Annotated in this window: 439 protein-coding genes, 4 tRNA genes, 8 pseudogenes and 1 riboswitch (1 of these 452 cut by a window edge); of the genes and pseudogenes, 176 read left to right on the forward strand and 275 right to left on the reverse strand. The window is 71.6% G+C overall.

Features of this window, described 5'->3' with window-relative positions; all coding sequences use genetic code 11:
* Positions 1-145: the start of a biotin--[acetyl-CoA-carboxylase] ligase gene (locus OG867_RS10965; protein WP_406284642.1), read on the reverse strand. It extends 719 nt beyond the left edge of the window; the window shows 145 of its 864 coding nt (coding positions 1-145); its start codon is at positions 143-145; the stop codon falls past the left edge of the window.
* A gap of 133 nt (positions 146-278) precedes the next feature.
* Here OG867_RS10965 and OG867_RS10970 point away from each other — a divergent pair, with 133 nt between their 5' ends.
* From OG867_RS10970 to OG867_RS10985, 4 genes are all read left to right on the forward strand, one after another.
* Entirely contained in the window at positions 279-1862 is a 1584-nt protein-coding gene (locus OG867_RS10970; protein WP_328901943.1) for an acyl-CoA carboxylase subunit beta, read from the forward strand.
* A 14-nt stretch (positions 1863-1876) separates the two neighbouring features.
* Positions 1877-2083: an acyl-CoA carboxylase subunit epsilon gene (locus tag OG867_RS10975; RefSeq protein ID WP_328901942.1), complete on the forward strand. Its 207-nt coding sequence runs from the start codon at positions 1877-1879 to the stop codon at positions 2081-2083.
* 67 nt (positions 2084-2150) lie between these two features.
* The gene (gene mmpB, locus OG867_RS10980; protein ID WP_018101029.1) at positions 2151-2279 is read left to right on the forward strand and encodes a morphogenic membrane protein MmpB; all 129 of its coding nucleotides are present in this window, start codon (positions 2151-2153) and stop codon (positions 2277-2279) included.
* Positions 2280-2355: 76 nt separating this feature from the next.
* The gene (locus tag OG867_RS10985) at positions 2356-2967 is read left to right on the forward strand and encodes a nucleoside triphosphate pyrophosphatase (protein ID WP_328901941.1); all 612 of its coding nucleotides are present in this window, start codon (positions 2356-2358) and stop codon (positions 2965-2967) included.
* Positions 2968-2974: 7 nt separating this feature from the next.
* On the opposite strand, the gene OG867_RS10990 is transcribed toward OG867_RS10985, so the two are convergent.
* Positions 2975-3442, reverse strand: coding sequence for a hypothetical protein (locus OG867_RS10990; RefSeq protein ID WP_406284645.1), 468 nt, complete (start codon positions 3440-3442; stop codon positions 2975-2977).
* Between the two features lie 372 nt (positions 3443-3814).
* Here OG867_RS10990 and OG867_RS10995 point away from each other — a divergent pair, with 372 nt between their 5' ends.
* Both OG867_RS10995 and OG867_RS11000 read left to right on the forward strand, forming a co-directional pair.
* On the forward strand, positions 3815-5569 hold the full coding sequence (locus OG867_RS10995; RefSeq protein WP_406284647.1) for an acetyl/propionyl/methylcrotonyl-CoA carboxylase subunit alpha: 1755 nt from the start codon (positions 3815-3817) through the stop codon (positions 5567-5569).
* A gap of 126 nt (positions 5570-5695) precedes the next feature.
* Positions 5696-6295, forward strand: a complete 600-nt coding sequence (locus OG867_RS11000; RefSeq protein ID WP_406284649.1) for a TetR/AcrR family transcriptional regulator — start codon at positions 5696-5698, stop codon at positions 6293-6295.
* A 31-nt stretch (positions 6296-6326) separates the two neighbouring features.
* Here the strand turns inward: OG867_RS11000 and OG867_RS11005 are convergent, their stop codons facing one another.
* Together OG867_RS11005 and OG867_RS11010 are read right to left on the reverse strand one after the other, a co-directional pair.
* Positions 6327-7271 (reverse strand): DeoR/GlpR family DNA-binding transcription regulator, encoded by a 945-nt coding sequence (locus OG867_RS11005; RefSeq protein ID WP_406284651.1) that lies wholly within the window; start codon positions 7269-7271, stop codon positions 6327-6329.
* 129 nt (positions 7272-7400) lie between these two features.
* Entirely contained in the window at positions 7401-8840 is a 1440-nt protein-coding gene (locus OG867_RS11010) for an NAD(P)H-quinone dehydrogenase (RefSeq protein ID WP_328901936.1), read from the reverse strand.
* 261 nt (positions 8841-9101) lie between these two features.
* Here OG867_RS11010 and OG867_RS11015 point away from each other — a divergent pair, with 261 nt between their 5' ends.
* The 3 genes from OG867_RS11015 (at position 9102) to OG867_RS11025 (ending at position 12306) form a co-directional block, all read left to right on the forward strand.
* Positions 9102-9539, forward strand: a complete 438-nt coding sequence (locus OG867_RS11015; RefSeq protein WP_328904439.1) for a gamma-glutamylcyclotransferase — start codon at positions 9102-9104, stop codon at positions 9537-9539.
* A gap of 105 nt (positions 9540-9644) precedes the next feature.
* Positions 9645-10469 carry a purine-nucleoside phosphorylase gene (locus OG867_RS11020; RefSeq protein WP_328901935.1) on the forward strand — a complete coding sequence of 275 codons (825 nt, stop codon included), beginning with the start codon at positions 9645-9647 and terminating at the stop codon, positions 10467-10469.
* 190 nt (positions 10470-10659) lie between these two features.
* A complete protein-coding gene (locus tag OG867_RS11025; protein WP_406284654.1) occupies positions 10660-12306 on the forward strand; it encodes a phospho-sugar mutase in 1647 nt (548 codons plus the stop codon).
* Positions 12307-12343: 37 nt separating this feature from the next.
* On the opposite strand, the pseudogene OG867_RS11030 reads toward OG867_RS11025, so the two are convergent.
* Positions 12344-13291, reverse strand: a pseudogene (locus OG867_RS11030) (M24B family metallopeptidase); the annotation flags it as partial.
* Between OG867_RS11030 and OG867_RS11035 the strand changes: the two are divergent.
* Positions 13231-13434, forward strand: a pseudogene (locus OG867_RS11035) (LuxR family transcriptional regulator); the annotation flags it as partial. The pseudogenes OG867_RS11030 and OG867_RS11035 sit on opposite strands and share 61 nt — an antisense overlap.
* Before the next feature lie 21 nt (positions 13435-13455).
* Here OG867_RS11035 and OG867_RS11040 read toward each other — a convergent pair.
* A complete protein-coding gene (locus tag OG867_RS11040; RefSeq protein WP_328901931.1) occupies positions 13456-14094 on the reverse strand; it encodes a PH domain-containing protein in 639 nt (212 codons plus the stop codon).
* A 135-nt stretch (positions 14095-14229) separates the two neighbouring features.
* Between OG867_RS11040 and deoC the strand changes: the two genes are divergently transcribed.
* Genes deoC through OG867_RS11055 form a run of 3 tightly spaced genes read left to right on the forward strand, consistent with a single transcriptional unit; the run spans position 14230 to position 17556 of the window.
* Positions 14230-15177, forward strand: a complete 948-nt coding sequence (gene deoC / locus OG867_RS11045) for a deoxyribose-phosphate aldolase (protein WP_406290888.1) — start codon at positions 14230-14232, stop codon at positions 15175-15177.
* Positions 15178-15182: 5 nt separating this feature from the next.
* Positions 15183-16622: an aldehyde dehydrogenase family protein gene (locus tag OG867_RS11050; RefSeq protein WP_406284656.1), complete on the forward strand. Its 1440-nt coding sequence runs from the start codon at positions 15183-15185 to the stop codon at positions 16620-16622.
* On the forward strand, positions 16612-17556 hold the full coding sequence (locus OG867_RS11055) for an aldehyde dehydrogenase family protein (protein WP_406284658.1): 945 nt from the start codon (positions 16612-16614) through the stop codon (positions 17554-17556). The genes OG867_RS11050 and OG867_RS11055 overlap by 11 nt, the downstream gene beginning before the upstream one ends.
* Positions 17557-17639: 83 nt before the next feature.
* Here OG867_RS11055 and OG867_RS11060 read toward each other — a convergent pair whose 3' ends face one another.
* On the reverse strand, positions 17640-18056 hold the full coding sequence (locus OG867_RS11060; RefSeq protein WP_328901928.1) for a hypothetical protein: 417 nt from the start codon (positions 18054-18056) through the stop codon (positions 17640-17642).
* Between the two features lie 177 nt (positions 18057-18233).
* Here OG867_RS11060 and OG867_RS11065 point away from each other — a divergent pair, with 177 nt between their 5' ends.
* Positions 18234-18848, forward strand: a complete 615-nt coding sequence (locus OG867_RS11065; RefSeq protein WP_406290890.1) for an ATP-binding protein — start codon at positions 18234-18236, stop codon at positions 18846-18848.
* Between the two features lie 163 nt (positions 18849-19011).
* Here OG867_RS11065 and OG867_RS11070 read toward each other — a convergent pair whose 3' ends face one another.
* Positions 19012-19758 carry a SigE family RNA polymerase sigma factor gene (locus OG867_RS11070; RefSeq protein ID WP_328901927.1) on the reverse strand — a complete coding sequence of 249 codons (747 nt, stop codon included), beginning with the start codon at positions 19756-19758 and terminating at the stop codon, positions 19012-19014.
* A 212-nt stretch (positions 19759-19970) separates the two neighbouring features.
* On the opposite strand from OG867_RS11070, the gene afsQ1 reads away from it, so the two are divergent.
* From afsQ1 to OG867_RS11095, 5 genes are all read left to right on the forward strand, one after another.
* The gene (afsQ1, locus tag OG867_RS11075; protein ID WP_026171255.1) at positions 19971-20648 is read left to right on the forward strand and encodes a two-component system response regulator AfsQ1; all 678 of its coding nucleotides are present in this window, start codon (positions 19971-19973) and stop codon (positions 20646-20648) included.
* A complete protein-coding gene (locus OG867_RS11080; protein ID WP_328901926.1) occupies positions 20645-22186 on the forward strand; it encodes a HAMP domain-containing sensor histidine kinase in 1542 nt (513 codons plus the stop codon). The genes afsQ1 and OG867_RS11080 overlap by 4 nt, the downstream gene beginning before the upstream one ends.
* The gene (locus tag OG867_RS11085) at positions 22183-22794 is read left to right on the forward strand and encodes a hypothetical protein (protein WP_328901925.1); all 612 of its coding nucleotides are present in this window, start codon (positions 22183-22185) and stop codon (positions 22792-22794) included. The genes OG867_RS11080 and OG867_RS11085 overlap by 4 nt, the downstream gene beginning before the upstream one ends.
* Before the next feature lie 88 nt (positions 22795-22882).
* Entirely contained in the window at positions 22883-23434 is a 552-nt protein-coding gene (locus tag OG867_RS11090; RefSeq protein ID WP_406284662.1) for a VanZ family protein, read from the forward strand.
* Between the two features lie 90 nt (positions 23435-23524).
* On the forward strand, positions 23525-23728 hold the full coding sequence (locus OG867_RS11095; protein WP_328901923.1) for a PspC domain-containing protein: 204 nt from the start codon (positions 23525-23527) through the stop codon (positions 23726-23728).
* A gap of 72 nt (positions 23729-23800) precedes the next feature.
* Here OG867_RS11095 and OG867_RS11100 read toward each other — a convergent pair whose 3' ends face one another.
* Positions 23801-24115 (reverse strand): hypothetical protein, encoded by a 315-nt coding sequence (locus OG867_RS11100; RefSeq protein ID WP_328901922.1) that lies wholly within the window; start codon positions 24113-24115, stop codon positions 23801-23803.
* A 134-nt stretch (positions 24116-24249) separates the two neighbouring features.
* Positions 24250-25404, reverse strand: a complete 1155-nt coding sequence (locus OG867_RS11105) for an adenosine deaminase (protein ID WP_406284665.1) — start codon at positions 25402-25404, stop codon at positions 24250-24252.
* 222 nt (positions 25405-25626) lie between these two features.
* Between OG867_RS11105 and OG867_RS11110 the strand changes: the two genes are divergently transcribed.
* Positions 25627-26307: an alpha/beta hydrolase gene (locus OG867_RS11110; protein ID WP_406290893.1), complete on the forward strand. Its 681-nt coding sequence runs from the start codon at positions 25627-25629 to the stop codon at positions 26305-26307.
* On the opposite strand, the gene OG867_RS11115 is transcribed toward OG867_RS11110, so the two are convergent.
* The gene (locus OG867_RS11115; protein ID WP_406284667.1) at positions 26300-29491 is read right to left on the reverse strand and encodes a hypothetical protein; all 3192 of its coding nucleotides are present in this window, start codon (positions 29489-29491) and stop codon (positions 26300-26302) included. The two genes, OG867_RS11110 and OG867_RS11115, sit on opposite strands and share 8 nt — an antisense overlap.
* Before the next feature lie 695 nt (positions 29492-30186).
* Here OG867_RS11115 and OG867_RS11120 point away from each other — a divergent pair.
* On the forward strand, positions 30187-30369 hold the full coding sequence (locus OG867_RS11120; protein ID WP_406284669.1) for a hypothetical protein: 183 nt from the start codon (positions 30187-30189) through the stop codon (positions 30367-30369).
* Positions 30370-30507: 138 nt separating this feature from the next.
* Here the strand turns inward: OG867_RS11120 and OG867_RS11125 are convergent, their stop codons facing one another.
* From OG867_RS11125 to OG867_RS11150, 6 genes are all read right to left on the reverse strand, one after another.
* Complete coding sequence (locus OG867_RS11125; RefSeq protein WP_406284671.1) at positions 30508-31230, reverse strand: type I-E CRISPR-associated protein Cas6/Cse3/CasE; 723 nt, start codon at positions 31228-31230, stop codon at positions 30508-30510.
* A complete protein-coding gene (gene cas5e, locus OG867_RS11130) occupies positions 31227-32075 on the reverse strand; it encodes a type I-E CRISPR-associated protein Cas5/CasD (protein ID WP_406284674.1) in 849 nt (282 codons plus the stop codon). Before cas5e ends, OG867_RS11125 begins: the two co-directional genes overlap by 4 nt.
* Positions 32072-33430: a type I-E CRISPR-associated protein Cas7/Cse4/CasC gene (locus OG867_RS11135; RefSeq protein ID WP_406284675.1), complete on the reverse strand. Its 1359-nt coding sequence runs from the start codon at positions 33428-33430 to the stop codon at positions 32072-32074. Before OG867_RS11135 ends, cas5e begins: the two co-directional genes overlap by 4 nt.
* Positions 33427-33996 (reverse strand): type I-E CRISPR-associated protein Cse2/CasB, encoded by a 570-nt coding sequence (casB, locus tag OG867_RS11140; RefSeq protein ID WP_406284677.1) that lies wholly within the window; start codon positions 33994-33996, stop codon positions 33427-33429. Before casB ends, OG867_RS11135 begins: the two co-directional genes overlap by 4 nt.
* The gene (locus OG867_RS11145) at positions 33993-35612 is read right to left on the reverse strand and encodes a type I-E CRISPR-associated protein Cse1/CasA (RefSeq protein ID WP_406284679.1); all 1620 of its coding nucleotides are present in this window, start codon (positions 35610-35612) and stop codon (positions 33993-33995) included. The genes casB and OG867_RS11145 overlap by 4 nt, the downstream gene beginning before the upstream one ends.
* Before the next feature lie 283 nt (positions 35613-35895).
* A complete protein-coding gene (locus OG867_RS11150) occupies positions 35896-36870 on the reverse strand; it encodes a LysR family transcriptional regulator (protein WP_406284681.1) in 975 nt (324 codons plus the stop codon).
* Between the two features lie 63 nt (positions 36871-36933).
* Here OG867_RS11150 and OG867_RS11155 point away from each other — a divergent pair, with 63 nt between their 5' ends.
* From OG867_RS11155 to OG867_RS11165, 3 genes are all read left to right on the forward strand, one after another.
* Complete coding sequence (locus OG867_RS11155; RefSeq protein WP_406284683.1) at positions 36934-38232, forward strand: MFS transporter; 1299 nt, start codon at positions 36934-36936, stop codon at positions 38230-38232.
* 103 nt (positions 38233-38335) lie between these two features.
* The gene (locus OG867_RS11160; protein WP_406284685.1) at positions 38336-39046 is read left to right on the forward strand and encodes a L,D-transpeptidase; all 711 of its coding nucleotides are present in this window, start codon (positions 38336-38338) and stop codon (positions 39044-39046) included.
* Between the two features lie 98 nt (positions 39047-39144).
* On the forward strand, positions 39145-40155 hold the full coding sequence (locus tag OG867_RS11165) for a sigma-70 family RNA polymerase sigma factor (protein ID WP_406284687.1): 1011 nt from the start codon (positions 39145-39147) through the stop codon (positions 40153-40155).
* A gap of 99 nt (positions 40156-40254) precedes the next feature.
* Here the strand turns inward: OG867_RS11165 and OG867_RS11170 are convergent.
* The 13 genes and pseudogenes from OG867_RS11170 to OG867_RS11230 all read right to left on the reverse strand — a co-directional run.
* Positions 40255-40653 (reverse strand): annotated as a pseudogene (locus OG867_RS11170) (Uma2 family endonuclease); the annotation flags it as partial.
* A 48-nt stretch (positions 40654-40701) separates the two neighbouring features.
* Positions 40702-41979, reverse strand: a complete 1278-nt coding sequence (locus OG867_RS11175; RefSeq protein WP_406284690.1) for a thymidine phosphorylase — start codon at positions 41977-41979, stop codon at positions 40702-40704.
* A 118-nt stretch (positions 41980-42097) separates the two neighbouring features.
* Positions 42098-42502, reverse strand: a complete 405-nt coding sequence (locus tag OG867_RS11180; RefSeq protein ID WP_406284693.1) for a cytidine deaminase — start codon at positions 42500-42502, stop codon at positions 42098-42100.
* Entirely contained in the window at positions 42499-43788 is a 1290-nt protein-coding gene (locus tag OG867_RS11185) for an ABC transporter permease (RefSeq protein WP_406284696.1), read from the reverse strand. Before OG867_RS11185 ends, OG867_RS11180 begins: the two co-directional genes overlap by 4 nt.
* Positions 43785-44900, reverse strand: a complete 1116-nt coding sequence (locus tag OG867_RS11190; RefSeq protein WP_406284699.1) for an ABC transporter permease — start codon at positions 44898-44900, stop codon at positions 43785-43787. Before OG867_RS11190 ends, OG867_RS11185 begins: the two co-directional genes overlap by 4 nt.
* A complete protein-coding gene (locus tag OG867_RS11195; RefSeq protein ID WP_328901913.1) occupies positions 44897-46486 on the reverse strand; it encodes an ABC transporter ATP-binding protein in 1590 nt (529 codons plus the stop codon). The genes OG867_RS11190 and OG867_RS11195 overlap by 4 nt, the downstream gene beginning before the upstream one ends.
* Positions 46487-46735: 249 nt before the next feature.
* Positions 46736-47776: a BMP family protein gene (locus OG867_RS11200; RefSeq protein WP_406284702.1), complete on the reverse strand. Its 1041-nt coding sequence runs from the start codon at positions 47774-47776 to the stop codon at positions 46736-46738.
* Between the two features lie 149 nt (positions 47777-47925).
* Complete coding sequence (locus OG867_RS11205; RefSeq protein ID WP_406290896.1) at positions 47926-49155, reverse strand: amidohydrolase; 1230 nt, start codon at positions 49153-49155, stop codon at positions 47926-47928.
* A gap of 161 nt (positions 49156-49316) precedes the next feature.
* Entirely contained in the window at positions 49317-49925 is a 609-nt protein-coding gene (locus tag OG867_RS11210; RefSeq protein ID WP_328901911.1) for a hypothetical protein, read from the reverse strand.
* Positions 49926-50070: 145 nt separating this feature from the next.
* The gene (locus OG867_RS11215; protein ID WP_406284704.1) at positions 50071-51129 is read right to left on the reverse strand and encodes a hypothetical protein; all 1059 of its coding nucleotides are present in this window, start codon (positions 51127-51129) and stop codon (positions 50071-50073) included.
* A gap of 11 nt (positions 51130-51140) precedes the next feature.
* A complete protein-coding gene (locus tag OG867_RS11220; RefSeq protein WP_406284707.1) occupies positions 51141-52076 on the reverse strand; it encodes an N-acetylneuraminate synthase family protein in 936 nt (311 codons plus the stop codon).
* A gap of 11 nt (positions 52077-52087) precedes the next feature.
* Entirely contained in the window at positions 52088-53497 is a 1410-nt protein-coding gene (locus tag OG867_RS11225; protein WP_406284709.1) for a cytidylyltransferase domain-containing protein, read from the reverse strand.
* Positions 53498-53553: 56 nt separating this feature from the next.
* The gene (locus OG867_RS11230) at positions 53554-54903 is read right to left on the reverse strand and encodes a DUF6716 putative glycosyltransferase (protein WP_406284711.1); all 1350 of its coding nucleotides are present in this window, start codon (positions 54901-54903) and stop codon (positions 53554-53556) included.
* Positions 54904-55112: 209 nt separating this feature from the next.
* Between OG867_RS11230 and OG867_RS11235 the strand changes: the two genes are divergently transcribed.
* The 4 genes from OG867_RS11235 (at position 55113) to OG867_RS11250 (ending at position 60932) form a co-directional block, all read left to right on the forward strand.
* Entirely contained in the window at positions 55113-56090 is a 978-nt protein-coding gene (locus tag OG867_RS11235; protein ID WP_406284713.1) for a glycosyltransferase family 2 protein, read from the forward strand.
* A complete protein-coding gene (locus OG867_RS11240) occupies positions 56090-57439 on the forward strand; it encodes a polysialyltransferase family glycosyltransferase (protein WP_406284715.1) in 1350 nt (449 codons plus the stop codon). Before OG867_RS11235 ends, OG867_RS11240 begins: the two co-directional genes overlap by 1 nt.
* A gap of 3 nt (positions 57440-57442) precedes the next feature.
* Positions 57443-59926 carry a YfhO family protein gene (locus OG867_RS11245; protein ID WP_406284718.1) on the forward strand — a complete coding sequence of 828 codons (2484 nt, stop codon included), beginning with the start codon at positions 57443-57445 and terminating at the stop codon, positions 59924-59926.
* 79 nt (positions 59927-60005) lie between these two features.
* A complete protein-coding gene (locus OG867_RS11250; protein WP_406284720.1) occupies positions 60006-60932 on the forward strand; it encodes a class I SAM-dependent methyltransferase in 927 nt (308 codons plus the stop codon).
* Positions 60933-60947: 15 nt separating this feature from the next.
* On the opposite strand, the gene leuE is transcribed toward OG867_RS11250, so the two are convergent.
* Positions 60948-61616, reverse strand: coding sequence for a leucine efflux protein LeuE (gene leuE / locus OG867_RS11255; RefSeq protein ID WP_018101084.1), 669 nt, complete (start codon positions 61614-61616; stop codon positions 60948-60950).
* Positions 61617-61819: 203 nt separating this feature from the next.
* Here leuE and OG867_RS11260 point away from each other — a divergent pair, with 203 nt between their 5' ends.
* Positions 61820-62731, forward strand: a complete 912-nt coding sequence (locus OG867_RS11260; protein WP_406284722.1) for a L,D-transpeptidase family protein — start codon at positions 61820-61822, stop codon at positions 62729-62731.
* Between the two features lie 177 nt (positions 62732-62908).
* Here OG867_RS11260 and OG867_RS11265 read toward each other — a convergent pair whose 3' ends face one another.
* A complete protein-coding gene (locus OG867_RS11265) occupies positions 62909-64018 on the reverse strand; it encodes a hypothetical protein (protein WP_406284724.1) in 1110 nt (369 codons plus the stop codon).
* Entirely contained in the window at positions 64018-64836 is an 819-nt protein-coding gene (locus OG867_RS11270) for an RNA polymerase sigma factor (protein WP_328904434.1), read from the reverse strand. The genes OG867_RS11265 and OG867_RS11270 overlap by 1 nt, the downstream gene beginning before the upstream one ends.
* A gap of 295 nt (positions 64837-65131) precedes the next feature.
* On the opposite strand from OG867_RS11270, the gene OG867_RS11275 reads away from it, so the two are divergent.
* Positions 65132-65641, forward strand: coding sequence for an NUDIX domain-containing protein (locus OG867_RS11275; protein WP_406284727.1), 510 nt, complete (start codon positions 65132-65134; stop codon positions 65639-65641).
* 11 nt (positions 65642-65652) lie between these two features.
* On the opposite strand, the gene OG867_RS11280 is transcribed toward OG867_RS11275, so the two are convergent.
* The 3 genes from OG867_RS11280 to OG867_RS11290 form a co-directional block, all read right to left on the reverse strand.
* Entirely contained in the window at positions 65653-66222 is a 570-nt protein-coding gene (locus OG867_RS11280; protein ID WP_406284730.1) for a hypothetical protein, read from the reverse strand.
* A gap of 143 nt (positions 66223-66365) precedes the next feature.
* Positions 66366-66662, reverse strand: a complete 297-nt coding sequence (locus OG867_RS11285) for a hypothetical protein (RefSeq protein ID WP_406284732.1) — start codon at positions 66660-66662, stop codon at positions 66366-66368.
* A 22-nt stretch (positions 66663-66684) separates the two neighbouring features.
* Positions 66685-68280, reverse strand: coding sequence for a beta-N-acetylhexosaminidase (locus OG867_RS11290; RefSeq protein ID WP_406284734.1), 1596 nt, complete (start codon positions 68278-68280; stop codon positions 66685-66687).
* Positions 68281-68623: 343 nt separating this feature from the next.
* Between OG867_RS11290 and OG867_RS11295 the strand changes: the two genes are divergently transcribed.
* The 6 genes from OG867_RS11295 to OG867_RS11320 all read left to right on the forward strand — a co-directional run bounded on the left by OG867_RS11295 (position 68624) and on the right by OG867_RS11320 (position 73529).
* Positions 68624-69133, forward strand: coding sequence for a 2-oxo-4-hydroxy-4-carboxy-5-ureidoimidazoline decarboxylase (locus OG867_RS11295; protein WP_406284736.1), 510 nt, complete (start codon positions 68624-68626; stop codon positions 69131-69133).
* Between the two features lie 243 nt (positions 69134-69376).
* Positions 69377-69757: a succinate dehydrogenase, cytochrome b556 subunit gene (gene sdhC, locus OG867_RS11300; protein ID WP_026171265.1), complete on the forward strand. Its 381-nt coding sequence runs from the start codon at positions 69377-69379 to the stop codon at positions 69755-69757.
* Positions 69758-69762: 5 nt separating this feature from the next.
* Positions 69763-70236, forward strand: coding sequence for a succinate dehydrogenase hydrophobic membrane anchor subunit (locus tag OG867_RS11305; protein ID WP_073964328.1), 474 nt, complete (start codon positions 69763-69765; stop codon positions 70234-70236).
* Between the two features lie 30 nt (positions 70237-70266).
* Entirely contained in the window at positions 70267-72021 is a 1755-nt protein-coding gene (gene sdhA, locus OG867_RS11310) for a succinate dehydrogenase flavoprotein subunit (RefSeq protein WP_406284739.1), read from the forward strand.
* The gene (locus OG867_RS11315; protein WP_018101096.1) at positions 72021-72797 is read left to right on the forward strand and encodes a succinate dehydrogenase iron-sulfur subunit; all 777 of its coding nucleotides are present in this window, start codon (positions 72021-72023) and stop codon (positions 72795-72797) included. The genes sdhA and OG867_RS11315 overlap by 1 nt, the downstream gene beginning before the upstream one ends.
* A gap of 153 nt (positions 72798-72950) precedes the next feature.
* Positions 72951-73529 carry a hypothetical protein gene (locus OG867_RS11320; protein ID WP_406284743.1) on the forward strand — a complete coding sequence of 193 codons (579 nt, stop codon included), beginning with the start codon at positions 72951-72953 and terminating at the stop codon, positions 73527-73529.
* Positions 73530-73562: 33 nt separating this feature from the next.
* Here OG867_RS11320 and OG867_RS11325 read toward each other — a convergent pair whose 3' ends face one another.
* Positions 73563-74072: a MarR family transcriptional regulator gene (locus OG867_RS11325; protein ID WP_328901891.1), complete on the reverse strand. Its 510-nt coding sequence runs from the start codon at positions 74070-74072 to the stop codon at positions 73563-73565.
* A gap of 96 nt (positions 74073-74168) precedes the next feature.
* Between OG867_RS11325 and OG867_RS11330 the strand changes: the two genes are divergently transcribed.
* Complete coding sequence (locus OG867_RS11330; protein WP_406284746.1) at positions 74169-75440, forward strand: MFS transporter; 1272 nt, start codon at positions 74169-74171, stop codon at positions 75438-75440.
* A gap of 28 nt (positions 75441-75468) precedes the next feature.
* Positions 75469-76194 (forward strand): TetR/AcrR family transcriptional regulator, encoded by a 726-nt coding sequence (locus OG867_RS11335; protein ID WP_406284748.1) that lies wholly within the window; start codon positions 75469-75471, stop codon positions 76192-76194.
* 22 nt (positions 76195-76216) lie between these two features.
* Here the strand turns inward: OG867_RS11335 and OG867_RS11340 are convergent, their stop codons facing one another.
* The 3 genes from OG867_RS11340 to OG867_RS11350 all read right to left on the reverse strand — a co-directional run bounded on the left by OG867_RS11340 (position 76217) and on the right by OG867_RS11350 (position 79568).
* Positions 76217-77770, reverse strand: coding sequence for an ABC transporter substrate-binding protein (locus OG867_RS11340; RefSeq protein ID WP_328901888.1), 1554 nt, complete (start codon positions 77768-77770; stop codon positions 76217-76219).
* A 220-nt stretch (positions 77771-77990) separates the two neighbouring features.
* Positions 77991-79259: a metallophosphoesterase gene (locus OG867_RS11345; RefSeq protein ID WP_406284751.1), complete on the reverse strand. Its 1269-nt coding sequence runs from the start codon at positions 79257-79259 to the stop codon at positions 77991-77993.
* A gap of 63 nt (positions 79260-79322) precedes the next feature.
* On the reverse strand, positions 79323-79568 hold the full coding sequence (locus tag OG867_RS11350) for an SCO4848 family membrane protein (RefSeq protein ID WP_202542706.1): 246 nt from the start codon (positions 79566-79568) through the stop codon (positions 79323-79325).
* A 121-nt stretch (positions 79569-79689) separates the two neighbouring features.
* Between OG867_RS11350 and OG867_RS11355 the strand changes: the two genes are divergently transcribed.
* Positions 79690-80955: a D-alanyl-D-alanine carboxypeptidase gene (locus OG867_RS11355; RefSeq protein ID WP_328901886.1), complete on the forward strand. Its 1266-nt coding sequence runs from the start codon at positions 79690-79692 to the stop codon at positions 80953-80955.
* Here OG867_RS11355 and OG867_RS11360 read toward each other — a convergent pair.
* Complete coding sequence (locus tag OG867_RS11360) at positions 80903-81871, reverse strand: YihY/virulence factor BrkB family protein (protein ID WP_406284753.1); 969 nt, start codon at positions 81869-81871, stop codon at positions 80903-80905. The two genes, OG867_RS11355 and OG867_RS11360, sit on opposite strands and share 53 nt — an antisense overlap.
* A gap of 140 nt (positions 81872-82011) precedes the next feature.
* On the opposite strand from OG867_RS11360, the gene OG867_RS11365 reads away from it, so the two are divergent.
* Positions 82012-83358: an FAD-binding oxidoreductase gene (locus OG867_RS11365; protein ID WP_406284755.1), complete on the forward strand. Its 1347-nt coding sequence runs from the start codon at positions 82012-82014 to the stop codon at positions 83356-83358.
* Between the two features lie 30 nt (positions 83359-83388).
* Entirely contained in the window at positions 83389-84177 is a 789-nt protein-coding gene (locus OG867_RS11370; RefSeq protein ID WP_406284757.1) for a decaprenylphospho-beta-D-erythro-pentofuranosid-2-ulose 2-reductase, read from the forward strand.
* A gap of 4 nt (positions 84178-84181) precedes the next feature.
* Here the strand turns inward: OG867_RS11370 and OG867_RS11375 are convergent, their stop codons facing one another.
* Together OG867_RS11375 and trpS are read right to left on the reverse strand one after the other, a co-directional pair.
* Positions 84182-84775: a 2'-5' RNA ligase family protein gene (locus tag OG867_RS11375; protein WP_328901882.1), complete on the reverse strand. Its 594-nt coding sequence runs from the start codon at positions 84773-84775 to the stop codon at positions 84182-84184.
* A gap of 106 nt (positions 84776-84881) precedes the next feature.
* Entirely contained in the window at positions 84882-85895 is a 1014-nt protein-coding gene (gene trpS, locus OG867_RS11380; protein ID WP_328901881.1) for a tryptophan--tRNA ligase, read from the reverse strand.
* A 179-nt stretch (positions 85896-86074) separates the two neighbouring features.
* Between trpS and rocD the strand changes: the two genes are divergently transcribed.
* Complete coding sequence (gene rocD, locus OG867_RS11385; protein ID WP_406284760.1) at positions 86075-87280, forward strand: ornithine--oxo-acid transaminase; 1206 nt, start codon at positions 86075-86077, stop codon at positions 87278-87280.
* A gap of 45 nt (positions 87281-87325) precedes the next feature.
* Here rocD and OG867_RS11390 read toward each other — a convergent pair whose 3' ends face one another.
* Positions 87326-88732 (reverse strand): PLP-dependent aminotransferase family protein, encoded by a 1407-nt coding sequence (locus tag OG867_RS11390; RefSeq protein ID WP_406284763.1) that lies wholly within the window; start codon positions 88730-88732, stop codon positions 87326-87328.
* A 47-nt stretch (positions 88733-88779) separates the two neighbouring features.
* Between OG867_RS11390 and OG867_RS11395 the strand changes: the two genes are divergently transcribed.
* Positions 88780-89289 (forward strand): carboxymuconolactone decarboxylase family protein, encoded by a 510-nt coding sequence (locus OG867_RS11395; protein WP_328901878.1) that lies wholly within the window; start codon positions 88780-88782, stop codon positions 89287-89289.
* Between the two features lie 8 nt (positions 89290-89297).
* Positions 89298-90020 (forward strand): isocitrate lyase/phosphoenolpyruvate mutase family protein, encoded by a 723-nt coding sequence (locus OG867_RS11400; RefSeq protein WP_328901877.1) that lies wholly within the window; start codon positions 89298-89300, stop codon positions 90018-90020.
* Positions 90021-90081: 61 nt separating this feature from the next.
* Here OG867_RS11400 and OG867_RS11405 read toward each other — a convergent pair whose 3' ends face one another.
* The 3 genes from OG867_RS11405 to OG867_RS11415 form a co-directional block, all read right to left on the reverse strand.
* Positions 90082-91071 carry a malate dehydrogenase gene (locus OG867_RS11405; RefSeq protein ID WP_406284766.1) on the reverse strand — a complete coding sequence of 330 codons (990 nt, stop codon included), beginning with the start codon at positions 91069-91071 and terminating at the stop codon, positions 90082-90084.
* 353 nt (positions 91072-91424) lie between these two features.
* On the reverse strand, positions 91425-91913 hold the full coding sequence (locus OG867_RS11410) for a DUF3017 domain-containing protein (protein ID WP_406290898.1): 489 nt from the start codon (positions 91911-91913) through the stop codon (positions 91425-91427).
* Entirely contained in the window at positions 91894-92763 is an 870-nt protein-coding gene (locus OG867_RS11415) for a bifunctional methylenetetrahydrofolate dehydrogenase/methenyltetrahydrofolate cyclohydrolase (RefSeq protein WP_406284768.1), read from the reverse strand. Before OG867_RS11415 ends, OG867_RS11410 begins: the two co-directional genes overlap by 20 nt.
* A 228-nt stretch (positions 92764-92991) precedes the next feature.
* Here OG867_RS11415 and OG867_RS11420 point away from each other — a divergent pair, with 228 nt between their 5' ends.
* On the forward strand, positions 92992-93576 hold the full coding sequence (locus OG867_RS11420) for an RDD family protein (protein ID WP_406284770.1): 585 nt from the start codon (positions 92992-92994) through the stop codon (positions 93574-93576).
* A gap of 85 nt (positions 93577-93661) precedes the next feature.
* Here OG867_RS11420 and purH read toward each other — a convergent pair whose 3' ends face one another.
* Together purH and purN are read right to left on the reverse strand one after the other, a co-directional pair.
* Entirely contained in the window at positions 93662-95215 is a 1554-nt protein-coding gene (gene purH / locus OG867_RS11425) for a bifunctional phosphoribosylaminoimidazolecarboxamide formyltransferase/IMP cyclohydrolase (RefSeq protein ID WP_406284772.1), read from the reverse strand.
* Positions 95202-95858, reverse strand: a complete 657-nt coding sequence (gene purN / locus OG867_RS11430; RefSeq protein WP_328901872.1) for a phosphoribosylglycinamide formyltransferase — start codon at positions 95856-95858, stop codon at positions 95202-95204. Before purN ends, purH begins: the two co-directional genes overlap by 14 nt.
* 296 nt (positions 95859-96154) lie before the next feature.
* Between purN and OG867_RS11435 the strand changes: the two genes are divergently transcribed.
* A complete protein-coding gene (locus OG867_RS11435; protein ID WP_406284774.1) occupies positions 96155-96991 on the forward strand; it encodes a hypothetical protein in 837 nt (278 codons plus the stop codon).
* On the opposite strand, the gene OG867_RS11440 is transcribed toward OG867_RS11435, so the two are convergent.
* Positions 96988-98511, reverse strand: a complete 1524-nt coding sequence (locus tag OG867_RS11440; RefSeq protein ID WP_406290900.1) for a DUF6350 family protein — start codon at positions 98509-98511, stop codon at positions 96988-96990. The genes OG867_RS11435 and OG867_RS11440 overlap by 4 nt on opposite strands.
* A 125-nt stretch (positions 98512-98636) precedes the next feature.
* On the opposite strand from OG867_RS11440, the gene OG867_RS11445 reads away from it, so the two are divergent.
* Entirely contained in the window at positions 98637-99821 is a 1185-nt protein-coding gene (locus OG867_RS11445; protein WP_406284777.1) for a helix-turn-helix domain-containing protein, read from the forward strand.
* Positions 99822-99924: 103 nt separating this feature from the next.
* Here the strand turns inward: OG867_RS11445 and sucD are convergent, their stop codons facing one another.
* The 5 genes from sucD to OG867_RS11470 all read right to left on the reverse strand — a co-directional run bounded on the left by sucD (position 99925) and on the right by OG867_RS11470 (position 106888).
* Entirely contained in the window at positions 99925-100809 is an 885-nt protein-coding gene (sucD, locus tag OG867_RS11450) for a succinate--CoA ligase subunit alpha (RefSeq protein ID WP_328901869.1), read from the reverse strand.
* Between the two features lie 21 nt (positions 100810-100830).
* Positions 100831-102012, reverse strand: coding sequence for an ADP-forming succinate--CoA ligase subunit beta (sucC, locus tag OG867_RS11455; RefSeq protein WP_328901868.1), 1182 nt, complete (start codon positions 102010-102012; stop codon positions 100831-100833).
* Between the two features lie 189 nt (positions 102013-102201).
* On the reverse strand, positions 102202-103407 hold the full coding sequence (locus OG867_RS11460; protein WP_406284779.1) for a VWA domain-containing protein: 1206 nt from the start codon (positions 103405-103407) through the stop codon (positions 102202-102204).
* Positions 103404-105779, reverse strand: coding sequence for a DUF5682 family protein (locus OG867_RS11465; RefSeq protein WP_406284781.1), 2376 nt, complete (start codon positions 105777-105779; stop codon positions 103404-103406). The genes OG867_RS11460 and OG867_RS11465 overlap by 4 nt, the downstream gene beginning before the upstream one ends.
* The gene (locus OG867_RS11470; protein ID WP_328901865.1) at positions 105776-106888 is read right to left on the reverse strand and encodes an AAA family ATPase; all 1113 of its coding nucleotides are present in this window, start codon (positions 106886-106888) and stop codon (positions 105776-105778) included. Before OG867_RS11470 ends, OG867_RS11465 begins: the two co-directional genes overlap by 4 nt.
* 127 nt (positions 106889-107015) lie before the next feature.
* Here OG867_RS11470 and OG867_RS11475 point away from each other — a divergent pair, with 127 nt between their 5' ends.
* Positions 107016-108407 carry an SWIM zinc finger family protein gene (locus OG867_RS11475; protein ID WP_406284784.1) on the forward strand — a complete coding sequence of 464 codons (1392 nt, stop codon included), beginning with the start codon at positions 107016-107018 and terminating at the stop codon, positions 108405-108407.
* 29 nt (positions 108408-108436) lie between these two features.
* On the forward strand, positions 108437-110101 hold the full coding sequence (locus OG867_RS11480) for a DUF5691 domain-containing protein (RefSeq protein WP_406284786.1): 1665 nt from the start codon (positions 108437-108439) through the stop codon (positions 110099-110101).
* Positions 110102-110212: 111 nt separating this feature from the next.
* On the opposite strand, the gene OG867_RS11485 is transcribed toward OG867_RS11480, so the two are convergent.
* Entirely contained in the window at positions 110213-110626 is a 414-nt protein-coding gene (locus OG867_RS11485) for a cobalamin B12-binding domain-containing protein (protein WP_073862686.1), read from the reverse strand.
* 325 nt (positions 110627-110951) lie between these two features.
* On the opposite strand from OG867_RS11485, the gene OG867_RS11490 reads away from it, so the two are divergent.
* Both OG867_RS11490 and OG867_RS11495 read left to right on the forward strand, forming a co-directional pair.
* Complete coding sequence (locus OG867_RS11490; protein ID WP_406284789.1) at positions 110952-111803, forward strand: esterase/lipase family protein; 852 nt, start codon at positions 110952-110954, stop codon at positions 111801-111803.
* Positions 111804-112002: 199 nt separating this feature from the next.
* Positions 112003-113376, forward strand: coding sequence for a M23 family metallopeptidase (locus OG867_RS11495; RefSeq protein WP_406284791.1), 1374 nt, complete (start codon positions 112003-112005; stop codon positions 113374-113376).
* A 55-nt stretch (positions 113377-113431) separates the two neighbouring features.
* Here OG867_RS11495 and pcrA read toward each other — a convergent pair whose 3' ends face one another.
* Positions 113432-115870, reverse strand: coding sequence for a DNA helicase PcrA (pcrA, locus tag OG867_RS11500; RefSeq protein WP_406284793.1), 2439 nt, complete (start codon positions 115868-115870; stop codon positions 113432-113434).
* Positions 115871-116031: 161 nt separating this feature from the next.
* Positions 116032-116182: riboswitch (cyclic di-AMP (ydaO/yuaA leader) on the forward strand.
* Here pcrA and OG867_RS11505 point away from each other — a divergent pair.
* The 3 genes from OG867_RS11505 to OG867_RS11515 all read left to right on the forward strand — a co-directional run bounded on the left by OG867_RS11505 (position 116181) and on the right by OG867_RS11515 (position 119610).
* Positions 116181-117335: an NlpC/P60 family protein gene (locus OG867_RS11505; RefSeq protein ID WP_406284796.1), complete on the forward strand. Its 1155-nt coding sequence runs from the start codon at positions 116181-116183 to the stop codon at positions 117333-117335. It overlaps the preceding riboswitch by 2 nt.
* Positions 117336-117753: 418 nt before the next feature.
* The gene (locus tag OG867_RS11510; RefSeq protein ID WP_406284799.1) at positions 117754-118800 is read left to right on the forward strand and encodes an NlpC/P60 family protein; all 1047 of its coding nucleotides are present in this window, start codon (positions 117754-117756) and stop codon (positions 118798-118800) included.
* A gap of 42 nt (positions 118801-118842) precedes the next feature.
* Complete coding sequence (locus tag OG867_RS11515; protein WP_406284801.1) at positions 118843-119610, forward strand: GNAT family N-acetyltransferase; 768 nt, start codon at positions 118843-118845, stop codon at positions 119608-119610.
* Between the two features lie 11 nt (positions 119611-119621).
* Here the strand turns inward: OG867_RS11515 and OG867_RS11520 are convergent, their stop codons facing one another.
* Together OG867_RS11520 and OG867_RS11525 are read right to left on the reverse strand one after the other, a co-directional pair.
* Entirely contained in the window at positions 119622-120326 is a 705-nt protein-coding gene (locus OG867_RS11520) for a response regulator transcription factor (protein WP_328901856.1), read from the reverse strand.
* Positions 120310-121608 carry a PspC domain-containing protein gene (locus OG867_RS11525; protein WP_328901855.1) on the reverse strand — a complete coding sequence of 433 codons (1299 nt, stop codon included), beginning with the start codon at positions 121606-121608 and terminating at the stop codon, positions 120310-120312. Before OG867_RS11525 ends, OG867_RS11520 begins: the two co-directional genes overlap by 17 nt.
* A 197-nt stretch (positions 121609-121805) precedes the next feature.
* On the opposite strand from OG867_RS11525, the gene OG867_RS11530 reads away from it, so the two are divergent.
* Positions 121806-123116, forward strand: coding sequence for a PspC domain-containing protein (locus tag OG867_RS11530; RefSeq protein WP_328901854.1), 1311 nt, complete (start codon positions 121806-121808; stop codon positions 123114-123116).
* Positions 123103-123366 carry a hypothetical protein gene (locus tag OG867_RS11535; protein ID WP_328901853.1) on the forward strand — a complete coding sequence of 88 codons (264 nt, stop codon included), beginning with the start codon at positions 123103-123105 and terminating at the stop codon, positions 123364-123366. Before OG867_RS11530 ends, OG867_RS11535 begins: the two co-directional genes overlap by 14 nt.
* Here OG867_RS11535 and OG867_RS11540 read toward each other — a convergent pair.
* The 4 genes from OG867_RS11540 to guaA all read right to left on the reverse strand — a co-directional run bounded on the left by OG867_RS11540 (position 123273) and on the right by guaA (position 127976).
* Positions 123273-123794 carry a DoxX family protein gene (locus OG867_RS11540; protein WP_328901852.1) on the reverse strand — a complete coding sequence of 174 codons (522 nt, stop codon included), beginning with the start codon at positions 123792-123794 and terminating at the stop codon, positions 123273-123275. The genes OG867_RS11535 and OG867_RS11540 overlap by 94 nt on opposite strands.
* Positions 123795-123937: 143 nt before the next feature.
* On the reverse strand, positions 123938-125203 hold the full coding sequence (locus OG867_RS11545) for a hypothetical protein (protein ID WP_406284805.1): 1266 nt from the start codon (positions 125201-125203) through the stop codon (positions 123938-123940).
* Between the two features lie 146 nt (positions 125204-125349).
* The gene (locus OG867_RS11550) at positions 125350-126105 is read right to left on the reverse strand and encodes an SAM-dependent methyltransferase (RefSeq protein ID WP_406284808.1); all 756 of its coding nucleotides are present in this window, start codon (positions 126103-126105) and stop codon (positions 125350-125352) included.
* A gap of 284 nt (positions 126106-126389) precedes the next feature.
* Positions 126390-127976: a glutamine-hydrolyzing GMP synthase gene (gene guaA, locus OG867_RS11555; RefSeq protein ID WP_328901849.1), complete on the reverse strand. Its 1587-nt coding sequence runs from the start codon at positions 127974-127976 to the stop codon at positions 126390-126392.
* Positions 127977-128308: 332 nt separating this feature from the next.
* Between guaA and OG867_RS11560 the strand changes: the two genes are divergently transcribed.
* Positions 128309-128602: a chorismate mutase gene (locus OG867_RS11560; protein WP_328901848.1), complete on the forward strand. Its 294-nt coding sequence runs from the start codon at positions 128309-128311 to the stop codon at positions 128600-128602.
* Between the two features lie 303 nt (positions 128603-128905).
* Here OG867_RS11560 and OG867_RS11565 read toward each other — a convergent pair whose 3' ends face one another.
* From OG867_RS11565 to OG867_RS11590, 6 genes are all read right to left on the reverse strand, one after another.
* Positions 128906-130597, reverse strand: coding sequence for a peptidase (locus OG867_RS11565; protein ID WP_406290903.1), 1692 nt, complete (start codon positions 130595-130597; stop codon positions 128906-128908).
* A 344-nt stretch (positions 130598-130941) separates the two neighbouring features.
* Positions 130942-132765: a GMC family oxidoreductase gene (locus OG867_RS11570; protein ID WP_328901847.1), complete on the reverse strand. Its 1824-nt coding sequence runs from the start codon at positions 132763-132765 to the stop codon at positions 130942-130944.
* A 50-nt stretch (positions 132766-132815) separates the two neighbouring features.
* Positions 132816-134444 (reverse strand): succinic semialdehyde dehydrogenase, encoded by a 1629-nt coding sequence (locus OG867_RS11575; RefSeq protein WP_406284812.1) that lies wholly within the window; start codon positions 134442-134444, stop codon positions 132816-132818.
* Positions 134445-134592: 148 nt separating this feature from the next.
* Positions 134593-136230 carry a serine/threonine-protein kinase gene (locus tag OG867_RS11580; RefSeq protein ID WP_328901845.1) on the reverse strand — a complete coding sequence of 546 codons (1638 nt, stop codon included), beginning with the start codon at positions 136228-136230 and terminating at the stop codon, positions 134593-134595.
* Between the two features lie 106 nt (positions 136231-136336).
* Positions 136337-139189 carry a protein kinase gene (locus OG867_RS11585; protein ID WP_406284815.1) on the reverse strand — a complete coding sequence of 951 codons (2853 nt, stop codon included), beginning with the start codon at positions 139187-139189 and terminating at the stop codon, positions 136337-136339.
* Positions 139190-139385: 196 nt separating this feature from the next.
* Complete coding sequence (locus OG867_RS11590) at positions 139386-141326, reverse strand: serine/threonine-protein kinase (protein WP_406284818.1); 1941 nt, start codon at positions 141324-141326, stop codon at positions 139386-139388.
* Between the two features lie 143 nt (positions 141327-141469).
* Here OG867_RS11590 and OG867_RS11595 point away from each other — a divergent pair.
* Positions 141470-142534: pseudogene (locus OG867_RS11595) on the forward strand (serine hydrolase domain-containing protein); the annotation flags it as partial.
* A gap of 16 nt (positions 142535-142550) precedes the next feature.
* Here OG867_RS11595 and OG867_RS11600 read toward each other — a convergent pair.
* The gene (locus OG867_RS11600; protein ID WP_406284820.1) at positions 142551-144260 is read right to left on the reverse strand and encodes a glycerol-3-phosphate dehydrogenase/oxidase; all 1710 of its coding nucleotides are present in this window, start codon (positions 144258-144260) and stop codon (positions 142551-142553) included.
* Between the two features lie 247 nt (positions 144261-144507).
* On the opposite strand from OG867_RS11600, the gene OG867_RS11605 reads away from it, so the two are divergent.
* Together OG867_RS11605 and OG867_RS11610 are read left to right on the forward strand one after the other, a co-directional pair.
* Entirely contained in the window at positions 144508-145770 is a 1263-nt protein-coding gene (locus OG867_RS11605; protein ID WP_406284822.1) for a nucleotide sugar dehydrogenase, read from the forward strand.
* Positions 145771-145892: 122 nt separating this feature from the next.
* Positions 145893-146420, forward strand: coding sequence for a hypothetical protein (locus OG867_RS11610; protein WP_328901839.1), 528 nt, complete (start codon positions 145893-145895; stop codon positions 146418-146420).
* A gap of 65 nt (positions 146421-146485) precedes the next feature.
* On the opposite strand, the gene OG867_RS11615 is transcribed toward OG867_RS11610, so the two are convergent.
* From OG867_RS11615 to OG867_RS11630, 4 genes are all read right to left on the reverse strand, one after another.
* The gene (locus tag OG867_RS11615) at positions 146486-147610 is read right to left on the reverse strand and encodes a GuaB3 family IMP dehydrogenase-related protein (protein WP_328901838.1); all 1125 of its coding nucleotides are present in this window, start codon (positions 147608-147610) and stop codon (positions 146486-146488) included.
* Between the two features lie 266 nt (positions 147611-147876).
* Entirely contained in the window at positions 147877-149379 is a 1503-nt protein-coding gene (gene guaB / locus OG867_RS11620) for an IMP dehydrogenase (protein WP_328901837.1), read from the reverse strand.
* 162 nt (positions 149380-149541) lie between these two features.
* On the reverse strand, positions 149542-150117 hold the full coding sequence (locus OG867_RS11625; protein WP_018101160.1) for a sigma-70 family RNA polymerase sigma factor: 576 nt from the start codon (positions 150115-150117) through the stop codon (positions 149542-149544).
* A 262-nt stretch (positions 150118-150379) separates the two neighbouring features.
* Positions 150380-150991 (reverse strand): response regulator transcription factor, encoded by a 612-nt coding sequence (locus tag OG867_RS11630; protein WP_003948568.1) that lies wholly within the window; start codon positions 150989-150991, stop codon positions 150380-150382.
* 425 nt (positions 150992-151416) lie between these two features.
* On the opposite strand from OG867_RS11630, the gene OG867_RS11635 reads away from it, so the two are divergent.
* Positions 151417-151743, forward strand: a complete 327-nt coding sequence (locus OG867_RS11635) for a WhiB family transcriptional regulator (protein WP_406284825.1) — start codon at positions 151417-151419, stop codon at positions 151741-151743.
* An 87-nt stretch (positions 151744-151830) separates the two neighbouring features.
* Here the strand turns inward: OG867_RS11635 and OG867_RS11640 are convergent, their stop codons facing one another.
* Positions 151831-152760, reverse strand: coding sequence for a LysR family transcriptional regulator (locus OG867_RS11640; RefSeq protein ID WP_328901836.1), 930 nt, complete (start codon positions 152758-152760; stop codon positions 151831-151833).
* Positions 152761-152849: 89 nt separating this feature from the next.
* On the opposite strand from OG867_RS11640, the gene OG867_RS11645 reads away from it, so the two are divergent.
* Together OG867_RS11645 and OG867_RS11650 are read left to right on the forward strand one after the other, a co-directional pair.
* Complete coding sequence (locus OG867_RS11645; protein WP_406290906.1) at positions 152850-153521, forward strand: MOSC domain-containing protein; 672 nt, start codon at positions 152850-152852, stop codon at positions 153519-153521.
* 52 nt (positions 153522-153573) lie between these two features.
* Positions 153574-154347 (forward strand): SDR family oxidoreductase, encoded by a 774-nt coding sequence (locus OG867_RS11650; protein WP_328901835.1) that lies wholly within the window; start codon positions 153574-153576, stop codon positions 154345-154347.
* 4 nt (positions 154348-154351) lie between these two features.
* On the opposite strand, the gene OG867_RS11655 is transcribed toward OG867_RS11650, so the two are convergent.
* Entirely contained in the window at positions 154352-155881 is a 1530-nt protein-coding gene (locus OG867_RS11655) for a right-handed parallel beta-helix repeat-containing protein (protein ID WP_328901834.1), read from the reverse strand.
* On the reverse strand, positions 155878-157647 hold the full coding sequence (locus tag OG867_RS11660) for a DUF2264 domain-containing protein (RefSeq protein ID WP_328901833.1): 1770 nt from the start codon (positions 157645-157647) through the stop codon (positions 155878-155880). The genes OG867_RS11655 and OG867_RS11660 overlap by 4 nt, the downstream gene beginning before the upstream one ends.
* Positions 157648-157818: 171 nt before the next feature.
* On the opposite strand from OG867_RS11660, the gene OG867_RS11665 reads away from it, so the two are divergent.
* The 5 genes from OG867_RS11665 (at position 157819) to OG867_RS11685 (ending at position 163197) form a co-directional block, all read left to right on the forward strand.
* Positions 157819-158961 (forward strand): substrate-binding domain-containing protein, encoded by a 1143-nt coding sequence (locus OG867_RS11665; RefSeq protein ID WP_406284829.1) that lies wholly within the window; start codon positions 157819-157821, stop codon positions 158959-158961.
* Between the two features lie 107 nt (positions 158962-159068).
* The gene (locus tag OG867_RS11670) at positions 159069-160397 is read left to right on the forward strand and encodes an ABC transporter substrate-binding protein (protein ID WP_406284831.1); all 1329 of its coding nucleotides are present in this window, start codon (positions 159069-159071) and stop codon (positions 160395-160397) included.
* A gap of 4 nt (positions 160398-160401) precedes the next feature.
* Positions 160402-161289, forward strand: coding sequence for a sugar ABC transporter permease (locus tag OG867_RS11675; protein WP_328901830.1), 888 nt, complete (start codon positions 160402-160404; stop codon positions 161287-161289).
* The gene (locus OG867_RS11680) at positions 161286-162140 is read left to right on the forward strand and encodes a carbohydrate ABC transporter permease (protein WP_328901829.1); all 855 of its coding nucleotides are present in this window, start codon (positions 161286-161288) and stop codon (positions 162138-162140) included. The genes OG867_RS11675 and OG867_RS11680 overlap by 4 nt, the downstream gene beginning before the upstream one ends.
* Positions 162141-162168: 28 nt before the next feature.
* The gene (locus tag OG867_RS11685; protein ID WP_328901828.1) at positions 162169-163197 is read left to right on the forward strand and encodes a hydroxyacid dehydrogenase; all 1029 of its coding nucleotides are present in this window, start codon (positions 162169-162171) and stop codon (positions 163195-163197) included.
* 21 nt (positions 163198-163218) lie between these two features.
* On the opposite strand, the gene OG867_RS11690 is transcribed toward OG867_RS11685, so the two are convergent.
* From OG867_RS11690 to tsaB, 12 genes are all read right to left on the reverse strand, one after another.
* Positions 163219-163701, reverse strand: coding sequence for a hypothetical protein (locus tag OG867_RS11690; protein ID WP_328901827.1), 483 nt, complete (start codon positions 163699-163701; stop codon positions 163219-163221).
* 12 nt (positions 163702-163713) lie between these two features.
* Positions 163714-164073, reverse strand: a complete 360-nt coding sequence (locus OG867_RS11695; protein WP_406284834.1) for an ArsR/SmtB family transcription factor — start codon at positions 164071-164073, stop codon at positions 163714-163716.
* Entirely contained in the window at positions 164070-164516 is a 447-nt protein-coding gene (locus OG867_RS11700; RefSeq protein WP_406284837.1) for an SRPBCC domain-containing protein, read from the reverse strand. Before OG867_RS11700 ends, OG867_RS11695 begins: the two co-directional genes overlap by 4 nt.
* A gap of 148 nt (positions 164517-164664) precedes the next feature.
* Positions 164665-166290, reverse strand: a complete 1626-nt coding sequence (gene groL / locus OG867_RS11705; protein WP_406284839.1) for a chaperonin GroEL — start codon at positions 166288-166290, stop codon at positions 164665-164667.
* Positions 166291-166393: 103 nt separating this feature from the next.
* Positions 166394-166702, reverse strand: coding sequence for a co-chaperone GroES (gene groES, locus OG867_RS11710; protein WP_328904430.1), 309 nt, complete (start codon positions 166700-166702; stop codon positions 166394-166396).
* Positions 166703-167004: 302 nt separating this feature from the next.
* Positions 167005-168012: a polysaccharide deacetylase family protein gene (locus OG867_RS11715; RefSeq protein WP_406284842.1), complete on the reverse strand. Its 1008-nt coding sequence runs from the start codon at positions 168010-168012 to the stop codon at positions 167005-167007.
* A 101-nt stretch (positions 168013-168113) separates the two neighbouring features.
* The gene (locus OG867_RS11720) at positions 168114-168779 is read right to left on the reverse strand and encodes a hypothetical protein (protein ID WP_406284844.1); all 666 of its coding nucleotides are present in this window, start codon (positions 168777-168779) and stop codon (positions 168114-168116) included.
* Between the two features lie 47 nt (positions 168780-168826).
* On the reverse strand, positions 168827-169297 hold the full coding sequence (locus OG867_RS11725; RefSeq protein WP_328901821.1) for a VOC family protein: 471 nt from the start codon (positions 169295-169297) through the stop codon (positions 168827-168829).
* A 63-nt stretch (positions 169298-169360) separates the two neighbouring features.
* The gene (locus OG867_RS11730; protein ID WP_328901820.1) at positions 169361-169642 is read right to left on the reverse strand and encodes a hypothetical protein; all 282 of its coding nucleotides are present in this window, start codon (positions 169640-169642) and stop codon (positions 169361-169363) included.
* Positions 169639-170739, reverse strand: a complete 1101-nt coding sequence (gene tsaD / locus OG867_RS11735; RefSeq protein WP_406284847.1) for a tRNA (adenosine(37)-N6)-threonylcarbamoyltransferase complex transferase subunit TsaD — start codon at positions 170737-170739, stop codon at positions 169639-169641. Before tsaD ends, OG867_RS11730 begins: the two co-directional genes overlap by 4 nt.
* Positions 170739-171242: a ribosomal protein S18-alanine N-acetyltransferase gene (rimI, locus tag OG867_RS11740; RefSeq protein WP_328901818.1), complete on the reverse strand. Its 504-nt coding sequence runs from the start codon at positions 171240-171242 to the stop codon at positions 170739-170741. The genes tsaD and rimI overlap by 1 nt, the downstream gene beginning before the upstream one ends.
* A complete protein-coding gene (gene tsaB / locus OG867_RS11745; RefSeq protein WP_406290908.1) occupies positions 171239-171877 on the reverse strand; it encodes a tRNA (adenosine(37)-N6)-threonylcarbamoyltransferase complex dimerization subunit type 1 TsaB in 639 nt (212 codons plus the stop codon). The genes rimI and tsaB overlap by 4 nt, the downstream gene beginning before the upstream one ends.
* Positions 171878-172069: 192 nt before the next feature.
* On the opposite strand from tsaB, the gene OG867_RS11750 reads away from it, so the two are divergent.
* Positions 172070-172615, forward strand: coding sequence for a hypothetical protein (locus OG867_RS11750; protein WP_406290911.1), 546 nt, complete (start codon positions 172070-172072; stop codon positions 172613-172615).
* Between the two features lie 373 nt (positions 172616-172988).
* Here the strand turns inward: OG867_RS11750 and tsaE are convergent, their stop codons facing one another.
* The 8 genes from tsaE to OG867_RS11790 form a co-directional block, all read right to left on the reverse strand.
* A complete protein-coding gene (tsaE, locus tag OG867_RS11755) occupies positions 172989-173540 on the reverse strand; it encodes a tRNA (adenosine(37)-N6)-threonylcarbamoyltransferase complex ATPase subunit type 1 TsaE (protein ID WP_406284849.1) in 552 nt (183 codons plus the stop codon).
* Positions 173509-174747, reverse strand: a complete 1239-nt coding sequence (locus tag OG867_RS11760; RefSeq protein WP_406284851.1) for an alpha/beta fold hydrolase — start codon at positions 174745-174747, stop codon at positions 173509-173511. Before OG867_RS11760 ends, tsaE begins: the two co-directional genes overlap by 32 nt.
* A 26-nt stretch (positions 174748-174773) precedes the next feature.
* Complete coding sequence (gene alr, locus OG867_RS11765) at positions 174774-175922, reverse strand: alanine racemase (protein WP_406284853.1); 1149 nt, start codon at positions 175920-175922, stop codon at positions 174774-174776.
* A 52-nt stretch (positions 175923-175974) separates the two neighbouring features.
* Positions 175975-176361, reverse strand: coding sequence for a DUF488 domain-containing protein (locus OG867_RS11770; RefSeq protein ID WP_406284855.1), 387 nt, complete (start codon positions 176359-176361; stop codon positions 175975-175977).
* A gap of 44 nt (positions 176362-176405) precedes the next feature.
* Complete coding sequence (locus OG867_RS11775) at positions 176406-177872, reverse strand: NAD(P)H-hydrate dehydratase (RefSeq protein ID WP_406284857.1); 1467 nt, start codon at positions 177870-177872, stop codon at positions 176406-176408.
* A 120-nt stretch (positions 177873-177992) separates the two neighbouring features.
* Positions 177993-178361 (reverse strand): holo-ACP synthase, encoded by a 369-nt coding sequence (locus tag OG867_RS11780; RefSeq protein ID WP_328901812.1) that lies wholly within the window; start codon positions 178359-178361, stop codon positions 177993-177995.
* 22 nt (positions 178362-178383) lie between these two features.
* The gene (glmS, locus tag OG867_RS11785; protein WP_406284860.1) at positions 178384-180231 is read right to left on the reverse strand and encodes a glutamine--fructose-6-phosphate transaminase (isomerizing); all 1848 of its coding nucleotides are present in this window, start codon (positions 180229-180231) and stop codon (positions 178384-178386) included.
* Positions 180232-180324: 93 nt separating this feature from the next.
* Complete coding sequence (locus OG867_RS11790) at positions 180325-181812, reverse strand: MFS transporter (RefSeq protein WP_406284862.1); 1488 nt, start codon at positions 181810-181812, stop codon at positions 180325-180327.
* A gap of 132 nt (positions 181813-181944) precedes the next feature.
* Between OG867_RS11790 and OG867_RS11795 the strand changes: the two genes are divergently transcribed.
* Complete coding sequence (locus OG867_RS11795; RefSeq protein ID WP_406284864.1) at positions 181945-182928, forward strand: Lrp/AsnC family transcriptional regulator; 984 nt, start codon at positions 181945-181947, stop codon at positions 182926-182928.
* 64 nt (positions 182929-182992) lie between these two features.
* Positions 182993-184447: an ATP-binding protein gene (locus OG867_RS11800; protein WP_406284866.1), complete on the forward strand. Its 1455-nt coding sequence runs from the start codon at positions 182993-182995 to the stop codon at positions 184445-184447.
* Between the two features lie 12 nt (positions 184448-184459).
* Here the strand turns inward: OG867_RS11800 and OG867_RS11805 are convergent, their stop codons facing one another.
* Positions 184460-185377 carry a LysR family transcriptional regulator gene (locus tag OG867_RS11805; RefSeq protein ID WP_406284868.1) on the reverse strand — a complete coding sequence of 306 codons (918 nt, stop codon included), beginning with the start codon at positions 185375-185377 and terminating at the stop codon, positions 184460-184462.
* Between the two features lie 123 nt (positions 185378-185500).
* Between OG867_RS11805 and OG867_RS11810 the strand changes: the two genes are divergently transcribed.
* The 4 genes from OG867_RS11810 to argG all read left to right on the forward strand — a co-directional run bounded on the left by OG867_RS11810 (position 185501) and on the right by argG (position 189133).
* Positions 185501-185899 carry a nuclear transport factor 2 family protein gene (locus OG867_RS11810; RefSeq protein WP_406284870.1) on the forward strand — a complete coding sequence of 133 codons (399 nt, stop codon included), beginning with the start codon at positions 185501-185503 and terminating at the stop codon, positions 185897-185899.
* A 26-nt stretch (positions 185900-185925) separates the two neighbouring features.
* A complete protein-coding gene (locus OG867_RS11815; RefSeq protein ID WP_406284873.1) occupies positions 185926-186858 on the forward strand; it encodes a zinc-binding dehydrogenase in 933 nt (310 codons plus the stop codon).
* An 87-nt stretch (positions 186859-186945) separates the two neighbouring features.
* On the forward strand, positions 186946-187590 hold the full coding sequence (locus OG867_RS11820) for a dihydrofolate reductase family protein (RefSeq protein WP_328901805.1): 645 nt from the start codon (positions 186946-186948) through the stop codon (positions 187588-187590).
* A gap of 97 nt (positions 187591-187687) precedes the next feature.
* Positions 187688-189133 carry an argininosuccinate synthase gene (gene argG / locus OG867_RS11825; RefSeq protein WP_328901804.1) on the forward strand — a complete coding sequence of 482 codons (1446 nt, stop codon included), beginning with the start codon at positions 187688-187690 and terminating at the stop codon, positions 189131-189133.
* A gap of 89 nt (positions 189134-189222) precedes the next feature.
* On the opposite strand, the gene OG867_RS11830 is transcribed toward argG, so the two are convergent.
* On the reverse strand, positions 189223-189993 hold the full coding sequence (locus OG867_RS11830) for a DUF6008 family protein (protein WP_406284875.1): 771 nt from the start codon (positions 189991-189993) through the stop codon (positions 189223-189225).
* Positions 189994-190154: 161 nt separating this feature from the next.
* On the reverse strand, positions 190155-191000 hold the full coding sequence (locus tag OG867_RS11835) for a hypothetical protein (RefSeq protein ID WP_406284877.1): 846 nt from the start codon (positions 190998-191000) through the stop codon (positions 190155-190157).
* 140 nt (positions 191001-191140) lie between these two features.
* Here OG867_RS11835 and coaA point away from each other — a divergent pair, with 140 nt between their 5' ends.
* The 3 genes from coaA (at position 191141) to OG867_RS11850 (ending at position 194753) form a co-directional block, all read left to right on the forward strand.
* The gene (coaA, locus tag OG867_RS11840; RefSeq protein ID WP_161211383.1) at positions 191141-192133 is read left to right on the forward strand and encodes a type I pantothenate kinase; all 993 of its coding nucleotides are present in this window, start codon (positions 191141-191143) and stop codon (positions 192131-192133) included.
* 18 nt (positions 192134-192151) lie between these two features.
* Complete coding sequence (locus OG867_RS11845; protein ID WP_328901800.1) at positions 192152-193138, forward strand: DUF389 domain-containing protein; 987 nt, start codon at positions 192152-192154, stop codon at positions 193136-193138.
* A gap of 64 nt (positions 193139-193202) precedes the next feature.
* Entirely contained in the window at positions 193203-194753 is a 1551-nt protein-coding gene (locus OG867_RS11850) for a PH domain-containing protein (RefSeq protein WP_406284880.1), read from the forward strand.
* A gap of 88 nt (positions 194754-194841) precedes the next feature.
* Here the strand turns inward: OG867_RS11850 and glmM are convergent, their stop codons facing one another.
* The 4 genes from glmM to OG867_RS11870 form a co-directional block, all read right to left on the reverse strand.
* Positions 194842-196200 (reverse strand): phosphoglucosamine mutase, encoded by a 1359-nt coding sequence (gene glmM / locus OG867_RS11855; RefSeq protein WP_406284882.1) that lies wholly within the window; start codon positions 196198-196200, stop codon positions 194842-194844.
* A 163-nt stretch (positions 196201-196363) separates the two neighbouring features.
* The gene (rpsI, locus tag OG867_RS11860) at positions 196364-196888 is read right to left on the reverse strand and encodes a 30S ribosomal protein S9 (RefSeq protein WP_018101205.1); all 525 of its coding nucleotides are present in this window, start codon (positions 196886-196888) and stop codon (positions 196364-196366) included.
* A 45-nt stretch (positions 196889-196933) separates the two neighbouring features.
* On the reverse strand, positions 196934-197377 hold the full coding sequence (gene rplM / locus OG867_RS11865; protein WP_328901797.1) for a 50S ribosomal protein L13: 444 nt from the start codon (positions 197375-197377) through the stop codon (positions 196934-196936).
* Positions 197378-197606: 229 nt separating this feature from the next.
* Positions 197607-199235 (reverse strand): ABC-F family ATP-binding cassette domain-containing protein, encoded by a 1629-nt coding sequence (locus tag OG867_RS11870; protein WP_406290914.1) that lies wholly within the window; start codon positions 199233-199235, stop codon positions 197607-197609.
* Between the two features lie 58 nt (positions 199236-199293).
* On the opposite strand from OG867_RS11870, the gene OG867_RS11875 reads away from it, so the two are divergent.
* Positions 199294-200127 (forward strand): hypothetical protein, encoded by an 834-nt coding sequence (locus OG867_RS11875; protein ID WP_406284885.1) that lies wholly within the window; start codon positions 199294-199296, stop codon positions 200125-200127.
* A gap of 158 nt (positions 200128-200285) precedes the next feature.
* On the opposite strand, the gene truA is transcribed toward OG867_RS11875, so the two are convergent.
* The 31 genes from truA to rpsJ form a co-directional block, all read right to left on the reverse strand.
* Positions 200286-201140 (reverse strand): tRNA pseudouridine(38-40) synthase TruA, encoded by an 855-nt coding sequence (truA, locus tag OG867_RS11880; protein ID WP_328901795.1) that lies wholly within the window; start codon positions 201138-201140, stop codon positions 200286-200288.
* An 88-nt stretch (positions 201141-201228) separates the two neighbouring features.
* Entirely contained in the window at positions 201229-201705 is a 477-nt protein-coding gene (gene rplQ, locus OG867_RS11885; protein ID WP_328901794.1) for a 50S ribosomal protein L17, read from the reverse strand.
* A gap of 200 nt (positions 201706-201905) precedes the next feature.
* A complete protein-coding gene (locus OG867_RS11890) occupies positions 201906-202928 on the reverse strand; it encodes a DNA-directed RNA polymerase subunit alpha (protein WP_019526960.1) in 1023 nt (340 codons plus the stop codon).
* 138 nt (positions 202929-203066) lie between these two features.
* On the reverse strand, positions 203067-203471 hold the full coding sequence (gene rpsK / locus OG867_RS11895; protein ID WP_003948617.1) for a 30S ribosomal protein S11: 405 nt from the start codon (positions 203469-203471) through the stop codon (positions 203067-203069).
* A 104-nt stretch (positions 203472-203575) separates the two neighbouring features.
* Positions 203576-203956, reverse strand: coding sequence for a 30S ribosomal protein S13 (gene rpsM / locus OG867_RS11900; RefSeq protein WP_328901793.1), 381 nt, complete (start codon positions 203954-203956; stop codon positions 203576-203578).
* 191 nt (positions 203957-204147) lie between these two features.
* Positions 204148-204261, reverse strand: coding sequence for a 50S ribosomal protein L36 (gene rpmJ / locus OG867_RS11905; RefSeq protein WP_003956441.1), 114 nt, complete (start codon positions 204259-204261; stop codon positions 204148-204150).
* 60 nt (positions 204262-204321) lie between these two features.
* Positions 204322-204543, reverse strand: coding sequence for a translation initiation factor IF-1 (gene infA, locus OG867_RS11910; RefSeq protein ID WP_014047798.1), 222 nt, complete (start codon positions 204541-204543; stop codon positions 204322-204324).
* A gap of 164 nt (positions 204544-204707) precedes the next feature.
* Positions 204708-205544 carry a type I methionyl aminopeptidase gene (map, locus tag OG867_RS11915; RefSeq protein WP_328901792.1) on the reverse strand — a complete coding sequence of 279 codons (837 nt, stop codon included), beginning with the start codon at positions 205542-205544 and terminating at the stop codon, positions 204708-204710.
* 131 nt (positions 205545-205675) lie between these two features.
* Positions 205676-206335: an adenylate kinase gene (locus tag OG867_RS11920; RefSeq protein ID WP_018101213.1), complete on the reverse strand. Its 660-nt coding sequence runs from the start codon at positions 206333-206335 to the stop codon at positions 205676-205678.
* Entirely contained in the window at positions 206335-207654 is a 1320-nt protein-coding gene (secY, locus tag OG867_RS11925) for a preprotein translocase subunit SecY (protein ID WP_406290916.1), read from the reverse strand. The genes OG867_RS11920 and secY overlap by 1 nt, the downstream gene beginning before the upstream one ends.
* A 223-nt stretch (positions 207655-207877) precedes the next feature.
* A complete protein-coding gene (gene rplO, locus OG867_RS11930; protein ID WP_018101215.1) occupies positions 207878-208333 on the reverse strand; it encodes a 50S ribosomal protein L15 in 456 nt (151 codons plus the stop codon).
* A 1-nt stretch (position 208334) separates the two neighbouring features.
* Positions 208335-208517, reverse strand: a complete 183-nt coding sequence (gene rpmD, locus OG867_RS11935; RefSeq protein ID WP_018550611.1) for a 50S ribosomal protein L30 — start codon at positions 208515-208517, stop codon at positions 208335-208337.
* Entirely contained in the window at positions 208517-209122 is a 606-nt protein-coding gene (gene rpsE / locus OG867_RS11940) for a 30S ribosomal protein S5 (protein ID WP_328901791.1), read from the reverse strand. Before rpsE ends, rpmD begins: the two co-directional genes overlap by 1 nt.
* A gap of 46 nt (positions 209123-209168) precedes the next feature.
* On the reverse strand, positions 209169-209552 hold the full coding sequence (gene rplR, locus OG867_RS11945) for a 50S ribosomal protein L18 (protein WP_328901790.1): 384 nt from the start codon (positions 209550-209552) through the stop codon (positions 209169-209171).
* A gap of 2 nt (positions 209553-209554) precedes the next feature.
* A complete protein-coding gene (rplF, locus tag OG867_RS11950) occupies positions 209555-210094 on the reverse strand; it encodes a 50S ribosomal protein L6 (protein WP_328901789.1) in 540 nt (179 codons plus the stop codon).
* A gap of 21 nt (positions 210095-210115) precedes the next feature.
* The gene (rpsH, locus tag OG867_RS11955; RefSeq protein ID WP_328901788.1) at positions 210116-210514 is read right to left on the reverse strand and encodes a 30S ribosomal protein S8; all 399 of its coding nucleotides are present in this window, start codon (positions 210512-210514) and stop codon (positions 210116-210118) included.
* A 224-nt stretch (positions 210515-210738) separates the two neighbouring features.
* On the reverse strand, positions 210739-210924 hold the full coding sequence (locus OG867_RS11960; protein ID WP_003948630.1) for a type Z 30S ribosomal protein S14: 186 nt from the start codon (positions 210922-210924) through the stop codon (positions 210739-210741).
* Between the two features lie 2 nt (positions 210925-210926).
* Positions 210927-211484, reverse strand: a complete 558-nt coding sequence (rplE, locus tag OG867_RS11965) for a 50S ribosomal protein L5 (protein ID WP_018101220.1) — start codon at positions 211482-211484, stop codon at positions 210927-210929.
* Entirely contained in the window at positions 211484-211807 is a 324-nt protein-coding gene (rplX, locus tag OG867_RS11970; protein WP_003966949.1) for a 50S ribosomal protein L24, read from the reverse strand. The genes rplE and rplX overlap by 1 nt, the downstream gene beginning before the upstream one ends.
* Positions 211808-211809: 2 nt before the next feature.
* Positions 211810-212178: a 50S ribosomal protein L14 gene (gene rplN, locus OG867_RS11975; protein WP_003966950.1), complete on the reverse strand. Its 369-nt coding sequence runs from the start codon at positions 212176-212178 to the stop codon at positions 211810-211812.
* Positions 212179-212278: 100 nt separating this feature from the next.
* Positions 212279-212563 (reverse strand): 30S ribosomal protein S17, encoded by a 285-nt coding sequence (rpsQ, locus tag OG867_RS11980; protein WP_328901787.1) that lies wholly within the window; start codon positions 212561-212563, stop codon positions 212279-212281.
* Positions 212563-212787 carry a 50S ribosomal protein L29 gene (gene rpmC / locus OG867_RS11985; RefSeq protein ID WP_014047786.1) on the reverse strand — a complete coding sequence of 75 codons (225 nt, stop codon included), beginning with the start codon at positions 212785-212787 and terminating at the stop codon, positions 212563-212565. The genes rpsQ and rpmC overlap by 1 nt, the downstream gene beginning before the upstream one ends.
* Entirely contained in the window at positions 212787-213206 is a 420-nt protein-coding gene (rplP, locus tag OG867_RS11990; protein WP_018101222.1) for a 50S ribosomal protein L16, read from the reverse strand. Before rplP ends, rpmC begins: the two co-directional genes overlap by 1 nt.
* 5 nt (positions 213207-213211) lie before the next feature.
* The gene (gene rpsC / locus OG867_RS11995) at positions 213212-214051 is read right to left on the reverse strand and encodes a 30S ribosomal protein S3 (protein ID WP_328901786.1); all 840 of its coding nucleotides are present in this window, start codon (positions 214049-214051) and stop codon (positions 213212-213214) included.
* Positions 214051-214398: a 50S ribosomal protein L22 gene (gene rplV, locus OG867_RS12000; protein ID WP_161308667.1), complete on the reverse strand. Its 348-nt coding sequence runs from the start codon at positions 214396-214398 to the stop codon at positions 214051-214053. The genes rpsC and rplV overlap by 1 nt, the downstream gene beginning before the upstream one ends.
* Positions 214399-214438: 40 nt before the next feature.
* Positions 214439-214720 carry a 30S ribosomal protein S19 gene (rpsS, locus tag OG867_RS12005; RefSeq protein WP_018101224.1) on the reverse strand — a complete coding sequence of 94 codons (282 nt, stop codon included), beginning with the start codon at positions 214718-214720 and terminating at the stop codon, positions 214439-214441.
* A 12-nt stretch (positions 214721-214732) separates the two neighbouring features.
* The gene (gene rplB, locus OG867_RS12010) at positions 214733-215569 is read right to left on the reverse strand and encodes a 50S ribosomal protein L2 (protein ID WP_018519294.1); all 837 of its coding nucleotides are present in this window, start codon (positions 215567-215569) and stop codon (positions 214733-214735) included.
* A 38-nt stretch (positions 215570-215607) separates the two neighbouring features.
* Positions 215608-215931, reverse strand: a complete 324-nt coding sequence (rplW, locus tag OG867_RS12015) for a 50S ribosomal protein L23 (RefSeq protein ID WP_018101226.1) — start codon at positions 215929-215931, stop codon at positions 215608-215610.
* On the reverse strand, positions 215931-216581 hold the full coding sequence (gene rplD / locus OG867_RS12020) for a 50S ribosomal protein L4 (protein WP_328901785.1): 651 nt from the start codon (positions 216579-216581) through the stop codon (positions 215931-215933). Before rplD ends, rplW begins: the two co-directional genes overlap by 1 nt.
* A 4-nt stretch (positions 216582-216585) precedes the next feature.
* Positions 216586-217230, reverse strand: a complete 645-nt coding sequence (gene rplC / locus OG867_RS12025; protein ID WP_014154591.1) for a 50S ribosomal protein L3 — start codon at positions 217228-217230, stop codon at positions 216586-216588.
* 14 nt (positions 217231-217244) lie between these two features.
* A complete protein-coding gene (gene rpsJ, locus OG867_RS12030; RefSeq protein WP_003948644.1) occupies positions 217245-217553 on the reverse strand; it encodes a 30S ribosomal protein S10 in 309 nt (102 codons plus the stop codon).
* 650 nt (positions 217554-218203) lie between these two features.
* Here rpsJ and OG867_RS12035 point away from each other — a divergent pair.
* Together OG867_RS12035 and OG867_RS12040 are read left to right on the forward strand one after the other, a co-directional pair.
* Positions 218204-219886: pseudogene (locus OG867_RS12035) on the forward strand (RNA ligase family protein).
* The gene (locus OG867_RS12040) at positions 219886-222009 is read left to right on the forward strand and encodes an RNA repair domain-containing protein (RefSeq protein ID WP_406284896.1); all 2124 of its coding nucleotides are present in this window, start codon (positions 219886-219888) and stop codon (positions 222007-222009) included. Before OG867_RS12035 ends, OG867_RS12040 begins: the two are co-directional and overlap by 1 nt.
* Positions 222010-222018: 9 nt before the next feature.
* On the opposite strand, the gene OG867_RS12045 is transcribed toward OG867_RS12040, so the two are convergent.
* The gene (locus OG867_RS12045; protein WP_406284898.1) at positions 222019-223281 is read right to left on the reverse strand and encodes an alpha/beta hydrolase family protein; all 1263 of its coding nucleotides are present in this window, start codon (positions 223279-223281) and stop codon (positions 222019-222021) included.
* A gap of 35 nt (positions 223282-223316) precedes the next feature.
* Here OG867_RS12045 and OG867_RS12050 point away from each other — a divergent pair, with 35 nt between their 5' ends.
* From OG867_RS12050 to OG867_RS12075, 6 genes are all read left to right on the forward strand, one after another.
* The gene (locus OG867_RS12050) at positions 223317-223865 is read left to right on the forward strand and encodes a helix-turn-helix domain-containing protein (protein ID WP_406284900.1); all 549 of its coding nucleotides are present in this window, start codon (positions 223317-223319) and stop codon (positions 223863-223865) included.
* A gap of 120 nt (positions 223866-223985) precedes the next feature.
* The gene (locus OG867_RS12055; RefSeq protein WP_406284902.1) at positions 223986-224609 is read left to right on the forward strand and encodes an RNA polymerase sigma factor; all 624 of its coding nucleotides are present in this window, start codon (positions 223986-223988) and stop codon (positions 224607-224609) included.
* Positions 224606-225238, forward strand: a complete 633-nt coding sequence (locus tag OG867_RS12060) for a hypothetical protein (RefSeq protein ID WP_406284903.1) — start codon at positions 224606-224608, stop codon at positions 225236-225238. Before OG867_RS12055 ends, OG867_RS12060 begins: the two co-directional genes overlap by 4 nt.
* Before the next feature lie 57 nt (positions 225239-225295).
* The gene (locus OG867_RS12065) at positions 225296-226177 is read left to right on the forward strand and encodes a M20 family metallopeptidase (RefSeq protein WP_406284905.1); all 882 of its coding nucleotides are present in this window, start codon (positions 225296-225298) and stop codon (positions 226175-226177) included.
* The gene (locus tag OG867_RS12070; protein ID WP_406284908.1) at positions 226174-226464 is read left to right on the forward strand and encodes a hypothetical protein; all 291 of its coding nucleotides are present in this window, start codon (positions 226174-226176) and stop codon (positions 226462-226464) included. Before OG867_RS12065 ends, OG867_RS12070 begins: the two co-directional genes overlap by 4 nt.
* 48 nt (positions 226465-226512) lie before the next feature.
* Entirely contained in the window at positions 226513-226920 is a 408-nt protein-coding gene (locus OG867_RS12075; protein ID WP_406284910.1) for a hypothetical protein, read from the forward strand.
* 114 nt (positions 226921-227034) lie between these two features.
* On the opposite strand, the gene OG867_RS12080 is transcribed toward OG867_RS12075, so the two are convergent.
* From OG867_RS12080 to OG867_RS12090, 3 genes are all read right to left on the reverse strand, one after another.
* Positions 227035-227670, reverse strand: coding sequence for an alpha/beta hydrolase (locus OG867_RS12080; protein WP_406284911.1), 636 nt, complete (start codon positions 227668-227670; stop codon positions 227035-227037).
* 201 nt (positions 227671-227871) lie between these two features.
* Positions 227872-228078 carry a DUF397 domain-containing protein gene (locus OG867_RS12085; RefSeq protein ID WP_406284913.1) on the reverse strand — a complete coding sequence of 69 codons (207 nt, stop codon included), beginning with the start codon at positions 228076-228078 and terminating at the stop codon, positions 227872-227874.
* Entirely contained in the window at positions 228075-228956 is an 882-nt protein-coding gene (locus OG867_RS12090; protein ID WP_406284915.1) for a helix-turn-helix domain-containing protein, read from the reverse strand. Before OG867_RS12090 ends, OG867_RS12085 begins: the two co-directional genes overlap by 4 nt.
* Before the next feature lie 160 nt (positions 228957-229116).
* On the opposite strand from OG867_RS12090, the gene OG867_RS12095 reads away from it, so the two are divergent.
* The 3 genes from OG867_RS12095 to OG867_RS12105 all read left to right on the forward strand — a co-directional run bounded on the left by OG867_RS12095 (position 229117) and on the right by OG867_RS12105 (position 231466).
* Positions 229117-229542 carry an ATP-binding protein gene (locus OG867_RS12095; protein WP_406284917.1) on the forward strand — a complete coding sequence of 142 codons (426 nt, stop codon included), beginning with the start codon at positions 229117-229119 and terminating at the stop codon, positions 229540-229542.
* Between the two features lie 269 nt (positions 229543-229811).
* Positions 229812-230633 carry a helix-turn-helix domain-containing protein gene (locus tag OG867_RS12100; protein ID WP_406284919.1) on the forward strand — a complete coding sequence of 274 codons (822 nt, stop codon included), beginning with the start codon at positions 229812-229814 and terminating at the stop codon, positions 230631-230633.
* Positions 230634-230716: 83 nt separating this feature from the next.
* Entirely contained in the window at positions 230717-231466 is a 750-nt protein-coding gene (locus OG867_RS12105; protein WP_406284922.1) for a class I SAM-dependent methyltransferase, read from the forward strand.
* 133 nt (positions 231467-231599) lie between these two features.
* Here OG867_RS12105 and OG867_RS12110 read toward each other — a convergent pair whose 3' ends face one another.
* Positions 231600-232640: a GDSL-type esterase/lipase family protein gene (locus tag OG867_RS12110; protein WP_406284924.1), complete on the reverse strand. Its 1041-nt coding sequence runs from the start codon at positions 232638-232640 to the stop codon at positions 231600-231602.
* Between the two features lie 237 nt (positions 232641-232877).
* On the opposite strand from OG867_RS12110, the gene OG867_RS12115 reads away from it, so the two are divergent.
* Positions 232878-233228: a hypothetical protein gene (locus OG867_RS12115; protein WP_406284926.1), complete on the forward strand. Its 351-nt coding sequence runs from the start codon at positions 232878-232880 to the stop codon at positions 233226-233228.
* Here the strand turns inward: OG867_RS12115 and OG867_RS12120 are convergent.
* The 6 genes from OG867_RS12120 to OG867_RS12145 all read right to left on the reverse strand — a co-directional run bounded on the left by OG867_RS12120 (position 233225) and on the right by OG867_RS12145 (position 239423).
* On the reverse strand, positions 233225-234943 hold the full coding sequence (locus OG867_RS12120) for a SulP family inorganic anion transporter (RefSeq protein WP_406284928.1): 1719 nt from the start codon (positions 234941-234943) through the stop codon (positions 233225-233227). The genes OG867_RS12115 and OG867_RS12120 overlap by 4 nt on opposite strands.
* On the reverse strand, positions 234940-235608 hold the full coding sequence (locus tag OG867_RS12125) for a GAP family protein (protein WP_406284930.1): 669 nt from the start codon (positions 235606-235608) through the stop codon (positions 234940-234942). Before OG867_RS12125 ends, OG867_RS12120 begins: the two co-directional genes overlap by 4 nt.
* A gap of 101 nt (positions 235609-235709) precedes the next feature.
* Positions 235710-236162: a hemerythrin domain-containing protein gene (locus OG867_RS12130; protein WP_406284932.1), complete on the reverse strand. Its 453-nt coding sequence runs from the start codon at positions 236160-236162 to the stop codon at positions 235710-235712.
* A gap of 32 nt (positions 236163-236194) precedes the next feature.
* Positions 236195-236968, reverse strand: coding sequence for an ABC transporter permease (locus OG867_RS12135; RefSeq protein ID WP_406284934.1), 774 nt, complete (start codon positions 236966-236968; stop codon positions 236195-236197).
* The gene (locus OG867_RS12140; RefSeq protein ID WP_406284936.1) at positions 236965-238479 is read right to left on the reverse strand and encodes an ABC transporter permease subunit; all 1515 of its coding nucleotides are present in this window, start codon (positions 238477-238479) and stop codon (positions 236965-236967) included. The genes OG867_RS12135 and OG867_RS12140 overlap by 4 nt, the downstream gene beginning before the upstream one ends.
* Entirely contained in the window at positions 238476-239423 is a 948-nt protein-coding gene (locus tag OG867_RS12145; RefSeq protein WP_406284938.1) for an ATP-binding cassette domain-containing protein, read from the reverse strand. The genes OG867_RS12140 and OG867_RS12145 overlap by 4 nt, the downstream gene beginning before the upstream one ends.
* A 115-nt stretch (positions 239424-239538) precedes the next feature.
* On the opposite strand from OG867_RS12145, the gene OG867_RS12150 reads away from it, so the two are divergent.
* The 3 genes from OG867_RS12150 to OG867_RS12160 are packed head-to-tail and all read left to right on the forward strand — an operon-like array spanning position 239539 to position 241871.
* Positions 239539-240726 (forward strand): sensor histidine kinase, encoded by a 1188-nt coding sequence (locus tag OG867_RS12150; protein ID WP_406284940.1) that lies wholly within the window; start codon positions 239539-239541, stop codon positions 240724-240726.
* Complete coding sequence (locus OG867_RS12155; protein WP_406284943.1) at positions 240723-241394, forward strand: response regulator transcription factor; 672 nt, start codon at positions 240723-240725, stop codon at positions 241392-241394. The genes OG867_RS12150 and OG867_RS12155 overlap by 4 nt, the downstream gene beginning before the upstream one ends.
* Before the next feature lie 12 nt (positions 241395-241406).
* Positions 241407-241871 carry a GNAT family N-acetyltransferase gene (locus OG867_RS12160; RefSeq protein ID WP_406284945.1) on the forward strand — a complete coding sequence of 155 codons (465 nt, stop codon included), beginning with the start codon at positions 241407-241409 and terminating at the stop codon, positions 241869-241871.
* A 101-nt stretch (positions 241872-241972) separates the two neighbouring features.
* Here the strand turns inward: OG867_RS12160 and tuf are convergent, their stop codons facing one another.
* The 14 genes from tuf to OG867_RS12230 all read right to left on the reverse strand — a co-directional run bounded on the left by tuf (position 241973) and on the right by OG867_RS12230 (position 260054).
* Positions 241973-243166 carry an elongation factor Tu gene (tuf, locus tag OG867_RS12165; protein WP_328901760.1) on the reverse strand — a complete coding sequence of 398 codons (1194 nt, stop codon included), beginning with the start codon at positions 243164-243166 and terminating at the stop codon, positions 241973-241975.
* Positions 243167-243324: 158 nt separating this feature from the next.
* The gene (gene fusA, locus OG867_RS12170; RefSeq protein ID WP_406284947.1) at positions 243325-245454 is read right to left on the reverse strand and encodes an elongation factor G; all 2130 of its coding nucleotides are present in this window, start codon (positions 245452-245454) and stop codon (positions 243325-243327) included.
* A gap of 38 nt (positions 245455-245492) precedes the next feature.
* The gene (gene rpsG / locus OG867_RS12175; RefSeq protein WP_018101248.1) at positions 245493-245963 is read right to left on the reverse strand and encodes a 30S ribosomal protein S7; all 471 of its coding nucleotides are present in this window, start codon (positions 245961-245963) and stop codon (positions 245493-245495) included.
* 2 nt (positions 245964-245965) lie between these two features.
* Entirely contained in the window at positions 245966-246337 is a 372-nt protein-coding gene (gene rpsL / locus OG867_RS12180) for a 30S ribosomal protein S12 (RefSeq protein ID WP_003948652.1), read from the reverse strand.
* A gap of 447 nt (positions 246338-246784) precedes the next feature.
* The gene (locus tag OG867_RS12185) at positions 246785-250684 is read right to left on the reverse strand and encodes a DNA-directed RNA polymerase subunit beta' (protein ID WP_328901758.1); all 3900 of its coding nucleotides are present in this window, start codon (positions 250682-250684) and stop codon (positions 246785-246787) included.
* 130 nt (positions 250685-250814) lie between these two features.
* The gene (gene rpoB / locus OG867_RS12190) at positions 250815-254300 is read right to left on the reverse strand and encodes a DNA-directed RNA polymerase subunit beta (RefSeq protein WP_328901757.1); all 3486 of its coding nucleotides are present in this window, start codon (positions 254298-254300) and stop codon (positions 250815-250817) included.
* 562 nt (positions 254301-254862) lie between these two features.
* Entirely contained in the window at positions 254863-255246 is a 384-nt protein-coding gene (gene rplL / locus OG867_RS12195) for a 50S ribosomal protein L7/L12 (RefSeq protein ID WP_328901756.1), read from the reverse strand.
* A gap of 84 nt (positions 255247-255330) precedes the next feature.
* Positions 255331-255888, reverse strand: coding sequence for a 50S ribosomal protein L10 (gene rplJ / locus OG867_RS12200; RefSeq protein WP_018101258.1), 558 nt, complete (start codon positions 255886-255888; stop codon positions 255331-255333).
* Between the two features lie 292 nt (positions 255889-256180).
* Positions 256181-257104, reverse strand: a complete 924-nt coding sequence (locus tag OG867_RS12205) for a hypothetical protein (protein WP_406284951.1) — start codon at positions 257102-257104, stop codon at positions 256181-256183.
* A gap of 159 nt (positions 257105-257263) precedes the next feature.
* Complete coding sequence (gene rplA / locus OG867_RS12210; RefSeq protein WP_328901754.1) at positions 257264-257986, reverse strand: 50S ribosomal protein L1; 723 nt, start codon at positions 257984-257986, stop codon at positions 257264-257266.
* Positions 257987-258066: 80 nt separating this feature from the next.
* Positions 258067-258501, reverse strand: a complete 435-nt coding sequence (rplK, locus tag OG867_RS12215) for a 50S ribosomal protein L11 (RefSeq protein WP_018101261.1) — start codon at positions 258499-258501, stop codon at positions 258067-258069.
* A gap of 175 nt (positions 258502-258676) precedes the next feature.
* The gene (gene nusG, locus OG867_RS12220; RefSeq protein ID WP_328901753.1) at positions 258677-259519 is read right to left on the reverse strand and encodes a transcription termination/antitermination protein NusG; all 843 of its coding nucleotides are present in this window, start codon (positions 259517-259519) and stop codon (positions 258677-258679) included.
* 71 nt (positions 259520-259590) lie between these two features.
* Positions 259591-259875, reverse strand: coding sequence for a preprotein translocase subunit SecE (gene secE, locus OG867_RS12225; protein ID WP_164398884.1), 285 nt, complete (start codon positions 259873-259875; stop codon positions 259591-259593).
* Between the two features lie 106 nt (positions 259876-259981).
* Positions 259982-260054, reverse strand: a tRNA-Trp gene (locus OG867_RS12230).
* A gap of 225 nt (positions 260055-260279) precedes the next feature.
* On the opposite strand from OG867_RS12230, the gene OG867_RS12235 reads away from it, so the two are divergent.
* The gene (locus OG867_RS12235; RefSeq protein WP_328901751.1) at positions 260280-261506 is read left to right on the forward strand and encodes a pyridoxal phosphate-dependent aminotransferase; all 1227 of its coding nucleotides are present in this window, start codon (positions 260280-260282) and stop codon (positions 261504-261506) included.
* Positions 261507-261631: 125 nt separating this feature from the next.
* Positions 261632-262654 (forward strand): adenosine deaminase, encoded by a 1023-nt coding sequence (locus tag OG867_RS12240; protein WP_328901750.1) that lies wholly within the window; start codon positions 261632-261634, stop codon positions 262652-262654.
* Between the two features lie 3 nt (positions 262655-262657).
* On the opposite strand, the gene OG867_RS12245 is transcribed toward OG867_RS12240, so the two are convergent.
* Positions 262658-263257, reverse strand: a complete 600-nt coding sequence (locus tag OG867_RS12245; protein WP_406284956.1) for a TetR/AcrR family transcriptional regulator — start codon at positions 263255-263257, stop codon at positions 262658-262660.
* 87 nt (positions 263258-263344) lie between these two features.
* On the opposite strand from OG867_RS12245, the gene OG867_RS12250 reads away from it, so the two are divergent.
* The gene (locus OG867_RS12250) at positions 263345-263980 is read left to right on the forward strand and encodes an NAD(P)-dependent oxidoreductase (protein WP_406284958.1); all 636 of its coding nucleotides are present in this window, start codon (positions 263345-263347) and stop codon (positions 263978-263980) included.
* Positions 263981-264011: 31 nt separating this feature from the next.
* Here OG867_RS12250 and OG867_RS12255 read toward each other — a convergent pair whose 3' ends face one another.
* The 8 genes from OG867_RS12255 to OG867_RS12290 form a co-directional block, all read right to left on the reverse strand.
* Positions 264012-265067 (reverse strand): UDP-N-acetylmuramate dehydrogenase, encoded by a 1056-nt coding sequence (locus OG867_RS12255; protein ID WP_328901747.1) that lies wholly within the window; start codon positions 265065-265067, stop codon positions 264012-264014.
* Positions 265068-265139: 72 nt separating this feature from the next.
* Positions 265140-266594 (reverse strand): MFS transporter, encoded by a 1455-nt coding sequence (locus OG867_RS12260; protein WP_406284960.1) that lies wholly within the window; start codon positions 266592-266594, stop codon positions 265140-265142.
* A gap of 77 nt (positions 266595-266671) precedes the next feature.
* Positions 266672-267220 carry a TetR/AcrR family transcriptional regulator gene (locus tag OG867_RS12265; protein WP_328904423.1) on the reverse strand — a complete coding sequence of 183 codons (549 nt, stop codon included), beginning with the start codon at positions 267218-267220 and terminating at the stop codon, positions 266672-266674.
* A gap of 140 nt (positions 267221-267360) precedes the next feature.
* Entirely contained in the window at positions 267361-267789 is a 429-nt protein-coding gene (locus tag OG867_RS12270) for a MaoC family dehydratase (RefSeq protein WP_406284963.1), read from the reverse strand.
* Positions 267786-268241 carry a MaoC family dehydratase N-terminal domain-containing protein gene (locus tag OG867_RS12275; RefSeq protein WP_406284965.1) on the reverse strand — a complete coding sequence of 152 codons (456 nt, stop codon included), beginning with the start codon at positions 268239-268241 and terminating at the stop codon, positions 267786-267788. The genes OG867_RS12270 and OG867_RS12275 overlap by 4 nt, the downstream gene beginning before the upstream one ends.
* Before the next feature lie 133 nt (positions 268242-268374).
* Positions 268375-268539 carry a 50S ribosomal protein L33 gene (gene rpmG, locus OG867_RS12280; protein WP_003956487.1) on the reverse strand — a complete coding sequence of 55 codons (165 nt, stop codon included), beginning with the start codon at positions 268537-268539 and terminating at the stop codon, positions 268375-268377.
* 89 nt (positions 268540-268628) lie between these two features.
* Positions 268629-268701 (reverse strand) — tRNA-Met (locus tag OG867_RS12285).
* A 44-nt stretch (positions 268702-268745) separates the two neighbouring features.
* A tRNA-Thr gene (locus OG867_RS12290) sits at positions 268746-268818 on the reverse strand.
* Between the two features lie 214 nt (positions 268819-269032).
* On the opposite strand from OG867_RS12290, the gene OG867_RS12295 reads away from it, so the two are divergent.
* Entirely contained in the window at positions 269033-270292 is a 1260-nt protein-coding gene (locus OG867_RS12295; RefSeq protein ID WP_406284967.1) for an amidohydrolase family protein, read from the forward strand.
* A 34-nt stretch (positions 270293-270326) separates the two neighbouring features.
* The gene (locus OG867_RS12300; RefSeq protein ID WP_406284970.1) at positions 270327-270983 is read left to right on the forward strand and encodes an SDR family oxidoreductase; all 657 of its coding nucleotides are present in this window, start codon (positions 270327-270329) and stop codon (positions 270981-270983) included.
* 181 nt (positions 270984-271164) lie between these two features.
* Here OG867_RS12300 and OG867_RS12305 read toward each other — a convergent pair whose 3' ends face one another.
* Complete coding sequence (locus tag OG867_RS12305; RefSeq protein ID WP_406284972.1) at positions 271165-271539, reverse strand: DUF6009 family protein; 375 nt, start codon at positions 271537-271539, stop codon at positions 271165-271167.
* A gap of 218 nt (positions 271540-271757) precedes the next feature.
* Between OG867_RS12305 and OG867_RS12310 the strand changes: the two genes are divergently transcribed.
* The 17 genes from OG867_RS12310 (at position 271758) to OG867_RS12390 (ending at position 284544) form a co-directional block, all read left to right on the forward strand.
* The gene (locus OG867_RS12310; RefSeq protein WP_406284974.1) at positions 271758-272495 is read left to right on the forward strand and encodes a GntR family transcriptional regulator; all 738 of its coding nucleotides are present in this window, start codon (positions 271758-271760) and stop codon (positions 272493-272495) included.
* A 753-nt stretch (positions 272496-273248) separates the two neighbouring features.
* Positions 273249-273407: a hypothetical protein gene (locus tag OG867_RS12315; protein WP_406284977.1), complete on the forward strand. Its 159-nt coding sequence runs from the start codon at positions 273249-273251 to the stop codon at positions 273405-273407.
* Positions 273408-273564: 157 nt separating this feature from the next.
* On the forward strand, positions 273565-273831 hold the full coding sequence (locus OG867_RS12320) for a DUF6284 family protein (RefSeq protein ID WP_406284979.1): 267 nt from the start codon (positions 273565-273567) through the stop codon (positions 273829-273831).
* Positions 273828-274016, forward strand: coding sequence for a hypothetical protein (locus tag OG867_RS12325; RefSeq protein ID WP_406284981.1), 189 nt, complete (start codon positions 273828-273830; stop codon positions 274014-274016). The genes OG867_RS12320 and OG867_RS12325 overlap by 4 nt, the downstream gene beginning before the upstream one ends.
* Complete coding sequence (locus OG867_RS12330) at positions 274016-274276, forward strand: hypothetical protein (RefSeq protein WP_406284983.1); 261 nt, start codon at positions 274016-274018, stop codon at positions 274274-274276. The genes OG867_RS12325 and OG867_RS12330 overlap by 1 nt, the downstream gene beginning before the upstream one ends.
* Positions 274273-275577: a hypothetical protein gene (locus tag OG867_RS12335; protein ID WP_406284986.1), complete on the forward strand. Its 1305-nt coding sequence runs from the start codon at positions 274273-274275 to the stop codon at positions 275575-275577. Before OG867_RS12330 ends, OG867_RS12335 begins: the two co-directional genes overlap by 4 nt.
* Complete coding sequence (locus OG867_RS12340; RefSeq protein ID WP_406284989.1) at positions 275577-276314, forward strand: DNA methylase; 738 nt, start codon at positions 275577-275579, stop codon at positions 276312-276314. The genes OG867_RS12335 and OG867_RS12340 overlap by 1 nt, the downstream gene beginning before the upstream one ends.
* Positions 276314-276649, forward strand: a complete 336-nt coding sequence (locus OG867_RS12345) for an RRQRL motif-containing zinc-binding protein (protein WP_406284991.1) — start codon at positions 276314-276316, stop codon at positions 276647-276649. Before OG867_RS12340 ends, OG867_RS12345 begins: the two co-directional genes overlap by 1 nt.
* Before the next feature lie 15 nt (positions 276650-276664).
* Positions 276665-277048, forward strand: a complete 384-nt coding sequence (locus tag OG867_RS12350; RefSeq protein WP_406284993.1) for a DUF6251 family protein — start codon at positions 276665-276667, stop codon at positions 277046-277048.
* A gap of 79 nt (positions 277049-277127) precedes the next feature.
* Positions 277128-277448, forward strand: a complete 321-nt coding sequence (locus OG867_RS12355) for a hypothetical protein (RefSeq protein WP_406284995.1) — start codon at positions 277128-277130, stop codon at positions 277446-277448.
* A gap of 89 nt (positions 277449-277537) precedes the next feature.
* The gene (locus OG867_RS12360) at positions 277538-279688 is read left to right on the forward strand and encodes an FtsK/SpoIIIE domain-containing protein (RefSeq protein WP_406284998.1); all 2151 of its coding nucleotides are present in this window, start codon (positions 277538-277540) and stop codon (positions 279686-279688) included.
* A 238-nt stretch (positions 279689-279926) separates the two neighbouring features.
* The gene (locus tag OG867_RS12365) at positions 279927-280208 is read left to right on the forward strand and encodes a hypothetical protein (protein ID WP_406285000.1); all 282 of its coding nucleotides are present in this window, start codon (positions 279927-279929) and stop codon (positions 280206-280208) included.
* Between the two features lie 86 nt (positions 280209-280294).
* Positions 280295-281200, forward strand: coding sequence for a bifunctional DNA primase/polymerase (locus OG867_RS12370; RefSeq protein ID WP_406285003.1), 906 nt, complete (start codon positions 280295-280297; stop codon positions 281198-281200).
* Positions 281197-281550, forward strand: a complete 354-nt coding sequence (locus tag OG867_RS12375; protein WP_406285005.1) for a hypothetical protein — start codon at positions 281197-281199, stop codon at positions 281548-281550. Before OG867_RS12370 ends, OG867_RS12375 begins: the two co-directional genes overlap by 4 nt.
* Positions 281547-282704, forward strand: a complete 1158-nt coding sequence (locus tag OG867_RS12380; RefSeq protein ID WP_406285007.1) for a DUF3631 domain-containing protein — start codon at positions 281547-281549, stop codon at positions 282702-282704. Before OG867_RS12375 ends, OG867_RS12380 begins: the two co-directional genes overlap by 4 nt.
* Before the next feature lie 205 nt (positions 282705-282909).
* On the forward strand, positions 282910-283098 hold the full coding sequence (locus tag OG867_RS12385; RefSeq protein ID WP_406285009.1) for a helix-turn-helix transcriptional regulator: 189 nt from the start codon (positions 282910-282912) through the stop codon (positions 283096-283098).
* A 66-nt stretch (positions 283099-283164) separates the two neighbouring features.
* Positions 283165-284544, forward strand: a complete 1380-nt coding sequence (locus tag OG867_RS12390) for a tyrosine-type recombinase/integrase (protein WP_406285011.1) — start codon at positions 283165-283167, stop codon at positions 284542-284544.
* Positions 284545-284718: 174 nt separating this feature from the next.
* On the opposite strand, the gene OG867_RS12395 is transcribed toward OG867_RS12390, so the two are convergent.
* Positions 284719-284800: transfer RNA gene (locus OG867_RS12395), tRNA-Tyr, on the reverse strand.
* Positions 284801-284991: 191 nt separating this feature from the next.
* On the opposite strand from OG867_RS12395, the gene OG867_RS12400 reads away from it, so the two are divergent.
* From OG867_RS12400 to OG867_RS12410, 3 genes are all read left to right on the forward strand, one after another.
* Positions 284992-285480: a YajQ family cyclic di-GMP-binding protein gene (locus OG867_RS12400; protein WP_328901742.1), complete on the forward strand. Its 489-nt coding sequence runs from the start codon at positions 284992-284994 to the stop codon at positions 285478-285480.
* A gap of 144 nt (positions 285481-285624) precedes the next feature.
* Complete coding sequence (locus OG867_RS12405; protein ID WP_406285013.1) at positions 285625-286131, forward strand: methylated-DNA--[protein]-cysteine S-methyltransferase; 507 nt, start codon at positions 285625-285627, stop codon at positions 286129-286131.
* Between the two features lie 13 nt (positions 286132-286144).
* On the forward strand, positions 286145-286804 hold the full coding sequence (locus OG867_RS12410; protein WP_406285015.1) for an alpha-ketoglutarate-dependent dioxygenase AlkB family protein: 660 nt from the start codon (positions 286145-286147) through the stop codon (positions 286802-286804).
* A gap of 2 nt (positions 286805-286806) precedes the next feature.
* On the opposite strand, the gene OG867_RS12415 is transcribed toward OG867_RS12410, so the two are convergent.
* From OG867_RS12415 to OG867_RS12480, 14 genes are all read right to left on the reverse strand, one after another.
* A complete protein-coding gene (locus OG867_RS12415) occupies positions 286807-287079 on the reverse strand; it encodes a GlsB/YeaQ/YmgE family stress response membrane protein (protein ID WP_328901739.1) in 273 nt (90 codons plus the stop codon).
* Between the two features lie 89 nt (positions 287080-287168).
* The gene (locus OG867_RS12420) at positions 287169-287561 is read right to left on the reverse strand and encodes a YccF domain-containing protein (protein WP_328901738.1); all 393 of its coding nucleotides are present in this window, start codon (positions 287559-287561) and stop codon (positions 287169-287171) included.
* Positions 287558-288418: a zinc metalloprotease HtpX gene (gene htpX, locus OG867_RS12425; RefSeq protein WP_406285018.1), complete on the reverse strand. Its 861-nt coding sequence runs from the start codon at positions 288416-288418 to the stop codon at positions 287558-287560. The genes OG867_RS12420 and htpX (OG867_RS12425) overlap by 4 nt, the downstream gene beginning before the upstream one ends.
* A 196-nt stretch (positions 288419-288614) precedes the next feature.
* Positions 288615-289079, reverse strand: coding sequence for an MscL family protein (locus OG867_RS12430; RefSeq protein WP_406285020.1), 465 nt, complete (start codon positions 289077-289079; stop codon positions 288615-288617).
* 116 nt (positions 289080-289195) lie between these two features.
* Complete coding sequence (locus OG867_RS12435) at positions 289196-290713, reverse strand: NADH-quinone oxidoreductase subunit N (protein ID WP_406285022.1); 1518 nt, start codon at positions 290711-290713, stop codon at positions 289196-289198.
* Positions 290710-292260, reverse strand: a complete 1551-nt coding sequence (locus tag OG867_RS12440; protein ID WP_406290920.1) for a NuoM family protein — start codon at positions 292258-292260, stop codon at positions 290710-290712. The genes OG867_RS12435 and OG867_RS12440 overlap by 4 nt, the downstream gene beginning before the upstream one ends.
* Before the next feature lie 27 nt (positions 292261-292287).
* Positions 292288-294288 (reverse strand): NADH-quinone oxidoreductase subunit L, encoded by a 2001-nt coding sequence (locus tag OG867_RS12445; RefSeq protein ID WP_406285025.1) that lies wholly within the window; start codon positions 294286-294288, stop codon positions 292288-292290.
* Positions 294285-294704: an NADH-quinone oxidoreductase subunit NuoK gene (gene nuoK, locus OG867_RS12450; protein ID WP_328901733.1), complete on the reverse strand. Its 420-nt coding sequence runs from the start codon at positions 294702-294704 to the stop codon at positions 294285-294287. Before nuoK (OG867_RS12450) ends, OG867_RS12445 begins: the two co-directional genes overlap by 4 nt.
* On the reverse strand, positions 294704-295303 hold the full coding sequence (locus OG867_RS12455) for an NADH-quinone oxidoreductase subunit J (protein ID WP_406285027.1): 600 nt from the start codon (positions 295301-295303) through the stop codon (positions 294704-294706). The genes nuoK (OG867_RS12450) and OG867_RS12455 overlap by 1 nt, the downstream gene beginning before the upstream one ends.
* A complete protein-coding gene (locus tag OG867_RS12460; protein ID WP_328901731.1) occupies positions 295300-295887 on the reverse strand; it encodes an NADH-quinone oxidoreductase subunit I in 588 nt (195 codons plus the stop codon). The genes OG867_RS12455 and OG867_RS12460 overlap by 4 nt, the downstream gene beginning before the upstream one ends.
* The gene (locus OG867_RS12465) at positions 295887-296855 is read right to left on the reverse strand and encodes an NADH-quinone oxidoreductase subunit H (protein WP_406285031.1); all 969 of its coding nucleotides are present in this window, start codon (positions 296853-296855) and stop codon (positions 295887-295889) included. Before OG867_RS12465 ends, OG867_RS12460 begins: the two co-directional genes overlap by 1 nt.
* On the reverse strand, positions 296852-297670 hold the full coding sequence (locus tag OG867_RS12470; RefSeq protein ID WP_406285033.1) for an NADH-quinone oxidoreductase subunit C: 819 nt from the start codon (positions 297668-297670) through the stop codon (positions 296852-296854). The genes OG867_RS12465 and OG867_RS12470 overlap by 4 nt, the downstream gene beginning before the upstream one ends.
* Positions 297667-298302: an NADH-quinone oxidoreductase subunit B family protein gene (locus tag OG867_RS12475; RefSeq protein WP_328901728.1), complete on the reverse strand. Its 636-nt coding sequence runs from the start codon at positions 298300-298302 to the stop codon at positions 297667-297669. The genes OG867_RS12470 and OG867_RS12475 overlap by 4 nt, the downstream gene beginning before the upstream one ends.
* A complete protein-coding gene (locus OG867_RS12480) occupies positions 298293-298715 on the reverse strand; it encodes an NADH-quinone oxidoreductase subunit A (RefSeq protein WP_376455720.1) in 423 nt (140 codons plus the stop codon). The genes OG867_RS12475 and OG867_RS12480 overlap by 10 nt, the downstream gene beginning before the upstream one ends.
* 222 nt (positions 298716-298937) lie before the next feature.
* On the opposite strand from OG867_RS12480, the gene OG867_RS12485 reads away from it, so the two are divergent.
* From OG867_RS12485 to OG867_RS12520, 8 genes are all read left to right on the forward strand, one after another.
* Entirely contained in the window at positions 298938-300134 is a 1197-nt protein-coding gene (locus OG867_RS12485) for a sensor histidine kinase (protein ID WP_406285036.1), read from the forward strand.
* A 172-nt stretch (positions 300135-300306) separates the two neighbouring features.
* Positions 300307-301662: a sensor histidine kinase gene (locus OG867_RS12490; RefSeq protein ID WP_406285039.1), complete on the forward strand. Its 1356-nt coding sequence runs from the start codon at positions 300307-300309 to the stop codon at positions 301660-301662.
* 144 nt (positions 301663-301806) lie between these two features.
* Positions 301807-302466 carry a response regulator transcription factor gene (locus tag OG867_RS12495; protein WP_026242587.1) on the forward strand — a complete coding sequence of 220 codons (660 nt, stop codon included), beginning with the start codon at positions 301807-301809 and terminating at the stop codon, positions 302464-302466.
* 225 nt (positions 302467-302691) lie between these two features.
* On the forward strand, positions 302692-304647 hold the full coding sequence (locus OG867_RS12500) for a 2-oxoacid:acceptor oxidoreductase subunit alpha (protein ID WP_328901725.1): 1956 nt from the start codon (positions 302692-302694) through the stop codon (positions 304645-304647).
* Positions 304640-305698 (forward strand): 2-oxoacid:ferredoxin oxidoreductase subunit beta, encoded by a 1059-nt coding sequence (locus tag OG867_RS12505; protein ID WP_406285042.1) that lies wholly within the window; start codon positions 304640-304642, stop codon positions 305696-305698. The genes OG867_RS12500 and OG867_RS12505 overlap by 8 nt, the downstream gene beginning before the upstream one ends.
* Positions 305699-305852: 154 nt before the next feature.
* Positions 305853-306704, forward strand: a complete 852-nt coding sequence (locus tag OG867_RS12510) for an SDR family oxidoreductase (RefSeq protein ID WP_406285044.1) — start codon at positions 305853-305855, stop codon at positions 306702-306704.
* Positions 306705-306822: 118 nt separating this feature from the next.
* Positions 306823-307812, forward strand: a complete 990-nt coding sequence (gene rarD, locus OG867_RS12515; RefSeq protein ID WP_328901722.1) for an EamA family transporter RarD — start codon at positions 306823-306825, stop codon at positions 307810-307812.
* Entirely contained in the window at positions 307800-308258 is a 459-nt protein-coding gene (locus OG867_RS12520; protein WP_328901721.1) for a VOC family protein, read from the forward strand. Before rarD ends, OG867_RS12520 begins: the two co-directional genes overlap by 13 nt.
* Here the strand turns inward: OG867_RS12520 and OG867_RS12525 are convergent.
* The 8 genes from OG867_RS12525 to OG867_RS12560 form a co-directional block, all read right to left on the reverse strand.
* On the reverse strand, positions 308221-308505 hold the full coding sequence (locus OG867_RS12525; protein ID WP_328901720.1) for a hypothetical protein: 285 nt from the start codon (positions 308503-308505) through the stop codon (positions 308221-308223). The two genes, OG867_RS12520 and OG867_RS12525, sit on opposite strands and share 38 nt — an antisense overlap.
* A gap of 88 nt (positions 308506-308593) precedes the next feature.
* On the reverse strand, positions 308594-309736 hold the full coding sequence (gene tgmC / locus OG867_RS12530; protein ID WP_328901719.1) for an ATP-grasp peptide maturase system methyltransferase: 1143 nt from the start codon (positions 309734-309736) through the stop codon (positions 308594-308596).
* Complete coding sequence (tgmB, locus tag OG867_RS12535; RefSeq protein WP_406285048.1) at positions 309733-310695, reverse strand: ATP-grasp ribosomal peptide maturase; 963 nt, start codon at positions 310693-310695, stop codon at positions 309733-309735. The genes tgmC and tgmB overlap by 4 nt, the downstream gene beginning before the upstream one ends.
* The gene (tgmA, locus tag OG867_RS12540) at positions 310695-310967 is read right to left on the reverse strand and encodes a putative ATP-grasp-modified RiPP (RefSeq protein WP_328901717.1); all 273 of its coding nucleotides are present in this window, start codon (positions 310965-310967) and stop codon (positions 310695-310697) included. Before tgmA ends, tgmB begins: the two co-directional genes overlap by 1 nt.
* A gap of 92 nt (positions 310968-311059) precedes the next feature.
* Positions 311060-311902, reverse strand: a complete 843-nt coding sequence (locus tag OG867_RS12545) for a helix-turn-helix transcriptional regulator (protein ID WP_328901716.1) — start codon at positions 311900-311902, stop codon at positions 311060-311062.
* Positions 311892-312416 (reverse strand): DUF6879 family protein, encoded by a 525-nt coding sequence (locus OG867_RS12550; protein ID WP_328901715.1) that lies wholly within the window; start codon positions 312414-312416, stop codon positions 311892-311894. The genes OG867_RS12545 and OG867_RS12550 overlap by 11 nt, the downstream gene beginning before the upstream one ends.
* On the reverse strand, positions 312400-312612 hold the full coding sequence (locus OG867_RS12555) for a hypothetical protein (protein ID WP_328901714.1): 213 nt from the start codon (positions 312610-312612) through the stop codon (positions 312400-312402). The genes OG867_RS12550 and OG867_RS12555 overlap by 17 nt, the downstream gene beginning before the upstream one ends.
* A gap of 128 nt (positions 312613-312740) precedes the next feature.
* Positions 312741-313592: a sigma-70 family RNA polymerase sigma factor gene (locus OG867_RS12560; RefSeq protein WP_406285053.1), complete on the reverse strand. Its 852-nt coding sequence runs from the start codon at positions 313590-313592 to the stop codon at positions 312741-312743.
* A gap of 84 nt (positions 313593-313676) precedes the next feature.
* Between OG867_RS12560 and OG867_RS12565 the strand changes: the two genes are divergently transcribed.
* Positions 313677-314135, forward strand: coding sequence for a carboxymuconolactone decarboxylase family protein (locus tag OG867_RS12565; protein WP_406285056.1), 459 nt, complete (start codon positions 313677-313679; stop codon positions 314133-314135).
* 144 nt (positions 314136-314279) lie between these two features.
* On the opposite strand, the gene OG867_RS12570 is transcribed toward OG867_RS12565, so the two are convergent.
* Positions 314280-314519: a hypothetical protein gene (locus tag OG867_RS12570; protein ID WP_406285059.1), complete on the reverse strand. Its 240-nt coding sequence runs from the start codon at positions 314517-314519 to the stop codon at positions 314280-314282.
* A 105-nt stretch (positions 314520-314624) separates the two neighbouring features.
* Between OG867_RS12570 and OG867_RS12575 the strand changes: the two genes are divergently transcribed.
* Genes OG867_RS12575 through OG867_RS12585 form a run of 3 tightly spaced genes read left to right on the forward strand, consistent with a single transcriptional unit; the run spans position 314625 to position 315901 of the window.
* Entirely contained in the window at positions 314625-315461 is an 837-nt protein-coding gene (locus tag OG867_RS12575; RefSeq protein WP_406285061.1) for a helix-turn-helix domain-containing protein, read from the forward strand.
* A complete protein-coding gene (locus tag OG867_RS12580) occupies positions 315458-315667 on the forward strand; it encodes a DUF397 domain-containing protein (RefSeq protein WP_406285064.1) in 210 nt (69 codons plus the stop codon). The genes OG867_RS12575 and OG867_RS12580 overlap by 4 nt, the downstream gene beginning before the upstream one ends.
* A 24-nt stretch (positions 315668-315691) precedes the next feature.
* Positions 315692-315901 carry a DUF397 domain-containing protein gene (locus tag OG867_RS12585; RefSeq protein WP_406285066.1) on the forward strand — a complete coding sequence of 70 codons (210 nt, stop codon included), beginning with the start codon at positions 315692-315694 and terminating at the stop codon, positions 315899-315901.
* On the opposite strand, the gene OG867_RS12590 is transcribed toward OG867_RS12585, so the two are convergent.
* Positions 315898-316362, reverse strand: coding sequence for a MarR family winged helix-turn-helix transcriptional regulator (locus tag OG867_RS12590; protein WP_406285068.1), 465 nt, complete (start codon positions 316360-316362; stop codon positions 315898-315900). The genes OG867_RS12585 and OG867_RS12590 overlap by 4 nt on opposite strands.
* A gap of 87 nt (positions 316363-316449) precedes the next feature.
* On the opposite strand from OG867_RS12590, the gene OG867_RS12595 reads away from it, so the two are divergent.
* Both OG867_RS12595 and OG867_RS12600 read left to right on the forward strand, forming a co-directional pair.
* The gene (locus OG867_RS12595; RefSeq protein ID WP_406285071.1) at positions 316450-317376 is read left to right on the forward strand and encodes a zinc-binding alcohol dehydrogenase family protein; all 927 of its coding nucleotides are present in this window, start codon (positions 316450-316452) and stop codon (positions 317374-317376) included.
* A 73-nt stretch (positions 317377-317449) separates the two neighbouring features.
* Positions 317450-318256, forward strand: coding sequence for an HAD family hydrolase (locus OG867_RS12600; protein ID WP_406285073.1), 807 nt, complete (start codon positions 317450-317452; stop codon positions 318254-318256).
* Between the two features lie 7 nt (positions 318257-318263).
* Here the strand turns inward: OG867_RS12600 and OG867_RS12605 are convergent, their stop codons facing one another.
* The 10 genes from OG867_RS12605 to OG867_RS12650 form a co-directional block, all read right to left on the reverse strand.
* Entirely contained in the window at positions 318264-318857 is a 594-nt protein-coding gene (locus OG867_RS12605; RefSeq protein ID WP_406285075.1) for a TetR/AcrR family transcriptional regulator, read from the reverse strand.
* A gap of 205 nt (positions 318858-319062) precedes the next feature.
* Entirely contained in the window at positions 319063-320571 is a 1509-nt protein-coding gene (locus tag OG867_RS12610; RefSeq protein ID WP_406285078.1) for an MFS transporter, read from the reverse strand.
* A gap of 52 nt (positions 320572-320623) precedes the next feature.
* Positions 320624-321919, reverse strand: coding sequence for an NAD(P)/FAD-dependent oxidoreductase (locus tag OG867_RS12615; RefSeq protein WP_406285080.1), 1296 nt, complete (start codon positions 321917-321919; stop codon positions 320624-320626).
* Positions 321919-323403, reverse strand: a complete 1485-nt coding sequence (locus tag OG867_RS12620; RefSeq protein ID WP_406285082.1) for a phytoene desaturase family protein — start codon at positions 323401-323403, stop codon at positions 321919-321921. Before OG867_RS12620 ends, OG867_RS12615 begins: the two co-directional genes overlap by 1 nt.
* Complete coding sequence (locus OG867_RS12625; RefSeq protein ID WP_406285084.1) at positions 323400-325082, reverse strand: ABC transporter ATP-binding protein; 1683 nt, start codon at positions 325080-325082, stop codon at positions 323400-323402. The genes OG867_RS12620 and OG867_RS12625 overlap by 4 nt, the downstream gene beginning before the upstream one ends.
* Positions 325083-325238: 156 nt before the next feature.
* Positions 325239-325805, reverse strand: coding sequence for a hypothetical protein (locus tag OG867_RS12630; protein WP_406285087.1), 567 nt, complete (start codon positions 325803-325805; stop codon positions 325239-325241).
* Positions 325802-327682: an alpha/beta fold hydrolase gene (locus OG867_RS12635; protein ID WP_406285089.1), complete on the reverse strand. Its 1881-nt coding sequence runs from the start codon at positions 327680-327682 to the stop codon at positions 325802-325804. The genes OG867_RS12630 and OG867_RS12635 overlap by 4 nt, the downstream gene beginning before the upstream one ends.
* A gap of 102 nt (positions 327683-327784) precedes the next feature.
* The gene (locus OG867_RS12640; protein WP_406285092.1) at positions 327785-327967 is read right to left on the reverse strand and encodes a hypothetical protein; all 183 of its coding nucleotides are present in this window, start codon (positions 327965-327967) and stop codon (positions 327785-327787) included.
* Positions 327968-328015: 48 nt separating this feature from the next.
* The gene (locus OG867_RS12645) at positions 328016-328192 is read right to left on the reverse strand and encodes a hypothetical protein (RefSeq protein ID WP_406285094.1); all 177 of its coding nucleotides are present in this window, start codon (positions 328190-328192) and stop codon (positions 328016-328018) included.
* A gap of 48 nt (positions 328193-328240) precedes the next feature.
* Positions 328241-328405 carry a hypothetical protein gene (locus OG867_RS12650; protein ID WP_406285096.1) on the reverse strand — a complete coding sequence of 55 codons (165 nt, stop codon included), beginning with the start codon at positions 328403-328405 and terminating at the stop codon, positions 328241-328243.
* A 340-nt stretch (positions 328406-328745) separates the two neighbouring features.
* Between OG867_RS12650 and OG867_RS12655 the strand changes: the two genes are divergently transcribed.
* Genes OG867_RS12655 through OG867_RS12670 form a run of 4 tightly spaced genes read left to right on the forward strand, consistent with a single transcriptional unit; the run spans position 328746 to position 332221 of the window.
* Entirely contained in the window at positions 328746-329699 is a 954-nt protein-coding gene (locus OG867_RS12655; RefSeq protein ID WP_406290922.1) for an ABC transporter ATP-binding protein, read from the forward strand.
* Positions 329696-330457, forward strand: coding sequence for an ABC transporter permease (locus OG867_RS12660; protein WP_406285098.1), 762 nt, complete (start codon positions 329696-329698; stop codon positions 330455-330457). Before OG867_RS12655 ends, OG867_RS12660 begins: the two co-directional genes overlap by 4 nt.
* Positions 330454-331611, forward strand: a complete 1158-nt coding sequence (locus OG867_RS12665) for a sensor histidine kinase (RefSeq protein ID WP_406285100.1) — start codon at positions 330454-330456, stop codon at positions 331609-331611. The genes OG867_RS12660 and OG867_RS12665 overlap by 4 nt, the downstream gene beginning before the upstream one ends.
* Before the next feature lie 4 nt (positions 331612-331615).
* The gene (locus OG867_RS12670; protein ID WP_406285103.1) at positions 331616-332221 is read left to right on the forward strand and encodes a response regulator; all 606 of its coding nucleotides are present in this window, start codon (positions 331616-331618) and stop codon (positions 332219-332221) included.
* A gap of 37 nt (positions 332222-332258) precedes the next feature.
* Here the strand turns inward: OG867_RS12670 and OG867_RS12675 are convergent, their stop codons facing one another.
* From OG867_RS12675 to OG867_RS12690, 4 genes are all read right to left on the reverse strand, one after another.
* Complete coding sequence (locus OG867_RS12675) at positions 332259-333146, reverse strand: ABC transporter permease (protein WP_406285106.1); 888 nt, start codon at positions 333144-333146, stop codon at positions 332259-332261.
* Positions 333133-334113 (reverse strand): ATP-binding cassette domain-containing protein, encoded by a 981-nt coding sequence (locus tag OG867_RS12680; protein WP_406285109.1) that lies wholly within the window; start codon positions 334111-334113, stop codon positions 333133-333135. The genes OG867_RS12675 and OG867_RS12680 overlap by 14 nt, the downstream gene beginning before the upstream one ends.
* A gap of 74 nt (positions 334114-334187) precedes the next feature.
* Complete coding sequence (locus OG867_RS12685; protein ID WP_406285111.1) at positions 334188-335426, reverse strand: LolA family protein; 1239 nt, start codon at positions 335424-335426, stop codon at positions 334188-334190.
* Between the two features lie 237 nt (positions 335427-335663).
* Positions 335664-336674 (reverse strand): polyprenyl synthetase family protein, encoded by a 1011-nt coding sequence (locus OG867_RS12690; RefSeq protein ID WP_406285113.1) that lies wholly within the window; start codon positions 336672-336674, stop codon positions 335664-335666.
* A gap of 156 nt (positions 336675-336830) precedes the next feature.
* Between OG867_RS12690 and OG867_RS12695 the strand changes: the two genes are divergently transcribed.
* The 3 genes from OG867_RS12695 (at position 336831) to fahA (ending at position 341727) form a co-directional block, all read left to right on the forward strand.
* A complete protein-coding gene (locus tag OG867_RS12695) occupies positions 336831-338330 on the forward strand; it encodes a peptide MFS transporter (RefSeq protein WP_328901699.1) in 1500 nt (499 codons plus the stop codon).
* 9 nt (positions 338331-338339) lie between these two features.
* Entirely contained in the window at positions 338340-340334 is a 1995-nt protein-coding gene (locus tag OG867_RS12700) for a CocE/NonD family hydrolase (RefSeq protein WP_406285116.1), read from the forward strand.
* 160 nt (positions 340335-340494) lie between these two features.
* Positions 340495-341727, forward strand: a complete 1233-nt coding sequence (gene fahA, locus OG867_RS12705) for a fumarylacetoacetase (RefSeq protein ID WP_406285118.1) — start codon at positions 340495-340497, stop codon at positions 341725-341727.
* 34 nt (positions 341728-341761) lie between these two features.
* Here fahA and recQ read toward each other — a convergent pair whose 3' ends face one another.
* From recQ to OG867_RS12780, 15 genes are all read right to left on the reverse strand, one after another.
* Positions 341762-343825, reverse strand: coding sequence for a DNA helicase RecQ (gene recQ, locus OG867_RS12710; RefSeq protein WP_406285119.1), 2064 nt, complete (start codon positions 343823-343825; stop codon positions 341762-341764).
* A 140-nt stretch (positions 343826-343965) separates the two neighbouring features.
* On the reverse strand, positions 343966-345630 hold the full coding sequence (gene nuoN, locus OG867_RS12715) for an NADH-quinone oxidoreductase subunit NuoN (RefSeq protein WP_406285121.1): 1665 nt from the start codon (positions 345628-345630) through the stop codon (positions 343966-343968).
* Complete coding sequence (locus tag OG867_RS12720; protein ID WP_328901690.1) at positions 345627-347198, reverse strand: NADH-quinone oxidoreductase subunit M; 1572 nt, start codon at positions 347196-347198, stop codon at positions 345627-345629. Before OG867_RS12720 ends, nuoN begins: the two co-directional genes overlap by 4 nt.
* Before the next feature lie 4 nt (positions 347199-347202).
* A complete protein-coding gene (gene nuoL, locus OG867_RS12725; protein ID WP_328901689.1) occupies positions 347203-349098 on the reverse strand; it encodes an NADH-quinone oxidoreductase subunit L in 1896 nt (631 codons plus the stop codon).
* Between the two features lie 14 nt (positions 349099-349112).
* On the reverse strand, positions 349113-349412 hold the full coding sequence (gene nuoK, locus OG867_RS12730) for an NADH-quinone oxidoreductase subunit NuoK (RefSeq protein ID WP_018101339.1): 300 nt from the start codon (positions 349410-349412) through the stop codon (positions 349113-349115).
* Complete coding sequence (locus tag OG867_RS12735) at positions 349409-350236, reverse strand: NADH-quinone oxidoreductase subunit J (protein ID WP_328901688.1); 828 nt, start codon at positions 350234-350236, stop codon at positions 349409-349411. The genes nuoK (OG867_RS12730) and OG867_RS12735 overlap by 4 nt, the downstream gene beginning before the upstream one ends.
* Positions 350233-350928: an NADH-quinone oxidoreductase subunit NuoI gene (nuoI, locus tag OG867_RS12740; RefSeq protein ID WP_328901687.1), complete on the reverse strand. Its 696-nt coding sequence runs from the start codon at positions 350926-350928 to the stop codon at positions 350233-350235. The genes OG867_RS12735 and nuoI overlap by 4 nt, the downstream gene beginning before the upstream one ends.
* Positions 350921-352324 carry an NADH-quinone oxidoreductase subunit NuoH gene (nuoH, locus tag OG867_RS12745; RefSeq protein WP_406285126.1) on the reverse strand — a complete coding sequence of 468 codons (1404 nt, stop codon included), beginning with the start codon at positions 352322-352324 and terminating at the stop codon, positions 350921-350923. The genes nuoI and nuoH overlap by 8 nt, the downstream gene beginning before the upstream one ends.
* Complete coding sequence (locus OG867_RS12750; protein WP_406285129.1) at positions 352321-354828, reverse strand: NADH-quinone oxidoreductase subunit G; 2508 nt, start codon at positions 354826-354828, stop codon at positions 352321-352323. Before OG867_RS12750 ends, nuoH begins: the two co-directional genes overlap by 4 nt.
* Positions 354825-356189 carry an NADH-quinone oxidoreductase subunit NuoF gene (nuoF, locus tag OG867_RS12755; protein WP_406285132.1) on the reverse strand — a complete coding sequence of 455 codons (1365 nt, stop codon included), beginning with the start codon at positions 356187-356189 and terminating at the stop codon, positions 354825-354827. The genes OG867_RS12750 and nuoF overlap by 4 nt, the downstream gene beginning before the upstream one ends.
* Positions 356189-357004 (reverse strand): NADH-quinone oxidoreductase subunit NuoE, encoded by an 816-nt coding sequence (nuoE, locus tag OG867_RS12760; RefSeq protein WP_406290925.1) that lies wholly within the window; start codon positions 357002-357004, stop codon positions 356189-356191. The genes nuoF and nuoE overlap by 1 nt, the downstream gene beginning before the upstream one ends.
* 29 nt (positions 357005-357033) lie before the next feature.
* Entirely contained in the window at positions 357034-358356 is a 1323-nt protein-coding gene (locus OG867_RS12765) for an NADH-quinone oxidoreductase subunit D (protein WP_328901683.1), read from the reverse strand.
* Positions 358356-359066 carry an NADH-quinone oxidoreductase subunit C gene (locus OG867_RS12770; protein WP_328901682.1) on the reverse strand — a complete coding sequence of 237 codons (711 nt, stop codon included), beginning with the start codon at positions 359064-359066 and terminating at the stop codon, positions 358356-358358. Before OG867_RS12770 ends, OG867_RS12765 begins: the two co-directional genes overlap by 1 nt.
* Entirely contained in the window at positions 359063-359617 is a 555-nt protein-coding gene (locus tag OG867_RS12775) for an NADH-quinone oxidoreductase subunit B family protein (RefSeq protein ID WP_018101348.1), read from the reverse strand. The genes OG867_RS12770 and OG867_RS12775 overlap by 4 nt, the downstream gene beginning before the upstream one ends.
* A gap of 18 nt (positions 359618-359635) precedes the next feature.
* On the reverse strand, positions 359636-359995 hold the full coding sequence (locus OG867_RS12780; RefSeq protein WP_328901681.1) for an NADH-quinone oxidoreductase subunit A: 360 nt from the start codon (positions 359993-359995) through the stop codon (positions 359636-359638).
* A gap of 758 nt (positions 359996-360753) precedes the next feature.
* Between OG867_RS12780 and OG867_RS12785 the strand changes: the two genes are divergently transcribed.
* On the forward strand, positions 360754-361587 hold the full coding sequence (locus OG867_RS12785; protein WP_328901680.1) for a C40 family peptidase: 834 nt from the start codon (positions 360754-360756) through the stop codon (positions 361585-361587).
* A 108-nt stretch (positions 361588-361695) separates the two neighbouring features.
* On the opposite strand, the gene OG867_RS12790 is transcribed toward OG867_RS12785, so the two are convergent.
* Complete coding sequence (locus OG867_RS12790) at positions 361696-362979, reverse strand: geranylgeranyl reductase family protein (protein WP_328901679.1); 1284 nt, start codon at positions 362977-362979, stop codon at positions 361696-361698.
* Positions 362980-363076: 97 nt separating this feature from the next.
* On the opposite strand from OG867_RS12790, the gene OG867_RS12795 reads away from it, so the two are divergent.
* Positions 363077-363598 carry a GNAT family N-acetyltransferase gene (locus OG867_RS12795; protein ID WP_406285137.1) on the forward strand — a complete coding sequence of 174 codons (522 nt, stop codon included), beginning with the start codon at positions 363077-363079 and terminating at the stop codon, positions 363596-363598.
* A gap of 9 nt (positions 363599-363607) precedes the next feature.
* Here the strand turns inward: OG867_RS12795 and OG867_RS12800 are convergent, their stop codons facing one another.
* Complete coding sequence (locus OG867_RS12800) at positions 363608-366058, reverse strand: zinc ribbon domain-containing protein (protein WP_406285140.1); 2451 nt, start codon at positions 366056-366058, stop codon at positions 363608-363610.
* A gap of 171 nt (positions 366059-366229) precedes the next feature.
* Entirely contained in the window at positions 366230-366922 is a 693-nt protein-coding gene (locus OG867_RS12805) for a demethylmenaquinone methyltransferase (RefSeq protein ID WP_328901676.1), read from the reverse strand.
* 132 nt (positions 366923-367054) lie between these two features.
* On the opposite strand from OG867_RS12805, the gene OG867_RS12810 reads away from it, so the two are divergent.
* The 4 genes and pseudogenes from OG867_RS12810 to OG867_RS12825 all read left to right on the forward strand — a co-directional run bounded on the left by OG867_RS12810 (position 367055) and on the right by OG867_RS12825 (position 370102).
* Entirely contained in the window at positions 367055-367564 is a 510-nt protein-coding gene (locus OG867_RS12810; protein WP_328901675.1) for a SigE family RNA polymerase sigma factor, read from the forward strand.
* Between the two features lie 11 nt (positions 367565-367575).
* Entirely contained in the window at positions 367576-368463 is an 888-nt protein-coding gene (locus OG867_RS12815) for a hypothetical protein (protein ID WP_406285143.1), read from the forward strand.
* A 112-nt stretch (positions 368464-368575) separates the two neighbouring features.
* Positions 368576-369303 (forward strand): annotated as a pseudogene (locus OG867_RS12820) (DUF3152 domain-containing protein).
* A gap of 124 nt (positions 369304-369427) precedes the next feature.
* Positions 369428-370102 (forward strand): DUF3152 domain-containing protein, encoded by a 675-nt coding sequence (locus tag OG867_RS12825; protein ID WP_406285145.1) that lies wholly within the window; start codon positions 369428-369430, stop codon positions 370100-370102.
* 3 nt (positions 370103-370105) lie between these two features.
* Here the strand turns inward: OG867_RS12825 and OG867_RS12830 are convergent, their stop codons facing one another.
* The 4 genes from OG867_RS12830 to OG867_RS12845 form a co-directional block, all read right to left on the reverse strand.
* Positions 370106-370750, reverse strand: a complete 645-nt coding sequence (locus tag OG867_RS12830; RefSeq protein WP_406285147.1) for a hypothetical protein — start codon at positions 370748-370750, stop codon at positions 370106-370108.
* Positions 370751-370757: 7 nt separating this feature from the next.
* The gene (gene mqnC / locus OG867_RS12835) at positions 370758-371957 is read right to left on the reverse strand and encodes a cyclic dehypoxanthinyl futalosine synthase (protein WP_403989680.1); all 1200 of its coding nucleotides are present in this window, start codon (positions 371955-371957) and stop codon (positions 370758-370760) included.
* 71 nt (positions 371958-372028) lie between these two features.
* Complete coding sequence (locus OG867_RS12840; protein WP_406285149.1) at positions 372029-373777, reverse strand: serine/threonine-protein kinase; 1749 nt, start codon at positions 373775-373777, stop codon at positions 372029-372031.
* Between the two features lie 243 nt (positions 373778-374020).
* Positions 374021-374899, reverse strand: coding sequence for a menaquinone biosynthetic enzyme MqnA/MqnD family protein (locus tag OG867_RS12845; protein ID WP_406285152.1), 879 nt, complete (start codon positions 374897-374899; stop codon positions 374021-374023).
* A 284-nt stretch (positions 374900-375183) separates the two neighbouring features.
* On the opposite strand from OG867_RS12845, the gene OG867_RS12850 reads away from it, so the two are divergent.
* The 4 genes and pseudogenes from OG867_RS12850 (at position 375184) to OG867_RS12865 (ending at position 379735) form a co-directional block, all read left to right on the forward strand.
* Positions 375184-375387: a cold-shock protein gene (locus tag OG867_RS12850; protein ID WP_132902898.1), complete on the forward strand. Its 204-nt coding sequence runs from the start codon at positions 375184-375186 to the stop codon at positions 375385-375387.
* Positions 375388-375542: 155 nt separating this feature from the next.
* Positions 375543-376155: pseudogene (locus OG867_RS12855) on the forward strand (MerR family transcriptional regulator).
* Between the two features lie 238 nt (positions 376156-376393).
* Positions 376394-379360: a BTAD domain-containing putative transcriptional regulator gene (locus OG867_RS12860; protein WP_406285154.1), complete on the forward strand. Its 2967-nt coding sequence runs from the start codon at positions 376394-376396 to the stop codon at positions 379358-379360.
* Positions 379361-379555: 195 nt separating this feature from the next.
* Positions 379556-379735 carry a hypothetical protein gene (locus OG867_RS12865; RefSeq protein WP_406285159.1) on the forward strand — a complete coding sequence of 60 codons (180 nt, stop codon included), beginning with the start codon at positions 379556-379558 and terminating at the stop codon, positions 379733-379735.
* A 90-nt stretch (positions 379736-379825) separates the two neighbouring features.
* On the opposite strand, the gene OG867_RS12870 is transcribed toward OG867_RS12865, so the two are convergent.
* Complete coding sequence (locus tag OG867_RS12870; RefSeq protein ID WP_328901666.1) at positions 379826-380365, reverse strand: hypothetical protein; 540 nt, start codon at positions 380363-380365, stop codon at positions 379826-379828.
* Between the two features lie 194 nt (positions 380366-380559).
* On the opposite strand from OG867_RS12870, the gene OG867_RS12875 reads away from it, so the two are divergent.
* The gene (locus OG867_RS12875) at positions 380560-380823 is read left to right on the forward strand and encodes a hypothetical protein (protein ID WP_406285162.1); all 264 of its coding nucleotides are present in this window, start codon (positions 380560-380562) and stop codon (positions 380821-380823) included.
* Positions 380824-380879: 56 nt separating this feature from the next.
* Here OG867_RS12875 and OG867_RS12880 read toward each other — a convergent pair whose 3' ends face one another.
* Together OG867_RS12880 and OG867_RS12885 are read right to left on the reverse strand one after the other, a co-directional pair.
* The gene (locus tag OG867_RS12880; protein ID WP_406285164.1) at positions 380880-383267 is read right to left on the reverse strand and encodes a PQQ-binding-like beta-propeller repeat protein; all 2388 of its coding nucleotides are present in this window, start codon (positions 383265-383267) and stop codon (positions 380880-380882) included.
* 174 nt (positions 383268-383441) lie between these two features.
* On the reverse strand, positions 383442-384242 hold the full coding sequence (locus OG867_RS12885) for a VOC family protein (protein ID WP_328901664.1): 801 nt from the start codon (positions 384240-384242) through the stop codon (positions 383442-383444).
* A gap of 240 nt (positions 384243-384482) precedes the next feature.
* On the opposite strand from OG867_RS12885, the gene OG867_RS12890 reads away from it, so the two are divergent.
* On the forward strand, positions 384483-385130 hold the full coding sequence (locus OG867_RS12890; RefSeq protein ID WP_365678810.1) for a TetR family transcriptional regulator: 648 nt from the start codon (positions 384483-384485) through the stop codon (positions 385128-385130).
* A gap of 144 nt (positions 385131-385274) precedes the next feature.
* Here OG867_RS12890 and OG867_RS12895 read toward each other — a convergent pair whose 3' ends face one another.
* Positions 385275-385478 (reverse strand): ferredoxin, encoded by a 204-nt coding sequence (locus OG867_RS12895; RefSeq protein ID WP_406285166.1) that lies wholly within the window; start codon positions 385476-385478, stop codon positions 385275-385277.
* A 14-nt stretch (positions 385479-385492) separates the two neighbouring features.
* Positions 385493-386698 (reverse strand): cytochrome P450, encoded by a 1206-nt coding sequence (locus OG867_RS12900; RefSeq protein ID WP_406285168.1) that lies wholly within the window; start codon positions 386696-386698, stop codon positions 385493-385495.
* Positions 386699-386869: 171 nt separating this feature from the next.
* Here OG867_RS12900 and htpX (OG867_RS12905) point away from each other — a divergent pair, with 171 nt between their 5' ends.
* Both htpX (OG867_RS12905) and OG867_RS12910 read left to right on the forward strand, forming a co-directional pair.
* Complete coding sequence (htpX, locus tag OG867_RS12905) at positions 386870-387781, forward strand: zinc metalloprotease HtpX (RefSeq protein WP_328901658.1); 912 nt, start codon at positions 386870-386872, stop codon at positions 387779-387781.
* Positions 387782-387819: 38 nt separating this feature from the next.
* A complete protein-coding gene (locus OG867_RS12910; protein WP_406285170.1) occupies positions 387820-388404 on the forward strand; it encodes a hypothetical protein in 585 nt (194 codons plus the stop codon).
* Between the two features lie 9 nt (positions 388405-388413).
* On the opposite strand, the gene OG867_RS12915 is transcribed toward OG867_RS12910, so the two are convergent.
* Positions 388414-388740 carry a thioredoxin family protein gene (locus OG867_RS12915; RefSeq protein WP_406285172.1) on the reverse strand — a complete coding sequence of 109 codons (327 nt, stop codon included), beginning with the start codon at positions 388738-388740 and terminating at the stop codon, positions 388414-388416.
* 181 nt (positions 388741-388921) lie between these two features.
* Here OG867_RS12915 and OG867_RS12920 point away from each other — a divergent pair, with 181 nt between their 5' ends.
* On the forward strand, positions 388922-389335 hold the full coding sequence (locus tag OG867_RS12920) for a GNAT family N-acetyltransferase (RefSeq protein WP_406285175.1): 414 nt from the start codon (positions 388922-388924) through the stop codon (positions 389333-389335).
* A gap of 17 nt (positions 389336-389352) precedes the next feature.
* Here the strand turns inward: OG867_RS12920 and OG867_RS12925 are convergent, their stop codons facing one another.
* From OG867_RS12925 to OG867_RS12935, 3 genes are all read right to left on the reverse strand, one after another.
* Entirely contained in the window at positions 389353-389670 is a 318-nt protein-coding gene (locus tag OG867_RS12925; RefSeq protein ID WP_406285177.1) for a type II toxin-antitoxin system PemK/MazF family toxin, read from the reverse strand.
* Positions 389667-389981, reverse strand: coding sequence for a hypothetical protein (locus OG867_RS12930; RefSeq protein ID WP_406285179.1), 315 nt, complete (start codon positions 389979-389981; stop codon positions 389667-389669). Before OG867_RS12930 ends, OG867_RS12925 begins: the two co-directional genes overlap by 4 nt.
* A 62-nt stretch (positions 389982-390043) precedes the next feature.
* A complete protein-coding gene (locus OG867_RS12935) occupies positions 390044-390880 on the reverse strand; it encodes a hypothetical protein (protein ID WP_406285181.1) in 837 nt (278 codons plus the stop codon).
* Between the two features lie 181 nt (positions 390881-391061).
* Here OG867_RS12935 and OG867_RS12940 point away from each other — a divergent pair, with 181 nt between their 5' ends.
* On the forward strand, positions 391062-391586 hold the full coding sequence (locus OG867_RS12940; RefSeq protein ID WP_406285183.1) for a hypothetical protein: 525 nt from the start codon (positions 391062-391064) through the stop codon (positions 391584-391586).
* A gap of 18 nt (positions 391587-391604) precedes the next feature.
* Here OG867_RS12940 and OG867_RS12945 read toward each other — a convergent pair whose 3' ends face one another.
* Together OG867_RS12945 and OG867_RS12950 are read right to left on the reverse strand one after the other, a co-directional pair.
* Entirely contained in the window at positions 391605-391856 is a 252-nt protein-coding gene (locus tag OG867_RS12945) for a DUF397 domain-containing protein (protein ID WP_406285185.1), read from the reverse strand.
* On the reverse strand, positions 391853-392629 hold the full coding sequence (locus tag OG867_RS12950) for a Scr1 family TA system antitoxin-like transcriptional regulator (protein ID WP_406285187.1): 777 nt from the start codon (positions 392627-392629) through the stop codon (positions 391853-391855). Before OG867_RS12950 ends, OG867_RS12945 begins: the two co-directional genes overlap by 4 nt.
* A gap of 122 nt (positions 392630-392751) precedes the next feature.
* Between OG867_RS12950 and OG867_RS12955 the strand changes: the two genes are divergently transcribed.
* A complete protein-coding gene (locus OG867_RS12955; protein ID WP_406285189.1) occupies positions 392752-393156 on the forward strand; it encodes a hypothetical protein in 405 nt (134 codons plus the stop codon).
* 7 nt (positions 393157-393163) lie between these two features.
* Here the strand turns inward: OG867_RS12955 and OG867_RS12960 are convergent, their stop codons facing one another.
* The 14 genes from OG867_RS12960 to OG867_RS13025 form a co-directional block, all read right to left on the reverse strand.
* The gene (locus OG867_RS12960) at positions 393164-394222 is read right to left on the reverse strand and encodes a zinc ribbon domain-containing protein (RefSeq protein ID WP_406285191.1); all 1059 of its coding nucleotides are present in this window, start codon (positions 394220-394222) and stop codon (positions 393164-393166) included.
* Positions 394219-394761 (reverse strand): phage tail protein, encoded by a 543-nt coding sequence (locus OG867_RS12965; protein WP_406285193.1) that lies wholly within the window; start codon positions 394759-394761, stop codon positions 394219-394221. The genes OG867_RS12960 and OG867_RS12965 overlap by 4 nt, the downstream gene beginning before the upstream one ends.
* A gap of 90 nt (positions 394762-394851) precedes the next feature.
* On the reverse strand, positions 394852-396807 hold the full coding sequence (locus tag OG867_RS12970) for a putative baseplate assembly protein (protein ID WP_406285196.1): 1956 nt from the start codon (positions 396805-396807) through the stop codon (positions 394852-394854).
* Positions 396807-397214, reverse strand: a complete 408-nt coding sequence (locus tag OG867_RS12975; RefSeq protein ID WP_406285198.1) for a GPW/gp25 family protein — start codon at positions 397212-397214, stop codon at positions 396807-396809. The genes OG867_RS12970 and OG867_RS12975 overlap by 1 nt, the downstream gene beginning before the upstream one ends.
* Positions 397211-397528: a PAAR domain-containing protein gene (locus OG867_RS12980; RefSeq protein ID WP_328901645.1), complete on the reverse strand. Its 318-nt coding sequence runs from the start codon at positions 397526-397528 to the stop codon at positions 397211-397213. Before OG867_RS12980 ends, OG867_RS12975 begins: the two co-directional genes overlap by 4 nt.
* Positions 397529-397555: 27 nt before the next feature.
* Entirely contained in the window at positions 397556-399325 is a 1770-nt protein-coding gene (locus OG867_RS12985) for a VgrG-related protein (protein ID WP_406285201.1), read from the reverse strand.
* On the reverse strand, positions 399322-400011 hold the full coding sequence (locus OG867_RS12990; RefSeq protein WP_073862527.1) for a LysM peptidoglycan-binding domain-containing protein: 690 nt from the start codon (positions 400009-400011) through the stop codon (positions 399322-399324). The genes OG867_RS12985 and OG867_RS12990 overlap by 4 nt, the downstream gene beginning before the upstream one ends.
* 85 nt (positions 400012-400096) lie before the next feature.
* On the reverse strand, positions 400097-400522 hold the full coding sequence (locus OG867_RS12995; protein ID WP_018101390.1) for a phage tail protein: 426 nt from the start codon (positions 400520-400522) through the stop codon (positions 400097-400099).
* Positions 400523-400537: 15 nt separating this feature from the next.
* Positions 400538-403453: a hypothetical protein gene (locus OG867_RS13000; RefSeq protein ID WP_406285203.1), complete on the reverse strand. Its 2916-nt coding sequence runs from the start codon at positions 403451-403453 to the stop codon at positions 400538-400540.
* A gap of 40 nt (positions 403454-403493) precedes the next feature.
* A complete protein-coding gene (locus tag OG867_RS13005) occupies positions 403494-403652 on the reverse strand; it encodes a DUF6760 family protein (protein WP_018101391.1) in 159 nt (52 codons plus the stop codon).
* On the reverse strand, positions 403649-404143 hold the full coding sequence (locus OG867_RS13010; RefSeq protein ID WP_406285205.1) for a hypothetical protein: 495 nt from the start codon (positions 404141-404143) through the stop codon (positions 403649-403651). Before OG867_RS13010 ends, OG867_RS13005 begins: the two co-directional genes overlap by 4 nt.
* Complete coding sequence (locus OG867_RS13015; protein ID WP_018101393.1) at positions 404140-404580, reverse strand: phage tail protein; 441 nt, start codon at positions 404578-404580, stop codon at positions 404140-404142. The genes OG867_RS13010 and OG867_RS13015 overlap by 4 nt, the downstream gene beginning before the upstream one ends.
* A 63-nt stretch (positions 404581-404643) precedes the next feature.
* Positions 404644-406170, reverse strand: coding sequence for a phage tail sheath family protein (locus OG867_RS13020; protein WP_406285207.1), 1527 nt, complete (start codon positions 406168-406170; stop codon positions 404644-404646).
* A 470-nt stretch (positions 406171-406640) separates the two neighbouring features.
* Positions 406641-407942, reverse strand: a complete 1302-nt coding sequence (locus OG867_RS13025; protein WP_406290927.1) for a hydrolytic protein — start codon at positions 407940-407942, stop codon at positions 406641-406643.
* A 225-nt stretch (positions 407943-408167) separates the two neighbouring features.
* Between OG867_RS13025 and OG867_RS13030 the strand changes: the two genes are divergently transcribed.
* The 6 genes from OG867_RS13030 to OG867_RS13055 all read left to right on the forward strand — a co-directional run bounded on the left by OG867_RS13030 (position 408168) and on the right by OG867_RS13055 (position 417160).
* Complete coding sequence (locus OG867_RS13030) at positions 408168-408890, forward strand: response regulator transcription factor (protein WP_406285209.1); 723 nt, start codon at positions 408168-408170, stop codon at positions 408888-408890.
* A 162-nt stretch (positions 408891-409052) separates the two neighbouring features.
* The gene (locus OG867_RS13035) at positions 409053-410438 is read left to right on the forward strand and encodes a DUF4157 domain-containing protein (protein WP_406285212.1); all 1386 of its coding nucleotides are present in this window, start codon (positions 409053-409055) and stop codon (positions 410436-410438) included.
* A 184-nt stretch (positions 410439-410622) separates the two neighbouring features.
* The gene (locus tag OG867_RS13040) at positions 410623-413748 is read left to right on the forward strand and encodes a hypothetical protein (protein WP_406290929.1); all 3126 of its coding nucleotides are present in this window, start codon (positions 410623-410625) and stop codon (positions 413746-413748) included.
* Positions 413745-414455, forward strand: coding sequence for a DUF4255 domain-containing protein (locus tag OG867_RS13045; protein ID WP_406285214.1), 711 nt, complete (start codon positions 413745-413747; stop codon positions 414453-414455). Before OG867_RS13040 ends, OG867_RS13045 begins: the two co-directional genes overlap by 4 nt.
* Positions 414452-416548 (forward strand): ATP-binding protein, encoded by a 2097-nt coding sequence (locus OG867_RS13050; RefSeq protein ID WP_406285216.1) that lies wholly within the window; start codon positions 414452-414454, stop codon positions 416546-416548. The genes OG867_RS13045 and OG867_RS13050 overlap by 4 nt, the downstream gene beginning before the upstream one ends.
* Before the next feature lie 30 nt (positions 416549-416578).
* The gene (locus OG867_RS13055; protein WP_406285219.1) at positions 416579-417160 is read left to right on the forward strand and encodes a DUF1707 domain-containing protein; all 582 of its coding nucleotides are present in this window, start codon (positions 416579-416581) and stop codon (positions 417158-417160) included.
* Positions 417161-417166: 6 nt separating this feature from the next.
* Here OG867_RS13055 and OG867_RS13060 read toward each other — a convergent pair whose 3' ends face one another.
* Positions 417167-417949, reverse strand: a complete 783-nt coding sequence (locus tag OG867_RS13060; protein ID WP_406285221.1) for a thioesterase family protein — start codon at positions 417947-417949, stop codon at positions 417167-417169.
* Between the two features lie 173 nt (positions 417950-418122).
* Between OG867_RS13060 and OG867_RS13065 the strand changes: the two genes are divergently transcribed.
* Positions 418123-419313 carry a flavin-containing monooxygenase gene (locus OG867_RS13065; RefSeq protein WP_406285223.1) on the forward strand — a complete coding sequence of 397 codons (1191 nt, stop codon included), beginning with the start codon at positions 418123-418125 and terminating at the stop codon, positions 419311-419313.
* A 3-nt stretch (positions 419314-419316) separates the two neighbouring features.
* Here the strand turns inward: OG867_RS13065 and OG867_RS13070 are convergent, their stop codons facing one another.
* From OG867_RS13070 to OG867_RS13080, 3 genes are all read right to left on the reverse strand, one after another.
* A complete protein-coding gene (locus OG867_RS13070) occupies positions 419317-419679 on the reverse strand; it encodes a hypothetical protein (protein WP_406285225.1) in 363 nt (120 codons plus the stop codon).
* A gap of 15 nt (positions 419680-419694) precedes the next feature.
* Positions 419695-420204: a hypothetical protein gene (locus OG867_RS13075; protein ID WP_406285227.1), complete on the reverse strand. Its 510-nt coding sequence runs from the start codon at positions 420202-420204 to the stop codon at positions 419695-419697.
* A gap of 122 nt (positions 420205-420326) precedes the next feature.
* Positions 420327-421640, reverse strand: a complete 1314-nt coding sequence (locus OG867_RS13080) for an MFS transporter (protein WP_406285229.1) — start codon at positions 421638-421640, stop codon at positions 420327-420329.
* A 144-nt stretch (positions 421641-421784) separates the two neighbouring features.
* Between OG867_RS13080 and OG867_RS13085 the strand changes: the two genes are divergently transcribed.
* Positions 421785-422117, forward strand: coding sequence for a hypothetical protein (locus tag OG867_RS13085; protein WP_406285231.1), 333 nt, complete (start codon positions 421785-421787; stop codon positions 422115-422117).
* 18 nt (positions 422118-422135) lie between these two features.
* On the opposite strand, the gene OG867_RS13090 is transcribed toward OG867_RS13085, so the two are convergent.
* Positions 422136-423416 carry an MFS transporter gene (locus OG867_RS13090; protein ID WP_406285233.1) on the reverse strand — a complete coding sequence of 427 codons (1281 nt, stop codon included), beginning with the start codon at positions 423414-423416 and terminating at the stop codon, positions 422136-422138.
* Between the two features lie 102 nt (positions 423417-423518).
* Here OG867_RS13090 and OG867_RS13095 point away from each other — a divergent pair, with 102 nt between their 5' ends.
* Positions 423519-424511 carry a GlxA family transcriptional regulator gene (locus tag OG867_RS13095; protein ID WP_406285235.1) on the forward strand — a complete coding sequence of 331 codons (993 nt, stop codon included), beginning with the start codon at positions 423519-423521 and terminating at the stop codon, positions 424509-424511.
* On the opposite strand, the gene OG867_RS13100 is transcribed toward OG867_RS13095, so the two are convergent.
* The 3 genes from OG867_RS13100 to OG867_RS13110 all read right to left on the reverse strand — a co-directional run bounded on the left by OG867_RS13100 (position 424508) and on the right by OG867_RS13110 (position 426349).
* Entirely contained in the window at positions 424508-424975 is a 468-nt protein-coding gene (locus OG867_RS13100; RefSeq protein WP_328901628.1) for an ATP-binding protein, read from the reverse strand. The two genes, OG867_RS13095 and OG867_RS13100, sit on opposite strands and share 4 nt — an antisense overlap.
* Before the next feature lie 384 nt (positions 424976-425359).
* Positions 425360-425881 carry an EF-hand domain-containing protein gene (locus OG867_RS13105; protein ID WP_328901627.1) on the reverse strand — a complete coding sequence of 174 codons (522 nt, stop codon included), beginning with the start codon at positions 425879-425881 and terminating at the stop codon, positions 425360-425362.
* Between the two features lie 93 nt (positions 425882-425974).
* A complete protein-coding gene (locus tag OG867_RS13110; protein ID WP_018101410.1) occupies positions 425975-426349 on the reverse strand; it encodes an STAS domain-containing protein in 375 nt (124 codons plus the stop codon).
* A gap of 400 nt (positions 426350-426749) precedes the next feature.
* On the opposite strand from OG867_RS13110, the gene OG867_RS13115 reads away from it, so the two are divergent.
* Complete coding sequence (locus OG867_RS13115; protein ID WP_406285239.1) at positions 426750-427322, forward strand: RNA polymerase sigma factor; 573 nt, start codon at positions 426750-426752, stop codon at positions 427320-427322.
* The gene (locus OG867_RS13120; RefSeq protein ID WP_406285241.1) at positions 427319-428599 is read left to right on the forward strand and encodes a zf-HC2 domain-containing protein; all 1281 of its coding nucleotides are present in this window, start codon (positions 427319-427321) and stop codon (positions 428597-428599) included. The genes OG867_RS13115 and OG867_RS13120 overlap by 4 nt, the downstream gene beginning before the upstream one ends.
* A gap of 18 nt (positions 428600-428617) precedes the next feature.
* On the opposite strand, the gene purU is transcribed toward OG867_RS13120, so the two are convergent.
* Positions 428618-429487, reverse strand: coding sequence for a formyltetrahydrofolate deformylase (purU, locus tag OG867_RS13125; RefSeq protein ID WP_406285243.1), 870 nt, complete (start codon positions 429485-429487; stop codon positions 428618-428620).
* A 28-nt stretch (positions 429488-429515) separates the two neighbouring features.
* Positions 429516-429962 (reverse strand): SCO4402 family protein, encoded by a 447-nt coding sequence (locus OG867_RS13130; RefSeq protein WP_328904413.1) that lies wholly within the window; start codon positions 429960-429962, stop codon positions 429516-429518.
* A 174-nt stretch (positions 429963-430136) separates the two neighbouring features.
* On the opposite strand from OG867_RS13130, the gene OG867_RS13135 reads away from it, so the two are divergent.
* A complete protein-coding gene (locus OG867_RS13135; protein ID WP_406285245.1) occupies positions 430137-431417 on the forward strand; it encodes an ABC transporter substrate-binding protein in 1281 nt (426 codons plus the stop codon).
* A 34-nt stretch (positions 431418-431451) separates the two neighbouring features.
* Here the strand turns inward: OG867_RS13135 and OG867_RS13140 are convergent, their stop codons facing one another.
* Both OG867_RS13140 and OG867_RS13145 read right to left on the reverse strand, forming a co-directional pair.
* A complete protein-coding gene (locus tag OG867_RS13140; protein WP_406290931.1) occupies positions 431452-432846 on the reverse strand; it encodes a hypothetical protein in 1395 nt (464 codons plus the stop codon).
* A gap of 223 nt (positions 432847-433069) precedes the next feature.
* Positions 433070-434452, reverse strand: coding sequence for a transcriptional regulator (locus tag OG867_RS13145; protein ID WP_406285247.1), 1383 nt, complete (start codon positions 434450-434452; stop codon positions 433070-433072).
* A 312-nt stretch (positions 434453-434764) separates the two neighbouring features.
* Between OG867_RS13145 and OG867_RS13150 the strand changes: the two genes are divergently transcribed.
* Genes OG867_RS13150 through OG867_RS13160 form a run of 3 tightly spaced genes read left to right on the forward strand, consistent with a single transcriptional unit; the run spans position 434765 to position 437928 of the window.
* On the forward strand, positions 434765-435424 hold the full coding sequence (locus tag OG867_RS13150) for a bifunctional DNA primase/polymerase (protein ID WP_406290934.1): 660 nt from the start codon (positions 434765-434767) through the stop codon (positions 435422-435424).
* Positions 435425-435466: 42 nt separating this feature from the next.
* The gene (locus tag OG867_RS13155) at positions 435467-436279 is read left to right on the forward strand and encodes an ABC transporter ATP-binding protein (RefSeq protein ID WP_406285249.1); all 813 of its coding nucleotides are present in this window, start codon (positions 435467-435469) and stop codon (positions 436277-436279) included.
* Positions 436276-437928 carry a transporter gene (locus tag OG867_RS13160; RefSeq protein WP_406285251.1) on the forward strand — a complete coding sequence of 551 codons (1653 nt, stop codon included), beginning with the start codon at positions 436276-436278 and terminating at the stop codon, positions 437926-437928. The genes OG867_RS13155 and OG867_RS13160 overlap by 4 nt, the downstream gene beginning before the upstream one ends.
* A gap of 12 nt (positions 437929-437940) precedes the next feature.
* Here the strand turns inward: OG867_RS13160 and OG867_RS13165 are convergent, their stop codons facing one another.
* Both OG867_RS13165 and OG867_RS13170 read right to left on the reverse strand, forming a co-directional pair.
* Positions 437941-438834, reverse strand: a complete 894-nt coding sequence (locus tag OG867_RS13165; protein ID WP_406285253.1) for an alpha/beta fold hydrolase — start codon at positions 438832-438834, stop codon at positions 437941-437943.
* Between the two features lie 496 nt (positions 438835-439330).
* The gene (locus tag OG867_RS13170) at positions 439331-440023 is read right to left on the reverse strand and encodes a metal-dependent transcriptional regulator (protein ID WP_406285255.1); all 693 of its coding nucleotides are present in this window, start codon (positions 440021-440023) and stop codon (positions 439331-439333) included.
* Positions 440024-440206: 183 nt separating this feature from the next.
* Between OG867_RS13170 and OG867_RS13175 the strand changes: the two genes are divergently transcribed.
* Positions 440207-440962 (forward strand): SIS domain-containing protein, encoded by a 756-nt coding sequence (locus OG867_RS13175; protein ID WP_406285257.1) that lies wholly within the window; start codon positions 440207-440209, stop codon positions 440960-440962.
* 3 nt (positions 440963-440965) lie between these two features.
* On the opposite strand, the gene OG867_RS13180 is transcribed toward OG867_RS13175, so the two are convergent.
* From OG867_RS13180 to OG867_RS13195, 4 genes and pseudogenes are all read right to left on the reverse strand, one after another.
* Positions 440966-441943, reverse strand: a complete 978-nt coding sequence (locus OG867_RS13180; protein WP_406290936.1) for a PAS domain-containing protein — start codon at positions 441941-441943, stop codon at positions 440966-440968.
* Positions 441940-443568, reverse strand: a complete 1629-nt coding sequence (locus tag OG867_RS13185) for a transposase (protein WP_328901617.1) — start codon at positions 443566-443568, stop codon at positions 441940-441942. The genes OG867_RS13180 and OG867_RS13185 overlap by 4 nt, the downstream gene beginning before the upstream one ends.
* Entirely contained in the window at positions 443561-444136 is a 576-nt protein-coding gene (locus tag OG867_RS13190; protein WP_328901616.1) for an IS607 family transposase, read from the reverse strand. The genes OG867_RS13185 and OG867_RS13190 overlap by 8 nt, the downstream gene beginning before the upstream one ends.
* A gap of 45 nt (positions 444137-444181) precedes the next feature.
* Positions 444182-444474, reverse strand: a pseudogene (locus tag OG867_RS13195) (PAS domain S-box protein); the annotation flags it as partial.
* Between the two features lie 79 nt (positions 444475-444553).
* Between OG867_RS13195 and OG867_RS13200 the strand changes: the two are divergent.
* From OG867_RS13200 to OG867_RS13210, 3 genes are all read left to right on the forward strand, one after another.
* The gene (locus OG867_RS13200; RefSeq protein ID WP_406285261.1) at positions 444554-444886 is read left to right on the forward strand and encodes a hypothetical protein; all 333 of its coding nucleotides are present in this window, start codon (positions 444554-444556) and stop codon (positions 444884-444886) included.
* Positions 444887-445001: 115 nt separating this feature from the next.
* On the forward strand, positions 445002-445583 hold the full coding sequence (locus OG867_RS13205) for a DUF6368 family protein (protein ID WP_406285263.1): 582 nt from the start codon (positions 445002-445004) through the stop codon (positions 445581-445583).
* A 201-nt stretch (positions 445584-445784) separates the two neighbouring features.
* Positions 445785-446816 (forward strand): hypothetical protein, encoded by a 1032-nt coding sequence (locus tag OG867_RS13210; protein WP_328901613.1) that lies wholly within the window; start codon positions 445785-445787, stop codon positions 446814-446816.
* 459 nt (positions 446817-447275) lie between these two features.
* Here the strand turns inward: OG867_RS13210 and pdxH are convergent, their stop codons facing one another.
* Positions 447276-447911: a pyridoxamine 5'-phosphate oxidase gene (gene pdxH, locus OG867_RS13215; RefSeq protein ID WP_406290938.1), complete on the reverse strand. Its 636-nt coding sequence runs from the start codon at positions 447909-447911 to the stop codon at positions 447276-447278.
* Positions 447912-448022: the final 111 nt, after the last annotated feature.

Consider the following 448022-nt stretch of genomic DNA (forward strand, 5'->3'; position numbering starts at 1 on the left):
TGTTGGTGGAGCCGGTGGACCCGACCACGTCGAGGGCGGTCCACAGCGAGCCGGGCCGCAGCAGTCCGCGGCGCAGCGCGGGGACGTTGAGGGGCGGCCGGTCGAGGTCCGACCAACGGCTCTGTGGCGCATCCGAAGGTGTCATGCAAGCCACCCTAGGTGTGTCAAAGGACGCACTGCCGAACCGTATCCGCGCCGATACGCTACGGCTCAGTAGCTGTTCGTCAGCAGATCAGCAGCCAAGTCGTCCCCGTGACCAGGCAGGGAGCCGCCACCCGATGTCCGAGCCGGAAGAGACCGACATCCACACGACCGCGGGCAAGCTCGCGGACCTGCAGCGCCGTATCGACGAGGCGACCCACGCCGGGTCGGCGCGCGCGGTGGAGAAGCAGCACGCGAAGGGCAAGCTGACGGCGCGCGAGCGCGTCGAGCTGCTGCTCGACGAGGGTTCCTTCGTGGAGCTCGACGAGTTCGCCCGGCATCGCTCGACCAACTTCGGCATCGAGAAGAACCGCCCGTACGGGGACGGCGTCGTCACCGGCTACGGCACGGTCGACGGCCGTCCCGTCTGCGTCTACTCGCAGGACTTCACCATCTTCGGCGGCTCGCTGGGCGAGGTCTACGGTGAGAAGATCGTCAAGGTGATGGACTTCGCGCTGAAGACCGGCTGCCCGGTCATCGGCATCAACGACGGCGGCGGCGCCCGCATCCAGGAGGGCGTCGCGGCGCTGGGGCTCTTCGCGGAGATCTTCCGGCGCAACGTGCACGCCTCGGGTGTGGTCCCGCAGATCTCGCTGATCGTCGGCCCGTGCGCGGGCGGCGCGGTGTACTCCCCCGCGATCACCGACTTCACGGTGATGGTCGACCAGACCTCGCACATGTTCATCACGGGCCCGGACGTCATCAAGACGGTCACCGGTGAGGACGTCGGCTTCGAGGAACTGGGCGGAGCCCGTACGCACAACACCACCTCGGGCGTCGCGCACCACATGGCGGGCGACGAGAAGGACGCCATCGAGTACGTCAAGTCGCTGCTGTCCTACCTCCCGTCGAACAACCTCTCGGAGGCCCCGGCCTTCCCGGAGGAGGCGGACCTGACGGTGAGCGACGAGGACCGCGAGCTGGACACGCTCATCCCGGACTCGGCGAACCAGCCGTACGACATGCACACCGCGATCGAGCACGTGCTGGACGACGGCGAGTTCCTGGAGACCCAGGCCCTGTTCGCGCCGAACATCATCACCGGCTTCGGCCGCGTCGAGGGCTACCCGGTCGGCATCGTCGCCAACCAGCCGATGCAGTTCGCCGGCTGTCTGGACATCAACGCCAGTGAGAAGGCGGCGCGTTTCGTCCGCACCTGCGACGCGTTCAACGTGCCGGTACTGACCTTCGTGGACGTGCCGGGCTTCCTGCCGGGCGTCGACCAGGAGTACGGCGGCATCATCCGGCGCGGCGCCAAGCTGATCTACGCGTACGCGGAGGCGACGGTCCCGCTGATCACGGTGATCACGCGCAAGGCGTTCGGCGGCGCGTACGACGTCATGGGCTCCAAGCACCTGGGCGCCGACATCAACCTCGCCTGGCCGACCGCGCAGATCGCCGTCATGGGCGCGCAGGGCGCGGTGAACATCCTGCACCGCCGCACGATCGCCGCCGCCGAGGATCAGGACGCCACGCGCGCCGAACTGATCGCGGACTACGAGGACACGCTCCTCAATCCGTACGTGGCCGCCGAACGCGGGTACGTGGACGCGGTCATCATGCCGTCCGACACCAGGGCCCACGTGGTCAAGGGCCTGCGCCAGCTCCGCACCAAGCGCGAGTCCCTGCCGCCCAAGAAGCACGGCAACATCCCCCTCTAGAAAGGGTCCTGGCCATGATCAAGGTCGTACGGGGCAACCCGACCCCGGAGGAACTGGCCGCCGCGCTCGCGGTCGTCCAGGCCCGTGCCGCCGCGGTGTCCGCGCTGCCGTCCAACACGCCGGCACCCCCGGCCGGCTGGTCCCACCCGAGCCGCCTGGCCCGAAGCGGCCGCCACCTGCCGGGCCCGCGCGCCTGGGCCCGTACGTACTGGCCCGCGTGACCGCTGGGGCGGCGGTTGAGTACGCGTACTCAGGCGCCGCCCGAGCCCTCCGCAGCAGGATCGGACCATGCTCTGGTCCGACCCCGAGAACAAGCCCCCCAAGGAACTCCGCGACGCGGAAACGATGATGCGCCGAGCGGGCCTGATCCTGGCCCTGGCGATGGTCGTCGCGATGTTCGTGCTGGGCACGCGCTGACGCGTTTCCAGCCCCTCCGGCGATTGAGGAGCGGGGATCCGGGGGCAGCGCCCCCGCAACGGCCCGCGTCCGTACGATGGCGCCCATGACCGCACCCCGCCGCCTCGTACTCGCCTCCGCCTCCCCGGCCCGACTGGGCCTGCTCCGCCAAGCCGGCCTCGCCCCGGAAGTCATCGTCAGCGGCGTGGACGAGGACGCCCTCACCGCAGACACCCCCGCAGAACTCGCCCTCGTCCTCGCCCAGGCCAAGGCGGCCGTCGTCGCCGCGCTCCCCGAGGCCGCCGGCGCCCTGGTGATCGGCTGCGACTCCGTGCTGGAGCTCGACGGGCAGGCGCTCGGCAAGCCCGCCGACGCCGAGGAGGCCACCGCCCGCTGGAAGTCCATGCGCGGCCGCGCCGGGGTCCTGCGGACCGGGCACAGCCTGACGGACACCACGAACGGCCGCACGGTCTCGCGGACGGCGTCCACCACGGTGCGCTTCGGGGAGCCGACGGACGCCGAGATCGCCGCCTACGTGGCCTCCGGCGAACCGCTGCACGTGGCGGGCGCCTTCACCCTGGACGGGCGCTCGGCGCCGTTCGTGGACTCCATCGAGGGCGACCCGGGCAACGTCATCGGGCTCTCGCTGCCACTGCTGCGCCGCCTGCTGAACGAGCTCGGCATCGAGATCACCGACCTCTGGGCCTGAGCGGGGGTCAGGCCGGCTCGGGCTCCGGCTCGGGCCCGGCCGCCTCGGGAGCGGCCTTCCCGGACCGGGCGGCCGGCTCGGCACCGTACGCCACCAGGACGAGCACGATCAGGCCGAGCGTCACCATCATCCAGGCGAACGCCGTCCAGCCGACGAGTCCGACCGTCAGCGCGCCGAGCACGCCGTGGACGACCGCGCAGCAGATGAGCACGATCCGGCCGACGCGCCCCGGGCCCCGGTCGCGGACTCCCGCCACCACGAGCAGCACGGCGCACAGGAGCAGGAAGATCCCGGAGACCCCGCCGAGCGCCCAGGTGCCCTTGGACATCGCCTCGGGGTCCGTACCGGCGAGGGACATGTCCTGGTTCTTCACGACCGTGCCCAGGACCACGTTGATGATCACGATCCCCACGGCCTCCACGGCCAGCACGAGCGCGGCCAAGAAGGCGACCAGCCTGCGCACCACGACACTCACCCCCTGTTACCAGCAGTACGTGCAATAGCGCGGACCCTACTAACGGGTAATGGCCACGACAAGGGCTGTGCGCGACCCGGACGCACCCCCGCCCGTCCGGGCTTTCGTGACTCGGGCAAAGAATTGCCCACCCCTTAGTGGGAACTCCACAAAGAATCACGGTAAGTCGCTGCCCGTGCCGATAGAGACCTGGGCCACACCTGGTCGCTACTGTGCGGGTTCAGAACCCGGCGTACCGTGGTGGCACAAGGGATTTCGCGACTCGAGCACACCTCGAATCACACTCCGTGTGGGCAAGCTCACCATTGGGGACGGGTCGTAGGACCGTGTCGGTAGTCCCTAAACTCAGCTTGTTTCAAGGAGGGAGCCATCGTGCGCAAGGTGCTCATCGCCAACCGTGGCGAAATCGCTGTTCGTGTTGCCCGGGCCTGCCGGGACGCGGGTATCGGCAGCGTGGCCGTCTACGCCGATCCGGACCGTGACGCTCTGCACGTCCGTGCGGCCGACGAGGCATTCGCTCTGGGCGGTGACACCCCGGCGGCCAGCTATCTGGACATCGCCAAGGTGCTCCAGGCTGCCAAGGACTCCGGGGCGGACGCGATCCACCCGGGTTACGGCTTCCTCTCGGAGAACGCCGAGTTCGCCCAGGCCGTGCTGGACGCCGGTCTGACGTGGATCGGCCCGCCGCCGCAGGCGATTCGGGACCTCGGTGACAAGGTCGCCGCCCGCCACATCGCGCAGCGCGCCGGTGCCCCGCTGGTCGCGGGCACCCCTGACCCGGTCTCGGGCTCCGCGGAGGTCGTCGCCTTCGCCGAGCAGAACGGCCTGCCGATCGCGATCAAGGCGGCGTTCGGCGGCGGCGGCCGCGGCCTGAAGGTCGCGCGCACGCTGGAGGAGATCCCGGAGCTGTACGACTCCGCCGTCCGCGAGGCGGTCGCCGCGTTCGGGCGCGGGGAGTGCTTCGTGGAGCGCTACCTCGACAAGCCGCGGCACGTGGAGACCCAGTGCCTGGCCGACACCCACGGCAACGTGGTCGTCGTCTCGACGCGTGACTGCTCGCTCCAGCGCCGTCACCAGAAGCTCGTGGAGGAGGCCCCGGCCCCCTTCCTGTCCGACGCGCAGAACGCCGAGCTGTACGCCGCGTCCAAGGCGATCCTGAAGGAGGCCGGCTACGTCGGCGCCGGCACGGTCGAGTTCCTGGTCGGCATGGACGGCACGATCTCCTTCCTGGAGGTCAACACGCGCCTCCAGGTGGAGCACCCGGTGACCGAGGAGGTCTCCGGCATCGACCTGGTCCGCGAGATGTTCCGGATCGCCGACGGCGAGGCACTGGGTTACGACGACCCCGCCTCGCGCGGTCACTCGTTCGAGTTCCGGATCAACGGCGAGGACCCGGGCCGGGGCTTCCTGCCGGCGCCCGGCACGGTGACGAGGTTCGACGCGCCGAGCGGTCCGGGCGTGCGCCTGGACGCGGGCGTGGAGTCCGGCTCGGTCATCGGCCCCGCCTGGGACTCGCTGCTCGCCAAGCTCATCGTGACCGGTGCGACGCGTGAGCAGGCACTCCAGCGGGCGGCGCGCGCCCTGGCGGAGTTCCACGTCGAGGGTATGGCGACCGCCATCCCGTTCCACCGTGCGGTCGTGACGGACCCGGCGTTCACCGCCGACCCGTTCCGCGTCCACACCCGCTGGATCGAGACGGAGTTCGTCAACGAGATCAAGCCGTTCGCCGCGCCCGCCGAGGCGGAGGCCGACGACGAGGCCGGCCGCGAGACGGTGGTCGTGGAGGTCGGCGGCAAGCGCCTGGAGGTCTCGCTGCCCTCCTCGCTCGGCATGAGCCTGGCCCGTACCGGCCTCGCGGCGGGCGCCAAGCCCAAGCGCCGCGCGGCGAAGAAGTCCGGCTCGGCCGTCTCCGGCGACACCCTCGCCTCCCCGATGCAGGGCACGATCGTGAAGATCGCCGTGGAGGAGGGCCAGGAGGTCAAGGAGGGCGACCTGATCGTCGTCCTGGAGGCCATGAAGATGGAGCAGCCGCTGAACGCGCACCGCTCCGGCACGGTCAAGGGCCTGGCCGCCGAGGTCGGCAGCTCGATCTCCTCGGGCGCCGTCATCTGCGAGATCAAGGACTGACCCGCGTCTTCCCCGCCGGTGCCCCGGTCATGTCGTCGGACGTGACCGGGGCACCGGCGCATTCGGGAACGGTGGCCGCCCGCGCGATGGCATCCTGGAGACCGGGGAGACAGGAAGGACCGCACCATGGCGATGAGTACGGCAGGGACGCCGGCCCGGCCCATGCGTGCCGACGCGCGCCGGAACTACGGCCGGCTGCTGGCGGAGGCCCGTACCGCCTTCGCGGAACACGGCACCGACGCGTCCCTGGAGGACATCGCCCGGCGCGCGGGGGTGGGCATCGGCACGCTGTACCGCCACTTCCCGACCCGGCACGCCCTGATGAGCGCGGTCTTCCAGGAGGCGGTGGCCTCCCTGATCACCCGCTCCCGCGAACTCGCCGGCTCGGACCAGCCGTGCGCCGCGCTGGTGGAGTGGCTGGGCGCGATCGTCACCCACGCGGGCGAGTACCGCGGCCTGGCCCAGGCCCTCATGTCGACCTGCCACGACGAGAGTTCGGCCCTGGCCCGCTGCAACACCCCCCTGCGCGAGGCAGGCTCGGCACTCCTGAACCGGGCCCAGTCGTCGGGCACGGTCCGCCCGGACGTCTCGATAGACGACCTGATGCAACTGACCAACGCCATCGCCCTGGCGGCGGAACAGTCCCCGGACGACCCCGAACTGGCAAACCGCCTACTGAAGCTGACGCTACGAGGGCTGGCACATTCAAGCCCCTCCGGCGATTGAGGAGCGGGGGTCCGGGGGCAGCGCCCCCGAGCTACCGCCGCCGCAGATCCGCCACCCGCGCCCGGTCCCGCTCACCGGCCCCCGCGTCACCAAGCGCCCGCAACCCCTGCCCCTGCGTACGCCGCTGCCCGGGCAACGGCATCTCGCGCCGAGCGGGCCGCCCGCCCCCCGCCCCCGGCTCCGCGGCCGACGGGGCCGCACCCGCGACAGCGATCCGTACGCCCTGATCCGCCAACGCCTGCAACTCCGCCGCCGACCGATCGTCATGCGCGGCGGGCTCGTCCGTCACCAGATGGGTGATGAGATCCGTCGGCACGGTCTGGAACATCGTGTCGGAACCGAGCTTCGTGTGGTCCGCGAGGACCACCACCTCCGCCGCGGCCTGCACCAGCGCCCGGTCCACGCTCGCGGAGAGCATGTTGGACGTGGAGAGCCCGCGCTCGGCGGTGAGCCCGCTCCCGGACAGGAACGCGCGGGAGACCCGCAGCCCCTGGAGGGACTGCTCGGCCCCGCTGCCCACCAGGGCGTAGTTGGAGCCACGCAGGGTGCCCCCGGTCATCACCACCTCCACCCGGTTGGCATGGGCCAGCGCCTGGGCGACGAGCAGCGAGTTGGTGACGACGGTCAGGCCGGGGACGCGCGCGAGCCGGCGGGCCAGCTCCTGCGTGGTCGTACCGGCACCGACGACGATGGCCTCGCCTTCTTCGACCAGGCCGGCGGCCAGGTCGGCGATGGCCGTTTTCTCCGCGGTGGCGAGATGGGATTTCTGCGGAAAGCCGGACTCCCGCGTAAAACCGCCCGGCAAGACCGCACCGCCATGCCGGCGGTCGAGGAGTCCTTCTGCCTCCAGTGCCCGCACGTCCCGCCGTACGGTCACTTCGGAGGTCTGGACGACGCGGGCGAGCTCACGGAGCGATACCGCCCCGTTGGCGCGCACCATTTCGAGGATCAACTGACGACGTTCTGCAGCGAACACGAAACTGACAGTAACGTGACCGCGCGAGACTTTTCAGCAGTTTGCGCCGAATAGAAGAAGTTGTACACACAGGCGGTCACCAAGTGATATAGGAGACCGCCTTGTTGTCGTCTCCTGATCGAACAGCGGTCACGCCCCGCCCGTGCGCTTACGGCTGTGCAACTGGCGGGCCACTTCGGCGATCGATCCCGACAGGGACGGGTACACGGTGAAGGTGTTCGCGATCTGGTCGACCGTCAGATTGTTGTCGACCGCGATCGAGATCGGGTGGATCAGCTCGCTCGCCCGGGGGGCGACGACACAGCCGCCGACGATGATGCCGGTGCCGGGGCGACAGAAGATCTTGACGAAGCCGTCCCGGATGCCCTGCATCTTCGCGCGCGGGTTGCGCAGCAGCGGCAGCTTGACGACCAGCGCCTCGATCTTGCCCGCGTCGACATCCGCCTGGGTGTAGCCGACGGTGGCGATCTCCGGGTCGGTGAAGACGTTCGAGGAGACCGTCTTGAGGTCCAGCGGGGCCACCGCGTCGCCGAGGAAGTGGTACATGGCGATGCGGCCCTGCATGGCGGCGACGGAGGCGAGCGCGAAGATGCCGGTGACGTCACCGGCCGCGTAGACGCCGGGCGCGCTGGTACGGGAGACCTTGTCGGTCCAGATGTGCCCGGAGTCCTTGAGCCGGACGCCGGCCTCCTCCAGGCCCATGCCCGCGGTGTTCGGGATGGCGCCGACGGCCATCAGGCAGTGCGTGCCGGAGATGACCCGGCCGTCGGCGAGGGTCACCTCGACCCGGTCGCCGACGCGCTTGGCGGACTGGGCGCGGGAACGGGCCATGACGTTCATGCCGCGCCGCCGGAACACGTCCTCCAGGACGGCCGCCGCGTCGGGGTCCTCGCCGGGGAGCACCCGGTCGCGGGACGAGACGAGGGTGACGCGCGAGCCGAGGGCCTGGTAGGCGCCGGCGAACTCGGCACCGGTCACACCGGAACCGACGACGATGAGCTCCTGCGGCAGCTCGTCCAGGTCGTAGACCTGGGTCCAGTTCAGGATGCGCTCGCCGTCCGGCTGCGCGTCCGGGATCTCCCGGGGGTGCCCGCCGGTCGCGATCAGCACGGCGTCCGCGGTGAGCGTCTCCTCCGTACCGTCGGCGGCCGTGACGACGACCTGGCGGGAGCCGTCGGCGGCCTGAAGGCCCTCCAGACGGCCGCGGCCGCGCATGACGCGGGCGCCGGCGCGGGTGACGGAGGCGGTGATGTCGTGCGACTGGGCGAGCGCGAGGCGCTTGACGCGGCGGTTGACCTTCCCCAGATCGACGCCGACCACCCGCGCGGCCTGCTCTATGTGCGGGGTGTCGTCCGCGACGATGATGCCCAGCTCCTCGTACGAGGAGTCGAAGGTGGTCATCACCTCGGCCGTCGCGATCAGGGTCTTCGAGGGCACGCAGTCGGTGAGGACGGACGCGCCGCCGAGGCCGTCACAGTCGACGACGGTCACCTCCGCGCCGAGCTGGGCACCCACCAGGGCCGCCTCGTACCCGCCGGGTCCGCCGCCGATGATCACGATCCGGGTCACGAAAAGTCCGCCTCGCGTTTCTCGTCCCACGGCCGTCTGCTGTCCCGGCCGGGGGTCCGGGGGATCGCCCCGGGGGAATGCAGTACGTACTTCATTGTCCCGCACGCGCCAAGGTGCTTCTCCCCGGGGCCCTCCATACGTGCGCCGGGGCGCACGGCGCGCGTGCGCTGCGGACACATCCGCCCCGTTCCCGCCGCCCCTCGGGGGTCGTTCCTCACAGGAACCGGCATGCCCGCCGCCACCTCCCGTACCCTCGATCCCATGTCGCTCTACGCCGCGTACGCCGGCAACCTCGACGCGCGGCTGATGACGCGCCGCGCCCCGCACTCACCGCTGCGCGGGACCGGCTGGCTGAACGGCTGGCGGCTGACCTTCGGCGGGGAGCAGATGGGCTGGGAGGGCGCGCTGGCCACCGTGGTGGAGGCGCCCCGCTCGCAGGTCTTCGTCGCCCTGTACGACCTGGCCCCCATGGACGAGGACTCCATGGACCGCTGGGAGGGCGTCGGCCTCGACATCTACCGCCGCATGCGGATCCGGGTGCACACCCTGGACGGCGAGGAGCCGGCCTGGATGTATGTGCTGAACGGCTACGAGGGCGGCCTGCCGTCCGCCCGCTATCTGGGCGAGCTCGCGGACGCGGCGGAATCGGCGGGCGCGCCGCACGACTACGTGATGGAACTGCGCAAGCGCCCCTGCTGACGGGACCGGTCGCCGACCCGATTGTCGGAACGCACGAACGATTCACTCAAGACTCTGTACAGGCGCATCTACGCGCGTAGGGGTTCAGCGGTTACGCTCATCCGCGTGAACGCATCACTTATTCCGGACCACATCCAGGGCGACCCGCACGCCGCCGCCGCCGACGCCGCCGCCCGCCTGCGCGAGCTGACCGGTGCCGAGACTCACGACGTCGCCCTCGTGATGGGCTCCGGCTGGGCGCCGGCCGCTGCCGCGCTCGGCGTTCCGGCGGCCGAGTTCCCGGTGACGGCCCTGCCCGGCTTCCCGGCGCCCGCCGTCGAGGGCCACGGCGGCACGATCCGCTCGCACGTGATCGGCGACAAGCGGGCCCTGGTGTTCCTGGGCCGCACGCACTACTACGAGGGCCGCGGCGTCGCCGCCGTCGCGCACGGGGTCCGTACGGCGGTCGCCGCGGGGTGCCGGACGGTCATCCTGACGAACGGCTGCGGCGGCCTGCGGGAGGGCATGCGCCCCGGGCAGCCCGTCCTGATCAGCGACCACATCAACCTCACGGCTGCCTCGCCGATCGTCGGCGCGAACTTCGTGGACCTCACCGACCTGTACTCGCCGCGCCTGCGCGCGCTGTGCAAGGAGGTGGACGAGACGCTCGAAGAGGGCGTGTACGTCCAGTTCCCCGGCCCGCACTACGAGACTCCGGCCGAGATCAACATGGTCCGCGTCATGGGCGGCGACCTGGTCGGCATGTCCACGGTCCTGGAGGCGATTGCCGCCCGGGAGGCGGGGGCCGAGGTACTGGGCCTGTCTTTGGTGACGAACCTGGCGGCGGGGTTGAGCGGGGAGCCGCTGAATCACGAGGAGGTCCTTCAGGCGGGGCGGGATTCCGCGACGCGGATGGGGTCCCTGCTGTCGCGGGTGCTGGACCGGATCTGAGGTTGTCCTGGGGAGCGCTGCCCCCGGGCCCCCGCTCCTCAATCGCCGGAGGGCTCAGCTGTAGCCTCGCCGGCGTTTGAGGCGCGGGGTCCGGGGGCAGCGCCCCGGTTTCGGGAAGGGGCGGGTAGGGGACAAGGCCCGCCGCAGGCGCAACGCACCCGCACCGCACACCGCACACGAAAGGCACCCCGTGACGACACCCCCGGACCTCCTCGCCCGCGCCAGCGCCTGGCTCGCGGAGGACCCCGACCCCGACACCCGCGAAGAGCTCGCCAAGCTCATCGCCGCCGAGGACACCCCCGAGCTCACCACCCGCTTCGCGGGCACGCTCCAGTTCGGCACCGCCGGACTGCGCGGCGAGCTCGGCGCAGGACCGATGCGCATGAACCGCTCCGTGGTCATCCGCGCCGCCGCCGGCCTCGCCGCGTACCTGAAGGACCAGGGGCGGACCGGCGGTCTCGTCGTCATCGGCTACGACGCCCGCTACAAGTCGGCCGACTTCGCGCGGGACACCGCCGCGGTGATGACCGGCGCCGGCCTCCGCGCGGCGGTCCTCCCCCGCCCGCTGCCCACCCCCGTGCTGGCGTACGCCATAAGGCACCTGGGCGCCGTCGCCGGCGTCGAGGTGACCGCCAGCCACAACCCGCCCCGTGACAACGGCTACAAGGTCTACCTCGGCGACGGCTCGCAGATCGTGCCGCCGGCGGACGGCGAGATCGCCGCGGCCATCGCGGCGGTCGGACCGCTGGACACCGTGGACCGCCCGGCGACCGGCTGGGAGATCCTGGGCGACGAGGTCCTGGAGGCGTACCTGGCGCGGACGGACGCCGTGCTCGACACGGGTTCGCCGCGCACCGCCCGCACCGTGTACACGGCGATGCACGGCGTCGGCGCCTCCGTGCTCACCGCCGCGTTCGACCGGGCCGGCTTCCCGGCCCCCGTGCTCGTCGCGGAGCAGGCCGAGCCGGACCCCGCGTTCCCCACCGTGGCCTTCCCCAATCCGGAGGAGCCCGGCGCGATGGACCTCGCGTTCACCACCGCGCGCCGCGCGAAACCGGATCTCGTCATCGCGAACGACCCGGACGCGGACCGCTGTGCCGTCGCCGTGCCGGACCCGGCGGCGGACGGCGGCTGGCGGATGCTGCGGGGCGACGAGACCGGCGCGCTGCTCGCCGCGCACCTGGTGCGCCGGGGCGCCACGGGCGTGTTCGCGGAGTCGATCGTCTCGTCGTCGCTGCTGGGCCGGATCGCCGAGGAGGCGGGCCTGGGCTACGAGGAGACCCTGACGGGCTTCAAGTGGATCGCCCGGGTCGAGGGGCTGCGTTACGGGTACGAGGAGGCGTTGGGCTACTGCGTGGACCCGGACGGCGTCCGCGACAAGGACGGCATCACGGCCGCGCTGCTCGTCGCCGAGCTCGCCTCCGTACTGAAGGAGCAGGGGCGCACGCTCCTGGACCTGCTGGACGACCTCGCGCTCGAACACGGGCTGCACGCGACCGACCAGCTGTCGGTGCGGGTCGAGGACCTGTCGGTCATCGCGGACGCGATGCGCCGCCTGCGCGAGCAGCCGCCGGCCGCCCTGGCGGGGCTGCCCGTGACCTCGGCCGAGGACCTGTCGCGGGGCACGGACCGGCTGCCGCCGACCGACGGGCTGCGCTACACGCTCGACGGCGCCCGGGTGATCGTCCGCCCGAGCGGCACCGAGCCGAAGCTGAAGTGCTACCTGGAGGTCGTCGTGCCGGTGGGCTCCGCCGACGCCCTGCCGGCGGCCCGCGCCCGGGCCACGGAGCTGCTGACCGGCATCAAGCGCGACCTGGCGGCAGCGGCGGGCATCTGAGACGGGGCGGCCGGGGCCCGGCCCGGCCGCCCTCCGCTCAGCCCGCCACCCGCGCCATCCACGCCTCGACCTCGTCCGCCGAGCGCGGGAGCCCCGCCGACAGGTTCTCGTGGCCGGAGTCCGTCACGAGGAGGTCGTCCTCGATGCGGACGCCGATGCCGCGCCACTCCTCCGGGACCGTCAGGTCGTCCGGCTGGAAGTACAGCCCGGGCTCGACGGTCAGCACCATGCCCGGCTCCAGCACCCCGTCGACGTACGCCTCGTTGCGCGCCCGGGCGCAGTCGTGGACGTCCAGGCCGAGCATGTGACCGGTGCCCGCCATGGTGAAGCGGCGCTGGAGGCCGAGTGCGTACGCCCGCTCGGCCGGGCCCTCGATGAAGCCCCACTCCACGAGCCGGGCGGCGAGATGGCGCTGCGCGGCCTCGTGGAAGTCGCGGTAGTGGGCGCCCGGCTTCACCGCGGCCATTCCCGCCTCCTGCGCCTCGTACACCGCGTCGTAGACCTTCCGCTGGAGCGGTGTGAACGTGCCGCTGACGGGAAGGGTGCGCGTGACGTCGGCGGTGTGGAGGGTGCGGGTCTCCACGCCCGCGTCGAACAGGAGCAGGTCGCCGGGGCGCACGGGGCCGTCGTTGTCCGTCCAGTGCGTGATCGTGGCGTGGTCGCCGGCGGCGCGGATGGAGCCGTAGCCGACGGCGTTGCCCTCCAGGCGGGCGTGGCGGAAGAACGTGCCCTCGATCCACCGCTCCGAGGTCGCGACGGCCCCCGAGAGGTCGCCGATCGCGTCGGTGAAGCCGCGCACGGTGGAGTCGACGGCCTTGCGCGGCTCGCCGAGCTCCCAGGCGTCCTTGACGAGCCGGAGGTCGCTCAGCGCCTCCGCCGGCTCCGCGTCGCGCTCCTCGTCGGTGACGACCGCCCGCTCCAGGGACGACGCGCCCGGGCGGGCTGGCGCCCTCGGACCGGCGGCTGCTGTGGCTGCCGGCGAGCGGCACGAGCGACGAGGTGATCGCGCGCGAGCTGGACATCAGCCGCCGCACGCTGTTCCGCCGACTGCAGGTCCTGATGGCCGGACTGGGCGCCGTGAACCGCTTCCAGCCGGCGTTGCAGGCGCAGCGCCAGGGCTGGCTGTGAGCGCCCGGGATGTCTCGGACGTCAGCCGGTCGCGCCGAGGACCACGAGCAGCACCGCGCCGACGACGGCCGGGGCGATGACCTCGTACGCCCAGCGCACCGAGGCGGTGGGGGCGTCGGCCACGGGCTTGTCGCCTGCGCGCTCGGACAGCTCGCGCAGGTCCGAGACGGTCTGGTCGGCGGCCGCGGTGCGGGCCTTGGTGTTGCGTACGTCGGCGATCGTGGACGTACGCCGGTACGGGTCGTCCATCGCCTGCCGGGACTGCTGGCGGGCGGCCTTCTTGCGCTGCCGCAGCGATACGGGAACGGCCCAGAGCTGGAACTTCGTGCCGTCGTGCGTGAAGAGCTCGCTCGAATACCCGGCCCGTACGTCGGCGACGTCGCTCCACGGCAGCGTGATCGTGCGGAACGGGTTGCGGATGCGGATGCGCTGGTCGTTCGCGGCGACCACCGGGCGCAGCGTGAAGGCCACGATCAGGGGCAGCGCGGTCAGCATCCCGGCGAGCGCCATCCATGGCGCCCGGCCGTCGCCCCGGAACACGGCGTCGCCGCCGATCCCGCAGACGAGCACGAGGAGCAGGACGCCGCCGGCCAGCCCGGCGGGCGACCGGAAGGTCCGGTCGGCGTAGGTGGGCTCGTCGGCAGGCGTGGGGCTCGTCATGAGCCCGATTGTGCCTGACGCACCCGCGAGGCGCGGTGGCGGCCGACGCGCGGGGGCGCGGAGGGCGGGGGACGCACGGATGACCTGGGTCCCTGTACAGGTCGCTACGCGCGTAGATATGCTCATGTGGTGACCATGCCCACCACCCTCCCCGCATTCGCCGACGCGACGGCGTCCGACAGTGCGCTGCGCCGCTTCCTGCACGGGCTGCCCGGCGTCGACCCGGTCGGCCTCGAAGCGCGCGCCGCAGCCCTCGGAACCAGGTCGATCAAGACGACGGCGAAGGCGTACGCCATCGACCTCGCGATCTCGATGATCGACCTGACGACGCTCGAAGGCGCGGACACCCCCGGCAAGGTCCGGGCCCTCGCCGCCAAGGCCGTCAACCCCGATCCCACCGACCGCACGACGCCGCGCACCGCCGCGGTCTGCGTCTACCCCGACATGGCCGCCACCGCTGCCGCCGCCCTGGCCGGCTCCGGCGTGAAGGTGGCGTCCGTGGCGACGGCCTTCCCCGCCGGGCGCGCCGCGCTCGACGTGAAGCTCGCGGACGTCCGGGACGCCGTGGCGGCCGGGGCCGACGAGATCGACATGGTGATCGACCGGGGCGCGTTCCTGGCAGGCCGCTATCTGAAGGTGTACGAGGAGATCCTCGCCGTGAAGGCGGAGTGCGGCTCCGCCCGGCTCAAGGTGATCTTCGAGACCGGTGAGCTGTCCACGTACGACAACATCCGGCGGGCCTCGTGGCTCGGGATGCTGGCCGGCGCGGACTTCATCAAGACCTCGACCGGCAAGGTGGCGGTGAACGCCACGCCCGCGAACACCCTGCTGATGCTGGAGGCGGTGCGCGACTTCCGCGCGCAGACCGGCGTCCAGATCGGCGTGAAGCCGGCCGGCGGCATCCGCACCTCGAAGGACGCGATCAAGTTCCTCGTGCTGGTCAACGAGACGGCGGGCGAGGACTGGCTGGACAACCACTGGTTCCGCTTCGGCGCCTCCAGCCTGCTGAACGACCTGCTGATGCAGCGCCAGAAGCTCAGCACCGGCCGTTACTCCGGCCCCGATTACGTGACGGTGGACTGATACCCATGGCATCCGCATTCGAGTACGCACCGGCGCCGGAATCCCGTTCCGTTGTCGACATCGCCCCCTCGTACGGCCTGTTCATCGACGGTGAGTTCACCGACGCGGCCGACGGCAAGGTCTTCAAGACGGTCAGCCCGTCCTCCGAGGAGGTGCTGTCCGAGGTCGCACGGGCCGGCGCCGACGACGTGGACCGGGCCGTGAAGGCGGCCCGTCGCGCGTTCGAGAAGTGGTCGGCGCTGCCCGGCTCCGAGCGCGCCAAGTACCTGTTCCGGATCGCCCGGATCATCCAGGAGCGCTCCCGCGAGCTGGCCGTCCTGGAGACCCTGGACAACGGCAAGCCGATCAAGGAGACCCGCGACGCGGACCTCCCGCTGGTCGCCGCGCACTTCTTCTACTACGCGGGCTGGGCCGACAAGCTGGATCACGCGGGATACGGCCCGAACCCGCGTCCGCTGGGCGTGGCCGGCCAGGTCATCCCGTGGAACTTCCCGCTGCTGATGCTCGCGTGGAAGATCGCCCCGGCGCTGGCCACGGGCAACACGGTCGTCCTGAAGCCCGCCGAGACGACGCCGCTGTCCGCGCTGTTCTTCGCGGACATCTGCCGCCAGGCCGGCCTGCCGAAGGGTGTCGTCAACATCCTGACGGGGTACGGCGACGCGGGCCAGGCGCTCGTGGAGCACGGGGACGTCGACAAGGTCGCGTTCACCGGTTCGACCGCCGTCGGCAAGGCCATCGCCCGGCAGGTCGCGGGGACGGACAAGAAGGTCACGCTGGAGCTGGGCGGCAAGGGCGCCAACATCGTCTTCGACGACGCCCCCATCGACCAGGCCGTCGAGGGCATCGTCACCGGCATCTTCTTCAACCAGGGCCAGGTGTGCTGCGCGGGCTCCCGGCTGCTGGTCCAGGAGTCGGTCCAGGACGAGCTGCTGGACGCGCTGAAGCGCCGTTTGTCCACGCTGCGCCTGGGCGACCCGCTGGACAAGAACACGGACATCGGCGCGATCAACTCCTCGGAGCAGCTGGCCCGGATCACCGCGCTCGTGGAGACCGGTGAGGCGGAGGGCGCGGAGCGCTGGAGCGCCCCGTGCGAACTGCCGTCGGCCGGTTACTGGTTCGCCCCGACGCTCTTCACCCACGTCACCCAGGCGCACACGATCGCCCGCGACGAGATCTTCGGCCCGGTGCTGTCGGTGCTGTCGTTCCGTACGCCGGACGAGGCGGTCGCCAAGGCGAACAACAGCCAGTACGGCCTGTCGGCCGGTATCTGGACGGAGAAGGGCTCGCGCATCCTCGCGGTGGCGAACAAGCTCCGGGCGGGCGTCGTCTGGGCCAACACGTTCAACAAGTTCGACCCGACCTCGCCGTTCGGCGGTTACAAGGAGTCGGGCTTCGGCCGCGAAGGCGGCCGTCACGGCCTGGAGGCGTACCTCGATGTCCGATAACCGTCTGAGCGTCTTCAAGACCTACAAGCTGTACGTCGGGGGCAAGTTCCCCCGCTCCGAGAGCGGCCGGGTGTACGAGGTGACGGACTCGAAGGGCAAGTGGCTGGCGAACGCGCCCCAGTCCTCCCGCAAGGACGCGCGCGACGCGGTCGGGGCCGCCCGCAAGGCGTTCGGCGGCTGGTCCGGCGCGACCGCGTACAACCGCGGCCAGATCCTCTACCGCGTCGCGGAGATGCTGGAGGGCCGCCGCGAGCAGTTCGTACGCGAGGTGGCCGAGGCGGAGGGCCTGTCGAAGTCCAAGGCGGCGGCCGTCGTGGACGCGGCGGTGGACCGCTGGGTCTGGTACGCGGGCTGGACGGACAAGATCGCCCAGGTCGTGGGCGGCGCGAACCCGGTCGCGGGCCCGTTCTTCAACCTGTCGACGCCCGAACCGACCGGTGTGGTCACGGTCCTGGCCCCGCAGGAGTCCTCGTTCCTCGGCCTGGTCTCGGTGATCGCCCCGGTGATCGCGGCCGGCAACACCGTGGTCGTGGTGGCCTCCGCGAAGGCCCCGCTGCCCGCACTGTCGCTGGGCGAGGTGCTGGCCACCTCGGACCTGCCGGGCGGTGTGGTCAACGTCCTGTCGGGGAAGACCGCGGAGATCGCCGCACCGCTCGCCGCCCACCAGGACGTGAACGGCATCGACCTGACGGGGGCGGACGCGGACCTGGCGAAGGAGCTGGAGATCGCGGCGGCGGACAACCTGAAGCGCGTTTCGCGCCCACCCGTCTCCCGCCGCCACCCCGAAAAGGAAGCGCAGAGCGCTGCTCATCCACAGGCTGTGGAAAGCGACTGGACCGCCGACCCGGGCACGCACCGCCTGACGGCGTTCCTGGAGACCAAGACGGTCTGGCACCCGACGGGCGCGCTGGGCGCGTCGGGCTCCTCGTACTGACCGCGTACGGCTGGACGTAACGGACACGGCCCGTTCCCCGGAGGCACCTCCGGGGAACGGGCCGTCCCGCTGCCGGCGGAAACTCAGCCGCGCAGCCCCTCCACGACCGGGCCCACGACGGGCAGGTCCTTGATGGCCCCGCCGCTCGTCAGCGGATCGGTGACCAGCGCGGTCGAGAGCGGCTTGAAGTCGGCGACCTGGGTGCCCACCGCGTTGTCCAGCGGGTCCGTGCCCGTGCCGGCCAGCGGGTCGAGCCGCAGGTGGGTGACGGGCGCGACGCTGTGCTCCAGCGACTGCCCGAGCGCCCCGGTGACCGCGCCGCCGGCCGCGTCGGTGGCCTCCGCGAGGCCGACGCCGGCCCCGGTCTCCTGGACGACGGGGAGCGGGGCGGCCTGCGCCGCCGCACCCCCCGCGCCGAGTGCGGCGCCGACCGCGGTGACGGTCAGACCTGCGCGCAGCAGGGTGCGGCGCCGGGACTTGGAAAGTGCGTGACGTGCCATGGATTTCCCACCTGATCGAGCCGATCGAACCATCGGCCGCGTAATCGACCGAACGCACAGCGTAGTTGAGGTGTGATGCGCGATACCAACAAGACCTCCGGGGGGTCCCACGTGCGGGTCAATGCCGCACACTCGTGTCCTGTGAGTTCCCAAGCGCTTTCGACCCGCGTCGTCCTCCTGACGGGCCCCTCCGGCTCCGGCAAGTCGTCCCTCGCCGCCCGCACCGGCCTCCCGGTGCTGCGGCTCGACGACTTCTACAAGGAGGCCGGCGACCCCACCCTGCCGCTGGTCACCGGCAGTACGGACATCGACTGGGACTCCCCGGGCTCCTGGGACGCCGACGCGGCGGTCACCGCGATCACGGAGCTCTGCCGGACCGGCCGCACCGACATCCCGGTGTACGACATCTCCACCAGCTCCCGCACCGGGCACGAGGTCCTGCACATCGGGCGCACCCCGCTCTTCGTCGCCGAGGGCATCTTCGCGGCCGACATCATCGACCGCTGCCAGTCCCTCGGCCTCCTGGCCGACGCCCTCTGCCTGCGCGGCCGCCCCTCCACGACCTTCCGCCGCCGCCTCCTGCGCGACCTGCGCGAGGGCCGTAAGTCGGTGCCGTTGCTGCTGCGGAGGGGTTGGCGCCTGATGCGTACCGAACGCCGCATCGTGGCCCGCCACGTGGCGCTGGGTGCGCACGCGTGTGCGAAGCAGGAGGCGCTGGGCCGCCTGGCCGCGGCAGCGGCGGGCCGGTGCCGGAAACCGGCAGGAGCGAATGCAAGCCCCTCCGGCGATTGAGGAGCGGGGGTCCGGGGGCAGCGCCCCCGAAAACGCCGCGGGGCCGGACAGGACCCCCCGGCCCGTCCGACCCCGCGACTTCCCCGTACCCCGTTCCCCCGTGTCCCCCGTAACAACACCACCGCGTCCCCCGACGCGGCAGCGCCCCCGTTCCCCCCAGCCTTCAGGCCACCAGCTCGCCGAAGGACTCCTCCTCGTCACGGCCGAAGCTGAGGACCTCGTCCTCGCGCAGCCGGCGGAGCGACCGCCAGATGCTCGACTTCACCGTGCCGACACTGATGTCGAGGATCGACGCGATCTCGGGGTCCGTACGACCCTCGTAGTACCGCAGGACGAGCATCGTGCGCTGCAGCTCGGGAAGGCGCGCCAGCGCCTGCCAGAGCACGGCGCGCAGCTCCGTACCGCGCATCGCGTCCGTGTCGCCCGCCGTCTCCGGCAGCTCCTCGGTCGGGTATTCGTTCAGCTTGCGCCTGCGCCAGGCGCTGATGTGCAGATTGGTCATCGTGCGGCGCAGATAACCGCCGACAGCGGCCTTGTCGCTGATGCGGTCCCAGGCCCGGTACGTCGAGAAGAGGGCGCTCTGGAGCAGGTCCTCGGCCTCGAACCGGTCACCGGTCAGGTGGTAGGCGGTGGCGTACAGGGAGGCGCGGCGCTCCCGGACGTAGGCCGTGAACGCCGCTTCGGCGTCCCCGGACCGCTCCGGTGCCTTCCGCTCCCCCGAGTCCTCCCCGTACGCGCTTCCCCCGTTGCCCCCCGCGTCAACCACCGTCATGAATGACGTGTGCTGACGCCCGGCGCCACGAACGCACCCCCGTCCGTTCACTGCGGCGCCGGACTTCTCGGTGCTCCGTCCGACATCGTGGAGACGCGTGACAACTGCGCTTGCGTTGATGCTGTGAGTTGCGTTCATCTCGCGCCCCCCATCGGTGGAGTCCGTCCGTTCCTTGTGCCAACGAGCTTGCCGGGGCAGTTTCATGGCGCTGTCCGCCGACTGTCACAGGGCTGTCACAGGGCCCCGCGGCGGCACGAATCAGTGCTTCTGGATGCATGAGGGACGTATGGGGCACGCATCAGGGGGGACCAACTGTCGAACTGGGGCTCCCCATGGGTCAGAATGACCAAGTGCCTTTCCTGTTGCTGATCGAGGACGACGACGCCATCCGCACGGCCCTCGAACTCTCGCTGTCACGCCAGGGCCACCGTGTGGCCACCGCGGCGACGGGAGAGGACGGCCTCAACCTGCTGCGCGAGCAGCGCCCCGACCTGGTCGTGCTGGATGTGATGCTGCCCGGGATCGACGGTTTCGAGGTGTGCCGTCGCATCCGCCGCACCGACCAGCTGCCGATCATCCTGCTGACCGCCCGCAGCGACGACATCGACGTCGTGGTGGGTCTGGAGTCCGGCGCCGACGACTACGTGGTCAAGCCCGTGCAGGGCCGGGTGCTCGACGCCCGCATCCGCGCGGTGCTGCGCCGCGGCGAACGGGAGTCGACCGACTCCGCGACGTTCGGGAACGTGGTGATCGACCGCTCCGCCATGACCGTCACCAAGAACGGCGAGGATCTGCAGCTCACGCCGACCGAGCTGCGCCTCCTGCTCGAACTGAGCCGCCGGCCCGGCCAGGCCCTGTCCCGGCAGCAGCTCCTGCGCCTGGTCTGGGAGCACGACTACCTGGGCGACTCCCGGCTGGTCGACGCCTGTGTCCAGCGGCTGCGCGCCAAGGTGGAGGACGTACCGTCCTCGCCGACCCTGATCCGTACGGTCCGGGGCGTGGGTTACCGGCTGGACTCGCCGCAGTGAGCACGGCTGTGCGGCGGGGCCTGCGCGCCGGGCTCCGCTGGACCAGCCTGCGACTGCGGCTCGTCATCGTCTTCGGCCTGGTCGCGCTGACCGCCGCCGTGTCGGCCTCCGGTATCGCGTACTGGCTCAACCGCGAGGCCGTGCTGACGCGTACGCAGGACTCGGCGCTCGGGGACTTCCGCCAGGAGATGCAGTCCCGGGCGTCCTCGCTGCCGCTGCGCCCCTCCAAGGAGGACCTGCAGACGGCCGCCGTGCAGATGGCGAGCAGCAGCCCCGGCTACAGCGTGCTCCTGATCGACGAGCGCGACCCGGGCAAGCCCATCGTCGGCAACAGCGACCTGGACACCTTCACCCGCGACAACGTACCGCTGTCGTTGCAGGAGCAGGTGGACCGCAAGCAGCCGGTCAAGGCGGGCAACAAGTACGAGTACCACCTGTTCTGGCAGCGCACCTCGATACGCGGCACGCCGTATCTCGTCGCCGGTACGAAGATCATCGGCGGCGGGCCGACCGGCTACATGCTGAAGTCGCTCGACCAGGAGCGGCAGGACCTCAGCTCGCTCGCGTGGTCGCTGGGCATCGCCACGGCGCTCGCCCTGGTCGGCTCGGCGCTGCTCGCGCAGGCGGCGGCGACCACCGTGCTGCGCCCTGTGCAGCGGCTCGGGGACGCGGCCCGCAAGCTCGGCGAGGGCAAGCTCGACACCCGGCTCGTGGTGTCCGGCACCGATGAACTCGCTGATCTGTCACGTACGTTCAACCGGACCGCCGGCTCGCTGGAGAAGAAGATCGCGGACATGAGCGCCCGCGAGGAGGCCAGCCGCCGCTTCGTCGCCGACATGTCGCACGAGCTGCGTACGCCGCTGACGGCGCTCACCGCGGTCACGGAGGTGCTGGAGGACGAGGCCGACAGCTTCGACCCGATGATCGCGCCCGCGGTGAACCTGGTGGTCAGCGAGACCCGCCGGCTGAACGACCTCGTGGAGAACCTGATGGAGGTGACCCGCTTCGACGCGGGCACCGCCCGCCTCGTCCTGGACTACGTGGACGTCGCGGACCAGGTGACCGCCTGCATCGACGCCCGCGCCTGGCTGGACGCGGTCGAACTGGACGCCGAGCGCGGCACGATGGTCCGCCTCGACCCGCGCCGGCTCGACGTGATCCTCGCCAACCTGATCGGCAACGCGCTCAAGCACGGCGGTTCGCCGGTACGGGTCTCGGTGCGCATCGAGGGCGAGGAACTGGTCATCGAGGTACGGGACCACGGCCCCGGCATCCCCGAGGACGTCCTGCCGCACGTCTTCGACCGGTTCTACAAGGCGAGCGCCTCCAGGCCGCGTTCGGACGGCAGCGGGCTGGGGCTCTCCATCGCCATGGAGAACGCGCACATCCACGACGGCGACATCACCGCCCGCAACTCCCCCGACGGCGACGGCGCGGTCTTCGTGCTGCGCCTGCCGCGCGACCCCGGGGCGCCGAGCGGTGCCGCCGGGGACCACGACGCACCGATACCGGACCACCAGGAGGACGACGCGACGTGAGGCGCAGCGAACGCCGGGGACCCCGAACCGCCGCCGCCCTGGCAGGTGCCGCACTCTGTGCCGTACTGGCGGCGGGCTGCGGCATCCGTACGACCTCGGTGCCGGTGGACGCCGGTGCCGCCCCGTCCCGGGTGCCGTGCGCGATGCCCGCCGAGGACGCCGCGGCCCAGGCCGGGCAGGGCATCCCCGTGCAGGTGTACCTGGTCTGCGCCGCGCAGTTGGTGACGGTGGACCGGGCGGTGCAGGTCCAGGAGGCCGAGTCGGACCGGCCGGCGGTCGCCTCGGAGCTGCTGGACGAGTTGCGCAGGCAGCCCACGGCGGACGAACGGCAGGCGGGCTTCTCCACCGATGTGCCCGGCACGCTCCGCGTCTTCGCACCGCGCCCGGGCGACGCGAAGGACGCGCTGCGGCTCAACGAGCAGCCGGAGGACCTGCCGGCCGAGGCCCTGGCCCAGGTCGTCTGCACCTTCGCGGACAGCGAGGCCCTGACCCCCGGTGACACGGTGACGCTGGGCGGCCCGGGCGACTACCCGGCCCGCGGCTACCTGTGCACGGCGGAGACGAAGGCCAGCCCGAAGGCGATGCCGAGCACGGTGGGGGTGCCGTAGGGGGCCTGGGGGGGCTTGGGCCCGTCGTGAGGCAGGTCTCCCCAGGTCGGGCGGAACCGATCCGGCCACTGCCCGCGTCTAGGGCATCGTGCGTCAAGGTACGGACGGCCAGGCCGTCATCCGCTTCCGCGCGGTCGGAGTGTCACTGCTCCTCGCGCATCTGCTGCTCGTCGGGTGGCTCACCCTGCGTCCGCTGGACGTGCCGTGGATGAACGCCGCCAACCTCTCGCCGTTCGCCGGCATCAGGGCCGATCTGTCGCTCGGTCCCGCCGCCGCGTTCCGCCGGATCGGTGGCGGGCTGCTGCTCCTGGCTCCCCTGGGCGTGCTGCTCCCGATGGCCGGGGGCCGGCTGTACGTGTCCCCGTGGCTCTCGTTGGCCCGTACGGTCGCGGCCGGCTCCCTGATCTCGCTGGCCATCGAGCTGGGGCAGACCGGGGTGCCCGGCCAGGTGGTGGACGTGGACTCGCTGTTCCTGAACACGGCCGGCGTCGCCCTCGCCCACGTCCTGGTGGTGCCCGCGTGCCGGGCGCGCCTGCGGCGGCGCGGCGGAGCGACGCGGACGCATGTGGTGTCGCGCAGGGGGCACGAGGCCCCTCAGGGTTCGACCCCGACGATTTCCGGGGTCGGGATGGCCCCGTAGAGCGACGCTTCGTCCGGTTCGTCGCGGGACCATGGACGTATCGGGAGCACACCGGACTGCTCCCCGCAACGGTTCGCGAAGGAGCCCACCATGGCCGCACTTGCCCGCCCCCGTGACGGACGCATGCTCGGCGGAGTGTGCGCGGCGCTGGCGCGGCGTTTCGGCACGTCGGCGAGGACCATGCGCATCATCTTCGTGGTCTCGTGCCTGCTGCCGGGCCCGCAGTTCCTGCTCTACCTGGCGCTGTGGCTGCTGCTGCCCGAGGAGCGGTCGTCGTCCTCGGCCGCCTGGTAGTCGTTCCCGCACACATGCCGGTGGGCGGGCACCCGCTCGGGTGTCCGCCCACCGGTGTGGTCCTGCTTCGGCTCAGCCGCCGAGCGGCAGACCGTTGGCGGACAGGCCGCTGGTGGTCAGACCGCCGGCCGGCATGCCGCCGAGGAGGCCCTTGACGGGGGTGGTGGCGTCGCCGAGGAGCTTGGTCTGGCTGGTGCCGAGGACCTGGTCGGCGGTGTCCTGGACCGGCAGCGTCGAGGTGGCGTCGGCCAGGGCACCGGCGACGGGCAGAACGCTGGTCGCGGTCTCCAGCGGCAGCGCGGAGGCGGACGCGGTGCCTGCGGCGGCAGCGGCGAAAGCGGCACCGAGAGCGGCGACGCCGAGAGTCCTGGCGGCAGACTGCTTCATATGACATTCATCCTTGGGGAAGGGGATGTGAGCGGCTATGCAACGTAGTCAGCCGCGCCCCCGCTCCGCAAACATGCGACACCACGGGAAACGGCCGGGAAAACCTTTCCCCGGCCGTTTTGCTTACGCCTCCGTCAGCCGGCCAACGAGGAAGACACGCTGGTCGCAGCGGTCTGCTCGAAAAGCCATTCGGACTTCAGCTCGGCGTAGCCGGGCTTGATGACGTCATTGATCATCGCCAGACGTTCATCGAAAGGAATGAACGCCGACTTCATTCCATTGACGGTGAACCACTGCATGTCATCGAGCGTGTATCCGAAAGCATCGGTCAGCTTCTCGAATTCCCGGCTCATGCTCGTGCCGCTCATCAGCCGGTTGTCGGTGTTGACGGTGGCCCGGAAGTGCAGCTTGCGGAGCAGCCCGATGGGGTGCTCGGCGTACGAGGACGCGGCCCCGGTCTGGAGGTTGGACGTCGGGCACATCTCCAGCGGGATGCGCTTGTCCCGTACGTACGAGGCGAGCCGGCCCAGCTTGACCGAGCCGTCCTCCGCGACCTCGATGTCGTCGATGATGCGGACCCCGTGCCCGAGCCGGTCGGCGCCGCACCACTGGATGGCCTGCCAGATCGACGGCAGCCCGAATGCCTCGCCCGCGTGGATCGTGAAGTGGTTGTTCTCGCGCTTGAGGTACTCGAAGGCGTCCAGGTGCCGGGTGGGCGGGAAGCCGGCCTCGGCGCCCGCGATGTCGAAGCCGACGACGCCCTGGTCCCGGTAGCGGTTGGCGAGTTCGGCGATCTCCAGGGAGCGCGCGGCGTGCCGCATGGCGGTGAGCAGGGCGCCGACCCGGATGCGGTTGCCGTCCTGGCGGGCCCGCCGCTCGCCCTCGCGGAACCCTTCGTTGACGGCCTCGACCACCTCTTCGAGGGTCAGCCCGGCCTCCAGGTGCTGCTCGGGGGCGTACCGCACCTCGGCGTAGACGACCCCGTCGGCGGCCAGGTCCTCCGCGCACTCGGCGGCGACCCGGACCAGCGCGTCACGGGTCTGCATGACCGCGCAGGTGTGGGCGAACGTCTCCAGATACCGCTCCAGCGAACCGGAGTCCGCCGCCTCCCGGAACCAGATACCGAGTTTGTCGGGCTCGTTCTCGGGAAGCGCGTCGTAACCGGTCGCCGCGGCGAGTTCGACGATCGTTCCGGGGCGCAGGCCGCCGTCGAGGTGGTCGTGCAGAAGGACCTTGGGGGCACGCCGGATCTGATCCGGACCGGGCACGTGGAGGGTCGGGCTCATCATCCAGGCACTGTAGCGCCTACGCGCGTAGAGCGGGCTTGTCGTTGCATAACGGTACGGTCGAGCCGTCCCGCACCCCGCTGCGTAACAGACCCCGCGAACAGGGGTGGCGGACGGACGCTCGTCTGACACTGTTACGCCATGGCACAGCGCGCACTCTCCCAGCCCGCGGCACGGCTGGGACGGGCCGTCGGAGCGGCGGCCGGAGCAACAACGGTCGGCGGCGTGGTCCTGCTGCTCCCCGACGGCGAGCCGCACTCGCACCGCCGCCCCTCCGCCCTCTCCCACGCCCGCCTGCTCCCGCTGGCCCGCGCCCTGGCCCACGCGGGCCGCACCGACGGCCTCACCGCCCATGTGGTGCGCTACCGCTGCCGCGGCTGGAACGAGGACGACGCGCACCTCGCGGCGGACGCGGAGTGGGCGGTGGACGAGGCCGTACGCCGCTACGGCGACGTCCCCCTCTGCCTGGCCGGCCACGGCATGGGCGCCCGGGCGGCCCTCCGCGCGGGCGGCCACCCGGCGGTCGGCGCGGTCCTGGCCATGGCCCCCTGGCTCCCCGGCGACCCGGCCGCCGCCCCCGAACCGGTCAAACACCTGGTCGGCCGCCCGGTCCTGCTGGTCCACGGCACCAACGACACCCGCTGCGCCCCGGACTTGTCCTTCCGCCTGGCCGAACGCGCCAAGAAGGCCAACCGCGACACCTGCCGCTTCGAGGTCCACTCGGACGGCCACGCCCTGCGCCAGCACCGCTCGGAGGTCGCGGCGCTGGCCGCCGACTTCGTACGCGGCACCCTGTTCGGCCACGCGTACGCCCGCCCGGTGACGGACGCGCTGGCGGCCCCGCCGCCGCTGGGGTTGCGGATGCCGCTGGCGGTGGGGTTCGGGGAGTCGTTGGGGGTCAGCTGAGGGTCCAGTCGTTCTCGGTGTCCCGCGGTGTGCCCAGGTGCTTTTCCGTAATGGCGTGGACGGTGGCAAGGGTGTCAGGGGCGATGTGGGACAGGGCCGGGATGGCGTGATGCCAGCCGGGTGTCGCCAGGGCGTGTTGCAGGGACCTCGCGGCGGGCCGCACGGCGGCCGGTGCGGCCCGGGTCATGTGGAGCGCCAGGTGCTGGACGGTGTGCGTGAAGGCGTGCGTGCCGACCGGGTCCGGGACGGGGCAGGGACGGCAGGGCACACGGGCGAGGTGCGCGGCCACCGCAGTCAGCGCCACGGCTCTGTGGCGGGGTGCGGCGGGAGACATCGCCACCCGGTGCGCGGTGGTGTGGTCACCCAGGGCCGCGTGCAGCAGGGCCAGCGCGGCGGTGGGGGGATGCTCGGCCCCGCGATGGGCCATGTCCTCTGTCAGCCGGTCCAGCTGACGGGCGGGCTCTTCCCCGTCACCGATGAGAAGGAACGCGTGCACGAGGAGGTCTTCGGGACGCCAGGAGTCGGGATTGCTCCGCGCCGCCTGCTCCCGCGCGGCCGCCATGAGCTCGTGGAACAGCTGCTGTCGGTGGGGCGGCAGGTCTGCAACGGCAGGGAGTAGTTCTGCCAGCGAGGGCAGCAGCCCGTGGCTTCGGATCGCCTTCCGGGACGCGTGCAGACGTTCCAGCACCGGCCGGACCAGTTCGTACGCTGCTTCGGGGTCGTGTGACGCCAGTTCGGCTGCGACGGCGACCCGCGCCGCCCGGTCCGCCGTTCGCCAGGCGGCCCGCCCGCCGGGGCGCTGCGGCGGGCGGTGCCGCTCGACGTGGTCGACGGCGGACGCTACCTCCCCTACGCGGGCCAGGGCCTGCGCAACATACGCCCAGCCCTTGCCGGCAGCCCCACGGGACGCTTCCCGCGCATGGTGGCGTGCCTCGACCTGCCGGTCGCAGTCCGCATGAGCCAGGGCCATGGCCGCGTGTACGCGCACCCGCTCGTCCGGGTGCCGCGCGAGACCGGGCAGCTCCTCGGGATCGACGGCTGCGCCGGTACGGACGAGCGCGCCCGCGAGGTCCGGCAGCCAGACGGGTCCCCGGCCGCCGCGTCCGACCGGAGGCAGGAGGGCCAGCGCCTGTTGCAGATGATGCTCCGCGTCGTCCACGGCGCCGCGTCCGGCGAGGTGGAGAGCCTGCTCGGCGAGCGCGGTGGCTTCGGTGAACGCGTGATCCTCGGCGGGGTCCTCCTCCGGGTCGTGTGCGGGCTCCAAGGGCACGGCGAGCTGCCCGAGCTCCAGGATGCGGGTGGCTTCCTCCGGTGGTGTCCCCACCTCGGTGAGGGCCCGGACAAGCACGGCGAGTGTGTGCGGGAAGCCGAATTCCAGGTGGAAGGCGTCCGCCGGCGAGCACTCCCCGGCGTCGGTGTGCAGGACGCGTTCGAGGTGGTCGCAGGCGGCGGCCGCGAGTTGCCCGGCCTGCGCCGGACGGGTGGGTGCCACGAAGGACGCGGTGGCGGCGAGCGTGGCCACGGCCTCCAGTGAGGGGCTCTCCTGCCACGCCCTCGTCACGTGCTCCAGGGCGAGGTCGTGCAGACGGCCGGCGCGGTCCGGGTCCGCGGCCGCCACCGTCTGCCAGAGCTGCACCGCGACGGCCACGCCCCTGCCGTCCGAGGGTTCGGCCTGCTGCTCCAGTTCGTCCAGGAGCTGTGCCGCGTCCTGCGGATGCGTGGGTGCCAGCAGGGCGGCGGCGGACGCCCAGGCGTCGTTGCGGGCTGATCCGGTGCCCCGGGTGGAACGGAGCAGGGCGAGGCCGTCCGCGTACTGCTCCTGCTGATCGCGGCCGCCTGCCGTCGTCAGCAGGGCGAGGGCCGCCCGCGCGGCCGCGCCCTCGGCCTCATCGGTGACGTACCCGGCCCGGTCCGCCTCCCGCAACGCCGTGCGCGCCCACCTCTCCGCCTCCCGGGCGATGACGGCGGCCTCCTGCTCGTCCACCGCCCACACCGTCCCCGCCAGGTCGGCGAGCCGCAGCGCCTTGTCCACGGCACTCCCCGACGCGACCGCCAGCGCACGCCCCCTCCCCGGATCCCCGAGCCGGGCAACGGCCCGCACGACGGCCCCGGGCAACGGCCGCACCCGCCCCAGCAGCATCTCCCGTGAAACGGCGGCCGCGACGGCCGGCCCCAGTGCCGCGTGCGTCCCGCGACGGGCGGCGACCAGGCGCAGATGGGCGAGGGCGACATCGGCGCCGGAGCGGTCGGCGAGGCGCAGTTGGTAGCACGGATCGAGAACGAGGGCGTCGAGACGCTCGGCGTCCGCGGAGTCCTGGAGGAGGCGGATGTAGCCGGTCAGAAGGTAGTTGGGCGTGCTTTCGGGCCAGCCCTGGTCCTGGTACGCCTGCGCCCAGCGGTGCAGGTCATTCATGCTCCGGGCCAGGAAGGGCTTGCCCAAGTCCTGGCACGCAGAACTGAGCAGAACGTCGTGGGCCAGTACGAGAGTCTGTCGGCCGGCTCTCTCCTCCTCCGCAGTACTGACATCCAGGGGCAGGAGGTCGGTACGCGTCGGTGCCAGAGAACGGCTGACGACGGTACGGAGTCTGTCCTCGACATCGCATGCCGGTATCTCAAGGAGTTCTGCCAGATCCTCTGTGGTGAGGGCACCTCGCGCGGAGGCCAGCAGCCCCAGCAGCGGGCGGCCGATGGCGCGGTCGTCGCGAAGGGCGCGTAACTCCGCCACGGCCATGTCACGGATGATCTGCGCCGCAGGCGAAGGAGCGAGTTGCCGGACGACGGCCGGGTCGCGCAGGGGATGGTCCGGAGCCAGATTCACCGGCACCCGAGGGTGGGGGCGTCCGGTGACGATGACACGCATGGTGTGCGGGGGCGCCTTCGGCAACAGCCCGGCGATGCCTGTACTGACCACATCCACGTCGGCGTCCTCGTCGAGCCCGTCAACGATCAGCACGAGCCGCCGCTTATGTTGCTCGCATTCTTGGGCCGCTGCCTTGTACAACGGCTCAAGGTTCGGCTTCTTCACGGTCACTGAGGGGTAGCGTCTCTTCCCCGCCGCGACGGCCAGTTGTTCCTTGACTGCTTGTACGAAGCCGTCTCGGCGGTCGGTGCCCAGGCGACGCGCGATGACGTAGTGCGCGACATCCACCCCGGCGGGCAGGGCGTGGGTGACGAACCAGCTCACCAGAGCTGTCTTCCCGGCCCAGGGCCCCGCCTGCCACCATAGGTAGGAGGGTGCACCGTCAGGCGCCTTGACGAATGCCTGCAGCGCCGCCAATTCCTCGTCCCGGTCTTCGAGAACGCTGGGAAGCACCTGGAGCAGGGCCGACGACGCTCCGCGGAGCAGGCGGCCCCGGGAAGACCCGTGAACGCGTGGTCCGGGACCGCCCCTCCCGCTGTCACTGACACCCTGTGCTGCCGTCAGCCAGACGCCCCAGAAGCCTGGAGGCGCCTTGCGGTACCCAGGTGAACGTCCTTCCGCAAGGTCCTCCAGGAAGGGGATCAGCACGTCTCGGACGCACTCGGCGTGCTCCGCCTTCGTCGGAGGCATCTTGTTGAACCAGTCGGCGAAACGCCTCTTGTCCACCTCGTAGCCATGCTTGCCGGCGTGGCTTACGAGGCGCGCATATCCCACCCCGGAATGGCCGCCGGCGGCCTCGTACAACTCCTTGAACTTGCTCATGAAGGTGGGCGTCTGTCCCGCACCACCTCGTCCGCCGTTCGCCGAAGACTTCACCGGACACATCTTCAGTTCCTCCTGACCTGCGGATACAACGCCGTTCTGAGCGAGCGGACTTCGCCGGACAGTGGCCTCAGGGCGGATACCTGAGGGACCACGCCCGACGGAGAACCCCCGGGCGACACCCTGAGGAGACCCACATGCCCGGCCTATCGCCCGTTCTCGAGTCCGTCCTGCAAGGGGCCGCCGCCACCGGCCTCGCCTACGTCGGGGCCGTAGTCACCGTCGCCGCCTCCTCCGTGCTCTTCCGCAGCCCGGAGCGCCGACGCGACGCGCGGGCGACGCTGACGATCCTGCTGCGGCGTGGCGGTGGGAAGCGGTGATGACTGAGGGGCTGGTCGCGGCAGGGTCCGAGGGCCTACTCTCGGCCCTTGCCGGAGGTTCCCCGCACGCGTGGGGATGGCCCCCGTTAGGAGCAGTTCCTGCTCGGCCCCCGCGTGCGCGGGGATGCCCTCCGTCGGTCAACGCGCCAGTATCAGCCCGCAGCTGTACGCCCGCGCGTGGCCCAGGCCGTTCGAGAGGGACGTCACCAGGGGCTCCGGGTCCGTGACCGTCAGGGTGCCGCGGATTTCGGCGCGGCCGATGCGGACGGGTTTGGCGCGGTGGGCGCTGGACACCGTCGGCAGCATGCGGATGCCCAGGGTCTCTGGGTCCGCGGTCGCGCCGATGCGGGTGAGGCCGTCCTCGGCGACCGGGGGCTCGCCGGCGGCCTGGAGGCGGCGTGCGAACCAGCGCTTCACGTGTTCCGGGGTGGTGTGGGCGGTGCGGGTGCCGCGCACCTTCTCCTCGGGCGGGCGGCCCGACGGTCTGCTGCGTGTGGGGTTCACGACCGCGCGGAAGCCGAAGACCTCGCCCCGTTCGAAGGTGCGGTCGACGGTGATGATGTGCGGGGCCGTCGTCAACGCTTCGCGGGGGATGCGCGACCAGTCGCCCGGGACCCTGGACTGGACGACCAGGACGAGGGCCCCCGCCTTCAGGTCGACCGACCAGGTGGACAGGACGCCCATCTGGGCGCGTGCCTCGGGTTCGCCGTCCTCGACCCAGCCCCGGAAGCCGCTCATCACCGTGCGGTGCATCTCCTGGGCGTCGACCAGGGACTTGGCGACCAGGGGGTGGCGGGCGTTCAGCGTGAGGACGGAGTGCGTGGCGACGAAGCGGGCCGTCGAGGCCCGGGTGCTCTTCACGGGATGATGTCCCATCCGGTTGCGGTCGGTGCGATGGTGATGCGCGTACGGGTCTCCCAGCGGGTGACATGGGCCCGCCGGCCCGGGTCGAAGCTGACCGGCTCGTCGTTGACCTGGAGCGCGCCCCGGGTGCCCGGCGGGGCCTGGATCCACGCCCAGGGGCGCCGCCCCGAGGTGTCGGGCCCCTCCGGTCCGGGAAGCAGCAGCTTGCCCGTGAAGGCGTCGGCGAGCGTGCCGGGCAGGATCTCCGCGGCCAGGGTGCCGGAGGGCGGGCAGGACTTCCGGCCGAGCCACAGCAGCCGCTTCGGGTGTTCGAGGGCGTGCGCGATCTCCTCCAGGAGCGCCCGGTCCTGATGCTGGAGTCCGACGACGAAGGCGGCGTCCGACAGGTACCAGCGCTCGGTGATCAGCGCCGTACGCGACAGCTCGGCCGATACGAGCGCCCCGGAGACGGGGTCTGCGGTGATCTTCTTCGGCGCCCCGTACCAGCCGGCCAGCTCGTGGTGTCCGAAGCCCTCGCCGTCGGCCGCCTCCATGCTCGCGGCGACGGCAGCGGCCCTTCGGTGGTCGGTGATGATGTCCCGGGGCCGCAGGGGGAACCGCCCTGCGCCGACCGTGTGGTAGTCGCGCACCGGGGTCCCTGGGTGGTCGGCGCGGACCCCGAAGGCGAGCGTGGCCAGGTCGTCCACGGGGTCGGTGCGTTCCCGGCCGAGGGCCGCCGCACACATGCCGATGACCGCCGACTTGGTGGGGCGGGCATGCGTGTCGCGGTGCGAGAACCGGGACGCCACTCCCCAGGACTGGAGCGGCGCGGCAAGCCGTACGAGCAGGACGTGCGGGGTCACGCCGTCAGCTCCTCGGCCGAGGCGACGGCCAGGGCGCCGGTGTCCTCAAGGGCGCCGAGGAGTTCCTCGATGCGCGGGTCGTAGGTGAGGACGCGGCCGGTCCTGATGTCGGGGCGGCGGCGGCTGACGAACGCGTGGTGCTTCAGCAGCCGCCGCACCGCGGCCGGTCCCGCCGGGCCCTCGCCGTCCTTGTCCACGGGGTTCTCGTCAATGGGGGCCTGGAAGGCGGCCGCGTAGTTGTAGGGGCGCTCGCCCTCGAAGGCGAGGACGAGCGCGGGCAGCGATCCGGTGGAGGCGGTCGAGTTCTTCTTCGCCTCCGGGAAGGCGTCGACGAAGGCCGTGACGAACTCGGCCTCGGCCGCGACGGACGCTTCCTCCGCCTCTTCAGCGGTCATCCCGGCGGCGCGGAGGTTGTTGCGCAGCTTGACGCGGTCGAGGACGGCGTGCCGGTAGAACGTGCCGGTGATCAGGGACTGGTAGCCGGTCATGCCCGCTCCGGCGTCGTCCGCCGCGTCGAGGAAGTCCAGCGCGTTGGCCTTGCGGTCCAGCTTCGCGTCGTCGGCCGCCGCGTAGAAGTCGTCCACCTGCTCCGCCTCGTGCACCGTGAAGGCGTGGCTGCTCTGCACCGCGCCGTCGACGTTCGGGGAGTCCGCGATCTCGGCGAGGAAGCGTCCGTACAGGGCGATGTCGACGGCGTCGCGCGGCGCGAGCGCGGTAAGGACCGCCGCCCTGGTCGCGCCCGGCAGCGCGGGCAGCTTGGCGTCGGCCGCCGGGGTGTCCGCGCCCTCGCCCTCGGCCGGCTCGTCCTGGACGGCGCCCTTGCGGGTACCCTTCTTCGCCTTGGCCCTGGCCGCCGCGGTCTGCGCCGCCACGTACTCCTCGGTCCAGGGCCGAAGGGACCCGGCCCGCTCCTCGATGTGGGCGGCGATGCGCGTACCCGCGTCCTCGGGGGCGAACAGCAGCACCTTCGTCAGGTTGGCGACGGTCTTCTTGGCGGGGTCCCCGAACTTCAGCCCGGTGGCCTCGATGACGGCGCGGGCGGTACGGATGGCCTCGTCCCACTCCCAGCCGTGCGCGGAAACGAGGGCGCGCGCGGTGGTGAGCGCCCACTCACGAGTGCGGACACCGGTGCGGTGGCCGGCCAGGGCGCCGACGCCCGCGTTGGCCCGGTTGCGGGTGTGGACGCGTTCGGCCCTGCGCCGCGCCTGACTCGTGATCATGTGGCGTTCGTAACCGCCGTAAACGATCGACTTGGGCGCCCCGTTCTCGTCGCGTACGGGCAGGACGGCCACCAGGGTCTCCAGCAGGTGCAGGGAGAGGAACTGGCTGCCGGAGGATGCGGCGTTGCTGGTCATGCGAGGGAGCCCTTCTCGGGATCGGCGGCGGCAGTCGGCGGGGCGGTCCGGGCAGGCGGCATGTGGAAGGCCGCGCCCCACTCGTACGAGATGCGGGCCCTGCGGTCGTGCCACAGGCAGAGGTCGTCCACGAGCCGCGCCCAGGAAGGCGGATGCCGGTCACAGGAGCGCAGCCGTGCGACGGCGTGCTGCAGATGACGCCACGGGATACGGCGGCTGGACACGATGCGGTCCACCAGACGGGCCGCGCCGGGATCGTCGGGCCCGTGCAGGGCTCCGCCGCCGATACGGCGGGCCGCTTCGCCGAGACTGCCGTACCCGAAATCGGGCTTCCCACGCCCCTGGTGGTAGACCGCGAACAGGAAGGCGACCTGGCCGTAGATCTCTCGCTGGGCCTCAATCGGGCTGTACCACAGGGCCCGGAAGTGGGGCTCGCGCTGGACGCGGGGGCGTCGCAGTTCGGCGAGGCTCGCGTAGTCGTTGTTGTGGACGAGGCTGGCGAGCCAGGCCGTGAGCGCGGCGCTGCTCTCGCTGGTGCGGGCGTCGGCGCCCGTGCGGATGGTCATGGCGTTGTTCCCCCTCGGATCTCGGCCGGGGCCTTCGGTGCGCTCAGTTCGGCATCGAACCTCCTCAGCGCGGCTGCCCGGGTCTTCGCCCCCTGCGCGTTCCTGGGCAGCGCGTCGAGGCGTTCGGCGAGGAACCGGCGGGCGGCGGCGGTGACGGTGGCCGCGTACTCGTACAAGGAGGCGTGGACGTCCTCGCCGAGCGTCGTCTCCTCCATCAGCAGGTCGAACGGCTCCAGGGTCGCCGCCCAGTGCTGGGCGCGGGCGTCGAAGCGGTCGATCTGGGCGGCCTTGTCGGCCGGTTTGGGGTTCGGGTACGCCACGGTCCAGGCCGCGTACGCCGCCTTGGAAAGGGCGGACGCCACGTACTCGGCGATCTCCGAACCCCCTCGGGAGGCCGTGTACAGCGTGGCTTCGAGGCCGGGGGCGAACGGGAAGACGCCGTCGACCCAGGCGATGGCCGTGGTCTGCCTGGCCACCAGGCCGACCGCCCAGAGGTCGATGCGCCGGGCGGGCTGCTGTCCGGGCTCGGGGGCGACGTCCTGGGCCGGGAAGAGCGCGAGCCGCCGGTACAGGGTGCCCCCGTCGTTACCGCCCGCCGGGTACGACCGCGCTTCGGCTACGGCGGCGTAGAGGGCGTGCGCCTCCCGCCACACGGCCCGGGTGGCGGACGCCCACAGCGGCTTCCTGGTGCCGTCCTTTCGCTCCGCGTATACGGCGTCCTGCCGGTGCTCGTCGCTCAGTGCGAGCAGTTCGCCGGCGCCGAGGAGCACCCGGTCCACGTGGTCCCCGGTGCGGGTCGGGCGGAGCAGGACGGACCGGCCGAGGGAGCTGTGCAGGTCGGCCGGACCGGTCACCGCCCGGCCGCTCGGCTTGGCCGTGAACCCCCGCCGCTCCTTGCCCGCGGTCCACGTGCGGTTCAGTTCGCCGGGCGGACCGGGGACCGGGGCGAGGTTGAGGCGCAGCGTCTCACCGAGGGTGTCCCCGAGCGCGATCACGCGGATCCGGCTGCCGAGACGGGTGGCGGCGAGGTTGGTGAGGGTGGCCCCGAGCGTCTCCTTGCCCGAGATCCGGGCGCGCCCGGCCGGACCGTACACGTGCTGGGTGAGCATGGCCCGGAACGCCTCGGCGGCCGGGAGCGGATCCGGGTGCTCCAGGTGGTGGTGGTCGAAGAACTGGTTGTAGTCGCCCACCCGCTCGATCACCAGCTGGGCGGGACCCGCCCCGTGCTCCTCGATGAACGGGGCCAGCAGGGCGTTCTGCCCCAGGGGCTCCTCGGGGTGGAACAGATCCCAGACCTCGTCCTCCGGGCGCTGGGTGAGCCAGTCGGCGGCGGGCCGGAGCGCGTGCTTCCGGTCCACCCAGGCGGGCCACCGGGCGGCCGACTCCGGATACGTACCGGAGGCGTAGCAGATGGCCAGCAGGTACTCGATGACGGCGACCCGCTCCCCCGGCGTGCCGCCTTCCACACTCCGCAGGCCGTCGGCATCGTGGAACAGCTCCACCAGGTTCAGCTCCACGAGCCGGCCGTCCAGGGTCAGGCCCCGGACGCAGGGGGATTCCCGGGGGTCCCATCGGGGCCGTAAGCCCGTACCGGGCAAGGCACTTGATCCAGCCACGCTCCACCGTTTCTCTTTGCTCTTAACGGTTGCCTGCTCGAACAGGACAGGACGCTAGCAGCCGGACGCCTGCGGGGCGGCGGCATTGGCGCACCTCCAACGAGCTTGCGCAAAGAGCCAGTTGGCAACGCGGCGCGGATGTACGATGCCGCGGCCGAGATGACCCGTACGGGACGAGAAACCCGTTCCCCGCGGTGCTCGACTCCCGCGCGCGCGGGGATGTCCCGAAGGCCGAAGACCTGCTGGACACGCTCAACGACTGCTCCCCGCACACGCGGGGCCCTCACCCCGGCAGCAAACTCCCCCGCCGCCCCAGCAGGAACTTCTTGAACGCCGCCACCGGAGGCGTGTCCGGGTGGCCGTCCAGCCACGCCACCCCGATCTCGCGCACCGCTCTCGGCGCCGTCACCGTCAGTTCCACCACGCCCGGGCGGGCCACCGCCGGGGGCGGGAGGAGGGCGACGCCCAGGCCCGCCGCGACCAGGCCGCGCAGGGTCTCCGCCTCCTCGCCCTCGAAGGCGACGCGGGGGACGAAGCCCGCCGCGGTGCAGAGGTCGTCCGTGATGCGGCGGAGGCCGTAGCCGGGTTCGAGGGTGACGAAGGTTTCGTCGGCCGCTTCGGCGAGGCGGATGCGGCGGCGGGTGGCGAGGGGGTGGTCGTCGGGGACGACCAGGCGGAGGCGTTGTTCGTCCAGGCGGCGGGTGACCAGGTCGGGGGCGTCCGGGACCGGGGAGGTGAGGCAGAGGTCGAGGCCGCCCGCGCGGAGGCGTTCGATCATGGCCTCGCCGTAGTTCTGGACGAGTTGGAAGCGGACCCGGGGGTGGTCGGCCCGGAAGGCGCGGATGAGGGCGGGGACCGTTTCGGAGCCCATCGTGTGGAGAAAGCCGAAGGCCACCTTGCCCGCGGTGGGGTCGGCGTCGGCGCGTACCGAGTCGGCGGCCTTCTCCACCTCGGCGAGGGCGCGCTCGGCCGAGCCGAGGAAGGTGCGGCCGGCCGGGGTCAGGGACACCGTGCGGCCCTTGCGCGCGAACAGGGCGACGCCCAGGTCGTCCTCCAGCCGCACCATCGCGCGCGAGAGCGTGGACTGCGGGACGCCCAGTTCCTGCGCGGCGCGCGTGACGTGCTCGTGGCGGGCGACCGCCTCGAAGTACGCGAGACGCGGTGCGAGGACCGCGCGGATGTCTTCTTCATGCGCGCGGATATCTTCCTTGTAACTGCTCGGTGACAGCCGGGGCTGTGAGCTGCGTTGATGCACCATGGGATTGATTATTCGCTGTTTGTGCATTGGACGCATGAATCCCGCGCGTCCTACCGTCGTCGCATGCCTCCCGCCAGTACCGGGGCGTCCACCCTCACCGTGGCCGCCTCGACCCAGCCGTCCCCCGTCACCGACACCACCGACCGGCTCGCGCCCGGGCGCCCCGGCTACCGCCGGATGAGCTTCGCCCTCTTCGCCGCCGGTGTCGCGACCTTCGCGCTCCTCTACTCCACGCAGGCGCTGCTGCCCGCCGTCTCCGCGTCCTTCGGCGCGACGGCCGGGCAGGCGAGCTGGACGGTGTCCGCCGCGACGGGCGCGCTGGCGCTGTGTGTCCTGCCGATGAGCGCGCTGTCCGAGCGGTTCGGGCGGCGGCAGATGATGACCGCCTCGCTGGTGATCGCGGTGACGGTCGGCTTGTTCGTGCCGTTCGCCCCGTCGCTGGGCTGGCTGATCGCGCTGCGCGCGGTCCAGGGCGCCGCGCTCGCCGGACTGCCCGCCTCCGCGATGGCGTACCTGGCGGAGGAGGTGCGGCCCAAGGCGCTCGTCGCCGCGATCGGGCTGTTCGTGGCCGGGAACAGCATCGGCGGGATGAGCGGCCGCATCCTCACCGGCTGGGTCGCGCAGCTGTGGGGCTGGCGGGCGGCGCTCGGCGCGGTCGGGCTGCTCGCCGCGGCCTGCGCGGTCGTCTTCCACTTCATGATCCCGCGCGCCCGGAACTTCACGCCGGGAACGCTGAACCCGAAGGCCCTCGCGAAGACCGTCGGTTCGCACCTCGCCAACCCGCTGCTGCGGCGGCTGTACGCGATCGGCGCGCTGTTCATGACGGTGTTCGGCGCCGTGTACACGGTCATCGGCTACCGGCTCGTGGAGGCCCCGTTCAACCTGCCGCAGGGCATCGTGGGCTCGATCTTCTTGGTGTACCTGGTCGGTACGGTCTCCTCCGCCGCCGCCGGACGGCTGGTCGCCCGGCTGGGGCGGCGGGGCGCGCTGTACCTCGCCGTCTCGACCACGGCCGCGGGTCTGCTGCTCTCGCTGGGCGATCAACTGGCCGCCGTGCTCCTCGGCCTGGTGCTGATCACGGCCGGCTTCTTCGCCGGGCACGCGGTCGCCTCCTCCTCGGTGAGCCGTACGGCGACGACCGGCCGCGCCCAGGCGTCGGCGCTGTACCAGTCGGCGTACTACCTCGGCTCCAGCGCGGGCGGCACGCTCGGCGCGGTCGCCTTCCACACCGGCGGCTGGGCGGGCACGGTCGCGCTGGGACTGCTCGCGGTCCTCGGAGTCGTATCCATCACGCTGTACGGGACGCGCGCCGCCCGCGCCGAACGGCTGCGGCCCGCCGCCGTGGCGCCCGTACAGAACTGAGACATTCGGCGCACAACCTGTCGCTCCCCTTCGCGCATCTAGCAGGCGGAATCACCGCAGTGCGCGCGAACGGGAGTTGGCGTACATGGGAGTCAGGAAGAACATGCGGAACATACGGGGCATTACGGGCGTACGGCGAGGGCTCGTCCTGTCCGTCGCGGGTCTGACCGCGATACCGGCGTTCGTCCTCGGTACGGGCACCGCCGCGCAGGCGGCGTCCTGCACCACGTCCACGGGCCCGAACCAGAAGCAGGTCGAAAAGTACCTGCACCTGAAGGTGGACGGGAAGCAGTCGGCGGCCGACTGCACGAAGATCCGGTCGTTCCAGAGCACCTACGGGGTCACCCCGACCATCGGTTACGCGGGACCGGTCACCTGGCGGACGATGCAGACGCTCACCGCGCAGAAGGCGGCCGGCAAGAACCCGAACAAGGCCGGGAAGTGCCCGACCAACAAGGGGCGCATCGCCTGCGTCGACCTGACGCGGCAGATCAGCTGGATCCAGGACGGCAAGAAGCTGAGGTTCGGGCCGGTGCCGGTGCGGACGGGGCGGGACGGGTACGAGACGCGGACGGGCGCCAAGAAGATCTACTGGCGCCACAAGAACCACGTGTCGTCGATCTACCACGTGTCCATGCCGTACTCGCAGTTCTTCGACGGCGGCCAGGCGTTCCACGCGGTCGGCGTGAAGATGTGGAACCCGCCGGGATCGCACGGCTGCGTCAACATGCGCACCGCGGACGCGAAGTCATACTGGAATGTGTTGAAGAACGGCGACGACGTCTACGTGTACGGCCGCAAGCCCGGGACCTGACGGCTGCCGCTCGCCCGCCCCGTTGTCAGTGCCCCGCTGTAGCTTCCGAAGTACTGGACGAAGCGAGCGGTCGCACGGCACGACAGGGTGGATCGGCGATGAGTGGACTGACAGTGGCGACAGCGGCTCCCGGCGTACCGGGCGACATCGACAGCCGCCTGGAAGGGCACCGGGTCGAGCTGACCGGTTACTGCTACCGGATGCTCGGCTCGGCTTTCGAGGCGGAGGACGCGGTCCAGGACACGCTGGTACGGGCCTGGCGCAGCTTCGACAAGTTCGAGGGCCGGTCCTCGCTGCGGTCCTGGCTGTACCGCATCGCGACCAACGTCTGCCTCGACATGCTGAGCGCGGGCAAGCGGCGGGCCCGGCCGGTCGATCTGACCGGGCCGACGCCGCTCGCGCAGGCTGCGCTCAATCCGCTGCCGGAGAACACCTGGCTGGAGCCGATGCCGGACGGCCGGATCATCCCGACGACCGATGATCCGGCGGAGGCGGCGGTGGCGCGCGAGTCGGTGCGCCTCGCGTTCGTCGCGGCGCTCCAGCACCTGCCGCCGAAGCAGCGCGCGGTGCTCATCCTGCGCGAGGTGCTGGCGTGGAAGGCCGCGGAGGTCGCGGAGCTGCTCGACGTCTCGGTCGCCTCGGTCAACAGCGCGCTCCAGCGGGCCCGGGCGACCCTGACCGACCACGAGTCCGTGGCGGCCGACGCGGCGGACCCGCTGGACGCGGAGCAGACCGCCCTGCTCGAACGGTACGTGGCGGCGTTCGAGGGCTACGACATGAAGGCCCTGACCGCCCTCCTCCACGAGGACGCGGTGATGACGATGCCGCCGTTCGACCTGTGGCTCCGGGGCCACGACGACATCACCGGCTTCATGACGTCCCTGGGCGCGGGCTGCGCCGGCTCCCGCCTCCTCGCGACCTCCGCCAACGGCACCCCGGCCTTCGCCCACTACAAACCCGACCCGGCGGGCCCGGGCTTCCTCCCCTGGGCGGTCCAGGTCATCGACACCAAGGACGGCACGATCACGGGCCTGCACTGCTTCCTGGACGCGCCCCGGTGGTTCCCGTTGTTCGGGTTCCCGGACCGTCTGGAGGCGGATGCGACGTAGGACGGGGTGGGATGCGGAGGTTGGGGCCCGTTCTGCGGGCGGTCAGGGTGAGGCGGACGACTGCCTCGACCGTTGTCGGGTCCGGGTGGACGACGCCGCTCAGGTGACGGGGAGGATTCCCGTGTCCAGGTCAAGCCCGAACGGGTCGGGCAGGGTCAGCTTGTCGCCGTACTCGACCGTGGCCAACTGCCGGTACGTGCCGTCCTCGGGCTCCCCGTAGAGCGTGGCGGTGGGGCGGCCGGAGTGCCAGGGGTCCAGCAGGAGGAAGAGCGCGACGCCCGCCGTCGCGTAGCCGTGTACCTTGCCGATGCGGTCGTGGTTGGCGTTGTGCTGCGAGGTGATCTCCACGACCAGCAGCGCTTCCTCGGCAGGGACGTTGCCCGGTCCGGTGGCCACGGCGCGCGGGACGACCACGAGGTCGGGGATGTAGAGCCCGGCCCGGGCGGGGACCGAGACCCCGAGGGTCTGGTAGATCCCCCAGTCCTCCGGGATCACGGACCGGTGGCAATCCACCGGTCCCGTTCACCCGTATGAGTAAGCCGCAGGTCAGGCGATACGTTCCCGCACCACCGGGGTCGCCGTGTACGCCGTGCCCGTGGGGGCGATGTCGTAGGCGTCCGGGAGCGCCTTCAGGGCGTAGTCGAACTTTTCCGGGGTGTCCGTGTGCAGCGTCAGCAGGGGCTGGCCGGCGGTGATCTCGTCGCCGGGCTTGGCGTGGAGCTCGATGCCCGCGCCGGCCTGGACCGGGTCCTCCTTGCGGGCGCGGCCCGCGCCGAGGCGCCAGGCGGCGACGCCGATGTCGTAGGCGTCCAGGCGGGTCAGGACGCCGGAGGAGGACGCCTTGATGACGTGCTGCTCGCGGGCGACGGGGAGCGCGGCGTCGGGGTCGCCGCCCTGCGCGGAGATCATGCGGCGCCAGGCGTCCATCGCGGAGCCGTCCTGGAGGGCTTTCTCCGGGTCGGCGTCCTTGAGGCCCGCCGCGTCCAGCATCTCGCGGGCGAGGGCCAGCGTGAGGTCGATGACGTCCCTCGGGCCGCCGCCGGCCAGGACCTCGACGGACTCGCGGACCTCCAGCGCGTTGCCCGCGGTGAGGCCGAGCGGGGTGGACATGTCGGTGAGCAGGGCGACCGTGCGGACGCCGCTGTCGGTGCCGAGGGCGACCATCGTGGAGGCCAGCTCGCGGGCGTCGTCCAGGGTCTTCATGAAGGCGCCGGAGCCGACCTTGACGTCCAGGACCAGGGCGCCCGTGCCCTCGGCGATCTTCTTGGACATGATCGAGCTGGCGATGAGCGGGATCGCCTCGACGGTGCCGGTGACGTCGCGCAGCGCGTACAGCTTCTTGTCGGCGGGGGCGAGGCCGTCGCCCGCCGCGCAGATGACCGCGCCGGTGGTGTCCAGGACGTCCAGCATCTCGGCGTTGGAGAGGTGGGCGCGCCAGCCGGGGATGGACTCCAGCTTGTCGAGGGTGCCGCCGGTGTGGCCGAGGCCCCGGCCGCTGAGCTGGGGGACGGCCGCGCCGCAGGCGGCGACCAGCGGGGCGAGCGGCAGGGTGATCTTGTCGCCGACGCCACCGGTGGAGTGCTTGTCCGTGGTGGGGCGGGAGAGGCTGTCGAAGTTCATCCGCTCGCCGGAGGCGATCATCGCGGCGGTCCAGCGGGCGATCTCCGTACGGTTCATGCCGTTCAGCAGGATCGCCATGGCCAGCGCGGACATCTGCTCGTCGGCGACCTCGCCGCGGGTGTAGGCGTCGATGACCCAGTCGATCTGCTCGGGGGTCAGCTCGCCTCGGTCCCGCTTGGTGCGGATGACGGAGATGGCGTCCATGGTCTGGCGTCCTTCCGGCCGGTACGTACAAACGCGTGGGTCCCGTTGACTCTACGCGCATAGAGAACAGCAGAGCCGCCGGGCGGACCCGCGTCACGGGCCCGCCCGGCGGGAGGCGTCAGCCGAGGTGCGACGGGCCGAACGCCTGGGGCAGCATCTCGTCCAGGGTGCGGAAGCCGTCCGGGGTCTCCAGGATCAGCTCCGGTCCGCCGAACTCGTACAGCAGCTGCCGGCACCGGCCGCACGGGACCAGGCTCTCGCCCGCCCCGTCCACGCAGGCGAAGTGGGTCAGCCGGCCGCCGCCCGTGGCGTGCAGCTGGGAGACCAGGCCGCATTCGGCGCAGAGCCCGATCCCGTACGAGGCGTTCTCGACGTTGCAGCCGGTGATCGTACGGCCGTCGTCCACGCGGGCGGCGACGCCGACCGGGTAGCCGGAGTACGGGGCGTACGCCCGGGACATGGCGTCCCGGGCCGCGGCCCGCAGGGCTTCCCAGTCGGCCTCGGTGAAGGGCGGGGGCGTCACTTGCCCTGGCCCTTGCGGTAGCGCATGCCGTCCGCCTTGGGCATCCGCAGCCGCTGCGCGGAGAGCGAGAGGACGAGCAGCGTGACGATGTACGGCGTGGCGCTGACGAACTCCGTGGGCACGCTGTCCGTACCGAGGTACCAGACCAGGACGACGGCCGCGATGACCGCGCTGACGACGCCCTGCGTCCAGCTCCTGCGGTAGAGCTTCCACGCGGCGATGCCGACGAGCACCACGAACAGCAGCAGGAGCAGCGCGTGGACGGACTCGCCGCCGTTGCGCAGCTGGAGCGCGTCGGCGAAGCCGAACAGGCCCGCGCCCATGGCGAGTCCGCCGGGGCGCCAGTTGCCGAAGATCATCGCGGCGAGACCGATGTAACCGCGTCCGCCGGTCTGGCCCTCGTTGTAGATGTGCGAGGTGACCAGGGAGAGGAAGGCGCCGCCGAGCCCGGCGAGCCCGCCGGAGACGATCACCGCGATGTACTTGTACGTGTAGACGTTGACGCCCAGCGATTCGGCGGCGACCGGGTTCTCGCCGCAGGAGCGCAGCCGCAGGCCGAAGGCGGTCTTCCACAGGACGAAGAAGGTCCCGACGAAGAGGACGACGGCCAGGATCGTCAGCAGCGAGAGGTTGGTGACGAGGCCGCCGAGGATGCCGGCCAGGTCGGAGACGAAGAACCAGTGGTGCTTCTCGATGGAGTGCAGTCCGTCGGAGAGGCCGGGGATCGTCACCGAGGTGATCTCGTCGGCCGGCGGGGACTGCTTCGGGGAGCCGCCCTTGGCCGCCGCCTCGCCGGTGTTGAACCACAGCTTGGCGAAGTAGGTGGTGAAGCCGAGCGCCAGGATGTTGATCGCGATGCCGGAGATGATGTGGTCGACGCCGAAGGTGATGGTCGCGACCGCGTGCAGCAGGCCGCCGAGCATGCCGCCGACGACACCGGCGAGGACGCCGAGCCAGGGGCTGGTCTGCCAGCCGGCCCAGGCACCGAAGAAGGTGCCGAGGATCATCATGCCTTCGAGGCCGATGTTGACCACGCCGGCGCGTTCGGACCAGAGGCCGCCGAGACCGGCGAGGCCGATCGGCACGGCCATGGCGAGCGCGGCGCTGATCTGGCCCGCCGAGGTGACGTCCTGGGCGCCGGTGATGGCGCGCACGGCGGACAGCGCGAGCAGGACGCCCGCGACGATCAGCAGGATGACGGGGAAGGAGAGGCGGGAACGCCCGCTCTTGCCGCCGGAGACCTTGGGGGCCGCCGGGGGCGGGGTGGAAGTCGCCGTGACGGTCACGCCGACACCTCCTGCTGGTCGGAGTTACGGGCGGCCTGTGCGGCGAGTTCCGCGCCGACCTTGCTCTGCTGGCGCTTGAGTCCGTAGCGGCGGACGACTTCGTACGCGATGACGACGCACAGGACGATGACGCCCTGGATCACGCCGACGATCTCCTTGTCGTACCCCTCGAACTCCAGCTTTCCGGTGCCGCGTTCCAGGAAGCCCCAGAGCAGCGCGCCGAGCGCGATGCCGACGGGGTGGTTGCGGCCGAGGAGGGCGATGGCGATACCGGTGAAGCCGATGCCGACCGGGAAGTCGCCGCTGAACTCGTGGCTGTCGTTGAGCAGCGTCGGCATGCCGATGAGGCCGGCGACGGCGCCCGAGATGAGCATCGAGGTGATGACCATGCGGCGGACGTTGACCCCGCTGGCCTCGGCGGCTGAACCGGACTGGCCGACCGTGCGCAGGTCGAAGCCGAAGCGCGTACGGGAGAGCGTGAACCAGTACGCGATGCCGGCGGCGACGGCGACGACGATGAAGCCCCAGATCGGCGTCGGCTGCGTCGGGAACTCGAAGAAGTGCGAGGACTCCGGGAGCGGCTTGGTGGAGATCTTGGTGCCGGCCTCGTCCAGGTGGCCGAGGCGGTTCTGCTGGAGCAGATAGCCGATGACCGCGGTCGCGATGGAGTTCAGCATGATCGTCGAGACGACCTCGCTGACGCCCCGGGTGACCTTGAGCAGACCGGCGATGCCGGCCCACATGGCGCCGACGATCATCGCGGTGAGGATGATCAGCGGGATCTGGAGGGCGCCGGGCAGGGTCAGCGCGCCGCCGAGCGCGGCGGCGAAGAAGGCGGCCAGGCGGTACTGCCCGTCCACGCCGATGTTGAAGAGGTTCATCCGGAAGCCGACGGCCACCGCGAGACCCGCGAGGTAGTACGTCGTGGCCTTGTTGAGGATGTAGACCTGGCTGTCCGACTTCAGGCCGTAGTCGAACATGATGCCGAAGGCGTTGAACGGCTCCTTGCCGGTGGCGGCGAGCACGAGTGCCGTCACCAGGAAGGCGACCACGATCGCGAGTACGGGGGCCGCGATCCCCAGGAGCAGCCGCTCCTTGTCGATCTTCTTCATCGGTCCTCTCCCCCTTCGCGGGGGTCGGTGTCGTCGTCCGTGGCGGGCGCGGCGGGCGCCTCGCCCTCCTCCGGCGCTTCCAGGTGGCCGCTGGCCGCGCCGGTCATCGCCGAGCCCAGCTCCTCGGGGGTGATGGCCGCGGGGTCGGCGTCCGCGACCAGGCGGCCGCGGTACATGACGCGCAGGGTGTCGGAGAGCCCGATCAGCTCGTCCAGGTCGGCGGAGATCAGCAGGACCGCCAGGCCCTCGCCGCGCGCCTCGCGGATCTGGTCCCAGATCTGGGCCTGGGCGCCGACGTCGACGCCCCGGGTGGGGTGCGCGGCGATCAGGAGCTTGGGCGCGTGGCTCATCTCGCGGCCGACGATCAGCTTCTGCTGGTTGCCGCCGGAGAGGGAGGCCGCGGTGACGTCGATCCCGGGGGTGCGGACGTCGTACTCGGTGACGATGCGCCCGGTGTCGGTGCGGGCGCCCTTGATGTCGAGGAAGGCACCCCGGCTGTTGGGCCGCTCGGTGACGTGGCCGAGGATGCGGTTCTCCCAGAGGGGGGCCTCCAGGAGGAGGCCGTGCCGGTGGCGGTCCTCGGGGATGACGGCCATGCCGCCCTCGCGGCGCTTGCGGGTCGGGGTGCGGGAGATGTCCGCGCCGTCCAGCGTGAGGACGCCCTGGTCCGGGGAGCGCATGCCCATGATCGCGTCGACCAGTTCGGACTGGCCGTTGCCCTCCACGCCGGCGATGCCCAGGACCTCGCCCTTGTGGATGGTGAAGGTGATGCCGTCGAGCACGGCGCGCACGGCGCCGTCCGGGTCGGTCGCGGTGAGCCGCAGGCCGTCCACGGTGAGCATGGGTGTGTCGGTGACCGTGGACTCGCGGGTCTCCGGGGAGGGGAGCTCGCTGCCGACCATGAGCTCGGCGAGCTGCTTGGTCGTGGTGTTCCGGGGGTCGGCGGTGCCCACGGTGGTGCCGCGCCGGATGACCGTGATCTCGTCGGCGACCGAGAGGACCTCGCCCAGCTTGTGCGAGATGAAGATGACGGTCAGGCCCTCGGCCTTGAGCTCCCGCAGGTTGTCGAAGAGCGCGTCGACCTCCTGGGGCACGAGGACCGCGGTCGGCTCGTCCAGGATCAGGGTGCGGGCGCCCCGGTAGAGGACCTTGAGGATCTCCACGCGCTGCCGGTCGGCGACCCCGAGGTCCTCGACCATGGCGTCCGGGCGGACGCCGAGACCGTACGCGTCGGAGATCTCCCGGATCTTGGCGCGGGCCCGGTCGCCGATGCCGTAGAGCTTCTCGGAGCCCAGGACGACGTTCTCCAGGACGGTGAGGTAGTCGGCGAGCATGAAGTGCTGGTGCACCATGCCGATGCCGCGGTCGATGGCGTCGCCCGGGTTGGAGAACACGGCCTGTTCGCCGTTCACCGCGATGGTGCCCTCGTCCGGCTTCTGCATGCCGTAAAGGATCTTCATCAGAGTGGACTTGCCGGCGCCGTTCTCGCCGACGAGGGCGTGGACGGTGCCGCGGCGCACGGTGATGTCGATGTCGTGGTTGGCCACGACCCCGGGGAACCGCTTGGTGATACCGCGGAGCTCCACGGCGTGGGGACTGCTGGACGCGTTGATGGCGCACTCTCCTTGGCAGGAGCGGAGGGCGGGGGCGGTGAGGACGGGAGGGGGGTGGAAAACCTATCGCGCCCGGCCGGTTCCAGTCCCGACGCTACGCGCGTAGCGTCGCCGAATCGTTGGCCAACTGATCACAGGTGGCCTCCACCCCGCCGGGGGTACGTGAATCGGGGCCCGGAACGAGCGGCCGAAGCCGCTCGCCGGGCCCCGATCGACGGTGGATCAGGTCGTGGTCTTGACCGTGATGGTGCCGTCCACGATCTTCTTCTTCGCCTCGTCGAGCTGGGTCTGGATGTCCTTGAGGTGGTCACCCGTGGGGGTCAGGCTGACGCCGCCCTTGGCCAGCGAGTACGTCTGCGTACCGGTGATCGGCTTGCCGTCCTTGACCGACTTGACCAGGTCGAAGACGCCGGAGTCGACGTTCTTGACGACCGAGGTCAGGATCGTGTCGGCGTACTTCGACAGGGCCGGGTCCTTGGCCTGGTCGGAGTCGACGCCGATGGACCAGGCGCCCTTCTTGCCGGCGACGGCCTCGATCGAACCGGCGCCCGAGCCGCCCGCGGCGGCGAAGATGACGTCGATGCCCTTGTCGAGCATGCCCTTGGCGGCGGCCTTGCCCTTGTCGGGGCTGCCGAAGCCGGAGAGGTCCGAGCCGGTGGACAGGTACTGGATCTGCACCGTGGCCTTCGGCTTGGTGTCCAGGACGCCCTGGCGGAAGCCGGCCGCGAACTTCTTGATCAGCGGGAGGTCGACGCCGCCGATGAAGCCGATCTTGTCGTCCTTGGACTTCAGCGCCGCCGCGACACCGGCGAGGTACGAGCCCTGCTCCTCGGTGAAGACGATGTTGGCGACGTTCTTCGCGTCGGAGACCGAGTCGACCAGGCCGAAGTTGACCTTCGGGTACTTGGGCGCGATCTTGTCGACCGCCTCCTTGTACGCGAAGCCGATCGCGATGACCGGGTTGTAGCCGCCCTCGGCGAGCGACTGGAGGCGCTGGTCGCGGTCGGCCGAGCTCTCACCGGTCTTGGCGGTGAGCTCCTTCGTCTCGGCGCCGAACTCGGCCTTGGCCTTGTCCAGGCCGCGCGCGGCGGAGTCGTTGAACGAGTTGTCGCCACGGCCGCCGACGTCGTAGGCCATGCCGATCTTCATCTTGCCGTCGTCCGAGCCGCTGCTCTCGTCGGACGACTCGCCGCACGCGGTGGCGGTGAGAGCGAGGGCCGCGGTGACGGCGATCGCGGCGCTGAACTGGGATACCCGGCGCAAGGGAAGGCTCCTTCAAACCTGACCGAAGCGCCTCTTCCGGCGCTGGTTTCGCCGCGATCGTAACGCGCGTAGATGTCAGATAAAGCCCCGTACGGAAGCCGTTATCGGATCGTCGCGAACGCACGCCGAACCCGGGGCGACGTGTCCGGTTACAGGTGGTTGACGTGGAGCAACGCGGAGGCGGTGAAGAGTTCGACGCCGACCGTGATCGCTTCCTCGTCGGCGTCGAAATTGCCCCGGTGGAGGTCGAGCCCGCGCGTGTCGCCGGGGGTGCGGACCCCCAGGCGCGCCATGGCCCCCGGGACGTGCTCCAGGTACCAGGAGAAGTCCTCGCCGCCGAGGCTCTGCTCGGTGTCCTCGATCGCATACGATCCACGGCGCGCGGCCATCGCGCCGGCCAGCAGGTCGGTCGTGGCGGTCTCGTTGACGACGGGCGGGACGCCCCTGACATAGTTGATCACCGTCTTGGCCCGGTGCATTCCGGCCACCTCGTCGATCGCGGCGTGCACCAGGTCCGGCGCCTCGCGCCACGCCTTGAGGTCCAGGCAGCGGACCGTGCCGGAGAGCTCCGCGTGCTGCGGGATGACGTTGCAGGCGTGGCCCGTCTCCAGGCGCCCCCAGGTCAGGGCGAGCCCGGCCCGCGCGTCGACCCGGCGGGCCAGCAGGGCGGGCACCTCGGTGGCGACCTTGGCGGCGGCGGTGACCAGGTCCGTGGTCAGGTGCGGGCGGGCGGTGTGGCCGCCGGGTCCGTCCAGGGAGAGTTCGAGGCGGTCGCAGGCGGAGGTGATCGCGCCGACCCGGAGCCCGATCCGGCCGACATCCACCTTCGGGTCGCAGTGGACGCCGACGATCCGGCCGACGCCGTCGAGGACCCCGGACCCGATCGCGTCGGGCGCCCCGCCGGGCAGGACCTCCTCGGCCGGCTGGAAGATCAGCCGCACCGGGTTGGGCAGCAGCCCCTGCCGGTCCAGCTCGGCGAGCACGAGGCCGGCGCCGAGCACGGTGGTGGTGTGGATGTCGTGCCCGCAGGCGTGCGCCCGGTCGGGCACGGTGGAGCGGTAGGGCACGCCGCTCTTGGTGTCCGGGATGGGCAGCGCGTCGATGTCGGCCCGGAGCGCGAGCATCGGCCGCGTGTCTTCCCCGCGCGTCCCGACGTCACACATGAGCCCGGTCCCGGAGGCGAGCACCTTCGGCGCGAGCCCGGCCCGCTCCAGCCGGGCCTTGATCGCCGCGGTGGTGCGGAACTCCTGGTTGCCCAGCTCAGGGTGCATGTGGAGGTCCCTGCGGAAGGCGATCAGCTCGGCGCGCAGGGCGTCGGGCAGCGTGCCGGGCAGGTCCTCGCCCTGGGAGGGGCCGGCTTCGGACTCGGGGCAGATCAACTGGCTCACCTTTTGAAGGGTAAGCCTGTTCCCTCCTCAACTGACCATGAAACTAGAAAACTTCAGCCACACAGGCGAATGTTTGGCCACGTCTCGGCGTGTGGGACGCGCGCGGGATGGGTAAACTGCCCGGCTGCCGCGCCACACCCACCGGGCGATCGTCAGCCCGTCAGCCCCCGGCGCATCGGGAAGAGCCCCAGTCCGATGCACAGGGCCCCGGGTGCCAGCAGGTCCAGACTCATGGCCATCATCACGACCCCGGCCAGCACCCACAGCGGGGACCACGCCGGGACCTCGCCCCGGCGGAAGAACGCGAGCAGCGCGACGACCGCCAGCAGCCCCAGCCAGAACAGCATCGGCAGCACCGTGTAGACGACCGGCATCACACCGGGCACGTCCTGCACCTTCTCGAACATGTCGCTCATCGCCCGCTCGTCCGCCGCGAGGAACCCGACCACCAGGTCGATCACCGCCTGGACCGCCACGGCGGCCGTCCCCAGCAGCCCGGCCCCGATGGCCACCCGTACGCCCGTGCGTCTGCCACCGCGTACACCGTCCGGCATGCGCAGGCCGAGGAAGACCGGAACGAACGTGAGCGCCCCGGCCAGGAACAGCACGTGCGCCACCGTCCACCACGCACCGGGCCCGTAGTCCCCCATGGCCCGCCCGGCAGCTCGCACCAGCCCGTAACCGGCCATCAGGGCCGGGCCCAGCATGAACGCCTGCTTACTGAAGCTCTTATGACGTCGCGTCATTTCCGTGGTTGGCATGCTTCGATCATCGCCTCGGCGCACTCTCCGGCCATCGGGGATGCCCCTCGGTCGACCCTGATCAGCCCGCACACACCACCTGGGGTCGGACTCGGGGCCGGCACCCGTGACGGCCCCGGCTCAGCCTGCCGCGGGCGACCGGCCTTCACGCCTCCCCCGTCACCGCCGTGACCCGCCACGGCGCCAGGCGGTGGACGTCGCGGGCGGTCTCCGTGACGCCGGTCAGGAAGCCCTGGGCGCGGGGGGAGGCCGTTTCGTGGAGCCATTCGGGGGCGATGTCGCAGACCGCGACCTTCACCTCGGTGCCGGCCAGGGCGAGGGGCAGGGTGTGGACCACGGTGGACGGGAAGCTCAGGACCGTGCGGCCGATGGGGCCGCGGCGGGCGATGAGCTCCAGGGGGAGGTCGGGGCGGACGATCTCCAGGCCGGTGACCGCCTCCAGGGCGTGCAGCTTCTCGGTGGACTCGCGGCGGTGCGCGAAGTAGCGGGTGGCGCCGTGCGTACGGGCGAGGGTGGCGACCGCCTCCAGATAGCGGGCCCGGTCCACCACGCCCGTCTCGACCAGTGAGGTGCCGACCAGGTCCGCGCCCTTGGTGAGCGAGGGCGGGCCGAAGCGGGACCGGGTCCAGGAGAAGGTGTTCGGGATGAGGGTGACGCCCGGCGGCGGGATCACGGGCATGGCGGTGAAGAGCTCGACCTCGCGCGCCGCCGAGGGGGTGAACCTGCGCCGCGCGGTGGACGTCACCGGGGCCAGGGCCAGGCCGCGCGGGTCGAAGCCGCCGCGCCGGTGCCAGCGCACCAGGCGCTCGCCCCGGGTGAGCTGGGCGACGAACTCCATGGTGGCGGTGCCGTCGTCCACCACGGTGAGGCGGCGGGGGCGTACGAGCGAGAGCAGCAGCTGCACGTAGCGCGAGAAGGGGTCGCCGATCACTATGTGGTCGGCGTTGCGGACGAGCCGGGTGAGGGCGCGCAGCGACTTCAGGGGGGTGCCCGAGTCGCCGCGCGCCTCCTGCCAGCGCACGGTCATGCCCTCGTCGCGGGCCAGCTCCGCCATCCGGCGCAGCTGGCCGCGCGACATCGGGTCGACCGGGGGGAGGACGACGACGGTGACGTCCGTGAGGACGCGCCCGCCGCCTCCCTCGGTGACGGCCCACTCCAGGACGTTCAGGAGCTGGACCGGGCTCTCGACGAAGGCGAGGTTCACCGGCCGGCCCGTCAGACCGCGACCGGCTCGGCGGCCGGGGCCGCCGCGTCGCTCTCCGCCACGATGCCCGGGACCCGGCGGAGCTTCTTCATCGGGCCGAGCTCGGACTCGTACACCTTCTTGACGCCGTCGCCGAGCGACGCCTCGATGGTGCGGATGTCGCGGACGAGGCGGGTCAGGCCCTGCGGCTCGACGGACGCGGCCTGGTCGGAGCCCCACATGGCGCGGTCCAGGGTGATGTGGCGCTCCACGAACGCGGCGCCCAGCGCGACGGCGGCGAGGGTGGTCTGGAGGCCCGTCTCGTGGCCGCTGTAGCCGATCGGGACGTTGGGGTACTCCTGCTGGAGGGTGTTGATGACCCGCAGGTTCAGCTCCTCGGCCTTCGCCGGGTACGTGGAGGTGGCGTGGCAGAGCAGGATGTTGTCGGAGCCCAGCACCTCGACGGCGTGCCGGATCTGGCGCGGGGTCGACATGCCGGTGGAGAGGATCACCGTGCGGCCGGTGGCACGCAGGCTGCGCAGCAGTTCGTCGTCGGTGAGCGAGGCGGAGGCCACCTTGTGGGCGGGGACGTCGAACTTCTCCAGGAAGGCGACGGCCTCGGTGTCCCACGGGGACGCGAACCAGTCGATGCCGCGCTCGGAGCAGTGCTCGGAGATGGCCCGGTACTCGTCCTCGCCGAACTCGACGCGGTGGCGGTAGTCGATGTACGTCATGCGGCCCCAGGGGGTGTCGCGCTCGATGTCCCACTGGTCGCGCGGGGTGCAGATCTCCGGGGTGCGCTTCTGGAACTTGACGGCGTCGCAGCCGGCCTCGGCGGCCACGTCGATCAGCGCGAGGGCGTTGTCGAGGTCGCCGTTGTGGTTGATGCCGATCTCGCCGGTGATGTAGACGGGGTTGCCGGGTCCGGCGGTGCGGTTGCCGAGGGTGCGCAGGCGGGAGGTGCTCATGAGGGTGTTCCTTACTCGGTGGGGGCTGAGGTGGGGGCTGTGGTGAGGGTGGGGCCCAGGAGCCAGGCCGCGATCTCGCGGATGGCGCCGGAGCCGCCCGGGGTGGTCGTCACGGCGCGCGCCGCTGCGCGCACCGAGTCGTGGGCGCTCGCGACGGCCACGGGCCAGCCGGCGAGCGCGAAGCAGGGGAGGTCGTTGACGTCGTTGCCGACGTACATGACGCGTTCGGGTGCGAGGGACTGCTCGTCGCACCACTGCTTGAGCGCGAGGTCCTTGCGGTCGACGCCGTGCAGGACGGGCACGCGCAGCTTGCGGGCGCGGGCGGCGACGACGGGGTTCTGTTCGGTGGACAGGATCAGCAGCGGTACGCCCGCCTTGCGGAGGGCGGCGACGCCGAGACCGTCGCCCCGGTGCACGGCGACGGTCTCGCGGCCGTCGGAGTCCACGAGGACCCGGTCGTCGGTCTGGGTGCCGTCGAAGTCGAGGACCACGGCGTCGATGTCGTCCAGGGTCGGCAGCGGGGCCGGGTCTGGACCGTGTCCCCGAAGTCCCGTCGTACGCCCGGAGGGCGTGGCCTGCGGCGTCTGGTGCGTGCTCTCGGCGTGCCGGCCGACATCCCTCGTACTGGACGTACTAGGGATTTCGGCCGGTGCGGCGAGAGTGCGTGCCAGGCGTCGCGGGCCAGACGGGACTTCGGGGACACGGTCCAGGAGCGGGGCGAGCGCGCGGGCGCGGGCCAGGTCGTGCGGGTCGTCGATCTCCAGGACGCGCGCCGGGTCGGTGCGCACCAGCGCGGTGTGGCCGAAGAAGCGGTGCTGGTGGGTGCGGAAGCCGGCGGCGTCCATGGCGTACGCGGCGCCCGTCTCCAGCAGGTCCTCGGGGCGGTCCTGGCGGCGCGGGCGGACCCGCTTGTCGTGGTTGACGCCGTAGTTGTGGTCCTCGACCGCGGTGCCGTCGCGCCACAGGAAGCCGTGGAAGGGGGCGACGGTGAGGGCGGTGTCGGCGCCCTCGCGGGCGACGGCGGCGGCGACCCCGTCGATGTCCTCGCGGGTGACGAAGGGGCTGGTGCACTGGACGAGCAGGACGACGTCGGCGGTACGTCCCCGCAGCGCCTCGTAGGCGTCGAGGGCGTGCAGCACGGCGGCCTCGCTGCTCGCGGTGTCGCCCGCGATCTCCTCGGGGCGCTGTACGCAGTGCAGCCGGCCGCTCTCGCCGAGGGCTTCGGCCGCCGCGCGGGCGGCCTCGGCGACGGCGGGCGCGTCGGTCGTCACCACGACGTCGGTGACCTCACCGGAGGCCAGGCAGGCGCGGACGGCGCGGGCGACGAGCGGGACGCCGCCGACCCGGGCGAGGTTCTTGGCGGGTACGCCCTTGGAGCCGCCGCGTGCGGGGATGACGGCGAGCACGGTGGGTCGGTTCATCGGTGCTCCGGTGAGTGTGGTGAGTGTGCTGTCGGTGGTGTTCGCAGCTCGCGTGTTCACAGCTCCCCCATCCGCCGGACGACCGGGGCGACACGCTGGACGCCGTGCCGGTACGCGCCCCGGGCCGCGTCCCGGACCGCCTCGCGCACCGCCGTCCTGACCCGGCCGGCCTCGCGGGGCGCGGCGGCGCCGGGCAGCGGGTGGCCGTCGGGGGCCAGGTGGTGGCGGGCGAGGATGCCGGGGAGGTAGCCGGGGGCGGTGGCGGGCGTGTAGTAGGGCGCCGGGTCGGGCAGTTGGCCCCCGGCCAGCAGCGCGGTGACCCGGGCCCGGGCGGTGTCGTACGCCGCGGGGTAGCTGCCGTCGGCTGCGACGCCCTGGCCGGCCAGCCATTCCGGGTCGGGTTCCGGGTGCCCGCCGCCGTCCAGGTGGTCGAAGGAGGTGAGCAGTCCGGAGCCGGTGAAGTGGTGGTTGCCGAGGGTTTCGCGCACCCCGAGGTCGGTGAGGACGGCGGTGGGGATGCGGCGGTGCAGGGACTCCAGAGCGGCCGTGGACGAGACGGTGACGAGGAGGTCGGTGCGGTCCAGGACCTCGCTCATGTGCCCGTACACCAGGCGGAAGTTGGGCGGGAGGCCGCCGGGCAGGCGCTCGGCGAGCCGCTGGTAGGGGTGTTCCTCGATGTGCGTGGTGTGCTCGCCGGGCTTGGAGCGCAGCTTCAGCAGGACCTCGCGGCCGGGGTGCAGCCGGGCGTGCTCGACGAGGCGTCGCAGCAGGTACGTCCGGTCGGCGCGGTTCTCCGGTACGGAGGGCTGGGCGGCGAACACCAGGGTGTCGCGGCCGGGTTCGGGTCGGTACGGCTCGCCGCCGAGGAACGGGAGGGCGGCCTCGGTGACGGCCGAGGCGTCGGCGCCCACTCCCTCGTACACCGTACGGAAACGCTGCGCGTCGTGACGGGAGTTGGCGAGGACGATGTCGGCGCCGTGGCGCAGCAGGAGCCCGTCGGTGAGCTTCTCGTAGACGACGCCGACGTATCCGGTGACGAGGACGGGCCTCGTGGGCAGCCGGAGCGCGGCGACGCCGTGCAGCATGGCCTGGACGGCGCCGCCGACGAGGGCGAGGACGACGAGGTCGTATCCCTCGTCCCGTACGGCGTTCAGGAATTCGGCGGCGGTGACCTCGCGCACCCGGTCGGCGGGGATCCCCACGTCGCCGACCTCGGCGAGCTGGCGGGGAGTCGGGGTCGCCCGGCCGCGCAGCAGCAGTCCGCTGATCTCCACCCGCTGCGCGGGCTCCCCGGACCCGGGGGCGGTGAGGCGGTGCGCGGTGAGCGCGCCCCATTTCCACCGGGTGTCGGAGTCGGCGATCACGGCTGCCCTGAGGGCGGTCGTCTTTTCGGTACGTCGTGGCACGTCTTCGAATTTAGGAAGGCATTCGGATTCGCGGCCCAACGTGACGGCAACAGCGGGTTAACAGCCCGCCGACTCCCGGAGAATCAGCTGACGGAAAGGGCGTTCCGGGGCGGGGAACCGGGCCGGTTCATGGTCCCGACATTCTTCGTTCACCTGGTGTACCCGTCGGGTCCAGGGTAAATGCCGGACCGGCGCCTAGCGTGGTCCGCGTGGTCAAGCTCTCCGTCATCGTGCCGTTCTACAACGTTCGGGCCTACGCCCCCGACACCCTGAGAAGTCTGCGGGCCAATGCCCGCGAGGGGGTCGAATTCATCCTCGTCGACGACTGTTCGTCCGACGGGACCCTGGACATCCTCCAGCGCGCCGAGCGCGAGCTGCCGGGTGCCGTCCTGGTCCCGCACGAGCGGAACGGGGGCCTGGCGACCGCGCGCAACACGGGGATCGACGCGGCGCGCGGCGAATACCTCACGTTCCTGGACGGCGACGACTGGGCCGCGCCCGGGCACTACGAGCGGCTGCTGGCCGCGATCACGGCCCTGGGCTGCGATTTCGTCCGTACGGACCATGTGCAGTTCACCGACCGGGTGCGCACGGTCCACCGCGTCCCGTTCGGGCTGCGGAACACCGTGGTCAGCCCGCGCGAGGTGATCCTGCCGGCCGACCGGTCGACGCCGGTGGACTACGCGTACGCCTGGGCCGGGGCCTATCACCGCCGGCTGGCGGATTCGGGGCTGCTGCGGTTCCGGGACGGGCTGCGCACGGCGGAGGACCGGCCGTGGATCTGGCGGCTGCACCGGGAGGCGGAGTCCTTCGCGGCGGTCGGGCTGCCCGGGATCTTCTACCGGCGCGGGGTCGCCTCCTCGCTGACCCAGATCGGCGATGTGCGCCAGCTGGACTTCATCCGCGCGTTCGACCAGGTGCTGGAGGAAACGGCCCTGGATCCGGACGCGGACCGGCTGATGCCGAAGGCCGTGCGTACGTACTGCGCGGTCATGGCGCACCATGTGGAATCCATCGAAAGGTTCGAACCAGCAGTGGCCAGGAAATTGCGCTCGATGAGTGCGGCTTCGCTGCGGCGCATGCCCCAGGACATTCTCGCGGAAACGCTGAATTCGCTGGGTGAGCGCCGTGCGGACCGGCTGCGCCGGGTACGCCGACGCTCCGTGTCGCGGGAGGTCGCGGCCTGATGCCCGGCACCATCCAGATCTTCTCGGCGTGCACGCAGTACGCCGCCGCCACGCTCGTCGCGGCTCTGCGCTCCGGCATGTTCGGGCCGCGCTCCGAGCACCGGCGTGTCCTCGTCGTCAGCGACACCTCGCCCTCGCCCGAGCTCGGCACCCCGCTCCACCACCGGCCCGGGTTCGAGGCGCTGGCCGCCGAGTTCGACGCGGTGCGGTCCTGGAACGACTTCATCAGCCCGTTCCACCCGGGCGGCTGGGCGCCCCGGGAGCAGGACGCCCCGCTGTGGGAGCGGGCCGTGCGCGCGGCCTGGGACCTCGGGGACGCACCGGTCGAGCTGGCCTGCGAGTCCATCCAGGCCAACCCCGCGCAGGCGCTGGCGACGGTCTTCGGGGACAGCCCGCTGCATGTGTACGCGGACGGGCTGATGAGCTACGGACCGACCCGCAGCCGGCTCGACCAGCTGATCGGCACCCGCATCCGCCGGCTGCTCCACCTGGACCTGGTGCCGGGTCTGAAGCCCTTGCTGCTGACGGAGTTCGGGGTGGAGCCGGAGGTCGTCCCGACGGACGCGTTCCTCACGGTGCTGGGCGAGCTGGCCGACCCGGTCGCCGCTCCCGGCGCTCGGGGCTCCGTGCTCGTCCTCGGCCAGTACCTCTCCACCCTGGGCATCCTGACGCCTCGCCAGGAGGAGGACCTGCACGCGGGGATGGTGCGCGGCGCGGTCGCCCTCGGCCACACCCGTATCGTCTTCAAACCGCATCCCAGCGCGCCCGCCCACTGGACGCGCGCCCTGGAGGAGGAGGCGGTACGGCTCGGCGCCGTGCTCACCGTGGCGGACAGCCCGGTCCTGGCGGAGACGCTGTTCGCGTCGATGCGCCCCGCCCTCGTCGTCGGCTGCTTCTCCACCGCGCTGCTGACCGCCGCCTCGTTCTACGGACTGCCGGTCGCCCGCCTGGGCACGGGCCCGCTGCTGCACCAGCTCAGCCCGTACCAGAACAGCAACCGCATCCCCCTGACCATCGTGGACGCGCTGCTCCCCGACCTGGACGACCCGGAAGCGGTGACCGGCTGGTCGATGCCCTCGCCCGAGGAGATCGCGCGCGGGGCCGCCGGGCTGGTCGGCGCGGTCGGCTACGCGATGCAGCCGCAGCTCCAGGCCCCCCTGCGCCCCGTCGCCGAGCGCTATCTGAGCGGCCACCGGGACAGCCTGCGGCGGTACTTCAAGCGGCGGCGGCTGACCGCGCTCGGGCTGCCGGGGGCCATTCCCGCGCAGCTCACGTTCATCCCGCGCAACGCGACGGTCCGCCGCCTCGCGCGCCGGGCCCGCACCCTGAAGAGGGCCGCGGCCGGCTGAGCCATGAGGAAACTCCCGATACTCCGGTCCCCGCGCGGCCGGGCCGCCGCCCTGGCCGCCGTGCTCGCCGCCCTCACCGTCTGCGCCGGGGACGCGGTGGCCCGCAGCTACCCCTTCGGCACGCACACCCGCAGCGTCAACGACCTGGGCAACCAGTTCGTCCCGTTCCACGCCCGCCTCTGGGACCTGCTGCACGGCAGCGCCGACGGCGGGCTGCTGCTGAACTGGCAGTCCGGCTTCGGCACCGGCTTCCTGCCGGACTTCGGTACGTATCTGAGCAGCCCGTTCGCCCTGCTCGTCGGGGTCTTCCCCCGGGACCGCATCGACCTGGCGGTGTACGCGGTCACGCTGGTGAAGACCGGGGCGGCGGCGGCCGCGATGACCTGGCTGCTGACGGCGCTGCGGCGGGGCCGGGGCCGGGAGTGGGCGGCCGTGGTGCTCGGGGCCTCGTACGCGCTGTGCGGGTGGTCGGTGATCGAGGCCGTGTACAACCCGATGTGGCTGGACGGGCTGATCGCGTTCCCGCTGCTGTGCCTGGCCGCCGAGTGGGCCCGCACGGGCCGCCGGCCGGTCCTGGGCACGCTGCTGGTGACGCTGGCCTGGGTGTCGAACTTCTACACCGCGTACATGGCGACGCTCGGTGCGGCGCTGGTCCTGGTGGTGCGGCTGCTGACGGAGGACGGGACGCGGCGGGAGCGGGTACGGGGACTGGGGCGCGCGGTGCGGACGGTCGCGCTCGGGGCCGGGCTGGCCGCGCCGGTCCTGGTGCCGGTGTATCTCGGGACGCGGCACGCCTACCCGGGCTGGACGCGCCCGTTCGCCCCGGCGGCCTGGCCGGATGTCGCGGCCCGGTTGCTGCCGGCCACGTACGGCTTCTTCAGCCCGGCGCTCTTCCTCGGCACCGGCGCCCTGCTGCTGGCCGGTGCCCTGGCCTTCCACCGGGCCGTCCCGCGCACCGAACGCCTGGTGTGGGCGGGGCTCGTGGCGGGGGTCGCGCTGTCGTTGCAGTGGGGGCCGACGCATCTGCTGTGGCACGCCTTCGCGACGCCCAACGGCAGTCCGTACCGCCAGACGTTCGTGCTGTCCGGGCTGCTGGTGATCGCCGCGTGGCTGTCGGTCGCCTCCGGCTGGCCGGACCGGCGGGCGCTGCTCGGCGGCGCCGGGGTGGTCGCGCTGATCGCCGCCGGGGCCGCGTCCAGCGCCCTGGTCACCGCCTGGACGTACCCGCTGTTCGCGGCGGGCCTGGCGGCCGTGGCGGGGGCCCTGGTGCTGGCCCGGCGCGGCCGGTACGCCGTGCTGGCGGCGCTCCTCCTGGTCGGGGCGCAGGCCGGGCAGGCCGCGGCGACGACCGCGTACGCCGACCGGCAGCGGCTGGGCCGGCTGGACGACTACGCCCCCTGGGGTGAGCGCCAGCGCCTCCAGGCGGCGGCGGTCGCCGAGGCGGACGGCTGGCCGCGCTACCGGACCGATCCGGGCCTGGAGCAGAGCACGGCGAACGATCCGCTGCTGACCGGCGGCCAGGGCGGGGCGTACTACAGCAGCCACACCCCGGACGTGCTGACCCGCACCTTCCTGGCCCTCGGCGCCGGCTGGACGTCCAACGGCCGCGCGCTGCACGACCTGGACAGCCCGGTGACGGACGCGGTGTTCTCCGTGGGCGCCCGGGTGCACATGCCGCGCGACCCGCACCAGGGCTGGAACCGCCCGGACGACCGCCCGGTCACGGTGAGCCACGAGGACGTGCCGCCACTGGTGACGGTCCGGACCGCCAACGAGCACCTGAAATACGGGCGTTCACCGTTCCGCAACCAGGAGAAGCTGCTCGGCGCCTCCGTCTACACGGTGCCGGCGACCTCCCTGCGCGCGGCGGACGGGAGCGGGGCGGCCGACGCGGGCGCGTACGACTACGCGGTGCGGCCCGGCACGTACACCCTCCGCGCGGCCTGTCCGGTGGGCAGCGAGGTGTATCTGTGGGCACCGGACCTGTTCGGCCGCGCGCGACTGGGGGCGTCCGAACAGGCCGACTTCCGGGGTGAGTTGCCGGGGCGGCGAGCCGAGCTGCGCAAGCTGGGCGACGGAGGCGGGGCGCTCGCCGTGTCGATGCGGGTGGCCCGGCCGGGGACCGTCCCGCACGAGGCCGTCGGCTGCCTGGACCGGGACCGGCTGACCCGCGCGGTGGCCGGGCTGAAGCGGACGGGGGCGACGCGGGTGACGGTCACCGGGAGCGGGGTGCGCGCCGCGCTCCCGCCGGGCACGCGGGGCTTGGCGGTGCTGGCCGCGCCCCGGATCGCCGGGTGGAGCTGCGGGGGCCGCCCGGCGGACTCGTACCTCGGGCTGGTCGCGGCCCCGGTGAGCGGCGACCGGCCGGTGCTCGACTGCTCGTACCGGCCGCCGGGGCTTAGGCGGGGGAGCCTGGTGGGGGCGGGGGCGCTGCTGGGGCTGGTGGCGGTGGGACTGACCGGACGTCGGCGCAGGGCGGCACCGTAAACCCGAACACCCGCGACGACACCGAGACTTCATCTCCGCGTGGTGGGGCGGCCCGGCGCTCGCGCGTACGTTCCCAGCCATGGTCTCCCTTCTGAACAACCGCCTGACACGGCGCGCCCTGCGCCCCGCCGCCGCCCTGGTCGACCGCCGCATCCAGCAGCGCGTGGAGCGCGCCGCCGGGCCGTTGCGCGGTGAACTCGCGACCCTGCGCGGGGAGTACGAGGAGGAGCGGCGCGGCCGGTATGCCGTGGCGCTGCTGCTCGACGGGACCGGGCGCGGCGCCCACCGCATGCCCCCGGCCCATGAGGTGGACCGGCTGGTCCGCGAGGTGGGGGCGCTGGCCGGGAACCAGGCGGCGGCGCGGCGCGGCGTGGTGTCCGCCTACCGCACGGTTGTCGCCCTTGAGGCGCTGGGCGTCGGGCGCCTCGCGGGCTCGACGTCCAATGTGTGCGGCAAGCTGGCGACCGTACCGCTGCTGGCCCCGCCGAACGGGCGCATCCTGGAGATCGGCACGCTGTACGGGCTGTTCGCCGCCGCGCTGACCCGGATGACGCACCGGGCGGGGGTGGAGCCGGAGCTGACGATCGTGGACCCGTTGGCCGGTTCCCAGCTCCAGCCGGGCACCGCGCAGCCCGCCGACCCCACGGGCACCCCGGTCCGCGAGGACGTGGTGCGGGCCAACCTGGCGCTGACCGGGGGCGGCACGACGCACCACCCCCGGCTCGTGCGGGGCTTCTCCAGCGCCCCGGAGGTGCGGGCGGAGGCGGGCGACCGGGAGTACGGGGTGGTCGTGGTGGACGGCGACCACTCCATGGCGGGGGTGGCCGCCGACCTGGAATGGGTCGAGGGGATCGTGGCCCCCGGCGGGATCGTGGTCCTCGACGACTACGGCGACGCGGCGTGGCCGGGCGTCCAGGAGGCCCTGGACGAGCATCTGGCGGGCGGGGCCTCGCGGCTGCGGCTGCTGGGGTGCGTGGCGACGTCGGCGTACCTACGGGCCGAGTGAGGCGTAAGGGCGCCGTCAGACGCTGCTGAGCGACAGCTTCGCGGCGAAGCCGAGGAACAGCACCCCGGCCGCCGAGGTGGCCCCGGCCGAGAGCCGCCGACGCCTGCGGAAGGCGGCGGACAGCCGGGTGCCGCCGAAGATCAGCGCCGACAGGTACAGGAAGCTGGCGAGCTGGAGCAGGGTGCCCAGGACCAGGAACGACAGGGCGGGATAGGCGTATCCGGGGTCCACGAACTGCACGAAGAACGAGATCAGGAAGAGGATCGCCTTCGGGTTGAACAGGCTGACCACCAGTGCCCGCCGGTAGGGCCGCTCCATGGCCCCCGGGGCCTGCGCCTCGGCCCGCTCCTCGTCGGTGATCTCGGCGACCCGCCGGTGCCGCTCGCGCCACATCGACACGGCGGCCCGCAGCATCCCGATCGCCATCCAGGTCAGATAGCCGGCGCCCGCGTACTTGACGATCGCGAACAGCACGGGCGTCGTCTGCAGCAGCGACGAGGCGCCCAGCGCGGACAGCGTCATCAGCACGGTGTCCCCGGTCCACACCCCGGCCGCCGCCACATACCCGGTCCGCACCCCGCGCCGCGCGGCGACGGACAGCACGTACAGCGAATTCGGCCCCGGCAGCAGAACGATCAGCACGAGGCCGGCGAGATAGGTCGGAAGGTCGGTGACACCCAGCATGGGACGGAGTCTCGCACGCGGCCACGACCGTGCGGAAGCGGGAATTCCGGGAGGAGGGGCACGGAAGAGCGCGTTCTCCGTCACAGAAGCGCGACGGAAGGAACGGTGCAGGATTCGGCAACCGGGTGGCGTGGAAACCCGTCCCATGAGATACGCGAGTGCGCGGGCCGGAGACGCCGGGGCCGAGGATGCAGGGGGCTGGGATGATACGCACGGGCAGGACCGGGCGCGGTTACGCGCTCCGAGGGGCCGCCGTCGTGGCCGTGGTGGCCATGGCCGGGGTGACCGCCGGGTGCAAGGAGCAGCCCGCGGCCGGTGCCTCGGCCGCGCCCTCGGCACCGGCGGGCAGCGGCTCCCCCACCGACGACGCGAAGCCGGGCGGCGGCTCCGCGAGCCCGTCGGCGAGCGCGAAGCCGAAGGAGCCGGTCAAGACGTCGCCGAAGCCGAGCGCGACCCGCACCACGCCCACGGCCGACCCGCAGGGCAAGGTGCTGATGGCGAGCGGGGCCGAGGGCAAGCAGGTGCGCGAACTCCAGGCGCGGCTGCGGCAGATCGGGCATTTCGACCGCATCCCCACGGGCTACTACGGGACGGTCACCGTGGCCGCCGTGCAGTCCTTCCAGGGCAAGCGCGGTCTGGCCAGGACCGGGAAGACCGACACCGTCACCTGGCAGAAGCTGCTCGGCATGACGCACGAGCCGACGGCCACCGAGCTGAACCCGCCGACCACCCGGCCGGTCGCCAAGCCGGACAAGCGGTGTCTGACGGGGCGGGCGATCTGCATCAGCAAGAACAGCCGCACGCTGTCCTGGATGATCGACGGCAAGGTCGTCTCGTCCATGGACGTGCGCTTCGGCTCGCAGTACACACCGACCCGCGAGGGCACCTTCTCCGTGTACTGGAAGTCGCGCCACCACGTGTCCTCGATCTACCACACGGCCATGCCGTACGCGATGTTCTTCAGCGGCGGCCAGGCGGTGCACTACTCCTCGGACTTCGCGGCCCGCGGCTACAACGGGGCCTCGCACGGGTGTGTGAACGTCCGGGACGAGGGGAAGATCGCGGCCCTGTTCGCCGCCGTCCGCACCGGCGACAAGGTCGTCGTCTACAAGTGAGGCGGCAGGGGAGATGAGGGGCGCGGGCGGGACCGGGGGAACGTGTCCCGCCCGCGCCATGTGCGCCGAGCCGCAGGTACGGGGGGAACCCCGGCTCCGGGCGCTGCCGATGACCAGTCGGCTCATTCCGTACAGCGTCGGCAGGCCGGAAAACGTCACACCGACCGGTACGAACGCTCAGCGGGCCGCCGCGGAGCCGGCCGGCCGGGGGTCCCCCGAGGCGGGATCCGTCGCCTCCGGGTCCGGCGCGACGGCCGCTGTCGAGGGGCCGGGCGACTCGGTGAACCGGATGGCGGGGAGCGGCGCGGAGGCGTCGCCGCCCTGCTCGGTGTCGCCCGTGCCGCCGCCGTGCTTGCCGTCCTCGGCGTCGAGCAGCCGGTCGCAGAACCGGTCGAGGTTGCGGGCGCCCTTGGCCAGGGTTTCGAGGCGGGTGCGGCGGTCGGCGTCGAGCGTGCCGTCGCGGTAGTCGCGGCACGCCTGGAGGGTCTTGGCGTACCAGGAGCCGGAGGGTTCGTCGCCGGAGTGGCCGTTCCCCTTGCCGGTGTCCTCGTCGCTGTCGCCGTCGTCGTCGGAGGCGCCGTCGCCGGGGTCCGTGGCGCCGCCGGTGCGGCTGCCGCCCGTCCGGTCGGTGCCGGTCCCGTCGTCCTTGCCGCTCCGGTCGTCGTGGGACGCGCCGCCACCGGGGCGCGCGGTGTCCTCGTCGGCGTCGGGGCGGTCGCCGGGGGGCGGGGCGTCCGGGGTGGGGGTGCCGGGCGACGGGGGCGCGGAGGTCTCCTCGTCGGGGACGACGTCGGTGCCCAGCTTCTCGGGGGACTCGGCGGCCGAGACCGAGGTCGCCGGTGAGGGGGTGTGCCGGCCGAAGGGGCCGGGCAGCATCCCGGTCCCGGCGGCCACGGCCACCCCTCCCAGGGCACAGCAGGCCAGTGAGGCGACGAGTCCGAAGCGCAGGGGCCGGCTCCAGCGGAACGGGCGCTCACCGCGCCGCGGACCGGCCGCCCGGCCTATGTGGACCGGGGCGAGCACCGCCGTCTCGGCTTCGTCGTCGTGCGCGGCCGTGACCCCGGCGGTACGGGGGCCGCGGGGTGCGGCACGGAAGGCGGCGAGCGCGGCGGCCTCGCCGGGGAGTTCACCGGTGGCGGGACGGGCGGTGCGGGCGACGGAGTCGAGGGCGGCGGCCAGGCGTTCGGCGTCCTGGCGGGGACGGCCTTCGGCAGGGTCGACCGGTTCGCCGCGGAGCATTTTCTCCGCCGCTTCCTTGTCAAGCCATGCGTACTGCTCGTCGGCCATCACATGTCCTTCTGCGTCCACAGACGCGAATGCGTCACACCGGCGGGAGCCACCAGGCCGGTGCGTGGGGGGCGTTGTACGGGTACGGCGCCGAGCTCCCCGGTCCGTCCCGGCGCGTCCCCCGCATTCTTCCGGAAGGCCGCCGAGGGCGCCTCGGGTCCCTCCTGCTCCGCCCGGCGCCGGAGGGTGCCGTCCGCCTGACCGGGGACGGGGGCGGGGCCGGGCTGTCCGTCCCCGCCGCCCGGACGCTGGGCCGCGATCCCGGCCGCGTCCGCCCCGAGCAGTTCGGCGAGCCGCTTCAGCCCGCGGTGGGCGGCGGTGCGGACCGCGCCGGGCCGCTTGCCGAGGGTCTGCGCCGCGCTCTTCGCGTCGAGGCCGACCACCACCCGGAGCACCACCGCCTCGGCCTGGTCCTGCGGCAGCTGGGCGATGAGCGACATGGTGTGCCCGGTCGCCAGGGACTCGATCGCCTCGTCGGCCGTGTCGGAGCCGGCCGGCTTGTCGGAGAGCTCCGTCTCGTCGCCGCCGATGGCGGGGCGCCTGCCGCGCATCCGGAGATGGTCCAGCGCCCGGTTGCGGGCTATGCGCGCGGCCCAGCCGCGGAAGCGGTCGGCGTCCCCGCTGAAACGGTCGAGGTCACGGGCTATCTGAAGCCACGACTCGGACGCCACGTCCTCGGCGTCCGGCTCCCCCACCAGTGTCCTTATGTAGCCCAGCAGCCGCGGCTGCACAGCGCGGTACACAGCACGGAAGGCGTCCTCGTCCCCGCGCTGTGCCGCGAGCACCGCGGCAGTAAGCCCCGCGTCGTCCCCCAGCACTACCTCAACCCTGCCCTGCTGTCCGAATCGCAGCTGGTCACCACTGCCGCGCCACCCTGCGCGACTCAGCACGCTACGTCCTTGGCGTGCACCCCGTCCATGACTTGTACAACCTGCAACATTCCATCGCCCCACCCCGGTGTGACAGAAAACGCACCCACGGCGCAGAGATGAGTACGGGGTCGTCCTGCGGCCCCGCGGAAGACGACCGGGGCCTCTCCTGTGGGGGGTGGCGGCCCCGGTCGTCCTCGTTCTTCCCGCCACGCGGCGGCGGTTCACGTACGAGGATGACTCCGTGACGACCACCGAAGGCGTTCCCGCCGTCCCCGTCCGCGTATGCGCGGTCCTCGTCGAAGGCGGCGAGGTCTGCCTCATCCGGCGGGAGAGGCCCGACGGGGCGCAGTACTCGCTGCCCGGCGGGCTGCTCCACGCGGACGAACAGGTGCCCGCCGGGCTGGCCCGGGAGTTGCGCGAGGAGCTGGGCCTCGATGTCGCGGCGCTGCCCGAACCGCCCCGGCTGCTCCGGGTGCAGGACCAGGTCACGACGCGGCCCGGCCGGCCCGGCACGTTCCGCCGGCTCCACCTCATCCATCTGCTGGCCGTGCCCCGCGAGGTGCGCGCGGCGTTCCCGGCCACCGAGCTGGACGCCGAGGACGGGGCGCGGGTCGTCTGGGTGCCCCTCGCGGAGGCCGCCGGGCTGCACCTCTACCCGGCGGCCGGACCGCTGCTGCTTGAGCCGGCCGGGTCCGCCGGGTCCGGCGTGCTGCTGCCCCCGCTCACCGACCTGACGTACGCCTGGCGGTAGGCACCCGGGGCTCAGGACCGCACCCGTCCCCGCCGGGCCGCCGCCGCGCGGAGTATCCGGCCGCCCTCCGTGGAGACGTCGCGGATCTGGCGCAGGCCGGCCGTGGCGGGGGCGTCCTCGTCCATGGCGGCCAGCATCTCCAGGATCGCGGTCTGGCGGGCCGCCTCGCCGGCCAGCAGCGGGCCCGCGCCCGAGGGGTCGCCCGCCCGGCAGCGGGCCACCGGGTCCGGGGTCGCGGGGACGGTCATGTCGTGGCCGAGGTGGACCTCCAGGGCCAGCACCGAGCAGGCGTCCGCCCAGGCGCGCAGCGCTTCGCCCGCCCGGTCGCCCGGGGCGGCGGCGAGCAGGTCCCGGACGTGGGCGGCCGGTTCGCCGGGGTGCGCGAGGGTGTCCAGGGCGGTGCGGGCCTCGGCGAGCCGGGCGGGCCAGAGGCGGGGCTCGGCGCAGGCGGCCCAGAGCGGGCGCAGCGGGTCGGGGCCGGTGCCCGGGGCGGGCTGGGGCAGACAGCGTTCGAGGCAGGCGACCGCCGCGGCGGCGAGCCCGCGTTCGTCGGCGGCGGCGATCAGGTCGAGCAGGCTCATCGGCGTCTCCTGTCAGCCCTCCGTGAGTGCCCCATGCCGGGACACAGGGGGGCGCAGCGCTTCCTGTTATCGCATTCAGCGCCGAATGGCCGAAAAGCGTCACTGCCGCTGGCCGATTACGGCCACCCCGCCCGCCTCCCGCCTCAGTGCGCCCGGAGCGGACGCGGGCCGGCCGGGAACGCGCCGAGCTCCGCGCGCCGGGACTGCATCGCCGTCACCCTGCGGACGACCAGGATGGCCAGGACCGCCGCGACGAGGTCCAGCGCATCGGTGGCGGCGACCAGGTCGAGCCCGCGGATGATCTCGTCCCCGGTCTCCGCGTCGGCGTAGAGGCGGCCGGCGCCCCGGCTCAGGAGCTGGTCCGCGACCAGCGCCGAGCAGCACGCCTCCCCGGACGACGCGGCCACCGGACCGCAACGCCCGGCGGCCGCATTATCCATGGTCAGAGGCGTTTCCAGCGGCTCAGCCCGCGTCGATCTCCTTCGCCAGCGACTGGAACTTCGCGTAGCTGAGCTTCGGCTTGCCCGGGACCCACAGCTTCTGGGCCGTCGCCCGCAGCGGCATCCGGATGCCCGCGGCGACCTGCTCGGCGGTCTGGGCGTTCGGGAAGTCGCCCCAGACGGCGAACCGGCCGCCGAGGATCTGGTCCGAGTAGCGCGCCGGGACCGGGGTGGTGCCGCGCAGCACGAGCGGGGTCCACTGCTCGTAGATCCGCTTGCCGGTCGGGTAGACGAAGGCGTTGGGCTGGCCGAGCACGTAGTACATGAACTCGTCGTTGAGGTTGAGGACCTTGCGGCCCTCGCTCAGATACTCCTCCGGCGACCGGGCCCCGTACTCCTTGCCCGTCCAGTACTCGACCTCGATGTCCTTGTCGGCGCGCACCTTGCTGTCGCGGAACTGGCCGTCGTTCCACGCCTTCGGCCGCATGTCGCGCTTGCGGACCACCTTCGCCCGGTCGTTGAGCCAGCCGGTGGCGAGGTCGGAGATGCCGGCCCCGGAGCCGTACTTCGCGACGGCCGCGCGCTGGAGCTGCGGGTAGGAGGCGGCCGGGTTGCTCGCCATCAGCGCCCGGTACTCGTCGCCGCCCAGGTGCCAGTACGCGCCGCCGAACAGCTCCGCGTACTCGCCGAGGAGCTCGTCGACCAGCTTGGCCGCGCCCGGCTCGGAGATGTCCAGCGAGCCGGTCGAGGCGACGCCGGAGACGTTGTGCAGCTGGAGGTCGGGATGGGCGCGCAGCACCGCGCCGAGGTGGCCCGGCGAGTCGATCTCCGGGACGACCTGGATGTGCAGCCGGCCGGCCAGGGCGACGATGTGCCGCACCTGCTTCTTGGTCAGGTGGTCCGGCGAGACCACCTCGGGGTGCGTGTCCGACTCGATGCGGAACGCCTGGTCGTCGGAGAAGTGCAGGCCGAGCTGGTTGAGCTTGAGGTCGGCCATCTCGTGCATCCGGTCCTCGATCCAGGACGCGGTGTAGTGCTTGCGGGCGATGTCGAGGTTGAGGCCGCGCTGCGGCTTGTCGGGCCGGTCGCGCACCTCGCCCTCGGGCATCGAGCCGTCGGCTCGCACGGACTGCTTGAGGGTGCGGGTGCCGTAGAAGACGCCCGCCTCGCCGGGCCCGCTGATCTTCACCCGCCCGTCGGCGGTGCGCAGGGTGTACGACTCCGGCCCGCCGGACGCCTTCGGGGTGAGGGCCAGCTCGACGTCACCGGCGCGGGCGGCCACCTCGCCCCGGTAGTCGATCTTCAGCTCGCCGGCCAGCAGCTTCCCCTCGTCGGCGAGCTTGCCGCTGCCCTTCGCGAGGACGACCCCGCTGTCCTTGCCGGGCTTCCAGCCGGGCCCGTGGGCGGGGGTGTGCTCGCGTACGGCGGGGATGGTGCGGGGCGTCGTGGAGAGCGGGTAGCTCCGGGTCGGCGACGGGGTGGGGGAAGGGGACGACGCCGCACGGGACGTCTCGGGGCCGTTGCCGTGCTCGGTTCCGGAGCCGCCGCAGCCGACGAGCACGACGCTCGCCGCGGCCGCCGCCGTCACGGCCAGGAGGGCGCCGCGTGAGGATGCCATCAGTCAGAAACCTCCGGTTCGGGGAAACGTGGGGGGAAGGTCAGGGGGAAAGTCGGGGGCGGGCCGGGGGAAAGGGAGCAGAACTGCGAGAAAACGGGGCAGATGAAGGGAGGTAACCGGGCAATCTCCTCACACATCCGCTCGTCAGGCATCGCGAAACTCTCCCGTCCGGGTGAAATTCGCGCATCCTTCGCCCACCCTTATCCCCGCCTCGCTAGCGTTGAGCTCCCTTCACCTCCGAGTCCCCCTTCATCTCTCCATTCGGGAGCTCACGCTGTCCAGGTCCAGCGAGTCCCACGCCGGCCTTCCCGAGCCGCCGCCCCGGCCCGCCCGGCGCACCGCCGTGCCCGTGCAGAGCCGCCGCGGCGCCCCCGCCCGGTCCGCCCCGCACGCCTGGGGCCTGCCCCGGTTCAACGGCGCGCCAGCCCCCGAGGCCGAGGCGGCCCTGCTGGAGTGCTTCGGCAGCGCGGCCTGGGCGCGCCGGCTCGCCGGCCACCGCCCCTACCCGGACACGGACGCGCTGCTCGCCGCGGCCGACGAGGCGGCCTACGACCTGGCCCCCGCCGATCATGCCGAGGCGCTGGCGGCCGAGGAGTCACCGGGGCTGCGGCCGGACGCTCCGCGCTCCGCCCATCTCGCGCTGGCCGCCGCGCACGCCGAGTACGAACGCAGGTTCGGCCATGTCTTCGTGATCTGCCTGGACGCCTACCCGCCCGCCGAGCACCCGGACCAGGTGCTGGCCGGCATCCGGGCCCGGCTGGGGCACGAGGAGGACCGGGAGCGGGCGGTCGCGGCGGACGAGATGCGGCGACTCGCCCGGGGGCGCCTGGCCGCGTTGGTATCGAGTCGATAACGGGTTGCGGGCGGGCCGGGCGGGCCGGATTCCCCAGCATGGAGGGGCCGAGCAGGGTCGCGGAGGGCTGTCCATAGCCCGTCCGTGCCTGTTTCGTTGCCACTTTGATCACACCGGAGGGCCCCGCGCGATCGAACCGACAATCCGTCGCTACGATGGCCGGGGCCGGTGGACCGTACCCGGCCGGGTCAGACCGACAGTCAAGCCGGCCGACCCCAATCCCCGCTCCCGGAGGGTTCTTCCGTGCCGGCTGGAACGCTGTACCGCGGCCGGGAAGGCATGTGGTCCTGGGTGGCTCATCGAGTCACCGGTGTCCTCATTTTCTTCTTCCTGTTCGTGCATGTCCTGGACACCGCCCTCGTCCGTGTCTCCCCCGAGGCGTACGACGACGTCGTGTCCACGTACAAGACGCCGATCGTCGCGCTGCTGGAATACGGCCTGGTGGCCGCGATTCTCTTCCACGCGCTGAACGGTCTGCGCATCGTCGCCGTGGACTTCTGGGCCAAGGGCCCGCGCGTTCAGAAGCAGATGCTCTGGGTCGTGCTGGGCATCTGGATCGTGCTGATGCTGGGTGCCCTGTACCCCGTGCTCGGCCACGCCGTACGCGAACTCTTCGGGAGCTGAGGCCCATGTCCACCGAGACTTCCGCGATCGGCGCCGTCGAAGGCGTCTCGTTGTACGACGTCGACAACCCGGCCCCCGTCATCGAGCCGCCGCGCAAGCGGACCGGCAAGACCCCCAAGGGCTCGCGCACCAACTTCGAGATGTACGCCTGGCTCTTCATGCGCCTGTCGGGCATCGTGCTGGTCGTCCTGGTCATCGGCCACCTGCTGATCCAGCTGGTGCTGGACGGCGGCGTGTCCAAGATCGGCTTCGCCTTCGTGGCGGGCCGCTGGGCCTCGCCGTTCTGGCAGGTCTGGGACCTGGCGATGCTGTGGCTCGCCATGCTGCACGGCGCCAACGGTCTGCGTACGGTCATCAACGACTACGCCGAACGGGACAACACCCGCTTCTGGCTGAAGATGCTGCTGTACACCGCCACGGTGTTCACCGTCCTGCTGGGCACGCTGGTGATCTTCACCTTCGACCCGAACATCCGCTAGGCGCCGGGCCCGAAGGACCAGAGGTAAACCATGCAGATCCACACGTACGACACCGTCATCGTCGGCGCCGGCGGCGCCGGCATGCGCGCGGCCATCGAGTCGACCAAGCGCAGCCGCACCGCCGTGCTGACCAAGCTCTACCCCACCCGCTCCCACACGGGCGCCGCGCAGGGCGGCATGGCCGCCGCGCTGGCCAACGTGGAGGAGGACAACTGGGAGTGGCACACCTTCGACACGATCAAGGGCGGTGACTACCTGGTCGACCAGGACGCCGCCGAGATCCTGGCGAAGGAGGCCATCGACGCCGTTCTCGACCTGGAGAAGATGGGCCTGCCGTTCGGCCGCACGCCCGAGGGCAAGATCGACCAGCGTCGCTTCGGCGGTCACTCCCGCAACCACGGTGAGGCCCCCGTCCGCCGCGCCTGCTACTCGGGCGACCGCACCGGCCACATGATCCTCCAGACGCTCTATCAGAACTGTGTCAAGGAGGGCGTGGAGTTCTTCAACGAGTTCTACGTCCTGGACCAGCTGGTGGTCGAGGAGGACGGCGTCAAGAAGTCCGCCGGCGTCGTCGCCTACGAGCTGGCCACCGGCGAGATCCACGTCTTCCGCGCGAAGGCGGTCATCTACGCCTCCGGCGGCACCGGCAAGTTCTTCAAGGTGACGTCGAACGCGCACACCCTGACCGGTGACGGCCAGGCCGCCTGCTACCGCCGGGGTCTGCCGCTGGAGGACATGGAGTTCTTCCAGTTCCACCCGACCGGCATCTGGCGGATGGGCATCCTGCTGACGGAGGGCGCCCGCGGTGAGGGCGGCATCCTCCGCAACAAGGACGGCGAGCGCTTCATGGAGAAGTACGCGCCCGTCATGAAGGACCTCGCGTCCCGTGACGTCGTGTCCCGCTCCATCTACACGGAGATCCGCGAGGGCCGCGGCTGCGGTCCCGAGGGCGACCACGTCTACCTCGACCTGACGCACCTCCCGCCGGAGCAGCTGGACGCCAAGCTCCCGGACATCACCGAGTTCGCGCGTACGTACCTCGGCATCGAGCCCTACACGGACCCGATCCCGATCCAGCCGACCGCGCACTACGCCATGGGCGGCATCCCGACCAACGTCGAGGGCGAGGTGCTGGCCGACAACACCACCGTCGTCCCGGGCCTGTACGCCGCCGGCGAGGTCGCCTGCGTGTCGGTGCACGGCGCCAACCGCCTCGGCACCAACTCGCTGCTCGACATCAACGTCTTCGGACGCCGCGCGGGCATCGCCGCCGCCGAGTACTCCGCGAAGAGCGACCTCATCGAGCTTCCCGAGGACCCGGCGCGGCAGGTCATCGACCAGGTCGAGCGGCTGCGCGACTCCACGGGCACCGAGCGGGTCGCGGCGATCCGCCAGGAGCTCCAGGAGTGCATGGACGCCAACGTGATGGTGTTCCGCACCGAGCAGACGATCAAGACCGCGGTCGACAAGATCGCGGAGCTGCGCAAGCGCTACCTGGACGTGTCCGTCCAGGACAAGGGCAAGCGGTTCAACACCGACCTGCTGGAGGCCATCGAGCTGGGCAACCTGCTCGACCTGGCCGAGGTCATGGCGACGTCGGCGCTGGCGCGCAAGGAGTCCCGCGGCGGTCACTACCGCGAGGACTACCCCACCCGCGACGACGTCAACTTCATGCGCCACACCATGGCGTACCGCGAGGTCGCCGAGGACGGCACCGAGTCGATCCGGCTGGACTACAAGCCGGTCGTCACGACCCGCTACCAGCCGATGGAGCGTAAGTACTGATGGCTACACCCACCCTGGACAAGGCCGACAAGGCTCCCGAGCCCGAGGCCGGCTTCGCCGACTCGCCGTACATCACGGCCACGTTCCGCATCCGGCGGTTCAACCCGGAGGTCTCCGACGAGGCCCAGTGGCAGGACTTCCAGATCGAGATCGACCCGAAGGAGCGTGTCCTCGACGCCCTTCACAAGATCAAGTGGGACCAGGACGGAACGCTCACGTTCCGGCGGTCCTGCGCGCACGGCATCTGCGGTTCGGACGCCATGCGGATCAACGGCAAGAACAGGCTCGCCTGCAAGACGCTGATCAAGGACCTGAGCCCGGAGAAGCCGATCACGATCGAGGCCATCAAGGGCCTCACGGTCCTCAAGGACCTCGTGGTCGACATGGACCCGTTCTTCCAGGCGTACCGCGACGTCATGCCCTTCCTCATCACCAAGGGGAACGAGCCGACCCGCGAGCGCCTGCAGTCCCCCGAGGACCGCGAGCGCTTCGACGACACCACCAAGTGCATCCTGTGCGCCGCGTGCACGTCCTCGTGCCCGGTGTTCTGGAACGACGGCCAGTACTTCGGCCCGGCGGCGATCGTCAACGCGCACCGCTTCATCTTCGACTCGCGCGACGAGGGCGGCGAGCAGCGCCTGGAGATCCTCAACGACCGTGACGGCGTGTGGCGTTGCCGCACCACCTTCAACTGCACGGACGCCTGCCCGCGTGGCATCGAGGTCACCAAGGCGATCCAGGAGGTCAAGCGCGCGCTGATCACGCGTCGCTTCTGATCCGCCCGAGCATGTGAAGAGGCCCGGTCCCCCTCGGGGGTCCGGGCCTCTTGCTGCGCCCCGGCGGCCCGGACGGTACGGTCGTGCGGAACCGGTGGTCGGTTCACCCACCGCCGCCACGGGGGTGCGCGGGGAGAGCGAGAGCGGGGAACGTTGAGCGATCCGAATCCGTACGCGGAGGACTCATCCAAGTGGGGGCCCGGCCGGCCGCCCGGGACCCCTCCCGGCGTCCCGAACGGCCAGGGCTACGGCTACCCGTCGGCCGGCAATCCGGTCTACGGCTACCCGCAGCCGCTCTCCGGCCCGCCGTCGCAGCCGCCGGGCTACGGGTATCCGTCGCCGCAGGCCCCGGGGTACGGGTATCCCGGCGCGGCCCCGGCGGGCGGCGGGGCGCCGGTGCTGTCCATCGGGGACATCACGGTGATGAGCGATTCGATCGTGACGCCGTCCGGGACGATGCCCCTCAGGGGCGCGGTGTGGACGGCGACGGACATGTCGCGCACCGAGGAGAGGATCCCGCCGGTCGCGATCGTGCTGGCGATCATCTTCGCCGTGTTCTGCCTGATCGGCCTGCTCTTCCTGCTGATGAAGCAGAAGCAGACGACCGGCTTCGTCCAGGTGACGGTGACCAGCGGGGGCCGCCACCACTCCACGATGGTCCCGGCCTATCAGCCGGAGACCTTCCCGATGGTGATGTCCCAGGTCAACACCGCCCGCTCGATGAGCGTCTGAGGGCGGACCGCCGGGCGGACGGCGGCGGCCGGCTCAGTCCCAGGCCGCCCCGCCGCGGTCCTCCGCGACGACCATGATGCGCCGCAGCATGTCGTTGAGCAGCGCCCGCTCGTCCGCGTCCAGGACGCCCAGCAGCCGTTCCTCCTCGTGTCCGAGGAAGGCCATCGCGCCGAGCCAGGTCGACCGGCCCACGTCCGTCAGCACCACGTCGACCCGGCGCCGGTCCGTGGTGGACGGGGTGCGGCGGACGAGGCCGCGGCGCTCGACCGCGTCCAGCCGGCCGGTGACGGACGCGGGGGCGAGGTCGAGGTCGGCGGCCAGTTCGGACGGGGCCGCCGTGCCGCCGCGTCCGGCCAGCTTGTGCAGGGTGTCGAACTCCTGCCGGTCCAGGTCGAAGTCGATGAGGGACTGCTCGCGCACCCGGCGCAGATGAACGGAGAGCTTCTTCATCCGGGTGACCGCGCCCTCGACATCCGCGTCGAGCTCGGGAAGCACGGGTCTCCACCGCTCCACGTGCCCGTCGGTCCAGTCGCGTCGCTCCATGGCGCTCAGCCTACGCGGGCGCCTCCGGCGGACCAGATCCTTCGGAACCGTAATTCTCGTTGACGGATACTTCGGTACCGAAATAGATTGCCGCCCATGGCCACCCCCGCGCCGCCCACGGCGCATCCCTTGAGGACACGCGCGTTCCGGCTGCTCTTCATCGGACGCTCGCTCTCGATGCTGGGCGACTCCGCGATCCCCGCCGCGCTCACCCTCGCCGTCTATATGGCCACCGGCTCGACCGGCGACCTCGCGCTGGTGCTGGGGTGCGCGATGGTGCCCAAGCTGCTGCTGCTCCCGCTGGGCGGTGTCGTCGGCGACCGCTTCAACGCCCGCACGGTGGCCCTGACCACCGACCTCGTGCGGTGCGCGACCCAGCTCTTCGTCGGCGCCGAACTGCTCTCCGGCACCCCGGCCCTCTGGCAGATCGCCCTCGCCGAGGCGGTCGGCGGCGCCGCCGGGGCCTTCGCGATGCCGACCTCGTCCCCACTGGTCCGGGGCACCGTGGACGAGTCGGGGCTGCTGCGCGCCAACTCGCTGATGGCGGTGGCCTCCGGGACCGCGCGGATCGGCGGGCCCGCCGTCGCCGGGGCCCTGATCCTCACCGCCGGACCGGGCTGGGCCTTCGTGCTGGACGGCGCCAGCTTCGCGGTGAGCGCCGCCCTGCTGTACGTGATCCGGGTCCGCCATGTCCCCATCCCCCGGCGCTCCCTGCTCGGCGACCTCAAGGGCGGCTGGACCGAGGTCCGCAGCCGCGACTGGTACTGGACGAGCCTGGTCGCGCACGCCGTCTGGAACGGGGCGGCGGCCGTGCTGACCACACTCGGCCCGGCCCTCTTCCTGCACGGCCCGGGCGGCAGGGGGAGCTGGGTCCTCCTCCTCCAGACCGGTGCGGTGGGCCTGCTCATCGGCTCGCTGGTGGCCGGCCGCGTCCGGCCCCGCCGGGCGGTCCTGGCCGCCAACCTCGCCGGTGCGCTGTACGTGCTGCCGCTCTGCCTGCTGGCCGCGCACGCCCCGCCGGCCGTCTCGCTCACCGCGTACGGGATCGCCATGGCCGGTCTCGGCTTCCTCAACCCGGTCTGGGAGACCGCCGTCCAGTCCGCGGTGCCGCCGCAGGCCCTGGCCAGGGTGACCTCGTACGACTGGCTGCTCTCGCTGGCCGCGATGCCGCTCGGCTACACCCTCGCCCCGCTCGCCGCCTCCGCCTGGAACACCGAGGCCCCGCTCGCCGTGGCCGGGCTGCTGGCCGGCGCCGCCTGCGCGGCCACCGCCCTGGTGCCGGGCGTACGGCGCTTCGGGGCGACGGCCACCGCCGACGCGGTGCGGAAGACCGGGGCGCCGGCCGGGACGACGCCCGCGGCGGGGTAGCGGGCGCGGCCCGGATACGCTCGGGCCCGTGGTGAAGGAAGAGAAGGACACGAAGGCCGTCAAGGCTCCCCGGAGCGAGCAGACCCGTGCGCTGATCCTCGAAACCGCGCTCCGGCTCTTCCAGGAAAGAGGCTACGACCGGACGACCATGCGGGCCATCGCCCAGGAGGCGGGCGTCTCCGTGGGGAACGCCTACTACTACTTCTCGTCCAAGGAGCACCTGGTCCAGGGCTTCTACGACCGGCTGGCCGCGGAGCACGCGGAGGCGGTGCGGCCGGTCCTGGACGGCGAGCGGGACCTCGCGGCGCGGCTGCGCGGGGTGCTGCTGGCCTGGCTGGACGTGGCGGAGCCGTACCGCCCCTTCGCCACGCAGTTCTTCAAGAACGCGGCCGATCCGGAGAGCCCGCTCAGCCCGTTCTCGCCGGATTCGGTCACCGCGCGCGAGGCGGTCATCGCCATCCACGAGCGCTGCCTGACCGGCTCCACCACCCGGACGGACCCCGAACTGACCCCACTGCTCCCGCAGTTGATGTGGCTCGCGCATATGGGCCTGGTGCTCTTCTGGGTGTACGACCGGACGGACGGCGCCGCCCGCAGCCGCCGCCTGGTCACACGTACGGTCCCGATCGCCGCCCGCGCCCTGGCCCTGTCGCGGTTCCGGGTGCTGCGGCCGCTGGTGCGGCAGGTGCACGAGGTGCTGGAGGAGTTCCTGCCGGAAACGACGGCGCGGGCGGCCGGACCGGACAGCCCCTAGCCGCCCGCGCGCCCGGGCCGGATCAGATCCAGCCGAGCTCCCACAGGCGCCACACGCCCGTGCCGTCGGAGAGGTACTGCGAGCCGGAGACGTCCGACTTGGCGATGACGTAGTCCTTCTTCTGCCACAGCGGCACCAGCGGAACGTCCTCGCCGACCAGCTTCTGGAGCTCCTTGAAGTCTCCGGAGGCCCGGCTGCGGTCGCTGAACTGCAGCGTGGCGCTGATCAGCTCGTCCATCTTCTTGCTGGTGTAGCCGTTGTGAAGGCTGCTGTCGCGGCCGACGAGCGGCTGGCTGAAGGTGTCGGGGTCCGGGTAGTCCGGGAGCCAGCCAACGGTGTACATGTCGTACTCACCGGCCGCGTAGCCCTTCTGGAACCGGGTCCACTCGACGGCCTTGATGGTGACCTTGAAGAGCCCGGTGGCATTCAGCTGACGCTGGATCTCCTTGGTCTCGTCGGTGTACTGGTCGCCCTCGCGGTAGGCGAAGGTGACCGCCAGCGGCGTCTGGACGCCGGCCTCCTGCATGAGCCCCTTCGCGCGCTTGGCGTCCGGCGAGGGGTAGGCGTCGAAGAACGGGGTGCTGTGCCCGATGGTGCCCTGCGGGATCAGCGAGTAGAGCGGTTCGACGGTGCCCTTGTAGATCTTGCTCACCAGCGGGCCGCGGTCGATGACCGAGGCGATGGCCTGGCGGACCTTGCGGTCGGCGAGCGGGGCGCCCTTGCGGACGTTGAAGACGAGATTGCGGATCTCGGCGCTGTCCGCCTCGGTGACACGCTGCTCGGGGTCGCCCGGGTTCAGCTCGGCGAGCGTGGCCGGCGGCAGCTGACGGTGCGTGACGTCGACCTGGCCGGACTTCCAGGCCGAGAGGAGGTCGTCGGACTCCTTGTAGTACCGCACGGTGATCGGGCCGCCGGACTTGGTGATCGCGCCCTTGTACCGCGGGTTCGGCACGAGTTCGGCCTTCACGCCGTCCTCGTAGGACTTCAGGACGTACGGCCCCGAGCCCGTCACCTGGCCGTCGTTGCGCAGCTTGTGCTCCGCGTAGGCGTCCTTCTCCACGATGGCGCCGGCGCCCGTGGCGATCTTCTGCGGGAAGGTCGCGTCACGCGAGGAGAGGTTGAAGGTGATGAGCCGGCCCTCGGTGACCACGTTCTTCAGGCTGGGGAAGAGGACCGAGGGACCGACGTCCGTCTTCATCTCCAGCATCCGGTCGAACGAGTACTTGACGTCCTCGGCGGTGATCTTGTCGCCGTTGGAGAACGTCAGGTCGTCACGGAGCTTGCACTGGTACGTCTGCAGCTTGGCGCCGATGAACTGGCAGCCCTCGGCCGCGTCCGGCTCGGGGACGATGCCCCCGGACTTGAACGTCATCAGGGACTGGTAGACGTTGCTGTACATCGCCCAGGAACCGGCGTCGTAGGCGCCCGCCGGGTCGAGTGAGGTCACCGCGTCGGTCGTGCCGACGACGACCGGATCGGAGTTCCCCTCGTCCGAGGGAAGCAGTTGCCAGGCGACCACGCCTGCGATGACCAATACCGCGAAAATCGCGAGAATCCGTAGCCGGATCGACCGCATTGACGTGCTCTCCCTTAACTGCCCCACCTCGGTGTCGCGCTCAGATACGCAGATCACCGCACGTTCGCGCTCAGCAAATCACACGATTTTCACATCTGGAAGGGGAGATCAGAGGCTCATAGCCAATTGTTTGTCAGTCGAAACCTTTGACGCTTACGCCGAATACAGAGGGTTCCCGAACGGTCACCCGTTCCGCCATTTCGCTTGCGTACGAGGGTGATTACGCCTGCCGCGAGGCGAGCTCGACAACGGTGATGTCGGACGGCGCGCCGACCCGCACGGGCGGCCCCCAGGCTCCGGCGCCCCGGGTGACGTAGAGCTGGGTGTCGCCATAGCGTTCGAGCCCGGCGACGGTCGGGTTGGACAGCTCCGCGATGTAGTTGCCCGGCCACAGCTGGCCGCCGTGGGTGTGCCCGGACAGCTGCAGGTCCACGCCGTGCTCGACGGCCTCGTCGATGACCACGGGCTGGTGCGCCATGAGCACGACCGCGCGGGCGGGGTCGCGGTCGCCGAGGGCGCGGGCGAAATCCGGGCCCTGCCCTTCGCTCTCGCCGCCGATGTCATTGACCCCGGCCAGATCGAAACCGCCGGTCTCCACTCGGGCGTTCTCCAGCGGGTGCAGCCCCAATTCCCTTACATGATCAACCCATTGGGCCGCGCCGGAGTAGTACTCGTGATTGCCGGTGACAAAGAAGGCGCCGTGCCGGGCGCGGAGCCGGGCCAGCGGTTCGGCGGCCGGGCCGAGATCGGCGACCGATCCGTCGACCAGATCACCGACGACCGCGACGAGATCGGGCTGGGTCCGGTTGACCGCGTCCACGATCCGTTGCGTATGGGAGCGGCCCAGGATCGGACCCAGGTGAATATCGCTGACGACGGCGATGCGGAAACCGTGGGCGGACCTCGGCAGCCGGGCGAGCGGCACGGTGACCCGCTTCACCCGGGGCCCCCGCAGCACGCCGTACGTCCCGTAGCCCACGGTCCCGAGCCCGGCGACGGCGGCGGCGCCCCCGACCGCCCGCGCCACGAACAACCGCCGCGACGGGGCGGGGAGGGACGGCGCGGCGGGTTCCGGTGCGGGCCCTGCATCCGGCGCCGGCACGGGGAGGGGCGCGGGTTCGCGTACCGGCGCCGCTTCCCGTACGGGCGTCTCCCCGCCCGCCGCCCGGCGCGCGAGCCACCGGCGCAGCAGGGGCCGTACGGCCTCGCCGACGAGCAGGGCGAGCGTCAGATAGAGCAGCGCGGCGAGCCAGAGGTAGCCGGGCCAGGCCAGCACCCGCTGGACGGCGAAGGGCGCGCCCGCGGGCCCGGCGACCAGGGCGCCGACGCTGAGCAGCGGCAGCGCGTACGCGGCGATCGTGCCGGCCCTGCGCCATGGACTGCCCTGGCCGGTCGTGTCACCGACGAGCCGGCGCCACACATAGCGGTGCACGGCCACGAGCAGGGCGAGCACCACGAGCACCGCCAGCACGGCTCCCACGACCCGCATACCGCTCCCCCGCCCCGTTCATCCCGGTAACGCCCGATTCATTTCCCGCCGGGACCAGTGGTTTCAAGCCTTCTCGGTGCGCAGGGCCCTGACGCCCCGGAACCCGATCCAGCCCACGGCCGTCCCCAGAAGAAAGGACGTGATGGCGAGCAGCAGATGCACCCAGAAGTACGCGGTCGGGTCACCGGCGTCGTCGAAGGCGAGGCCGCTGCCGTCCTTCCACAAATTCTTGGCGAAGGTGACCCAGATGACCCACGACCACACCCCGAAGGCGAGCAGGAACCAGGAGACCGGGCGGCTGAGCTTCATGGATTCAGTATCGCCGCCGCGCTCCGGGCGGCTCGGGCGGGGTGGTCCGTCCCGGCGGTCCGCCCGGCGGGTCACACCGCCAGTACATATATTCACATCAACTGCATGTACGTTTTCGACCGTGCCAGCTCTCAAGAAGACCGCTTTGGCGGTCACCTCTGCCGCCCTGCTGTCCGCTTTTGTCGTCACTCCCGCCTCGGCGGCCGACGGGGACGACGACGCTCCCAAGCCTCCGGCGACCATGTCGCAGATCGGCGGCGCGCAGCTGGGGCGGTCCGGCACCCAGGTCAACCTCGGGCCCGGCGCCCCGGTGCTGCCCAAGAAGCTGACGGGCCGGTCGTGGATGGTCTCGGACGCGGAGACCGGCGAGGTGCTCGCCGCGCACAACCCGCACTGGCGGCTGCCCCCGGCGTCCACGCTGAAGATGCTCTTCGCGGACACGCTCCTCGCTGATCCGGCGCTCCTGCCGAAGACGCGGGAGTACACGGTGAAGGACGAGGACCTCGCCGGCATGGGCGAGGGCAGCAGCCTGGTCGGCATCAAGGAGGACCTCAGCTACACGGTGCACGACCTGTGGCTCGGGGTCTTCCTGCGGTCGGGGAACGACGCGGTGCACGTGCTGTCCTCGATGTACGGCGGGGTACCGAAGACCGTCCAGGCCATGCAGGACCGCGCGGAGGAGCTCCAGGCCATCGACACGCACGTGGTGTCGCCCGACGGGTACGACGCGCCCGAGCAGGTCTCCAGCGCGTACGACCTCTCGCTCTTCGCCCGCGACGGGCTCCAGAACGAGGACTTCCGGGAGTACTGCTCGACCGCCGACGCCCAGTTCCCCGGGGAGAAGAAGAAGGGCGGGAAGCGCGAGACCTTCGGCATCCAGAACACCAACCGGCTGCTCACCGGGGCCGACGGCGTCACCGCGTACAAGGGCATCGCGGGCGTCAAGAACGGCTACACCACGCACGCCGGCAACACCTTCACCGGTGTCGCCGAGCAGGGCGGCAAGGTCCTCCTCGTCACCGTCATGCACCCGGACGACGACGAGACGCACGCGGTGTACAAGGAGGCGGCCCGGCTCCTGGACTGGGGGTTCGCCGCGACCGGCAAGGTGACCCCGGTCGGTGAGCTGGTCGCGCCGAAGTCCGCGGTCACCGGCGAGGGCTCGGACACCGAGGGTGCGGGCAAGGGCGCCGAGGCGGACAAGGCCCAGGGCGAACACGCGCCGGACAAGGCGGCCCGCGCGGCCGCCGCCACCGACGGCTCCAGCGGGGTCGGGATCGCGCTGGGCATCGTCGGCGGGGTGCTGGTCCTGCTGGCCGGCGGGGTGTTCCTGGTCAACCGGCGCTGGCCGCTGCCGGACCTGATGCGTCGCCGTCCTCGCCCGTGACGCGCCGGGCGGCGAGCGTGGAGCCCCCCTCCGCGTCCGCCGCCCGCTCCTTCTCCTCGTCCTCCTCCTTGCTCGGAGTCGCCGTCCAGGCGGCGCAGAACAGCAGCAGCTTCGCCGTGAAGTTGATCCACAGCAGCAGGGCGATCGGCACCCCGAAGGCGCCGTACATGCTCTTGGACGCGACGCCCCGCATATAGCTGCCGAGCAGCAGCTTGAGCAGTTCGAACCCGACCGCACCGAGCAGCGCGGCCACCATCAGCCGGCGGCGCGGCGGTTCGACGCCGGGCAGCAGCGTCAGCAGATAGAGCAGCAGCAGGAAGTCGGCGGCGACGGCCACCAGCAGGGCGGCGATCCGCAGCAGCACCCCGCCCGCCCCGTTCTCGGGGATGTTGAGCAGGTCGGCGACCCAGCCGACGGCCACCGAACCGACCGAGGAGATGGCGAGCGTCACCAGCGCCGCGCCGCCCAGGCCGAACAGCACCCCGGCGTCCTTGAGTTTGCGCAGGACCGGATTGCCCTCGTCCAGGTCGTCCCTCTCCCAGACCGCGCGCAGGCAGTCCCGCATCGAGCCGATCCAGCCGACACCGGTGAAGAGCAGCAGCGCACCGGCCACCAGACCGACCGTCCCCGCGTGGGCGACCAGACTGTCGATGCCGAGCTGGTCGGAGATGCCGGGCACCTGCTCGGCGATCTTGTCCTCGATCTTGTCCAGCTGCTTGTCGCTGAGCAGCGCGGCACCGATCGCCGCGCCGACGGCGATCAGCGGGAAGAGCGCGAGGAAGCTGATGAACGTGATGGCCGCGGCCAACCGGGCCCAGTGGACCCGCACCAGCGTCTCGTAACTGCGCCACGCGTGCGTCTCCATCAGCCGGGAGGCGAGCGGCCCGATGACGGGGAGATTTTTCAGCCAGTCCATAGGTCACTGCTACCCCTCCGGCGCGCGAAAACCGAAGCCCGGTGCGAGGTGGAGGAGATGACGGACCCTCAATCACCCATTTCGGTGAGTGTTGTAACAAATCCCTCAAAGGTGTTATCCCGGGCGATACGGTCACCCTCATGTCTGTCGACACCGTGTCCCTGACCGGCTGGGGCCGCACCGCCCCGACGACCGCGCTGCGTTTCCGCCCCCGTAGTCACGAGGAGGTCGCGGCGACCGTGCTGGGCTGCGGGCCGCGCGGCTCGATCGCTCGGGGCCTGGGCCGGACGCACGGCGACGCGGCGCAGAACGCCGGGGGTTCGGTCCTCGACATGACGGCGCTGGACCGCGTCCGGACGATCGACGCGGCGGCCGGCCTGGTGGTCTGCGACGCGGGCACGACGCTGCACCGGCTGCGCGAGGTGATGCTTCCGCTCGGCTGGTTCCCGCCGGTGGTGCCCGGCGGGCGCTACGTCACGGTGGGCGGCGCGATCGGCTCGGACGCGCACGGCGACAACCACCGCGCGGCCGGCTCCTTCTCCCGCCATGTCACGGAGTTCACGCTGCTCACCGCCGACGGCGAGGTGCGTACGGTGCGCCCGGGCACCCCGCTCTTCGACGCGACCGCCGGCGGCCTCGGCCTGACCGGGGTCATCCTCTCGGCCACACTCCGGTTCCGGCCCGTCAGCACGGCGCTGATGGCGGTGGACACCGAGCGGGCGGCCGGCCTGGACGACCTGCTGGGCCGGATGGCGCGCGGCCACCGCCCCTACGAGTACGCCCGGATCGACCTCACCGCCCGGGGCCGGGCCACCGGGCGCGGCGTCCTGGTGCGCGCGGACCACGTCCCGGTGCAGGCGCTCCCGGGACACGCCCGGCACACCGCGCTCGCCCTCGGCCCGGCGCGCCGCCCCGCCGCGCCGCCGCTGCCGCTGCTGCCCCGCCTCTTCGGCCGGCTGTCCGCCACCGCGCTCAACGAGCTCGGCTACCGCTCCGCGCCCCGGTCCCGCGCCGGCGAACTCCAGCCGGTCGGCGCCTTCTTCCGCGCCCTGGACGCCCGGCCGCACAGCAACCGGGTCTCGCCCACCGGCGGCCGCATCCACTACGCGTTCCTGGTCGGGCACGGGCAGGAGGAGACGCTGCGCCGGATCACCGGCCGCATCGCCCGCAGCCGCTGCCCCTCCTTCCGGGCGGTGCTCAGGCGGTGCGGCGAGGGCGGTCCGGGCTGGCTGTCCTTCCCGGCGCCCGGCTGGCACCTCTCCCTCGACCTGCCGGCCGGTCTGCCGGGGCTCGCCCGCTTCCTCGACTCACTGGACGAGGAGGTCGCGGCGGCGGGCGGGCGGGTCTCCCTGACCGAGGACGCCCGGCTGCGCCCCGGCGCGCTCGCCGCGATGTACCCGCGGCTGCCCGACTTCCGGGCGCTGCGGGCCGAACTGGACCCGAACGGGGCGTTCCGCTCGGACCTGTCCCGCCGGCTGTCGCTGTAGATCCCCTCTTCCCCTGCAAGGAGCGTTCCCGTGAAGGATGCCTTCGGTGCCCCGCAGTCCCTGCTCGTCCTCGGCGGCACGTCGGAGATCGGGCTCGCCACCGCACGCCGGCTGATCGCCCACCGCACCCGCACGGTCTGGCTGGCCGGCCGCCCCTCGCCCGCCCTGGAGGCCGCGGCGGAGGACCTGCGCCACCGGGGGGCGTACGTCCAGACCGTGGCGTTCGACGCGCTGGACACCGAGTCCCACGAGACGGTCCTCGGCAAGGTCTTCGCCGAGGGCGACATCGACATGGTGCTCCTCGCCTTCGGCATCCCGGGCGACCAGGGGCGCGACGAGGAGGAACCGCTCGCGGCGGTCCGGGTGGCGCAGACGAACTACACCGGCGCGGTCTCCGCCGGGCTGGTGTGCGCGGGCGCGCTCCAGGCGCAGGGGCACGGTTCGCTGGTGGTGCTGTCCTCGGTGGCCGGTGAGCGGGCCCGGCGGGCGGACTTCATCTACGGGTCGAGCAAGGCGGGCCTGGACGTCTTCACGCAGGGCCTCGGCGACGCGCTGCACGGCACGGGGGTGCACGTGATGGTGGTGCGCCCGGGGCTCGTGGTGCCGGACGCGGCGGGGGTGCGGGAGGCCGGGGGTCCGCTGGCGACGATCCCGTTCACCCGGACGCCCCTGGTGACGACGCCGGGGGCGGTGGCGGACGCGATCGTGACCGGGCTGCGGAGGCGCCAGGAGACGGTGTGGGTGCCGGGGGCGCTGCGCGCGGTGATGTCCGCGCTGCGGCACATGCCCCGGCCGCTGTTCCGGCGGCTGCCGGTGTGACCTTTTACGGGTGCAGGGAAGGGGCGTCCAAAGTGCTGCCGCTCTGCGCGGGGACGGCCGGGCCCGCGCCGCCCGCGCCGAACGGGAACTCGTTGATCTTGCGCCAGACGCGGTCCAGGCGGCCCTGCTCGTACAGCGCGAAGGAGCCGCAGATCCAGGACGCCTCGTAGTCGGCGAGTTCCCCGTACGCCCGGTCCATCGCCGCTTCGGGGATGTCGTGGGCGACGGTCACATGCGGGTGGTACGGGAACTGGAGCTCGCGCACCAGGGGGCCGGAGGCGTCCCGTACCCGCTTCTGGAGCCAGGAGCAGGCCGAGGCGCCCTCGACGACCTGGACGAAGACGACCGGCGAGAGCGGGCGGAAGGTGCCCGTACCGGACAGCCGCATCGGGAAGGGGCGGCCGCCGGTCGCGATCGAGGCGAGGTGCGCCTCGATCGCGGGCAGGTCGGCCGCCAGGGCCTCGGTCGGCGGCAGGAGGGTGACGTGGGTGGGAATGCCGTGTGCGGCAGGGTCCCCGAAGCTCGCGCGCCGCTCCTGGAGCAGGCTGCCGTAGGGCTCCGGGACCGCGATCGAAACGCCGAGCGTTACGGTCCCCACGTCGTTCTCCTCAATCCTCGGTGGTCTGTTTTCAGCCACTGACGGCCGCAAGCATCACGCCGCAAGTGTGCCGCCTGCGAGCCCTCCGCCGCCAGGGTCCTTGGACTCAGTGCTTGGCGGGCAGAAGGCCCATCCGGTCGTAGGTGAGCGCCAGGGTCTCCGCGGCCACGGCCCGCGCCTTCTCGGCGCCCGCGGCCAGGATGGAGTCCAGCGTCTCCGGATCGTCCAGATATTCCTGCGTACGCGTGCGGAACGGTGTGACGAAGTCGACCATGACCTCGGCCAGGTCCGTCTTCAGCGCGCCGTAGCCCTTGCCCTCGTACTTCTGCTCCAGCTCCGGCACCGAGGCACCGGTGAGCGTCGAGTAGATGGTCAGCAGGTTGCTGACGCCGGGCTTCTCGGCCCGGTCGAAACGGATCACCGTGTCGGTGTCGGTGACGGCGCTCTTCACCTTCTTGGCGGTGGCCTTCGGCTCGTCCAGGAGGTTGATCAGACCCTTCGGGTTCGCCGTCGACTTGCTCATCTTCGAGGACGGGTCCTGGAGGTCGTAGATCTTCGCCGTCTCCTTGAGGATGTACGGGTCCGGGATCGTGAAGGTCTCGCCGTAGGCGCTGTTGAACCGCTCGGCGAGATTACGGGTCAGCTCCAGGTGCTGGCGCTGGTCCTCGCCCACCGGGACCTCGTCGGCCTGGTAGAGCAGGATGTCGGCGACCATCAGCATCGGGTAGGTGAACAGACCGACCGTGGTGCGGTCGGCGCCGTGCCGGGCGGACTTGTCCTTGAACTGCGTCATGCGGGACGCCTCGCCGAACCCGGCCAGGCAGTTCATGACCCAGCCCAGCTGGGCGTGCTCGGGCACATGGCTCTGAACGAACACCGTGCAGCGCTCGGGGTCGACCCCGGCGGCGAGCAGCTGGGCGACGGCGAACCGGGTGTTGGCCCGCAGCTGCGCCGGATCCTGCGCGACGGTGATCGCGTGCAGGTCGACCACCATGTAGAAGGCGTCGTGGGACTCCTGCAGGGCCACCCACTGGCGGACCGCGCCGAGGTAGTTGCCGAGGTGGAACGAGCCTGAGGTGGGCTGGATTCCGGAGAGCACGCGGGGACGTTCAGAGGCCATGGGCTCATTGTCTCAGGTGTGCGGCCCTTCCCGGGCGCCCGGTGGAGGAATCGCCCGACGGGGTGCCGCGGCGGAATTCGCGGGCGCGCCGTGAACCGAAGGTTTCCTCGCTGACGAACCGACCGACGATACAAAGTGGGCCCATCCACGGCTCACGCCGCACGACGATCGGAGATCCCGTGTCGACCACGGAAAACGCCATCGCCTCCGCCGAGGCGCACAGCGCGCACAACTACCACCCGTTGCCCGTTGTCGTCGCCACGGCGGACGGGGCCTGGATGACCGATGTCGAGGGCCGCCGCTACCTCGACATGCTCGCCGGATACTCGGCGCTCAATTTCGGCCACGGCAACCGCCGGCTGATCGACGCGGCGCGGGCGCAGCTGGAACGGGTGACGCTCACCTCCCGGGCCTTCCACCACGACCGGTTCGCCGACTTCTGTACGCGCCTGGCGGAGCTGTGCGGCATGGAGATGGTGCTCCCGATGAACACCGGGGCGGAGGCCGTCGAGACGGCGGTGAAGACCGCCCGCAAGTGGGGCTACCGGGTCAAGGGCGTGCCGGACGGCATGGCGAAGATCATCGTGGCCGCCGACAACTTCCACGGCCGGACGACCACGGTGATCAGCTTCTCCACGGACCCGGAGGCCCGCGCCGACTTCGGCCCGTACACCCCCGGTTTCGAGATCGTGCCGTACGGGGATCTCACCGCGATGCGCGAGGCCATGACGGAGAACACCGTGGCCGTGCTGATCGAGCCGATCCAGGGCGAGGCGGGCGTGCTGGTGCCGCCGCCCGGCTATCTCGCCGGGGTCCGGGAGCTGACCCGTGAGCGGGACGTGCTGTTCATCGCGGACGAGATCCAGTCCGGTCTGGGCCGGACCGGGAAGACCTTCGCGTGCGAGCACGAGGGCGTCGTCCCCGACATGTACCTCCTGGGCAAGGCGCTCGGCGGCGGCGTGGTGCCGGTGTCGGCCGTGGTGTCGTCGGCGGCGGTGCTCGGCGTGTACCGCCCCGGGGAGCACGGCTCGACGTTCGGCGGCAACCCGCTGGCCTGCGCGGTGGCGCTGGAGGTCATCGCCATGCTGAACACCGGCGAGTACCAGCAGCGCGCCGCCGAGCTGGGCGACCACCTCCACCGCGAGCTGGGGCTCCTGGCGGGCGGGGGCGCGGTCCGGGCCGTCCGGGGTCGCGGGCTGTGGGCGGGCGTGGACATCGAACCGGAGCTGGGCACGGGCCGGGAGATCTCCGAGAAGCTGATGGAGCGCCGGGTCCTGGTGAAGGACACCCACGGCTCCACGATCCGGATCGCGCCGCCGCTGGTGATCGGCAAGGAGGACCTGGACTGGGGTCTTGAGCAGCTGCGGGAGGTCCTGCGGGGGTGAAGACCGGGGGCGGGCGCGGACCGGGAGGCGGCCCGCGCCCGCCCCCTACGTCAGCACGCGGAGCAGCGCCTCCAGCGCCCCCGTCCAGGCGCTGTCCGTCGGGGTGCCGTAGCCGATGACCAGCGCCGCGCGCTTCAGGTCGGCGTCCGGGTGGCGGTAGAAGGCCAGGCCCTCGACGGCGAGGCCCTGCCAGGCCGCCGCCCGGATCGCCTCGGCCTCGCCGCCCTCCGGAAGTTCGAGGACGGCGTGCAGCCCGGCGGCGATCCCGCTGACCCGGATCCCCGGGGCGTGCTCGGCCAGGGCCGCGACGAGCTGGTCGCGGCGGTTGCGGTAGCGCAGCCGCATGGACCGGACGTGCCGGTCGTACGCCCCCGAGGCCATGAACTCCGCGAGCGTCAGCTGGTCCAGCGCGCCCGGCGCCCAGTCGCTCGCCCCCTTCGCCTCGGCGACCGCGGGCGCCAGGGCGCGCGGCACCACCATCCAGCCGAGCCGCAGCCCCGGTGCCAGGGACTTGCTGGCGGTGCCCAGGTAGACGACGCGTTCCGGGTCCAGTCCCTGGAGGGCGCCGATCGGCTGGCGGTCGTACCGGAACTCCCCGTCGTAGTCGTCCTCCAGGATCAGCCCGCCGGTGGCCCGCGCCCAGTCGACGGCCGCCGCCCGCCGGTCCGGATGGAGCGGGACGCCCGTGGGGAACTGGTGCGCCGGGGTCAGCAGGACCGCGCCCGCGTGGCGCAGGGCGTGCAGCTCGCCGGTCCGGGTGCCGAGTTCGTCGAGCGGGAGGCAGGGGGTGTGCAGCCCGGCCTCGGTGAGCAGGCGGGTGTGGATACCGAGCCCGTACGACTCGACGGCCACGTCACGCACCCGGCGCCCGCGCAGCACCTTGCCGAGCAGCATCAGGCCGTGCACGAAGCCGGAGCAGACGATGATCCTGTCCGGGTCGGCGTACACCCCGCGCGCCCGGGCCAGGTACTCGGCGAGGACGGCGCGCAGCTCGATGCGGCCGCGCGGGTCGCCGTAGCCGAAGGCGTCGTTCGGCGCGGCGGACAGCGCGCGCCGGGCGGCCTTCAGCCACTCGGCGCGCGGGAAGGTGGCCAGGTCGGGGGTGCCCGACTTCAGGCTGTACGCGGGTGCGCCGCCCGGCGGTCTGGCGCGCGGGGCCTCGGGCGCGGCCGGGGGCCTGGGGTCGGCGCGGCGGGCCACCCGGGTGCCGGAGCCCTGGCGGGCGGTGAGCCAGCCCTCGGCGACGAGCTCCGCGTAGGCGTCGGCGACGGTGTTGCGGGCGATGCCGAGGTCGGCGGCGAGGGTGCGGGAGGACGGCAGGCGGGTGCCGGGGGCCAGCCGGCCGGTGCGGACGGCCTCGCGCAGGGCGTCCATCAGACCGGCCCGCAGTCCGGTCGAGCCGGTCGGGTCGATATGGAGGTCGGCGCCGAAAGTGGCCCAGGCATCTGTCATGGAAATGGACCATACCGCTGCGCCACTCTCCCCGTAGCGTTATGGGCATGACGACGAACGAGAACAGCGACAGCACCTCCGGCTACTGCCCCGAGCACACCCCGCGCCTGGCCTGGGCGCAGCACGCTCCCGACGTCTACAAGGCGATGGCCCGCCTGGACGCCGCCTCCCGCAAGGGCATCGACCCGGTGATCGGCGAGCTGGTGAAGATCCGCGCCTCGCAGCTCAACCACTGCGCGTTCTGCCTGGACATGCACACCAAGGACGCGCTCGCGGCGGGCGAGTCCGTGCAGCGGATCGTCCAGCTCAGCGCCTGGGAGGAGTCGCAGCACTTCTACACGCCGAAGGAGATCGCCGCGATCGAGCTGACCGAGGCGGTGACCGTGCTGACCGACGGCTTCGTGCCGGACGAGGTGTACGCGCGGGCCGCGAAGCACTTCGGCGAGGAGGAGCTGGCCCACCTCATCGGCGCGATCATCACGATCAACGCCTGGAACCGGTTCGCCGTGACCACCCGCATGGTGCCGGGCCACTACACGCCCGGCGACCACGGCTGAGCGGCCCGGTGACCGCGTCGGGCCTGCGGGCCCTGCACCACGGCCGCGCCCCCGGCGACCCGCTGGTCCTCCCCGGCCCGTGGGACGCCGCGAGCGCCCGTGTCCTCGCGGACGCCGGCTTCCCCGCGCTCGCCCTTCCGAGCGCGGGGGTCGCGGCGTCGCTGGGTTACGAGGACGGCTCGACGCCCGCCGACGAGATGTTCGCGGCGGTGGCAAGGATCGCCCGGGCCGTCTCCGTACCGGTCTCCGCCGATGTCGAGGCCGGGTACGGGCTGCCGCCCGCCGAGCTGGTGGAGCGGCTGCTCGCGGCCGGGGCCGTCGGCTGCAACCTGGAGGACACGGTGGACGGGGTCCTGCTGGACGCCGGAGCGCAGGCGGACCGGCTGGCCGCGGTGCGGGCGGCGGCCGGGGACGCGCTCTTCGTGAACGCCCGGATCGACACGTACGTCACGGGCGTCCCGGAGGGGGTGGACCCGGCGGCGGAGACCCTGCGCCGGGCGCGGCTCTACGCGGCGGCGGGCGCGGACTGCGCGTACCCGATCCTGGCCCCGCCCGAGGTGTTCGGGCCGCTGGCCGGTGCGCTGCCCGGGCTGCCGCTGAACGCGCTGGCCCGGCCGGACGGGCCGGGGCCGCGCCGCCTCGGTGAGCTGGGGGCGACCCGGATCACCTTCGGGCCGGGGCTCCAGCGCCGGGCCATGGCGGCGGTGCGGGAGATCGCGGCCGAGCTCTGACCCGTAACAAGCACCACGCCCCCGGCAGCGCTGCGGCTGCCGGGGGCGTGTGCGTGGTGGATCAGATCAGGCCGAGCTCGTGGACCGCGTCGCGCTCCTCGGTGAGCTCCTGCACCGAGGCGTCGATGCGCGCACGGGAGAACTCGTTGATGTCCAGGCCCTGGACGATCTCGTACGTGCCGTTCTTCGTGGTGACCGGGAACGACGAGATGATGCCCTCGGGCACACCGTAGGAGCCGTCCGAGGGGATACCCATGGAGGTCCAGTCGCCCTCGGCGGTGCCGTTGACCCAGGTGTAGACGTGGTCGATGGCGGCGTTGGCGGCGGAGGCGGCGGAGGACGCGCCACGGGCCTCGATGATCGCGGCGCCGCGCTTGGCGACGGTCGGGATGAAGGTGTCGGCCAGCCACGCCTCGTCGTTGACGAGCTCGGCGGCGTTCTTGCCGGCGACCTCGGCGTGGAAGATGTCCGGGTACTGGGTGGCCGAGTGGTTGCCCCAGATCGTCAGCTTCTTGATGTCGGAGACGGCGGCACCGGTCTTGGCGGCCAGCTGCGAGATCGCGCGGTTGTGGTCCAGGCGGGTCATCGCGGTGAAGCGCTCGGCCGGGACGTCCGGGGCGGCGGCCCGCGCGATGAGCGCGTTGGTGTTGGCCGGGTTGCCGACGACGAGGACCTTGATGTCGTCCGCGGCGTTGTCGTTGATCGCCTTGCCCTGGGGCTTGAAGATGCCGCCGTTGGCGGCGAGCAGGTCGCCGCGCTCCATGCCCTTGGTGCGGGGGCGGGCGCCGACGAGCAGGGCGACGTTCGCACCGTCGAAGCCGACGTTCGCGTCGTCGGTGATCTCGATGTTGCGCAGCAGCGGGAACGCGCAGTCGTCCAGCTCCATCGCGGTGCCCTCGGCGGCCTTCAGCCCCTGGGGGATCTCCAGCAGACGCAGGTTGACCGGCACGTCCGGGCCGAGCAGGTGGCCGGAGGCGATGCGGAAGAGCAGCGCGTAGCCGATCTGGCCGGCTGCGCCGGTCACGGTGACATTCACGGGAGTGCGGGTCATGGCGATCTCCGTTAGACAGCTGGCGGTCCGGGCTCCTGGCCCCTGGTGCGGGACATCCCTGAATCTTGATGTGAAGAGATATCCGTCGGCCAGGCTATCCGACCCGGAACCCCGCGGCCGCCCGGCCCCCGTTGCCTGTCGATCACACCATGGCGGAATGGTCACTTCCGTGCCACAGGGGCAAGCCATCCCTTGAACGGGCGGGGGCCGTCGACAAGGCTGGACGCAGGACGGGGCAAGGCCGCTCAACGCCGCTTCGGGAGCTTCGCGCTCCGGTTGCCCCCGACTCCGGTGTCCGTCCCTTCTCGGGGGAGGGGACGGCCACCGGTTCTTCCGCTCCTTCGGAGCACGGGTCAGCGGACCGTGAAGTGGACCGCGTCCTCCAGGAACGGGATGTCGAGCCACGGCTCCGGCTGCGCGACCAGCGCGAGCAGCACGATGAGGACGCCGAGCAGGCCGTACGTCACCAGATCGGTGAAGCGGGACCGCACCGCGAGCATGCCCACCGACCGGACGGTCACGCGCAGGACCGCGCCCAGGACGAGGGCGATGCCGATCAGTATCGTGCCGACGCGAAAGGCTTGCTCGAACGGATCGGCCGCCACGATCAGCAGTCCGGCACCGGCCGTGCAGAGCACCGCGAGCAGCGGCCACTGACGGGCCGGGGCCGGCGCGTCCCCGCCGGCCGCCCGGCCGCCGCCCTCGGGCCGCGCGGTGTCCCGGGTCAGCGAGAACCGCCGGGCCCGCCGGGTGGCGGCGGGGGCCGCCGTCTCGCCGGCCTCCGTGGAGCCGGTCTCCGGACTCGTACCAGCACCCACCGGGTCAGCCGGCGGAGACGGCAGCCGCGTCGCGCTCGGCGGCCTCGACCACGTTGACGAGGAGCTGGGCACGGGTCATCGGGCCGACGCCGCCCGGGTTCGGCGAGATCCAGGCGGCGACCTCGGCCACGCCGGGGTGGACGTCGCCCACGATCTTGCCGTTCTCGTCGCGGCTGACGCCGACGTCCAGGACGGCCGCGCCCGGCTTCACGTGCTCGGGCTTGATGATGTGCGGCACGCCCGCGGCGGCGACGATGATGTCGGCCTGCTTCAGGTGGGCGCCCAGGTCCCGGGTGCCGGTGTGGCACTGGGTCACCGTGGCGTTCTCCGACTTGCGGGTGAGCAGCAGCGGGATGGACCGCCCGATGGTGACACCGCGTCCGACGACCACGACGTGGGCGCCGTTGATCTCGACGCCGTGGTGGCGCAGGAGCTGGACGACGCCCTGCGGGGTGCACGGCAGCGGGCCGGTCTCGTTGAGCACGAGGCGGCCGAGGTTCGTCGGGTGCAGGCCGTCCGCGTCCTTGGCCGGATCCATCAGTTCCAGGACGCGGTTGGTGTCGATCCCCTTGGGGAGGGGAAGCTGCACGATGTAACCCGTGCAGGCGGGGTCCGCGTTGAGCTCGTGGACGACGGCCTCGATCTCCTCCTGCGTGGCGGTGTCGGGGAGTTCGCGCTGAATGGACGCGATGCCGACCTGCGCGCAGTCCTTGTGCTTGCCGTTCACGTACCACCTGCTGCCCGGGTCGTCCCCGACCAGCAGGGTTCCCAGGCCGGGCGTGACGCCCCGGGCCTTGAGGGCCGCCACGCGGGCGGTCAGATCGGACTTGATCGCGGCTGCGGTGGCCTTGCCATCGAGAATCTGGGCAGTCATGGTCCCCATACTCCCGGATGACCCCGCCCTCGGACCAATCAGGTACCAGGTGTGGACGCAAGGTTGCACTTGGACAACTTCTTGCGCCGCGGCTGGACAAACGTACTAACCGCTTATAACGATGAGGGCCGCTGTGCCGCAGCAGTAGACCGGGGGGCTGGACCGCTGACGTTTTCTCTCTCCTCCGTGCGGCCGCACCGTCCCCGTACGTCTGTTGGAGGAACGCCCATGAGCTTCGGCGACCCGAACCCGAACAATCCCTACGGGCAGCAGCCCGGTCAGCCGCAGCAGCCGGGCTACGGCTACCCGCAGTCCCCGCAGGGCGTGCCGCAGCAGGGCTACGGCTACCCGACGGCCCCGCCGGTGCCCGGCGGCGACTACGGCCAGCAGCCCGGTTACGGTGCCCGCCCGCCGCTGTCCGGCTGGTGGCGGCGCGTCGGCGCGCTCCTGATCGACTACCTGGTGATCGGCATCCCCTACGGCGTCCTCCTCGGCATAGGCGGCGGTGTGGGCGGTGGGGCGGGCGCCGCGCTCATGGGCCTCGGCATCCTCGTCCTCATCGGTGGTGGCCTCTTCAAGCTGTACAAGGAGGGCACGACCGGTCAGTGGATCGGCAAGAAGGCCCTCGGCATCAGCCTGCTGCGCGAGGCCGACGGCCGGCCGCTCGGCTTCGGCATGGCCTTCGTCCGTCAGATCGCCCACTTCCTGGACGGCCTCGTCTGCTACCTCGGTTACCTGTGGCCGCTGTGGGACGACAAGAACCAGACGTTCGCGGACAAGATCTGCTCCACCGTCGTCGTCCGCGTCGGCTGACCGACCGTCCGACAGGCCCGAGGGCCGTAACCGCACGCGCCTCGCGTGGGGTTACGGCCCTCGGTCGTACGGGGACCTGTCCGGCTCAGTGGAAGAAGTGCCGGGTGCCCGTGAAGTACATCGTGACGCCGGCCTTCTTCGCGGCCTCGACCGCCAGCTCGTCGCGGACCGAACCGCCCGGCTGGACCACGGCCTTGACGCCGGCGGCGGTCAGGATCTCCAGCCCGTCCGGGAAGGGGAAGAAGGCGTCGGACGCCGCGTAGGAACCGGCGGCCCGCTCCTCGCCCGCGCGCTCGACGGCCAGCTTCGCGGAGTCGACCCGGTTCACCTGGCCCATGCCGACGCCGACCGAGGCGCCGCCCTTGGCGAGCAGGATGGCGTTGGACTTGACCGCCCGGCACGCCTTCCACGCGAAGGCGAGCTCCGCCAGCTCGTCGGCGGAGAGCGCGTCGCCCGTGGCGAGCGTCCAGTTGGCCGGGTCGTCGCCCTCGGCCTGGAGGCGGTCGGTGACCTGGAGCAGCGCGCCGCCGTCGATCGGCTTGACCTCGACCTCGGCGGACGGGGCCTCGGGACAGCGCAGCACGCGGACGTTCTTCTTGCGCGCCAGGATCTCGACCGCGCCGTCCTCGTACGCCGGGGCGACGATGACCTCGGTGAAGATCTCCGCGACCTGCTCGGCCAGGGCGACGGTCACCGGGCGGTTGACGGCGATGACGCCGCCGTACGCCGACAGCGGGTCGCAGGCGTGCGCGTTGCGGTGCGCCTCGGCGATGTCGTCGGCGATGGCGATGCCGCACGGGTTGGCGTGCTTGATGATCGCGACGCACGGCTCGGCGTGGTCGTACGCGGCACGCCGGGCGGCGTCGGTGTCCGTGTAGTTGTTGTACGACATCGCCTTGCCGTGCAGCTGCTCGGCGCCGGCCAGGCCGCCGGTGCCGGAGGTGTAGAGCGCGGCGGGCTGGTGCGGGTTCTCGCCGTAGCGCAGGACGTCCTGGCGCTCGTACGTCGTACCGAAGAAGTCCGGGAAGCCGGAGTCGTCGGCGGCGGCGTAGTCGGCGGCGAACCAGCCGGCGACGGCCACGTCGTAGGCGGCGGTGTGCTGGAACGCCTCGGCGGCGAGCCGCTTGCGGGCGGTCAGGTCGAAGCCGCCCGCCTCGACCGCGGCGAGCACGTCGGCGTAACGCTCCGGGCTGGTGACCACGGCCACGGAGGGGTGGTTCTTGGCGGCGGCGCGGACCATCGACGGGCCGCCGATGTCGATCTGCTCGACGCACTCGTCGGCGGTGGCGCCGGAGGCGACGGTCTCCTTGAACGGGTACAGGTTGACGACGACCAGGTCGAACGGCTCGACGCCCAGCTCGGCCAGCTGCGCGCGGTGCGCGTCGAGGCGCAGGTCCGCGAGGATGCCGGCGTGGACGCGGGGGTGCAGCGTCTTGACGCGGCCGTCGAGGCACTCGGGGAAGCCGGTCAGCTCCTCGACCTTGGTGACCGGGACACCGGCGGCGGCGATCTTTCCGGCGGTGGAGCCGGTGGAGACCAGTTCGACGCCCGCCTCGTGCAGGCCGCGGGCGAGGTCTTCGAGCCCCGTCTTGTCGTAGACGCTGACCAGGGCGCGGCGGATGGGCTTATTCACCGACATGACCGAGATGAACCTTTCGTCCCTCAATGCGATAGCCGTCGCGGGCGAGCCGCCCCACGGCCTCGACGAGCAGCTTGCGCTCGACTTCCTTGATGCGTTCATGGAGGGCCGCTTCGCCCTCCGGGGTGTCCTCTTCGGTCACCTCGACCACGCCCTGCGCGATGATCGGACCGGTGTCGACGCCGTCGTCAACGAAGTGGACGGTGCACCCGGTGACCTTCACGCCGTACGCGAGCGCGTCACGCACGCCGTGGGCACCGGGAAAGCTGGGGAGCAGGGCGGGGTGGGTGTTGATGAACCGGCCGCCGAACCGGACCAGGAACTCCTTGCCCACGATCTTCATGAACCCGGCGGACACCACGAGGTCGGGCCGGTGCGCGGCGGTGGCCCCGGCGAGCGCGGCGTCCCACTCCTCGCGCGAGGCGTGGTCCTTGACGCGGCACGTGAAGGTGGGGAGCCCGGCGCGCTCGGCCCGTTCCAGGCCGGCGATGCCGTCGCGGTCGGCGCCGACCGCGACGATCCGGGCGCCGTAGCCCTCGGGATCGTCACCGATCACGTCGAGCAGGGCCTGGAGGTTCGTACCGGAACCGGAGACCAGGACGACCACACGGGCCGGGGCGGCGGAGGGAAGGGGGGAGGCCACGGCTGGGCCCTTTCTCGCGTGCGAGCGGTTCGAAGCGGCCGGCCCACCACCACGGCACCGGGGCGGCGGCCTGCGATTTGTACGGTCGTACGAAAGAAGCACGCTCCCCCATACGGGGAACTCTACGAACGGGCCGACCGTCAGCAACGATACCGGCACCTCGCCGCGCCCCTGCCTGACGGGGGTGACGGGCCCCCGTGCTCCCCGCTTTCGGCCCCTCCTCGCCGGAAGGTAGCGTCAGGGGCAGCGAACCGTCCGCCGGGCGGAAACGACGAGATGGGGAAGACGTTCACCACATGCCGGACCGACGCCGCACCGCCTTCCGCCAGCCGCTGCCCGAGCGGGCCGCCGTGCTGATGGGCGAGCGCTCCTCCTCGTCCTCTTCCTCCGGCTCCTCCGGTTCCTCCGGGAGCCCGAACGACGACAACCCCTTCGCGCCGCCGCCCGAGGGCCGGCCCGACCAGCCCTGGCAGCCGCGCCACCCGTCCGGCTCCCCGGACGGGTCGACGAACGGCTCCGCGAACGGCGACGACCGGCCCGAGGGCGGACCGTCCGACGACCGGCCGACGTGGGGCAGCCAGTGGAGCAGCCGGCAGCCCGGCCGCGAGAACGGCTCCTTCGGCGGGCGGCCCTCCGGCCCCGGCGGTACGGAGAAGCCCCCGGCCCGTCCGCGCTGGGACCCGACCGACCCCATCCAGCGCCGCGCCCGCTACGCGCTGCTCTCCGGCATGTGGGCCTTCTTCTTCGCGATCTTCGACTTCTCGGAGATCGCCCTGCTGCTCGGCGCGCTCGCCACGTACTGGGCGGTCAGCGCGCTGCGCGCCAAGCCGAAGCCGCCGGTGCCCGGTGCCGCCGCGCCCGCCGGGGCGGAGAGCCCCCAGGCGGACGGGGCCGCTCCCGCGCCGGACACGCTCGCCGCACAGCGCGGCGGCCGGCAGCAGACCACGGCCGCGGTGAGCGGTCTGGTGACGGGCGTGGTCGCGCTGGCGATCGTCGCGACGACGTTCACGGTGCAGATGGTCTACCGCGACTACTACACCTGCGTGAACGACGCCCTGACCAAGTCGGGCCAGCTGACCTGCAACGACCTGCTCCCGAAGCCGCTGGAGCCCTTCTTCGGCGTCAAGCGCTAGCGGTCGGCGGACCGGGGGGGCGCGTCGGTCTCCCGCTCGGTCTCCCGGGCGTGCCAGGGGTCGGTGGGCAGGAAGTCGTACGCGTCGAGGTCGTCGTCGTCCCCTTCGTCCTGGCCCTCGTCCTCGTTCACGTCCTTCGCGGGTACGGGCGGCTCGGGGACGACGGGCGCGGGGGGCTTGGGGGCCTTGGGTGCCTTGATCGTGTCCACCGTGTTCGCCGTGGTTCCCGGCTCCGCCGGTTCGGCGTCCTCCTTCTTACGTCCGCGCAGCCGCCAGGCCCGGAGCAGCAGGGCCGCCGGGACGCCGATGAGCGCCGTCCACGCCAGGGCCGCCGCCCCGGTGAGCCACCACACCGGTCCGAAGTCCGCCAGGGCGTGGGTGCCGAGCGGCCCCCCGGCGGCCGCCGCCAGCAGCGCCGCGCCGAGCCCGCAGCCCGCCGCCCCCAGTGCGGTGGTGAGCGCGGTCTCCCCCGGGCTCCACGCCTCCTCCCGTACGCCCTGGTCCGGCGCCGCTCTCCGCACGGTGAACCAGGCCACCGTCAGCGCCGCCGCCACCGGGACCGCCCCGGCCGCCCAGTTCAGCGGCGCGCCCGGGCCGTGCGCGGGCATCGCGGCCAGCAGCGGGAAGTCGGGGACGGCCGGGGGCCCGGTGAAGGCCAGCGGGGTGACCGTGGACGCCGTGCCGAGGGCGAAGCCGGGGCCGAGCCCGTACGCCGCGCCCCACACCGCCGCGTTCGGCACGAGCCCCAGCGCGAGCAGGAGCACGGCGATGAGGCCGCCCCAGTCGCCGGAGAGCCGGAGGAACGATTGCTGGACCGGTGCGCCGTGCCACACCAGGGCCGACGCGACGACCAGTGCGCCGCCGCCCAGCAGCACCGCGGTCCCGGCCAGCGCCGACCGGCCCACCGCGTCGGCCCGCCGCAGGAACCGGCTGCGCGCCATCGCCTCGTGCAGCCGCACCGGCGCCCAGGAGGGCGGCGGGCCGAGCGGGCGCCCGCGGGCCGTCCACACCCCGGCCGCCGCCGCGCCCGCCACGACGAGGGCGCCGGGAAAGAGCAGCGAGAGCGGCCGCGCGGACAGCGAAGCGCCGCGCGCGTAGAGGGCGACCGCGCCGCCGACCAGCAGGTATCCGCCCGTCACCAGGGCGAACGCACCCCCGGGCGACGGGGCGCCGTGCCCTTCCTCGGGCTCCAGCACGTCCCTGGCCGCCCGGTGCACCAGCCACACCGGCAGCACGGAGAGCAGCAGCGGGACGACGCCCATCGGTGCCGGGGCCCCGGTCAGCGTCTCGGTCCTGACCAGTTCGGCGCCGTGCGCGAGGAGCCAGAGCCCCGCCGCCGCGTGGAACGCCTCGCCGGGACCGCTGTCCGGGGCCGGTGAGCTGATCCAGAGCGCGGCGACGAGGACGACGAGGGAGCCCAGGCCGAGCCCGGCCGCGACGGCACCGCGCAGCACCGCGAAGACCAGTACGACGGGCCGTCCCCGCTCGTCCTGCGACAACAAGGGGCTGCGTTCGGTCACTTGGGTCACGCGGTCATGCTGCCAACGACACGCGCTTATTTCGTGTAACGGGCGAACAGCCGGGGTGTCGATCAATATACGTTTATGTACTTTTTCACCCGGTGCAGGCCGTCTGGGCGGCCCTCATGACGCAGAGCACGTCCGAGAAGGCCACCGCCCCTCCGCTGCCCTCGCCGAAGGAGCGGCGCAGGCTGCGGGAGGCGCTGGCGCTGACGGAGGACCAGGTCGCGTCGGCCGTCGGTGTGACCCGGGCGACGGTGCGGGCCTGGGAGACCGGCCGCAGCAGCCCGCGCGGCCGCAAGCGCGAGGCGTACGCCCGGCTGATCGGGGCGGTCGCGGCCGCCCCTGCGCCCCCGGCGCCCCCTCCGCCGGTTCCTGTCGAAGCCCCCGGGAGCGTTGCCATGGCCGCCACCGAACCGGACGAGGCCGTTGAGCCGGACGAGGCCGTCGAGGCTGAGGCGGCTGTTGAGGCTGAGGCGGCTGTTGCGCCCGACGCGCCCGCTGCCGCGTTCGACGCGTTGTACCAGTACGCCGCCGCGGCCCTCTTCCAGCAGACCTATCTGCTGACCGGGCAGCGCGCCCTGTCCCGCGCGGCCGTGGCCAAGGCGTTCGAGCTGGCCTGGGAGCGGTGGCCGGAGGTCGCGGTGGACCGGGACCCGGTCGGCTGGGTGCGGGCCGCCGCCTACGAGTACGCGATGTCCCCGTGGCGCCGGCTCAACCGGGAGCACCGCCGCGCCGACCCGCCGCCCGAGGCCCCGGCCTCGCGGGCACTGCTGGACGCGCTCCTGGCCCTGCCCCCCTCGTACCGCCGCACGCTGGTGCTGCACGACGGGGTGGGGCTCGGGCTGCCGGAGACCGCGGCGGAGACCGAGGCGAGCACCCGGGCAGCGGCCGGGCGGCTGGTGACGGCGCGGGCGGCGGTCGCCGAGCGGCTGCCCGAGATCGCGGAGCCGGACGCACCGGACGAGCAGTCCGCGCTGATCCACGAGCACCTGGGCGCCCTCGCCCGCAGCCGGCCCGTCGCCCCGCTGCCGGTGCCGGAGCTGATCCGTACCGGCAGCGAACGCAAGGCGCAGCTGTGGGCCCGGACGGCCATCGCGTTCACCGTGCTGATCGTGGGGCTCACGCTGATCACCCTGGCGACGGCTCCCCGGAAGTACGAGACGCCCCCGGCGCCCGCCCAGAAGGTCGGCGGGGTGCCGCCGGTCGGGGGCCCGCAGAAACTGACCCCGCAGGACGTCAAGCTGCGGAAGAAGCTCGGCGACGAGGTCTTCCACAGCCCGGCCCGGCTGGTGCCGGAGGCCGGCTGAACCGGTCCGGCGCACACGACGACGCGGGCCCGTCCCCCGGTGAAGGGGACGGGCCCGCGTCGTGCGTACGGTGACACCCTGCCGCGCGAGCGCGGCGCCGGGATCAGGCGCCGAGGATCTCGCGCGCCAGCTTGGCGGTCTCGGTCGGCGTCTTGCCGACCTTCACGCCGGCGGCCTCAAGGGCCTCCTTCTTGGCCTGCGCGGTGCCGGAGGAGCCGGAGACGATGGCGCCCGCGTGGCCCATGGTCTTGCCCTCGGGGGCGGTGAAGCCCGCGACGTAACCGACGACCGGCTTGGTGACGTTCTTCGCGATGAAGTCCGCCGCACGCTCCTCGGCGTCGCCGCCGATCTCGCCGATCATGACGATCAGGTCGGTCTCGGGGTCCGCCTCGAACGCCGCGAGGGCGTCGATGTGCGTCGTACCGATGACCGGGTCGCCACCGATGCCGACGGCGGACGAGAAGCCGATGTCGCGGAGCTCGTACATCATCTGGTAGGTCAGCGTGCCGGACTTGGACACGAGACCGATGCGGCCGGGCTTGGTGATGTCGCCCGGGATGATGCCGGCGTTGGACTGGCCGGGGGTGATCAGGCCGGGGCAGTTCGGACCGATGATCCGGGTCTTGTTGCCCTTCGAGCCGGCGTACGCCCAGAAGGCGGCCGAGTCGTGGACGGCGATGCCCTCGGTGATCACGACGGCGAGCGGGATCTCGGCGTCGATCGCCTCGACGACGGCGGCCTTCGAGAAGGCCGGCGGCACGAAGAGGACGGACACGTTCGCGCCGGTCTTCTCCATCGCCTCGGCGACGGAGCCGAAGACCGGTACCTCGGTGCCGTCGAAGTCGACGGTCGTGCCGGCCTTGCGCGGGTTCACGCCGCCGACGATGTCGGTGCCGTCGGCGAGCATGAGCTTGGTGTGCTTCATGCCCGTGGCGCCGGTCATCCCCTGGACGATGACCTTGCTGTCCTTGGTGAGGAAGATAGCCATGGTGGTCTGAGTCCCTCTTCCTTACTTCGCGGCCGCGGCGAGCTCGGCGGCCTTGTCGGCCGCGCCGTCCATGGTGTCCACGCGCTGGACCAGCGGGTGGTTGGCGTCGGAGAGGATCTTGCGACCCAGCTCCGCGTTGTTGCCGTCGAGACGCACGACGAGGGGCTTGGTGACGGCCTCGCCCTTCGACTTGAGCAGCTCCAGGGCCTGGACGATGCCGTTGGCGACCTCGTCACAGGCGGTGATGCCACCGAAGACGTTGACGAAGACGGACTTGACGTCCGGGTCGCCGAGGATGATCTCCAGGCCGTTCGCCATCACCTCGGCGGAGGCGCCGCCACCGATGTCGAGGAAGTTGGCGGGCTTCACGTTGCCGTGGTTCTCACCGGCGTACGCGACGACGTCCAGGGTCGACATGACCAGACCGGCGCCGTTGCCGATGATGCCGACCTCGCCGTCGAGCTTGACGTAGTTGAGGTTCTTGGCCTTGGCGGCGGCCTCGAGCGGGTTGGCCGCGGCCTTGTCCTCAAGAGCCTCGTGGCCCGGCTGGCGGAAGTCGGCGTTCTCGTCCAGCGAGACCTTGCCGTCCAGGGCCAGGATGCGGCCGTCCTTGGTCTTCACCAGCGGGTTGACCTCGACGAGGAGCGCGTCCTCGGCGACGAAGGTGTCCCACAGGGTGACCAGGGCCTCGGCGACGCCCTCGGCCACGTCGGCCGGGAACTTCGCCAGGGCCACGATCTCGCGGGCCTTGACGATGTCGACGCCGTCCACGGCGTTGACCGGGACCTTCGCGAGGGCCTCGGGGGTCTTCTCCGCGACCTCCTCGATGTCCATGCCACCCTGCACCGAGGCCATGGCCAGGAAGGTGCGGTTGGTGCGGTCGAGCAGGTACGAGACGTAGTACTCCGCCTCGATCTCCGGCGACAGCTCGGCGATCATCACCTTGTGGACCGTGTGGCCCTTGATGTCCATGCCGAGGATGTCGGTCGCGCGGGCGACCGCCTCGTCGGCGTTCGCCGCCAGCTTGACGCCGCCGGCCTTGCCGCGGCCGCCGACCTTCACCTGCGCCTTGACGACCGACTTGCCGCCCAGCCGCTCGGTCGCCTCGCGGGCTGCCTCAGGCGTGTCGATGACTTCACCGGCCAGCACCGGTACACCGTGCTTGGCGAAGAGGTCCCTCGCCTGGTACTCGAACAGGTCCACGCGCGTCCGTCCCTTATCAATGGTCTCGCGGTTGGTTTTCTGCGTGGGCGTGCCGCGAGGGGCAACGTGACTGCGGTGTCACTAGGAAGGCGCACACGGTGACCGGATACGCGGCATGTCCATCTCGCAGGTTATCCCCGAGGCCGGTGTGACCCTAAATCGCAGATCACACCTGGGCGGTGATTACGGTCACAGAATCCCACTGGTGGGGGCGTTCTCCGGGTCCGGGACCGGCAGGGGGCGCTTCTCGATCGCGGCGGCCATGACGTCCGGGAAGAGGTCCGGCGTACAGGCGAAGGCGGGGGCGCCGAGGGCGGCCAGCGCCGCCGCGTGATCGCGGTCGTAGGCGGGGGCGCCCTCGTCGGAGAGCGCGAGCAGCGTCACGAACTGCACCCCCGACGCCTTCATCGCGGCGACCCGCTTCAGCATCTCGTTGCGGATGCCGCCCTCGTACAGGTCGCTGATGAGCACGACGACGGTGTCGGCCGGCCGGGTGATCCGGGACTGGCAGTAGGCCAGGGCGCGGTTGATGTCGGTGCCGCCGCCGAGCTGGGTGCCGAACAGGACGTCCACGGGGTCGTCCAGCTGGTCGGTGAGGTCGACCACCGCGGTGTCGAAGACGACCAGCCGGGTCCGGAGGGAGCGCATCGAGGCGAGCACCGCGCCGAACACGGACGCGTAGACCACGGAGGCGGCCATCGAGCCCGACTGGTCGATGCAGAGGATGACGTCCTTCTTCACGGACTGGGCGGCCCGGCCGTAGCCGATGAGCCGTTCGGGGACGATCGTGCCGGCGCCGTCCCGGCCGGGCAGCTCCAGGTAGTTCTTGAGGTTGGCCCGGATGGTGCGGTTCCAGTCGATGTCGTGGTGGCGGGGCCGGGTGACCTTCGCGGACCGGTCGAGCGCGCCGGTGAGCGTGGCCCGGGTGCGGGTGGTGAGCCGCTTCTCCAGCTGCTCGACCACCTTGCGGACCACGGCCCGGGCGGTCTCCTTCGTCGTCTCGGGCATGGCCTTGTTGAGCGAGAGCAGCGTGCCGACGAGGTGGACGTCGGCCTCGACGGCCTCCAGCATCTCCGGTTCGAGCAGGAGCGCGGAGAGTCCGAGGCGGTCGATCGCGTCGCGCTGCATGACCTGGACGACGGAGCTGGGGAAGTACGTCCGGATGTCACCGAGCCAGCGGGCCACGGAGGGCGCGGAGCCGCCGAGTCCGGCCGAGCGCCCGCCGCCGCCCCGGCCGCCGGGCCGTCCCCCGCTCTCGTAGAGCGCCGTGAGCGCCTGGTCCATCGCGGCGTCGCGGCCGGTGAGCCCGCGGCCGGTGCTCTCCTCGCTGTCGGCGCCCAGCACCAGGCGCCAGCGCCGCAGCCGCTCGTCGTGGGCGGTGTCCGTGGTCGTCATGCCGTCTCCCCCAGGTGCGGGTCGTCGTGGTGGGCGGGGGTGCCGGGTGCCGTGGGCGTCGCGGGGCGCTCGTCCAGGCCGAGGAGCAGGCGCAGGACCGGGACCACCGCGTCCGCGCGGGCCGCGTCCAGGACCGGCCCGAAGCCCGGGGCCGTCGCGCCCGCCCCCGACGGGGAGCCGGCCCCGGTCGCCCCGGCGGGGGCCGGGCCGCGCCGGACGAGGTCGCCCAGGGTGCGCCGGACGCCCGGTTCGTACGCGGAGAAGGTGCGCCGCAACAGGGGCAGCACGTCGGTGAAGGTGTCGGCGGGGACTCCGGTGAGCCAGGAGTCGACCAGGGCGAGCAGCCGTTCGTCGTGGACGAGGAGCATGCCGCCGCCCGCCGCCCCGCCGACGAAGCCCTCGATCCACGCGGCGGCGTCGGCCGGCGGGGTGCCCGGGGAGAGGGCGAGGCCCATCAGCCGGGCGGCGGCGTCCTGGTCGAGGTGGCCGTCGTCCAGGAGCAGGCGGGCGGCCCGGCCCCGGATGACGCCCGCGACCGTGTCCCGGACGGTGAGCTTGTGCAGCACCGCGCGCCACCGCGCCCGCAGCCCGTCCGCGCTCGAAGGGACGGCTCCGGCGAGCAGCCCGATCGCGGTGTGGACGCCGTCCACCTGGCGGCGCAGCGCCTCGGCCCCGTCGGCGTCGAGCCCGGTGCAGGCAGGGGGCAGGCCGACGCAGATCCGTTCGGCGAGGCCGGCCGCGACCTCGCCGAGCGCGGTGGTGTCCGTGGCGCGGACGTCTCCGTAGCGCAGGGTGCGGGCCAGGGCCGGGAGGGCGTCCGCGAGATGGCCGACGTCGGTGTCGAGCGCGGCGCGGTCGGCGAGGGCCCGCATCACGACCGGCAGGGCGTCCGGCAGGTCGGCGAGCAGGCAGTGCTCGGCCAGCGCGGTGACCTGGGCGAGCGCGGTGGCGGCCAGGGCGTCCGACTCGGCGCGGGCGGTGGCGGCGGAGAGCACGGTGGTGCCCCAGACGCCCGCCTCGGCGACGCGCACATACAGCTCGGGCTCCCAGCTCAGCCGCCAGCTCTCCCGGAAGGTGCCGGTGCTCCCCCGGCCCGTGGCCGGTTCGCCCCAGGCGATGCCGAGGAGGCGGATCCGGTGCAGCAGGCGGCTGCGGGAGGCGTCGGTGTCCTTGCGGAGGTCGAGCTCGATCTCCCGCTCGTCGGCCTCCGGCTTGAGCCGCAGGGTGCGCTGCAGCCGGGTCAGGTCGCGCTGGAGGGGGACGGCGGGGGCGGTGTCGGGGACCTCGCCGAGCGTGGTGCCGACGACGAGGCGGTCGTGGACGAGCGCGAGGGGCACGTCGGAGCCCTCGCCCATGACGGCCCGGATCGCGTCGGTCGTCTCGCTCAGCCCGGCGAGCGGTCGGCCGCGCATCGCGGCGAGCGTCTCGGCGAGCCGGACGGCCTCGATGGCATGGGCGGACGAGACGAACCGGTCCTCGTCGCGCAGGAGTCCGGCGACCTTCGTCATCCACCGCTCGATGGGGCGGTCCGGGGCGGCGAAGAGGTGCTCGTACCAGCCGGGCGACTCGATGCCCGCGCCGTATCCGCTGTGCCGGGCGAGCCTGCGGTGGGTCCAGGGCACCCAGGTCAGTTCGGCCTTGGCCTTGGGCAGGCCCTTGAGCAGCGCCCGGTCGGCGGTGAGCGTCGTCCGCGTACGCAGGGCGGGGACGTGCCAGGCGCCGCAGACCACGGCGAACGCGTCGCCGAACTCCTTGGCTGCCGTACGGAGCTGGATGCGCATGTACGCCTCGCGCACCGCGTCCCGGGGATGGCCGCCGTCCCCGTACGCCTCGCGGAGCGCGGTCATCGCCTCGCCGAGCGCGGCGAAGGCGGCGAGCGGTCCGGCCGCCTCACCGCTGCCGGGGACGCGGTGCTCGACCACGTCCTCCCACCAGCGCTCGGGGTCGTCGTACCCGGCGGTCTCGGCGAGCACCCGGATCGGGTCGACGGGGACGGGCCGTGCGTCCGGCTCCTCCTGGGAGGCTTCGTCGGCCTCCATGGCCAGCGAGTGCGCGGCGGGCAGGTCGATGAAGCGGACGGGCACGTCCCGGGCCAGGGCCCAGCGGATCGCGACCCACTCGGGGGAGAACTCGGCGAACGGCCAGAAGGCGGCCCGGCCGGGGTCGTCCACCGCGTGGGCGAGCAGGGCGACCGGGGGCCGCATCTCCTCGTCGGCCGCGAGCGGCAGCAGCGCGTCGCCCTCGGGCGGGCCCTCGATGAGGACCGCCCGGGGGTTCGCCGTGTCGAGGGCGGCGCGGACGGCGCGGGCCGAGCCGGGGCCGTGGTGCCGCACCCCCAGCAGCAGCGGCCCCGCAGCGCGGGTGCCGGTCATACGGACGCCTCCCGGCAGGCGCGGTAGAAGTCCTTCCAGCCGTCCCGCTCGCGCACCACGGTCTCCAGGTACTCCTGCCAGATCACCCGGTCCGCCGCCGGGTCGCGGACGACCGCGCCGAGGATGCCGGCCGCGACGTCCCCGGGGCGGAGCTCGCCGTCCCCGAAGTGGGCGGCGAGCGCGAGGCCGTTGGTGACGACGGAGATGGCCTCGGCCGTGGAGAGCGTCCCCGAGGGGGACTTGAGCTTGGTGCGGCCGTCGGTGGTGACGCCGTCGCGCAGTTCACGGAAGACCGTGACGACGCGGCGGATCTCGGCGAGGCCGTCGGGTGCGGGCGGCAGGTCGAGCGAGCGGCCGACCTGGTCGACGCGGCGGGACACGATCTCGACCTCCGCCTCCGGGGTGGCGGGCAGCGGCAGGACCACGGTGTTGAACCGGCGGCGCAGCGCGCTGGACAGCTCGTTGACGCCCCGGTCCCGGTCGTTGGCGGTCGCGATGACGTTGAACCCGCGCACCGCCTGGACCTCCTGGCCCAGCTCGGGCAGGGGGAGGGTCTTCTCGGAGAGGATCGTGATCAGCGAGTCCTGCACATCGGCGGGGATGCGGGTCAGTTCCTCGATGCGGGCGGTCATGCCCTGGGACATGGCGCGCATCAGCGGGCTGGGCACGAGCGCGTCGCGGCTGGGGCCGTTGGCGAGCAGCTGCGCGTAGTTCCACCCGTAGCGGACGGCCTCTTCCGGGGTGCCCGCCGTGCCCTGGACGAGCAGCGTCGAGTCACCGCTGACAGCGGCGGCCAGGTGCTCGGAGACCCAGGTCTTGGCGGTGCCGGGGACACCGAGGAGCAGCAGCGCCCGGTCGGTGGCGAGCGTGGTGACGGCGACCTCGACCAGGCGGCGCGGGCCCACGTACTTGGGTGTGATGACGGTGCCGTCGGGCAGGGTGCCGCCGAGCAGGTACGTCGCGACGGCCCAGGGCGACAGACGCCAACGCTCGGGCCTGGGGCGGTCGTCGGCCGCCGCGAGCGCCTTCAGCTCGTCGGCGAAGGCGTCCTCGGCATGCGGGCGCAGTACCTCGCCTGTACTCGCCTGGGTGGTTTCGGACACGGTCATGGATCCCCCTCCGGATCGGTCGCCAAGTCGGTCGGCCGGATGTGGTTCCACCGTGCACCATGGCACTGACAATCGGCCTTTGCGCAGGTCAGGGCGATTGTCAGTGGGGCGGCCTAACGTCGTTGGCATGCTGCTGACTGACGGGGGAGAACCCTTGGGCGCCGCTGCCTCGGCCGCGCGCCGGACGGTGGAGCAGGTACTGGCCCTGGCTCCTGACGACGCCTCACGCAAGGCGGGGAACAAGCTCGGTGCGGCCGGCTCCTGGTCGGACACCGGGTGGGACGGGACGGGTGCGGTGTGGGGGTTGTGCAAGGGCAGTGGGAGCAAGCCGTACCGGACGGTGGCCGACACCACCGGTCCCGCGTACACGTGCAGTTGCCCCAGCCGGAAGTTCCCGTGCAAGCACGCGCTGGGGCTGCTGCTGCTCCACGCCGCCGACGAGGCGGCGGTGCCCGCCGGGTCGCCGCCGGACTGGGCCGAGGAGTGGCTGACCGGCCGCCGCGCCCGTGCGCAGGCGAAGGCGCGGCCCGCCGGGGGTGAGGGTGCGGCGGGTCCCGCCGATCCGGAGGCCGCGCGCAAGCGGGCGGAGAAGCGCGCCGAGCGGATCGGGGGCGGCGCACGGGAGTTGGAGCAGCGACTGACCGACCTGCTGCGGGGTGGTCTCGCGGCGGCCGAGCAGGCGGGGTACGGGCTGTGGGAGGAGACGGCGGCCCGCATGGTCGACGCGCAGGCGCCCGGTCTCGCGGGCCGGGTGCGGGAGCTGGGCGCCGTCCCGGCGTCCGGTCCGGGCTGGCCGGTGCGGCTCCTGGAGGAGTGCGCGCTGCTCCATCTGCTGGACTCGGCCTGGCTGGGCCGCGAGCGGCTGCCGCCCGCGCTCGCGGCCACGGTCCGCACCCGGGTGGGGCTGCCGGCCTCCCCGGAGGGCCCGCCGGTCCGCGACCGCTGGCTGGTCCTCGCCCAGTACGACACGCCTGAGGGCAAGATCGTCACCCGCCGCATCTGGCTGTACGGGGAGGAGTCGGGGCGCACGGCGCTGCTGCTGTCCTTCGGGGCGGCGGGCCGCTCCCCCGCCCAGGCGCTGCCCGTGGGCGTCACGATCGACGCCGGGCTGACGCCCCATCCGGGGTCCGGGCAGCTCCGGGCCGAGCTGGGCGAGCGCTTCGGCGTCCCCGAGCCCGCCGTGACGCCTCCGCCGGGTGTCACGGTCTCCGAGGCGATCGCCGCGTACGGACGGGCCCTGGGCGACGACCCGTGGGCGGAGTCCCGGCCGGTGACCCTGCGCGACGTCATACCGGTGCTGTCCCCGGACGGCTGGCAGCTGGTGGACGCGGCGGGCCGGGAGGCCCTGCCCGTGACCCCCGCCGCGCTGAACCGCTCCTCGCTCTGGAAGCTCGTCGCGGTCTCGGGAGGCGCCCCGCTCACGGTCTTCGGCGAGTGCGGCCACCGGGGCTTCGACCCGCTGGCGGCGTGGCCCGCGGGCGGGACGGGTGCCCCCATCGAGACCGTCACGCTCATCTGACCCCGTAGTCCGGCTCCGAAGGAGGGGCGATGTCCCGTACGACCACACCTGCCGCCACCCCGACAGCGGGCGCGGCCACCGCGTCCGACGCGCTCGCCTCCGTGCCGTGGGAGGAGCTGGTCACCTCGGCCCTGCTCGGCACGGACCGCCGGCCGCCGGAGGGCGCGTCCGGCACCGGCCCGGACGGCGCGGCCGCCGCGCTGCTGGACGCCGCCGCGCTGCGCACCGTGCGGCGGCGGGCGGGACTGCTGCCCGCCGCCGCGTCCCCGCGCCCCGCCGTGGCGCCCGACGATCCCCGGCCGCCCCTGCCGGAAGCGGCCCGCGGCCGGCTGGCCCAGCTCCTGGCGGACCGGGCGGCGGGCTCCGGCGGCAGGCGGGGCGCGGCCCCCGACCTGACGGAGCTGATCCCGCAGTGGCTGGCCACCGCCAACCTGCACGGCTACCGGGCACCGGACTCCGCGCTGCCCGCGCTGCTGGACGCGGCCCGGGCCCGTACCGATCTGCGCCCGCAGACCCTGGAGTTCGCCGGGCCGCGCGGCCTGTGGCTGGCCGGTCTCAACGCGGAGTGGAAGTTCGCGCTGCGCGGCGCGTCCGGCAGCGCGCTGCTCCCCTCGACGGACGACGCGGAGGCGGTGCGCCGGCTGTGGGAGGAGGGCCTGTTCGCGGAGCGGATCGCGCTGCTCGGGGCGGTACGGGCGCGGGACGCGGAGGCGGCCCGCGCGCTGCTGGCCACCACGTGGAAGACGGAACGGGCCGAGGACCGGCTGATGTTCGTGGACTCGCTGCGCACCGGGCTGTCCGCCGGTGACGAGGAGTTCCTTGAGCGGGCGCTCGCGGACCGCAGCCGCAATGTCCGGGCGACGGCGGCCGAGTTGTTGTCGGCGCTGCCCGGTTCGGCGCTGGCCCGGCGGATGGCGGACCGGGCGCTGTCCTGTGTGAGCCCGGGGCTCACCGGTGACGAGCCGTTCGTCGCGGTGGAGGCGCCGCACGAGTGCGACGAGGCGATGCAGCGCGACGGGGTGGCGCCGCTCCCGCCCTCCGGCCGGGGCGAACGGTCGTGGTGGCTGGGCCAGTTGGTGGAGGCGGCCCCGCTCTCCGTCTGGCCGGGGCGGTTCGGCGGGCGCGGCGCGGCGGAGATCGTGGGCCTGCCCGTGGCGGACGGCTGGGGTGAGGAGCTGCACGCGGCCTGGTGCCGGGCGGCCGTGCGGCAGCGCGATGCCGCGTGGGCGCGGGCGCTGCTGGGTCCGCCGTCGACGCCCCCGTCGAACGGACCCGGTACGGCGTCGCTCGCCGAGCGGGCGAAGCTCCTGGCGGTGCTGCCTCCGGCGGAACGGGCCGTCCGGGTGGCGGATTTCGTCGCCGCGCACGGCTTGTCGGAGGCGTTCCAGCTGCTGGGGGTCTGCCCGGTCCCGTGGGCGCCGCCGCTCGGCCGGGCCGTGGTCGACGCGCTCGACATCGCGAGGGACGCGGGCAGCTATCCGTGGAGCTTCAGCGGCGTCATGGGCCTGGCCGAACGCTGCCTCGACCCGGCCGAGGCGGCCCGCCTGGAGGTCCTGACCACCACCCCGGCCGAACCCGCGGACGCCTCCCCCGGTGCGAACGGCTACTGGACGGAGGCGTTCCAGCGCCTGGTCTCCACGCTGCGCCTGCGCGCCACGATGGACAGCGAGCTGTCGGGGGCCCCGGTGCGGTGACCCCGCGCCCCGGGCGCCCGCACCGGCTCCGCCCGGGCACGGAGCCGACACGGACCGCCCGCGCGGCCCGGCCTGCCCGGGGGCGCCGGCGCCCCCGGCGCCTCCGCCGCCCTACGCCTCCGCCGGGTGGCGGACGTTCGCGTTGACCCAGTCGACGATCGCCGTCGTCGTCGCGCCCGGGGTGAAGATCTCCGCGACGCCCTGGTCCTTCAGGGGGGCGATGTCGTCCTCCGGGATGATGCCGCCGCCGAAGACCTTGATGTCCGCCGCGTCGCGGTCCTTCAGGAGTTCGATCACCTTGGCGAAGAGCGTGTTGTGCGCGCCGGAGAGGATCGAGAGGCCGATCGCGTCGGCGTCCTCCTGGATCGCCGTGTCCACGATCTGCTCGGGCGTCTGGTGCAGGCCGGTGTAGATGACCTCCATACCCGCGTCGCGCAGCGCCCGCGCGATCACCTTCGCCCCGCGGTCATGGCCGTCGAGGCCCGGCTTCGCCACCACCACACGGATCGGACCGGTCACACCCATCACTGCCTCCACATGCGTCTCCCGTGCCTGAAGGGCCGGGGATGTGAACGAACGTTATCCACAGCATCCCGCAAGCCGCCGTTTCGCGGTGGGCCGGGAGGGGGAAATCACACCTGGGACATTGTTCACGGGTACCGACCCCTGGACCCCCGGCGGCTTCGCCGGGTGGGGCCGGCGCCCGGGGAGCCGCACCGGGTCGCCGTATCACCGCGCCGTCAGCCGCACGGCACGGTGGTACGGGCCTCCGTCCGCGCGGGCCGCCTCCGACACGGCGCTCCGCCCGGGCCTCCGCCGGGTGGCGCCCGTCCGGAGCAGGAGGCCGACCATGAAGACCCCCAGCCTGCCGTTCCCCGCCCCGCCGACCGCACTGCTGAGAGCGACCGCGCTGGAGCTCTTCGTGCTCGCCGGGCACGCCCTGATGTATCCGACCGGGATCGCCGGTGAACGCCACCCCGGCCGCGCCCCGGCGGACGAGGGCGCCGAGCCCGCCCGCGCCGACATTCCGCCCGCCGAGGGCACCGACCGGCCACCCGTCGTCTTTCTTCACGGTTTCATCGACAACCGCTCCGTCTTCGTCCTGCTGCGCCGCTCCCTGGCTCGGCACGGCTGGCGCCGTCTGGAGTCGCTCAACTACTCCCCGCTGACCAGCGACATCCGTACGGCCGCCGAGCTGCTGGACCGGCACATCGAGGAGATCTGCGCCCGCACCGGCCACCACCGGGTGGACATCGTGGGCCACAGCCTGGGCGGCCTCATCGCCCGCTATTACGTACAGCGGCTGGCCGGTGACCGCCGGGTGCGGACCCTCGTCACGCTGGGCACCCCGCACTCCGGGACCGCCGTCGCCCCACTGGCCGGGGCGCTGCCCATCGTGCGGCAGATGCGCCAGGGCTCGCCCCCCGTCGAGGAGTTGCGGCTCCCCGCGCCCGGCTGCCGTACCCGGTTCGTCAGCTTCTGGAGCGAACTCGACCGGGTGATCGTCCCCGCCGAGGCGGCCTGCGTCGACCACCCGGACCTGGACGCGGTCAACGTACGCGTCACCGGCATCGGCCACCTCGCGCTGCCGGTGCACCCGGCCGTGGCGGCGGCCGTGCGGCAGGCACTGGACGAAGCGGAACCGGTCCAGGAGGCCCCCGGGACCACCCCCGGGACCACCCGCACCACCCCCGCCGCCTAAACCGAACAAACTTCGAACATAGAGCCAAGGCTCTGTGCGGGCGCCGCCGAAAGACGGCCGATTGCCCGATTTCCCGTGCCCTCCGGCGCCGTCGAAGATTGTCGATGGCGGATACCGCCGGGTACAGTCGCCGCCAGTTCTCCCGGGGTACCCCACACCCCCGGAACCTGGTCCTGCTGCCGAGGCGAGAGAGAAGTTGGTGAACGACCAGCACCCCCACGCCGGGTATGCCGGATACGACGGCTACTCCACAGGCAGCTTCGAGACGGACCCGCTCTTCGGCTCCCTCCCCGGCACCGGCGTCACCTACGACGGCGCCCATGACGCCTCGTACGACACCTCGCAGGGCTACGGCATCCCGTACACCGGCGGTGAGACCGGCTACGGCGGCGCGTACGACACCCCCCAGTGGGACACGGGCGCGCACCCCGGCTACCAGGCCCAGCAGTACCCGCAGTACCCGCAGTACGACACCACGACGACCTGGCTGCCGGCGGAGGGCTACGACTCCGGCCAGTGGGACACCACCACCTGGACCGCCGCCGCCCCCGCGTGGCCCTCGGACGGCACGGGGACGTACGACACCGGCGTGTACGACGCCACCGCCTGGAACACCGGCGCCACGCCCGGGTACGAAGAGCAAAATGTGCAAAGCCCGGCCGCCTCGAACGAAGCCGAACAGCCGGAGCCCCCGGAGACGTACGAGTCGTACGAGAACGGCGACTACGACCCGTACGAGCCCCACCGCCGCGCCACCGACGGCGTCGAGCCGGACGAGGCCGCCGAGCCGCACCCCGATCTCGCCCCCGCCGAGCCCCGCCGAGGCAACCGCAGCCGCAGGCGTTCCCCAGCGAAGCGCTCCGCACTCCTCACCGTCGCCGTTCCCTCCGCCTGCGTGATGAGCGTGGCCGGGATCGCCGCCGCCTCCGTGGGCGGGATGGGCGGGGACGAGACGAAGAAGGACGCGACCACCACCATGGCCGCCGCCGACCCCGGCACGGTCAAGCCGGTCGCGGCCAACAACGAGCTGGACACCCAGCTCGCCAACCTCAGCGCCGACGCCGAGAACTTCGCGGACCGCGCCAGCCGCACCCAGGAACGCATCGACCTGAAGGAGCGGCAGGCCGCCGAGAAGAAGAGGCGCGAGGCGGAGGCCGCCCGCAAGGAGGCCCTGCGCCCCAAGTTCGTGATGCCGGTCAAGCAGCACGGGCTGAGCGCCTACTTCGGGCAGGCGGGCGTCAACTGGATGTCCGTGCACACGGGCATCGACTTCCCCGTCCAGTACGGCACCCCGGTGATGGCGGCGACCGACGGCACGGTCCGTACGCAGTACAACAGCGCCTACGGCAACATGGCCATCGTGACCATGGCCGACGGCACGGAGACCTGGTACTGCCACCTCAGCAGCACCCGCGTCCGCTCGGGCCCGGTCAAGGCCGGTGACGTCATCGCGTACTCCGGGAGCTCCGGGAACTCGACCGGCCCGCACATGCACTTCGAGGTGCGGCCGGGCGGCGGCGCGGCGATCGACCCGCTGCCGTGGCTGCGCGGCCACGGGATCAACCCGACCTGAGCGGGACGAACGACTACGGCGGCCGGGGCCTCGGGGGCTCCGGCCGCCGCTCGTTTCAGAGCTTCTGCACCGGGGCGTACCGCAGGAGCAGCTTCTTGGGGCGGTCGTCGCCGAAGTCGACCGTGACCTTCGCCTGGTCACCGACGCCCTCGACCGCCGTCACCGTGCCCAGGCCGAACTGGTCGTGCGTGACCCGGTCGCCCGCCACCAGCGTGATCGTCGGCTTGTCCGAGGTCCGCCGGGTCGCGAAGCCGGAGGGGCCGGAGCGGGCGCGGGAGGCGGAGAGCGACGAGGTGATGCCCGAGGTGGGGCCCGCCGGGGCGGCCATCGGGCCCTTCCGCTTCCACTCCAGGTGCTGGTCCGGGATCTCCTCCAGGAACCGCGACGGCGGGTTGTACGAGGGCTGGCCCCAGGCACTGCGCATGGCGGCCCGGGTCAGATACAGCCGCTCGCGGGCGCGGGTGATGCCGACGTACGCGAGGCGGCGCTCCTCCTCCAGCTCCTTGACCTGGCCGAGCGCCCGCATGTGCGGGAAGACGCCGTCCTCCATGCCGGTCAGGAAGACGACCGGGAATTCGAGGCCCTTCGCGGTGTGCAGGGTCATCAGCGTGATGACGCCGGAGCCGTCGGTGTCCTCGTCGGGGATCTGGTCGGAGTCGGCGACGAGCGCGACCTTCTCCAGGAACTCCGCGAGCGTGCCCGCACCCTCCTCCTCGCCCCGGTCCTGCTCGAATTCGAGGGCGACGGCGGCGAGCTCCTGGAGGTTCTCGATGCGGGTCTCGTCCTGCGGGTCGGTGGACGCCTGGAGCTCGGCGAGATAGCCCGTACGCTCCAGGACCGCTTCCAGCACCACGGCGGGACCGGCACCGGACTCGACGACCGTGCGCAGCTCCTCCATCAGCGTGTTGAACCGCTTGACGGCGTTGGCGGAGCGGGCGGCCATGCCGTACGCCTCGTCCACGCGGCGCAGCGCCTGCGGGAAGGTGGTCTTCTCGCGCAGCGAGAGCGCGTCGATCATGGCCTCGGCGCGGTCGCCGATGCCGCGCTTGGGCACGTTGAGGATGCGGCGGAGCGGGACGGTGTCCTCGGGGTTGGCGAGGACCCGCAGGTAGGCCAGGACGTCCCGGACCTCCTTGCGCTCGTAGAAGCGGACACCGCCGACGACCTTGTAGGGCAGGCCGACGCGGATGAAGATCTCCTCGAAGACACGGGACTGCGCGTTCGTCCGGTAGAAGACGGCGACGTCTCCGGCCTTCGCGTCGCCCGCGTCGGTGAGGCGGTCGATCTCCTCGGCAACGAACTGCGCCTCGTCGTGCTCGGTGTCCGCGACGTAGCCCGCGATGCGGGCACCGGTGCCGGCGTTGGTCCAGAGGTTCTTGGGGCGGCGGCTCTCGTTGCGCTCGATGACCGCGTTGGCGGCGGACAGGATCGTCTGGGTGGAGCGGTAGTTCTGCTCCAGCAGGATCGTCGTCGCGTCCGGGTAGTCCTCCTCGAACTGGAGGATGTTGCGGATGGTCGCGCCCCGGAAGGCGTAGATCGACTGGTCCGCGTCACCCACGACGCAGAGCTCGGCGGGCGCGTTCTCCGGACCGGCCGGGCCGACCAGCTCGCGTACCAGCGTGTACTGGGCGTGGTTGGTGTCCTGGTACTCGTCCACGAGGACGTGCCGGAAGCGGCGGCGGTAGTGCTCGGCGACGTCGGGGAACGCCTGGAGCAGATGGACCGTCGTCATGATGATGTCGTCGAAGTCCAGCGCGTTGGCCTCGCGCAGCCGGGCCTGGTACATCGCGTACGCCTGGGCCAGGGTCTTCTCGAAGCCGTCGGCGGCCTGCCCGGCGAAGGTCTCCTCGTCGATGAGCTCGTTCTTGAGGTTGGAGACCTTGGCGGTGAAGGACTTCGGCGGGTAGCGCTTCGGGTCCAGCTCCAGATCGCGGCAGACCAGGGCCATGAGCCGCTTGGAGTCGGCGGCGTCGTAGATCGAGAACGAGGACGTGAAGCCGAGCCTCTTGGACTCGCGGCGCAGGATGCGGACGCAGGCGCTGTGGAAGGTCATGACCCACATCGCGTTGGCCCGGGGCCCGACCAGCTGCTCGACGCGCTCCTTCATCTCGCCGGCGGCCTTGTTGGTGAAGGTGATCGCCAGGATCTGGCCGGGGTGGACGCCCCGCTCGGCCAGCAGGTGGGCGATGCGGTGGGTGAGCACCCTGGTCTTGCCGGAGCCGGCGCCCGCGACGATGAGCAGGGGCGACCCGGCGTGCACGACGGCGGCGCGCTGCTCGGTGTTCAGCCCGTCGAGCAGCGCCTCGGGGTCGAGGACGGGGCGGTGCGCGCCGTCGCGGTAGTACGCGTCGCGGGGTGGCGGGGGCCCGTCGAACACGCCCGCGAACAGGTCCTCCGGCACCGCTTCGGGTGCGGGGTCCTCGGGGGGCGGCGGGGCCGCGTCCTCCTCCTGCTGGAGGCCGGCCAGGAAACTGTCGTCAAAGAGGCTGCTCATCGCTGTCCGAGTCTAAAGCTCTCCACTGACACCCGGCCCCGCTCCGAAAAGGTCACGGAAATGTATCGGGCATATCGCACACCAACCTTCCCAGCGGCCCCATGCGTTGGCTAGCGTGCACGTTCGGACGGCCCGTACCCCCAGAGGCGACCTACGCCGAGCGTGCCGCCACGCCGAATCCGGGCCCGCCCGGAACCGGGGACCCACACGCAGCACCGGGGTGAATCGGTCCTTCCCCACCGGACCGTAGGGCAGCCTTCCGTTCCGCCCGAACCCGACAGCTAACCCGGTAGGCGGTCCACGGAAGGAGATGCCGGCCTTGGCGTCGCATCGCAAACCGCGCACCCGGATGCGCTCCACCGCCCCGGCCGTCGGGCTGACCTCGGCCGCGCTGGCCTCGGTGACCCTGCTGTCCTCCCAGAGCGCGATGGCGGCGCCCGCGCCGAAGCCGAGCATCGAGGAAGTCCAGAAGAAGGTGGACGACCTCTACCGGCAGGCCGGCACCGCGACTCAGAAGTACAACCAGGCCAAGGAGGCCACGGACCAGCAGAAGTCCAAGGTCGACACGCTCCTGGACGACGTGGCCAAGCGCACCGAGAAGGTGAACGACGCCCGCAGGACGCTGGGCAACTACGCCGCCGCCCAGTACCGCAACGGCGGCCTCGCACCGACCGCAACCTTCTTCCTGGCCGACGACCCGCAGTCGTTCTTCGACCAGACCCACCTCATGGACCGGATGGCCGAGCGCCAGCAGCAGGCGGTCGCGAACTTCCGTACGCAGCAGGCGAAGGTGTCCAAGCAGCGGGCCCAGGCCGTGGAGAGCCTGGAGACGCTGACCGAGTCGCAGGCCACGCTGCGCACCAGCAAGCAGAACGTCCAGACGAAGCTGACCGAGGCCCGGACGCTGCTGTCGAAGCTGACCGCCGAGGAGAAGGCGCGGCTGGCGGAGCTGGAGCGCAAGAAGGAGGCGGAGGCCAAGCGGAAGGCCGCCGAGCTGGCGAAGAAGCAGGCCGCCGCCCGGAAGGAAGCCGAGCAGAAGGCCAAGGAGTCGGGGAGCAGCGGTACGGAGACGGGCTCGGGTTCCGGCTCGGACACCGGCTCCGGGAGCAGCGCCTCAACGAAGGCGGAGAAGGTCCTCGCGTTCGCCCGCGCCCAGATCGGCAAGCCGTACGTCTGGGGGGCGACCGGCCCCGCCTCGTACGACTGCTCGGGGCTGACGCAGGCGGCCTGGAAGGCGGCGGGTGTCGACATCCCGCGTACCACCTGGGACCAGGTGAACGTCGGTACGCGGATCGCGACGGCCGATCTGCAACCCGGCGACCTGGTCTTCTTCTACGACGACATCAGCCACGTCGGGATCTACAAGGGCGACGGGATGATGATCCACGCGCCGAAGCCCGGGGCGAACGTGCGCGAGGAGTCGATCTACTACATGCCGATCTACGGGAGTGTGCGCCCCGCCTGACCGGGGAAGAGGGCCGGTCCGCGCGGGCCGGCCCCGTACCGCCGCTCAGGCCCGTACCGCCGCTCAGGTCCAGAGCGTGGCGATGAAGATGTTCGCCAGGGTCAGCGCGTTCACGGGGTGTGAGAACCCTCGCCCCGGACCGCTCCGGGCAGGGTGGGGCCTACGGGCCGCTTGAATGATGAATGCACTTTTTGCCTGATTCTGTGGCACTTTTCCCGGTCATTCAGGCTTCACGTGCGGTCATTCAGCGACAATGCCACGCCAAGAGCGGGCAATAACCGTCATAACGACACCTTCCCGTGACCTCGGATTAGCGTCCCTTCCCGGTGGCCGTGGATCAGGAACCGTCCTCGCCGGCCGCCGGAGAAGCCCGCCGGTATACCCCGTCGGGCCGTCGCACGGAAGGACGCCCGCCCCCGTGGCAGCGCATCGCAAACCCAGGCAGCGCCTCATCACCGCCTCCGCGGCCCGCACCGCGGCGACCCTCGCGGTCGCCGGAGCCGCGACGGCCGCCGTGCTGCCGGGAGCCGCGCACGCGGACCCCGCGCCCACCGCGAAGCAGGTCAAGGCCCAGGTGGACCGGCTGTACCGGGAGGCGGAGGTCGCCACCGAGAAGTACAACGGCGCGAAGTCCGAGGCGACCGCAGCCGCCAAGTCGGTCGACGCCCTGCGCGACGAGGCCGCCCGCAGGACCGCCCGCCTCAACACCGCCCGCGACGTGCTCGGCGCGTACGCCGCCGCGCAGTACCGGTCCGGCGGGATCGACCCCTCCGTGCAGCTGGCGCTCTCCTCCGACCCCGACCAGTACCTGCGCCGCGCCACCTACGCGGAGCGGGCCGGTGAGCGCCGGGCCACCGACGTGCGCTCGGTGCGCCGCCAGGTCGCGGAGATCGCCCAGGTACGCGCCGAGGCGGCCGGGAAGCTCACCGAGCTGGCCTCCCGGCAGGCCGCCCTGAAGGAGCACCGGGCGACCGTCCGCGCCAAGCTGGCCGAGGCCCGCCGCCTGCTCGCCCGCCTCACCCCGGCCGAGCGCGCCTCCTACGACGCCTCCGAGGACGGGCGCGGGGCCGGCCACGCCGACCGGAGCGCGCCGCGCTCCACCGTCGCCGCGCCCCACTCGCGCGCCGCCCAGGCGGTCGCCTTCGCGTACAACGCCCTGGGCAAGCCGTACGTGTGGGGCGCGACCGGGCCCAGCTCCTTCGACTGTTCCGGGCTCACCCAGGCCGCCTGGCGCGCCGCCGGGGTGTCGCTGCCCCGGACCACGTACACACAGATCAACGCCGGGCAGCGGGTGCCGCGCTCCCAACTGGCCCCCGGTGACCTGGTGTTCTTCTACTCGGGCGTCAGCCATGTCGGCCTGTACATCGGGAACGGACGGATGATCCACGCGCCGCGCCCCGGGGCCCCGGTCCGGATCGCGCCCATCGATGAAATGCCCTTCGCGGGGGCGACCCGGGTGGCATAGGCTCCGGGCCCTTGACCTCAACAGCCCGAAGGACAGCCGCACATGCCGATGGACGCCGATGTCCAGACCCACGCCCATACGCTCACCCTGCGCTCCCCGGACCACGTCCGCGTCGGGCCGTTCGTGATCCGCTACAACCCGAACTGGTCGCTGAAGTACGCCAACTACGCGATCCCGGACCAGGGCGCGGAGCCGACGCCCGGCGAACTCGACGCCCTCATAGCGGCGTTCCGTGAGCGGGACCGGATGCCCCGCCTGGAGTTCCTGCCCGGCTGGGCGCCCGCCGTCGAACCGGCGCTGCTCGCCGCCGGGTTCACCGTCGAGAACCGGGCCCCGGTCCTCGCCTGCGCCCCCGGCGACCTGGTGGAGCCGAAGCCGGTCGCGGACCTGGCCATGGCCGAGCCCGCCACGGACGCGGAGTTCGCCGCCGCCGCGCTCGTCCAGCACCTGGGCTACGGCGGCGAGGGCGAGCCCGAGGAGGGCACGGCGCAGTGGCTGCGGAACGCGGCGGCGGGCGGCGGTGTCGCCGCGCTCGCGACGGTCGGCGGCACCCCGGCGGGCGCGGGCGGCTGCTCGGTACCGGTGGACGGGCTCAGCGAGCTGGCGGGCCTGGCGGTCGGCGCGGACTTCCGCCGCCGGGGCATCGGCGCCGCGCTCTCCGTACACCTGACGCGCACCGCCTTCGAGCGGGGCTGCCGGGTGGTGTGGCTGGAGCCGGGCGACGCCGACGTGGAGCGGATCTACGCGTCGATCGGCTACCGCAGGGTCGGCGAGAAGCTGAACATCTCGCTCGACCCGGACCGGGACTAGTCGAGCAGGCCCTAGACGAGCCGCCGCGCGGTCGCCCAGCGGGTCAGTTCGTGGCGGTTGGAGAGCTGGAGCTTGCGCAGCACCGCCGAGACATGGGACTCGACCGTCTTCACCGAGATGAACAGCTGCTTGGCGATCTCCTTGTACGCGTAGCCCCGGGCGATCAGGCGCAGCACCTCGCGCTCGCGCTGGGTCAGCCGGTCCAGGTCCTCATCGACCGGAGGCGCGTCCGTCGAGGCGAAGGCGTCGAGGACGAAGCCGGCCAGCCGGGGCGAGAAGACGGCGTCGCCGTCCTGGACCCGGAAGACCGAGTCGACCAGGTCGGTGCCGGTGATCGTCTTGGTGACGTACCCCCGGGCGCCGCCCCGGATGACGCCGATGACGTCCTCGGCGGCGTCCGACACGGAGAGCGCGAGGAAGCGCACCGGGTTCTCGGCGGCGCCCATCAGGGGCGCGCAGCGGCGCAGCACCTCTACGCCGCCGCCGCCGGGGAGGTGGACGTCGAGGAGGACGACCTCGGGGCGGGTCGCCGTGATGACGGTGACCGCCTGGTCGACGTCGGCCGCCTCGCCGACGACCTCGACGCCGGTCTCCTCGGTGCGGCCGATCTCGGCCTGTACGCCGGTGCGGAACATCCGGTGGTCGTCGACGAGCACGACTCGTACCCGGCGCTCCGGGTTCTCCTGGCCTCCGGCCACCTCACTGGTCCCGTTCATCGCTCGTCCTCTCCATCTCAAGCTCGACCTCGGTACCCCCGCCGGGCACCGAACGCAGCCGGGCCGTGCCGCCGTTGCGCTGCATCCGGCCGATGATCGATTCTCGTACGCCCATTCTGTCCCCCGGTACGGAGTCCAGGTCGAACCCCGGGCCCCGGTCGCGCACGGAGACGAAGACCGTGCGGCCCTCGACCTCCGCGTAGACCTGGACGGCGCCGCCCTCGCCACCGTACTTGGCGGCGTTGACCATCGCCTCGCGTGCGGCCTGCATCTGTGCGGCCAGCTTCTCGTCCAGCGGGCAGTCGCCGACGACGACGACCTCCAGCGGGACGCCGTGCTTGTCCTCGACCTCGGCGGCGGCCCGTTTGACGGCCTCGGCCAGCGTCTCGGGCTCGTCGTCCTCGTCCTTGCCGGTGCCCTCGGGGTTGTACAGCCAGTTGCGCAGCTCGCGTTCCTGGGCGCGGGCGAGCCGGCGGACCTCGCCGACGTCGTCGGCGTTGCGCTGGATCAGGGTGAGGGTGTGCAGGACGGAGTCGTGGACGTGGGCGGCGACCTCGGCGCGCTCCTGGGCCCGGATGCGCATGAGGCGTTCCTCCGAGAGGTCCTGCGTCATGCGGACGAGGTAGGGGCCGGCGAGGAGGGCGATGCCGGTGAGCACGGCGATGGCGGCGGTGATGACGTTGCCGAGCTGGGCGGCGGAGCCGCGTACGACCATGAAGACGGCGAGGCCGAGGCCGACGAGGGCGACTCCGGCCAGGGCGCGGGCCAGTTGCAGGACCCGGCGGCGGCGGCCGACCTCCATCCAGCGGGCGCGGCGGGCGTTGTCGGCCTGGCGCCAGACCAGGACGGAGCCTGCGCCGATGAGGAGGCTGGGCCAGATGTAGCGGTCGGCCTTGCTGCCCATGTCGACGTTGCCGACGAAGATGACGGCGCCGATGAGCAGCGCGATGAGGGCGAAGAGCTGCCCCTTGTCGGGTTTGCGGAGGCGGCGGGTGCCGTCGGGGGCGGTCTCGAAGACGGATCGGGGGCCGTCCACACCGCCGACGCCGAGCGGGACCACGATCCAGAACACCGCGTACAGCAGGGCGCCGAGGCCGTCCGCGAAGAACAGGCCGAGGAAGACGAACCGGAGCCAGGCGACCGGGAGTCCGAGGTGTCCGGCGAGCCCGCGCGCCACTCCGCCGAGGAGTCGGCCGTCGGCGCTGCGGTACAGCTTGCGCAGCGGAGGCTCCTCCGGCTCGGGGGCGTGGGAGCTTGCGGCTCGGGTGGTGGCGGCTGGCATGGTCCGATCGTCACATGCCCGTACGGGCGAGGGCATCAGGGTCGGCCCCCACTTCGACCCTGAGACGGCCGGGACGCGGGGCAGGGTGGGGCCGGGGCGCGAGCCCGGCACCCCTGAGAGGCGGGCGGGCCAATATCAGGGACCGGCCAGGGTCGGGGCGGGTGCCGGTGGGGCGCGGGGGCCGTCACCATGGAGTCATGACCGTTCCCCAGGACGCGCCGCCCGGCGCCGCACCTCCCCCGGACCTCGCTCCGCGCCTGCACCGCAGCCCGCGGCACAAGGTGGTGGCCGGGGTGTGCGGCGGGATGGGCCGGTACTGCGACGTCGATCCGGTGATCTTCCGGATCGTGCTCGGGGTGCTGTCGGTGACCGGCGGTTTCGGGCTGATCTTCTACGGCTTCGCCTGGCTGCTGATCCCGGCGGAGGGCGAGGACGAGAACGAGGCGCGGCGGCTGCTGTCGGGGCGGGTCGAGCTCGCGTCGCTGAGCGCGGTGCTGTGCGCGCTGATCGGCTGCGGTCTCTTCCTGTCGATGCTGGGCAACGGCGGCACGCTGGCGTTCTCCGCGATGCTGTCGCTCGCGGTCCTCGGCTTCTCCATGTGGACGCAGGCGCGCAAGAAGGCCGGTCCGGAGGACCCGCTGCACCAGGCGGCCGCGCAGGCGGCGTCGGAGGCACCGCCCGAGGTGAAGGCGCCGCCGGTGCTGTCGTGGCCGTCGTGGTGGCGCGACCCCATAGTCAAGGACGGCTCGACCGGGAAGGTGGCGATCGGCTACCTGTGGGGACCGCATGGCGCGGCGGTCCTCGGTGAGCCGCGCGGGGCGACGCCCGACGCGCCGTTCCGCCCGCCGCCGCCCCGGTCGCGGGAGGTGCGGGGACCGCGGTCCCTCGCGGGCCCGGCGTTCCTCGGCGCGCTGCTCGCGGGCGGTCTCGGTACGGGGCTGACCTGGGGGTCCGAGCCGCTGGGCACGAGCCTGGAGGTCGGGTTCGCCGCCGCGCTCGGGGTGTTCGGGCTGGCGATCCTGATCAGCGCGTTCATCGGGCGGACCGGGTTCGGCACACTGCTGCTCGCGATGATCACGTCCGGGCTGCTGGTGGGCGCCGCCTCGCTGCCCAAGGACATCGGCACGCACTGGGTGCGCGAGGAGTGGCGTCCGGCGTCCGTCGCCGCGGTCGAGCCGTTGTACGCGATCGGCTCGGGCCAGGCCGAGCTGGACCTGACCCGGATCACGGTGCCAAAGGGCGAGACCGTACGGACCCGGGTGGAGGCCCGGGCGGGCCGGGTCCTGGTGCACGTCCCGCCGGAGGTCACCGTCCGGGTGCACGCGCGGACCCGGTTCGGCGCGCTCGTGGTGGTGGACGGCCACCGCAAGGGCGATCTGGACATCCGCGCCACGCAGGACCAGCGCAAGACGCTGTCACCGGCCGAGGGCAGCACCCCGGGCGGCACGATCGACCTGGACCTGGAAGTGGACTACGGACAGGTGGAGGTCAACCGTGCCGCGTCATGAGTTCCGGCCGGGGCGGGCCGTCTCCGGCCTGGTGATGCTGACCCTGGCCGCCGGATACGCGGCGGACGCGGCGGGCGCCTGGGACGCCCCGCCGCAGTTCTTCATCGCGCTGTTCTGCGGCGGGCTGTGGACGGCCGCGTGGGTGACCTGGGTCGGCTACCGGATCCGCCGCCGGCGCGCGGGGAGGAACGCGTCCAGCGAGAGCGACCCGGCCCCGCCCAGCAGCAGCGGCAGCCACGCCATGAGGTAGATGAGGTCGTTGCCGAGGTAGTACGGCGAGACCTGCCAGCTGACGGTGAGCCACAGGCTCAGCGAGATGAGGGCGCCGCCGAGCGCGGCGATCCTCGCCCACAGGCCGAGGAGGGTGCCGATGCCGACGGCCAGCTCGCCGAACGCGATCGCGTAACCGAAGCCGGACGGGCTGTGCAGCGCCAGGTCGACCAGGCCGGGGATCGCGGCGGAGTCGCGGACGGCGTGCATCTGCTCGCCGATCGACCCGGGCCCTGAGGCGTGGAAGAACGCGCTGTCGGTGAGCTTGTCGAGCCCCGCGTACACGAAGGTGACCCCGAGGAAGATGCGCAGCGGCAGCAGGGCGTGCTCCCGCGCGAGGTCCCGCAGGCTGCTGCCCTCGCCCTGGACCCGCCCCAGGCCCCGCCCGTTACCGCCGTACCCGTACATGCTGCTCCCGCCTTCCGCGGCCGTGCCGTGCGCCACCGGACCGTATGGCCCGTCACCCGACCTTACGTACGAACGGAGCGGAGGGCTCCGGCGCGGTACCGGTTCGCGGAGAAGGGGCGCGGGCAGCGGTCTCGGGCAGCGGGTCAGTCCGTGACGTCGATGGCGACCGGGGCCGTCTCCGTGCCCGCGGCCGTCACCACCTGCACCTCGACCACGCCCGGCTCCACCTCGACCGGCACCGGCACGGTCAGCAGCGTGTCGGAGGGGTTCGCGAAGCCGCCGGGGACCGGCACCAGCGGGACATGGACGTGCACGGTCCCGATCCGCACCACGACCCGGGCCAGCCGGTCCGGGGCCCCCGCGCCCGGCGGCACGAATCCGGCGCCCCGGATCTCGATGTCGTCGCCGGTCCGGATCGGCGCGTCCAGGTCGCCCGCCTCCCGGGACCGGACGACCGAGAGCACGACGGGCCGACCGCCCTCGCCGAACTTCCCGGTGAAGTAGACGGCCGCCGACACGGCCACCAGGAGGGCGAGGCCCCACGGCAGGTCGGGCAGCTGCTCGGGCCTGCGGGCCAGGCGGACGGCGGTGAACACCACGGCGACCGTGGACACCAGCACGTACTGCACGTCCGTGAAGCCGCCGCGCCCCGAGTCGTCGGTGAGCAGGTCCGCCGCGCGCGGCCGGTCGGCACGCAGCTTCTGGAGGCGCCCGGACAGCACCCGTACGCTCACCACCCGGCGCACGGCCACCGCCACGGCGCACACCAGCGCGAGCACCGCCACGATCCCGGCGCCGCGCGCCAGGTCCAGGCCCTCGATCAGCTCGTCGCGCCGGGCGTGCCCGGAGGCGGCGGCCAGTTCGAGGGCGAGGACGAGCACGGAGAACACGGCGAGCAGCACCCAGGACGCGGCGACCGCGCGGGAGGTGGAGAGCCGGTTGTCCTCGCCGATCAGCGGGGCGAGGAGGCCGCCGCGGGCCCGGTGGACGTGGGCGGCGGCGGTCAGCAGCGCGGCGGTGACCAGCCCGGCGACGAGTCCGGCGGTACGGGCATGGGTCCAGCCCGCCCCGATCGCGGTGGCCGCCTCGGCGAGGGCGAGGACGGCGAGGCCGCCCCAGACGACGACCAGGGTGCGCTGCCACACCCGGTACAGCCAGGCGTCCCCGGCCTCGCGGCCCCGGTCGGCCACCTCGCGCGCGGACTCGGTCAGCTCGTCGGAGACCCACTGCCGGGTCGCGGACGCCGACTGGGCGACCCCGGCGGGCAGCCCCTGTCCAGCGGCGAACCCGTCGCGCTGGGCCAGGAAGGCGGCCACCGCGCGCCGGTGTCCCTGGCGCGCCCCGTGGGGGCAGTCCCCACAGGTGCAGCCCCCGCCGTGCGCGCCCTGTCGTGCCTCGTCCAACGCCACGGAGAACGCCGCCCTTTCCCGCCCCTGTTGCCGCCGTCGGCGGGTCAACTCGTCTGTGAACGCTGCGAATTGTGCCGTACGGGGTGGAGGGCTGCCGCATCGGGGCGCACCGGAGGGGTGCCTTCGTCAGCGTGTTCGATACCCGCTCAGGCGCTGAGCACGAGGTAGGCCAGGCCGAACGTGCCCCGGTAGCCGCCGTAGTAGCCGGTGCGCCGCTCGTCCACGGCGGCGACGACCCCGTCGTGCAGGGGGTGTTCCGGGTGGGCCAGGGCCCAGCGCTCGCCCAGGCCGATGTTGGCGTGCGACTCGAAGAGGTCCCATTCCCGCTGGTCGGCGACGGTCACCTGGAGCGCCCGCAGCCCCGCCGCCTCGGCCTGCCGGATCAGGTCGAGCAGCGAGCCGAAGTCCCCGGGCTCGGCGCCGAGCCCGGCCAGCGCCGCCTCGTCCGGCTCCCGCTCCCAGTAGCCCTCGCCGAACAGGACCCGTCCGCCGGGCCGTACGGACGCCCGCAGCGCGGCCAGGGCCTCGGCGGTGCCGCCGGGCCAGGCGTGCGAGGCGCCGATGGACACGGCCAGGTCGTAGCCCTGCTCCGGCCACTCGGCGGCGGGCACCTCGTGGAACCGTACGCGCTCCGCGAGCCGCCGCTCCCCCGCGAGCGCGCGGCCGCGCGCGACGGCCTCCGGGTCGGTCTCGACGCCGTCCCCGGTGCTCCCGGGGGCGGACTCCACGAGGCGCATCAGCAGCTCGCCCCAGCCGCTGCCGAGGTCGGCGATGCGGGTGTGGGGGGTGGGGGCGCAGGCGGCGATCAGTTGGGCCGCGTGCGCTTCGGAGAGGGGGGTGTTCCAGGTCAGGTGATTGTTGCGGGCGGCGGACATCAGGGTGCGGATCTCGTCTGCGGACATGGGGGCGGAGCCTGTCATGGGTGCCTCGGCGGACGCCATGTGTTTTCGGGGTGCGGCTGCGGGGTGGTGCCGCCTGCGGCGGGCCTGTTCCCCTCCCCGCCCCTTCCCGAAACCGGGGCTCCGCCCCGGACCCCGCTCCTCAAACGCCGGAGGGGCTGGGTTTCCGCGGAAGGGCTGGGTTTCCGCGGAGGGGCTGGGTTTCCGCGGCGAGGGTGGAGTGGTGGTACGGCGATGCCGCCGCCCCGTACCCGGGCGGCGGCATCGTCAGGGGCGCACGGGGAGCGTTACTCCCACTCGATCGTCCCCGGCGGCTTGCTCGTCACGTCGAGCACTACGCGGTTGACGTCGGCGACCTCGTTCGTGATGCGGGTGGAGATCTTCGCCAGGGTCTCGTACGGCAGCCGGGACCAGTCGGCCGTCATGGCGTCCTCGGAGGAGACCGGGCGGAGCACGATCGGGTGGCCGTAGGTGCGGCCGTCGCCCTGGACGCCGACGCTGCGGACGTCCGCGAGCAGGACCACCGGGCACTGCCAGATGTCGCGGTCCAGGCCGGCCGCGGTCAGCTCCTCGCGGGCGATCGCGTCGGCCTCGCGGAGCAGGTCGAGCCGGTCCTTGGTGACCTCGCCGACGATGCGGATGCCGAGGCCGGGGCCGGGGAAGGGCTGGCGCTGGACGATCTCGTCCGGCAGGCCGAGCTCCTGACCGACCATCCGGACCTCGTCCTTGAACAGCTGGCGCAGCGGCTCGACGAGCTCGAACTCGATGTCCTCGGGGAGCCCGCCCACGTTGTGGTGGGACTTGATGTTGGCGGTGCCGGTGCCGCCGCCGGACTCCACGACGTCCGGGTAGAGCGTGCCCTGGACGAGGAAGGCGACCTCGGGGCCGTCCTCCTGGAGGATCTCCAGCTGGGCCTGCTCGAAGACGCGGATGAACTCGCGGCCGATGATCTTCCGCTTCTGCTCCGGGTCGGAGACCCCCGCCAGGGCGTCCAGGAAGCGCTTCTCGGCGTCGACCACCTTGAGCTTGGCGCCGGTCGCGGCGACGAAGTCCTTCTCGACCTGCTCGGTCTCGCCCTGGCGCATCAGGCCGTGGTCGACGTACACGCAGGTGAGCTGGGAGCCGATCGCCTTCTGGACGAGGGCGGCGGCGACGGCGGAGTCCACGCCGCCGGACAGGCCGCAGATGGCGCGCTTGTCGCCGACCTGGGCGCGGATCGCGGCGACCTGCTCCTCGATCACGTTGCCCGTGGTCCAGGTGGGCTCGATGCCCGCGCCCCGGTACAGGAAGTGCTCCAGGACCTGCTGGCCGTGCGTGGAGTGCATGACCTCGGGGTGGTACTGGACGCCGTAGAGCCTCTTCTCGTCGTTCTCGAAGGCGGCGACCGGGACGACGTCCGTGGACGCGGTGACGGTGAAGCCCTCGGGGGCGGCGGAGCAGGCGTCGCCGTGCGACATCCACACCGACTGCTCGTCCGGGGTGCCCTCGAAGAGGGTGGAGCCGGACTTGGAGACGGTCAGCGGGGTGCGGCCGTACTCGCGGGCGCCGTTGTCGTCCACGGTGCCGCCGAGCGTGGTCGCCATCAGCTGGAAGCCGTAGCACATGCCGAAGACGGGGACCCCGGCCTCGAAGAGCGCGCGGTCCAGCGAGGGCGCGCCCTCGGCGTAGACGGAGGAGGGTCCGCCGGAGAGGATGATCGCGCGGGGGTTCTTGGCCAGCATCTCGGCCACCGGCATCGTGGACGGCACGATCTCGCTGTAGACCCGGGCCTCACGGACGCGGCGGGCGATGAGCTGGGCGTACTGCGCGCCGAAGTCGACTACCAGGACCACGTCGGTGGTGGTGTCGGGGGCGGCGGGGGGTGCTGCTGGCACGGGCGGCCTTCCGGCGGTGGAGAGGGGTCGGTCCTCCAATTCTACCGGCGGCCGGAAGTGGCCCGACCCGGTCCGGGCCGCCGCCCGGGGTGTGCGCCGTCTCACGATCCGGGCCGGGTGTGGGCGGCCGGGGGCGAGGGGGCCATACTGTCCGCATGCGTCAGCACACGACCTTCGTCTTTACCTATGGCATCCGGCCCGCCGGCTGCCATGGTCGTGCTGCTTGAGCAACTGACAAGCAACGTTCCAGGCGCCCCGGGCCGACAGGCCCGGGGCGTTCTGCGTTCCGGGCCCGTCGGCCCGGGGGTGCCGCATCCCACCGGGAGACCGTCATGAGCAGCACCACCACCCCCGCCGAGACGACCGGCGCCCACACCGACGAGGCCGCGTCCCTGATCGGCGACGCCCGCACCCGCATCGATTCCCTGGACGACCGGATCATCGGGCTCGTCCAGGAGCGGATGGCGGTCTCGGCGGTGATCCAGGAGGCCCGGATGACGTCGGGCGGCCGCCGGGTCAACCTGTCCCGCGAGACGGAGATCCTGGTCCGCTACCGCGAGGCGCTGGGCAAGCCGGGCACCCCGCTGGCGATGACGCTCCTGGAGCTGTGCCGGGGCCGGGTCTGAACGGCGCTCCCCCGCCGTATCCCAGTTCGGGCGGAGTCTCACCCGTACGGCGCGTGACCGGGTCCGGCACGGCTTCGTTGGTCCCGGTGTCCGTGCCGGCCAGGTGCGGAGCTTCAGGGGAACCACACGTGGCTCCGCCGGGGTGCGTGGCGTACCGCGTGTACGCCGTGGGACCGCGCACCGGCGTGCGTGACCGGTCGGCAGGGGACAGCAGCCCGGTCACTCGGAGGGACCGCAGGGTCTCTCCAGGGAAACGGCCGGCTCCGGGGACGCCCGGGGCCGGCCGTTTCTCCGTGTACGGGGTCAGCGCGTCGCGCGCCGCCTGGACACCGTGAACAGCACGCCGCCCGCGAGCAGCGCGACGAGCGCCGCGCCGGACGCGGCGAGCGCGACGGTGCCGGTGGAGGCGAGCGAGCCGTCACCGGAGCCGGAGCCCGTGGTGCCGGAGCCGGTCGTGCCGCTCGTGCCGTTGGTGCCGTTGGTGCCGGACGATGCGGAGCCGCTCGCCCCGCCCGTACCGTCCGTGCCCGATGAGGACGAGCCGCCCGTGGCCGTGGAGCCGCCGTTGCCGGAGCCGCCCGTCGCGGCGTGCGCGTCCTCGCCGTTGAGCTCCACCCAGGCCGCGTTGTTGGCGGGCTGCGGGTCGAAGGGCAGCGGGGGCGCCTGGAGGTGGGTGTTGCGGACGACGACCGCGCCGTTGCTGCCGGGGTCCGCCGAGACGAGCTTCAGCCGGAAGGGCAGGGCGAAGTCGGCGTCCTCCAGGACGGACATGGGCGTGGAGCAGAAGTAGCGCGGGGCCTTCTCCTGGTTCTCGCGGTATTCACCGGCCGCGGTCACGCCCCGGCAGATGCCCGGCTTGGAGACGACGTAGCTGCCCTGCGGCACGGTGAAGTCGACGGTGGCGACGGGCTCGCCGGAACGGATGTACCCGATCCAGGCGGGCCCCTTGTTGCGGAAGCCCAGGGTCACGTCGACGGTGTCGCCCGGCTTGCCCGCGGCCCGGTCGCCGTAAGCCGCGAAGTCGGCGGTGTTGGTGGTCCGGAAGTCGGCTTCCTGCTGGTTGTCCGACGGGTCCAGGTCGGCCGAGCGGACGGCCGGGGCCTTGTGCAGGGCGAGCTTCGCGCCCTTGCCGGGGCTGAAGCGGGCGCCGGAGCGCAGCGCCGCACGGGCGTCGGTGCCGTCCTCGTTGATCCGGTAGAGGAAGCTGTCGTAGAAGGCGTGCTCGGTGGCCCGCAGGGTGGGCGGCACTTCCAGCGTGTACGTGGCTCCGGGCTCGAAGCTGCCGGGGAAGCTGCAGAGCGCGGTGGACCAGGTGCCGGGGCCCATGCCCAGGTCCTCCTCGCTGTACTCGCAGTTCTGGTAGCGCTCGGTGAATTCCAGGCCGCGCGTGTTGCGCAGGGTGAGCAGGACGCCCTGGGCGGCGCGGGTGCCGTTGTTGGTGAAGGTGATCGGGGCCGGCTGGCTGTCGCCGGGCTTGAGCTCCGTCTTCAGCGGCAGCGGCTTCATCGACAGGTCGGGCCCGCCGACCGACACCCGCGCGGCGAACGGCCGGAAGGCGGCGCCCTCCGCCTCGGCGGTGACCTCGATGGTGCCGGAGTCGCCGTCCTTGCTGCCCTGGGCGGCGGTGACGTCGAGCTCGGCGAGGGTCCGCAGGCCGGCCCCGATCCCGTAGTCGCGGCAGACGGCGGTGGTCCCGGTCCGCTCGCAGTCCAGGCTGCTGTCCTCGCCGAAGGACACGTCCGCGACGCCCGCCAGCTTCCCGAAATCGAAACGGACGGTGTAGTAGCCCTGGAAAGCGCCGTTCTCCACGTCCTCGGAGGGGTTGTCGAGCGTGATGTCCAGGCTCGCCTTCTGCGGGGAGCCCGTGGCCGGATACGGGTGCAGGGCGGTCTCGGCGGGGCCGCCGATCGTGAACTCCGGGTCGGCAGCCTGCGCGGGACCGGCCGCCGTGAGCGTTCCGGCGGCCAGCAGACCGGCCGAGGCCAGGACGCCCATCGCACGGCGGAACGGAATCGTGCTTCTCATCTCGGGGCCTTCGGGGTCGTCGGGAGCTGTGTGACCGCTGGGGCGGCGACAGGGGGTACGACCGGGGGCGACCGGGAAAAGTTGCCCGAAATCAGATCACGGATCGGGCACGGGAAGCGGAGTGATCCACCTCACATAAGGATTTCATCAGTGCGAGGACAACCATCCGGAGGTCCGGCAGGTCATGCATGCGGAACACCGGTTGTCGGTTGTTGAACGACGGACCGGTTACAGCGTGAGGGGCTGCACTGGGAGGGGGGTGCAGCCCCTTCTGCTGTTCCCGAGCCCTTAGGGCCTGTCCGGCGGATCAGGGCCTACGCCTTCTCCTTCGGCGGCACCGCCGGCATCCCCAGGAACGGCAGCCTGAGCGCGCCGAACGCCTCCTCCGGGACCGCCGGCGCCTGCGGTTCCACCGCCGCCAGCCGCTCGTACGCCTCACCCTGCGCCGGGCGCCGGTCCGGCTCGCCCTTGTTCGGCCAGAACGACATCGCGCGCTCCGCCTGGGCGGTGATCGTCAGCGACGGGTTGACGCCGAGGTTCGCGGAGACCGCGGAGCCGTCGACCACCGAGATGCCCGGGTGCCCGAAGAGCCGGTGGTATGGGTCGATGACGCCCTCCTCCGCGGTGGCGCCGATCGGGCAGCCGCCGAGGAAGTGGGCGGTGAGCGGGGTGCCCATCAGCTCACCGATGTTGGACCCGGCGAAGCCGTTGATCTCCTCGGCGAGCAGGGTCGCGCTCTGCGTCGCCTCGGCGATCTGCGTGGGATTGGGCGCGCCGTGGCCCTGGCGGGCGGTGAGCAGGCCCTTGCCGATGCCGCTCGGCTTGCGGTAGGCGGTCAGGGAGTTGTCGAGCGACTGCATGACGAGCCCGATGATGACGCGCTCCGACCAGCGCCGGTTGGAGAGCGAGCGGGCGGCGATCGTGGGGTGCTTGACCAGGTTGCCGAGCCAGGCGCGGACCCGGTGGGCGCTGTAGGGGACCTGGACGATGGTCATGCCGCCCATGGCGTTGGAGCCCTTGCCGTAGCGGACGGGCTCGATGTGGGTGTTGGCGTCCGGGTGGATGGACGAGGTGATGGCGACGCCCTTGGTGAAGTCGGGCTTCGTACCGTGCTTCCTGCGGTAGCGCCGGTCGGAGGTCTGGGCGCCGACCAGGCCCTCGGAGTTGGTACGGGTCAGCTCCCCGAGCCTCGCGGAGAGGCGGGGCAGCAGCCCCTTGTCCTTCATGGTGTGGAGCAGGGTCTGGGTGCCGTATGTGCCCGCCGCGACGACCACCTCGCGGGCGCGCAGGGCCGTGGGCTTCGCCTTCCGGCGGCGGTCGGTGGGCACGGTGGCGACGCGGTAGCCGCCCTCGGGGTGCTCGGTGACGCCGACGACGGAGGTCATGGGGTGGATGACCGCACCGGCCTTCTCGGCGAGGTGGAGGTAGTTCTCGTTGAGGGTGTTCTTCGCGCCGTGCCGGCAGCCCGTCATGCACTCGCCGCACTCGGTGCACGCCTTGCGCGCCGGGCCCGCCCCGCCGAAGTACGGGTCCGCGACCGTCCCGCCGGGCTCGGCGCGCGCGGTGCCGTCCGCGTCCTCCCCGTCGCCGAAGAAGACGCCGACCGGGGCGAGGTGGAAGGTGTCGCCGACGCCCATGGCCTCGGCGGTCGCCTTGAGGTGGACGTCGGAGGGGGTCGTCGTGGGGTTGAGCCGGACCCCGAGCATCCGCTTGGCCTGGTCGTAGTACGGCTTCAGCTCGTCCTGCCAGTCCGTGATGTGCGCCCACTGCCGGTCCTCGAAGAACGGGGCGGGCGGCACGTACAGCGTGTTGGCGTAGTTCAGCGAGCCGCCGCCCACCCCGGCACCGGCCAGCACCATCACCTTGCCGAGCAGGTGGACGCGCTGGATGCCGAAGAGGCCGAGGGCGGGGGCCCAGAGGTAGTTCCTCAGGTCCCAGGAGTTCTTCGGCAGGGTGCCCGGGGTGAAGCGGCGCCCCGCCTCCAGGACGCCGACCCGGTACCCCTTCTCGGTCAGCCGCAGCGCCGAGACCGCACCGCCGAAGCCGGACCCGACGACGATCACGTCGTAGTCGTACGCGTCGTCGTCGGCCGCACCGGCCGGCCGGTCCTGATTCTGGGCAGGGCTGTCCTGGGACATGGCACTCCTCGGTACGAAAAGGACAGAAGTGGTGCGGGGGGTCAGGGGGCTCAGCGCAGGCGGAACGCCTTCATCGCCTTCAGGCTGCGGGTCATGAACGCCGCGTACTTCTCGTCGTCCATCCCGAAGGACGGGGCGAGCGGGATCAGCCGCTGCTGGGCGACGGTCTGGGCCTCGGTGTACTTGAGGATGCCCTCGGAGCCGTGGCGCCGGCCGAGACCGGAGTCCTTCATGCCGCCCATCGGGGACTGCACGCTGCCGTACGCGGGGGCGTACCCCTCGTTGATGTTGACGGTGCCGGTGCGCAGCCGGGCGGCGATCCGGTGGCCGCGCCGGGAGTCCTTGGTCCAGACGCTGGAGTTCAGGCCGTACGGGGTGGCGTTGGCCAGCTCCACGACCTCGTCCTCGTCGCGGAAGCGGTAGATCGAGACGACCGGGCCGAAGGTCTCCTCGGTGCACACGGCCATGGGCGCCTCCACGCCGTCCAGGATCGTCGGCTCGTAGAAGAGCGGGCCGATGTCCGGGCGGGCGACCCCGCCGGCGACCAGCTTGGCGCCCTTCTCGACGGCCTCGGCGACATGCAGGCCGACGGTCTCCAGCTGGCGTTCACCGACCAGCGAGCCCATGTCGGCGCCGTACGCGAGGGAGCTGCCGAGCCGCATCGCCTTCGTCCGGGCGGCGAACCGCTCCACGAAGTCGTCGGCGACCGACTCGTGGACGTACAGCCGCTCGATGGAGATGCAGAGCTGGCCGGCCGAGGAGAAGCAGGCGCGGACGGCGCCGGCGGCGGCCTTCTCCACGTCGGCGTCGGCCAGGACCAGCATGGCGTTCTTGCCGCCGAGCTCCAGCGAGACGCCGACGAGCCGGGCCGCCGCGCCCTGGGCGACCTCGCGGCCGGTGCGGGTGGAGCCGGTGAACGAGACGTAGTCGGCGTGCTTGACGACCTCCGGGCCGACGACCGGCCCGTCGCCCAGGACGACCTGGAAGACCTCGGCCGGGAGCCCCGCCTCGATCAGCAGGTCACGCGCCCACAGGGCGGTGAGCGCGGTCTCGGTGTCGGGCTTCATCACCACGGCGTTGCCGGAGACGAAGGCGGGCAGCGCGTCGCCGACGGACAGCTCCAGCGGGTAGTTCCAGGGGGCGATCTGGCCGACGACACCGCGCGGCTGACGGAGCTCGGTGACCTTGGTCAGCGTCGGCACGACCCCGGTGTGCCGCCTCGGCTTCAGATACGCGGACGCCCTGCGGCCGTAGTGCCGGGCGGCGACGGCGACCGCCTGGACCTCTTCGTGGGCGTGCAGCCGGGCCTTGCCGGTCTCCAGCTGGACGAGGTCGAGGACTTCGGACTGACGGTCCATGAGCAGGTCGTGGAAGCGCAGGAGCACCGCGGCCCTGGCCCGGACCGGCAGGGCGGCCCAGGCGGGCTGGGCGGCGCGGGCGTGCGCGAAGGCGGTGGCCACGTCCTCAGGGGTGGACTCCGGCAGGTCGGCCAGCTTCTCGCCGGTGAACGGCGTGTGGTTGGCGGTGCGGCCTGAGCCGGTGACGCCGCGCGTCAGCCGGGCGACGACCTCGGGCGTCACGACATCGGCGGCCGTGCGCACGCCCGCGGGGGCGGCGGCCACGGGGTTGGTGCCGGCCGTGGCGGCGGCGGGGGACGTGGGGGCCTGCGAGTCCGTCATGAGGCCGAGAGTACGTCGACGGGAGGGCTTTGGGTACCCGTGGGTAACACCTTTTCACCGTCTCTCCCGGAGTCCCGCCACACCCCCGCCAACTCGGCCAGTGATCACTGGCGACATAAGCCCTGATCAGGCGCTATGGCCTGGCGGGCTACTGCTCGGCCGGGGGGCGCCAGCTGCGGAGGATCGCGTTGAAGCGGTCGCGGGTGTTGTCCCAGTCGTCCGCCGGGCCCGTCATGTAGAGCGCGTACTCCGGGCCGCCGTCCTTCGCGAAGTACATCTGGTCGATCGCGTGCCGCGCCTCGCCGTTCTTCTCGGTCCAGGTGAACTCCCAGATGGATCCCGGACGGTCGCGGTAGAGGTTGGTGTTCAGCTCGATCTGCCGGTACTCCGGCAGCCGCTCTGCGAGATTCTTCTCCAGCTCCACCATGTGGTCGTAGGAGTTGTTGTAGTCGGGGGCCGGGTCGGAGCTGACCCGGAAGTAGTGCCCGCCACCGTCGGGGGTGTAGTCGATGTTGTTGTCGGTGACCACGCGCTTCCAGCCCTCCGGCAGCAGCACGCTGAACCCGGACGGGTCCACCACGCGCCGCCAGCCGTCCGGCACGTCCTGCGCCACGGTGTCCGAGGGGCTCGGCGTGGGTGTCGGGGTCGGCGTCGGCGTGACCGGCCCCGGGGTGCGGGAGCCGTGCGCGCTCGTGCCGCCGTCCGTGGTCCCGGCCGCCTCCGTGCGGTGCGCGTAGAGCATCGCGGCGATCCCCGCGCCACCGCCGACCACCGCGGCCAGGGCGATGACCACGACCGTCGTACGCCACCGGCTGCGGCGGGCGGCCCGGGCGGGGGCCGGGCCGGGCTGTATGACGGGCCCGGGCCGGGGCAGCACCGCGGTGCCCCCGCGCAGCATCTCCTCGGAGACCTGCTGCGTCGGGACGAACGCCTGGGCGCTCCTCGGCGCGCGGCCCTCCATGGCTTCCAGGAGCATCCGCTCGGTCTCCGCCGCCGACGGGCGGTCCTCCGGCTCCTTGCGCAGCAGCGCGGTGATGACGGGGGCGAGCGCCCCGGCCCGGGCGGGTGGCGGCGGTTCCTCGGTGACGACGGCCTGCATGGTCGATATGGGGGACGTCCGGCGGAACGGCGAGCGCCCCTCGACGGCCGTGTACAGCGTGGCGCCGAGGGACCAGAGGTCGGAGGCGGGTCCCGGGTCGCCGCCGCGTACCCGCTCGGGCGCCAGATAGTCGATGGAGCCGACGAGTTCACCGGTCCTGGTGATGGTGGAGTCGCCCTCGATCGCGGCGATCCCGAAGTCGGTGAGCAGGACCCGGCCGTCCCGGGCGAGCAGCACGTTGCCCGGCTTCACGTCCCGGTGCAGCACCCCGGCCCCGTGCGCGGCGCGCAGCGCGCCCAGCACGTGCAGCCCTATGCGGGCGGCCTCGCGGGCGTCGATCTCGCCGCCGGACTCCTTCGCCCGGTCGGCGAGCGACGGCCCGTCCACGTACTGCATGACGATCCACGGCCGGTTGTCGTACTCGACCACGTCATGGACGGTGACGACGCCGGGGTGGGTGATCCGGGCGGCCGCGCGGGCCTCCTTCTGCGTGCGCTGGTGCAGCACGATCCGGTCCGACTCGGCCACGTAGAGACCGGCGGTCAGCTCCTTGACGGCGACCGTGCGGTGCAGCACCTCGTCGTGGGCGCGCCACACCTTGCCCATGCCGCCGCGTCCGAGGACGTCGCCCAGCCGGTACCTCCCGGCCAGCAACAGCCCCGCTTCCGTGCCCTGTGATCGATCCACCTGTGTCCCCGCCCCCGTTGCTTCGGATGACAGGTTACGGAGGGGACGCGCGGCCACGGAACCTCGCATCGCCCACGAGACCGCACTGTGATGCAGATTCCGTGCTTCAGCCCGTCACGCGGTAGGAAACACTGGCCTGTTGATAGATCTCGGTGATCCGGTCGCGCTCGTCCTCGGGGCCGATGACCTGGAGAATGTGGTACCGCCCGCCGACGAGCATGACGAGGTTACGGACGTACACCTCACGGCCGTTGCCGTCCTGCCAGGTGAACTGGCCCTCCGCCATGGCCTGTCGGCCGACGTCCGTACGCCGCAGGCCGCTCGCCGACGACCAGCTGGAGTCCCGGAACGGCTTCAGCTCGGGCTCCTTGTCCCGCTGGTAGTCGAGCGGATCGCTGCCGTTGGCCTTGGCGGTGTCGCGGCCGGGGACGATGAGCACGCTGAACCCGTCGCTGCCGTAGCGGATCTGACGCTCCGCGTTGGCGGGGCTGCGCTGCCAGCCCTTGGGCAGCCCGACCTCGAAGCCCTCGGCGTCCTTGCGCAGGGTGTACCCGGGCGCGAGCGCGGCGGCGGACCGGCTGGTCTGCGGCTTCTGCGCCCCGGACGACTTGGTGGGTGGCGGCTTCTTCGACTTCTCCGACGCGCTCGGCGTGGGCTCGGGAGTCGTGGAAGCGGGCGGTGCGGACGCGGTACGGGAGGGGGCGGCGCCGGTGCCCTTGTCGTCCTCGCCGGACTTGGGCAGGAACAGCACCGCGTACGCGATCGCCGCGACGAGCACCAGCAGGACGAGGACGAGCAGCGTGCGGCCGAGCCGGCGCGGCTGGTCGCCGTCCCGCAGCACGCGGGGTTCCCGTGGCGCGCGGGGCTCGCGGGGCGGCTTCAGGCGTGGCTCGCGGTGGGTGACGGCGGTGCGGTCCACGGCCTCGCGGGGGTGGCGGCCGCGGGCATGTGTCCCTCCGCCGCGCCGGGAGCGCCGCTTGCGGACGAGCTCGCCGCGCCTGCGGACGACGGGGAGCCGGGTGGCGTCCTCGGCGGGCAGCGGCACGACGTCGAACCCGGCCTCCGGCTCCGGCGCCGACCGTACGAGGGAGCGCAGCCAGCCGCTCAGCTCCTCCACGTCGGGCCGTTCGGTGGGGTCCTGCCGCAGCAGCGACTCCACGACCGGGCGCAGCGGCCCGCACTCCTCGGCGAACGCGGGCGGTTCGCCGCACACCATCTGGACCAGCTCGGCCGCGCTGTCCTCGGGGTAGGGCGCGTGCCCCTGGACGGCGCGGAAGAGCAGCGCGCCGAGGGCCCACAGGTCGGTGGCGGGCCCGATGGGCGGCGCCAGCTGCCAGTTGCCGTGCACCGGTCCGGCCTGCTCGGGCGCCCACCGCTCGGTGACCGCGCCGACGACGGTGATCCGCGCCTGCCGCGCCCGCTCGGCGGCGAGCGCGGTGGCGGGCCCGCGGTACCCGGCCGCGCCGGCGGCCTCGGCGTCCTCCTCGTCCCAGCGGCCGGAGGAGGCGTCGGGGCCGTACGCGTAGGGGTCGCGGCCGGGCGCCTCGGGGGCGTACGCGTCCCGGCCTCGCGGCCTCGCGTCCCGGTCCGGCGGGGGCAGTTCGGCGCGGGCGCCCGGGGGTGTGCCGCGGCGGGCGGCGTCGGCACGCAGCGCGTCCTCGCGGGAGCCGCCCGCGGGTACGGGGCGCCCGGCGGCGGGCCCGTCGTCCCAGGTGCCGGTGAGGTGGAGGCGGCGGGGCGGCGGGCCGTCGTCCCCGTCGTCGTCCCCGTCGTCCTCGTCGTCGTAGCGGTGGGCGTCGTACGGCCCCGGCGTTTCCGGGCCGCGCACCCAGCCCCCGGGCAGCTGCGGCAGCTCGGGACGGGGGCGCGGCGGGGTGCCGGAGCGCGGCTCGTCCGGGCCGTCGCCGTACACGTCGTCGCCGTACACGTCGTCGTCATACCCGCCATCCCGCGCAGGCGGCAGGGCGCTCCAGGGCTCGGCGTCCTCGTCCCGGGGGCGGCCCGGCGCGCCGGGGCCCGACGGCGCGGTGTCCCGCGCCCACGCCTCCCGGTCCGGCGGCGCCTCCCGGCGGGCGGCGGCGCGGGTGCCCGCGCGGTACGCGGCGATCGCGCCGGCCCGGGCGCGCGCCGCGCTGTCCGCCCCGGCGGCGGGCACGGGCAGCCCGGCGGGCGGCACCGGCCGGGGCGCGTGGCCTTCAGCGGGGTCCTCGGCGGGATCCTCCGCGTAGCCCTCCTCGGAACCGTACGGGCGGCCGGGCTCGATCGCCGCCGGGCCCCGGGAGGCGGGCAGCAGGCCGGTGGGCGGCACGTACGGGCCGGTGGGGCCGGTCTCGACGGCGGGTCCGCCGAAGCCCTCCTCGTCCGGCTCCTCGTCGTCGGGGTCCGGCACCGGGCTGTAGCCGCACAGCGCCTCCTCGGCGGCCCCGGCGGCGAGGCCGGTGAGGACGACGCGTCCGTCGTCGCACACGAGCACCGTGCGTACGGTGATGTTGCGGTGGGTCCAGCCGTGCGCGTGCAGCACGCGCAGCGCGGTCAGCACGTCGGAGCCGATCTCGGCGGCCCGGTACGGATTCAGCGGGCGCTCCGCGAGCAGCGCGGCGAGCGGGCGGGCCGCGACGAGTTCGCTCACTATCCAGAGCGAGCCCTCCTCCGCGAACACGTCGAAGACCTGGTCGAGGCGCGGATGGTCGGGCACCTGGGCCGCCGTCTGGGCGGCCTCGATGGCGCGCCGCACGGCCGGGTCGGCGGGCCGCCGGGCGGTGCGCGGCGCGGCGGCGGCCCGGCCGTCGCCCTCCACGAACTCCGCGTCCACGATTTCGGGCAGCGGCACCTGACGGACCAGCACCTCCTGCCCGCTGTAGGTGTCGAAGGCCCGCGTCTCCACGAGTTCGTACGCGTCGGACGGAGGCAGCGGAAGGCGGTAGCGGTCGGCGAGCACCCGACCCGCGTAGTCGTCCACGACGCCTCCCCAGAGCGCGCTGTCCCCCGGTCACGGAGACCGCGCCGAATCGGTCAATCACAGTCGCTTGCGGTGCAATTGACTGCGCGTTCCGGCTGCGTACGGTCTCCGGCCTCTCACCATACGTGGCAAGCGCCGACCACGCGGCAGGGTCGGCGCAACCAGCGGCGCGGCCGCGCCGAATCCCGCCGCCGGCTCAGTCGACCGGCTTGAAGGAGTCGAACGCCGTCTTCCGCAGCTCCCGGCACTCCTTGCCGTCCCACTCGTCGGCCCTGCAGCTGATCATGATCGCGTAGCCGTGGTCGCTGTCGGCCTTGAAGCCCCGGTTGAGCACCCGGACCCGCTGGCCCTGCTGCGTACGCTCGAACTGCCAGTCGGCGACGGTCGGATAGCCGTTGTACGCCACCTTCTTGATGCCCAGGTGGTGGTAGTTCGTGCTGGTGGCGGCCACTCCGCCCCGGGCGGAGTTCCACGAGGCGGCGGCGTCGTTGCCGGGAGAGGAGGTGTAGTCGACCTGGAGGCGGGGAAAGCCGCCGTCCTCGTTGTAGATCGCGCCGGCGCCCTGGCCGGAGCCGGTGTCGAAGCGGAAGCCCTTGGGCATCGCGATGGAGAAGTGGAACCGCTTGTTGGTCACCGTGTGGTAGCCGGCGGGCACGGCGTCCTCGGCCTTGCCGTCCTTCTTCCCGTCCTCGCCCTGCTGACCGGGAGTGTCGTCGTCCTGGCCCTTGCCCTTGTCCTGACCCTCGCCCTGGCCGGGGTCCTGCTCCTTGCCGTTGTCGCCCTGAGCGGCGTCGGAGGAGTCGGACGGGGCGTCGGCGCTCGGGGCCCCGGCGGGGGCGGAGGCGCCGGTGCTCTTCCTGCCGGAGCCGTCGGGCTTGTCGTCGCCGCCGAGGGTGAGCGCCAGCACGGTGCCGAGGACCGCGAGCACGATGACGGCCGCGATGATCGCGAGGGTGCGGCGCGGGACCACGTCCGTGAGGGACGCCCGCGGTGCGGTGACCGGCGAGGAGGCCGGGCGCTGCGGCGGCACGGCCCCGGAGGGGGACGCGGCGCCGGGCGCGGAGGTCGGCCGGGCCGGGACGGGCGGTGCGGTGACGGGGGCGGCGGCCGCACCGGCGGCGGGGGTGGTCCGGGCGTTGCGCACGGAGCGCAGCGCGCCGCGGAGCCGGTCCCGGGTGCCCTCGCCCGCGTCACCGGAGGCGGGCTTGGCGTCGGCGACGCCCTTGGGCAGCGCCATGACCTGGGTGGCGTCGGCGGGGGGCGGAACGGGGCGCTCCGGCTGCTCGAACGAGCTGATGACGTCGTTGAGCAGGGCGCGTGCCCCGGTGTCGTCCAGCCGCTGTTCGGGGTCCCGGGTGAGCAGCCCGTAGATGACCTCCTCCAGCGGGCCGGCGTTCTTCGGCGGGTCCAGCGGCTCGGTCATCACGGCGGTCAGGGTCGCGATGGCGGAGCCCTTGTCGTACGGCGGGGAGCCCTCGACGCTCGCGTAGAGCAGGCCGCCGAGCGACCAGAGGTCGGCGGGCGGTCCCGGCTTGTGGCCGCGTGCCCGCTCCGGCGAGATGTAGGAGGGGGCGCCGACGAGCATGCCGGTGGAGGTGACCGACGGGTCGCCCTCGACCTGGGCGATCCCGAAGTCGGTCAGCACGACCCGGCCGTCCTCGGCGATCAGCACGTTGGACGGCTTCACATCGCGGTGCAGGATGCCCTGGCGGTGCGCGGAGCGCAGCACGTCGAGGAGGGCGAGGCCGATCTCGGCGGCCCGCTTCGGCGTCAGGACCCCGTCCTCGCGGACCGCCTCGGCCAGCGACCTGCCCTCGATGAGCTCCATGACGATCCACGGCCGGTCGTCCTCGTCCACGACGTCGTAGACCGTGACCGCGCCGTTGTTGCGGATGCGCGCGATCGCCTTGGCCTCGCGCAGCGTACGTGTGATGAGGCGGCGCTTCTCGTCCTCGTCGATGGCCGACGGGAACCGCAGTTCCTTGACCGCGACCGTGCGGCCCAGGGTCTCGTCAACGGCACGCCAGACCGTGCCCATACCGCCCCGGCCGAGCACCTCCCCCAGCCGGTACCGCCCCGCCAGGAGACGTCCGTCCGTGTCCCCTTGGGGCTCCCGTGCCTGCTCCGCCTCCGACATGCGTCCCCTCTGCGATCAACCCGCCCTGGCAGAGCGTTCATTGTCCCTCACCCCGGGACCGGCCCCGGTGCCGGGTCCTGGTGCCGCTTCCGGCGCGGTTTCCGGCTCGGTCATGATGGGGCCCGATGAAGGGACATACCGTCATGCCGGTGGTCAGGGCCGTGCTCGTCACCCTGGTGGTGCTTGCGCTGTGCGGCCTCGGAACGGCGCGCGTGTCCAGCGAATCACACCTCACTCCCGCCGCCGCCTACCTCCCCCGGTTCACCGGCCCGGGCAACGCCCCCGACGCGGCGCTCCTGGCGCACGATCCGGCCCGCTCGCCCCGGGACACCTACCGTTCGACAGGGCCCGGCATCCGTTACGCGGACCGCTTCCGGGCAGGCAGCGTCACCAAGTCGTTCGTCGCCGTCGTCGTCCTCCAGCTCGCCGGTGAGAAGCGGCTCCGGCTCTCGGACCCGGTCGAGCGCCACCTCCCCGGGCTGATCCGGGGCCACGGCAACGACGGGCGCCGCATCACCCTGCGCGCCCTGCTCGGCCACACCAGCGGCCTGTACGACTACACCGACGACGCCACCGCACACCCCCTCTCCGCCGCGGCGGCCGTCCACACCGCGACCGCCCACCGTCCTGCGGCCGCCCCGGGCACCTACGCGTACTCCAACACCGACTACGCCGTCCTCGGCCTCGTCGTCCGCCGCGTCACCGGCCACTCCTACGCGTCGGAGATCCGCCGCCGGATCATCGCCCCCCTCCGCCTCACCGGCACCTCCCTCCCCGGCAGCCGCACCACCCTGCCCGCCCCGCACGGCCGGGCCTACTCCCGCTCGCCGTCGGGCGGGAGCCTCACGGACGTCACCGAGCTGGACCCGCGCACGGCCGGTGCCGCGGGCGAGCTGATCTCGACGCTCCCCGACCTCAACCGCTTCTACGCGGCCCTGCTGGACGGGCGGCTGCTGAGACCGGCTCAGCTCGCCGCGCTGCTCAACACCTCCGCCACGGACGGGGTCTACGGCCTCGGCGTCTACCCGGAGCGGCTGTCCTGCGGGGTCACCGTCTGGGGCCACAACGGCCGCATCGCGGGCAGTTACGTCCGCACCGCCACCACCCGCGACGGCCGCCACACGCTGACCTACCGCATCGACACGGAGGCCCTGGCCGAGGCGGACACCCTGGAACCGGGTCTCCTGGAAGCGGAGTTCTGCCCGGCCCCGGGCCGGGGCGAGCTCACAGCAGCGGCACGATGTCCGGTGCCCCCAGCCTCGCCGCGTCCGCCGTCAGGTCGTCCGGCTGGCGCTGCGACTCGCGTTCCGCCTCCACCCGCTTCTCGTAGTGCTCGGTCTCCCGGTCGATCCGGCCGGCGTCCCAGCCGAGGACCGGCGCCATCAGCTCGGCGCAGAGCCGGGCGGAGCGGGTGCCCCGGTCGAAGGTCTCGATGGAGATCCGGGTGCGCCGGGTCAGTACGTCGTCCAGGTGACGCGCGCCCTCGTGCGAGGCGGCGTACACGATCTCCGCCTTCAGATAGTCGTCGGCGGCCGGCAGCGGTTCGCCCAGCGCGGGGTCGGCGACGATCAGCTCAAGGATCTCCTCGGTCATCGAGCCGTACCGGTTGAGCAGATGCTCCACCCGGGCGACATGGAGGCCGGTGCGGGCGGCGATCCTGGCGCGCGCGTTCCACAGAGCGCGGTAGCCCTCGGCGCCGAGCAGCGGGACGTCCTCGGTGACGCAGTCGGCGACCCGCTGGTCGAGGGCGTGCACCGCCTCGTCCACGGCGTCCTTGGCCATCACCCGGTACGTCGTGTACTTGCCGCCCGCGACGACGACGAGGCCCGGCACCGGGTGGGCGACCGTGTGCTCGCGCGACAGCTTGCTGGTGGCGTCCGACTCCCCGGCCAGCAGGGGCCGCAGGCCCGCGTACACGCCCTCGACGTCGTCCCTGGTCAGGGGCGTCGACAGGACCGCGTTCACATGTTCCAGCAGGTAGTCGATGTCGGCGCTGGACGCGGCCGGGTGCGCCTTGTCCAGGTCCCAGTCGGTGTCCGTGGTGCCGACGATCCAGTGCCGGCCCCAGGGGATGACGAAGAGCACGGACTTCTCGGTGCGCAGGATCAGTCCGGTCGAGGAGTGGATGCGGTCCTTGGGGACGACCAGGTGGATGCCCTTGGAGGCCCGTACGTGGAACTGGCCGCGCTCGCCGATCAGCGACTGGGTGTCGTCCGTCCAGACCCCGGTCGCGTTGACCACCTGTTTGGCCCTGACCTCGTACTCACCGCCCGCCTCGACGTCCTCCACGCGGGCGCCGACGACGCGTTCGCCCTCCCGGAGGAAGCCGGTCACCCGCGCCCGGTTCGCCACCTGCGCGCCGTACGCGGACGCGGTGCGCACCAGGGTGGCGACATAGCGGGCGTCGTCCATCTGGGCGTCGTAGTACTGCAGGGCCCCCACCAGGGCGTCCCGCTTCAGGGCCGGGGCGACGCGCAGGGCCCGGCGGCGGGAGAGATGGCGGTGCGTGGGCAGGCCCCGGCCGTGCCCGGAGGAGACCGACATCGCGTCGTAGAGCGCGACGCCGGAACCGGCGTACAGCCGCTCCCAGCCCTTGTGCTGCAAGGGGTAGAGGAAGGGCACCGGCTTCACCAGGTGCGGGGCGAGCCGTTCGAGGAGCAGCCCGCGCTCCTTCAGTGCCTCCCTGACCAGGGCGAAGTCGAGCATTTCCAGATAGCGCAGGCCGCCGTGGATCAGCTTGCTCGACCTGCTCGACGTGCCGGACGCCCAGTCGCGCGCCTCGACCAGACCGGTCGAGAGCCCTCTGGTGACCGCGTCCAGTGCCGTCCCGGCGCCGACCACGCCCGCTCCCACGACCAGCACGTCCAGTTCGCGCTCGGCCATGGCCGCGAGCGCCTCGGCGCGCTCCGCGGGTCCCAGTGTCGCTGTCCTCACCGCTGCCTCCCGGTTGCTCGGGGTGGTCCGGCACGGATCGCTGCCCCGACCATGCGTTCGGTGCCCGTGCCCACAGATCGATTCTGTCCGCGCTGCGCGACTTCAGCCACCGCCTGTGGACAACACCCGGACGACAAGGGCCACGCAATGCGACATATCGGTCATATTTACGCCTAACCTGACATGGCGCTGTCCACAGCGGTTGCGCTTTCTGCCTCCTGGTCTTAAGGGAAGGACGGCCCACCCCGTGCCTGCAGACCTCGCCGTCATCGGACTCGGTCACCTCGGCCTGCCTCTGGCCCAGGCCGCCGTCCACGCCGGTATCCAGACGATCGGCTACGACACGGACCCCCGGGCCTTCGCGGAGGTCGCCGCGGGCCGTGTCCCGGTCGAGGGATCGCTGCCGGCCTCCGACATCCGCCGCATGCTCTCGCTGGGCTTCCGGCCCACCACCGACCAGGCCGAGCTGGGCCGGGTCCGCACCGCCGTGATCTGCGCGCCGACCCCGCTCGGCCCCGACCGCACCCTCGACCTGAGCGCCGTCGCCGACGCGGCCCGCGCCCTGGCCGCCCGGCTGCGCCCGCACACCACCGTGCTCCTGGAATCATCCGTACCGCCCGGCACCACGGAGGGCTTCCTGCTCCCGATCCTGGAGGAGGGCTCGGGCCTGCGCGGCGGGCGCGACTTCCACCTCGCGCACTCCCCCAGCCGGCTCGACCCGGGCAACCGCACCCACGTCTACGCCAACACCCCCAAGGTCATCGGCGGCCTCACCCCCGCCTGCACCGAGTCCGCCGCCGCCTTCTACGGCCGGCTCACCGACAAGGTGGTCCGGGCCCGGGGCACCCGCGAGGCCGAGATGACGAAGGTCCTGGAGACCAACTTCCGGTACGTCAACATCGCCCTGGTCAACGAGATGGCGGTGCTCTGCCACGATCTGGGCGTCGACCTCTGGGACGTCATCCGGTGCGCCGAGACCAAGCCCTTCGGCTTCCAGCCCTTCCGCCCGGGCCCCGGCGTCGGCGGCCACGGCGCCCCGGTCGACCCGTGCCATCTCCCGTACCACCACCGCACCCCCGGCCCCCCGCTGCGGATGGTCTCGCTGGCTCAGGAGATCAACGAGCGGATGCCGCAGTACGTGATCCAGCGCTGCGCCACCCTCCTCAACGAACACGGGAAGGCGGTGCGCGGCGCGCGCATTCTGCTGCTGGGCGTCACCTACAAGCCCGACCTGGCCGACCAGGAGGCGTCGCCCGCCCGCGAGATCGCCACCCGGCTGATGGACATGGGCGCCCAGATCGGCTTCCACGACCCACACGTCCTGGACTGGCGCGTCCGCCAACTCCCCGTCCCCCGCGCCGACTCGCTCTACGAGGCGGCCGCGGGCGCGGACCTCACGGTGCTGCTCCAACAGCACCGCACGTACGACCTCCAGGGCCTCGCCGTGAAGGCGCAACTGCTCCTGGACACCCGTGGCGCGACCCCCGCCGGAGCCGCCCACCGGCTGTGATGACGGGCCCTCAGCCCAGTCCCCCCAAGGATTTCGGTGGGCCGATGTCGGAACCGGCTGCTAGCCTGCGGCGTCACTCCTCGCACAGCAGTGCGTAGACGTCCCCAGGGGGAGAATCCAGCATGAGCCAGCCCGTACCACCGCCGAACCAGCCCTACGGCCAGCCCCAGGGCGGCAACCCGTTCGGCGGCCAGCAGCCCGGCGCCCCGTTCGGCGGCGGCCCCGCGCCGTTCACCCCGGCGCCTCCGGCCCGCAACAACATCGCTCTCGGTCTCGGCGCGGGCGTGGTCGCGGCCGTCGTCGGTGCGCTCGTCTACGGCCTCATCCTCGGCAACTTCGAGCACGAGATCGGCTACCTCGCCATCGGTGTCGGCTTCCTCGTCGGCTTCGCGGCGAGCAAGCTCGGCGGCGCCAACCCCGCCGTGACCGTGGTCAGCGCCCTGCTCTCCATCGGCGCCGTGTACATCGGCCAGATCACGGGCATCTCGATCGCGCTCTCGGACATCGCGCACGAGTCGGCGACCAGCATCTTCTTCGACCACTTCGGCGCCCTCACGGACGCGTACAGCGAGGCGGCCGACTTCAAGACGTACCTCTTCCTGGCCCTCGGCGCCGTCGGCGCCGTCGCCGGTGCCCGCAAGGGCGCGTAACGCGAAACCCCGGAGGGCCCGGACCGCCATCGCGGTCCGGGCCCTCCGGCGTGCGTACGAAGAACTCAGCGACGGTGCTGGGAGTCCGCGACCGTCACCTCGACGCGCTGGAACTCCTTGAGGTCGCTGTAGCCCGTGGTGGCCATCGCGCGGCGCAGGGCGCCGAAGATGTTCATCGAGCCGTCCGGGGTGTGCGAGGGGCCGGTCAGCACCTCCTCGGTCGTCCCGACCGAGCCCAGGTCCACCAGCTTGCCGCGCGGCACGTCCTCGTGGACGGCCTCCATGCCCCAGTGCCGGCCGCGGCCGGGCGCGTCCGTCGCGCGGGCCAGCGGGGAGCCCATCATCACGGCGTCCGCACCGCAGGCGACGGCCTTCGGCAGGTCGCCGGACCAGCCGACGCCGCCGTCCGCGATGACGTGCACGTAACGGCCGCCGGACTCGTCCATGTAGTCGCGGCGGGCACCGGCCACGTCGGCGACGGCGGTCGCCATCGGGACCTGGATGCCGAACACGTTGCGCGTGGTGTGCGCGGCGCCGCCGCCGAAGCCGACGAGGACACCGGCCGCGCCGGTACGCATCAGGTGCAGGGCCGCGGTGTACGTGGCGCAGCCGCCGACGATCACCGGGACGTCCAGCTCGTAGATGAACTGCTTCAGGTTCAGCGGCTCGGCCGCGCCCGAGACGTGCTCGGCGGAGACCGTCGTACCGCGGATGACGAAGATGTCCACGCCCGCGTCGACCACGGCCTTGGAGAACTGGGCGGTGCGCTGCGGGGAGAGCGCGGCGGCGGTGACGACGCCGGAGTCGCGCACCTCCTTGATGCGCTGCCCGATCAGCTCCTCCCGGATCGGCGCGGAGTAGATCTCCTGGAGCCGGCGGGTCGCGCTCTCGACGGGCATCTCGGCGATCTCGTCGAGGAGCGGCTGCGGGTCCTCGTGCCGTGTCCACAGCCCTTCCAGGTTGAGCACACCGAGGCCGCCGAGCTCGCCGATGCGGATGGCGTGCTGCGGGGACACCACGGAGTCCATGGGGGCGGCCAGGAACGGCAGCTCGAAGCGGTAGGCGTCGATCTGCCAGGCGATCGAGACCTCCTTCGGGTCGCGGGTCCGGCGGCTCGGGACGACGGCGATGTCGTCGAATGCGTATGCCCGGCGGCCGCGCTTGCCGCGCCCGATCTCGATCTCAGTCACGATGATGTGGCCTTTCCCTCTACGTCTGCGCTGTCCAGTATCCCCGACACGCGCCGGACCGGCGGCCGCATGGGGGGTGGAAGAAGGAGCGGGGCTGGGTGCGTGCAGCTGCAAGGCGGAGGATTGAGGCAACGCGGAGCGTTGGTGATTGACGACAACGCCGCAGATGCGCGTGCCCAGCCCCGCGACGCCGCCCCCCATGCGGCCGCCGGTCCAGGGGGCGGTCCGGGGAACCCCGGGACCGCCCCTCTGGCACGCGTGTCGCGTTACTTCTTGCTGTAGTTCGGTGCTTCGACCGTCATCTGGATGTCGTGCGGGTGGCTCTCCTTGAGGCCCGCCGAGGTGATCCGCACGAAGCGGCCCTTGCTCTCCATCTCGTCCACGGTCGCGGCGCCCACGTACCCCATGGTCTGGCGGAGGCCGCCGACGAGCTGGTGCAGCACGTTGGCGAGGGGGCCGCGGTAGGGCACCTGGCCCTCGATGCCCTCGGGGACGAGCTTGTCGTCCGAGGCGACCTCGGCCTGGAAGTACCGGTCCTTGGAGTAGGAGCGGCCCTGACCGCGGGACTGCATCGCGCCCAGCGAGCCCATGCCCCGGTACGACTTGAACTGCTTGCCGTTGATGAACATCAGCTCGCCCGGGGACTCCTCGCAGCCCGCGAGGAGCGAGCCCAGCATCACGCTGTCGGCGCCGGCGGCGAGCGCCTTGCCGATGTCGCCCGAATACTGGAGGCCGCCGTCGCCGATGACCGGGACGCCCGCCGCACGGGCGGCCAGCGCGGCCTCGTAGATCGCGGTGACCTGCGGGACGCCGATGCCGGCGACGACGCGGGTCGTACAGATGGAGCCGGGGCCGACGCCGACCTTGACGCCGTCCACGCCGGCGTCGATCAGGGCCTGGGCACCGTCGCGGGTCGCCACGTTGCCGCCGATCACGTCGACGTTCACGGCCGACTTGATCTTGGACATCCAGTTCAGCGCGTTGCTGTTGTGGCCGTGCGAGGTGTCCACGATGAGGAAGTCGACACCCGCCTCGGCCAGCGCCTGGGCGCGGTCCAGCGCCTCGGGGCTGGCGCCCACGGCGGCACCGACGAGCAGCCTGCCCTCGGCGTCCTTGGCCGCGGTCGGGTACTGCTCGGCCTTCTTGAAGTCCTTGACCGTGATGAGGCCCTTGAGGAGGCCCGCCTCGTCCACCAGCGGCAGCTTCTCGATCTTGTGGCGGCGAAGCAGCTCCATGGCGTCCACGCCGGAGATGCCGACCCTGCCGGTGACGAGCGGCATCGGCGTCATGACCTCGCGCACCTGGCGCGAGCGGTCCGACTCGAAGGCCATGTCGCGGTTGGTGACGATGCCGAGCAGCTTGCCCGCCTGGTCGGTGACCGGGACACCGCTGATGCGGAACTTGGCGCAGAGCGCGTCCGCCTCGGCGAGCGTGGCGTCCGGGCCGACCGTGATCGGGTCGGTGACCATGCCGGACTCGGACCGCTTGACCAGGTCGACCTGGTTGACCTGGTCCTCGATCGAGAGGTTGCGGTGCAGCACGCCGACGCCGCCCTGGCGGGCCATCGCGATGGCCATGCGGGCCTCGGTGACCTTGTCCATGGCGGCGGACAGCAGCGGGATGTTGACGCGGACGTTGCGCGAGATGAGCGTCGAGGTGTCGACCGCGTTGGGCAGCACTTCGGATGCGCCCGGCAGCAGCAGCACGTCGTCGTATGTCAGCCCGAGCGTCGCGAATTTCTCGGGCACTCCGTCGACGTTTGCAGTCATGACACCTTCCCCAAATGGCCTTGATCGGTGCGGATGTCCATGCTAACGGGCTCGGGAGGCGTCTCATTCCACGAGCAAGATCACCCGCGGTTTCTGTAGCTTTCTACGGCTGTGGCGTACGTCTCCGAGGCGCCCGGCCCACCGCTCGGCGCGCGGCCCTGCTCACTGTTCCGCGAGGGCCCGCAGCCGGCTCAGCGCCCGGTGCTGGGCGACCCGGACGGCTCCCGGGGACATCCCGAGCATCTGGCCGGTCTCCTCGGCGGTCAGCCCGACGGCGACGCGCAGCACGAGCAGTTCGCGCTGGTTCTCCGGGAGGTTGGCCAGGAGCTTCTTGGCCCAGGCGGCGTCGCTGCTGAGCAGCGCGCGCTCCTCGGGCCCGAGCGAGTCGTCGGGGCGCTCCGGCATCTCGTCGGAGGGCACGGCGGTGGAACCGGGGTGCCGCATCGCGGCGCGCTGGAGGTCGGCCACCTTGTGTCCGGCGATGGCGAAGACGAAGGCTTCGAAGGGTCTGCCCGTGTCCTTGTAGCGCGGCAGCGCCATGAGGACGGCGACGCAGACCTCCTGCGCCAGGTCCTCCACGAAGTGGCGGGCGTCACCGGGCAGCCGGTTCAGCCGGGACCGGCAGTAGCGCAGGGCGAGCGGGTGGACGTGGGCCAGCAGGTCGTGCGTGGCCTGCGCGTCGCCCTCGACGGCGCGGTGCACCAGGGCACCGATCACCGTCGTCCCGTCGTCGCGCATCGAACCATGGTGCCCCGGCCCCGCTTCATCCGCGGCACCGCGTCCGTAGTTGTGCACCGAAGCGTTATGAGCGGGTGCGCCGGAAGTCATGTCCTGCGCCCTCCCCTTCCGCTCGACCGAATCGTTCCCGAGGAACTCCACGTCTCAAGGATGCGGCATCGGCCGGGAAGCGTCACATACCGCCGGATCGGCGGGGTACGGCTCGCGCCGCACCCCCATGGCCCGCACCCATGGCCCGGGCCCTCGGGGCCCGGGCCGACTGTCAGCGCACCAGACCCCACCGGAAGCCCAGGGCCACCGCGTGAGCGCGGTCCGAGGCGCCGAGCTTCTTGAAGAGCCGCCGGGCGTGCGTCTTCACCGTGTCCTCCGAGAGGAACAGCTCGCGGCCGATCTCCGCGTTGGAGCGGCCGTGGCTCATCCCCTCCAGCACCTGGATCTCGCGCGCCGTGAGCGTGGGCGCCGCACCCATCTCGGCCGACCGCAGCCGACGCGGGGCGAGCCGCCACGTCGGGTCCGCCAGCGCCTGGGTGACGGTCGCCCGGAGCTCGGCCCGGGAGGCGTCCTTGTGCAGATAGCCGCGGGCGCCGGCGGCGACCGCGAGCGCGACGCCGTCCAGGTCCTCGGCGACGGTCAGCATGATGATCCGGGCGCCGGGGTCGGCGGAGAGCAGCCGGCGGACCGTCTCCACCCCCCCGAGCCCGGGCATGCGTACGTCCATGAGAATCAGATCCGAACGGTCGGCACCCCAGCGGCGGAGGACTTCCTCGCCGTTGGCGGCCGTCGTCACCCGCTCGACGCCGGGCACGGTCGCGACCGCGCGACGGAGCGCTTCTCGGGCAAGCGGGGAGTCGTCGCAGACGAGGACGGAAGTCATGACCGCCCTCCGCAGCTGATGCGCGTCACCTTGAGCCTCCAGGCTGTTACAAGTCGTCACCTGTGCGGTTGACGCTCTCGGACATGTGCCCGATCGCTCTTTCTGCCAACCGCCTCCGCACTCTCAACGATGGTCACTCGAAAGAGTTACGGGTGGGAAGACCGAGTTCGGCACTCTACGTGAGTACGCGCTCACGGAGGAGAGCGCCACGGGTCGTCCAGTCGTCAACCGAAACTTCTGGCAGCTCCGTGCCCCATTTAGCGGGATTTCTTCCCTTTTAGTGGTGTCTGTGGCTAGATTCGCAATCAGTCATATTTACATCTACTAACACCGTAGATGTACGGTCTTGTACACGGTCATCGACGAGCACCCACCCACGACGAACACGACGTTTCCGACTCAGCACGGTTTCGAGGGGACAAGCAATGGCCGATTTCTCCCGACTTCCCGGACCCAACGCCGATCTGTGGGACTGGCAGCTGCTGGCGGCCTGCCGCGGGGTCGACAGCTCGCTCTTCTTCCATCCCGAGGGGGAACGCGGGGCGGCTCGGAGCGCGCGCGAGACCTCCGCGAAGGAGGTCTGCATGCGGTGCCCCGTACGCGCCGAGTGCGCGGCGCACGCCTTGGCCGTCCGTGAGCCCTATGGGGTGTGGGGTGGGCTCACCGAGGACGAGCGTGAGGAGTTGATGGGGCGGGCGCGCAATCGGTTGATCCCCGCTGCGGGGCCGGCGTCTCCGCCGGGGCATGGGTGACCTTCGCTGCGCGTATCGGAGGAGAAACGTTTCTGCATCCCACCCCGCCCCTTCCCGAAACCGGGGCTCCGCCCCGGACCCCGCTCCTCAAACGCCGGAGGGGCTGGGTTTCGTGCCGACGGGGCTTGATCTGCTCGCGGCCAGCGCCAGGTGGTCCAGGGTGGCCGCCACCGCCGGGACTCTTGCCAGGTCCGGCAGGGTCAGGGCGACGATCTCGCGTTCGATGGCCGGGGCCACCGTGAGGGTCCTGGCTCCTCGGGGGCGTACCGACTCGATGGCCAGGGCGGGCAGTACGGCGACCCCCAGGCCCGCGCCGACCAGGCCGATCACCGCCGGGTAGTCGTCGGTAGCGAAGTCGATGCGCGGGGTGAAGCCGGACTCCTCGCACACCTCCACGAGCTGCCTGCGACACCGGGGGCACCCGGCGATCCAGGACTCCCCGGCCAACTCCGCGATGCCGACCTCGTCCCGGTCCGCCAGCGTGTGCCCCTCGGGGACCAGGCCCGTGAGGCGGTCGGTGAGCAGGGGGCGGACCACCAGGTCGTCCCATTCGGCGCCCGGTTCCCCGTAGCGGAAGGCGAGGGCGATGTCGCAGTCGCCGTCGCGCAGCATCTCGACCGACCGGGGCGGCTCGGCCTCCACGAGGGAGACCCGGGTGCCGGGGTGGGCGGCGCGCAGGGCGGCGAGGGCGCCCGGGACCAGCGAGGAGCTGCCGCTCGGGAACGAGACGAGCCGGACCCGGCCGGCCCGCAGTCCGGCGATGGCGGCGACCTCCTCCTCGGCGGCGGTGAGCCCGGCGAGGATGCCGGAGGCGTGCCGCACCAGCGCCTCGCCCGCCTGGGTCAGCCGCATCTCGCGGCCGGTCCGGATGAGCAGCGTGGTCCCCGCGGAGGACTCCAGGGCCTTCATCTGCTGGCTCACGGCGGGCTGGGTGCAGCCCAGCTCCCGGGCGGCGGCGGAGAAGGAGCCGGTGGTGGCGACGGCGCGCAGGACGCGGAGGTGGCGGGCTTCGATCACCCCTCCAGCATAAGCGACCCTTGGGGTGATCGCGAGATACTCGTGCACGCCTTTGAGGCGGCCTTGGATACCGTTCCGGTATGACCGCGATGACTGTGCTGACCGTGAACGCGGGGCGTCCCACGGCGGCCTCCTGCACCGACGCCCCCGGAGGCAGGACCGGGATCGACAAGCACCCCGTGGACGGGCCGGTGCGGGTCTCGGACCCGGGTCCCAGAGGTGAGGGCGGCAGCGGTGTAGCCGGGGACGCGGTGTGCGACCTGCGCCACCACGGCGGCTCGGACCAGGCGGTGTACGCGTTCGCCCGCGAGGACCTGGACGGCTGGGAACGGGAGCTGGGCCGCGCGCTGCCCAACGGCTCGTTCGGCGAGAACCTGACCACGGCGGGGCTGCGGGTCGGCGAGGCCCTGATCGGCGAGCGCTGGCGGATCGGCGAGGCCCTGGTCCTGGAGGTCGCGTCGGGCCGCATCCCGTGCCGTACGTTCCAGGGCCACCTGGGCGAGGCCCGCTGGGTGAAGCGGTTCACGCGGGCGGCGGCCCCGGGGGCGTATCTGCGGGTGATCGCGCCGGGGTCCGTCCGCGCGGGCGACCGGGTCGAGGTCGTGCACCGGCCGGACCACGAGGTGACGGTGGAACTGCAGTTCCGGGCCGTCACCACCCGGCGCGACCTGCTGCCGCTGCTCCTCCCGGCCGGCGAGGCGCTGTCCCCGTCGACGCTGCGCAAGGCGCGCGCGTACGCGGCGGAGCTCACCGCTTCCTGAGCGCTCGGGAGCGCCGGGAGACGCGGTTTCGGGATGCTCTACCGTGCCGCGTATGACGACTGCACTGATCACGGGCGCGACGGCGGGCATCGGCGCCGCCTTCGCACGGCGGCTCGCCGCCGACGGGTACGACCTGGTCCTGGTGGCCCGGGACGCGGAGCGGCTGCGCGAGCAGGCGACCGAGCTGCACGACCGGCACGGCATCGAGGCGGAGGTGCTGCGGGCCGACCTGTCCGAGGACCAGGGCATCCGCGCGGTCGAGGAACGCCTCGGGGACGCCCGGCACCCGGTCGACCTGCTGGTCAACAACGCGGGCTTCGGCAACAAGGGGCGCTATCTGGAAGTCCCGATGGCCGACGAGCTGACGATGCTGAAGGTGCACTGCGAGGCGGTGCTGCGGCTGACCTCGGCGGCGGCGGCCTCGATGCGGGAGCGCGGCCGGGGCGGCATCGTCAACGTGGCCTCGGTCGCGGCGTTCGTGCCGCGCGGCACGTACGGGGCTTCGAAGGCGTGGGTCGTGCAGTTCAGCCAGGGCGCGGCGAAGGACCTGGCCGGGTCCGGGGTGCGGCTGATGGCGCTGTGCCCGGGCTTCGTGCGGACGGAGTTCCACCAGCGGGCCGGGATGGGCACGGGCAACATCCCGGGCTGGATGTGGCTCGACGCGGACAAGCTGGTGACGGCCGCGCTCGCGGACCTGGCGCGCGGGAAGTCGGTGTCGATCCCGGACCCGCGCTACAAGGTGCTGATGGGCGCGGTGAAGCTGGCCCCGCGCGGCCTGCTCGGAGGACTGACCTCGCGAACAGGCCGCAAGTACGGGCCGCGGTAGGGGGTTATTTCACACCGGAGCCCGCGTAGGCGCCGATGTTGGGGGCGCCGGGCTTCAGGTGGTTGCCGAAGTAGTCCCGGCCGCCGTTGTCCTCGACGGGCGCGCCGGCGGCGAGGGCCGGGGAGCCCGCGCCGAGCTTGAAGTCGTCGCGCAGCAGCGGGTCGGTGGTGATGCCGCCCGGGTTCGGGCGGGTCGTCTCGGCACCGTAGAAGGCGTTGTGGTCGAAGGCCAGGCCGGGCGTCGGGCTGGTGAAGCCGTAGCCGCCGGTGCCCTCGCTGACGAAGAGGTTGTTGCTGATGTGCTGCTCGTGCACGGTGGTGTCCGGGCTGCTGTTGTCGTCCTGCACCAGGTACTTCGGCACGGTGTCCTTCGAGTTCACGAAGGTGTTGTTGTAGACCTGGGTGTTGAGGATGGGGCCCCAGCAGTTCTGCAGCAGCCGCTCGCCGTCGTTGCGGCTCACGTTGTAGCGGGCGACCGTGTCGACGGTCTTGGCGCCGCTGTACGGGCAGACCAGCAGGAAGCCGCCCTTGTTGTCGTGGCTGTAGTTGTACTGGAAGACCGTGTGCCGCGAGGCCCCGTCGGCGTCGAAGGACATGCCGTCGTGGGTGTTTCCGCCGCCGGAGACCTCGTTGTACTCGATGGTGGTGTCGTCGGTGTTGAAGGTCCAGATGCCCGCGTTGGCGGAGGGTGAGCGCAACTGGAAGCCGTCGACCCGGTTGTGGTCGACGCGGGCACCCGCGGTGGTGTCGAGCTTCATGCCGTCGCCGCCGATGGACCGCAGGGTGTTGTACGAGATCCGGACGTGCGTGGAGGGCGTCCAGTCGCCGGGGAACGCCTCGGAGTCCTGCTGGTCGCCGACCAGGTCGCGCTTGGAGTACGTCGACTTGAAGTAGACGCCCTCGCGGTCGACGTCCTCGATGAGGTTGTGGTGGATGTCGAGGCCGTCGTAACTGCTGGCCCTGGTCGTGCCCTCGACGGAGACGTGGATCGCGCTGGACCCGGTGAGGGTCTTGAAGTCGCCGCCGCGTACGTCGTGGATGTAGAGGTGGTCGAGTTCGAAGCCGCGGGCGGTGCCGTAGTCGGTGAGGCGCAGCCGGATGCCGTTGCGCTCGGTGCCGGGGGCGGCGGCGTTGGTGATCTCCAGGTTCGAGACGCGGTAGTGCTGGGTGTCGGCGAGGAGGATCACGTCGTGCGCCCCGGCCCCGTCGAGCACGGCACGGGAGGCGTGGCGGCTGCCGTAGTCGGAGATCGTGACGGGCGCCGAGGCCGAGCCCGCGCCCCGGGGCGTGAGCGTGCCCGTGCAGGTGGAGCCCCGGTGGAAGAGAAGGCGGTCGCCGGGGCCGAAGGTGTGCGCGTCGGCGTCGGCGAGGGTGGTCCAGGGGTGGTGGCGGGAGCCGTCGCCGGGGGCGGTGGCCGCGCAGTCGACGTAGAAGGTGCCCGGGCGGTGGTGGGCGGCCTGGGCCGGGGCGGCCAGTGCGGTGGCCGCGAGGGCGGTGAGGGCTGCGGTCGCGAGAAGGGTGCGTCGGCGGCTCATGATTCCTCTGATTCCTCCGGGAGATGGAGTACGGCGGTGGTGCCGTCGTGCCAGGTCACATGGATCTCGTGGGGGCTCGGTACGCGGATGTCCGCGAGGGTGTCGACGGGGGCCGGCTCCGCCTCGCCGGTGAGCGAGGCGAGCGCGACGAAGAGGGAGCGGGGTCCGGCGGTGGCGCCCTCGACGGCCAGGAGTCCGGAGGTCTCGCCGACCATGGTGTCCCCGCCGGGGAGTCGGCGGACGCCGGGCGCGTAGCCGTGGACCGGGTGGAGCTGGGCCGACAGCGTCCCGTCGCACGCCCACCCCGTCTGGCGGACGGGCGTGCCGTCGGGCGCGCCCGTGACCAGATGCGCGCGGACCTCGGCGCGGCCGTGGGCGAGGGTGGCGGAGACGACGCGGACGCCGGGGAGCGGGGTGTGCGCGGAGGCGGCGTGGCCGAGCGGGTCGGCGCCGAGGCGGGCGGTCGGCTTCCCGTCGGGGAGCAGCGCGAAGTGGTTGTCGCGTTCGGCGGGGCCGTGCGTGGGGCCGGTCCGGGTGGAGTACGCGAAGCGGGCGTAAGCGGGGTCCTCCTCGTCGCCCATATGGTTCGAGCCGTGGTTGTGGAGCCGGACGAGGCCGTCCGCGGCGGTGGACTGGAGGAGCATCCCGGTCGGGCCGAGGACGGTCACGGCGTCCGCGGTCTCGGCGGGCAGCGGCTCCTCGGTGGCGGTCCAGACGGGGTGGTCCGGGGGCATCAGGAGTCCGAGGAAGCCCTTGGAGGCCCAGTACGGGGAGGCCGGGCCGGAGTACGTCTGGAGCATGGGCGCGTACGGGCGGTGCCAGCCGAGGGTGAGGAGGCCGTCCCGGTCGGTGGCGCCGTGGTCCAGGAAGTGGCGGAGGGTGCCGGAGGCGAGGCGGCGGGTCGCGCCCGGGGTGAGCGGGGTGTGGCCGGTCATCGCGCCGAGCCAGGGGGCGGCCGCGGCGGCGAAGCGGTAGATGAGGGAGCGGCCGAACGGCATGGGCGCGCCGTCCGCGCCGAACATGCGGCTGTAGTCGTCCAGGTGGCGGTGCAGGCGGGGGCCGTAGCGGTCCAGGAGGTCCCGGTCGCCCGCGAGGTGGGCGTGCAGGACCGGGTAGAAGTGCATCGCCCAGGCGTTGTAGTGGTCGAAGGAGCGGTTCGGGCCGTCGCTGTACCAGCCGTCGCCCAGGTACCAGTCCTCGACGTGTTCCAGCGCGCGGTCGATGGTCTTCCGGGCGCGGTCGGTCTCGATGCCGGCGTCCTGGAGGAATCCGGCGACGGTGAGCCCGAAGAACCACCAGTTGTTGTTCACCGGGGGCGCGCCGAGGGCGGGGAGGAGCCAGTCGACGGTGCGCTGCCGGGTGGCGTCGTCCAGGGTGTCCCAGAGCCAGGGGCGGGTGAGGCGGAGGCCCAGGGCGATGGACGCGGATTCCACGATGGCCTGGGGGACGTCCGCGATGCGGGGCCAGGCGTCGGGGCTGCCCGCCGGGTCCGACGTACCGGCGGCGAGCCCTTCGGCGTACCGGCCGAGGAAGCCGTGCGGGTCCTCGCCGCGTGCTCCGGCGGTCCGCAGCGCGGCGAGCAGCCAGGTGCGGGCGTAGCCCTCAAGGCCGTCGGAGAGGGGCCCGGACCAACTCGGCCGGGCGCCGGGGAGGTCGATGCGGCCGTGGCGGGGCGAGGCGTAGGGGCGTACCGCGAGCAGCAGCCGGTCGGCCGCGCGCTCCCAATCGGCACGGGTGTACCCCGTGTACGGACTGGTCGTGGGCATGATGCTCCCAGGGGAGGCGGACTTCGGCGTCGCAGGGAATCCTGAACCGCGGATTGATCGAACGTCAAGGGAAGACGTAGCGAATGATCGAAACTTCCATCGATCGATCACAGTGGATTAGGGTCTGGCGAGCCGAGCCACCACATCGCGATTTACAAGGGGACTGCCGCCGTGCGCGAGAGTGCAGCTGAACGTCACGACCGACTTCTGGCCCTGGTACGGGAGCGCGGCTCGGCCCGTGTCTCCGATCTGGCCGGTCTGCTGGGGGTCTCCCCCGTCACGGCGCGCCGCGACGCCGAGGCGCTGGCCGAGCGCGGACTGCTGGACCGGGTCCACGGTTCGGTCTCCTGGCCCCAAAACGCCGCATCGCCCGCCGGTCCCGGTCCCGGCGGTGGTCCGGTGCTCGGGCTGATCGCCCCCTCGGCCACGTACTACTTCGCCGAGGTCATCCGGGGTGCGCACGAGGCGGCCGCGCGTGCCGGGGGCCGCCTGGTGCTGCGGATCTCCGACTACCGGCCCGAGGGCGACCGGGCGCGCGCCGAGGGGCTGCTCGCCTCCGGGGCCGACGGGCTGCTCATCGCCCCGGCCTGGCGGGGGGCCGAGGACCAGGCTGCGTACGGGGACTGGATGGCCGGGCTGCCGGTGCCCGCCGTGCTCCTGGAGCGCACCCCGGCGCCCGGGTCGCCGCTGGACGGCCTGGACCGGGTCTGCTCCGACCACCGCCACGGGGTGCTGCTCGCCGTGCGCCATCTGATCGGCCTCGGCCACGGCACCCCGCTCCTGGTGGCCCGCGCCGACAGCCCGACCGCGCTCGCGGTGCGCTCCGGGTACGAGGACGCGCTCGCGGTGCTGGGTCTGGCCGACGGGGCGCCCGCGATGATCGGGACGTCCGGGCCCGAGGTGGACCCGGCCCGCTTCGAGGAGGCGGTGCGCGCGGTGCGCGACGCGGTGCTCTCCGGCCGCGCCACGTCGGTGCTGGTGCACAACGACGTGGACGCGATCCACCTGGTGCAGCGCCTGTCCGAGCTGGGCGTGCGGGTGCCGGAGGACCTGGCGGTGATCGCGTACGACGACGAGGTCGCGGCGCTGGGCGACATCCCGCTCACCGCGGTCAGCCCGCCCAAGCGGCACGTCGGGCGGTACGCGACGGAGCTGCTGATCGGGCGGCTCGGGTCCGGGCGGCTCGGGTCCGGGCGGGACGGGTCCGGGCGGGACGGGTCCGGGCGGGACGGGTCGGTGCCGGACGAGGAGGAGCCGGGCAGGCATCTGGCGCTGTTGCCGCGGCTGCGGGTGCGGGCCTCGACCGCTCGATAACGTTCTGATCTTTTCTCGATCAATCAATCTTTCGCTCTTGACTTCGGTCATCGGTGGACCAAGGATCACGCCCAACGTCCCTGTCACCGTCGACTCAGGAGCCCGCCGTGAACCGCAGTTGGAGCAGAACGACTCTTTCCATAGCCGGAGCCGTCACCGCCCTCGCCGTCGTCACGGCCTGCGGCGGGAGCGGGGACGACTCCGGGGACGGCGGCACCGGCACCGCCGCCAAGCCCGTGACCATCACCTTCTGGGGCTGGGCCAAGGGCACCAAGGAGGTCGTGGACGCGTTCAACGCCTCGCACAAGAACATCCACGTGAAGTTCGAGGAGACCCCCTCCGGGAACGCCGGCGGCTACGCCAAGATCTCCAACGCGATCAAGGCGGGCAACGCCCCCGACCTGGTCTCCGTCGAGTACCCGCAGCTCCCCGAGTACGTCAGCCAGGGCGGGTTCCAGGACATCGGCAAGTACCTCACGGACGACGTGAAGAAGAAGTTCCTCCCGCAGGCGATCGAGCAGACCACGCTCGGCGGCAAGAGCTGGGCGGTCCCCTTCGACGCCGCGCCGCAGGCGTTCTTCTACCGCAAGGACCTCTTCACCAAGTACGGCATCGAGGTCCCCAAGACCTGGGACGAGTTCAGGACGGCGGCCGAGAAGGTGAAGAAGGCCGACTCCAAGGCCCGCATCGGCACCTTCTTCCCGGACGACCCGACCACCTTCGAGGCGATGGTCTGGCAGGCCGGCGCCCAGTGGTTCAAGGCCGAGGGCGACACCTGGAAGGTCGACACGACCGACGCCGCCACCACCAAGGTCGCCGACTACTGGCAGGGCCTGGTGAAGGACGGCCTGATCCGCACCGACGCCTCCTTCTCGCCCGCCTGGACCAACTCCCTGAAGACCGGCGGCACCGTCGGCTACCTCGGCGCCTCCTGGGGCGGCGGCGTCCTCGGCGGCACCCTGCCCGAGCAGAGCGGCAAGTGGGCCGTCGCCCCGATCCCGACCTGGGACGGCGAGCCCGCGGGCGGCATGCTCGGCGGGACCACCTTCGCCGTGCCGAAGAACAGCGGGAAGGCCGCCGCGGCCGTCGAGTTCGCGACTTGGATGACCACCACGGAGGACGGCATCAAGGCCCGTATCTCCTCCGGCACCTCCAGCGCCTTCCCGGCCGCGCTCGCCCTGCGCCCGGCGGCCAAGAAGGCGTTCGACACCACGTTCTACGGCGGCCAGGACATCTACCAGGTCTTCGAGGACGGCGGCGCCGCGATCAAGCAGGGCTGGACCTGGGGCCCCGCGATGGGCACCACCAACACCACGCTCAAGGACCGCTTCGGCAAGCTCGCCGGGGGCGGCACCACCATCCCCGACGCCGTGAAGGCCGCCCACGACGCGACGATCGCGGAGCTGTCCAAGCGCGGCCTGAAGGTCGAGGACTGACCGGATGAAAGCCCGCACCCGCGCCGCCGCGACCCTGCTGACCCCGTTCTTCGTCCTGTTCACCGCCGTGATGCTGATCCCGATCGGATACGCGGTCTGGCTCAGCCTCTTCACCGAACAGCAGTCGGGGCTCGGCTTCGGCGGATCCGAGACGGTCTTCACCGGACTCGGCAACTACACGGCGGCGCTGGGTGACCGGGTCTTCCGCGACGGCTTCCTCGTCCTCCTCGGCTACTGCGCCGTCTACATCCCGCTGATGGTCGGCGGCGCCCTCGGACTCGCCCTGCTCCTCGACTCGGCGCTGGCCCGCGCCCGGCGCTTCTTCCAGCTCGCGCTGTTCCTGCCGCACGCCGTGCCCGGCATCATCGCCGCGATGGTCTGGCTGTACCTCTACACGCCCGGCCTCAGCCCCGTCGTCTCCGCGATGCACTCCGGCGGCATCGGCTTCGACTTCTTCTCGCCGAGTGGCGCGCTGCCCTCCGTCGTGAACATCGCGCTGTGGGAATGGCTCGGCTACAACATGGTGATCTTCTACGCCGCCCTCCAGGCCATCGACCGCTCGGTGCTCGAAGCGGCCACGGTGGACGGGGCGAGCGGCGGGCGCATCGCGTTCAGCATCAAGCTCCCGCTGATCCGGTCCTCGGTCGTGATGGTCGTGCTCTTCACGATCATCGGCTCGCTCCAGCTCTTCACCGAGCCGCTGATCCTCAACACCGGCTCCGGGTCCGCCGTCTCCTCCTCCTGGACACCGAACATGTACGCGTACACCGCGGCCTTCGCCCGTAACGACTTCGGACTCGCGGCCGCCGCCTCCGTACTCCTGGCGCTCACCGCCGCCCTGCTGTCCTTCGTCGTCACCCGCCTCACCGGCCGGAAGGGCGCGCACGCATGAGCACCACGACCCGCAAGAACCCCTGGCTGTCCAAGGCGGCCGTCAACGGAGCGCTGCTCCTGGCGGTCCTCTACATGCTCTTCCCGCTCGTCTGGCTGGTCACCGCCGCCACCAAGGACACCGGCTCGCTGCTCGCCGGGGACACCTTCTCCTTCAAGGGCTTCGACCTCTCGAAGAACCTCTCCGACATCGCCTCGTACGGGGACGGCGTCTACTTCCGCTGGTACGGGAACAGCCTGCTGTACGCGGGAGTGGGCGCCGCGGTCTGCTCGCTGATCTGCGTCGCCGCCGGGTACGCCTTCGACAAGTACGAGTTCCGGGGCAAGGAGAAGCTGTTCGGGCTCGTCCTGCTCGGGGTGCTCGTCCCGACGACCGCGCTGGCCCTGCCGATGTACCTGCTGGCCAGCAAGCTCGGCATCGTCAACACCTACTGGTCGGTGCTGATCCCGGTCCTGGTGAACCCCTTCGGCGTCTACCTCGCCCGGGTGTTCTCCGCCGGGTACATCCCGGGCGAGGCGCTGGAGGCCGCGCGCATCGACGGGGCGGGCGAGCTGCGCACCTTCTTCTCCATCGGGCTGCCGATGATGATGCCGGGGTTCGTGACGGTCTTCCTCTTCCAGTTCACCGCGATCTGGAACAATTTCTTCCTTCCGCTGGTGATGCTCTCCGACCGCGAGCTGTTCCCGCTGAGCCTCGGTCTGTACTCCTGGAACACCAACACCCACAGCGAGCCGGGCTTCTACCCGCTCGTGGTCACCGGGTCCCTCCTCGCCGTCATCCCGCTGATCGTCGCCTTCGTCTCCCTGCAACGGCACTGGAAGGCCGGACTCACCGCCGGCAGCGTCAAGTAGCCCCCACCTCAAGGGAGTCGTCCACCCCATGCAGTCCACCACTGACCCCAAGCCGTCCGTCCTGCTCGCGATGGGCCCAGGCATCTACGAGCGCCTCTTCGAGCAGCGCCACAGCGACCGGCTCGCCACCCTCGCCCGTACGGACCCGGCCCTCGTCGCCCACGACCTCGCCGCCCCGGACCCGCGCGTCGCCGCCGCCCTCGCCGAGGCGGAGGTCCTGTTCACCTGCTGGGGCGCCACCCCGCTCACCCCCCGGGTCCTCGCCGCCGCGCCCCGGCTCAAGGCGGTCGTCCACGCCGCCGGCTCCGTCAAGCACCACATCACCGACGCCTGCTGGGAGCGCGGCCTCGCCGTCTCCTCGGCGGCCGGGGCCAACGCCCTGCCGGTGGCCGAATACACCCTGGCCACGATCCTGCTGGCCAACAAGCGCGTCCCGCACTCCGCCCACGTCTACCGCGAGCTCCGCGCCGACCACGACTGGCGCGCCGAGCTGGACGGGGCCGGCAACTACCGCCGCACGGTGGGCGTCATCGGCGCCTCCCGCATCGGCCGCCGCCTCATCGAGCTGCTCCGCCCCTTCGACCTGGCGGTCCTGCTGTACGACCCCTTCGTCACCGCGGAGGAGGCGGCCCGCCTCGGCGTCGAGCCGGTCGCTCTGGACGAGTTGTGCGCCCGCGCCGACGTCGTCTCCGTGCACGCCCCCCAGCTCCCCGAGACCCACCACATGATCAGCGCCCGTCAGCTGGCGCTGATGCGGACCGGGTCGACGCTGATCAACACGGCCCGGGGCTCCCTGATCGACGAGGCGGCCCTGCTGCGGGAACTGGTCCCGGGCCGGCTGCACGCCGTACTCGATGTGACGGACCCCGAAGTGCCGGCCGTCGAATCCCCGTTGTACGACCTGCCGAACGTCCTCCTGACCCCGCATGTGGCGGGCTCCCTGGGCAACGAGCTGCACCGGATGACCGACCACGCGCTGGACGAGCTGGAGCGGTACGCGGCGGGCCGGCCGTTCACGGAACCGGTGCACCCGGCGGCGCTGGACCGGTCGGCGTAGAACAGCCCAAAAGCCCCGCCTTCACGCGTGCCCGGGCACGGCGGCGCGGAGATCGAGGAGCTGTCGCGTATGCACGGGTACGTGGTCCGCGGCGAGGCCGTCCACGAGGCTCGCCAGCGACATCGGCCGGTCCAGCACGACTGCGTCATGGGACAGGAGGAGCGTCGGCACCAGAACCGAGGCGGCTTCCTCGGTGAGCCGATCGGCGATGTCGCACAGGACGGTGGCCTGACTCCGGACATGGTCGATCAGATCCGCCCGGCCCGAGTGCTCCGTGATGATCCGCCCGAGATTCCAGGTGTCGAGGGAGACCCGGTTGTCGAAGGCGGGCCGTGAGCCGGCGACGACCGCCAGAGCGACCGCCGCGATCGAGGCGTCGACGCTGAGGAGATGGGCCAGAATCTCGTCGGCGTTCCACCCCCCGTCGTCCGCGTCGCCGAGGCCGGGGAGGGCCGCCGCGTCGAGCAGCGTGTCGTAGGCGCTGCGCAGTGCTGTCGTATCCATAGCGTGCTTCCTTCACTCGGGGCGTGTGGGCTTCGCATCCCGTTCCGCCGCCTCGGCGACGCTCTTGATGTTCGCCAGCCGCCGGTCCCAGGAGGCCGCGAGCGAGGCCATCCACCGTGCCGTCGCGTCCAGCGCCGCGGGCCGCACCGCGTACCGCACCTCGCGTCCGACCCGGCCGCCGGAAACCAGCCCGGCGGCCTCCAGAACGGCGAGGTGCTTGACCACCGCCTGCCGCGAGACGGGAAGCCGTCCGGCGAGCGTCGTGGCCGTGGCCTCGCCCTGTGCGGCGAGCAGGTCGAGCAGCCGGCGCCGCGTCGGGTCGGCCAGCGCGGCGAGGACGCTGTCGACGGCCTCGGGACGTTCCTCCGTCACGCGGCGGGCTGTTCGGCGCGGCTCTTGAGCGCGTCGAGCTCCAGGGGCCAGCCTCCGGCGTGGTCCTTCAGATTCCGACCGCGCACCTCCTCGGACGCGGCCAGCGCCGCGAACCCGCTCTCGACCACGCGCAGCCGCGTCTGCTCGCCTTCCGGGGTCAACGTGAACTCCACGAGGGTGCTGTTGTCCTCGCGCAGCTCTTCTCCGGGGAACGCGCTGGTCCAGCGGTACGCCAGGTACGTGGGCGGCTCGACCTTCTCCACCCGCACCGGAAAGTCGCCGTGCTCGGTGTTCCTCGCCGTCATCGACTCACCCTCCTTGGCCACGGTGCCGGGCAGACTCGCCTTGTCGGCCACCCAGAACCCGGGTTGGGCCACCAGCGACCAGACCCGCTCCAGGGGCGCTGCGATCAAGGTCTCGCGTTCGATCCGGTCCTCGCTCATGAGGGCTCCTTCCTCGTCACCATTGGATGCAACCCCAGAGTTGCACTTCGAGCGCCCAAACGCAACCCGAGGGTTGCGCCTGGATGCTCACCGGACAGCAGGAAGGCCCGGCCCCCTCGCGGGGCGCCGGGCCTCTCTGGGCTAAACGCTAGTGCGAGTGGCCGTGGCCGTGGCCCGCGGCGTCCGGCTCGTCCTCGGCCGGCTTCTCGACGACCAGGGTCTCGGTCGTGAGCAGCAGCGACGCGATGGACGCGGCGTTCTCCAGGGCGGAGCGGGTGACCTTGACCGGGTCGATGACGCCGGCCTTCACCAGGTCGCCGTACTCGCCGGTCGCGGCGTTGAAGCCCTGGCCCTTGTCGAGCTCGGAGACCTTGGAGGTGATGACGTAACCCTCCAGGCCGGCGTTCTCGGCGATCCAGCGCAGCGGCTCGACGGCGGCGCGGCGGACGACCGCGACACCGGTGGCCTCGTCGCCGGTCTTGCCGAGGTTGCCCTCAAGGACCTTGACGGCGTGGACGATGGCGGAGCCACCACCGGAGACGATGCCCTCCTCGACCGCGGCGCGGGTCGCGGAGATGGCGTCCTCCAGACGGTGCTTCTTCTCCTTGAGCTCGACCTCGGTGGCGGCACCGACGCGGATCACGCAGACCCCGCCGGCCAGCTTCGCCAGGCGCTCCTGGAGCTTCTCGCGGTCCCAGTCGGAGTCCGTGGCGTCGATCTCGGCCTTGATCTGGTTGACGCGGCCGGCGACCTCGTCGGACTTGCCGCCACCGTCGACGATGGTGGTGTCGTCCTTGGTGACGGTCACGCGGCGGGCGGTGCCCAGCACGTCCAGACCGGCCTGGTCGAGCTTGAGGCCGACCTCCTCGGCGATGACGGTCGCACCGGTGAGGGTGGCGATGTCGCCGAGCATGGCCTTGCGGCGGTCACCGAAGCCCGGCGCCTTGACGGCGACGGCGTTGAACGTGCCGCGGATCTTGTTGACGACCAGGGTCGACAGGGCCTCGCCCTCGACGTCCTCGGCGATGATCAGGAGCGGCTTGGAGGCACCGGCCTGGATGACCTTCTCCAGGAGCGGCAGCAGCTCCTGGATCGAGCCGATCTTGCCCTGGTGGATCAGGATGTACGGGTCGTCGAGGACGGCCTCCATACGCTCCTGGTCGGTCACCATGTACGGGGACAGGTAGCCCTTGTCGAAGGCCATGCCCTCGGTGAAGTCGAGGTCCAGACCGAAGGTGTTGGACTCCTCGACGGTGATGACACCGTCCTTGCCGACCTTGTCCATCGCGTCCGCGATGAGGTCGCCGACCTGCGGGTCCTGCGCGGAGAGCGCGGCGACGGCGGCGATGTCGGACTTGTCCTCGATCGGGCGGGCGGTCGCGAGGAGCTCCTCGGACACGGCCTTGACCGCGGCGTCGATGCCCTTCTTCAGGGCGGCCGGGGAGGCGCCGGCGGCGACGTTGCGCAGACCCTCGCGGACGAGCGCCTGGGCGAGGACGGTGGCGGTGGTGGTGCCGTCACCCGCGACGTCGTTGGTCTTGGTGGCCACCTCCTTCACCAGCTGGGCGCCGAGGTTCTCGTACGGGTCGTCCAGCTCGACCTCGCGCGCGATGGTGACACCGTCGTTGGTGATGGTGGGGGCGCCGAACTTCTTGTCGATGACGACGTTGCGGCCCTTGGGGCCGATCGTCACCTTGACCGTGTCGGCAAGCTTGTTGACGCCGCGCTCAAGGGCGCGACGGGCGTCCTCGTCGAACTTCAGGATCTTCGCCATGGAGCTGAACTGTTCCTCTCAAAAACAAGAACTGCGCCCCTGCCGCCCGGCTAGTGATGTCGCAGGGGGCCAGGGGCGCAGAACAGAAGCAAACGTGGGTGAATTACTTCTCGATGATCGCGAGGACGTCGCGCGCCGAGAGGACGAGGTACTCCTCGCCGTTGTACTTCACCTCGGTGCCGCCGTACTTGCTGTACAGCACGACATCGCCGGTCTTGACGTCGAGCGGCAGACGCTCGCCGTTCTCGAAGCGGCCCGGGCCCACGGCCAGGACGACGCCCTCCTGGGGCTTCTCCTTGGCGGTGTCCGGAATAACCAGGCCGGAGGCCGTGGTCTGCTCGGCGTCGAGCGGCTGGACCACAATGCGGTCCTCGAGCGGCTTGATCGCAACCTTGGAGCTGGTCGACACGATCCGGTCTCCCCCTTCGGAGATCTCACGGGGTTTAACAGTCTTGGGTGGGGCGACCAGGTGGGCCCGTCGTCGCGGGTGCCGGACCTGCCGGTCGCACAGTACTGCTGGCACTCTCCAGTGGGGAGTGCCAGCACTGAGACTATGACCGCGATTAGCACTCGGTCAAGCGGAGTGCCAATTCACGCCCCTCGTGGCGTACGTGGGAGCCGCCCGCCCTCCGTACGGCCGCGGCTCCACCACGTTCAACGCGGGGTCCGCCCGGACCGTTCCGCGCGGACCCGCACGCGTGCGTACGCCGCCTCCTATACGTAGTCCTCCAGGCGGGCCACGGAGTAACCCTGGTCCGTGATCACCTTCATGACGGACCGGATTAGGTCGGGCATGCTCCCCTTCCAGTCCGCCTTGCCGCGGAAGTGCGTGAGGATGATGTCGCCGGGGTGCAGCTTCTGGTCCTCCTCGCGCCACTCCATGTGGTCGGGGAACGCCTCCGCCTCCCACAGCGGCACGGCGGTGATGCCGCAGGACTTGGCGATCTTCAGCGTGTCGGTGTTGTAGTTGCCGTACGGCGGCCGGAAGAGCCGGGGCCGCTTGCCGAACTGCTCCTCCAGGATGTCCTGCTGGTCGCAGATCTCGCGCTTCTGCTCGTCGTGGGAGAGGCCCGGCAGGTAGCGGTGGTTGAGCGTGTGGTTGCCGAGGACGGTCCCGCGCGACTGGGCGTCCTTGAAGTACGTGTAGTCGTCGCGCACCAGGTAGTCGGTGAGGAAGGCGCTGTACGGGATGTTCAGCTCCGACATCATCTTCAGCAGCTCGGGGTCCTTGTCGTCCCCGTCGTCCATCGTCAGGAAGACGACCTTGTCCGTGGTGGGGACCCGGGTGAACACCGGCGGGAGCGAGTCGTCCTGGCCCTCGACCTCGAAGCCCTTGCGGGTCGTGAGGCGCGGCTTCTTCGCGGGCGGCACCGGCGCCGCGAGCGGCGTGGCCGCCAGGTCCCACTTCTTGGCGGCGACCGCACGCGCGGCCTGCGCGAGCCTGGCCCGCTCCGCCTGCGCCGCGCGGGTGCCGAGCGCCCCGGCCGCCGGTTCCGCCTGCGCGCCCGGCTGCCCCGCCTGGAGCTTCGCGTCCCGGGCCGCGGCACCCGAGTCGTCCCCGGCCGCGCAGCCGGACGCGGCGGCGGCGACCAGGAGCGCGGCGAGGACCGCGTAACCCGGTCTGCGCCGCAGGCGACCCCGTACCCGCTGCCGCCCGCCCGTCACCGCACCCGGTTCACGCCCATTCATGGCCAATTTGTCCTTTTGTCGTACTGGCTGCATGGCGCCGGATCCTGCCAGTACGTGACGGGGCATCGGCTACGACACCGCCGCCGGGCGCGCGCGGTCCCCCGGGTGGCTCACACGGAGGGGCCGAAAAGGCTTCAGCGGTGGACGCCGCCGCTCCGGGACGCCAGGGGCGGCGGCGCGGCCGCCCCTGCCGGCGTCCGCACGATCCAGCGCCGGTGCCAGAACGCCTTGAAGACGCCGACGAGCCCGATGAGCCAGGCCAGCAGCCCGAGCCCCATCATCAGCACCATCAGCCCGTACGTGTCCTCGCCCCGGACCGCTCCCGCGGGCACGACGACGCAGAGGTAGAGGCCCAGCGCGCTGAGCACGAAGGAGGGCAGCAGCCACCCCAGGGTCGTGCCGGGGAGCCGGAGTCCGGCGTCGCGGGCGGGGTCGCGGTCCAGCTCGCCCCACTGCGTGAGCAGCCGGCGCAGCGCCACGTCCCGGCGCAGTCCGGCGACGAGCAGGATCACCGCCGGGACCAGGGCGGCGGCGCCCATCGCGAGCATCACCACGCCCAGGATCGCGCTGATGACGTCGTACGACTCCTCGAAGGTGATGACCGCCGTCCCGATGAACGACCAGCCGATCGCGCCGACCACCCCCCACAGCCACAGCAGCCCGAGCCGGCCGGGTCCGATGTGCGCCTTGACCAGCACACCGAGCAGGAAGGACCGGTCGGCGAGCAGCGCGTCCCGGTCGGGCCAGGAACGTATCTCCACGGGCGGCGGGGGCGGCGGCAGCACGAAGCGAGGGGACATGGGGCAGACCCTATCGAGCACCCCCGGCCCCAATTCCCGCGCGGGGATCAGGCGTTGCGGATGGCCTCGATGTCCAGGCGCTTCATGCCGAGCATGGCCTTCATCGCGCGGGCGGCCTTCTCCGGGTCCGGGTCGGTGAGAGCCTCACCGAGGCCCGGCGGGACGATCTGCCAGAACAGGCCGTACTTGTCCTTGAGCCAGCCGCACTGGATCTCCTGCCCGTCGCCGGAGGTGAGCTCGTTCCACAGCCGGTCCGCCTCCTCCTGCGAGTCGCACTCGACGGAGAGCGAGGCGGCCTCGTTGAAGGTGAACTCGGGTCCGCCGTCGAACGCGACGTACTCCGCGCCGTCCAGCTGGAACCGTACGGTCATCGGCTTTCCCGCCTCGCCGGGGCTCGCGGCGGTCCAGGCGGTGGTCTCCAGGACGCGCGAGTCGCCGCCGACGACGGAGACGTAGTAGTCGGCCGCCTCCTCGATCAGGTCCTTCGGGAACCACAGGAACGTGGTGACCTTCTGCATGGTGCTCTCCTCACGTACAGGGGCAAAGTGCCGTGAAGGGTAGACCGCGGAAGCGTCCGGAACTCATCGACCTGCCGGGTCTCCCAGCGATGCGAAGCGCCAGCGGTGGACCGGCCGGGTGACGAGGGCCGGATCGGGCTCGGGCAGCTCCGGCAGCTCGTCGGCGTACCCGCCCTGCCACCAGGTGATGACGAGGACCCGGTCCTGCGGGGCGCGCAGCAGCTCGCTGCGGAGCGGGGGGCGGGGCAGCCCGGCGGCGCGGGCGCGGGCCCACTCCGCCAGCTCGCCGCCCCGGCCCTCGGCGGCGCGGGCCTCCCACATCAGGGCGGTGACCGGGGCGCTCATGAGTAGAGGTTGTCCTTGCTGATCTCGTGCACGTGGTCGTGGTCGTGCGAGTGGGCGCCCGGGACGTGGGTCTCGGTGACGGGCAGCGAGGAGTCGGCGGACAGCTCCAGGTCGGAGGCGGGCCGGTTGCGGGCGACCATCTCGGCGCCGAGCGCGGCGACCATCGCCCCGTTGTCGGTGCAGAGCTTGGGGCGGGGCACGCGCAGCCGGATGCCGGCCCGCTCGCACCGCTCCTGGGCGAGCGCGCGCAGCCGGGAGTTGGCCGCGACGCCGCCGCCGATCATCAGGTGGTCGACGCCCTCGTCCTTGCAGGCGCGGACGGCCTTGCGGGTGAGCACGTCCACCACGGCCTCCTGGAAGGACGCGGCCACGTCGCGTACCGGCACCTCCTCGCCGGCCGCCCGCTTGGCCTCGATCCATCGGGCGACGGAGGTCTTCAGGCCGGAGAACGAGAAGTCGTACGCGGGGTCGCGCGAGCCGGTGAGCCCGCGCGGGAACGCGATCGCGGACGGGTCGCCCTCGCGGGCGAGGCGGTCGATGACCGGACCGCCGGGGAAGCCGAGGTTCAGCACCCGGGCGATCTTGTCGAACGCCTCGCCGGCCGCGTCGTCGATGGTCGCGCCCAGCGGCCGCACGTCGTTGGTGATGTCCGGCGCGAGCAGCAGCGAGGAGTGCCCGCCGCTGACCAGGAGCGCCATGGTGGGCTCGGGCAGCGGGCCGTGCTCCAGCTGGTCGACGCAGATGTGGGACGCCAGGTGGTTGACCCCGTACAGCGGCTTGTTCAGCGCGTACGCGTACGCCTTGGCGGCGGAGACGCCGACGAGCAGGGCGCCCGCGAGGCCGGGGCCGGCGGTGACGGCGATGCCGTCGAGGTCGCGGCCGCTGACCCCGGCCTCCTTCAGCGCGCGCTCGATGGTGGGGACCATCGACTCCAGGTGGGCGCGGGAGGCGATCTCGGGGACGACGCCGCCGAAGCGGGCGTGCGTGTCGACGCTGGACGCGACGGCGTCCGCGAGGAGCGTGGTCCCCCGGACGATGCCGACCCCGGTTTCGTCGCAGGAGGTCTCGATGCCGAGTACGAGCGGTTCGTCAGCCATCAGTGGATCCCGTTTTCTTCCGCTTCTTCGTGTACGTGGAGGCGCATGACGAGCGCGTCGATGTTGCCCGGCTGGTAGTAGCCGCGGCGGAAGCCGATCGGTTCGAAGCCGAAGCGCTCGTACAGCTTCTGGGCGCGCGTGTTGTCGACGCGGACCTCAAGGAGCACCTCGGCGCACTCGAAGGCCGTGGCGTGCCGGAGCAGGTCGGTCAGCAGCTCGGAGCCGAGCCCGCCGCCCCAGTGGTCGCGGGCGACCGCGATCGTCTGTACGTCGGCGAGGTCACCGGCGGCCGCGAGGCCCGCGTATCCGGTGATCCGGCCGGTGCCCGGCTCCTCGGCGACGACATAGCGGCGGGTGGCCGCCGGGCCGCGCGCGTGGGCGAGCTCGGACCAGAACATGCCCGCCGACCAGGCGTCCTCCGGGAACAGCTCGTGTTCGAGGGCGAGCACGGGGTCGATGTCCCACCAGCGCATCTCGCGCAGCACCGCGGTCGTGACGGTCACTTCGGGGTGACCACCTTGTAGTTCTTCGGGACCTGCGCGTCGGGCCTGCGGAGGTAGAGAGGCTGCGGCGGCAGCAGCTCCTCGCCTGCCGCGAGGCGTTCGGCGGCGAGGCCCGCGAGGGCGCCCGCCGCGAGGTGTTCGGGGCCGCGCGCGTCCGGGAACGCCTCGGGGTAGAGCACCGCGCCCGCGCCGACGACCGGGAGGCCCGCGAGCTGGTCCGCGATGTCGGCGGGCCGGTCGACGGAGGGTCCTTCGGTCCGGGTGCGGGCGTCCTCGTACCGCGCCCAGTAGACCTCCTTGCGGCGGGCGTCCGTGGCGACGGCGAAGGGGCCGTCGAGCCCGGCGGCGTACGCGAGGCCGTCCAGGGTGCACAGGCCGTGCACGGGCACGGAGAGCGCCGAGCCGAAGGTGGCGGCCGTCACCAGGCCGACGCGCAGTCCGGTGTACGGGCCGGGGCCGACGCCCACGACGACGTCCGTCACGGCGTCGAGTTTCACCCCGGCGTCCGCGAGGACCCGGTCGACGGCCGGCAGCAGCAACTCCCCGTGCCTGCGGGCGTCGACCTGCACGCACTCGGCGACGACGCGGGTCCCGTCGTGCAGGGCGACGGTGACGGCGGGGGTGGCGGTATCCATTGCGAGCAAGAGCACGCAAACAGCCTACGGCTCCGGCGCGGCCCGCCCCGCGCCCCGTACGGCATCCCGGCCCGTGCGGTCCCTGCTGCTACCGTCACCGGGTATACGCGGAGTACGTGTAAACGCTTGTACGACTTACGGCACGCGACAGCGAAAGAGGCACGCACGGTGGCAAGGGGCAGCTCGGGAATCGTGGCCGCGCTCACCGCGGCGGCCGTCGTGGGGGTCGGCTTCCTGGCGTACCAGGCTTCCGCGCATGTGCCGGACGACCTGACCACGAAGCCGAAGGCGTCGAGCAGCGCCTCGGCGTCCGCGCCGGCCGGGGGCCACGGCAAGGCCAAGCCGAAGAAGGACCCGCTCGCCGTTCCCGCCGGCTCCGGCACCGGGGCGCGGGTCGTCTACGCGCTGCACGACCGCCGGGTGTGGCTGGTCGACGCGAAGGGGAAGGCGTCCCGGACGTTCAAGGTCATGCCGAGCACGGTGCTCGCGGCGCCGGGCACGTACCACGTGACGTCGCGCTCGGGCAGCGTGACGGGCTCCGACGGCGTGCCGATCGAGCACGTGGTGCGGTTCGCGACGGTGGACGACGTGACGATCGGCTTCAGCGCCGCGCAGGACGGGGCGATGGAGGAGCCGGATCCCACGGTGAAGGCGGGGGGCGTGCGGATGTCGCGGGGCGACGGGGATGCGGTGTGGCGGTTCGCCACGGTGGGGGCGACCGTCGTGGTGGTCCCGTAGCCCGGGGCCCGGCCCCGTCGCGGTGTCCTCAATCGCCGGACGGGCTGTTTTTCTGCGGGGCCTCGTCTGCACGCGTCACAGATGTCCTCAATCGCCGGACGGGCTTGATGTGCCGGGCGGGCTTGGTTTGCCGGGGCGGCTTGACGGGTGGTGTTGATACCGCGTTCGCTGCCGCGCCCGCTGCCAGCAGGGCAGTCATCGATACCGCCGGTCGCGGGTCCGGGGTGCGCTCGGACGTCGGCATAAATGCCTCCTGGGGCTCCGGTGGAAGGCGTGGTTAGGTAGACCTAACCCGCTCTCGTCCTCCATGTCACCATGTCCGCCCCGTCTCGCGCAACATTTTGCCGACACCGCGTCGGAAACAGCGGGGCGGTCAGGCCCACGGCGTCCAGGACTCGTTCCGCAGGCCCGCCCAGCGCGTCCCGACGCCCACCAGGGTCACCGTGCGGCGTTCGTCGTCGGTGTCGCCCACCGCGCGGTCGATGAAGACCTGGAGCCGGTCGTCCGAGAGCTCCTCGACCTTGCCGTCGCCCCACTCCACGACCACCACGGACTCCGGCAGCGACACGTCGAGGTCCAGGTCCTCCATCTCGTCCAGCCCGCCGCCCAGGCGGTACGCGTCGACGTGGACCAGCGCGGGCCCCCCGGACAGCGGCGGGTGGACGCGGGCGATCACGAACGTGGGGGACGTCACCGCACCCCGCACCCCCAGGCCCTCGCCGAGCCCCCGGGTCAGGGTCGTCTTGCCGGCGCCCAGCTCACCGGTGAGCATCACGAGGTCGCCGGGACGCAGCGCGGCGGCGAGCCGGCGGCCCAGGGCCCGCATCTGTTCGGGGGAGTCGAGGGAGAGGCGCACACGGACGGCGCCGGGGACGTGTCCGTACGCGGTGGCCTCAGCGGCCGTCGGGCTGTTCTGCGGTTCCATGCCCGCCAACGTTAGAGGACTCCGGTACGGCTCCGGCCCGCACCAGCAGGTCCGCGAGCCGGTCGGTCACCGTCTCGGGGTGCTCCAGCATCACCAGGTGCCCGGCGTCCGGCACGATGACGAGTTCCGCGTCGGGCAGCAGGTCCGCGATGGCCTCGCTGTGCGAGCTGGGCGTCACCAGGTCCTTGTCACCGGCCAGGATGAGGACCGGGAGCTCGCGGAAGAGGGGCAGGGCCGCGCTCTTGTCGTGTTCCGCGAAGGCCGGGTAGAACTCGGCGACCACGTCGATCGGGGTGGACTCGATGAGCCGTTCCGCGAACCGCGCGACGGCCGGGTCGACGTCCCGGGAGCCGAAGGAGTACCGCTTGATCAGCCCGGCGAACAGGTCGGCGGTCGCCCGGCGCCCCCGCTCCACCAGCTCCGCCTGCGAGCCGAGCGCCCGCAGCACCCCGGGGAGGACGCGCCGCACGGCGTTGACGCCCATCACGGGCAGCCCGAAGCTGACCTCGTTCAGCCGGCCGCTCGACGTACCGACGAAGGCGACGGCGGCGACCCGGTCGCGGAGCAGTTCCGGGTACTGGTCGGCGAGCGCCATGATCGTCATACCGCCCATGGAGTGGCCGACGAGGACGAGCGGGCCCTCGGGGGCCGCCGCGTCGATGACGGCCTTGAGGTCGCGGCCGAGCTGGTCGATGCCGACGGGCACCCCGCCCCCGGCGCGGGCCTGGGCGCGGCCGCGCTCGGAGCGGCCGTGGCTGCGCTGGTCCCAGTGGACGGTGCGCACGAGGCCGCGCAGGGCGGCGCGCTGGAAGTGCCAGGAGTCCTGGCCGAGGCAGTAGCCGTGGCTGAAGACGACGGTGACGGGCGCGGGTGCCTTGCGCCCGAAGAGGCGGCGCCTGCGGGAGCCCGAGGGAGCGGTGTCCTCGGGCGGATCGACCTCGTCCACCTCGTAGTAGAGCTGGGTGCCGTCGTCGGCGGTGGCCCGGCCGGGTGTCCCGCGCAGCGCGCCGTACGGGCCGGTGGCGTCCAGGGCGAGGCGGGCGCGTTGCCGCATGCCCCGGCCGACGGTCAGCCGCTCCACGGCGACCCCGGCCGCGGCCCCGGCGGCGAGCACGCCTATGGCGGCCCCGGCGATGCCCGCCCGGCGCCAGCCGGCCCCCGAGGCGGCCGCCGTCGCCACCACGTCACCCGTGCTGAAGTCGCTCACCCGTGCCCCGCTCCTCGTGGGTCGTGTCAGTCGGTCGTGGCGCCCAGGTGGACGCGCGGTACCCGGGCCCCGATCCGGGTGACGATCTCGTACGCGATGGTGCCGGCGGCCTCCGCCCAGTCCTCGGCGCCCGGCTCGCCCCGGTCGCCGGGCCCGAACAGCACCGCCTCGCTGCCCGCCGCCACCTCGTCGCCGTCCAGGTCCACGACGAACTGGTCCATGGCGACCCGGCCCGCGATCGTCCGCCGCGCCCCGCCGACCAGGACCGGGCCCCGGCCGGACGCGTGGCGCGGGATGCCGTCGGCGTAACCGAGGGGCACCAGGGCGAGGGTGGTCTCGCGGGGGGTCGTGTAGTGGTGGCCATAGCTGATGCCGTGGCCGGCCGGGACCTGCTTGACCAGGGCGACGGACGCGGCGAGCGTCATCACGGGGCGCAGCCCGAAGTCGGCGGGGGTGCCCAGCTCCGGGCTGGGCGAGATGCCGTACATGGCGATCCCGGTCCGCACCAGGTCGAAGTGGGACTCGGGGACGGTCAGGGTCGCCGGGGAGTTGGCGATGTGCCGCACCTCCGGCTCGATGCCGGCCTTCTCCGCGTACGCCACCATGTCGCGGAAGGTGTCCAGCTGGGCGGTGATCGAGGGGTGGCCCGGCTCGTCGGCGCAGGCGAAGTGGGACCAGAGGCCGGTGACGCGGACGGTGCCCGCGTGCTCGGCGGTGCGGGCGGCGGCGACCAGTTCGGGCCAGTCGGCGGGCTGGCAGCCGGCCCGGCCGAGTCCGGTGTCGGCCTTGAGGTGGATCCGGGCGGTCCGGCCGGCCGCCGCGGCGGCCTCGGTGACCTCGTCCAGCGCCCACATGCCGCTGACCGACACGTCGATGTCGGCCTCGATCGCCTCGCGCCAGGGCCCGCCCGGGGTCCAGAGCCAGCACAGCATCCGGCCGTCGAGCCCGGCCGCGCGCAGGGCCAGCGCCTCCTGCGGCGTCGCGGTGCCCAGCCAGGCGGCGCCCGCCTCCCGCGCGGCGCGCGCGCAGGGGACCGCGCCGTGCCCGTAGGCGTCGGCCTTGACCACGGCCATCAGGTGCGCCCCGGCCGCCCGGGCACGCAGGACGCGCACGTTGGCGCGGAGTGCGGCGAGGTCGATCTCGGCACGGGCTCGCAAGGACGCTGTCTCGTTCATATCGCGCCCAGTCTCTCAGAGCCGCCCGAGCGGGCCGGTCCGGCGGGGCGCGTCAGCGGTGGCGCAGCGCGTGTTCCAGATGGTCGGCGAGGACCGGTACGTGGCTGTGCTCGACGTCCTTGACCGCCGTCACGAGCGTCACCGGGCCGCCCTCGCGGACCAGCCCGGCCAGCTCGTCCACGGCCGCCGACTCGGCCGGACCGGCGAGTTCCGCCCGGTAGCGCTCCACGAAGGTGTCGTAGCGGGTGGCGGAGCGGTCCTCGTGGTACCAGGAGCGCAGCTCGTCGGACGGGGTGAGGTCCTTGAGCCAGCGGTCGATCGCGGCCTTCTCCTTGGACACCCCGCGCGGCCACAGCCGGTCCACCAGGACGCGGGTGCCGTCCCCCTCCTCCACCCCGTCGTACACCCGGCGTACGCGCACGTCACCGCTGCTGCTCACGGCCGGTCACCTCTCCTCGGACGGTCGGCTCTCCTCAGCTTCGCTCAGGCCCGGACGTCCCGCCACGCCCCGGGGATCGCGTCGGCGACGTCCATCGCGGCGAGCGGGGAGCCGTCGGCGGCGCGGCGGGCGGCGAGCCCGTGCAGATAGGCCCCGGCCGATGCGGCGTCGAGCGGGGCGAGTCCGGCGGCGAGCAGCGAGCCGGTGAGGCCGGAGAGCACGTCACCGCTGCCGGCGGTGGCCAGCCACGGGGTGCCGGTCGGGTTGACCCGGACCGGGGTGTGCGGGGTGTCGGTGGCGATGAGGGTGGTCGAGCCCTTGAGCAGGACCGTGGCGCCGAACCGCCGGGCGAGCTCCCGTACGGCGGCGAGCCGCCCCGCCTCGACCTCCTCGCGCGCCACGCCGAGCAGCGCGGCGGCCTCCCCGGCGTGCGGGGTGAGGACGGTGGGCGCGGTACGGGCCCGCACCACGTCCGGGTCGAGGAGCCGCAGCCCGTCCGCGTCGACCAGCACCGGCACCTCGGTGGCCAGCACGTCGGAGACGGCCGCCACGGCCTCGGTGCCGTCGCCGAGCCCGGGGCCGGCGACCCACGCCTGCACCCGCCCGGCCTCCGAGGGGCGGCCCGCGTGGACCAGGGCCTCCGGATGCCGGGCGATGACCGCGTCGCCGCCGGGGCCCGCGTAGCGCACGGCGCCCGCCCCGGCGCGCAGCGCCCCGGAGACGGCGAGGACGGCGGCGCCCGGGTAGCGCGCCGATCCGGCGGCGATGCCGACGACACCGCGCCGGTACTTGTCGCTCTCGGCGGCCGGCACGGGGAGCAGCGCGGCCACGTCCGCGTACTGGAGCGCCTCCAGGTCGGGCACGGCGGGGAGTTCGGGCCCGAGGCCGATGTCCACGAGGCGCAGCGCCCCGGACCGTTCGGCGGCCGGGTCCACGAGCAGCGCGGGCTTGTACGCGCCGAAGGTGACGGTGGCGTCGGCGCGCACCGCGTCGCCGGTCACCTCGCCGGTGTCCGCCTCGACCCCGCTGGGCAGGTCGACGGCGACGACGGGCGCGCCGTGCGCGGTGTACTTCCGGACCAGCTCGGCGGCCCCGGGGCGCAGTCCGCCGCGTCCGCCGATGCCGGTGATGGCGTCCACGACGAGGTCGATGCGCCCGGCCCAGTCCTCGTGGGCGGTGCTCTCGGCGCCGTCGACCACGTGTCCGCCCGCCGCGACCAGGGCCGCGCTGCCGCCCTCGTGGGCCCGGCCCGGGGTGACCCGCACGGCGACCACACCCGCGCCGCGCCGCGCGAGCCGGGCTCCCGCGTACAGGGCGTCGCCGCCGTTGGCGCCGGTGCCGACGAGGAGGACGACGCGGGAGCCGTAGACCCGCCCGGCCCGGCGCAGCAGCCCGGCACAGGCAGCGGCGAGCCCGGCGGCGGCGCGCTGCATCAGCACCCCGTCGGAAAGCCGCGCCATGAGGGCCGCTTCGGCGGCCCGTACGGTTTCGACGCTGTAGGCGGTACGCATGCCTTCCAACGTACGCACGTTCAGAGGCGCTTGCAGACCTCAGCCACATCAAGCCCGTCCGGCGATTGAGGACGGAACCGGCCCGCCGGAGCACCCGAGGCCACAGGGGCGGAGCCCCCGTCACCCCTCCGCGATCACCACCGCGGACGCCACCCCCGCGTCGTGGCTGAGCGACACGTGCCAGCTCCGCACCCCCAACCCGGCGGCGCGAGCCGCCACCGTGCCGCGCACCCGCAGCCGCGGCTGCCCGCTCTCCTCCACGTACACCTCGGCGTCCGTCCACAGCAGCCCGGCCGGCGCGCCGAGCGCCTTCGCCAGGGCCTCCTTGGCCGCGAACCGGGCGGCCAGCGAGGCGATCCCGCGCCGCTCACCGCTCGGCAGCAGCAGCTCCGCCTCCACGAACAGCCGCGAAGCGAGTTGCGGCGTACGCTCCAGCGCCGCGTCGAACCGCTCGATCTCCGCCACGTCGATCCCGACCCCGATGATCACGTTCCCACCCTCACTGCTCGGCTCACTCCACGGTGACGGACTTCGCCAGGTTGCGCGGCTGGTCCACCTCGTTGCCGCGGGCCGTCGCGAGTTCGCAGGCGAAGACCTGCAAGGGCACGGTGGCGACCAGCGGCTGAAGCAGCGTAGGCGTTGCGGGGATGCGGATGAGGTGGTCGGCGTACGGGACGACCTCGTCGTCGCCCTCCTCGGCGATGACGACGGTACGGGCGCCCCGGGCCCTGATCTCCTGGATGTTCGAGACGATCTTGCCGTGCAGCACGGACCGCCCGGCCGGGGACGGGACCACGACGACGACGGGAACCCCGTCCTCGATGAGCGCGATCGGCCCGTGCTTCAGCTCACCGGCGGCGAACCCCTCGGCGTGCATGTACGCGAGTTCCTTGAGCTTCAGCGCGCCTTCCAGGGCGACCGGGAAGCCGACGTGCCGGCCGAGGAAGAGCACCGTGTCGTGGGAGGCCAGGGACCGGGCCAGTTCCCGGACCGGCTCCATGGTCTCCAGGACCCGTTCGACCGAGCCGCTGATCTCGGAGAGCTGCCGGATCACGGTCCGGACCTCGTCGCCCCACTTGGTGCCGCGCACCTGGCCCAGGTAGAGGGCGACGAGGTAGCAGGCGACGAGCTGGGTGAGGAACGCCTTGGTGGAGGCGACGGCGACCTCGGGCCCGGCGTGCGTGTAGAGCACGGCGTCGGACTCGCGCGGGATGGTCGAGCCGTTGGTGTTGCAGATGGCGAGGACCTTCGCGCCCTGCTCGCGGGCGTGCCGCAGGGCCATCAGGGTGTCCATGGTCTCGCCGGACTGGGAGATGGCGACGACCAGGGTGTGCGGGTCCAGGATCGGGTCGCGGTAGCGGAACTCGCTGGCGAGCTCGGTCTCGCAGGGGATGCGGGTCCAGTGCTCGATGGCGTACTTGGCGATCATCCCGGCGTGGTACGCGGTGCCGCAGGCGACGATCACCACCTTGTCGACCTCGCGCAGCTCGCCGCGCGTGATGCGGACCTCGTCCAGGTGGAGGGTGCCCTCGGGGTCGATGCGGCCGAGGAGGGTGTCGGTGACGGCCTTCGGCTGCTCGGCGATCTCCTTGAGCATGAAGGACGCGTACCCGCCCTTCTCGGCGGCCGAGGCGTCCCAGTCCACGTGGTACTCGCGGACCTCGGCGGGCCGGCCGTCGAAGCCGGTGACGAGGACGCCGCCCCGGCGCAGCTCCACGACCTGGTCCTGGCCGAGCTCGATCGCGGACCGGGTGTGCTCGATGAACGCGGCGACGTCGGAGGCGAGGAAGGACTCGTCGTCCCCCAGCCCCACGACGAGCGGGGAGTTGCGCCGGGCGCCGACGACGACGTCGGGCGCGTCCGCGAAGACCGCGACCAGGGTGAACGCCCCTTCCAGGCGGCGGCACACCTGGCGCATGGCCTCGGCGGGCTCCCCGCTCTGGCTGTACGCCTCGGCGAGGAGGTGGGCGACGGTCTCGGTGTCGGTCTCGGAGAGCAGGTCGTGGCCGCGCTCGCCGAGCTCGGTGCGCAGGGCGGCGAAGTTCTCGATGATCCCGTTGTGGACGACGGCGACGCGGCCGGCGTTGTCGAGGTGCGGGTGGGCGTTGGCGTCGGTGGGTCCGCCGTGGGTGGCCCAGCGGGTGTGCCCGATCCCGGCGGTGCCGGCCGGGAGCGGGTGTTCGCCGAGCGCCTTCTCCAGGTTGACCAGCTTCCCGGCCTTCTTGGCGGCGGCGAGCCCGCCGTCGGCGAGGACGGCGATGCCGGCGGAGTCGTAGCCCCGGTACTCCAGCCGCTTGAGGCCCGCGACGACGACGTCCTGCGCCGACTGCCCGCCGACGTAACCCACGATTCCGCACATAGTGGTCCCTTCCTGGTCACTAGCCCCCGTTCTTCGCATAATCGCAGAAAACCGGGTCCACCAGCCGATTGAGGGCCACGCGCCGCCGCGCCCTCACCCGGCCCGTACGGCCTCCGGCACGGGTTCCCCGACCCCCTTCGCGGCCACCGGCCGCTCCCCCTTCACCAGCAGCAGGACCGCGACGCCCGCGACGACGCCCACCGCACCGGCCACCACCGCGGCCGTGTTCAGCCCCGAGGCGAACGCCGTCCGCAGCGCGTGCTCCGGCATCCCGGCGGCCCGCAGCCCCGCCGCGCCGCCGCCCGCCAGGGCGTGGGACGTCCCGTCGCCCAGGCTCTCCGCCATCCGGGAGGTCAGCACCGCCCCGAGCACGGCGACCCCGAAGGCGTAACCGAGCTGGCGGAAGGTGTTGACCGCGCCGCCCGCCATCCCGGCCCGCTCCGGCGGGACCGCGGCGAGCGCCGCGCCCGCGATGGCCGGCGAGACCAGTCCCGTACCGATGCCCGCGAGCGCCAGGCCCGGGATCAGGGCGGGCCAGGAGGAGCCCGCGCCCAGGACCGCCTGGGCGAGGGTGCCGGCGCCGATCAGGGCGAGACCGATGCCGATGGTGAAGCGCGGCTGCACCCCGTGCAGCAGCCGGCCGCCGGCGGCGGCGACCACGAACGAGGTCGCGGCGAGCGGCAGGACCGCCAGGCCGCCCTGGACCGGGCTGAGTCCGAGGACCGTCTGCAGCCAGATCGAGGTGTACGGCAGCACGCCGAAGGCCGCCATGTTGAAGGCGAGCGCCCCGGCCATCACCCCGGTGAACGCGGAGGTGTGGAACAGCGACAGGTCGAGCAGTGGGTGCGCGACGCGCAGCTCCACGACGACGAAGCAGACCAGGGCGAGCGCGGCGATCCCGAACGTGGCGAGCGTCTGCCCGGACGCCCAGCCGACGCTGCCCGCCCGGACGACGGCGTACGTGGCCGCCCCGGCGAACACCGCGAAGGCGGCGGTCCCCGCCCAGTCGGTGCGCCGGTCCCGCGCCCCGTGCGACTCGGGCACGGTCCTGCCGGTCAGCCAGATGGCGGCGACGCTCACGGGGAGGTTGACGAAGAAGATCCACCGCCAGCCGGGCCCCTCGGTCAGCAGCCCGCCGACCACGGGCCCGATCGCGGCGGCGCCCCCGGCCACCGCGCCCCAGAGCCCGAGCGCCACGGACCGGTCCTTGCCCTGGTAGACCGAGGCGAGCAGCGGCAGCGTCGTCGCGAACATCGCGGCGGCCCCCACGCCCTGGACGGCGCGCGCCGCCACCAGCAGGCCCGGCGAGGCGGCGAGCCCGCAGGCCAGCGAGGCGGCGGCGAAGAGCGCGACGCCGATGACGTGCACCCGGCGCCGGCCGAGCCGGTCGGCCGCCGCGCCTATGCCGAGGAGCAGGGCGGCCAGCGCCAGGGCGTAGCCGTCGATGACCCATTGCAGATCGGAGAGCGAGGCGTCGAGCGCCCCCGCCATGTCGGGCAGTGCCACGATGACGATCGTGACGTCCAGCAGCAGCATGAACGTCCCCAGACAGACCGCGGTGAGCGGCCCCCACTTACGCATGTCCTTTGTTCCTTCTCCCGTACGGGTTCCGTATGACCGGCGGCCACCCCCGTACGATCGGACGGAGGCGGCCGGAATCCCCAGCCAGCGATGCCCCGGCGCCGGAATCCGACACGGAAGGGGCCTTCGGCAGTGGAATCACCCACCCGGGGCGACGTCCTGGACCTGCGCATCCTGCACGCGCTGGAGCTGGACGCCCGCGCGCCCTTCAGCCGGATCGCGGCCGTCCTCGGCGTCTCCGACCAGACGGTCGCGCGCCGCTTCCGCGCTTTGCGGGCGGAAGGCGGGCTGCGGGTCGTCGGAGTCCGGTGCGCCACGTCCGACGAGCCGTTCGAGCACTGGCTGCTGCGGGTGCGGTGCGCGCCGGAGGGCGCGACGGCCATCGCGGAGGCCCTGGCCAAGCGCCCCGACACCGCCTGGGTCGGGCTGACCTCGGGCGGCACGGAGGTGACCTGCACGGCCAACGTCCGCAACCGGGGCGACGCGGACGACCTGCTCCTCGGCAAGCTGCCGCGCACCCCGCACATCGTGGACATCCGCGCGCACCAGCTGCTGCACCGGTACTACGGCGGCCCGAGCGGCTGGCTGCACAAGAGCACCGCGCTGACGGCCGAGGAGACCGCCGCCCTGGCCCCGGCCCCCGACCCCGGCCCGCCCGGCCCGCGGGTCATCACCGCCGACGACGAATCCCTGGTCGCCGCGGTGGAACGGGACGGCCGGGTCACGTACGCCGAACTCCAGAGCGCGACCGGCCTCTCCGAATCGGCCGTCCGGCGCCGCCTGGCCCGGCTGATCGCGTCCGGCGCGCTGTACGTGGACGTGGAGTTCGACTCCGGCTACTTCGGCTTCCGCAACTCCAGCATGCTCTGCGTCACCGCCGCCCCCCGCGCCCTCCACGCGGTGGGCGAGGCCCTCGGTGCCGACCCCGAGGTGGCGTACGCGGCGGCCACCACGGGTCCGTCGAATCTGATGGCCGTCGTGATCACCCGCGATTCCGGCCACTTGTACCGCTACCTCAGCGAGCGCCTGGGCGGCCTGGACGGCGTCGAGCACGTGGAGTCGATGCCGCTGCTGCGCCGCGTGAAGCAGCTGACGTACCGGCCGTTCCGGGGGTAGGACGCTCCTGCGGTAAAGTCGGAATGGCTCATACTTTGATGCGTTCCGACTTCATGGAGGACCAGTGGCCTTCACCGGGCGCGGCCGCGAGCTGCGCATCCTCGGGTCGTGGCTGGAGCGGGTCGTCGCGGGCTCCGGCGGCAGTACCGGACAGGCGCTGGTGGTCAAGGGTCGGCGGCGGATCGGCAAGACCCGGCTGGTGCAGGAGTTCTGCGCCCGGTCGGACCGGCCTTACGTCTTCTTCCAGGCGACCCGGAGCCAGCCGGCGCCGCTCGCCCGGCGGGCGCTGTTCGACGCGGTCGCCGGCGGTCAGGGGATGCGGGACCACGGTGCGGCGCTGGAGCACGCCGCCGCCCCCGAGGACTGGTTGCGGACGCTGGCCGCCGTGGGCGCCGCCCTGCCCTCCGACGAGCCGGTGATCCTCGTCCTGGACGAGGTTCCCTGGCTCTCCGAGGCGGACCCGGGCTTCGACGCGGCACTCAAGACCGCCTGGGACATGCACCTCTCCGCCAAGCCGGTGCTCCTGCTGCTGCTCGGCTCCGACCTGGCGATGATGGACCGGCTGACCTCGTACGACCATCCGTTCTACGGCCGGGCCGGCCAGTACACCGTGGGGCCGCTCAGCCCGGCCGACGTACAGGACTCGACCGGTCTGGACGCGGGGGCGGCGCTCGACGCCTACCTCGTCTCCGGGGGCTTCCCCGAGCTGGTCACCGGCTGGCGTACCGGAGAGCCGGTCGCCGCGTATCTCGACCGTCAGGTGGAGGACCCGTCGTCGGTCCTGCTCACCACGGGCGAGCGGTCCCTCGCGGCGGAGTTCCCCGCACGTCTCCAGGCGGGTCGGGTGCTCCGGGCGATCGGCTCCGGGGAGCGGACGTTCTCCGGTATCGCCGCGAGCACGGGAGGGACCGACGGGCGGGCGCTCGCGCACGGCACGCTCGCCCCGATACTGACCGAGCTCACAGAGGCCAAGCGGATCGTCGCCGCCGACGTCCCGCTCTCCACCCAGCCGGCCCCCAAGCTCAAGCGCTACCGCATCGCCGACACGTATCTGCGCTTCTGGCTGGCTTACCTGGAGGACGCCGTCGCCCAGGCCGAGAGAGGCAGGGGCGAGATCTCGGCCGCGCGCGTCCAGCGCTCCTGGCCGTCGTGGCGGGGCCGGGCCGTGGAGCCGGTGATCAGGGAGTCCCTGGCCCGGCGCATTCCCGACGACCTCTTCCCGGAGGCCGTGGAGACCGGCGGCTGGTGGAACCGACAGAACAACCCGGAGGTCGACCTCGTCGGCGCCGACGCCGCACCGGTGGCGGGTCGCGTCTGCTTCGTCGGCTCGGTCAAATGGCGCGACGAGTCCCCGTTCGGCGCGCGCGACCTCGCGGAACTCGCCGTCTCCGCCCAGCAGGTACCGGGCGCCCAGGACGCCCCCCTCGTCGCGGTGAGCCGCATGCCCCCGACGGAGACGGCGGCGGCGGGCCTGGCCGCGCACTGGGGCCCGGAGGACGTCATCGCGGCGTGGCGCTGACCGCCCGCCGGGTCAGTCCGCCGCACCCGGCGACCGCAGCCACCCCCCGGACCGCGCCACCTCCCCCGCCACGCGCAGGAGTTGGGCGGTGACCGGGCGGGCCGTACGGCCCCGGGTGAGGAGGTGGAGTTCGATGGCGGCTCCTCCGGTCAGGGGGCGCCAGACCAGCCCGGCGGGCAGACTCGGGGCGGCGGAGTCGCCGACGATCGAGACCGCCTCGCCCCGGGCGACCGGGGTGTGGCCGGCGTCGAACGTCAGGGGGCGGAGGAGGAGTCCGGGATCGGCGCCCGCCTCGGCCAGGAGCGCCGTGATCGCGTCGTAGTGGCCCGGGTTGGCCTCGCGCGGGTGGATCAGGAGCGTTTCCGGGGACAGCTCGGCCGGGTCCACGGCGAGCCGCGCCGCGAGGCGGTGGGCGGCGGACATCAGGACGCCCTGCGGTTCCAGCCGTACGAGCGTCCGCACCAGCTCGGGCGTCGGCGGCGGGCAGCGGACCAGGCCCGCGTCGAGGGTGCCGTCGGCGACACCGGACAGGATCCCGGCGGTGGGCAGCAGCCGGGTGTCGGCGGTGATGCCGGGCAGCCGGTCCGCGAGGGCGGCGAGGATCGCGGGGGCCGTCTCGTAACTCGTACTCATGCTGTAGCCGAGCACCAGCGTGCCGCTCTCGCCCCCGGCGAAGCCGCGCACCTCGCGCCAGAGGCGGTCCGCCTCCTCGCAGAGGGCGGCGCCGCGCTCCGTCAACAGCCGCCCGGCCTCCGTGGGTTCGACGGAGTGCGTGGTGCGGTCCAGGAGCCGTACGCCCAACTCCCGCTCCAGCTCCCGTATCTGGCGGCTGAGCGCGGGCTGCGCGACGTGCAGGCGCTCGGCGGCCCGGGTGAAGTTGCGTTCCTCCGCCACGGCCAGGAAGTAGCGCAGGCGCCGTAGATCCGACATGCGGAACAGCATATGAGCTGCCGTGATGCCGGGCGGTTCTGAAGCGATCGGGAACAGGTCTTTCCCTGCGCGGCCCCGGTCTCCGTAGCGTCGGGGGCAACACGGAGGAAGGGACTCACGATCATGCACAGCACCCCCAAGGACGTCGTCCTCGACTACATGAAGACCCTCGCCGCGGGCGACATGGACCGGCTGAGGGCGTTCTTCGACGCCGACGCCACCTGGACACTCGCCGGTGACCTGCCCGTCTCGGGCACCTGGACCGGGCCGGACGAGATCTTCGACGAGTTCGTGGCGGCGATGACCGCCCGGCTGGTGCCGGAGACCGTGGAGATCGAGTTCCTGGACGTCCTCGCGGAGGGCGAGCGGGTGCTCGCGGAGTGGAAGACGCGCGGGCTGACCCGGAAGGGCGCCCGCTACGACCAGCACTGCCTGGCCGTGTTCACCGTGCGCGACGGCCGGATCGCCGCCGTCCGGGAGCACTTCGACACCCTGCACGCCCACACCGTCGTCTTCGCCTGAGGAGCTGAGGAGCTGAGGAGCCCGCCATGCGCGCACACCTACCCGCCGCCGAAGCCGGCGGCACCGTCCGGATCGGCGAGGCCCCCGAGCCCGCCCCCGCCGCCGACGAGGCCCTGGTCGCGGTCGAGGCGTACTCGGTCAACCGCGGCGAGACCTTCCAGCTCGACGGCCGACTGGACCGCCGGTGGCCCGGCTGGCGGCCCGGCAAGGACGTCGCCGGCACGGTCGTCCGGGCGGCGGCCGACGGCACCGGCCCGGAAGCCGGCACCCGCGTCGTCGCCCACCCGCCCGCGTACGGCTGGGCCGAGCGCGTCGCGGTCCCGGTGCACAGCCTGGCCGCGCTCCCCGACAGCGTCGACGCGGTGACGGCGGCGGCCCTCCCGCTGGCCGGGATCACCGCGCTGCGCCTGCTGCGCGCGGCCGGTCCGGTGGCGGGGCGGCGGGTCCTGCTGACCGGGGCGAGCGGGGGCGTCGGCCACTACGTCACGGAGCTGGCGGCGTCCTCGGGCGCGGCGGTGACGGCGGTCTGCGCGACCCGGGAGCGCGGGGCGCGGCTGCTGGAGCTGGGCGCCGAGGCGGTGGTGACGTCGCCGAAGGAGGCGGCGGGCCCGTACGACGTGGTCCTGGAGTCGGTGGGCGGCGACTCGCTGCCGGCCGCGCTGGCCCGGCTGGCCCCGGGCGGCCTCCTGGTCTGGTTCGGCCAGGCGAGCCGCACCCCGGTCACGCTGGACTTCTTCGACTTCTTCGGCGGCCCGGCCCAGGCCCGTATCGCCCATTTCGACTACACCCGCGCCGACACCCCGTACGCGGCCGAACTCGCCACCCTGGTACGGCTGGTGGCGAGCGGGCGGCTGCACCCGGAGATCGGCTCGGTCCGCGACTGGTCGCGCACCGGGGACGCCGTCGCGGACATCCGGGCGCGCCGGGTGCGGGGGAACGCGGTGCTTACGGTGGGATGAGAAGCCGGGGCGGTGTACGGCGATGAGTCCGGGCCGCCCGGGGAGTCACCCCTCGCGTTGTCACCCATCACCGGGAGAAGAGCACCCATGACCCAACTGCTGAAGGTCCAGAACTTCACCGTCTCCGCCGACGGCGTCGCCTGCGGGGAGAACCAGACCCTGGAGCGGCCCTTCGGCCATGTCGACCCGGGGCAGCTGTTCTTCTGGGCCGGGGCGACGGCGAGCTGGCCCAACCGGACCGACCCGGGCGGCAGCCGGGGCCTGGACGACTACATGGCGCGGGACTTCTCGCACCACATCGGCGCCGAGATCATGGGCCGCAACAAGTTCGGTCCGCAGCGCGGCCCGTGGGAGGACCACGCGTGGCAGGGCTGGTGGGGCGACGAGCCGCCGTTCCACACGCCGGTGTTCGTCCTGACGCACCACACGCGCCCCTCCTTCACGCTCTCCGACACCACGTTCCACTTCGTGGACGGCGAGCCCGCCGAGGTCCTGGCCCGGGCCCGGGAGGCCGCGCAGGGCAAGGACGTCCGGCTCGGCGGCGGGGTCTCCACCATCAGGGAGTTCCTGGACGCCGACCTGGTCGACACCCTGCACGTGGCGGTGGCGCCGGTGGAGCTGGGGTCGGGCATGCGGCTGTGGGAGTCCCCGGACGACCTCCGCGACCGCTTCCACCTGGACGTCGTACCGAGCCCGAGCGGAGTGACGCACCACCTGTTCTGGCGGAAGTAGCCCGACGGAGCGGTGCGGCGAGGCCGGGCGTTGCCCGCCGAACGGTACGGGGATGCCGGGCGTTGCATGATCATGCGAGATGATGCATAATCTTCCTATGTCCAAGGTCCTCACCTCCCTGCCCACCGGCGAACGCGTCGGCATCGCCTTCTCGGGCGGCCTCGACACCTCGGTCGCGGTCGCGTGGATGCGCGACAAGGGTGCCGTCCCGTGCACCTACACCGCCGACATCGGCCAGTACGACGAGCCCGACATCGCCTCGGTCCCGGGTCGCGCCCAGGCGTACGGCGCCGAGCTCGCCCGCCTGGTCGACTGCCGCGCCGCACTCGTGGAGGAGGGTCTGGCCGCGCTGACGTGCGGGGCGTTCCACATCCGCTCGGGCGGCCGGGCGTACTTCAACACGACGCCGCTGGGCCGCGCGGTCACCGGCACGCTCCTGGTCCGGGCGATGCTGGAGGACGACGTCCAGATCTGGGGCGACGGCTCCACGTTCAAGGGCAACGACATCGAGCGGTTCTACCGCTACGGCCTGCTCGCCAACCCGCACCTGCGCATCTACAAGCCCTGGCTGGACGCGGAGTTCGTGACGGAGCTCGGCGGCCGCAAGGAGATGTCGGAGTGGCTGGTCGCCCACGACCTGCCCTACCGGGACAGCACCGAGAAGGCGTACTCCACGGACGCCAACATCTGGGGCGCCACCCACGAGGCCAAGACGCTGGAGCACCTGAACACCGGCGTGGAGACCGTCGAGCCGATCATGGGCGTGCGGTTCTGGGACCCGTCGGTCGAGATCGAGGCCGAGGACGTCACGATCGGCTTCGACCAGGGCCGCCCGGTCACGATCAACGGCGAGAAGTTCGACACCGCCGTCGACCTGGTCCTGAAGGCGAACGCCATCGGCGGCCGCCACGGCCTGGGCATGTCCGACCAGATCGAGAACCGGATCATCGAGGCCAAGAGCCGGGGCATCTACGAGGCCCCCGGCATGGCCCTGCTGCACGCCGCGTACGAGCGCCTGGTCAACGCCATCCACAACGAGGACACCCTCGCCCAGTACCACAACGAGGGCCGCCGCCTCGGCCGGCTGATGTACGAGGGCCGCTGGCTGGACCCGCAGGCGCTGATGGTCCGCGAGTCGATCCAGCGCTGGGTCGGTACGGCCGTCACCGGCGAGGTCACCCTGCGGCTGCGGCGCGGCGAGGACTACTCGATCCTCGACACCACGGGCCCGGCCTTCAGCTACCACCCGGACAAGCTGTCCATGGAGCGCACCGAGGACTCCGCCTTCGGCCCGGTCGACCGCATCGGCCAGCTCACCATGCGGAACCTGGACATCGCGGACTCCCGCGCCAAGCTGGAGCAGTACGCGGGCCTCGGCATGATCGGCACCGCCAACCCGGCCATCGGCGCGGCCCAGGCCGCCGCCACCGGCCTGATCGGCCAGCTCCCCGAGGGCGGTGCCGAGGCCATCGCCTCGCGCGGCGAGGTCTCGGACCAGGACGAGATGCTGGACCGCGCGGCGATGGAGTCCGGCACGGACTGACCCGCCCCGTACGGAACAGAGCCGGCCGGACACCTCTCGGGGTGCCCGGCCGGCTCTGTTCCGTACGGGGGGAGTGCGCGGGGCCACGGTCAGGGGCGCCCGGCCGGTTCGAGGGTGCGCACGGGGCCGTCCTCGGCGGGGGCGGTCACGGCCGGGACGTCCTCCGCGAGACCGAAGCTCGCCCTGACCGCCCGCTTCTCCTTCCACAGGTGGTAGACGGAGATCCCGAGGATGACCGTGCCGACCGCGTTGGCCACGAAGTGCCACCAGACCCGGTACGTGGCCAGCGCCGGGCCGGGCTCGATGGCGCCGAACCAGGTCGACAGGCCGATGGCCCGGCTCGCGCCGAGCGCGATGGAGGCGGTCAGCACGACGTGCTCCAGGCCGTGGATGCCCTGCATCCAGACGCCCATCCGGGCCCACTTGCGCGACTTCAGCTCCCCGGTGACCCGGTGCGTGATCTGCACGATGCCGACCAGTCCGGCGAGGAAGATGAAGTTCCCGGCCAGATGCAGGATCTCCATCCCGAGCGACGGCTTGCCCGGGTCGATCTGCCCGAGGCCCCGGGAGAAGCTGTTGCCCCACGGGGTCATCCACGCCGGGTCGTAGGGGTGCGCGATCCAGTAGGCGGCCTGGGCGACATGCTCCTGGAAGTGGCCGACCTGGCCCACGACACCGATGCCGATGAGCGCCACGGCGAACTTGTACACCCACGGCCGCACCGACCGCCGGTTCCCGACCGCCAGCACGGCGACGGCGGCCCACATCGCGACGGCCCAGGCGATGATGAAGACGGCGCCCAGGGTGTCCGCCGTCGAAACGGTGGACTCCATCCCCGGCATACCCGTCATTCCTGGCATTCCTGAGTGATCCATACGAGGTCCCTTCGAGAAACACATACGTGTGCGAAGAGACTGCTGGCGAACCGCCCGTTTTGCTTCTTCCGGATTGCCGAACCCGGCACCGACGAGAAGTGGGCCGGGCGCCCCGAAGCGCACCCGGCCCGCATCACCGCAGGTCATCAGGGACGTGCGTGCATCTCCCTGACGAGCCCGCCCGCGCCGCTCACCTCCACGTAGTCACCGGACGAGACCGCGCTGCCCGTGGTGGACCAGCCGCCGAAGCTCCACCGCCAGTCACCGTCGAGGGTCGCGGTGACCGTCGCCTTCAGCGCGCCCGTGGAGCTGGACCGCACGGTCTTCACGGTGTCGTACGAGGTGGTGCCCTTGGGCCGGAACTGCAACTGGACGGACGCGTCCGCGACCCCGGTGTACCGGTCCTTCGCCCAGTCCGCACGCTTGAGGGTGCCGGTCACGGTGATCGGCTTGCCCTTCGCCACGGGCTCGGGGGCTGCGTTGACGGTGGCCTTGGCGTAGCGGCGGATCTGAACGCGGCCGGACGTGCCCACGTGCTTCTCGGACCTGATGTCGTCGTCGCCGCCGAAGAGCACGACTCCGTAGCCGACCGTCCACGCGGTCGCGTCGCTGTTCACGGCCAGGTCATAGCGGGGGTCGACGGACAGGGTGCCCGCGCACTGCGCGACCCTCTCGGTCACCTCGTAACAGCCGTATTCGCTCATCCCGATGCCGCCCGCCGCCCCCTTGGCGGCCGTGGTCCCGTGATACAGATACGGCCCGGCGTTCCAGGTGTAGGGGTCAGCGGCGCTGTAACCGGCGGGGAGGTTGACCCGGTACGAGACCGGCACGCTCTTCGCATCGATGGTCCCCACCACGATCGGCTTGCCCCCGTTGACAACGATCCCCGACACCGTGCCGGTGTCGGCGGCCCGCGCCGTCGGTGCCGTGAGCGCCGAGAGGGCCAGAGCCCCCGCGAGCGCGGCCACGGCCCCGGTTCTGCCTGATTTCATGCGCACCTCGTCACTCCGTAAGGGAAAGGCGGGGCGGCAGGCTACCAGCGCCCCGGTACCGGGCCCGCACCGGTGTGCCCGCTCCCCCACGTGACCGAGCCCACCCCCCGCTCCCGTGGAACTCCCGCGACAATGAAGACGTGATCACTTCACCCGCACGGAGCCCCCGACGCGCCGAGCACGCGGCGACGCCGTACGTCGATCTTTCCCGGGCGGAGTGGAGCGCGCTGCGCGACAAGACGCCGCTGCCGCTGACCGCCGAGGAGGTGGAGCGGCTGCGCGGGCTCGGCGACGTCATCGATCTCGACGAGGTGCGGGACGTCTACCTGCCGCTCTCGCGGTTGCTGAACCTGTACGTGCAGGCCACCTCCGGGCTGCGCGGCGCGCTCAACACCTTCCTCGGCGACGCGGGCAACGGGCAGGGCGCGCAGCGCGGCACCCCGTTCGTCATAGGCGTCGCGGGCAGTGTCGCCGTCGGCAAGTCCACCACCGCGCGCATCCTCCGCGCCCTGCTGGCCCGCTGGCCGGAGCACCCCCGGGTCGAGCTGGTCACCACCGACGGGTTCCTGCTGCCGATGAAGGAGCTCCACGCGCGCGGCCTGATGTCCCGCAAGGGGTTCCCGGAGTCGTACGACCGGCGCGCCCTCACCCGTTTCGTCGCCGACATCAAGGCGGGCAAGGACGAGGTCACCGCCCCGGTCTACTCGCACCTGATCTACGACATCGTGCCCGGCGAACGGCTCACCGTGCGCCGCCCGGACATCCTGATCGTGGAGGGGCTGAACGTCCTCCAGCCCGCTCTGCCCGGCAAGGACGGCCGCACCAGGGTCGGGCTCGCCGACTACTTCGACTTCAGCGTGTACGTGGACGCCAGACCGGAGGACATCGAGACCTGGTACCTCAACCGCTTCCGGAAGCTGCGCGAGACGGCGTTCCAGGATCCGTCCTCGTACTTCCGGAAGTACACCCAGGTCTCCGAGGCCGAGGCGATGGAGTACGCGGCCACCATGTGGCGGACCATCAACCGGCCGAACCTCGTGGAGAACGTGGCGCCGACCCGCGGACGTGCCACGCTGGTGCTGCGCAAGGGGCCCGACCACAAGGTGCAGCGGCTGTCACTGCGCAAACTCTGACTCCGGAAGGGTCGCTCCGTGCTGCATCTGCGCCTGCTCGTCCCCGCCGACCGCACGGACGCGGTGACGGACCTGCTGGAGCGGACCGTCGGCACCGCGCACCTCGCGGTGGTGCCGGGCGTCTCGCGCGACCCGGTGGGCGACCTGGTGCTGTGCGACGTGGCGCGCGAGGCGGGCGACGAGCTGATCGCGGCGCTGCGCCGGCTCGGTCTCGACGAGTACGGGGCGATCACCGTCGAGAACATGGACCTGACGCTCTCCGCGCGCGCCGACCGGGCGGAGGAGGAGGCGCCGGGCGAGGGGTCGGACGCGGTGCTCTGGGAGGAGCTGGTCGAGGCCACGCACGACGACTCGACGTTCAGCGCCACCTATGTCGCGTTCCTCGCGGTCGCGACGATGCTCGCGGCCTGCGGGGTGATGCTCGACAACGCGATCCTGATCGTGGGCGCGATGGCGGTGGGCCCCGAGTTCGGGCCGCTCGCCGGGATCTCGACGGCGCTCGTGCAGCGCGCCCCGCGCCTGGTGGGGCGCTCGCTGATCGCGCTGATCGGCGGGTTCGCCGCGGCGATGCTGCTCACGGTGGGCTTCGCCTGGCTGATGGACGTCTTCGGGCTGTTCGACCGCGGGATGATCGAGGGGGACCGGCCCAACACCGCGTTCGTCTGGCAGCCGGACTGGATGTCGTTCGTCGTGGCGTTCCTCGCCGGCATCGCGGGGACGCTCTCGCTGACCTCGTCGAAGTCCGGCGCGCTCATCGGGGTCGCGATCTCGGTGACGACCGTGCCGGCGGCCGCCAACGCGGCGGTGGCCTTCAGCTACCGCGACTACGGCCAGATGACCGGGTCCGTGCAGCAGCTGCTGGCGAACCTCGGCGGGATCGTCGCGGCGGGGACGCTGACCCTGCTCGCCCAGAAGGCCCTGTGGCGCAGGACCCGGCACTTCCAGCGCGCCCACACGAAGCCGACGGCCCCGAAGGGCAGGGCCGGTGCCGGCCCGGCAGGGTGAAGGGCGCCAAGACTTCCGTAACCCCCACACGTACCCGGCGGAGAGCCGGTGGCAGTCTTCGGCCATGGCCGAAACCGGGGAAGTGATCTGCCGCGTTCCTTCACGGCGCGTGCTGTGGTGGGGCGTCGGAGCGGGCGGCGCCGGGGCAGCCGTGGCCGCGCTGCGCGCGGGACACCTGGGCGGCCCGCTCGACCCCTGGTTCCTGGCGGGGGCGCTGGTCGCCCTGGCGGGGCCGCTCTTCCTGTACGCGGCCACCGCACGGCTCAGCGCGGGGGCGTACGGACTGCGCTCCCGGACCCTGCTGCGCCGCCGTACGGTGCCGTGGTCCCGGATCGTGGATCTGCGCCGGTACATCCAGAGCGGCCGGAACCAGGACATCCACCGTGTCAGCGTGCTGCTGGACGACGGGCGCGCCTGGCGGCTGCCGCTGCCGGCGAGCGGGGCCGGCACCACGGACTTCGACGCCGACCTGGAGGCGCTGCGCGCGCTGCACCGCCGTTACGGGAGCCCCGCGTCGGACGGCGAGGCCCCGGTCATCACGCCCCGGTCGGCGGGGCGCCGGCCCGTCATCACCTGGATCGTGGGCGTCGTGCTGCTCACCGCCTCGGCCGTGGCCGCGTCGTACGTCGCGGACGCCGCGTCGGAGCAGCGGGCGTGGCGGGCGGCCGTGGACTGCACCGACGCCACCCCGGCCGCCGAGCTCCGCGACTGCCTGAGCACCTTCGACGGGGTGATCGAGCGGACCGACGTCAACCGGGGCAAGGGCACCAGCTGGCTGTACTTCACCGACGACCGCCCGATCCACCGGCTCTCGGTCTCCCAGGACGACGCCGCGGCCTTCCGCACCGGGGAGAAGGTGGAGCTGGTCTTCTGGCACGGCTCGGCCAGGACGGTCACCGGCGAGCACCGGGTCTGGCACGACCATCTGATCAGCCCCGGGGAACTCGCCGTGTTCTCCGCGCTCTGCCTGCTGGGCGCGGGATACGCGGGGGCCCGGCTGCTGGTCCGCAGGGGCGGGCGCGGGCTGCGGGACGACGAACTGCTGCCCTCCGCCCTTCCGTTCGCGGGCGCGTTCGGGGTGACGGCCGTGTGGCTGCTGCCCCTGCTCTACCTGCACTCCACGGACCCGCTGGGCTCGCCGGCGAGGGTCGTCTGGGCGGCGGCGGGCACGGCGGTCACCGCGGCCGTCCTCGGCCTCGCCCGGCGCGCCACCCGCGTCCGTGCCCCGGGCGAGGCCAGGGCCGCCGCCCCGGACGGGCACGACCACTTCCTGGCCGCCCGCTTCCTGGAGGCCACCGCGTACAACCCGAACCACTTCGGCACCCACGTGGTCGTCGGCGGCGGCCCGCCGGCCGTGACGCCCCACGCGGGCCCCGGCCGCTTCGCCGCCCGCCGCGTCCCCGCGGAACGGCTCACCGTCACCGCCGTGCGGCGAGCCCGGGGCAGCGACGGCGACACCGTCCCCCGGGACTGGCACGTCGCCGAGCTGGACGACGGCGGCGAACCGGTCCGGCTGGCCGCCGCCCCCGCGGACCTGGCCGGGATACTCGACGCGCTGGAGCGGGAGCGCCGCGACGGCTGGGGCCGGTCCGGCGGATCAGGACCCCGGCCATGATCCGCCGGACCGGCCCTGGGGACCCCGGACACGGCGACGACCCGGCCGTGAGACCGGGTCGTCGCCGCGCCGGTCGCCCCGGCGCCGGTCAGCCCAGCGCCGACTTCACGACGTCCGCCAGCTGCCCCGCCACCGTGCGGGCCTGCTCGATGTCCGCCGCCTCGACCATGACCCGTACCAGCGGCTCCGTGCCCGAGGGGCGCAGCAGCACGCGGCCGGTGGCGCCCAGCTCGCGCTCGGCGTCCGCGACGGCGGCGGCCACCTCCTGCGAGGTGTGCACGCGGGACTTGTCGACGTCCGGGACGTTGACCAGGACCTGCGGCAGGCGCTCCATGACCCCGGCCAGCTCGGCGAGCGAGCGGCCCGTCGCGGCGACCCGGGCCGCGAGCATCAGGCCGGTCAGGGTGCCGTCGCCGGTCGTGGCGTGGTCCAGGACGATGACGTGGCCGGACTGCTCGCCGCCCAGCGCATAGCCCTCGGCCTTCATGGACTCCAGGACGTAGCGGTCGCCGACGGCCGTCTGGACGAGCTGGATGCCCTCGCGCTCCATGGCCAGCTTGAAGCCGAGGTTCGACATCACGGTGCCGACCACGGTGTCCCGGCGCAGCTGCCCGGCCTCGCGCATGGCGAGGGCCAGCACGGCGAGGATCTGGTCGCCGTCGACCTCCTCGCCCGCCGCGTCCACGGCCAGGCAGCGGTCGGCGTCGCCGTCGTGCGCGATGCCCAGGTCCGCGCCGTGCTCCACGACGGCGGCGCGCAGCAGCTCCAGGTGGGTGGAGCCGCAGCCGTCGTTGATGTTCAGCCCGTCCGGCTCGGCGCCGATCGTGACGACCTCGGCCCCGGCGCGGGCGAACGCCTCGGGCGAGACACGGGCGGCGGCGCCGTGCGCCTCGTCCAGGACGACCTTCACGCCGTCGAGGCGGTTCGGCAGGACGGCGATGAGGTGGGCGACGTACCGGTCGAAGCCCTCCACGTAGTCCGTGACACGGCCGACGCCGGCACCGGTGGGGCGGGTCCACGGCTCACCGGTGCGGTGCTGCTCGTAGACCGTCTCGATGCGGTCCTCCAGCTCGTCGGCGAGCTTGTGGCCGCCCCGGGCGAAGAACTTGACACCGTTGTCCGGCATGGCGTTGTGGCTGGCGGAGAGCATGACCCCGATGTCGGCGCCGAGCACGCCGGTCAGGTGGGCCACGGCCGGGGTCGGCAGCACGCCGACGCACAGGACGTCGACGCCCGCGCTCGCCAGGCCGGCCACCACGGCGGCCTCCAGGAACTCTCCGGAGGCGCGGGGGTCGCGGCCCACCACGGCCGTCGGCCGATGGCCCTCGAAGGTGCCCGCCTCGGCCAGTACGTGTGCCGCGGCCACCGAGAGGCCGAGCGCGAGCTCGGCCGTCAGGTCCGCATTGGCGACACCGCGCACGCCGTCCGTGCCGAAGAGTCGTCCCACTGGTGTCCTCCGAAAGTGCTCCGAAACGCAAAAGTCAGATCACGCAACCAACAAGCCTATGAACGCCTTATGCCGTTATATGCCCGAGGATGTCGATAAACGAACGCCCCGGCAGCACGAGAGGTGCCGCCGGGGCGAACGGTAACGCGGATGAGCAGGCGGTTTAGCGCTTGCTGTACTGCGGGGCCTTACGGGCCTTCTTGAGACCGGCCTTCTTGCGCTCGACCGCACGGTCGTCGCGGGAGAGGAAGCCGGCCTTCTTCAGCGTGGCGCGGTTGTTGTCCACGTCCGCCTCGTTCAGCGCGCGGGCCACGCCCAGGCGCAGGGCGCCGGCCTGACCCGAGACGCCGCCACCCGCGATGCGGGCGATGACGTCGTAACGGCCGTCGAGCTCGAGCACCTTGAAGGGCTCGTTGACTTCCTGCTGGTGCACCTTGTTCGGGAAGTAGCTCTCGAGGGTGCGACCGTTGATCTTCCACTTGCCGGTGCCCGGAACGATCCGGACGCGGGCGATGGCGTTCTTGCGACGGCCGAGGCCGGCGGCGGGCTGCGGGTCGCCGAAGCGGCCGGCGAGCGACTCGGAGGTGTACTCACCCTCGACGGGGACCTCGGACTCGAAGGTGGTCACCTCGGCGAAGGTCTCCTCGCCCTCGGTGCCCTCGACGGTCTCAACAGTGGTCTCGGCCACGATTCTCCTCAGATCTTTCTTTGTGTCTTTGGGGGGAGGCCGGAACTACTGCGCGACCTGGGTGATCTCGTACGGGACCGGCTGCTGCGCAGCGTGCGGGTGCTGGTCGCCCGCGTAGACCTTCAGCTTCGAGATCATCTGACGGCCCAGGGTGTTCTTGGGGATCATGCCCTTGATGGCCTTCTCGACGGCCTTCTCGGGGTTGTTCGCGAGCAGGTCGTCGTAGCGCACGGAGCGCAGACCGCCCGGGAACCCGGAGTGGCGGTACGCCATCTTCTGGGTCCGCTTGTTGCCGGACAGGTGAACCTTGTCGGCGTTGATGATGATGACGAAGTCGCCCATGTCCATGTGGGGGGCGTAGATCGCCTTGTGCTTGCCTCGCAGGAGGTTCGCAGCCGTGGTGGCGAGACGGCCCAGGACGACGTCCTGCGCGTCAATGATGTGCCACTGGCGGGTCACATCGCCGGGCTTGGGGCTGTACGTACGCACTTCGTAGCCTTCGCTTCTTCAGTGGATGGGGTCCAGACACACGACACCTCTGAAGCGATCATGCAGCTGGGGCCCGCAATGGCCGGGAACGACGCCCGTATGCGGACCACTGGTAACTGCTCCAGAGAACCTGCGCACGGGCTCCTCGCGCCATGACGGCGCAGCCCATACGCATAACAAAGGTCGAGAATACCCGCCCCGCCCCGGACGGGTCAAAACGCGCTCGCCGCTACCGCGCCCGCTCGACCCGCCGCTCGTCCCACACCGGCTCCGAGGTCTCGCGGACGACCCCGTCCGAGCCGAAGACCAGGTAGCGGTCGAAGCTCTTCGCGAACCACCGGTCGTGCGTCACCGCGAGCACCGTGCCCTCGTACGCCTCCAGACCGTCCTGCAGCGCCTCCGCCGACTCCAGGTCCAGGTTGTCCGTCGGCTCGTCCAGCAGCAGCGCGGTCGTGCCGGACAGCTCCAGGAGCAGGATCTGGAACCGGGCCTGCTGCCCGCCGGACAGCTTCTCGAACGCCTGGTCCCCCTGGCGCTCCAGCTCGTAGCGGCGCAGTACGGACATCGCGCCGCCCCGGTCCTTCGCGTGCTCGGTCCACAGGATGTCGACCAGCGTGCGCCCCAGCAGCTCCGGGTGGGCGTGGGTCTGCGCGAAGTGCCCGGGGACCACCCGCGCACCGAGCTTCCACTCCCCCGTGTGCGTGACGGGCTCGCCCGCCAGCAACCGCAGGAAGTGCGACTTGCCGGACCCGTTGGAGCCGAGGACCGCGACCCGTTCCCCGTAGTAGACCTCCAGGTCGAACGGCTTCATCAGGCCCGTGAGCTCCAGGTTCTTGCAGGTCACCGCCCTCACCCCGGTCCGGCCGCCGCGCAGCCGCATCCGGATGTCCTGCTCGCGCGGCGGCTCCGGCGGCGGGCCCGCCTCCTCGAACTTCCGGAACCGGGTCTGCATCGCGTGGTAGCGGCTCGCCATGTCGGGGCTGATCGCCGCCTGCTGGCGCAGCCGGTGCACGAGGGCCTTCAGCCGCTTGTGCTCCTCCTCCCAGCGCCGCAGCAGCTCCTCGAAGCGGGCGAACCGCTCCTTGCGGGCCTGGTGGTACGTGTCGAACCCGCCACCGTGCACCCAGACGTCGCTGCCGGCCGGGCCCGGCTCCACGCTGACGATCTTCTGCGCGGCGCGGGACAGCAGCTCCCGGTCGTGGGAGACGAAGAGCACCGTCTTACGGGTCTCCTTCAGCCGCTCCTCCAGCCACCGCTTGCCGGGCACGTCGAGATAGTTGTCCGGCTCGTCCAGGAGCAGCACCTCGTCGGGCCCCCGCAGCAGGGCCTCCAGGACCAGCCGCTTCTGCTCACCGCCGGACAGCGTGCCCACCTCGCGCCACTGCGCCTTCTCGTACGGGACGCCCAGCGCGGCCGTGGTGCACATGTCCCACACCGTCTCGGCCTCGTAGCCGCGCGCCTCCGCCCAGTCGCTCAGCGCCTGCGCGTACGCCATCTGCGCGGCCTCGTCGTCCACGGTGAGGATGCGCTCCTCGGCCCGGTCGACGGCGAGCGCGGCCTCCCGGATCCGGGGCTGCGCGACGGAGACCAGCAGGTCACGGACGGTGCGCCCGTCGCGGACCGAGCCGACGAACTGGCGCATCACGCCGAGCCCGCCGCTCACCGACACCGAGCCGCCGTGCGGCTGGAGCTCCCCGGCGAGCAGCCGCAGCAACGTGGTCTTCCCGGCCCCGTTCGCCCCGACGAGGGCGACGACGGCACCGTCGGCCACCCGGAACGAGGCATCGCCGAGCAGCACCCGCCCGTCCGGAAGGTAGTACTCAAGGTGGCCCGCTTCGAGATGTCCCATACAGAGCATTGTCACGGGCGCCGGAGGATTGACCCAACCGGATTACGCGGCGTCTAGGATGCGCGGCATGAGCTTTGGGGACGGGGGGCCCTTTCAGGGGCCCGAGGAGCCGGGGAGCGGCGGCACTCCCGACTGGGAGGCGCTGGCCGATGCCTCCGCGGCCCGGGCCCGGCGTAAGAAGTGGCTGCTGATCGGCGGCGGAGCCCTCGCCACGGCGGCCGTCGCCGCGGTCGTGGCCTCCGCGGTGATCTACGCGAGCGGCGACGGAGGGGGCATCTCCGCCGGGAAGCGCGCGAGCGAGCTGCCCGTGCCCGAGCCGTCCTTCTCGTCGGTGGCGCCCCCGCCCCCGCCGGACCCCCGGGACTACATAGCCGACGTGAAGAAGGACCGGCTGCCGGTCGACGTCGACGCCTTCTTCCCCGACGACAGGCTGACCGCCGGAGGCCGTACGTACGCCAGGGGCGCGACCCACCGCACCCAGCAGTGCGCGGCGACCACCCAGGGCGCGCTGGGTGCCGTCCTCACCGCCAACGGCTGCGACCAGGTCATCCGGGCCACGTACAGCCGGGACGGCGTGGCGGTCACCGTCGGCATCGCGGTCTTCGACACGGAGGCCCAGGCGAAGCGGACCGCGCGGCTGGCGACCGGCGGCCTGGCCTCGCTGAGCGGGTCGGGTGTCCCGGTCTTCTGCCGCGACGGCGTGATCTGCCGCCGTACGGCGAACTCGTACGGCCGGTACGCGTACTTCATGGTCGGCGGCTTCACGGACGGCCGCGACGCCACCAAGGCCGACAAGGCCGTGTACACGACCAGCGACGACCTGACGGACTACACGTTCCGCCGGATCCGCCACCGCGGCGAGGTCCAGGCGTCCGCCGCCGCCGACATCACGACGACCTAGGGCCTTTCGTTTGGATCAGGCTGGATCAGGGAGCGGGGCGTGGTGCGTGTGGCTGCAAGGCGGAGGAGGGCGACAACGCGGAGCGTTGGCAACCGACGACAACGCCGCAGACACGCGTGCCACGCCCCGCGAGCCCAGCCTGATCCAAACGAAAGGCCCTAGCAGCAGGAGGCACCCGGCAGCGTCCGCACGTTGCGGGCCTCCACCGCGCGCGCCGCCAGCAGCTCGTCCGCCGGGTACGCGACCTCCTCCAGCGTCAGCCCGTGCGGCCGCACCACGTGCACCCCGGGGTCGCGCACCCCGGCGGCCAGCACCTCGGCCGGCCACGGGTCGGGGCGCCGCCCGTCGCCGACGAAGAGCATCGCCCCGACCAGCGCCCGCACCATGTTGTGGCAGAACGCGTCCGCCTGCACGGTCCCGGTGATGATCCCGGTCTCCGCGTCCCGCACCCAGTGCAGCTTCTGGAGCGTCCGGATGGTCGTCGCGCCCTCGCGCTTCTTGCAGTACGCCGCGAAGTCGTGCTCCCCGGTCATCCGCGCCGCGGCGGCGTTCATCGCGGCCACGTCCAGCGGCCGGTCGTGCCAGAGCACATGGCCCCGGACGAGGGGGTCGACGCCGCCGGGGCGGTCGGCGATGCGGTACGCGTACCGGCGCCACAGCGCGGAGAACCGGGCGTTGAACCCGGGCGGCGCCTCCGCGATCCGCCAGACCCGCACATCGGGGGCCATCCGCCCGGCGAGCCGCCGCAGCAGCTTCTCGGCGTGCTCGGCCCACACCTCTTCCGGCAGGTCGACGTGGGCGACCTGGCCCCGGGCGTGCACCCCGGCGTCGGTGCGGCCGGCCACCGTCAGGTCGTACGTGCGCGAGGAGCGGGTCACGGTCCGCAGCGCGTCCTCGATCTCGCCCTGGACCGTCCGCCGCGCGGTCTGCTTCGCCCAGCCCGAGAAGTCCTTGCCGTCATAGGCCAGGTCCAGCCGTACCCGTACGGAACCGGGCTCCACCTCGTCACTCACCAGCGCATCCTCTCAAGATCCCGCACAGCCGAACGGGCCCGCACCGCCCCGGAGGGTGATGCGGACCCGTTCAGTGGTTCCGGAACGCTCAGGCGTCCTGCGCGTCCTCGACGGACTCGACCGGGGTCTCGTCCTTCTTGGCCGCGTCTTCCTTGACCGCACGCTTGGTGGCGGCCTCGGCCTCACCGGTGGCCTGCTGCGCCACGGTCAGCGCCTCGACCAGCTCGATGACGGCCATCGGGGCGTTGTCGCCACGACGGTTGCCGATCTTGGTGATGCGGGTGTAACCACCGGGGCGGTTCTCGTACCGCGGGGCGATCTCGGTGAAGAGCGTGTGCACGATGCCCTTGTCCGTGATCGACTGCAGCACCAGGCGACGGTTGTGGATGTCGCCCTTCTTCGCCTTGGTGATGAAACGCTCCGCGACCGGACGCAGGCGGCGGGCCTTGGCCTCGGTCGTGGTGATGCGGCCGTGCTCGAACAGCGACTTCGCGAGGTTGTTGAGAAGAAGCTTCTCGTGCGCGGCGCTGCCGCCCAGACGGGCACCCTTGGCGGGCTTCGGCATGGGTTTTCTCCTTGTGTGCTGCACCGGCCGTATCAGGTACCGATGTCAGTTCCCACGCGGCGGCCGCCGCGCGGAAGTGTGAAAACGCCGTCCGCACTGGACATCGGGCATCAGCCCAATTCAAGCCCGTCCGGCGATTGAGGACAAAAGCCCTCGCCCGGACCGGGGCACCCACACGGGCACCCCAGCCGGGAGGCGTACTAGTACTGCTCGGTCTCCACGAAACCGGCATCCGCGTCGTCCTCGGCGCCAAAGGCGTCAGCGGCGGCGGTCGGGTCGAAGCCGGGAGGCGAGTCCTTCAGCGCCAGGCCCATACCGGCCAGCTTCGCCTTGACCTCGTCGATCGACTTCGCACCGAAGTTGCGGATGTCGAGCAGGTCCGCCTCGGAGCGGGCCACCAGCTCGCCCACCGAGTGGATGCCCTCGCGCTTGAGGCAGTTGTACGAGCGGACCGTGAGCTCCAGCTCCTCGATCGGCAGCGCCAGATCCGCCGCGAGCGCGGCGTCCGTCGGCGACGGGCCCATGTCGATGCCCTCGGCGTCGATGTTGAGCTCGCGCGCCAGACCGAACAGCTCGACCAGGGTCTTACCGGCCGAAGCCATCGCGTCACGCGGACGCATGGCCTGCTTGGTCTCGACGTCGACGATCAGCTTGTCGAAGTCGGTGCGCTGCTCGACACGGGTCGCCTCGACCTTGTACGTGACCTTGAGCACCGGCGAGTAGATGGAGTCGACCGGGATCCGGCCGATCTCCTGGCCCACCTGCTTGTTCTGGACGGCGGAGACGTAGCCGCGACCGCGCTCGACGGTCAGCTCCATCTCCAGCTTGCCCTTGCCGTTCAGCGTGGCGAGGACGAGGTCCGGGTTGTGCACCTCGACACCGGCCGGCGGAGCGATGTCCGCGGCGGTGACCAGGCCGGGGCCCTGCTTGCGCAGGTACATCACGACGGGCTCGTCGTGCTCCGAGGAGACGACCAGCTGCTTGATGTTGAGGATGAGGTCGGTCACGTCCTCCTTGACGCCCGGCACGGTGGTGAACTCGTGCAGGACACCGTCGATGCGGATGCTGGTGACAGCGGCACCCGGAATCGAGGAGAGGAGCGTGCGGCGCAGGGAGTTGCCGAGCGTGTAGCCGAAGCCGGGCTCCAGCGGCTCGATGACGAACCGCGAGCGGAACTCGTCCACGACCTCTTCGGTCAGCGACGGACGCTGAGCGATCAGCATGATGTGAATCCTTCAGTCGGGGGCACCCACTATTTGATGCCCGACAGATGTAACAAGGGTACGGGCGGTACGCCTCGGAAGAGGCGTACCGCCCGGACCCGGCGCTACTGGCGCACGGCCGTCACCGGCCGTGACGACTCAGACGCGGCGACGCTTCGGCGGACGGCAGCCGTTGTGCGGCGTCGGGGTGACGTCCTGGATCGAACCGACCTCAAGGCCCGTGGCCTGGAGGGAGCGGATCGCGGTCTCGCGGCCGGAGCCCGGACCCTTCACGAAGACGTCGACCTTGCGCATGCCGTGCTCCTGCGCGCGGCGGGCGGCCGACTCGGCGGCCATCTGCGCGGCGAAGGGGGTGGACTTGCGCGAGCCCTTGAAGCCGACGTGGCCGGCGGAGGCCCAGGAGATCACGTTGCCCGTGGGGTCCGTGATCGAGACGATCGTGTTGTTGAACGTGCTCTTGATGTGCGCGTGGCCGTGAGCGACGTTCTTCTTTTCCTTGCGACGCACCTTCTTGGCTGCGCCCTGACGACCCTTGGGGGGCATGTCTTGACTCCAGATGGAGAGGGGAGGTGATCGGTCCTACAGCGAAGACCGCTGGTTGCTGCGGAGGCCGGGTGTCCGGTCGCCCGCAGTGCGTCCGCTGAGGACTACTTCTTGCCGGGCTTCTTCTTGCCGGCGATCGCGCGACGCGGACCCTTGCGGGTACGGGCGTTGGTGCTGGTGCGCTGGCCGTGGACCGGCAGACCGCGACGGTGGCGGATGCCCTGGTAGCAGCCGATCTCGACCTTGCGGCGGATGTCGGCCTGGATCTCGCGGCGGAGGTCACCCTCGGTGCGGAGGTTGGCGTCCACGTACTCGCGGATCTTGACCAGGTCCTCTTCGGCCAGGTCGCGAACACGGGTGTCCGGGTTCACGCCGGCGGAGGCGAGGATCTCCTTGGACCGGGTGCGCCCGATACCGAAGACGTAGGTGAGGGCAACCTCCACGCGCTTTTCGCGCGGGATGTCAACACCTGAAACGCGTGCCATTCAATGGCTCCAGTTGTTAAGTCGGGGGTCTTCCGCAGAGCCACTCCCGGCCGCCGACCCCTCGCTGGGAGAGGTGGTACGTCCGGGTCCCCGGCCCCCGCCGGAGGTGCCGTCAGCCGTGGCTTGGACGGGCTCTGCGTATGTACGTGTTACGTGCGTCGCGCGAACTGCGAGATGCAGGGGGTCGTGCGTCAGCCCTGGCGCTGCTTGTGGCGCAGGTTGTCGCAGATGACCATGACCCGGCCGTGACGGCGGATCACCTTGCACTTGTCGCAGATCTTCTTGACGCTCGGCTTGACCTTCATGGGATGTCAGGTTCTCCGGGTCAGTGCCCACGCCCGCACGGGTGCGGACGGCGGCAAGATCTACTTGTAGCGGTAGACGATCCGGCCACGCGTCAGGTCGTACGGAGAGAGCTCCACGACGACCCGGTCATCCGGGAGGATGCGGATGTAGTGCATACGCATCTTGCCGCTGATGTGCGCGAGGACCTTGTGACCGTTCTGGAGCTCCACCCTGAACATGGCGTTCGGGAGGGACTCGATCACGGTGCCCTCAATCTCGATGGCACCTTGCTTCTTGGCCACGCTTCGCCCTTCGAATCGGCTACCTTGATCGACTTTCGTTCTCCGTATGCGGACACACGGATGCACGAGAGCCGACGAGTCAGTCTACGTCAGCGGACTCCCAAAGGCGAATCCGTCAAGTTTGCCCATCCCAGGAGATCCTTAGACCTCCCGGGGGCGACGGATCACACCAGGGGGTCCGGAGCGGCCTCGACCCCGTACTGCGCCAGCTTCTCGCGGCCGCAGTCCGGGGCGGTGAGGACCAGCGGGCCCTGCTCCGTGAGGGCGATGGAGTGCTCCCAGTGCGAGGACCAGGTGCCGTCCGTGGTGATGACGGTCCACTCGTCCTCCAGCACCTCGGTGTGCGGGGTGCCCAGCGAGACCATGGGCTCGATGGCCAGGCAGAGGCCCGGGACCAGCTTGATCCCCTTGCCGCGCTTGCGGGAGACGTAGTTCAGCAGGTGCGGATCCATGTGCATCTCGGTGCCGATGCCGTGCCCGCCGTAGTCCTCGACGATCCCGTACTTGCCGGTGGCGGGGCGGGGCTGGCGACGGATGTAGGACTCGATCGCCTTCGAGATGTCGACCAGGCGGTTGCCGACCTTCATCGCGGCGATGCCGGCCCACATCGACTCCTCGGTCACCCGGGAGAGCTCGACCAGCTCCGGCGCGTGCCCCGTGCCCACGAAGGCGGTGTACGCGGCGTCGCCGTGCCAGCCGTCCACGATCGCGCCGGCGTCGATGGAGATGATGTCGCCGTCCTTGAGGACCGTCCTGTCGTCCGGGATGCCGTGGACGACGACCTCGTTGACCGAGGTGCAGATGGTCGCGGGGAATCCGCCGTACCCGAGGAAGTTCGACTTCGCGCCGTGGTCGGCGATCACCTTGCGGGCGACCTGGTCCAGGTCACGGGTGGTGGCGCCGGGCACCGCCGCCTCACGGGTGGCCGCGTGGATGGCGGCGACCACCAGCCCCGCCTCGCGCATCTTCGCGATCTGCTCGGGGGTCTTGATCTGCACCATGCTGCGGCGCCTTTCCGGTGGGACGGTGACGGGGGGCGGGTCTTCCACGATACGCGGCGGCAAGCAGTCGGCCGCGGCGTCCGAGGACGCCGCGGCCGGCTTGTACTGCGCGTACTGCAGGAGGTGGGCGCTCAGTCCTCCGCGGACTTCTTCAGCGCCTCCATGGCCCGGTCGGTCACGTCGGTGACCTTGCCGAGCGCGGAGATGGTGACCACCAGGTCCTGTGCCCGGTAGTAGTCGATGATCGGCTCGGTCTGCGTGTGGTAGACCTCCAGCCGGGTACGCACCGTCTCCTCGCTGTCGTCGTCACGCTGGTACAGCTCGCCGCCGCAGGTGTCGCAGACACCCTCGGTCTTCGGCGGGTTGTACGTGGCGTGGAAGACGTGCGCGCTGTCGTTGCGGCAGATGCGGCGACCCGCGATCCGCTTCACGACCTCGTCCTCGGGGACCTCCAGGTCGAGCACGGCGTCCAGCTTCACGCCCTCGTCCTTGAGCATCACATCCAGAGCCTCGGCCTGACCCACGTTGCGCGGGAAGCCGTCGAGCAGGAAGCCGTTGACCGCGTCCGGCTGGGACATGCGGTCCTTGGCCATCCCGATCGTCACCTCGTCCGGCACCAGCTGCCCCGCGTCCATGTAGGCGCGGGCCTGCTTGCCAAGGTCGGTGCCCTGGCTGATGTTGGCGCGGAAGAGGTCGCCCGTGGAGATGTGCGGAATCGACAGGTTCTTGGCAAGGTACGCGGCCTGCGTTCCCTTGCCGGCACCCGGCGGGCCGACGAGGACGATTCGCATCAGCGGAGGAACCCTTCGTAATTGCGCTGCTGGAGCTGACTCTCGATCTGCTTCACGGTCTCCAGACCCACACCCACGATGATCAGGATGCTCGTCCCGCCGAACGGGAAGTTCTGGTTAGCGCCACCGAAGCTTGCCAACGCCATCGTCGGCACCAGAGCGATCAGACCCAGGTACAGCGAGCCCGGCCAAGTGATCCTGTTGAGCACGTAGCTCAGGTACTCGGCAGTAGGTCGACCAGCCCGGATACCCGGGATGAAGCCACCATACTTCTTCATGTTGTCGGCGACTTCCTCGGGGTTGAACGAGATCGCCACGTAGAAGAAGGCGAAGAACACGATCAACAGGAAGTACGCCGTCATGTAGTACGGGTGGGTGCCCTTGGTCAGGTTGTCCTGGATCCAGATGGCCCAGCCCGCCTTGGAGTTGGAGAACTGGACGATCAGGGCCGGGATGTAGAGCAGCGAAGAAGCGAAGATGACGGGGATCACACCCGCCTGGTTCACCTTCAGCGGGATGTAGGTGGAGGTTCCACCGTACGAACGGCGTCCGATCATGCGCTTCGCGTACTGCACCGGGATACGGCGCTGGGCCTGTTCGACGAAGACGACGAGGGCCACCATGACGAAGCCGACCAGGATGACGGTGAAGAACTCGATCCAGCCGTCCGCCAGCTTGCCGCTGGTCTTGATGGCCCACATGGCCGACGGGAAGGTCGCGGCGATCGAGATGAACATCAGGATCGACATGCCGTTGCCGATGCCGCGGTCGGTGATGAGCTCACCGAGCCACATGACGGCGGCGGTGCCGGCGGTCATCGTGATGACCATCGTGATCGTCGTGAACAGCGAGTCGTTCGGGACGATCTGGTCGGCGACCGGGCAGCCGCTGAACAGGGCGCCGCTGCGGGCGGTGGCCACCAGGCCGGTGCCCTGGAGGATGGCGAGCGCGACCGTCAGATAACGCGTGTACTGCGTGATCTTCGCCTGGCCGGACGACCCCTCCTTCTTCAGCGCCTCGAGTCGGGGAATGACCACGGTCAGCAGCTGGAGAATGATGCTGGCCGTGATGTACGGCATGATGCCGAGCGCGAAGATCGTGATCTGCAGCAGCGCACCACCGCTGAACATGTTCACCAGGCCGAAGAGACTGTTGTTGCCCTTGCTGGCCTGATCAACACAGGTCTGGACGTTCTCGTAGCTCACACCCGGGACAGGGATGTGGGCCCCGAGCCGGTAGAGCACGATGATGCCGAGAGTGAAGAGCAGCTTCTTGCGCAGGTCGGGCGTCTTGAACGCCCGGGCGAAGCCGGTGAGCACGGTGCCTCCTGCGACCCCCGCGCAGAGCGTAGAGGTGACGGTCTTGAGGATCGACGGATACGTAAAAGCCAAGGAACCCGGGCGCGTGCGCCCAGGGGATACCACAGCAACGGACGCCACCTTACCGGCGTACATGCCCCCCTAGGAACGACCAACCGGGGATGCCCCATTTGAGAGGGCATCCCCGGTCGGATGTTCAGGTCACCTAAGTGTCCGAGTTGTCTCAGACGAGCTCGGTGACGGTACCGCCGGCGGCGGTGATCTTCTCCTTGGCGGAGCCGGAGACGGCGTCAACCGAAACCTGCAGCGCCACGGAGATCTCGCCCTGTCCGAGGACCTTGACGAGGTGGTTGTTGCGCACGGCACCCTTGGCGACCAGGTCGGCCACCGTGACCTCTCCACCCTCGGGGTAGAGCGTCGCGAGCTTGTCCAGGTTCACGACCTGGTACTCCGTGCGGAACGGGTTCTTGAAGCCCTTGAGCTTCGGCAGACGCATGTGGAGGGGCATCTGCCCACCCTCGAAGCGCTGCGGAACCTGGTAGCGGGCCTTGGTGCCCTTGGTGCCACGACCAGCGGTCTTACCCTTGGACGCCTCGCCACGACCCACACGGGTCTTGGCGGTCTTGGCGCCCGGGGCAGGCCGGAGGTCATGGGCCTTCAGCGGCTTGTTCTCCGCCATGTCAGTCGACCTCCTCAACCGTCACGAGGTGGCGGACGGTGTGCACCATGCCGCGGAACTCGGGGCGGTCCTCCTTGACAACCACGTCGTGCAGGCGCTTGAGCCCGAGCGAACGCAGGGTGTCGCGGTGGTTCTGCTTGCTGCCGATGTACGACTTCGTCTGCGTGATCTTGAGACGGGCCATTACGCACCCGCTCCCGCACGCGCACGAAGCAGGGCCGCGGGGGCGACGTCCTCAAGGGGCAGACCGCGGCGGGCCGCGATCTCCTCGGGACGCTGCAGGCCCTGGAGGGCCGCCACGGTCGCGTGCACGATGTTGATCGGGTTCGAGGACCCGAGCGACTTCGACAGGATGTCGTGGACGCCGGCGCACTCGAGAACGGCGCGCACCGGGCCACCGGCGATCACACCGGTACCGGGGGAAGCCGGCTTGAGCAGGACGACGCCCGCGGCCTTCTCACCCTGGATCGGGTGAGGGATGGTGCCCTGGATACGCGGGACCTTGAAGAAGCTCTTCTTGGCCTCTTCCACGCCCTTGGCGATGGCCGCGGGAACTTCCTTGGCCTTGCCGTAACCGACACCGACGGTGCCGTCACCATCGCCCACCACGACCAGCGCGGTGAAGCTGAAGCGACGACCACCCTTCACAACCTTGGCGACTCGGTTGATCGCGACGACGCGCTCGACGTACGCGGTCTTCTCGGCGGCAGCAGCGCCGCCGTCACGGCCCTTCCGGTCCCGCCGCTCGCCGCCACCGGCACCGCTTCCGCGGCGCTGGGGTCCAGCCATTGGATTTACCTCTCTCTGTTACGTCCGCTGTGCGTAGGAACCGGGGCTAGAACTTCAGCCCGGCTTCACGGGCGGCGTCAGCCAGAGCGGCAATCCGCCCGGCGTACTGGTTACCACCGCGGTCAAACACGACGGCCTCGACGCCTGCGGCCTTGGCACGCTCGGCGACCAGGGCGCCGACCTGCTTGGCCTGGCTGCTCTTGTCGCTCTCGCCGCCACGGATGGAGACGTCCAGGGTCGACGCCGACGCGAGCGTGTGGCCCGCGATGTCGTCGATGATCTGGGCGACCATGTGGCGGTTGGAGCGGGTCACGACCAGGCGCGGACGCTCCGGCGAACCGGAGATGTGCTTGCGGACCCGGATGTGGCGCCGCTTGCGAGCCGCGCGCTTGTACGCGTCGCCCTTGGCGATCTTCACGCCGTATGCCATGGCTACTTACCAGCCTTTCCGACCTTGCGGCGGATGACCTCGCCGGCGTACTTGACGCCCTTGGCCTTGTACGGGTCAGGCTTCCGCAGCTTGCGGATCTTGGCCGCGGTCTCGCCGACCTTCTGCTTGTCGATGCCCTCGACGGTGAACTTCGTGGGGGTCTCCACCTTGAAGGTGATGCCCTCCGGGGCCTCGATCAGGATCGGGTGGCTGTAGCCCAGGGCGAACTCCAGATTGGAGCCCTTCGCCTGGACGCGGTAACCGACACCACTGATCTCGAGCGCCTTGATGTATCCCTGGGTCACACCGGTGATCATGTTCGCCACCAGCGTGCGGGACAGGCCGTGCAGGGCCTTGTTCTGACGCTCGTCGTTCGGGCGGACGACGTTCAGGACGCCGTCCTCACCCTTGGTGACCTCGATCGGCGACGCGACGGTGTGCGCGAGGGTGCCCTTGGGGCCCTTCACGTTGACCGTGCGGCCATCGATGGTGACGTCCACACCGGCGGGAACCTGGATGGGGAGCTTGCCGATTCGCGACATGAGCTATTCCTCCGTTCCCGACTACCAGACGTAGGCGAGGACTTCCCCACCTACGCCCTTCTTCTGAGCCTGCTGGCCGGTCAGGAGACCGTGGGACGTGGAGATGATCGCCACGCCCAGGCCGCCGAGGACCTTCGGCAGGTTGGTGGACTTTGCGTAGACACGCAGACCCGGCTTCGAGATTCGCTTGATGCCGGCGATCGAGCGCTCGCGGTTCGGGCCGAACTTCAGCTCGAGAACGAGGTTCTTGCCGACCTCGGCGTCCTCGACCTTCCAGCCGGTGATGAAGCCCTCCTGCTGGAGGATCTCCGCGATGTGCGACTTGATCTTGCTGTGCGGCATCGCGACGTCGTCGTGATACGCCGAGTTCGCGTTGCGCAGACGAGTGAGCATGTCTGCGATGGGATCAGTCATGGTCATGAGTTGGCCTTCGGCCTCTCTCGCCGGGGTTTCCTGTATGCGCCATCCCTCTCCCCGCTCAGAGGCGGGACGGGTGCGGTGCGGGGACCTACGGCGTAGTAAGTCGGTCATGGGCGGCAGGCGCCCAACCCTGCAAGCCTACGGCATGCGGGGCCGGACTCCTGCCGACCAGATGCTTACCGAGAGTCTCCGGTGATTCCCAACGCCCAAAGGGCGAAGGAGAATTACCAGGAGCTCTTGGTCACGCCCGGCAGCTCGCCACGGTGAGCCATCTCACGAAGGCACACGCGGCACAGGCCGAACTTGCGGTAGACGGAGTGGGGCCGGCCGCAGCGCTGGCACCGGGTGTAACCCCGGACGCCGAACTTCGGCTTACGGGCGGCCTTAGCGATCAGAGCCTTCTTCGCCACGGTCAGTTCTCCTTGAACGGGAAGCCGAGGTGACGAAGGAGGGCACGACCCTCGTCGTCATTGGTCGCCGTGGTGACCACGGTGATGTCCATGCCCCGGACCCGGTCGATCTTGTCCTGGTCGATCTCGTGGAACATGACCTGCTCCGTGAGACCGAAGGTGTAGTTGCCACGGCCGTCGAACTGCTTCGGCGACAGGCCGCGGAAGTCACGGATACGCGGCAGCGCGAGCGACAGCGTACGGTCCAGGAACTCCCACATGCGGTCACCGCGGAGGGTGACGTGGCAGCCGATCGGCTGCCCCTCGCGCAGCTTGAACTGCGCGATCGACTTGCGGGCCTTGGTGACGGCCGGCTTCTGACCGGTGATCGTGGTGAGGTCCTTGACGGCCCCGTCGATCAGCTTGGAGTCGCGGGCGGCGTCGCCCACACCCATGTTGACCACGATCTTGACCAGACCGGGAATCTGCATGACGTTCTCGTACGAGAACTCCTCACGCAGCTTGCCGGCGATTTCCTCGCGGTAGCGCGTCTTGAGACGCGGCGCGGTGGTGGTAGTCATCAGATGTCCTCACCGGTGCGCTTGGCAACACGGATCTTGTTGCCCTCGTCGTCAAAGCGGTAGCCGACGCGAGTAACGACCTTGTTGCCGTCCTTCTCAACAACCAGCTGCACGTTGCTGACGTGGATCGGGGCCTCGGTCGTCACAATGCCACCGGTCTGCGAACCGCGAGCGGTCTGGCCGGCCTTGGTGTGCTTCTTGACCCGGTTGACACCCTCGACGAGGACGCGGTCCTGAGCGGGGTAGGCCACGATGACCTTGCCCTGCTTGCCCTTGTCCTTACCGGTGATGACCTGAACCAGGTCGCCCTTCTTGATCTTCATGCTTACAGCACCTCCGGCGCGAGCGAGATGATCTTCATGAACTTCTTCTCGCGCAGCTCACGGCCCACCGGGCCGAAGATACGGGTGCCGCGGGGGTCGCCGTCGTTCTTCAGAATGACGGCGGCGTTCTCGTCGAAGCGGATGTACGAGCCATCCTGGCGACGACGCTCCTTGACGGTGCGAACGATGACCGCCTTGACGACGTCACCCTTCTTCACGTTGCCACCGGGGATCGCGTCCTTGACGGTGGCGACGATGACGTCACCGATGCCCGCGTAGCGGCGACCCGAGCCACCGAGAACACGGATGGTGAGAATTTCCTTCGCACCCGTGTTGTCGGCGACACGCAGTCGCGACTCCTGCTGGATCACGTCTATCTCCTGATCGTCTGCCGGTTCCCGGCAGGGGCTCCGTTGCGGGAGCCCCTGCCGAGCCTGGCGGAACTGACCTGAGGGGAAATCCCCTCAGGAATTACTTGGCCTTCTCGAGGATCTCGACGATGCGCCACCGCTTCGTGGCGGACAGCGGCCGGGTCTCCATCAGGAGGACGCGGTCGCCGACGCCGGCGGCGTTCTGCTCGTCGTGGGCCTTGAGCTTGCTGGTACGGCGGATGACCTTGCCGTACAGCGCGTGCTTCACGCGGTCCTCGACGGCGACGACGACGGTCTTGTCCATCTTGTCGCCGACGACGAGGCCCTCGCGGGTCTTGCGGAAGCCGCGCTCGGTCTTGGTCTCAGTCACAGTGTTCTCGCTCATCAGACGCTCTCCACCGTCTCGATACCGAGCTCGCGCTCGCGCATCAGGGTGTAGATCCGGGCGATGTCCTTACGGACGGACTTGAGCCGACCGTGGTTCTCGAGCTGCCCAGTCGCCGCCTGAAAGCGGAGGTTGAACAGCTCTTCCTTGGCCTCGCGGAGCTTGTTGAGGAGCTCCTCGTTGCCCAGCTCGCGCAGCTCGGACGCCTTGGTACCGGCCGACATCACGCTTCACCTGCCTCGCGCTTGACGATCCGGCACTTCATCGGCAGCTTGTGGGCCGCACGAGTCAGCGCCTCACGGGCGATCTTCTCGTTGGGGTACGACAGCTCGAACATGACGCGTCCGGGCTTGACGTTGGCGATCCACCACTCCGGGGAACCCTTACCGGAACCCATGCGGGTCTCGGCAGGCTTCTTGGTGAGGGGACGGTCCGGGTAAATGTTGATCCAGACCTTGCCGCCACGCTTGATGTGACGCGTCATGGCGATACGAGCGGACTCGATCTGACGGTTCGTCACGTACGCCGGGGTCAGCGCCTGGATGCCGTACTCGCCGAACGCAACCTGCGTGCCACCCTTGGACATGCCGCTGCGCTTCGGGTGGTGCTGCTTGCGGTGCTTGACCCTACGGGGGATCAGCATTTCGGTCAGGCCTCCGTTCCGGTGCTCTCAGCAGCCGGAGCAGCGGTGGTCGCCTCGGCCTTGGGGGCCTCGGCGGCCGGAGCCGACTGCTGCGGCTTGCGGCCGCGGCCGCCACGCTCGCCGCCACCGCGGCCACCGCGGCCGGCCGGGCGGTCAGCGCCGCCACGGGCCGGGCGGTTGCCCGCACGGGCAGCAGCGTTCTCGGCGCGGACCTCGGCGATGTTCTTGACGTCGCCCTTGTAGATCCAGACCTTCACGCCGATGCGGCCGAAGGTCGTCTTGGCCTCGAAGAAGCCGTAGTCGACGTTCGCGCGGAGCGTGTGCAGGGGCACACGGCCCTCGCGGTAGAACTCCGAGCGGGACATCTCGGCGCCGCCGAGGCGACCGCCGCACTGGACCTTGATGCCCTTGGCGCCGGCCTTCATCGTGCTCTGCATGCTCTTACGCATGGCACGACGGAAGGAGACGCGCGAGGAGAGCTGCTCGGCGACGGCCTGGGCCACCAGCTGAGCGTCCACCTCGGGGTTCTTGACCTCGAGGATGTTCAGCTGGACCTGCTTGCCGGTCAGCTTCTCCAGCTCGCCGCGGATGCGGTCGGCCTCGGCGCCGCGGCGGCCGATGACGATGCCCGGGCGAGCGGTGTGGATGTCGACGCGGACGCGGTCGCGGGTGCGCTCGATCTCAACCTTCGAGATGCCGGCGCGCTCCATGCCCTTCGTCATCATGCGACGAATGGCGACGTCTTCCTTGACGTAGTCCTTGTACAGCTTGTCGGCGTACCAGCGGGACTTGAAGTCCGTGGTGATGCCGAGCCGGAACCCATGCGGGTTGACCTTCTGGCCCATTACCGGGTTCCTTCCTTGCTGCTGACGACCACGGTGATGTGGCTGGTCCGCTTACGGATCCGGTAGGCGCGGCCCTGAGCACGCGGACGGAACCGCTTCAGGGTCGGACCCTCGTCCACGTAAGCCTCGCTGATGACCAGCGAAGACGCGTCGGGGTGGTCGTAGTTGTGCGCGGCGTTGGCAATGGCGCTGTCGAGCACCTTGCCCACCGGCACGCTCGCGGCCTGCGCGGCGAAACGCAGGACCGCCTGAGCCTCCGTGGCATCCATGCCACGGATGAGGTCCACCACTCGGCGGGCCTTCATGGGCGTGACGCGGATGTACCGCGCCTGGGCCCTGGCTTCCATGGTTGTCCCTTCGGTGTAAGTCATAGTCAGTCACCCCGCGTTAGCGGCGCTTCGACTTCCGGTCGTCCTTGACGTGGCCGCGGAAGGTGCGAGTCGGCGAGAACTCGCCGAGCTTGTGGCCGACCATCGACTCGGTGACGAACACCGGGACGTGGATCTTGCCGTTGTGCACCGCGATGGTGTGACCCAGCATGGCCGGGACGATCATCGAGCGACGGGACCAGGTCTTGATGACGTTCTTGGTGCCGGCCTCGTTCTGTACGTCCACCTTCTTGGCGAGGTGGCCGTCGACGAAGGGCCCCTTCTTGAGACTGCGCGGCATCTAAACCCGCTCCTAGCGCTTCTTGTTCGTCTTGCGGCGGCGGACGATGTACTTGTTCGACGCCTTCTTGGGCGAACGAGTACGACCCTCCTTCTTACCCCACGGCGAAACCGGGTGACGGCCACCGGAGGTCTTACCCTCACCACCACCGTGCGGGTGGTCGACCGGGTTCATCACGACGCCACGGACGGTCGGGCGGACGCCCTTCCACCGCATGCGGCCGGCCTTGCCCCAGTTGATGTTCGACTGCTCGGCGTTGCCGACCTCGCCGATGGTGGCGCGGCAGCGGGCGTCGACCAGGCGGATCTCACCCGACGGCATACGAAGGTGGGCCATGGTGCCCTCCTTCGCCAGCAGCTGCACGGAGGCACCCGCGGAGCGGGCGAACTTCGCGCCGCCGCCGGGCCGCAGCTCGATGGCGTGGATGGTCGTACCGACCGGGATGTTGCGCAGCGCCAGGTTGTTGCCGGGCTTGATGTCGGCGGCCGGGCCGTTCTCGACACGGTCGCCCTGCGCCAGGCCACGCGGCGCGATGATGTAGCGCTTCTCGCCGTCCGCGTAGTGCAGGAGCGCGATGCGCGCGGTGCGGTTGGGGTCGTACTCGATGTGCGCGACCTTGGCCGGCACGCCGTCCTTGTCGTGACGACGGAAGTCGATCACGCGGTAGGCGCGCTTGTGGCCACCACCCTGGTGGCGAACGGTCACACGACCGGTGTTGTTACGGCCGCCCTTGCTGTGCAGGGGGCGGACCAGCGACTTCTCCGGCGTGGACCGCGTGATCTCGACAAAGTCGGCGACGCTGGAGCCACGACGGCCCGGGGTCGTCGGCTTGTACTTGCGGATACCCATTTCTCAGTCCTCGTCCGATTCCGGACGACTCGGCCTCACTAGGAGGTCGGGCCGCCGAAGATGTCGATACGGTCGCCCTCAGCGAGGGTCACGATGGCGCGCTTGGTGTCAGCGCGCTTGCCGAAACCGCTCTTGGTGCGCTTGCGCTTGCCCTGGCGGTTGATCGTGTTGACCCCGGTGACCTTGACCGAGAAGACCGCCTCGACGGCCTGCTTGATCTGGGTCTTGTTGGAGCCCGGCGCGACGATGAACGTGTACTTGTTCTCGTCGAGCAGCGCGTAGCTCTTCTCCGAGACAACCGGCTTGACGAGAACGTCGCGCGGGTCGTCGTAGGTCTTGCTGGTAACGGTCGCCTCGCTCATCAGGCGTCGCTCCCTTCGGTCTCAGCGGTCTGGGGGCCAGACACGAAGGACTCGAAGGCGGCCTGGGTGAAGACCACGTCGTCAGAGACGATCACGTCGTACGTGTTCAGCTGGCCCGGCTCCAGGATGTGCACCTGGGGCAGGTTGCGTGCGGAGAGCCACGCGGCCTCGTCGCTGCGGTCGACGACCAGGAGCACGTTCTTGCGCTCCGAGATCTTGCCGAACAGCGTCTTGGCGGCCTTCGTGGAGACTCCACCCTCGACCACGCCGGTGACGACGTGGATACGGGAGTGACGCGCCCGGTCGGAGAGGGCACCGCGGAGGGCGGCGGCCTTCATCTTCTTCGGGGTGCGCTGCGAGTAGTCACGCGGCTGCGGGCCGTGGACGACGCCACCGCCGACGAACTGCGGCGCACGGGTCGAACCCTGGCGCGCGCGGCCGGTGCCCTTCTGGCGGTACGGCTTGCGCCCACCACCGCGGACCTCGCCGCGACGCTTGGTCTTGTGCGTGCCCTGACGGGCAGCTGCCAGCTGCGCGACAACGACCTGGTGGATCAGCGGAACGCTGGTCTTCGCGTCGAAGATCTCCGAGGGGAGCTCGACGGTACCGGCCTTGTCGCCTGCCGGCGAAAGGATGTCAATGGTGCTCATTACCTCAAGCCCCCTTGGCCGCGGTACGGACCAGGACGAGGCCGCCGTTCGGACCGGGGACCGCGCCCTTGATGAGCAGCAGACCCTTCTCCGCGTCAACCGCGTGGATGGTCAGGTTCTGGGTGGTGACGCGCTCGTTACCCATGCGACCGGCCATGCGCATGCCCTTGAAGACACGCCCAGGGGTGGCGCAGCCACCGATCGAACCGGGGGAACGGTGCTTGCGCTGGACGCCGTGGCCGGCGCCGAGGCCCTTGAAGTTGTGACGCTTCATGACACCGGCGAAGCCCTTGCCCTTGCTCTTGCCCGTGACGTCAACCTTGACGCCGGACTCGAACACCTCGGCAGTGACCTCCTGGCCCAGCGTGTACTCGCTGGCGTCAGGGGTGCGGAGCTCCACCAGGTGGCGGCGCGGGGTCACGTCGGCCTTGGCGAAGTGGCCCTTGAGGGGCTTGTTCACCTTGCGCGGGTCGATCTCGCCGAAGGCGATCTGGACCGACTCGTAGCCGTCGCTGTCGTTCGTGCGGACCTGCGTCACGACGCACGGACCGGCCTTGACGACGGTCACCGGGACGACCCGGTTGTTCTCGTCCCAGACCTGGGTCATGCCGAGCTTCTCGCCCAGGACGCCCTTGATGTTCTTGCTCATCTCGGCCCGTCCCCTCAGAGCTTGATCTCGATGTCGACGCCAGCCGGCAGGTCGAGGCGCATCAGCGAGTCAACCGTCTTCGGGGTGGGGTCGAGGATGTCGATGAGGCGCTTGTGCGTGCGCATCTCGAAGTGCTCGCGAGAGTCCTTGTACTTGTGCGGCGACTTGATGACGCAGTACACGTTCTTCTCAGTGGGCAGCGGCACCGGGCCCGCGACCGACGCACCAGTGCGGGTCACCGTCTCGACGATCTTCTTCGCCGAGGAGTCGATGACCTCGTGGTCGTAGGCCTTGAGCCGGATGCGGATCTTCTGTCCCGCCATGGCTACTAGTAGTCCTGTCTCTCGTTTAACGCTCTGGAACCCGAGGTTCTCGTATCCCCCACCTCCGACCCACGCGGTCGGGCGTGTCGCATCCCCTCTACGCAGAAATCCCGAAGGATTTCCCAACCAAGGGGGTGCGGGCCGAAGACCACGCTGCCGGGGGTGGAACCCCACCGGGCGCCTGGCCGGTGACCCACTTACGCTTCCCGAAAGATTCCCGTACGTCCGGCCCGCATGGGGCCGACGAGTACTGTGGGACTCGCTTCCGGTCCTCCCGGCGGGAGGCGCGCAGCATTGACACTCAACCGAGCAACCTGGCTAGTGTGCCATACGGGCTGGGAGCCTGGCCAATCGGGCCGGGAATCTTACCCCGGCCGAGTGGCTGGTCAAACGCGGGCACGGATCGGGAGCCTCGCGGCGCCTTCCGCTCAGGTGCGGGTCGTCGTTGACCTGACCCCTTTGGGGCCGACACCCTGGAGTCGGCCACCGCGCTCGCGGAGGCAGACCTCGGCTTCTCGGCGGGCGCCGACGGCGACGCGTTCGGGGCTGCGCTGCCGCACTGACCCACCCGCGTAATTCGTTCGTACGCGCAGGGCCCCCGCCCCTACAGTTTCCGACCGGATACGGCGACGGCACGGGGGCGGAAGATCATGCGGACGCACTATCCACGGACGCCTCATCTGCCCTGGTCGCCCGGGGCCACGTCCGACGACGTGCGGATGACCGACCTGGCGGTGCTGGCCGGAACCGAGGTCGTCGTCACCGAGAAGCTGGACGGCGAGAACACCACGTTGTACGCGGACGGGCTGCACGCCCGTTCGCTGGACTCGGCGCACCACCCGTCCCGGACCTGGGTGAAGGCCCTCCAAGCCCGCGTCGGCGCCCGTATTCCGCAGGGGTGGCGGATCTGCGGCGAGAACATGTTCGCGCGGCACTCCCTGGCGTACGACGCGCTGGAGAGCCACTTCTACGGGTTCTCCGTGTGGGACGGCGACCGCTGCCTGGGCTGGGACCGGACCGTGGAGTTCCTGCGTTCGCTGGGTGTCCCGGCGCCGCCGGTGCTGTGGCGCGGGGTGTTCGACGCGAAGGCGCTGCGCGCGCTGAAGCCGGATACGGGGCGGCAGGAGGGGTAGGTCGTCCGGCCGGCGGCGAGCTTCCCGGCCGCGCTGTTCGGGCGCGCCGTCGGCAAGTGGGTGCGCCCGGGGCACGTGGTGACCGATACGCACTGGATGCACGCGGAGGTCGTGGAGAACGGGCTCGGTGCGGGGGCGGCGCTCTGGTCCGTACGGTCCGGAGCGCCCGTCGACCCAACGGCACTGGCGGCGGCGGTGGGCGCCGGTCCGGAGGGCGGGCCGGAGCCAAAAGGCGGGCCGGAGCACGCCCTCGCCGCCGCCCACGCCCTGGACGCCCTCGGCCGCACCGGGGACGACCGCCTCGCCGGTGTCCTCGCCGCCCTGCTGCACGGCACCCGCCGCACTGCCGTGGCCCCGGCTCTCGCGGGCCGCATCGGCATGCCGCTCGCCCGCCGCGTCGCGGACCTCGTCGGCCTGGCCCCCGGGCTGCACCGGCCCTACCCCGACGAGGAGCGGCGCACCGGGCTCGCCCGGATGGCGCTCGCCGCCGACCTGCCCGTGCTGCACGCGGTGTCCGGGGCGCTGGCGGAGACCCCCGAGGCGCGGGAACAGGTCGAGTGGTCGGCGCTGCACGCGGAGGAGGTGCGGGAGCCGGACGGGCTCGCCGAGGCGTTCGCCGACCTCGGGCCGGAGGCCGCGGCGCGCTGCCTGGCGCAGGCCCGCGAGGCGTACGCGGACGGGCGCGTCGCCACCGCCGAGGAGGCGGTCGCCGCGACCTGGCGGTGGAGGTCCGGGGACTTCCCGCGCCTGGTCCAGCTGGCCGGGCCCTCGGGCAGCGGCAAGAGCACCTTCGCCCGGGGGCTGCCGGGGGTCGCCACGTACCTCTCGCTGGACGATCTCCGCCTGGCCCGGGGCTCGCGCGCCGACCAGAGCGCCAACGGGGACGTGCTGCGCGAGGGCCTGGACCGGCTGGACGCGGCCCTCGTCCCCGGCGCGACGGTGGTCTGGGACGCCACCTCGCTCAACCCGCACCAGCGCTCCCTGGTCCACGCGGTCGCCCGCCGCCGCGACGCCCTGGTCACGCACGCCGTGGCCTGGATCGGCGAGGCGGAGCTGGCCGCGCGCAACGGCCGCCGGGAGCACCCCGTACCCCCGCAGGTGCTGGCGTCGCAGCTGCACCGGTTCGTACCCCCGTACCCCGGCCAGGCGCACCGCACCTGGTACATCGGCACCAGCGGAACCGTGGAGGACCGGGCCTGATGCGTACGAGCGAGGAGATCTACCACCGGGTCCGCTGGGACGCCCGCTTCGATCCGGCGCGCTTCGTGCTGGGCGTGGCGCAGCGCGGCCGGGGGCCGAAGCGGGTGCCGCTGGACCGGTTCACGCCGGGCGGCGACATCCCCTGGCACCGGGTCCTCTTCTTCGAGGCGGACGGCGAGGTGGTCTGGGACCGGGCGACGGGCACGGACCGCATCGACGCGACGGACGCCGGCCGGATACGGGAGGCGCGCCGCCTGCCTTCCCCGTACTTCACGGCGCGAACCCCGCACGCGTACTCCCCCGCGACGGGCACCTGGGAACCGGCGGCGGCCACGGCCCCCGGCCCGGCGGGTCCGCTGACGGTCCTCACCTGGAACACCCTCTGGGACCGCTACGACAGCGACCGCATCGACACCGCGCGCCGCCGCCCCCTGCTGGCCGAGGCGCTGCGGGCGGCGGACGCGGACGTGATCGCGCTCCAGGAGGTGGAGCCCGCGCTGCTCACGCTGCTGCTGGGGTGCGAGTGGGTGAGTGCTCACTACACCCTCGCGACCGACCCGGCCGGTCACGACGTCCCGGACCACGGCCTGCTGCTGCTCAGCCGCCTGCCGGTGAGCGAGGCGGCGGTGCATGTGCTGGGCCCGCACAAGGCGGTCGCGGCGGCGGTGGTGGAGACGGCGGACGGCCCGGTCACGGTGGCCGTCACGCACCTCAGCAGCGACCACTCCCCCGAGGGCGCGGCCCGCCGGGAGGCGGAACTCGCGGACCTCGCGACGGGGTTGGCGAACGTGGCGGGCGAACTGCTGCTCGTCGGCGACTTCAACGACGGCGGCGACCACCCGCAGACACGTCTGGCGATGACGGACGCGTGGACGGAGGTGCACGGCCCCGCCGACGACACCCCGACCTTCGACCCGTCGGCCAACCCGCTGGCCGCGATCTCGTCCCTCTCGGGCCGGGTGTCCCGCCTGGACCGGGTGCTGCTGCGTACGGACCGGCTGCGGGCGTGTGGGGCGACCCTGCTCGGGGAAGAGCCCGGGCCCGGTGGACTGCATGTGTCGGATCACTACGGGGTACGGGTGGGGCTCAGCGCGGCTTCCCCGCACGCCGAAGAGGTGGCGGAACGCGTCGCCGCCGCCCTCCCCGACGCGCACGTCCACCTCGTCGGTTCCCGGCGCATGGGCTGCGCGCGCCCCGGCGCCGACCTGGACCTGGTGGCGGCGCTCCCCGAGGTCACGGGCGTACGGGACCGGCTCGCCGAAGCCTTCCCGGAGGCGCGGGACCTGCGCGAGGTGAGCGGGGCCCGTGTCCCCGGCCTGCGGTGGTACGTGGACGGCCTGCGGGTGGACCTGGTCACCGTGGCGACGGGCACCCTGCCCCCGGCCGAAGCGGTGGCGCGCCGAGCGGAGTTGGGCGAGGCGGCGGCCATCGCCCTGAGCGCGGCGAGCGACGCGGAGGCGTTCCCGCGCGATGAGGCGTTCACCGCCCTGGCCCGGAGCGTCAAGGAGTGGGCGGCGGCCAGGGGCCTGGACTCCGCCCCGTGCGGTGGCCTGCCGGGGATCGCCTGGGCGACGCTCGCGGCCCGTACGGCCCACGAGGGCGGCGGCCTCCGGGACTTCTTCGCGACCTGGGCGGCATGGGACTGGCGAGACCCGGTGGGCGAGGGCCCGGCGACGGACGCCCCGGTGACGGTGTACACCCCGACCGCACCGGTCCGCTCCTGCACGACCCAAGTGAGCTCCGCAGGACGCGACGTGCTGACAGCGGAGCTGTTCCGGGCCTGGGAGCTCCTGGACACGGCCCCGGACCGGCTCTGCGCCCCGCCGACCCTCACCGAGCACACGACGTGGGCCCTCGCGACGGCAGCCCCACCCGAGGAGGGCCGCCTACGAGGCCGCCTCCTCGCCCTCACCGCCGCCCTCACAGACGCGGGCACCCCGGACACCCGCGTCTGGCCCCGCCCGATCACGACCCCCGACCACACGGGTTACGCGATCGGCCTGGGCACGACGCCCCCGGAGACCCACCGCCTCGCGGAGATCGGGGCGGAGGTGCTGCGCGGGCTGAAGGGGGCGTCACTGCGCCCCGGCCCGAACCCGGTGGCGCATCCACGCGACACCTGAGGGCAGGCGCTACGGGGTCTCGTACCGTGTCAGCCAGTTCGCCACCTCATCCACCACCACGGGGTCCACATGGCCGGGCCGCGCGTAGCCGGCCGGGGAGGACGGGCCGCTCCCGGCGAAGAAGAGGTGGTCGAGGCGCTCGTGGACGCGGATCGACACCTCCGGGCGCCCCGCGAGGGCCCGCCGCCAGCCCATGAGGTCGTCGGCGACGGTCACCTGGTAGTCCCGGCCGCCCTGGATGATCAGCATCGGGCGGTCCAGCCGGGCGGCCGTGGCCGCCGGGTCGTAGGCGCGCAGGTCGAGCCAGTAGGAGGCGGAGAACCCCAGCGGCAGCGTCTCCGGCGGCGTGTCGGGCGTGAGACCCGGGTCCGCCACCGCGGCAGCCTGCCGGACCAGGGCCGACACCATCGCGTCGGCGGCCCGACCGGGCTCCAGCTCCGCCAGATGACGGGCCACCCGGACGGCCGCCTCGTGCATCGGCCGGGTGTCCGCGGCGAGCAGCACCAGACCCGCGATCGAGGGGTCGCCCTCGGCGATCCGGGGCGCCGCCTTGCCGCCCATGCTGTGGCCCAGCAGGTGGATCCGGTCCGGGGCCACCTCGGGCCGCTGCCGCAGCAGCCGGACGGCGGCCCGTGCGTGAGGCACGTACTCGTCGGCCATCGTGAAGTCCGGCCGCAGACGATCCGGGTGCGCGAAGGTCACCTTGTCGAAGCGCAGCACGGCCACTCGCCGGGAGGCGAGGCCCCACGCGAGGTCCTTCAGCGGCTTGTTCGCGCCGCTGCTCCCGTCCCGGTCGAACGCGCCGCCGCCGCTGAGCAGCACCACGGCGGGCCACGGCCCGTCGCCCACGGGCAGGGTGAGCGTGCCGGGAACCGCGAGCGGTCCGGTGCCCACGACGACGTCGCGCTCGGTGAACCGGTACTCGTCCACGTAACCCGGCGGCTCCCACGCGGTGTCGCCCTGCGTGTCGAAGCGCAGCCCCTGCAACAAACCGTCGTCACCGACCGACGTGACCACGGCGAACCCGCCTTCGGCGCAGAGCACCGGTATGCGCACGCGCACCGAGTCCATCTCGGCCACCGGCTCCTCGACAGCCGTGAGGCCGCCGCGTCCGGCGGCCTCGGCCGCCCACGCGAGCCGCAGCTGCTCGGCGGAGACCGCCGCCCGCAGCGGAGGCGCGAACAGCTCCACCGATTCCTCGAACCGCTCCGCCCGCAGCAGTGCGGCGAACCGACGTGCCGCCTCCGGCACCCCACCCTCAGCCATTCTCATGAATGAGAAAGGTAGCAGCCGTGAGAAGGTGAGGTGTGGACTCCCTGGACCTTCTCGCCCATCCCATCCGGCTGCGGATCGTCCTGGCGATGGGCGGAGCGCGGACACTGACCACCTCTCAGCTCTGTGCCCGCGTCCCGGAGGCGTCCAAGGCCACGGTCTACCGGCATATCGACCTGCTGACGTCCGGGGGCATTCTGGAAGTGGCCGAGGAGCACAGGGTGCGCGGCGCGGTGGAGCGCCACTACCGGCTCCGCCAGGACCGGGCCACGATCGGCCCGGAGGCGGTCGCCGCGCTCACCCCGGAGGCCCACCGGCGAGCCTTCACCACCGCGATGACGGCCTTGCTGGCCGAGTTCACCGCCTACCTCGACCGCGACGGGGCCGATCCCGTGGCCGACCGGGTGGGCTACCGCCAGCACTCACTCTGGCTCAGCCCGGCGGAACTGGAGGAGCTGATCAGCGGCCTGCGCGCGGCCATCGCCCCGAAGCTCGCCAACGAACCGAGCCCTGAGCGGACTCAGTACCTTCTCAGCCCGATCCACTTCCCGGTGGAAGCGCCCTCCCCGGAAACCGGGGCGTAGCGAACCTCAACAGGCGCGCACCCACCGGGATCGGCCCGGTCGCGTCATGCGCATGTAACGCCTTTCCCGTCCACTGCCAAATACATCTGACAGGCAGGCCGGAAGAGGGGAGACACCACCTTGACGAGCGACACCCGCGGCGAGGTAGGACCAGCGGCGGCAGCGCGCGATCCGGACCTCTTCGAGGAGTTCTACCGGCGCCACTTCGACGCGATCACCCGGTTCGTCGCCCGGCGCGTCGCCGACCCCCACACGGTCGCCGACCTGACGGCGGAGGTCTTCCTCGCCGCGATCGACTCCGCGGACTCCTACCGTCCGGGCCGGGGCAGTGAGACGGCCTGGCTGTACGGCATAGCCCGCAACCTGGTCGGCGCCGAGGCCCGCCGCACCGCCCGCCAAGCCGCCCTGGGCGCCCGGATCGCGGGTCGCAGGCTGCTGGAGGCGGACGACATCGCGCGTCTGGAGGAGCAGTTGGACGCCGAGGCCGCCGGGCGCCGGGCGCTGGCCGCGCTCGCCGGCCTCCCGCAGGGCGAGCGCGCGCTGCTGGAGCTCATCACCGTGGACCAGCTCACGCTCCCGGAGGCCGCCTCGGCGCTCGGCCTCCGCCAGGTGACCGCCCGGGTGCGGCTGCACCGGGCGCGCAAGACGCTGCGGGGGGCGGCCCGCGACGTCACGGATGAACCGGCGCCGGGACCGGCTCTCGCCGGGGACACACTCATCGCGGCGACAGGGGAGCGAGCATGAACGCGACATTCGAGGACCGGCTGCTCGAAGAGCTGAAGCGGGAGATCGAGGCGCGCGCACCGCGGCCCGCCCCGGAGCGCCCGCGCCGCGTGGTCACCGCACCGCGGTTCGCGCTCGCGGCCGGACTGGCCACCGCGGCGACGGTGGCAGCGGTGCTGCTGCCCGGGTCGCCCACGACGCCGAAGGCGTACGCCGTGGACCGGAACGGAGACGGCAGCGTCACCGTAACCCTCTACGACCTCACACCGGACCCCACAGAACAGGAGGCACTCGTGACACGGGTGCGTGAGCTAGGAGTACTGGTGAGCATCGACAGCCCGCCCGACGGAACCGCCTGCACCCAACCCAGGGGTGAGGTCATCCAGTCCCCGGCTGGCGTCGCGGATCCCTCGATGAAGATCGACATCGGGAAGCCGGCGAAGGGCATGCCCGGAATCCCGGCCTCGACGCCGCCGGATACGAAGAAAAGGGGCCCCGATACCGACTGGCAGGCCACCCTCCGCCCCGGCGACACCCTGGTGATCGAGCACGACAACGACATCGCGTGGTTCTCCGCGATCAAGGGCACCGCCACCCCGTGCAAGCCCCGGCCCGTCAACCAGCTCCCACCCCCCGTCATGGGCGACTGAACTCGCGCCCGTGGCAATTCGGTTCCACACCGGGGCTCGACTCGCCACCTTGCCCTCATGTCACTGGACGAGGAACTGATAGCGCTCCGTCGGGAGATCCATCGTCGCCCCGAACTCGCGGGCGAGGAGCGGGAGACGGCCGGGCTCGTCGCGGAGCAGTTGCGCGCGGCGGGCCTGGAGGTGACGACCGGTGTCGGGGGGCACGGGGTCGTCGCCGTGCTCGACGGTTCGGCCGAGGGGCCGACGATCGCGTACCGGGCGGACATGGACGCCGTGGACGCGACGCGGAACGTGCTGCCGTTCCCGCGTACGGGCCGGGTGTACGACGAGGGCTTCGCCTCGACCGTGCCCGGTGTCGCGCACCTCTGCGGGCACGACCTGCACACCGCGATCGGTGTCGGCATCGCGCGGACGCTGGCCGCGTCCTCGGAGCGGGTACGCGGTCGGCTGGTCTTCGTGTTCCAGCCCGCCGAGGAGCCCTTGCAGGGCGCCCGCGCGATGCTCGACACGGGCCTCGTGCAGCGGCTCGCGCCCCGTGAGTTCCACGCCCTGCACACCAGCCCGTTCCCCACCGGCACGATCGCGGTGTCCCCGGGCCACGGCCTGCCGGGCCTCGACCAGCTCCGCATCCTCCTTCCGGAAGGCCAGGACGCGGCGGCCCTCGCGGCCGAGGTCGAGGCGCTCGGCACGGTCCACTTCCCGCAGAACGTCACCGAGTACCACGCGGGCTTCCACGCCCTCCTGGACCCCGAAGCGGCGGCGGCCCGCCAGGAATCGGTGTCCGTCGCCGCGTGGACCGAGCCGGGCCCGCCGTCGGCGTACTCCTGCGCGTCTGGCCGCAGGAGCACCTGCCTGCGGTACGCGCGCAGGCCGCGCGGATCGCGGCGGCGGCCGGAGGACGCGCCGAGTTCCAGGACGCCCCGTTCCCGGCCCTCGTGAACTCCCCGGGCCTCAGCACGGCGGCCGGGGACTACCTGAGTACGGCGATGGGCCCGGAGTCCGTGTTGTGGGCCCGCGCCTCATGGCCGTACAACTGCGAGGACTTCGCCCTGTTCACCCACGAGGCCCCGGGCACGCAGCTCTACCTGGGCGTCGCGAACGCCGACGCGGGCATCGACGGCGCCCCGCACTCCCCCGAGTTCGCGGCCGACGAACGCGCGATCGGCCACGGCGTACGCGCCATGGCCGGTCTCCTGGCCCATCGACTGACGACTGGACGACGTTGATCGGTCGCGCACGCGGGTGGTGAATCGGGAAGCACTACGGTGGGCTTCGTGGCGAGTGAGACCGACCGTGCAGCCCTGGCCGACGAGGTGTGCATCGCGCTGAAGAGGTGCTGCCCCGGATCACGTGCGGAGCTGACCGGCCCGCTGGGGTCGGGCACGGCGGACGCCTTCAGCGACGTCGACATCGCGTGGGTGGTGCCGGACGAGCGGTTCCCGGACTTCTATCGCTCCGACCGCCGACGCCTCCTGTTCGTCCGCTTCGCAGGGGTTCCGCTGTTCTGGCGGTTCGACCTGGACGTCCGCGCCGCGTCGGTCGCGGACGACCCGCACTACGACGTGGCCCGGCTCGCACACGCCGCTGCCCTGCGCGAGCCGTCCTTGTCGGACCTGGCCGCCCAGGTCACGACGCTCGCGGCCCAGCACCTCGGAGGCACCGCCGAATCGGCCACGGCGTAAGCGTCATTCCCGATCCGCTGACCCATCGCGTGACGACTCGCCCCACGGCTCACTGACACAGCGGCGGGACCGGTGCGCATCGCGGGCAGCGGCGCAACGCCTGCACCGGCCGTTTCAACTCGCGTGGGCGGCCCGGAAGATAAGGCAGGCTGTCCGGCTTCCGGCCCGTACGGCGTGGTCGGCCTGGCTGGGTCGGCAGCGGCGGGACACGGGATCGTATTCGGTCATGATCACACCGGCATGGTCCGTGTCGGGCTCGTCGAGCGAGGTCGGCCATCCCCGTTGCTGAAGGGCCGCATGAAGGTGGCGGGACTGTTGGACGTCTACGGCCGGATCAGCAGATCCGTGGACCAGCCGGACCGGGATGGCCGGCAGCGACTCATCGGCCCTTGCCAGTTCGTCCATCGGAGCGCGGCCCGTCAGTGGTTCCGGTCGGGTGTAGCCGCCGGCGATGCCAACGACGGCACAGGGCCTCCACCCATCGAGTGCGCCAGGGTTCACGGCGGCGGCCATCGCGGCCTTGCTCCCCAGAGACCAGCCGGCAAGCGCGATCCGTCCGCCGTCTCCACCGAATGCGGCCGCGTTCTGCCGGACGAATACGGCGGACTCGCGGAGGTGGGCCCGACCACCGTCGTCGGCGTCCGGCCGCCAGTCCGGGACGAAGCACACCACACCCAGCGACGCCACGGCCCGCGCGAGCGGCGCGAGAACGTCCCGCTCGTCGGGGCCTCTTCCGTGCCAGAGCAGCACACTCGGTGAAGCGTCCGACGCAGTCGCAGGCCGATATACGTCCACACGCTGCCCACTGGCTCCGTACACAAGCCCGCTCACCACAGCGACATCTACGGTCGACATGTGCCCACTCCGTTCCGCATGCAAGGCTCGACCCTGCCGGTGGGCCTACTCAACCGAGCCCTCGCCGACAGGGCGAACGTTGCCTGACGCGCGCCCTCAGTCAGCAGCGTACGAAACGAACTCCGCCCACGCGGTCTCGCCGAAGGCGAGCTGCGGCACGGAGAGGTCCTTCGAGTCGCGGACATGAACCGCGCCGGACGCCGCCGCGACCTCGACGCACGAGTCCCCTTCGCTGCTGCTGCTGTAGCTGCTCTTGAACCACTCCAGCCCGGCAGCACCCCGGGCAGAGGTCTCGCGAATCATGTCTCTCCCAACACTCTTTCGATGAAGGCCCGCGACTCGCGCGGCGGCAGTGCCTGGGCCCGGATCATTCCACAGCGCAGGTCAAGAATCCTGATCTGCTTCTGTTCAGACACCGGCCGACCTGCAAAGGCGCCGTCTGCCCGCCCCACCGCTGAGCCGTCCTCGAACTTCAGCACCTCGACGCCGCCCTCCATGCTCGCGTGGTCCTCACGATGGGTCGGCATCACTTGGATCTCGACGCTCCGCAACTCACTGAGTTCCAAGAGCCGTTCGAGCTGGCCACGCAACACCATTGTGCCCCCGATGGGACGTCGCAGGGTCACCTCTTCCTGCACGAAGCTGAGTGCAGGGGCCGGTGACCTCTCGAAGATCGCCTGCCTGGCGATGCGCGCGGCAAGCACCCGCTCCACTTCGTCCTGCGAGTAAGCGGGACGCCGCATCTCGAACAGGGCTCGCGCGTATTCGGGCGTCTGCAACAGGCCGTGGATGTTGTGGTTGCTGTACAGCGACATCTCAACGGCCCTCGCCTCCAGCTTCGCCAGGTCCCGGACCTTCTTCGGGTATCTCACCGCCGCCAGGTCCTTCTTCATCGCGGCGATCTTCCCGCCCGCCCCGCACACCTCATCCGCCATGTCCAACAGCTCAGGCCGAGGGATCCGCCTACCCCCCTCCACCTTGTAGATCAGGTTCTCCCCGTACCCCAACCGCGTACCGAACTCCGCCGCCGTAAGCCCCGCCGCCTCGCGCCAGGCCCTGATCTGGCGGCCCACGGCGGCGATGACCGCGACGCCCGACTCGTCGTCGGGATCGACGTCCCAGCCGGGTTCGTCCGCCCCGGCGTCGGGCTGCCAGTCCGTACCGATCTCGTCCACACTCATCCGTGCCCCGCTTCCACGCGTGCCGTTCTTCCTCAACCGTGTACGTCCCCCGGGCGTCACCCCGTACAGCGGGGACAACGCTGGACAAGCTCGGGACAATGACCGTACGTAAGCACCGAGTCACTGTTCACGGTAGGCGCCCACGGCCACCCTGAGTGACGTGAACCGAGAAATCACCCGAACCGAACCTTCCGCTCCCGCCCGGCAGTTCGCCGTGCTGCTCTCCCCCACGCGCCGGGGCGCACGGCTCGCCAGGCTGCTCACCACGGCGCATTTGGGCGACTGGGGGCTCCCCACCGAGGCGGCCGCGCACATCGTGGCCGAGCTGGCCGCGAACGCGGCCACGCACGGGCGGGTGCAGGGCCGGGACTTCCGGCTCAGCCTCACCGTCAGCCCGGAACAGCGGCTGCGGATCGAGCTGACGGACACGCGGAGTGACCGCCTCCCCGTCCCCGACGCCCCCAGCCCGTACGCCGAGAGCGGGCGCGGCCTGCTCATCGTCGAGGCGCTGGCGGACCGCTGGGGCGTCGAGGAGGGACCGGTGCCGCGCAAGACGGTCTGGGCCGAGCTCGACCTCGCACCGTGACGCCCCCGACCGCGTCCCGGGTCACCGGGTCGCGGTCCTTCGCGACGTAATAAAGCTTTTAAAGAACCCGGGAAAGAACCAGACCAAAACCCACCCCACCCCGTCTTGACCTGCATCACTCGCGCGAGTGAACTCGGGCAACTGGGCTGGATTCGGGACGGGTTCGCTGGCATATGCTCGCCGCGACAACACCACAGAACGTGACGGCCCCCGGCGAGACGCCAATCTCCACCGAGGGCCTGACCAACACGGAAGAAGCAGACTTCCTGATGGCTACCCCGCAGGTTATCGCGCCCTCTCGCGCCCCTTCCGGCTCCCCCGCCGCAGGCGTCCAGCACGTCAACGTCCGCCACATCTCCGGCTTCACGGTGATCGGCAACCACCTCGTCCAGCACGCGCAGCTCTCGCTGACCGCGATCGGGCTCGCCGCGCACATCCAGTCGCTGCCCACGGGCGCCAGGATCGGCATCAAGCTCCTCGCGGCCCGCTTCCCGGAGAGCGAGGCCCGCATCGCCGCCGCGCTGAAGGAGCTGGAGGCCGCCGGGTACCTGCACCGCAACCGCCTGCGCCTGCCGGACGGGCGCGTCGTCACCCGTACGACGTCGTACAACCACCCGACCGCCACCGCCACCGCCACGGAGCCCGCACCCACCACCCCCGCACCGGCGGCTCCCGCCGCCCCGCGCAGGCAGCCCCCACCGCGCATCCCGGTCGCGACACGGCACCGGGCGGCCGCGCAACTCCTCGCCGGGCTCCGCCGCCACGCGCCCCAACTCACGCTGTCCGCTCAGGACATCAGCGGCCTCGCCCCCTTGGTCACCGTCTGGCTCGACCGCGATGTGCACCCCGCCGCCGTCCAGCACGCGCTGACCAGCGACCTGCCGACGCCCCTCAGGAACCCGGCCGGGTTCCTCCGCAACCGCCTGACCGCGTCCCTTCCTCCCCCGCTCCCCGACGCGACGGCACCGGCCACCGGAGCCGCCCCCCTCCAGGACTGCGACGGCTGCGACCGCGTCTTCCGCGCCCCGGAGCCCGGCCACTGCCGGGACTGCCGCGAGGCCGACACGTACCGAGCCGCCTGGGGCGCGTAGCCGGAGCCCGCAGTGGCGACCTCAACCCCGCTGTGGCAAAAGTGCGTTGACGCGCCTCGGGCGGTGGTCGATCATCGCTGCTTATGCTTCAAAGTGAGATTTGGGATGATCAGGCCGCCCAGAACTATGACACCCCCGGGACCGGCATGTTCGCATCGGAGGTGCTGGGGCCGACGGTGGACCGCCTGGCGGAGCTCACCGGGGGTGGGCGGGCGCTGGAGTTCGCCATCGGGACCGGGCGGGTGGCACTGCCGCTCGCGGAGCGCGGCGTCCCGGTCAGTGGCATCGAGCTGTCGCAGCCGATGGTCGATCAGCTCCGCACCCAAGCGGACGAGGCGGCCATTCCGGTCGTCATCGGCGACATGGTCGCTGCACGAGTCCCGGGCGAGTTCCAACTCGTCTACCTCGTCTACAACGGCATCTCGGTCCTGCTCACGCAGGCTGAGCAGGTTGCCTGTTTCCGAAACGCCGCACGCCACCTCGCGCCAGGCGGGCGGTTCGTCATCGAGCTGTGGGTCCCCGAGCTTCGCAAGTTGCCGCCAGGTCAGCAGGGCGTGGTCTTCGGGTCGGCGCCGGGCTATATCGGGCTCGACACCTACGATGTTCTGCGCCAGCACGTCGTCTCGCACCACTTCGGGTTCGACGCCGACAGTAGCCGTGAGGCGAGCCTGTTTCGCAGCCCACACCGATACATCTGGCCGGCTGAACTCGACCTCATGGCCGAGCTGGCCGGAATGACGCTGGAGTCCAGGCACGCAGACTGGACGGGAGCGGAATTCACCGCGGAGTCGCGCTCCCACGTCTCCGTCTACAGGACGGCCGGCCCGCACTGACCGGGCAAGTCTCCGACGCCTGCGGCTCGTGACGGTCAGGTCACTCGCGTGACGCACGACGATCCACCGGATCACACCTCGCAGCGAGGCCGAATCCCGCAGATGGATCACGCCTCGATACACGCCCCAGTTCCTACCACCCCGTCGGCAGGCTCCTGAGGAACGGGGCGAGCCGGTCCGCGATCAGCCGGTCGTCGCGAGCCGAGGTGTGCCCGTCGCAGCCGAGGAAGTCCAGGCCCGCCTGGTCGAGGAACCAGTAGTGGACTCCCCTGTCACCGGCGTCGTTGCGCGCCTCGACCACCTTCCGCACGTGCTCGGCGTTCCTGTCGAAGCCGACGGCCACGAGGCTGGTGCCCGAGCCGTAGCGCGTCCGCAGTTCCCGGAGGAACTCGTCGTAGGCGGTGCGGTAGGCGACCGCGAGCCCGTCGGGCGTCCACGGTTCACCGGGGGTGAGGTCGGAGAAGTCGTTGGAGCCGAGGTTGACCACCACGATCCGGGGCCGCCACGTGCCCGGGTTCTGCCAGACGTCGCCGTCCACGTCCAGCAGGGCCCGGTCGTAGTAGGTCCGGTACGTGATGTCCGGGATGATGCCGGCGACGTTGCGCACCAGGCCGAGGCCGGAGAAACCGTTGAGCTGGTAATCGGCGTCCAGCAGCCGGGCGGTGAGAGCTCCGTGGCTCACGTCGCTGTTGGTGTTCCGCTTCACCTGCTCCGGATCGCAGGCGTCGGTGTGCGGCACATTGCCGTAGCCCACCGTGATGGAGTCCCCGATGAACTCGATCTGCCGGTCCCGGGGCGCCGGCCTGCGCAGCACGGCACCCCCGGGCGCGGCGACGAAGCCCCCGAACGCGCTGGTCTCCCCGGGGGTGTCGTTCCGCTTGACGACCCGGACCGCGTGCTCGCCGTCCCGCAGGCCGGTGATCCAGTACGTGGTGTCGCCGGGGGTGACCAGGGTGGCGACGGTCGCCCCGTCGACCTGGACGTCGTAGTCGGCGGCCGCGCAGTCGAGCACCACCCCGACCCCGGTCCCGCGAAAGCGGCCCTCGAAGTACACCCCGGGCCAGCTGAACTGCAACGTCTCCCCGCAGTCCTTGACGCGCCCTGCCGTGTGCACCTGCCCCACAGCACTCCGCACGGCGGCCGCCTGCCCCGGGCCCCCTCTTCCGGAAGTCATCCGCTGTCCTCTCTCCGCCCTTGGCGCATCGGTGGATCAGTGCTGAACGTCCGGCATTCCGCTCCTGGACGCAACCGAATTGAGGGGGAGCGACCGCGGCACGGCCGGACCCTCACCCCCAGGCGTCCGCAGGGCTCGCGCAGCTCGACAACCCCGGACTGCGTGCCGCTGATGGTCACCACGCTTCTGGGTGTGGCCAACCGAAACTTCCCGCCCCGGCCGGACGTCTCTCCCCACATGGACACCGCACACACGACCCCCCGCCGCGAAGCCCTCACCGGCACCGCAGGGCTCCTCACAGCGGCGATCGGCGCGCTCGTGGGCCTCGTGGCCTGGCTTCCGTACGGCCGGAGCAGTCTCTCCGGCGCCTTCGAGAGCGAGCGCAACACCGCCGTCCTGTTCCTGGGCCTCCCCCTGCTCCTGCTCGGCGGCACCCTCACGGCCCTGGCCGCCTTCGCCGCCGTACGCGGCCGGTGGCGCACCGCGCTGACCCTCACGGCGGCCGTCGCGGGACTCGCCGCGCTCGGCGTCGGCCTCGACGTCCTGGCCGGACCACAGGCGGCGAGCGACTGCGGCTCGCCCTGCTAGGCGCTGTCGGCCCGCCGCCCGGACGCCCAGCGGCACGCATCCGCGTACGCGGTCTCCAGCGGGCCGAAGATCTGCGGCGCGGCGGGGACGATGCCGCCGGGGCCGAGCCGGGTGGCGATGCCGGAGCGTTCCAGGAGCCGGAGAAGGGCGGGGTCGACGCCGCACAGGATCAGTCGGCCGCCCTGGCCCTCAAGGCGGGCGGCGTAGCGGTCGAGGAGCTTGAGCATCGCCGAGGAGGGCACGTCGGGCAGGACGCGGAGGGTCAGGACGAGGACCGCCCCGCGCGCCCCGTCCACCCCGGGCAACTGGCTCTCGATCCTGGGCAGCTCGGCGAAGAAGGAGGAGCCCGCGTACTCCAGGACGGTGACCGTGCCCGGTGCGAGGGCGGTCGGCGATTCGGCGGTCTCCCAGCTCCCGGGGCCACCGGCGCCGTCCGGGGTGCGGCGCAGCGCGACGAGCTCGGCCTGCCGCGCGGCCTGGGCGCAGTACAGCAGGAGAGAGAGGACGGCGCCCAGCACGATGGCCTGCTGGAGGGGGATCTGGGTGGTGGCCAGGAACGTGAGGATCATCGCCGCCGACGACATCCGTGAGGTACGCAGGACGAGGAGGATGTCGTGGCGCTTGCCCCAGATGAGTTCGCCGCCGACGACCAGGATCAGCCCGCCGATCACGGGCATCGGGATGCGCTCGGCGAGCGACCCGGCCACCAGGACGACCAGGGCGAGGAAGACGCCGGAGACGACTCCCGCCCAGCGGGTGCGGGCCCCGGCGGAGACCGCGACACCGGTACGTGAGAGCGAACCGCCCGACGGCATGGCCTGGAACAGGCCACCGGCGAGGTTGGCGTACCCCTGGGACCGGAAGTCGCCGTTGACGTCGGAGCGGGTGCCGTCCGGGTTCGGCATCGACGGCGCGATCCCCGCGGCCTGGGCGAGGGCGACCAGCGCCACCGAGAACGCCCCGCCGATCAGGTGCGGCACGGCGGACAGGTCGGGTGCGGTGAAGGAGGGCAGGGCCATGGGGATGGCGGCGATGTCCTTGACCAGCTCCACGTCGGTGGAGAGGAGCGCAGCCCCGATGCTGGTGACGACCATCGCGATCAGCAGGGCGACGGGTTCGAGGCGTTGGACGGCTCTGGCCGCCGCCCAGATCGCGATCGTGACGGCGGCGGTGGCGGTCGCCGCGCCCTGCCAGCTCCCGACGTGCACCAGCCAGTCGCCGAGCTGGTAGAGCTTGTTGTGGCCCTGAGGCGTGTAGGCGGTCGCGTCCTTCAGGACGCCCGTCATGATCTGCAGGGCGATGCCGGTGGAGAAGCCGGTCATCACCGCGTTCGACACGAAGCTCATGACCGCGCCGAGCCGCAGAACTCCCAGGAGCAGCATCGCCGCGCCGACCATCAAGGTCAGCATGGCCACATTCCCGGCGTCCTTGGGGTCGAGTCCCGCGTCCGACAGGACACTCTTCGAGGTCAGGGCGATCGCGCTGGTCAGTGTGGTGACCATGAGGACCGTACGGGAGGTCAGCGAGCCCACGATCGCGGGCACCACGCCCGCGTACAGGCCGGCGACCGGGTTGAACCCGGCGATCGAGGCGTACGCCATCCCCTCGGGGATCGAGAACAGACCGGTCACCGCCCCGGAGGCCGCGTCCGAAGCCTTCGGCCGGCCCAGTCCGGCGAGCGCACGACGGGCCCGGCTCGCGGCGGCCCGCGTCACGAGAGGCCGGCGAGCGCGTCACCGATGTACTTGACGCCGAGCACGACGAGGACGGTGGTCATGATCGCCGCGTTGTGGGCGGACATCCACTCCTTCCACTCGCCCAGCACCCGGGCCGAGCGACTGCCGCCCAGCAGGTAGACACCGAGGGGCAGCAGCGTGCACAAGGAGCCGATGAGCACCATCAGCACGGCGGCCACCGTCTTGCCGGGGCCCGAGGCGGAGGCGGTCGCGATCGAGACGGCACCGCCGACGGCCAGCACCAGGTTCTTGGGGTTGGCGGCCACCAGCGCGACCGCGAGCCCGGCCGCCTTGACCGCGGTGAACCGGTCCAGGGCCCGCATCCACTTCGGCGCCGCGCTCTCGTGTCCTTCGCGTGGCCGGCCGCGCCACTGCTTCCACGCCATCAGCACGAACAGCGCGCCCAGGGCCAGCTTGAGCCAGTACGCCCACGAGGGCTTCTCCCCCTCGGTCTGCAGTCCGCTGCCCGCCGCCACGACGACGGCGACGACGGCCGCCAGACCCGCCACCCAGCCGACGGTGAACGCGATGCCGTTCGCCCGGCCCTTCGGGGTGGCCAGCATCAGGATCACCGCGATCAGCGGCAGCGGGCTGATCGCGATACCCACCGCCGAGGTGAGCATCGCTCCGATCGCCTCACCCATGTGTGCCTCCTCGGCCCCGGCGTACCCGGCCCTCCCATTGAGCACCGCGCCCACCGCCCCTCGCCCGCAGGGCGCGGCCACACGGGTGCCCCCGGAGACGACTACGCCGGATGCGCCTCCCGCCACGCCCGCATCGACCGGTCCCACTCCTCCCCGGTCAACGCCGTGAGCGACGCCGGGAACAGGCCGTCCTCCTCCTTGGCGATGTGGTGGTGCAGCTCGGCCACCGCCTCGCGCAGCCGGGCGATGTCCTCGGCGCTGCTCAGGTCGATCCCCCGGAGGAACGCGCCGAGTTCGCGGTGTTCGCGTACGAGCGCCTCGATGTAGTCCGCGTACTCCGGGTCGGCGCTCATCACCGCGAAGAGACCCTGCTCCTCGCCCTGCCAGTGCGCCACGAGCTCCCGCTCCATGCGGGCGACCAGGTCCGGGACGAGGGCCCGGTCCCCGTCGTCCAGCGCACGCAGGGCGGCGCCCGCCGTGTCCGTGACGGACTCGTGCTCCGCGATGAACTCCTTGATCAGGGGGATCTCGCGGCAGCCGCAGTAATGGCACATAAGGGGCACTTTGCCACACGCGTACCGGCCCGCTACGCGTCGCGCCCGCGCAGCAGCAGCCCTCCCGCCAGCAGGGCGGCGGCCGCCCACGCCGCGAGCACGCCCAAGCCGGCCCAGGGCCCGATGGGCAGCTCGCGCACATGGACCGTGGCCTGCACGGCGAGCCCGGCGGTCATGGGCGAGACCTGCTGGAGGTGGCGCTGCCACTCCGGGTCCTGGACCACCCCGATCACGACCGGGAAGACATAGAGCAGCCCGAGCACGATCCCGATGGCGGTCGCCGCATCCCGTACCGCCGTCGCCACGCCGAGACCGAGCAGGGCGACGAGGGCGAGGTAGAGCACCGAGCCCGCGGCCGCGCGCAGGGTCGGGCCGTCGGCCAGGGACAACGGGGCGTAGCCGTGCGCCTCGGTGAATCCGCTGCCGGGCAGGATCAGGCGGCCACCGAGGAGCGAGGCCAGAACGGCCACCGTGCCGGAGGCCAGGACGACCGCCGTGAGGACCGTCGCCTTGGCCGCGAACACGGTCATCCGGTCCGGCATCGCCGTGAGCGTCGTACGGATCATGCCGGTCCCGTACTCCCCGCTGACGGCCAGCACCGCGAGGACGGTGACGACCGCCTGGCCGACCGTGACGCCGGTCAGGGCGAGCTTGACGGCGTCCCGGCCGCATCCCGTGTCCGGGCACTTCACGGCCCCGGCCGTACCGCAGCCGACCGCCGCGGTCAGCGCGACGGCGAGCAGGAGCAGCCTCCCCAGGTCCCCCTCCGTGCGCAGCTTCGTCCACTCCGCGCGCAGGGCGCTCATACGTCCCTCCCGCGCACCCGCACCACGGCCAGCCCGTACGCGAGCGCCGCGTACCCGCACAGCACGGCGAGCCCCGCCCACGGCGCGAGCGGGAAGTACCCGGTCGACGGCTCGTACACGCTGAGCACCTGCGCGTACCGCGGCAGCGTCTGCTGCACGGCGAAGCCCGCGGCCGGGGTCACCCGCAGCAGCCACTCCGCGGCGCCCGCGGGCAGCACACCGGAGACGGCGAGCAGGAAGGGCAGCACCAGCGACGCGACGACCAGCGCGACCGCCGTCCCGCTGCGCCGCAGCAGCGCGCCGACGCCGAGAGCGAGTACGGCGGCCGCCGCGCAGAGCAGGCCGGTCCCGGCCACGACCCGCAGTTCGGTCGCCGTCGTGACGGGGAAGACGAGGAAACCCCTGCCGCGCGCACCGCTGGCCCCGAGGGGGACGGCGATTGCCGCGGCGACCAGCCCGACGGCACCCGCGACGCCCCCGGCGACCAGCGCCTTGGTGCCGAGCACCCGGCCTCGCCGGGGTGTGGCCGTCATGCTCGTACGCAGCAGACCCCGCCGGTACTCGCCGGTGATGAAGACCGTGGCCACGACGATCACCGCGATCAGCCCGGCGAAGGTGCCGACGAGGAAGTTCTCGACGGAGAAGCCGACGCCCATCACGGGTCCGCCGACGACCGGCGCGATGTCACCGGCCCCGGTCACGGCGAACCCCTCGCCGGTCCGGGTGAAGCCGCCCTTGAGGGTGTCCGTGTAGCTGCCGGAGGTGCCCGCGTCGCCGCCCACCTGCGTGCCGCGCCACGGGGTCCGGGACCAGCCGCCGGTCAGGGCGGGGCGGCCGAAGGTGCCGGTGGCCACGGCGGGGCTGAAGCCCGCGCCCGCCCCGGTGTCCTGTTTCGCCTGCGGTGACGTGGCGAAGAGCCCGGCCCGCACGGTGCGCGCGAGCCCGGGCAGCCGCGCCCGGCCGACCTCGGTCCAGCGGGAGCCGTCGGCGGAGGCGTAACCGGTGAGCCGGTCACCGGAGCGGACCAGGCGCAGCCACCGCTGCGGGGCCTCGGGGCCCGCCGTGTCGTGCGTGTAGTCGTACTGCATGCGGATGCCGTGGGCGCCGGTGGCCATGAGCGCCGCGTACGGGGCCCCCTGGGCGAGGCTCTCCTTGACGATGATCCCGGCCTTGGCCCAGGGCTGGGCGCCGCGAGCCGTCTTCCCGGCCCCGGTGTCGGCCACACCCGCGAGGGACCGCAGGGGGACGGTGAGAGTGCCGTCGCCGGTGAGCGTCCGGTGGACGAAGTAGAAGCTGTCGTTGACGGCCTCGCCGCCGGGGCCCCTCGGGTACGAGGCGTCGGCGCCGCGCCCGCCGGGGCCCGGGGCGGCCGTTCCGAGCAGGCCGACCACGATCGTCGCCAGGAGCGCCCCGGCCATGGTGAGGACCCAGCCCCGCACCGTACGGAACTTCGTCCACTCGGCGTGCAGCGTCGCGAGGAAGCCGGTGTGCCTCGTGCGGATGGCGGTCATCGCGTGCCCTCCCCCGCCGGAACGCCCCGGTACTCCACCGCGTCCCGGGTGAGCTCCATGTACGCCTCCTCCAGCGTCGCCCGGTGCGCGGACACCTGCGAGAACGGCACTCCGGTCCGGGCGAGCAGGGCCACGACCGCCTCGTCGGCCAGGCCGGTCACACCGAGGGTGTCGGGGCCGGTGACGAGCACGGTGGCGCCCGCGCCGCGCAGGGCCTCGGCGGCGCGCTCCGGTGCGGAGGTGCGCAGGACGACCCGGCCGCCGGACGCCTCGGCGAGCAGCGCGGAGACGGCGGTGTCCGCGAGGACCCGGCCCCGCCCGATCACCACCAAGTGATCTGCGGTGTCCTCCAGTTCGCCCATCAGATGGCTGGAGACCAGAACGGCGCGGCCGTCCCGGGCCAGCGACGACAGGACGCCGCGCATCCATACGATGCCGTCGGGATCGAGGCCGTTGAACGGCTCGTCCAGCATGAGTACCGGCGGGTCGCCGAGGAGCGCCGCCGCGATGCCCAGGCGCTGGCGCATCCCCAGCGAGAAGCCGCCCGCCCTGCGCCGGGCCGCCGCGCCCAGGCCGGCCTGTTCGATGACCTCGTCCACCCGCCGGGCGGGCAGGCCCTGGGAGTGGGCCAGCCACAGCAGGTGGTTGCGGGCGGTGCGGCCCGGCTGCACCGCGGAGGCGTCGAGCAGGGCCCCCAGATGCCGGAACGGCCGGCGCAGGGTGCGGTACGGCACCCCGCCGACCAGGGCCTCCCCGTCCTCGGCCGCGTCGAGGCCCAGGACGACGCGCATGGTGGTGGACTTGCCCGCGCCGTTCGGCCCGACGAAGCCGGTCACACGCCCGGGCCGCACGGTGAACGTCATCCCGTCCAGGGCCAGTCGGGCGCCGAAGCGTTTACGGAGGCCGATGACCTCGATCGTCGCGCTCGTACTCTCATCGCTCATGGCCACACCCTGGGAGGCACCGCGTCACAGCAGCCGAACAGCCGCTGTCATCCCGCTGTTAGGCGCCTCCGCCTAGCCTGACCCGTACCGGCCGTGGCGAGAGGGGAGCACGCGGATGACATGGGGTCCTCCCCGACGGCTCGCGGGCCCGCGCCGCACCACCGCCCGCACCCGCTTCACCGCCCTGTACGTGACGCTGTTCCTGCTGTCGGGAACGGCACTGCTCACCATCGCTGCCGTGGTCGCCTCCGGCGGTACGCGGGACAGCCGGACCGCCCCCGGTGGCACCGGGCAGCCCGCGGCGGCCCGGGCCCAGGACCGCGTCGCCGAGCTGGAGCAACAGTTGGCCCAGGCACACGACGACCGGACCCGGCAGATCCTGACCGGCTGCGCCATCGCCCTCGGCGTGATGGTGGTCCTCTCGGCCGTCCTCGGCTGGTTCGTCGCCGGCCGGGTACTGCGCCCGCTGCGCGTGATGACGGCGGCCACCCGCCGGATCACCGCCGACGGCCTGCACGAACGCCTGGCCATGGACGGGCCCGGCGACGAGGTGAAGGAACTCGCCGACACGATCGACGATCTCCTCGGCCGCTTGGAGAGCTCCTTCGAAGGCCAGCGCCTCTTCGTCGCGAACGCCTCCCACGAGCTGCGCACACCACTCACCACGATGCGGGCCTCGCTGGACGTCGCCCTCGCCAAGCCGGGCCCGCTCCCCCCGCCCACGACCACCCTGGCCGCCCGGCTGCGCACCGAACTCGACCAAGTGGACCGGCTGCTGGAGAACTTCCTCGTCCTGGCCCGCAGCCGGCAGGGCGAATTCACCGACACGGCGTGTCTCGCCCTCGCCCCGCTCGCCTCGGCCGCCCTGGCGGACCGCGCGGAGGACATCGCGGCCGGGGACCTGACCGTACGCCAGGACCGGGCCGACGGGACCGCGTGGGTGTCCGGCAGCCCGACGCTGCTGCGCCGCGCGGTCGACAACCTGGTCGACAACGCCGTCGTGCACAACGGCCCCGGCGGCTGGATCGGTGTCGCGGTCCGGGCGGAGGGAAGCGCGGTGTCCCTGGTCGTGGAGTCGGGCGGACCGGTCCTCGGCCAGGAGGCGGTGACGGACCTCGTCCGGCCCTTCCGGCGCCTGGGCGGCGATCGGACGGGCACCGGCCGGGGCAGCGGGCTCGGGCTCTCCATCGTCGCGGCCATCGCCCGGGCCCACCACGGCACCCTGGACCTGCGCGCCCGCCCCGCCGGCGGCCTGCGCGTCACGCTCACCCTGCCCGGCGCGGGCACGGAGGCGGCGCCGTGAGAGTCCTGGTGGTCGAGGACGCCCGCACCCTCGCCGAGGTCGTCGCCGAGGGGCTGCGCGACCAGGGCATGGCCGTCGACGTGGCCCACGACGGCCTCGACGCCGCGGCCAAGCTGGACGCCACCGGGTACGACGTCGTCGTGCTCGACCGGGACCTGCCGGGCATCCACGGCGACACCCTCTGCCGGATGATCACCGAGCGCGACGGCCGGGCGATGGTCCTGATGCTGACGGCCGCGGGTTCGCCGGGCGACCGGGTCAGCGGTCTGACCCTGGGCGCCGACGACTACCTGGGCAAGCCGTTCCACTTCCCCGAGCTCGTCCTGCGCGTCCGCGCCCTGGCCCGCCGCCGCCCGGCCGCCCGGCCCCGCACCCTGAGCGCGGCGGGCATCGAGCTCGACCCGGTGCACCGGACCGCCGGCCGCGACGGCCGCCGGCTCGACCTCTCCGTCAAGGAGTTCGCCGTCCTCGAAGCGCTCCTGGCAGCGAGCCCCGCCTTCCTCAGCGCGGAAGACCTGCTCGAACAGGTCTGGGACGAGCACGCCGACCCCTTCACCAACACGGTCGCCGTGACCATCAGCCGCCTGCGCCGCAAGCTCGGCGAACCCGCGATCATCGCCACCACCCCGGGCGTGGGATACCGGATCGCCGGGCCGGACGCCCTCTGACAGACTCCCGCCATGCATGTACGTACCACCCAAGCCTGGGACCTGCGTCCCGCCGCCCCCGCCGACCTGGCCGACATAGTCGAGCTCCGGGCCGTCGTGATGCGCCCCGACCTGGTCCGCCTCGGCCGCTACGACGAGCACCGGGTGCGGCAGCGGATGCGTGACTCGTACGTCCCCGAGCACACCTCGGTCCTCGTGGTGGACGGCCGCTTCGCGGGCTGCGTGACGCTGAAGCCGTACGAGGACGGGTGGTGCCTGGAGAGCTTCTTCCTGGACGCGGCGCTCCAGGGGCGGGGCATCGGCTCCGGCGTGCTGCGGCGCCTGCTGGCGCGTACGGACGCGGAAGGGGCGCCGGTGCGGCTCAACGTGCTCCAGGGCAGCGCCGCGCGGCGGCTGTACGAGCGGCACGGCTTCGTGACCGAGCGGGAGGACCCGGTGGACGTGTTCATGGTCAGGTGGCCCGAGCCTGCCGCGTAAGCCCGTAAGAACACCGAAGGGCCCCGCCCCACCGCGTGAACGGTGGGACGGGGCCCTTCTTGGTGCTCTGTGCGGAGCAACCAGGTCAGACGATCAAGTGATTACTTGATGATCTTGGTGACCTGGCCGGCGCCCACGGTCCGGCCACCCTCACGGATGGCGAACTTCAGGCCCTCTTCCATGGCGACCGGCTGGATCAGCGCGACGTCCATGAGGGTGTTGTCACCCGGCATGACCATCTCGGTGCCCTCGGGGAGGGTCACCACGCCCGTCACGTCCGTGGTACGGAAGTAGAACTGGGGGCGGTAGTTGTTGAAGAACGGGGTGTGACGGCCACCCTCGTCCTTCGACAGGATGTACGCCTGGGCCTGGAACTCGGTGTGCGGCGTGACCGAACCGGGCTTGATGATGACCTGGCCGCGCTCGACGTCCTCGCGCTTGATGCCACGGAGGAGCAGACCGACGTTCTCACCGGCCTGGCCCTCGTCGAGCAGCTTGCGGAACATCTCGATGCCGGTGACCGTGGTGGTGGTCTTCTCGGTCTTGATACCGACGATGTCGACGGTCTCGTTGACCTTGAGGACACCACGCTCGATACGGCCGGTGACGACCGTGCCGCGACCGGTGATCGTGAAGACGTCCTCGATGGGCATGAGGAACGGCTTCTCGACGTCACGCTCGGGCTGCGGGATGTTCTCGTCGACGGCCTTCATCAGGTCGAGGACGGTCTGACCCCACTCCTTGTCGCCCTCAAGGGCCTTGAGCGCCGAGACCTTGACGACCGGAAGGTCGTCGCCCGGGAACTCGTACTCGGAGAGCAGCTCGCGGACCTCGAGCTCGACGAGCTCCAGGATCTCCTCGTCGTCCACCATGTCGGCCTTGTTCAGGGCGACGACGATGTACGGAACGCCGACCTGGCGGGCCAGGAGCACGTGCTCCTTGGTCTGCGGCATCGGGCCGTCGGTGGCGGCGACCACGAGGATGGCGCCGTCCATCTGCGCGGCACCGGTGATCATGTTCTTGATGTAGTCCGCGTGACCCGGGCAGTCGACGTGCGCGTAGTGACGCGACTCCGTCTGGTACTCGACGTGCGCGATCGAGATCGTGATACCGCGCTGGCGCTCCTCGGGAGCCTTGTCGATCTGGTCGAAGGCCGAAGCCTCGTTCAGGTCCGGGTACGCGTCGTGCAGCACCTTGGTAATGGCGGCCGTGAGGGTCGTCTTACCGTGGTCGATGTGACCGATGGTGCCGATGTTGACGTGCGGCTTAGTCCGCTCGAACTTTGCCTTCGCCACTGGGGTCCTCCTGAGTGGTTCTGTACGCCTTGCTTCATCGGCGCCAGGTGATCTTTGCTGGAATGCCGGTGCCGGGGGCATTCGCCACGCTGCTTACGCGGTGCGACGAATGCCCGACCGGGCTCCGGTGACAAGCCTAAAGCGTGAGCTCGGAAGAGTTACTCGCCCTTGGCCTTCGCGATGATCTCCTCGGCGACGTTCCGCGGAACCTCGGCGTAGGAGTCGAACTGCATCGAGTAGCTTGCGCGACCCGAGGTCTTGCTGCGGAGGTCTCCGACGTAGCCGAACATCTCCGAGAGGGGCACGAGGCCCTTCACGACGCGAGCGCCGCTGCGCTCCTCCATGGCCTGGATCTGGCCACGGCGGGAGTTGAGGTCGCCGATGACATCGCCCATGTAGTCCTCGGGCGTGGTGACCTCGACGGCCATCATCGGCTCAAGGAGCACGGGGGACGCCTTGCGGGCACCCTCCTTGAACGCCTGCGAACCGGCGATCTTGAAGGCGAGCTCCGAGGAGTCGACCTCGTGGTAACCACCGTCGAGAAGGATGACGCGGACGCCGACCATCTCGTAACCGGCCAGGATGCCGAACTGCATGGCTTCCTGGGCACCCGCGTCCACCGAGGGGATGTACTCACGGGGGATGCGGCCACCGGTGACCTTGTTGACGAACTCGTACGACGCGTCGCCGCCCTCAAGGGGCTCGATGGCGATCTGCACCTTCGCGAACTGGCCGGTACCACCAGTCTGCTTCTTGTGCGTGTAGTCGATGCGCTCGACGGCCTTACGGATCGTCTCGCGGTACGCGACCTGCGGCTTGCCGACGTTCGCCTCGACGCGGAACTCGCGCTTCATGCGGTCGACGAGCACCTCGAGGTGCAGCTCGCCCATACCACCGATGATGGTCTGGCCGGTCTCCTCGTCGGAGTGCACCTGGAAGGACGGGTCCTCCTCGGAGAGGCGCTGGATGGCGACACCCAGCTTCTCCTGGTCACCCTTGGACTTGGGCTCGATCGCGACCTGAATGACCGGCGCCGGGAAGTCCATGGACTCCAGGATGACCGGGTTCTTGTCGTCGCACAGCGTCTCACCGGTGGTGGTCTGCTTCAGGCCCATGACGGCGATGATGTCGCCGGCGCCCACCGAGTCGATCTCCTCACGCTTGTTCGCGTGCATACGGTAGATCTTGCCGATGCGCTCCTTCTTGCCCTTGACGGAGTTCAGCACCGCGGTGCCGGCGTCCAGGCGACCGGAGTAGATCCGGACGAAGGTGAGCTTGCCGAGGTGCGGGTCGCTCGCGATCTTGAACGCCAGAGCCGACAGCGGCTCCTCGTCCGAGGGCTTGCGCTTGATGACGGTCTCGGCGTCCTTGGGGTCGTGGCCCTCGATGGCCTCGACGTCCAGGGGGGAAGGCAGGTAGCGGACGACCGCGTCGAGCAGGGGCTGGACGCCCTTGTTCTTGAACGCGGTGCCACAGAACACCGGGGTGACGGTGACGGAGTCGGCGCTGCCCCGGGAGGCCAGGGTGATACGGCGGACCGCCTCGTGCAGCTGCTCCTGGGTGGGCTCGGTGCCCTCCAGGTACAGCTCCATCATGGCGTCGTCGTTCTCGGCCACGGCCTCAAGCAGCTTGCCGCGCCACTCGTCGGCCTGGTCCTGCAGGTCGGCCGGGATGTCAACGACGTTGTACATCTCGCCCTTGGCGGCCTCTTCGGGGTACACGAACGCCTTCATCGACACCAGGTCGACGACGCCCGTGAAGTCCGCCTCGGCACCGATCGGCAGCTGCATGACGATCGGGGTCGCGCCGAGGCGGTCCACGATCATGTCGACGCAGCGCAGGAATTCGGCGCCGGTGCGGTCGAGCTTGTTGACGAAGCAGATACGCGGCACGCCGTAGCGGTCCGCCTGACGCCAGACAGTCTCGGACTGCGGCTCGACGCCGGCCACACCGTCGAACACGGTGACGGCGCCGTCGAGGACGCGGAGCGAACGCTCCACCTCGACGGTGAAGTCGACGTGACCCGGGGTGTCAATGATGTTGATGGTGTGGTCAACATCGTTGAGCGGCCAGTGACAGGTCGTCGCGGCGGACGTGATGGTGATGCCGCGCTCCTGCTCCTGCTCCATCCAGTCCATCGTGGCAGCGCCGTCGTGGACCTCACCGATCTTGTACGAAACGCCGGTGTAGAACAGGATCCGCTCAGTGGTGGTCGTCTTGCCCGCGTCGATGTGGGCCATGATCCCAATGTTGCGGACCTTGGCCAGGTCAAGCGAAGTGGTGGCCATAAGGCTCAGTCTTCTCTCGGTCTCGATGGGGGTAGCGACTACCAGCGGTAGTGCGCGAAGGCCTTGTTGGACTCGGCCATCTTGTGGGTGTCCTCACGCTTCTTGACGGCAGCGCCAAGACCGTTCGAGGCGTCGAGCAGCTCGTTCATGAGCCGCTCGGTCATCGTCTTCTCGCGGCGGGCGCGGGAGTAACCCACGACCCAGCGGAGGGCCAGAGTGGCGGCACGACCGGGCTTGACCTCGATCGGCACCTGGTAGGTGGCGCCACCGACACGGCGGGACTTGACCTCAAGCGAGGGCTTGACGTTCTCCAGCGCGCGCTTCAGCGTGATCACCGGGTCGGCGCCGGTCTTCTCACGAAGACCCTCCATGGCGCCGTACACGATCCGCTCGGCGGTGGAACGCTTGCCGTCGAGCAGGATCTTGTTGATCAGCGAGGTGACAAGAGGAGAGCTGTAGACCGGGTCGATGATGACCGGGCGCTTCGGGGCGGGGCCCTTACGAGGCATTCTTACTTCTCCTTCTTGGCGCCGTAGCGGCTGCGGGCCTGCTTGCGGTTCTTGACACCCTGGGTGTCGAGCGAGCCGCGGATGATCTTGTAACGAACACCCGGCAGGTCCTTCACACGGCCACCACGCACGAGCACGATGGAGTGCTCCTGCAGGTTGTGTCCCTCACCCGGGATGTAGGCCGTGACCTCGATACCGGAGGTCAGGCGCACGCGTGCGACCTTCCGGAGCGCGGAGTTCGGCTTCTTCGGGGTGGTCGTGAACACACGCGTGCAGACGCCGCGGCGCTGGGGCGAACCCTCGAGTGCGGGCGTCTTGTTCTTCTCGACCTTGTCCTGCCGGCCCTTCCGGACCAGCTGCTGGATCGTAGGCACTACTTCTCCGGTTTCTGTGTGCCGTCGGTGAAACTAACCTGGAACGTCGCCGACCCACGCGGTCGGGTGTGTCGAATCCTGCGAGCCCGTACCGGAACGGCATGAGGAGCACGGATCACGGTGGCCGAAGACAGGCTCGCCATGCGGTTGAGGACACGCACACGAACCCAGGCACACCCCAGGCACAAGGTCTGAGCGTACCTACCTCACGGACCTGGGTCAAAACAAATGCCATCCAGCGCGGTCGGCCGGCCCGCGCGCCCGGCTTGTCCCGACCCGTACGGATGCCCCACGGCCCCCTGAGAGCGCCTCTGAGGCCGTACGAGCCCCGCGGTGGGCCTCCGGAGCCCCACGGCGCGATCCGGACCCTGTGACGTATCACACGCCGAAGGGCGGTCACCCCCCATGTGCGGGGTGACCGCCCTTCGGGCGTATCAAGCGACTCGCTTACTGGTTGTACGGACCGTAGTCGTAGTCCTCCAGCGGAACGGCCTGGCCGGAGCCCGTGCCGAACGGCGAGTAGTCGATGTCGTCGTAGCCGACGGCCGAGTACATCGCGGCCTTGGCCTCCTCGGTCGGCTCGACCCGGATGTTGCGGTAGCGGGACAGGCCCGTACCGGCCGGGATGAGCTTACCGATGATGACGTTCTCCTTGAGGCCGATCAGGGAGTCGGACTTGGCGTTGATCGCCGCGTCCGTCAGGACCCTGGTCGTCTCCTGGAAGGAGGCCGCGGACAGCCACGACTCCGTCGCCAGCGACGCCTTGGTGATACCCATCAGCTGCGGACGGCCGGAGGCGGGGTGACCGCCCTCGGTGACCACGCGACGGTTCTCGGTCTCGAACTTCGAGCGCTCGACGAGCTCGCCCGGCAGCAGCTCCGCGTCGCCGGACTCGATGATCGTCACGCGGCGGAGCATCTGCCGGATGATGATCTCGATGTGCTTGTCGTGAATCGACACGCCCTGCGAGTTGTAGACCTTCTGGACCTCGCCGACCAGGTGGACCTGGACCGCACGCTGGCCGAGGATGCGCAGCACGTCGTGCGGGTTGGTGGCACCCACGGTGAGCTTCTGGCCCACCTCGACGTGGTCGCCCTCGCCGACCAGGAGACGGGCGCGCTTCGAGATCGGGAAGGGGATCTCGTCGCTGCCGTCGTCCGGGGTGACGACGAGCTTCTTGGTCTTCTCGGTCTCCTCGATGCGGACACGGCCCGCGGACTCGGAGATCGGGGCGACACCCTTGGGCGTACGCGCCTCGAAGAGCTCGACCACACGCGGCAGACCCTGGGTGATGTCGTCACCGGCCACACCACCGGTGTGGAAGGTACGCATCGTCAGCTGGGTACCGGGCTCACCGATGGACTGGGCGGCGATGATGCCGACCGCCTCACCGATGTCGACCAGCTTGCCGGTGGCGAGCGAGCGCCCGTAGCAGAAGGCACAGGTGCCGACCGCGGACTCACAGGTCAGGACCGAGCGGGTCTTGACCTCCTCGACGCCGGCGCCCACCAGGGCGTCGATCAGGACGTCGCCGAGGTCGACGTTGGCAGGCGCGATGACCTTGCCGTCCACCACGACGTCCTCGGCGAGCATGCGGGCGTAGACCGAGGTCTCGACGTCGTCCGTCTTGCGGAGGACGCCGTCGGCACCCTTGACGGCGATCTTCAGCTTGAGGCCGCGGTCGGTGCCGCAGTCCTCCTCGCGAATGATCACGTCCTGCGAGACGTCCACCAGACGACGGGTCAGGTAACCCGAGTCGGCGGTACGCAGGGCGGTGTCCGCCAGACCCTTACGGGCACCGTGCGTGGAGATGAAGTACTCCAGAACGGTGAGGCCCTCACGGAAGGACGCCTTGATGGGACGCGGGATCGTCTCGTTCTTGGCGTTGGACACCAGACCACGCATACCGGCGATCTGACGCATCTGCATCATGTTTCCTCGGGCACCCGAGTCAACCATCATGAAGATGGGGTTCGTCTTGGGGAAGTTCGCGTTCATCGCCTCGGCAACCTCGTTGGTCGCCTTGGTCCAGATCGCGATGAGCTCCTGCGTGCGCTCGTCCTTGGTGATCAGACCGCGCTCGTACTGCTTCTGGACCTTCTCGTCCTGCTCCTCGTAGCCCCTGACGATGGCCTTCTTGGCCTCGGGCACGACGACGTCGGAGATGGCCACGGTGACGCCCGAACGGGTCGCCCAGTGGAAGCCGGCCGCCTTCAGGTTGTCGAGCGTCGCCGCCACGATGACCTTGGGGTAGCGCTCGGCGAGGTCGTTGACGATCTCGGAGAGCTGCTTCTTGCCGACCGAGTAGTCCACGAACGGGTAGTCCTCGGGCAGCAGCTCGTTGAAGAGCGCGCGGCCCAGGCTCGTCCGCAGCCGGAAGGTGTCACCCGGCTGGTACTCGGGCTCGCCCTCCTCGGCGACCGGCGGCACCCAGCCACGCGGCGGGATGGTGCCCACCGGGAAGCGGATGTCGACGGACGACTGGAGCGCCAGCTCGCCGGCGTCGAACGCCATGATCGCCTCGGCCGTGGAGCCGAACGCGCGGCCCTCGCCCTTGGTGTCACGCAGCTCGCCGTCGGTGGTCAGGAAGAACAGACCCAGCACCATGTCCTGGGTCGGCATCGTGACCGGGCGGCCGTCGGCCGGCTTCAGGATGTTGTTCGAGGACAGCATCAGGATGCGGGCCTCGGCCTGCGCCTCCGCGGACAGCGGCAGGTGCACGGCCATCTGGTCACCGTCGAAGTCCGCGTTGAACGCGGTGCAGACGAGCGGGTGGATCTGGATGGCCTTGCCCTCGACCAGCTGGGGCTCGAACGCCTGGATGCCGAGGCGGTGCAGCGTGGGCGCACGGTTCAGCAGCACCGGGTGCTCGGCGATGACCTCTTCGAGGACGTCGTACACCACGGTGCGGCCGCGCTCGACCATGCGCTTGGCCGACTTGATGTTCTGCGCGTGGTTCAGGTCGACCAGGCGCTTCATCACGAACGGCTTGAAGAGCTCCAGCGCCATCGCCTTCGGCAGACCGCACTGGTGCAGCTTGAGCTGCGGACCGACGACGATCACGGAACGCGCGGAGTAGTCCACGCGCTTGCCGAGCAGGTTCTGACGGAAACGACCCTGCTTGCCCTTCAGCATGTCGCTGAGGGACTTCAGCGGGCGGTTGCCCGGTCCGGTGACCGGACGGCCACGACGACCGTTGTCGAAGAGGGCGTCCACGGCCTCCTGGAGCATGCGCTTCTCGTTGTTCACGATGATCTCGGGCGCGCCGAGGTCGAGAAGCCGCTTCAGGCGGTTGTTGCGGTTGATCACGCGGCGGTACAGGTCGTTCAGGTCGGAGGTCGCGAAGCGGCCACCGTCCAGCTGCACCATCGGACGCAGGTCCGGCGGGATGACCGGCACGCAGTCGAGCACCATGCCCTTGGGCTTGTTGCTGGTCTGCAGGAACGCGGAGACGACCTTGAGGCGCTTGAGCGCACGGGTCTTCTTCTGGCCCTTGCCGGTACGGATGATCTCGCGGAGGCGCTCGGCCTCCTCGTCGAGGTCGAAGGACTCCAGGCGCTTCTGCAGCGCGGCGGCGCCCATGCAACCGTCGAAGTACGTGCCGAAGCGGTCACGCAGCTCGCGGTAGAGCAGCTCGTCGCCCTCCAGGTCCTGGACCTTGAGGTTCTTGAAGCGGCTCCACACCTCGTCGAGGCGGTCGATCTCGCGCTGCGCACGGTCGCGCAGCTGCTTCATCTCGCGCTCGGCACCTTCGCGCACCTTGCGGCGTACGTCGGCCTTGGCGCCCTCGGCCTCCAGCTCGGCCAGGTCGGTCTCGAGCTTCTTGGCGCGGTTCTCCAGGTCGGAGTCGCGGCGGTTCTCGACCTGCTGGCGCTCGACGGAGACGTGGGCCTCCAGGGAGGGGAGGTCGCGGGTGCGGCGCTCCTCGTCCACGAACGTGATCATGTACGCGGCGAAGTAGATGACCTTCTCAAGGTCCTTCGGCGCGAGGTCCAGCAGGTAGCCCAGGCGCGACGGGACGCCCTTGAAGTACCAGATGTGGGTGACGGGAGCGGCGAGCTCGATGTGGCCCATGCGCTCGCGGCGCACCTTGGCGCGGGTGACCTCGACGCCACAGCGCTCACAGATGATGCCCTTGAAGCGGACACGCTTGTACTTGCCGCAGTAGCACTCCCAGTCCCGGGTCGGACCGAAGATCTTCTCGCAGAAGAGTCCGTCCTTTTCGGGCTTGAGGGTGCGGTAGTTGATGGTCTCCGGCTTCTTGACCTCGCCGTGGGACCAGGTCCGGATGTCGTCCGCGGTGGCAAGGCCAATCCGCAGCTCGTCGAAGAAGTTGACGTCGAGCACTTGTCGTCAATCCCTCTTTCGGGGGTTCGAGCCCCCTCGCGTCACGCGAGGAAATCGGGGCACTTCAGCAATGGTCTGAACGGGTCCGGGGAGAGCCGGCCGGATCACGGGGATCCGGCCGGCCAACCCGTCAGACCTCTTCGACGCTGCTCGGCTCGCGCCGGGACAGGTCGATACCGAGCTCCTCCGCCGCGCGGAAGACGTCCTCGTCCGTGTCGCGCATCTCGATGGACATGCCGTCCGAGGACAGCACCTCCACGTTGAGGCAGAGCGACTGCATTTCCTTGATGAGCACCTTGAAGGACTCGGGAATGCCCGGCTCGGGGATGTTCTCGCCCTTGACGATCGCCTCGTAGACCTTCACGCGGCCGGTGACGTCGTCGGACTTGATCGTCAGCAGTTCCTGGAGGGCGTAAGCGGCGCCGTAAGCCTCAAGGGCCCACACCTCCATCTCACCGAATCGCTGCCCACCGAACTGCGCCTTACCACCCAGCGGCTGCTGCGTGATCATGGAGTACGGGCCGGTCGAACGGGCGTGGAGCTTGTCGTCGACCAGGTGGTGCAGCTTGAGGATGTACATGTAGCCGACCGAGACCGGGTCCGGGAACGGCTCGCCGGAGCGGCCGTCGAACAGGTTGGCCTTGCCGGAGGGCTGCACCAGACGCATGCCGTCGCGGTTGGGGATCGTGGCCTCGAAGAGACCGGAGATCTCGTCCTCGCGCGCACCGTCGAAGACGGGCGTGGCGACGTTGGTGCCGGGGGCGACCTGGTCGGCGCCGATGACCTGCAGGCGCTTGGCCCACTCGTCACCGAGGCCGGAGACGTCCCAGCCGCGGCTGGCGAGCCAGCCGAGGTGGATCTCCAGGACCTGTCCCGGGTTCATTCGGGACGGGACACCCAGCGGGTTGAGGATGATGTCGACCGGGGTGCCGTCCTCCAGGAACGGCATGTCCTCGATCGGCAGGATCTTCGAGATGACGCCCTTGTTGCCGTGACGGCCGGCGAGCTTGTCACCGTCGGTGATCTTGCGCTTCTGCGCGACGTAGACGCGGACCAGCTGGTTCACGCCCGGCGGCAGCTCGTCGCCCTCTTCGCGGTCGAAGACGCGGACGCCGATGACCTTGCCGATCTCGCCGTGCGGCACCTTCAGCGAGGTGTCGCGGACCTCGCGCGCCTTCTCACCGAAGATCGCGCGGAGCAGGCGCTCCTCGGGGGTCAGCTCGGTCTCACCCTTGGGCGTGACCTTGCCGACGAGGATGTCGCCGGCGACGACCTCGGCACCGATACGGATGATGCCGCGCTCGTCCAGGTCGGCGAGGACCTCCTCGGAGACGTTCGGGATGTCCCGGGTGATCTCCTCGGGGCCGAGCTTGGTGTCACGGGCGTCGACCTCGTGCTCCTCGATGTGGATCGAGGAGAGGACGTCGTCCTGCACGAGGCGCTGCGACAGGATGATCGCGTCCTCGTAGTTGTGGCCCTCCCACGGCATGAACGCCACGAGCAGGTTCTTGCCGAGCGCCATCTCACCGAACTCGGTGGCCGGGCCGTCGGCGAGGACCTGGCCCTCGATGACGCGGTCGCCCTCGGCGACGACGACCTTCTGGTTGACCGAGGTGCCCTGGTTGGAGCGCATGAACTTGGCGATGCGGTACGTGGTGTACGTACCGTCGTCGTTCGTGACGGTGATGTAGTCCGCGGAGACCTCCTGGACCACACCGTCCTTCTCGGCCTTCAGCACGTCACCGGCGTCGGTGGCGCAGCGGTACTCCATGCCGGTGCCGACGAGCGGCGCCTCGCTCTTGATGAGCGGAACGGCCTGGCGCATCATGTTCGCGCCCATGAGGGCACGGTTGGCGTCGTCGTGCTCCAGGAACGGGATCATCGCGGTGGCGACGGACACCATCTGGCGCGGCGAGACGTCCATGTAGTCGACTTCGGTGCCGGGCACATAGTCGACCTCTCCGCCACGACGGCGGACCAGGACGCGGGGCTCGGTGAAGCGCAGCTCGTCGGAGAGCGTCGCGTTCGCCTGGGCGATGACGAAACGGTCTTCCTCGTCGGCGGTGACGTAGTCGACCTCGTCGGTGACCTGGCCGTCGACCACCTTGCGGTACGGCGTCTCGATGAAGCCGAACGCGTTGACGCGGCCGTACGAGGCGAGCGAACCGATCAGACCGATGTTCGGGCCTTCGGGGGTCTCGATCGGGCACATGCGTCCGTAGTGGGACGGGTGCACGTCTCGGACCTCGAAGCCGGCCCGCTCACGGGACAGACCACCCGGGCCAAGAGCCGACAGACGGCGCTTGTGGGTGAGACCCGACAGCGGGTTGTTCTGGTCCATGAACTGCGACAGCTGGCTGGTGCCGAAGAACTCCTTGATGGAGGCGACGACCGGCCGGATGTTGATCAGGGTCTGCGGCGTGATCGCCTCGACGTCCTGGGTGGTCATGCGCTCGCGCACGACACGCTCCATACGGGCGAGACCCGTACGGACCTGGTTCTGGATGAGCTCGCCGACGTTGCGCAGGCGGCGGTTGCCGAAGTGGTCGATGTCGTCGGTCTCGACAACGATCGTCCGACCGGACTCGCCGACCGTCTCGGTCTCACCGGCGTGCAGCTTGACCAGGTACTTGATGGTCGCGATGACGTCGTCGGTGGTGAGCACGCCGGCGTCCAGCGGCTCGTCCGCGCCGAGCTTCTTGTTCACCTTGTAGCGGCCGACCTTCGCGAGGTCGTAGCGCTTCGGGTTGAAGTAGAGGTTCTCGAGCAGCGTCTGAGCGGCCTCGCGGGTGGGCGGCTCGCCCGGGCGGAGCTTGCGGTAGATGTCGAGCAGCGCGTCGTCCTGGCCCTGGGTGTGGTCCTTCTCCAGGGTGGCGCGCATGGACTCGTACTCGCCGAACTCCTCAAGGATCTGCTCGGTGCTCCAGCCGAGCGCCTTCAGGAGGACGGTGACCGACTGCTTGCGCTTGCGGTCGATGCGGACACCGACCATGTCGCGCTTGTCGATCTCCATCTCCAGCCAGGCACCCCGGGAGGGGATGATCTTGGCGGAGAAGATGTCCTTGTCGGACGTCTTGTCGATCGAGGAGTCGAAGTAGACACCCGGCGAGCGGACCAGCTGCGACACCACGACACGCTCGGTGCCGTTGATGACGAAGGTGCCCTTGTTGGTCATGAGCGGGAAGTCGCCCATGAAGACCGTCTGGGACTTGATCTCGCCGGTCTCGTTGTTGGTGAACTCGGCCGTGACGAAGAGCGGGGCGGCGAACGTGAAGTCGCGCTCCTTGCACTCGTCGATCGAGTTCTTCGGGGGCTCGAAGCGGTGGTCGCGGAACGTGAGCGACATCGACCCGGAGAAGTCCTCGATCGGAGAGATCTCCTCGAAGATCTCCTCCAGGCCGGACTTGGTGGGGACGTCTTGTCCACTGTCCAGAGCAGCCTCGACGCGAGCCTTCCAGGCGGCGTTGCCGAGGAGCCAGTCAAAGCTCTCGGTCTGCAGCGCGAGGAGGTTCGGAACCTCGAGGGGCTCCTTGATCTTTGCAAAAGAGATGCGCAGCGGGGCGGTGCTGGCGCCGTTGTTCGTATTCGCGGTCGAGGCGTTGCGCGAGGCGGCCAAGAGGGGGTCCTTCCGAGGGCTCGGACTCACTACGCGCGTACCGGTCCCAAATTGGACATGAGGGCAGAAAATCCCCGGTCAGGGAAGATCGGCCCACGATGCTCAGGATGGGTATGCCCCTGGTGACGGGCAGGAGGCAGCTAACAGGCAGCGCAAAGGGTCAGTGTAGCCAAGTGCCACACTGATGTCCAGTCGGGGTTCTCAGAGACCCGCGTTGCTCTCAACAGCTCTTCTCAACACCTATGTCCAGCCCTGCGCGAGGTGCGCTTTTCTTTACTGCCCGCTTCGCCATCGATCCATGCCTCGGATCCGGATCGATTCGGCGACGCGCCTTGAGAATTGCGCGCCGCGTGCGGTTCGTCAAGGGCCCCCTCGGCCCCGGCCGCCCTCGTGCCCCGCGAGAGGCGCACGGCGAAGATCACCATACTCGTCAACACGGCAAGGGCAAGGCACCCTCCTCCGGTACGCCGAAAGGCGACCACCCGTACGGGTGATCGCCTTTCGCGATGTGACTCCGCGCCTCGCGGCACGGGGGTCCTGAGGAGTCAGAGGACTCCTCGGGTCACTTGACCTCGACGGAGGCGCCGGCGCCCTTGAGGGACTCGGCAGCCTTCTCCGCGGCGTCCTTCGCGACCTTCTCGAGGACGGGCTTCGGGGCGCCGTCCACGAGGTCCTTGGCCTCCTTCAGGCCGAGGGAGGTCAGCTCACGCACGACCTTGATGACCTGGATCTTCTTGTCACCGGCAGCGGTGAGGATGACGTCGAACTCGTCCTTCTCCTCCTCGACCGGGGCGGCCGGGCCGGCCTGGCCCGGGCCCGCGACGGCGACGGCCGCGGCGGCGGTGACGTCGAACTTCTCCTCGAAAGCCTTCACGAACTCGGAGAGCTCGATGAGGGTGAGCTCCTCGAACTGAGCGAGCAGGTCTTCCTGGCTGAGCTTCGCCATGACAGGCGTCCTTCCACTATTCGGCAGGTGCCGGATGTATATGTCGGCGGGCGTACGTGGGGCCCGCTGGACCGCTGAGCGTGATTACTCGGCGGCCTCGGCGGGAGCCGGCGTACCGGCACCGCCCTGCTCCTCCAGCTTGACGCGAAGCGCTTCCGCGGTGCGGACGAACTTCGACGGCAGCGCCTGGAAGAGCTGCGCAGCCTGAGTCTGCTTGCCCTTCATGGCACCGGCCAGCTTGGCGAGCAGAACCTCGCGGGACTCGAGGTCCGCGAGCTGCTTGATGTCATCGGCGGACAGCGCCTTGCCATCAAGGACACCGCCCTTGATGATCAGGTTCGGGTTGTCCTTGGCGAAGTCACGAAGACCCTTCGCCGACTCCACCGGGTCACCGGTGACGAAGGCAACCGCCGTCGGACCTGCGAACAGGTCGTCCAGCGTGTCGATCCCGGCCTCGTTGGCCGCGATCTTGGTCAGCGTGTTCTTCACCACGGCGTACTGGGCGTTCTCACCGAGTGAACGGCGCAGCTGCTTGAGCTGTGCCACGGTGAGACCCCGGTACTCGGTCAGCACGGCGGCGTTCGAGCTGCGGAACTGGTCCGCGAGCTCGGCTACCGCAGCAGCCTTGTCGGGCCTAGCCATAGCGTCGGCCTCCTTCCGGGTGATGAGGACCGCTCGAAAGGGACCGGAAAGACGAAACGCCCCGGCGCAGGCGCCAGGGCGTAGCTCGACCGAACGAAGTCCGGGAGCTCTCCACAGTCACCTGCGCAGGTCGTCCGCATCAACGGAGCCTTCGGTTCCCCGAATCCATCACGGATTCAAGGAACGACCAGCGGTCTTTGGCTTCTAAAGGAGAGTACGCGACTCGGGTCGCGCCGGGCAAATCCGTCCCGCTCCGGGTGGTGCCGGGAGGTTTGAACTCGCCGGCACCGGGTTAGGAGGCGGCCCCTGCGGTGGCCCCCTGCTCCTTCAGCAACTCGGAGAAGTCGATGGTCTGGGCGGCCGGCGGGCGCTCGACGGAGACCTTGGTGCCGTAGTCGCTGTAGTAGACCGTGGAGTTGAGCTCGCCGGTCTTCATCTCGCCGCGCTCGGTCTTCTTCACCAGCAGGTCGTTCTCGTCGACCCAGACGTCGACGGTCTCCGTGGTGATCCCCGCGTCCGCCAGCTGCTTCTTGAACGCGGCGAGGTCGTCGGCGTCCAGGTTGCTGTTCTTGGCGGTCAGCTCGGCGACGTCGACCGTGCCCGAATAATGCGTGGTGCTGACGCCGCGCACGTCCTCCTGACCGACCTTCTTCACGTCACCGGAGGCGAGCAGCGACTTCACGCCCTGCTCGGGGGTGCTGTTCTGCATCTGGTCCTTCAGCGCCGCTCCGGAGGCGCCGGCCATCTTCTCCAGGTCGTCGTAGCTGTAGTTGATCCAGCGCTTGCCACCGGTCTGCTGGGCCAGGGTCTCGCCCATGTCGGCCGCGTACCCGTCCTTGAAGTAGCGGGCCTCCATCGTGCCGTCACTGCCGAGCTTCTTCATGGCGTCGCCCATGGTGCCGCCGGTGTACGTGATCTTCATGGAGCCGGTGATCCCGTCGGACCAGTCCATGACACCCGACTGCTTCATGGACATCGTGCTGCCCATGGAGGTGTCGCCCTCGATCCGCGCCGAGTGCGCCTGGCCGGTCTTCTTCTGTACGGCCACCAGCGCGGCGATCGGGTCGACCTTCACCACGGAATTGCCGTGGCTCTCCGTCTTGCCGGAGCCCTTGCTCGTACCCCCGTCGTCCGATCCGCCACAGGCAGCGACCGAGGTCAGCGCCGCCGCCACAGCGACGGACAGACCCACGCGCCGTACGGTATTGGTCAACATCTGTGATTCCCACCCCTCGTTCGACTCTCGGTGACCCACGCTAACGCAGGGCTCCGACAGTCATGTCCACGTACGAATGAGGACGGGCCCCGCACCTCGAAAGGTTGCGGGGCCCGTCCTATGTCACACGTGACACGACGGTCGTACGAGCGCGGAGGCTCAGACGGCGGCCGGGTCCTCCTCGACGAGGAGGTTACGGGTGCGGTTGGAGTCCAGCGGGATGCCGGGGCCCATCGTGGTCGCCAGGGCGGCCTTCTTGATGTAACGGCCCTTCGCCGCGGACGGCTTGAGGCGGAGGACCTCGTCCAGCGCCGCTGCGTAGTTCTCCACCAGCTTGGTCTCGTCGAAGGAGACCTTGCCGATGATGAAGTGCAGGTTCGAGTGCTTGTCGACGCGGAACTCGATCTTGCCGCCCTTGATGTCGTTGACAGCCTTCACAACATCGGGGGTGACCGTACCGGTCTTCGGGTTCGGCATCAGACCACGCGGACCGAGCACGCGGCCGAGGCGGCCGACCTTGCCCATGAGGTCCGGGGTCGCGACGACGGCGTCGAAGTCCAGACGGCCCTTCGCCACCTCGTCGATGAGCTCGTCGGAGCCGACGATGTCGGCGCCGGCGGCTTCCGCGGCCGCAGCACGGTCACCGGTCGCGAAGACCAGGACCCGGGCGGTCTTGCCGGTGCCGTGCGGGAGGTTCACGGTGCCGCGGACCATCTGGTCGGCCTTGCGCGGGTCAACACCCAGGCGGAAGGCGACCTCGACGGTGCCGTCGAACTTCGTGGTGGCGGTCTCCTTGGCGATACGGACGGCCTCAAGCGGGGCGTACAGGCGCTCCCGGTCGATCTTGGCGTCCGCAGCGCGGAGGTTCTTGCTGCGCTTCACTTCTACTCCTGATGGTTTTCAGAGTGTGGAGTCGTGGTGCGGACCAGCGCCGGTCCTACCACTGAGGGCGTGGGGCTGAATCAGCCTTCGACCGTGATGCCCATGGAACGGGCGGTGCCAGCGATGATCTTCGACGCGGCGTCGAGGTCGTTGGCGTTCAGGTCGGGGAGCTTCGTCGTGGCGATCTCGCGGACCTGGGCAGCCGTCAGCTTGGCGACCTTGGTCTTGTGCGGCTCGCCGGAGCCCTTCTCCACACCCGCGGCCTTGAGGATCAGCTTGGCGGCCGGCGGAGTCTTGGTGATGAAGGTGAAGGAGCGGTCCTCGTAGACCGTGATCTCCACCGGCACGACCATGCCACGCTGCGACTCGGTCGCGGCGTTGTATGCCTTGCAGAACTCCATGATGTTGACGCCGTGCTGACCCAGTGCGGGGCCGACCGGCGGGGCCGGGTTGGCCGCACCGGCGTTGATCTGGAGCTTGATAAGCCCCGTGACCTTCTTCTTCTTGGGAGGCATGTGCTCTCTCCGGGTCCTAGTGAGAGTTTTCGCCGTCATCCGGTCATCCGGATGCAGGCATACCGCACAACGATAACGGGTATAGCCGTGCGACCAAAAACCGAGCAGGTCAGACCGGCTGCGAGAGCCTGTCTGACCTGCTCGGTAGGCATGTGTCCAGAAGCGGGCGGAAAGCTCAGTTCTTCTGGATCTGGTCGAAGCTCAGCTCGACCGGGGTCTCGCGACCGAAGATCTCGACCAGGCCCTTGACCTTCTTCGAGTCGGCGTTGATCTCGTTGATCGTCGCCTGCAGCGTCGCGAACGGGCCGTCGGTGACGGTGACCGAGTCGCCGACCTCGAAGTCGAGGACCTCGACGGTGACCTTGCGGGCCGGAGCCGGCTTGCCCTCGGCCTCGGCGGCCTCGCGGGCGGCCTTCTCCTCGGCCTCGGGAGCGAGCATCTTGACGATCTCGTCCAGGGTCAGCGGGTACGGGTCGTAGGCGTTGCCCACGAAGCCGGTGACGCCGGGGGTGTTGCGGACAACGCCCCAGGACTCGTTCGTCAGGTCCATACGCACCAGGACGTAGCCCGGGAGCTTGTTCTGGCGGACGTTCTTGCGCTCGCCGTTCTTGATCTGGACGATTTCCTCCTCAGGCACCTCGGCCTGATAGATGAACTCCTCCACGTTCAGCGAGACGGCGCGCTGCTCCAGGTTGGCCTTCACACGCTTCTCGTAACCGGCGTACGTGTGGATGACGTACCACTCGCCCGGCAGCCCGCGAAGCTCCTCGCGCAGGGCCGTGACGGGGTCGACGGGCTCGGCCGGCTCGGCCTCCTCCTCGTCGGCCGCTTCCGCGGTCTCCTCGGCGGTGTCCTCGGACGCCTCGTCGCCGGCCTCGGGGGCCTCGTCGGCATCGGCGGCTTCGGCCTGGTCCGACTCCTCGGCGTCCGCCGTCTCGACGATGTCGAGCTCGTCCTCGGCGGACTCGAAGGCGCCCGCCGTCGGCTCGACGGCGTCGTTCAGGTTCGGGTCAGACACGGTGGCTTCTTCCTGGATACATATGGGTGGAACATGCGAAAGGGGCGCCCATCAGGCGCCCTTCGCGTGGATCAGCCGAAGACGTACTTGACGACCCGCGCGAAACCGAAGTCAATCACGGTTACGAGGCCGATCATGACGACGACGAACGCAATCACCACACTGGTGTACGTCGTCAGCTGGTTGCGCGTCGGCCAGACGACCTTGCGGAGCTCCGCGACGATCTGGCGGTAGAAGAGCGCGAGACGGCCCAGAGGGCCCTTCTTGCCGCGCTTGCCGCCCTTCCGAGTCTTCTTCGACTCGGGGGCCTCGTCCTCGGCATCAGGCTTGTCGATGGAGCCCACGGCGTCCGTCACGCTTCTCACCTGATTCCGGGTCATGGCCGTGCCGCGCCCGGTGGAGCCGCACGGCGGTGCATTGAAGTACGTACATGCGCACACATCCCGGCGAAGGAGTGTGTAGCAGGGCCGGAGGGACTTGAACCCCCAACCGCTGGTTTTGGAGACCAGTGCTCTACCAATTGAGCTACGACCCTTTGTGGATTCCACCAACCTACCGCATGTTCCCGGATGACCCGAGTGCAGGAACGGTGCGGCTGATGAAGGCCAACGACAGGAGAGTGTACGTGCTCAGCGGCCCGGCGTCGAACAGAAAGCTGCTGATCGCTCCTGGTCGCTTCGTGTCCGCATGCTGTCCGAGTGCTGTCCGGTCCCTGAAACCCCCGTGCCGACGCGGAAAACGGTCTGCGAGCATGGGGGCCATGAGCGCTGCTACTTCTCCGTCCGAGAGCCGGGTCTCCGCCCGCATCGGTGCCATCTCCGAGTCCGCCACCCTCGCCGTCGACGCCAAGGCCAAGGCCCTCAAGGCCGCCGGCCGCCCGGTGATCGGCTTCGGTGCCGGCGAGCCCGACTTCCCGACCCCCGGCTACATCGTGGACGCCGCCGTAGAGGCGTGCCGCACCCCGAAGTACCACCGCTACACCCCGGCGGGCGGGCTCCCCGAGCTCAAGGCCGCCATCGCGGAGAAGACGCTGCGCGACTCCGGTTACGAGGTCGACGCGTCCCAGATCCTGGTGACCAACGGCGGCAAGCAGGCGATCTACGAGGCGTTCGCCGCGATCCTCGACCCGGGCGACGAGGTCATCGTCCCGGCCCCGTACTGGACCACCTACCCCGAGTCGATCCGGCTGGCCGGCGGCGTCCCGGTGGAGGTCGTCGCCGACGAGACCACCGGTTACCGGGTCTCCGTGGAGCAGCTGGAGGCGGCCCGTACCGAGCGTACGAAGGTCGTCCTGTTCGTCTCCCCGTCGAACCCGACCGGCGCGGTCTACAGCGAGGCCGACACCGAGGCGATCGGCCGCTGGGCCGTCGAGCACGGCCTCTGGGTGATGACGGACGAGATCTACGAGCACCTGGTCTACGGGGACGCGAAGTTCACCTCGCTCCCGGCGGTCGTGCCCGAGCTGCGCGACAAGTGCATCGTGGTCAACGGCGTCGCCAAGACGTACGCGATGACCGGCTGGCGGGTCGGGTGGATCATCGGCCCCAAGGACGTCGTGAAGGCCGCGACCAACCTCCAGTCGCACGCCACGTCCAACGTCGCCAACGTCTCGCAGGCCGCCGCGCTGGCCGCCGTCTCCGGGGACCTGGACGCGGTCGCCGAGATGCGCACCGCCTTCGACCGGCGCCGCCGGACCATCGTGCGGATGCTCAACGACATCGACGGCGTGTTCTGCCCGGAGCCCGAGGGCGCGTTCTACGCGTACCCCTCGGTCAAGGAGCTGCTGGGCAAGGAGATCCGCGGCAAGCGCCCGCAGACCTCGGTGGAGCTGGCCGCGCTGATCCTGGACGAGGCCGAGGTGGCGGTCGTCCCGGGCGAGGCGTTCGGCACGCCGGGCTACCTGCGCCTGTCGTACGCGCTGGGCGACGACGACCTGGTCGAGGGCGTCTCGCGGCTCCAGAAGCTGCTGGGCGAGGCGAAGGCGTAATCCCCGCCCCCCTTCCCGTAAAAGCGACCCCCGGTTCCTGGACCAGGGGTCGCTTTCGCGTTCGAGGGCAACTCGATGGGGAAAGCGGCTACCGGCCCGCCCCGTCCGTGCGGCAGGATCTTGGGATGGAGCGTGATGTACGTCTGTTGCCCAAGGCCCACCTGCACCTGCACTTCACCGGGTCGATGCGGCCCACGACGCTGCTGGAGCTCGCCGACAAGTACGGGGTGCGGCTGCCCGAGGCCCTGACCGGCGGCGAGCCGCCCAAGCTGCGTGCCACGGACGAGCGGGGCTGGTTCCGCTTCCAGCGGCTGTACGACATCGCCCGGTCCTGCCTGCGGGCCCCCGAGGACATCCAGCGCCTGGTGCGCGAGGCCGCCCAGGAGGACGTGGCGGACGGCTCCGGCTGGCTGGAGATCCAGGTCGACCCCACCTCGTACGCGCCCCTGCTCGGCGGGATGATCCCGGCGATCGAGATCATCCTGGACGCGGTGGACGCCGCCTCGCGCGAGACCGGGCTGCCGATCCGGGTGGTCATCGCGGCGAACCGGATGAAGCACCCGCTGGACGCGCGGACCCTCGCGCGGCTCGCCGTGCGGTACGCGGACCGGGGCGTCGTCGGCTTCGGGCTCTCCAACGACGAACGGCGCGGGATGGCCCGTGACTTCGACCGGGCCTTCGCCATCGCCCGGGAGGGCGGTCTGCTGGCCGCCCCGCACGGCGGCGAGCTGTCGGGCCCGTCCAGCGTCCGGGACTGCCTGGACGACCTCGACGCGGCCCGTGTGGGGCACGGTGTGCGCTCCGCCGAGGACCCCCGGCTGCTGCGCCGGCTCGCGGAGGCGGGGGTGACCTGTGAGGTGTGCCCCGCGTCCAATGTGGCGCTCGGCGTCTACGAGAAGCCCGCCGATGTCCCCCTGCGCACTCTGTTCGACGCCGGGGTGCCGATGGCCCTCGGCGCGGACGACCCGCTGCTCTTCGGCTCCCGGCTGGCCGCGCAGTACGACCTGGTGCGCCGCCACCACGCGTTCACCGACGAGGAGCTGGCCGAGCTGGCCCGCCAGTCGGTGCGCGGCTCGACGGCGCCGGAGCCGGTGCGGGCGGAGCTGCTGGCGGGCGTCGACGCGTGGCTGGCGGGGCCGGTGGGCTGAGCCTCAGCCGGCGAGACCGCCGAGCAGGGTGCGGGCCAGGGACGCCGCGAAGTCGTCCAGCGGCTGGGGCGGTTCGCCGGCCTCCGTGGCGTCATAGGCGAACGCGCGCTGCGCGCAGGCTCCGAGGAGCAGGGAGGCGGCCGCGTAGGTGTCGGCGTCGGGCCGGACGCGGCCGGCGGTCTGTTCGGCCCGCAGATACGTGGCGACGCCGCGGATGGGCAGGTGGGGGCCGGTGCCGAGCTCGCGCATGGCCGCGTCGTGGCGCTCCTTGAGCCTCGGTTCGGCGTACAGGGAGGCGGCGATCGGGAAGCTCTGCTCGTAGAACAGGGTGGCCTGGCGGGCGATGTCGGTCAGGTTCTCCTCGACCGACCGCTCCCCCGCGCCCGGGTCGGCGATGAGCTCGCGCAGGTCGGTCTTGGGCAGCCGTTCCTGGAGGACCACCACGAACAGTTCCTCCTTGCTGAGGAAGTTCTTGTAGAGCGCGGCCTCCGAGCAGCCGGCGGCCTTGGCGATCTCCTTGGTGGTGGTCCGGGCCAGGCCCTTGGTGAGCATGAGCTCGTGGGCGGCGTCGATGAGGCGGACGCGGGCCGGCTTCTGCTCCATGAGCACTCCGATAAGACTTGACGGGTGAGTGATTACCCACCCACTCTAGAGGTGAGTGAACACTTACCCACCTCGAAGGGGTGTGCCATGAAGCTCACGGTTTTTGGTGCGACCGGCGGTATCGGGCAGGAGATCGTCCGCCAGGCGGTGGCGTCGGGGCACGAGGTGACGGCGGTGGTCCGCGATCCCGCCCGGCTCGCGGTCCCGCTCTCGGACATCACGGTGCACACGGCCGCCCGGGTGGACGACCCGGAGGCGCTGCGGGAGGCGGTGGCGGGCCGGGACGCGGTCCTCTCCGGCCTCGGGTCGAGGGGTCGGAAGGCCGACGGGATCGCCGAGCGGCTGACCCGCGCCGTGCTGACGGCCATGGAGGCGGAGGGCACCCGGCGGCTGTTGGTGGTCAGCGCCGCCCCGGTCGCCCCCACGCCCGCCGGCGAGCCGCTGCTCGACCGGATGATGCTCTCGATGATCGGCGCGGTCCTCAAGGAGGTGTACGCGGATCTCACCGCGATGGAGGCGGCGCTGGGGGCCTCGGCCACGGACTGGACGTCGGTGCGGCCGCCCAAGCTGACGAACGGGCCCCTGACGGGCACCTACCGCACGGTCGTCGGCGGCAACCCGCGCAGCGGCCGGTCCATCTCCCGGGCCGACGTGGCCCACGCGATGCTGGCGCTGATCGGCGACCCGGCGACGGTGAAGCAGGGCGTGGGCGTCGCGTACTGAAGCCCGGGGGCGCCCGGGGCCCCCGGGCGCCCTAAAGGCTGACGCCCACCGTCACCGGTTCGTTGACCAGGGTGACGCCGAAGGCCGCGTGCACCCCGGCCACGACCTCGCGCGCCAGGGCGAGCAGGTCCTCCGTGGTCGCCGCGCCCCGGTTGGTGAGGGCGAGCGTGTGCTTGGTGGAGATGCGGGCGGGTCCGGTGCCGTAGCCCTTGGTGAAGCCGGCCCGGTCGATGAGCCAGGCGGCGGAGGTCTTGGTGCGGCCCTCACCGGCGGGGAAGGCGGGGGGTGTCACCTCGGGGCCGAGCCGGTCGGCGACCCGGGCCAGGAACGCGTCGAACTCGGCCTGCTCCAGGATCGGGTTGGTGAAGAAGGACCCGGCCGACCACGAGTCGTGGTCCTCGGGGTCGAGGACCATGCCCTTGCCGGCGCGCAGCCGGAGCACCGTTTCGCGGGCCTCGGCGGCGGGAACGCGCTCGCCCTCCCGGACCCCCATGGCCCGCGCGGTCTCCGGGTACTTCAGGGGCGCCGACAGCCCGCCGGCCTCCTCCAGACCGAAGCGGACACGCAGCACCACGTACCGGTCGGGTTCGGCCTTGAAGCGGCTGTGCCGGTAGGAGAACGCGCACTCGGAGTTGGGCAGGACGACCGTTTCCCGGGTGCGCCGGTCGTAGGCGACGACCTCCGTGATGGTGGCGGACACCTCCTGTCCGTACGCCCCGACGTTCTGGATCGGCGTAGCACCCGCCGAGCCGGGGATGCCGGCCAGGCATTCGAGGCCCGCGAGGCCGGCCTCCACGGTGCGGGTGACGGCGTCGGTCCAGACCTCACCGGCGGCCAGCTCAAGGGAGCCGCCGTCGAGGACGAAGCCCTTGGTGGCGATCCGCAGGGCGGTGCCCTCGAAGCCCTTGTCGCCGATGACCAGATTGCTGCCGCCGCCGATGATCAGGAGCGGGGTGCCGCTGTCGTCGGCCTCGCGCACGGCGTCGATCACCTCGGTGTCCGTGGTGGCCGTGAGGAGCCGGGTGGCGGGGCCGCCGAGCCGGAAGGTGGTCAGGGGGGCGAGGGGCGCGTCGTGGAGTTCCTGCACGGGGACAAGGGTACGGTCCGTGGCCCCGCCGTCTGGGCGGGGCCACGGACCGTGTGGCGGGTGCGGCGTGCGTCAGGCGGGTACGGAGACCGGCTCCTCGGCGTGGGCGTCGGGTCCGTCCGCCTCGACGGCGGCCTCCTGCGTACCGGCGGCGCGGCGGCCGGGGATCATCAGGGCGACGAGCGCGGCCAGGGCGACGACTCCGGAGCCGATCCAGACGGCGGGCACGGTGCCGTCGGTGAAGGACTGCGCGGACTCCAGGCCGCCCTGCGAGGCGAAGACGGTGGTGAGCACGGCGACCCCGAGGGCGCCGCCGACCTCGCGGAGGGCGTTGTTGGCACCGGAGGCGATGCCCTGGTCACCGGGGCGGACGCTGGACATGACCAGGCTGGCGGCCGGCGCGAAGTACAGGGCCATTCCGATGCCGCCGATGATCAGGGCGGGCAGCTGCGAGACGTAGGAGGCGTCCGGGGCGATGACCAGGGCGAAGAGGGCGAGGCCGACCGCCTGGAGGGCGAGCCCGGTCACGACCACCGGGCGGCCGCCGAACCGGTCGGAGAGCATCCCGGCGATGGGGGCGACGAGCATCGGCATGCCGGTCCAGGGCAGCATCCGCAGCCCTGCCTCGGTCGGCGAGTAGCCCAGGACGCCCTGGAGGTACTGGCTGAGCAGGAAGATCGCGCCGAACATCCCGAGGTACATCAGCATGCTGGCGATGTTGATCCCGAAGAAGCCGCGGTCCCGGAAGAGCTGCATGGGGAGCATGGGCTTGCGGCCCCGGAAGCCGTGGCGGATGAAGGCGCCGATGAGCACGATGCCGGCGCTGAGGGAGGTCAGGACGGTCGGGCTGGTCCAGCCGTCGGCGTTGGCGTTGACGAGGCCGTAGACGATGCCGAAGAGGCCGCCGCTGACGAGGAGGGTGCCGGGGACGTCGAGCCGGGCGCCGGGGGCGTACGACTCCGCGAGGCGGAAGCGGGCGAGCGGCAGCAGGAGCAGGCCGATCGGGACGTTGAGCCAGAAGATCCACTGCCAGGAGATGTGCTCGGTGAGGCTGCCGCCGATCAGGGGTCCGCTGGCCACGGCGAGGCCGGTCGCGGCGCTGAAGATACCGAGCGCCATGCCCCGTCGGGCGGGTTCCACCGCGGCGGTGAGCAGGGTGAGCGTGAGCGGCATCATGATCGCGGCACCGACGCCCTGGACGGCGCGGAAGGCGATGAGTTCGTTGATGCCGGGCGAGAGGGCGGCCGCGGCGGAGGCGCCGGTGAAGACGGTGAGGCCGGTGAGGAAGAGCCGGCGGCGGCCGAAGCGGTCACCGAGCGCGGCGCCGAACATCAGCAGGACGGCGAAGGTGAGCGTGTAGGCGTTGACCGTCCACTCCAGCTCCTCCATCTCTCCGCCGAGGCTTTCGCGGATGGACGGCAGGGCGGTGGTGACGACGAGGTTGTCGAGAGCCGCCATGAAGCCGGCGACGCTGGTGATGACGAGGGCCCAGGTCGCTCCCGCGCGGCCTGTCGATTGCTGGTTCACTGCTCCCCCTGAGGGTTAGTTATTGATTACTAACTTTTCTGGGCAGAAAACCGGGCCGAACCCGGCGTCGTACGCGTTCAGGAGACCGGCTGGGCGGAGTCGAAGAAACCGGACCAGATCCGGTGTCCGGCCGCAAAGCCGAGCGAGGTCAGGGTGTTGGCGAGCATGCCGTACGCGAGGAACTGAGTGGCCTCGCCCACGTCGGCGCCGAGTGCGAGGTTGACGGAGTCGAAGAGCTCCAGCCAGCCGGCCCGCACCGCCTCGCCGAACTCGTGGTCACCGGCGGCCTCCGCGGCGGCGACGGCCGCGTACACCTGCATCTGCATGAGCAGCTTGTCGGGGTCGTCGGCGATCAACTGCTGGTAGGCGCGGGCCATGGCATGCAGCGCGTCCTCGCTGTCCAGCCCGTCGGCCACATCGGCGAAGACCTGCCGGGTCTCCTCCAGGCAGCGCTCGGCCGCCGCGAGGAACATCGCTTCCTTGTTGGGGAAGAGGCGGAAGAGGTACGGCTGCGAGACGCCCACCCGCTGGGCGATCACCGCGGTGGAGGTCGCGCTGTACCCGCCGCGGGCGAACTCGGTGATCGCCGCGCGAATGACGCTCTCGCGTCGCTCATCTGCACTCATCCTTGCCATGCCCATAAGTTAGTACTCAATCACTAACTTCGTCAAGCTGGGGCGTGGGCGGAGTTGCGAACGGCGGTACGCGTAAGGGGCACGGCCCCCTGGACCGTGCCCCTTACATCGCGTCGCGCCGCCCGCCGCTGTCAGGCGAGCTGCACCACGGCCCGGGACATGCCCAGGACCTTCTTGCCGTCGCTCATGACCGTCAGGTCCACGCGCACCCGCCGGTCGTCCAGCAGGGCGCCCACCTTGCCGCTGACCTCGACCTGCGCGCCCTTGTCGTCGTTCGGGACCACGACGGGCTTGGTGAAGCGCACCCCGTACTCGACCACCGCGCCCGGGTCGCCGGTCCAGTCCGTGACCACGCGGATCGCCTCGGCCATGGTGAACATGCCGTGCGCGATCACATCGGGCAGCCCGACCTCGCGCGCGAAGCGCTCGTTCCAGTGGATCGGGTTGAAGTCGCCCGAGGCACCCGCGTACTGCACGAGCGTCGCCCGGGTGACCGGGAAGGACCGCGCCGGCAGCTCCGTACCGACCTCGACGGACTCGTAACTCACCTTCGCCGTCATCGCGCCTCCTCGGCGGCGCGCGCCACCAGCTTCGTCCAAGCGGTCACGACCAGCTCACCGGACTCGTCGTGGACGTCACCGCGGACGTCCAGGATGTCGTTGCCCGCCATCGACTTCACGGCCTCGATGGTCGAGACGACCGACAGCCGGTCGCCGGCGCGCACGGGGCGGACGTAGACGAACTTCTGGTCGCCGTGCACGACCCGGCTGTAGTCCAGGCCGAGCTGGGGGTCCTCGATGACCTGGCCGGCGGCCTTGAAGGTGATCGAGAACACGAAGGTCGGCGGCGCGATCACATCGGCGTGGCCGAGGGCCTTCGCGGCCTCGGGATCGGTGTACGCGGGGTGGGCGTCGCCCACGGCCTCGGCGAACTCGCGGATCTTCTCCCGTCCGACCTCGTACGGCGCGGTGGGCGGATAGGTCCGTCCCACGAAGGACTGGTCGAGCGCCATGAACTCGCAACCTCCTGATGAAAGAACGACGGGGCCGGCCTGTGACGGCGTCCGGCCCCATTCAACGCCAAACCCGCCGCACAACGACACGAGGCCGCCCCCCGAAGGGGACGGCCTCGTGTACGAGCCTGTTTCAGCGCGTTTCGCGGTGCGCAGTGTGCGAGTTGCAGCGCGGGCAGTGCTTCTTCATCTCAAGACGGTCCGGGTTGTTACGCCGGTTCTTCTTGGTGATGTAGTTCCGCTCCTTGCACTCCACGCAGGCCAGCGTGATCTTCGGGCGGACGTCGGTGGCAGCCACGTGAGTGCTCCTTGGACGGACGATGGACGGATGAACGCAAAAAAGAGTAGCCGATCGAAGGACCGACCCCACAATCGGCTACTTTTAAGTAGCGGTGACCGGACTTGAACCGGTGACACAGCGATTATGAGCCGCTTGCTCTACCGACTGAGCTACACCGCTTTGATGACTGGGCCCCCCGCCGAAGCGGGGTTTCCGATCACCAGAGCCCCAATGCGGAATCGAACCGCAGACCTTCTCCTTACCATGGAGACGCTCTACCGACTGAGCTATTGGGGCGAGCGATGAAGACATTACACGCTCGGTCGCCGATCGCCCAAATCCGTTTCCCGGTGCCCAACCGACCTGGTCGCGTACCCCGCTCCGGGCACCCTCACACCGCTGATCAGCAAGGCCGCACCGGTACGACTATTTCGCTCCTCCTCCGACCGGGCCCCGCCCACCCCTAGGCTCTACTCACTCTGCGTGATCTTGACCCCTTCCCAGGAGCACGATGTCCGACAGCCAGCCGCGGCGGCCCGACGACCACGCGGCCGACACCACCGGCGGCCCGGAGACCTCCGCCCTGACGCTCTGCGGCGCCCGCCTCGCCGACGGCCGCGTCGTGGACGTACGGGTCTGCGGCGGCCGCATCGAGGCCGTCGGGACCGCGGGCAGCCTCACCGCCGCCCCCGGCGCCCGCCTCGACCTGCGCGGCCACCTCCTGCTCCCCGCGCCCGCCGAGCCGCACGCCCACAGCGACACCGCCCTCACCGCGGACGGCTCCGGGCCCGCGTCCGAGCGTCCCGAGGACATCCGGCGGCGCGCCACCGAGGCCGCCCTGCTCCAGCTCGGCCACGGCGCGACGGCCCTGCGCTCGCACGTGCGGATCGGCGACCTCCAGGGCCTGGCGGCGCTCGAAGCCGTCCTCCAGGCCCAGCGCTCGCTGCGCGGCCTGGCCGACCTGACCCCGGTCGCCGTCCCCCGACTGCTCACCGGCGTCGCCGGGGCGGGCAACCTGGCGATGCTCCGCGACGCGGTGAAGATGGGCGCCGGCGCGGTCGGCGGCCGCCCGGACCTCGACCCGGACCCGGCGGGATACGTCGAGGCCGTCCTCGAAGTCGCCGCCGAGCACGGCTGCCCCGTGGACCTGCACCTGGACGGCGACGACCCCGCCCGGCTGGCCCGGTTCGCCGCGCTGGCGGGCGGCCTGCGCCAGGAGGTCACCATCGGCCCCTGCGCCGGTCTCGCCCGCCTCCCCGCCGACGTCGCCGCCCGGGCGGCCGGGCAGCTGGCGGCCGCCGGGGTGAGTGTCACCTGCCTCCCGCAGGGCGGCTGCTGCGGCACGGAGCACCGGGGCGCCGCCCCCGTACGGCTGCTGCGCGAGGCCGGGGTGCGGGTCACCGCGGGCAGCGGGGCCCTGCGCGATCCGGCCAACCCGGTGGGGCGCGGCGACCCGCTGGAGGCGGCGTTCCTGCTGGCCTCGCAGGGCGGCCTGCGCCCCGAGCACGCCTACGCGGCGGTGTCCGCCGAGGCCCGGCACGTCATGGGGCTCCCCGAGGTCCGCGTCGAGGCGGGCTTCCCGGCCGAGCTGCTCGCCGTACGCGGGGAAGGGCTGGCCGGGGCGCTGTCGCTGGCGTACAGCCGGATCGTGGTGCACCGGGGGCGGGTGGTGGCCCGGACCAGCGCGGTGCGCGAGTACTGCGACTCGGAGGGCGGCGGCGGGCCCGGTCTTCCCCGCCAGGGACGGCCGGAATCCACCGGCGGGCCGTGAGCGTCGCGGCGCGCTCCGGCGTACCGTCGGTCGTATGCGCATTGTCATCGCAGGTGGACATGGTCAGATCGCGCTGCGGCTGGAGCGGTTGCTCGCCGCGCGCGGGGATGAGGCGGCCGGCATCATCCGCAACCCCGGACAGAGCGACGACCTCAGGGCGGTGGGCGCCGAGCCCGTGGTGCTGGATCTGGAATCGGCCACGGTCGATGAGGTCGCCGAGGCACTGCGGGGGGCCGACGCGGCGGTCTTCGCGGCCGGTGCGGGCCCCGACAGCGGCACGGCCCGCAAGGACACCGTGGACCGGGGCGCGGCCGTGCTCTTCGCGGACGCGGCGGAGCGGGCGGGGGTGCGGCGTTACGTCGTGGTCTCGTCCATGGGCGCGGACCCGGACCACGCCGGGGACGAGGTGTTCGACGTGTATCTGCGGGCCAAGGGCGAGGCGGACGCGGACGTGCGCTCCCGCGCCGCCCTGGACTGGACGATCCTGCGCCCCGGGATGCTCACCAACGACGCCGGCACCGGCCAGGTCCTCCTGGCCGCGTCCACGGGCCGGGGCCCGGTCCCCCGCGACGACGTGGCGGCGGCCCTGGTCGAGCTCCTGGACACCCCGGCCACGGCGGGCCTGACCCTGGAACTGATCTCGGGCAACGTGCCGTTGACGGTCGCGGTGAAGGACATCGCGGGCAACTGACCCGCCGCACGAAGAAGGCCCCCGTTCGAAGAACGGGGGCCTTGCTTGTGGCGGCGCCAGGGTTCGAACCTGGGTAGGCTGAGCCGGCAGATTTACAGCGGGCCGCGTCTAGCCCGTCTCACCTGCCGCTTTCTTAGTCTCTCGCCTTCCTGGGGCACGCCTGGGGGATGAGGGAGCAGTTTCATCCCCCTGAGGGAAAGGGCCCGCCCCACGCGCGCTCGGTCAGCTCACCCCAGATACCAGGGGCAACGGTTCGCGGGTCGATGGCCTCGCTCGGTGCCGAGACCTTATAAGTCCCGTCCGGATCTTCGGAACGATCGTGCGGCTTCACCCAGAAGATCCGGCGGACAAACTTGCCTGTCTCTTCTCCGCTGGGGGTATCAGCGTTGAGCACCGAGTAGCCCACGCGCCGACCAGTTCCCGTCCACGCAAGCGGCCTCCGACGTGTCGATGCCATGTGGTGCACGGTCTGACGAACGTAGTCGAACTCGGTGACATCTTCGGTCCACACGATCTCTTCTTCGTGCCTCAAGGCTTGCTGGTCCTCGCGCAACATCGCTCCTCAGTCGGGGAAACTTTGGCGTCGCGGTCCATCCTTTCCTGGCGTCGCCCGCGGCAAGCCATGGTCGGGCGTGTAAGCACTGCGCTGTACAAACTCGCTGGCCAAAACGGGACAGCGCTTACCTTCATGATCAGTTGCGGTCGTTCCTGTGCAGCACTTGGCTCATCATGTGCCAAGCTGGCAACACGATCACCCTAGGGAGGAGAAGACCGATGGCCGAAACCGCGCGGGAGATCGCCAACGAACTGCGGGAGCGCATCCGCTCCGGCAATCTCGCCCCCGGCGCGCGGCTTCCCGGCGAACCCGCCCTCGTGAAGCAGCACGGAGTGGCGAAGGAGACGGCACGCCGCGCCCTCATGCTGCTCGTAAGCGAGGGGTTGGCCGTCCGGCGCAAAGGAAGCGGTACGTACGTGCGCGACTTCCAGCCGATCCGGCGCGTGGCGAACGCTCGCCTGTCGCCGTCCGGGTGGGGCTCCGGCCGGTCGATTTGGAGCAGCGACGTGGGCGACCGCCCCCTGAGGGTGACGGACCTGCGGGTCTACGAAGCCCAGGCCCCTGACGACGTGGCCCGCATGCTCGGCTTGCAGGCCGGCGCAGCCGTCGTTGTTCGGGACCGCGTCTACGCCGTGGAGGGCGAGCCCGTACAAGCCGCAGTCTCGTACCTGCCTGCTGATCTCGTACGAGACTCCGCAATCGCCCAAGAGGACACGGGACCGGGCGGGGTGTACGCGCGGCTGGCCGACCTCGATGTCAAGCCAGTCCGCTTCGTGGAAGAGCTCCGATCCCGCATGCCCAGCTCGGAGGAGTCCGAACGCCTGCACCTGACCGACAGCACACCTGTTGTCGAGATCTACCGGACCGCGATAACAGAGGACGGGACGCCGGTCGAGGTGAACCGCATGCTGCTGAACGCCGGGGTGTACGTCATGGAGTACCACATTTCCGGCTGACCCCGACCGCACAAGCCGAGGGCCCTCCCAGGGGCCCTTTTTTCATGTCCCGTTGACCTCCCTAGGGAGATGTGCCATAAATATCCCTAGGGAGGTCAACGCCGACTCCCGACCCGAAAGGGCTTGGTCGGCATGCGACTTCCCCGAGCGGCCCTGTGGTCGCTCCGCTGAGGGCGGGGACGCTGCAATCCCGCTAAAGGCCAGAGGACAGGGCTTCGGCCCGACTGGCGAGGTGGCCCGGTGACCGCGAGCAACGGCCGGCGAGTGGGGACGAGGTCCCCCTTGCAGTGCTTGATCCCTGTCCGCTGACCGAAGGAGCACCTGATGAGTCGCCGACATACGTGGGCGCCGTATCTGCTGGACCGGCAGGCCGGCCGCGCCCACCGCGTCATCTGACCGCCGCAGCCGCCGTGCTGGGGCCGGTTGCCTCCCTCGTCCGTCCGGCCCGCCGAGCGCGGTGTCGTACGGGCGGGGTTGAGGGGAGCCGGAGGGTCCGGAACCACGGCGGCACCCCGGGGGCAACCGGGGTGCCGCGATACAGGCACCTGAGTAGGAGGCACCTGTGATCAGCAGTCTGACAGAGCAGGAGCGCGAGGCGCTGTCGAAGAAGGTCAGCGAGGTCAACCGCCGTTCCTCCGGCGGTTCCGGCCGCTGAACCACCCCGCCCCGGACCCGGCGTGATGCCGCCGGATCGAATCCGGCCCGGGGCACGAGCCGCCCGCAGCAGCGGGTGGCCAGACGAGAGGAACCGCTGTGCAGAGCAACGAGGACCTTCGCGCCCAACTCGCCGCCGAAGCTGCGGCCGAGGACAAGGCAGCCCAGGCCGCCTGGAAGGCCGCCCACGGGCCCACGGACCCCCAGGGACTCGTCTACGGCGCCCACGGCAGCCACGGCAGCCCCAGCGTCCGCTAGGCCGCACCACCGCCCCGGATCACGCCGCGAGGGCGCCGGATCGAATCCGGCCCGGGGCACCGCCACCCTCAGGTGGCCTATCACCCAACGGCCAGCACCCCGGAGCGGCTACTCCGGGGTGCTGTTGGGCCGTCCTACCGCAAGGAGACAACGACCCATGATCCCCATCGCTGCCCTTCAGGGCCTTGTTACGGCCGCGTCGCTCGGCTTCGAGCCGCCGGCCGCCGAGCTGGACGCGATCGAGCACGAGATGCCGCTCATCCGGGCGGAGGTCGAGCTGCTCGACGCGCAGATCATGACCCTCGTCCGCCCGGCCAGTGAGCTGGACGTACGGCGTATCCGCCGGGCCCGGAACCGGGTCATGGCCGCGCGCCGCGACCTGACCAACCGCACCGTCACGGTGCAGCCGGGCGGTGCCGCATGAGCGCCCGCGCCTACCCCCTCAGTCCTCGGCCCGAGGACGACGCCCGGTTCACCCGGGGCCTGTCCATCGACGTGGCGGACGTGCTCGTTCGGCACGGCTACCCCGAGCTCGCCGGCGGCTTGGACTGGGTGGAGTTGCAGCTCGCCCTCTTCCGGTTCCTGTACGGGAAGGACGGGGCAGAGTGATGGGCTTCCGTGACAAGGTCCGCGACCTGGCCATCAACCACATGACGGACACGGACGGCACTCCGAACCTGGCACGCCGGGCATCTCAGGCCGCCGCTCTGGTCGCCCACACCGCCGCCGATCACTCCACCGCTGCCGCTGCCGGTATCTCACTGCTCGGTGCGGCGGCCGTCGCGGCCGAAGGCGCCCTGTCCAACTACGTCTGCCCTCCCGGCGAGTACGCCACCTTCACCTCGCCCAAGAAGGGCGGTGTGTCATGAGCGTCTATGCCGAGGAGCGCCGCGCGGACCGTGCGGCCGACGCCGAACAGCGCCGCATCGACCGGGCCGCCGCCGACGAACGCCGCGCGGAGCGGGAGCGGGTCGCCGACGAGCGAGCCGCCAAGCTGCGCGAGCAGGAGCGCGCGGAGCGGGACCGGGTACGGCAGGCGCGGGCTGCGGCCCGTGCGGTGCGGCGTGCGGCTCGGGGTGAGGCGCTGACGGCGGGCAACGTGTACCGCAAGGGCACGCTCGCTCTGGTGACGGCGTCCGCTCTGGGGTCGCTGCCGGCGCAGGTGCTGCATTTCGTCGTGATCTCTCCGACGCTGCTTCCGTTGCCGTTGGCGATCGAGGGGGCGGCGTGGGTGATGGCGGCCGGTGTCGCCTACGCGGATGAGCGGGGGTTGCCGGTGTGGGTGCGGTGGCTGCTGCGGTCACTGGTCGTCGCTGCGGCGGGGTTCGCCGCGTCCATCAACTACACCTACGGCACCCACCTGCCGGGCCTGTCCGCTTCGGACGCGCGGACGGCGGGGATCGGGCTTGCGGCGGTCACGCTGCTGGGCCCGCTCCTGTTCGAGGTGCGCCAGTGGGTGACCACCCTGTCCGTGAAGACCGGCACCGCCGAGGACAAGGCCCGGTGTCGGCACGACCGCAAGCGGCGCCGTCAGCACCGGTCGATCGCTCTCGTGGCCGATCGGCTGGTGTCGGCCGCACCGTTCGGTGAGCTGTCCTTCGAGGACGCGTTCGCCCGCGCCTGGGAGATCGAGACCGGCACGGACGAGCCCGGCATGACCCCGAAGCTGCACGAGCGGGCCGCCCGATCGGTCGCCGCTCTCGCCGCCGCCCAACGCCCCGCACAACCCGCCCGACCCCGCACCGGCGGGTGGCTGCGCCGCCGCCGTCCGATCGCCTCCCCGGCCGTTGAATCGGTGGATACATCATCAAATCGGTCTATGGCTGACCTGGGAGAGTCGACGCCGCGCCCGGTGGTGCTGCCCGCCCCGGTGGTCGTAGATGTCGTGAAGGCGATCGAGGCGCCCCGCGTGCGTGCGGTGGCCGCAGAGTCGACGCATCCGCGTCGGGCGACCGGCCGTGTGCCGGACGCCGCCCGATCGAAGCGGCCGGTCCGCACCGCCGATCAGTTGCTCGATGAGGCCCGATCGGCAACCGCCGACTGGTCGACCGCCGACCTGACGGCCGAAGCGATCCGCAAGGCCGTCCACACCTCCCCGGCCAAGGCCCGCGTCCTGCGCGAGACCCTGCGGTCCGAGCGATCGGCCGCACCGGCTGAGGCGGTGGCGTGATGCGCCGGCCGCGTGTGCTGGATCTGTTCTGCTGCGCGGGCGGGGCGTCGATGGGCTACTACCTCGCCGGGTTCGACGTGACCGGTGTGGACATCGTCCCTCGCCCCGCCTACCCGTTCACGTTCGTGCAAGGGGATGCGCTGGATGCGGCGCGGGAGCTGTGCCAGGAATTCGACCTGGTCCACTACTCCCCGCCGTGCCAGGCGTCCTGCGCGTTGACCAAGGGCACCAACCGGGGCCGCCGCAACCACATCGACCTCATCCCGCAGGTACGTCAGGTGTGCGAGTGGTACGGCGTCCCGTACGTCATCGAGAACGTCCAGGGCGCCCACCTGCGCAAGGACCTGCTGCTGTGCGGGGAGATGTTCGGGCTGTCGGTGATCCGTCACCGCTACTTCGAGCTGGGCCCGTACTGGGCTCCCCCGGCGGCCGTGCACAAGCCGCACCGGGGTCCGGTGCGGGGGTGGCGCCACGGGGTGTGGCGTGACGGCCCGTACATCGCCGCGTACGGCAAGGGCGGCGGCAAAGGCACCGTCACCGAGATGCAGCAGGCCATGGGCATCACCTGGACCCACGCCCACGACGAACTCACCGAAGCCATCCCACCCGCCTACACCCACTACATCGGCCGCGACTTCATCGCCGACGACTGGAGCGCGGCCACCATGCCCTGCCCCACCACCCGGCTGCGACACCTCGCCCGCCCCACCCCGCACGAACTGGCGGTGGCCGTCTGATGGCCACCATCCCCGAATACCGGTGGCACCTGGCCCCCGACGGCTACGCCACCCGCCGCCAGCTCCGCGCGATGGGACTGCGGCCCGGCGGTCAGGACGTCGCTGCCGTCCTCGCACGGCCCCGGCGCCGCCGCGAACCGCTGGTCGCCTACCTCTACCGCATCGACCTCGCCCGCCCGGTACGGCCCATGACCCCGGCCCGAGCCGCCGCGCTCGCCAAGGCCATGCGTGCCCGCCGCACCTGCCCCGCCTGCCGGACCGATGCCGGGTACTGCATCCCGCGCTCACTCGGCATGTGCGTCACCTGCCACGACTCCCCTTCGCCGACTTCCTGACCTGGAAGGACTCGCATGGACCCGAACTTGCCCGTACCCCGGGCGGTCACCGTCGTCCAGCTCCCGGATGGCACCTACACCTACGCCGATCCGGCGAACCTGCCCGCCCCGCAGACGGGCCCGCCGCAGATCGTCCAGCACATCCACCACGCCCCGCCCGACCGCACCGTCCAGCGCCTCGCGCTGGGCTCCGGGATCGGTGCCGGGACGGTGGCGGCCGGGGTGTACTTCGGGCCGCTGCTGGTCGGCGTCCTGACCGCGATTGCCGCGAACCTCGCCCTGCTCGCGTTCCTCGCCGCCGTCATGACCTGGGGCGTCGTCACCGTCGTGAAGTCGGTCGGCAGCAGCGAGGGCAAGGCCGCCTCCAAGGCGGTGTCCCGGGCCCGTCGCCGCCGCTGACGGCCCCCTGTCCGCCCGGACATCGTGCCGGGCGGGCGGAGGGCCGGACAGCCCGGCCCACACCCCGGGAGGCACCGAGATGCACAGTTACACCCCCGCCGAGAAGCGCGAGCGCAACAAGCTGCTTCGCAAGGGCTTCCGCCAGGCCCTCGCCGACTGCGTCGACCCTGCCCTGGAAGCCCGGCTCGACAAGATCGACCAGAAGGCCGCCGAGCGCGGCGCCCTGGAACTGCGGGCCCTGCACCAGGTGCAGGCCGACGCCCGCCAGGCCCTCGCCAACGCCAAGGCCACCGAACGCACCGCACCCCGCACCGACCGGGCCACCGCCCGCCAGGCCCGCCGGGCCGCTGAGGACGCCGTGCGCCGCGCCGAACGCGCCGTCCTGCGCGCCGAGAGCTGACCGGGGGCGGCCGGGCTCCTTGGCCGGACCGGCCGCCCCCAAACCCCTCATCCCACCAGCAAGTCTGAGCAGGAGAGGCACGCCCCATCATGACCGAACTCGCCGTAGAGGGCGCCGACATGGGCACCCTGCACCACCTGAACGACCACCGCCCCACCCCCGACACCACCGAGACCGCTTCGACCACGACCGCCGACGGTGGCGGGGTGGTGGAGGCGGTTGACCGCCCGGACAACCCGTTGGCGGACTGGCTGACCGTGCCCGACGCCCCGGTCCTGCCCGCCTGGGCCCGGTCGGCCGCCTCCATCCGCGCGAACGCCGCCGCGCTGGTCCGGCTGACGTGGTGGCACACCCGCTTCCACGCGTTCCGGGTACCCAAGTACCTGGTCAAGACGGTGCTGCTCGCCGCGCGGGGCTTCTTCCGGGCGACGGTCGGGCTGTGGCCGACGCTGTCCGCGCAGGACCACACCGCGACCGTCCGCGCCCTGCGCGCGCAGGTGAAAGCGCGGCCCGAGGATGTGGACCTGGCCGCGCGGCTCCAGCTCGCGCACTTCGAGCGGACCCGTACGCGTCGTTGGCGGTTCGGCGTTGCCGCGATCGGCGTCGCGTGCGCCGTGATCGGCATCGCGCTGGCTGACCCGGTGCTCCAGACGGGTATCGCGGCGGCCGTCGTGACCCCGCTCGCCTACCTGGGGCGGGGCAGGGATGCCCAGTTCCTGGATCAGGGGGCGCCGCCGCTGCGGGTGGACATGTCCGCGCAGCAGCTCAACGACGCGCTTCGCGCGGCCGGTCTCCTGAAAAGCGGCCGGGCCGGCGAGGACGAGAAGGACTGGCCTCGGGTTTCTTGCTCGATGGGCCCGGTCCGTGACGGCCGTGGCTGGGCCGTGATCTTCGACCTCCCCCGGGGCGGCGGCAAAACCGCCAGTGATGTGCTCGCCAAGCGGGAGGTCATCGCGCAGGAACTCGGGGTCGATGAGATCCAGGTCATCATGTCCCGGGTCCGTGCGGCCAAGGGCGGCAACGCCGGCCGCGTCTCCATGTGGGTCGCGGACGACGACCCGTACCTGGGGACGCCGAACCCGTCGCCGCTCGCCACGGCGGAAAGGTTCTCGATCTGGGAGCCGATCCCGTTCGGTCAGGACGCCCGCGGCAACCGCATCGAAGTCCCGGTCATGTGGCAGTCGATGTTCTTCGGCGGACTGCCCCGCCGGGGCAAGACGTTCACACAGCGTCTGATGACAGCGGCCGGGCTGCTCGACAGCCATGTGCGGCACTACGTGGCCGACGGAAAGGGCGGGGCGGACTGGATGCCCATGCGGGCCGTCGCCCACCGCCTCGTCATGGGCGCCGAGGACGACGCCGTCGAAGCCCTCAAGGCCATGCTCTCCGAACTCCTGGTGGAGATGGAACGCAGGTTCGCGATCCTGCGGGAGCTGCCGACCAGCATCTGCCCCGAGGGCAAGCTGACCCCGGACATCGTCGCCCGGTACAACCTGCCGGTCATCTTCGTGACCATTGACGAGTTGCAGGAGTACTTCACCGCGATGGAGCGCGAGGACCGCGAGCAGGTCATCAACGACCTGTGCCGGATCGCCCGACGCGGCCCGGCCGCCGGGTTCGTGTCCAACTTCGCTTCCCAGCGCCCGGACGCGGAATCGGTGCCGTCGAAGCTGCGGGAGATCATCACCCTTCGCTACTCGACGCAGGTGGTGGACCGTACGTCGTCGGACATGGTGCTGGGCAAGGGCAAGGCCGCCCAAGGCGCCGACGCCTCGGTCCTGTCCGAGGAGCACAAGGGCGTCGGCGTGCTGGTGACCGGTCCGGCGTCGTACGTGACCGTGCGCGCCGACTACCTCGACGGCCCCGGCTTCGCCAAGCTCTGCGCCAAGGGGCGTGCGCTCCGGGAGGCGGCCGGGCAGCTCACCGGAGACGCGTCCGGGGACGTGACGGCGGCGGCCGACGCGGCCGGGCTCAAGCTCCCCCCGATCCTCTCCGACGCCCTCGAAGTCATGCGCCACAGCCCTCGCATGTTCACGACCGACCTGCTCGCGGGTCTCGTGAACCTGGACGAGGACGTCTACGGCGACTTCAACGCCGAACGCCTCGCCGCCGAACTCGAAGCCGCCGGCGTCAAGCGCACCAGCAAGCAGGTCAAGATCAGCGGCACCAACGCCGCCGGATACCAGCGCCGCGACATCGAAGCCGCCGTCCCCGCAGAACTCCTCCTCGCCCAGGGGTAGAGGGGGACCCCACTACCTCGCCCCCTCCCCGGCGCCCCTCTCCGGGCCCTTCCCGGCACGTTCGGGAGGGGCCCGAAGTAGCGGGGGCCCATTACCCCGGTAGCGGGGGAGGTAAGGGCCTGTGACCTGCAAGGTAAGGCAGGTAAAGGGGGACCGGGCACCCCCGCCCGCACCCCTCCACAGCCGGGATTCGAACCCGAAGCAGGAGCGACGGACCACCCTGAAAGGACGTCACGCCATGGCCACACGCCGAGTCACCTGCTGGATCGCCGTTTGCGACGTCTGCGGCGGCAGCGCCACCGAGGAAGGAGGCGTCCCGCACCTCGACAGCCCGATCGAGGCCATCGGATTCGCCACCGCCTGGGGCGACAACTCCGTCGGCTGGACGCTTACGCCGGACGGGCGCCTCGTCTGTGACGCCGTGTACGACCGGGCCCACGAGGCCGTTCACGAGGCCGCCGGCAAGCGCATCCCCGAGCCCGGCCGTGACGCCATGAGCGTCACCTTCACCACCGCCTAGCTACGCCGACGGCGACCCCCTCACGCCAATGAACCGGGGCCGCCGTCGTCCCAACCGTCCTCGTCAGAGAACTGGAGACACCCAGCATGACCCAACCCACCCCCATCCGGCGAGCCCTCGCCGCCGCTCTGGCCGCCGCCGAGCACGGCTGGCACGTCTTCCCCCTCCGCCCCGACACCAAGCGCCCCGCCCTCCACAGCGAGCAGGCATGCCCCACCACCGGGGCCTGCGCCGGCGGGCACCGCAAGCCGGAGGAACGGGCCACCACCGACCCCGACCGCATCCGCGCCGCCTGGTCGACGGGGGCGTTCAACATCGGGCTGGCGACGGGCCCGTCCGGGCTGGTCGTCATCGACCTCGACACGGCCAAGGCCAAGGACCCGGAAGGAACGCCTGACGGCGTCACTTCCCTGCAAGCGCTCTGCGAGCGCGCCGGACAGCCCGGCCCCACCACCTACCGGACCCGGACCGCAAGCGGCGGACACCACCTCTACTTCACCGCCCCGACCGGGTCCCAGCTCCGCAACACGGCAGGCAAACTCGGCACACACATCGACACCCGCGCCCACGGCGGCTACGTCCTCGCCGCCGGCAGCACCCTCCCCAACGGCACGTACGAGGTCACCGACCCCACCGACCCCGCCCCACTGCCCGAATGGCTCCACACGCTTCTGACGCCCCGTCAGCCGCCTCGGGTGCTGATGGCCGCGCCGTCACCGTCCAGGGCCTCCCAGTACGCCTCAGCGGCTCTCAGGGCCGAAACGGCGGCCGTCGCCGGGGCCGGTGAGGGAGTACGGAACTGGACGCTTGTGAGGGCCGCCCGCGCCCTGGGCCGCTTCATCCCGTCCGGCGACCTCGCCCGGGATGTGGTGGAGCAGGCTCTTAATGAGGCGGGAATGCGGGCCGGACTCCGCGAATACGAGTGCCGGGCCGCGATCACCAGCGCCCTGAACTGGTCCATCGCCCACAACCCCACCCGGCGGACCGCATGAGCACGGCCAGGACCCCCCGCCTTAAGAGCCTGCCCGCCACCCCCACCGGCCCCCGCATCGCCGAACCGGCCCCGGCCGCCCCCGGCCAGGGTGCGGCGAAGGTCGTCGGCCGTCAGGCCGTCCCCGTTGCTGTTCGCCCTGACCCGCACACGCTCACCGTGACCGGCATCCAACCCGGCCTGACCGTACGCGGGCTCGGCCGCAACCAGATCCCCGTCGCCGACTGGCTGTGCACCTGCGACCGGCACGAGCGGGCACGGGGACGGAACGCCGTCACCGACCTCACCACCCGCGCCCAGATTGGCCAGTGCCCCCACACCGAACCCGCAGCGAACAGGAGCGCCGCATGACCGACGCGACCACGACCCCCATCGACGGGGCCGCCTTGCTCAATGACGTGGAAGCCTTCCACCGCCGCTTCAACGCCTTCCCGTCCGAAGCCGCCTACGTGGCCGTGGCCCTGTGGGACGCGCACACGCACTTGCTCGACTGCTTCGACTCCACCCCGCGCCTCGCGTTCCTCTCGCCCGAGCCGGGGAGCGGCAAGACCCGGGCGCTCGAAGTCATCAGCACGCTGGTCCCCCACCCCATGCACGCCGTCAACGCCTCCCCGGCCGCGCTCTTCCGTGCGGTGGCCGACGAGGCGGGGCGGCCCACGATCCTCTTCGATGAGATCGACACCGTCTTCGGCCCCAAGGCCAAGGACAACGAGGATCTGCGCGGCCTGCTCAATGCCGGGCACCGTAGGAGCGGCGTCTCCTACCGGTGCGTCGGAGACGGCGGCACACAGACGGTCGTCGCCTTCCCCTCCTACTGCGCCGTCGCCATGGGAGGGCTCGGGTCCCTGCCCGACACGATCCTGGCGCGCTCCGTGATCATCCGTATGAGGCGTCGCGCCCGTAACGAGCGCGTGGAGCCGTTCCGAGCTCGCATCCACGAACCGCAGGGCCACGCCCTGCGCGATCAACTCGCCACCTGGGCCAAGGAAGTCCGCCCCCGCGTCGACGGGGCGTTCCCTGACATGCCGGACGGCATCACGGACCGCCCCGCCGACGTGTGGGAACCGCTGCTCGCCGTCGCCGACGCGGCCGGCGGAACGTGGCCCGACCGGGCCCGGCAGGCGTGCGTCGACCTGGTCACCGCCGTGAACGAGGACGACCGCGCCTCGCTCGGAGTCAAGCTCCTCACCGACCTGCGCGACCACGTCTTCCCCGGCGAGGACACCGTCTCCACCGTCGAGATCCTGCACCTGCTCAACGGCCTGGAGGAATCCCCCTGGGGGGACCTGGACGGCCGCCCGCTGAACGCGCGCACCCTCTCCAAGACGCTCAAGGAGTACGTAACCGCCAAGAGCAAGCCCATCTCACCCCGCCCGCTCCGCATCGGCGGACAGATCGTCAAGGGCTACCACCGCGACGACCTCACCGACGCCTGGAACCGGTACTGCCCCCCGCCCCCGGAATCTCCGGTTACATCGGTTACACCCCTCCTACTGGACGCCTGACCTGCGACGCACCCGTAACCGGTCGGGGCGGTGTAACCGGAACATCGTCGGTTACACCGCCCCGACTCACCGCCGTCTGTAACCGCACGCCATCGGTTACACCTCACCCATCGGTTACAGAAAACAGGCCCCTGACCTGCGATGTAACCGCCGTAACCGATGTAACCGCACCCGTAGAGCCGACCCGCGTAGAGGAGTAGCACCCATGGCCCGCCCCCAGATGCTCAAGCTCCCCGAAGTCCTCGCCGAAATCGGCATGAGCCGCGCCGCTTTCTACCGCATGCGCGCTCGCCGCCAGGGCCCCCGCCTCATCAAGCTCCCCAACGGCCAGATCCGCGTACGCCGCTCCGACCTGGACGCGTGGTGGGCGCAGTGCGAGGAGACCGCCGCCTGACCTTCCCCTGACGCACCGACCACCGAGGGCCCGCCACTCCGGCGGGCCCTCTCCCCATGGAGAACCATGCCTCTCACGTACGACGTAAGCCTCTACTCGCTCGAAGTCCGCCGCGAACGTCCGAAGCCCTACCGGGTGCGCTGGCGGGTCGGACAGCGCAAGCACTCCAAGAGCTACCAGCTCAAGGCACAGGCCGACGGCCGCCGGTCCGAGCTGATGTCCGCCGTGCGCCGCGGCGAGCAGTTCGATGAGGAGCTGGGTCTCCCCGCGTCCGAGATCCGCGCGATGCAGGGGTCCATCACCTGGTACGAGCACACCCGCGCGTACATCGACCGGAAGTGGGCCGCCGCGCCGGCGAAGTCGCGGAAGAACTACGCGGACGCCCTCGCGACCATTACGCCGGCGCTCATGAAGACAAGGGTCGGGCGCCCGGACACGGCGACGCTCCGCAAGGCCCTGTACGGGTGGGCATACAACCGGAACCGGTGGGACGACGAACCCCCGGCGGACGTGGCCCACGCCCTGCGCTGGGTGGCCAAGAACTCGTATCCGATCTCCGCGCTCGAACAGTCCGCAACCGTGCGGCTCGCCCTGGACGCGCTCGCGCTGAAGCTGGACGGCAAGCCCGCGGCCCCTCGCACCGCGAAGCGGAAGCGGGCCTGCCTGAGCGACGTGCTCGGTCTCGCGGTCGAGCAGGGTTACTTCTCCATGCCGGTCAACCCGCTCACCACCGTGAAGTGGGCGGCCCCCAAGACTGCCGAAGAAGTCGACCCGGACAGCGTGGCCAACCCCCGCCAGGTCCGGGCGCTGCTTCGGGGCGTACGCGAGCAGGGCCCCCGCGGTGAACACCTCGAAGCGTTCTTCGGCTGCCTGTATTACGCAGCCATGCGGCCGGCCGAGGCGACGGCCCTGCGCCTCCCCCAGTGCCACCTGCCGGAAACCGGCTGGGGCACCCTCACCCTCCGGCAGGGCTTCGTACGGGTCGGGAAGGGCTGGACCGACGACGGCCAGGCGCACGAGGCCCGGCACCTCAAGGCCCGCGCGGTGAAGGACTCACGGCCCGTGCCGATCCCGCCGCACTTCGTGCGGATGCTCCGGGAGCACATCGCCGCGCACGGCACCGCCCCGGACGGCCGGCTGTTCCGGACCAACCGCGGCGGCCTGCTCCAAGAGACCGGGTACGGCGAGGTGTGGGCACAGGCCCGCGCCGACGTGCTCACCGAGGACGAATCGGCGTCGCAGCTTGCCCGGCGGCCGTATGACTTGCGTCACGCCGGGGTGTCCTTCTGGCTCAGCTCCGGGGTGGACCCGATGGAGTGCGCGCGGCGGGCCGGCCACACGATCGCCGTCCTGTTCCGGGTCTACGCCAAGGTGCTCGCCCGTACGCAGGACCGGGCGAACCGGCGGATCGATGAAGCCATGCGGGAGTGGAACGAACCCGAGTAGGCCGCCCTCCCCCCGGGGGACGTCTGGGGGACACGCCCTGGTCGGAGCTGGGATTCGGGCGGGATCAGGTGAGACAAGGTGGCGTTTCGGGCGCCTGACGCTCTCCCGTCACTACAACGAGAAAACCCCTTCCGATCTGCTGAAACAGCAGGTCGGAAGGGGTTTCACTTCCAGTGGCGGCGCCAGGGTTCGAACCTGGGTAGGCTGAGCCGGCAGATTTACAGTCTGCTCCCTTTGGCCACTCGGGCACACCGCCAAGGGATGCCGCCTTCGAGTCCGGGTTTCCCGCGGTGCTCTCTGGCAACGACGTAAACGATACCTGATGACCGAGGGTGGTACGCCACCGGATTGTTCGGAGGCCCGTGCGGTCTCGGGTGGCTAGGCTTTACGCGGCCGCTGCGCCAGGTACGTACTTTCCAGCACCCCCGATCCAAGGAGCCACACGTCATGGCCGACTCCAGTTTCGACATCGTCTCGAAGGTCGAGCGGCAGGAGGTCGACAACGCCCTCAACCAGGCCGCCAAGGAGATCTCCACCCGTTACGACTTCAAGGGCACGGACGCGTCGATCGCGTGGTCCGGCGAGAAGATCCTGATGCAGGCGAACGGCGAGGAGCGGGTCAAGGCCATCCTCGACATCTTCCAGACCAAGCTGATCAAGCGCGGGATCTCGCTGAAGTCGCTGGACGCCGGTGAGCCGCAGCTGTCCGGCAAGGAGTACAAGCTGTTCGCCTCGATCGAGGAGGGCATCTCGCAGGAGAACGCCAAGAAGGTCGCGAAGATCATCCGCGACGAGGGCCCCAAGGGCGTCAAGGCCCAGGTCCAGGGCGAGGAGCTGCGGGTCACCTCGAAGAGCCGGGACGACCTGCAGGCCGTGCAGGCGCTGCTGAAGGCCCAGGACTTCGACTTCGACGTGCAGTTCGCGAACTACCGCTAGAACATTGGCCCGGGCGCGGAACCTCTCGTTGCGTGCCCGGACTGCATGTCCGAATACCGCCGGTTCCGGCGTTTCGGGCGCAGCAGACTGGCCCGTGGCGGCCGGCGTTCCGGCCGGTCGTACGGACGAGGAGAGGGACCGGTCATGACCATGTACGCGACGGTCGACAGCCCGCTGGGTGAACTGCTGCTGGTCGGGGAAGAGGCCCCGGGCGGGGCGGGTGTCGCGCTCGCCTCGCTCTCCGTGCCCGGCCAGAAGGGCGGCACCGTCGTCCAGGACGGCTGGGTGTACGCGCCGGAGGCGTTCGCCGGGGTCGCCGCCCAGCTGCGGGAGTACTTCGAGGGGCGCAGGACGCGCTTCGACCTGGTGTACGCGCAGGGGCGGGGCACCGAGTTCCAGCGGCGGGTCTGGGCCGCGCTGGACGCCGTTCCGTACGGCGAGACAATCTCGTACGGGCAGATCGCCGCGCGCGTCGGCGCGAGCGGTGCCGGGGTGCGGGCCGTGGGCACCGCGATCGGGCGCAATCCGCTGCTCGTCGTGCGGCCGTGCCACCGGGTGATCGGTGCGGACGGCGCGCTGCGCGGGTACGCGGGCGGTCTGGAGCGCAAGGAACGGCTGCTGGGGCTCGAAGGGGCCCTGGCGGGGCGTTGACGGGCCGGCGCTGATGGACGGGCTCTTCCCCAGGTCGCGGGCCGTCGTCGCGCCCGGGGCCGTGCATGTGCCCGACTGGCTGTCGCCCGAGCGGCAGCGGGAGTTGGTGGCGGCGTGCCGGGAGTGGGCGCGGGGACCCGTGCCGCTGCGGCACACCGCGTTGCCGGGTGGCGGGGTCATGTCGGTGCGGACGGTGTGCCTGGGGTGGCACTGGCAGCCGTACCGCTATGCGCGGACCGCCGACGATGTGAACGGCGCTCCGGTGGCCCCGTTCCCCGGCTGGCTCGCGGAGTTGGGGCGGGCAGCGGTGGCGGAGGCGTACGGGCCGGGAGGCGGCTCGGAGGCGTACGCGCCGGATGCCGCGCTGGTCAACTTCTACGACGGTACGGCCCGGATGGGCATGCACCGGGACAACGAGGAGCGGTCCGGGGCGCCCGTGGTGTCGCTCAGCATCGGGGACACGTGTGTCTTCCGGTTCGGCAACACGGAGGGCCGGGGCAGGCCGTGGACCGACGTGGAGCTGGCGTCCGGGGATCTGTTCGTGTTCGGCGGTCCGGCGCGCCGGGCGTTCCACGGGGTCCCGGTGGTCCGGCCCGGCACCGCTCCTCCCGGTACGGGGATGAGCGGTGGCCGGCTCAATGTGACGTTGCGCGAAACGGGGTTGAACGGCTGACGTCAGCGCCGTTCGCGGGAGTTGCCGAAGAGCAGCCGATAGGCGATCAGCAGGATCAGGGAGCCGCCGATGGCCGCGATCCAGGTGGCCGGGTCGAAGAAGTCCTTGCTGATCTCGCGGTCCAGGAAGCGCGACGATATCCAGCCACCGAGGAAGGCGCCCACGACGCCTATGAGGGTCGTGCCGATCAGGCCACCGGGGTCGCGCCCCGGCAGCAGGATCTTGGCGATGACGCCCGCGATGAGCCCGAGAATGATCCAGCCGATAATGGTCATGCGTGCGAACCTACCCGTCCCTCTGTCCTGGAATCCAAGACGCCGGGGACGGGCGGGTGGTTGCGTGCGGCGAGCTGCGGTCCGGGGGCCTACCAGCCGGCGAACTGCTCGTCGGTACGCACGATCTCCTTGCCGAAGGGCATCAGGGACACCGGGATCAGCTTGAAGTTGGCGATGCCCAGGGGGATGCCGATGATCGTGAGGCACAGGGCGATGCCCGTGGTGATGTGACCGAGCGCCAGCCACCAGCCGGCGAGGATCAGCCAGAGCACGTTGCCCACGCAGGACGGGCCGCCCGCGTCCCGGCGGTCGACCACCCGGTGCCCGAAGGGCCACAGGGCGTAGACGCCGATCCGGAAGGCGGCCAGGCCGAAGGGGATGCCGATGATCGTGATGCAGAGCAGGACTCCCGCGAGCAGGTAGCCGAGGAACATCCAGAATCCGCAGAGGACCAGCCAAATGACGTTCAGAATGGTTTTCACGGGCGAGGACCTGCCATCTGCTCGAGTCGGGCGATGCGCTCCGCCATCGGCGGGTGGGTCGAGAACATCTTGGACATCCCCTGCGCGCGGAACGGGTTGGCGATCATCATGTGGCTCGCGGTCTCGATCCTGGGCTCCGGGGGCAGCGGAAGCTGCTGTGTCCCGGCCTCCAGCTTGCGCAGGGCACTGGCGAGGGCCAGCGGGTCGCCGGTGAGCCGGGCGCCCGAGGCGTCCGCCTCGTACTCCCGGGAACGGCTGACGGCCAGCTGGATGACGGACGCGGCGAGCGGGCCGAGGATCATGATCAGCAGCATGCCGAGGAGGCCCGGTCCCTCGTCGTCGTTGGAGCGGCCGACCGGGATCAGCCAGGCGAAGTTGACCAGGAACATCACGACGGAGGCCAGCGCTCCGGCGACGGACGAGATGAGGATGTCCCGGTTGTAGACGTGGCTCAGCTCGTGGCCGAGGACGCCGCGCAGCTCGCGCTCGTCCAGGAGTCTCAGGATGCCCTCGGTGCAGCAGACCGCCGCGTTGCGCGGATTGCGGCCGGTCGCGAAGGCGTTGGGGGCCTGGGTCGGGGAGATGTAGAGCCGGGGCATGGGCTGGCGCGCCGAGGTGGAGAGCTCGCGGACCATGCGGTAGAGCTGGGGCGCCTCGAATTCGCTCACGGGGCGGGCGCGCATGGCCCGCAGCGCCAGCTTGTCGCTGTTCCAGTACGCGTACGCGTTGGTGCCGATCGCCACCAGGAGGGCGACGATCAGGCCCGTACGACCGAAGAAGCTGCCGATGACGAGGATGAGTGCGGACAGGCCCCCGAGGAGTACGGCGGTTCTCAGCCCGTTGTGCCGGCGGTGCACGGTACGCCCTCCAAATCGTGCAGCAGGGGAGCCCTTGGCGGGTGGGGCCCCACCGCTCAGTGGAGCCTCCCGTACTGGTCAACGCCAGGCGGCGGGAGCGAGTTCCCTGGTCCGGACGGCCCGACGGCCCAGGCCGGCCCCGCTGTGCGCGTGGGGGGCGGGCTCTGGGCCGTCCGGGTGGAGGTGTGCCGGGCGCTCAGCGCTGGGCGGGGAGCTTCGCGAGTTCCACGGCCTCGGGGTCGGGCTCGACCTCGCTGGTGCAGTGGGCGCAGCGGGAGGCGATGGCGGGGATCTCGGTGTAGCAGCGGGGGCAGTCGCGCAGCGCGGCCTTGATGTCGACCGGCTCGTCGGCCTTCTTGGCGACGAAGCGGTCCTGGACCTTGGCCATCGGCATGACGACGCCGAAGTAGAGGACGGCGGCGGTGATGATGAAGGCGATGGCGGCGGCGATGAACAGGCCGTACGGGAACTTCACGCCGTCGACCGTGAAGTGCGCGTGGCTGAAGTCGCCGGTGCCGCGCGTGATGATGCCGATCAGCGGCACGATGAAGCCGTTGCTGAACCCGGTGACGACCGCGGTGAACGCGGCTCCGACGGCGAGACCGACCGCCATGGAGATGACGTTCCCGCGCAGGATGAAGTCCTTGAACCCGCTCAGCACTGCTCTGGCTCCTTGTGGTGATGAGAACGTCGTACGCGTTCCGAGGCACCGACCTTGCCCTGTGCGGGTGGCCGGGGGCAAGCCGATCCTGTCACCTTTCGAACAGGTGCTCGATATCAGAAGAGATTGACGGCGGCGAACCTCAGGACGGTCTGCGGAGCGCCCGACAGGACGACTCCGGCGGCGGCGGTGAGGACGATCGCCGCGGTCAGGGGCGCCGGGACGCGGTGCCGTACGGCGGGCGCGGCCTCTTCCCCGTTCGCGGGCGCGCGGAACAGGGCGGCCGTCCACCGGAGGTAGTAGTACAGGGCGACGACGACGTTGACGGCCATCACGACGGCGAGCCAGCCCAGGCCAGCGTCGACGGCGGCGGAGAACACCGTGACCTTGGCGAAGAGCCCGATGATCCCCGGCGGCAGCCCGGCCAGGCAGAGCAGGAAGAACGCCAGCGCGAGGGCGGCCAGGGGCCGGGTGGCGTACAGGCCGCGGTAGTCGTCCAGACGGTTGCCGGGGCGGGTACGGGCGACCAGCGCGGCCACCGCGAACGCGCCGAGGTTCACGACGGCGTACATCAGGGCGTACGCGACGGTGGAGCCGATCCTGCGCTCCCCGGCGTACGCGGCGGCGGCGATCGGGACGAGCAGGTACCCGGCCTGGGCGACGGAGGACCAGGCGAGCAGGCGTACGGCGCCGCGCGCGCGGGAAGCGCTCTGGCGCAGCGCGGCGACGTTGCCGACGGTCATCGTCAGCGCGGCGAGGACCGCGAGGGCGGGGCCCCACACGTCCGCGTACGCCGGGAAGGCGATCACGGTGACGAGGATGAGGCCGGTGAAGCCGACCGCCTTGCCGACGACCGAGAGGTAGGCGGCGATGGGCAGCGGGGCGCCGACGTAGGTGTCGGGCACCCAGAAGTGGAAGGGCGCGGCGGCCGTCTTGAAGGCGAAGCCGACGAGGGTCAGCGCGACGCCCGCCCCGGCCAGGGTGGAGAGCTGGGGGTCGACGCGGCCGAGGCGGCCTGCCAGGTCTGTGAGGTGGAGCGTGCCGGTGGCCGCGTACACGAAGCTGACGCCGAGGAGCATCACGGCGGTGGCGGTCACGGAGGACAGGAAGAACTTCAGCGCGGCCTCGGAGGAACGCCGGTCGCCGCGCTTGATGCCGACGAGGGCGAACGCGGGCAGCGAGGCGACTTCGAGGGCGATGACCAGCGTGGCGAGGTCCCGCGACGCCGGCAGGAGCGCGGCGCCGGCGGCGGACGAGAGCAGCAGGAACCAGAACTCGCCGGCCGGGAGCTTGCGGGTGTCGCCGATCGAGAGCAGCGCGGTGAGCAGCGCGCCGCCGAGCACGAGGGCCTGGATGACCAGCGTGAAGTGGTCGGCGGTGTAGCTGCAGGCGTGGCTGCCGGTGGTGAGGCAGAAGGTGGAGCGGTCGCCCTCGTGGAGCGGGATGATCAGGGCGAGCGAGGCGACGAGCCCGGCGACGGCCCCGTAGCCGAGGAGCGGTTTGCGGGCCTCGGTGACGAAGAGGTCGGCGACCAGGAGGACGACGGCGACGGCCGCCGCGGTGAGCGGGGGCGCGAGGGCGAGCCAGTCGACGGACTGGACGAGGCTGGTGGCGCTCTCGGCCGCTGTGGTCACGACTTGCCTCCTGCGAGGAGCTTCTGCACGGCCGGGTCGGTGAGGCCGAGGAGGACGGCGGGCCACAGGCCGGCGAGGACGGTGAGGGCCGCGAGGGGCGTCCAGGCGGCGAACTCGTAGCTCTGGACGTCGGCGATCGGCTTCGGTTCGTCGCGGCGGGCGCCCATGCAGACGCGGCGGACCACGATCAGCAGGTACGCGGCGGTGAGCAGGGTGCCGAAGGCGGCGATCGACATGAACGTCAGGAAGGCGGGCCGGCTCAGCCCCTCGGCCGGGTCGAAGGCGCCGAACAGGGCGAGCATCTCGCCCCAGAACCCGGCGAGTCCCGGCAGTCCGAGGGAGGCGACCGCGGCGAAGGCGAGGAGGCCGCCGAGGCGGGGCGCGCGGCCGTAGAGGGCGGCGCCGGTGGCCCCGGCGAGGGTGTCCAGGTCGGCGGTGCCGTACCGGTCCTTGACGGCGCCGACCAGGAAGAACAGCAGGCCGGTGATGAGCCCGTGGGCGATGTTGGCGAAGAGCGCGCCGTTGACCCCGGTGGGGGTCATGCTCGCGATGCCGAGGAGCACGAAGCCCATGTGGCCGACGGAGGAGTACGCGATGAGCCGCTTCAGGTCGCCCTTGGCGCCGGGCCGGGCGAGGGCCAGGCAGGCGAGCGATCCGTAGACGATCCCGGCGACGGCGAAGGCCGCGAGGTACGGGGCGAAGGTGTGCATCCCGTCGGGGGCGACCGGGAGCAGGATGCGGACGAACCCGTACGTGCCCATCTTCAGCAGGACGCCCGCGAGGAGCACGGAGCCCACGGTGGGGGCGGCGGTGTGGGCGTCGGGCAGCCAGCTGTGCAGCGGCCACATCGGGGTCTTCACGGCGAGCCCGATCCCGATCGCCAGAACGGCGGTGACCTGCACGGACGAGGTCAGCCCGCGGCCGTTGTCAGTGGCGAGTGCCACCATGTCGAAGGTGCCGCTCTTCAGTCCGATGAGGAGCAGGCCCAGCAGCATGACGACCGAGCCGAGCAGTGTGTAGAGGATGAATTTCCAGGCGGCCGCCTGCCTCCCCGCACCGCCCCATCGGGCGATCAGGAAGTACATCGGGATGAGCACCATCTCGAATGCCAGGAAGAAGAGGATCAGGTCGAGGACGGCGAAGGTGGCGAGGGTGCCGGACTCCAGGAGGAGGACCAGCGCGACGAACGCCTTCGAGGAGGGGCCTTCGGGCAGCTTGAAGTAGCTGTAGAGCGCGCAGAGGAAGGTCAGCAGCGCGGTCAGTACGAGCAGGGGGAGCGAGATGCCGTCGATGCCGAGGTGGATGCGCACGTCCAGCGCCGGGATCCAGCTGATGTCGGTGGTGGCCTGCATCTTCGACGGGTGGTCGTGGTCGAAGCCGGCGGCCAGCACCAGGGTCGCCAGGAGGATGACCCCGGTGACGGTCACGCCGTGGCGGAGCACGGCCTGGTCGGGGCTGCGGCCCTTCAGCCCGGGCGGGGCGGGGAGCAGGGCGGCGACGGCCCCGATGAGCGGGCCGACGACGACGAACGCCAGAAGGAACTGCATCACGGATGCGCTGATATCGATCACGGCTCAGGACCCCGCGTTGACGTTGGCGTAGACGACGGCGGCGACCGCCAGGACCAGGGAACCGGCCAGCAGTGCGCTGAGGTAGCTCTGCACGTTGCCGGTCTGGGCGCGGCGGACGGCCGTGCCGAGCCAGCGTGCGCCGGTGGCGGAGCCGCGTACGTAGGTCTCGACGACCTCGCGGTCCAGGAAGCGGACGAGGCGTGCCGCGGCCTGGACGGGGCGGACGAACAGCGCCGCGTACAGGGCGTCGAGGTGGAAGCCGGTGGCCGCGTGGCGGTGGAGGGGGCCGAGCAGCAGGCGTCCGGGGTCGGCGGGGTCGGGGGCGTCCCCGACCGGGCCGTAGGCGGCGGTGCGGGCCTCGATGGCCTCGATCTCCACGAGGGCCGGTTCCGCGTCCGGGTGGGCGACGACCGAGCCCATGGGGACGCGGGCGGCGAGTGCGGTGGTGTGGCGCCAGGCCCCGTAGGTGACCAGGCCGCCGACGAGGCCGACGCCGGTGGACAGGACGGCGGTGGTCAGCGAGGGGAGGAGGCGGTGGCCGTCGAACCAGTCGCCGATGACGCCGACGCTCAGCCCGAGGGCGATGGTCGGGACGGCCAGGACCCACAGGACGGCGGTCATGGCGGCGGGCTGCCTGCCGTGGTCGGGGGCCTCGGCGCCCCGGCCCCGGAAGGCGAGGAGCCAGAGCCGGGTGGCGTAGGCGGCGGTGAGCACGGCGGCCAGCAGCCCGGCGACGAGGACCGTCCAGCCGGCGGCGGCCGGGGCGACGTGCCGGTCGCCCAGCGCGGTGTGCTCGGCGGCGACGAGGACGGCTTCCTTGGAGAAGAAGCCGGCGAACGGGGGGATCGCGGCGAGCGCGAGCAGCGCGACGGTCATCGTCCAGTAGGCGTCCGGGATGCGGCGGGCGAGGCCGCTCATCCGGGACATGGCGGCGAGTGAGTTGGTGCCGGCGGCATGGATGACGACGCCGGCCGCGAGGAAGAGGACCGCCTTGAAGGCACCGTGCGAGACGAGGTGGAAGACGGCGGCGCCCCGGTCGCCGACGGCCAGGGCGCCCGACATGTAGCCGAGTTGCCCGATGGTCGAGTAGGCGAGGACGCGCTTGATGTCGTCCTGGGCGAGTGCGGCGAGCCCGGACCCGATCATCGTGACGGCCGCCATCACGGCGAGGACGACGAGGGCCGCGCCGGACGCGGCGAAGACGGGGAGGAGCCGGGCGACGAAGTAGATGCCGGCGGCGACCATCGTCGCCGCGTGGATCAGCGCCGAGACGGGGGTGGGGCCGGCCATGGCGTCGGGGAGCCAGGTGTGCAGGGGGAACTGCGCGGACTTGCCCGCGACGCCGGCCAGGAGGAGGAGCGCGATGAGGGTGGGGTGATCGAGGCCGCCGTGGGCGACGGCGCCCAGGATGCGGGTGATGCGGAAGGAGCCGGTGTCGGCGGCGAGCGCGAACAGGCCGATGAGGAAGGGGACGTCGCCCAGCTTGGTGACCAGGAACGCCTTCAGCGATGCGGCGCGCGCCTCGGGCGTCTCCCAGTAGTGGCCGACCAGGAAGTACGAGCAGATGCCCATGACCTCCCAGCCGACCAGCAGCACCATCAGGTCGCCGGAGTAGACGACGAGCAGCATCGCGGAGGTGAAGAGGGAGACCAGCGCCGCGTACGAGGGGTAGCGGGGGTCGTCGCGGAGGTACGCGGTCGAGTAGATCTGCACGCAGCTCGCGACCAGGGCGACCAGCACGGCGACGAGGACGGCGAAGCCGTCGAGGTGCAGCGCGAGGTCGATGGGGACGGAGCCGGTGGGGGTGAGCTGGGTCGCCGCGTCGATGGCCCGGCCGCCGCCCTGGCGCGCGGCGACGACGGCCGCGAGGACGAGCGAGACGAGCGTGGGCAGGACGGCGAGCGGGCGTACGTACTCGGGTGCGGTGCGGCCGATGAGCAGCCCGACCGCCGCGCCCAGGAACGGGAGGAGGGGGACGAGGACGGCGAGGGTCGTGGTGGTCACGGGGTGGCCTCTGCCTTCTTTGCCTTCCCTGCCGCAGCAGTGGCCTGGTCTTCGGGGTCGGGGACGGCGTCGTCCTCGTCGTCACCGGCCGGGACGGCCTCGGCCTCGTCGGTCTCGGCGGTGTCGCGGAGGCGGTCGACGTCGGAGCTGCCCCGGTTGCGGTAGACGGCGAGGACGATCGCCAGGCCGATGCCGATCTCCGCCGCCGCGATGGCGATGGTGAACAGGGTGAGGGCCTGGCCGGAGTGCAGGCGGTCGCGGAGCCAGACGTCGAACGCGACCAGGTTGAGGTTGACGGCGTTGAGCATCAGCTCGACGGACATCAGGACGAGGATCGCGTTGCGGCGGGCGAGGACTCCGTAGAGCCCGGTGCAGAAGAGGAGGGCGGCGAGCACCGCGGGATAGGCGAGGTGCATCAGCGCGCGTCCTCTCGGGGCGGGGTGGCGTCGGCCCGGTCCGGTGCGGCCCGGCCGCCCTTGCGGGAGAGGACGATCGCGCCGACCAGGGCGGCGAGCAGGAGGACGGAGAGCGCTTCGAAGGGCAGTACCCAGTTACGGAAGAGGAAGGCGCCGGTGACCTCGGTGGAGCCCTGGGCGGGCCCGTCCAGCTCGATCCACGTCGTGCGGAAGGCGTCCACGACGACCCAGACCAGGGCACCGGCGGAGGCGACGGCGACCGCGAGGGCGGCCCACCGGTTCTCCGAGTCGGCGTCCGGGGAGCGGCCGATCGGGGCCCTGGTGAGCATCAGGCCGAACAGGAGGAGGACGACGACGGAACCCACGTAGATCAGTACCTGCACCCAGGCGATGAACTCCGCCGTGAGCAGGAGGTATTCGACGGCGAGGCCGCCGAGCGCCACGATCAGCCAGAGGGCGGCGTGCACCAGCTGCCTGGTCGTGACGGTCACCAGGGCCGCGCCGAGGGTGGCGATGCCGACGAGGACGAAGGCGATCTCGATGCCGGACGGGGAGAGGAAGCCGGGGGCCGCCGGGGCGGCCGCGAGGGCGGTGATCACTCGTTGCCCTCCTCTGCGTCTGCCTCTGACTCCGCGGCGGCTTCCTGTGCCTGCTGCTCCTGCTGGGCGCGGAGCTTGTCGGCCGTCTTGCGGGCCGCGGCGAGTTCCTTCGGTTCCTCGGCGCGCGGGTCGAGCGCGGGCGGTTCCGGGACCGTCCACATCCAGTCGCGCAGCTTGTCGCGCTCATGGGTGAGGTCCAGGATGTCCGTCTCCGCGTACTCGAACTCCGGCGACCAGAACAGCGCGTCGAACGGGCAGACCTCGATGCAGATGCCGCAGTACATGCAGAGCGAGAAGTCGATGGCGAAGCGGTCGAGCACGTTGCGGCTGCGTTCGCGGCCGCCCGGGGCCGCGGCCGGCACCGTCTCCTTGTGGGAGTCGATGTAGATGCACCAGTCGGGGCACTCGCGGGCGCACAGCATGCAGACCGTGCAGTTCTCCTCGAACAGCGCGATGACGCCGCGCGAGCGGGGCGGCAGTTCGGGCTGCACGTCCGGGTACTGGGCGGTGACGGTCTTCTTCGTCATCGTCCGCAGGGTGACGGCGAGGCCCTTGGCCAGACCTGAGCCGGGGATCGGGGGCACTAGTTGATCGCCACCTTCACGATGCCGGTGAGCGCGATCTGCGCGAGAGCGAGCGGGATGAGGGTCGTCCAGGCGAGCTTCTGCAACTGGTCCTCGCGCAGGCGCGGGTAGGTCACGCGCAGCCAGATCACGACGAACGCGAGGATGCCGGTCTTCAGCAGGGTCCAGACCCAGCCGAGTCCGTCGGCGCCCATCGGGCCGTGCCAGCCGCCGAGGAACAGCACGGTGGTCAGCCCGCACAGCACGACGATGCCGGCGTACTCGGCGAGCAGGAACAGCGCGAAGCGGAGGCCGGTGTACTCGGTGTACGCGCCGAAGATGATCTCCGAGTCGGCGACCGGCATGTCGAACGGGGGGCGCTGGAGTTCGGCGAGTCCGGCCACGAAGAAGACCAGGGCGCCGGTGATCTGCCAGGGCAGCCACCACCACGCGAACGCGTCCAGGATGCCGGGCAGCGAGACCGTGCCCGCCGCCATCGCCACCGAGGCGGCGGCGAGCAGCATCGGCAGCTCGTACGCGAGGAGTTGCGCGGCGGTGCGGAGGCCGCCGAGCAGGGAGAACTTGTTGGCCGACGCCCAGCCGGCCATCAGCGAGCCGAGTACGCCCACGCCCATCACGGCGAGTACGAAGAAGATGCCCGCGTCGACGACCTGGCCGACCGCGCCCTCGCCCGGGCCGATCGGGATCGCGACCAGCACGAGCAGGTACGGGAGGAGGGCCACGGCCGGCGCCAGGCGGAAGACCTTGCGGTCGGCGCCGGCGGGGACGATGTCCTCCTTCTGCGCGAACTTCACGCCGTCGGCGACGAGCTGGGCCCAGCCGTGGAAGCCGCCGGCGTACATGGGGCCCAGGCGGCCCTGCATGTGGGCCATGACCTTGTGTTCGGTCTGGCCGACGACGAGGGGGAGGACCATGAAGACGGCGAAGACGATGACGATGCGGAGGGCGACGTCCAGGGCGTCGGTCACTCTTGATCGCCTCCGTTGTCGGGGGTGGGGTCGTTGTCGGGTCGAACCGTGGGCTTGGTCTCCGGCGCGTTGCGCCACGGCGCGTCCGTCGCCGGAGGGGACACCGGCTCCTGCTGGCTCGCCGAGCCCTGGGACACGCTGCGGCTGCGGCGCGGGCGGGGTTCCGCCGGGGTCGCCGGGGTCGCGTCGCCCGCCGTGCGGGTGCGCCGGGCCGGGCGGGACGGGGCCGGGGGGAGCTGCCCCTTGAGGGGGCCCCACTCGTTCGGGTCCGGGACGCCCGGCGGGAGCATCGTGCGGCGCTTCGGGCCGCCGTGGTCCGACTCGCCCGGTTCCTTGGCGCCCGGCCATGCCTTCGCCACGCGGGCGGCCAGCACGAAGTCCTTACGGAGGGGGTGGCCCTCGAAGTTCTCGGGGAGGAGGAGCGGGACCAGATTCGGGTGGTCCTCGAAGACGACGCCGAACATCTCGTGCGTCTCGCGTTCGTGCCAGGCGGCCCCCGCGTACACACCGATCGCCGTCGGCAGGGCCGGGGCCTCGTGCGGCACCGTCGTACGCAGCAGCAGGCGGTGCACCCCGGCGGCGGCGGACGGCAGCGCCGCCACATGCGCGCACACCCGGAAGCCCGTGCCCGGTTCGTCCACCGCGCTCAGCCAGTCGAAGTACGTGCAGCCGAGGGTGTCCCGGGCGGTTTCGAGGGCGGTGATCCACGCGGTGGGCGGGACGTCGACCGTAAGGAGGTCGTACGCCTGCTCGGCGGTCGCGTCCTCGCCGAAGACCTCGGTCACCGCGTCCGGGAGCCGGTCGAAGAGGGTCACTTCCCGTCCCCCTCGGCCGGAGACGGAGCCACCAGGCCGCTGCGCAGCGCCGCCGTCGACGGACGGGCGCCGGCGGCATCCGCGTAACGCTCCCCCAGCGACTCGCGCGCGATCTTCTCCTGGAGCTTCAGGATGCCCTGGAGCAGCGCCTCGGGCCGGGGCGGGCAGCCGGGGACGTAGACGTCGACGGGGATGATCTGGTCGACGCCCTTGGTGACGGAGTACGAGTCCCAGTACGGGCCGCCGCAGTTGGAGCAGGCGCCGAAGGAGATGACGTACTTGGGCTCGGGCATCTGCTCGTACAGGCGCTTGACCGCCGGGGCCATCTTGTCCGTCACCGTGCCGGAGACGATCATCAGGTCGGCCTGGCGCGGGCCCGGCGCGAAGGGGATGACGCCGAGCCGGATGAAGTCGTGGCGCGCCATGGAGGCGGCGATGAATTCGATGGCGCAGCAGGCGAGTCCGAAGTTGAAGACCCAGAGGCTGTAGCGGCGGCCCCAGTTGAGGACCACCTTCATCGGTTCCGGCGCGAGCCTGGACAGGACGCCCAGGCGCTTCGGTTCCGGGAGGAACGTGGGTACGGCGGCGGGTTCGTCCCCCGCCCCGGCCGACGACGGGCTCGTCACGTCCATTCGAGGACGCCCTTCTTCCATGCGTAGAGCAGTCCCACGGCCAGGAAACCGAGGAAGATGAACATTTCCACCAGCGTGGTCGCGCCGTAGCCCGGCGCCGCGAAGACCGTCGCCCAGGGGAACAGGAAGATCGAGTCGACGGCGAAGATCACGTACAGGAACGCGTAGACGTAGTAGCGGACCTGGGTGTGCGCCCAGCCCTCCCCCACGGGGTCCACGCCGCACTCGTATGTGAGCAGCTTCTCCGGCGTCGGGACCACCGGCCGCAGCAGCCGGCCCGCGCCGAACGCGACGGCGACGAACAGGACGCCCACCAGGGCGAGGAGTCCGACCACCGAGTAGCTGTGGAAGTAGTCCGACGACGCGAGCACCGTCCGCGCCGGTGTCGATGCCGCACCGGGAAGACCCGTCACGTCCGCCCCTCGCTCCCTAGCCCCGTCCGAAGCCCCGTCCACGATCTGTACGCACGGGAGTCTAGGCCCTGTAAAGGACGGGTAAGCAGTTGCGTCGGGCAACGAACGGGGAACGAGGGTGGGACGAGTGGGGCACGGGTGGGGCATGGGTGGGGATATCCCTACTTCACCTCACCCACGAGCCCCATGGCATCCGCCTCGCGCGCCCGGCAGGCTGGTCGTATGACCATGAGCCCCCAGGTGCCCGCCCATGACGGGCCTCCTCCCGTCCGCTTCGCCTTCGGCCGGTGGACGTGGAAGGAGGTCGCGCACCTTCTTTCCAACCTGCCGATGGCGATCGTCGGATTTGTCTACACGGTGTTGATGACCGCGATCGGCGTGGGCCTCGCGGTCACCGTCGTCGGTCTGCCGCTGCTGGCCGCCGGGCTCCAGGGCGCCCGGCTGATCGGCCGCGCCGAGCGCGCCCGCGCCCGCAAGCTGCTGGGGGTCGTGGTCGAGGAGCCGAGCCCCCCGGCCCGGGGCCGCGAGGACGACGGGTTCTTCGCCTGGCTGTGGACCAGCCTGCGCGACCCGGTCGCCTGGCGGGCGGCCCTGTACTCGTTCGTACGGCTGCCGTGGGGCATCCTCACCTTCGTCGTGACGCTCGTCTGCCTCATCGTGTGGCCGGCGCTCCCCTATGCGGCACGGCTGATGGCCAACGCGGACCGGGCCATGGTGCGCGGGCTGCTCTCGCCCTCCGACGACCTGGAACGCCGCATCGCGGAGCTGGAGACGGACCGGGGCGTGGTGGTCGACACGGCCGCCGCGGACCTGCGCCGCATCGAGCGCGACCTCCACGACGGCGCCCAGGCCCGGCTCGTCGCCCTCGCGATGGGGCTCGGCCTGGCCAAGGAGAAGCTGACGGACGATCCGGAGGCGGCCGCGCGCATGGTGGACGAGGCGCACGGCGAGGTGAAGGTCGCCCTCCAGGAACTCCGCGACCTCGCCCGGGGCATCCACCCCGCCGTCCTCACCGACCGCGGCCTCGACGCCGCGCTCTCCGCGATCGCCTCGCGCTGCACCGTGCCCGTCACCGTACGGGTGGATCTTGCGGGGCGCCCGGCGCAGGCCATCGAGGGCATCGCGTACTTCACCGTCTCCGAACTCCTCCAGAACGTGAGCAAGCACAGCGGGGCCCGTACGGCGTCCGTCGACGTGTGGCGCTCCGGCGACCGGCTGCTCATCCAGGTCGGCGACGACGGGCGGGGCGGGGCCTCGATGGACGGCGGTACGGGCATGGCGGGGCTCGCCGAGCGGCTGGACGCCGTGGACGGGGTCTTCGTACTCGAATCGCCCGCCGGCGGCCCGACGACCGTCACGGCGGAGCTGCCGTGGCGCGACCGGGGCGACGAGAAGAGCGCGCAGCGCGTGAAGGGGTAGGGAAAACCCCCGCTCCGAGACGGATACCGCCCTCATGGTGCGGCGGCGCCCCGCCCAGCACTCTTGAAGTACAGAACGCACGCACCTCCACAGACGCACGCACCATCACCGGCGCACGCACCTCCACGGACGCACGCACCTTCACGGACGCGGAAGAAACGGACGGAACCCCATGGCCACGGCATACGGACCGGACACACGGGACCCTCAGCGGTCGGGAAGCGGCCTCGGGAACCGTCCCGCGCGGCGGCACGTCCTGCCGGCCGCGCTGCGGGCGCCGCTGGAGGGCAGGACCTGGCGCGAGTTCCTCTACCTCATGCTGAGCCTGCCGATCAGCATCGTGCTCTTCACCTTCGCGATCACCATGGTCTCGCTGGGCGCGGGCCTCCTCGTCACCTTCCTCGGCATTCCGGTGCTGGCGGGGGGCCTGGCGATGTGCCGGGGCTTCGGGATGCTGGAGCGGACCCGGGCGCGGACCCTGCTGCGGCTGGACGTGGCCGATCCGGCGCCGGCGCGCGGCCGGAAGAACGGGCTGATGTCCTGGGTCGGCGCGGTCCTGAAGAGCGGGGTGTCCTGGCGCCACCTGCTGTACGCGCTGCTGCACTTCCCGTGGGCGGTCTTCGCGTTCTGCGTCGCGCTGACGCTCCAGGCGTGGGGCTGGGCGGCGCTCACCTACCCGCTGTGGCACTGGTTCGTGCCCTCGCACGCGGGCGTCACGGGCATCCAGCTGTACGGGGACACCCAGCACGAGGTCTACCTCGACTCGGGCGTCGATCTCGCGCTGACCGCCGGCCTCGGCCTGGGCATCGTCCTCGTCACCCCCTGGGTGATCCGGGGCCTGGCGACCGTCGACCGGCTGATGGTGGCGGGGCTGCTGAGCCCGTCCCGGCTGGCGGAGCGCGTCACGGAGCTGGAGTCCGACCGGGGTGTCGTCGTGGACACCGCCGCCGCGGACCTCCGCCGCATCGAGCGCGACCTCCACGACGGCGCCCAGGCCCGCCTGGTCGCCCTCGCCATGGACCTGGGCCTCGCGAAGGAGAAGCTGACCGCCGACCCGGAGGCGGCCGCGCGCATGGTGGACGAGGCGCACGGCGAGGTGAAGGTCGCCCTCCAGGAACTCCGCGACCTCGCCCGGGGCATCCACCCCGCCGTCCTCACCGACCGCGGCCTCGACGCCGCGCTCTCCGCCGTCGCCTCGCGCTGCACCGTGCCCGTCTCCGTGGAGGTGGACCTCCCGTCCCGGCCCGCGCAGGCCATCGAGGGCATCGCGTACTTCACCGTCTCCGAACTCCTCCAGAACATCAGCAAGCACTCCGGTGCCACCCGCGCCTCGGTCGACGTGTGGCGCACGGAGGACCGCCTCCTGCTCCAGGTGACCGACGACGGTCGCGGCGGCGCCGACCCGGCGTCGGGCAGCGGGCTCGCCGGGCTCACCGAGCGGCTGGACGCCGTCGACGGGGTCCTGGTGGTCGACTCGCCGGTGGGCGGCCCGACGAAGGTCACGGCGGAACTGCCCTGGCGCGGCTGACCGGAGAACCACGGCACGTCACTTATCGGGTCAACCCCGCGAACGCTCGCGACGTCAGTGCCGTTACTGGGATGCTGGACGGCGTACGGGTCGTGCCAGCGAGCGAGCAGCAGCGGGGGAAACAGCGTCGTGGTGGAGGACAGGGTGCGCGTGGTCATCGCCGAGGATTCGGTACTGCTCCGGGAGGGACTGACCCGGTTGCTGACCGATCTCGGGCATGACGTCGTCGCGGGCGTCGGGGACGCGGAGGCGCTGATCAAGACGATCGGCGACCTGGCCGGGCAGGACGCGCTGCCGGACGTGGTGGTCGCGGATGTGCGGATGCCCCCGACCCACACCGACGAGGGCGTCCGGGCGGCGGTGCGGCTGCGCCGGGACCACCCGGGGATCGGGGTGCTGGTCCTCTCGCAGTACGTCGAGGAGCAGTACGCCACCGAGCTGCTGGCCGGGTCCAGCCGGGGCGTCGGGTATCTGCTGAAGGACCGGGTCGCCGAGGTCCGGGAGTTCGTGGACGCGGTGGTCCGGGTGGCGCAGGGCGGTACGGCGCTGGACCCCGAGGTGGTGGCGCAGCTGCTGGGCCGCAGCCGGAAGCAGGACGTGCTGGCCGGGCTGACGCCGCGTGAGCGTGAGGTGCTGGGCCTGATGGCGGAGGGGCGTACGAACTCCGCGGTGGCCAAGCAGCTGGTGGTGAGCGACGGGGCGGTCGAGAAGCACGTCAGCAACATCTTCCAGAAGCTGGGCCTGGCGCCGAGCGAGGGGGACCACCGCCGGGTGCTGGCGGTGCTGACGTATCTGAACTCCTGACACGGCACCACCGGCCCGGGCGAGGGTCCGACGGGGAACCGGGCGGCTGGTGGATCATGACGGAACAGCGCCGGAAAACGTCTCAGCATCCAGAATCACAGCGTCTCAAAAAGCCGTCCATCATGTGATCGACCGGAGGAAGGCGACCCTCACGGCCGTAGGGTGGGCGGGGGACCTCCGGCGGGCCGGACGGTTCCGAGCCGCCGTCCGAGGGAGGTCCAGTACGTGACCAGCCAGGTCAGTAGCACCGCCGAGCAGGCCGACGAAGCCGGCGAGGCGCTCGTGGGGGGACAACGCGCCCCCCGGTCCGAAGCCGCGGGAAGCGGCGAGAAGGAAGTCCGCCGTCTGGACCGGGTGATCATCCGCTTCGCGGGTGACTCGGGTGACGGGATGCAGCTCACGGGTGACCGGTTCACCTCGGAGACGGCGTCCTTCGGGAACGACCTCTCCACGCTGCCGAACTTCCCGGCCGAGATCCGCGCCCCCGCAGGCACCCTGCCGGGGGTTTCGTCGTTCCAGCTGCACTTCGCCGATCACGACATCCTGACCCCGGGCGACGCGCCGAACGTGCTGGTCGCGATGAACCCGGCGGCACTCAGGGCGAACATCGCCGACGTGCCGCGTGGGGCCGAAATCATCGTGAACACCGATGAGTTCACGAAGCGGCCGATGGCGAAGGTGGGGTACGAGACCAACCCGCTGGAGGACGGCTCGCTGGAGGCGTACAACGTCCATCCGGTACCGCTGACCACGCTCACGATCGAGGCGCTGAAGGAGTTCGGGCTCTCCCGCAAGGAGGCCGAGCGCTCGAAGAACATGTTCGCGCTCGGGCTGCTGTCCTGGATGTACCACCGGCCGACCGAGGGCACCGAGACGTTCCTGCGGGCGAAGTTCGCCAAGAAGCCGCAGATCGCCGAGGCGAACGTGGCCGCCTACCGGGCCGGGTGGAACTTCGGCGAGACGACGGAGGACTTCGCCGTCAGCTACGAGGTGGCGCCGGCCTCGCAGGCGTTCCCCACCGGCACGTACCGGAACATCTCGGGGAACCTCGCCCTGTCCTACGGCCTGATCGCCGCGGGCCGCCAGGCCGACCTGCCGGTCTACCTCGGCTCGTACCCGATCACGCCGGCCTCGGACATCCTGCACGAGCTGAGCAAGCACAAGAACTTCGGCGTGCGCACCTTCCAGGCCGAGGACGAGATCGCGGGCATCGGTGCCGCGCTGGGCGCCGCCTTCGGCGGTTCGCTCGCCGTGACGACGACGTCGGGGCCCGGGGTGGCGCTGAAGTCGGAGACCATCGGACTGGCGGTCTCACTCGAACTGCCGCTGCTCATCGTGGACATCCAGCGCGGCGGCCCCTCGACCGGGCTGCCCACCAAGACCGAGCAGGCGGACCTGCTCCAGGCGATGTACGGGCGCAACGGCGAGGCCCCGGTGCCGATCGTGGCCCCGCGCACCCCGGCCGACTGCTTCGACGCGGCCGTGGACGCGGCCCGGATCGCCCTGACCTACCGCACCCCGGTCTTCCTGCTCTCCGACGGCTACCTGGCCAACGGCTCCGAGCCCTGGCGCATCCCGGAGCTCGACCAGCTGCCCGACCTGCGCGTCCAGTTCGCGGGCGGCCCGAACCACGAACTGGCCGACGGCACCGAGGTGTTCTGGCCCTACAAGCGTGACCCGCAGACGCTGGCGCGCCCGTGGGCGGTCCCGGGCACCCCCGGTCTCGAACACCGTATCGGCGGCATCGAGAAGCAGGACGGCACCGGCAACATCTCGTACGACCCCGCCAACCACGACTTCATGGTCCGCACCCGCCAGGCCAAGGTGGACGGCATCGAGGTCCCGGACGTGGAGGTCGACGACCCCGCGGAGGCCCGGACGCTCGTGCTGGGCTGGGGTTCGACGTACGGCCCGATCACCGCGGCCGTGCGCCGGCTGCGCGCCTCGGGGCGCTCCATCGCCCAGGCCCATCTGCGCCACCTCAACCCCTTCCCGCGGAATCTGGGCGAGGTGTTGGAGCGTTACGACAAGGTGGTCGTCCCCGAGATGAACCTCGGCCAGCTGGCCATGCTCATCCGCGCCAAGTATCTGGTGGACGCCCACAGTTACAACCAGGTCAACGGCATGCCGTTCAAGGCCGAGCAGCTCGCCACAGCTCTTGAGGAGGCCATCGATGCCTGAGGTGAACGAACTGCTCCAGCTGGTGCCCAAGGCCGAGGCGAAGCAGTCCATGAAGGACTTCAAGTCCGACCAGGAAGTGCGCTGGTGCCCCGGCTGCGGCGACTACGCGGTCCTCGCCGCCGTGCAGGGCTTCATGCCCGACCTCGGTCTGGCGAAGGAGAACATCGTCTTCATCTCCGGCATCGGCTGCTCCTCACGCTTCCCGTACTACATGAACACGTACGGGATGCACTCGATCCACGGCCGCGCCCCGTCCATCGCGACCGGCCTGGCCACCTCGCGGCGCGACCTGTCGGTGTGGGTCGTCACGGGTGACGGCGACGCGCTGTCCATCGGCGGCAACCACCTCATCCACGCGCTGCGCCGCAACGTGAACCTGAAGATCCTGCTGTTCAACAACCGGATCTACGGGCTGACCAAGGGCCAGTACTCCCCCACCTCCGAGCTGGGCAAGATCACCAAGTCGACGCCGATGGGCTCGCTGGACGCCCCGTTCAACCCGGTGTCGCTGGCGATCGGCGCGGAGGCGTCCTTCGTCGCCAGAACCGTCGACTCCGACCGCAAGCACCTCACCGGCGTGCTGCGCGCCGCCGCCGACCACCCGGGCACGGCGCTGGTGGAGATCTACCAGAACTGCAACATCTTCAACGACGGCGCGTTCGAGGTCCTGAAGGACAAGGACCAGGCGCAGGAGGCGGTGATCCGCCTGGAGCACGGGCAGCCGATCGTCTTCGGTACGGACGGCGCGAAGGGGGTCGTACGGGACTCGCTGACCGGTGACCTCCAGGTCGTCGCGGTCACCGAGGACAACAAGGCGCAGATCCTCGTCCACGACGCGCACGCCCCGAGCCCCACGACGGCCTTCGCCCTGTCCCGGCTCGCCGACGCCGACACCCTGCACCACACCCCGATCGGGGTGCTGCGCAGCGTGGAGCGCCCGGTGTACGACACGACGATGGCCGAGCAGCTGGACACGGCCGTGGAGCGGCACGGCAAGGGCGACCTGGCCGCGCTGCTCGCCGGGAACGACCACTGGACGGTGGTCGGCTGACGCCGGTCCCCGTTCCGCGCGAGCGCGCCGGACCTGCCCCTCGCGGGCGGGACCGGCGCGCTTTTGCATGCCCTGACCAGCACACTTTCTTTTGGTTAGCGCATTCCGTAAGGTGGTGTGAGAACGAAGCGAACAAACGAGGAGGAACACCCCCATGAGCATCGTCGTCACCGGAGCCACCGGAGCACTCGGCCGTCGCGTCGTCGAGCACCTGCTGACCACCGTCCCCGCCGCCGAGGTCGCCGCCGTGGTCCGCGACAAGGACAAGGCCGCCGCTCTCGCCGCCCGGGGCGTCGAGCTGCGCATCGCCGACTACGACAGCCCCGAGACCCTGGCGGACGCCTTCCACGCCGGCGACCGGGTCCTCCTCATCTCCGGCAACCAGGTCGGCAGCCGCGTCGCCCAGCACACCGCGGTCATCGACGCGGCCAAGGCGGCGGGCGTCGCCCAGCTCGCGTACACCGGGATCCTCGGCGGGCCCGAGGCCGACTTCACGCTGGCCGACGAGCACCGCGCGACCGAGCGGCTGATCCTGGACTCCGGCCTGCCGTACACCTTCCTGCGCAACGGCTGGTACACGGAGAACCAGACCGAGAACCTGGCCCCGGTCCTGGCGCACGGCGCGGTCGTCGGCAGCGCGGGCGAGGGCCGTATCGCCTACGCCACCCGCGACGACTACGCGGCCGCGGCCGCCGCCGTCCTGACCGGCGAGGGCCACCTGAACCGCGCGTACGAGCTGAGCGGCGACACCGCCCTGTCCTACGCCGACTACGCGGCGGTCGTCGCGCAGGCCACCGGCAAGGAGATCGCCCACAACGACGTCCCGGCCGCCGTCCACCAGGAGATCCTGACCGGCGCCGGGCTGCCCGAGGGCTTCGCGGCGATCCTGGTCGACGTGGACCAGGCCGTCCGGCGCGGGCGCCTGGCCGGCACCAGCGGCGACCTGGCCCGCCTGATCGGCCGCCCGACGACCCCGGTGGCCGACACCGTGGCCGCCGCGCTCTGAACCCGTACGCCATCCGGTGTCATGACCGTCTGACGATACGGGCATGACACCGGGCCCCCGGCGGCGCTACCTTCATGTGGTTGACGGTCGTACGACCACCACCCACCAGGAGGGGCCCGTGCAGGGGACGAATGACCAGCGGGCCGGACTCCTCTCCGGCTTCGCCGCGTACGGGATGTGGGGCATCGTCCCGCTGTACTGGCCGCTGCTGAAGCCGGCCGGGGCGGTCGAGATCCTGGCCCACCGCATGGTGTGGTCGCTCGGCGTGGTGGCGGTCCTGCTGCTGGTCCTGCGCCGGTGGTCCTGGATCGGCCCGCTGCTGCGGCAGCCGCGCAAGCTGGGGATGCTCTCCATCGCGGCCTCCACGATCACCGTCAACTGGGGCCTGTACATCTGGGCCGTGAACAGCGGCCATGTGGTCGAAGCGTCCCTCGGCTACTTCATCAACCCGCTGGTCACCATCGCCATGGGCGTCCTGCTCCTGGGCGAGCGGCTGCGCCCGGCGCAGTGGGCGGCGGTCGCCACCGGCGTCGTGGCGGTCATCGTGCTGGCCGTCGGCTACGGGAAACCGCCCTGGATCTCGCTGATCCTGGCGTTCTCCTTCGCGACGTACGGCCTGGTCAAGAAGAAGGTCGACATGGGCGGCCTGGAATCGCTCACCGTCGAGACCGCCGTGCTCTTCCTGCCCGCGCTCGGCTATCTGATCTGGCTGGGCGCGCGGGGCACCTCGACCCTGACCTCCGAGGGCGCCGGGCACACCGCGCTCCTCGCCTCGACCGGCGTGGTCACCGCGGTGCCGCTGATCCTGTTCGGGGCCGCCGCGATCCGCATCCCGCTCTCGACCATCGGGCTGCTCCAGTACATGACCCCGCTCGCCCAGTTCCTCCTGGGCGTGGCCTACTTCCACGAGGAGATGCCGACGGAGCGGTGGGCCGGGTTCGCCCTGGTGTGGGCGGCGCTGATCGTCCTCACCTGGGACGCGCTGCGGACCGCGCGCCGCAACCGGGCCCGGGCGCAGGCGGCCCGGCTGGCCGCGACGGCGGGCGCGGAGCGGATCGATGTTTCACCCGGCACAAGCCCCGGCGCCGGGACAGAATGCCGGTCATGACCCTTGAGTGGAAAGTCGTCATCGACGCCGCCGACCCGCACGCGCAGGCCGGCTTCTGGTCCCAGGCCCTCGGTTACGAGATCGAGGACAACAGCCCCCTGATCGAAAAGCTCCTGGGCATCGGGGCCGTACCCGAAGCGCTCACCACCACCGCGCACGGCCGACGCGCCTGGCTCGACCTGGCGGCGGTACGGCACCCCGACGACCCGTACGACGAGGACAGCGGCGCCGGCCACGGCCGCCGACTGCTCTTCCAGCGCGTCCCCGAGCCGAAGACCGTCAAGAACCGCCTCCACCTCGACCTCCACGCGGGCCCGGAGCGCCGCGAGGCCGAGGTGGCACGGGTGGTCGGGCTGGGCGCGAAGGTCGAGCGCGAGGTGGAGGAGCCGGGGGGCCGGTGGACGGTGCTCACGGACCCGGAGGGCAACGAGTTCTGCGTGCAGTAAGCGCGGGCCCCTCGCCCGGGAGGCCGGGACACCGGGCGCTCAGGCCGCCCGGTGTCCGCTCGCCCCGCGAGTCCAGGACCGCGCTGCGGAAGCCGTACGGGACTCCAATGATCAGGACGACCCCGAGCAGGAGCAACGACATGACGCACGCCACCGAGGGGACGCCGAGCCCGACCAGGACGGCCATGGCGCCGAAGTCGACCAGCACGCAGCCGAGCCCGTAGGAGGCGGGCGCGCTGTGCGCCACGTCGCACGCGGCCCCGGCCCCGTCACAGACGCCACCCGAATCGCCTACCCGGCAGCGGTGTTCGTACACCAGGGGACAAACCATTGGCTCAGACGGGCAGCTCCCACCCCAGGCTCTCGTCGGCCCCCAGGCACACCCGCTGCCGTGCGGCCGAGACGGTGAGGCGGAACGCCTCCTGGCCGGGCTCACCGAGGGCCTGCCACTTCCGCACTGCCTCCTCCACTCGGTCCCACAGCCGTACGGGCCCGCGCTGCACGACGGTCCACCCACCCCTGGAATCAGGCGCTGTCCGGGCCTGCGAACCGGTGGCAACGTCCCAGAGGATCTGATCCGCCCCCGCCCCCAGGCGCTCCACCGACGGCGCCGCGAGCTGGGCGATCCAACCGCCGGTCCAGTCGTCCAGCTTCGCCGGGTCGATTCGGCTCGCGCGCTCGTCCCCGGGCAGCAGCGTCAGCGTCGGGCGAGGCGGCCGGTCATGCGGCCGGGCGATCATGAAGCTGGTACCACCGGGCAGAAACCGCCCGGTGGCCTCTCCCGGCCCGGTCACTTCCAGCAGCGCGAGGGCGTTGGCGTAACTCCATCCGGACAGGGTGACCAGAATCCTTCCTCCCGGCTTCACCTGGTGCAGCCAGGGCAGCGGGATGTACCGGACCGAGCAGGTGGCGATCAGCCTGTCGTACGGTCCTCCGTCCGGGTCGCCCCGCAACCCGTCCCCGATGAGCAGACGCGGTGCGTATCCGGCCGTCTTGAGCGCCGTCGCGGCGGATGCGCCCACCCCGGGGTCGTACTCGATGCTCGTGACGTTGACGTCCCCGAGACGATGGGCTCCGAGAGCGGTCGAGTACCCGGTCCCGGTGCCGATCTCCAGCACCCGGTGCCCGGATTCTTCACCTAACCGCTGCCACATGCGCAGCACCAGCGACGGCAGTGTGGAGGACGACGAGGGCGAGCCCTGGACGTCCTCCCCGGACACGTCGTCCGGCCTGATACGACCGTCGAGTTGGGTGATCAGCGTCTCGTCCGCATACACCCCCTCCAGCCATCCGGGCTCCTCCTGCCGGACGGGCCGGAACCGGGTCGGGGCAGTGCCGGGCACGTGCCTGAAGTAGGACCCGGTGAACAGTTCACGGGGCACCGCTCCGGCGGCCGCGCTCCACCCGGGTCCCGTGAAGACGCCGGCCTCGGTCAGTCCGTCCACCATGGCTGCGCGGAGTTGCGCTGCTGTGCTCACGACTCAGGGCCCCTCTCCAGTTGGTCGGCGATGGCGTGAGCGATCGCCGCAGTGATGTCCGCCGGCTGCCAGGCCCATTGGCCATTCGGATTGCACTCAAGGAAGTGCCAAACGTCCGCTGAAGTGACGGCGAAGTCGAAAGCGCCGTAGACCAGGCCGAACGCGGCGAGATATGCGGCGATCGCCCGGGCGACCGCGGCAGGCACATCGATCGACGCGCATGTCATCAGATCCTGCCGGTGACGCCAGTCGACCTCGGGACTGTCGATACGGGTCCCGAAGAGTCGACCGCCCACAGCGGTCACCCGCACGTCGAACGCCTTGACCACTTCTTCCTGGAACAGGTGCGGGCAGACGGACACCGCGTCGGTGATCTCGTCCGCATTCACTCGGCGCACCCACACGCTGTGCGGCCGGCCATCGACGCGATACGGCGCGTTCCACAGCGGCTTGTAGACGACACCACCGGCCCGACCGGCCACGAACCTCCGTGCCTCACACGGGTCGTTGGTGATCACCGTGGCCGGCACGTGGAATCCGCAGCGCTCGGCCGCCACGAGCTGTGCGGGCTTGGACTCGGCGGTCCGGTTGCGCCAAGGATGATTGACGTAGTGCGCGCATGGCAACGACGCGAGGATTCCCCCCGCACCCCACAGCGCTTGCGCGGCGGCGAAACGGCGGTCCTGGTCGCTGAGGCCCGAAGGTCCCTCGTACGGAGAGGGCCTTCGTACCCAGACGGACCGAATCCCAGTGGTGTCGATCTCCCGGGTGGCCGTACGCAGGGTGCCGTGCTGACCGCCCCGCTCGTACGAGGCGGTCAGCACCGCGCCTGTGTGCACGTCGGTTCCCGGATCGAAACGGGCCACGGGCACCCTTCGCTCCGCGAGAAGCCGCAGCACCACATCCGCCGTCACGTCGCGCGGACCGCTCAGCACCAGGACCGACCTGCCGTCGCGCATCAGCCGGAACTCTGGTCCTGGTCGTACGACTCGGTGCTGTCCGAGTCGCTTGCGCCTCCGGGTCCGGACCCGTCTCCGGGGCTGGTCGAGGTCGGGGTGAGGCCGCTCGTACTGGTGCCGTGGTTGCCCAGCTCGACCGCCCGTCCGCGCTCGTCCACGATGACGGCGATCTGTGTTTCCGGATCGATCACCGGCGCGTACGCCGGAACCTCGGCGGTGGCCGCATAGGGCCCCATTCGTCGCGTTCCCCATGGGGCGGTCGTCTGATTCATCTGGGCTGCGCCTCCGCTCTGCGAAAGTGCCGGCACGTCGGCTTCCGGCTGCGAAATCCACGGTAGGGACCGGCGCCCGTCGTCCACCAGAGTTATTCGCGTTGTCGGGTAAAGGCCGCAGACCACTCGCCCAGGATTTCCCGGCATTCACTCCCGAAGACAGCGTGTCGCTCGTAGGTCTCGAATTCGGCGCGATAAGTCGAGACGTCCCTGTGATCCCGGAGGATCAGCGCCCCGGTACCTGTTTCCACGGTGGCCAGCCTGCGGTCGTACACCGTGAACGTACTCAGAGGCCGCTCCGGGACATAACCACCCAGAGGAATCACCCCGAGCCGTACCTGCGGGATCCGGGAGACCGACACCAGCCGATCCAGCTGTACGGACATGGCCACAGGCGGAAGCAGCGGCCACCTGACCGCTTGCTCGGTGAGAATGAAGGTGAAGGACTTTGAAGGGTCGTACAGAACCTGCTGCCGCTCAAGCTTCTTCGCAATGGTCTTCGACTGGTCACCGGCGACATCGGCGATACTGGCCCGCACATAGTCAGGCGTGGCGAGCAATCCCGTGATCATCGAAAGCAGAAAGAACCGGAGCTCCCTCGATGCGGACTCCAGCCTGGCAAGCTCGTTCTGCTTCTTGTCCAGCCCCCTGCGGCGCGAGGACCAGTGGGCCTGCCATTCCGTGTTGGCCCTTCTCGCCTGGATCCGGATCTCAGCCGCCACGACATCCGATGCCCCGAGCGCTTCCAGTACGAGATCGACGTCGACCGGTGTCGGCGCGAGCTTTCCGCTCTCGATGTTGCTGACCCTGGTCTGGGACATGTTGCAGCGGCGAGCGAGCCAGGTCTGAGTCCTCCCGGCCCGCCTGCGCTCGCCTCTCAGCAGTTCCGCCAGGTCGGACCTGGACCGGTCCAGCTTCGCGGGGTCAAAGGTCAAGGTCCTTCACGTATTCCTCGAACGGCACCGACTCGGCCAGCGCCACCCGCTGGCACTCGATGAATGGAGCCGTTTCCCCTTCGTGGACTTCGCGGCTGATCTGCCGGCCGTCCGGGTCGTAGTTCATGAGGACCACTTCGGAGCGGTCGAAGATCCAGAAGTCCTGAACGCCTTCCAGAGGATTCGCCCTGTCGGTCACGTCCAGGATCCTGATCTCCTCCCCTGCCAGCGCGTGAGGCGCGTAGTACTGGGAGAACTCGAAGCGCAGATACGCCGAAAGCGGTCGGGTCACGATGTGTACCCGCCCCTGCGAGCGCCCCTCCGCGACCTGTCGGCGCAGCCGGCCCGTGTACTCGTTCGCGACCGTGCGGGGATCCGCCCGGGCCCCCGCCTCGAACGCGGCGAATTCCTCCCGCTCCTGTGGCATGAGGTACTGAGGCAACGTCTCAAGTCGCCAAGCCTCACGCCGGAATCCCTGAAACCGCGCCGCCCAGTCCTCACCAGCCAAGAACACGCACGGCCTCCCTCAGCACGCTCTCGGGGATCTCCACGATCCCCTCTCCGCTCGGCGGCGTGAAAGCGTCCGAGACCGCCCCCTGCACGACAAATGATCCGCCGGCCGTGCGATAGACGTTCGGGCAATCGTCCTTGCCGCACTCCCCGTTGCCGTTCCCGTTTCCGGTGAGCCGGGTCAGTTCCTCGCGTGCCACGTCGAACCCCCTCGGTTTACGGCCCGGTCGAGCCACCGCAGTCGAAGGTACGGAGACTGGCTCCGCCCGTCCATGCGGCAGCGCCAATATTCGCGTTGTCGGGTAACAAGCCTCTGCGCCCGGCCGCGTCACCCCGCGTCCGGCAAGTCCATCCGCGCCAGTCGTGCCGGGTCCGCCACCGCCGTGATGTGCGTGATGCGGTCGCCCGTGACCCTGAAGGTGAGGAGGGACTGCGGGGTGCCTTCCGGGGTGCGGGCCAAGATCGCGGGGAGGCCGTTGTGCGTGGTCGGGTGGCCGTGGGCCGCGGCGGCGGCCAGGCGGGCCCGGGTCGCCACCTCCGTCGCGCCGATCACCACGTACGTGCCGTCCGGGGTGTGCGCGGTCAGCTTCACCTCGGGGTGCAGGACCTCCAGCAGCCGTTCGAAGCGGCCCTCGCGCGCCGCCGCCAGGAACGCCTGGACCACCTCGCGCTGCCGCCGGTCCGGGCTCGCCGACTGCTGGGCCCCCTGGACCTTCCGCCGCGCCCGGCTCGCCAGCATCTTCGTCGCGTCGGCCGACTTGCCCAGGATCGGGCCCACCTCCGCGAACGGCACCGCGAACACATCGTGCAGCACGAACGCCAGCCGTTCGTCCGGCCGCAGCGTGTCCAGCACCGTGAGCAGCGCGACGCCCACGGAGTCCCCGATCGCCGCCAGCTCCTCCGGCGCGGGGGTGCCGTCCGGCGTCACCGCGTACTCCGGCCCGTCGTCGTACGACACCTCCGGCCGCCGCCGCCCCGACCGCAGCGCGTCCAGGCTGATCCGGCCCACCACCGTCGTCAGCCAGCCGCCCAGGTTGTCGATCGCCCCGGCCTCCTGGCGCGACAGCCGCAGCCACGCCTCCTGCACCGCGTCCTCCGCGTCCGCGTGCGACCCGAGCATCCGGTACGCGACCGCCCTCAGCCGGTCCCGGTGCGCCTCGAACGCCTCGGCCAACGTCATGGTTGTTACCTCCCTGGAAGCGGCTCCGTCATAGGGATGACGCGCACCGGCGCGGCAACGTAACCCTCCGAAGGAGCCATCCCCATGGAAAACCGCCTCCAGGACAAGGACGCCGCCAACCCCGACGTCTGGACCGCCGTCCGCCACCTCCACCAGGCGATTGCCTCCGGCGGCGTCGACCCCAAGATCCTCGCCCTCGTCCACCTGCGCGTCAGCCAGATCAACGGCTGCTCGGCCTGCATCTTCGCCGCCGTCGCCGCAGGCAAGAAGGCCGGTGACACCGACGAGCGCCTCCACACCGTCGCGGCCTGGCGCGAAGCGCCCTTCTATACGGACGCCGAGCGCGCCGCGCTGGCCCTCGCCGAGGGAGCCACCCGCCTCCAGGACGGCGCCCCCGGCGTCACCGACGACCTCTGGGACGAGGTCTGCGCACAGTTCACCGAGCAGCAGATCGGCGCCCTCAACCTCGAAATCGCCCTGACCAACTTCTTCAACCGCATCAACCGCACGATCAAGGAGCCTGCCGGGAAGACGTGGGGCTGACCCCCGCGTGCTCCGCCGCCACGTGCCGCCTGCGCAGCACCCGGGCGTCCGTCTCGCGGCTCCCGTCCCGCTCGCTCCGGGCGACGGCCTCCGCGAGGTCGAACTCCTGGCACGTACGGCACGGTTCGGGTTCCCCCGGCGTGCTCACGCGACCTCGCCCCGGCTCCGCGCGTTCTCCCTCGCGGTCCGCGCGGCGAGCCGTTCGGCGGGGGTCGCGTCCCGGGTGTGCTCGGGCCGCACCTCCCACTCCGTGCCGCCCCTGGGCGACCGGAGGGTCCAGTAGGGGCCGGCGACCCCTCGGAACTCCCCCACCAGCGGCTGTTCCCAGCGCCCCACGTCCACGACGATCGTTCCGATGGCCGGAACCTGCTCCTGTGCGGGCATAGCCGTTCCTCTCCGTAGTCATTCCACTACCAAGCGGACTCAGCGTGGCTTAGAGTCAGGGCCTGTTCAACGTGTCACTTGCGAACGAAAGGTCGGTGACGCCCCTTGAACCGCAAGGAGTTAGAGCCGGACAGCAGCCCGCAGGCCGCCTTCGGCGCGCGTATCCGCAGCTTGCGGGAGGCCCACGGGTGGAAACAGGAGAACCTGGCCAAACAAACGGGCTACTCCAGTACGCACATCTCGGCCGTGGAAACTGGTCGCAAGATGCCAACGCTCCGTTTTTCACGCCAAGCTGACGTAGCGTTCGGCATCCAGGGAACCGTTGACACGTTCGAAAGCGCGTGGCGGGAGATCCGGAACGGATCGCTGCTGGAGGGCTTCCCGCAGTACGTGGGCTTCGAGGGGCGCGCCGTCGAACTCCGGCTGTTCAACATCGGGATCGTCCCCGGACTGTTGCAAACCCCGGAGTACGCAAGGGCGCTAGCCAACAGCGCTGTGCAACGAGGCGCGATCTCTCAGGAGCAGGCGGACGAGCGCGTCTCGTTCCTGGCGGAGCGGCAGGCGGCCCTCGTTCGCCCCATGCCGCCCATGCTGTTCATCATCATGGACGAGAGCTGCGTCCGCCGCCCCGTGGGTGGTCCGGACGTCATGGACGCCCAGCTCGCGCGCCTGATCGAGGTCGCCGAGATGCCGAACACCTCTCTCCACATCGCCCCGTACGCCATGGGGGAACGGCGCACCTTCGACCTGCCCGTCAATCTCCTGACTCTTCCGGATCGGTCCGTCGTCTGCTACGCCGAGTCCCAGACCCAGGGGCATCTCGACCGCGAAAGCACGGCGGTGCTACCTGTGTTGACGGCATACCATCAGCTACAGGCCATAGTTCTGTCCCAGGAGGCGTCCGTGGCCATGATCTGGCAATTGCGAAAGGGCACATCGTGACGACCGAATCCCCCCGCTGGTACACCTCCTCGTACAGCAACAACGGCGGCGACTGCGTCCAGGTCGCCACCAACCTCGTCGCCTCCACCGGCACGGTGCCCGTCCGCGACTCCAAGCGGCCGACCGGCCCTTCCCTCGGCCTCCACGCCGACGTGTACGCGGCCTTCGTGACGGGCATCAAGGACGGCAGGTTCGACACCGTCTGATCCGCCCTTACGAAGGGAAGCCCCGTGGCGACAGAATCCCCCCGCTGGTACACCTCCTCGTACAGCAACAACGGCGGCAACTGCGTCGCGGTCGCCACCAACCTCGTCGCCTTAACCGGCACCATCCCCGTCCGGGACTCCAAACTCCCGGACGGGCCCGCCCTCGGGCCCCGCGCCCACGCGTTCACCGCGTTCATCGCGGGCGTCAAGCGCGACGCGTTCGGCCCCGCCTAGTCGATTCCGGCCCCGCTGATCCGGCGCAGCATGTCCAGGAACTCGCCCCGCTCGTCGGGGCCCAGCGGGGCCAGCAGTTCCGCGTTGGCGCGGTCGCCCGCTGCCGTGCACTCCTCCAGGCGGCGGCGCCCCGCCGCCGTCACGCTCACCGCGTTCTTGCGGCGGTCCTTGGGGTCCGGGGCGCGGACGATCAGGGACTCCGCCTGAAGGTCGTTCAGGATGCCGACCAGGTCCTTCGGGTCGAGAGCGACCGCGCGGCCCAGGTCGGCCTGGGCGACCGGTTCCAGGTCCTCGGCCGCCGCGAGCACCACGTGGTGCCACATCTTCATGCCGTGCGCGGCCAGCGCATCCGCCACCAGGGACCGGCCCCGCGCCGCCGCCCGGCCCAGGAGCCAGCTCGGGAGCGGGCGGATGCGGCTCGGGGCCGTCGCTGCTGCTGCCTTGTCTGCCATGCCTCGCATCGTATCCAGGAATCGTTGGACTTCCCCACGACTTTCCGCGTACCGTTGGGATTCCCAACGAACCCCGGCCCGTCGGAGGTCATCGCCATGCGGCGCATTCGGTACGAACACAGCGGCGGGCCCGAGGTGCTGTTCGAGGAGGACGCGCCCGTTCCCACGCCCGGCCCCGGTGAACTCCTCGTCAAGGTCGAGGCGGTCGGCGTCACCCTTCCGGTGGTGCGGAAGGTGCGCGAGAGCCGGGAGCCCATCCCGCTCGGCGGCGAGGTCGCCGGGGAGGTGGTGGCGCGCGGCGACGGGGTGAGCGCGCACGCCGTCGGCGACCGGGTCACCGGCCTCTGCTTCGGGCACGGGTACGCCGAATACGCCCTGCTGAACCAGGCGATGGCGTCCGCCATCCCCGCCGGGGCCACCGCCCAGGACGCCGTCGCGCTCGTCCGCAGCGGGGTCGTCGCGCTCGGGGCGCTGGAGTCCGCGCGGCCGGAGAAGGGCGAATCCGTGCTCGTGACGGCTGCCGCGAGCGGCGTCGGGCACCTCGCCCTCCTGCTCGCCCGCCTCCGGGGCGCGTCCCGGGTCGTGGCGGCCGTGGGCGATCCGGCGAAGGCGGACTTCGCGCGGTCCCTCGGGGCCGACGAGGTGGTGACGTACACAGACGAGAACTGGGGCGAGCCCTGCGACATCGTCCTGGACGCGGTCGGCGGCGACCTCCTCCCCCGGGCCGTCCGGGCAACCGCCCCCGGCGGCCGGCTCGTGGCGTACAGCTCGGGCGGCGGCACGATCGAGGCGTACGACCTCCTCGTCGGCGGCACGTCGGTCATCGGCTTCCAGGTGGCCCGCATCGCCCGGACGCAGCCCGCACGCTACGCCGCCTGGATCGCGGAGCTGTGGGCCCTGCACGCGGAGGGCAGCCTGCGCCCCGCCGTCCACGCGGCCCACCCGCTCGCGGACGCGGCCCTCGCCCACGCGACGATCGAGGAACGCCGCAACCGGGGCAAGGTCGTCCTCACGGTCCCGTAGCCGCCCTACCCCACGCCCCCGCCCCGCCACAACTCCGCCGGGGCTCCGGAAACCAGCACCTACGCTTGCTGCCATGCCCATCCCACCCGCATATGCCCTCGTCGCCACCGACCTGGACGGCACCCTCCTGCGCGGCGACGACACCGTCAGCCCGCGCACCCGCGCCTCGCTCGCCCTGGCCCGTGCGGCCGGCGCCCGGCACCTCGTCGTCACCGGGCGGCCCGTGCCCGGCGTGCGGGAACTGCTGGACGGGCTCGGGTACGAGGGGCTGGCCGTGTGCGGGCAGGGGACGCAGGTGTACGACGCCGGGGCGCGGCGCACCGTGCGGGCCGTCACTCTCGACCGGGAGGCGGCCGGGACCGCGCTCGGGAAGATCGAGGCCCAGGTGGGGCAGGTCTTCGCCGCCGTTGATCAGGACGGGGCCGAGGGGCGCACACTCATCGAGCCCGGCTACCGGCTGCCGCACGCCACGCTGCCCGCGCAGCGCACCCGGCACCGGGACGAGCTGTGGGCCGAACCCGTGATCAAGGTGCTCATCCGGCACCCCGAGCTGAGCGACGAGGCGCTGACCGCCGAGGCCCGCGCGGTCGTCGGCGACCTCGCCACGGTGACGCACTCCGGCCCCGGGACCGTCGAGCTCCAGCCGTACGGCGTCGACAAGGGCGCCGGGATCGCGCTCGCCGCCGAGGAGCTGGGCGTCGACCCGCGCACCGCCATCGCCTTCGGGGACATGCCCAACGACCTGCCCATGTTCCGCAGCTGCGGTTACGGCGTCGCCATGGGCAACGCCCACCCGGAGCTGTGCGCGGCGGCCGACGAGGTGACGCTCTCGAACGAGGAGGACGGCATAGCGATCGTGCTGGAACGGCTCTTCGGGTGAACCCGCCTTACCGGTCCAGCGTCGCCCCCAGCGCCCGCAGCACGTGGTCCACCAGCTTCCCCACGTCCTCCGCGTCCTGCATCGGCTTGCGCAGCACATGGCGGTAGTACAGCGGGCCGTAGAGCATCTCCACCGCGAGATCCAGGTCCGCGTCCGGCGGGATCTGGCCCCGCTCCTGGGCGCTCCGCAGCCGGCCGACCGCCTCCTGGAAGCGGGGATCGATGAGCTGCGTGCGAACCGTTTCGGCCAGTTGGTCGTCGTGGTGGAGCTCCGAGAGGATGCCCGCGTAGGCCGGGCCGAACGGGGGTACGGCGAGGACGTTCACCGCGCCCGTGAGGTGGGTGCGCAGGTCCTTCGCGATGTCCCCGGTGTCCACGAACGGGGTCGCCGAGACCAGCATCTCCGTAAAGGCTTCCAGCAGGACCGCGCTCTTCGACGGCCACCAGCGGTAGATCGTCTTCTTGCTCACGCCCGCCCGGGCCGCGATCGCCTCGACCGTGACCCGCCCGTAGCCCCGCTCCGTACAGAGATCGAGGGCGGCTTGCAGGGTCGCCCTGCGTGAGCTCTCGCTCCTGCGCAGTGAACTCGGCGATGTGTTCATTCGGTGAGCATAGGACTGTTTGAGCCAAACCTTATTGACAGTGAGTCGCTACAAGTCGAACAATGCTCTGGCGGAAACGGAACGTACCGTGTCGGCTCGTTCCTTCTGTTTTCCGCGCCGTTCGTGCCGTTCGTGCCGCGACGAGCCGATCGGGGGACGGCTCGCCGGCCGACGGTACGGGTGCCGGCGATCTCCGAGCCCTTCATCACGCGTACCGCCCGGCCACCTCGACTTGCGTACGGTCCGCCGGCCCGGCGTTCTCGGAGACCTTGGCGACGACCTCCGGCCCGCTCCCCCGGAACGCCACGGCGGCTCCTGCCGCAGCCATGGGGAGTGCCACGAAGGCCGCAGCAGTACGCATACCTCCGGGCGCCGAAAGGATCATGGCGATCAGGGGAGGGCCGAAGGCGCCGCCGGACTTCCCGACGGCCGCGGCCCATCCGCCTGCGGTGCCCCGGATGGCCGGCGGGTAGGTCTCGGCCGTGTAGGGGCCTATGAGTGCGATGACACCGGCGGTGCCGGTGAAGAGCAGCATCACGACTACCAGGAGGACGGTCCGGCTGCCGTTCATTCCGACCACGGCCAGGGTGACGAGCGCCGCGACGGTGAGGCCCGCGTAGACGACCATGGTGCCTCTGGGTGACCACCGTACGTAGAGCCATGCCGCCACCGCGCAGGCGGGAATGGCGAGCAGCGACGAGACGAACAGCAGGGTGGCCGCGGACATGCCGCCCCCACCCGGGGGCTCCAGATGACTGGGCAAGAAGGTGAGGAAGCCCCAGTAGACGAGCCCCCAGGCCATTGCGTAGGCGCTGATGACCACTGTCCTGGTGGTATGCGGGCGGGTGAACAGGGTGGAAGCCGGAACACGCCGGGGCCGGGTCCGCGCCGAGGTGAAAACGGCTGATTCCGGAATCCACCGGTTCAGCGCGAGCAGGACGAGTACCAGCGGGAGTTGCGCGAACCAGAGCATGCGCCAGCCGGCCAGCGGAATGAGGACCGCGGCCAGTCCGGAGGCCGCCATGTATCCACCGGTGGTGGTGAGGCCGGCCTGAAGCACCATGACGGCAGCGCGTCGACCGGGGGGAAGGCTCTCCGTCATCAGCGCGTAGACGACGGGCAGCATGCCTCCCGCGGCCATGCCCATCAGGGCGCACATCACCAGGTTGCCACTGAAGCTCGGCATGGCTCCGCACACCGTCGTCCCGAGGAAGAGCAGGGACGCGACCAGGAGCGCGGCCCTGCGCCCGATGCGATCCGCCGCGCGTCCCCACACGAGCGACCCGAGCACGGTGCCGGTCAACGCCACTGCGGGCAGGTAGGAGACCTCCGTGGCGCTGAGGTGGTACTCCTCACGCATCCCGGGAGCGATGAAGGCAAGGGTGGCCGGCTTCATCTGGTCCACCAACAGCGCGAAGCTCAGGATGGCGACGAGGCGGCGCCGGCCCGCCTCGGTCCCCCGAACGGGGGCCGGGCGGTCGGCAGAACCCGTACCGGACGGCAGCATCGCGAAACCGGAGATCACCACACCGGCGACGATGGCGGCCATGGCCACCCACATCACCGGGGACATATCCATCATGGACATGTCGAAGCCCATCGGGGCGGCCTCGACGAACATCCACAGGTGTTCGAGAACGCCCGCGCAGGTGAGGGCGACACCCGCCCAGAACAGAAGAGGCCGGGGCAGCAGGGACCCCTTGGACGCAGACACAATCAGCTCCCGGCCTCTCGTGATTCCTGATATCCCGGGACCCGGCCGGCAGTCACCGGGGCTCGGGGGCCCGGGCCGCGAGGGACCGGTGGGCATCCGGTACGCCGGCGTCGGAGGAATCGGCCTCGTCCATGGTGAAAATCGGCCCCATGCCCGCTATACCGGAGATGAGGGCGACGAACCCCTTCCGGGGGGACCTGAAGACCTCCGAGTTCGCCATGGCGGCGGCCCGCTCGAAGTAGTCCTCGCGGTCGCGCTGCTGGTCGTAGAAGAACAGGACGTACTCGAGAATGCTCTCCGCAAAGTCCCGGGACCCCTGCGAGTATCGGCTGAACACCCGCTCCTCCTGACGGGGGTCGTTCAGAAAGATGCCGATAGCCTGCGCCAGCGGGACAGCACACAGCATGCCGATGCAGACCCCGCTGGAGAGCAGGGGGTCGATGAAGCAGGAGGCATCACCCACCGACACCCACCCCGGCCCGTGGAACTCGCGTGCCATGTAGGACCAGTCCCTGCTGGTCCGGAACTCGCTGCTCGGTGATCCCGGTGCCACCAGCTTGCGCATATAGGTGGTCTCGGCGAGCTTCTCCTCGAAGAGCCGGGCATGATCGAGGCCCTCCAGGCGGATGTCCTCGGTGGGGGCCACGTAGCCGACGCTCAGAAGTGTGTCGTCGAGTGGGATACCCCAGAACCAGCCACTGTCGTCACGCACCTTCTCGACCAGGATGTTGCCGCGTTCGTCGCCTTCCATCCGGTTGCATCCGGTGTAGTACCGCCCGATGGCGAGGTTGCGAAGTCTGTCGTTCCAGTTCACTTCGGTGAAGCGGCGGGAGACTGCCCTGGCCTGCCCTGATGCGTCGACGACCACGCGCGCGGACACGTCGCGCACTTCACCGCCGACCGTGTAGCGCACACCGGTCACTCGGCCGTCCACCACGATCGGCTCCCGCACGGTGGCCTCCTGTTCAACCACGCAGCCCAGTTCGGCAGCCCTGTCGAGCAGGAGTTTGTCGAAGCGGTCGCGGTGCACGTGGTACGAGTACTCGTACGAGCCGGCCTCGCGGAAGCTGACGCTCCAGAGACCCCTCTCACGCCCCCACACGAGGCTGATGCCGTATTTGCGCTCAAAACCCATCGCGTCGAGGCGTTCGGTCAGCCCCAGCTGCTCGATCACACTCAGCATGCCGGTGATCATTGATTCTCCGATATGGAACCGCGGAAAGCGCTCGCGCTCCAGCACCAGCACGCGGTGGCCTGCCTGAGCCAGCAAGGCGGCCGTCGTGGCGCCCGTGGGGCCGCCCCCGACTACAACTGCGTCGTAGTCGGTCATGGAGTCGGCGTGGGTCATCAGGTCTTCCTCTCGTATGGGGCGGTTCTCATCGGGGACAGAACGGGTGCCGTACGGATTCCGCATTCACGGCGCAGCGCCGAGCGAGCGGCGAGGTAGCCGCACATGCCGTGCACGCCCGGCCCCGGGGGCGTCGCGGCCGAGCACAGGTACACGCCGGGCACGGGGGTGCGGTAGGGATCCAGCCGAGGGGCCGGGCGTGCCACCGCCTGGTAGAGGTTCATGGCGCCCGAGCCGATATCACCGCCGACATAATTCGGGTTGTACTGCTCGAACGCCGCCGCGGAGATGCCGCAGGACGCGAGCACGGTGTCGGAAAAGCCGGGCGCGTACTGTTCGATCCGGCGCCGGACGAGATCGACGGGGTCCCGGGTGTCCCCGTGGGGCACGTGGGCGTACGCCCACACCGGCCGCTTACCGGGGCGGGCACGGCCGGGGTCGCTGGCAGCGGGATCGACGACCAGGACGAAGGGCTCGTCGGTGGGCACTCCCTGATGGTTCAGCGTCTCCTGACGGAACATCTCCGCCTGCGTGCCGCCGAGGTGAACGGTTCCCGCCCTGCCCACCTCCCGGTTGGTCCAGGGGATGGGGTCGGACACGAGGAAGTCCGCCTTGGCCGCTCCCGGCCCGTAGCGGAACGCGGCGAGTTGTCTGGAGTAGCTGCGGGGCAGCGCCTCCGCGGCGAGCCGCAGCAGTCCCCGGACGCCGATGTCGAGGAGCACCACCCGGTAGCCCTTCAGCTCGTCGAGGCGGCGCACTTCGTGGCCCGTGTACAGGGTGCAGCCGTGTGCGAGCAGGTCCTCTGCCATCGCGTCGGCGATGCGGGCGCTGCCACCCCGTGGCACACACCAGCCGCTGCCGTGCGCGAGATGTCCCAGCAGCATCGAGACTGCCGCGGAAGTAGGGCTGGGCAGCTTCCCGACGGCGTGCGCGGCCACTCCGGTGAGCAGGGCACGCGCCTCCTCACCGGTGAAGCCCGAACCGTCGGCGAAGCGGGTGCCGTGCCGCAGTACGCGGCCGGCCAGCAGCAGCGCGCCCCGCCCGTCCGCGGGACGGGAGCGCTGGCCGGACAACATCAGATCGACGACGCCGCGGCTGTGCTTCACCAGAGGTGCCATGAGGCGGTGCCATCGCGCTCCGTCCTCGCCGAGACGTCCGGCGGTGACGTCGAGGTCCCGGTGCACGATTCCCGCGCGGCCCCCGGCGAGTGGGTGTGCGTAGGAGAACTCGGGATGCAGGAGCTCGACCCCCCGTGCGGCCAGGTCGAATTCCCGGAAGAACCGTGAGGCGGGTGCCAGCGGATGGACCGCGGAGCAGATGTCGTGGTCGACGCCGCTGTCGAACAGCGGCCGGGTGCGGAGTCCACCGCCTGCCTCGTCGGCTGCCTCGAACAGGTCGACCGTCATGCCGGCCCGGGCCAGTGTCACCGCGGCGGCCAGACCGTTGGGGCCGGTCCCGACGACCGCGGCGTCCGCGTGACTCATCCGGTGGCCTGCAGCGCACCGGGATCAAGCTGCTGGGCGGCCAGTCGTCTGTAGAGGCTGTCGGTGGCGACGAGTTCGGAATGGACCCCGGTGGCACGGACCCGGCCGTTTTCCATGACGATGATCTGATCCGCCGCCATGACGGTGGAGATGCGGTGGGCGATGACCACGACCGCACGTTCACGGGCGATGCCTTCGATGCTTGCCCTGAGTCTGGTCTCCGCGTCGCTGTCGAGATGCGCTGTGGCCTCGTCGAGCAGGATGACGCTGGGGCTCTGGAGCAGCGTACGGGCGATGGCCAGGCGCTGGCGCTGCCCTCCCGACAGGCCAGCTCCCTGTTCGCCGAGTTCCGTGTCCAGGCCGTGGGGCAGCCGGGCGATGACGTCGGTGAGGGCGGCCAGTTCGATCGCCTTGACGATCTCGGTGTCGTCGGCGCCGGGGTGGGCGTAGGTGAGGTTGGCGCGTACGGTTCCCCTCATCAACGCGTTGTCCTGCTCGACGTAGCCGATCGTGGTGCGTATCTGGTCCAGCGGCATGCATGCCACGTCGGCTCCGCCCAGGCGGACCGTGCCGGCCCGAGGGCGGTGGAAGCGTTCGATGAGCCGGAAGAGGGTGGTCTTGCCCGCCCCGGACAGCCCGACGATCGCCGTCACGCCGCGCTGCGCGACGGTGAGGGACACGTCGTCGATGACTGTGTCTGCCGCGGCATCGCCATAGCCGAACGTGACGTTCTCGAAGCGGACGGCGGGCCCGGGCAGCGTCGGCGATGCCGGCGGCGCCACCTGTTCCTCCTGTTCGATGCGGGCGAGCGCGTCCACCCTGTCCATGGCCGCACGCCCCTGCTGGAACTGGCCTATGGCCAGGAAGAGCAGTGCGAGAGGGGACACCAGGTAGAAGAGGTACATCACGAAGGCGGTGAGGGCGGCCATGGACATCGCGCCGGTCGCCACCCGCGACATCCCCCAGCCCACAACGACGGTGAGGGACACCTGCGTGCCGACGTTGATGCTGGGCGTGAGCATGGCGGACAGTGCGCTCACCCGGATTCCGGAGCTGCGGGCGGTGTCTGCCGCTCCGCTGATGTCGTCGGTCTCCCGCTGCTCGGCGCGTGATGCCTTGACCGTGCTCATCGCTCCCATGACTCGCTGGATCCTCGACCCGAAGGCTCCGGTGTCCTCGCGGTTCCGCACGGCGGCGCGTCGGACCTGACGGGCCATGAGCAGCGAGCCCGCGCTGGCGATGCCCAGGCAGCAGACGGTCACCAGCAGCAGGTGCCAGTCGATCCATCCCATGAGCACCAGACCGCCGACGACCATGAACGAAGAGGTGGCGATCTGTGCGAGTGACTGGGTCAGGGAGACGCGAGCCAGGGACGTATCGGTGACGACGCGGGTGAACACATCACCGTGGTCGAGCCGGTTGAACGCGGACATGTCGGAGCGCAGCAGGCGGGCGGTGAGACCGCGCCGCATGTCGTAGACGATGTTCTCTCCGGCTCGCCCCAACAGATAGGCATGAGTACCGGACAGCGCGGCGTCGGCGCAGAACAGGGTGACGATGAAAACCATCGGCCGGACCAGTGAATCGTGTAAGGCGACTGCAGTGATGAGCCGTCCGATGAGCAGGGGTTGTGCAAGTGATGCAGCAGATCCCAGCAGACCGATCAGGATTCCGGTCAATAGAATCCTGAGGTGCCTTTTAGCTATCTCCCGGACGGTCACGGAGAATCTACCCCTAACGGTTTTTGAGAACCCAGAACAGGATAACCAGGATCATGACGATGGAAATTGCGAAGATCACTTGACTCGTCGTCACTTCCCCATCCTCTCTTTCTTTCAGTCGGACATGCTTTCTTGTTCCATCGGCACGTACGGAGAGACGAAGAGCACCGCCGGCTCCTCCGACCGGTCATAACCGGCAGCCCGGACCAGAGTGACCTGGAACCCCTGGACGTCACCCGCTCCGTCGACCATCAGACGATTCCGGATGTGGCCCACGAGTATCCGATAGGATGGAATTTGCGCAACGAAACCGAATCCCTTGTCCAGGGATCTCAGAATCTCGCCGCACACATCGAAGACGGCCTTTTCCTGACGCCGGGCGGCAAACCAGACCACCTGGCTCAGCTTTCGTCCCGCTATAACATCGATGTCACGCCACGGGGAGGTTTCCCCACTTCGGTCGAGTGTCCGATACAGAAGGTGATGGTCGTGCATCGCGGGCGTCGGGGCAAAGAACCTCCAGTTCGGCAGGAGCGAAAAGGTGTCCTTGCGTTGCAGCCTGTTGAAAGCCGGGTTGGGATGCTGACTCGAAATCGTGCACGCCAGCATCACAGCTCCGACGACGCGAATCGTGCCGCCCGGCCCGGTGAACAGGCTCCTGGCGAGCGTGACCGCCCTCATCGCTTCTGCCCTTCCGCCGGGTCGAATGCGGCGACGCCGACCATCGTGGCATCGAGAAAGCCGATGATGTGGTCTGCCACCTGCAACGCGTACTGCGCATCCACCAGCAGCGCTTCGTGGCTCGCCCCTTCCACCACCATCGACTCCACACGGTGGTCGCCCCCACGATGCGCGTGTGCGAGTTCGTTGTGGAGAAGGAGCTGTTCGGGGTCGCGATCGATCGTCTGCTGCGCGGATATCACCAGAGCGGGTGCGTCGATGGAGGTCAGGTCATCGCCGAAGGTTCCGAAATCCGCTTCCACCGCCGCCCATTCCCGCCTGGCCGTCACCCAGGTCCGCAGATCGCAGTACTGGGCGAAGGCCCGGGGCCGATACGCCTCGGCGAGGGACTCCAGCCAGTCGGGGCGGCACATCCACGCCCCCATGCCCAGACGCAGCGACCAGACCATCATCGTCAGCGTCTCTCGAAGTCTCTGCGCCGACTCTCCCTGTTGTCTCGAGCGGTTGAGCTCCGCCGGGTGCGCGGAATCCAGGTACACGACGCTGTGCAGGCGGTCGCCCAGCCGCACTGCCGCACGCCGGCACAGCTCACCGCCCAGCGAATGCCCTGCCAACACCACCTTTCGGTCTGCCGGAACCGCACCTCGGACCAAATCCACCAGGTCATCGACGGACTCGGACAGCGCGTAGGGGCCGGTGCAGCGCCGGCTGCTGCCGGCGTATCCGGCGCGGGCGAAGGTGATGACGCCGTAGCCGGACCGGCGAGCGATTGCCTCGCTCATCCACGAGAAGTGCTCCGAAGGAGTTCCGAGCCCGTTGCAGAAGACCACGACGGGCTTGGCACGCTCGCCTTCGGACATCACCTCGTACTGCAGGACGTTTTGCTGCCCGGTCGTCAGGGTGCGGGATGTGGTCCACCCCTCCCTGGACCTCAGCCGGCGCTGCACGGTGAGCACGCCCGCGGCCGATGCGGCCAGCGCCAGCACTGCTCCTCCCACGGCCAGAGCGCGATCGTCGCGTCCGGCCACGGACGGATGGCTTCTGGGCGCCGCGGTGTAGGCGACAGCCGGATGCATGGCGACGAACGCCGTGATGAATCGCCCCAGCCCCATGGCGAAGCCGTTGGTGACGTGAAACGCCGCGGCGCAGGCGACAACGGGGCGTACGAGCCGGCCGCCGCCCACGTAGGCCAAGGGGAAGAGACATTCGAGTGCGAGGACGCCGTGGGCCACGTACCGAGCCGTTCGGGGGTACTTCTGGGTGAGTTCGAAGGCGCCCTCATGGCCGTAGGTCCTGGTGCGCATGACGCCGCCCAGGGCGGACGCGTCACGCCAGGACGGGCCCATCAGCTTGACCCACCCCGACACCAGGTACGACAGGTTGGACTGAAGGGCGATGTACCACAGCGCGGCGTCCTGTGACCGGGGGTCGTCCGACAGACGGGCGACGCCGACGGCGGCGTGGACCAGGACGGACACCTGATCCGAACCATCGGTCCCGTAGCGGTGGCGCGGATAGAGCAGCGCGCTACTGGCCCCGAGGAAGAGGCTGCCGGCCCCGCGCCACCGGCTCGCGCCGGGCAGCAGCATGCCGGCGCTCACGGCCACACGTGCCGCGTGCACGGCGGTCGTGGTGTGCTCACCACTGACGAGGTCGAGGAGCCTGCGGGTGAGCGGTGTCGATCTCCGCTGGATGTCCTTGACGACCTCCCAGTCGTTCAGCCCCCCGCGGCGTATGTGGTGCCGCTGGGTGAGGTACTCCAACGACGAGGTCAATGTGGTCACGGCCGCAAGACGTTCACCTACCGCCATGGCCCTCTTGCGCGATACCGGCCATGGCTTGAACGCAGTCCCGGCAATTCTTCTGGACAAGCTCATGAAACGTCCATTCGTCCTTCCGCGAGAATGAGCTCCGATTTACTGCACGCAGGATTCAGGGGGCAGTGCACTGCCCCCTGAATCCTGCGCCAGGAGCGACGACTAGTCGCCGGCGCCCGCGTCGTACGCGGCGACCAGGGCACCGCTGACCGCGACGCCTCCCGCGAATGCGGCGGCGGCGGCGACGATGGTCATGACGGGTGCGCCGTCACTCATGACCTGGTCCGGCTGCTCACCGATGGGACGCACGAGCGTCGAATTGGCGAACATCTCCACAGTGTTCATAGCTGTTCCCTCCTTGGATGACCCGCATCGTGGACTCGGCGGACGGACCTAGCCGACGGCCTTGCCCAAGGCGTAGGCGCCGACCACAGCAGCTCCGCCCGTCACCGCCGCAGCGGCGAGCAGCCCGACGGTCATGACGGGTGCGCCGTCACTCGTCACCTGGTCCGGCTGCTCACCGATGGGACGCACGAGCGTCGAATTGGCGAACATCTCCACAGTGTTCATAGCTGTTCCCTCCTTGGATGACCCGCATCGTGGACTCGGCGGACGGACCTAGCCGACGGCCTTGCCCGCTACGTAGACGCCGGCCGCGACGACGGCCGCACTTCCGAGAGCGACCACCGTCATGACGGGCGCCCCGTCGGTCATGCACTGACCGGGCTGCTCACCGATGGGACGCACGAGCGTCGAATTGGCGAACAATTCCACAGTGTTCATACCACTCCTCGTTTCGTTTTGAGGACGGACAATCCCCATGCCTCGCTATTTTCTGACCGACTACGTCCGAAGCGAGAGAATCACACCAGGCCATCGATATGGGACATTATTCCGGCCTGTTCCGTGCACGTGCCGCACCAGAATTGAGACCCTGCGGAGGAGTGACCGCCCTTCGACACCGGACATTAGAATGACCGTCGATCATTCGTCCACTCTTTCAAATTCGGAAGGGATCATTCCTGATGTGAAACCCTCCCCGGCCGACGTTATGACATCCGTCATCGAAAGACATGACACGACTCATCGCATTCCCGCCCCCTCCACTGGGAAGATCATTCACATGGAACCGATTACGCCCGAGAATGTGATCGAAGTCACAGACGTGTGGCGACACTATGGAGTAGCCGAAAAGAAGGGTTACGCGGCCGTACGCGGCGTCACTTTCGCTGTGGGCCGAGGAGAACTCTTCGCGCTTCTGGGGACAAATGGGGCAGGGAAGACCTCCACCATCGAACTCCTTGAGGGACATTCCAAGCCAACCGAGGGCACCATTCGGCTGTTCGGCTCCTGCGACCCGGTCCGTGACCGCGCCCGGGTCCGCCCCCGCGTCGGAGTCATGCTCCAGGAAGGCGGCTTCGCCTCCGATCTCACGGTTTCCGAGACGGTGCGCATGTGGGCGCGGTGCACGACCCGTGCGCGCCCTGTCGGCGAGGCCATCGCCCTGACCGGCCTGGCCGCCCGCGCCGGCACCCTCGTCAAGAACCTGTCCGGCGGCGAGAAGCGCCGGCTGGACCTCGCCCTCGCCGTCCTGGGCTCACCGGAAGTACTCTTCCTCGATGAGCCGACGAGCGGCATGGACCCGGAGGGCCGACGGGAAACCTGGGAGCTCATACGCGAGTTGCAGAGCCAGAACACCACCATCGTGCTCACGACGCACTACCTGGAAGAAGCCGAGCGGCTCGCCGACCACCTGGCGATCATGCACCACGGCAGGATCGCGGCTTCGGGGACAACGGCCGACATCGTCTCCGCCCATCCGTCGTCCCTCTACTTCGCCCTCCCGCCCCGCGTCACCCTCACGGACCTGCCGGCGTTCGGTGCCACCAGCGTCGAGGAAAGGAACGGAACCGTCCATCTGACCACCGATGACCTGCAGTTCACCGCGACGCAGGCTCTGTTGTGGGCGAGAGAGGGAGGGATCACCCTCACGGGCCTGCACGCCCGGTCCGCCTCGCTGGAAGAGGCGTTTCTGCACATCGCCCGGACCGACACCGACAAGGACCTGATCCCGTGAGCCACACCACGCATCTGGCCGCGCTCGGCCGTGCAGAGCTGACCCTCTTCCTGCGCAGCAGAACGAACCTCGTCAGTGCGCTGCTCGTCCCCCTCATGCTGGTCTTCACCATGAAGATCGTCCTGGGCCAGGTCGACCTCGCGGGCGCGGGACTCACCCTGGCGCCGGTCATGATCTCCTCGTCGGCCGGGATCATCCTGCTCATGGGGCTGTACGCGCCCTTGACCAACGTCTACGTCATGCGGCGCGAACAGCTCATCCTCAAACGGCAGCGCAGCGGTGAGATCGAGGACATCGTCATCCTGCTGGGCTCCGCAGCGCCGGTGGTGTGCGCCGTCCCGGTCCAGTTCGTAGTCATCGCCACCGGCATCACCGTCGTCTCCGAGGCCGGCGCACCCGCGGCCCCGGTTCTCGCCGTCATCGGGATCACGCTCGGCGCCGTGCTAGTCGCCGTGCTGGCCGCTCTCACCACCGTGATGGCGCGTACGGCGGAGAGTGCCCAAGTCGCCATCCTCCCCGGCCTTCTGGTGCTGCCGCTGACCTCCGGCACCTACGTCCCGCTGGAGGTCCTCCCGCACAGCGTGCAGGAGGTGCTCCGTTTCCTCCCGCTCACGCCGGTCACCGATCTGGTCCGTTCCGGCTGGACCGGCACCATGTCGGTCGGCGAGGCCGCCCTGCGTACGGCCACCCTTCTCGCCTGGATCGCTCTCGCCGGGTGGGCGGCCCGTCGGTGGTTCCGATGGGAGCCGCGTAGATGACGCGCTACCGCTCCCTCACCACCATCCAGCAGTTCACCCGCGTCTCCCGGGTGATCCTCAGCTGTATCCCCTGGCTGCTGATGTTCGTACTCGGCCGCCCCATCGCCACCAACGTCCACTTCCCGCACGCCACGAGCCCGCTCTTCTGGGCAGCGGCCGGCCTCTACCTGGCACAGGCGGTAGTGGCGACCGCCGCACTCGCGTCGCTGCGCAGACCGCCTATCGCCGTCACCGCTTCGGTCACCATCATGTGCGCGGGACAGCTCATGGCTGTGGCCTACGGCGCGGACGACGCAAGGTGGATCGAACCCGAAGGCGCGGCATTGACCGGCGTCGTCATGGTGATCCCACTCGCCTGCGTATGGGCGGCCGAGCGCTGGCCGGCATCCACGGCGTGCGGGGTCCTGGCGTGCATCGCATGTGTGGCCATCGCCCCCAGCAACTGGCGGATCTGTCTGGCCGGCATCGTGGCGGTGTGGGGATCGGCGGCACTCGGAGTGCACTCCACCCTCTGGTCCCTGTCGGTCATGCGACGACTCGACACGGCGCGGCAGATCGAGGCCGACCTCGCGGTCGCCGAGGAGCGGCTCAGGATCGCCCGGGACCTGCACGACGTCATCGGACGCAACCTGGTGACCATCGCCCTCAAGAGCGAGCTCGGCGCACGCCTGGCCAAAGACAGTCCCGAGTCACGGGAGGAGTTGCTGGAGATCCAGCGCATAGCGCGCGAGTCCCAGGACGAGGTCCGCCAGGTGGTCCGGGGTACACACAGCACAGATCTGGCCACTGAGCTCCACGGAGCGTCCTCCGTCCTGGAGTCCGCCGGCATCAACTGCCGAATTCATCACGTCGCCGCACACAGCGCCCTCCCACCTGCCGAACGGGCGGCCCTGGGCTGGGTCATCCGCGAAGGCGTCACCAACGTCATCCGGCACTCCCAAGCACGCGTGTGCACCATCCACATCACACCGGACGAGAACTGCCTGACGGTCGAGATCACCAATGACTGCCCGCTGGAGGCCGCAAACCCGAACGGCACGGGTCTGAAGGGCCTCGCCCACCGCGTCGGCGCCGTCGGTGGCACCGTCACTCATGGCCTCGGCCCCGAGGGCGTCTATCACCTCACCGTCGTCTTCCCCTACGACAAGGACTGACTCAATGATCCGGGCCCTGCTCGCAGACGACGAACACCTGATCCGCGGGGCACTGGCCGCGCTGCTCTCCTACGAGCAGGACATCGACGTCGTCGCCCAGGCATCACATGGCCACGAGGCCGTGGCCATGGCCATCGAACACCGCCCCGACGTCGCGGTCATCGACCTGCTGATGCCCGGCGCGGACGGCATCTCCGTCACCGAATCCCTGACCGCACAGGTTCCCGAATGCCGCTGCCTCATCGTGACCAGCCACGGGCTGCCCGGCCACCTCAAACGTGCGCTCGCCGTTGGCGCCGCAGGGTTCTCCTCCAAAACGCTGACCGCCAGCAATCTGGCCGCCATCATCCGCGCCCTGCACGCGGGAAGCCGGTACATCGAGCCCGCGCTCGCCGCCGCCGCCATCAGCGTCGGTGACTCCCCGCTCTCCGCACGCGAGACGGACCTGGTGAATCTCGCCGCCGACGGGGCCCCCATCTCCGAGATCGCCGAACGCGCGTTGCTCACACCCGGCACCGTCCGCAACTACCTGTCGCGGGCCACCACCAAGCTCGGTGTCAGCAACCGGCACGAGGCCGTGCGTGAGGCGCGGGCGCGCGGCTGGATCTGACCCCCGCCCGGCCGGTCGTCGCCGTCGGTCCGCCGGATCAGGCCGTGATGTCCTTCGTCGTGAACCGGGCCCAGGCCGCAGAGCCGAACACCGCCGCGTACAGCCCCTGAAGCTCCAGGTTCTTCAGCAGCTCGTCCCAGTAGACGGGCTCGCGCAGCAGGTCCGCGAAGGACAGCCAGTAGTGCGGGAAGAGGTAGGGGTGCACCCCGCTCAGCTGGGGGATGGTGTCCACGATCTGGACGGTGATCAGCACCCCGACCGTCGCCGCCATGGCCGCGATGCCACTGTTCGTGAGCGTCGAGACGAACAGCCCGAGCGCCGCGAAGCCGGTCAGGGACGCCGCCACGAAGACCGCGACGACCCCCGCGCGTACCAGCCCCTCGCCGAAGCCGATCGTCGTCCCCGAGATCGTCGTGACGTCGCCCACCGGGAACAGCAGCGCGCCCACCGCCAGCGCCGACGCGGCCACCACGAGCGTCGCGACCAGGCAGAAGCCGAGCGTCGCGGCGTACTTCGCGAGCAGCAGGCGTGTCCGGCCGGCCGGGGCGACGAGCAGGTAGCGCAGGGTCCCCGCGTTGGCCTCGCCCGCGATCGCGTCGCCCGCGATGACGCCGACGGCCATGGGCAGGAAAACGGGGAGCGTCGCGGCGAGCGCGGCGAAGACCAGGAAGAGCCCGTTGTTGGTCACCTGGGACAGGAAGGCCGGTCCGCCGCCCCCTCCCCCGGCCCCCGCCGATGAGCCGTCCGCCGTCTCGATGCGCACGGCGATCCCGATCAGGACGGGAACGGCGGCCAGCACACCGAGCAGCGCGAGGGTGCGCCAGCGGCGCAGGGTGGTGGCGCACTCGGAGCGGAGGATGCCCAGGGTCCAGAGGGGATTGCGCCCAGCGGACCCGGTCTCCTGAGCGGTTTCAACTCGCGACATCGAATCCCTCTCCCGTCAGGGCCACGAACGCGTCCTCCAGCGAAGCCCGTTCCACGCCGAACGCGCGCACCCGGACGCCCGCCCGCACCAGCGCCGCGTTGAGATCGGCCGGCTCCACCGTGCCCGGCGGGGCGTCCGCGCGAACCCGGTCGTCGTCCACCGTGATCCCCGTGACGCCGTGCTCCTTCAGCACCCGCGCCGCGTCCGCCGCGTCCGGCGTGGTGACCGCCAGGCGTCCGCCCGTGGCCAGGCCCGCGACCGGGCCCTGGGTGAGGAGGCGGCCCCGGGCCATCACCGCCGCGTGCGTGCAGACCTGCTCGATCTCGTCCAGCAGATGGGAGGACAGGAAGACCGTGGTGCCGTCCGCCGCCAGCTCCCGGACCAGGGCGCGGATCTCGCGCATGCCCTGCGGGTCCAGGCCGTTGGTCGGCTCGTCCAGGACGAGCAGCCGGCGCGGCCGGAGCAGGGCGGCGGCGAGGCCGAGGCGCTGCTTCATGCCCAGCGAGTACGCCCGCGCCTTCTTGCCGGCCGCCGGGGCGAGCCCGACCCGGTCCAGGGCTTCCCCGACCCGGGCGGCGCGGGTGCGCGGGTCGGCGGTGGGGTCGGCCCGGTCGAACCGGAGAAGATTGTCCCGGCCGCTCAGGAACCCGTACAGCGCGGGTCCCTCGATCAGCGCGCCGACCTCGGGGAGGACGGTGCGCGAGGCGTCCGGCATGGGGCGGCCGAGGACGCTCGCGGTGCCGGAGGTGGGGGCGATGAGGCCCATGAGCATCCGGATCGTGGTGGTCTTGCCGGAGCCGTTGGGCCCGAGGAAGCCGAAGACGCTGCCGCCGGGCACGGTGAGGTCCAGGCCGTCCACGGCGAGCTGGCCGCCCCGGTAGCGCTTGGTCAGGCCGCGCGTCTCGATGACGGGCGCGGTGCCGGGCGCGTCGGGCTGCCCGATGGGCTCGGCGTCGGGCCCTGCCATGCGTGCTCCCCACTGGTCGTACGGTCGCGCCCGCCCCGCCGCGCGGCACGCACGGCGGGGCGGGCGCAGGAGCGTCAGCCCGCGTTCGCGGCGGCGACCAGCGCGTCCTTGGTGACCGCGCCCACGTAGACGCGGCCGTCGTCCGTCATCAGCGCGTTGATCAGGCGGGTCTTGAAGACCGTGCCCGAGCCGAACTTTCCGCTGACCTTGTCGCCGAGCGCGTCCAGGAACTGCTGGGCCTCGGCCGGGACGTCCTTCGACGCCTTGGACGGCAGCGCCGCGCCGCCGGGCGTCCTGAACTCGGCGATGCTGTTCCAGCCCTTGCCGATGATCTTCGGGGCGCCCTCGCCCTCCGCGGCCTTGAACTTCTCCAGGTCGCCCCGCGACTTCTCGTGGCCCTCGGCCTTCGCGTCGTCGGCCTCGGTGACCTTCGCGCCCTTGGGCGGGGTGAAGGCGAACGAGGACGCGGCGGGCTTCCCGAAGTCGACGGAGGTGAAACCGGCGTCCACGACCGCCTTGCCGCCGCTGCTGGGCTGAAGCGTGAACTTCAGCGGCACGCCGTTCTCCGCGTCCACGGCGACGGTGATGGAGCCGACCGTGGAGCCCTTCTGCTCGGGCTTCAGGACCAGGCGGTACGCGTCGCGCCCGGCGACCCGCGCGGTGCCGTCCACCGAGACGGACGTGGTGCCGTCGGCGGCCTTGAGGGCCTCCTCGGCGAGCGCCTTCGGCGTGGTCGGGACGCCCTCGGGGACGTCCTGCATCTTGCGGTGCGGCGCCTCGCCCTCGCCCTTGCCGTCCGCGTGGTAGACCGCGTTGGAGCCGCTGTCGTACGCCCAGACCTCGTCGCCGTTGTGGATGAGGCTGTACTCGGACGCCTGGTCGAGGACGGACAGGCGCTGCTTGTCGGGGCCGTCGGCGGCCACCCGGAGGGTGTGCGTACCGGAGGCCAGCTCGGTGAGCTTGGTCTGCGGGTCGGCGCTCGATCCGCCCTTGCCGCCGTCGCCGCCCTCGGCCGCGCCGGACAGGAAGGAGCCGGCCAGGCCGCCCATGGACGGGATGCCCAGGTCGGTGCTGATCTTCACCGTGCCGGAGAACCGCTCGGTGTCCGACGCGGCGATCTTCTCGATGAGTTCCTGGGCGGTGATCTTCGGCAGATCGGGGTCGCCCGAGCTGGCGAGCGCCGGGACCAGGCCGATCGTCGCGGCCGCCACCCCCGCCACCGCTACGGGGACGATGTATCGCGCGGCCTTGCGGCGGCCGGCGGGCCTCCGGGCGGCCGTGCCGTTGGTCTCCGCGCTGTCGTTCGGTGCCATGTGTGCCCTACCTCCGTGGTCGGCGGCTTCCGTCGGGATGCACTCGTCCACTCCGTGCCGCCATTCTCACCCGTTTGGTCAGGAGTGGTTGTTCTCCATCTGACCAAATCGGGCGGCCCGAAGCGTCAACCCCCGGGAGCAACCTCGCGTACCCCTTCGGTATGACGGTGGAGGGCCATTTCTCCGCCGTCCAGTAGGGGTTGGGCCCCGACAGGCAGCTGCGGGCCCCGCGGTCCGTCAGCCGGCGCGGTGGACCACCGCGTCGCACAACTCTTCCAGGGCGAGCTTCGCGTAGCACTCCGGGAGCGGCTTCAGCGCGGCCCGCGCCTCCTGGGCGTATCGCACGGAGTCCTGCCGGGCCCGGGCCAGCGCCGGGTGGGCGCGCAGCAGACGCAGCACCTCCGCGAGCCGGTCCGGGTCGCCGAGGTCGCCGTCGAGCAGCTCCACGAGCGCCAGGTCGTCCGGCTTGCCGTCCGCCGCGGCCTGCGCCCTGAGGTGGAGGACGGGGAGGGTCGCGATGCCCTCCAGGAGGTCCGTGCCGGGGGTCTTGCCGGAATCGTGGGAGTCCGACGCGATGTCCAGGACGTCGTCGGCGAGCTGGAAGGCCACGCCGAGCCGTTCACCGTACTGGGTGAGGATGTCCACCGCGGACTCGTCGGCGCCGGACATCAGCGCGCCGAAGCGGCAGGCGACGGCGACCAGGGAGCCGGTCTTGCCGCGCATCACTTCGAGGTAGTGGTCGACCGGGTCGCGGCCGTCGCGCGGGCCCGCGGTCTCCAGGATCTGGCCGGTGACCAGGCGCTCGAACGCCTCCGCCTGGATGCGGACGGCCTCCGGGCCGAGGTCGGCCAGGATGTGCGAGGCACGCGCGAAGAGAAAGTCGCCGGTCAGTACGGCGACCGAGTTGCCCCAGCGGGAATTGGCGCTGTCGACACCGCGCCGCACCTCGGCCTCGTCCATGACGTCGTCGTGGTACAGCGTCGCGAGGTGGGTCAGCTCGACCACGACGGCCGCGGGCACCACGCCCGGCGCGTCGGCGTCGCCGAACTGGGCGGCCAGCATCGCAAGCAGCGGCCGGAACCGCTTGCCGCCCGCACGCACCAGGTGCTGGGCGGCATCCGTGATGAAGGGCACGTCGCTCTTGGTGGCATCGAGCAGGCCCGACTCGACAGCAGCCAAACCGGCCTGGACACCGGCCTCAAGAGCCTGGTCCCGCACGCTCAGTCCGAACGGCCCGACGACGGTCACGAGGGGATCTCCTGTCTGCTGACGATCACACGGAATGTCGATGTGTCGTTGTCACCACTCAAGTCAGCGTATCCGGTCCCCTTTGGATCACCGTGGGCGCCTTCCCGCCACCGCCGGTATGTTCGGGATCAGCTCATACGATCAGGAGTTGCCGCTTTGTCTCACACAGCAGCAGACACCGAACCGGCGCAGCCGCCCCCGGCCGACGACCACGCCTTCTTCGGCCAGCCACGGGGTCTGATGACCCTGTCCGGCCTGGAGGTCTGGGAGCGGTTCTCGTTCCTCGGCATGCAGGCGATCCTGGTCCTCTACTTCGCGGACACGGTCGCCAACGGCGGCATGGGCATGGAGGCCGGGACCGCCGCCTCCGTCTCCGCCGCGTACGGCACGCTCGTCTATCTGGTCTCGGTGGCGGGCGGCTGGCTGGCCGACCGCATCCTGGGCTCGTACCGGGCGGTGCTGTACGGCGGCATCCTGATCGCCTGCGGGCACTACGCCATGGCGGTGCCCACCAACGCGATGACCTGGGTCGGTCTCGGTCTGATCAGCGCCGGTACGGGGCTGCTGAAGCCCAATGTGGCGACGATGGTCGGCAAGCTCTACCGCACGGACGACGAGCGCCGGGACGCGGGCTTCGCCCTCTACTACATGGGCATCAACATCGGCGCGTTCCTCGGTCCGCTGATCACCGGCTGGCTCGGTGACCACGCCAGCTGGCACTGGGGCTTCTCGGCCGCCGCCTTCGGTATGACGCTGGGCCTCATCCAGTACGTCATGGGCCGCCGTCACCTGGCCGGCCGAAAGCACACCGCCGAATTCGCGCTGGCCCCCGGGCCGATGCGCCGCGCGGTCCTGCTCATCGTCGTCGGGGCGGTGGTGGTGGCGGCCGCCGCGACCGCGCTGGCCCTGGCGGGCTGGCTGACCATGGACCGGTTCGTGGACCTGCTCACCCTGATCTCGGTGATCGCGCCCGTCGTCTACTTCGTGGTGATGTTCCGCAGCCCCCGGGTCACCGCGGACGAGCGCGGCAGGCTGCGCCCGTACGTGGTGCTGTTCCTGGCGTCCGTGGTGTTCAACTTCATCCTCTTCCAGGCGTACTCGACGATGATGCTGCTCGCGTCGACGAACGCCCGTACGGAGATCTTCGGCTTCCACTTCCCGGCGAGCTGGTACGCCTCCGCGCTCGGCGCCTTCGAGGTGCTGCTCGCCCCGGTGGTCGCGACCGTCTGGGCGAGGATGGGGCCGCGCCAGCCGCACGCGTCCAACAAGATCGCGATCGGGGTGATCCTCGGCGGTCTCTCGTTCCTGCTGATGGTCCTGCCCACCTCCGGGCACACCGGCGACACCTACAAGATGGCCGCCTGGTGGATCGTCGGCTCCTATCTGCTGCTCGGGCTCGGCGACATCCTGCTGGAGACCTCCGGCATGTCGGCGACGACCAAGCTCGCCCCGAAGGCGTTCGCCAGCCAGACCATGGCCCTCTGGTTCCTCTCACTGGCCCTCGCCAACGGCATCCAGGCCCAGATCGTGAAGCTGTACGGCGAGGTGTCCAACCCCGCCTACTTCGGTGTCAACGGCGCCGTCGCGGTGGTGGCCGGTGTGGCCGTCATCGCCGCCGCACCCTGGCTCAGGCGCACGATGCACCCCGTCCACTGAGGTACGCCCATGCACATCGAGACCGCGTTCCCGTACGAGACGACCCACGAGGACCTCTATATCCCGCTCCCGGACGGCACCCAGCTGTACGCCCGGATCTGGCGGCCGGTCACGGACGAACCCGTGCCCGCGCTGCTGGAGTACCTGCCGTACCGGCTGAGCGACTGGACCGCGCCGCGCGACTGGCAGCGCCACCCCTGGTACGCCGGACACGGCTACGCCTCCGTCCGGGTGGACGTACGCGGGCACGGCAACAGCGAGGGCATGCCGGGCGACGAGTACGACGCGACGGAGCTGGCCGACGGGGTCGCGGTCGTCCACTGGCTGGCCCGCCAGGAGTGGTGCTCGGGCCGGGTCGGCATGTTCGGGATCTCCTGGGGCGGCTTCAACTCGCTCCAGATCGCCGCGCTGGCCCCGGAGCCCCTGAAGGCGATCGTCACGGTGTGCTCGGCGGACGACCGCTACGACAACGACGTCCACTACATGGGCGGCTCGGTCCTCGCCGTGGACATGCACGCCTGGGCGGCGACCATGCTGGCCTTCGTCTGCCGGCCGCCCGACCCGGCGGACGTCGGCGACGACTGGCGGCAGATGTGGCTGGACCGGCTCGAAGCGGTGGACCCCTTCATCCACACCTGGCTCTCCCACCAGACCCGGGACGCCTACTGGAAGCACGGCAGCGTCTGCGAGGACTACTCCGCGATCGAGGCGAACGTCCTCGCGGTCGGCGGCTGGCACGACCCGTACCGGGACACCGTCCTCCGGCTGGTCGAGCACCTGGACCCGGGAAAGGTGCGCGGGATCATCGGCCCCTGGTCGCACCAGTACCCCGACCGGGGGCTGCCGCCCGGACCGGGCATCGGCTTCCTCCAGGAGACCCTGCGCTGGTGGGACCAGCACCTGAAGGACGAGGACACCGGGGTGATGGAGGAGCCGCTGCTGCGGTCCTGGATCAGCGAGTCGCACCCGCCCGCCACGGTGTACGAGACGCTGCCCGGCCGCTGGGTCGGGGAGACCAGCTGGCCTTCGGAGAACGTCACCCCGGTGGCGTACGCCCTCCAGGGCGGGCCGCAGATCGTCCACTCGCCGCAGCAGACCGGGCTGGACGCCGGGCGGTTCTTCCCCTTCGGCAACGACGCCGACCTGCCGCCGGACCAGCGCGACGAGGACGCCAAGTCGCTGTGCTTCGAATTCCCGGTCGCCGACGCGCCGATCGAGATCCTGGGCAGACCCCGGGTGAGCCTGCGCATCAAAATGGACGTGCCGCGCGGCCAGGCCATCGTCCGGCTCTGCGACGTCGCCCCCGACGGCTCCTCCACCCTCGTCACGCGCGGCGCGCTCAACCTCGCCGCCCGGAAGGGTCGCGACCGCACCGAGGACTGGACGCCCGGCGCCACCGAGGACGTCACCTTCGAGCTGAACGGCATCGGGCACACCTTCCCGCCCGGCCACCGCATCCGGCTCGCCGTCTCGTCCTCGTACTGGCCCTGGATCTGGCCGCAGGCGGGCTCGGCCGGCTTCACCCTGGAGGCGGACGGCAGCCTGGTCGAGCTCCCGGTGCGGCGGCACACCGAGGACCCCGCCATCCGCTTCGAGGAGCCCGAGCAGTCCGAACCGCTGGGCGTCGTCTACCCGGAGACGCTGGACGAGCCGCGCCCCGAACGACTCGTCGTCCGCGATGTGGCCAAGGGCGAGTGGCGGATGGAGGTGGACCCGCGCTACGGCGGCACGCGGGTCTACCCGGACGGGCTCGAATTCACCGAGGACGCGGTGGAGACGTACACCATCCACGAGGGCGACCCGCTCTCCGCGCGAACCCGGTCCGACTGGACGATCCGGCTGCACCGGCCGGAGATGGCCTGGGACGTGCAGATCGACACCCGCTCCGAGATCACCGCCGACGCGGACGACTTCCACACCGTCAGCGAGGTCGTCTGCACCGAGGGCGGCGAGGTCGTCTTCCACCGGACCTGGGAGAAGAGCATCCCGCGCACGTCCGGGTGACGTCGCATGTGAGGCGTACTTTCCGGGGCATTGGGGAGGGTTGGGGCACTGCCGTCCGGCAGACGTCCCGACGTTACGACCTCACCCGCGACGCCGCTGACAATCGCGGGTGAGGTCGTAACGTTGTCCCCAAGCGACCCGGAAAGCGAGGCAGCGAACGATGCCCGAGCAGAGCAGTCCGCTCGATGTGGCCGAAGGGGACCCCTTCGGCCCGCACAACCTGCCGTACGGCGTGTTCTCCACCCCCGACCGCCCGGGCGAGCGGCGCGTCGGCGTCCGCATCGGCGACCACGTCCTGGACGCCGGGGCCGCCGCCCTCGCCCTCGGTTCGCCGTACGCCCAACTCCTGGCCCAGCCCGACCTGATGGCCCTGCTCTCGGCCGGTCGCACCGCCTGGCGCGATGTGCGCCGGGCGCTGACCGCGTGGGTCACGGTCCCCGCGCACCGCGCGGACATGGAGCCGCTGCTGCACCCGCTGGACGCGGTGACCCTGCACCTGCCGTACCAGGTCGCGGACTACGTGGACTTCTACGCGAGCGAGCACCACGCCACCAACGTGGGCCAGATCTTCCGGCCCGACGCCGACGCACCGCTCACCCCCAACTGGAAGCACCTGCCGATCGGTTACCACGGCCGCGCCGGGACCGTCGTGGTCTCCGGCACCGATGTGGTCCGCCCGGCGGGCCAGCGCAAGGCACCGGCCGACCCGGCGCCCGTCTTCGGCCCCTCCGTGAAGCTCGACATCGAGGCGGAGGTCGGCTTCGTCGTCGGCACCCCGTCCGAGCAGGGGAAGCCCGTCGCCCTCACGGACTTCCGCGAGCACGTCTTCGGGCTCTCGCTGCTCAACGACTGGTCGGCGCGCGACATCCAGGCGTGGGAGTACGTCCCGCTCGGCCCGTTCCTCGGCAAGTCCTTCGCGACCTCCGTCTCCGCCTGGGTCACCCCGCTGGAGGCGCTGGACGCCGCCCGCACCGCCCCGCCCGCCCGCGACCTCCCGCTGCTCCCCTATCTGGAGGACGCGGACGAGGACGAGCCCGGCGGCTACGACCTGCGGATCTCCGTCGCGGTCAACGGACACGTCGTCGCGGAGCCGCCGTTCTCCACGATGTACTGGACGGCCGCCCAGCAGCTCGCCCAGATGACGGTCAACGGCGCCTCCCTGCGCACCGGCGACCTCTTCGGCTCCGGCACGGTCAGCGGCGCCGAGCCGTCCCAGCGCGGCTGCCTCCTGGAGCTGACCTGGAACGGCCGCGACCCGCTGGAACTGCCCGAGGGCAAGCGGACGTTCCTGGAGGACGGCGACACGGTGACCATCACCGCCTGGGCCCCGGGGCCGGACGGCACCCGGGTGGGGCTGGGCGAGGTCGCGGGGCGGGTCGTGCCTGCGGGGTGAGCCGGGCGGACCGTCCGTCAGGCCCCGGGGCCTCTCACTCGTACTCCGGGGGCTCCTCGTCCCAGCCGAACTCGGCGTCGTCGTGGGCAGCCGACTGGGCGGGGCGGGCGGCCGGTGCCGGGGCGGGCTTCCGGGCGGGGGCCGGGGACGGGTCGGCCGGGGCCGGGGTTGGCTGCGCCGGGGGCTCCGGGGCCTCGGCCGTGTCGAGGCCGGACAGGACCTCCAGGACCCCCTCCCCGTACGTCGCCAGCTTCTTCTCGCCCAGGCCGCTGATGCCGCCCAGCTCGTCCAGGGTCGTCGGGTGGACCGTGGCGATCTCGCGGAGGGTGGCGTCGTGGAAGATCACGTACGCCGGGAGGCTCAGTTCCTTGGCCTGGGCGGCTCGCCAGGCGCGCAGGGCCTCGAAGACGGGGACGGCCGTCTCGGGGAGGTCGGCGGCGGCCGCCTTGGGTTTGCGCTCGCCCCGGCCGGACGAGGAGCGGGAGGCCGTCGGCTTCTTCGGCTCCTTGCGGAGCTGGACCTCGCGCTCCCGGTTGAGGACCGCGCCGCTCGCCTCTGTGAGGACCAGCGTGCCGTACTCGCCCTCGACGGCGATCAGGCCCTGGGCCAGGAGCTGGCGGACCACGCCGCGCCACTCCGCCTCGGCCAGGTCCTCGCCGAGGCCGAAGACCGACAGCTGGTCGTGGTCGAACTGGATGACCTTGGCCGTGCGGCGGCCGAGCAGGATGTCGATGATCTGGCCCGCGCCGAACTTCTGGCCGCGCTCCCGCTTCAGCCGTACCACCGTGGACAGCAGCTTCTGGGCGGACACCGTGCCGTCCCAGGTCTCCGGCGGGGTGAGGCAGGTGTCGCAGTTGCCGCAGGAGGTGGCCGTGGGCTCCTGGCCGAAGTACGTGAGGAGCTGGGCGCGGCGGCACTGGGCCGTCTCGCACAGGGCGAGCATCGAGTCCAGGTGCGAGGCGGCCCGGCGGCGGAACGCCTCGTCGCCCTCGCCGCCCTGGATGAGCTTGCGCTGCTGGACGACGTCCTGGAGGCCGTACGCCATCCACGCCGTGGACGGGGCGCCGTCGCGGCCGGCCCGGCCGGTCTCCTGGTAGTAGCCCTCGACGGACTTCGGGAGGTCCAGGTGGGCGACGAAGCGGACGTCCGGCTTGTCGATGCCCATGCCGAAGGCGATCGTCGCGACGACGACCAGGCCCTCCTCGCGCAGGAAGCGGGACTGGTGGGCCGCGCGCGTCCCGGCGTCGAGCCCCGCGTGGTACGGGACGGCCTCGATGCCGTTGCGGCAGAGGAATTCGGCGGTCTTCTCCGTCGACGCGCGGGAGAGGCAGTAGATGATGCCCGCGTCCCCGGGGTGCTCCTCCTTGAGGAAGGCGAGCAGCTGCTTCTTCGGATCGGCCTTGCCCACGATCCGGTACTGGATGTTGGGCCGGTCGAAGCTGGCGACGAAGTGCTTGGCGTCGGGCATGCCGAGCCGCTGGGTGATCTCGCGGTGCGTGGCGTCCGTCGCCGTGGCCGTCAGGGCGATGCGCGGCACGTCCGGCCAGCGCTCGCCGAGCACGGACAGGGCGAGGTAGTCGGGGCGGAAGTCGTGGCCCCACTGGGCGACGCAGTGCGCCTCGTCGATGGCGAAGACGGAGACCTCGCCCCGGGCCAGCAGCGCCAGTGTGGTGTCCAGCCGCAGCCGCTCCGGGGCCAGATACAGCAGGTCCAGCTCGCCCGCGACGAACTGCGCCTCCATCGAGCGGCGCTCGTCGAAGTCCTGCGTGGAGTTGATGAAGCCGGCCCGCACGCCGAGCGCCCGGAGCGCGTCGACCTGGTCCTGCATGAGGGCGATCAGCGGGGAGATCACGACGCCGGTGCCCCGCCGGACCAGGGCTGGGATCTGGTAGCAGAGGGACTTGCCGCCACCGGTGGGCATGAGCACGACGGAGTCCCCGCCGGCCACCACATGGTCGACGATCGCCTCCTGCTCGCCGCGGAACGCGTCGTAACCGAAGACGCGGTGCAGGGTGCGCCGCGCCTCGCTCTCGGCCGTGGCGGCGGCTCCGCCCGTGCTCACATCCGTGGTCATGCCCGTCACGCCCGTCCCGCTCATCGCTCTGTCCCCCGATACCGGTCCCGCTGCGTCCCAGCGCTCCCCTGCCACGATAGGCGCCGCCTGTGACAACGCCGGACGGGCTTGACTTCCCGAGGGAAGGCCAAGCCCGTCCGGCGTGGTCGTACGGCCGTTTCCGGCTACCTCACGAACGTCCCCGCCTGGCCCGCCAGGTCCAGGAAGTACTGCGGGGCCACGCCCAGGACCACGGTCACGGCCACGCCGAACGCGATGGTGGTCATCGTCAGCGGGGACGGGACGGCGACCGTGGGGCCGTCCGCCTTCGGCTCGCTGAAGAACATCAGCACGATGACCCGGATGTAGAAGAACGCGGCGATCGCCGAGGAGATCACACCGACCACGACCAGGCCGCCCGCGCCGCCGTCCGCCGCCGCCTTGAACACCGCGAACTTCCCGGAGAAGCCCGAGGTCAGCGGGATACCGGCGAAGGCCAGCAGGAACACCGCGAAGACCGCGGCGACCAGCGGCGAGCGCCGGCCGAGTCCGGCCCACTTCGACAGGTGCGTCGCCTCGCCGCCCGCGTCCCGCACCAGTGTGACGACGGCGAAGGCGCCGACCGTCACGAAGGAGTACGTGCCGAGGTAGAAGAGGACGGACGAGATGCCTTCGGGGGTGGCCGCGATCACACCGGCCAGGATGAATCCGGCGTGCGCGATCGAGGAGTAGGCCAGCAGCCGCTTGATGTCGGTCTGCGTGATCGCGACGACCGCGCCGCCCACCATCGTGACGATCGCGACGCCCCACATGACCGGCCGCAGGTCCCAGGTGAGCCCGGGCAGCACCACGTACAGCAGGCGCAGCAGCGCGCCGAACGCGGCGACCTTGGTGGCGGCGGCCATGAAGCCGGTGACCGGGGTCGGGGCGCCCTGGTAGACGTCCGGGGTCCACATGTGGAACGGGACGGCGCCGACCTTGAAGAGCAGGCCGGTCAGGATCATCGCGCCGCCGATGAGCAGCAGCGCGTCGTTGCCCATGGTGTCGGCGAGCGCCGGGTCGATCTTCTGGATCGAGCCGTCGACCACGGTCGCGATCCGGGCGTACGAGACGGAGCCCGCGTATCCGTAGAGGAGCGCGATCCCGAACAGCAGGAACGCCGAGGAGAACGCGCCGAGCAGGAAGTACTTCACGGCCGACTCCTGCGACATCAGCCGCTTGCGGCGGGCGACGGCGCACAGGAGGTACAGCGGGAGGGAGAAGACCTCCAGGGCCACGAACAGCGTCAGCAGGTCGTTGGCCGCCGGGAAGACGAGCATCCCGGCCACCGAGAAGAGGACGAGCGGGAACACCTCGGTGGTGGTGAACCCGGCCTTGACCGCGGCCTTCTCGCTGTCGCTGCCGGGCACCGACGCGGCCTGCGCCGCGAAGGAGTCGACCCTGTTCCCGTGGGACTCGGGGTCGAGCCGCCGTTCGGCGAACGTGAAGACCGCGACCAGGGACGTCAGCAGGATGACGCCCTGGAGGAACAGGGCCGGTCCGTCGACCGCGATGGCGCCCATCGCGGCGATGTGCGCCTTGGTCGTCCCGTAACCGCCGGCCGCGAGGCCGACGACCGCGGCGAACGCGGCGACCAGCGCGACGACGGTCAGGAGGACCTGGGTGTGGTACCGGGCCCGGCGCGGCACGAATGCCTCGACCAGGACGCCGATCACGGCGACGCCGATCACGATCAGGACCGGGGTCAGCTGGGTGTACTCGATGACCGGGGCCGTGAACTTCTCGTCCGGTGCGGCGGAGGTCACCCCGGCCGCCGTCGTCCACAGGCTGTGGACAGCTGTTGCGCTCACTTGGCGGCCTCCACCTCGGGCTGGGGGTCCTTCTTCTGTACGTCCGACATGGTGTGTTGCACCGCCGGGTTGACGATGTCCGTCAGCGGCTTCGGGTAGACACCCAGGAAGAGCAGCAGCGCGATCAGCGGGACGACCACCACGAGCTCACGGGCCTTGAGGTCCGCCATGCCCTGCACCTCGGCCTTGACCGGGCCGGTCATGGTGCGCTGGTAGAGGACCAGGACGTAGATCGCGGCGAGCACGATGCCGGTGGTGGCGATGATGCCGGCCGCCGGATACGCGGCGAACGCGCCGACCAGGACCAGGAACTCACTGACGAACGGGGCGAGCCCCGGCAGCGACAGCGTGGCCAGACCGCCGATCAGGAAGGTGCCGGCCAGGACCGGCGCCACCTTCTGCACCCCCCCGTAGTCGGCGATGAGGCGCGAGCCGCGCCGGCTGATCAGGAAGCCCGCGACCAGCATCAGCGCGGCCGTCGAGATGCCGTGGTTGACCATGTACAGCGTCGCACCCGACTGGCCTTGGCTGGTCATCGCGAAGATGCCCAGGATGATGAAGCCGAAGTGCGAGATGGACGCGTAGGCGATCAGCCGCTTGATGTCGCGCTGGCCGACCGCGAGCAGTGCTCCGTACACGATGCTGATCAGCGCCAGGACCAGGATCACCGGAGTCGCCCACTTGCTGGCCTCCGGAAAGAGCTGGAGGCAGAAGCGGAGCATCGCGAACGTGCCGACCTTGTCGACCACGGCGGTGATCAGCACGGCGACCGGGGCGGTCGCCTCACCCATGGCGTTGGGCAGCCAGGTGTGCAGCGGCCACAGCGGGGCCTTCACCGCGAAGGCGAAGAAGAAGCCGAGGAACAGCCACCGCTCCGTGCCGGTCGCCATGGAGAACGTGCCGTTGGCCCGGGCCTCGGCGATCTCGGAGAGCGAGAACGAGCCCGCGACCACGTACAGGCCGATCACCGCGGCCAGCATGATGAGGCCGCCGACCAGGTTGTAGAGGAGGAACTTCACCGCCGCGTACGAGCGCTGCGCCGCCGCGTTCTCGTCGCTGCCGGTGTGCGCCCGGTCCCCGAAGCCGCCGATGAGGAAGTACATCGGGATGAGCATGGCTTCGAACAGGATGTAGAAGAGGAAGACGTCGGTGGCCTCGAAGGAGAGGATCACCATCGCCTCGACCATCAGGATCAGGGCGAAGAAGCCCTGAGTGGGACGCCAGCGCGAGGAGTTCGTCTCCAGGGGATCGGCGTCGTTCCAGCCGGCCAGGATGACGAACGGGATCAGCAGGGCGGTGAGCGCCATGAGCGCCACCCCGATGCCGTCGACGCCCAGCTCGTAGCGGACGCCGAAGTCCTTGATCCAGGCGTGCGATTCGGTGAGCTGGAAGCGGTCACCGCCGGGCTCGAAGCGGGCGAGCGCGATGCCCGCCAGGACGAGCGTGGCCAGCGAGAAGAGCAGCGCCAGCCATTTGGCGGCGGTGCGCCGGGCGGCCGGGACGGCGGCGGTGGCCACCGCGCCGATCGCCGGAAGCGCCGCCGTCGCTGTCAGGAGGGGAAAGGACATGTGATCAGACCGCCCTCATCAGCAGGGTCGCGGCGATGAGAACCGCCGTACCGCCGAACATCGAGACCGCGTAGGAGCGGGCGTAGCCGTTCTGCAGCTTGCGCAGCCGACCGGAGAGCCCGCCCATGGACGCGGCCGTGCCGTTGACGACGCCGTCGACCAGGGTGTGGTCCACGTAGACCAGGGAGCGGGTCAGGTGCTCGCCGCCCCGGACCAGGACCACGTGGTTGAAGTCGTCCTGGAGGAGATCGCGGCGCGCGGCGCGGGTGAGCAGCGAGCCGCGCGGGGCGGTCACCGGCACCGGCTTGCGGCCGTACATCACCCAGGCGATGGCGACACCGATGACGAGCACCACCATGGTCGCCGCGGTGACGGTCGACGCGCCGATCGGGGCGTCGCCGTGGTCATGACCGGTGACCGGCTCCAGCCAGTGCAGGAAACGGTCGCCGATCGAGAAGAAGCCACCGGCGAAGACCGAGCCGAAGGCCAGCACGATCATCGGGATCGTCATGGACTTCGGGGACTCGTGCGGATGCGGCTCGTGGCCCTCAGCGTCCGGCTGCCACCGCTTCTCACCGAAGAACGTCATGATCATCACGCGTGTCATGTAGAACGCGGTGATCGCGGCGCCCAGCAGGGTGACCGCTCCGAGGATCCAGCCCTCCGTGCCGCCCTTGGCGAACGCCGCCTCGATGATCTTGTCCTTGGAGAAGAAGCCGGAGAGGCCGGGGAAGCCGATGATCGCGAGATAGCCGAGGCCGAAGGTGATGAAGGTGACCGGCATGTACTTCCGCAGGCCGCCGAACTTCCGCATGTCCACCTCGTCGTTCATGCCGTGCATGACCGAACCGGCGCCGAGGAAGAGCCCGGCCTTGAAGAAGCCGTGCGTCACCAGGTGCATGATCGCGAAGACGTAGCCGATGGGGCCGAGCCCGGCGGCCAGGATCATGTAGCCGATCTGCGACATCGTGGAGCCGGCGAGGGCCTTCTTGATGTCGTCCTTCGCGCAACCGACGATCGCACCGAACAGCAGCGTGACCGCGCCGACCACCACGACGACCAGCTGGGCGTCCGGGGCGGCGTTGAAGATCGCGCCGGAGCGGACGATCAGGTAGACACCGGCGGTGACCATGGTCGCGGCGTGGATGAGGGCGGAGACCGGGGTCGGGCCCTCCATCGCGTCGCCGAGCCAGGACTGCAGCGGCACCTGGGCGGACTTGCCGCAGGCGGCGAGCAACAGCATCAGGCCGATCGCCGTCAGCTTGCCCTCGCTGGTCTCGCCGGTCGCCTCCAGGACGGGGCCGTACGCGAACGTGCCGAAGGTGGTGAACATCAGCATGATCGCGATCGACAGGCCCATGTCGCCGACGCGGTTGACCAGGAACGCCTTCTTCGCGGCGGTCGCCGCGCTGGGCTTGTGCTGCCAGAAGCCGATGAGCAGGTACGAGGCGAGGCCGACGCCCTCCCAGCCGACGTACAGCAGCAGGTAGTTGTCGGCGATGACCAGGATCAGCATCGCCGCCAGGAACAGGTTCAGATAGCCGAAGAAGCGGCGCCGGCGCTCGTCGTGCTCCATGTAGCCGATCGAGTAGATGTGGATCAGCGTGCCCACACCGGTGATCAGCAGGACGAAGGTCATCGACAGCTGGTCGAGCTGGAAGGCCACATCGGCCTGGAAGCCCTCGACCGGAATCCAGCTGAACAGCTTCTGGTGCAGCGCCCGGTCCTCGGCGCCCTTCCCCAGCATGTCGGTGAAGAGCACCACGGCCACGACGAACGAGGCGGCGGCGAGCAGGGTGCCGAGCCAGTGCCCGGCGCGGTCGAGGCGGCGGCCGCCGCACAGCAGCACCGCCGCTCCGAGCAGGGGCGCCGCGACGAGCAGCGCAATCAGGTTCTCCACAGTGCAAACGCCCCTTACAGCTTCATCAGGCTGGCGTCATCGACCGAGGCCGAGTGGCGGGATCGGAACAGCGACACGATGATCGCGAGCCCGACCACGACCTCCGCGGCGGCGACGACCATCGTGAAGAAGGCGATGATCTGGCCGTCGAGGTTGCCGTGCATCCGGGAGAAGGTCACGAACGCGAGGTTGCAGGCGTTGAGCATCAGCTCGACGCACATGAACACCACGATCGCGTTCCGCCGGATCAGGACCCCGGCCGCGCCGATGGTGAACAGCAGGGCGGCGAGATAGAGGTAGTTGACCGGATTCACTTGGCGACCTCCTCTTCTTCGGTGTCCCGGCCCAGCCGCTCACCGGAGCGCTGCTCCAGTGCCTTGAGACCGGCCAGTGATTCCTGGGACACGTCACGCATCTGGCCGCGCTTGCGCAGCGTGTTCATGACGGTCAGCTCGGACGGGGTGCCGTCGGGGAGCAGGCCCGCGATGTCCACCGCGTTGTGCCGGGCGTAGACGCCGGGGGCGGGCAGCGGCGGGAGGTGGTTGCTCCGCACGCGGTCCTCGGACATCTCCCGCTGGTTCTTGGCCCGTTCGGTGCGCTCGCGGTGCGTGAGCACCATCGCGCCGACGGTCGCGGTGATCAGCAGGGCGCCGGTGATCTCGAAGGCGAAGACGTACTTGGTGAAGATGAGGTTGGCGAGCCCCTCCACGTTTCCGCCGTGCACGGTGTTGGCGGTGCCCAGGCCGTTGAAGCTCTTCAGCGAGGCGTTGCCGATACCGGCGATCAGCAGGACACCGAAGCCGATGCCGCAGCCGGCGGCCAGCCAGCGCTGGCCCTTGATGGTCTCCTTCAGCGAGTCCGCCGCCGTGACGCCGACGAGCATGACCACGAAGAGGAACAGCATCATGATCGCGCCGGTGTAGACGACGATCTGGACGACGCCGAGGAAGTAGGCGCCGTTGGCGAGGTAGAACACCGCGAGGATGATCATCGTCCCGGCGAGGCTCAGCGCGCTGTGCACGGCCTTCTTCATGAGCACCGTGGACAGGGCGCCGATCACGGCCACCGTGCCGAGCACCCAGAACTGGAACGCCTCGCCGTTGGAGGTCTGCGAGGCCGCTGCGGCCAGGCCGGTCATGCGTCCACCTCCTGCGAAGCGCCGTTGCTCTCCGCCTCGTCGGACGGCTTCTCGCCCTTGGAGACGGCGAGCTGACGCTCCGTACCGGGAGCGGCCTCGGTGACCAGGCCCCGGTAGTAGTCCTGTTCGTCCGTGCCGGGGAAGATCGCGTGCGGGCTGTCGACCATGCCTTCCTCCAGGCCCGCGAGCAGCTCGTCCTTGGTGTAGATGAGGCTCTCGCGGGTGGTGTTGGCGAGCTCGAACTCGTTGGTCATCGTGAGCGCCCGGGTGGGGCACGCCTCGATGCACAGTCCGCAGAGGATGCAGCGCGCGTAGTTGATCTGGTAGACGCGGCCGTAGCGCTCACCCGGGGAGTAGCGCTCCTCCTCGGTGTTGTCCGCGCCCTCCACGTAGATCGCGTCGGCGGGACAGGCCCAGGCGCACAGCTCGCAGCCGACGCACTTCTCCAGCCCGTCCGGATGGCGGTTGAGCTGGTGGCGGCCGTGGAAGCGGGGCGCCGTCACCTTCGGCGTCTCCGGATACTGCTCGGTGAGCCGCTTCTTGAACATGGCCTTGAAGGTCACGCCGAAGCCGGCCACCGGGTTGTGGAACTTGTCCTCCGAGGACTGGGAGGACTGCGATGCCGTCGACCCCGTCGGGCCGGTGGATTTCGCCGGCTTCCTGGGCCCCGGCGAATCAGGCAGTTCAGACACCGTCGGCCTCCTTTCCGTCACTCGGATTTCCGTCACTCTGAGTATCCACCCCGCCACTGACAACGAGCTCCCGCTCGCGTCGCGGCCTGCGCCGGGGCACGGGCGGCAGGGTCTGTCCGGGCAGCGGCGGCACCGGGAATCCGCCTGCCATCGGGTCGAACGCCGGCTCGGGTCCGGCCTGTTCGGCGGCGGCCTTGTCCTTCTTGTCGCGGAAGATGTCGGCGACGAAGGAGATCAGCAGCACCGCGATCACGGCACCGGCCACATAGAGCAGGATCTTGGAGAAGTCGTAGCCCTCGTTGCGCAGCGCCCGCACCGTCGCGACCAGCATCAGCCAGACGACGGAGACCGGGATCAGGACCTTCCAGCCGAGCTTCATCAGCTGGTCGTAGCGGACGCGGGGCAGCGTGCCGCGCAGCCAGATGAAGAAGAACAGCAGCAGCTGGACCTTGAGGACGAACCAGAGCATCGGCCACCAGCCGTGGTTCGCGCCCTCCCAGAAGGTGCTGATCGGCCACGGAGCCCGCCAGCCGCCCAGGAACAGGGTCGCGGAGACGGCGGAGACGGTGACCATGTTGACGTACTCGGCGAGCATGAACATCGCGAACTTGATGGACGAGTACTCGGTGTTGAAGCCGCCGACGAGGTCGCCCTCGGACTCCGGCATGTCGAAGGGGGCGCGGTTGGTCTCGCCGACCATCGTGACGATGTAGATGATGAAGGAGACCGGCAGCAGGATGATGAACCAGCGGTCCTGCTGCGCCTCCACGATCTTCGACGTCGACATCGACCCGGAGTAGAGGAACACCGAGGCGAACGCGGCGCCCATCGCGATCTCGTACGAGATCATCTGCGCGCAGGAACGGAGCCCGCCGAGCAGCGGGTACGTCGATCCGGACGACCAGCCGGCCAGCACGATGCCGTAGATGCCGACCGAGGCGACCGCGAGGATGTACAGCATCGCGATCGGCAGGTCGGTGAGCTGCATCGCCGTACGGTGCCCGAAGATCGAGACCTCGTTGTCCGAGGGCCCGAAGGGGATCACCGCGATGGCCATGAAGGCGGGGATGGCGGCGATGATCGGCGCGAGGACGTAGACGACCTTGTCCGCCCGCTTGACGATGACGTCTTCCTTCAGCATCAGCTTGATGCCGTCGGCGAGCGACTGGAGCATGCCCCAGGGGCCGTGCCGGTTGGGACCGATGCGCAGCTGCATCCAGGCGACGACCTTGCGCTCCCACACGATGGAGAAGAGCACGGTCACCATCAGGAACGCGAAGCAGAAGACGGCCTTGATGACGACGAGCCACCAGGGGTCGTTGCCGAACATCGACAGGTCCTCGGCGGCGAGCACCGAACGGTGCGGTGCCGCGGCCAGTTGAGCGAAGGCGGTCACGCCCGCACCTCCGGTGTGACGTCGGGAGTACCGGCAGCGGCGGGGCCGATCCGGACCAGGCCGCCGGGGCGGGCCCCGGTCATGGCCGGCACGCCCCGCCCGGCCGAGTTCAGCGGCACCCAGACCACGCGGTCCGGCATGTCGGTGACCCGGAGCGGGAGTTCTACGCTGCCCGCCGGGCCGGACACCGCCAGCAGGTCGCCGTCCTTGACCCCGGTCTCCGCGGCCGTGGCGGCCGACAGCCGGGCCACCGTGTCGTGCCGGGTCCCGGCGAGCGCGGTGTCCCCCTCCTGGAGGCGGCCCAGGTCGAGCAGCATCCGGTGGCCGGCCAGGATCGCCTCGCCGTCACCGGGCCGGGGCAGCGGCTGCGCGGAGACCCGCGGCTCGTCCGCGTACCCGCCCTGCCAGCCGCCGAGGCGGTCCAGCTCGCGGCGGGCGGCCTTCAGGTCCGGCAGCGCGAAGTGGCGGTCCATCGCGTCGGCCAGCATGTGCAGGACGCGGGCATCGCCCGGGGCGAGGTTCCGCGTCATCTGGTCGGGCTTCAGCGCGGCCTCGAACATCCGCGCCCGGCCCTCCCAGTTGAGGAAGGTCCCGGACTTCTCGGCGACCGCGGCCACCGGGAACACCACGTCGGCGCGGTCGGTGACCTCGCTCGGGCGGAGCTCGAAGGAGACCAGGAAACCGACCCGGTCCAGGGCCTCCAGGGCACGCGCCGGGTCCGGCAGGTCCTCGGTCCCGACGCCGGCGACGACCAGCGCGGCCAGCTCACCGGTGGCCGCGGCCTCGATGATCTGGCCGGTGTCGCGGCCGAAGCGGGACGGGAGTTCGGCGACGCCCCACGCGGCGGCGACCTCGTCCCGGGCGCGCGGGTCGGTGGCCGGGCGGCCGCCGGGCAGCAGCGACGGGAGCGCGCCCGCCTCCACCGCGCCGCGTTCGCCCGCCCGGCGCGGGATCCACACCAGCCGGGCCCCGGTCGCGGTCGCGGCCCGGACCGCGGCGGTCAGCCCGCCGGGCACCCCGGCCAGCCGCTCGCCGACCACGATCAGCGCGCCCTCACCGCGCAGCGCCTCCGCCGCGGCGGCGCCCTCGCCCTCCAGGCCGACGCCGCCCGCGATGGCGTCCAGCCACTCGGTTTCGGTGCCGGGTGCGGCGGGAAGCAGCGTGCCTCCGGCCTTCGCCAGGCCCCGGGTGGCGTGGGAGGCGACGGAGAAGGTGCGCTGGCCGTGCTTGCGGTGGGCCTTGCGCAGCCGCAGGAAGACCCCGGGGGCCTCCTCCTCCGACTCGAACCCGACCAGCAGCACGGTCGGCGCCTTCTCCAGCGAGGTGTACGTGACACCGCTGCCGTCCAGGTCCTTGCCGCGCCCGGCGACGCGCGAGGCCAGGAAGTCGGCCTCCTCGTCGCTGTGGACCCGGGCCCGGAAGTCGATGTCGTTGGTGTCCAGGGCGATCCGCGCGAACTTGCTGTACGCGTACGCGTCCTCGACGGTCAGCCGGCCGCCGGTGAGGACGCCGGTCCGGCCGCGCGCGGCGGACAGGCCCTCGGCCGCCGCCGCCAGTGCCTCGGGCCAGCTCGCCGGTTCCAGCTCGCCGGAGCCACCCCGGACGAGCGGGGTGGTGAGGCGGTCGCGCTGCTGGGCGTAACGGAAGCCGAAACGGCCCTTGTCGCAGAGCCACTCCTCGTTGACCTCGGGCTCGTTGGCCGCGAGGCGGCGCATGACCTTGCCGCGCCGGTGGTCGGTGCGGGTGGCGCAGCCGCCGGCGCAGTGCTCGCACACGGAGGGCGTCGACACCAGGTCGAAGGGGCGGGAGCGGAACCGGTACGCCGCCGAGGTCAGGGCCCCGACCGGGCAGATCTGGATGGTGTTCCCGGAGAAGTACGACTGGAACGGGTCGCCCTCGCCGGTGCCGACCTGCTGGAGCGCGCCGCGCTCGATCAGCTCGATCATCGGGTCGCCCGCGACCTGGTTGGAGAACCGGGTGCAGCGCGCGCAGAGCACGCAGCGCTCACGGTCCAGCAGCACCTGGGTGGAGATCGGCACGGGCTTCTCGTACGTCCGCTTCTTGCCGTCGAAGCGGGAGTCGGAGTCGCCGTGCGACATCGCCTGGTTCTGGAGCGGGCACTCGCCGCCCTTGTCGCAGACCGGGCAGTCCAGCGGGTGGTTGATGAGCAGCAGCTCCATCACACCGCGCTGCGCCTTGTCGGCGACCGGCGAGGTGATCTGCGACTTGACGACCATGCCGTCGGTGCAGGTGATGGTGCAGGACGCCATCGGCTTGCGCTGGCCCTCGACCTCGACGATGCACTGGCGGCAGGCGCCGGCCGGGTCGAGGAGGGGGTGGTCGCAGAACCGGGGGATCTCGATGCCGAGGAGTTCGGCGGCGCGGATGACCAAGGTGCCCTTGGGCACGCTGATCTCGATGCCGTCGATGGTCAGCGTGACCAGGTCCTCGGGCGGGATCGCCGCTTCGCCGCCCCCGGAGGGCGCACTCGTGGTGACTGTCATGCGTTCACCCCCTGGTGAGCGTTCTTGTCGTCGGCCCAGAGGGTCGACTTGGCGGGATCGAAGGGGCAGCCCTTGCCGGTGATGTGCTGCTCGTACTCCTCGCGGAAGTACTTCAGCGAGGAGAAGATCGGCGAGGCGGCGCCGTCGCCGAGGGCGCAGAACGACTTGCCGTTGATGTTGTCGGCGATGTCGTTGAGCTTGTCGAGGTCGGACATCCGGCCCTTACCGGCCTCGATGTCGCGGAGCAGCTGGACGAGCCAGTAGGTGCCCTCGCGGCAGGGGGTGCACTTGCCGCAGGACTCGTGCGCGTAGAACTCGGTCCAGCGGGTGACGGCCCGCACCACGCAGGTCGTCTCGTCGAAGCACTGGAGCGCCTTGGTGCCGAGCATGGACCCGGCCGCGCCGACGCCCTCGTAGTCGAGGGGCACGTCGAGGTGTTCGTCGGTGAACATCGGCGTGGAGGAGCCGCCGGGGGTCCAGAACTTGAGGCGGTGGCCGGGGCGCATGCCGCCGCTCATGTCGAGGAGCTGGCGCAGCGTGATGCCGAGCGGCGCCTCGTACTGGCCGGGGCCCGCGACATGGCCGCTGAGCGAGTAGAGCGTGAAGCCCGGGGACTTCTCGCTGCCCATGGACTTGAACCAGTCCTTGCCCTTGTTCAGGATCGCGGGAACCGAGGCGATGGACTCGACGTTGTTCACCACAGTGGGGCAGGCGTACAGACCGGCGACCGCAGGGAAGGGGGGCCGCAGCCGGGGCTGGCCCCGCCGTCCTTCGAGAGAGTCGAGCAGCGCGGTTTCCTCACCACAGATGTACGCACCGGCGCCCGCGTGCACCGTGAGTTCCAGATCGAGCCCTGAACCCAGGACGTTCGTCCCCAGATATCCCGCCTCGTACGCCTCTCGAACGGCCTCGTGCAACCGTCGCAGTACGGGGACGACCTCACCGCGCAAGTAGATGAACGCGTGCGACGACCGGATCGCGTAGCAGGCGATCACGATGCCCTCGATGAGGCTGTGCGGGTTGGCGAAGAGGAGCGGGATGTCCTTGCAGGTCCCCGGCTCCGACTCGTCGGCGTTGACAACAAGATAGTGAGGCTTGCCGTCCCCCTGCGGGATGAACTGCCACTTCATGCCGGTGGGGAAGCCGGCACCGCCGCGTCCGCGCAGACCGGAGTCCTTGACGTACGCGATGAGGTCGTCCGGGGACATGGTGAGGGCCTTGCGCAGGCCCTCGTAGCCCTCGTGGCGGCGGTAGGTGTCCAGGGTCCAGGATTCCGGCTGGTCCCAGAAGGCGGACAGGACGGGCGCGAGCAGCTTCTCGGGACTGGTCCCGTTGTGATCGAGCTCGGTGGCCAACGTCATCACTCCCCCTCCTCGGCTGCGGGTCCTGCCGGGTGGTCCGGGTCGGATGCCGAGGTCTGCTGCGGCGCGTCGTGGGAGCTGAGGTGCTCGGCGCCCTTCTGCGGCTGGTCGGTGGGTGCCTCGCCGCGCGGGCTGACGACGCGGGCCTGCGGTGCGGCCTCGCCCTTGGCCAGCTTGAGGCCGATGAGCGAGGCGTGGCCTGCGCCGCCGGTGGCCTCGACGGCGCCGGGGCGCTCGTCGGGGAAGCCGGCGAGGATGCGCGCGGTGTCCTTGTACGTGCACAGGGGCGCGCCGCGGGTGGGCTCGACGGTGCGGCCCGCGATGAGGTCGTCGACCAGTTGGGTCGCGCTCTCCGGCGTCTGGTTGTCGAAGAACTCCCAGTTGACCATCACGACGGGCGCGAAGTCGCAGGCGGCGTTGCACTCGATGTGTTCGAGGGTGACCTTGCCGTCCTCGGTCGTCTCGTCGTTGCCGACGCCGAGGTGTTCCTTGAGCCGGTCGAAGATCGCGTCGCCGCCCATCACCGCGCAGAGCGTGTTGGTGCAGACGCCGACCTGGTAGTCGCCGCTCGGCTTGCGCCGGTACATCGTGTAGAAGGTGGCGACCGCGGTGACCTCGGCGGTGGTGAGGTCGAGCATGTCGGCGCAGAAGGCCATGCCCGTACGCGAGACGTACCCCTCCTCGGACTGCACGAGGTGCAGCAGCGGCAGCAGCGCGGAGCGGCTGTCGGGGTAGCGGGCGATCACCTCCTTCGCATCCGCTTCGAGCCTGGCGCGCGCCTCGGCCGGGTAGGCGGGGGCGGGGAGCTGCGGCATCCCCAGACTGACTTCCTGACGTGCTTCGGTCACCGGTCGACGCCTCCCATCACGGGGTCGATGGATGCGACGGCGACGATGACGTCGGCGACCTGGCCGCCCTCGCACATCGCCGCCATGGCCTGGAGGTTGGTGAAGGACGGGTCGCGGAAGTGGACCCGGTAGGGGCGGGTCCCGCCGTCCGAGACGACGTGCACGCCGAGTTCGCCCTTGGGGGACTCGACGGCGGTGTACGCCTGTCCGACGGGGACCCGGAAGCCCTCGGTCACCAGCTTGAAGTGGTGGATCAGGGCCTCCATGGAGGTGCCCATGATCTTCTTGATGTGGTCCAGCGAGTTGCCCAGGCCGTCCGGGCCGAGCGCGAGCTGCGCGGGCCAGGCGATCTTCTTGTCGGCGACCATGACCGGTCCGGGTTCGAGCCGGTCGATGCACTGCTCGATGATCCGCAGCGACTGGCGCATCTCCTCCAGGCGGATGAGGAAGCGGCCGTAGGCGTCGCAGCTGTCGGCGGTGGGGACCTCGAAGTCGTAGGTCTCGTAGCCGCAGTACGGGTCGGTCTTGCGCAGGTCGTGCGGGAGGCCCGCCGAGCGCAGGATCGGGCCGGTGGCGCCGAGGGCCATGCAGCCGGTGAGGTCGAGATAGCCGACGTCCTGCATGCGGGCCTTGAAGATGGGGTTGCCGGTGGCGAGCGCGTCGTACTCCGGCAGGTTCTTCTTCATGGTCTTCACGAACTCGCGCAGCTGGTCGACCGCGCCCGGGGGCAGGTCCTGGGCGAGGCCGCCGGGGCGGATGAACGCGTGGTTCATGCGGAGCCCGGTGATCAGCTCGAAGAGGTCGAGCACCAGCTCCCGGTCGCGGAAGCCGTAGATCATGATCGTGGTGGCGCCGAGCTCCATGCCGCCGGTGGCGATGCACACCAGGTGCGAGGAGAGCCGGTTGAGCTCCATCAGGAGCACGCGCAGGACGGTGGCCCGGTCGGGGATCTGGTCCTCGATGCCGAGCAGCTTCTCGACGCCCAGGCAGTAGGCCGTCTCGTTGAAGAACGGCGTCAGGTAGTCCATGCGCGTGACGAAGGTGGTGCCCTGCGTCCAGCTGCGGTATTCGAGGTTCTTCTCGATGCCGGTGTGGAGGTAGCCGATGCCGCAGCGGGCCTCGGTGACGGTCTCGCCGTCGATCTCCAGGATGAGCCGGAGCACGCCGTGCGTGGACGGGTGCTGCGGGCCCATGTTGACGATGATGCGCTCGTCGTCGGACGCGGCGGCGTTCTCTACGATCTCGTCCCAGTCGCCGCCGGTGACCGTATATACAGTCCCCTCGGTGGTGGCGCGGGGCGTTGCATGGGGAGTGGTCATCAGGAGTACGACCTCCGCTGGTCCGGAGCCGGGATCTGGGCGCCCTTGTACTCGACGGGGATGCCGCCGAGCGGGTAGTCCTTGCGCTGCGGGAAGCCCTGCCAGTCGTCCGGCATCATGATCCGGGTCAGGGCGGGGTGCCCGTCGAAGACGAGCCCGAAGAAGTCGTACGCCTCGCGCTCGTGCCAGTCGTTGGTCGGGTAGACCGGGACCAGCGAGGGCAGGTGCCGGTCGTCGTCCGGCGTGGAGACCTCGACGCGGATCAGTCGGCCGTGGGTGATCGAGCGCAGGTGGTAGACCGCGTGCAGCTCGCGGCCCTTGTCGCCGGGGAAGTGGACGCCGCTGACGCCGGTGCACAGCTCGAAGCGGAGCGCCGGGTCGTCGCGCAGGGTCCTGGCGACGGTGACCAGGTGTTCGCGGGCGATGTGGAAGGTGAGCTCGTCCCGGTCGACCACCGTCTTCTCGATGGCGTTCTCGGGAAGGAGGTCCTGCTCCTCCAGGGCGCCTTCGAGCTCGTCGGCGACCTCGTCGAACCAGCCGCCGTAGGGGCGGGAGGAGGCGCCGGGGAGGGCGACGGTACGGACGAGGCCGCCGTAGCCGGAGGTGTCGCCGCCGTTGTCGGCGCCGAACATGCCCTTCCGTACGCCGATGACCTCGCCGTGCTCGTCGCGCGGGGCGGGAACGGCGGAGCCGTTGTGCTCGTCGCTCATCGCATGAGCCCCTTCATCTCGATGAGGGGCAGGGCGTTGAGCGCCGCTTCCTCCGCCTCGCGGGCGGCTTCCTCGGCGTTGACCCCGAGCTTGGAGCCCTGGATCTTCTGGTGCAGCTTGAGGATCGCGTCCATCAGCATCTCGGGCCGCGGCGGGCAGCCCGGCAAATAGATATCAACCGGGACAATGTGATCAACACCCTGAACAATGGCGTAATTGTTGAACATTCCGCCCGATGATGCGCAAACCCCCATGGAGATGACCCACTTGGGGTTCGGCATCTGGTCGTAGACCTGCCGCAGGACGGGCGCCATCTTCTGGCTCACCCGCCCTGCCACGATCATCAGGTCCGCCTGCCGCGGCGAGCCGCGGAAGACCTCCATGCCGAACCGGGCCAGGTCGTAACGGCCCGCCCCGGTCGTCATCATCTCGATGGCGCAACAGGCGAGGCCGAAGGTCGCCGGGAAGACGGAGGACTTCCGCACCCAGCCGGCCGCCTGCTCGACGGTGGTCAGAACGAAGCCGCTCGGCAGCTTCTCTTCGAGTCCCATGGTGTGCCCCTCAGCCCCTCAGTCCCATTCCAGACCGCCGCGCCGCCACACATACGCGTAGGCGACGAAGACGGTGAGCACGAAGAGCAGCATCTCCACGAGCCCGAAGATCCCCAGGGCGTCGAAGCTGACCGCCCAGGGATAGAGGAAGACGATCTCGATGTCGAAGACGATGAAGAGCATCGCCGTCAGGTAGTACTTGATGGGAAAGCGGCCGCCTCCGGCTGGAGTCGGGGTGGGTTCGATACCGCACTCGTACGCTTCGAGCTTTGCCCGGTTGTACCGCTTGGGACCGATCAGCGTGGCGCTGACCACGGAGAAGATCGCAAACCCTGCCCCGAGGGCGCCGAGCACGAGGATGGGCGCGTAGGCATTCACGCTCCTCGCTCCTTCCAGTCGTCCTTGACCGATGGACCGCATCGGGCGAACCGGCTCCCCGCCTCACCAAGATCGTGCACATGTGAGGCAGTTCACAAGCCCGACTGCCCCGCATCCTATGCCCGCCGTCCTGTGATCTGCGACACGGGGGTCACCAACGTCTTTGTGATCTCCACCACCTGACGAACGATCATGAAGTCGGATGAGCGGTGATCTTCGTACACGAAGCGGCCGAGTGATCACGAGAGGTGACATCTCCTCCCGTTACCGCTGGTCAAAGGGGTGTCGCACTATCAAGCCACGGCACTGGGAGCAAAATTGGCGATGGACACGAGGGGGTGATAAAGGGATCTGCCCCACTCTGGGTCCGGGCGGCCGGGATGGGGTGACCGGAGGCAAGAACCGGACAGGGGTCGCTCGCGCGAGGGTGCACGCGGAACGAAGTGGACGCGGACCGCCGCTTCCCGTGCCGCGCCCTCGTATGCCCATCACAGCAAGACCATGCTGTGAGCTGCATCACTCCACATCAGCCGTTATAGAAGCGGGCTTGGCCAACAGTGTGAACGGGTGGTAAGCGACGGGCAATTCGGGCGTATTGCAGAAAACCCGTGATCACAGCCATGATCACGACTGCCCGATTTGCCCGTTACGGCGTCAATAAAGGCCCTCAGAAAGCGGATTCACAGATTCCGGACGTAACTGTGTCGCAACACACGTTTCTTGATGGGACCCCGCGCGCCCTGATAGCGCTAGTACCCATGTCCCACACCGCTCACATACCCAGCCACCGGAAGCCCCGCCGAAACGCCTCGACGTCGGCGCTGCGGGCCGGAGTTGCCGGTGGCGTCCTCAGCACCATCGCGGTCGCGGGTGCCGCGGGCCCGGCCCAGGCCGAACCGGTGACCCAGACGATCGAGATGCCCACCATCACGGCGGGACTCTCCACCACCGTCGCCGCGTCCGCCGAGGCGACGCAGCAGGTCGCCCTGGACCTGGAGACGCAGGCCCAGGAGGACGCCGCGGCCAGCAGCGCCGCCAAGGACGCCAAGAAGGCCAAGGCCGAGGCCGTCCGCAAGGCCGAGGCCAAGAAGAAGGCCGAGGCGGCCGCCAAGGCCAAGGCGGAGGCCGCCGAGCGCGCCTCCCGCGACGCCGCGCGCACCACGCTCCAGAAGACCACCGGCTCCTCGTCGTCCGGCTCCACCAACGCCGCCACGACCTCGTACTCCTCCAACGCCACCGGCTCCGCGGCCTCCGTCGTCGCGTTCGCCCAGGCGCAGGTCGGCGACGCGTACGTGTCCGGTGGCACCGGCCCGAACTCGTGGGACTGCTCGGGCCTGGTCCAGGCCGCGTTCCGCACCGTGGGCGTCGACCTGCCGCGCGTCTCGCAGAGCCAGTCCACCGCCGGCACCCAGGTCTCGCTGAGCAACCTCCAGCCGGGCGACATCCTGTACTGGGGCGGCGCGGGCAGCGCGTACCACGTCGGGATCTACGTGGGCGGCGGCCAGTTCGTCGGCGCGCAGAACTCCTCCACCGGTGTGGTGCAGCGCCCGCTGGACTACGACATGCCGACCGGCGCGGTCCGCGTCCTCTGAGACATCCGCGTGTTCACGGATTCACAAGCCTGATCCGCACGTGAGGCACACGAAGGAGCCGTCACTCCCCCGCTCGGGAGTGACGGCTCCTTCGTTTGTGAACGGGCGCTACGAGCGCGGCGCCACCTTCGCCAGACCGTTGATGATGCGGTCCATCGCGTCGCCGCCGGTCGGGTCGGTGAGGTTGGCGAGCATCTTCAGGGTGAACTTCATCAGCAGCGGGTGCGTCAGGCCGCGCTGGGTCGCCACCTTCATGACCTTCGGATTGCCGATCAGCTTCACGAAGGCGCGGCCCATCGTGTAGTAGCCGCCGTAGGTCTCCTTGAGCACCTTCGGGTAGTTGTTCAGCGCCAGCTCCCGCTGGGCGGGGGTCGCGCGGGCGTGCGCCTGGACGATGACGTCGGCCGCGATCTGGCCGGACTCCATGGCGTACGCGATGCCCTCGCCGTTGAACGGGTTGACCATGCCGCCCGCGTCACCGACGAGCAGCAGGCCCTTGGTGTAGTGCGGCTGGCGGTTGAAGGCCATCGGCAGGGCGGCGCCCCGGATGGGCATCGTCATGTTGTCCGGGGTGTAGCCCCAGTCCTCCGGCATGGACGCGCACCACGCCTTCAGGACCTCGCGCCAGTCCAGCTCCTTGAACGCGGACGAGGAGTTGAGGATGCCGAGACCGACGTTGGAGGTGCCGTCGCCCATGCCGAAGATCCAGCCGTAGCCGGGCAGCAGCTTCTCCTCGGGGCCGCGCCGGTCCCACAGCTCCAGCCAGGACTCCAGGTAGTCGTCGTCGTGCCGGGGCGAGGTGAAGTACGTGCGCACGGCGACGCCCATCGGGCGGTCGTCGCGGCGGTGCAGGCCCATCGCGAGGGAGAGCCGGGTGGAGTTGCCGTCGGCCGCGACGACGAGCGGGGCGTGGAAGGTGACCGGCGTCTTCTCCTCGCCGAGCTTCGCGTGCACCCCGGTGATCCGGCCGGTGCGCTCGTCGGTGATCGGGGCGCCCACGTTGCACCGCTCGTACAGCCGGGCACCGGCCTTCTGCGCGTTGCGGGCCAGCTGCTCGTCGAAGTCGTCGCGCTTGCGGACGAGTCCGTAGTCCGGGTAAGAGGCCAGATCCGGCCAGTCCAGCTGGAGCCGGACGCCGCCGCCGATGATGCGCAGGCCCTTGTTGCGCAGCCAGCCCGCCTCTTCGGAGATGTCGATGCCCATGGACACGAGCTGCTTGGTGGCGCGCGGGGTGAGCCCGTCGCCGCAGACCTTCTCGCGCGGGAACGCGGTCTTCTCCAGGAGGAGGACGTCGAGTCCGGCCTGGGCCAGGTAGTACGCGGTCGTGGAGCCGGCGGGGCCCGCCCCGACGACGATGACGTCCGCGCTGTGTTCGGACAGGGGTTCGGTCACGGTCGGTTCTCCCGAAGACTCGAATTCGCGTGCCGCGCGGCACAGGTCCAAGGCAGTCTATGGGGGCCTGCCGACCAACCCTCCGAAGGGCTGCCCCATGTCAATCGCGCCTGCCGCTCCGCCCGTCGTACAGCTGCGTGTCCCGACCGACGAGGACGCCGTCGCCTGGCACCGGGCCTTCGCCGACCCGGAGGTGATGCGGTTCTTCGGCGGGCGGGCCGAGGAGCTGTCGATGTACGAGGAGTGGACCGCGCGGCAGCGCAGACACGACGCCGAACTCGGCTACTGCCTGTGGACCGTGCTCGACGGGGAGGACCGGGTCGTCGGCTTCACGGGCGCGCAGCCGTGGGGACCGGCCGCCTACGGCCCGGTGGGCGAGACCGAGATCGGCTGGCGGCTGGCCCGCTCGGCCTGGGGGCTGGGTTACGCGACGGCCGCCGCGCGCCTCACACTGGAGCGGCTGCGCGCGGCGGGGGTGGAACGGGTGGTCGCGGCGGTCGACGTGCTCAACGAGCGGTCGGCCGCGCTGGCCCTGCGCCTCGGCATGGAACCGGCCGAGACCTTCACGACGCCGCAGCGGCCGGACCAGGAGGTCCGGGTCTTCCGGCTGGAGCTGTGACGACAGGGCCTAGTCGACGTCGTTGAGCATCCAGGTGGACAGGGCGGTGTCGAAGACCTCGCGGGCAGCGACCCAGTCCACGTCCCGCTCGGTGACGTAGACGGCGTACTCGGTGCCGTCCTCGGCGATGTAGCTCTGGTCGATCGCGTGGACCGTCTGACCGCTCTTGTCCTCGTAGGTGTACTCCCACCGGGCGCCCGGGCGGCCCTGGAAGGTGTTGGCCGAGAGCTGGATCTGCTGGTAGTTCCGCTGGTTGGCGGCGGCGGTCTTCTCCAGGGCCTTGAAGTTCTCGTACGAGGTGTAGGGGGCGTCCGCGATGACGCCGACCTTCAGCAGGGCGGTGTCGCCCGGGGCCGCGGCGTAGGTGACCTGGTGGTTCTTCTCGCCCTGGCGCTCCCAGTTGTCCGGCAGCGCGAACGAGAAGCCCGCGGTGTCGGCGATGACGCTGTAGCCGTCCGGGAAGACGAGCTCGGCCGGGTCGGTGGTGGCGCTCGCCTCCGTGGACGGGGCCTCCTCGGAGGGGGCCTCGCTCGTCCGGTCCTGGGCGGCCGTCGCCCGGTCGCTCCCCTTGCCCTTGCCGTTCTCCGAGGTGCCCGGGTCGTCGTCGTGGCGGTCCATCAGGGCGAGGGTGCCGGCGGTGGCCCCGCCGCCGAGGACGAGCGCGGCGGTGAGGGTGGCCCCCCAGACGAGGACGGCCCGCCGGCGCCGGGGCGCGGGGGGCTGCGCGGGGGCGGGGTCCGGGGCGGGGGCGTACGGGGCGTGCAGGGTGCTGGTGGGCGGCTCGGCGGCGGGCGCGGCGGCCTCGGGTACGCCGGCCTCGGCGGCCGTGGACCGGGCGGGCGGGGTGTGCGGAGCCGGGCCGGGGCCCGGGGCGTACGGGCCGGGGGCGGGGTTCTGGCCGGGCGCCGGGGTGTACGGGCCCGGAGCCGGGGTGTACGGACCCGGGGCCGGGGTGTACGGACCCGGGATGTGCGGGCCCGGGTTCGGCGGGCCGTACGGGCTCGGCGGGGCCGGGTACGCCGGGGAGCCGCCGCCCGGGCCGCCGCCGCCCGTCATCCGCGCGAGGTACGGCGCGACGAGGACCGCGCCGCCGACCCACAGCAGCCCGAACAGCAGCGCGTCGGCGACGCTGGGCGAGACGTCCAGGGTGCCCGAGCCGCCGATGTCCGCGACGTTCCCGGAGAACTCGGCGGACAGGCCGCTCATCGCGGTCAGCGCGAGGAACCCGAGCAGGAAGAGGCCGCCCGCGGTGACCTGTTCGCGCCGGTCGGCGGAGCGGCGCCCCGCGAGCAGCCCGACGATGAGCGCGCAGACGAGGCCCGCGGCGAGCGCGCCGACGAGGGCCCAGTCGTTGGCGGCGTCGCTCAGCTCACCGAGCCCGAACGAGCCGTGGTCCATGCCGGAGCCGATGATGTCCGCCTGTCCCCGCGCGTCGTACTCGACGGAGCCGCCCCAGCTCACCGAGAGCACCATCAGTGCGATGTTGGGCAGCAGCGGCAGGGCCATCAGCAGGGCCGTGCCGTTGACGTCGTCCAGGGTGGCGTACGTGAGGTAGCCGATCAGGCCGCAGAGCAGGAGGACGGCGCCGAGCGCGCGGACGGCGGTCCCGGTGGCGCGTACGAAGCTCTGCGCCCCCGGCCGCCGGGCCAGCCAGGCGGCCGCGACGTCGCGTTGCAGGACGGCGCAGGTGGTGACGAGCGCGAGGGCGAGGGCGCCGAGGGCCGCGAGGACCGGCGAGGAGTGGAGCGAGTAGCTCTCGATCTCCGGCTGGGCGTAGAGCCCGAGGACCAGGACAGCGGCGGTGGCCACGACGCTGATCCGGACCGCCGCGTCGAGGCCGCCGCCCTGCCGCCGGACGCCCCGGGCGCCGAGGACGAGGGCGCCGATCCACAGCACGGTGACGGTGAGCGGGATCAGCGAGAGCGTCGTCTGGCTCTGCCCGCCCGGATCGAAGTCGCCGTACGTGTCCCCGTACGGCGAAGCGCCCCCGTATCCGCCGCCACCGCCCGGCACGACGGCCCGGACCTCGAAGCCGCCGCCGAACGCCTGGAGCAGCATCGCGAGCGCGATCCGCAGCCGGTCGCTCCACCCGACGACGACGTCGTCCCCCTGCCCGTAGTCGGGGATGGCGAGCGCCACGGCGAGCCCGATGATCAGCCCGGTCGGCCAGACGGCCGCCTTCAGTGAGCCCGCCCAGTCCCCGCGCATCACCCGCCCGAAGAAGATCCCGGCGGGCGAGGGCCCGGCCGGTACGGGCGCGTACCCGGGCGGTGGCGCGGCGGGCCGCGTCATATAGGCGGGCACCGCGGGCGGTTCGACCCCGGGCGCACCGCTCGGCGGCGGCGGGGCGGCGGGCTGCGGGGGCGCGGCCGGTGCAACGGGCCGTTCCCGCCCGCACTTCATGCAGAAGCGCGCGTCGTCGGGCGCCTGGGTTCCACAGAAGGGGCAGTACGAGGGCATGAGAGCTCCGCAGCGGGCCGGGGACGGTGACACACGGAAACGGGGACGACGCGTGCCGTATCAACGGACACATCTTCCCCGCCCACCGGTTCCCGTCAACTCGGAATCCCGGCAACCGCTTTCGCGCGGGGCGCGGTTGCCGTCCCCGGTCCGGCAAAAGCGCCGGAAACGTCAGCCGCGTACACCCCGGTGCAGGGCCACCACGCCGCCCGTCAGGTTGCGCCAGGCGACCTGGGACCAGCCGGCCTGCTGGAGCTTCTTCGCCAGGCCGGGCTGGTCGGGCCAGGCGCGGATGGATTCGGCGAGGTAGACGTAGGCGTCGGGGTTGGAGGAGACCGCGCGGGCGACCGGGGGGAGGGCGCGCATCAGGTACTCGATGTAGACCGTGCGGAACGGGGTCCAGACGGGCTGGGAGAACTCGCAGATGACGACCCGGCCGCCCGGCTTGGTGACCCGGTACAGCTCGCGCAGCGCCGTGTCCGTGTCCTGGACGTTGCGCAGGCCGAAGGAGATGGTCACCGCGTCGAAGGTCTCGTCGCGGAAGGGGAGTTTCGTGGCGTCGCCGGCGGTGAAGGGCAGCCAGGCGTGGCGCTTCTTGCCCTCGCGGAGCATGCCGATGGAGAAGTCGCACGGCACGACGTACGCGCCGGTCGCGGCGAACGGCAGCGAGGACGTCGCCGTGCCGGCCGCCAGATCGAGGATCTTCTGCGCGGGCCGGGCGTCGACCGCCCTGGCGACCTCCTTGCGCCACACCCGGTCCTGGCCGAGCGAGAGCACATCGTTGGTCAGGTCGTAGTTCGCCGCCACGCCGTCGAACATCGAGGCGACTTCGTGCGGCTGCTTGTCCAGGGATGCTCGGGTCACGCACCCCATTCAAGCAGCCCGCCCCGCGCCGGTTCGCGGCGGACGCCCCGGCGAAACCCGCTTCAACCTTTTCCGCCCGGCGGCACTCAGTACTCACGAAGAGACCTTCGAGGAGAACAGGGAAGGGGGCAGATGTTCACGGGAGCCAGCCGGGGTGCCGACGGCTTCGAGGAGTTCGCCCGCGCCGGTCAGCACCGGCTCTACCGCACCGCGTACCTGCTCTGCGGCGACGCCGACGCCGCGCGCGACCTGACCCAGACGACGCTGGCCAAGCTGTTCCAGCACTGGCACCGGGCGGGCGCCGCCGACCATCCGGACGCCTACGCCCGGACCGTGCTCACCCGCACCTACATCGCCGAGCGCCGCCGCCGGCTGCGCGACCTCCTCGCGCACACGCCGATCGCCGCGCCCGCCCCGGCGGTGGGCCCCGAGCTCACGGTCACGCTGCTCGCCGCCCTCGCCGAACTGCCGCCCCGGGCCCGGGCGATGGTCGTCCTGCGCTACTGGGAGGACCTGAGCGTGGAGACCGTCGCCGGGCTGCTGCGGTGCAGCCCCTCCACCGTCAAGAGCCAGTGCTCGCGCTCACTGGCCACGCTGCGCGCCCGCCTGGGCGACGCGCACCTCTACACCGCCCGAAGCTGAGGAGTGACGCCGTGTACGTGTTGATGGATCCCGCTCCGGGCGACGAGCCCGCCCGCGACGACGAGGAGCTGCTGGTCCGGTCCGCCATGGAGCGGGCCACCGACGGGGCGCCGCCGCTGCCCGATCTGGTCCCCGGCGCCCTGGTCCAGGGCCGCCGCCGCCGGGCCCGGGCCCGTGTCGCCATCGGTGCGACGGCGGCCGCGATCGTCGGCCTCGGCGTCCTCGGCGCCGCGCTGCCGGTGTGGGACGGGGGCGGGGAGCCGGTACGCGCGTGGTCGGCGGCCTCGCAGACCTCGCCGGTCCCCACGGCGACCGCGGTGCCCGTCCGGCCCCCCGTGCACATCGAGCCGAGCCCCGGCGAGACCTCCATGGCGGACCTGCCGAAGGACGAGTTCTCACAGCAGCGGGTCTTCCAGAACGATGCGGCGGGGGTGCTCGAAGCGCTCCTGCCCAAGGCGATCGGCCCGGTCCGGCTGGTCGACATCGCCGTCAACCGGTACCGGGGCGGGGAGGGCAGCCCGGTCTTCCCCATCACGTTCTCCGTACGCCCGCTGGCCACGGGCAAGGCGGCCCGGGCGGACAGGCCCTGCCTCGACATCGCGGTGAAGGGACTCCGGTGTGACGAGGTGTCACTGCCGGGGGGCATCATGGCCCAGGCGATCACGGCGGCCGGGAACGCCAAGGGGGGCAATACGATCACCGGGGTCTCCGTGCGTTTCACGTACGGGCACAGCCGCGTCACGCTCACCGTGGGGGGTGACGCCGACGCGATGGTCTCGGCACCGGTCACCGCCGACGAACTGGTGGCCGTCGCCGGGGACGCGAAGTTCATCGAATTGGTTGCTTATGCGGACGCACGTCCGATGGAAGCGAAGGAGGGCTCTGTCCGTGGGGGCTGAGAGCAGACGGGGGCGGCATGGCGGAGGCGGCAGAAGACGCGCGAGACGGGCGCGGCGCAGCCGCATACGGGTGCTCGCCGCTATCGCAGTACCGGCGGCGCTGATCGGCGTCGTGGTGGTCCTCGCACCCCGCTGGGCGGGCGGTGCGGCGCCCCGGCGGCGGCCGCCGCACCGAAGCCCGCCGCCGCGTCCCCCGCCTCGCCCTCCCCCACACCCTCCGCGAAGCCCACCCGGAGCCCGAAGCCGTCCCGGTCTCCCTCCGTGAAGCCCAGCCCCACCCGTATCCCCGCCTCCGGCCCCGGCACCTTCACGACCGCCCGCGCCGACCCGTCGTCCGCCGGGCAGTACGCGTACCGCGTCGAGGTCGAGGACGGCACCGGCGTCGATCCGGAGGAGGCCGCCGACCGGATCGCCGGCATCCTCGCCGCGCCGCGCGGCTGGGGGCAGGGCGGGAAGCGCACGTTCCGCCGGGTGGCCTCCGGCCCGGCCGGGCTGGTCGTCCGCATCGCGACGGCGGGCACCACGGACCGGATCTGCGGACAGGGCGGGATGAACACGCACGGCGAGGTCAACTGCCGGATCAGCGAGAAGGTGATGGTCAACCTCAAGCGCTGGCAGACCGGTTCACCCGAGTTCGACGGCCCGCTGAACGAATACCGCGCCCTGATCATCAACCACGAGGTCGGCCACTGGCTCGGCCACGGCCACGAGACCTGCCCCGGCGCGGGCCGCCCCGCCCCCGCGATGATGCAGCAGATCTACGGACTCAAGGGCTGCGTCGCCAACGCCTGGCCGTATGCCGAAAACGGGGCATACCTGGGCGGCCCCTCGGTGCCGTAACGATCCTTCAGGCGCCCTCTCCATGACCGCACCACGACCTCATGTGGTTGCGGACTGAACCAATTGCGCCGATCACCGGTCCTACAGCGGGGGACGGAACGTCGATCGCTGGGGAGGGTTACGGATGCCCGGAGGGAAGGGGCGCCGGGGGGAGAGCGGCCGGATCAGGCTGCTCACATGGGCTGTCGTCCCCGTCGTACTCGCGGCTGCCGCCGTCGTCGGACTCCGCTGGAACGACGCACGCGGGCCCGCACCCGCCGCCTTCACCGTGGCCCGCGCCGCCGCGACCGACAGCGGTACGGGGAACGCCTACCGGGTGGAGGTGGAGGACGGCTCCGGGCTCGACGCGGACAGGGCGGCCTCCGTCGTCGCGCGCATCCTGGCCGCGCCCCGGGGCTGGTCGCACCACGGGGAGCACCGGTTCCGCCAGGTGGCCAAGGGCCCGGCGGGGCTGGTCATCCGGATCGCCACCCCGGAGACCACCGACCGCGTCTGCGGCGCGAGCGGACTCGACACACACGGCGAGGTCAACTGCCGGGTCGGTACGGTCGTGATGGTCAACCTCAAGCGCTGGCAGACGGGTTCGCCGGAGTTCGACGGCCCGCTGGGCGAGTACCGCGCCCTGATCATCAACCACGAGGTGGGGCACTGGCTGGGCCACGGCCACGAGACCTGCCCCGGCAAGGGCCGCCCGGCGCCCGCGATGATGCAGCAGATCGACGGCCTGAAGGGCTGCGTCGCCAACGCCTGGCCCTACGACAAGAACGGGGCTTACCTCGGCGGTCCCCCGGTGCCGTAGGCGCTACCGCCCCCGGTACACCAGCCGCCCGCCCGCGATCGTCGCCACGCAGCTGACCGCGCCCGCCGCGAGGAGCGCCGCCTCGTCCGGGGCGTCGAAGGCGGCGAGGTCCGCGCGGCCCCCGGCGGCGAGCGGTGCCGCCGTCGCCTCCGCCACCGCGCCCGCCCCGGCCAGCGGGTCGAGCCGCGGCCCACAGGTGGGCAGCGCGCCCGGACCGGCAACCGTCAGCCCGGACCGCCGGACCGCCGTGAGCAGCGCGGGCGAGGCCCCGGGGCCCGCCGTCACCGCCGTCGTGCCGTGCCGGAGCATCCGGTGCAGCCCGCGCCGCACGCTGCCCGCCCGCCAGGTCTCCTCGGGGCCCAGCGCGTCGAGCGCTCCGCCGCTCAGGGGCTCGGTGCCCAGCGCGTCGGCCTCGCGGGGGTCGGGGAAGTACCACTCCGCCAGGAGCCGGACCGCGTCGCGCTGCACCAGCCCCGGGGTGAGGACGCCCGGCCAGCGCCGGACGCGGGCGCCGGGGTGGGCGGCGGCCAGGTCCCCGTACGGCCCGAAGGCGGCGACCACCGCGTCCCGCACGGCCACCGCACCGCCGGGCACGGGTGCGCGGCCGCCGCCCGGCAGGAGCAGGGCGGCGGCGTGAATCGTCAGCACGGCGGGGTCAGTTGGCGCTGAGGAGCTTGAGCTCGGGGTGTGCCGTACCGCCCTCGATCGCGGTGGACGAGATGTGCGAGACGACGCGCTCGTCGACCGGATCGTTCGCCGGGTCGTCGTGCACGACGAGGTGCTCGTACGTCGTGGCGCGCTGGGCCGGGACCCGGTCCGCCTTGCGGATCAGGTCGATGATCTCCAGCCGGTTGGAGCGGTGCTTGGCCCCGGCCGAGGAGACGACGTTCTCCTCCAGCATGATCGAACCGAGGTCGTCCGCGCCGTAGTGCAGCGACAGCTGGCCGACCTCCTTGCCGGTGGTGAGCCAGGAGCCCTGGATGTGGGCGACGTTGTCCAGGAAGAGCCGGGCGATGGCGATCATCCGCAGGTACTCGAAGAGCGTGGCCTGCGTCTGCCCCTTCAGCTTGTTGTTCTCCGGCTGGTACGTGTACGGGATGAACGCCCGGAAGCCACCGGTGCGGTCCTGCACGTCACGGATCATGCGCAGGTGCTCGATGCGCTCGGCGTTCGTCTCGCCCGTGCCCATCAGCATGGTCGAGGTGGACTCGACGCCCAGGCCGTGCGCGATCTCCATGATCTCCAGCCAGCGCTCGCCGGACTCCTTCAGCGGCGCGATGGCCGTGCGCGGCCGGGCCGGAAGCAGCTCGGCGCCCGCGCCCGCGAAGGAGTCGAGACCGGCCGCGTGGATACGGCTGATCGCCTCCTCGGCGGAGACCTTCGAGATCCGGGCCATGTGCTCGATCTCGGAGGCGCCGAGCGAGTGGATCACCAGCTGCGGGAACGCCTTCTTGATGGCCGAGAAGTGCTCCTCGTAGTACTCCACGCCGTAGTCCGGGTGGTGCCCGCCCTGGAACATGATCTGCGTGCCGCCCAGCTCGACGGTCTCCGCGCAGCGGCGCAGGATGTCGTCCAGGTCCCGGGACCAGCCCTTGGCGGTGTCCTTCGGCGCGGCGTAGAACGCGCAGAACTTGCAGGCCGTGACGCACACGTTGGTGTAGTTGATGTTGCGCTCGATGATGTACGTCGCGATGTGCTCCGTACCGGCGTAACGGCGGCGGCGCACGGCGTCGGCCGCCGCGCCCAGGGCGTGCAGCGGCGCCGACCGGTAGAGGTCGAGCGCCTCCTCCGGGGTGATCCGGCCGCCTTCGGCGGCTCGGTCGAGGATGGGCTGAAGGTCGGCCTTCTCGGTCACCGGGCTGTCACCTTTCGGCGGTTTTCAACGGAGCTACGGACCGGTTCAGCGTACGCCAGGGGGGTCGGCGGTCAGCCGTCGGACCGGGTGAGCGTGCCGTACGGGAGTCCCGCGCCCTTCTCGTCGGAGCGGAAGCGGAGCGTGCCGTCGGAGGCGCGGGTGAAGTGGAGGTCGGCCGGGGTGGTGGTGCAGAGCCCCGCGGTGCTCGGGCGGTCCGGGTCGGCGCGCTCGCGCAGCTTCAGCTCGTCGTCGGAGGCGGCGGTGAGGGTGGCGACGCTGTGGCAGGTGATCTCGATACCGAGGGAGAGGGACGTGGTCAGGCGGACCACGTCCGTGCCCTCGCGGCCCTTGGTGAAGACCGCGGTGAGCGTGCCGTGCGGCTCGCCCGTGGTCTTCTCGGTGAGCGGGCCCGTCCAGGTGCCGACGAACGCGTCGGGCAGTTCGGCGGCCCCGCCCGGGGCGGTCGTCGGACGCCGCGTCGCCGAGCCGGTGGCCGAGTCCTTCGGCGGCGAGGGCTCGCCGGAGGTGGCGGGCGGCGCCTGCCCGACGTTGCCGGTGTCGCCGCCCGTGCCCGGCATCAGGTCCAGCAGGAAGGCGCTGCCCAGCGTCACCGCGGCCAGCGCTCCGGCCACCGCGAGCGCGAGCGTGCAGCTGACGCGCCGTCGTCCCGCCCCGTCGCCGCCCGCCGTCGCCCCCAGGGTCAGGCTCCGGTCCCCGGTCCGCTGCCCCGGCAGCCCGTCGGCCCCGGCGGTCGCGGGGGGCGGCGGGGCGACCGGCGGACCGAAGACGCCGAGCGCGGCGGCGGGCGAACCGTACGGGCCCCCGGCGGGTTCGCCCGCCCCGGTGTCCTGCCCGGCCAACGGGCTCCCCGTCCCCAGCGACGGGTTGCTGAACGGCACCGGGCCCGACTGCACCGGGGCCTCCTGCGGTTCCAGGTCCAGCAGCGCCACCGCCGAGCTGCTGACCTCCCGGACCAGCGGCCCGGGCAGCCAGCCCGCCGCGACCGCCGCCGCCGCGCCGCCGGGCAGCAGCCTGCGGGCCAGCTCGTCCGGGGTGGGCCGCCGCTCCGGGTCCTTGGCCAGGCAGGCGGCGATGGTCTCGCGCAGACCGCCCTCCAGATCGCCCAACTCCGGTTCCTCGTGGACGACCTTGTAGAGGAGGACGGCCGAGGAGTCGCCGAGGAACGGTGCGGAGCCGGTCGCCGCGTAGGCCAGGACCGCGCCCAGCGAGAAGACGTCGGCGGCGCCGGAGAGCTCGGTGCCCCGGATCTGCTCCGGCGCCATGTAGCCCGGCGAGCCGACGGAGACCCCGGTGGAGGTGAGGGACGTGGTCGCGTCGATGGCCCGGGCGATGCCGAAGTCGATCAGGCGGGGGCCGTCCAGGGCGAGCAGGACGTTGGACGGCTTCACGTCCCGGTGGATCAGGCCCCGTTCGTGCACGGCGGTCAGGGCCTCGCCGAGGCCGGCGCCCAGCACCCGTACCGCGTGCTCGGGCAGCGGGCCGTGCTCGGTGACGGCCGCGGAGAGCGGCGGGCCGGCCACGTAACCGGTGGCGATCCAGGGGACGGGCGCGTCCGGGTCGGCGTCCAGGACGGGCGCGGTCCACTGGGCGCCGATCCGCCGGGCCGCCTCCACCTCGCGCCGGAAACGGGCGCGGAACTGCTCGTCGAGCGCGAAGTGGGGGTGGACGACCTTGACGGCGACGGTGCGGCCGCCGGCGCTGCGCCCGAGGTACACACGGCCCATGCCGCCGGCGCCGAGTCTGCCCAGCAGCCGGTAGGAGCCGATGCTGAGCGGTTCCCCGGCTTCCAGCGGCTGCATATTAAGGACTCCCCCTGTGGAACCGGCCGGACCTCCGACCGAAGCCTAGTTCGTGTCCGTGAAGTCTCGTCCGGTCACGGGAGAAACCATCCGCCGATTTCGCCCCCAAGGGAACGAACGACGTCATTCACCGCGATAAAAGGCGTGAATGCGCCGGTCCCCGCCGATGACCGATTGCGCAATCCGCCATTCATCGCATATTCAACGAAATCGAAAATTCCATTCCCCGGCGGCGGGATGTTCTCATCCGCCGAGGAGCTCGACCTTCACGTCCGGCGGGAAGCCCGCCGCCTCGCCGGTGCGGCGGGCGAACTCCTGGACGCCCGCCAGCTGGGCCGGACCGAAGCGGAAGTCGAGCGTCGTGAAGTAGCGCTCCAGGACCTCCGCGTCGAACGCCTCCCAGCGCGCCGCCTGCTCGGCGACCTTGGTGACCTCCTCCAGGGACAGGTCGCGGGAGGCGAGGAACGCCTCGTGGACCTGCTTGACGGCGGTGGGCTCGGCCGCCAGGTAGTCCTTGCGCGCGGCCCAGACGGCGAAGACGAACGGCAGGCCCGTCCACTCCTTCCACATCGCGCCCAGGTCGTGGACCTGGAGCCCGAGGCGGGGGGCGTCGTGCAGGTTGGCGCGGAGGGCCGCGTCACCGATGAGGACGGCGGCGTCCGCCTCCTGCATCATCAGGCCCAGGTCCGGCGGGCAGGTGTAGTAGTCGGGGGTGACTCCGTACCGCTCGGCGAGCAGCAGCCGCGCCAGCCGTACGGAGGTGCGGGAGGTCGAGCCGAGGGCGACGCGGGCCCGGTCCAGGTCCTCCAGCGGCCGCTGCGAGACGATCACGCAGGACATGACGGGGCCGTCGCAGCCGACCGCGATGTCGGGGAAGGCGACCAGGTCGTCCGCGTTGCGCAGGAACTCGACCAGGGTGACCGGGGCGATGTCCAGCTCGCCCCCGACCAGTCGCTCGCTGAGCTTCTCCGGGGTGTCCTTCGACAGCTCCAGGTCGAGCAGGGTTCCGGTGCGTGCCAGCCCCCAGTAGAGGGGAAGGCAGTTGAGGAACTGGATGTGGCCGACGCGCGGCCGGGGGCGACGGTCGTCGCCCGCGACGTTTGAAACGGTTGAATTGTCCACATCGCGAGGCTAGACCCGTACCTTCGTGCCCCCTCCACCGGGGGCTGCGGCGCACGGGGAGGCCCTCCCGGATGGCTCATCCGGGAGGCTGTCAAACATCCGGGTGAAGTGATCTTTCCCTCTACCCCTACGGACACGCTGCGTGCTAGGCTCGGCAGCAAGTTGCAGTTTGGTTTCCCTTGCAGTACAGAGCCTGCGGAGCATGTAACCCCGCAGGCTTTTGTAGTTTTCAGACTTCATTGCAGGTTCTGGAGCAGGGCAACCCTTTGGCCCAAGGAGGGCTTATGGCTACCGGAACCGTCAAGTGGTTCAACGCTGAAAAGGGCTTCGGCTTCATCGCCCAGGACGGCGGCGGCCCGGATGTCTTCGTCCACTACTCCGCGATCAACTCGTCCGGGTTCCGCTCCCTTGAGGAGAACCAGGTCGTGAACTTCGACGTCACTCAGGGCCCCAAGGGTCCGCAGGCTGAGAACGTCACCCCGGCCTAGTTGCCCGGGTCGGCCGATCGCGGCCGGTAAGAGCAGTACCCAAGGAGCCCCGCTCCTCCGCCCCGGCGGAGGAGCGGGGCTCCTGCCCGTGCGCGGGCCGTTCCGGACCGGTCCTTTACCTTCACACCGTGTGAAGCCGTGCAGTGGGAGACGTCATGTTCACGATCGGAGACTTCGCCCGGTACGGGCGGGTGTCGGCCCGCATGCTGCGTCATTACGACGAGATCGGGCTGCTGCACCCGGACCGCACCGACCCCTCGACCGGCTACCGCTACTACGGCGCCGCCCAGCTCGCCCGGCTCAACCGGATCATCGCGCTCAAGGACCTCGGCTTCACGCTCCAGCAGGTGGGGGCCGTCCTGGACGACGCGATGGGCCCGGAGGAGCTGCGCGGGATGCTGCGGCTGCGGCGTACGGAGCTGGAGGCGGCGATGGCCGCGGCGGCCGCACGGCTGGCGCGGGTCGAGGCGAGGCTCCGGTCCATCGAGAGCGAGGGACACATGCGGGGTGACGGTCTCCGCGCCCGTCGGGCCGGTCGGTGACACCGGGATCAGCGTGGTCGAGCTGCCCCCGTTCGAGGCGGCGACCGTCGTGCACCGGGGCTCCATGGACTCCGTACTGCCCACCGCCCAGACGCTGGCCCGCTGGATCGACGCCAACGGCTACCGGTCGGCGGGGTACGCCCGCGAGATCAGCCTGGAGTGCCCGGAGGACCGGGACGGATGGGTGACCGAGCTCCAGGAGCCGGTGGTCCGGGCGACGGCCTGAGACCGGGGGCGCCCGTCCCGGGACGGGCGCCCCGCTTCGTGTGCTCCTGTCCCGACTGCCCTGTTCCGGATCGTTGTCGAGGGCTTGTGCAGAGAGTCATCCGTTACTGACGGGCCGACCCTTCACAAGGCAGACTGTTGACGGCGATATCAACGGTATGGAGCAATCCGGACGGCCTATGACCGATCCGGACACAGTGACCGTGCCGGGCCGTGCGCAGGCAGGACAGGAGGCAGCAATGGGCCGTGACGACGGGCCACGGGTACGCGTTCCGCAGCAGCGGACTCCCGAGCGGGGCCCGGAGGACGAGGCCGTGCTGCACTTCTCCGTACTCGGCCCGGTCCGGGCCCACCGGGGCGGCGAGACGCTGCCGTCCGGATCGCCGCAGCAGCGCGCGCTGCTGACGGCGTTGCTGTTGCGCGGCGGGCACACCGCGACGGCCGCCGAGCTCATCGACGGCATCTGGGGCGACGAGCCGCCCTCGCAGGCGCTGGCCGCCGTACGCACCTACGCCTCCCGGCTGCGCAAGGTCCTCGGCCCCGAGACGCTGGTCAGCGACTCCGGCGGTTACGCGATGCGCACCGGCTCCGAGGCGCTGGACCTGACCGTGGCTCAGGAGCTGGCCGCCGGGGCGGAGAAGGCGCGGGCGGGCGGCGACCGGGACGCGGCGCGGGCCCTCCTCGACAAGGCGCTCGGCCTGTGGGACGGCGAGGCGCTGGCCTCCGTGCCCGGCCCGTACGCGGAGTACCAGCGCACCCGTCTGCAGGAGTGGCGGCTCCAGCTCACCGAGACCCGCCTCGATCTGGACCTGGAGGCCGGCTGCCACGCGGAGGCGGTCTCCGAACTGACCGCGCTCACCGCCGCGCACCCCCTGCGGGAGCGGCTGCGCGAGCTGCTGATGGTGGCCCTGTACCGCAGCGGCCGGCAGGCGGAGGCGCTGGCCGTCTACGCGGACACCCGGCGGCTGCTCGCCGAGGAGCTGGGGGTCGATCCGCGCGCGGAGCTGGGCCGGCTCCAGCAGCGCATCCTGCGCGCCGACGAGGAGCTGGCCCGCCCGGCGGACGACCCGGCCCCGGCCGCGGCACCGGTCCGCCCGGCCCAGCTGCCCGCGACCGTCCCGGACTTCACCGGGCGGGACGCGTTCGTACGCGAGCTGGGCGACCGGCTCGCCACGGTGGAGGGGTCCGTGATGGCCGTCTCCGCGCTGGCCGGGATCGGGGGCGTCGGCAAGACCACGCTCGCCGTCCACGTCGCCCACCGGGCCCGCCGCCACTTCCCGGACGGGCAGTTGTACGTCGACCTCCAGGGCGCCGGGGCCCGGGCCGCCGAGCCGGAGACGGTGCTCGGCGCGTTCCTGCGGGCGCTCGGGACCGCGGACTCGGCCATTCCGGAGACGCTGGACGAACGGGCCGCGCTCTACCGGTCCACGCTCGACGGGCGCCGGGTCCTGGTCCTCCTGGACAACGCCCACGACGCGGCCCAGATCCGCCCGTTGCTCCCCGGCACGGAGGGCTGCGCGGCGCTGGTGACGAGCCGGGTGCGGATGGTCGACCTGGCGGCGGCGCACCTGGTCGACCTGGACGTGATGTCGCCGGAGGAGGCGCTTCAGCTCTTCACCCGGATCGTCGGCGAGGAGCGGATCAGCTCGGAGCGGGAGGCCGCGCTCGACGTGGTCGCCGCGTGCGGCTTCCTCCCCCTCGCGATCCGGATCGCCGCCTCCCGGCTGGCCTCCCGCCGCACCTGGACCGTCTCGGTCCTGGCCGCCAAGCTGGCCGACGAGCGCCGCCGCCTGGACGAGCTCCAGGCGGGCGACCTCGCGGTGAAGGCCACCTTCGAACTCGGCTACGGCCAGCTGGAACCGGCCCAGGCCCGCGCCTTCCGCCTCCTCGGCCTCGCGGACGGCCCGGACATCTCGCTCGCCGCCGCGGCCGCCCTCCTCGACCGGGACCCGCACACGGCGGAGGACCTCCTGGAGGCCCTGGTCGACACGTCCCTGGTCGAGTCCGCCGCCCCGGGCCGCTACCGCTACCACGACCTGGTCCGCCTGTACGCGCGCTCCTGCGCGGAGCGGGACGAGCAGGAGCCCGGGGAGCGCGAGGAGGCGCTGTCGCGGCTGCTCGACTTCTACCTGGCGACGGCGGCGGGGGTGTACGCGCTGGAGCGGCCGGGTGACCGCACCGTGGACCACCTGGAGCACACGGACCGCCCCGGCCTTTCGTTCTCGGATCACGGCCGGGCTCTCGACTGGCTGTACGCGGAGGCGAGCCCGCTCCTCGCGTGCGTCCAGCAGAGCGGCGCCGCCGGAACCGTCCGGCGTGCGGTGGATCTCCTGCTCGCCTCCAAGGACCTCGCGGAATCGGGCGCCAACTCACGCCAGTTCGAGTCGGCCGCCACGACCGTGCGAGATGCCGCGACCGTGGCCGGTGACGCCCGCTCCGAGGCGCGGGCGCGGACGACGCTCGCCCAGGTCCACAGCACGGCCGGCCGCTTCGACCGAGCGGAGGACGAAGCCCGGCAGGCCATGGCTCTCGGATCGTCGGTCGATGACGTCTGGACCCACTGCAACGCACCGAACGAGCTCGGGATCATCGCCGCGTACCGCAATCAGCACGACGAGGCGGAAGTCCTTCTCCAGCAGACCATCGCCGCGTTCCGGGCCGACGGCAACCAGGCGGGCGAGGCCAGCGCCCTGTGCAATCTGTCCCGCGTCCATCTGGCCATCGGGCGGACGGCGAGCGCCGTCGAGCTCGCCGGCCGGGGCATCGACCTCTACGCCCGCCTCGGACTCACCCTGCGCCTGGCGAACGGCCGGTACGCACTGGGCCTCGCCCTGACCCGGGCGGGCCGGCAGAGCGAGGCCGAGGGGCGTCTCACCGAGGCCCTCGCCGTCTTCCGGGAGAGCCGCCAGCGGCTCTGGGAGGGGATGACCCTCTTCCGGCTGGCCGAAGTGCATCTGGCGGGCCGGCGTCCGGCCCGGGCCGCCGAGTTCTCCGAGCAGGCGCTGACGGTGCTGCTCCACGTCGGAGGCGACTGGCGCCGCGCCAATGTGCTGACGGTGCTGGGGCAGGCCCTGGACGGCATAGGGCAGGCGGATCGCGCCAAGGTCTGCTGGCAGGAGGCGCTGGCGCTCTTCGATCAGCTGAAGGCACCCGAGGGCGACATGGTGCGCGGCCTGCTCGCCCGCACCTCGTCCCAGGCGCGCTGACTCCGCGTTCATCGTTCGTTTATCGCCGCCCGGCAGTCTCGTACCCGTCGAAGCGTCGCGTCGGGGGGCAGGCGATTCGACGGTGGAACCGCGCACTAAGGTGAACGGCTCTGAACAGCCCGTCCGGCAGTCCACGGGGGAACAGCCGGACGGGCTTTGCCGACCAACCATGCACCCAGCAACGGAGTTCACAGCATGAGCGACGACAAGAAGACCAAGGTCACCGCACCGAAGCCCGGCACCACGGGCGACATCGAGCCGACGGACAGCCACATGACCGGCGAGCCCAAGGTCAAGCCGCTGGACAGCCACATGACCGGCGAGCCGGAGATCAAGCCGCTGGACAGCCACATGACGGGCCCGGATCCGCGTTGAGCCATCTGGCGGGACCACGGGGGTAGGGGGAACGGCCGCGGCGGCGCGGAGGGGAAGCCGTCGCGGCCGTTACGTGTGTGCGCGGCGCGGTCAGTAGCTCAGCTCGGCCGTGACCGTGCACTTCGTGACCTGGGTGACCTTGTCCGGGTGGTCCATCCGCACGGACACGGTCTTCGTCTCGCCGCGGGACGCCTTCGCCGTCGCGCGGCCCGTGTCGATCGCGATACCGGACGCGTCGAGGAAGGTCACGTCGACGTTGTACGTGTGGCTGCCGCTCGCGGTCGCGGTGAGGCGGACCGTGGAGGTGGTGACCGCCTTGACCGCGCCCTTCGCGGGGGTGGCGCAGCGGAAGACGTACGCCTTCGGGGCGGCGGTGGCCGTGGGGGTCGGGGACGTACGGGTGGTGCCCGAGGTACCGCCCGACGTGCGGTTGTAGCGGGTGCCGGAGTCGGTGTCGTGGTAGGTGCCGTTGCTCTTCTTGGAGTTGGAGCATCCGCCGCCGCTGCTGCTGTGGCTGGAACGGCTCTTGCCACTCCTGCTCTTGCTGCCGTGGCTGCCGGTGGAGAAGCCGGTGAGCGCGAGTACCACCGCGACCAGGACCACCGTCAGCTTGACGTGCTGCCGTTTCATCGAATCCGCCCCCGATTGTGTGGTGTTCCGCCGTGACCGGCCGGATGGCCGGGCGACACGGAACCGTAACGCACAGCATGGCGCGGATGACCGGCGGGCCGGTCATGGCCCTGTCACGGTCTCGTCCCCGTCTGGTGGCGGCTGTCACACGGGCGGCGTAGCGTTCGGAGCGAGAGCGCTCTGGAGGTACGGAGATGATCCGCAACGTCCTCGGTGCGGTCCTCGCTCTCGCCGGAGCGGCGGCCGCCGTGCTGAGCCCCTTCCGTGACTGGTACGACGGCCGCCTCGGGCGGCGTCGCCGGCGCGCGCCGGAGGACGACGCACCGGACCCCGCTGCCCCCGAGACGTGGCCCCCGACGTGGGAGCCCGGGCCTTCGGTCCAGACGAGCCCTTGGCCGGAGCCGGAGGGGGACGACCCTTACGTGGGGCCCGACCGGTCGAGCTCGTCCGGCGATTGAGGACGGAACCGTCGCCCTGGTGGGCGGTGCACGGGCCGGGTCCCGGGGCGGAAGCCCTACGCCCGCGCGCGGGCGCCCGTTCCGGTGCCCTTCAGCGCGTCCAGTGCGTACACGCAGCGGTCCTTGCTGCACGCGTACACCACGCCGGCCCGGACCACGGGCGAGCCCGTGATCTCTCCGCCCGTGGCGAGCTTCCAGCGGAGTTGGCCGCCCGCCGCGTCGAGGGTGTACAGGACGTGGTCCGCGGAGCCGAAGTGGACGCGGCCGTCCGCGACGACCGGGGCGCCCACCACCTCGCCGCCCGCCGCGAACCGCCACTTCGGGGTGCCGGTGACCGCGTCGAGGGTGTAGAGCGCGCTGCCGCTGCCCACATGGACGTTGCCCGCGACGACGAGCACCGGCTCCGCCGACTGGCGGGCCTCCGTGGCGATGCGCCAGCGGTCCTTGCCGGTCGCGGCGTCCAGGGCGTACACCGTACCGAGGTAGTCCGCGAGGTAGATCCCGCCGCCGGTGACGGCCGGGCCGGGGGCGAAGGCGGGCGGGGAGAGGAAGACCGCCGGGCACTCGAAGTGCCAGCGGACGTGCCCGGCCGCGATGTCCACCGCGAGGACCCGCGTCCCGGCGGCGACGTACACGTAACCGTCCGGCGCGGGCGTCACCCGGAGCGGCACACCGCCGCAGGAGGCCGCGTCGCCGATGGGGTACGACCAGCGCTCGACGCCGGTCCGGGCGTCGAGGGCCTTGAGGCGGGCGTCCTGCCAGACGTACACCGTGCCGTCGTGGATGACCGGCCCGCCCTCCGGCGTCTCGAAGTCCGTCTGTGCGCCGCTCAGGTCCCACAGCTTCTCGCCGGTCGCCGCCTCCCACGCCTGGACGCCGCCGCCCCGGGTGGCCGTGACGACCGTGCCCCGGTCGGCCTTGAGCGCGTACACCCAGGCGTCGGCGCCCACCCGCCAGCGCTCGGCGCCGCTGGTGGCGTCCAGGGCGTAGAGGGAGGGGCCGTCCGAGGCGTGGATGCGGCCGCCGTCGACGGCCATCGCCCAGGCGACGTCCCGGGTCTTGAACTGGCGCCGCCCGTTGCCGGTGTCCAGCGCGTGGACCTCGAAGGACGTGACGTACAGCAGGTCACCGACGACGACGGGCGTGCCCCACACGTCGTTGGACATGCGGAACCGCCAGGGCCGCCACCGGGCGGGCCCGGACTGCGCGAAATCGGGGGCCTGCGCCGGAGGGGGCACGGGGGCGACGGGAGGGGGCGTGCCGTTGACCCCGTGGGGCGGGCGGACCCAGCCGGTCGCGGGGCCCGCGTCGGCGCCGGAGGCCGAGGCGCGGACGTCCTGGACCCGGGGCCCGGGCCCGATCGGCACCTGGACCCCGGTCAGCCGCACCGGCCCCCCGGCGTCGGGCACCGGCGGGGCGGTCGGGCGGGCGGGCGCGCCGCTGTGCCAGGGGTTGTCCCAGTCCGCGCCGGGCGGCTGGTGCGGCGCGGTCTCGGCGGGCTGCGGCGGCGCGACGGGCGGCGCGGGCGGGGCGGCCGGGGTGCGGCCACCGCCCCGGCGCCGCTCGATCAGCGCGGTCGCGGCGGCCGGCAGCCACGCGGAAGCCGTACCGCCGTCGTCGTCACCCCCGCCGGAGGCGAAGAGGTGCGGGGCGAGCTGGGCCTGAAGATCGGCCGGGCTGGGCCGCAGGGCCGGGTCCGTCTGCATGCACGAGTCGATCAGCGGCCGCAGATCGTCCGGCAGGCCCGACAGGTCGGGGCTCTCGCGCAGCAGCATGAACACCGTCTCGACCGGGTTGGCCCCCCGGTACGGGGCGTGCCCGGTCGCGGCGAAGACCAGCGTCGAGCCGAGCGAGAAGATGTCACTGGCCCCCGTCACGCTCCGCGAGTCCCGGGCCTGCTCAGGTGACATGTACGCGGGCGTGCCGACAGCCACGTTGGTCATGGTGAGCCGGGTGTTGGAGACCCCGGACGCGATGCCGAAGTCGATGACCCGGGGGCCGTCCTCCACGACGAGCACGTTCGACGGCTTCATGTCGCGGTGGACGAGCTGCGCCCCGTGGATGGACTGGAGCGCCTCCGCGATGCCCGCCGCCAGCCAGCGCACCGCCTGGGTCGGCATGGGCCCGCACTCGTTCACGATCTCTTCGAGCGAGGGGGCGGGCACGTACGCGGTGGCGAGCCACGGCACGGCGGCGCGCGGGTCGGCGTCCACGACGGCGGCCGTGTAGAAGCCGCTGACGGCGCGCGCGGCCTCCACCTCGCGCGTGAAGCGCACCCGGAACAGCTGGTCCTCGGCCAGTTCCGTACGGACGGTCTTGATCGCCACCCGGCGGCCCGACGCGGACCGGGCCAGATAGACCAGCCCCATGCCGCCGGCCCCGAGCCGTCCCAGCACCTCGAAGGGGCCGATCCGCCTCGGGTCGTGCTGCGTCAGCTGCTCCACTACTTGCCACCTCCCCGTACGGGCCTCTGTTCTCTGAGGCCCGCGAAAATCCCGCCGTGTGCAGCGTCTCATCCATGGACGCGGCCCGGCGGTGCGCACCCCGATTGTTCCTGGCCGGGGCCCCGGTTGCGAACCCGGGGGCGGATCGGGGTGTCCTGTGCCACTCCGCCCGTATCAGGACACAGGCTCCTGAAGTACGGCGAACTCGGCGCCCTGGTCGTCCTGGAGGACCGCCATCCTGCCGTACGGGATGTCCAGCGGGGGTTCGGTGACCCGGCCGCCGAGCCGCTGGACGGTACGGGCGGTGTCGTCGCAGTCCACGACGTTGAAGTAGCTCAGGAAGTGGCTGGGCAGCTCGGCCGGGAACGCGGCCGTGATGACGCTCCGCCCGCCGACGGCGGTCTCGGGGCCCGGTTCGGTGCCGGGCGGGGACCACGTACGGAAGTCCACCCGGTGCTCGTCGGTGTCGGGGACGTCCAGGGGCGAGTCGTCCACGTCCGCGCAGCGGAAGCCGAAGACCTCCTCGTAGAAGGGGTCGACGCGCTCCTTGGACCGGGTGTGGACCTCGGTCCAGCAGAAGGAGCCGGGCTCGTGTCGCTTCTGGAAGCCCTCGCGGTCGCCGGCCTGCCAGAGGCCGAAGACCGCGCCGCCCGGGTCGGCGGCCTGGGCGAGTACGCCGTGGCGCCCGGCCGGGACGGGCTCGGTGATCACCTGGCCGCCGGCCGCGCGGATCCGGGTGACCGACGCCTCGATGTCGTCGGTGGCGAAGGAGACGCCCCAGGCGGTCGGCATGCGCCCGTCCTTCTTCGCGGCCAGCGCGGCGACGAGCTTTCCGTCACTGAGGGCGTCGGCGCGGCGGTCGCCGTCCGGGCGGAAGGTCCAGCCGAACAGCTCGCCGTAGAAGCGCTTGCCCGCCTCCAGGTCGGGGAGCTGCACATCCACCCAGCACGGTGCGGACTGCGCGAACGCGGCCATGGGCCCGGTTCCTTCCGTCGCGGGAGTGACGCCCGTCACCGTCACGGTAGCTTTACGGTGCGTGCGGCGCGCCCCGGAGACTTTGCGGCCGAACACCGGTTCGAAAGTTATCCACCGAAGTTATCCACAGGCTGTTAATAACATTCATCGCACTGTGGGCAACGAGGGGCCCGCGCGGGCCCCGCTCCCCATTTGCTTCGGCCGAATCGCGCTCCGATCACCCGTCGGTAAGCTGACGGCATGACAGGACAAGTACGCACCGTCGACGGCCGCGTGGCCGGTCGACGCGGTCAGGCGACGCGGCAGAAGCTGCTCGACTGCCTCAGCGAGATGCTCAGCTCCTCGCCGTACCGGGACGTCAAAGTCATCGACGTCGCCCGGAAGGCGGGGACTTCACCAGCGACCTTCTACCAGTACTTCCCCGACGTCGAGGGCGCCGTCCTCGAACTCGCCGAGGACGTCGCCAGGGAGGGCGCCGGGCTGACCGAACTGGTCGCCGGACGCTCCTGGGTCGGCAAGGCGGGCTGGCAGACCTCCGAACAACTCGTGGAGGGCTTCCTCGACTTCTGGCGGCGCAACGACGCGATCCTGCGCGTGATCGACCTCGGCGCGGCGGAGGGTGACAAGCGGTTCAACAAGATCCGCATGAAGGTCCTGAACTCCGTGACCGGCTCCCTGACGGAGTCCGTCAAGGAGCTCCAGGCGAAGGGCAAGGTCGACAAGGACATCAGCGCCGCCGCGATGGCGGGCTCCCTGGTCGTCATGCTGGCCGGTGTCGCCTCGCACCAGAAGGGCTTCACGTCCTGGGGCGTCAAGCAGGCCGAACTCAAGCCGAATCTGGCGCAGTTGGTGCACCTCGGCATCACGGGTAAGAAGCCGGCGAAGTAACGAACCCTCGCTGGGGCGACGCGCGGCGACCCCGGCGACCCCAGGTCCTGTCTCACCGACGGCGGACCACACCTGTGGTCCGCCGTCGGCGTATCCGGACGGGTCCGGACCGACACCCGGCTCGGCGGCAAACCCAGCCCGTCCTCAATCGCCGGACAGGCTGAGGTTTCCGCCCGCCCGGATCGCCCCCACCGGGCACGCCCGGACCGCCTCCGCCACCATCGGACCCGGTTCCGCCTCCGGCAGGAGTTCGCTGAGGCCGTCCTCGTCCTGGGTGAAGACCTTCGGGGCGGCCAGGGCGCACTGGCCCGCGCCGATGCACACGTCCTTGTCGATGTCGATCCGCACGGGGCTCTCCTCCGTCACCACGTCACCGGCAGTTCCAGCAGGCCCTGCACCGTGTCGCCCGGTTTGAACGGGACCTCCTCCGGGTCCACCGCGAGCCGGAGACCCGGCAGGCGGCGGAAGAGCGCGGGCAGGGCGATCTCCAGTTCGGCGCGGGCCAGGTTCTGGCCCAGGCACTGGTGGATGCCGAAGCCGAAGGCGACATGGCCTCGCGCCCCGCGCCCCAGGTCCAGCTCGTCCGGCGCCTCGAAGACCGACGCGTCCCGGTTGATCACCGCGGTGGACAGCAGCACGCCCTCGCCCGCCCGCAGCGTCTCCCCGCCGATCTCGATGTCCTCCACCGCCACCCGGGACAGCCCGTCCGCGATGGACAGGAACCTCAGCAGCTCCTCCACGGCCGCCGGGACCGCCTCCGCCCCGCCGCCGGTCAGCCGGGCCAGCTGGTCCGGGTGCCGGAGCAGCGTGAACGTACCGAGCGAGATCATGTTCGCGGTCGTCTCGTGTCCGGCCACGAGCAGGATCTCCGCCAGCCGCACCAGCGCGTCCCGCTCCACCGCCCCGGTCTCCAGCTGCTTGGCGATCAGCTCGTCCAGCACCCCGTCGCCCGGATCGCGCCGCTTCCGTTCGATCAGCTCGCGGAAGTAAGCGTCCAGGTCCTCCCGGGCCGCGACCACGTCCTCCGGCTCCGGTCCCCGCAGCAGCTTGCGCGAGCGGTCCTCGAAGAACTCGTGGTCCGCGTACGGCACGCCGAGCAGCGCGCAGATGACCATGGACGGCACCGGCAGCGCGAACGCGCCCACCAGCTCGGCCGGCGGCCCCTGCGCCACCATCGCGTCCAGCAGCCGGTCCACGGTCTCCTGGATGCGCGGCCGCAGCGCCGCCGCCCGCCGGACCGTGAAGCTCGGGATCAGCATCCGGCGCTGCGCGTTGTGCTCCGGGTCGTCCACACCGAGCAGTTCGACGCGCCGCTGCTTGACCGCGGCGAGCCTCGGCGCGAAGAGCGGGAAGTCCGGGTGCGCGCGGTCGGACGACAGCCGGGGGTCGGTCAGCAGCGCCCGCGCCTCCGCGTGCCCGGTCACCAGCCAGACCGTACGGCCGTCGAAGAGGCGGACCCGGGACACCGAGCGCTGCCCGCGGCTCTCGCTCGGGTAGCCGGTGGGCGGGTCGTAGGGACAGGTGCGGTCCTGCGGGAAGGCGGTGGGCTCGGACTGGGTCTCTGTCATGCGGACCTCGCAGCGAGGGGGTGGGTCCTGCGTACCGATCACCCTCACTAGATGCCTCAGGCATCTACCTGGCCTAGGTGATGTTCGGCCATACCCGCCGAACGGAGCAGCGGCATCCACTTTCGGCCGCCGAGGAGCACCATGGAGACAGGCGAGGAGTGGAGGTCACCCATGGCCAGAACCCGTAGCCGGTACGCCACCGACCGTGGCCTGACCACGCGCATGGTCACCACCATGTTCCTGATCGGACTGCTTTACGTGGTGCTGGTCGGCGTGCTCCTGGCGGTGCTGCGCGGGGCCTGGCCGATCATCCTCGTCATCACCGGGGGCATGTTCGTCGCCCAGTTCTGGTTCAGCGACCGGATCGCCGCGTTCAGCATGGGCGCCCGGGAGGTCTCTCCCGCCGAGGCGCCGGAGCTGCACGGGACGATCGACCGGATATGCGCCCTTGCCGATATGCCGAAACCGCGTGTGGCGATCGCGGAGAGCGATGTGCCGAACGCGTTCGCGACCGGGCGCAGCCAGAAGTCGTCGCTCGTCTGCGCGACGACGGGGCTGCTGCGCAGACTGGAGCCGGAGGAGCTGGAGGGCGTCCTCGCGCACGAGATGTCGCATGTCGCGCACCGGGACGTGGCCGTGATGACGATCGCCTCGTTCCTCGGCGTCCTGGCCGGGATCATCACCCGGGTCGCGCTGTGGGGCGGCTTCGCGCGCGGCAATCGCGGCAACGATCCCTCGGGCCTCATCATCATGCTCATCCCGCTGGTCAGCGCGGTCGTCTACGCGCTGAGCTTCCTGCTCACCCGGCTGCTCTCCCGCTACCGGGAACTCACCGCCGACCGCACAGCCGCCCTGCTCACCGGCCGCCCCTCGGCCCTCGCCTCCGCCCTCACCAAGGTGAGCGGCCAGATGGCCCGGATTCCGACGGAGGACCTGCGGAAGGCGGAGCCGTACAACGCCTTCTACTTCGTCCCGGCCTTCGCCTCGAAGGAGAGCATCGGCCGGCTGCTCTCCACCCACCCGACGCTGGAACAGCGCCTCGACCAGCTGGCCCGTATCTCGGCCGACCTGTCCCGCCCGTGAAGGAGCCCGACCGTAAGCCCGTCCCGTAAGGAGTCCCCGTGGGCCTGCTCGACACGATCCTGGGCCGCAGCAAGCCGGTCCGCCCCGACCTCGACCAGCTCTTCGCCGTCCCGTCCGCCGCGCTGACCCTCCAGGCCGCGACGGGCTTCACGCCGACGGGCCTGGGCTCGGTGTGCTTCGCGGGCGTGGAGGGCTCCGCCTTCGCCCGTGTCCAGCAGGACGTACGCGAACTGCTCGACGCGGATACGGGGCGCGGCGGCGTCCCGGTGGAGTTCAGCCGCGACCCGTACGGCTACACCTGGCTGCTGGCCCGGCAGCCACCGGAGGACGCCGCCGCGCTGGTCAACGACCTGCACGCGGTCAACACCCTGCTCCAGGACGGCGGCTTCGGCCCCCAGCTGCTGTGCTCACTGGTCGCCTTCCGGGACGGCGAGGACCGCTCGCTGGCGCTGGTGTACCTGTACAAGCGCGGCACGTTCTATCCGTTCGCCCCGGTCCGGGGCGGCGCCGAGAAACGCGACAACCAGCTGGAATTGCAGGTCCGCGCCGCCCTGGGCGACGACCTCCGGGTGGAACAGGACCTGTCCCGGTGGTTTCCGGTGTGGGGGGCGCCGGGACTGTGAGGGCGCGGGTCAGAGGCGCGCGTCGAGGAATTCGGTCAGCTGGCCCTCGCTGAGGGCCCCGACCTTGCGGCCGATCTCGGCGCCTCCCTTGATGAGGATCAGGGTGGGCAGTCCGGTCACGTCCTGCTGGGGCGCGGTGGCGGGCTGGTGGTCGATGTTGTGCCGGGCGACGGTGAGGCGGCCCGCGTAATCGGCGGCGGCGCTGTCCATCAGCGGGAGCACCATCTTGCAGGGCCCACTCCACTCGGCCCAGAACATGACCAGCACCGGGCCTGCCGCGTCCAGGACCTGTTCGCTGAAGGTCGCGTCGGTGGTGTCGATGGGTGCGGCGGCCATGGCATGTGCCTTCCTGCTGCGGAGGACCTGGACGGCCGCGGCGTCACCGCACCGGACCGCCGCCCATCCCACCAGCAAGCGGAAATACCGGGCAAGAGCCGGAACAAGCCATGCCGATTCCCGTCATGGACGGGAACAGCGATGCCGCCCCAGCCGGTCGTGGCGGCCTACGATGCGGCCCATGGCGATCACGTACGAGTGGCGCGGTGACTTCGACAACGCCTCCGTCAACGCGCTCCACGCGGAGGCGTTCGGGCATGCCCCGGATAACACCGACTGGCGGGCGCGGCTGCACCGGCACAGCCTGGGCTGGGTCTGCGCCCGGGAGGGCGACCGGCTCGTGGGGTTCGTCAACGTCGCCTGGGACGGTGGCGTGCACGCGTTCGTGCTCGACACGATGGTCGCCCCGGACGCGCGCGGTGCCGGTACCGGCACCGCACTCGTAGCGACCGCGGTGCGCGGTGCCCGCATGGCCGGCTGCGACTGGCTCCACGTGGACTTCGAGGAGCACCTGCGCCCCTTCTACTTCGACGCGTGCGGCTTCCGCCCGACGGACGCGGGGCTCATCGCCTTGGGGCCCGGGGCGCGGCACTAGCCTTCCGGGGGCGCGTCTCAGAGGGCGAGGACGTGCCGCAGCGCCGTGGCGACCTTCACCATCGTCTGGTTCGAGAGCGCGCCCAGGTCTCCCATGATCTCGTCCCTGTACAGGGGGCCCAGGTCGTCGCAGAGCACGCGCCCCACGAGCGGTTCGTCGGGGCCCAGCTCCACGATGCTCGCCAGCGGAGGCTTCACCGACGTAGTGATGCGCACGACAAGGACGTCATTGAGCGCCCGGTTGCGAGCGTTGTTCGAGACCACGAGCCAGGGTTTGGGCCCCGCGCCGAGGTCGGCGCGGTACACGCGGCCCCGAAGGGGAACGATCTCGCTCATTCACCGGCCCCGACTCGGCTTCGCCGACGAGCCCCGCGGGCCCGCACAGCTGCCTCGTACGCCCGGTCCTCCTCGTCGTGGGCTGCCGCGAGAGCGGCGTAGCCGTTCTCCATGGCCTTCTCCTCCACCGCATGGCAGCCGGCGTGCAGCAACGCACGGAGCACTTCGGCTTCGGACGTGTCGTCGTCCACTCTTATGCCCGTCACCTGCCACAGGGCTTGGTTCTCCGGAGCCCCGTGGAGTCGGAAACGCTGTATCGCGTCTTCGAGCAGCGCGTCCAGAGGGACACTTTTGCGGATCACAGCAGCCATGCATCAAAGGATGCGGCATATAGTGCCGCACGTCAAAGGCTGGGGGTGGCACGAGGGCCGGCTCAGGGACGCTCGAACCACTGGAGCACCCCCGTCGCGGCGAAGCACAGGGCGCCCGCGAGGGTGCCGGTATTGGAGACCGTCAGGCTCACCGGGACGTGTGCGCCCGGCGTGACCAGGTCCGCCAGGGCCGCGATCATGAACAGCGCCGAGCCGGCCATGTTGACTGTGACGATCCACCAGCCGAGGTCGTGCGGGCGGACGCCCGTGGGCGCGTGGCACACCTCGGCGAGGGCGAGCTGGCCGGAGATCAGGAAGAGCACGCAGCCGATCACGTCCGGCGCCCACACCAGGCGGGCCGCCTGCTGGGTACTGAGGCCCTGGAGGAACGAGTCCAGCAGGTTGAGCCCGAAGACCAGAGTGCCGGCGAGGAGCAGGAACGTACTGAGCCAGTCGATGCGCATCGGCTCGTAGCTCCACCACCGCCACGCGGCCGTTTCCAGCCGGTACGCGCCGGGCGGGCGGCGCGGGGCGTTGACGGCCTGGAGGAGCGACGCGTAACCCCCGAGGTTGAAGAAGAGCCCGCCACCGAAGTACGTGGCCGATACGGCTGTCGCCGCCGCACCGGTGAGCGCGAGCGCCGCCCCGGCCGCGAAGAGGAGGCCGCCGAGCGTGAACGTCACCGCCGCGACGGAGTTGAGCGCGCGCATCCGGGCGAGCGCCCGGGCGTCGGCGCGGTGGACGACCGGCGCGGTGCCGTCCGTCCGGCGCACCGTCAGCGTGCCCCTTCTGCGGGCCCTGCGGGACTCCCACACGGCCTCGGCCCCGCCGCTCCCCCGCAGGGTCAGCCGGGTGGTGAACGGGCCGACTCCCTCGGACAGTTCCTTGTCGTGACGCACCCGCGCGAGTGTATTGAGGCGGACCTTCCGCATACGGACGCAACGCGGGAAAGCGACCGTAGTCAGCGGTTTCGGGGCTCCTTTCGGCCATTGCCGCAAGCGCTCCTTCCCCGGGAACCACCGCGTGGTCATCGTGGGGGACACGAGTGCCGCAGGTGCGTGGACCGCGAGGGGAGCTTGCATGGACGCTCAGGTTTTCGTGCGGATGGTCGGGCGCCGCGCCGCCCTGCGGTACGTGCTGGCCGGCGTCGCGGCCGCAGCCGTGTCGGCCTGCTCGGGCAACGGCTCGACCAGTGTGTCGTCCCGGACCCTGGGCGCCTTCGTTAAGGGCAGATGGACGTTCTCGGCCGAGAACGGCAGCGGGGCGGGGATCGACGTCTTCGACGACGGGCGGTTGCTGGTGTTCGGCGGCGTGAAGAACCCATGGGAGACGGAGGGGACTTGGTCGTTCAAGGGCGGCCGCCTCTCCGTGTCGGTCGAACAGCGCGCCCCGTACGTCGTCCACGACATGCCCGAGCAGGCGGAGCAGGCGCTCGGTGGTGACTACACGCTCTCCGGAGGGCTCATCGCGGACCAGGACGCGGGCTACGCGAAGATGCGGGTCAGCGGCGGCAACGACAAGGTCGTGCTGACGTTCCCCGCGTACTCGGACGAGGAGCCCCGGGTGGTGACCTGCACCCGGGTGAAACCCGACGAGGCTCCCTGACCTCCTCCGACCTCGCGGTCAGCCCGCCGCCGCGTGGTCCAGGAACGCGGTCCAGGCGGTCGGGGCTACGGCGAAGGTCGGGCCGTCGGTGAGCTTGCTGTCGCGGACGTGGATGGAGTGGGGGCAGGTGGCTACCTCTACGCAGGCGGCGCCTTCGTTGGCGCTGTAGCTGGACTTGTGCCAGTTGTAGGCGACCTCGATGCACGCTTCGCCCGTGTTACCGCTGTAACTCGACTTGAACCAGGTCAGTCCGACGCCGTCGTAACTCACAGTTGCCCCATCTTCTTCTCGATGATCTTCGCGGACACCCATGGGTTGTGCGCCTGGGCCCGCAAGATGCCGAAGAGGTCGAACATGTCGCCCACCTGCTCCGGCTTCGAGATCAACCTACCGCCGCCCTGAGACTCCACATACAGCAGATTGCGGCCTTCTGCCGTGGTCATCAACTGCATTGGACCCATCATCCCTGCGTGAGTGTGCTGAGAAGTCGGCATCACCTGGACTGTCAGGTGGTTGTAGCGCTGCATGCAGCCCAACAGGTGCCGTAGTTGTTCCCTGAGCACTCCCGGGCCACCCAGCGCCCTGTCCAGGACCGATTCCTCGATGACGTAGCCGACGCGTGGCGGCCCGGGGCGCTCCAGTACGGACTGTCGTTCCAGTCGCGCCTCGACGTGGCGGGTGATCTCCGCCTCCGAGTAAGCAGGTACGTGGGAGCGGTACAGGGCAGTCGCGTACGCCTCCGACTGGAGCAGCCCCGGAATCAGCATCGTCTCGTACGCGCTGATCACCCGGGCCGTCCGCTCCAGCTTGGCCCAGTCCAGGAACTTCGGGGAGTACTTCTCCTCGTCCACGAAGTCGATGCACGCCTTCAACGCGCCGCAGGCTTCGAACAGTTCCTCCGAATCCAGCAGCAGTTCGGTCGTCGGAATCCGTTCCGCCCGTTCCACCGCGCCCATCAGCGATTCCGAGATGCGCAGCTTCTCCCCCGCGCCCTTCTGCGTGTACCCGGCCCGCACCCGGTGGATACGGATCAGCTCCCCCACGAGCTTTCGCCCGTGCGAGACCTCGCCACTCGACCCCACAGCTCACCACCCAACCCCACATCTCACCGATGTGGATCGCGCCCTCCTGGTCACGCTACGCATGCGGCGGAATGCTTAGCGGCATGACGCAGAAGAAACTCCCCGAATGGGTTCCCCCCTGGGGGCACCAACTCCACCTGATCGGAATCCACTTCGACGCCATCCGGCTCCGCGGCGTACGCGGTGAGGCGGTGGTGCACCATCTCTCGACCCTCACGGACGGTGATCCGGGCCCGGTGGTAAGGGAGTTCGCGGGCGCGCGGTGGACGTACTTCCTGCTGGAGCCCGGCGCGAGCCAGGACTTCGACTGGCCGCCCGGCGCCAAGTGCTTCGGGCCCGCCGCGCGGGACCAGTACGTGGGGATTCCGGCGGCCCACGGCAACACCTATCCGCTGAGCTGGCGTTGCGGGCCGCCGGAGGACGGGGACTTCGTGGACGCGGAACTGCTGCACGGCGTGGTCACCGCGCAGCTCGTGTCCGAGGATTAGCCACCGCTCACGTCCGCTTGAAGTACTCGATCTCGCCCAGGGCGATCGGGTGTCCGTTGCCCTGGCCCGCCGCCTCGCGGATCGTGAAGCGGACCTTCACGACGTCGCTGATGCCCATGCGCAGGGTCTGTTCGCCCGGCTTGTCGGCCAGGGTCATCGTCTTCTCGTGGGTCTTGCCGTCCTTCGTCGTGATGGTCAGGTCCGCGCGGGTCGGCCTGGCGCCCTTCTGGAAGACCTCCGCCTTCGTGGAGACGCCCGAGTGGACCGTGACGCCGACCAGCCGGAACGGGTCCTCGAACTCCGCCGTCAGCGCGTCCCCCGTCTTCGGGGCGCCCCAGTACGTGTTCGTCACCCCGTCCGCCGCCGCCTTGGCCGGGTGCCCCGGGGCGGAGGCGTTCGCGGAGACGTGGTGCGGGCTGACCTCGCCCGTGCCGCCCAGCTTGTCCCGTACGTCCTCCACGACGTAACGGCCCGCCGGGATCAGCAGGAACCCCGCGACCAGGAGGCCCGCGACCACCAGCGCGATGAGGCAGCCCCGCAGCAGCCGCCCCGAACCCGCCCGCACCCGCCGGTTGAACGGCCACCGGGTCCGCCACCAGGGCAGCGGAGCTGCCGTGGCACGGGGCTTCAGGGGCTCGGCGCAATTACGGCAGAACGTACGGCCCGGGCGGTTGTTCGTCCCGCACGAGGGGCACGGCTCGCCGTCCGGTTCGTCGTCCGCCGATGCGGTCCTGACGGTGGGCCGGGCGACGACCGGCACGCCGGGCAGGACCGCACCCACGGGCTCCTCGGCCGGTTCCGGCTCCGGTGGGGCCGGGCGCGTCGGCCGTACGGGGGCGGGCGCGGGTTCCGGTTCGGGCTCGGGGGCCGGGGCCGATGCCGGTTCGGGGGTCGGTTGCGGTTCCGGTTCGGGGGCCGGGGCCGGCGCGTCCGGTGCTGCCGGCGGCTCCGGGGCCGGCCCCCCGGGCCGTCCCCGCGTCGACCAGCCCAGATACGTACCGCAGCTTCCGCAGAAGTCCTCGTCCTCCGCGTTCGCGGCGCCGCAGGACGGGCAGGGGCGGGTCATGTGGGGCTCCCGGTGATGTCGACCCGGCAGGTCAGGTGGGCCGGGCAGGAGGCGCGGGCCACCGCGAGGACTCGGGTCTCGTCCAGCGGGCGGTCCGTGTGGATGCGGATCAGGAGCTCGCCCGTGGGGCGCGGCGACAACTCCGAGTCCGGCTCCGACGACCAGGTGACGCCGCCGCCGTCCTGGATGTCCGCCTCCACGCCGAAGCACAGGCGCAGGAGGTCCGCGAGGCCCTGGCGGGTGCCCCGGCGGCGGTGGAGTTCGACGGCGCGGGCGACCGCCGCGCGGCGGCGGTCCTCCGGCCAGGCCGGGTCGATGCCGGCGCCGACCCAGGAGGAGAGCCAGGGGAGGAAGTCCGCGGGGGCCAGCGCCGGGTCGAAGTAGGCCGGGAGGTTGTCGAGCGTGGACAGGACGGGGGCGAGGACCGTGTCCAGGCCCGCCGTGAAGCGCTGGGCCAGGTCGTCGTCCGCGTACAGGGCGGGCAGCAGCGCGCCGATCGGGTAGCGGCTGGGGAGGCCGGGGACGGCGGCCCGCGTCATGCGCGCTCCTCGGTGGCGGTGGCTACGGACCTCGTGGCGGCGGACCTCGTCATGAGCGCTCCCCGGTGGCGGTGATGACCACGGACCTCGTCATGCGCGCTCCCCCGCAGCCGTCACCGCGATCTGGTGCTGGTGGGAGAAGACGAGCGCGTTGGCCGCCACGTCGATGCGGTCCACCGCCCCGCCGCGCCTCCCGGTCAGGGGATCCGCGGGGAACAGGCGCACCTCCTCGACCAGGCGGACGCCGGGCACGTTCTGGAGGGCGGCGAACACCTCCCCGTACTGCACGGGCCTGCCGAACGGCCACCCCGTGCCGTCCGCGCCGCCCCGCAGCGGGTCGATGAGGCGGAAGAGCGCGTCGAGCGCGGCCGTCCGGACGCGGTCCGTGTCGCCGTCGTGCGCGACGAGGCCCGCGACCACGGTGACTCCCTGGTAGGCGGGGGGTTCGACCACCAGGCGGGTGCCGACGAGCCTGCGTTCGTCCAGGCGCCCGGCCACCGTCGCGAGCACCGAGTCCGGCGGGATCAGCTGCTCGAAGCGGAGCCGGCCGCCCTCGTCGGGGACCGCGTCCGGCACCACCAGGACCCGGACCGCGCCGCCCTCGCCGGGGGCGGCGGGCAGGCAGCGGACACGGCGCAGCGAGGGCGCGGCCTCGCGGGCGATGGCCTCGTGGTCCTCGGCGGTGACGGCCCGCTCCTGGACGCGCAGGATCTGCGGCGCGCGCAGCTTCGCGTTCTCGACGGTCTCGCCGTCCACGCCGCCGCGCGCCGCCTCGCGGTTGTCGACCCCGGCGACGTACGGGACGGAGCTGCGCAGGACGCGGATCGCGCCGCGCGCCACGTTCCCGGCGGCGCCGCCGCCCGTGCGGTAGCGGGGAAGGCGGATGTGGGCGCCCTTCGGCGGCACCGCCCCGTACGCCCGTATGGTGCCGTCCGCCTCGCGCACCTCGGGCGGGAAGGCGAACCGGCCCCCGACGGCGTCGATCCGCACGTGCCGGTCACCCGGACCGGACGCGCCGAAGTGCTCGACCGGGGTCCAGGTCTGCCAGCCGTCCGCCGAGGACACCTCCACGAGCGGCGGTTCCCCGTCGAGCAGGACGGGCGTCCGGGGCGCCGCGAACGTCTGGCCCGCGACCCCCTCGGACGTGCCGAGCGGCACGTCGTACACGGTCTCCGCGTGCTCGACCCCGGCCGTGCCGCCGACGGTGAAGACCTCGGCCTCGCGGATCGTCGGGGACTCGGAGTAGAACGGCTGGCCGGGGGCGGCCTCGGTGACCCGGCAGCGCAGCCAGCCCGCGCGGATGCCCGCGGTGACGGACGCGGTGTGCCCGGCGGGCACGAACACCGTGATCTCACCGGGCTTGTTGAGCCCGCCGGTGGAGTCGACACCGGTCGCGCACGGCACCCAGCGGGCGCCGTCCCACGCCTCCCAGACCAGCGGCGGCTGCCGGGGGTCGACGCCGACGCCCTCGACCCGGCTGTCCAGGCGGACGGCGACGATGCAGCGCGGCACGGCGGTGGGCAGCCCGAACAGGAGGGCGTCGCCGGGCTCGGGCCGGGCCTGGAAGCAGGGGATGTCCCGGCCCTCGGCGAGCGGCGCGGTGCGGTCGGTCTGCTCACCGGACGCCGGGACCGTGACCAGGCGGACGAGGGAGCTCGGCACGATCGCCAGGTCCTCGCCGGTCGAGAAGACGACCGCCTCCTCCGTCTCACCGCGCGCGGTCGCCACCTCCGTACCGGCCGGGAGGCGCACCGTGTCCGGCTGCGGCGCGGACAGCCAGAAGTCGACGTCGGCGCGGGCGGCCGTCGGCGGGAAGAGCTGCACGCCGAGCAGGTCCAGGAAGGCGAAGTAGTTGCGGTCGGGCACCCGGTTCAGCCGGTAGAGCAGCTGGTCGACCATGTACGCGAACGTCTCGATCAGCGTGACCCCGGGGTCCGACACGTTGTGGTCGGTCCACTCGGGCGAGCGCTGCTGGACGTACCGCTTGGCCTCGTCCACGAGCTGCTGGAAGCGGCGGTCGTCCAGATTGGGCGGGGTCAGGGACATCAGCGGGCTCCCGCCTCGGGGATCGTATAGAAGGGGAAGACGAGGTTGCGCAGGTCGTTGGTGGACCGGACGGTGTAGTGCACGTCGATGTAGAGCGTGCCTTCCTCGACGGTGTCGTACGCGACGACCACGTCCCGGACCTCGATGCGCGGCTCCCAGCGCTCCAGGGACGTACGCACCTCATGGGCGATGCGCCCGGCGGTCGCACCGTCGCCGGGGGCGAAGACGTACTCGTGGATGCCGCAGCCGAACTCGGGGCGCATGGGGCGTTCGCCGGGCGCGGTGCCGAGGACGAGGCCGATGGCCTCCTCGATCTCCTGCTCGCGCTCGACCATGCCGATGCCGCCCGTGGCGCCGACGCGCAGCGGGAAGCCCCAGCCGCGCCCGATGAAGCCGTGCTCGCTCATATCGGGCCCCCGATCAGGACGTTGGGCGCGCCCATGAGGATCTTCGCGCCGCAGCTGGTGGTGTCACCCATGCGGGCGGCGGGCAGCCCGCCGATCAGGACGGCGCCGCCGACGGCCGCCGCCGGGTTCGGCATGACGACGTTCCCCGGGCCGAGCAGGGCGTGCGGGGGCACGACGCACACGTGCAGGCTTCCGGTGACGGCGGCGGGCTTGCCGCCGATCCACACGGTGGCGACGGCGGCCGCTCCCGGGGGCGGGGTGCCGATGACGCCCCCGTGGACGGTGGGGTCGCCCGTACGGGCTGCCTGGGGCATGGCTGGTGATCTCCTCGGTGGAACGCGTCAGTTGATACGGACGAGTGCGGCCTTCAGGACGGCGAGCAGGCCGCCGTCGACGGTCACGCCGGTCTTGCCGTTGATGGTCACCGACGTGCCCTTCACCTGGACGTTCCCGGTGCCCGCGTCGAGCGTGATCCCGGTCCGGCCGAGCGACAGGGAGCTGAGGACCCGGCGGGTGCCGCGCGCGTACACCTTGAGCGCGATCTCGCCGCGCCGTTCGTCCAGCACGACCTCCAGCTGCTCGTCGCCGGTGGCGAGCCGGACGCCGGACGTGCCGCGCGGGGTGTCGAGCAGTTCGACGCGGTTGCCCGAACGGGACACCAGCGAGCGGCGGTTGACCTTGCCGCTGGTCGGGTCCACGAGCGGGACGTCGTGCGGGGACGGCTTGTCGCGACCGTTGTAGAGCCCGCCGAGCACGTACGGGCTGTCGATCAGGCCCTGTTCGAAGCCGACCAGCACCTCGTCGTTGACCTCGGGGCTGAAGACCCCGCCGCCGCCCTGGCCGCCCCACTGCACCGTACGGACCCAGTCCGTGACGTACCGGTCGTCCAGCCAGGGGAACTTGAGCTTCACCGAGCCGCCTTCCCTGCCCCGGCCCTCGCGGATGTCGGTGACGATGCCGATCGCGAGGCCCGGCATCCGGGGCCCGGGCGCGGGTGCGCCCGGCCCGCCGGTGAGGCCGGTCAGCGAGCGGTCCGGGTCGGTGCTGACCAGGACGGTCGTGCGGTAGCCGCTCTGCGGGTCCAGGGTGTGGTGGGCGGCGGTCGCGGTGTAGCGCCCGGCGAAGGCGGGGCCGACGTTGCCGAGGGCGACCGGTTCGCCCGCGCGGAGCTTCGGGTTGCCCTCCGCGACCGCCTCGATCTCGCCGAAGCCGGAGGCGACCCGTCCGGCGACGGCCCCGGCGACCGCGCGGGCCTCGGCCTGGGTGCGGTACGGGGTGTCGGCGACGGTCATCCGGGCGTTCTTCCCGAACAGGGCGGCGGGCGTGGCCGGGTTGGCGCCCGGGGTCACGGTCTCGGAGCGGATCGACTGCTCGCGGGCCAGGACACGGACCTTGTTCTCCACGTCCCAGCCGCGCACCTCCACGCTGTCCGCCCCGTCCGAGGCGGACAGCACGGCCCGGAGCGCCAGCAGGTTGCGGCCGTACTCCAGGACCATCGCGTGCTTGGACGCGGAGGTGGACGGGGACGGCGCCGAGGAGGCGGGCTTCGGCTTCACGAACTGGAGGACGCCCTTCTCGTCCACCCGGACGTGCGCCCCGCACTCCCCCGCGAGGTACTGGAGGAAGTCCCAGTCCGAGATGTTCGGCTGGGTCAGCTGCTTGTACATCACCGGGGCCGCCTCGACCTTCCCGCACCGCATCCCGGCGTCGGCGGCGACCTTGCGGACGATGTCGGCGGCCTTCATGTTCCGGTACGCGACGACCTTGCGGCCGCGCCGCAGCCGGTGCGCCTTGGAGAACGCGCGGACCACGGTGAACGATCCGGTGGTGTCGCTGTCCAGCTCCAGCGCGGTCACCTCGCCCGTGAACAGCCTTTCGCGCGCCCGTTCCTGGACGGTGACCACGGAGATCTTCAGCTCGGTGCCGATCGTGATCCCGGTGGCGGTGAGCAGCGTGTGGTACGGGTCGCGGTAGGTCAGGACGGCGCTGTCGGGCAGGCCGATGTTCTCGTCCACCGCGCAGCTCACCAGCTGGGCGGCCCACGCCTGGGGCAGCTCGGCGGGCGCCTCCACGATCGGGTCGGCGGCGAAGGAGCGGGCGGGGCCGGTCATCGGGCCGCCTCCGGTACGCCGTCCTCGGCCGCGCCGTCCTCCAGCGCGGGCACCAGGAGTTCGCTGCCCGGGGGCAGGTGCATGGGGTCGTCGATGCCGTTCGCCTCCGCGATCGTGCGCCAGGCCGTGGCATCGCCGTACTCCCGCCAGGCGAGCAGCGGCAGGCTGTCCCCGGCGACGACCGTGTGCGTACGCCGTGCCTCCCGCGAGCCGGACGTGGGGTTCTGCCCGGCCGGGTCGACGCTCGCCTCCTCGATGGACAGCGAGCAGGTGGCGCGCAGCGGCTTCCCGTCCACGTCGAAGAGCGTGTACGAGACGGAGAGGCTGGAGAGCACCCCGTCGAAGGACGTCGTCCGGGACGTCCCCCAGTCGAAGCGCACCCACGGGCTCGACGGCTTCTTCCGGCCCAGGCTGCTCGGCGTCGGCACGCAGGCCGTCATCAGCTGCTCGACCGCCTTCTCCACGGAGTTGTCGTGCGTGGCGGTGGCGTCCAGGAACACGTCGAGCGACAGGGCGCGCGGACCGCTGCCCACGAATTCGGGCAGCGCGGACTCGCCCGCCGTGCGGGACGGGGTGCGGCGCCACTCGGTGGACTTGCGCAGGGAGAGCGTCGCCGGGTTGAACTGGAGCGTCAGCCGGGCGAGCGTCCCGCCGGGCTTGGCGCCGACGTCGGACGGCGGCTCCATGATGGTCAGCTGTGCGCGGGCACGGCTCGTGCGGGCTGCGGCTGGCACGGTTTCCCTCCTTCCGGGGCGTGGTGGTGGCGGCACATCAGGAGGGCACCAGCCCTTCGTGCGCGATCTCCAGCGTCTCGACGGCCGCCTGGGAGCTGGCCGGGTCGAAGGACGGCCCCTGCCAGCGGACCGGGACGATCCCCTGCACCTGCCAGCTGACGATCCGGCTGAGGTCGGGGCGCAGGGCGACGATCTCACCGTCCTTGCGTTCGACGCGCTGCGTCGTCTCGTTCAGCCAGCGCGCGATCTTGAGGGTGTCGGCGGTGACGGGGCGGGTCAGCGTGATGTTGGTCCACGTGATCCGTCCCGGCAGCTGCCAGGTGTACCCGTTGTTGCCGCCCTCGGCGTACTGCTCGATCTCCACCTCGGCGCCGAGCCCCGAGCAGGTGTGGAACGCGCCGAGGTCGCTGCCGCCGATGGTGAGCTTGAAGAACACGCTCGTCGCGAAGATGTTGTCCGTCATCTGCTGCTTTCTCTCTCAGCGCCGGCCGTCGTACGGGCGTCCGGAACGTTCCCTGCCCCGCCGCAGGTCCGCCCGGAGCAGCCGGGCGACGGGGTCGATGAGGCGTCGGGCGAGGTCTTCGACGTCCACGTCCGGGGCGGGCTCGGCGGGCCGCTCGGGCGCGGGGCTCCGGGTGGGCTGCCGCTGGACGACGGTGACCGGCACACCGGCGAGGCCGTGGTGGGCGACGGCGCGCTGGACGGCTTGCGCGTTGGCCTGCGGGGGCGTCGGCCGTACGGCGCGGGGCTGCGGTGCGGAGGGCGCGCCCCCCTCCGGCACGGGCCCCGGGGCGGGCGCACCGTGCTCCGCCGCGACCGGCATCGCGAGGCGCTGTACGGGGGCGGCGGGGCCGCCGGACGGGTGCGGGCGGACGACGGGGCCCCGGGGCGCGGGCCGCGGTTCGAGGCCGGCCGGTACGGGGGGTTCCTGCGGCGCGGCGGACCGGGCCGGGAGCGGCGCGTGCGGGCGGGGCGCGGTGACGGGGTCGGCGGCGACCCGCTGGACGACGGGGGCGACCGGGGCGCCGGGAGCGGTCTCCGCGCGCGGGGTGTCGCGCCGCCAGGTGGCCGGTACGACGGGCCGGGACGCGGCGGCTTCGCGCGCGGTGAAGCCGTCGGCGGCCCCGGTGCTCACGGCGAGGGTGCGCGCGGCGAGGAGCGCGCGGGAGCGCTGGACGGGGGCGGGGCGAGGGGCGGGCCGGACCCGGACGGGCCCCTCCGGGGTGCGTGGGACGACCGGCGGCGGCGCGGTGGGGGCGGTGCGCAGGGGCATCGCGGGGGGCGCGGCGGGACCGGGCTGCGCGGGGCGCGCGGCATCCCTCGCGGTGCCTGCGGTCGGCGGGAGTGCGGACAGGGGCGCGCCGAGCCCGCCCCGGGCGGGGGAGCCGGGGGCGCTGGGCGGGGTGCGCGGGGCCGGGTGCGCGGGGCCCGCTTCGCGGGCGGACGGCGCGAAGGGGGCCGCGCCTGCGGGGAGTTCGCGCAGGGGCTTGCCCAGGGTGGGGCGGGCCGGGGCGGGCCGGACCGGGGCGGCGGAGGCGTCCGCCTGGCGCTGGACGACCGGCTGGGCGGGGCGGGCCGCCGGACCGGTGGGCGCATCCGATTGCCGCTGGACCACCGGCAGGGCGGGCCCGCCCGGCACCACCACAGGCGGCCGCGCATCCGGGGTGGGGCGGTCAGCCGGACCGGTGGACGCGTCCACCTGCCGCTGCACCACCGGGCGGACGGGCCCGGACGGCTGTCCGCCCAGCGGGGGGCGTACGGAAGGGTCGACCGTCGACGCAGGCGCATCCGCCTGCCGCTGAACCACGGGGAGCGCGGGCCCGGCCGGGGCGTCCACCTGACGCTGAACAGCAGGCAGGGCAGGCTCGCCCGGCGCCACTACGGGCGGCTGCGCGTCCAGGGCGGGACGTACGGAGGAGCTGTCCGCCGGACCGGCAGGTGCGTCCAACTGCCGCTGGACCACGGGAAGATCGGGCCCGGCCGGAGCGTCCGGCGCGGGGTACTCCGGCGTGGCGGAGGCGTCCGCCTGGCGCTGGGCAGGACCGCCAAGCGTCGGCCGTACGGAGGGACCACCCGCCGGACCGCCAGGCCCGTCCAACTGCCGCTGGATCAACGGCAGCTCGGACCCGCCGGGGACAGCGGCGGACGGCTCCGCCTGGCGCTGGACCACCGGCAGGGCAGGCCCGGCCGGGGCACCCGACCCGGGCTCCCCCGAGCCGGCGGAGGCACCCGCCTGACGCTGGACCACGGGCAGCGCGGGTCCGGCCGGGGCGCCCGGCGTGGACCGCTCCGGGACGGCGGCGGACGCGTCCGCCTGCCGCTGAGCGGGACCGCCGAGCGTCGGCCGTACGGAAGAACCGCCCTCCGGACCGGCGGGCGCGTCCAACTGCCGCTGAACCACCGGCAGATCGGGAACAGCCGGAGCGGGCTGCTCCGGGGCAGCGGCCGACGTATCCGTCTGCCGCCGGACAGCTCCACCCGAGCCCGTCACGGACGGCTGCCCGCCCAGCGTCGGGCGCGCGGAGGAACCACCACCGGACGCGTCCGCCTGCCGCTGGACCACGGGCAGGTCGGGCCCGTCCGGGGCACCACCGGATGCGTCCGCCTGCCGCTGGACCACCGGCAGGTCGGGCCCGGAGGGCTGCGAGTCCGCAGCGGCGGGCGGGGCCGAGGGGGCGCCCATGGAGGGCCGTTCGGGCGAGGGCCCGCCCAGAGCAGGCCGTACCCCAGGTCCGGCCGGGACCCCCGGTACGTCCGCCCGGCGCTGGACCACCGGCGCGGGCACTCCGGACGACGGGACGGCGGACACCGTGCGCGGGGTGTCCTTCGCCGGGCGGCGCGCGACGATCAGCGGGGGCGCGGTGCGCCGGGCGCGTACCGGGGCGGGGTTCTCCACCGGCGGCACGACGGGGCCGGAAGCGCGGGACGCCGACCCGGAGACGGCCCGGACGACACGCCGGGGCCCCGGAGGGGCCTGAGTACCGGGACCGGGGGGCGTGGGCCCCGGGCCCGTACCCGTAGCGCCGCCCTCCGGCACCGAAGGCACCGAAGGCGCCGAAGGCGCGGCCGCGCGCAGCACCAACGGCGCCCCCGAGGGCGCGGTACGCGGGGTGCCCGGTGTCCGGGCCACGCCGTGCACGAGCCCCACCGGGGCCGACGGGAGCACCGCGTGGCCCAGGCCGCCGTCGCTGTAGGCCACGTTCTGCCAGGACGCGAGGCGGGACCGGAAGCGCAGGCCGTCGCTGACGCCGATCGAGGACCGGGCGACGGTCACCGTCGGCGGCGCGACCCGGCGCCACCCGCCGTCCCAGTCCGTCCCGGGACGCGCAGAGTCGGGCCCCTGCGCCGGGACGGCAACGGGCTCCGGAGCCCGGTCCGCGTCGGGGGCGCCCACCCCCGCACGCTTCCGGAACCAGCCCCTCAACTCCACGCCCTCACCCGCTCTCGTTCACGCGGGTGTTGATCCGCGCTATCTCCCTCACCCATTCCTGCCGCTCACCATGCGTGAGGTCGAGGATCTCCTCGCGTTGCCAGTGGAAGTGGTAGGCGATGTACGCGATCTCCTCCCGCAGCCGGGAAGGCGCGTACGTCACGATTCCCCCAGGCGCTCACCCGACAGGTCCACCTCGAACGAGCCCTGGCACAGCGGGCAGGTGACCGCCGCGTGGGTGTGGCCCTCGCTGTTGATGCGGCGGTAGAAGTCCTGGAGGAACGCCACGTCGGTCGCGTACATCCGCTCGACCACCCCGGCGTGCACGTCGGTGATCGTGCCGAGGCGGGTGATGACCTGGCTGAGGAGGACCACGCTCAGGTACGCGGGGTTCTCCTTGACCCGGAGGTCGATCTGCGGACGCAGCTCGTCGCGGGCGGTGGCGAGCCGCATGGTGCCGGTCCGGTGGGTCCGGCCCTCGTCGTCCAGGTACCCGCGCGGCAGCTCGAAGTCGAACTCGTCGGGGCGGCGAGCGGCGGCCGGGGCCGGGGCGGGTGCGGGGGCCGGGGCGGCCTCGGCCTGCGCCGGCGCGGCGGCGGCGAGGGTGTCCAGGACCTCTTCGAGGCCGCCGCCGGAAACGGTCCTGCGCCTCATTCGACCACGATCTCCTCGAAGGTGATGGTCACCGTCTCGGTCGCCGCGCTGGACTCGCCGGCCTTCAGCGAGGGGCCCTCCCAGCGGCTGGCCCAGCCCTGCATCAGCTGGATGCGGCGGACGGTGTCGCCCTTCGAGTCCTTGATCTCGATGGTGAGGTTCTGCCGCGCGGTGTCGACGGCGCCGTTGTTCAGCGTCTCCTTGATCCACTTGGTGAACTCGCTGCTCTTGTCGAGTCCCCGGGTGATCGTCACCTCGCCGGCCTGCCGCGCGCCGGGCTGCTTGCGGATGATCTGCTTGCCGGTGGAGGTCACCTGCCGGACCTCCACCACCTCCTCCTCGACGGTGAGGCCGCTGATCTCCTGGATGGACTCCACGAGATAGCCGCCGAGCTGCACGCCGAAGACGTGGGTGGAAAGAGCGTCGCCCTCTGCCATGACTGTGTGTCACCTGTTCCGTTCGTTGCCGTCTGCTGAGTTGCTACGGGGAGAGGGCTGCGCTCACTCGTCCACGAGGCTCGTGCTGTCCGAGAACTGGGAGAGGCGGAAGACGACGAACTCCGCCGGCTTCACGGGCGCGACGCCGATCTCGCAGACGACCTGGCCGAGGTCGATGGACGACTGCGGGTTGTTGTCCCGGTCGCACTTGACGTAGAACGCCTCCTCCGCCGTACGGCCGAAGAGCGCGCCCCGGCGCCACTCCTCGGAGAGGAACGCGGTGACGTTGCGCCGGATGCTCGACCAGAGGCGGTCGTCGTTGGGCTCGAAGACGACCCACTGGGTGCCCAGGAGGATGGACTCCTCCAGGTAGTTGAAGAGCCGGCGGACGTTGAGGTAGCGCCAGGCCGGGTCGGAGGAGAGGGTGCGGGCACCCCAGATCCGGATGCCCCGGCCCGGGAACGCGCGCACGCAGTTGACGCCGATCGGGTTGAGGAGGTCCTGCTCGCCCCGGCTCAGCCGGAGTTCGAGGTCGAGCGCACCCCGGATGACCTCGTTGGCGGGCGCCTTGTGCACCCCGCGTTCACCGTCGCTGCGGGCCCAGACGCCGGCGACGTGGCCGCTGGGCGGCATCAGGGTCTGGCGGCCGGTGGCCGGGTCGAGGACCTTGAGCCAGGGGTAGTACACGGTCGCGTAGCGCGAGTCGTAACCGGCGTCGTCGTTGCGCCAGGTGCGGACGCGCTGGGCGTTCATGCCGGGCGGGGTGTCCAGGACGGCGACCCGGTCGCCCATCTGCTCGCAGTGCGCGATGAGGGCGAGCTGCACGGCCCTGACGCCCTCGTCGTCGATGTCGCCGCGCTGGTGGGCGCTCATCAGGTCGGGGACGGCGACCATGGTGATCTCGTCGATCGCCTCAAGCGCCGCGATGCCCGTACGCGCCGACGCGTCGCCCACGTACTCGGTGGGGCCGGTCCGGCCGGTGGTGGACGCGTCCGGGGTGGCGGGCGCGAGGGTGAGGCTCTGCTTCTCGGGGCGGGACTGCGCCGTGCCGGGCTGCTCGGTGACCTCGATGAGCTTCGACTGGCGGGCCTGGGTGACCAGGTAGCCCTTGACGTTCTTGCGTACGGAGGTGTCGAAGGTCTCCACGACCTTGCCGCCCTGCCGGACCAGCAGGCGGAAGCGGTCCTCCGGCGGGTTCTCGCCCTCGGCGTCGGCGACCTCGATGGAGATCCCGTCGCCGGCGCCGGGCCGGGCCGAGACCAGGAAGCCGCCGACGGCCACGGAGGGGGCCGTCGCGGGCGCGTCGCCCTGCGGGGCGTCCTCGGCGGGCCCGCCGACGCGCACGATGTACGCGGCGCCGCCGCCGTTGCTGAAGAACCCGTGGACGGCGAGCGTCAGATACGTGTCCGGGGTGAAGGTGCCGAATGCCGAAACGTACTGGTCCCAGCTGGTCACCAGCGTCGGCCGGTGGAAGGGGCCGGTCTCCGCGAAGCCGACGAAGGCGGCGACCGCGGTGCCGACACCCTCGATGGGCCGTGCTCCGGACTGCACCTCCTCCACGTATACACCTGGGGTGAGGTACGACGGCATGCTCGCTCCTTCGGCTGGTCAGACGTTCGCCCGCCCAGTCTTGCCAGGGCGTACGCACGGGCAGTAGGCCCCAAAGTCCTGGCCCGGGGGCAGGGCCACTGCCTTTCCGGGCCTGCCCGGCCATGCCCCCACACCGACGATTAATTTCAGCCAGAAACTAACCGGCCCCCGGAGCGGAATCGGCTGGATTTCCACGGTCGCCCGGGGAACCGGGAACGGCCCGATCCACTCCGCCCCGCCGGGGGAGCCCGTGGTCCAGTCCATTCGCCACTTCCGGAAATGCCCGGGAATCACCCGGGAATCACCCCGATTCACCAGCTGCCCGCACTCCGCGCATTTACGCGTCCAGCCCTTCCGGGCGTGTCCGGGTGTGTGGAGGGACACATACGGATGAACGCGGGGTTGCGCGTCCACGCAGGTGGGAAACCCGTCTGTTCACACGTCCGGAATGAATGGAAGAGAACCCGGCGCTATCGTTCGTCCGGTGCGACATCGGTCAGCTCACCGCTGACATTGAGCACTTGGTGACACCCGGAAGCCTGCTTACCGGTGGCCGGAGTCCCAGGCTTCGCACAGGTCACGGAAACAGTGACCGCCGCCTTCTCCTGCACCTGAATGGGGGTGACCCAGTGATAGTCCTGGTTCCTGAACGTCTCCAGGGCAATGGTGGTGATCTTCCGCTTGCCGAAGGAGATCGTCAGCAGCCCTTCGTCGCCCTGGAAATTGGCCACGACGATGTCCGTGACCCCGAAAGTCTTGCCTTCCGGAACCACATAGGTACCGGTCTTCCGACCCCCGGCGGCGGTCTGCACATCGATGGTCTCGGACATCTGCTGCGGGTTCCCGCCGCCGCCCGAACCGCCGGTGGAACCGCCCGGGCCGGAACCGCCCGTCGCGCCGCCGGACCCGTCGGCACCGCCCGACGCCTCCCCCTTGCCCTGGGGGTCCTGCTGCCCGCCGCCCGACGCCGAACCGCCCTGCCGGGGCTGCCGGTTCTCCTCCTGCGCGGCCTTGGCGCCCGCCTCCTTGGCGGTGGAGCGGACCGCCGGGCGCACCAGCGCGAACCAGGCGAGCAGCAGCGCGAGGATCGCCGCGAGCAGGATCAGCAACCACTTCGGGAACACCGGGATCTGGGCGAACTCGCCCGGAAGCGGCTCCGGCCCGCCCGCCCGGGGCTCCTCGGCCCCGGCGTCCTCCGGCTCCCCGGCCACCACCTCGAACGGCCAGGCGGCCGGCGCGCCGAACCAGATCAGCTTGCGGGCCCGGACCTTGAGGCCCGCCTCGGCGGACTCGCCCGGCTCCAGCTTCCGGCGCTCCGGGGTGAACGCGAGGCGCAGTTCCTCGCCGGGCTGCCGGGACGCGAGCGAGACCTCCGTGGGAGCGTTCCCACGGTTCTGTACGACGGTACGGAAGCGGGCCCCCAGCCAGCCCCGGCGGCGCCCCGGTTCGAGGCGTGCGCGCAGCTCGTGGAACGGCTCGACCACCACCGTCATCTCGGGGACGGTCACCGACTCGGGGTGCTCGGCGGGCAACACCCTTATCCCCAGCGGCTTTTCACCGGCGCGGACCTCGTGGGACCGGGGCGGCGCGAAGCGCACCGTGACGGTCTCGGAGGTGCCGGGGTAGAGGGAGACCCGGGCCGGTTCCACCGTGGTCCACGCCGCACAGTCGCCGACCACGTCGAGGGTGTACGCCTCGACGATGTCCCCGTCGTTGCGCACGGTGAGCGTGGTCGTCGCTTCGGCGCCGGGCGACACCGTCACCGTGGGCATTGCGAGTTCGGCAGATGTGGTCACCCTGCGACGTTAGGCCGCACCGCGCCCCCGGCAGCAGGGGCGCGAGGGCAATGTGCGGGCAGGGGCGGTGCCCCGGGGGCACACCCGCGCCGGATTCCCGCACCGCATCCCCGGGCCAGGTCGCCCTGCCGGGGCGTGACGTACGCGTACGGCACCGGACGTAACGGAAATTCGGCGGAAGCGGCCCAGAAGGACGAGCACATGACCACGATCACGACAGACATGACGACGACGGGGGCGACGGGCCACCGTGCCCTCGCTCCGCCCGAGCAGCCCGCGCCGGGCATACCCTCCCCGGCGTCCGGCCGGGTCTCGGTGGCGGTGTACGCGGAGGACCTGATCCTCCGGACCGGGGTGGTGCACCAGCTGCGCCGACGCCCGGAGATCGAGCTGATCCCGGAGGAGGAGGCGGACCGGGCCCAGGTGTCCCTGGTGGTGGTGGACGTGGTGAACGAGCCCGCCGTCCAGCTCCTGCACCGCCTCCAGCGCAACACCGCCACCCGGACGGGCCTGGTCGTCGGCTATTTCGAGGCGGGCGCCCTCCAGACCCTGATCGAGTACGGGGTGGCCGCCGTGCTGCGGCGCGGGGAGGCCGACCAGGACCGGCTGGTCCACCTCGTGACGGCCATCGCGAAGGGCGAGGGGGTCCTTCCCGGGGACCTCCTCGGCAAGCTCATCGACCACGTCAGCAGCCTGCACCGCTCGGTCCTGGACCCGAGGGGCCTCTCGCTGTCCACGCTCACGACGCGGGAGGCGGAGATGATCCGGCTGGTGTCGGAGGGCTACGGCACGGCGGAGATCGCGCAGAAGACCTCGTACTCCGAACGCACCGTCAAGAACGTGCTGCACGAGGTCGCGACCCGGCTCAACCTGCGCAACCGGGCGCACGCGGTGGGATACGCGATGCGGCACGGCCTCATCTGACGCACCGTCTGGTACCGGGAGGGCAACTGCCGTTGCCCCCTCGGTGCCCCGGTGCGGCCGCCCGGCCGGGGGCCTCGTCCCGGGGTCTGCCCCGGTGCCCCTTGCCCCGGACCGGGGCCGCCCGGTCTGGTGGCGTTGAACCGTTCGTGGAAAGGCAGACCGTTGTCCCAGCGTGAGCACCGCACCGACCGGACCACCGAGACCCGGTCCGCCCCTTCGCGCGGCCAGTCCCCCGCCGAGCGGTCCGAACTCCTGGAAGTCCAGCGCACCCTGGGCAACGCGGCCGCCCTGCACCTGCTGCGGCGGGCCGGGGAGGCGCGGGAGGAGGCCCCGGAGCAGCCCGCCGTGCAGCGCTCGGCCGTCCACAACGTGCTGAACGGCAGCGGCAGGCCGCTGGCCGCGTCGCTGCGCGCGGAGATGGAGTCCCGGCTCGGCGCGGACTTCTCGGACGTACGCGTCCACGACGACGCGGCGGCCCGCGCGTCCGCCGCCGGGGTCGGGGCCCGCGCCTACACCAGCGGCCACCACGTCGTCATCGGTGACGGCGGCGGCGACAAGCACACGCTGGCCCATGAGCTGACCCACGTCATCCAGCAGCGGCAGGGGCCCGTGTCCGGCAGCGACAACGGCTCCGGACTGCGGGTCTCCGACCCCTCCGACCGCTTCGAGCGGGCAGCCGAGGCCAACGCGCACCGGGTGATGCGGGGCGCGGCCCCGGCCGCGCACGAGCACGCCCACACGGCGGGTGACGGCGTCGTCCAGCGGGCGCCGGAGCAGACCATGGGCCGGAACATCGCCGCGGGCCTCGGACAGTACGGGACGCAGATCGGTGAACTGGCCGCCAGGATCGGCACGACGAGCGAGAACGTGATCAACGCCCTGCTCGATCCCGCGTACGACCCGATGGGCGCGCACGACATCGCACCCGAGATCCTGGACAGCAACCTCAAGGATCCGATCGAGTACGCGGCGTGCTTCCCCACCGCACACGATCTCTTCCCGGTGCTGACCGACCCCGCCGTGAACCCGCCCCGGCAAGGGCCCAACCCGGAGCGGGCCGCCGACATCCAGGAGTTCCAGGCGGCGGTGCGCACCCTGACGGGCTCGATCCAGGAGGCATGGTCGGAGGGCCTGCAGTCGGTGTTCCGCATCGAGTACGCGGGGCACGGCTTCACCCTGGTGATCCGGATCGCCGAGGACCAGCAGCCGCACATCGAGCTCATCGAGAGCCTGGCTCACGCGGCCGGGATCACCACGTCGCTGAGCAACGCGCCGGGTATGACGGTGGAGCATGTCCTCGAAGCCCTGACCGCGATGTCCTCCGGTGACGTGACCGAGCGGGTGCGGGGCGCGGGCCTGCTCGGCTGGAACGCCCACGCGCTGTACCTCGGGGATCCCCAGCCGACCGAGCAGGAGCGCTTCCCGCAGACCCGGATGAAGTGGTGGCGGCAGCCGCTGTCCCCGCAGGCCGGAGACAACTGGCACGCGCAGTTCGTGCTGCGGTTCAACTTCGTCGCCGGGACCTACGGCACGACGCAGCTGGCCTGACGGGACCGAGGCAGCCCCAAAGGGCACCCGGGCTTCCCCGTTCCCGGTACTCCAGGCCCTGTCCCGGGGCCCGTTCGGGCCGCATGCTCGTCGTGGAGAACCATCGATCCAGACTGTGAGGTGGACCGTGGGCGGTCCTGCTGGCCCTAGGGGTGCCCGGCTGCGTCGGCTCGGCGGCGCCGTGGTGCTGCTGACGCCGTTGCTGGTGGCGGGGTCCGTGTCCGCCCCGCAGGGCGCCCAGCCCGCCGCCGCCGCGTCGAAGGCGGTGACCGACACCGGACGGATCGCCTTCGCCGGTACGGGCCACCGCAGCCTCGGCCGGGTCACGTCGGAGACGGCCACCGAGGACCTCTTCGGAGGCGACGACCCGGCCCACTACGACCAGGACGCCTACGGGCGCGGCGACACGCTCGTCTTCACCAGCCTCCGGGACGAGGCGCGCCCCCAGGTCTACCTGCGCGGCGCGAACGGCGACGTACTGCGGCTGACCAACGGCATGGACGCCGCGCATCCCGAACTCTCCCGCGACGGGAAGACCGTGGTCTTCGACTCGCCCGGGAAGGGCGGCCGCCGGGACCTGTGGGCGGTGGACGTCGACAAGCCCGGGAAGGCGCGGCAGCTGACGGACACCCCGGCCGAGGAGACGTCCCCGACGCTCTCCCCGGACGGCACCCGCATCGCGTACGCGAGCGACGGCGGCCCGGAGCCGGGCACGCAGATCTACGCACGCGACCTGGACGGCGGCCCGGTGACGTGCCTGAGCAACAGCGCGGAGGGCGACGCGGACGAGCCGGAGTGGAACCCGGTCGACGACGGCGTCCACCGGTCCCGCGTCTCGTACACGCTGCACGTCGAGCCCGCCTCCGACACGGACACCGGGCACCGGCTGCGGGTCACCGACGGGCCCGGGACCGCCCGGCCCGTGCTGACCGGCCTCGGCAACGACTGGGGCTCGCGCTCCTCGGCCTGGCTGCCCGACGGCGAGGGCCTGCTCTTCCTCAGCCCCAACACGGACTGCGGCTGCTCCGTCTACGACCACGTCTACGGGATCACCTCCCTCGGGGGGCCCGACCCGAAGATGGTGCTCGACGACGACCGCGAGGTCGGGCCCCCGGCGGTGCTCGTGATCGCCGGCACCCCGACCCCGGTCGTCCCCCGCCGGACCACCGAAGACCCCGCCCTCGTCACGCTCCAGGACATGCGGCAGGACGGCTCCGACCCGCGCGACCTCCGGATCGACGTCCTGCGCGAGGACCCCAGGGTTCGGACCAACACCAGTGACGACCCCGCCGTCGACCCGCTGTTCCACCCGGCCGACGGCTACGACCCCTGGACCGAGCGGCAGACGTACACGCCCGACGGCCGGCACATCACCGTGACCCGCTTCCAGACGATCAACGGGCAGCGGATCCAGCGGATCTGGCGCACCGACACCGAGGGGAAGCACCCGGAGGTGATCGAGCTGGACGGGCGGGGCCCCCGGGACCGGGACACCGATCCCTCGTACTCGCCGGACGGCAAGCTGCTCGCCTTCACCCGTTCCACGCCCGGCGACAACGGCACCTGGACGAGTCAGGTGCTCGTCGCGGACGTGGACTCGGGGCGCATCACCGGCAGAGTCGTCGCACCCGAGGGCGAGGTCACCGGCGCCGACGCGCAGCCCGCCTGGTCGCCGGACGGCACCGTGCTGGCGTTCACCCGCGCCGAGGTCGTCCGGGGTCTCGGCGGCATCAAGCACGTCTGGACCGCTCCGGTGAAGGCGCTGGAGCAGCAGCAGGACCTCAGCCGCACCGGCGGCTGCCCCGGCGAGTGCAAGGTCATCGACGACAGCCCCGCGTTCTCGCCGGACGGCAGGTCCATCGCCTTCAACCGCAAGGACCGCGCGGACCAGATCAACCAGCGCGCCAGCGTCGTCGTCGTCGCGCCGGACGGGAAGGACTGCCGGGTCGTCCTGCCGTCCGGCCGCGCCGACGCCCCCACGTGCACCTCGGAGATCCCGGACGTCGAGGCGACCGGCCCGTACCAGCCGCGTGACGTGGCCTGGTCGCCGGACGCCTCCCGGCTGGTGCTCAGCCACCGCCGCGACCGGGCGCCCAACTCCCCCGAGCAGCTCTCCCAACTCGACCTGGCCACCGGCACCCTGACCCCGCTCACCGCGCAGCTGCCCGGCCGCCAGAAGGAGCCCGCGTTCCAGCAGAAGGTGGACCTGGCCGTCACCGCGCCGCCCACCGCGCCCACCGTGGAGACCGGATCCCCGGTGACCGTCACGGTCACCGTCACCAACAACGGCCCGGCCCCCTCCCCCGGCACCACGCTGGTCGCCGACCTCCCGCCGGGCGTCCGGCTGGACGGCATGACCACGCCCACGGGCCCGTGCGCCGAGGACTCCCCGGCCTGCGACCTCGGTGTGCTGGCGCCCGGGGCCGAGGTGCCGGTCTCCGTGCGGCTCATCGGCGTCACCAACGGGCCCTGGCAGCTGGGCTGGTCGGTCAACGGGTCCGTCGTGGACCCGAACCCCACGGACAACGCCACCGGCACCTCCGTACGGGTGCGCACCACGCCCGACCTGCCCAGCCCGCCGCCCTCCGGACCGGCCACCCCGCCCAAGCTGCCGCCCCCGGCCGCACAGCCGCCCGCGCAGCCGCCGACCCTGCCGCCCGCGCCGGAGGCCGGCCCCGGTGTCGTCGTCCGCGCGCAGCCCAGCCCCGGCTATGTGGGCGGCCGGGTCGTGGTCACGTACACCGTCCGCAACGGCGAGAACGCGCTCGCCACCGGGCTCCGCCTGCGGCTCGGGCTGCCCGCCCGCATCCCCGTGGCCACGCTCCCGGCGGGCTGCACCGGCGGGGTGTGCGCGCTCCCCGACCTCGCGCCGGGCGCCTCCTCGGTCCTGCGGGTCGTCCTCGCCCCGGACCACGCCGTCAGGACCCGGATCACCGGCACGCTGACGACCACCGGCACCGACGCGGACCGGGGCGACAACGTGTCGCGGATCCCGCTGCGCATCCTCCAGCCCCGGATCGTCTCGGTGCCGGAGATCGGCAAGCCCGGGTTCGTCACCTCGGTGCGCGGCAAGGACTTCCCGCCCGGGGCGCCCGTGAAACTGGCCTGGAAGCCCGGGATCACGGCGGCCGCCGCGCCCACCCTGCCGGGGCGTGACGGCACGTTCATCGCCCAGCTCCTGATCCTGGTCAAGGACCGGACCGGGCCGCGCACGATCACCGCCTCGGGACCCGGCTTCTCGCAGGTGCGGACGGACTTCCTCGTGGTGACGGGCAACCTGGCCCCGCCGGACGAGATGGGGCGCCGGTGATCCACGAAGTGGACGAGGGGCTGCGGCTGTTGCTGGTGGACGCGGGCCTTGAGGACAACGGCGTGGACCTCGTCTTCGACGCCCCGACGAAGGACTGGTCCGCCCGCCGCAACGCGCCCACGGTCAGCGTCTTCCTGTACGGCATCCGCGAGGACGCGACGCGCCGCCGCAGCGGCACGTCGGAGGAGTACGACGCGGAGGGCCTGGTCACCGGCCGCCGCGAGCCGCCGCGCTGGTTCGAGCTGACGTACCTGGTGACGGCGTGGACCAACCGCCCCCAGGACGAACACCGCCTGCTCTCCGAGGTGTTGCGCTGCCTGATCCGCACCCGCGCGCTGCCCGCGCGGATGCTCACGGGCAGCCTCGCCGACCTCGCCCTCACGGTCGAGATGGAGGCCGCGTCGGCGGGCTCGGGCGACCGCCCGTCCACGGTGGACGTCTGGTCCGCGCTGGGCGGCGAGCTGAAGGCCGCGATCGACGTACGCGTCTGGGCCCCGCTCTCCGGCGAGGTGGAGCCCGCCGGGCCGCCGGTCACGGAGGGCCTGCTCGTACGCACGGCTGCCGCGGTGGACGGCGAGGCGACGGACCCGGGCCGCCGCCTGCGGTACGGAGGCGCCACGGACGCGTCGGGCGAGGGCTTCGCGGCGGAACGCGAACGACAGCTTCCGCCGGGGCGGCGCAGGCGCGGGGGCGGGGCGGCCCGGTGACCGTCGCACAGCAGCTCCCCGACACCTCCGTCGCCGAGCTCTGGGAGCGGCTCGGGCACGTCGAGCGGCGGGTGCGGCTCGCCGTCGCGCTGCGGCACGAGACCGACCCGGCGCCGGACGATCCGCTGCGGGGGCAGTACCTCACGCCTGCCGGTGCCGAGCGCGTCCTGGACGCGCGCGACGCGTTCCTCCCCGTACCGGACCTCGGGTCCGATCCGCCCGCCGAGCGCGGGCGGATCGCGGAGCTGTCCGCGCGGTTCGGGCTGGCCGCGCCGGACGTGGACCTGCTGCTCGTCGCCATGGCACCGGACATCGACGCCCGGTTCGAGCGGCTGTACGGGTATCTCAACGACGACCTGACCCGGCGCCGCGCCACGATCGGCCTGGCGCTCGAACTGTGCGGGCTGCCCGGCGCGGGCCCCGGCCGGTTCCGGTTCGCCCCGTCCGCACCACTCGTCGCGGCCGGGCTCGTGGAGGTGCTGGAGCCCGAACGCCCCCTGCTCTCACGGGTGCTGAGCGTCCCGGACCGGATCACCGCGCACCTCCTCGGCGACGACGCGGTGGACGCCCGGCTGCACGGGCTGGTCCGGGTCGCGGGCCCGGACGGGGAGCCGGACGACGGCCCGGTCACCCGGCGCGTCGCGGCGGCGGCCGGTACCGGGAGCGGGTTCACGCATCTGCTGGACCGGGGCGGCGACCCGGCCCGTCTCGCCGTCGGCGCGCTCGCCGCGTCCGGGCTGCGCCCGCTCGTCGTGGACCCGGCGGCCCTGGCGGCGGCGCCCGAACCGGCACAGGCCGCCCGGTTGCTGGCGACCGAGGCGCGGCTGAGCGGCGGCGCGCTGGTCCTCGGCCCGCTGGAGACGCTGGCGCCGGAACAGCCCAAGGGCGCCGCGCTTCTCGGGGCGCTGTGCGCGGCGGTCGGCGGCGCCTCGCCGTTGCTCGTGTACGGGCGGAAGCACTGGGACCCGTTGTGGGCCGGGGAGAGCCCGGTGACGGTCGCGGTCCCGCCGCCGGACCCGGCGGACGCGGTACGGCGGTGGCGCGGCGCGCTCGCCGGGGCCGGTGCCGCCGCCGGGCTCGCCGCCGGGACGGAGGAGGCCGACGCCCGCCTCGCGGACGCGACCCGGGCGTACCGGCTGGACTCCGGCCAGATCCGCCGGGCCGCCGACGTGGCCGCCCGGCTGGCCGCGCAGGAGGGCCGCCCGGTGGGCGCCGCCGACCTGCGGACGGCCGTCCGGGCGCAGAACGGCGCGGGGCTCGCCCGCCTCGCCCGGCGCATCGACCCCACGGTCGGCTGGGACGACCTCGTGCTGCCCCCGGCGACCCGCCGCCAGCTCTCCGACCTGGCCCTGCGCGCCCGCCACCGCGACCAGGTGCTCGGGCGGTGGCGGATGCGGCCGGGCGGCGGCCGGGGGCGGGGCATCGTCGCGCTGTTCGCCGGGGAGTCCGGGACGGGCAAGACCATGTCGGCCGAGGTCGTCGCGGCGGACCTGGGCATGGAGCTGTACGTGGTCGACCTGTCGTCCGTGGTCGACAAGTACGTCGGGGAGACCGAGAAGAACCTGGAACGGATCTTCGTGGAGGCGTCCGAGGTCAACGCGGTGCTGCTGTTCGACGAGGCGGACGCCGTCTTCGGGAAGCGCTCGCAGGTCAAGGACGCCCAGGACCGGCACGCGAACGTCGAGTCGGCGTACCTGCTCCAGCGCGTCGAGTCCTTCGACGGCATCGCCGTACTCACGACCAATCTGCGGGCCAACCTGGACGAGGCGTTCACCCGCCGCCTGGACGTGGTCGCCGACTTCCCCGTACCGGACGCGCAACAACGCCTTGCCCTGTGGGAACGCTGCCTCGGTACGGAGGTCCCCCGCGCCCCGGACCTCGACCTGTCGACGTGCGCGGACAGGTTCGAGCTGACCGGCGGCTCGATCCGGGCGTGCGCGGTGACCGCCGCGTACCAGGCGGCGGAGTCGGGCCGCCCGCTGGACACGGAGCAGCTGGTCGGGGCGGTGCTCGCGGAGTACCGGAAGCTCGGACGGCTGGTCCTGGAGAGCGAGTTCGGCCCGTGGCTGGAGCGTACGAGGCGGCGCGGCTAGGGGCTTGCCCGTCTCCGTATCATCAGGTGCATGACTGCCGAGCCCGCCCGTTCCGCCGCCCGTATGCGCGCATCCGACGCCGACCGCGAGGCGGTGGTGGAGCAGTTGCGGGAGGCCGCGGCGGAGGGCCGGATCGACATGGACGAGCTGGACGAACGGCTCAACCTCGCCCTCACCGCCAAGACGTACGGCGAACTCGCGCCGATCACCGATGACTTGGGCGGCGGCCCCGCCGTGCAGGCGACGGGCGAGCCGCTGGTCCTGCGCGGCGGCATCCACGGGGTGCAGCGCAAGGGCGCCTGGCAGGTCCCGCCGCGCGTCCTCGTGCACGGGGGCATCGGCGGCGCGCTCCTCGACTTCAGCGGGGCCGAGTGCGGGCAGCGCGTGATCGAGGTCGAGGTGGAGGGGCAGATGGGCGGGGTCCGGATCGTGGTGCCGGACGGCTGGGGTGTGGACACGGACACGCTGGACCCGGCGCTCGGGGGTCTGAGGTCGAAGGTCACGGGCGAACGGGAGCCGGGCGCACCGCTGTTGCGGATCACCGGCTCCTGCGGTGTGGGCGGCGTCCGCATCCGCCGGCCGGGCCTGCGCGAACGCCGCAAGAAGCGCTGAGGTCCCTCAGAGCGGGCGGACCGTGAGGATCTGCTCCGCCCGGCCGACCGGCCCGTGGACGTCGTGCAGGACCGTGCTGGTGAGGCCCTGGCCGGTGGGGCCGAAGACGACCGTGGTGTCCAGGCCCGTCCAGCCGCCCTCGGGCTGGCGGTGCAGATGGATCGTCAGGTCAACGTTGGGGAACATCCACTCCGTCGGCTGCTCGCGTACGGCGATGCCGTTGGCGGTGTCCACCAGCGCCACGTACGAGGCCAGCGGCCCGGCGGTCTCGCCCGCGACCAGGTCGAGCGGGGTGGAGATCCAGGCGGTCGTGCGGCCGGGCAGCGGCGGCGCGAGCGGGCGGACGTCGAGCGACGCGATGTAGCCGCCGGGCCAGAGGTCGGCCATCGGCCAGGGGGCGAGCGCCTCGGGCGGGGTGAGCCGGTCGTCCTCGCCGTCGGCGACCTCGGCGGTGTCGACGGGGGCGAGTGCCCAGGCCCTGGCCCGTACGACCGGGCGGCCCGCGATGAGGGCGACGGCCTCCACCAGCTCGATGGTCCGGCCGGGGCGGACGGTCTCCACCCGGATCTCGCACTCGTCCAGGGCGAGCCGCCCGAGGATGTCGAAGCTGATCCGGGACAACAGCAGCCGCTCGCCGGGCCGTTCCGCGAGGTGCCGCTCGACGGCGTGGACCAGGAGCCCGCCGAACGGGCTGAAGTGCACCTCGTCCGTGCTCCACGCGCCGCTCGCGTGGGCGGTCGGCTTGTAGCGGTCGGCGTCGATGCGCTCGTAGTAGCTGCCGGTGTTCAACGGATCGCTTCCCTCACGGCCGTACGGATCGGGACCCCCAGCGTGCCACCGGGGGCGTTCCGGCCCGCGCGCGGGTACCGCGCCCCGCACCCGCGTTCGAGCGTGATCAATTCGCAATCGATTCCGGTCTTGACCGAGACCCATCAAGGAGTCACGCGATTACGCTCCGAAGTATGTCCGACAGCGCACCTACCGCCGGTAGCACCTCCCCGGCCCCCACCGACCTCACCGAGGACCGCCCCGTCTACGTCATCGGCGGCGGCCCGGGCGGACTGGCCGCGGCCGCCGCCCTGCGCGCGCGGGGCGTCCGGGCGGTCGTCCTGGAGAAGTCCGGGACCGTCGGCGCTTCCTGGCGGGGCCACTACGACCGGCTGCACCTGCACACCACCCGGCGCTGGTCCGCGCTGCCGGGGCTCCCCATGCCGAGGAAGTTCGGCCGCTGGGTGGCCCGGGACAACGTGGTGCGGTACCTGGAGAAGTACGCCGAGCACCACGAGCTGGAAGTGATCACCGGCGTCGAGGTCTCCCGGATCGACCGCGCGGCGGACGGCACCGGCTGGCGGCTGAGCGCGAGCGGGGGCCGCGAACTGACCGGGCGCGCCGTCGTCGTCGCCACCGGCTTCAACCACACCCCGCGCCTCCCGGACTGGCCCGGCCGCGAGACGTTCACGGGGGACCTGCTGCACGCCTCGGACTACCGCTCGCCGGCCCCGTACGCGGGCAAGGACGTCCTGGTCGTCGGCGTCGGCAACACGGGCGCGGAGATCGCCGTGGACCTCGTGGAGGGCGGTGCCTCGCGCGTACGGCTCGCGGTGCGCACCGTCCCGCACCTCGTGCGCCGCTCCACGGCGGGCTGGCCCGCACAGGCGACCGGCATCCTGGTCCGCCGGCTGCCCGTCGCCCTGGTGGACCGGGCGGGCCGCCTGATGGCCCGGGCCGCCGTGCCGGACCTGTCGGAGCACGGACTGCCCCGCCCCGACACCGGTCTGTACTCCCGCGTCAAGGAGGGCGCGATCCCGGTCCAGGACGTCGGCCTGATCGACGCGGTGAAGCGCGGACGGGTGCAACCGGTGGCGGCCGTCGAGTCGTTCGACAAGGACGCGGTGGTCCTCGCGGACGGCACCCGGGCCACCCCGGAGGTCGTGATCGCGGCCACCGGCTACGTCCGGGCCCTCGAACCCCTGATCGGCCACCTCGACGTCCTGGACGACCGCGGCCGCCCGGTGACCCACGGCCCCCGCACCCCGAAACAGGCCCCCGGCCTGTACTTCACCGGCTTCACGAACCCCATCAGCGGCATGCTCCGCGAGCTAGCGCGCGACGCGGAACGGATCGCGAAGCGGGTTGCCCGCAAGGGGCGTTGAGGGTCAGCGGGTGAGGGTGTACCACTCCGGTGCGTCGAGGTCGCCGTACTGCCGGTTGAGCTTCGGGTGGTCCGGCGTGCCGCCGATCGACCAGCCCGCGTCGTCGGAGGCGATCGCGAAGTCGTGGAACTCGCAGCCGTCGATGGCCAGTTTCAGGTGCTGGCCCCAGGTGGTGGAGTCGCCGGGCTCGTAGACCCACCGGCCCGTACCGGTGCAGCGGTACCGGGCGGAGCGCGCGTCCGCCTTGTCCTCGTAGGCGGACTCATGGTCCGTCAGGCCCTCGGCGCGGGCCGAGCCGTCGGCGGCCAGCCGGAGCGTGCCGCCGTGGCCGTCGCTCCAGGTCCCGGCGAGCTGCGCGGCGGTCACCTTCGGCGGGCTGTACTAGGTGAGCATCCCGTACGCGATCCCGCCGACGCCGAAGACGGCCACCGCCGCCATCGCGCCGTGCCCCAGGATGCGCAGGAGCCGGCCTCCGTGGAGTGCGGCGTCACGCGCATAGAGGGCGGCGCCGGTGAGCAACGACTGTGCCGTCAGCCAGATGAGCGCCAAGTCGCCGGGCCCCGGCTTCAGGAAGATCCCGGCGAGGACCGTGACCGCGACCGCAGGCGGCACGGCGACGGCAGGTATCCACCGCCAGGTGTCCCGCCCGGTCAGCCGGGAACCCGCCCGGCGGGCCACCCACACCACGGGCAGCACCACCAGGAGATTCCCCAGCAACGCGAACGGCACTCCGAAGCAGGACAGGAACGGCAGGACGAACAGCATCCGGCCGACCCCCTCCGGCACGGGCGACTCGGCGGCGATCTCCGCGAAGCCGTAGACCTCGAAGGCCAGCGCCGTTCCCACGAAGAGGGCGGCCGCCCCGGCGACGATCGGATGCGCCGACCACACGGGCGGCGGCCCCGAAGGCGGCGGACCCCCTTGCCACGTCCTCCATGGCTGACGCGCTTCCCACTGCGCTTGCCACTCTGTTTCCTCCGGCATATGAGCCCCCCTTCACGCGCATTCTGGCCCTACGCCACCAGCCGCACCTCCGCCGCCCCCCGCCGGATCACCAGCACCATCAGCGCCGCCACCGCGCACAACGCCCCCGCCGCGTACCAGACCACGTTGTACGTACCGAAGTAGTCCCGCGCCACCCCGCCCAGGAAGGCGACCAGCGCCGCGCCCACCTGGTGCGAGGCCAGGACCCAGCCGAAGACGATCGCGCTGTCGTCGCCGTACTGCTCGCGGCACAGGGCCAGGGTCGGGGGGACCGTGGCGACCCAGTCCAGGCCGTAGAAGACGATGAAGAAGACCATCGGCGGCTCCACCGTGGCCTGCATCAGGAGGGGCAGGAACAGCAGCGAGATCCCGCGCAGCGCGTAGTACACCGCGAGCAGGCGGCGCGCGTCGAAGCGGTCCGTGAGCCAGCCGGAGAACACCGTACCGATGATGTCGAAGATCCCGATCACCGCGAGGAGCGAGGCCGCGGCGGTGATCGGCATGTGATGGTCGTGCGCCGAGGGCACGAAGTGCGTACGGATCAGGCCGTTGGTGGAGGCGCCGCAGATCGCGAACGACCCGGCCAGCAGCCAGAACGGGCCCGTGCGCGCCGCGTCGAACAGCACCCGGACGGCCCGGGCCGCCGCCCCGCGCGCGGGCGCCGGCTTCTCGGTGTACTCCCCGCCGTACGGGGCCAGCCCCACGTCGGCCGGGTGGTCGCGCATCAGGAGCCACACGAACGGGACGACGACCAGCGCCGCCAGCGCCACGGTCACCGACGCCGGGCGCCAGCCGTGCCGGTCCACGATCCACGCGCAGAGCGGCAGGAAGACCAACTGGCCCGAGGCACCGGCGGCGGTCAGGACACCGGTCACCAGGCCGCGCCGGGCGGTGAACCAGCGGTTGGTGACCGTCGCGGAGAACGCCAGCGCCATCGAGCCAGTGCCGAGCCCCACGAGGAGGCCCCAGTAGAGCATCAGCTGCCAGGCCGCCGTCATCCACACGCTCGCCAGCGCTCCGGCCGCGACCATGGTCAGCGCCACGGCCACCACCCGGCGGATGCCGAACCGGTCCATCAGCGCGGCGGCGAACGGCGCGGTCAGCCCGTACAGCGCCATGTCGAGGGAGACCGCGAGCCCGATCTCACCGCGCGACCAGCCGAAATCGTCCTGGAGCGGGTCGAAGAGCAGACCGGGCAGGGAGTTGAAGGCGGCCCCGCCGATGATCGTCACGAAGGTGACGGCGGCGACGATCCAGGCGCGGTGGATACGCCACCGACCGGGCTTCCCGGGCGCGTTCGGCACGGGGGTGACGGGAGCGACGCTCTCGGTTGTCGGATTCACCCGCCCAGCATCCGGGCGCGGGGCCCGCCCCCACGAGTGGCCCGGGGGCCATGGTTCGCAAGGATCGGGCCACCACCCCGACTCCATCCGCATGCGCGTACGATCTGGCGCGCACCGCATCGTCCATGTCCTCGGGGGAACTTCATGCAGTGGGTCGAACGCCAGCACTTCAACCACGGGTCCTCGCTGATGCGGGGCTGGGGCGCCCTCCTGCTGCTCATCGCCTGCGCGCTGTGGGTCTGGCTGGGCTTCCTGATCTGGGACACCGAGGACACGCTGTACTGCTTCCGCGCCTACTCCTACTGCAAGATGGACACCACCCTGCCCAAGCAGCTGACCCTGCTCGGCATTTCGGCGCCGCTCTCGGTGGCCGGTACGGGGCTGCTGGTCGCCGGAAGTGTGCGCCGGCAGACCAGCGCACACGTCCTGCGGGTCATCGAGATGCAGCAGTCCGAGGAGCGGGCGCGCAACAGATAACGCCCCCGGGCCCGGGGCTCAGCCGATCCGTTCCAGGCGGCGGATCGGGCGGGCCGCGAGGAGCACGCCCACCGCCAGGATGTTGACCACCGCACCCGCGAACAGCACCTCCGGAGCGCCCAGTTGGTCCGCGAGCGGGCCCGCCAGGGCGCGGCCCGCCGCCACCATCAGGAGCGAGCCGGCCACGTCGTACGCGTGCAGGCGGTTGAGGGATTCGGGCGGTACGTGGGTCTGGACCGTGGTCGACCACATCACCAGCCAGAACGCGGAGGCCGCGCCCGCCACGAACTGCCCCGCGCCCAGGGCCGGTACGGAGAGCCCGAGGCCCAGCGCGACGAGGTTCGCGCAGACGCCGGTGAGCGCGACGGCGCCCGCCGCGAGCGGGCGGCGCGGGCGAAGGCGCAGGGCGAGCAGGCCGCCGACGACGCTGCCCGCGCCGTTCACCGCCATCATCGCGCCGTACGTCCCCGAGCCGTGCGCCTCGGTGACGCGGACGGCGGTGAGCGGGAGCATCGGGCCGAGCACGGCGAAGCCGTACACCGTCCAGACGGCGATCACCCCCCAGAGCCAGCTGCGCGCGGTGAACTCCCGCCAGCCGTCCACGAGCTCGGCGAGGAACGAGCCGCGCGGCGCCTCGTCCGAGGGGGCCGGGGCCAGGCGCAGCAGGAAGAGGCACGCCCCGGAGACCAGGAAGGTCGAGGCGTTGGCCGCGTACACCGCGCCCGCGCTCGCCAGGCCGACGAGGACGCCCGCGAAGGCGGGGCCCGCCATGGTCATCAGTGCCTCGGAGACGCGCAGCGTGGCGTTGGCGCGCTGCACGTCCGAGGCGACGCGCGGCACGGTGGACGCGACGCCCGGCTGGAAGAGCGCCGCGCCGACACCGGCGACCGAGCTCAGCGCGTACACCGCCCAGAGCGGCGGGTTGCCGGTCGCGAAGGTCACGGCGAGCACGGAGGCGCCGACGAGCCGGAGCGCGTCGGCGATGATCATCATGCGGCGCGGCGTGAACCGGTCCGCGAGGACCCCGCCGAAGAGCACGAACACGGCGAGCGGGCCCATCCAGCAGGCCAGCGCGTAACCGACCGAGGAGGCCGGGCGGCCGGCGCCGAGGAGCCCCGCGGTGAGGGCGACGGGGATCATGCCGTCGCCGAAGAGGGCGGCGGTGCGGGCGACGAAGAACAGCCTGAAGTTACGGTTCCAGAGCTGCCTGCCGGACTCCTCGAACAGGGGCGGCAGGGGCGGGAGAGGGGACGGGCCACCGAGGGCGGCGGCCTGGGGGTCCGTGGCGGGAATGCACACGGAGTCTGCTGACTTTTCCTTCACGCCGATGACATGTATCAGCTTATGGTCTATACCAGCTAGGGCTTTTCACGGGCCCCGGCCGGCCGAAGGGAGTCCGCTGTGCCGCACCGGGTCGTCGTTCTCGCCCTCGACGGGCTGCTCCCCTTCGAACTGGGCATCCCCCAGCGGATCTTCGGGCTCGCCCGCACCTCGGAGCACCAGGACCGGGCGCGGAAGCTGTACGAGGTCGTGACCTGCTCGGTCCGGCCGCCGGGGCCGGTCCACACCGACGCCGACTTCACGGTGATGGTCGGCCACGGACCCGAGGCGCTCGCCACGGCGGACACGGTCGTCGTCCCGGCCAGTCACGAGGGGGGCCTCGTCTACGACCAGGGCCGGCTGACCGACGAACTGACCGCCGCGCTCGCGCACATCCGTCCGGGCACCCGGATGGTGTCCATCTGCACCGGCAGCTACGTCCTGGCCGCCGCCGGCTATTTGGACGGGCGCCCCGCCACCACGCACTGGGCCCACGCCGATCACTTCCAGCGGCTCTTCCCCCGCGTCCGGGTCGACCCGGACGTCCTGTTCGTCGACGACGGCGACGTCCTGACGTCCGCCGGGGTGGCCGCCGGGATCGACCTCTGCCTGCACCTGGTGCGGCGCGATCACGGGACCGCCGTCGCCAACGACGTCGCCCGGCGCACGGTCGTGCCGCCGCACCGGGACGGGGGCCAGGCGCAGTACATCCGGCGGCCCGTGCCGGACACCCAGTTCGCCACGACGACGACCGCGCGGGCCTGGGCGCTGGCCCGGCTGGAGCGGCCGATCCTGCTGCGGGACATGGCCCAGCAGGAGGCGATGAGCGTACGGACGTTCACCCGGCGGTTCCGCGAGGAGGTCGGCGTCAGCCCCGTGCAGTGGCTCACCCAGCAGCGCGTGGAGCTGGCGCGCCGTCTCCTGGAGTCCACGGACCTGTCCATCGACCAGGTCGCCCGGGACGCCGGCTTCGGCACGTCCACCTCGCTGCGGCAGCACCTCCAGGCGGCGCTGGGCGTCTCGCCGACGGTGTACCGCCGCACGTTCCGCTCGACGGCGGGCAACCGGGCCTAGGAGACCGCGGGCTCGGCGCCGTGGGTGCCCGGCTGGAGCTGGACCTGGATCAGCGGGACGCTGCGGTCCACCTCGCACCAGATCCGCTTGCCCGCGCCCTCCGGCTGCCAGCCCCAGCGGTCGGCGAGGCCGTCGACCAGCTCCAGGCCCCGGCCGCCGGTGTCCTCACCCCGCGCGTGCCGCTGCTGCGGCGGGCGGCAGCTGGCGTCGGCCACCTCGACGCGCACGGTCCCGGCGCCGCCCGGGGCGCCCGTCGGGCCGAACAGCATGCGCAGCACGGCCGGACAGCCGGTGTGCACGACCGCGTTGGTCACCAGCTCCGAGATGAGCAGGATGAGGGTCTCGGCCAGCGGCTCGTCGTCTCTCACGCCGGAACCGGCGAGCCGTGAGCGCGCCCATCTGCGGGCCCGTCCGACCTCCGCGGGGTCGGGCCCGACCTCCAACTGAACCTGAAGCACCTGCACCGCTCACACCATCCGAACCGGCGGACACATCGCCTCGCGCCTCCAAAGGGTCACGGAACGTGATTCCCTTGCACGACAGCATGGTTGACGTACAGTCACCGCAACAAGCGCTTCGGGCATATTCCAGCGCGAAGGAGTACGCGTAGTGCATACTGTGCGACGCACATTGCGGAGAGTCGAACAGCACCTCACCCGGACCCGACGCGCCTCGCAGGCCGCGTCCGGACGGACAGGTTCCAGAACCACTCGCATCCCACGGAGGGTACCCGAGCCGGGCGCCGACTCCACGCCGTGACGAATCACGCAAAGGACACAAGCCGGTATCGGTGACCCGTCGTAGCGCTGCGTCACGCCCAGGGGCGCGGTGTCCCCGGACGAAAGGCCCTAGTCCGGCTCGATGACCGTCACGTACGTCGCCAGCGCGGCCACCGCGTCCTCCTCCACGACCCCGCCGTCCCGGTCCGTGTCCAGGCTCTGCGCGGCGAACGCCGCCGCGTCCGGGCTCGCGCCGAGGACCCTGAGGGCCCGCTCCACGGCCGGCACCGGTGCTCTGTTCCCGCCGGACGGCCCCGCCGCCACCGCGAGCGCCGCGCGCAGGAACGGGCGGGCGATCTCCGCGAACCGCTCCGGGTTGTCGCGCAGCCGCTTCACCGCGCCGCCCACGAACTCCTCACGGGTGACGCGCTGGTCCCCGTCCACGTCGGCGATGCCCGCCATGCCCTGCCAGAACGCCTCGGCGCCGCTGTAGAGCGCCTGGCCCTTGTCGCAGCGGGCCGTCGTACCGAACTCGGTGAGCAGACGGGCCGCGGCGGCGTTGAAATCCGCGCGATCGATGTATCCGTTGCCGTCCTGGTCGAAGGCGGCGAAGCGGAAGGCGATCTTGCGCTCATACTCTGCGCTGTCCATGCGGGGAGCGTACGACGCCTTCGGGCGTCACGTGTCACTTACGGGGCTCAGCCCTGTGACAGCTCCGCACGGGCCGGTGCGGCGACGGCCGTTTCAGGCCGTCAGCGGCTCGGCCTCCTCGTCCACGGCCGCGTCCCAGTCCGGGAAGACATCGAACAAGCGGCGCACGCCGAGCGCGGCGAGCACGCGGTTGACGTGGGAGCCCTCCTCCGCGCCCCGGGCGGGCAGGATCAGGCGCAGCCGGCCGCCGCAGGACCGCATCAGACGGCGCAGGGCGATGAGCACGCCCACCCCGCTGGAATCGCAGAACTGGACACCGGACAGGTCCAGCACCACGTCGTGGCGGCCCACGGCCACCACCTCGTGGACGGACTGGCGGACGGTGGCCGAAGTCAGCAGGTCCAGTTCGCCGCCTATGTGCAGCACGGTCCATCCGCCCCGCTCGGTCTCAGAGACTTTCAGGGTCACGCGACTGGGCCTCTCGTTCCGGGGATTCCGGGGCAGCCCGGTGATCCGGAAGTTTGCGTTCCTGCCTGGCGGCTGCCCCCGTACGTCCCTCGCGAAACACCCGTCTCGCAAAGAGGGCGTGTTCCGGGGGTGTCTTGCCGATCAGGGCCGGATCAGGCCGCGGCGTCTGGTGCGGTGCATCGCAAGGCGCCGGAATGCCCTCATCGCGGAGCGATCAGGGTGTTTCGGCAACGCGGCGAGGTGCCGTGCCAGACGCCGCGGACCCGGCCATGATCGGCAAGGCACCCCCGGGGACGTACTTGTCGTAAAGGGGCGTGCTTCTCCGGGGACGGGGACTACATTCGGACAGGACGAGTGGGACAGGGACGCACAGGTCCGACGGCGGAGGGCTGGGGGGCAGATGGCCGAAAACGCACCACCCCGCTGGGACCGCAGGATGCAGCAGCGGCTGTCGCGCGGCGAGGCCGCCGCCCTCGGCGAGATGTACGACCGGTTCGCCGCCCTCGTCCACAGCCAGGCCAACCGGATGCTGGACGACGAGGACGCCGCCGGCGCGGTCACCCGCGAGGTCTTCGGCCACGTCTGGGAGAACCCGGACCTGTACGACCCGAAGCTGGGCTCCATGCGGGCCTGGCTGGCCTTCCTCACGCACCGCGAGTCCGTGCGGCGGCTGCGCGACGCGGCGGACGCCGCCGAGGACCCCGGCGATCCGGACGCCTTGGACGAGCGGGTCCGCCGGGCCACCGCCGCGGCCCGGGCCGACTACATCGTCGCCTCGATGCCCGCGCCGCTGCGGGCCGCCCTGGAGCTGGCGTACGTACAGCGCCGCGACTACCGGCAGACCGCGGCGGACCTCGGCGTCACGGAGGACGAGGCGCGGCGCCGGCTGCGGCTCGGGCTCCAGCTGCTGTCCACCGCCCGGACCCGCCCGGTGGAGGGCGCCCCGCCGCCCGGATACGGGAGGGCGCTGTGAGCGGCGGCGCGGGCGGCGACCGGGACGAGGAGGGCCGCGACGAGGTGCGCGGCGCCCGGCGCATACCGGGGCCCAGGCCCGCCGCGGACGACTTCGGCGACCTGGGGCGCGTGACGCCGCCCGAGCCGGCGCCCGTACGACCGGAAGCGGAACGCGTACCGCACCCCGCCGCGCCCGCCCCGGTCCTCCCCCACCGCGTGCTTCAGGCCCTCCTGGGGGCCTGGGCGCTCTCCGCGTGCTCCGCCGAGGAGACCGAGGCCGTCGAGGCGCACCTGACCGGGTGCGCGCCCTGTGCCGACGAGGCGCTGCGGTTGCGGGACGCGGTCGGGCTGCTGCACACCGACCGGAGCCTGGATCTCGATCCGCTGCTGCGGTCCCGGGTGCTGGAGAGCTGCCTGAGCCGGCGCCCCGCGAAGATCCCGGTGCCGGACTGGGCCGCCCCGTACGACGCCGAGACGGCGCGGCTCGACGCGCTGCTGCGGGACATCGACGCCGCCGAGTGGCACGCCCCGGTGCGGCTGAAGTGGTTCGAGGACGAGCGGCAGGCGGGCCGCCGGACCACGGTCGCCGGGGTGATCGGGCACCTGATGAGCGTGGACGGCCTGGTGGGCGCCGCCCTCGGCCTGGACGACCCGCTCCCCGGCGCCCCGCTCACCCCGACCGCGCGGACCGAGGCGTACTGGGCGTCCGCCCGGCGCCCGCCCACCCGCGCGGTCCGTGAGCCGTGGCGCGAGCAGAGCCACACGCTGATCAGGACGGTGTCGTTCGCGCGGCCCGGGGCCTCGGAGCTGTCCGTGCCCTACGGGGAGTTCTCGCTGCCGTTGCAGGACGCGATGCTCGACCGGGCCTTCGAGTGCTGGGTGCACGCGCGGGACATCGCGAAGGCGGTGGACTACCCGTACGAGCCGCCGTCCGCCGGGCATCTGCACCGGATGATCGACCTGGCGGTCCGGATGCTGCCGGGGGCGCTGGCCCTGCGGCGCCGGGCGGGGCTCGCGGGGCCGGCCAGGCGGCTGGTGTCGGCCGGGTCCCCGGGGCGCTCGCTGCACCTGGAGATCGAGGGCTCGGGCGGCGGCGACTGGTACATCGCGCTGGACTCCCCGGCCGCGCGCGGGTCCGCCGAGCACGTGGTGGCGCAGGTCGCGCTGGAGGGCGTGGAGTTCTGCCGGCTGGTGGCGGGGCACGTACCGCCCGTGGAGGCGGCGGCCGGGCAGCGCGGGGACCGCGAGGCGATCAGCGACGTGCTGTCCGCGGCCGCCTCGCTCAGCAGGCTGTAGCCCGCCCCCGTACGGCGCTCAGTCGAAGACGACCGTGCGGCGGCCGTTGAGCAGGATGCGGTGTTCCGCGTGCCACTTCACCGCGCGGGCCAGCGCCTGGCACTCCACGTCCCGGCCGATGGCGACCAGCTGGTCCGGGGTCACGTTGTGGCCGACGCGCTCGACCTCCTGCTCGATGATCGGGCCCTCGTCCAGGTCGGCGGTGACGTAGTGGGCGGTGGCACCGATGAGCTTCACGCCGCGCGCGTGCGCCTGGTGGTACGGCTTGGCGCCCTTGAAGCTCGGCAGGAACGAGTGGTGGATGTTGATGATCCGGCCGCTGAGCTGCTTGCACAGGTCGTCCGAGAGGACCTGCATGTAGCGGGCCAGGACGACCAGCTCGACGTTCTCCTCGCGGACCAGGTCCAGCAGCTCCGCCTCGGCCCGCGCCTTGTTGTCGCGGGTCACCGGGAGGTGCCGGAAGGGCACGTCGTACGAGGCGACGAGCTCGGCGAAGTCCGGGTGGTTGGAGACGACGGCGGCGATCTCCACCGGCAGGGCACCGATCCGGGACCGGAAGAGCAGGTCGTTGAGGCAGTGGCCGAACTTGCTGACCATGAGCACGATCCGCATGCGCTCCGAGGCGCGGTGGATCTGCCAGTCCATGGCGAAGGAGTCGCTGATCGCGGCGAAGCCGGCCCGCAGCTTGTCGACGGTGACCGGGGTGCCCGCCGAGAAGTGGACGCGCATGAAGAACAGACCGGTGTCGTGGTCCCCGAACTGCTGGCTGTCCTCGATGTTGCAGCCGGTCATAAAGAGGTAGCTCGACACGGCGTGCACGATGCCCTGTTTGTCGGGGCAGGACAGCGTGAGGACGTACTGGTCGGGGGCAGGCTGCGGCGCGGTCATCCCCGTAGCGTGCCACACCGGCCGTGTATCAGGCGGACCTGGTCATGATGCGGAGGACGTCCAGGGAACGCGGCGGTGTGTCCGGGTCCTCGCCGTCGTTGGCGGAGAGCAGCACGTGCGCCTCGCGGGCGGCCGCGACGGCCTCCGGCCAGCCGGGGTGCTCCAGATAGACGGAGACGTGGGCGTCCGCTCCGACCTGGTGCAGGATGCGCAGCACCCGGAGTACGGCGGCGTCCACGAGGGCCGCCTCGGCGGCGTCCCGGAAGATCGTGCCGACGTACTTCTCGGCGGACCAGTTGTCGAGCCAGGTGTCCTCGACCAGGCGGTACACGGCGTCGGTGACGTCGCCGTATCCCTCCCGGCCGGCCAGCCAGCAGTCGCGGTGGAAGACGGGGTCGGAGAGCATGTGCAGCGCCGAGCGCACGTTGCTGCGCCAGCGCCACCACGGAAGGTCGTTGAGCGGCATGCCGCCCATGGTGGAGGAGTGACGGCCGCGACGGGAAGAGTTCTCGGAACCTTGCTGCACGGTTGTCGATCGTACGTTCCCTTTTCGGTGCCCTTGACCGGCCCCTGGCGTTCACGGTGACGTCACCGGCCGTTGACGGCGTCACACCACGGCGTTACCCGGGGCGGGGAAAGGTCTCGGTCCATGACCGGACGGCGACGCCCCCTTCCCTCCCGCCCCTTCGGACCGCTCACCGGTGCGGTGACGGCCGGGGCCCTGGTGCTGTCCGGCTGCGGCGCGCTCCCTGGGGGTTCGGGGGACTCCAGGGAGCCCGTCACCGTCGTGACCTGGGCGCCGGGCGGCGCCTCGGCGCCGGACGCCGCGAACATGGCCGGGATGACCGCCATGGCCAAGGCGTACGGGCGCTGGATCAACGCGCACGGCGGGATCGACGGGCACGAGCTGCGCGTCGTCACCTGTGACGAACAGGACGCCTGGACCGGGGCCGGGAACTGCGCCCGCAAGGCCGTCGAGGAGAAGGCGGTCGCGGTCGTCGGCTCGTACAGCCGCCACGGGCGGGCGTTCATGGCCCCGCTGGAGGTCGCCGGGATTCCGTACATCGGCGGTTACGGGGCCTCCGAGGAGGAGTTCCGCAGCTATGCGTCCTACCCGGTGACCGGCGGCCAGTCCGCGCTGCTCGCCGGGACCGCCGAGCAGCTGTCGCACGACTGCGACCGGGTCTCCCTGGTGCGCCCGGACACGCTGGCCGGGGACAGCCAGGCATGGCTGCTGCGCACCGGCCTCAAGGGGGCCGGGCGGCCCGCGCCGCTCGACATACCGGCCGCCGAGGGCGCCACCTCGTACGAAGCGGAAGCGGAACGCGCGCTCTCCGGGGCGGGCACCACCGGCGGATGCGTGACGTCCGTGCTGGGCGACCGCACGGAGACCTTCTTCGACTCGTTCCGGCGGCTGGAACCGGAAGGCACCGCGGTGCGCGTGGCCTCCGTGCTCGGCAGTGTGGGGCAGCCGCTCATCGACCGCACCGGCGGCCGGAACAGCCCGTTCGAGGGGGCGTACGTCACCGGCTGGTACCCGCCCCCGGGCGACGCCAGGTGGAACCCGATGCGGAAGGTGATCCGCGCGTACGCCTTCGGCGACAACCGGATCGACCCGGACGACACGGGCGTGCAGACCACGTGGATCGCGTACACCGCGCTGAAGTCGGTCATCGAGTCGATGCACGAGTCCGGGATCACCGCGGCGAAGCTCACCCGGGCCCTCGGCCAGGGCGCCCGCGCCGGCACCGGGGGCCTCACGCCCGTGCTGCGCTGGCGCTACGAGGACATGATCGGCTCGCGGTCGTACCCGCGCGTCGTCAACAGCGAGGTGACGTTCCAGGTGGTGCGCGACGGGCGGCTGGTCGCCGCGCGGAAGGACTTCGTGGACGTCACGGAGACCATGGCCGAGGCCAGCGCGACCCGCTGAACCGGCGCGGGCGCACCGGTGCGGCGGGTTCCGCTCAGAGCGCGGTCGACTGGCGCTTCGTCAGGCCGTACTTCTCGGCGATCTTGTTCCACAGCGTGGCGGCCTGCCGCTTCGCGTTGCTGGCCTCGCCGCTCTTCACGGTCGCCTGCTGGGTGTGCGAGGTGGTCTTCGCGTGGCCGTGCTTGCAGACCTTCTTGCTCTTGGCCTGCACCGCCCAGGCGGCGTAGTGGTCGTCGGCGGACGCGGACGCCTGCCACGCCGTGGTGAGCGCGGCGGTCAGCCGGTCGTGGTCCGGCAGTTTGTCGACGGAGAGCGCCTGGAGCCGGGTGACCAGGTCGCGGCGCTGCTTGGCGGCGCCCTTGAGGTCGGAGACGGCCGTGTCCAGGTCGGTGCAGGACTTGGTCTTCTCGACCGCCCCGATCACCGCGGCGCGGCTGTTGTTGCTGTCCGCGAGGAGCTTGTCCAACTCCTCGGCCTGCGGCTTCGCCGGGTCGGCGGCGGGCTGCTCCTTCTCCTTGGACGGCTCACCGGCGGCCGGTGAACTCGCGGACGCCACCGGCTGCTTGGCGTCCTTGTCGTCCTCGTCGCCGCCGCTCATCAGCGCACCGGCGCCGAGCCCGATCACCGCGCAGCCGACGACGACGGCGGCGATCAGCGGCACCGCGCCGGACTTCTTGCGCCGCCCGCCGCCGCCCTCGTCCAACCCGGGCCCGTCCTGGGGACCGCTGTACGGGGGCGGCTGCTGGAAGCCCTGCTGCGGCGGCGGACCCGCCTGGTACGGCTGCTGCTGCGGCGGGCCCTGCTGGTACGGGGGCGGCTGCTGGGCCGGGTCGAACCGGGGCATCTGCTGCGTCGCGCCCTCGGGCGCGTCGCTGCGGAAGAGGTTGTCGAACTCGGCGGGGGGCTGCCGCTCGCCGGGCGTCCCGGGCCGGATGCCGTACGGCGCGCCGCCGGGCACCGGGGGTATGTACTGCGTCGCCTCGGCGTCCCCGCCGCCCTGGGGGGCGTGGCCCAGGAACTGCGTGGACTCCGCGGGGTTCTCCGGCGGCAGCCCGCCGGGGACGGGCGCGATGTACTGCGTGGCGTCGGCGTCCCCGCCCGGAGCCGCCCCGGGCCCGGCCTCGGGCGGCAGCGGCTGCGCGTACGGCTGGGGCTGCTGGTGGTGCGCGGGCGGCAGGGGCGCGGCGCCCTGGCCATACGCGTCCTGTCCGTACCCGCCCTGCTGGTGGCCGCCCTGCTGCCCGTACGGGCCCGGCTGCTGCGGGTACGACTGCTGGGGCTGCTGCCCGTACGCGTCCTGCCCGCCGCCGTGCTGCGGACCGCCGTGCTGCGGACCCCACGCCTGTCCCCACGGCTGGCCGCCGTCCGGGGCCGCCTGGTCCGCCGCTCTCCCCGGCGTCCAGGGCTCTCCGCCGTCCGAGGGCAGCACGACACCCTCGTGCGCGGGTCGTACAGCAGGGTGCTGCTGCTCGTCGCCCTGTCCGCTCTGTGTCACCGGGACTCCTACGTGCGTGTCAACTATGGAATCGTCGGCTCACGCTATCGGGTGCCGGCCGCGGTGTGCCAAGTGCCCGCGATCCGCAGCAGGCCCGTGACACACGGTGTAACACCGCGGCCTCTTAAGACGCAGTTAAGGGTCCGCCCACCCCCGCTCACGCCGCCTGCAGTTCGAGCCGGGCGCCGAACTCCCGTACCGCGGGCTCGTCCCCGTACGGCAGGAGGCGCTGCTGAAGATCCTCCAGATACTCCGCGCCCCGGGTCGAGCGCACCGTGCCGAGGAGCTCCATCGCCCGGGTCCCCGTGTGGCACGCCTGCTCGACCTCCCGCAGCTGCACCTGGGCCGTGGCCAGCAGCGCGAGGCCGATGCCCCGGCGCCGGGCGCGGGACTCCGGGTGGCCGTCCAGGGACTCCTTCGCCCGGCGCGCGGCGGCCTCCGCCTGCCCCAGGTCCCGGTGGCAGTGCGCGAGTTCGTCCGCGAGGTAGGCGTGGTCGAAGTGGGCGATCCAGTCGGGATCGTCCCCGCTGTCCGGCTCGGCCCGTTCCAGGGCGGCCTCGGCCCGGCCCGCGATCTCCAGGCAGGTGCGCGCGTCGCCGAGCAGGGCGTGGCCGCGCGCCTCCGCCGCGTAGAACATCGCCTCCGCGCGCGGGGTGACCCGGCCGCGCGCGCCCTCCTGCGCGGCCCGCGCCAGCTGGGCGATCTCGCGCGGGTTGCCGAGCTCGGCCGCGAGGTGGCTCATCGAGGCGGCCAGCACATAGCCGCCGTAGGCGCGGTCGCCCGCCGCCTGCGCGAGGCGCAGGGCCTGGATGTAGTAGCGCTGGGCCAGGCCCGGCTGGCCGGTGTCGATGGCCATGTACCCGGCGAGTTCGGTGAGCCGGGAGACCGCCGCGAAGAGCTGACGGCCCGTCGATTCGCGGTACGCCCCCGAAAGGAGCCCGGAGACCACGCTGTTGAGGTAGTGCACGAGGACCGGGCGGACATGGCCGCTGCCGAAGCGGTGGTCGAGGTCGACCAGCGCGGCCGTCGTCGCCCGCACCGCCTCGACGTCCGGCATCCCGACCCGGGACCCGGCGGCCCGGGCGACGTGGGGGTCGGCTCCGGTGATCAGCCAGTCGCGGCTGGGCTCCACGAGCGCGGACGAGGCGACCGCCGAGCCGGTGAGGAAGTCGCGGCGGCCGACGTCGCTGCGCCAGAGCTCGCAGACCTGCTCGATCGCCCCGATCACCGTCGGCGCGAACTGGAGGCCGACGCCCGAGGCGAGGTTCTTGCCGTTGGCCATCCCGATCTCATCGATCGTGACCGTACGGCCGAGCTTGCGGCCCAGCGCCTCGGCGATGGTGCCCGGCGCCCGGCCGCGTGGCTGCTGGCCGCGCAGCCAGCGGGCCACGGAGGTCTTGTCGTAGCGGAGGTCGAGGCCGCGTTCGGCACCGACCATGTTGACCCGGCGGGCCAGGCCCGCGTTGGAGCATCCGGCTTCCTGGATGAGCGCCTGGAGCCGTTCGTTCGGCTGACGTGCGACGAGTGGCCTGGCTGCCATGTGTATCCCCCTGAGGCCGCAGTGATAGGTGGCGGGATCACTGCCCGGCATATGTCCGAGAAATGCGCCCATTCATCGGGTTGGTCACTTTCTGCGCGACTTACCTCATTCGTCACGGCCGGTCACTAAAATGCCGCGCCGGACCGGACCGGCCGGACGTCCCGTAGCCAGCTACCCGCCCAGGGCCCGTGCCTCTCCCACGCGCCCCCGCCCGTGCACCCGTGCGCCCCGTGTGCGGAACCGCGCGACGGGCGGCCGTAACTCTTCGTGAAGCCCGTAGTTGAGCTGGACGTGGAAGAGCCCATCGGAGTCATGGAAGCGGCGCAGGTCCCCCGGCAGCGCGTGGAGCAGCTGCTCGACGCCGCCGTGCGGTACACGGAGGAGCGGCACTGGGACGTGTGCCCGGGCACCTGGCTGGAGCCGTCCGGCGCCGGCCGGAGGTGCTCGTGCGGCGAGGAGGCGTGCGCCGCGCCCGGCGCCCACCCCGCCGGGGACGGCTGGGCGGACGGCGCCACCGGCAGCGGCGCGGCGGCCCGCCGGCTGTGGAGCCGGCGGCCGGGGGCGGCGGTGCTGCTGCCCACCGGGCGCGCGTTCGACGCCGTCGACGTACCGGAGTCGGCCGGCTTCCTGGCGCTCGCCCGGATGGAGCGGATGAGCCTGCCGCTGGGCCCGGTCACCCGCACCCCGGACCGCCGCATGCAGTTCTTCGTCCTGCCCGGGGCCGCCGCGAAGGCGGACGACCTGGTCCGCCGGGCCGGGTGGAACGCCGCGTCGATCGGCCTGCGCGGCGTCGGCGCGGGCGGTTACGTCGTCGCGCCCCCGACCCGGGTCGGCGGGGCGGGCGCGGTGCAGTGGGCCCGCACCCCCACGACCGCCAACCGCTGGCTGCCCGAGGTCGAGGAGCTGATCGGCCCGCTCGCGTACGCCTGCGGACGCGCGAAGGCCGACGCGCGCCAGACGCGCCTTTCGTAAGGTGGTCCCCGCGTACGTACGGGGACTTCGAAAGGCGTGCAGATGCCGGACCGGATGCAACACGACGGAACAGACCTGCCGCGGGCGACACCGCCCGCGGTGCGCGTCCAGGGGCTGTGGAAGCGGTTCGGTGAGCAGACCGCGGTCGCCGGCATCGATCTGGAGCTGCCCGCGGGCAAGTTCATCGGCCTGGTGGGGCCCAACGGGGCGGGGAAGACCACCACGCTCTCGATGGTCACCGGTCTGCTCCGGCCCGACCAGGGGCGGATCGAGATCGGCGGGCGCGACGTCTGGGGCGACCCGGTCGAGGTGAAGTCCCGGATCGGGGTCCTGCCCGAGGGCCTGCGCCTCTTCGAGCGGCTGTCCGGTCGCGAACTCCTCGCCTACACCGGCCGGTTGCGCGGGCTGCCCGGCCAGGAGGTGGACAGCAGGGCCACCCAGCTGCTGGACGTGCTGGACCTGGCGGGCTCGCAGCACAAGCTGGTCATCGACTACTCGACCGGGATGCGCAAGAAGATCGGGCTCGCCGCCGCCCTGCTGCACAACCCCGAAGTGCTCTTCCTGGACGAGCCGTTCGAGGGCGTCGACCCCGTCTCGGCGCAGACCATCCGCAAGGTCCTGGAGCGCTATACGCGTTCGGGGGCGACCGTCGTCTTCTCCAGCCATGTGATGGAGCTGGTCGAGTCGCTGTGCGACTGGGTGGCCGTCATGGCGGCGGGCACCATCCGCGCCCAGGGCCCCCTGGCCGAGGTGCGCGGCGAGGCGTCCTCCCTCCAGAACACGTTCCTGGAGCTCGTCGGCGCGGGCGACCGGGACGCCGGCGCCACCCTGGACTGGCTGGGCGGCGACCGATGAGCGTGCTCGACGCCCCTGCGGGCACCGGACCCCGGACCGGGGCCACGACGGGTGCCCCGGCGCTGATCCCCGTATTCGCCCGGCTCAAGCTGGCCCTGCTCCGCAACGGGCTGCGCCAGTCCTCCGGGCGGAAGGCCGTCTACCTGATCTCGGTCGTGGGCGCCCTGCTGGCCGCGGCCGTGCTGACGCTGGGGCTCGTCCTGCTGCGCGGCCACGACCACGCGGCCTCGCTCGTGGTGCTCCTCGCCGGGGTCCTGGCCCTCGGCTGGGCGGTGATGCCGCTGTTCTTCGCGGCGGGCGACGAGACCCTGGACCCGACCCGGCTGGTGATGCTGCCGCTGCGGCCCCGGCCGCTGATCGTCGCGCTGCTGGTCTCCTCGCTGATCGGGCTCGGCCCGCTGTTCACGCTGTGCCTGGCGGCCGGATCGGCGGCGGCGCTGGCCGAGGGGGCGGGCGCGGTGGTCTTCGCGGTGCTCGCCGTGCCGCTGACCCTGCTGGTCTGTGTGGCGCTGGCCCGTGCGGTGGCCGCCGCCAACACCCGGCTGCTGACCTCCCGCAAGGGCCGGGACCTGGCCGTCCTCAGCGGCCTGCTGATCGCGGTGGGCATCCAGGTCGTCAACTTCGGCGCCCAGCGCCTGGGCCGGAGCGGCGGGCTCGCCCCGCTCGATCCGGCGGCGGACGTGGTGCGCTGGCTGCCGCCCGCCTCGGCCGTGGGGTCCGTGGACTCCGCCGCCGAGGGGGCGTACGGGCGTGCCGTCGTCCAGCTGCTGATCGCGGCGGCCGCGCTGGTGGTGCTGCTGTGGCTGTGGCAGCGCAGCCTGACGAAGCTGATGACCGCGCCGGACGGTTCCACGACCGCCGCCCCCGGGCCGGACCGCGAGAAGTCCGGCCGGATCGGCGCGGGCCTGTGGGCGCTGCTCCCCGAGGACCGCACCGGCACGGTGATGCAGCGGTCCCTGCGGTACGTGGCACGGGACCCGAAGACCAAGGCCGCCTGGGTGACCGCGCTGGCGATCGGGCTGATCGTCCCGCTGATCAACGCCCTCCAGGGCCAGGGCACGGTGTACTTCGCCTGCTTCGCCGCCGGGATGCTCGGCATGCAGATGTACAACCAGTTCGGGCAGGACACCTCCGCGTTCTGGATGGTCGCCCAGACGATCTCCTCGGCCCGGGACGCGTACCTCGAACTGCGCGCCCGGGCGCTGGCGCTGCTGCTGATCACCCTTCCGTACACGGTGCTCGTGGCGGTGGTGACGGCGGCGCTGCTCGGCGACTGGAAGCTGCTGCCGGGGGTGATCGGCCTGTCGTTCGCGCTGCTGGGCGCGATGCTGGCGACGGGCGCGGTGGCCTCGGCGAGCTTCCCGTACTCGATTCCGCAGGAGGGGGCCTTCAAGAACGTGGCGCCGGGGCAGGCCGGGCTCGCCTGGATCTCCATCCTCGGCGGCATGGTCGCGGCGGCCGTGCTGAGCGCCCCGGTGATCGCCCTGACGATCACCCTGCACGTCACGGACCGCACGGACTGGCTGTGGCTGCTGCTCCCGGCCGGGGCGGTGTACGGGGCACTGATCGCCTGGGGCGGTCTGCGCCTGGCGGCCCCGCGCATGGCCCTGCGGCTGCCGGAGATCCTGACGGCGGTCAGCAAGGGCTGAAAGCCTGCGGGCTTACGGGGATACGGGCTCGCGGTCGTCCCGCGCGTCCTCGGAGAGCTGTTCGAGGAAGGGTTCGACCGCGGCGCGCCAGCCCTCCGGCTGGTCGAAGTGCACCAGGTGGCCGGCGTCGGCCACCTCCGCGTACTGACCGCGCGGCAGGACCCGGACCATCTCCTGGGCCTCCGCCCGGCCCAGCTCGCCGTCCAGGCCGCGCAGCACCAGCGTCGGGCATCTGACCTGGGCCAGCTCCTCCCAGTGCGCGTCGAACACCCAGGTGGCGCGGGACTCCAGCATCTGGCGGCGGGAGAACACGGGCCACCAGCCGCCGTCCCGCTCGGCCATCACCTCGGCGTAGAACGCGCCCCGGGCCGGGCTGGGACGCTCCACCCAGGGGTCCTCCTCGCCGAACCACCGCCGCACGGCGTCGGGCGTGGCGAAGGGGAGCGGCCAGCTCCCGAACCAGTCCTCCCACTCGCGCTGCGAGGCCGCGCCGAGCGCGGAGGCGCGCATGTCGCAGACGACGAGCGCGCGGACCAGGTCGGGGCGCTTGGCGGCGAGCTGCCAGGCGGTGAGCGCGCCCATGGAGTGGCCGACGAGGGTGACGGGGGCGAGCCCGAGCTGTTCGATGACCGCCTCGGCGTCCGCCACGTAGGCGTCGCGGGTGTAGGGGCCGTCGGCCGGTTTCCCGCTGTCGCCGTGGCCGCGCTGGTCGAGGCCGACCGGCCGGTGCCGTTCGGCGAGCCAGTCCGCGGTGGGCGCCCAGTGCGAGGCCCGGCCCATCAGGCCGTGCAGCAGTAAGACGGCGGGGGCGGGGGCGTCGTCCGCGCCCGCCCGGGGCGGGTCGGCGAACTCCCAGGCCGCGAGGCGTACGCCGTCCGATCCGGTCACTTCGATGCGTCGCGCCATAGCTTCTGGCACCCCCTTCTCTCCCTGAGACACCGGGTGGGTCACCGGCTGGGTCACCGGGTGGTCGTACCGGCCAGACTATCGAACCTTTATTCGAAAACCGGGATCCGCCGGCCAACACCGCTCGTTCGAGTGACTGCTTCCCAGGATTGACGACGGCAGCTGCGGGGAGATTTTCTGCGGGAGGCGGGCCACTCGGGGATGAGGGCTCGCGGGACCGACCTTGAGAGCTCGGGGCTCCAGGTCGGGCACAGGGAGGGACAGGCCCCGGCGCCTCGCGGCGCCGGGGCCATCCGCTTGTCTGCGTACGACGGGTGCATCGCGGCTCCCCTCCCAGCGGCAGGGGCGGCGGCCGACACGCTCAGCCACCCCTCCGCCACAGCCTGGCACGGTCCGCGCCGGAGCGCTGCGGTTCCGGACGGAAAAAGACAACCGGACGGAAAAAGAGAAACCGGGCACCGGCGGCCGCCGGTGCCCGGTCTCCCGGAAAGCGGGTCTACCTCTTCGCCACGAAGACGTGCGAGGCGACCTCGGTGTCGAGCTCCGCCGCCTCGCCGCTGCTGCCGACCAGCACTCCGCCGGGCGACTGCGTCACGCTGACCACGGAGCCGGGCTGCACGCCCGCCCGCCGCAGCGTGTACATCAGCTGGGCGTCCGTCTGGATCGGCTCCCCGATCCGGCGGACCACCACCGTCTTGCCGTCGCTGCCCGGGTCGAGATCGGACAGGCTGACCATGCCCTCGTCGAGGAACGGGTCGGCCTCGGCGCTCTCGCCCAGCTCCTCCAGGCCCGGGATCGGATTCCCGTACGGCGACTCCGTCGGGTGCCGCAGCAGCTCCAGCACCCGGCGCTCGACCGCCTCGCTCATCACGTGCTCCCACCGGCACGCCTCGGCGTGGACCTGCTCCCACTCCAGGCCGATCACGTCGACCAGCAGACACTCGGCCAGCCGGTGCTTCCGCATGACGCGGGTCGCCAGGCGGCGGCCCTCCTCCGTCAGCTCCAGATGGCGGTCGCCCGCGACCTGGACCAGGCCGTCGCGCTCCATCCGCGCCACGGTCTGGCTGACGGTCGGACCACTCTGGTCCAGCCGTTCCGCGATCCGGGCGCGCATGGGGACCACGCCTTCCTCTTCGAGTTCGAGGATGGTGCGGAGATACATCTCCGTGGTGTCGATCAGTCCGGACATTCGTGCCCCTCGATGCAATCGTGCGCTGGCCCTGCACCAATTCTGACGCATCGCGCGCGGAACCGTGCCCCGCCGTCGTCGCCGGGGCCGTGCGGTATTGACAGGTCACTGGTCCAGACCGCAACGTGATCGGCGTTACGGACGCCCCATGGACATCCCACCCCGCCGGAAAGGTCCTCCCCGATGAGCGAAAGCAAGCTGGCCGGTCAGTTCTTCGATGCGGCGATCGGCCTGCTCGGGAGGGTACGGGACGAGGAGGCCGGGAACATCGCGGCCGCCGGTGCCGCGATCGCCGACACCGTCGAGGCGGGCGGCCGGCTCTTCGCCTTCGGCGCCGGGCACTCCTCGCTCGCCGCGCAGGACGTCGTCTACCGGGCGGGCGGGCTCGCCCTGATGAACCTCATGGTCGTCCCCGGCGCCCTCGGCGTGGACGTCATGCCCGCCACCCTCGGCTCGGCCCTGGAACGCGTGGACGGCCTCGCGGGCGCGGTGCTCGACTCCAGCCCCGCGAGGTCCGGCGACGTGCTCGTGATCATCTCGCTCTCCGGGCGCAACGCCCTGCCCGTCGAGATGGCGCTCAACGCCCGCGCGCTGGGCCTGAAGGTCATCGGCGTCACCTCGGTCGCGTACGCGGAGGAGACCCGGTCCCGGCACAGCTCGGGCGGCTTCCTGCGGGACCACTGCGACATCGTCCTCGACAGCAAGATCGCGATCGGCGACGCGGAGCTGGAGGTGGACGGCATCGAGGCGCCGTTCGCGCCCGCGTCCACGGTGGTCACCAGCGCGATCATGCAGGGCATGATGGCCGCGGCGGCGGAGCGGTTGCTCGAACGCGGGATCGAGCCGCCGCTGCTGCGGTCGGGGAACGTGGACGGCGGCCACGAGTGGAACGGGCGCGTGATGACGCAGTACGCGGACCGGATCTTCTACCGGCACTGAGGCTTACGGGGCGGCCGGTCCGCCCAGCTGGTGCAGGTCCACCGATGCCGCCACCCGGGCCGCCACGCTCTCCGCGTACATCGCGTCCGGGCGTGCGAACGCGGCGCGGTGGGACGAGCGGAGGAACGTCACCACGCCCAGGGTGCGGCCGCGGCTGCGCAGGACCGTGGAGAGGGCGTGGACCGCGTCCGGGGGCCACTGGCGGCGGCGGGCCCACTCGCCGTCCGTCCGGTCCGCCCCCGCCGAGGTGCGCACCGAGCCCGTGCGGTCCACCGCCTGGAGCGCCGGGTGGCCCGGCGCGTACCGCAACGGGATGCCGCCCCCGGCCACCGGGAGGCAGGGGCCCGGCGCGTCGGCCGGGGTGGCCGCCGCCCGGACCAGCCGCTCCCCCGCCATCAGGTCGACCAGCGCGTGGTCGGCGAACCCGGCCAGCGCGAAGTCGAGCGACGCCATCGCGGCCTCCATCGGGTCCTCGCACTCCGCCGCGGACCGCGAGGCGCGGTGCAGCTGGTTGGAGCGGAAACGCAGCCGGTCCGCCTCCTGGGCGGCGAGCCGGGCGTCCGTGACGTCCTGGAAGACCCAGCCGGCGCCCAGCGGCACGGGCTCCTCGGTGAGCGGGGACGCCAGCCGCAGGAAGCCGCTGCGCCAGCAGCGACGGCGGGTGCCCTCTCCGCCGCGCAGGGTCACCCACAGCTCGGCGGGCGCGTCCGGCGCCCCCTCGGCGAGGACGTGCTGAAGGGCGCCCTCCAGCTCCTCGACCCCTTGCGCGATCAGCTCGCCGAGGGGCCGCCCCAGCATCGACGTACGGCCGCCGCCCAGGGCGCGGGCCGCGTGGGCGTTGACGACGGTGGGGCGCAGGTCCACGTCGACCAGGACGACGCCCCAGGAGGCGTCCTCGAACAGGGCCTCGCTGAGCGCGATGGCCCGTTCCAGGTCGATCTGGGCGTGGACCTCGCTGAACGCGCAGTACACCGTTCCTATTCAGTGAGCAGGAGTGGGTCTTGGACCCACACCCTGGCACTGCGGACATCCCGAACGGTGTTGGGTGTCCTGGTTGCCCGCGTTCTCGCCGCGTCCGGTGGCGCGGATCGTGTCCGTGGTCCGGGGATGCGGGGGCGGGGTCCCTCGCGCCCTGGGGCACCTGGTGCGGCCTGGACGGTCCGATGCCCGTGCGCATCGCTCTGGTGCGCGCGGGGCGGTGTCGTCCGACGCCGAATCGGGTGTCCGAGGGCGCGTCTCCCGATCGCGATACCGGCGGCATCGTGACGGGTCATTCTGCGGCGGGGGGTGGTCAGTGGCTTCTGCCAGTGCTGGCCACCCCACATCGAGGTGTAGGCGGGGTCGACGGCGATGATCGCGAGACCGTGTTCGGCGGCCATGGAGACCAGGCGGGCCTTGAGCTTGCCGGTCGGCAGGCCGGAGATCAGCTGCCGGAAACGCTTCCTACGGCCATGCTTCTCCCGGGTCTTCTCCGCACCGAAGTCGAGGTCTTCGATGGCGATCGCGGTGACACCGGTCCGGCGGGCCCAGTGCAGGAGGCGGGTGAGGGCGTGGCGGACCTGCGCGTCACGGTGTGCGGCCGTTCCGGACAGGTCGTAGCCGAAGCGGTGGGGTTCGCCGACCGGGTTGCCATGGGCATCGAGGCGGTAGGCGGCGAAGTGATCGGCATTGGTGTCCACCCCGATCACACCCCCGGCCCTCGCCGCCTCCAACGGGGCGGTCTGCACGATCGGTCGTTGCCAGGACGCGGTCAGGTACCAGCGTCCACGGCGGGTGTCGTAGTGGATGCGGTAGGCGACAGCACGGTTACCTTCGACGCGGTCGGCCCACTCCCCACCCCGGTGCGCGAACCCAACCGTGCAGGTGAGGGTGTAGCGGCCGTGCGCGGTGTTGGCCAAGTGAGCCAGGGGGGCGGGGAGCTTGATGCTGACCCGGCCGTCCGGGGTGACGCGGATCGTCTCGTTGCCGTACCGCTTCCCCGACTCACCGTCCGCCGCGAGAAACCAACGCTCCGCCTCCCACCGCTGACGCCACTCCTCCTCCGTCAGCCCGGCCTCGGTCAGGTGATGGCGGGTGTTCAACAGGCTCTTCCCGCCCCGCACGACCCGCACCCGCCCCGACCGCCAGTCCGCGACAGCAGCCGCAAGCCGGTCCTCCAACGCTTTGAGGCGACGGGACTTGTGAAACCACTCACCCCGGGACCGGTAACCACCCGGCGCACGTTTCGTGCCCTTCGAGCCGACCGGGAGCGACAACCGGTGGCGCAGTGTCCTGATTCCGGTCTCAAGGCTGCGGATGTGCGCGGCCAGGCACCGCCTCGCCAGCGCCCACTGATCATGCGACGCCTTCGTGACCGCTCCCGCCCATCTGGATGACGACTCGCCCGTCAGACCCCGCTTACGGGCCGCCCATGAGGCGCTGGAGTGCTCCAGGCCCTCAGTGCAACGCGCTTTGAGGTCCATCGAGGCGAGCGAGCCCAGGTGCGCACTCACCAGGCGCAGCACGTTCCTGTCCTCGTGCGTGAGGTCCTTGAGCCGGGTACGTACCGCCACACCGGACGGGCCGGGAGCGACGAACGCAGCGGTGACCGGGCGGAGGTCAGCCATGTTCGGCGGCCTCCATTGCCCTGCGGGCACGGTTCCGTGCCGACCTGCGCCCGTACAGGCGGGCGCAGAACGAGGTCAGCACCTCCACCATGTCCCACACCAGGTCGTCCTCGACTTCGCCGTCGTCCAGCACCAGGAGGCGACGGCCCGTCGCGCACAAAGCGGCCTCGACAAGTTCTACGTTCATCCGGCCGAACCGGTCCTTGTGTTCCACCACCACGCAGGTCACGTGCGGATCGGCCAGCAGGCGCCGGGCCTTGGGGCGGCAGCCGTTCATCCCGGAGGCGATCTCTGCCTCGACCCGAACGACCCGGTGACCGGCCTTCGCCGCCCACGCCGACAGCCGGGCGACCTGGCGCTCCAGATCGCTCTTCTGGTCGTGCGAGGACACGCGGGCATACAGACCCACTCCGCCCATGGCCCCGGACGTGGTGTTCGCGTCCACGTTCACCAGGATCGTGCGCGGCCCGACCCGCTGAGCCGGCACCGGCAACGTTCCCTCACGGAACCACCGATACGCGGTCTGCGGATGCACACCCTGCGTCCTCGCCCACTCCGTCAGATTCACGCCCTGAGAACGACACTCACTCAAACGTGGTTACGCTCACTCCCTCAGCTCTGAGGAACAGCAGGTGGATACCCCGGCCGGCTTCCCGTCCGCGCCCCGGACCCCGGCGGACTGGGTGCGCACGAGGACCCGGCCGCCGTCCTTGCGCAGCAGCGCGAACTCGTGGACCTGGCGCCCCGGCGCCTCCATGACCGCCATCAGCGCCGCCGCTGCACCTCGTCCGCGTCGGCCCGGCGCACCGCCCAGCCGGCCAGCCCGGGCCGGCCCACGGCCTCGTCGGCGGACCAGCCGAGGACGCGCTCGGCCTCGCGGTTCCAGTGGGTGACGGTGCCGTCCATACCGTCGAGGAGCGCCGCCAGCTGTCGTGCGCAGAGTGGATGTCAGTGGCGCGCAGAGTTGTGTCAGTGGGATGGCACCGTGGCGAGACGACCCAAGAGGAAGAAGAAGCGGCCCCCCTTCGGCATACCGAAAGAGATCATCCTGCTGACTGGGCAAGGCGTGTGGCCCTACACGTTCATCGCCGACGACTCGGGTGGCGGATGCGGCAAGGTCCCGATGCCCGCGGACGCGCCCCTTGAGGACGTACAGACGGCGATCTTCACGCAGCTTGCAGACCTCACCCGCATATTCCACGGCGTTGAGATCGACGTTGAGTGGTCCTCCCTGACGCCGGATTCGTGGGTAGGCCACATCCGTCGTGTCACCGCGGAGGAGCCTGCTCCGCCTGGCGCGGTACCTGAGGTCGGCTGACCGCGGGTCGGGTCACCACAGCAACGCAGCTGAGCCGTCGCCGTGATCAGACGCCGCTGGGACCTGGTAGAACCGGGTCCTTATGGCACTTGGTCCACGAAGTTCTGGGGGCGGTATGGCGGGACCGGCAGTTGGACTGTGGCTCTTCGAACAACGCGGGTTTGCCGACATCCTGGCCGACGTGGTCCCGTGGTTGGAGACCTTCTGCGACCCGGTGGAGACCAAGGCCAGCGGCGATGTTGACTTCTGGGTGCGCGACGGTTCGGCCTTGGGCCTGCGGGCCTTCGATCCAGCCGGCGTCGGCGTGTTCTTCCTCTCAGAGGACGAGGAGATGCCTGCCGAGGACGAGGACTACTCATCCTTTTCGCGGCCACCGGCGCAGGGGCTGGTAGTCGGCACCGGCTGCTCGGGTTCGGTGAACCATGTGCTGCTCGGTCACCTGACGCTCGCTCTGGCCTGCCGCCTCGATGCCATGGTCGACTTCGACGGCCTCTTGAGCAGCCGCCCCGGCACAGGAGAGGACACGGGGACCGAGACCGCCCTGGCCCGGGGGAGAGCACTGGCGTCAACCCTGCCGGGAACACTCGCGGAGGTCTCCTATGACACTGGGGGCGGTGGGCGGTGGCATCGACACGTCGGGGACGTGGAGTTTCTGAGGGCTTGGCTGCGGCATCCTGATTTCCACTTGATCAAGTAGCGGCACGGCGTCGCCAGGCGACTGGCTCAGTTCGGTGTCATGGCCTGACAGCGGCCACTCCAGATTCCCCACGGACGGCCAGTTGAGAAGTCACACTCCGTCACTAATACCTTGGCATGAGGGGTCACTCACCCGGCTGGGGGAAGCAGATGGTTCCGGCGGCTGACGCCACCCGCCCCGGTCGATGCGACGTTTCAGAGCATGACTGGTGTTGAACGGACGATGAAGGCGCCCTGGAGCGCCTCGTGGCAGCGATGGCCGCGCTGTGTGGCCTGGGCAACGATGCTGTGGGCGGTGCTGTATGCCGGCTTCGGCCTGGTGTGCGCGTTGAGCGGGACCTCCGCGCTCCCTCGCGGCGGTGGCTCATGGGTTTCCGGGCTGGGGTGGGTGGTCGTGGCGGTGGGCGTGCTGGTGACGCTGGTCAGCGGGGCAGTGGTGCGGTACGGGCTGCGGCCGGAGTTGCGGGTGTTGCTCTGGGTGGCCTGCGGGCTTGCCGGGATCATCGCGTTCAGCCTGCTGATGGATGTGATCACGCTGATGGTCGGTCAGGGAGTGGACAGTCGGGCCGCAGCCGCGAACAAGGCCCTGGCAGCGGTCGGGGCGGTCCTGCTCGCGGCCATGGCCCGGTCCGACCGCCTGCCCGCCGGTACTGCCGTACGAGCGCCGGCCGCCGCATCGAGGCCCGTTCAACTCACCGCTTGGGCGGGGACGCTGGCCTTTGTTCCGTACGCGGCGATGAAGCTGGTCTGGGCGTCCGGCGGGACGTTCGCGGGGATCACCAGTGAGGAGATGCTCGCGGTCTCGGAGCGGAACGGCGCCTCAGGGATCTTCCTCACCCTGGAGTCCTGGGGCCTGGACCCCACCGCCCTGCTGGCCGTGCTCGGCGTCTTCCTGCTCTGGGGCCTGGTCCGCCCGTGGGGGCAGGTCTTCCCACGCTGGACGCTGCTCCTGCGCGGCCGACGGGTACCGCGCTGGCTCCCGCTCGCCCCGGCTCTGCTCGGCGCTGCCACGCTCGCCCCGTACGGGGTTGTGGGGGTCGGATACTTGACCCTGGCCACGGCTGGCGTAGTGACGATGCGGCCCGGCGACTTCCACTCCTCAGGTGACGCGCTGCTGGTCGGCTGGATCGGGATAGTCGCCTTCGCCGTTTACGGCGTCGCCCTGACCATCACGGCCCGCTCGTACTGGCTTCGGACGCGTCCCGCCTGCCGGATGAGTATCAACGCAGAGTGACCGTACGCGGCCAGTTAGATCCCCGCTAACTGGCTGTCCATGGGGAATTTCAATTGGCCACTAACAATGGCCTCAGAGTCGGGTGCGCCGGACCTCATGAACCTGCATCGGCGGCCCCTCGGGCCTCTGCGGCGTGTCCCACAGGTACCTCGATCTGCTCCAGCGTGGCGACGGATACGCGTACGGCTACCAGCGGGAAGTCGTCGAATAAATCGCTTGAGCCTCGGAAGGAGGGCTCCTAGGCTGGCGTCAGCGAAGAAAGGAGGTGTTCCGGAAGTGATTTCTTCTCGGACTCGTGAGGTGACTGCGGGCTGACGCCCGTTGTCGCGCTCTTTGCAGTGCAGGCCGGTCATCGGCCAATCCCAAGCAGTCACCGACCCGCAGGCTCGCCGGTAAGTCCGGCCGGCTCCTCCGCAAGGAGGGACCAGAGCCTGCGGGTTTCCGCATGTCGGGGGCGATTTACGGGCACAGGCGCTCGACGCGCCACGTGCCTTTCTCGCCGCCCTCGCGGACGTAGCGCAGCCGGTCGTGGAGGCGGTTCTCGTGGCCCTGCCAGAACTCGATCGTCTCGGGGACGACGCGGAAGCCGCCCCAGTGCGGGGGCGCCGGGACCTTCTCGGCCTCCGGGTAGCGGGCCGACAACTCCTCGTAGCGGGCGGTCAGCTCCTCGCGGCTGCCGATCACCGTGGACTGCTCGCTCGCCCAGGCGCCGAGCTGGGAGCCGTGCGGGCGGGTGCGGAAGTAGGCGACGGTCTCCTCGCGGGGGACGCGGGCCGCGGTGCCGGTGACGATGACCTGGCGGGCCAGCGGGTGCCAGGGGAAGAGCAGCGAGACATACGGGTTGGCCGTCAGCTCGCTGCCCTTGCGGGAGCCGTAGTTGGTGAAGAAGACGAAGCCGCGCGCGTCGTACATCTTCAGCAGCACCGTGCGGGAGGAGGGGCGGCCCTCGGGGGTCGCCGTGGAGACCACCATGGCGTTCGGCTCGTGCAGCATGCCGCCGGCGGCGACTTGGCGGAACCAGCGCGCGAACTGGTCCATCGGATCGGGCGCGAGCGAGTCCTCGGTGAAGGTCTCGGATCGGTATTGCTCGCGCATCGCGGCCGGATCGGTGGTGGAATCGAAGGAGGAGTCTGAGGAGTCTGGGGTGGGCACGGTGCCATCCTGCCGCAGCGGCCGGACGGGCCGGAGGTCCGCCCGGCGCAACCG

It is taken from the genome of Streptomyces sp. NBC_00209 (assembly GCF_045206345.1).
Lineage (GTDB): Bacteria > Actinomycetota > Actinomycetes > Streptomycetales > Streptomycetaceae > Streptomyces.

Excerpts from the sequence above, each read along its gene's own strand:
- OG867_RS10970 (WP_328901943.1), top strand. The coding sequence starts at position 279 with ATGTCCGAGCCGGAAGAGACCGACATCCACACGACCGCGGGCAAGCTC.
- OG867_RS10975 (WP_328901942.1), top strand. The coding sequence starts at position 1,877 with ATGATCAAGGTCGTACGGGGCAACCCGACCCCGGAGGAACTGGCCGCC.
- mmpB (WP_018101029.1), top strand. The coding sequence starts at position 2,151 with ATGCTCTGGTCCGACCCCGAGAACAAGCCCCCCAAGGAACTCCGCGAC.
- OG867_RS10985 (WP_328901941.1), top strand. The coding sequence starts at position 2,356 with ATGGCGCCCATGACCGCACCCCGCCGCCTCGTACTCGCCTCCGCCTCC.
- OG867_RS11000 (WP_406284649.1), top strand. The coding sequence starts at position 5,696 with ATGGCGATGAGTACGGCAGGGACGCCGGCCCGGCCCATGCGTGCCGAC.
- OG867_RS11015 (WP_328904439.1), top strand. The coding sequence starts at position 9,102 with ATGTCGCTCTACGCCGCGTACGCCGGCAACCTCGACGCGCGGCTGATG.
- OG867_RS11040 (WP_328901931.1), bottom strand. The coding sequence starts at position 14,094 with ATGACGAGCCCCACGCCTGCCGACGAGCCCACCTACGCCGACCGGACC.
- deoC (WP_406290888.1), top strand. The coding sequence starts at position 14,230 with ATGCCCACCACCCTCCCCGCATTCGCCGACGCGACGGCGTCCGACAGT.
- OG867_RS11050 (WP_406284656.1), top strand. The coding sequence starts at position 15,183 with ATGGCATCCGCATTCGAGTACGCACCGGCGCCGGAATCCCGTTCCGTT.
- OG867_RS11055 (WP_406284658.1), top strand. The coding sequence starts at position 16,612 with ATGTCCGATAACCGTCTGAGCGTCTTCAAGACCTACAAGCTGTACGTC.
- OG867_RS11060 (WP_328901928.1), bottom strand. The coding sequence starts at position 18,056 with ATGGCACGTCACGCACTTTCCAAGTCCCGGCGCCGCACCCTGCTGCGC.
- OG867_RS11070 (WP_328901927.1), bottom strand. The coding sequence starts at position 19,758 with ATGAACGCAACTCACAGCATCAACGCAAGCGCAGTTGTCACGCGTCTC.
- OG867_RS11095 (WP_328901923.1), top strand. The coding sequence starts at position 23,525 with ATGGCCGCACTTGCCCGCCCCCGTGACGGACGCATGCTCGGCGGAGTG.
- OG867_RS11100 (WP_328901922.1), bottom strand. The coding sequence starts at position 24,115 with ATGAAGCAGTCTGCCGCCAGGACTCTCGGCGTCGCCGCTCTCGGTGCC.
- OG867_RS11105 (WP_406284665.1), bottom strand. The coding sequence starts at position 25,404 with ATGATGAGCCCGACCCTCCACGTGCCCGGTCCGGATCAGATCCGGCGT.
- OG867_RS11120 (WP_406284669.1), top strand. The coding sequence starts at position 30,187 with ATGCCCGGCCTATCGCCCGTTCTCGAGTCCGTCCTGCAAGGGGCCGCC.
- OG867_RS11135 (WP_406284675.1), bottom strand. The coding sequence starts at position 33,430 with ATGACCAGCAACGCCGCATCCTCCGGCAGCCAGTTCCTCTCCCTGCAC.
- casB (WP_406284677.1), bottom strand. The coding sequence starts at position 33,996 with ATGACCATCCGCACGGGCGCCGACGCCCGCACCAGCGAGAGCAGCGCC.
- OG867_RS11150 (WP_406284681.1), bottom strand. The coding sequence starts at position 36,870 with ATGGTGCATCAACGCAGCTCACAGCCCCGGCTGTCACCGAGCAGTTAC.
- OG867_RS11155 (WP_406284683.1), top strand. The coding sequence starts at position 36,934 with ATGCCTCCCGCCAGTACCGGGGCGTCCACCCTCACCGTGGCCGCCTCG.
- OG867_RS11160 (WP_406284685.1), top strand. The coding sequence starts at position 38,336 with ATGCGGAACATACGGGGCATTACGGGCGTACGGCGAGGGCTCGTCCTG.
- OG867_RS11165 (WP_406284687.1), top strand. The coding sequence starts at position 39,145 with ATGAGTGGACTGACAGTGGCGACAGCGGCTCCCGGCGTACCGGGCGAC.
- OG867_RS11175 (WP_406284690.1), bottom strand. The coding sequence starts at position 41,979 with ATGGACGCCATCTCCGTCATCCGCACCAAGCGGGACCGAGGCGAGCTG.
- OG867_RS11190 (WP_406284699.1), bottom strand. The coding sequence starts at position 44,900 with ATGAAGAAGATCGACAAGGAGCGGCTGCTCCTGGGGATCGCGGCCCCC.
- OG867_RS11210 (WP_328901911.1), bottom strand. The coding sequence starts at position 49,925 with ATGCCAACCACGGAAATGACGCGACGTCATAAGAGCTTCAGTAAGCAG.
- OG867_RS11220 (WP_406284707.1), bottom strand. The coding sequence starts at position 52,076 with ATGAGCACCTCCCGCCTGCGCACCCTCGGCAACCGCACCGCCGGACCC.
- OG867_RS11225 (WP_406284709.1), bottom strand. The coding sequence starts at position 53,497 with ATGAACCGACCCACCGTGCTCGCCGTCATCCCCGCACGCGGCGGCTCC.
- OG867_RS11240 (WP_406284715.1), top strand. The coding sequence starts at position 56,090 with ATGCCCGGCACCATCCAGATCTTCTCGGCGTGCACGCAGTACGCCGCC.
- OG867_RS11245 (WP_406284718.1), top strand. The coding sequence starts at position 57,443 with ATGAGGAAACTCCCGATACTCCGGTCCCCGCGCGGCCGGGCCGCCGCC.
- OG867_RS11250 (WP_406284720.1), top strand. The coding sequence starts at position 60,006 with ATGGTCTCCCTTCTGAACAACCGCCTGACACGGCGCGCCCTGCGCCCC.
- leuE (WP_018101084.1), bottom strand. The coding sequence starts at position 61,616 with ATGCTGGGTGTCACCGACCTTCCGACCTATCTCGCCGGCCTCGTGCTG.
- OG867_RS11260 (WP_406284722.1), top strand. The coding sequence starts at position 61,820 with ATGATACGCACGGGCAGGACCGGGCGCGGTTACGCGCTCCGAGGGGCC.
- OG867_RS11265 (WP_406284724.1), bottom strand. The coding sequence starts at position 64,018 with ATGGCCGACGAGCAGTACGCATGGCTTGACAAGGAAGCGGCGGAGAAA.
- OG867_RS11280 (WP_406284730.1), bottom strand. The coding sequence starts at position 66,222 with ATGAGCCTGCTCGACCTGATCGCCGCCGCCGACGAACGCGGGCTCGCC.
- OG867_RS11285 (WP_406284732.1), bottom strand. The coding sequence starts at position 66,662 with ATGGATAATGCGGCCGCCGGGCGTTGCGGTCCGGTGGCCGCGTCGTCC.
- OG867_RS11290 (WP_406284734.1), bottom strand. The coding sequence starts at position 68,280 with ATGGCATCCTCACGCGGCGCCCTCCTGGCCGTGACGGCGGCGGCCGCG.
- OG867_RS11305 (WP_073964328.1), top strand. The coding sequence starts at position 69,763 with ATGTCCACCGAGACTTCCGCGATCGGCGCCGTCGAAGGCGTCTCGTTG.
- sdhA (WP_406284739.1), top strand. The coding sequence starts at position 70,267 with ATGCAGATCCACACGTACGACACCGTCATCGTCGGCGCCGGCGGCGCC.
- OG867_RS11315 (WP_018101096.1), top strand. The coding sequence starts at position 72,021 with ATGGCTACACCCACCCTGGACAAGGCCGACAAGGCTCCCGAGCCCGAG.
- OG867_RS11325 (WP_328901891.1), bottom strand. The coding sequence starts at position 74,072 with ATGGAGCGACGCGACTGGACCGACGGGCACGTGGAGCGGTGGAGACCC.
- OG867_RS11330 (WP_406284746.1), top strand. The coding sequence starts at position 74,169 with ATGGCCACCCCCGCGCCGCCCACGGCGCATCCCTTGAGGACACGCGCG.
- OG867_RS11340 (WP_328901888.1), bottom strand. The coding sequence starts at position 77,770 with ATGCGGTCGATCCGGCTACGGATTCTCGCGATTTTCGCGGTATTGGTC.
- OG867_RS11345 (WP_406284751.1), bottom strand. The coding sequence starts at position 79,259 with ATGCGGGTCGTGGGAGCCGTGCTGGCGGTGCTCGTGGTGCTCGCCCTG.
- OG867_RS11350 (WP_202542706.1), bottom strand. The coding sequence starts at position 79,568 with ATGAAGCTCAGCCGCCCGGTCTCCTGGTTCCTGCTCGCCTTCGGGGTG.
- OG867_RS11360 (WP_406284753.1), bottom strand. The coding sequence starts at position 81,871 with ATGGACTGGCTGAAAAATCTCCCCGTCATCGGGCCGCTCGCCTCCCGG.
- OG867_RS11365 (WP_406284755.1), top strand. The coding sequence starts at position 82,012 with ATGTCTGTCGACACCGTGTCCCTGACCGGCTGGGGCCGCACCGCCCCG.
- trpS (WP_328901881.1), bottom strand. The coding sequence starts at position 85,895 with ATGGCCTCTGAACGTCCCCGCGTGCTCTCCGGAATCCAGCCCACCTCA.
- OG867_RS11390 (WP_406284763.1), bottom strand. The coding sequence starts at position 88,732 with ATGACAGATGCCTGGGCCACTTTCGGCGCCGACCTCCATATCGACCCG.
- OG867_RS11395 (WP_328901878.1), top strand. The coding sequence starts at position 88,780 with ATGACGACGAACGAGAACAGCGACAGCACCTCCGGCTACTGCCCCGAG.
- OG867_RS11405 (WP_406284766.1), bottom strand. The coding sequence starts at position 91,071 with ATGACCCGCACTCCCGTGAATGTCACCGTGACCGGCGCAGCCGGCCAG.
- OG867_RS11415 (WP_406284768.1), bottom strand. The coding sequence starts at position 92,763 with ATGACTGCCCAGATTCTCGATGGCAAGGCCACCGCAGCCGCGATCAAG.
- OG867_RS11420 (WP_406284770.1), top strand. The coding sequence starts at position 92,992 with ATGAGCTTCGGCGACCCGAACCCGAACAATCCCTACGGGCAGCAGCCC.
- purH (WP_406284772.1), bottom strand. The coding sequence starts at position 95,215 with ATGTCGGTGAATAAGCCCATCCGCCGCGCCCTGGTCAGCGTCTACGAC.
- OG867_RS11435 (WP_406284774.1), top strand. The coding sequence starts at position 96,155 with ATGCCGGACCGACGCCGCACCGCCTTCCGCCAGCCGCTGCCCGAGCGG.
- OG867_RS11445 (WP_406284777.1), top strand. The coding sequence starts at position 98,637 with ATGACGCAGAGCACGTCCGAGAAGGCCACCGCCCCTCCGCTGCCCTCG.
- sucD (WP_328901869.1), bottom strand. The coding sequence starts at position 100,809 with ATGGCTATCTTCCTCACCAAGGACAGCAAGGTCATCGTCCAGGGGATG.
- OG867_RS11460 (WP_406284779.1), bottom strand. The coding sequence starts at position 103,407 with ATGACGACCACGGACACCGCCCACGACGAGCGGCTGCGGCGCTGGCGC.
- OG867_RS11465 (WP_406284781.1), bottom strand. The coding sequence starts at position 105,779 with ATGACCGGCACCCGCGCTGCGGGGCCGCTGCTGCTGGGGGTGCGGCAC.
- OG867_RS11470 (WP_328901865.1), bottom strand. The coding sequence starts at position 106,888 with ATGACCGTGTCCGAAACCACCCAGGCGAGTACAGGCGAGGTACTGCGC.
- OG867_RS11475 (WP_406284784.1), top strand. The coding sequence starts at position 107,016 with ATGCTGCTGACTGACGGGGGAGAACCCTTGGGCGCCGCTGCCTCGGCC.
- OG867_RS11480 (WP_406284786.1), top strand. The coding sequence starts at position 108,437 with ATGTCCCGTACGACCACACCTGCCGCCACCCCGACAGCGGGCGCGGCC.
- OG867_RS11485 (WP_073862686.1), bottom strand. The coding sequence starts at position 110,626 with ATGGGTGTGACCGGTCCGATCCGTGTGGTGGTGGCGAAGCCGGGCCTC.
- OG867_RS11490 (WP_406284789.1), top strand. The coding sequence starts at position 110,952 with ATGAAGACCCCCAGCCTGCCGTTCCCCGCCCCGCCGACCGCACTGCTG.
- pcrA (WP_406284793.1), bottom strand. The coding sequence starts at position 115,870 with ATGAGCAGCCTCTTTGACGACAGTTTCCTGGCCGGCCTCCAGCAGGAG.
- OG867_RS11505 (WP_406284796.1), top strand. The coding sequence starts at position 116,181 with ATGCCGGCCTTGGCGTCGCATCGCAAACCGCGCACCCGGATGCGCTCC.
- OG867_RS11515 (WP_406284801.1), top strand. The coding sequence starts at position 118,843 with ATGCCGATGGACGCCGATGTCCAGACCCACGCCCATACGCTCACCCTG.
- OG867_RS11520 (WP_328901856.1), bottom strand. The coding sequence starts at position 120,326 with ATGAACGGGACCAGTGAGGTGGCCGGAGGCCAGGAGAACCCGGAGCGC.
- OG867_RS11525 (WP_328901855.1), bottom strand. The coding sequence starts at position 121,608 with ATGCCAGCCGCCACCACCCGAGCCGCAAGCTCCCACGCCCCCGAGCCG.
- OG867_RS11530 (WP_328901854.1), top strand. The coding sequence starts at position 121,806 with ATGACCGTTCCCCAGGACGCGCCGCCCGGCGCCGCACCTCCCCCGGAC.
- OG867_RS11540 (WP_328901852.1), bottom strand. The coding sequence starts at position 123,794 with ATGTACGGGTACGGCGGTAACGGGCGGGGCCTGGGGCGGGTCCAGGGC.
- OG867_RS11550 (WP_406284808.1), bottom strand. The coding sequence starts at position 126,105 with ATGTCCGCAGACGAGATCCGCACCCTGATGTCCGCCGCCCGCAACAAT.
- OG867_RS11560 (WP_328901848.1), top strand. The coding sequence starts at position 128,309 with ATGAGCAGCACCACCACCCCCGCCGAGACGACCGGCGCCCACACCGAC.
- OG867_RS11565 (WP_406290903.1), bottom strand. The coding sequence starts at position 130,597 with ATGGGCGTCCTGGCCTCGGCCGGTCTGCTGGCCGCCGGAACGCTCACG.
- OG867_RS11570 (WP_328901847.1), bottom strand. The coding sequence starts at position 132,765 with ATGTCCCAGGACAGCCCTGCCCAGAATCAGGACCGGCCGGCCGGTGCG.
- OG867_RS11575 (WP_406284812.1), bottom strand. The coding sequence starts at position 134,444 with ATGACGGACTCGCAGGCCCCCACGTCCCCCGCCGCCGCCACGGCCGGC.
- OG867_RS11590 (WP_406284818.1), bottom strand. The coding sequence starts at position 141,326 with ATGTCGGAGGCGGAGCAGGCACGGGAGCCCCAAGGGGACACGGACGGA.
- OG867_RS11610 (WP_328901839.1), top strand. The coding sequence starts at position 145,893 with ATGAGCCAGCCCGTACCACCGCCGAACCAGCCCTACGGCCAGCCCCAG.
- guaB (WP_328901837.1), bottom strand. The coding sequence starts at position 149,379 with ATGACTGCAAACGTCGACGGAGTGCCCGAGAAATTCGCGACGCTCGGG.
- OG867_RS11625 (WP_018101160.1), bottom strand. The coding sequence starts at position 150,117 with ATGCGCGACGACGGGACGACGGTGATCGGTGCCCTGGTGCACCGCGCC.
- OG867_RS11630 (WP_003948568.1), bottom strand. The coding sequence starts at position 150,991 with ATGACTTCCGTCCTCGTCTGCGACGACTCCCCGCTTGCCCGAGAAGCG.
- OG867_RS11635 (WP_406284825.1), top strand. The coding sequence starts at position 151,417 with ATGGCCGATTTCTCCCGACTTCCCGGACCCAACGCCGATCTGTGGGAC.
- OG867_RS11645 (WP_406290906.1), top strand. The coding sequence starts at position 152,850 with ATGACTGTGCTGACCGTGAACGCGGGGCGTCCCACGGCGGCCTCCTGC.
- OG867_RS11650 (WP_328901835.1), top strand. The coding sequence starts at position 153,574 with ATGACGACTGCACTGATCACGGGCGCGACGGCGGGCATCGGCGCCGCC.
- OG867_RS11655 (WP_328901834.1), bottom strand. The coding sequence starts at position 155,881 with ATGAGCCGCCGACGCACCCTTCTCGCGACCGCAGCCCTCACCGCCCTC.
- OG867_RS11660 (WP_328901833.1), bottom strand. The coding sequence starts at position 157,647 with ATGCCCACGACCAGTCCGTACACGGGGTACACCCGTGCCGATTGGGAG.
- OG867_RS11675 (WP_328901830.1), top strand. The coding sequence starts at position 160,402 with ATGAAAGCCCGCACCCGCGCCGCCGCGACCCTGCTGACCCCGTTCTTC.
- OG867_RS11680 (WP_328901829.1), top strand. The coding sequence starts at position 161,286 with ATGAGCACCACGACCCGCAAGAACCCCTGGCTGTCCAAGGCGGCCGTC.
- OG867_RS11685 (WP_328901828.1), top strand. The coding sequence starts at position 162,169 with ATGCAGTCCACCACTGACCCCAAGCCGTCCGTCCTGCTCGCGATGGGC.
- OG867_RS11690 (WP_328901827.1), bottom strand. The coding sequence starts at position 163,701 with ATGGATACGACAGCACTGCGCAGCGCCTACGACACGCTGCTCGACGCG.
- OG867_RS11700 (WP_406284837.1), bottom strand. The coding sequence starts at position 164,516 with ATGAGCGAGGACCGGATCGAACGCGAGACCTTGATCGCAGCGCCCCTG.
- groL (WP_406284839.1), bottom strand. The coding sequence starts at position 166,290 with ATGGCGAAGATCCTGAAGTTCGACGAGGACGCCCGTCGCGCCCTTGAG.
- OG867_RS11715 (WP_406284842.1), bottom strand. The coding sequence starts at position 168,012 with ATGCAGCCAGTACGACAAAAGGACAAATTGGCCATGAATGGGCGTGAA.
- OG867_RS11720 (WP_406284844.1), bottom strand. The coding sequence starts at position 168,779 with ATGTCCCCTCGCTTCGTGCTGCCGCCGCCCCCGCCGCCCGTGGAGATA.
- OG867_RS11725 (WP_328901821.1), bottom strand. The coding sequence starts at position 169,297 with ATGCAGAAGGTCACCACGTTCCTGTGGTTCCCGAAGGACCTGATCGAG.
- OG867_RS11730 (WP_328901820.1), bottom strand. The coding sequence starts at position 169,642 with ATGAGCGCCCCGGTCACCGCCCTGATGTGGGAGGCCCGCGCCGCCGAG.
- tsaD (WP_406284847.1), bottom strand. The coding sequence starts at position 170,739 with ATGGCTGACGAACCGCTCGTACTCGGCATCGAGACCTCCTGCGACGAA.
- tsaB (WP_406290908.1), bottom strand. The coding sequence starts at position 171,877 with ATGGATACCGCCACCCCCGCCGTCACCGTCGCCCTGCACGACGGGACC.
- tsaE (WP_406284849.1), bottom strand. The coding sequence starts at position 173,540 with ATGGAACCGCAGAACAGCCCGACGGCCGCTGAGGCCACCGCGTACGGA.
- alr (WP_406284853.1), bottom strand. The coding sequence starts at position 175,922 with ATGAACGAGACAGCGTCCTTGCGAGCCCGTGCCGAGATCGACCTCGCC.
- OG867_RS11775 (WP_406284857.1), bottom strand. The coding sequence starts at position 177,872 with ATGCGTACCGCCTACAGCGTCGAAACCGTACGGGCCGCCGAAGCGGCC.
- glmS (WP_406284860.1), bottom strand. The coding sequence starts at position 180,231 with ATGTGCGGAATCGTGGGTTACGTCGGCGGGCAGTCGGCGCAGGACGTC.
- OG867_RS11790 (WP_406284862.1), bottom strand. The coding sequence starts at position 181,812 with ATGCGTAAGTGGGGGCCGCTCACCGCGGTCTGTCTGGGGACGTTCATG.
- OG867_RS11805 (WP_406284868.1), bottom strand. The coding sequence starts at position 185,377 with ATGTCGGATCTACGGCGCCTGCGCTACTTCCTGGCCGTGGCGGAGGAA.
- OG867_RS11810 (WP_406284870.1), top strand. The coding sequence starts at position 185,501 with ATGCACAGCACCCCCAAGGACGTCGTCCTCGACTACATGAAGACCCTC.
- OG867_RS11815 (WP_406284873.1), top strand. The coding sequence starts at position 185,926 with ATGCGCGCACACCTACCCGCCGCCGAAGCCGGCGGCACCGTCCGGATC.
- OG867_RS11820 (WP_328901805.1), top strand. The coding sequence starts at position 186,946 with ATGACCCAACTGCTGAAGGTCCAGAACTTCACCGTCTCCGCCGACGGC.
- argG (WP_328901804.1), top strand. The coding sequence starts at position 187,688 with ATGTCCAAGGTCCTCACCTCCCTGCCCACCGGCGAACGCGTCGGCATC.
- OG867_RS11830 (WP_406284875.1), bottom strand. The coding sequence starts at position 189,993 with ATGCCAGGAATGACGGGTATGCCGGGGATGGAGTCCACCGTTTCGACG.
- OG867_RS11835 (WP_406284877.1), bottom strand. The coding sequence starts at position 191,000 with ATGAAATCAGGCAGAACCGGGGCCGTGGCCGCGCTCGCGGGGGCTCTG.
- OG867_RS11850 (WP_406284880.1), top strand. The coding sequence starts at position 193,203 with ATGGCCGAAACCGGGGAAGTGATCTGCCGCGTTCCTTCACGGCGCGTG.
- OG867_RS11870 (WP_406290914.1), bottom strand. The coding sequence starts at position 199,235 with ATGCTCTGTATGGGACATCTCGAAGCGGGCCACCTTGAGTACTACCTT.
- OG867_RS11875 (WP_406284885.1), top strand. The coding sequence starts at position 199,294 with ATGAGCTTTGGGGACGGGGGGCCCTTTCAGGGGCCCGAGGAGCCGGGG.
- rplQ (WP_328901794.1), bottom strand. The coding sequence starts at position 201,705 with ATGCCGAAGCCCGCCAAGGGTGCCCGTCTGGGCGGCAGCGCCGCGCAC.
- OG867_RS11890 (WP_019526960.1), bottom strand. The coding sequence starts at position 202,928 with ATGCTGATCGCTCAGCGTCCGTCGCTGACCGAAGAGGTCGTGGACGAG.
- rpsK (WP_003948617.1), bottom strand. The coding sequence starts at position 203,471 with ATGCCCCCCAAGGGTCGTCAGGGCGCAGCCAAGAAGGTGCGTCGCAAG.
- rpsM (WP_328901793.1), bottom strand. The coding sequence starts at position 203,956 with ATGGCACGCGTTTCAGGTGTTGACATCCCGCGCGAAAAGCGCGTGGAG.
- rpmJ (WP_003956441.1), bottom strand. The coding sequence starts at position 204,261 with ATGAAGGTCAAGCCGAGCGTCAAGAAGATCTGCGACAAGTGCAAGGTG.
- map (WP_328901792.1), bottom strand. The coding sequence starts at position 205,544 with ATGGTGCAGATCAAGACCCCCGAGCAGATCGCGAAGATGCGCGAGGCG.
- OG867_RS11920 (WP_018101213.1), bottom strand. The coding sequence starts at position 206,335 with ATGCGAATCGTCCTCGTCGGCCCGCCGGGTGCCGGCAAGGGAACGCAG.
- rplO (WP_018101215.1), bottom strand. The coding sequence starts at position 208,333 with ATGGCGGAGAACAAGCCGCTGAAGGCCCATGACCTCCGGCCTGCCCCG.
- rpmD (WP_018550611.1), bottom strand. The coding sequence starts at position 208,517 with ATGGCCCGTCTCAAGATCACGCAGACGAAGTCGTACATCGGCAGCAAG.
- rpsE (WP_328901791.1), bottom strand. The coding sequence starts at position 209,122 with ATGGCTGGACCCCAGCGCCGCGGAAGCGGTGCCGGTGGCGGCGAGCGG.
- rplR (WP_328901790.1), bottom strand. The coding sequence starts at position 209,552 with ATGGCATACGGCGTGAAGATCGCCAAGGGCGACGCGTACAAGCGCGCG.
- rplF (WP_328901789.1), bottom strand. The coding sequence starts at position 210,094 with ATGTCGCGAATCGGCAAGCTCCCCATCCAGGTTCCCGCCGGTGTGGAC.
- rpsH (WP_328901788.1), bottom strand. The coding sequence starts at position 210,514 with ATGACCATGACTGATCCCATCGCAGACATGCTCACTCGTCTGCGCAAC.
- rplE (WP_018101220.1), bottom strand. The coding sequence starts at position 211,484 with ATGACTACCACCACCGCGCCGCGTCTCAAGACGCGCTACCGCGAGGAA.
- rplX (WP_003966949.1), bottom strand. The coding sequence starts at position 211,807 with ATGAAGATCAAGAAGGGCGACCTGGTTCAGGTCATCACCGGTAAGGAC.
- rpsQ (WP_328901787.1), bottom strand. The coding sequence starts at position 212,563 with ATGAGCGAGAACACTGTGACTGAGACCAAGACCGAGCGCGGCTTCCGC.
- rpmC (WP_014047786.1), bottom strand. The coding sequence starts at position 212,787 with ATGTCGGCCGGTACCAAGGCGTCCGAGCTGCGCGAGCTGGGCAACGAG.
- rplP (WP_018101222.1), bottom strand. The coding sequence starts at position 213,206 with ATGCTGATCCCCCGTAGGGTCAAGCACCGCAAGCAGCACCACCCGAAG.
- rpsC (WP_328901786.1), bottom strand. The coding sequence starts at position 214,051 with ATGGGCCAGAAGGTCAACCCGCATGGGTTCCGGCTCGGCATCACCACG.
- rplV (WP_161308667.1), bottom strand. The coding sequence starts at position 214,398 with ATGGAAGCCAGGGCCCAGGCGCGGTACATCCGCGTCACGCCCATGAAG.
- rpsS (WP_018101224.1), bottom strand. The coding sequence starts at position 214,720 with ATGCCGCGCAGTCTCAAGAAGGGGCCCTTCGTCGACGGCCACCTCGCC.
- rplB (WP_018519294.1), bottom strand. The coding sequence starts at position 215,569 with ATGGGTATCCGCAAGTACAAGCCGACGACCCCGGGCCGTCGTGGCTCC.
- rplW (WP_018101226.1), bottom strand. The coding sequence starts at position 215,931 with ATGAGCGAGGCGACCGTTACCAGCAAGACCTACGACGACCCGCGCGAC.
- rplD (WP_328901785.1), bottom strand. The coding sequence starts at position 216,581 with ATGAGCACCATTGACATCCTTTCGCCGGCAGGCGACAAGGCCGGTACC.
- rplC (WP_014154591.1), bottom strand. The coding sequence starts at position 217,230 with ATGAGCAAGAACATCAAGGGCGTCCTGGGCGAGAAGCTCGGCATGACC.
- rpsJ (WP_003948644.1), bottom strand. The coding sequence starts at position 217,553 with ATGGCGGGACAGAAGATCCGCATCCGGCTCAAGGCCTACGACCACGAG.
- OG867_RS12040 (WP_406284896.1), top strand. The coding sequence starts at position 219,886 with ATGCGTACGAGCGAGGAGATCTACCACCGGGTCCGCTGGGACGCCCGC.
- OG867_RS12045 (WP_406284898.1), bottom strand. The coding sequence starts at position 223,281 with ATGAGAATGGCTGAGGGTGGGGTGCCGGAGGCGGCACGTCGGTTCGCC.
- OG867_RS12060 (WP_406284903.1), top strand. The coding sequence starts at position 224,606 with ATGAACGCGACATTCGAGGACCGGCTGCTCGAAGAGCTGAAGCGGGAG.
- OG867_RS12065 (WP_406284905.1), top strand. The coding sequence starts at position 225,296 with ATGTCACTGGACGAGGAACTGATAGCGCTCCGTCGGGAGATCCATCGT.
- OG867_RS12085 (WP_406284913.1), bottom strand. The coding sequence starts at position 228,078 with ATGATTCGCGAGACCTCTGCCCGGGGTGCTGCCGGGCTGGAGTGGTTC.
- OG867_RS12090 (WP_406284915.1), bottom strand. The coding sequence starts at position 228,956 with ATGAGTGTGGACGAGATCGGTACGGACTGGCAGCCCGACGCCGGGGCG.
- OG867_RS12100 (WP_406284919.1), top strand. The coding sequence starts at position 229,812 with ATGGCTACCCCGCAGGTTATCGCGCCCTCTCGCGCCCCTTCCGGCTCC.
- OG867_RS12105 (WP_406284922.1), top strand. The coding sequence starts at position 230,717 with ATGCTTCAAAGTGAGATTTGGGATGATCAGGCCGCCCAGAACTATGAC.
- OG867_RS12110 (WP_406284924.1), bottom strand. The coding sequence starts at position 232,640 with ATGACTTCCGGAAGAGGGGGCCCGGGGCAGGCGGCCGCCGTGCGGAGT.
- OG867_RS12115 (WP_406284926.1), top strand. The coding sequence starts at position 232,878 with ATGGACACCGCACACACGACCCCCCGCCGCGAAGCCCTCACCGGCACC.
- OG867_RS12125 (WP_406284930.1), bottom strand. The coding sequence starts at position 235,608 with ATGGGTGAGGCGATCGGAGCGATGCTCACCTCGGCGGTGGGTATCGCG.
- OG867_RS12130 (WP_406284932.1), bottom strand. The coding sequence starts at position 236,162 with ATGTGCCATTACTGCGGCTGCCGCGAGATCCCCCTGATCAAGGAGTTC.
- OG867_RS12135 (WP_406284934.1), bottom strand. The coding sequence starts at position 236,968 with ATGAGCGCCCTGCGCGCGGAGTGGACGAAGCTGCGCACGGAGGGGGAC.
- OG867_RS12140 (WP_406284936.1), bottom strand. The coding sequence starts at position 238,479 with ATGACCGCCATCCGCACGAGGCACACCGGCTTCCTCGCGACGCTGCAC.
- OG867_RS12145 (WP_406284938.1), bottom strand. The coding sequence starts at position 239,423 with ATGAGCGATGAGAGTACGAGCGCGACGATCGAGGTCATCGGCCTCCGT.
- OG867_RS12150 (WP_406284940.1), top strand. The coding sequence starts at position 239,539 with ATGACATGGGGTCCTCCCCGACGGCTCGCGGGCCCGCGCCGCACCACC.
- OG867_RS12160 (WP_406284945.1), top strand. The coding sequence starts at position 241,407 with ATGCATGTACGTACCACCCAAGCCTGGGACCTGCGTCCCGCCGCCCCC.
- fusA (WP_406284947.1), bottom strand. The coding sequence starts at position 245,454 with ATGGCCACCACTTCGCTTGACCTGGCCAAGGTCCGCAACATTGGGATC.
- rpsG (WP_018101248.1), bottom strand. The coding sequence starts at position 245,963 with ATGCCTCGTAAGGGCCCCGCCCCGAAGCGCCCGGTCATCATCGACCCG.
- rplL (WP_328901756.1), bottom strand. The coding sequence starts at position 255,246 with ATGGCGAAGCTCAGCCAGGAAGACCTGCTCGCTCAGTTCGAGGAGCTC.
- rplJ (WP_018101258.1), bottom strand. The coding sequence starts at position 255,888 with ATGGCTAGGCCCGACAAGGCTGCTGCGGTAGCCGAGCTCGCGGACCAG.
- OG867_RS12205 (WP_406284951.1), bottom strand. The coding sequence starts at position 257,104 with ATGTTGACCAATACCGTACGGCGCGTGGGTCTGTCCGTCGCTGTGGCG.
- rplK (WP_018101261.1), bottom strand. The coding sequence starts at position 258,501 with ATGCCTCCCAAGAAGAAGAAGGTCACGGGGCTTATCAAGCTCCAGATC.
- OG867_RS12235 (WP_328901751.1), top strand. The coding sequence starts at position 260,280 with ATGAGCGCTGCTACTTCTCCGTCCGAGAGCCGGGTCTCCGCCCGCATC.
- OG867_RS12240 (WP_328901750.1), top strand. The coding sequence starts at position 261,632 with ATGGAGCGTGATGTACGTCTGTTGCCCAAGGCCCACCTGCACCTGCAC.
- OG867_RS12245 (WP_406284956.1), bottom strand. The coding sequence starts at position 263,257 with ATGGAGCAGAAGCCGGCCCGCGTCCGCCTCATCGACGCCGCCCACGAG.
- OG867_RS12250 (WP_406284958.1), top strand. The coding sequence starts at position 263,345 with ATGAAGCTCACGGTTTTTGGTGCGACCGGCGGTATCGGGCAGGAGATC.
- OG867_RS12265 (WP_328904423.1), bottom strand. The coding sequence starts at position 267,220 with ATGAGTGCAGATGAGCGACGCGAGAGCGTCATTCGCGCGGCGATCACC.
- OG867_RS12270 (WP_406284963.1), bottom strand. The coding sequence starts at position 267,789 with ATGACGGCGAAGGTGAGTTACGAGTCCGTCGAGGTCGGTACGGAGCTG.
- OG867_RS12275 (WP_406284965.1), bottom strand. The coding sequence starts at position 268,241 with ATGGCGCTCGACCAGTCCTTCGTGGGACGGACCTATCCGCCCACCGCG.
- OG867_RS12295 (WP_406284967.1), top strand. The coding sequence starts at position 269,033 with ATGTCCGACAGCCAGCCGCGGCGGCCCGACGACCACGCGGCCGACACC.
- OG867_RS12300 (WP_406284970.1), top strand. The coding sequence starts at position 270,327 with ATGCGCATTGTCATCGCAGGTGGACATGGTCAGATCGCGCTGCGGCTG.
- OG867_RS12305 (WP_406284972.1), bottom strand. The coding sequence starts at position 271,539 with ATGTTGCGCGAGGACCAGCAAGCCTTGAGGCACGAAGAAGAGATCGTG.
- OG867_RS12310 (WP_406284974.1), top strand. The coding sequence starts at position 271,758 with ATGGCCGAAACCGCGCGGGAGATCGCCAACGAACTGCGGGAGCGCATC.
- OG867_RS12320 (WP_406284979.1), top strand. The coding sequence starts at position 273,565 with ATGATCCCCATCGCTGCCCTTCAGGGCCTTGTTACGGCCGCGTCGCTC.
- OG867_RS12325 (WP_406284981.1), top strand. The coding sequence starts at position 273,828 with ATGAGCGCCCGCGCCTACCCCCTCAGTCCTCGGCCCGAGGACGACGCC.
- OG867_RS12330 (WP_406284983.1), top strand. The coding sequence starts at position 274,016 with ATGGGCTTCCGTGACAAGGTCCGCGACCTGGCCATCAACCACATGACG.
- OG867_RS12335 (WP_406284986.1), top strand. The coding sequence starts at position 274,273 with ATGAGCGTCTATGCCGAGGAGCGCCGCGCGGACCGTGCGGCCGACGCC.
- OG867_RS12340 (WP_406284989.1), top strand. The coding sequence starts at position 275,577 with ATGCGCCGGCCGCGTGTGCTGGATCTGTTCTGCTGCGCGGGCGGGGCG.
- OG867_RS12345 (WP_406284991.1), top strand. The coding sequence starts at position 276,314 with ATGGCCACCATCCCCGAATACCGGTGGCACCTGGCCCCCGACGGCTAC.
- OG867_RS12350 (WP_406284993.1), top strand. The coding sequence starts at position 276,665 with ATGGACCCGAACTTGCCCGTACCCCGGGCGGTCACCGTCGTCCAGCTC.
- OG867_RS12355 (WP_406284995.1), top strand. The coding sequence starts at position 277,128 with ATGCACAGTTACACCCCCGCCGAGAAGCGCGAGCGCAACAAGCTGCTT.
- OG867_RS12360 (WP_406284998.1), top strand. The coding sequence starts at position 277,538 with ATGACCGAACTCGCCGTAGAGGGCGCCGACATGGGCACCCTGCACCAC.
- OG867_RS12365 (WP_406285000.1), top strand. The coding sequence starts at position 279,927 with ATGGCCACACGCCGAGTCACCTGCTGGATCGCCGTTTGCGACGTCTGC.
- OG867_RS12370 (WP_406285003.1), top strand. The coding sequence starts at position 280,295 with ATGACCCAACCCACCCCCATCCGGCGAGCCCTCGCCGCCGCTCTGGCC.
- OG867_RS12375 (WP_406285005.1), top strand. The coding sequence starts at position 281,197 with ATGAGCACGGCCAGGACCCCCCGCCTTAAGAGCCTGCCCGCCACCCCC.
- OG867_RS12380 (WP_406285007.1), top strand. The coding sequence starts at position 281,547 with ATGACCGACGCGACCACGACCCCCATCGACGGGGCCGCCTTGCTCAAT.
- OG867_RS12385 (WP_406285009.1), top strand. The coding sequence starts at position 282,910 with ATGGCCCGCCCCCAGATGCTCAAGCTCCCCGAAGTCCTCGCCGAAATC.
- OG867_RS12390 (WP_406285011.1), top strand. The coding sequence starts at position 283,165 with ATGCCTCTCACGTACGACGTAAGCCTCTACTCGCTCGAAGTCCGCCGC.
- OG867_RS12400 (WP_328901742.1), top strand. The coding sequence starts at position 284,992 with ATGGCCGACTCCAGTTTCGACATCGTCTCGAAGGTCGAGCGGCAGGAG.
- OG867_RS12405 (WP_406285013.1), top strand. The coding sequence starts at position 285,625 with ATGACCATGTACGCGACGGTCGACAGCCCGCTGGGTGAACTGCTGCTG.
- OG867_RS12410 (WP_406285015.1), top strand. The coding sequence starts at position 286,145 with ATGGACGGGCTCTTCCCCAGGTCGCGGGCCGTCGTCGCGCCCGGGGCC.
- OG867_RS12415 (WP_328901739.1), bottom strand. The coding sequence starts at position 287,079 with ATGACCATTATCGGCTGGATCATTCTCGGGCTCATCGCGGGCGTCATC.
- OG867_RS12440 (WP_406290920.1), bottom strand. The coding sequence starts at position 292,260 with ATGCAGTTCCTTCTGGCGTTCGTCGTCGTCGGCCCGCTCATCGGGGCC.
- nuoK (WP_328901733.1), bottom strand. The coding sequence starts at position 294,704 with ATGCACCTCGCCTATCCCGCGGTGCTCGCCGCCCTCCTCTTCTGCACC.
- OG867_RS12475 (WP_328901728.1), bottom strand. The coding sequence starts at position 298,302 with ATGGACGTGACGAGCCCGTCGTCGGCCGGGGCGGGGGACGAACCCGCC.
- OG867_RS12485 (WP_406285036.1), top strand. The coding sequence starts at position 298,938 with ATGACCATGAGCCCCCAGGTGCCCGCCCATGACGGGCCTCCTCCCGTC.
- OG867_RS12490 (WP_406285039.1), top strand. The coding sequence starts at position 300,307 with ATGGCCACGGCATACGGACCGGACACACGGGACCCTCAGCGGTCGGGA.
- OG867_RS12505 (WP_406285042.1), top strand. The coding sequence starts at position 304,640 with ATGCCTGAGGTGAACGAACTGCTCCAGCTGGTGCCCAAGGCCGAGGCG.
- OG867_RS12510 (WP_406285044.1), top strand. The coding sequence starts at position 305,853 with ATGAGCATCGTCGTCACCGGAGCCACCGGAGCACTCGGCCGTCGCGTC.
- OG867_RS12520 (WP_328901721.1), top strand. The coding sequence starts at position 307,800 with ATGCCGGTCATGACCCTTGAGTGGAAAGTCGTCATCGACGCCGCCGAC.
- tgmB (WP_406285048.1), bottom strand. The coding sequence starts at position 310,695 with ATGCGCGACGGCAGGTCGGTCCTGGTGCTGAGCGGTCCGCGCGACGTG.
- tgmA (WP_328901717.1), bottom strand. The coding sequence starts at position 310,967 with ATGAATCAGACGACCGCCCCATGGGGAACGCGACGAATGGGGCCCTAT.
- OG867_RS12560 (WP_406285053.1), bottom strand. The coding sequence starts at position 313,592 with ATGACGTTGGCCGAGGCGTTCGAGGCGCACCGGGACCGGCTGAGGGCG.
- OG867_RS12565 (WP_406285056.1), top strand. The coding sequence starts at position 313,677 with ATGGAAAACCGCCTCCAGGACAAGGACGCCGCCAACCCCGACGTCTGG.
- OG867_RS12570 (WP_406285059.1), bottom strand. The coding sequence starts at position 314,519 with ATGCCCGCACAGGAGCAGGTTCCGGCCATCGGAACGATCGTCGTGGAC.
- OG867_RS12590 (WP_406285068.1), bottom strand. The coding sequence starts at position 316,362 with ATGCGAGGCATGGCAGACAAGGCAGCAGCAGCGACGGCCCCGAGCCGC.
- OG867_RS12595 (WP_406285071.1), top strand. The coding sequence starts at position 316,450 with ATGCGGCGCATTCGGTACGAACACAGCGGCGGGCCCGAGGTGCTGTTC.
- OG867_RS12600 (WP_406285073.1), top strand. The coding sequence starts at position 317,450 with ATGCCCATCCCACCCGCATATGCCCTCGTCGCCACCGACCTGGACGGC.
- OG867_RS12605 (WP_406285075.1), bottom strand. The coding sequence starts at position 318,857 with ATGAACACATCGCCGAGTTCACTGCGCAGGAGCGAGAGCTCACGCAGG.
- OG867_RS12615 (WP_406285080.1), bottom strand. The coding sequence starts at position 321,919 with ATGACCCACGCCGACTCCATGACCGACTACGACGCAGTTGTAGTCGGG.
- OG867_RS12620 (WP_406285082.1), bottom strand. The coding sequence starts at position 323,403 with ATGAGTCACGCGGACGCCGCGGTCGTCGGGACCGGCCCCAACGGTCTG.
- OG867_RS12630 (WP_406285087.1), bottom strand. The coding sequence starts at position 325,805 with ATGAGGGCGGTCACGCTCGCCAGGAGCCTGTTCACCGGGCCGGGCGGC.
- OG867_RS12635 (WP_406285089.1), bottom strand. The coding sequence starts at position 327,682 with ATGAGCTTGTCCAGAAGAATTGCCGGGACTGCGTTCAAGCCATGGCCG.
- OG867_RS12640 (WP_406285092.1), bottom strand. The coding sequence starts at position 327,967 with ATGAACACTGTGGAGATGTTCGCCAATTCGACGCTCGTGCGTCCCATC.
- OG867_RS12645 (WP_406285094.1), bottom strand. The coding sequence starts at position 328,192 with ATGAACACTGTGGAGATGTTCGCCAATTCGACGCTCGTGCGTCCCATC.
- OG867_RS12650 (WP_406285096.1), bottom strand. The coding sequence starts at position 328,405 with ATGAACACTGTGGAATTGTTCGCCAATTCGACGCTCGTGCGTCCCATC.
- OG867_RS12655 (WP_406290922.1), top strand. The coding sequence starts at position 328,746 with ATGGAACCGATTACGCCCGAGAATGTGATCGAAGTCACAGACGTGTGG.
- OG867_RS12665 (WP_406285100.1), top strand. The coding sequence starts at position 330,454 with ATGACGCGCTACCGCTCCCTCACCACCATCCAGCAGTTCACCCGCGTC.
- OG867_RS12670 (WP_406285103.1), top strand. The coding sequence starts at position 331,616 with ATGATCCGGGCCCTGCTCGCAGACGACGAACACCTGATCCGCGGGGCA.
- OG867_RS12675 (WP_406285106.1), bottom strand. The coding sequence starts at position 333,146 with ATGTCGCGAGTTGAAACCGCTCAGGAGACCGGGTCCGCTGGGCGCAAT.
- OG867_RS12680 (WP_406285109.1), bottom strand. The coding sequence starts at position 334,113 with ATGGCAGGGCCCGACGCCGAGCCCATCGGGCAGCCCGACGCGCCCGGC.
- OG867_RS12685 (WP_406285111.1), bottom strand. The coding sequence starts at position 335,426 with ATGGCACCGAACGACAGCGCGGAGACCAACGGCACGGCCGCCCGGAGG.
- OG867_RS12700 (WP_406285116.1), top strand. The coding sequence starts at position 338,340 with ATGCACATCGAGACCGCGTTCCCGTACGAGACGACCCACGAGGACCTC.
- fahA (WP_406285118.1), top strand. The coding sequence starts at position 340,495 with ATGCCCGAGCAGAGCAGTCCGCTCGATGTGGCCGAAGGGGACCCCTTC.
- recQ (WP_406285119.1), bottom strand. The coding sequence starts at position 343,825 with ATGAGCGGGACGGGCGTGACGGGCATGACCACGGATGTGAGCACGGGC.
- OG867_RS12720 (WP_328901690.1), bottom strand. The coding sequence starts at position 347,198 with ATGTCCTTTCCCCTCCTGACAGCGACGGCGGCGCTTCCGGCGATCGGC.
- OG867_RS12735 (WP_328901688.1), bottom strand. The coding sequence starts at position 350,236 with ATGACCGGCCTGGCCGCAGCGGCCTCGCAGACCTCCAACGGCGAGGCG.
- OG867_RS12750 (WP_406285129.1), bottom strand. The coding sequence starts at position 354,828 with ATGACAGTCACCACGAGTGCGCCCTCCGGGGGCGGCGAAGCGGCGATC.
- nuoF (WP_406285132.1), bottom strand. The coding sequence starts at position 356,189 with ATGACGTTGGCCACCGAGCTCGATCACAACGGGACCAGTCCCGAGAAG.
- nuoE (WP_406290925.1), bottom strand. The coding sequence starts at position 357,004 with ATGCCGCAGCTCCCCGCCCCCGCCTACCCGGCCGAGGCGCGCGCCAGG.
- OG867_RS12765 (WP_328901683.1), bottom strand. The coding sequence starts at position 358,356 with ATGACCACTCCCCATGCAACGCCCCGCGCCACCACCGAGGGGACTGTA.
- OG867_RS12770 (WP_328901682.1), bottom strand. The coding sequence starts at position 359,066 with ATGAGCGACGAGCACAACGGCTCCGCCGTTCCCGCCCCGCGCGACGAG.
- OG867_RS12775 (WP_018101348.1), bottom strand. The coding sequence starts at position 359,617 with ATGGGACTCGAAGAGAAGCTGCCGAGCGGCTTCGTTCTGACCACCGTC.
- OG867_RS12785 (WP_328901680.1), top strand. The coding sequence starts at position 360,754 with ATGTCCCACACCGCTCACATACCCAGCCACCGGAAGCCCCGCCGAAAC.
- OG867_RS12795 (WP_406285137.1), top strand. The coding sequence starts at position 363,077 with ATGTCAATCGCGCCTGCCGCTCCGCCCGTCGTACAGCTGCGTGTCCCG.
- OG867_RS12800 (WP_406285140.1), bottom strand. The coding sequence starts at position 366,058 with ATGCCCTCGTACTGCCCCTTCTGTGGAACCCAGGCGCCCGACGACGCG.
- OG867_RS12810 (WP_328901675.1), top strand. The coding sequence starts at position 367,055 with ATGTTCACGGGAGCCAGCCGGGGTGCCGACGGCTTCGAGGAGTTCGCC.
- OG867_RS12825 (WP_406285145.1), top strand. The coding sequence starts at position 369,428 with ATGCCCGGAGGGAAGGGGCGCCGGGGGGAGAGCGGCCGGATCAGGCTG.
- OG867_RS12840 (WP_406285149.1), bottom strand. The coding sequence starts at position 373,777 with ATGCAGCCGCTGGAAGCCGGGGAACCGCTCAGCATCGGCTCCTACCGG.
- OG867_RS12850 (WP_132902898.1), top strand. The coding sequence starts at position 375,184 with ATGGCTACCGGAACCGTCAAGTGGTTCAACGCTGAAAAGGGCTTCGGC.
- OG867_RS12860 (WP_406285154.1), top strand. The coding sequence starts at position 376,394 with ATGGGCCGTGACGACGGGCCACGGGTACGCGTTCCGCAGCAGCGGACT.
- OG867_RS12865 (WP_406285159.1), top strand. The coding sequence starts at position 379,556 with ATGAGCGACGACAAGAAGACCAAGGTCACCGCACCGAAGCCCGGCACC.
- OG867_RS12870 (WP_328901666.1), bottom strand. The coding sequence starts at position 380,365 with ATGAAACGGCAGCACGTCAAGCTGACGGTGGTCCTGGTCGCGGTGGTA.
- OG867_RS12875 (WP_406285162.1), top strand. The coding sequence starts at position 380,560 with ATGATCCGCAACGTCCTCGGTGCGGTCCTCGCTCTCGCCGGAGCGGCG.
- OG867_RS12885 (WP_328901664.1), bottom strand. The coding sequence starts at position 384,242 with ATGGCCGCGTTCGCGCAGTCCGCACCGTGCTGGGTGGATGTGCAGCTC.
- OG867_RS12890 (WP_365678810.1), top strand. The coding sequence starts at position 384,483 with ATGACAGGACAAGTACGCACCGTCGACGGCCGCGTGGCCGGTCGACGC.
- OG867_RS12900 (WP_406285168.1), bottom strand. The coding sequence starts at position 386,698 with ATGACAGAGACCCAGTCCGAGCCCACCGCCTTCCCGCAGGACCGCACC.
- htpX (WP_328901658.1), top strand. The coding sequence starts at position 386,870 with ATGGCCAGAACCCGTAGCCGGTACGCCACCGACCGTGGCCTGACCACG.
- OG867_RS12915 (WP_406285172.1), bottom strand. The coding sequence starts at position 388,740 with ATGGCCGCCGCACCCATCGACACCACCGACGCGACCTTCAGCGAACAG.
- OG867_RS12920 (WP_406285175.1), top strand. The coding sequence starts at position 388,922 with ATGGCGATCACGTACGAGTGGCGCGGTGACTTCGACAACGCCTCCGTC.
- OG867_RS12925 (WP_406285177.1), bottom strand. The coding sequence starts at position 389,670 with ATGAGCGAGATCGTTCCCCTTCGGGGCCGCGTGTACCGCGCCGACCTC.
- OG867_RS12930 (WP_406285179.1), bottom strand. The coding sequence starts at position 389,981 with ATGGCTGCTGTGATCCGCAAAAGTGTCCCTCTGGACGCGCTGCTCGAA.
- OG867_RS12940 (WP_406285183.1), top strand. The coding sequence starts at position 391,062 with ATGGACGCTCAGGTTTTCGTGCGGATGGTCGGGCGCCGCGCCGCCCTG.
- OG867_RS12955 (WP_406285189.1), top strand. The coding sequence starts at position 392,752 with ATGACGCAGAAGAAACTCCCCGAATGGGTTCCCCCCTGGGGGCACCAA.
- OG867_RS12960 (WP_406285191.1), bottom strand. The coding sequence starts at position 394,222 with ATGACCCGCCCCTGCCCGTCCTGCGGCGCCGCGAACGCGGAGGACGAG.
- OG867_RS12965 (WP_406285193.1), bottom strand. The coding sequence starts at position 394,761 with ATGACGCGGGCCGCCGTCCCCGGCCTCCCCAGCCGCTACCCGATCGGC.
- OG867_RS12970 (WP_406285196.1), bottom strand. The coding sequence starts at position 396,807 with ATGTCCCTGACCCCGCCCAATCTGGACGACCGCCGCTTCCAGCAGCTC.
- OG867_RS12975 (WP_406285198.1), bottom strand. The coding sequence starts at position 397,214 with ATGAGCGAGCACGGCTTCATCGGGCGCGGCTGGGGCTTCCCGCTGCGC.
- OG867_RS12980 (WP_328901645.1), bottom strand. The coding sequence starts at position 397,528 with ATGCCCCAGGCAGCCCGTACGGGCGACCCCACCGTCCACGGGGGCGTC.
- OG867_RS12985 (WP_406285201.1), bottom strand. The coding sequence starts at position 399,325 with ATGACCGGCCCCGCCCGCTCCTTCGCCGCCGACCCGATCGTGGAGGCG.
- OG867_RS12990 (WP_073862527.1), bottom strand. The coding sequence starts at position 400,011 with ATGGAGCCGCCGTCCGACGTCGGCGCCAAGCCCGGCGGGACGCTCGCC.
- OG867_RS12995 (WP_018101390.1), bottom strand. The coding sequence starts at position 400,522 with ATGACGGACAACATCTTCGCGACGAGCGTGTTCTTCAAGCTCACCATC.
- OG867_RS13010 (WP_406285205.1), bottom strand. The coding sequence starts at position 404,143 with ATGAGGCGCAGGACCGTTTCCGGCGGCGGCCTCGAAGAGGTCCTGGAC.
- OG867_RS13015 (WP_018101393.1), bottom strand. The coding sequence starts at position 404,580 with ATGGCAGAGGGCGACGCTCTTTCCACCCACGTCTTCGGCGTGCAGCTC.
- OG867_RS13020 (WP_406285207.1), bottom strand. The coding sequence starts at position 406,170 with ATGCCGTCGTACCTCACCCCAGGTGTATACGTGGAGGAGGTGCAGTCC.
- OG867_RS13025 (WP_406290927.1), bottom strand. The coding sequence starts at position 407,942 with ATGCCCACGGTGACGGTGTCGCCCGGCGCCGAAGCGACGACCACGCTC.
- OG867_RS13030 (WP_406285209.1), top strand. The coding sequence starts at position 408,168 with ATGACCACGATCACGACAGACATGACGACGACGGGGGCGACGGGCCAC.
- OG867_RS13055 (WP_406285219.1), top strand. The coding sequence starts at position 416,579 with ATGACTGCCGAGCCCGCCCGTTCCGCCGCCCGTATGCGCGCATCCGAC.
- OG867_RS13065 (WP_406285223.1), top strand. The coding sequence starts at position 418,123 with ATGTCCGACAGCGCACCTACCGCCGGTAGCACCTCCCCGGCCCCCACC.
- OG867_RS13085 (WP_406285231.1), top strand. The coding sequence starts at position 421,785 with ATGCAGTGGGTCGAACGCCAGCACTTCAACCACGGGTCCTCGCTGATG.
- OG867_RS13105 (WP_328901627.1), bottom strand. The coding sequence starts at position 425,881 with ATGGACAGCGCAGAGTATGAGCGCAAGATCGCCTTCCGCTTCGCCGCC.
- OG867_RS13115 (WP_406285239.1), top strand. The coding sequence starts at position 426,750 with ATGGCCGAAAACGCACCACCCCGCTGGGACCGCAGGATGCAGCAGCGG.
- purU (WP_406285243.1), bottom strand. The coding sequence starts at position 429,487 with ATGACCGCGCCGCAGCCTGCCCCCGACCAGTACGTCCTCACGCTGTCC.
- OG867_RS13130 (WP_328904413.1), bottom strand. The coding sequence starts at position 429,962 with ATGGGCGGCATGCCGCTCAACGACCTTCCGTGGTGGCGCTGGCGCAGC.
- OG867_RS13135 (WP_406285245.1), top strand. The coding sequence starts at position 430,137 with ATGACCGGACGGCGACGCCCCCTTCCCTCCCGCCCCTTCGGACCGCTC.
- OG867_RS13145 (WP_406285247.1), bottom strand. The coding sequence starts at position 434,452 with ATGGCAGCCAGGCCACTCGTCGCACGTCAGCCGAACGAACGGCTCCAG.
- OG867_RS13150 (WP_406290934.1), top strand. The coding sequence starts at position 434,765 with ATGGAAGCGGCGCAGGTCCCCCGGCAGCGCGTGGAGCAGCTGCTCGAC.
- OG867_RS13155 (WP_406285249.1), top strand. The coding sequence starts at position 435,467 with ATGCCGGACCGGATGCAACACGACGGAACAGACCTGCCGCGGGCGACA.
- OG867_RS13160 (WP_406285251.1), top strand. The coding sequence starts at position 436,276 with ATGAGCGTGCTCGACGCCCCTGCGGGCACCGGACCCCGGACCGGGGCC.
- OG867_RS13165 (WP_406285253.1), bottom strand. The coding sequence starts at position 438,834 with ATGGCGCGACGCATCGAAGTGACCGGATCGGACGGCGTACGCCTCGCG.
- OG867_RS13170 (WP_406285255.1), bottom strand. The coding sequence starts at position 440,023 with ATGTCCGGACTGATCGACACCACGGAGATGTATCTCCGCACCATCCTC.
- OG867_RS13175 (WP_406285257.1), top strand. The coding sequence starts at position 440,207 with ATGAGCGAAAGCAAGCTGGCCGGTCAGTTCTTCGATGCGGCGATCGGC.
- OG867_RS13185 (WP_328901617.1), bottom strand. The coding sequence starts at position 443,568 with ATGGCTGACCTCCGCCCGGTCACCGCTGCGTTCGTCGCTCCCGGCCCG.
- OG867_RS13205 (WP_406285263.1), top strand. The coding sequence starts at position 445,002 with ATGGCGGGACCGGCAGTTGGACTGTGGCTCTTCGAACAACGCGGGTTT.
- OG867_RS13210 (WP_328901613.1), top strand. The coding sequence starts at position 445,785 with ATGACTGGTGTTGAACGGACGATGAAGGCGCCCTGGAGCGCCTCGTGG.
- pdxH (WP_406290938.1), bottom strand. The coding sequence starts at position 447,911 with ATGCGCGAGCAATACCGATCCGAGACCTTCACCGAGGACTCGCTCGCG.